We start from the raw sequence: 461,373 nt of genomic DNA, 5'->3' as shown, positions 1-461,373 counted from the left end.
GGCCTGGTTTTGAAGTGACTCGTCAATGGCGTGGCGCGACTTACCAAATCAAAGTGGAAAACCCGCAAGGTGTTTCTAAGGGCGTTAAATCCATCACCCTTAACGGTCAAGCGATCGAAGGTGCCGTTCCTGCGCAGGCGGAAGGCACCGTGAATGAGGTTGTGGTCGTTTTGGGTTAATCCCATCACGTTATCGCTAGCAAATAGTTTGGGAAATGGCCCACGGGCCATTTCCTAAGGGAGATCGAATTATGATCAAATTTGGAACCGGTGGCTGGCGCGCTTTTATTGGCGAAGAGTTCACCAAAGATAACGTTCGCTTGGTCGCACAGGCTCTAGCCAACATCATCAATAACGAACAGGTTGCTGAACGCGGTTTCGTGATTGGCTATGACCGTCGTTTTCTATCGGATAAAGCCGGCGCTTGGTTTGCCGAAGTCCTTGCCGCGAATGGCATTGTGGTGAGCTTCATCAATAAATTTGTCCCAACGCCAATTGTGATGTTCAAAGCCAAAGAAATGGGCTGTGCTTACTCTGCCTGTATTACCGCTTCTCACAACCCTGCCGACTACAATGGCGTGAAAGTGTTCATTGAAGGTGGCCGTGATGCGGACGAAGTGATCACGCAGAAAATCGAAGCGCAAATTGCTCATCTGACCTTGGATCAAGTGCAAAGTGTTGATTTCGAACAAGCGGTAGAAGACAAACAAATTGTCATCATCAACCCAATGAACGAGTTTGTCGATTCCATCATCAACTTCATCGACATCGAAGCAATCAAAAAGGCCAATCTACGCGTGCTGATCGACCCGATGTTTGGTGTGGCGAAGAACGCACTGCAAACGGTGTTGATCAATGGACGCTGTGATGTTGACGTGATCAACGACGGTAAAAACCCTGACTTTGGCGGCTTAATGCCATCCCCGAGTGCAGCAACACTCTACCGCCTCAAACACCTCGTGGCGGCACAAGGCTACGACATCGGTATCGGTACTGATGGCGATGCAGACCGCTTGGGCATCATCGATGAAAAAGGCAACTTCATTCATCCGAACGAAGTGCTGATCCTGCTGTATTACTACTTACTGGAGTACAAAGGCTGGAAAGGTTCTGTGGTTCGCAACATCGCCACCACACACCTGTTGGATAAAATCGCCACCGATCATGGTGAGAAGTGTTTTGAAGTACCTGTTGGCTTTAAACACATCAGCTCACAAATGGAAGCCGACGATTCGCTCATTGGTGGGGAAAGCTCTGGTGGTTTAACCATTCGTGGTCACATCAAAGGCAAAGATGGCGTATTTGCATCGAGCCTGTTGGTTGAGATGATTTCTGTGACGGGCAAGAAGCTTTCTGAGTTGCTGGAAGAGATTTACAGCAAGTACGGCTATGCCTACATGGCAGAAGGTGATTGCAAGTTCAAACCAGCGGCCAAACAATCGCTGTACGACAAAATTTATGTCAAAAAACAGTTGCCTGAATTTGGCTTTGAGATCGAAAAAGTCAGTTATGACGATGGGGCGAAAGTGTACTTCAAAAACGGAGGCTGGGTGATAGCTCGCTTCTCCGGCACTGAGCCACTGCTGCGCATTTTTGCTGAGATGCAGGATAAAGAGACTGCCGAACTGGTCGTTAATCAATTTAAAGAGTTTTTAGCCCTTTAAACATCACTCGACAAAGCGATGAGATAACGTACCTTTGCCCGACCAATTTTGGTCGGGCTTTTTTCTTTGTAACAGAGTTAAAAAGCCAAAATGCCTTGCGTGTCGACTTTCACTGACACCATTTGCCCGATATTGAGTGCTTCTGCCGAACTGGCGAGCAGCTTATTTCCATTGGCTTCGATCACATAGCGGCAGTGATCACCCATAAATTGCTGCTCCATAATACGGATACTGCTTTCCTCTGCGGCACTGATTTGAATGTGCTGAGGACGCAACAACAACTCACACTGATCATTAATCAAAATCGATTGCTGCGCGGTGGCTTCGACGACGCCCAAGTGGGTTTCAAATTCAGATTCAGACAAACGCTTGGCAGGTAGATAACTGCCGCCACCAAGGAAATCGGCAACAAACTTGCTCGACGGTTTGTAATAAAGCTCAGAAGCGGTGCCATATTGTTCAATCACACCATGATTCATCACCGCCATTTTATCGGCAAAGGCAAACGCTTCTTCTCGGCTATGCGTAACGAAAATTGCTGTTACGCCTTGCTGCTTAAAAATTTTACGAATCTCTGCAATCAGTTCATGGCGTACTTGCGTATCGATGTTCGAAAACGGTTCATCGAGCAAGAGCAAATCTGGCTTGTACGCCAACGAACGAGCAATCGCCACTCGTTGCTGTTGGCCACCCGAGAGCTGGTGCGGGTAACGATCAGCAAAAGGAGACAAATGCACCAACTCTAGCATTTCTTTGACTTTGCTCTGGCGAGCTTCACTGCTCCAACCGCGCAAACCAAACGCCACATTCTCTGCCACGGTAAGGTGAGGAAACAGCGCATAATCTTGGAAAATCATGCCGATATTACGCTGCTCAGGTGGAACCCAATGCTCACCATTATCGATCATCATGCAGTTTAAACTCATCTCTCCCGAAGAGAGAGGCAGCAGCCCTGCGATGGCTTTCAATAAAGTGGTTTTTCCGCAACCACTGGCCCCAAGTAAACAAACAATCTGCCCTTGTTCCACTTCCAGAGAGAGTGACTCAAGCACCGTTTGAGCATCGTATTGACAAGTCAGGTTTTTAATCGATAGTGCGCAACTCATTAGTGACTCTGCTCCAGTGAACGGTTAACGATAACAAGGGGGATCAAGCCAACCAACACCAACAACACCGCCGGCAATGCGGCCAGCTCCAAACGCTCGTCGGAGGCATAGTTGTAAACATAGGTGGCCAAGGTTTCAAAGTTGAATGGGCGCAGTAGCAGCGCAGCATTCAGCTCTTTCATCGACTCAATAAATACCAACAATCCCGCAATCAGCATGCCGCGTTTGATCAACGGGAAATGCACACGCCATAACATGGCATTGGCATGGCAGCCCATGGTGCGTGATGCCATATCGAGCGAAGGTGAGATTTTATTTAAGCTACTTTCAATACTGCCAATCGCCACCGCAGAAAAACGCACGACCATGGCAAAAATGATCGCAAAAATGGTACCTGAGAAAATCAGACCAGGTCTGCCCCATCCCATGTATTTCGCAACATCATTGACCAAGTGATCCATAGATAAAACAGGCACCATGATGCCAATCGCCAATACGGTACCTGGCACCGCATACCCCAATGACGATAAACGAATACACGCCAAGCTGGTTTTCTGATTGTGTAAACGATGATTGAAATTGACGATCAATGCGACAATCACTGCAACGATGGCGGCCGCAATCGAGACTTTAAGGCTATTCATGGCAAAGCGACGAAATTCATTGGTCCAGCTTTGTTCAAAATAGGTAATCGAGTAGTCCACCAATTGCAGCAGCGGGAAAACAAAGGCAATAGCGACCAAGCCCCAACACCAAATCAGTGCTGCCCACATTTTCCAGCCTTTGAGTTCATAGCGGAAATCTTCGTGGCTATTAAATTGCGCTTGGAAGAGTTTTTGCTTTCGTCGGCTATAACGCTCTGCACTGAGTAACAAGATGACAATCAGCAGCATTAAGGCCGAAATTTTTGCCGCCGCGTTTAAGTTGGAATAACCAAGCCAAGTGTCATATACCGCAGTGGTGAGCGTGTTGACGGCAAAATAGCTGACGGTACCAAAATCACCAATGGTCTCCATGGCCACCAGCGATAAAGCCACGGCAATAGAGGGACGAGCAAGCGGCATGGAAATACGCCAGAAACTCTCCCACGCGCTGCACTTCAGTAAGCGAGCACTTTGCAGTAAAGAGACGTTTTGCTCCATAAAAGCAGCACGGCAGAGTAAATAAACATATGGATAGAGCACGAGCGACAACACGAAGGTAGCCCCTGCAACCGTTCGAATATCAGGAAACCAATAGTCTCCTGGGCCCCACCCAGTGAGATCTCGCAGTAAAATCTGCACAGGGCCGGCAAAATCAAACCAATCGGTAAAAATATAACCGATGATGTACCCCGGCATAGCCAATGGCAGCACTAAGGCCCATTGCAACCATTTTTCAGTGGGAAGTTTGCACATGGCCATGAACCACGCACTCGGAATACCCAAAATGAGAGAGACAACTAACACGCCCGTCGTCAAAAGAATGGTATTCAATATGTAAGATGGCATCACCGTCGACATCAAATGAGCAAACAGCTCATCACTGTATCCGACAGCGGTATAGAAGATCGCCAAAATCGGCAAAACCAGCAGTAAAGCCAACGCTCCACTACTGGTTTTCCATGTGTATTTTTTTTCTTTCATCGCCTAATAACTGCACGGGCGTATGAAACACAGATGCGTTTGCAAATACATCTCATATCACTTTAATAAATAGGGGTATAGTTATACCCCTAGTTTCATTTAAAGGTCAAATTTCACTTCATCAATCAGTTTGATTGCTGCTGCGTGATGCGATGCGATGTCATCTAGAGAAATGGTGTCTGCTTTGAAATCACCCCAAGAAGCCACAAGCTCAGAGCGCTCAACGCCCGCTTTTACTGGGTACTCAAAGTTCACTTCTGCATACATATGCTGTGCTTTATCGCCAGTTAGGAATTCCATTAGCTTCTGCGCATTGGCTTTGTTTGGTGCGTATTTCGCCATCGCCATACCAGAAATGTTCACGTGTGTGCCCGTGGTTTGCTGGTTAGGGAAGTTAATGTAAACCGCATCTGCCCACGCTTTCTGCTCTTGGTCATTAACCATTGCACCTAGGTAGTAGCTGTTACCTAGAGAAACATCACAAAGGCCCTCTTTAATTGCCTTCACTTGACCACGGTCGTTACCTTGAGGTTTACGAGCTAGGTTTGCTTTTACGCCTTCCAACCATTTCTTGGTTTCAGCTTCACCGTGGTGTGCAATCATCGCAGAGACCAGTGAAATGTTGTAAGGGTGCTTACCACTACGAGTACAGATTTTGCCTTTGAACTCTGGCTTAGCAAGATCTTCATAAGTGAAAGCATCGCCTAGCTTGCCAACGCGATCACGAGAAGAGTAGACGCTACGAGTACGAGTCGTTAGTGCAAACCACTCGTTTTCTTTGTCTTGGTATTGAGCAGGAACATTCGCTTCAATGATTTCACTGTTGACTGGCTGAACAAGACCTTTGTCTGTTAACTCAGCAAGACGGCTGATATCTACGGTTAGAATCACGTCAGCAGGGCTGTATTCGCCTTCTTGCGCAAGTTTCTCTGCAATACCAGTTTTTGCAAACATCACGTTTACTTTGATACCGGTTTCCTTTGTGAATTCATTGAACATTGGTTCAACAAGGAAAGGTTGACGGTAAGAGTAAACATTCACCTCTTCAGCAGCCATTGCGGTAGGAGCAAGAGTGGCACATGCAAGCGCAGAAAGAGTAAGCAGCTTTTTCATTGATTCAATCCTTTAGATTCGTAATGATAACGTTTATCAGTAGCGTTATTATATTCATCATAGCTTAGAACACAATGACGGAAAACAAAAAAACCTGCTGGTATGAGCAGGTTTTTGATATTTTTATTTGTAAGCAAGTATGTCTTAGTTGACTTATTTTACCGTAACGAATTCCGGGTACGCGCCGACACCGCAGTCGTGCATGTCCATCCCTTCCATCTCTTCTTCTTCCGATACTCGGATGCCGATGGTGGCTTTCAGTACCGCCCAAACTGCAAGGCTTGCACCAAATACCCAAGCAAAAATCACTGCTGCACCAAATAGTTGCGAAAGGAAGCTCGCGTCACCGTTGCTGATTGGCACAACCATGAGACCAAAGAAGCCACACACACCGTGAACCGAGATCGCGCCCACTGGATCATCAATTTTTAACTTATCAAGACCAACGATACTGAACACAACCAAGGCACCTGCTACTGCACCAATCGCCACCGAATACAGAGGTGATGGTGAAAGAGGGTCAGCAGTAATCGCAACCAAACCAGCAAGCGCGCCGTTGAGAATCATGGTTAAATCCGCTTTGCCCCATGTTGTTTTACATACAAAGAGTGCAGTAATGGCCCCCGCAGCAGCTGCAGCATTCGTGTTAAGGAAAATTTGCCCAACGGCCGTCGCGTTTTCAAAGTCAGACACCATTAGTTGTGAGCCACCATTAAAACCAAACCAGCCGAACCACAGAATAAAGGTACCTAACGTTGCCAATGGCATGTTTGAACCAGGGATTGGATACACTTCGCCATTTTTGCCGTACTTACCTTTACGCGCTCCAAGCAATAACACTCCGGCTAATGCCGCTGATGCACCTGCCATATGCACAATACCCGAACCTGCGAAGTCACTAAATCCCGCCGCTGACAAGAAGCCACCACCCCACGTCCAGTAGCCTTCTACCGGATAAATAAAGGCAGTCAAAATGGCGGAGAACAACAAGAAAGACCAAAGCTTCATACGCTCAGCAACCGCCCCTGACACCACTGACATCGCCGTTGCCACAAACACCACTTGGAAGAAGAAGTCTGACTCAAGTGAGTGATCGGCCCCTTCAGCTTGGCTACCAATTAATGCGCCAATCGAAGGCAACCAACCGCCTTCACCGTTATCCACGTACATAATGTTGTAGCCCACGACTAAATACGTGGTGCACGCAATCGCGTATAGGCAGAAGTTCTTGGTTAAGATTTCCGTGGTGTTCTTTGAACGAACCAACCCCGCTTCCAGCATGGCAAAGCCTGCTGCCATCCACATCACCAGCGCCCCAGAAATAAGGAAGAAAAAGGTATCGAGCGCGTAGCGTAGTTCCGAGACTGTTGTTGTTAATTCCATAATGTATCTCTCCAATCCTTTGAATCGTTAAAGTGCTTCAACGTCAGTTTCACCAGTACGAATACGTACGGCATGGCTCAAGTCGTAAACAAAGATTTTGCCGTCACCGATTTTTCCGGTGTGCGCTGCTTTGGTGATCGCTTCAATCACACGGTCAACATTCTCAGCCTGCGTTGCGATCTCCAGTTTGACTTTAGGTAGAAAGTCCACTTGATATTCCGCTCCACGGTAAAGTTCAGTGTGACCTTTTTGACGACCAAAGCCTTTAACCTCGGAAACGGTCATTCCCTCTATTCCGACATCAGCTAGCGCTTCTCGAACATCATCGAGCTTAAAAGGTTTGATAATGGCATTAATTAGTTTCATTGCATCCTCTCTGAAAGCGTTCATCCTGTAACGCTTTAGATAATCCAAGCAACGTGCCAACTTTTTATCTTATTGTTTTTAAATGAAATTGATTTTAAAAGTTACAAAAATAAAAATAGAGCGCACCATAATAGTGCGCTCTATTCACAAATATAAAGCAAGTGTTCAATAAACGTGCAACAAGCTATCCATCAACGACGAACGAACAATTGCCACTGCTGAATTAGCTGTTCAAAGTCTTCTAAACCACAACATGCGACACTCTCACATTCATACAGTTCGAACTCGCTCTCTGCCTCAAGCTCGTAGCTGTGCAGCAACGCATTGTCTTGCACAGTGACTTCATCGCCACAAATCATCAGGCTGATTTCGGTGCCATTTAAGCAAAGCTCTTCTGTCGGGTTACTTCTTGCGGCGGCAATTAAAGCCAGCACTTGGGCGATTTTAGTGCTCTCTTTGCCGATTTCTTCTTGAATCCAACGGCCAACAATTTCATGGTCCATTGAGCAATGGCAGTAATAGTTACCATCTAGGATGTTTTTCTTAAATTCGTAATCCATGTTTTTCTCTATTGATAACGAGATCAGGTACTATTATCGACAAATTCTCACTTGGACTCCACTCTCAAGCATGAAACTGAACGAAACTATTGCTCGGCAAATTGTCGAACGCACCATGAAGATCATCCCCTATTCGGTCAATGTAATGGACGATCAAGGGAGAATTATTGGTTCGGGGGATGCTAGCCGTCTTTATCAGAAGCATGAAGGCGCAATTCTCGCCATCAACGAATCGCGTGTGGTAGAGATAGACACAGCAACGGCCGAGCACCTCATGGGGGTTAAACCTGGGATCAACTTACCCATCGTGCACCACGAGCAAGTGCTTGGCGTCGTTGGTGTTTCGGGTGCACCACTTGAAGTACGACAATACGGCGAGTTGGTTAAAATGACCGCAGAACTCATTGTTGAGCAAGCGGAGGTGATGGAGCAAATTCAATGGGACAAGAGACACAGGGAGGAACTGGTACTTCAACTCATTTCTGCCGATATCGAGCAGCAGAGCCAGCTAGCATTGATAGCTCAACGATTAAATATTGATATATCCGAACCCAGAATTGTCGCGATCATTAAGTTAATGCCCAAGGGAAACAACCACATTACTTTAGAACATATGCAGCATCTTGTTCATTTGCTCGAATACCCCGAACGCAATAACTTAGTGGGCATATTGTCGGTGTCAGAACATCAAGTAGTTGTACTCAAACCCGCCTCTCTCGTGCACGATTGTTGGGACCCAATCAAAGAGAAACAACGTGTTCGCTCACTAATAAAACGTATCGACAACGAAGCAGGTTATTCCGTCCGTGTCGCCGTTGGCGACTACTTTCCTGGTATCAATGGTTTGGTTCAATCCTTTCAAACCGCGAAAACGACCTTAGAAGTCACCCGCAAGCTTAAAGGGACCATGTTTTTTTATCACGATCACCAGCTCCCAGTATTACTAAGTTCAATTCACTACGACAGTTGGCAAAGGACACGCCTACAAGCCCCTCTCGTTCTCCTTGCACAACACGATAAACAAGGGTTGCTGTTACGTACTTTGGAGAATTATTTGTTATCAGATTGCGACCCAGCTCAAACCTGTCAGAGTCTCCATATCCATCGCAATACACTTCGCTATCGATTAGAGAAGATACAACAAATAACCTCAATAAATATCAATACATTAGATGGGAAAATACAGTTCTATTTGGCGCTAAAATTAACCTAAGAAAATTCACAATATGTGCACAAGAACAAATTATCACTTTTATTAGGCGGATTTTTTGTTAGTTTGCACAGTTATTTTTTGAGCCACTCCTTGATAATGCATTTTGCTATCGATAATTAACCTACTAAAACAATATGAAATCGATAGCAATTAACTTACCCACCTACATCATGGAGATTGTACATGGAACTCATCTTGATACTGTTGGCGGTGATTGCCTTTATCGTCATCGCTACAACAAAATTTAAACTACACCCTTTCTTAGCACTCATTTCAGCCGCTTTTTTAGCCGCCTTCGCCTATGGATTACCCGCGGAAAGCATCGCTAAAACCATCACCAGTGGTTTTGGAGGCATCTTAGGCTACATAGGTTTAGTCATCGTACTCGGCACCATTATCGGTGTCATTTTGGAAAAAAGTGGTGCTGCCATCACGATGGCAGACACCGTCATTCGCGTTTTAGGAGAACGTTTTCCAACCTTAACCATGACCATAATCGGCTATATCGTTTCTATTCCTGTTTTTTGCGATTCTGGTTATGTCATTTTGAACTCTTTGAAAGAATCACTAGCCAAACGTCTACGTACTTCCAGTGTCGCGATGAGCGTAGCTTTGGCCACTGGCTTGTATGCTACCCATACTTTCGTTCCGCCAACGCCGGGACCAATCGCCGCTGCTGGTAACTTAGGTTTGGAATCGAATCTTGGTTTAGTGATTGGTGTCGGTGTCTTCGTGGCTGCCGTAGCGGCTTTAGCCGGTATGCTGTGGGCAAACCGCTTTAAAGATATTGAACCCGATAACCTTGAACAACAGGAAGAGCTACAACAAGACTGGCAAGCACTGAAGGCCTCCTACGGCACGCTACCTTCTGCCAGCCAAGCTTTTTCACCAATCTTTGTGCCGATCCTTCTCATCTGTCTTGGTTCTATTGCAAAATTCCCATCACTTCCTTTGGGAGAAGGGTTCCTATTCCAAATGCTTGGCTTTTTAGGACAACCGCTCGTCGCCCTATTTATCGGTTTACTTCTTTCCGTTCGCCTACTTAAATCAAACAATAAGGCAGAAGAATTTAGTCAACGTATTAGCCAAGGCATTACCGCTGCGGCACCGATTCTGCTGATCACTGGTGCTGGTGGTGCTTTTGGTGCGGTACTTAAAGCCACGGAACTAGGCACCTATTTAGGTACAACACTTTCTGCGCTAGGAATCGGCATTTTCATGCCATTCATCGTCGCTGCAGCATTAAAGTCAGCCCAAGGCTCCTCGACCGTTGCACTCGTTACCACTTCAGCACTCGTTGCGCCAATGCTTGCTCAGTTAGGTTTAGATTCCGAGATGGGCCGAGTACTAACCGTAATGGCTATCGGCGCTGGGGCAATGACTGTATCTCATGCGAATGACAGCTTCTTCTGGGTTGTCTCGCAGTTCAGCCGTATGAGCGTTGGCTTAGCCTATCGTGCGCAAACTGCTGCAACGTTAGTGCAAGGCATCACGGCTATGCTACTGGTTTATTTATTAAGTTTAGTTTTACTGTAAGAGAGTCTTTATGAAGATCGTTATTGCTCCAGATTCCTATAAAGAAAGCCTTACTGCCATGGATGTGGCAATCGCGATTGAAAAAGGATTTAAGCAAGTCTTACCCGATGCACAGTACGTTAAGCTCCCTATGGCAGATGGTGGAGAAGGCACAGTCCAATCGATGGTTGACGCCACTGGCGGGACCATCATCGAACACACTGTCTCGGGGCCACTTGGCCAACCTGTTTGTGGCTTTTTCGGTTTGTTGGGCGAAGGCAAGACCGCTGTCATCGAGATGGCGGCCGCTTCTGGCTTACACCTTGTGACACCAGCTCAGCGCAACCCACTCATCACCACAACGTTTGGGACGGGCGAGTTGATCAAAGCCGCCCTCGACCACGGTGTGGAGCACATTATTGTTGGCATCGGTGGCAGCGCGACCAACGATGGTGGCATTGGTATGGCGCAGGCTCTCGGCATCAAACTACTTGATGCACAAGGAAATGCACTTGGCTATGGCGGTGGTGAGCTAGCGAAATTGGCAACGATTGACTGCTCTCAACTCGATCCTCGTTTGGCTCAAGTTCGCCTCGAAGTCGCGTGTGACGTTGATAACCCACTATGTGGTACAAAAGGCGCTTCCGCTGTCTTTGGGCCACAAAAAGGGGCAACGCCAGATATGGTCAAAATCTTGGATGAAAACTTGGCGCACTATGCCGCGATCATTAAACAGCAACTTGGCGCGGATGTTCGTGATATGGCCGGTGCGGGCGCTGCGGGCGGCATGGGTGCGGCGCTGCTAGGCTTGCTCAATGCCGAGCTTCGTCCTGGTATTGAGATTGTCATGGACGCAGTTCACTTAGATGAAATCGTTGCGGATGCGGATCTGGTGATCACAGGTGAAGGTCGTATTGACAGCCAAACCATTCATGGCAAAACCCCAATCGGTGTCGCGCGCACAGCGAAAAAGCACAGCTTGCCGGTGATTGGCATCGCGGGTTGTCTGTCCGCCGATTGCGGAGTTGTCCATGAACATGGACTCGACGCCGTCTTTGCCGTGGTCAATCGTTCCGTTGATCTGCCAACCGCGTTAGCAGAAGCGGCAGAGAACGTGGAGCTAACAGCAAGAAACGTTGCCGCTGCTTTTTGTATGACTCGCCGTTAAGCTTTGCTTAACGTAAAAAAACCGCTGAAAATTCAGCGGTTTTTTATTATCAACGATTTTACTAAGCCGGCTGTTGGAAAATCACTGTATCGGCTTTTTTGGTGTACTGCCCCATCAGGTGGAAGTTGAGGTAACGGTAGGTATCCGCCGCCGTTGCATCCAACTGTTTCGCGTACTCCATGTACTCTTCTACCGTTGGGATACGGCCAAGAATCGCACCGACTGCCGCCAATTCTGCTGAGGATAGATACACGTTCGCACCTGTACCTAAACGGTTCGGGAAGTTACGTGTTGACGTTGACATCACCGTGGTTTTGTCTGCAACGCGCGCTTGGTTACCCATACACAGCGAACATCCCGGAGTTTCAATACGAACCCCAGCACGGCCGTAAATACCGTAGTAACCTTCTTCAGTCAGTTGGTCACGGTCCATCTTGGTTGGTGGTGCAATCCACAGACGCGTATCAAGCTGGCCTTTGAACTTCTCTAGCAACTTACCCGCAGCGCGGAAGTGACCAATGTTGGTCATACACGAACCAATGAACACTTCGTCGATTTGCGTGCCTTGAACATCAGAAAGCAGACGAGCGTCGTCTGGATCGTTCGGCGCACAAAGAATCGGCTCTTTGATTTCCGCTAGATCAATTTCAATCACGTGTGCATATTCTGCGTCACTGTCTGCCGACATCAATTCTGGGCTTGCTAGCCACTCTTGCATCGCAACGATACGACGCTCAATAGTACGACGATCACCGTAACCTTCTGAAATCATCCACTTCAGCATCACGATGTTCGAGTTGAGGTACTCTTCGATCGATGCTTGAGACAGTTTCACAGTACAACCTGCCGCAGAGCGCTCAGCGGATGCATCAGACAGTTCAAACGCTTGCTCAACCGTGAGGTGTTCTACCCCTTCGATTTCCAGAATACGACCAGAGAATTCGTTGATCTTACCGGCTTTCTCAACCGTTAATAGACCTTGCTTGATGCCGTAGTAAGGAATGGCATGGACAAGATCACGCAGCGTAATACCTGGCTGCATTTCGCCTTTAAAGCGCACCAAGATTGACTCAGGCATATCCAGAGGCATAACACCGGTCGCTGCCGCAAACGCAACGAGACCAGAACCTGCAGGGAATGAAATGCCCAATGGGAAACGAGTATGCGAGTCACCACCTGTACCGACAGTATCAGGCAGCAGCATGCGGTTTAGCCATGAGTGGATAACACCATCGCCTGGGCGCAGTGACACACCGCCGCGATTCATGATGAAATCAGGCAGAGTATGGTGTGTGTTCACGTCTACAGGCTTTGGATACGCTGAGGTGTGACAGAAAGACTGCATCACAAGATCGGCAGAGAAACCAAGACAAGCGAGATCTTTTAGCTCATCACGCGTCATTGGGCCAGTGGTGTCTTGCGAACCAACGGTGGTCATTTTAGGTTCACAGTAGGTCCCTGGGCGAATACCCGTTACGCCACATGCTTTACCCACCATCTTCTGAGCAAGCGTGTAGCCTTTGCCCGAATCTGCAACGTCAGCTGGTTTGCGGAATACATCAGATGGCGCTAAGCCTAGTGATTGACGTGCTTTCTCTGTCAAACCACGACCGATGATCAGTGGAATACGGCCACCAGCACGAACTTCATCAATCAACACATCCGTTTTGAGTGAGAATTCAGCGAGAACCTCACCGGTTGCATGGTTGGCCACTTTACCTTGATATGGGTAGACATCAATCACATCGCCCATGTTGAGCTTGGAGACGTCCACTTCGATAGGTAGCGCACCCGCATCTTCCATCGTGTTAAAGAAGATAGGTGCGATTTTACCACCCAATACATAACCACCCGCACGTTTGTTTGGTACGTAAGGAATGTCATCACCCATAAACCAAAGCACTGAGTTGGTTGCTGATTTACGAGATGAACCTGTACCCACAACATCACCAACATAAACAAGTTGGTGACCTTGTTCTTTTAGCGCTTCAATCTGTTTGATCGGGCCAATGCTGCCAGGCTGATCTGGCACAATGCCTTCACGCTCATTTTTTAGCATCGCTAAAGCGTGAACAGGAATATCAGGGCGAGACCAAGCATCCGGAGCTGGAGACAGATCATCGGTGTTGGTTTCACCCGTGACTTTAAATACGGTTAACGTAATTTTTTCGGCAAGCTCAGGTTTTGATAAGAACCATTCTGCATCAGCCCATGACTGAAGCACTTGTTGCGCATATTGATTACCGGCTTTCGCTTTTTCTTCAACGTCATAGAAAACGTCAAACATCAGCAACGTGTGAGACAGCGCTTCAACGGCAATTGGCGCCAGAGCTTCATCATCCAGCAAGGCAACCAATGGTTCGATGTTGTAACCACCTTGCATGGTGCCAAGCAGTTTTGCCGCATGCTCACGGCTGACAAGCGAAGAGCTTGCTTCACCACGAATCACCGCAGCAAGGAAACCCGCTTTAACATACGCGGCTTCATCAACACCTGGGGGAATGCGGTTTTCAAGTAGGTCTAGAAGAAACTCTTCTTCACCTTGTGGGGGATTTTTCAGAAGTTCAACAAGTCCAGCAACTTGTTCTGCATCTAGAGGTTTTGGAACAACTCCCTCTGCTGCACGCTCTTCGACGTGTTTACGGTAGGCTTCAAGCACGACTTTTTCCTCTCATTGCGGTTCCTCCTTTTGTTATTACTATGATTCAAAGTAAAGGAGTGAACATCCTTGGAAACTTGGCTCCCTATTGCCCATGTTTTCATTCAATTATGATTGAGAAACAGCGCCGCAGAGGCCAAACTGTGGGCGATAGAATAGCAAATTTAACGATAAATTAAAATCTCATCACTTTGACCAACATAGCAACTTAAGACTAAAGTCCCATTAAATTTAGCTATTTATTCGTCTTTTTTGTTCAACTTTTCATCACTAGCGGAACGATGTACCAATGATCAAATAGATCGCGTCCAAATCTCGTTCAGTGCGACCATAACCCAAGATAATGGGCCCAATGGGCGAGTTAATTCCTGCGAACACACTCGCCGCGTTGTAGAGCGGTGCGTCACTGATTGTTAACGTCGTATCCGACCAGACACCACCATACTCAATCGATGCGCCTAAATAGACTGGAGCCTCAAACATGCCAAAGTCATTATCAAACCAACGATAGCGATAGACCAAACTGGTGAAAAGTTTGTTTTGTCCAATCAGACTATTGCGCGGAATACCGGACAGATTGAGAAAGCCACCGATAGCCTTAGGATCAAGGGGAATATAGTTGTTTTTACTTTGCACCACCTCATAATCGGCAGACCCGACCAAAGTATGACGCTTATAGGTCGTCGCAACCCGTGCGGCCAAAGATAACTCGTGAACCGTGTCACTTTGTGATTGGCCAGTAAAGTCACTTTCAAAGATCTCGGGGCTTTCATCATGGGAGACCAAATATTCGATATCCAAGTAAGCGCCACGCGTGGGAAGAGCATAATTGTCTAAGGTATCTAAACGATATTGTACGAATGCACCAAGGCGCTCGAAGTTACTCGATCCCGCCGATTGAATGGTGGATAGCTCAATATCCCCTTTCGCGTAACGAGCCCCCAGTTTCAGCTCTTGCCATAGTGTCGGTTGGTATCCTAGCGCCAACTCACCAATAAATTGTGAGTAGGTTATCGGGAAATAATCATAGGCATTCTCGAGTGGAGGCTCATCGAAATCAGACAATGGAACACTGCGCTTATCACTGCTGTAAGTGGTTTTAGCCGTCGCAAACAGCTCCTGACCAAAAAAGATCGGTGAATAAAACTCCGCCTCGGCTAATTTATCAGTGCCCATTTCCAAATTAATGGTCAACTCACCACCTTGGGAGTTCAGATCGGTGAAGTTGGTCGAGAGGCCAACACCATATTGGCTGTCTGTGGTGAAATCATCTTCAAGGAAAAAGCGAAAGTTAACGTAATTTGGCCCCCATGATTTTTCATCCACCACGACCACGAGTTGGTTGATCCCGTCCACTTCCTCATAGTGATAAGAGATCAGTTCGAAGCGATCTAAGGCATAGAGGTTTTCTATCGCCGCTTCGATTTCATCCGTTTTCAGTACTCGGCCAGTATCCAAATCAAGACGACGAGTCAATAGACCATCACTGTAGTGGGTATTGTTGATCACCACAATTTGATCGACGCGAGTCTGGTCACCATAGTTGAGCATTTTTCGTGCTTGCTGCTTAGCATCAATATAGTGCTGGTATTGGCTGCCATTGAGTCGCAGAGCCAGCAGCTTCTCTTTCATCTGATAGGTTGCTTTGTAGCCGGCCTCATAGGCATCTGGCATTTTGGCAAATTCGGTGGTTTCCATTTGACCAACATCTGGTCTCAGGTATACATCCTGTCCGCCTAAGCTCTCCGCTTGTTGTTGGGTGCTGCGACGAACAAGATAATTAGACAACTGATCTGCGACCACCAGCATGCTGGTAAAGTCTTCTTTCTGCTTGTAATCGGTACTGATGTCGACAGCAATAACAATGTCTGCCCCCATCGCTCTGGCAATATCCACTGGCATATTGTTAACAACGCCGCCATCGACCAACATGCGCCCATTGAGCTCGTATGGAGGTAACGCACCAGGCACAGACATACTGGCCATCATAGCATCCACCAGTTGGCCTTTATCGATCACCACTTCTTGCAGCTCTACAATATCAGTGGCCACTGAGCGGTAAGGTATCGCGAGATCATCAAATGATTGGAACTCATTTAAGTTCCCGGTGGTTTCACGCAAAATGCGCAGCATGTTTTGCCCTTGCACAAAACCACGCGGTGCGTGCACTTCACCAAAACGCAAGCCGATGTCGGTTCTTAGCTGATAGCGGTCTTCGGCCTCTTTGTCTCGCACACGACGCTGGCTACGATCGACGCGATCACGATAGCCGCTGTACCAATCGATGCTGTAAATGAAGCTTTCGATCTCGTCAGCGCTCATGCCAGTAGCGTACAAGCCGCCAACATACGCGCCCATGCTGGTCCCCGTGATGTAATCCACCGGAATCTGCATCTCTTCCAGCGCTTTCAACACACCAATGTGCGCCGCGCCTTTAGCTCCACCACCCGCTAAGACCACCGCCACTTTAGGGCGTTCTTCTTCATAGGAAGAGAGTGACTGAGCGAAAACTGTAGGTAGCTTGAGAAGCCCGACGAATACGACGAAACAACATGTCAGGCTATCGAACCACCTCTTATTAACTCGTGTCACGCTTTCACTCTCCCTATGTTTTCACTTTATGTTGAACAGTTTTACACCGAATTGGGTACGGGGACAATTACCAACTGAGCAATTTATTCAACCAGTTAGAGGATTTTTCACACTGTGCTTTTAATTCACCCAGCTTATCCCACACCGGCAGAGTGAATTGACTTGAGCAGTCGAGCGAAAGTTCACCATCGCTTTTTTGCTGATAACCTAAGGTGGTGATCTCTTTTGGCCACGGCAAAATCAGTTTCTCTGGCGTCCGCTGTTTTAGGTATTCAGCGTACACTCGCAACGCACCACTTGCGCCTGTCAGCTTGGTCGGCTGGTTATCATCTCGGCCTAGCCAAATGGTGGTGACTTCTCGGCCGTCAACCCCGACAAACCAACTGTCTCGGCTATCATTACTGGTGCCAGTTTTGCCCGCGAGCGCAGCCCAAGCAAACTGATTTTGCAGATAACGGCCTGTGCCTTGTGCCACCCCTTGTTTCATCGCATACGTGGTTAGCCATGCTGCCTGCTCATTCACTGCAGGAGAGGATTTGGGCAACGACTGATACAAAACGTGCCCCTCCAAATCTACCACAGAACGAAGGGCGGTGAGTGGCGCTTTTCGTCCTGAATTTGTCAAGGTTTGGTACATCTGCGCCACTTCCAACGGCGTGAGAGAGAACGCACCAAGGAACATAGAAGGGACTGGGCGAATTTCGTTGCGATTTACCCCTAATCTCGCCAACGTATCGGATACTTGATCAATCCCCAGTTGCATGCCAAGGCGAACTGTGGGCACGTTGAGTGATTTCGCCAGAGCCTGGTAAAGAGGCACATCACCGCGGAACTGTCGATCAAAATTGCGAGGCTCCCATACCGAGCCTTTACTGCCTTTCAAACTTAATGGCGTATCTTGCAACGTGGTGGCTAAGGTGTATTTTTCAGGCTGTTCTAGCGCCGTCAAATACACGGCCGGCTTCACCAAAGAGCCGATCGGACGGCTGGCGTTGATCGCCCGGTTAAAACCATCGTATCCCGTGCGTTTACCACCCACCATGGCACGAATTTCACCACTGGTACGATCCACGGCAACGGCCGCCGCTTCGAGCTCATTACCCGCCACTTTCCCCAACTCAGGGACTTTTTTGCTGATCGCTTTTTCCAGTTTGTCTTGTGAAATAGGATCAAGCGAAGTAAACACGCGCAATCCCATTTCGCCTTGGAAAGCTTCCCCCACTTTCTCCCTTAATTCCATCGACAACTGCTGAAAATAAGCGGGTTGTCGGCTGGCAATACGTGGGACATCTTGAATATCAAGAGGGCGACTGGTGGCTTGATCGTACTCCGATGCGGTGAGCATATTTTGCTGCATCATCAAACGCAGCACCAAGTCACGACGCTCTTTGGTGCGCTCAGGAAAGCGCACTGGATTATAGTAAGATGGCCCTTTCACCATCCCCACCAGCATCGCCAACTGATCAATACGCAACTCTTGGATCGGTTGACCAAAGTAGTAACGAGAAGCCAAACCAAAACCATGGATCGCTTGGTTTCCACTCTGCCCTAAATAGACTTCGTTAAGATAGGCTTCAAGAATGCGATCTTTACTGTAGCGATAGTCCAAGATCAACGCGATATACGCCTCTCTCACTTTTCGCCATAAAGTTCGGTCTTGGGTAAGAAAAAGGTTTTTGGCCAACTGCTGTGTCAAGGTACTGCCCCCTTGCACCGTTCTGCCCGCTTTAAGATTGACAAACATCGCGCGTGCAATCGCTAATGGAGATACACCATCATGTTGATAGAAATCGCGATCTTCCGTGACTAACAGAGCATCAACCATGATCTCGGGAAATTGCTCACGGCGTAAAAACAAGCGCTGCTCGTCGGTGTCTTTCTCCAGCATGCCCAGCATCTTCGGCTCAAGGCGCAAATAGCCGAGATCCCCTTTGGATTCCAGAGATTGAATGCGAGTTAAGCTTGAGGCGTCAAAATGCAACATCACATGACGATCAGCCTCTGGCCCATCGACAAATTCAAAAGGACGACGAATAAGCTCAATCTTGCTCGATGAAGAGGAATACTCACCGGGATATCTCGGCTGGCTCACCTTGCGATAGTTGAGGATATCGAGCTCTTTCTGCAGCTCCGGGCGAGAAACATTTTCTCCCGCATACAAGGTTTGAATACGCGCATACACCACCGTCGGCAGTTGAAATAGCTGACCTTCAAAACGTTGTTTGACCACACTATCGAGATAAATGCCGACAAAAATCAGCACTGCTACCAACGCGAGCCCCGCTTTCCAACTCAAAGACCAAAGCGTCTTCAACCATTGACGCCTTGGTGCTTTCACTGCGCTGCGTTTTTTGGTCGTTTTTCTCGGAGTACGATTGGCGGTACGCTTTCTTGTGGTCGTTTTCTTACTGTCGTTCGACTTTTTTTCTTGGGTCATGAGTGTAACTGTCTTTTGGTTTTATTGGTTGCTTGGTGAGTGGCAGGATCGTCAGGCCAAACATGCTTAGGGTAACGACCTTTCATCTCTTTTTGCACTTCTTTATAAGCGCCAGCCCAAAAACCGGCCAGGTCTTGCGTCACTTGCAAAGGACGACGCGCAGGGGAAAGCAGCTCTAAGGTGAGCTTTACACGTCCTTGCGCCAGCGTTGGCGAGCTTTGCTCACCAAACATCTCTTGCATGCGTACCGAAAGCACTGGGTTAGCACCTTGTTGATAGCGAATCATTTGCTGGGTGCCGGTTGGTAAGGTGTAGTGCTTAGGCAACCACTCATCCAATTGCTGATTCAACGGCCAACCAAGGCGAGCATTCAATGCTTCGCAGAGGTTGATTTTAGCCAGATCTTTCACCGTTGCGACATGTGCCATATACGGTTCCAACCATTGCTCTAACTCGCTGAGCAAGCTGGCCTCATCCATCGCAGGCCAAGCCTGTTCCGGCAACCACTCAATGGCACAACGAATACGCTCGAGTAGCGATTGGGATTTATCGCCCCAGTCTAATACCGCTAGCCCTTTTCTTCGGACATAGGAGAGTAAAGCTTGCGTCATTTTTTCTTTTCCGGGTTGAGCAAGTGTTTCTCTGTTCACCACCAGCTCTCCGATTCTTCGCTGCTTTTCCGCCAGTAAACGCCCTTTGCTTTCATCCCAATCAATGTGCTCGTGGCTAACGAGGCAACTTGGATTGCTTTGTTGCAAAGCCGATAGGTCTAGCGGGATAGCCAATTGGATCTGGCTGGCATTTTTTTGGCCACGCATCAGATCGAGCACCACAAGGTACTCTTCTCCGCCCAAAGGATCATCCTCACGCAGTTCTGCTCCGTGACCATTTGCCATCAAATATCGGCCAAACTGTTGGCCTCGTTTTTGAGCAATGCGATCGGGAAATGCCAAGCTAGCGGCAATGGCACAGGCCGATTCGGTCACCCGTTTTAAAGAGAAAGTGCCATTGAGTTTATTCGCCAGAGCATTAGCACGCTGAGTGAGTAGCGCCGTCTTGCTGTGCTTACTTTGCTGCCAACGATGTAAGCTGTGACAAACGTTGCTGATGTTACGCTCAGGCTCTTCCAACATCACCGCGACTGCCAAGGCTGAGGCGAAAAGCGTCTCGTCGCGTTGCTGAGCACCGATCAACATGGCGGCAATACGCGGCTCAACACCAAGCCGCTGCGCCAGCTGTCCTTCACTCGTCAATTGGTGCCCAGAGATTAATCCCAATTGCTGCAACAGTTGTTTGGCCTGACGCACCGCTGCCGAAGAGGGGATATCCAATAACTTCACTTGTTCTGGTTCACTTACCCCCCATTGCGCCAGCTCCATCATCAGCGGAGCAAGATCGGCTTGCATGATCTCTGGAAGGGGCACACTCGCCATTTGCTGGTACTGGCTTTCAGAGTACAAACGTACACAAATCCCCTCTTCCACTCGACCCGCACGCCCCGCGCGCTGAATGGCTGACGATTGCGCAATACGCACTTGCTCTAACTTGGTGATCCCCGTTTTCAAATCAAACTTTGCCACCCGCTCTAAACCGCTATCGACGACCAAGCGGATCCCTTCGATGGTTAACGATGTTTCGGCAATGTTGGTCGCCAGCACCACCTTTCGCTCACCGGCTTTGGCGGGCTCAATCGCCTTTTGCTGCTCAGCAAAAGAGAGCTGACCGTACAACGGGCAGACCACCACTTGCTCACTGAGATGCTCTAAACGCTCTGCCACTTGTTTGATCGCTGCCACTCCTGGTAGAAACGCCAGCAAAGAGCCCGATTCCGTTGCCAGTAGATGCTCAATGGTTTTCGCCATCACATTGGGTAAAAAGTCGTTCGTTTTTAACGGCTGATAGCGCTGCTCAACCAAATAACTGCGACCTTGAGATTCTATAAAACTGGCCTGAGGCATGAGAGATTGCAAAGCATGCTGCTCAAGTGTGGCCGACATCACCACTAATTTCAGATCGTCACGCAGCGCTTCTTGCACTTCAAGAGCAAGCGCCAAGGCAATATCAGCATGCAAACTACGCTCGTGAAATTCATCAAAGATCAGTACATCAACCCCATTCAGCTCTGGATCGCTTTGGATCATGCGCGTCATGATCCCCTCGGTAACGATCTCCAGCTTGGTCGCGTGGCTAACCTTGCTTTCGCCACGAACGCGATACCCCACTCTCTCACCAACTTTTTCGCCAAGTTGCTGCGCCAAATAGCGAGCAATATTGCGTGCCGCCAAGCGTCGCGGCTCAAGCATCACGATTTTTCCGCTGAATTCATTACTCAGCAGCAACTGCAAAGGGAAATAAGTGGATTTACCCGCACCAGGTGCGGCTTTGAGTATGACTTGTGAATGTTGCGAGACCGCTTGAAGCAGTTGTGGCATCACGGCGTGGATAGGCAGTTGTGACAATGTTGAGTCCTTATGCTTAAATGGCGGCCACATTGTACATAAAAACCCGCTCGTCTAAATAAGCAAATGCATTTCGAACCCGCGCTAGATTGCGCTCTATTACAAAAACGCTATAAACGCTTTCTCGCCGATGTGACCTATCAAAGCGGCGAGACAGGCACGATTCATTGTGCCAATACTGGTGCCATGACTGGTTGCGCAACCCCTGGTGATAAAGTGTGGTATTCCACTTCTGACAACCCCAAACGAAAATACCCCCACAGTTGGGAAATCACAGAAACGCAGCAGGGTCACCTTATCTGTGTCAATACCCTTCGCGCTAACCAGCTCGCAGTGGAAGCGATTGAACAAGGCTGGATTAAAGAGCTCTCAGGGTATGAGCAACTTCAAACTGAAGTGAAATATGGTCATGAAAATAGTCGAATTGATATCTTGCTCAGCGCAAGCGACCGACCAGCATGCTATATAGAAGTAAAGAGTGTCACCTTGCTAGATGACACCGAGCCTGGACAAGGCTTCTTTCCTGATGCAGTGACCACCCGTGGACAAAAACACCTGCGAGAGCTCACAGAAATGGCACAAAATGGAAGTAGAGCCATACTTTTATTTGCTGTTTTACATTCAGGTATTGAAAAAGTTGCTGCGGCGCTCCATATAGACGCCAAATATTCCCAATTACTAAAACAAGCACAAAAAGCCGGAGTTGAAGTCCTCTGCTATAAAGCAGAGATCAGCAATACTGAAATCAAACTCAATTCTGCTATTGCGTTTAACAATAGCTAGAAAAATGATGTGGTCTTCACATTGACGTTAAGTTTACGATTGATAGTTTGCCAGCACCGCCTCTTTCTGCTATAGATACCCGCCTTAAATTAGCTGCTTAGCAGTTGACTAGGTGTAAGTAGGAGATGCTGTATGCCAGAATCGAAGAAAAAAACGCTAGGCATCCTAGCCATTGCAGGTGTGGAGCCATATCAGGAAAAAGCCGGTGAAGAATACATGTCACCAGGCCAAGTGGCTCACTTTAGAAAGATTTTAGAAGCTTGGCGCAATCAGCTTAGGGAAGAAGTTGACCGTACTGTTCACCATATGCAGGACGAAGCGGCGAATTTTCCTGACCCAGTTGACCGTGCCTCTCAAGAAGAAGAATTCAGCCTAGAACTGCGTAACCGTGACCGCGAACGCCGCCTGATCAAGAAAATTGAGAAGACGCTGGATAAAATCAAAGATGATGATTTCGGTTTCTGTGAATCTTGTGGTGTGGAAATCGGCATTCGTCGTTTAGAAGCGCGCCCAACTGCCGATCTTTGTATCGACTGTAAAACGCTTGCAGAGATCAAAGAGAAGCAAATGCAAGGTTAAGAATAACCTGCCTAACATGATTAAGGGAGCTGATGCTCCCTTTTTGTTTTGAGATGACATCCATGAGCTACATCGGTCGTTTTGCCCCTTCCCCATCAGGCCCATTGCATTTTGGCTCTTTGATTGCCGCTTTAGGCAGCTACTTTCAAGCCAAATCTCAGCATGGTCAGTGGTTAGTGCGTATTGAAGATCTCGATCCGCCTCGAGAAATGCCGGGGGCGGCGGATTTGATTTTAAAAACGCTCGAAACTTATCACTTATTTTGGGATGGCGAAGTGGTTTACCAAAGCCAGCGTCATCACCTCTATCAAGCGCAAATTGATCAATGGCTGCAAAGCGGTCAAGCCTATTACTGCCAGTGCAGTCGCAAGCAGATCAAAGAAATGGGTGGCTATTACAACGGCCATTGCCAAGAGTTGCATTTGGATGAAGGGGCTATTCGTCTCAAAATGACGCAGCCCATCACTCATTTTGACGATCTTCGTCATGGGCAGATGCAGATTCCTCTTGAACTCGCGCAAGAAGATTTCATCATCAAACGCCGTGATGGTTTGTTTGCCTATAATCTTGCAGTGGTATTGGACGATATCGATCAGGGTGTGACTGAAGTGGTGCGTGGCGCTGATTTGATCGAACCAACCGGTCGTCAAATCAGCTTGTACCGCATGCTCGGTCAAGTTCCTGTCCGATATTTGCACTTGCCACTGGCAATGGATAAAAATGGCAACAAGCTCTCCAAACAAAATCATGCCACTGGCATTGATTTGACACATCCAGCCTCTATGATTCTTGAAGCGATGGCTTTTTTAGGTTTTGCCATTCCCAAAGAACTTCATCAGGCCAATTTGGATGAAATTCTGCGTTGGGGTGTACAAAATTGGCACCTAAATCAGTTGCCCGAGTCGCTAGAAATCACGGCGCGATTCTCAAATGGCACGGCGTGAGCTATTATAGGGCGCAAATTCAGGCCAAATCGGCGTAAAAAAACTAACCCATGCAAAGTGATGATCATTCACTGTTGCCAGATGCACATGAATAAAAACGAATATACAACATGCGATTCCACCACGTGTCCGGAACTCGCTTTAAATGTCATTACTCGTCAAGAGCACAATATTTCGCGCAAGCAGATTAGCGACCATGCGCTAAAAGTACTGTACCGACTTCATGGCGCCGGCTTCGACGCTTATCTTGTTGGCGGTGGCGTACGTGATTTACTGCTGGGACAAAGCCCAAAAGATTTTGATATTGCAACCAACGCGACACCTGAGCAGCTAAAGCAGTTATTCCGTAACTGCCGCCTGATTGGTCGCCGCTTTAGACTGGCGCATATCATGTTTGGTCGCGAAATCATTGAAGTGGCCACGTTTCGTGGACACCACCAAGATGCCAATTCGCAGATCTCCCAGCAGTCAAAAGAAGGCATGCTGTTGCGTGATAACGTGTATGGCACCATTGATGAAGATGCTGAGCGACGTGACTTCACCATCAATGCGATGTATTACAACATTGCCGATTACTCAATACACGATTACGCAGGTGGTGTTGAAGACCTTGAAGATCGCTTAGTACGCTTAATTGGCGACCCAGAAACTCGCTATCGTGAAGATCCTGTACGTATGCTTCGCGCGATTCGATTTGCCGCCAAGCTCGACTTCGATATCGAAGAAGACACGGCAGCACCGATCGAAGAGATGGCGTATTTGTTAAGAGACATCCCTGCCGCGCGTTTATATGAAGAATCGCTCAAGCTACTGCAATCGGGCCATGGCTTGGAAACGTATCACCTCATGCGTGAATACAATCTATTCCAACAAATGTTCCCAGCGATCTCAGCTTATTTCACCGAGGATTACTCTTCCAAAACTGAGCGGATGTTGGACCTAGTCTTAGACTCCACCGACATTCGTGTCGAAGAAGGCAAGCGCATTAATCCCGCTTACATGTTTGCAGCTATGCTGTGGTATCCACTGCTTGAGCTGGCGGACAAATTGATGGATAGCCACAATTTGTGTCACTACGACGCCGTCATGGAAGCGAGCAACCTGATCCTTGATGAGCAGGTGCGTTCGATTGCTATTCCGCGCCGCCACACCGCAACCATTCGTGAAATTTGGCAACTGCAACTGCGTCTACCTCGTCGCAACGGTAAACGTGCATTCCGCTTAATGGAACTCAACAAATTCCGTGCGGGTTTCGATTTCCTCGAAATGCGTGGTGAAGTGGAAGGTGGAGAGACAGCCAAACTCGCTAACTGGTGGAACACCTTCCAAAACGCAGGACGTGAAATGCGTCTCGCGATGGTGAACGATCTAGAAGGCCCTGCAGGTGGTTCAAAAACTGGCCGTAAGCGTCGCTCCTTTAATAAGAAAAAGAGCAGAAGCCAATCATGATCACTGCCTATATTGCCATTGGCAGTAATCTTGCCGATCCTGTTAGCCAAGCCAAAAGCGCCATTGAAGCACTAAAAACGCTGCCAAAATCGCGCCTACTTGTCGCTTCACAGCTCTACAGCAGCTCCCCGATGGGCCCGCAAGATCAACCAGACTACATCAATGCGGTCGCTGCCATAGAAACCGAATTAACGCCGTTGGAACTGCTCGATTGCACTCAAGCCATTGAACTGGAACAAGGGCGTGTCCGTAAAGAAGAACGTTGGGGCCCAAGAACCCTCGATTTAGATATTATTCTTTACGGCGATGAGGTGATCGACTCCGAGCGATTGACCGTTCCTCACTACGGAATGAAGGAGCGCGAATTCGTGCTCTACCCGCTCGCTGAAATCGCACCAAATTTAACCCTCCCTGATGGGACCGAGCTATCTCAACTTCTCACAATAGTGGATAAGAATGGCCTCGGCATTTGGCATTCATAGCCAAATCCTGGTAAGGAAAAATCATGAAAAAAATCACCATTAATGACCTGATTAAGTGGAAGCAGGAAGGTCGTAAATTTGCGACTTCAACAGCATACGATGCAAGTTTTGCGCAACTTTTTGAGAGCCAAGAAATGCCAGTATTACTGGTCGGCGACTCTCTTGGTATGGTGTTGCAAGGCAAAAATGACACGCTTCCAGTGACTGTTGAAGACATTGCTTACCACACACGCTGTGTTCGTGCGGGTAGCCCAAACTGTCTATTGATGGCGGATATGCCATTTATGAGTTACGCCACACCAGAGCAAGCCTGTGAAAACGCGGCGCAATTAATGCGAGCGGGCGCCAACATGGTCAAAATCGAAGGTGGCGATTGGTTGGTTGATACGGTAAAAATGCTTACAGAGCGTGCGGTTCCAGTGTGTGCCCACCTCGGTTTAACACCACAATCCGTTAATATTTTTGGTGGTTACAAAGTGCAAGGCCGCGATCAGGAAAAAGCCGATCGCATGGTCAAAGATGCACTAGCGTTGCAAGCGGCAGGTGCACAAATCGTCCTACTTGAGTGTGTACCAGCTGAGCTAGCAGCGCGAATTACTCAAGTACTGGATGTACCTGTGATTGGTATTGGCGCTGGAAATGTCACTGATGGCCAAATCCTCGTGATGCACGATATGTTTGGTATTTCAGCCAATTACATGCCAAAATTCTCGAAAAATTTCCTGGCAGAAACAGGAGATATGCGCAAAGCCGTGGCGCTGTACATGGAACAAGTACAAGCAGGCACCTTCCCTGATGAAGCGCACACCATTGCTTAGAGGATAATGTAAATGCAAACCTTTGCCGAAATTTCAGCCCTTCGTGAACAGATCAAAACGTTCAAACGCGAAGGACGTCGAATTGCTTTTGTTCCAACCATGGGCAATTTACATGAAGGCCACTTGACGCTAGTGCGTAAAGCTCGTGAGCACGCCGATATCGTGGTTGTCAGTATTTTTGTTAACCCAATGCAGTTTGATCGCGCTGACGATTTAAATAATTATCCAAGAACGTTGGAAGATGATCTCAGCAAACTCAACGGTGAAGCAGTTGAACTGGTCTTTACGCCAACGCCAGAAATGATCTATCCAGAAGGCTTGGATAAGCAGACTCTCGTTGAAGTCCCTGGCTTATCAACCATGCTGGAGGGGGCATCGCGTCCAGGCCATTTCCGCGGTGTCGCGACAGTGGTGACCAAGCTGTTTAACATTGTTCAGCCAGATGTGGCTTGCTTTGGTGAAAAAGATTTCCAACAGCTCGCTATCATTCGCAAAATGACCACCGATTTAGCAATGGACATTGAGATTATTGGTGTGTCTACCGTGCGTGAGATGGATGGCCTTGCCATGAGTTCTCGCAATGGCTTGTTGACCATTGATGAGCGCCAACGTGCGCCCGTCTTGGCTCGCACCATGCGTTGGATCAGCAGCGCTATCCGTGGTGGCCGTGATGACTTTGCTTCTATCATTGAAGACGCCAGCGATCAATTGCGCGCCGCAGGCTTACACCCGGATGAAATTTTCATTCGTGATGCACGCACTCTACAAGCGGTCAATGCGGAGAGCACGCAAGCCGTTATTCTGATGTCCGCTTTCTTGGGCAAAGCTCGCCTGATCGACAATCAAGTTGTGGAATTAGTGAAAGACAGCAAAGAAGAAATCGACAGCACCGAATCAGAAAGTGAAAACAGTCACTGATGTGTCATCACTGACCTAAACACTTCCCGCACAAAGAATAAAGGGATTGCCATCGGCAATCCCTTTTTGTTATCTGTGAACTGAACATGAGTTTTCGTTAAGAACGCAAACCGATACCACGTGTCACTAAGTAGTGCGCTACGCCATAAAGTAAGACAACAAACGCACTTAGCACCGTAAACGATGTGGCGATCCCCACATCAGAAACGCCCAAGAAACCATAACGAAACGCGTTAACCATATAAACAATCGGGTTGATTTGCGACACACCTTGCCAAAACTCAGGCAATAACTGAATGGAGTAGAAAACACCGCCAAGATAGGTCAATGGCGTGAGCACAAACGTGGGGATAATTGAAATATCGTCAAACGTTCGGGCAAAAACCGCGTTGATCAAACCACCTAATGAAAAGACCACCGACGTCAAAAAGACCGTCGCAATGATGATTCCCCAATGCTCAACTTGCAAATCAACGAACAGCAAAGAGACCATGGTAACCATGGCACCCACCAGCAAACCACGAGCGACACCGCCCATGACAAAACCAAAAATAATCACGTAATTCGGCACAGGTGCCACTAACAACTCTTCGATGTTGCGCTGAAATTTGGCACTAAAGAATGATGAAGCAACGTTGGAATAGGAGTTGGTGATCACCGACATCATGATCAAACCGGGTACGATATATTCCATGTAACTGAAACCTTTCATTTGGCCAATGCGAGAGCCAATCAAATTACCAAAAATAATAAAATACAGCGTCATGGTAATGGCTGGCGGCACCAAGGTTTGGACCCAAATCCGAGTAAAGCGGTTAATCTCTTTGGTTAACAGGCTACAAAAAGCGGTCCAATAAAGACGATACATATTATTTCTCCTTCGCCTGTTCACGCACGATGTTCACAAACAGCTCTTCTAAGCGATTGGCTTTATTACGCATCGACATGACCATAACGCCCTGCTCACTCAACTGACTGAACACATGGTTTAACGGCTGGCTTTTCTCCACTTCGATCTCTAAAGAGTCATTTTCAACACGAGATGACACCACTCCTTCCAAACAAGGAATCGGCGAATTCGGGGCAAGATCCAAAATGAATGTTTCCACATCTAACTTAGCCAGCAACGACTTCATCGTGGTATTTTCAATTAACTCACCTCGGTTGATGATGCCGATATTGCGGCACAGCATTTCAGCCTCTTCCAAATAGTGGGTGGTCAAAATGATGGTAATACCCTGCTTTTGATTGATCTCTTTGAGAAACTCCCACATTGAACGACGCAGCTCGATATCAACACCCGCCGTTGGCTCATCTAAAATCAGCAGTTTAGGTTCATGCATCAGAGCACGAGCGATCATCAGACGACGCTTCATCCCACCAGAAAGATTTCTTGCTCGCTCTTTGCGTTTTTCCCACAAATCGAGTTTGGTCAGATACTTTTCTGCTCGTTGCTTGGCAAGTTCACGTGGCACACCGTAATAACCCGCCTGCTGCAACACGATCTGCTCTACGGTTTCAAACTGATTGAAGTTGAACTCCTGTGGCACCAAGCCAAGATGTTGCTTTGCCAACTCCAAATCGCGATCAATGTCGTAACCAAAGACTTTGACGTTGCCCGATGTTTTGTTCACCAGAGAAGAAATCACACCTATTGTGGTGGATTTCCCCGCGCCATTTGGCCCCAGCAGCGCATAAAAATCCCCTTCTTGCACGCCTAAACTGATGCCTTTTAGCGCCTCGAAGCCTCCAGCATACGTTTTTCGTAGCTGCTCAATTTGTAATGCATACATAATGTTGTATTGCTCTTTTTCTCTATGATGCCTATCAAATGACGCTTGAGTGGCGATTTTTCAACCCTACATTAGCAATTAATCATAAAAAACTGCCCGCACGGATAATAAAAACGCAGAGGAAGACCTCTGCGTTTTTCTGCGACTCATTCACCCGCTTTACACGTTTAAACAAACGCGCCTTGGTGCTCATCTTGCTCAACTTTGTTCACCGCAGCGTTGAGTGCTTCATAGCGGAATTTAAAGGTATTTTCATCCGGCACCAAATCCAGTACGTGGAACTTTTCAAGCTGCTCACGAACTCGCTCATTCGGGCAGAGTAAGTAGACATCGCACTGAGCTTCTTGCGCATCTTTAATGGCGTTTTCTAATGCGAGGCCAACGGTGACATCAATCATCGGCACGTCGGTCAGATCAAGAATCATCGCTTCGTAATCGGCAATGCTGCTGTGCTGACGCGAGATCGCTTTCGAGACACTGAAAATCATCGGGCCAGAGAGGTAAAAAAACAGCACTTTGCCATTGGCACGATCAAGCAAGCCACGCTCACTGTCTGTCAGTGGCACATCGTTTTCATCCGCGTCACTGATTGCTTTCACTTGCTTGGCTTGCACGCGACTGAGGCGCTCGATAATAAGGATATTGGAAATGAAGACACCTAGACCCACCGCCACAATCAGATCGACAAACACCGTCAGCAGCATCACGCCATACATGATCGCCATGCCTTGCACGCTCACTCGGTGCGCGCGTTGAATAAAGCTCCAGTCCAAAATGCCGAAACCGACGTACACCGCAATCCCCGCCAGCACTGCCATTGGGATAGGTTCCGTCAATCCGCTCGCTACCAGTACAACCAGCGCCAGAATCAAGGCGCGAATCACGCCAGATAACGGCGATCGCGCCCCCACCTGGATATTGGTCACTGTCCCCATGGTCGCGCCCGCACCAGGCAATGCACCAAACAGGCCCGAGATCATGTTCGCCAAACCTTGCCCGCGTAGCTCTTTATCTGAATCATGCTCTTTACGCGTCAAAGAGTCGCCAATCACGGCCGTCAGTAAGGTATCAATACAACCGAGCGTGCCCAGCACCAAAGCATCAATCACCATCGCGGTGAAGATTTCGCCATTAATCACAGGCACAACAAGAGAAGGCAGACCCGTTGGAATTTCGCCAATTCGGCGCACATCATCAAAATCAAAGACGATGACAGAAAGCAACGTGACCGCCACTAAGGCAACCAATTGCGCAGGGACATATTTGCGGTACTGCTTTGGGAAAAAGAACAGAATGCCCAACGTCAGCAAGCCAAGGAAAAACTCACTAAACTTCATGTTGGAAATCGTCTCAGGCAACGCAGACAGTGTACCAAGAACCCCACCGGCTGGCGCTGCATGCCCAAGTAGCGGGGACAGTTGCAAAATGATCAGTATCACGCCGATGCCAGACATAAACCCCGACACCACGCTATACGGCATTAGGGTAATGTATTTGCCTAACTTCAATGTGCCGATCAGTACCTGAAAAGCACCAGCCATCATGACAATGGTAAAACTGATGGCAATACCAGATTCTGGGTATTTCGCCACCATGCTGGTCAACACCGCGGTCATGATCACCGTCATTGGCCCGGTCGGTTCAGAAATGAGGGTTGATGAACCACCAAATAACGCCGCAAATAAACCGACTAAAATCGCTCCCCACAAACCGGCTTCAGCCCCAGCTCCAGAGGCCACACCAAATGCTAATGCCAGTGGCAGAGAAATAATGGCTGTGGTGACCCCACCAAACAGATCCCCTTTCAGATTGATATCGTTAAAACGATCTCCAAACATCACTCAGCTCCCTGTAAAAAACATAAATCGCGCAACTTTAGCAAAAGTTAACCTATTTCGTTAAGTGTTAATTAGATCTCATAAGTTACACCATATAACTTACGGTTTGGTTAACGGCTAAGTTTATGATTTTTTATGCCATAACTAGTCAGATGAGTACTTTTCTGCCAATTTATTTCGGGCGGTAAATTGTAACATTGTGTATAGTGATGCAAGAATTTTTAGGGAAGTAAGACGCAACATGCCGGAAATCAAGCAATTATTTGAAAACAACTCAAAATGGTCCGAAGAGATCAAATCGCATCAACCGGAGTATTTTTCCAAGTTAGAAGAAGGGCAAAACCCCGGCTTTCTCTGGATTGGGTGTTCCGACAGTCGCGTTCCCGCAGAACGCTTGACTGGGCTTTATTCGGGTGAACTATTTGTTCACCGTAATGTGGCCAACCAAGTGATCCATACCGATTTAAACTGCCTTTCGGTTGTGCAATACGCCGTTGACGTTTTGAAAGTCAAACACATCATCATCTGTGGTCATTACGGCTGTGGAGGGGTGAACGCAGCGATTGAAAATCCGCGCCTTGGTTTGATCAATAACTGGCTACTGCACATCCGCGATCTCTACCTCAAACATCGCAATTGGTTAGGTGAACTACCAAAAGAAAAATGGGGCGACAAACTGTGTGAAATTAACGTCGCAGAGCAGGTCTACAACTTGGGCAATTCGACTATTATGGAAAGCGCTTGGGAGCGTGGACAAGAAGTGGAAATTCACGGTGTGGTGTATGGTATTGGTGATGGCCGCCTGCAAGACATTGGCGTGCGTTGCTACAGCCGCGAGTCACTCGAAGTCAACTATCAGGCTGCGATGGCAAAAATCCTCAATAGCGACGTGATGAAGTTCCACGAATAGCGCCATCGTCAGATCGCCGACACAATCCGTGTTCTAGAGATAAAAATGCAATGGCCCGCTGTATCAGCGGGCCATTATTTATCTCAACCTTTGCCCACTTATTCTTGTGGAACCACTTTACCAATGAAAGGTAGATGACGATATTTTTGTGCGTAGTCGATACCAACACCCACAACAAACTCATCAGGGATCTCAAAACCAATCCACTTCACTGGAACAGGCACTTCGCGACGTGAAGGCTTGTCTAATAAGGTACAAATTTCGATAGACTTAGGTTCTCTTAAAGACAGGATCTCTTTAATTTTGTTCAGAGTATTACCTGTGTCGATAATGTCTTCGACGATCAAGACATCCTTGCCTTTGATGTCATCATCGAGATCTTTCAGAATGCGAACGTCACGCGAGCTTTCCATTGTATTACCGTAGCTAGAAGCCGTCATAAAATCGACTTGGTGCGTTAGTTCAATGGCACGAGCAAGATCCGCCATAAAAACAAACGAACCACGTAGCAAGCCGACTAGCACAAGATCTTCACTGCCTTGGTAATGCGCAGTAATCTGTTTACCTAATTCACGAACTCGTTCCTGAACGGTCTGCTCAGAAATCATAACTTCTACTGTATGTTTCATACTGTACTCAATGTTTTATCGTTGCTAATGGTGAGTTTCGTACCCGAGCAAAGTGTCGCTTAGGTCAATACGCAAACGTTCACCTGAAATTCTCGCGTAGTGTAACACTCCGCAAAGCAATCTTTAACCCCCAAAGGAAGAAGTTGTGCCAGTGCAATACGCTATTTACTATCACATCAATAAACGAGATCTCGATGCCAATTTAAATAAAAGTTGCTCAAGATAGATATCAATATTGACATTACTGTTCATTTATTCACCACAAGTTATTGACCCAATGCATATGCACCATTACACTCATGGAGCTAAAAGCAATTATTAAAACAATCAATAGGAACAGCTAAGCCGTTCCATTTTATATAAAAACAACTCATTGGTAAGGAAACAACCTATGGACTCAATCGCAAAGAGACCGCGAACTCGCTTATCTCCGCTAAAACGTAAACAGCAGCTCATGGAAATTGCACTGGAAGTGTTTGCTCGTCGTGGCATTGGCCGCGGTGGTCACGCAGACATCGCTGAAATTGCGCAAGTTTCTGTGGCGACCGTCTTCAACTACTTCCCAACTCGCGAAGATCTTGTAGACGAAGTGCTTAATCATGTCGTTCGTCAGTTTTCTAATTTCCTATCTGACAACATCGATTTGGATCTTCACGCTAAAGAAAACATCGCCAACATCACCAACGCAATGATTGAGCTTGTGGTGCAAGACAATCACTGGTTGAAAGTTTGGTTCGAGTGGAGTGCGTCAACGCGTGACGAAGTTTGGCCTCTGTTTGTCACCACCAACCGTACTAATCAGTTGCTGGTACAAAACATGTTCATCAAAGCCATTGAACGCGGTGAAGTGTGTGATCAACACAACCCAGAAGATTTGGCAAACCTGTTCCACGGCATTTGTTACTCGCTGTTTGTTCAAGCAAACCGCACCAACAATACTGCAGAGCTAAGCAAACTGGTCAGCAGCTACTTAGACATGCTATGCATCTATAAACGCGAACACGAATAGCACCAGTAACCTCATATAAAGGTTGGCCACGGCCAACCTTTTTTATGCCGAGTAAAACGTGGGGCCATTTTTGAGGAAACAAAAAACCGCTGATGATTCAGCGGTTTTATTTTGACTATTCGCTAAGAAGATTATTTTTTCTTCTTCGCTTTCGCGTTTGGTAGGTCAGTGATCGTACCTTCAAACACTTCCGCCGCTAGACCAACAGATTCGTGTAGCGTTGGGTGAGCGTGAATTGTCAGTGCGATATCTTCAGCATCACAACCCATCTCGATAGCAAGGCCAATTTCACCAAGCAGTTCACCACCGTTGGTACCAACGATAGCACCACCGATAACGCGATGTGTTTCTTTGTCAAAGATCAGCTTTGTCATACCGTCAGCGCAGTCAGAGGCGATTGCACGACCAGAGGCTGCCCATGGGAAAGTAGCCACTTCGTAGTTGATGCCTTCTGCTTTCGCTTCTTTCTCTGTCTTACCAACCCACGCCACTTCTGGCTCAGTGTAAGCAATTGAAGGAATAACTTTAGGATCGAAGTAGTGCTTCTTACCAGAGATAACTTCTGCAGCCACGTGACCTTCATGCACACCTTTGTGCGCAAGCATTGGTTGACCAACGATGTCACCGATAGCAAAGATGTGAGGAACGTTAGTACGCATTTGCTTGTCAACGTTGATGAAGCCGCGCTCGTCGATTTCAAGACCCGCTTTTTCACCGTCGATCAGTTTACCATTTGGTACACGACCGATAGCAACAAGAACCGCATCGTAGCGCTCAGCTTCTGCTGGTGCTTTTTTGCCTTCCATTGAAACGTAGATACCATCTTCTTTCGCTTCAACTGCCGTTACTTTCGTTTCCAGCATTAGGTTAAATTTCTTGCTGATACGCTTGGTGTAAACCTTCACGATATCTTTATCTGCCGCAGGAATCACTTGATCGAACATTTCCACAACGTCGATCTGTGAACCTAGCGAGTGGTAAACGGTACCCATTTCTAGGCCGATGATACCACCCCCCATGATCAGCAGCTTTCCAGGAACTTCTTTCAGTTCAAGCGCATCCGTTGAGTCCCAAATACGTGGGTCTTCATGTGGGATAAATGGCAGTTTGATTGGGCGAGAACCTGCAGCGACGATCGCGTTGTCGAAGTTAACCACGGTTTTACCGTCTTCACCTTCTACTTCAATCGTGTTAGGGCCAGTGAATTTACCAAAGCCATTCACCACGTTCACTTTACGCATCTTCGCCATACCGCCAAGACCGCCAGTCAACTGGTTGATAACTTTTTCTTTCCAAAGACGAATTTTGTCGATGTCTGTTTGAGGCTCGCCAAATACGATGCCGTGCTCAGCAAGCGCTTTTGCTTCTTCGATCACTTTCGCAACGTGAAGCAGTGCTTTCGATGGGATACAACCCACGTTCAGACACACACCACCAAGAGTGTTGTAACGTTCAATAAGAACAGTGTCCAGACCTAAGTCTGCACAACGGAATGCAGCGGAGTAACCAGCAGGACCGGCACCAAGTACTACCACCTGGGCTTTAATTTCTTTGCTCATTTTGACCTCTTGTAGTCATTATCCCTAACAGGCTGAGTGAGTTTTGATTTTTGTTTAAGAGTGGTTTGTTTTAAACATTTTCAGACCGCCAACAGTTTACAGAGATGTTAATGGTGTGAAAAGTAAATCAATTTAGCCTGTGAGCCAGACGACAATTCGATGGACAAAAAACACACGCGTGCTCGCTTGTCATCCAATTGTCCGATAATTCTATTAACAGAGGCGGCTGTTAGGCCGCCTCTCAATATTCACGTCGATTACAGAACCAAACGACGAATGTCAGATAGGCACTCGTTTAGGTAAGTAATGAAGCGCGCACCTTCAGCACCATCAATCACACGGTGGTCGTATGACAGAGATAGCGGCAGTTGTAGGCGAGGAGCGAACTCTTTGCCATTCCAAACAGGCTTGATCTCAGACTTAGATACACCAAGGATACCCACTTCTGGCGCGTTTACGATTGGTGTAAACGCAGTACCACCGATACCACCTAGGCTTGAAATCGTGAAACAGCCGCCTTGCATGTCCGCTGCAGTCAGCTTACCAGCACGTGCTTTCTTAGAAACCACCATCAGTTCTTCAGATAGCTCGTAGATACCTTTCTTGTTCACATCTTTAAAGACAGGAACCACTAGGCCGTTTGGCGTATCTACCGCAATACCGATGTTCACGTATTTCTTCAGAATCAAGCTTTCACCGTCGTCTGATAGCGAAGAGTTGAACGCTGGGAATGCTTCTAGTGCTTTCGCTGCCGCTTTCATGATGAACACAAGTGGCGTGATCTTCATGCCCGAGTCTTTCTTCGCTTCAATCGCGTTTTGCTCTTTACGGAAGTTTTCTAGCTCAGTGATATCCGCGTTATCCCACTGTGTAACGTGAGGGATCATTACCCAGTTACGATGTAGGTTTGCACCCGAGATCTTCTTAATGCGAGATAGTGGCTGAACTTCTGTTTCACCGAACTTGCTGAAGTCGACTTTCGGCCATGGTAGTAGGCCAAGCGCTGCGCCATCGCCTTTACCAGAAGCCGCTGCAACTGCACCAGACTCAAGACGCTTAAGTGCGTCTTTCACGTAAGCTTGAACGTCTTCTTTCAGGATACGGCTCTTACGACCAGAACCTTTCACTTTAGAAAGATTTACGCCGAACTCGCGAGCTAGACGACGAACCACTGGAGATGCGTGAGCATACTCGTCGTTTTCTTTGAAATCACTAGTCGTTGCTTGAGCTTCCGCTTTTGCTACTGGAGCTACCGCTGGAGCTGGAGCTGGAGCTGGAGCTGCTGATTGAGCTGGAGCTGCGGCTGCAACTGGCGCTGCACCGGCTACTTCGAACACCATGATCAATGAGCCAGTTGATACTTTATCGCCAGCTGCAACTTTGATTTCTTTAACCGTACCAGCGAATGGCGCAGGGACTTCCATAGAAGCTTTGTCACCTTCAACAGTAATCAGAGATTGCTCTTCAGTTACTGTATCGCCAACCGCTACCATGATTTCAGTGACTTCTACTTCATCGCCACCGATATCTGGAACGTTAACTTCTTTACGTTCCGGCGTTCCGGCGCCAGATGCTGCTGCCGGAGCTGCCGATGCAACGGGTGCAGGTGCTGCTGCGCCTGAACCGGCCACTTCAAAGATCATTACCAGTGAACCCGTCGATACTTTATCGCCTGCAGCCACTTTGATTTCTTTTAGCGTACCCGCGAATGGCGCTGGTACTTCCATTGAAGCTTTGTCACCTTCTACTGTCAGTAGAGATTGCTCTTCAGCGATTGAATCGCCAACAGCAACTAGGATTTCAGTCACTTCTACTTCGTCGCCACCGATATCCGGTACACAAACTTCTTTCAGTTCACTTGCTGCTGCAGGTGCAGCTACTGGAGCTGCTTCTGCCGCTGGAGCAGGCGCAGCTGCGCCCGCTTCTGCTTCGAAGATCATGATAAGTGAACCCGTTGTTACTTTATCGCCAGCAACAACTTTGATTTCTTTTACGATACCCGCTTGAGAAGCAGGTACTTCCATAGAAGCCTTGTCGCCTTCTACAGTAATGAGAGACTGCTCTTCTTCAACCTTGTCGCCAACGCTTACAAGAATCTCAGTAACTTCAACCTCATCCGCACCGATATCAGGTACATTAATTTCGATTGCCATTATTCTTTCCTACCTTCAATTAAGCGTATAGCGGGTTAGTTTTTTCAGTGTCGATGTCGAACTTCTTAATTGCTTCTGCAATCACAGATTTCTCAACGTCACCACGTTTCGCCAGTTCAGTTAGCGCTGCAACCACAACGTAACCTGCGTTCACTTCGAAGTGACGACGTAGATTTTCACGGCTGTCTGAACGACCAAAGCCGTCAGTACCCAGCACTTTGTAAGACTCAGCAGGAATGAATGCACGAACCTGCTCTGCGTAGTTCTTCATGTAGTCAGTCGCAGCGATTGCAGGCTCAGTACCCATTACTGTTTGGATATAAGGTACTTGCGCTTCTGCTTCTGGGTGAAGCATGTTGTAACGCTCACACGCTTGACCATCACGAGTCACTTCATTGAACGACGTTACAGAGTAAACGTCTGACGCAATACCGTACTCATCGCTTAGGATTTGAGCCGCTTTACGCACTTCGTTCATGATAGTACCAGAGCTCATTAGCTGAACTTTACCTTTCGAACCCGTGTAAGTTTCTAGCTTGTAGATACCCTTACGAATGCCTTCTTCAGCGCCTTCTGGCATTGCTGGCATTGCGTAGTTCTCGTTCATCAGAGTTAGGTAGTAGAACACGTTCTCTTGATCACCATACATACGACGGATACCGTCTTGTAGGATAACCGCAACTTCGTAAGCGAATGTTGGGTCGTAAGAGATACAGTTCGGTACAGTACCTGCCATGATGTGTGAGTGGCCGTCTTCGTGCTGCAGACCTTCACCGTTTAGCGTTGTACGACCTGCTGTTGCACCCAGTAGGAAACCACGAGCTTGTTGGTCACCCGCCATCCATGCCATGTCGCCAACACGTTGGAAACCGAACATAGAGTAGTAGATGTAGAACGGGATCATTGGTAGGTCATTTGTCGAGTATGACGTTGCCGCAGCAACCCATGAAGACATAGCACCTAGCTCGTTGATACCTTCTTGCAGTACCTGACCTGACGTTGCTTCTTTGTAGTAAGAAACGATGTCACGGTCTTGTGGTGTGTAGTTCTGGCCGTGCGGGTTGTAAATACCGATTTGACGGAACAGACCTTCCATACCGAATGTACGCGCTTCATCAGCAATGATAGGAACAATGTTCTTACCGATGTTCTTATCTTTAAGCAGTACGTTTAGAGTACGCACAAACGCCATGGTTGTAGAGATGTCACGCTTCTGCTCTTCTAGCAGAGGTTGGAACTCCTCAACCGCTGGAATCACAAGCTCTTGGGTAAAGTTAGGTAGACGCTGTGGCGTGTAACCTTTCAGCGCTTTACGACGAGCGTGTAGGTATTCGTATTCTTTCGAACCTTCTTCCAAAGTTAGGTATGGAAGTTCTTTCACCGCTTCGTCCGTTAGGATGTCTTGAAGACCTAGGCGATCACGTAGATGTAGAACGTGAGTCATATCCATCTTCTTAACTTGGTGCGCGATGTTCTTACCTTCTGCCGCTTCACCCATGCCGTAACCTTTAACAGTTTTCGCTAGGATAACCGTTGGACGACCTTTGGTGTCTTGTGCATTTTTGAATGCAGCGTACAGTTTAGAAGACTCGTGACCACCACGCTTAAGTGCGAAGATTTCGTCGTCAGTCATGTCTGCAACGAGCGCTGCAGTTTCAGGGTACTTACCAAAGAAGTGCTCACGTACGTACGCGCCATCTTTCGATTTGAATGTTTGGTAGTCACCATCGATGGTTTCGTTCATCAGTTGAAGAAGCTTACCCGTGGTGTCTTTTGCTAGTAGTGAATCCCAGTTGTTACCCCAGATAACCTTCACTACGTTCCAACCAGCACCTTTGAATAGACCTTCAAGTTCTTGAATGATCTTACCGTTACCCATAACAGGACCGTCTAGACGCTGTAGGTTACAGTTGATTAGGAAACATAGGTTGTCTAGTTTTTCACGCGCAGCAAAAGAGATTGCACCACGTGATTCTGGCTCATCCATCTCACCGTCACCTAGGAACGCGTATACACGCTGCTCAGAGGTGTCTTTCATGCCACGGCCTTCAAGGTACTTCAGGAAGCGCGCTTGGTAGATCGCAGAAATCGGACCAAGACCCATAGATACGGTTGGGAACTGCCAGAACTCAGGCATTAGTTTAGGGTGTGGGTATGATGGGATACCTTTGCCGTCCACTTCTTGACGGAAGTTGTCTAGTTGCTCAGCCGTTAGACGACCTTCAACAAAAGCACGTGCGTAGATCCCTGGAGAAATATGGCCTTGGTAGTAAACCAAATCGCCACCATCTTTCTCGTTTGGTGCACGGAAGAAGTGGTTGAAACAGGTTTCGTAGAATGCTGCAGAAGACTGGAAAGACGCCATGTGGCCGCCTAGCTCTAGGTCTTTCTTAGAAGCACGTAGAACGATCATGATTGCGTTCCAACGGATGATGGAACGGATACGACGCTCAAGCGTAGTATCACCAGGGTAAGCTGGTTCTTGGTTCGCTGGAATAGTGTTGATGTAGTTGGTTGTGATGCCAGTTGGCATATCAACGCCATCTAGGCGAGCTTTGTCTAGAACTTGCTCTAGTAGGTACTGTGCACGTTCTACACCTTCTTCACGAACTACTGACTCAAGTGCTTGTAACCATTCTTGAGTTTCAAGTGCGTCTACGTCATGCTTCATATCAGACATGGCGATCTATCCTTCTGTTGGTTGGATCTACGTTAAACTTGCAATGAGTCCGATTAAGACTCATTACCTCGTTGAATTCGACGCAAAGAGCGTTCTCTACGTGACTCTTCACGAGTCAAATCCAACAATGTTTCTTCGATGTACGCTAAATGCGAATGGGACATTTCACGCGCCTTTTCTGGCTGACCAGAAACAATCGCATCCACAATATTAGCCCGATGTTTACTGACTTTTTCCACCACTTCAGCGCGGCGGTGCAGCAATTTCAGATTCTGTAAGACATTTTGCTCGAGCAACGGAGAGAGACTACGAACAATATGCAGCAGCACGACGTTGTGCGAGGCTTCAGTTAATGCAACCAAAAATGCCATCACAGCGGCCGCTTCCGCTTCTACATTCTGTTTTGTCTGCTCTGCGCTAATCTTTTCCAGGCAGGCCTGAATACGGGCAAAGTCTTGCTCGGTACCACGCAATGCAGCGAAATACGCAGAAATACCTTCCATCGCATGACGCGATTCAAGTAAATCAAGCTGTGTTTCAGAGTGGCTGGATAATAAATTTAGCAGAGGATCAGAGAAACTTTTCCAAATGTTCTCACTGACAAACGTGCCACCGCCTTGACGACGAGTAAGCAGACGTTTGGCTTCCAAGCGTTGAATCGCTTCACGTACAGAAGGACGAGACACCTCGAACTGTTTGGCCAGTTCGCGCTCTGGAGGCAATTGTTGCCCCGGTGCCAATATTCCCTCGACGATCAATCTTTCCAACTCTTGTTCAATCACATCAGAAAGTTTCGGCTGACGAATCCTTTGATAAGCCATATTTATTATTCTTTTTCTCTTTGCTGTTAATTGGTAATACCAATTCTAAGTTGGTGCAGAAATTAACATAATTAAAACGCAACTGTCCAGCCAAAAATTGACCTAAATCATAGAACAACTCAAGCTTCAACACTTTGCTAACATTCGCTCATTAAAACGGCAATAGAATTGGTCTTACCAATTACAAATAGTAAACAGATGGGGAAAGGGCGTGCTAGCAAAACGGTTAAAGAAAAACAAAAAAAGACAAAATATTTTGCCTCATTTGCCCCCCAAGTCGCTTACCCCATGATTAAACGTAGTTAACTTTTAACAAGACGAAATAATTTTCGATATAAAAAAAGGTAAGCCATGATGCTTACCTTTTCGTGACAACCTTGCGATGGGTTTACATTTTTGCAACCGACCCCTCTTGAGAAAGTAAAGTGCGATAATAACGCCAGTCAAAACTTAAACCGGGATCGGTTTTTCTCAACGGTGCAATGTATTGGTGGCCAGTAATGCGAGGCAGGGTGATGTTCGGGTATTGGCGCATCAAGGTTTTGCTGAGCTCGCTTAATGCTTGATATTGCGCTTCGGTATAAGCGACAAAATCACTGCCCTCAAGCTCAATACCTATCGAATAGTCATTACAACGCTCAACCCCGGCAAAACTGGATGCACCCGCATGCCAAGCGCGATCATCAAAAGAGACAAACTGCACCACTTCCCCATCTCTTTTAATCAAGCAGTGAGCCGAGACGCGCATCTGATGAATCACTTGGAAAAAAGGATGCTCGCTTGGGTCCAACTGGCCTTGAAAAAAGTCCTCTATATAGCGGCCACCAAATTGACCCGGCGGCAGGCTAATATTGTGCACCACCAGCAAAGAGATCGGTGCTCCTTGAGGCCTCGCATCAAAAAACGGTGACGAAACTCGTTTAACCCCCTCCAACCATCCTTGCGTGATCACCGCTTGCATATCATCTCCATGGGTTTGTCAATTAACTGCTGAAATTATTACCTACGCAGAGTATCATTCGTTGCCATTCCCCTTTCAAGATAAGATTTGCGATGAAGAACACACATAACAGCCAAGAACGCCTTGAATATTTAAAGCAACAACTTCCTATCGAAATCACCCGAGCGGTTGCCGATACGCTTAAAGAAGACTTGGGCGGTTCGCTAAACGCTGACAATGATGTGACTGCCGCGCTTATCCCAGCAGAGGCGATGAATACCGCCACTATCATCACTCGCGAACACGGCGTATTTTGCGGCCAAGCATGGGCGGATGAAGTGTTCAAACAGCTCGGTGGCAAAGTGACCATTGAGTGGCACGTCAAAGATGGCGACAAAGTCGAACCGAATCAAACACTTTGCACACTCACTGGCCCAGCCCGTGATTTGCTGACGGGCGAACGCAACGCGATGAACTTTATCCAAACCCTTTCTGGTTGCGCGACCATCACCGCACAATACGCCGCGAAAATTGCCCATACCGAGTGTCGCTTATTAGATACGCGCAAAACCATCCCTGGCCTACGCAGCGCGCTAAAATACGCCGTGGCCTGTGGCGGCGGCTACAACCACCGAATTGGCGTGTTTGACGCTTACCTGATCAAAGAAAACCACATCATTGCCTGCGGTGGCATCACTCAAGCGATCACCAAAGCAAAAGAGCTGCAACCTGGAAAGCCCGTGGAAGTAGAAACAGAGAATCTCGATGAACTGCGTGAAGCCATTCACGCGGGCGCAGACATCATTATGCTCGACAACTTCACCACCGAGATGATGCGCCAAGCGGTGGCCATTAACGCAGGCCGCGCAGCACTGGAAAACTCAGGCAACGTGACATTAGACACCATTGCAGAATATGCGGAAACCGGCGTGGATTACATTTCGGTTGGCGCCCTGACCAAACATGTAAAAGCGATGGATTTATCGATGCGTTTCAAATAGATATCGACCAGATCACAAAACGGGAGCCTCAGGCTCCCGTTTTTATTTGAGCTACGAAATTTTGGGTCAGCATCGCATCTTGTAAGTAACCAGATGTAAATAAAGCGCAAAGAATTTTAAATCACTCGAGTGATGCTCTTGGTGTGATTTTCACTCATCTACTCCTTGCATAATCTAGCCACAAGCTCGCGGAGCGAATTTGATAGATTAAAGGAAATTATGATGAAGAAATTAAACAAAACCAAGAAACAACAAGGTTTTACCTTGATTGAGTTAATGATAGTGGTGGCAATCATTGGTGTGTTAGCTGCAATTGCTATCCCGGCATATCAAAATTATGTCAAAAAATCTGAGGCAGCTATTGGTTTAGCTACAGCAAAATCACTAATAACAAACGTAGATATGTATATACAAGAAAAAGGAAACTTCCCTACGAATGATTCGACAGGCTTTACTGCGGTAGGTGCAACAACGACAATGAATAAGTTAGGCACTTTGTCTTTCGAGAGTATAAGTGGCGCCAATGGCACGATTAAGTTTTTATTTAACAATAAATCTTCAATAGATACAGCCTTCGTATCAATAGCAAAAACAAATAGTGGTTGGAGCTGTAGCTTTACAACTAGCAATAAACTTACAAACGAAGAAATACCAAAAGCTTGTCAGCCATAAAGAAATGACTAACCTTGCCACAATTCTTCGTCAGGCCAATCAACTCAGCCTAACGCAAGAACAAGCGTGTCGAGAAAACATCCAAGCTTCTGGTGTGACAGCACCGGAAGCTTTGTTGCAACTGGGATTTTTCCAGCCTGATGAACTAACCGAAAAGCTAAGTGCGATTTTTGGCTTACCACGCACTGACCTCAACCAATATGACTACCAAGAGCTGTGTAATCAACTTGGGTTGCGTGAGCTGATCACTCGTCACCAAGCACTGCCACTGCAAAGAAGCAACGCTGGTTTAATACTCGCGGTTGCAGACCCGACCAATATTCAAGCTGAAGATGATTTCCGTTTTGCCACAGGCGTGCAGGTGGAGATTGTTTTAGCCGATTGTCAAGATCTGCAAGCGGCGATTCGTAGACTCTATGGAAAGAGCATCAAACAGAGCCAAGGCTCTGGTTTAAAAGAGATTCACCAAGATGAACTGGCGAATTTGGTCGAGGTTTCAGATGACGAAGTCGAGTCCATTGAAGACTTAAGCCAAGATGAATCCCCCGTTAGCCGCTTTATCAATCAAATTCTGCTTGATGCGGTGCGCAAAGGCGCGTCCGATATTCATTTTGAACCGTACGAAAACCAATACCGCGTACGATTGCGTTGCGATGGTATTTTGGTGGAAGTGCAACAGCCTCCAAGCCATTTAAGCCGCCGTTTATCCGCGAGGATCAAAATCCTCTCCAAGCTGGATATTGCGGAAAGGCGTCTGCCACAAGATGGACGCATTAAGCTACGCCTTAACCAAGAAACCGCGATTGATATGCGCGTTTCCACTTTACCTACGCTGTTTGGTGAAAAAATTGTGCTGCGACTTCTCGACAGCTCGAGTAGCAGCTTGGATATTGATAAGTTAGGCTACAACCCGCAACAAAAGCAGCTCTACCTCGATGCCCTGCGCAAACCGCAAGGAATGATTTTGATGACAGGTCCAACGGGCAGCGGCAAAACCGTTTCGCTGTACACAGGCTTGAGTTTGCTTAACCGACCTGAAGTGAATATCTCCACCGCGGAAGACCCGGTCGAAATTAACCTCCCGGGAATCAACCAAGTGCAAGTGAAACCCAAAATTGGTTTTGGTTTTGCCGAAGCATTGCGTTCTTTTCTCCGTCAAGACCCGGATATCGTCATGGTGGGGGAAATTCGAGATTTGGAAACCGCCGAGATCGCCGTCAAAGCAGCCCAAACCGGCCACCTTGTGCTATCCACCTTACATACCAACTCGGCTGCTGAAACCATTGTTCGTCTATCTAACATGGGGATCGCCAGCTTTAACTTGGCTTCATCCTTGAGTTTGATCATTGCTCAGCGTCTGGCTCGTCGGTTATGCAGCCATTGCAAGCAACCTCATCCATACAACGCAACATTTGAGTTACTCGGTCTAAAAGCTGACGACTTGATTTATCAAGCTGATAGACAGGGTTGCCATCATTGTACTCATGGTTATTCCGGTCGTGTCGGTATATACGAAGTCATGCCTTTTGATGAACAGCTTGCAGAGGCGATAGTGAAAGGCGCCTCGGTACAAAGCTTGGAGATGCTCGCTCGGCAAAAAGGCATGATGACACTCAAAGATTCCGGCCTTGAAAAACTCAAACAGGGCATCACCAGTTTAGAAGAGCTGCAACGCGTCCTCTATTTGTAATTTTTATAGTTTGTTATCTTGATACTCATCGCACTGAAGGAAGCGATATGAAGCTTAAAACCCATTCACAAATCAAAAACTATCAATGGAAAGGGATTAACGGAGCCGGAAAAAAAGTCTCCGGCAACACGCTCGCGCTTACCGAGCTTGAGGTGCGTGATAAGCTGAAAATGCAGCATATCCAGATCAAAAAGATCAAGAAATCCAGTGTGTCAGTCTTCACAAGGTTAAGCCATAAAGTCAAAGGTAAAGACATCACACTGCTTACCCGCCAACTCGCCACCATGCTGACCACTGGTGTTCCTATTCTACAATCGCTCAAATTGGTTGCCGACAACCATCGCAAAGCTGAGATGAAATCAATCTTAGCCAGTGTGAGCAAAGCCGTTGAAGCAGGCACGCCGTTATCCAAAGCGCTTCGCAGTGCCAGCCCACAATTCGATGGCATTTATGTTGACTTAGTCGCCACTGGTGAACAATCGGGTAATCTTGATCAAGTTTTTGAACGCCTCGCTTTTTATCGGGAAAAAAACGAGCAGTTGCGAGCAAAAGTGGTCAAGGCATTGATTTATCCCTGCATGGTCGTGCTGGTCGCGTTGGGGGTCTCTTATTTAATGCTGACCAAGGTTATTCCCGAGTTTCGCAAAATGTTCACCGGATTCGGCGCAGAACTACCTTGGTTTACGCAAAAAGTCTTAGACCTGTCTGATTTTGTGCAAGCCTACAGTAGTTGGTTTTTCATTACGTTGTTCAGCGCCATCTATTTACTTCGCGGTCTAAGCAAAAAATCACCCGCATTTCGCTTAAAAATGTCACGCTTGAGTTTAAAGATCCCTGTGATTGGAGGAGTCTTATCCAAAGCAGCGATTGCCAAATTTAGCCGCACATTAGCCACCAGTTTCAGTGCGGGTATCCCGATCCTCACCAGTTTAAAAACCACCAGTAAAACCGCTGGCAATCTGCATTACCAATATGCGATTGAAGATGTTTATCGTGACACCGCAGCCGGAATGCCAATGTACATCGCCATGCGTAACAGCCTTGCTTTCCCAGAATTGGTACTGCAAATGGTGATGATTGGTGAAGAATCTGGCCAAATGGACGATATGCTCAACAAAATTGCCACCATCTATGAGTTTGAGGTGGATAACACCGTCGACAACCTCGGTAAGATTCTCGAGCCGTTGATCATCGTCTTTCTAGGCGTTGTCGTCGGCGGATTGGTCGCCGCCATGTACCTGCCGATCTTTAACTTAATGAGTGTTATGGGATAAGATAACCCCCACTGCTTACCTTTTGTAATCTCAAGCAAGCTATTGGCTTGCTTGAGCTATTTTTGCCCACACCACGAAGAGAACGACGATTATATGGACGCGTTACAGTACTACCCTTGGCTTTATATTGGTTTAGCTTCCCTGTTTGGCTTACTGGTAGGCAGCTTTCTTAACGTCGTCATCTACCGCCTACCAAAAATAATGGAACTGGAGTGGCGCCAAGAGTGTGCAGAGTCCTTTCCTGAATACAAAATATCACCGCCGACAGAAACCCTAACATTAAGCACGCCGCGTTCAAGTTGTCCTTCGTGCCATACCCCAATACGAGTTCGAGATAATATTCCTGTCTTTAGTTGGCTAGCTCTAAGAGGAAAATGTCACCATTGCCAGACGAAAATCAGTGCTCGCTATCCTTTTGTTGAAGCACTGAGCGCCTTTTTGTGCGGCCTAATCGCTTGGAAGTTCGGTTATGCACCAATTACCGTAGCACTGATTGGGTTTACTTTGGTGTTAATCGCCGCTACCTTCATCGACTTAGATACCATGCTACTGCCTGATCAGCTGACACTGCCGCTGACGTGGGCAGGCATTGCGCTAGCGTTACTTGAGATAAGCCCAGTATCTCTGCAAGATTCAGTGATCGGTGCGATGGCGGGCTATCTCTGCCTTTGGAGCGTTTATCACCTTTTCCGCTTGCTGACAGGAAAAGAAGGCATGGGTTACGGAGACTTTAAATTGCTTGCGGCACTTGGAGCTTGGCTCGGCTGGCAATATCTACCGATGATCATCTTACTCTCTTCGATTGTCGGGTTGATCTTTGGTCTCATTCAACTCAGATTGCAAAAACAAGGCATTGAGATGGCCTTTCCATTTGGGCCTTATTTGGCCATTGCTGGTTGGGTCGCCTTGATGTGGGGAGATAGCTTGATGTCTTGGTATCTCAATTATCTTATAGGGGCATGATATGGCTTTAGTGATTGGATTGACCGGTGGTATCGCCAGCGGAAAAACGACGGTGGCCAATCTTTTTCAACAACACTTTGCCATCGATATCGTCGACGCAGATATTGTTGCTCGTCAGGTTGTCGCCCCTGGAAGTGCGGGACTGACTGCGATTGTTGACCATTTCGGTGTTGATATTCTGACTCATGAAGGCGAACTCGATCGTGGGAAACTTCGTCAGCGTATCTTTGCCCATAGCGAAGAAAAGCAATGGCTCAATGCGCTACTGCACCCTATGATCCGTCGAAAAATGATCGAGGATCTGGCGCAGGTCTCCTCCCCTTATGCTTTACTCGTTGTACCGCTGTTGGTAGAAAACCAATTACAGACTCTGTGCGACCGCGTTTTGGTCGTGGATGTTGAAGAAAAAACACAATTACAGCGAACCATGGATCGTGACGGTGTTGATGAACAACAAGTTCGTGCCATACTCAAGGCTCAGGCAAGCAGACACGAACGTCTCGCCTTGGCAGACGATGTGATTAAAAATGAGTCAAAAGACCAAGATCTTTTGCAGCAAATCACAGATTTACACCAAAAGTACCTAGCCATGAGCAAGCAAAATCGGTGAAAATAAGTCAGAGACGACGACAGGCCCGCTAGATGACCACGCATAACTTCGAACATCCACTCAATGAAAAGACTCGCATTTATCTGAGAGTCGAATCACTGCTTAGACAGGCACATACTGCCGCCTCATTTTCAGAGCCGCACCAGCATCAACTCTTTTTTCGTTCTATCTTCGATCTCATCGAAATTTTTGAACAAATTCAGTTAAAGAGCGAACTGGCGAAAGACATTGAGAAACAGCGTCTACTCTATCGCAGTTGGTTAAATGTCGAAGGGGTTGATCAAGCGACACTGCGCTCATTACTTGATGAGGCCGATCGTACCCACGCCGCTCTTATGCAGGCACCGCGTTTTGGCCAATCATTAAAGGAAGATCGCTTCCTTAGTTCAATTCGTCAGCGATTTAGTCTTCCTGGTGGCTCTTGCTGTTTTGATCTTCCAGCTCTGCATTATTGGTTGAATTTGCCCCTTGAGAGAAAGATCGAAGATGCACGACAGTGGTTGGATAGCCTTAAACCACTCTCCGACGCATTAAACTTGTGGCTAAAACTGGCCCGAGAAGCGGGTCATTTCAGATCTCAAACCGCACTCAATGGATTTTTCCAAAGCGACGCAGAAGAAGCGAATATTCTTCGCCTGCATATTCCCATGGAGTATGGTGTATATCCGATGATTTCTGGACACAAAAACCGCTTTGCGATCAAATTCATCAACTTTGAAACTGGGCAAGCCTGCAGCCAAGATGTTCATTTTGAACTGGCAGTATGCAGTTAACGCCCACACAGAATGAATATCGCTATTTTTAGTAAACCACTTTGTTTTACGGTTCTATCTTTATGACAAAAATAACCATAGTTAAATGCCCTCAATGTGGCACCGACGTGGAATGGGGAGAGCAAAGCCCTCATCGCCCTTTCTGCAGTAAAAAATGCCAAATGATCGACTTTGGCGAATGGGCCGATGAAGAAAATGCCATACCGGGTGCGCCAGATATGTCTGACAGTGACGGTTGGTCTGAAGAGCAGTATTAACGTTTTCTAGTTTTCTAGTTTTCTAGTTTTCTAGTTTTCTAGTTTTCTAGTTTTCTAGTTTTCTAGTTTTCTAGTTTTCTAGTTTTCTAGTTTTCTAGTTTTCTAGTTTTCTAGTTTTCTAGTTTTCTAGTTTTCTAGTTTTCTAGTTATTAAATAGGGTTGATGTTCACGCATCAACCTTTTTTATTGCCGCTATTTAAGCAATCAATAAATCAAGACACCCTCGAGAATCGTGTCCTCATGCAGATGAACGAAAAAAAAGCGGAGACCAAATGGTCTCCGCTAATACTATGAGAACGCTAGTTATAGCATTACTTCTTAGCAAGTTTCTCTTTGATACGAGCTGACTTACCAGAACGCTCACGTAGGTAGTACAACTTGGCACGACGTACTGCACCACGGCGTTTAACTTCGATGCTATCAACAACTGGAGAGTGAGTTTGGAACGTACGCTCAACACCTTCACCGTTAGAGATCTTACGAACAGTGAATGCAGAGTGTAGACCACGGTTACGAATAGCGATTACAACGCCTTCGTACGCCTGTAGACGCTCACGGTTACCTTCTTTTACCTTAACCTGAACAACAACAGTGTCACCTGGTGCAAATTTAGGTAGGTCTTGTTTCATTTGCTCTTGCTCAAGAGCTTTGATGATGTTACTCATTTTTAATATTCCTAGAATAAACTGATACTAAATTAAATAGGTTACTTGCGCTTATAGTGAGTTTCTTGAATGAACTCAGCAAGTAATTGTTCCTGTTCGTCAGTCAGAGCTAGGTTTTCCAGGAGCTCTGGTCTTCTTTGCCAGGTGCGGCCTAACGACTGTTTCAGTCGCCAACGACGAATTTCCTTATGGTTGCCGGACATCAGTACCTCAGGTACTTCTTTGCCATCCAACACTTCCGGACGCGTATAGTGAGGGCAATCTAACAAGCCATTAGCAAAAGAATCTTCTTCTGCCGACGCAAAATCCCCTAATACTCCCGGAACAAACCGTGAGACAGAATCAATCAACGTCATGGCTGGTATTTCACCACCCGTCATCACAAAATCTCCGATTGACCATTCTTCGTCAACTTCAGATTGAATGATGCGCTCATCTACCCCTTCGTATCGGCCACAAATCAGAAGCAAGTTCTCATTGGTTGCCAATTCTTCCACTCCTTGTTGGTCGAGCTTACGACCTTGAGGAGAAAGGTAAATGACTTTCGTCTTACCTGGTGAGGCTTGTTTGGCTGCATGAATGGCATCGCGCAAAGGCTGAACCATCATTAACATACCAGGGCCACCACCATAAGGTCGGTCATCAACTGTGCGATGTTTATCGTGAGTGAAATCGCGAGGATTCCAAGTCTCAATCGATAAAAGACCTTTTTTAACCGCTTGACCTGTTACTCCAAAATCAGTAACAGAACGGAACATTTCAGGAAAAAGGCTAATTACGCCAACCCACATGTTTATCTCGCTCTGTAGCTTTGGAGATTAGAATCCAGGATCCCAGTCAACTTCGATCCGTTGAGCTTCGCGATCAACTTTGATGATCACTTGCTCTTCAAGGAACGGAATTAAACGTTCCTTTTGCCCAAAAGCATCTTTTAGATTTGCTTTTACTACGAGAACATCGTTTGAGCCCGTTTCTAGCATGTCAGTAACGACACCCAGATCGTAACCATTGGTGGTTACCACTTGCATTCCAAACAATTCTCGCCAGTAGAATTCATCTTCTGACAATTCAGGTAGTACAGCAGGGTCAATAGCGATCTCAAGGTTAGTCAGGAGATGCGCGTCTTCGCGAACATCTAGACCTTCCAGCTTAGCCACCATACCTTTGTTATGGCGCTTCCAGCTTTCCACCTTGAACTCGACCCACTCGCCTTTTTGGTTAACGTACCAAGGGCTGTAATCAAATAGGCTTTCGGCATTGTCTGTGTAGGAAAAAACTTTGAGCCAACCACGAATGCCGTAAGTAGAACCAAATTTACCAACAACAATACGTTCATCACTCATTGTTTCTATACCTTTCATCGACATACACTAGTTGCTTAATTAAGCCGCTTTTTGAGCGTCTTTAACTAGCTTAGCAACACGGTCAGATAGAGATGCGCCTTGACCAACCCAGTGGTTAACGCGATCTAGGTCGATACGTAGACCTTCTTCTTGACCTTGTGCAGTTGGGTTAAAGAAACCAACTTTCTCGATGAAACGGCCAGTTGCAACATTGCGGCTGTCCGCTACTACGATTTGATAAAATGGACGCTTTTTAGCGCCGTGACGTGCCAAACGAATGGTTACCATGTCGTCCTCTTTGCTTTCTCAAAAATAAAATTAACCCCAGAAACCATCTATCACTAAACAGTTTGGGGTCTCGTGCCAAAATAAAGCTCCGGAATTTTACTCTTATTAGGTATGAATGCAAGGGGGTTGTTACTTTTTCACCAACATAAATTCATTTTTAAGTTTGTGATGGAGGTAACAAGTTGAAAAGTGGCTAAGGTTTGAGGCTTGAAGTTTGAAGTTTGAAGTTTGAAGTTTGAAGTTTGAAGTTTGAAGTTTGAAGTTTGAAGAGAATACTAGGCTCTAGCCACAAACAAGTGCTAGAGCCTAAATCATGTTATCGGCCGAATGGATTGAATCCACCGCCCATACCACCCATCATGCCTTGCATATTGCGCATCATGCCTTTGATGCCACCCTTCTGCATTTTCTTCATCATCTTTTGCATTTGGGTAAACTGCTTCAATAGGCGATTCACATCTTGTACTTGGGTGCCAGAGCCGGCAGCAATACGCTTTTTACGTGAACCTTTAATCAAATCTGGGTTTTGGCGCTCTTTCATCGTCATGGAGTTGATGATCGCTTCCATCTGCTTGAACATCTTGTCGTCGACTTTATCTTTGATGTCCGATGGCAATTGAGACATACCAGGTAGCTTATCCAGCATACCCATCATGCCCCCCATGTTCTGCATCTGACCAAGTTGTTCACGGAAATCTTCAAGATCAAAGCCTTTTTTCTCTTTGAACTTTTGCGCCAGTTTCTGCGCTTTTTCGGTATCAACGTTGCGTTGCAGATCTTCAATCAGCGACAGTACGTCACCCATACCCAGAATACGTGAAGCGACACGATCGGGATGGAATGGCTCAAGTGCGTCGGTCTTTTCACCCACACCTAAGAATTTGATTGGCTTACCTGTGATATGGCGTACCGACAGCGCAGCACCACCACGCGCATCGCCATCCACTTTGGTCAGAATGACACCCGTCAGTGGCAGAGCGTCACCAAAAGCTTTGGCGGTATTGGCGGCATCTTGACCCGTCATGGCATCAACAACAAACAGCGTTTCCACTGGGTTAATTGCACTATGAAGTTGTTGAATCTCGCCCATCATCGCTTCATCAATCGCTAAGCGACCTGCGGTATCGACGATCAAAACATCAAAGAATTTTTTCTTCGCGTGGTCGATAGCGGCATTGGCGATATCAATCGGCTTTTGGTCAGCAGATGAAGGGAAGAAGTCGACACCAATGTCGCTCGCCAATGTTTCTAACTGTTTGATTGCCGCTGGACGATAAACGTCGGCAGATACAACCAACACTTTCTTCTTATCGCGCTCTTTTAGCAGCTTCGATAGTTTACCGACTGAGGTGGTTTTACCCGCACCTTGTAGACCCGCCATCAAAATAACCGCTGGCGGTTGCGCCGCTAAGTTCAGCGCTTCATTCGATTCACCCATGACCGCTTCAAGTTCACCTTGAACGATCTTAATGAACTCTTGACCGGGTGTCAGTGATTTCGACACTTCCACACCAACGGCTTTTTCTTTTACGCGAGCGACAAATTCACGCACCACAGGTAAGGCAACATCGGCCTCAAGCAGTGCCATTCTTACTTCACGCAGGGTATCTTTGATATTGTCTTCTGTCAGACGACCTTTGCCACTGATATTCTTCAGCGTTTTGGATAATCGATCCGTTAAATTCTCAAACATTGTGTTCTCTACGCTTAATCCGGCGATAAATTGGGGTGAGTATACCTTAGCCACGGAATCAGAGATACCCGCGAAACGGCTCTATTCCACACTATTGGGGATAAGTTATTAATTTCAATATCTCAACTCTTATCATTGATCTGTATTCAACGTAGCCCAGAACTCAGTTGCAAGGTATACTTGCCCCATTCTATTGACCAACTTTCAGGATATATGGACAGCATAATTGCCATTGGTGCCACGATTCTCTACGGATTAGCCATCGCCACGATCGTTCCGGGACTTGCACACCAAACGGGGATAAAGGCCAAAACCGTTTTAATTAGTGCCTCTTTGGCGCTGGTCTTTCACGCGTGGCTATTGAGCGATCTCATTTTTGAAGGGTATGGTCAAAATCTCAGTATTTTAAATGTCGCGTCGTTGATCAGCTTCATCATCTCCTTGGTGATGAGTGCCGCGATGCTCAAAAACCGTTTATGGTTCTTACTGCCTGTCGTCTATAGCTTTGCCGCCATTAATCTCTCTGCTGCAACGTTTTTACCCAGCACTTTCATTAAGCATTTAGAGAATGACCCTAAGCTGTTAATCCATATTTCCTTGGCACTGTTTTCTTATGCCACTTTGACCATTGGCGCACTATACGCACTTCAATTGGCTTGGCTAGACCATAAACTGAAAGCAAAAAAATCATTAGTCATCAATCCAAACCTACCGCCACTTTTAATGGTGGAAAGACAGCTGTTTAAAATCATTATGATCGGCAATCTACTGTTAACGGCAACGTTGGCAACTGGGTTTGTTTTTGTTCACGATATGTTTGCGGAAGGAAAAGCGCATAAAGCGGTGCTGTCTTTTATTGCTTGGTTGGTTTACTCCACCTTGCTGTGGGGGCATTATCAAAAAGGCTGGCGCGGAAAAAAAGTGACCTGGTTTGCTGTTGCAGGGGCAACTTTATTGACCCTGGCCTATTTTGGTAGCCGCTTTGTAAAAGAGATCATACTGAGCTAAACCCATAATGTACTGTCATTTTTAGGACAGCTATAACGCGTAATAGCACTGTCATTTATCAGGATAACAAAAGGAAAGATTGAGTTTTGGACGACATATCTACGGGTATCTTATTTGCGCTACTCGCGTGTCTTATCGTCATTTCAGGCTATTTCTCTGGTTCAGAGACGGGGATGATGTCACTGAATCGATATCGCTTAAAGCACCTCGCCAATTCAGGTCACAAAGGGGCTAAGCGTGTCGAAAAGTTACTGAGCCGCCCAGACCGATTAATTGGTTTGATTCTTATCGGTAACAACCTTGTCAATATCCTTGCCTCCGCCATCGCGACCATTCTCGGCATGCGCCTTTATGGTGATTTGGGTGTTGCGATTGCAACCGGTGCCCTTACCTTAGTCGTTTTGGTTTTTGCAGAAGTCACCCCTAAAACCGTGGCTGCACTCTATCCTGAACGGGTTTCATACGCGAGCAGCATTTTGCTGGTGGTTTTGATGAAACTGCTGTCGCCTTTGGTGATGTTGGTAAATTTTATTACCAATGGTTTTATTCGCTTACTTGGTTTAAAAGCACAACACAACGGTGAAGATAATCTGAGCTCTGAAGAGTTGCGTACAGTGGTGAACGAAGCGGGCAGCCTGATCCCCCAGCGACATCAAGATATGCTGGTCTCCATTTTGGATCTGGAACACGTCACTGTGAATGACATCATGGTTCCACGCAATGAGATAACGGGTATCGATATCAATGACGATTGGAAATCAATCGTACGTCAATTGGCACACTCCCCACATGGCCGTATTGTCCTCTATCGTGACAAAGTTGATGAAGCGGTAGGTATGTTGCGATTGCGCGAAGCGTATCGTTTGATGTTGGAGAAAAATGAGTTCAACAAGGAAACCTTGTTGCGTGCTGCTGATGAAGTCTATTTCATTCCAGAAAGCACCCCACTTAATGTTCAGTTACTGAAGTTCCAACGCAACAAACAGCGCATCGGCCTGATTGTCGATGAATATGGCGATATTATCGGTCTGGTGACACTGGAAGACATTCTAGAAGAGATTGTGGGTGAATTTACCACCTCGATTGCACCGAGTTTCTCCGATGATATAACACCTCAAAGCGATGGAAGTTTTCTCATTGAGGGCAGTACCAACATCCGTGATATCAATAAAGGTTTGAAATGGAAACTTCCCACCGATGGCCCAAGAACCTTGAACGGCTTGATTTTGGAACACTTAGAGCATATTCCTGAAAACCACTTGAGCATCAAGATCGAAGGACATGCGATGGAGATTGTGCAACTGGAAGGAAACCGAATTAAGTCGGTAAAAGTGTTTCCTAAACGCAAACGCAAAACAGCCTAATGACGATCAAAAAGGCCCAGTGGAAACACTGGGCCTTTAACGTTTATGATGATCTGAATTAATCGACTTTGAGCTCTTTTAGCATTGCTTCTGGCAATGCTAGTTCATCGTTTCTATTGACTGAAATACCAACCGCTAAGATATTTTGAGCAATTTGCTTCGCTTCATCTAGCGAATGCATGGCTGCGGTACCGCACTGATACTCGTTCAACTCAGGGATCTTGTTTTGGCTTTCGACTTTCAACACATCTTCCATCGAAGCCGTCCACGCCGCCGCCACTTGTTGTTCGGTCGGCTCGCCAATCAAACTCATGTAGAAACCGGTACGACAGCCCATCGGTGAGATATCGATGATCTCAACCGAGGCGCCATTGAGATGCTTACGCATAAAGCCTGCGTACAGGTGCTCTAAAGTGTGAATGCCTTTCTCTGACAAAATATCTTTGTTAGGTGCAGTGAAGCGTAAGTCAAACACGGTAATGGTGTCGCCTTTTGGCGTTTGCATGGTTTTTGCCACACGCACCGCAGGTGCATGCATGCGAGTGTGGTCAACGGTAAAACTATCTAATAATGGCATTACTTCTCTCCTGCTCTATTCGTCCTTGATGCTCAGAGGACTTTGCTGATTTAGAAAAACCAGCTTCGATTATCTTCCAATTCTTGACGGCACTGTTTTAGCTGCCAGCCATAATCTTTTGTCTGTTGTTCCACTTTACGAGCTACCTTAATGAGTGAAGGTTTCCTTTGATAGCTCTTACGCTGATAACCACCTCGACCTTCGTGATAAGCGAGATACTGATTATAAGGGTCCCATAAGGAAATCCCCAACTGCTTACGTGTTTCACTGGTATACCAACCAATGAACATCAACGAGTCATCAAAGTTAGTTCGTGAGCCGCCATGTCCTGTGGCACGTTGAAAATCTTCCCAAGCAGGATCTTGCGCTTGAGCATAACCATACGCGCTACTCACGTGCCCCCAAGGAATAAACCCAAGTATATAGTCTTTTGGTGGTCTTGCGTCGTGGCGAAAGCTGCTTTCTTGTTTGACAAACGCCATCGCGACTTGAATCGGGGTTCCCCACTCCTTTTCCATCGCTAAGGCATCTTTATACCAGCGAGGTTTCTCACGGAAAATGTCGCATACGTTACTTTGCTGCGCCGGCGGGGTAGTCGCACAGCCAGATAACCCCACCAAACCGAGCAACAACACACGGCGAGCAATCTTACTCACTCCTCTTTCAGCAGAGGCTCCTGTCATTGCCGATTCCCTATTTTAAGTAGGCAAAGTAATCGGCCAAAAAGGTATCGAAATCCACCTCATCGGCTTGTTCAATCTGGCTCTGTTTAATGAGGGAGAGCTCAACTTCTTGCTCCATTTGCTGCAGAGAGAAGTGACGATATTGATGCGCTAAGTTTTGCTCACGGTATGCACGCCCCAACTCACACCCCGTCGCTCCTAAGCTGCCATTTTTCTGAATCAAAGTAAGTAGCTGTGCAGAAAGCGTTTTTTCTGGATGGTCAATCCACTTTTCCAGCTCACTACAAGCGAGGCTGTACTGATTGTCACCGTGGGCACTGTCCATCACTTCCGCTAGCTGGCGCAGCTCTGCAAACACGCGATGAGCCCAAGCTTGTAAGCTGAGCTTTTCACCTTGACAACCGATCTGCAGCTCTAAACCATACTCGCGGCCAGATACCACCACCTTGTTCCAGTTCTCTCGCCAGCAAGCCAGTTCACATTGATCCATCGGTTGCGATTCAGACAAGGCAGCCCAAGTTAAGAACAAATCGAGGAAACGCACTTGAGTTTCCGTGATACCCACCGGCGTAAAGGGATTCACATCCAGCGAGCGAACTTCGATGTATTCTACCCCACCTCGCGCCAATGCTTCTGAAGGTTTCTCGCCATTTTTCGCCACACGCTTTGGTCGAATCGGAGCATAGAGCTCATTTTCAATTTGCAGTACGTTACTGTTAAGCTGGCGATATTCGCCATTTTCCTTCACACCCAACTTGGCAAACTCAGCCGAAGGCGTGCGAATGGCTTTACTTAGCCCTTCTAGGTATTGGTCAATGCTGTTAAAGCCAATCGTCAGTCCACTTTGAGCGCTATTGGTGTAGCCCAAATCGCTCAAGCGTAGCGACGTTGCCTTAGGTAAATACAGGGTTTTCCCCAATGCTTCGAAAGGCAGCGATGTCTCGCGTCCTTGAAGAAACGAGGAACACATTGCGGGTGATGCACCAAAGAAATAAGGGATCAGCCAACCAAAGCGGTAATAGTTACGAATTAGGCCAAAATAGGCTTCCGACTTCGTTGCTTGGCGCTCATCTTCTGTTTGCTCACCATGCAGTGCATCCCAAAAGCTATCAGGAAATGAGAAGTTGAAATGCACGCCAGAAATGATCTGCATGAGGCTACCGTAACGGCGCTTCAAGCCTTCTCGATAGAGGGTTTTCATTTTGGCCGAGTTTGAGCTGCCATACTGCGCCAACGTAATTTGATCTTCAGTCTCGACAAAACAAGGCATCGACATTGGCCACATTTTTTCTTCACCCAACTGAGTTTGAGTGAAATGATGAATATCATCCAACTGGCCCAACAAAACATCGATGTCATGAGAAACAGGGGTAATGAATTCTAACAACGACTCCGCAAAGTCGGTGGTGATCCACCGATTGGTAAACGCAGAACCCAAACCTTGAGGATGCATGGTGGTCGCTATCCGACCATTTTGGCTGTAGCGTAACGTTTCACGCTCCACACCACGGCCAAACTGTTTAAACACTTCTGGGTTTCTTGCAACTAACTCAAGTCGCGCAGCAAAATCAGTCAAAATGAAATTCACTTATATCAGAAGCTTGCAGCGTCACACCTGCAAACTGAATTGTCGGAAATCGAAATGGTCTGGATACCCTTCTGTGTATCCAAAAGGGTATCCAGACCAACAACAAGTAGCGAAGAGCTAATACTCTTCGCTACTAAATGTGTACTCTATCGGATGATTTCAAGCTCTTCTACGGCTTTATTCAACTTTTCCAATTGTGGGCGAAGCGTTTTCGCATCCCCAACCACGATCATCTGATAGTCATTCGGGTCAAACCATTTCTTCGCCAAATCGTTAAGTGGCGCTTTATCAATGTTTTCCACAATCGCGTTACGCTGTTTAAGATAATCTTCATCCAAACTGTAACGGAGAATATTACCGATCAACTGCGCTTTTTGTCCGGGAGTTTCGTACTTCAAGGCATCTTGCTGACCAACCGCCTGACGCATGAAATGCAGCTCATCATCCGTCATACCCGATTGAGAAAACTCATTCAGTTCATTCTCCATCTCCATTAACGCAGGGATGGTTGCATCGGCACGCACTTGCGCATCAAACACCACGACACCGGTTTCGAGATTGCTGGCAAAGTAGCCTTGCGCCCCGTATGTGTATCCTTTGTCCTCACGAAGATTCTGATTTAAACGGCTGTTGAAATTGCCGGCCAAATTAAAGTTCGCTAATTGGCTTAGGAACATTTCACCAGTGGCATCATACGGCAAACCAAGGCGTACCATGCGAATGACGCTTTGTGGCGCTCCCGGCTTATCCACCAAGTAGATTTTTGAATCGCTTAATGGCTTCACAACTTGCGGGCGATACAACGGCGCGGCCTCACCTTGCCATGCTTTCCAAAATGCCAACTGACTGGCCATTTCTCGGCGACTCAAATCCCCCACGACCACGATCTGTGTGCTTTGTGGTGTGTAGTGCGATTGATAAAATGCTTTGACATCAGCCAGCGTGAGCGCTTGCAATGAAGCCATCGTGCCATCACTGGAACGAGCAAACAGCGTGTCACCATAAATCACTTGGCGCGTTGCTTGCGAAGCCATCCAGCTTGGTTGCTGCTGCTCATAAACGGCCCCTTCGATCATTTGCTTCTTCGCTCGAGCGAAATCATCCTCACCAAACGCAGGAGACCGGATCATCTGCTGAAAAATTTCCAACGTTGCTGGTAAATTTTTCTCTAATGCAGAAAGCGTGACTGTCGTGCTGTATCGCTCGGCAGAAACACTGATGTTACTGCCCAACTTGTCCAACTCCGCTTGTAACTCTTCCGCACTGCGAGAGGTTGTCCCCTCCTCCATCATAGCGGCGGTGAGTTTAGCTAACCCTTCTTTACCTACCGGGTCAAATCGACTCCCTGCTGGGAAGCGGAACTGCATCAATACGGTTGGCGTTTCATCGCTGACAGCGCCTAATAATTCGCTGCCGTTATCAAAATGCACTTTGTACAGATCTGGCATTTCAGCTTTCACTGGCTCTCCAGCCGGTGGCATTTGAGCTCGGTCAAAACTGTTTTCCGCTTTACGATAAGCCAACTGATCATCGGTGATTTTTTGGTATTCAGGCAAGGTTCTCGCCGGCGTCACAAAGTTGGCTTTTTGCACCGCCATGTCTATTTTGCCCTTAGGCACCACGCTTAAAGTCACTTTGTTTTTGCCATCAATAAATTGTTGATAGGCTTGGTTGACCGAATCCGCCGTCACCGCGCGCAATTGATCTAATTGATATTCGATGCGATCAGGGGTGGCAAAGAAGGTCTCATTCGATGCGAGCTGACTGACTTTACCGCTGACGCTTTGTAATGAGAACACGGCATCGGCTTCTGCTTTACCAATGATCTGCTCAAGGCGTTTCCCATCGGCGCCCTTCTGTTTAAACTCATCTAAGGTCTGCATCAGCTCTTGATATAAGCTGGCCAAATCTCCCTTGTCTCCGGAGTCCCCCATCGCGTACACGTAGAAAGTACAAGCCAGTTCCGCACAATCTTGGAAGGCACCAGCGTCGACTGCTTTTTGCGTTTTTACGAGATTTTGGTATAGCAAGCTGTTGTTGCCTTCCCCTAGTAAACTCGCCAATGCATCGAGCGAGGCCTGATGTTCTTCACCTTTGTAAGTCGTCGGCCACGCCATCATCACCATCGGCTGTCTAATACGATCTTCCAGCGTGATGAAGCGATTTTCTTTCAGGGTTGCAGGCTGCTTCGGTGCGTTATTCACCTCTGGCCCACGTGGAATACTGCCAAAATATTTATTGACCCATTCCAATGTCTGATCGGTATCTATGTCACCACCGATAGTTAACACGGCGTTATTAGGCCCATACCAGTGTAAGAAAAACGCTTTCAAGTCATTGACGTCGACACGATCAAGATCTTCAACATAACCAATAGTTTGCCACGAATAAGGGTGTCCTTCAGGGTAAATCGCTTCCGCCATTTTTTCCCAAATCAAACCGTAAGGGCGGTTGTCATAGCGTTGAGCGCGCTCATTTTTCACGGTGTCGCGTTGCACCTCAAACTTACGCTGCGATACAGCATCAAGCAAAAAGCCCATGCGATCTGACTCTAACCACAACATTTTCTCAAGTTGGTTCGCTGGCACCGTTTCGAAATAGTTGGTTCTATCTCGGTTTGTAGTGCCATTTAGGGTTCCGCCCGCCTCCGTAATGATCTTGAAGTGTTGCTGATCACCAACATTTTCCGAACCTTGGAACATCATATGCTCGAAGAAATGCGCAAAGCCTGACTTACCAATCTCTTCTCGCGCCGAGCCGACGTGGTAAGTGACGTCAACGTGCACTAAGGGATCGGAGTGGTCGGGTGACAAAATGACGGTTAAGCCATTTTCTAAACGGTATTTTTCATACGGGATTTTGACCTTACCCGCTTGTGCTGACGACTCTTCAATCAGAGTCACGCCTTCTGGTAATGATGAGAAAAACGGCACAGAAACCGATTTTACGGAAGAACAACCAGCGAGGACAAAAAGAGAGCAGGCACTCAGCATCAGTTTTTTCATGCTTTTTCCTTAGAATAGTCCGATATAAAGCATAGCTAGCACGCTATAGCGTACCGCTTTACCCAGCGCAATCAGCGCCAAGCAAGGAAGAAATTTCATTCGCAGCCAACCAGCTGCTAAACAGAGAGGATCACCAATCACAGGAAGCCAACTAAAAAACAGCCCCCAATAGCCGTATTTGGCTAACCATCTCAAAGCGGTATGACCATGTTTTTCCTGTTGAGTTCGATTTGGGAGCAGCAAACCTAGCCAATAGTTAGTTAACCCACCAAGAGTATTCCCTAGCGTCGCGACAATAATGATGTGTGAAATTGGAAACTGATTAAGAGACAAGGTCGCGATCAAACTCGCCTCTGAGCCTCCAGGTAATAAGGTTGCACTGAGAAAACCAGTGAAAAACAATACCCAAAGTGCAGAGTCGGAAAACCACAATGCCGCCTCTGCAAACCATCCATTAAAGGTTTCTAACATTGCATATCCAGTAGTACTTTTCCTCGGGTATGCCCTGTTTCGATTTGTTTGTGCGCATCGCTGACCTCATGCATCGGATAGATACGCTGAATTTCTGTTTTAAGTAAGCCAACGCCCACCATATACAGCAAAGTATCCAACTGCTGAGGATCGGGCTCCACTAGCATCCCCGTTGCTTCAAATCCGAGCAGTTTGGCTTTTTCACAGATCATCTCAGCACTCAGCGTCGGCACCGTCACGACTCTGGCGTTGTCTTTTAAGCACTTCAATGCATCAAGGGCGACATCACCACCAACCAGATCAATCAATACATCCACATCACTCAAACGCTCTGAAGCAGGAGCAAATTGGTAATTGATGGCATGAGCACCCAAGGTCGCCATGTAATCTAAATTGCGTTCACTGCATGTCGTGTACACTTCAGCTTTCGCGGCAACGGCGATTTGCACCGCCAAATGACCAACACCACCCGCACCAGCGAGGATAAGCACTCGCTCCCCTTCTTTCACATGGGCTTTGTTCAGCGCTTGTGCTGCCGTTTGCCCGGCTAATGGGAGTACTGCCGCTGCCTCTAAGGTGACCGAGCCTGGCACCAAACTCAATGCATCTTCTTCCACGCAAAGATACTGGCTGTAACCACCGCCTTCTAATGGGAAACCGACAAAACCGGCAACGGTATCGCCTATGACAAAGCGCTCCGCGTTCTCACCACAGCTGATTACTTTGCCAGAAATGTCATAACCGGGCACCCAAGGTAATTTGTCCTTATTCTGTGCAGCTGCCCATCCCAGACCTGCACGCGTTTTAACATCAATAGGATTAATCCCTGAAAAATAGACTTTAATGACGACCTGACCAGGTTTGGGTTCAGGCATTTGACTTGAACGGATAGCCAGTACATCAGGGCCACCAAATTCTGTAATAACGATTTGCTTATTTTCCATAATCAGCCGTTCCTAAGGACAAAAAGAAAGGGATGCCGAAGCATCCCTTTGACTATAAACCATTTTGTTAACCGAAGTTAATTGTGATGGCACAATTTGACTTACATTTCACAGCGAAGTTAGCCAACCAGAGCCAACAGCACACCGGCGGCTACCGCACTGCCCAGAACACCCGCCACATTCGGCCCCATCGCATGCATCAACAAAAAGTTTTGCGGGTTTGCTTCAAGCCCTACTTTGTTAACCACGCGAGCCGCCATAGGCACCGCTGATACACCAGCAGCCCCAATCAACGGGTTGATGTCTTCTTCCGAGAACTTGTTGAGTAGCTTCGCCATCAGCACCCCCGCGCCAGTCCCAATACTGAACGCTGCAGCACCTAATGCAAGAATGCCCAAAGTCTCCACATTCAAGAAGTGCTCAGCTTGTAGCTTCGAGCCTACGCCTAAACCCAGGAAAATCGTCACGATGTTGATCAGCTCATTTTGCGCGGTTTTCGACAAACGCTCCACCACACCCGCTTCACGCATCAAGTTCCCCAGACAGAACATCCCTACCAGCGGTGTTGCAGAGGGAAGGAACAAGATGGTCATCACCAATACCGCCAATGGGAAAAGCACTTTCTCCACTTTTCCGACATGGCGAAGTTGAGCCATTTTGATCTTACGCTCTTCCGGTGTCGTGAGCGCCTTCATGATAGGCGGCTGGATAATAGGAACCAAAGCCATGTAACTGTATGCCGCTACCGCAATCGCACCGAGTAAATCGGGAGAGAGACGGCTTGCGAGGAAAATGGCCGTTGGACCATCCGCGCCACCGATGATGGCGATGGACGACGCATCCTCCATGGAAAACTCCATGCCCGGCACATAGTTCAATAGAATCGCACCAAACAGCGTAGCAAAAATACCAAACTGCGCGGCGGCACCGAGCCATAAGGTTTTAGGGTTGGCAATCAAGGCACCAAAATCCGTCATTGCCCCCACGCCCATAAAAATAAGCAGTGGGAAAACGCCAGATTCAATACCAATGTAGTAGACGTAGTAAAGCAACCCACCCGGCTCGGTAAAGCCCGCATTCGGGATATTAGCCAAAATGGCACCAAAGCCAATAGGCAGCAGAAGTAAAGGCTCAAAGCCTTTGCTAATGGCTAAAAACAGCAGTACACAGCCTACTGCGATCATACAGATTTGCCCGAGTTCAAAGTGGGCAATTCCCGTTTCAGACCAAAGCGTGATTAATCCATCCATGGTACATCCTTACGCCAAACTCAGTAGAGGTGAGCCTACTGTCACGGCATCTCCCTCTTTCACATTCAGTTCATGCACCACACCACTACGAGCAGCGCGGACTTCAGTTTCCATTTTCATCGCTTCGAGGATCAGCAGAATATCGCCCTCTTCAACCGAGCTTCCTGCTTGAACATGAACTTTGAAGATGTTACCTGCAAGCGGAGCCGATACAGCCTCTGCATCGCTTGGTGCTGCCGCAACAGGAGCCGCGATAGGAGTACTCGCTGGCGCAGCGGCTGGTGTCACCGATGTCAATTGACCTTCTGGCCCTACTTCAACATGGAATACCTGACCATCAACACGGACACTATAAGCTTCAACGGCACCATTAGCGGCTTTGGTCGCCGTTGGCTGAGCCACCTCAAGAGTTGGTGCTGGCTCAAATGCATCAGGATTACCACGATTCTTAAGGAACTTCAGGCCAACTTGCGGGAAGAGTGCGTAAGTTAGAACGTCATCAACACTCTCTTTAGCCAATTGAATGCCTTCTGATTGTGCTTTTGCCAACAGTTCGTCTGTCAATGTATGCAATTCCGCTTCAAGTAAATCAGCAGGTCGACAAGTGACAGCTTCAGCGCCGTTTAGTACACGAGCTTGCAACTGCGCATTCACTGGAGCAGGTGCGGCGCCATATTCGCCTTTGAGAACGCCTGCCGTTTCTTTGGTGATGCTCTTATAACGCTCGCCCGTCAGGACGTTGATGACCGCTTGAGTGCCGACAATTTGCGAGGTTGGGGTCACCAATGGAATAAATCCAAGATCTTCACGCACGCGAGGGATCTCTTCAAGGACTTCGTCGATACGATCCGCCGCGCCTTGCTCTTTCAATTGGCTTTCCATGTTGGTCAGCATACCACCAGGAACTTGAGCAATCAGAATGCGAGAATCCACCCCTTTCAATTGCCCTTCAAACTTAGCGTACTTCTTACGAACTTCACGGAAATACGCTGCAATAGGTTCTATTTGAGCAAGGTCCAAATTGGTATCACGCTCAGTACCTTGCAACATCGCCACAACGGTTTCCGTTGGCGTATGCCCGTAGGTGCAACTCATAGATGAAATCGCAGTATCCAAAATATCGATGCCCGACTCTACCGCCTTAATTGCCGTCGCGGTCGACAAACCCGTAGTGGCATGGCAGTGCAGTGCCAATGGGATATCACAAGAGGCTTTAATGCGCGTAATCAATTCTTGCGCTTCATAAGGCTTAAGTAAGCCAGACATGTCTTTGATACAAAGCGAGTGACAACCCAAGTCTTCTAAACGTTTGGCGAGATCGACCCAAGTATCGGTATTGTGAACTGGGCTGGTAGTGTAAGAAAGCGTTCCTTGCGCATGTGCACCAACGTCCACCGTTGCTTTAACTGCTTTTTGGAAGTTACGCACGTCGTTCATCGCATCAAAGATACGGAAAACATCCATACCGTTGGCATGAGCACGTTCAACAAACTTCTCAACCACATCATCAGCATAATGACGATAACCCAGCAGATTTTGACCACGTAGTAGCATCTGCATTGGTGTATTCGGCATTGCTTTCTTCAGTTCACGCAAACGCTCCCACGGATCTTCCCCTAAAAAACGAATACACGCATCAAAGGTGGCACCACCCCAGGTTTCGAGCGACCAATAACCCACTTTATCCAACTCTGCTGCAATAGGCAGCATGTCTTCTATGCGCATTCGAGTCGCAAACAGTGATTGATGGGCGTCACGTAGGACCACATCCGTAATTGCTAGTGGCTTAGACATGCTCATAAACTCCTTTTATTCCTTTGTTGTACTACTTCGCAACCGAGGCGCGATGCTGATGAATCGCTGCAGAAATTGCCGCGACGACCTGTGGACTCACTGTTGAAGTGTGGTTGGTTTGATTCTTTGCCGCTTTAGGCGCTGTGATCGGTGGTGGTACTTCTTGCGGTACCAATTTCGACATCAAGCGAACGAGGAAAATAAGAATGGTGAGAAAAATAAATACGACCCCCATTCCCGTTACCATTAGGGCTGCCGCATCAACTAAGAGGCTTCCAATATTTGTCATCTTGCTTCCTTTCTGTGTCATCCTGACATAACGCAGGACATGATTTATACACAATCCCGACCAATCGATTATCTAGATTGGTTAAATATTGTCAATTTTGTTTAAAAAGGTTTCAGAGCATCCAGCACTCTTGGTTGCTTTTTCACCACACAGATCACATAAACTAAAATATTTGCCCAAATTCCTGATACTTAATATGGACATTCATCAATTTACTGCAGAAGTTCGAACAAAACTGCGATAGAGATAAAAAAACATCAATAAGCTTTTGAATTATAAGAACTAAAAACAACAACAAATTTAACATTTTAGAAACATTTAAATGCATATTGTTTCTTTGGAGTAGTAAAGAATGGCATTCATGAGCGAGATGAGCGAGATGAGCGAGATGAGCGAGATGAGAAACACTCGCTAAGAATAAATCGATTGTCCAGAAATGAAGATCAAGGGGATTTTAAAATCCAATGCTCACAAGCACAAAACGTAGACATAAGAAAAAACCCTGCATTTTCATGCAGGGTTTTAAATAATGGCGCGCTCGAGAGGATTCGAACCTCTGACCGCCTGGTTCGTAGCCAGGTACTCTATCCAGCTGAGCTACGAGCGCGCAATATTCTGTTGTTTACCTTGTCACTTCCATAAGTGAAAGTGGCGCGTCCGAGAGGATTCGAACCTCTGACCGCCTGGTTCGTAGCCAGGTACTCTATCCAGCTGAGCTACGGACGCGCAGGTGTTTGATATCAAAACCGCTTACACTATTTCAATATCAGGAGCGAAGCCCCTTTAATCGTTAAAAGAATATTCATTTGAAGAAATGGCGCGCTCGAGAGGATTCGAACCTCTGACCGCCTGGTTCGTAGCCAGGTACTCTATCCAGCTGAGCTACGAGCGCGCAATATATTCTTTAATTTACCTTTTCACCTTCGAAAGAGAAGGTGGCGCGTCCGAGAGGATTCGAACCTCTGACCGCCTGGTTCGTAGCCAGGTACTCTATCCAGCTGAGCTACGGACGCGCAGGTGTTTGATATCAAAACCGCTTTCGCTATTCCAATATCAGGAGCTTAGCCCCTTTATTCTGTAAAAGAAATTTCCAGTAGAAGAGATGGCGCGCTCGAGAGGATTCGAACCTCTGACCGCCTGGTTCGTAGCCAGGTACTCTATCCAGCTGAGCTACGAGCGCGCAATATTCTCTACCAAGAGAGTTGTGAAGTCTATCACAAATAATTTCTTTTGGAACAAAAAAATTGACTCACTTGTCAATAAATGGCGGTGAAGGAGGGATTCGAACCCTCGATACGGGATAAACCGTATACTCCCTTAGCAGGGGAGCGCCTTCAGCCTCTCGGCCACCTCACCGTCTTTTGTTCCGTTTTACGATATGGCGCGCTCGAGAGGATTCGAACCTCTGACCGCCTGGTTCGTAGCCAGGTACTCTATCCAGCTGAGCTACGAGCGCGCAATTCATCGTAAAACGATTGTGCAAGAATGGCGGTGAAGGAGGGATTCGAACCCTCGATACGGGATAAACCGTATACTCCCTTAGCAGGGGAGCGCCTTCAGCCTCTCGGCCACCTCACCGTCTTGCGGAGGCACATATTACGATTTACCAAAAATAAGTCAAACATTTTCTTTGAAAAAATAGCGCAATACCGCTCAAGCGTTGCCTATTTAATCAATACGTGTAATTAATGAACTTTGTTGCTGTAAAAACAACCTTTAAGCAAGAAAATGACCTTATTGCCGTGCGATGAAATGCACGACCAAATGAGCAAAATTATCTGAGCAATCACTTACAAAACTTTCTTGTGCTAAACACAAAGCTACCCCATCTTAAATTGCCAAGTTGGAAGGTGTTTCACCACCTTGTTTTCTCACCCCCGGAACAAAGCATTCAAGAAAATGCAGATATAAAAAAGGCTGACCTTTATGGCCAGCCTCTATCATTCAGAGATTAAGCTTAGTAGTTACCTGGGGTAACGTTGCCTTTCTCAGCCTGAATGCGCATGTAGATCTCTTCACGGTGTACAGAAACGTCTTTAGGAGCGTTCACACCAATACGAACCTGGTTGCCTTTAACACCCAGTACCGTTACTGTCACTTCGTCACCAATCATCAGTGTTTCGCCTACGCGGCGAGTCAAAATTAGCATTCTTTGCTCCTTGAGTAATCTCTAAATCTCTAGCTACGAGGCTATTATCCAACAAAAGTTATATTTTCGTAAACTACCATGTTTGTGAAAATTAACCTAAAAAGGCTTGTTTCTGCTGAATATTTAAGGCTTCGTTAGAACTAATATAAGCATCGTGCAGTATGTTTGCTGCCTGATCGACACTCTCAGGAGATACAACTAACATACTGGACAACGGCGTCACACATTGATGACGAATCGCTATACCTTGTGTTGTCAGTGCATCACATGCATGTTGCATCAATGAATTTGCTTCAAGACCGACGACGGTCAACAAGCTTACTGCTTCACTATTACGGATTTTATCGCTGAAAACCAGATCCAACTTAGCACAAGCATCCTGTTTTATCATGATACCTGCCCAATCTGCTTCTTCGATCACATTCCAAATTTCAATACCCAACATCTGACATTGCTTTGTCAGGCTGGATAAAGACTCTTTAGAGACCTTAATCATGGCAAGATCGCGTTGCAGTGCTATACCGCATACAGCTTGTGTGCCAGTTTCTCCTTTAACCAGACTCCCTTCATTAATCTCGAAGGTCGAAAGCACGCGTAGCGGCACCTCATTTTCCCAAGCGAATTGAACGCAAGGCAAATGCAGTACTTTAGCTCCTTTTCTGGCCATCTCTTCCATGGAAGGAAAATCAATAATGTCCAGTTTCTGAGCCGTTTTAACCACACGTGGATCACACGTATAAATACCATCAACGTCGGTAAAGATTTGACATTCATCAGCCGCTAATGCGCCAGCTAATGTCACGGCACTCGTATCGGAGCCGCCTCGACCTAAAGTGGTGATATCCCCATTTTCATTCACACCCTGAAAACCTGCGACAATCACGATCTGATCTTGTTTAAGCAGCTCGTTAATTGGCGTCGTATCAATGTGTTTAATCGTCGCGTCATTGTGCTGAGTATCCGTCACAATATTCGCTTGTGCTCCGGTAAGTGAGCGCGCTGCATAGCCTAATTTATTCAGCGTCATTGCTAGCAGTGCCATAGACACTTGCTCACCAGCAGAGAGCAAAACATCAAGTTCCCGGGCCGTAGGTACACTATCTACCTGCTTAGCCAAGTCCAATAGTCGGTTGGTTTCACCTGCCATCGCAGAGACAACAACGACAACTTGATTACCATCATTTTTCGCCTTAATGATGTGTTCAGCCACTGTATGAATTCTTTCAATCGAACCCATAGAGGTTCCGCCGAACTTTTGCACGATAAGGGATTTTTTCACCAGTCTTCACCTTCCCAAGACCAAAGTCTCATTCGGACCACTTCCTATTTGATCTGACAAATATTCCGCAGTAGTTACATAAAAAACCAAGCAGTTTAATTGGTCTGTTTAAATTTCCGCCAATTAAACCACTTGGTTGACACAAAAAAAATACGCTCAATCAAAAAAACTTTGATTGAGCGTTATGATTTATAAATTAAAGACGTTCAGCGATCCACGCGTCGACAGATGCCAGAGCTGAAGGTAGAGCCGAGCTATCGGTACCACCAGCCTGTGCCATATCAGGACGGCCGCCACCTTTACCACCCACTTGCTGCGCAACCATGTTAACAAGCTCGCCTGCTTTCACTTTTGAAGTCAAATCTTGGGTCACGCCCGCGATCAAACCCACTTTATCATCAGCAACGTTACCCAACATAATGATGCCGCTGCCCATTTGGTTTTTCAGCTCATCCACCATGCCGCGCAGCGCTTTGTTATCAGCACCGTCAAGTTTCGCTACTAAGACTTTCACACCCGCAATTTCTTTTACTTGATCAATCAAGTTTGCGCTTGCTTGTGAAGCCAGCTTGTCTTTAAGCTGTTGAATTTCTTTTTCTAGCGACTTCGCTTTATTCGCTGCATCTTGAAGTTTCTCTTCAAACTTACGAGCTTGTGCGTCAATCGCCTCAAGCGCAGCTTCGCCAGTTACCGCTTCAATACGGCGAATACCCGCAGCAATACCACCTTCTGAAGTGATCTTGAACAAGCCAATATCACCAGTATTTGATGCGTGAATACCACCACAAAGTTCGGTAGAGAAATCACCCATAGACAACACACGAACTTCGTCATCGTATTTCTCACCGAACAACGCCATAGCGCCTTTCTGCTTCGCCGATTCGATGTCCATGATGTTAGTTTCAATGACATGGTTACGACGAATCTGAGCATTCACTAGACGTTCAACTTCTTTCAACTCTGCTGCTGTGACAGCTTCTAGATGTGAGAAGTCAAAACGTAAGTTCTCAGCCTTCACCAATGAGCCTTTTTGCGCTACGTGTTCACCTAGAACTTGGCGTAGAGCAGCATGAAGCAAGTGTGTTGCTGAGTGGTTGAGTGAAATTGCAGCGCGGCGCTCAGCATCCACGATCGCAGAAACTTGATCACCTTTTGCTAGTACACCTTCAACTAGAACGCCGTGGTGCGCAATTGCGTTACCTAATTTCTGGGTGTCTTCCACTTGGAATAGACCTGATTCTGTTTTTAATACACCTGAGTCGCCACACTGACCGCCCGACTCTGCGTAGAATGGTGTTTCACCAAGGATAATGATCGCTTTGTCGCCAGCCGATAGAGAGTCAGCCGCTTCACCTTCAACGAAGATTTCAGCAACAACGCTGTTACCTTGAGTGCCTGTGTATCCACAGAATTCCGTTTCAGATTCAGTTTTGATTTTCGCGTTGTAATCGGTACCAAACTGACCTGCTTCACGAGCGCGCTGACGTTGCTCTTCCATCGCTTTCTCAAAACCAGCTTCGTCGATAGTGAAATCTCGTTCACGAGCAACATCGTTCGTTAAGTCAGCAGGGAAACCGTAAGTGTCATAAAGCTTGAATACCGTTTCACCATCCAGTTCTTTACCTTCAAGTGCATCGAGTGCCTCATTGAGGATAACCATGCCGCGCTCGAGTGTACGGCCAAAGTTTTCTTCTTCGATGCGAAGCACTTTTTCAACAACCGCTTGTTGTTTCTTAAGTTCGTCAGCGGCACTGCCCATCACTTCAGCCAACACGCCGACAAGTTTGTGGAAGAATACGCCTTGTGCACCTAGCTTGTTACCGTGACGAACGGCACGACGAATGATGCGACGTAGCACGTAACCACGACCTTCATTTGAAGGCATCACGCCATCCGCGATTAGGAATGAACAAGAGCGAATGTGGTCTGCGATAACGCGTAGCGACTGGTTTGATAGGTCTTCACAACCGACGATCTCAGCTGTCGCTTTGATTAGCTTTTGGAATACATCAATTTCATAGTTTGAATGGACGCCCTGCATGATGGCAGAAATACGCTCAATGCCCATGCCCGTATCAACAGACGGCTTAGGTAGCGGCTCCATCGTACCATCGGCATGGCGGTTGAACTGCATGAAAACGTTGTTCCAGATTTCGATGAAACGGTCACCATCCTCTTCAGGAGAGCCAGGACGACCGCCCCAAATGTGTTCACCGTGGTCATAAAAGATCTCAGTACAAGGACCACAAGGCCCTGTGTCACCCATAGTCCAGAAGTTGTCTGACTCGTACTGCTTGCCACCCTTTTTATCGCCGATGCGAATGATGCGATCAGCTGGAACACCAACTTTTTGGTTCCAGATATCAAAAGCTTCATCATCCGTTTCGTAAACTGTGACCAAAAGGCGATCTTTTGGCAGTTTTAGCGTCTCAGTTAGGAATTCCCAAGCAAAAGCAATCGCGTCTTCTTTGAAGTAGTCACCAAAGCTGAAGTTGCCTAGCATTTCAAAGAAAGTATGGTGACGAGCGGTAAAACCTACGTTTTCTAGGTCATTGTGTTTACCACCTGCACGTACACAACGTTGAGCCGTCGTTGCTCGAGTGTAGGCACGCTTTTCTGCGCCCAAAAAGCAATCTTTGAATTGGTTCATACCCGCGTTAGTAAATAGCAGGGTCGGATCGTTATGTGGAACCAACGATGAACTTTCTACGATTTGGTGTCCTTTGCTCTCAAAGAACTTGAGGAACGCGTTACGAACCTCATCAGTGCTCATGTACATGCAGCTCTTCCTGAAAATAGTCGAGTTAGAATTTTGCCGTATTGTAGATCATGCTTAAAGCTTCGACTAGTTTTCTTATGGAAAAGAGCGGATGAAATGAAAAAATCGTTTAATAGCGAGAAATCATGATTTCTTTACGAAAGTGAGGAGAGAAAAGTTAGGAGGGAATGGACGGAAACATTATGCTTCATCGCTTAGCGCATAGCGTATCTGTTCAAATGAAAAACCACGATATTGGAGAAAGCGAACTTGTTTTGCATACTCTTTTTGTTCTTTGGCCTTTACTCCGTTGAACTTTTTCATTGCAACGGATTTGGCTAGCTCAAACCAATCTTGTGGCTCTTCCGTAAATGCATTTTCAACCACAGAATCGGCGACTTGCTTAAGCGATAACTCCTGTCGTATGCGTCTTTCTCCATGCCCTTTTCCAACGTGTTGTCGGATTTGGCTTTTGGCATAACGAAGATCATCGAGATAACCATGTTCCAAGCAAAAATGCAGCGCATTTTCAATATCTTGGCTAGCGTATCCTTTCACAGTGAGTTTTTGTTTTAACTCATACTGACCATGATCTCGTCGACTGAGCAGCTGAATCGCCGTCTCTTTGCAACTCATCATTGGCGGCGTAAAGCGATGATGCATCAGAACTCCTTAAATAGGGGGGATAAGTAAAGAAAATGAATCCGAAATAGAAAAGAGAAAAGAAGAAAAAAGCCCTGCATTGCAGGGCTTGATGAAATAGAGGCTGAAATTAAAACTCTTCTTGCTCTGGCATTTCTTCGACTAACTCTGCCGAGTCATCGTTGATGTTTGCTGAAGAAAGCAACAATTCACGCAATTTTGTATCCAGTACTTTTGCTACATCTACGTTTTCTTTCAGGTACTTACATGCGTTCGCTTTACCTTGGCCAATTTTGTCGCCGTTATAGCTATACCAAGCACCTGATTTTTCAATCAGCTTACATTTCACGCCTAGGTCAATCAGTTCGCCTTCACGGTTAAAGCCCTGGCCGTACATAATTTGAGTGTTGGCTTCTTTAAACGGCGCAGCGATCTTATTCTTCACCACTTTGATACGCGTTTCATTACCCACTACCTCATCGCCTTCTTTGATCGCACCAGTACGGCGAATATCAAGACGAACAGAAGCGTAGAATTTCAGTGCGTTACCACCTGTTGTGGTTTCTGGGTTACCAAACATCACACCGATCTTCATACGGATCTGGTTGATGAAGATACACATACAGTTAGACTGTTTTAGGTTCCCCGTTAACTTACGCATCGCTTGAGAGAGCATACGAGCTTGCAGACCCATGTGCGAATCGCCCATCTCACCTTCGATTTCTGCCTTTGGTGTCAATGCGGCCACAGAGTCGACAACAATAACGTCAACCGCACCTGAGCGAGCAAGAGCATCACAGATTTCCAATGCTTGTTCACCAGTATCAGGCTGAGATACCAACAATTGGTCGATATTAACGCCAAGTTTCTTCGCATACACAGGATCTAACGCGTGCTCAGCATCGATAAACGCACAAGTTTTGCCTTCACGTTGAGCCGCAGCGATCAGCTCAAGGGTCAACGTGGTTTTACCTGAAGATTCTGGACCAAAAATTTCAACGATACGGCCCATTGGTAAGCCACCAGCACCCAGCGCAATATCCAGAGATAGTGAACCTGTCGAGATGGTTTCAACATCCATCGCACGGTTGTCACCTAGGCGCATGATTGAACCTTTACCGAACTGCTTTTCAATTTGACCTAGCGCGGCGGCCAGTGCCTTCTGTTTGTTCTCGTCCATTACTCTCTCCAGATAGTCACTCTCAGGTGATAGGTAATTATGTCGAAATAGGGTCGACAATGTTTGTCATGTTGGGGTTCATTATACTGTTGATTTGTACAGTGTCTACCCCTGTATAAAAAATTTCGCCTGTTATTTACGTTCACTGCCATTTTTCAGTAGCGCATCACACAAGACTTTTAAACTGTATTCAATCGCTTGTATGCGAACTTTTGCTCTATCGCCGGCAAAATAGCAGGTCTCACACCGTAGCCATCCATATTTATCAGCAAAACCAAAACAAACGGTGCCAACCGGCTTTTCCGCGCTACCACCGCTAGGCCCAGCAATGCCACTAATGGACACCGCGATAGTGGCATTCGAATGGGCTAAAGTCCCCAGTACCATTTCTTTAACCACCGCCTCCGAGACCGCACCAAAATCGGCCAAGGTTTTTTCTGCCACTCCCAACATTTCTTGTTTTGCTTCATTGCTATAAGTGACAAATGCACGATCAAACCAAGCCGAGCTGCCCGCGACTTCCGTGACCATGTTTGCAACGCCACCGCCCGTACACGATTCGGCGGTAGCCAACACTTCACCTTGTTGCAAAAGGCGCTCACCCAGTTGTTCTGATAATTGTATTAGTGATTGCATGCCGATTTCCCTTTTCTCTCTTTTACACTATCAGTGATTCACGTATCCTAAGCCGCAAACAGTCCAAACTAAAGATAAAAACCGTGAAAGCTGAACAACAACATACCCCAATGATGCAGCAATACCTCAGATTGAAGGCAGAAAATCCCGATATTTTGCTGTTTTATCGCATGGGCGACTTCTACGAACTTTTTTACGACGATGCAAAGAAGGCGTCGCAGTTGCTGGATATTTCTCTCACCAAGCGCGGCGCTTCGGCAGGTGAACCCATTCCTATGGCTGGTGTGCCATTTCATGCCGTTGAAGGGTATTTAGCGAAATTGGTTCAGCTTGGGGAATCCGTCGCGATCTGCGAGCAAGTTGGTGATCCTGCCACCAGTAAAGGCCCCGTAGAGCGCAAAGTCGTTCGTATTGTCACGCCGGGTACAGTAACAGATGAAGCTTTACTGTCTGAACGTTTGGATAACTTAATTGCCGCGATTTATCACCACAATGGCAAATTCGGCTACGCCACCTTGGATGTCACCTCTGGTCGTTTCCAATTGGTTGAACCTCAGTCAGAAGAGGCAATGGCTGCTGAGCTACAACGCACCTCTCCGCGTGAGTTACTCTTCCCTGAAGATTTTGAGCCCGTTCATTTGATGACAGGCCGTAACGGCAACCGTCGTCGTCCAGTTTGGGAGTTCGAACTTGAAACGGCCAAACAACAGCTCAACCAGCAATTTGGCACCAAAGACTTGGTCGGCTTTGGCATAGAAAATGCGATGTTAGGGTTGTGCGCCGCAGGTTGCTTGATTCAGTATGTCAAAGATACTCAACGTACAGCACTTCCTCATATCCGCGCGCTTACTTATGATCGCCAAGATGACTCGGTTATCCTTGATGCCGCGACCAGACGCAATCTCGAATTGACTCAAAACCTCGCTGGCGGAAGTGACAACACGCTTGCTGCGGTTTTAGATCGTTGCGCGACGCCAATGGGAAGCCGGATGCTAAAACGCTGGATCCATCAACCAATGCGCTGTATTACCACGCGAGAGCATCGCCTAGACGCCATCGCCGAATTGAAAGAACAAGCTCTATTTAGCGATATTCATCCCGTGGTGAAACAAATCGGCGATATTGAACGTATTTTGGCTCGCTTAGCACTCCGCTCCGCACGTCCACGCGATCTCGCTCGATTACGTCATGCGATGCAACAACTACCCGAATTAGCTCAAGCGCTGTCTTCACTGGGTAATAGCCATCTCAAATCACTGGCCACGGCAGCCGCTCCAATGGATGATGTGTGTGAGTTGCTCGAGCGTGCCATTAAAGAAAACCCGCCAGTAGTGATTCGCGATGGAGGTGTCATTGCCGAAGGGTACAGCGCAGATTTGGATGAATGGCGCGATCTTGCAGACGGTGCCACTGGCTACTTGGAAAAACTCGAAGAGGAAGAGCGAGATCGCCACGGCATCGATACGCTTAAAGTGGGATACAACAATGTCCACGGTTTCTACATCCAAGTAAGCCGCGGCCAAAGCCATTTGGTTCCACCACACTATGTTCGCCGTCAAACGCTGAAAAACGCTGAACGTTACATCATTCCTGAACTGAAAGAGCACGAAGATAAAGTTCTCAACTCAAAATCCAAAGCGTTAGCCATTGAAAAGCAACTGTGGGAAGAGCTCTTTGATCTGTTGCTACCTCACCTAGCCCGTTTGCAAGAGTTGGCAGCAGCGGTTGCACAATTGGATGTATTGCAGAATTTGGCGGAGCGTGCTGATACGCTTGATTATTGTCGACCAAATTTAACCAAAGATCCCGTCGTTCACATTACCGCGGGTCGTCATCCTGTGGTGGAACAAGTCACTTCCGATCCCTTTATTGCCAACCCAATAGAACTGAACAGCCAACGGAAAATGTTGATCATCACTGGTCCTAACATGGGGGGTAAATCCACTTACATGCGCCAAACCGCATTGATTGCTTTAATGGCGCACATTGGTTCTTACGTTCCTGCCGAATCTGCCACCATTGGCTCAATTGATCGCATATTTACTCGAATTGGCGCATCGGATGATCTCGCGTCAGGACGTTCAACCTTCATGGTAGAAATGACAGAAACAGCTAATATCTTGCACAACGCGACAGCAAATAGCTTAGTTTTGATGGATGAAATTGGACGTGGTACCAGTACCTATGATGGCCTTTCTCTAGCGTGGGCAAGCGCACACTGGCTTGCGACTCAGATTGGCGCGATGACGTTATTTGCGACGCATTACTTTGAGCTGACAGAACTGCCTAATCAACTTCCTCACTTGGCCAACGTGCATCTTGATGCGGTTGAGCATGGTGACAGCATCGCCTTTATGCACGCCGTACAAGAGGGGGCGGCAAGCAAATCCTACGGTTTGGCGGTTGCGGGGTTGGCGGGTGTTCCAAAAACGGTGATTAAAAACGCCCGTCAAAAGTTGTCTCAACTTGAGCTGCTCAGCGCAGAGGGTTCTCAGCCAAAAGCAAGAACGGTGGATATCGCTAACCAATTGAGCCTCATTCCAGAGCCAAGTGAAGTAGAACAAACTTTGGCCAGCATCGATCCAGATGATCTGACCCCACGCCAAGCGTTAGAAGCGCTATATCGTTTAAAGAAAATGCTCTAACATTTTAAAACGAACATCACTAAAATGACAAAAGGCTATGAATCCATAGCCTTTTTTCTATTGGAGAATGCAAACTCAATCCATATCGATATCAAACAAGTTTTCCATATTCAGACCTTGTTTGATCAGAACTTCACGGAGGCGACGTAACCCTTCAACCTGAATCTGGCGCACTCGCTCACGAGTTAAACCAATCTCTTGTCCAACCTCTTCCAGTGTTGAAGGCTCATAGCCCAACAAACCAAAGCGACGTGCCAACACTTCTTTTTGTTTTGGATTGAGCTCTTCCAACCAATGAATCAAGGAAACACGCATGTCTTCATCTTGCGTTGAAACCTCTGGGTCAGAGTTGTTTGCATCAGGAATAATATCTAATAACGCCTTCTCTCCATCTCCACCAATCGGCGTATCAACAGAACTAATACGCTCGTTCAAACGCAGCATTTTGCTCACATCGTCAACCGGAATATCCAGTTGCGCAGCGATCTCTTCAGCGGTTGGCTCATGATCGAGTTTTTGAGAAAGCTCACGCGCCGTACGCAGATAAATGTTCAGCTCTTTAACAACATGGATAGGTAAACGGATGGTTCGAGTCTGATTCATTAAAGCGCGTTCGATGGTTTGGCGAATCCACCATGTTGCGTAAGTCGAGAAGCGGAAACCACGCTCTGGATCGAATTTCTCTACCGCACGGATCAAACCAAGGTTACCCTCTTCAATCAAATCAAGCAGTGCAAGACCGCGATTACTGTAACGGCGGGAAATCTTAACCACTAGACGTAAGTTACTTTCAATCATACGTTTACGCGCGGCTTCATCGCCTCGTAATGCACGTCGAGCATAAAGCACTTCTTCTTCTGCGGTTAATAGTGGAGAAAAGCCAATTTCTCCTAGATAGAGCTGTGTCGCGTCTAAGCTCTTGTTGCTGGCGTCAAACTCCTCGCGAAGTGTGACTTTTTCTTCGGTAAGATCTTCTTTTTCATTCATCTCGATATCGTCGTTAAAATCATCATCCATCTGATTAACATCGAGATCTTTAACTTTGGTGACTGTGTTGCTGATACTCATAACGCCTCCCCATGGCGAGTTAGCAAGACATTACAACTTTAAATGTCGCTAGTTGTGTCGCAAGTTGTTTCAAAGTTGATTTACGGTAAATAGCGCTTTGGATTCACTGATTTACCTTGGTAACGAATTTCGAAGTGCAGCATCACTGTTTTGGCTCCAGAACTGCCCATTGTGGCGATTTGTTGCCCAGCTTTAACACTTTGCCCTTCCGATACCAACAACCGATCGTTATGCGCATACGCACTGAGGTAATTATCGTTATGTTTAACAATGACTAAATTGCCATAACCTCTTAGCGCGTTACCCGAATAAACCACGGTACCTCCTGCCGTTGAAACGATAGGCTGACCTCGCTGTCCTGCGATATCAATGCCTTTATTTCCTTGTTCTCCTGCAGAGAAGTTTTTAATTACTCTCCCTTTTGTTGGCCACTGCCACTTGGCTATTTTTTGGTTATTTGCCGGTGGTGGTGAAGTGGTGGTTTTAACATTTCCTTTACCTTTTGAACCAACATACTCCTTTGGTTTGGATTGATCAACACCCTTAACTGGATCTTTTTTAACCACTTGAGGCGCAGGTTTTGCGGGCTTCTGAGTAGAGTTATTACTCGATTCTTTTGGTGTTGTCGGTGTAGGTTTGGGAGCCACCACCGCAACCGTTGACGCAGCAACCACAGTTGTAGCAGGGGTTTCTACCGTTTGGCCATATTTTGGTGCGACATAAGCAGGTGCCCACAACTTGAGTTTCTGGCCCGGATAAATCGTGTAAGGCTCTGTCAAATTATTGAAACGGATTAACTCATTTACATCTTTATCTGTGACGTAGGATATAAAATACAGCGTATCGCCCTTTTCAACCTCGTAATAACTGCCGCGATAGCTACCACGATCAACCGTGTTATAGTCTTTACTCAATCCCGTGACCGGCGCAGGAGTATGCGCAGCACAGCCTACCAGTAAAGCTGTACTGAGAATCATTGAACCACGTAAATAAAGACGCTTACTCACACCTAATCTCAAATTATGCCAAGTCTCCGGCGATCAGCGGCACAAAGTTCACCGCTTCGATCACTTGGGAAACAAACTGATCTTTTTGACGCTCAATCAAGATCAAATGCTGCTCATCCGTACCGACAGGGAGTACCATGCGGCCACCATCATTCAATTGTTGAAGTAACGCCGGTGGAACACTTTCTGCTGCGGCGGTCACAATGATCGCGTCAAAAGGTCCTTTATTTTCCCAGCCAAGCCAGCCGTCGCCATGCTTAGTCGAGACATTGTAGATATCCAACTGTTTTAAGCGACGTTTTGCATCCCACTGTAAAGATTTGATGCGCTCAACAGAATATACATGCTCAACCAGAAGCGCTAATACTGCGGTTTGATAACCCGATCCAGTGCCAATTTCCAATACTTTACTGTCTCTTTTAAGACGCAAAAGTTCCGTCATTTTGGCCACAATGTAGGGCTGAGAGATTGTCTGACCTTGACCAATAGGCAAAGCGTTGTTGTCATAAGCCTGATGCATCATAGCTTGTGCCAAAAAACACTCTCTCGGTACACGAGCGATGGCAGATAAAACTTCGCTATCACGGATGCCATTGACCGCTAAGAAGTGAACCAATCTTTCTGCTTGAGGATTGCTCATGATTACTTTTCCTTTAGCCAAGTATCCATCGCTCGGAGTGATTCATGGGCAGTTAAATCAACTTGCAGTGGTGTAATAGACACATAGCCTTGCTCAATCGCGTGGAAATCGGTTCCCTCTCCCGCATCTTGCTCTTTGCCCGGAGGGCCTAACCAGTAGATTTCATGACCACGGGGATCAAGCTGCTTGATCATATTCTCTGCATGATGGCGTGCGCCTAAACGAGTCACTCGTATCTCTTTGAGCTGCTCGAGCGGCAGATCCGGAATATTGATGTTCAATAAACGATTAGTCGGAATAGGTTTCGCTAAATGTTGCTCAACGATCTGCTTGGCAATGGTTGCTGCGGTTTTAAAGTGGCTTTTACCAACCAGAGAAAAAGCGATCGACTGCACACCAAGAAAATGCCCTTCCATCGCTGCAGCGACCGTGCCCGAATAAAGCACATCATCCCCTAGATTGGCGCCATGATTGATGCCACTTAACACTAAGTCTGGGAGATCATTTTTCAGTAGTTCGTTTAAAGCAAAATGGACACAATCTGTGGGCGTGCCTTGCACTGAATAAACATTTTCTTCAACACAGGTCACTCGCAGTGGCTGTTCCAGCGTTAACGAGTTTGACGCTCCTGAGCGATTGCGATCCGGTGCAACGATGATCACTTCTGCCAATGTGCTTAGTTCGTTAGCTAACGTGCGAATACCTTCAGCAAAAACGCCATCGTCATTACTCAGCAAAATGCGCAGCGGTTTAGTTTGCTTATCTTCCATGATAATTAGAATTCTCTTTCAAACGCGATTTCTTGCACTAGCTCGCGGATAATGGACGTTGCAAAAGAGCCTGCATCGAGCGAGAAAGTCAGGGTGATGCTATTACCATCCACTTGCCAACTGAGATTGGCCGGCTTCAATGCGATCGCTCGACGATCGTGTCTCATGCGATTGCCGCGAATCAGCGCCATAAGATCAGGTTCAGCATCTAAGAACACTTGCTCTAACGCCAACGCTTCATCTTGAGTCGGCAAGGCATTATCGCCAGCCAAAGCACCACTGATCACCAAGTCGCCAGCATCATATTGAGACTGGAGATCCGCATGATTTTCTGCACTCACCAATAGCTGTTCATCCCCCTTAAACAGGATGTCGCCAAGCAAAACCTTATCGAACAGTGATTGCTCAAGTCGCGCCGAGACAATTAAATTGAAGATCCACGAACGCGCAGCAGACAAGTAGAGGCTACGTTGATTTTGATTGCGGCTACGAACATTTTCTCTGCCCCAACGTTTTGCTTCTTGCAGGTTATTGCCATTGTTACCAAAACGCTGATTACCGAAATAATTTGGAACACCGAGTTTTGCGACCGTCTCTAGACGTTTGAGCACATCGTCCACATCTGAGACTTCCGTTAACGTCACGACGAAATCGTTCCCAACAAGATCCCCTGGTCGTAACTTCTTGTTATGACGAGCGGTAGCGAGGATTTCAATCGATGGGTATTGCGCGAGGAAAGCGGAAAAATCCGGCGTTTCCGCTTTAGGCAAATGAACACTAAGCCATTGTTCCGTCACCGCGTGGCGATCTTTCAAGCCAGCCCAACTGACGTCTTTTGATTTCACGCCACATGCTTTCGCCAATTCATTGGCAACAAAGGAGGTGTTCTCGCCAGTTTTTCGGATGCGTACCATCAGGTGCTCACCAGAACCAGTGAACTCAAAACCTAAGTCTTCTCTTACCTGAAAATGTTCTGGTTTTGCTTTGATTTTTGCTTGTGCGGTTGGTTTACCCGCTAAATAGGCCAGAGAAGCCAAAGTGTCTGTCATAGAACTATCCACTGCCAGTTTTGCTAATGCTAATATTATTGCTTAATCAGTAACACAACGGCTTCCGTTGCAATACCTTCTTTGCGTCCTGTAAAACCCAAACGCTCGGTTGTTGTCGCTTTGACATTAATATTACGAATATCGGTTTCCAAGTCGTGAGCGATGGCTTCACGCATGGCATCGATATAAGGGGCCATTTTGGGTGCTTGCGCGATGATGGTCACATCCGCATTCCCCAGTTTGTAGCCTTGTTCTTTGACTCGGCGATAAACGTCTTTCAAGAGCTCTCGACTGTCTGCCCCTTTCCATTTGTCATCCGTATCTGGAAAATGTCGGCCAATATCACCCGCGGCAATCGCCCCCAGCAGAGCATCGCTTAACGCATGTAAAGCAACATCACCATCGGAGTGAGCAATCAGTCCTTGTTCATAAGGAACCGCAACACCACCGATGATAACCGGGCCTTCGCCACCAAATTTGTGTACATCGAAACCATGACCAATTCTCATCATTTTCTATCCTTTTCTCGGCTCAAATAAAATTCCGCTAAAGCGAGATCTTCAGGTTGAGTAACTTTGATGTTACTCGAGCACCCTTGAACTAAAGCTGGCAGCTCTCCTCGCCATTCTAACGCAGAGGCTTCGTCGGTAATCGCCACACCTTGTGCCAACGCATCGCTTAGCGCGTCTGTCAGCACTTCGGTTTTGAACATTTGCGGCGTTAAGGCATGCCAAAGTGCATTGCGATCCACCGTATGGTCGATCATGTGTTGTGCGTTTGCGCGCTTCATCGTGTCACGCACAGGCGTCGCCAAAATCGCCCCCGTCTCATGCGAGGAGCAGCGTTCAATCAAGGCATCAATATCTTGATGAGCAACACAAGGTCTTGCAGCATCATGCACGAGAACCCAATCTGCTTTTTGTTGCTGCTGCGAAAGGAAACGCAATGCCGATAACACCGAATCTGCACGCTCTTTTCCACCAGCAACACGAATGATATCGGGATGTTGCGCAATAGGGAGCTCTGGGTAATAAGGATCGTCTTCACTCACGGCAACGACGACTTGTGTAATGGCCGGGTGAGAGAGCAACCTTTCGATGGTATGTTCTAAAATGGTTTTGCCGTGGATCTGCAAATACTGCTTTGGTCGGTCTGCCTTCATTCGACTGCCGACACCAGCGGCTGGTACAACGGCGACCAATGACGTCATACTACGCGCCATTATGGATTCTCCTCACCGACAATGCGATAGAATGTCTCCCCTTCTTTCAGCATACCCAGCTCGTGACGAGCACGCTCTTCAATGGCATCGAGCCCTTGCTTCAAGTCATCTATCTCTGCGTACATTTCGCTGTTTCTTGCCTGCAACTTGGTGTTCACCAATTGCTGCGCTTCAATATCACTTTCAATCGTGTAGTAATCGGAAACCCCATTTTTACCAAACCACAGGGTGTACTGCAGCCAACCAAACAGTAAGGTTAAAACGAGAATAAACAGTCGCATGGCAATTTACTTATGACTTATTAGAAGGAAAGATTGATCAAGCCCTGTTTATAGCACAATTAGCTCATTGGCTCTAGAGAGGGTTAGACAGAAGCAAGTGAAGAGAATGACATAGCCCTATGCACAGCCACTTTTCTATTGATCGGCGATAGGGAGACTCGCAGAGATATTGGCGATAAAAAAACACCCCGCAAGCGCGGGATGTTTTTAAAGCTTCAATCTAAGCGATTAATTCAATGAAGAATTAAGCTTGGCCTTTCGCTTCTTTAAGACTGTTGAAAGGAGCACGACCAGCTAAAGCTTCCTCGATACGGATTCGTTGGTTGCTTTCTTTTAGGCCTAGCAGCAACACGGTCAGAACGGCTCATCGCTCTTTAACTCTATTCTCTAAAAACAAAACCCCCGCCGTAGCGAGGGTTTTACAGTTAGATAACCAACGTTAATTCTGTTGAGAATTAAGCTTGGCCTTTCACTTCTTTAAGACCGTTGAAAGGAGCACGACCAGCTAGAGCTTCCTCGATACGGATTAGTTGGTTGCTTTCTTTTAGGCATAGCAGCAACACGGTCAGAACGGCTCATCGCTCTTTAACTCTATTCTCTAAAAACAAAACCCCCGCCGTAGCGCAATGTAGATCAGATAAGGATCGGTTGACCGATCCTTCTGATGAGAGACAATCGGAAACCTGTTTATAGGTTTCCGATTTTTTATGTCTATCCAAAACTATTTTGCTGACTTTCTTGAAGAGAGTCCTGTTGATGTCGCTCAGCTAACCACCTTCTCCGAGCATATTCCTGATGAGTGGGTTGCTAAAGCGGCAACACTTTCCGATAAAGCGACAATTCGTCGACGTCGTTTACCTAGTGATATGGTTCTTTGGCTTATTGTTGGAATGGCGTTTTTCCGCAATGAGTCTATTGCAGAAGTCGCACGGCGAATGAATGTCTGTGCCGAGGGCTTAGCCGATGAGGAACTGCTAGCTAAAAGTGCTTTAACGCAAGCAAGGCAACGCCTTGGTAAAGCTGCTCCAGAATGGTTGTTTAGACAATGCAGTCACACATGGGGTCTAGAGCGTTACCCCGAGGATACTTGGCAAGGCTTACAAGTCTTCGCTATTGATGGGGCTCTTTTTCGAACCGCTGATACATCAGAACTAAGAGAACATTTTGGGTCAGGTAATACATCCAGCGAGAGGCAGACACCTCATCCAGTACTTAGGGTGGTGACCATGATGAATGTTCGCTCACATGTCATTGTAGACGCAGCTATAAGCCCCTATCGTCGTGGTGAAATACCGCTTGCAATGCCCTTTATTGACTCTCTACCTGATAACTCAGTGACTTTACTAGATAAGGGGTTTTATGGCGCAGACTTACTTCTTTCTCTCCAAAATAGTGGCTCCAACAGGCATTGGTTGTTACCAGCGAAGAAAGGGGTGAAATTCAGACTTCTGGACGATGAAGAGAGCGACGACATGTTGGTAGAAATGAAAGTCTCTCCACAGGCTCGCAAGAAAAATCCTAACCTACCTGAAAAATGGCAAGTCAGAGCCGTTACTTATCAAGTACAAGGTAAGCACAAAACAGTGTTTACGTCTTTGCCTAGGGAAGAGTACGATGCGGAATCAGTAGCCGAGCTTTACCATGAGAGATGGGAAATTGAGTTAGGGTACAGAGACATAAAAAGTTCGATGCAGCACAACGCGTTAGTGCTGAGGAGTAAGACGGTCGAGCTTGTCTATCAAGAGTTATGGGGGCTGTTGCTTGGTTATAACTTGGTAAGACGAGAAGCCAGTCAAGCGGCCGTAGCACATGGTCGAATGGCCAATGAAATCAGTTTTAAATACGCTTGTCAGTTCATCGCTAGTCAACTGAAAGTAATGAGCAAAGCGGTATCTCCAGGTAATACACCGAAGCGTCTAAAAAGTCTGCGCGGAGACTTATCCATCCTTTTTATAGACAAACGCCCTAAGCCAAATCGGCCTAGGGCGGTAAAAATATCAAAGACCCGATATCCTGTTAATCGCAAGGCAGCTCCTCTTAAGTGAACTACATTGCCGCCGTAGCGAGGGTTTTACAGTTAGATAACCAACGTTAATTCTGTTGCGAATTAAGCTTGACCTTTAACTTCTTTAAGACCGTTGAAAGGAGCACGACCAGCTAGAGCTTCCTCGATACGGATTCGTTGGTTGCTTTCTTTTAGGCATAGCAGCAACACGGTCAGAACGGCTCATCGCTCTTTAACTCTATTCTCTAAAAACAAAACCCCCGCCGTAGCGAGGGTTTTACAGTTAGATAACCAACGTTAATTCTGTTGCGAATTAAGCTTGGCCTTTCACTTCTTTAAGACCGTTGAAAGGAGCACGACCAGCTAGAGCTTCCTCGATACGGATTAGTTGGTTGTACTTAGCAACACGGTCAGAACGGCTCATAGAACCAGTCTTGATTTGACCTGCTGCAGTACCTACCGCTAGGTCAGCGATAGTTGCATCTTCAGTTTCGCCAGAACGGTGAGAGATTACTGCTGTGTAACCTGCGTCTTTAGCCATCTTGATTGCAGCTAGAGTCTCAGTTAGAGAACCGATTTGGTTGAACTTGATTAGGATAGAGTTAGCGATGCCTTTCTCGATACCTTCAGCTAGGATCTTAGTGTTTGTAACGAATAGATCGTCACCAACTAGTTGGATCTTGTCGCCTAGAAGTTGAGTTTGGTGTGCGAAACCAGTCCAATCAGACTCGTCTAGACCATCTTCGATAGATACGATTGGGAATTGCTCAACTAGACCAGCTAGGTAGTGGTTGAACTCTTCAGAAGTGAACGTTTTGCCTTCACCTTTCAAATTGTAGATACCAGCTTCTTTGTCGAAGAACTCAGATGCTGCACAGTCCATAGCTAGAGTAACGTCTTTACCTAGTACGTAACCTGCTGCTGCAACTGCTTCTGCGATAACTTCTAGCGCTTCAGCGTTAGACTTAAGGTTAGGAGCGAAACCACCTTCGTCACCAACTGCAGTGTTGTAACCTTTAGACTTAAGAACTTTAGCTAGGTTGTGGAATACTTCCGCACCCATGCGAACTGCTTCTTTCAGAGTTTTTGCGCCAACTGGTTGGATCATGAACTCTTGGATGTCAACGTTGTTGTCTGCGTGCTCACCACCGTTGATGATGTTCATCATTGGTAGAGGCATAGAGAACTGACCAGCAGTACCGTTTAGCTCAGCGATGTGCTCGTATAGAGGCATGCCTTTAGAAGCAGCAGCAGCTTTAGCGTTAGCTAGAGAAACAGCTAGGATAGCGTTCGCACCAAACTTAGATTTGTTTTCAGTGCCGTCTAGCTCGATCATGATAGCGTCGATTGCTGCTTGATCTTTCGCATCTTTACCAACTAGAGCGTCAGCGATTGCACCGTTTACCGCTTCAATAGCTTTAAGAACACCTTTACCTAGGAAACGTGCTTTGTCACCGTCACGTAGCTCAAGCGCTTCGCGAGAACCAGTAGATGCGCCAGATGGAGCTGCTGCCATACCTACGAAACCGCCTTCTAGGTGTACTTCAGCTTCAACAGTTGGGTTACCACGTGAGTCGATGATTTCACGACCTAGAACTTTAACGATCTTAGACATTAATGTTTCCTCTCGTTCAAATATAAATGTCAAATTTAAAGGGCGGCAGCACAACCTTTGCAACCGCCCGTATCCTTTTACTTCAGTTCGCCGCGCGCGTTTTCACCCGCTGCTTTAATAAAGCCAGAGAACAGTGGGTGACCGTCACGTGGCGTAGAAGTGAACTCTGGGTGGAACTGAGCTGCCACAAACCATGGGTGGTTCGGGTTTTCGATCATCTCAACCAGTTTCTTGTCCGCAGACAGACCTGATACTTTTAGGCCTGCTTTTTCAATTTGTGGACGAAGATTGTTGTTCACTTCGTAACGGTGGCGGTGACGTTCATGAATCGTATCGCTACCGTATAGCTCACGAGCTTTAGTGCCTTTCGCTAGGTGACAGAGTTGCGAACCTAGACGCATAGTACCACCAAGATTCGATGATTCAGTACGTTCTTCAACGTTACCTTCACTATCCACCCATTCAGTGATCAAACCTACCACAGGGTACTTGGTGTCTTTGTTAAATTCTGTTGAATGTGCACCTTCCATACCCGCAACGTTGCGCGCGTATTCAATCAGTGCCACTTGCATACCTAAGCAAATACCTAGGTAAGGAACTTTGTTCTCACGAGCGTATTTCGCCGCAAGAATCTTGCCTTCGATACCACGGTCGCCAAAGCCACCAGGTACAAGGATTGCGTCAAGCCCTTGAAGAACTTCAACGCCTTTGGTTTCTACGTCCTGAGAGTCTACATATTTAATGTTAACGCTCAAGCGATTTTTCAAACCTGCATGTTTAAGCGCTTCGTTTACCGATTTATACGCATCTGGTAGTTCGATGTATTTACCCACCATACCGATAGTAACTTCACCAGTTGGGTTCGCTTCTTCGTAAATCACCTGTTCCCATTCAGACAGGTCCGCTTCAGGAGCAGAAATGCCGAAACGCGCACAAACGAGATCATCAAGACCTTGAGATTTGATCAGTTGAGGGATCTTGTAGATAGAGTCTACGTCCTTCATTGAGATTACCGCTTTCTCAGGAACGTTACAGAACAGCGCAATCTTCTTACGCTCGTTCGCTGGGATCATGCGATCTGAGCGGCAAACTAGGATATCTGGTTGGATACCGATTGATAGCAGCTCTTTAACAGAGTGCTGAGTCGGTTTTGTTTTCACTTCGCCTGCAGCTGCAAGGTAAGGAACGAGTGTTAGGTGCATGAACATAGCGCGTTCACGGCCGATTTCAACGGCTAGCTGACGAATCGCTTCCATAAATGGTAGAGATTCGATATCACCAACAGTACCACCGACTTCAACGATCGCAACGTCGTGGCCTTGAGAACCATTGATCACGCGGTCTTTGATATCGTTTGTGATATGAGGGATAACTTGGATAGTTGCACCTAGGTAGTCACCGCGACGCTCTTTCGCGAGAACGTCTGAGTAAACACGACCTGCAGTGAAGTTGTTGCGCTTAGTCATCTTAGTGCGGATGAAACGCTCGTAGTGACCAAGGTCTAGGTCTGTTTCGGCGCCATCTTCTGTAACGAACACTTCACCATGTTGAGTTGGGCTCATTGTGCCTGGATCAACGTTGATGTAAGGGTCAAGCTTCATCATAGTCACTTTAAGACCACGAGCTTCTAAAATCGCTGCAAGAGATGCTGCTGCAATACCTTTACCTAGAGAGGATACAACCCCGCCAGTAACAAAAATGTAATTTGTCGTCATGTTTAACCTGAAATTGGTTGAATGAGGGAAACGGATTTCTTCTGGACGGGACGAAAATATACCAGAAGACCCTAACCGCCACAACGTGAAATCTATCACACGCCAATTTTTTATTTTTTGCTTCAAATCAAAGTGGATAAACACCAATCGAGTTGAATAAAAAATAGTTGAGTCAAATGTGTCTCAAATTTCTACTCAGCCGCTTGACCGCGTTCCGCGCGTTTCACTTGCTCCCAAATGGCATCCAACTCTGCTAAATCACACTCTTCAAGCTTCTTACCCTTAGCGTGCACACCTTGCTCTACTTGTTTGAATCGATTAGAAAACTTGAGATTTGCCTTACTCAATGCGGCTTCTGGATTAACCTGTAAATGGCGCGCTAAGTTGACGGTGGCGAACAGCAGATCCCCCAGCTCAAGCTCCACTTTTTCCTCATCGACATCGACTTGAAGCGCCTCTTCCACCACTTCATCAATTTCTTCTTTGACTTTGTCGACCACAGGCCCAAGTGAATCCCAATCAAAACCATAATGGGCGCATTTTTTCTGGATCTTTGTAGCACGCATTAATGCAGGTAGAGAGTTTGGTATTGAGTCTAGAATACTTTGCTCATTTTTGCCTATTTGCGCTTTCTCTTTGGCCTTTTCCGCTTCCCAATTGGCATTTATTTCTGCTTCTGTCTCAAATTCGACTTGGCCGAACACATGGGGATGACGGCGGGTAAGTTTTTCGTTCACGGTTTCTACCACGGCGGAAAAATCAAACAACCCCTGCTCTTTTGCTAACTGGCTGTAGAAAATCACCTGGAACAACAGATCGCCCAACTCTTCCTGCAAATTAGGCCAATCGCGATTATGAATCGCATCCACCACTTCGTACGTTTCTTCGATAGTGTGAGGAACAATGGTGTCGAAGCTCTGCTTTAAATCCCAAGGACAACCACTTTTCGGGTCGCGTAGCTTCGCCATGATTTGCTCTAATTGTTCAATTGGATGACTCATTTTCTGTTCCTTAACCCTTTCTATCTAAAGAAAAAGGTGAGTAGTCAAAACCACTCACCTTTATTATATGTTGATCAATTCTCTAAATAATTGAAGCTGTAGCTAGGCGACAAGCGAGCGAGACTCCTGAGCATAGCTTGCCTATGTGATGGAGCGAGTGAGCGCAGGCAACAACGCTATCAGCTTCAAGTATGACGAGAATTTTAGCCTAGGCGTTTCACCGACATCACATCCTTGATCTGCTCAACACGCTTCATGATGCGAGTCAGCACCTCGATGTTGGTCACTTCGAGTTCGAAATCCATCACATTGAGATGGGTGCGGTAATCAAGCCTACTCTTCATGCTGATGACTTTGATTTTCTCATTCGCCAACATGGTGGTGATGTCTTTTAGCAAACCACTTCGCTCCATCGCCTCAACGCGCACGGTCAGCATGTAAGAGCCCACAACATCACTTCCCCAAACAGTATCTATGATACGTTCTGGGGCGTGGTGGCGCAGTTCTTCAAGCTGTTCACAGTCGGCTCGGTGTACTGAAATGCCACGACCTTGCGTAATGTAACCACAGATCTCATCACCCGGTATTGGTTGACAGCAGCGGGCTAAGTGAGACATCAGGTTATCAACCCCTTGCACAACCACGGCATCTTTGCGTGGACGTGTTGGGCTAACTGCGGCTTTATTGCCCGCTTCTTGCAGTCTTTCGAGCGCTTGACGATCTTCTTCTTCTGCCGTTGGTTTGTTCACCAGGGCATTAATGTGATTCAAGATTTGGTTAATACGCAAATCACCACTGCCGACCCCCACGTACAACTCATCGGCTGACTTCACGTTAAAACGTTTGACGGCGTATTGCTCTGCGTCTTTTAACGTTGCACCAATTTTCGCCAGTTCGTTTTCAAGGATCTCACGGCCAGCTTCGAGGTTTTTCTCACGGCTTTGTTTGCGGAACCAAGCGTTGATTTTCGCCCGAGCACGGCCTGAAGTCACAAACCCCAATGAGGGGTTTAACCAATCGCGGGACGGGTTCGGCTCTTTCTGGGTGATGATTTCAACTTGATCGCCCATGTTGAGTTTGTGGGTGAATGGGACGATGCGCCCTGCCACCTTGGCGCCGATACAGCGATGACCCACCTCTGAGTGAATATGGTAGGCAAAATCGAGTGGCGTTGCGCCCATTGGCAAATCGACGACATCACCACGCGGGGTAAAGGCGTAAACGCGGTCATCAAACACTTGACTGCGCAGCTCGTCGAGCATTTCGCCAGAATCTGACATCTCTTCTTGCCAATCCAACAGTTTACGTAGCCAGGTGATTTTCTCATCGTAACCACTGCGGCCACTGCTGCTGCCTTCTTTGTATTTCCAGTGCGCGGCTACCCCGAGTTCCGAATCTTCATGCATCTGCTTGGTGCGGATTTGAATCTCGATGGTTTTGCCTTCTGGGCCGAGCACCACGGTGTGAATCGACTGATAACCATTCGGTTTTGGGTTGGCGACATAGTCGTCGAACTCACTTGGCAGATGCTTATATTTGGTGTGCACCACACCTAATGCGGCGTAACAATCTTGCAGTTTATCGGCAATAATCCGCACCGCACGCACGTCAAACAGCTCATCAAACTCTAAGCTCTTCTTCTGCATTTTGCGCCAAATACTATAGATATGTTTAGGGCGCCCACTGACTTCGGCGTTAATGCCACACTCTTTCATTTCTTCAGAAAGGTCATCGACAAAGTCTTTGATGTATTGTTCGCGCACAATACGACGCTCAGATAACTGTTTGGCAATTTGCTTGTAGGTATCTGGCTGTTGATAGCGGAAAGCGTAATCTTCAATTTCCCACTTTAACTGACCAATGCCTAAACGGTTGGCCAGCGGCGCATAGATATTAGCACACTCTTTAGCTGCGGCACGGCGCACTTCATCCGGCGCTTTTTTCACTTCAATCAGGTTGCAGATACGCTCAGCCAATTTGATGACCACGCAGCGGAAGTCATCCACCATCGCCAGCAACATACGACGTACATTGTCGACTTGCGCCGAAGCCGCACTGCCTTCAAGAGTGATGTTTAGCTGGCCAATCGCCGCCATTTCATCCACACCATCAATCAGCTTGATGATCTCTTTACTGTAGTGCTCTTCTAATGGCTCGCGTGCAAAAGCACCACTTGAGACTAATGGGAACAGTTGCGCGGCAACCAAGGTGGCCTTATCCATGGATAAGGTGACGAGAATTTCAATCATTTCTCGTCCCCGCCATAACAGAAGTTCGGCGTGTTCATGACCTTGCAGAATGGTCTGACAATGGCGATAGACTTCAATAAGACGCTTGGAGACGCCCGCGTCTTGTTTCAGGCTTGCCACCCAGCTTTCCAGCTCAAACTGTTCGTTTTGATTCAAATGTGCGCTTCTTACCGCAACCATCTTATTATCCTAATATTGCTTTTTCAGTTTCGACTAACAACATCCCAGTTAGTTCGTTTTGTCCCAATCAAACGATGGCTTTCTCACCATATGGTTTACTTTTCAAACAGCGCCATCGATTCAAGGTGACTGGTATAAGGGAACATGTCCAACATACCTAATTTGGTTAAGCGATAACCTTGCTCCAACAGGCTTTGGCTATCCCTTGCAAGGGTAGCAGGATTACACGAAACATAAACCACTCTTTTCGCACCGAGTGCGGAAACCTGCTCGATGATACCACTTGCTCCAGCCCTTGCTGGATCGAGTAAAATCTTATCAAACTTCTCGCTCGCCCAAGGCTGCCCGACAAAATCCTGTTCCAGATTAGCGTGGAAAAATTGCGCGTTATTGATTTGGTTCAAAGACGCGTTGATTGCTGCTTTTTGCACCATTTCATCCACCCCTTCCACTCCGGTCACTGAGTTAGCTTTACTGGCGATCGGCAAGCTAAAATTTCCTAGACCACAGAAGAGATCTAACACACGATCGCTGCTTTGCGGGTCTAACCACTCAAGCGCTTGAACCACCATCTGTTGGTTTACCTTTTGGTTCACCTGAATAAAGTTGTTGGGCTCAAATGGCACTTTAAAGCCAATTTCTTGGTAGTACGGTGCTTCGCCAGAAATACGCTCGAGCTGATCGCTTGCGGGCATAAGGTAAAGCGTGGCTTGATGTTGTTCTGCGCATTGACGCAACTTAGCCAGGTCTTCATCCAACAATGGGCCTGTATGTCGGAGCGTGATGACCGCACCGTTGTCTGCCGCCACCAGTTCAACATGGCCTAAGTGCTCAGGATGATGGAAATCGCTCAAGATCGCTTTAAGCTCTGGCAGCAAGCACTCAAGCTCAGCAACTAATACCGGGCACTGAGTGATATTTTCGATTTGCTTGCTCTGTTTACGGCGAAATCCAAACTGCAACTGACGCGATTTTTTGTCCCACAACAGGCTGACGCGCGCACGACGACGATACGCCTTCTCAAGCCCCGTTACTGGTGGTGATAAAAGGATCTCACTGCCGGAAAATTTCTTCATTAATTGCTGCAGAGTGCGCTGCTTATAAGCCAGTTGGGCTTGGTAATCCATGTGCTGCATGTCGCAACCACCACACTGATTAAAATGAGGACAGAATGGTTCAACACGCTCCGCCGCCGGTTTGAGCAATTTGATCAATTTGCCGCGCGCAAACTTACTCTTGCTCTCCGTAAGCTGTGTCACCACCTCTTCCCCTGGCAAAGTGCCATCAATAAAAAGCGGCTTTTTGTTGAGATAGGCGATCCCGGCCCCTTGATGGTCGAGTTTTTCCACCAACACCTGCTGATGTTTGCTTTCGGGTTGAAGTTTCTTTTTCGGTTGGAAAAAACGTGCCATGCTCAATTACCTGAATGATTTACTCAAATTTGTTTTACCGCTTCACTATTCTGCTGCGCAATCGTTGTGCCGGTGAGCGGTTGTGATTATGCTTAGCGACTATCCGGCTGGGTCACTGACATACTAGTGGCGCCTATTTTCCCATATCCAGACCTTGATGTAATTAGATAACATGACCAGATATGGCTTACGAGCACGTGTAATTACGCTCACCCTTGCGCCAACCTTGATCATAGGGTTGTTGCTCAGTAGTTTTTTCTCTTTCAATCGCTATCAAGATCTGGAACGTCAGGTGATCACCACTGGCAACAGCATTATTGAGCCGATCGCCATCGCCAGCGAGCCTCATCTGCTTTCTGAAAGTCGAGAGGCCGTGAGACGCTTAGTCAGCTATGCCCACCGCAAAAACTCCAATTTGGTGCGCAGTATTGCGGTCTTTGATGGCAAACACGAACTGTTCGTTACCTCTAACTTTCATCCTGATTTTGAGTCGTTAACCTACCCGAAAGACCAACCGATCCCGCTTTTGGGCAACGCAGAAATCCGCAGCGACACCATGATTTTGCGTGTCCCTGTCCTCTCTGAAGGCCACTATTTGAGTGATTTGGCCGAACCAGGTGAAGCCACCCGAGCCATTGGTTACATTGCCGTTGAGTTAGACCTCTCTTCGCTGCGTCTACAACAGTACCAAGAAGTCTTCTCTGCTTTCCTCGTGCTAATCCTTGGTTTGGGCTTGGCGAGCGTGTTTGCTTCGCGCCTAATGCAGGATGTTACCCAACCGATTACGCACATGAAGAACGTGGTCGATCGCATTCGCCGTGGTCAATTAGATGTGCGAATTGAAGGCAAAATGCACGGCGAATTGGATTCGTTGAAAAACGGTATCAACGCGATGGCGATTTCGTTGTCGGAATATCACGTTGAGATGCAGCACAGCATTGACCAAGCCACCTCCGACTTACGAGAAACACTCGAGCAGCTCGAGATTCAAAACGTTGAGCTGGATATCGCCAAAAAACGCGCCCAAGAAGCGGCAAGAGTGAAATCCGAGTTTCTTGCCAACATGTCGCACGAGCTTCGCACTCCACTCAATGGCGTGATAGGCTTTACTCGTCAGATGCTCAAAACGCAGCTGACTAACAGCCAAACCGACTATTTGCAGACCATTGAAAAGTCGGCCAACAACCTGCTCAATATCATCAATGACATTCTAGACTTCTCGAAACTGGAAGCAGGCAAGTTAGCACTGGAAAACATTCCATTCGATTTCCGTGAAAGCCTAGAAGAGGTTATCAGCCTTCAAGCCACCAGTGCACATGAAAAAGGCCTGGAGATTACCCTTAAGATTGATCCGAGGATTCCTGAAGGTGTCGTGGGCGATCCACTGCGTATTCAGCAAGTGCTGACAAACTTGGTGGGTAACTCGATTAAGTTTACAGAGCGCGGCAATATCGATGTCAGTGTGGAAATGCGCGCTCAATCGGGCGACAGTATTGACCTGCAATTTATGGTGAAAGATACGGGTATCGGTATTTCTGAGCGACAGCAAGCGCAGCTTTTCCAAGCCTTTAGTCAGGCCGACGCCAGTATTTCTCGTCGCTACGGTGGCACTGGGCTTGGGTTGGTTATTACCCAGAAACTGGTCAGTCAAATGGGCGGTGAGATCAGCCTTACAAGCCGACTTCACCAAGGTTCAACCTTCTGGTTCACCTTGCGTCTGCACTCCACGCAAATGCCGATGAGCGATTCGATAGAAGCCGACTATCTGCAAGGCAAAGAACTGCTGTTGATTGAGCCAAACATGCAAGCGGCGGCGGTCACCCAGCAAGTCTTAACGCAAGAAGGCATCAATGTCACCTACCGCTCGCTCTTACCAGACAATGCCAAAGGCTACGATTTTGTCCTGCTGAGTTTAGCGGTAAACCAAGTGTACGAATTAGAAACCATTGAAAACTGGTTAAGCCGAGCACTGCACATCTCTGCCAACACCATTTTGGCTATCCCTAGCACTGAGTTAGCTCTGGCGGATCAATTGACCGAACGTTTTGGCATTCAATGTTTAACCAAGCCGCTAGGTCGAAGAAAACTGCTGCAAAGCCTCGCGGCAAAACAAACCTTACAACCTTTGCTTCCGGCGCCTGAAAACACGCAAGCAGAACGTTCTTCCCTGTCGGTACTGGCCGTGGATGATAACCCGGCCAACCTAAAACTGATCACCGCGCTCCTCGCAGAACGAGTGGTTTCGGTCACCTCTTGCAGTTCAGGCCAAGACGCCGTCGATATTGCCACCAGCCGCCACTTTGATCTGATCTTTATGGATATTCAAATGCCGAAAATGGATGGGGTGACGGCTTGTAAGTTGATCAAACAAACCGAACTCAATGCCAACACGCCAGTCATCGCGGTAACGGCACACGCCATGAGCGGTGAGCGTGACCGCCTACTCAAGGCTGGCATGGATGATTACCTCACCAAGCCCATCGAAGAGCATATTTTGCAGCAAGTGCTGATCCACTGGAATCCCAACACCTGCGATAGCCAAGTTGAAAAGATCTCTCCAAGCTATATTGCGGCCGAAGAGAGCAGTGTGGATCAGAACATCGCACGCAGCAGCGACATCATCATTGATTGGCAAGCAGCACTGAAGCAATCTGCTAACAAGGAAGATTTGGCAAAAGATATGCTGAGAATGTTGGTGGAATTCATTCCTGAAGTGGAGAGCGTTGTCGAGCTCGCGTTAGAGCAGGAAGACTACCCGCGTGACGAACTGATTCATGTCATCCATAAGCTTCATGGCAGCAGCTCTTACTGTGGTGTGCCACGCTTAAAGGCGCTCTGCGCCACCATAGAACAATCTTTACGCAGTAATGCAGAGCTGATGGATGTCGAGCCAGAACTGTTTGAACTGCAAGATGAGATGCTCAAGGTATCCACCACCGCGCAGTTGTATCTCGCCTAATGCCATTAAAAGAAAATCGCCGTCATGGCGGTTTTCTTTTCTTTCTCAACAACCACTCTATTCACGGCCCTGCGACAAACCATTTAACGGATCAGTTACCTACCGACTGGCTAACCGGTCGGCGAAAAAAACGCGCAGTGTTTTTCCCATCCTGTTTGGCAAGGTACATTGCATTATCAGCTTGAAGCAGCAACTTCTCCATATCGGCTTTTGCGGCCGTTGCCGTCGCAATGCCGATACTGCAACCAACATGTACTTGCAGTTGTTTCACTTCAATCGGCGTATTGCTCGACTCAATTAACTGCTCTGCAAACGCCAATAAAAAGGCTTCCATTTTTTCTGGCCCATCACGATGTGGCAAGTAGATAACAAACTCATCCCCACCAATCCGACCCACGACACTTTGATTAAAATGCTCTTGGGTCAGATGAAGGTAACGATTCGCAATGGTGGATAACACGGCATCACCCACTGCATGCCCATGGCTGTCATTGACGGCTTTAAAACCATCCAAATCAATGAGTAACAGTGACAAATAAGCCTCACTGTGTTTCATGTGTGAAAAGTATTTTTCACAACCCAAACGGTTTTTGAGACCGGTTAAGGTATCTTGCTCCGCCATACCACGGTAGTAGATTTCCCAACGTTCAATCTGAGAGCGTAGCTCTTTCTCTCGGATCAGTGCCTGATGCGAGTTTTCAATAAAGGTATTGATGCTATTGGCCACCAAACCAATTTCGTTATTGCGATTAATATCATCCACTTCAACGGTTTTCACCTGCCCAGGAGTGGCACGAGACACCGCAATCGAGAGCGCCCTCAATGGCTTACCGATGATGCGTTTTACCACCAACGCAATGACCACAAACGTCATCAAAAACTGCAGCAAAACAAACAAAATCTGGTAAAGCACTTTGTCGAGAGTTTTACGTTGAATCACCAAATGATTGTCGTGCACATACAGAATTCCCAACGGTTTGGCATCCACTGGTGAGAGTAAAGGGTATTGATTCGCGTGCAGCCACATGTCTTTTTCAAACTGCCCCGGTTTAATTTTGTCAAACGTCACGCCCTCTAAACTTTCAAGACGTACAGCATTGATTTCATCATGCAGCAGCAAAGAGTCAATCACCTCTTCAGCAATCTCATGGTTATTGACATACAACGCGATGGCCGCCGAGTTAGAGAGAGACAATACCAATTTTTGTTCTAACTCCGTATGCGTTTGCATCGCATTTTTAAAGCCAAACGGAATCATCAGCGCCAGCAAAAGCACTAGATAGACAATCGCGCATATCGAGACAAATCTCAGCAGGCGATTCGCTAATGAATGTCTCGGCAAGTTATTCATAAATTGTGGCAACCACCTTTAACTCCTCAGGAGGCGAAGTTTGCATATAACCAATGGCATTTGGGTTGGCAAGCAAGTGCTCAACCAGTTCAATGTCGGTTTCAATCACATCAGGCGCTCGCATCCGTCCTGAAAATTTAAGCTTAGCCCAATACGCGTTAATCTGACTGGTGCGCATATTGGCCACTTTGCCAAAAAAACGCGCTCGAACCTCATCACTGCGGTCAAAAACTTGCGTAATGTCTACGCGGCCAAAAGAGCGTTTTCTGCCTAAATACACATCCGCCACTTCACTTTCGTGCATTTGATGAATGGCGCTCTCATGGCTAACGACCACAAAAATTTCGCCGTAAACGGGCATCATCACTAAACTGGCTAGGAGGAAAGTTAGATATCTCATCTTCACCTCCCCTAAAAAATAAAGTTCACACTAAGGGTGTAAAGCTGAACGTCGCGCCCTTGAGTTGATGAACGACCGTCAGCCGCCCAAAGGCCATACCCCACATCTTGAATCTGGATGTAGTCAAATTGCCCTTTGATTGCGACTTGCGGGTGAATATCCCAGCGTATGCCTAAGGAGTAGGTATTCTGATCGATGTAAGTGGAATTGATGCCGCTAATGATGAGTTGTTGAAATTGCCCTAACTGAGGAGAGATGCCCCCCCAATCGCTTTGTGCTTTAACGATGTCTCTTGCTGGCTCAAAAAACGATACGGTTGCATAAGGCGTAACGCGATGAATGCTTCGCCCTAACATCAGATAGCCACCGCTACCTTGCATAAGGCGTAACGCGATGAATGCTTCGCCCTAACATCAGATAGCCACCGCTGGAGGCGTTCCGATGGCTTGTTTCATACCCGCCACATAAAAAGCTCGGACTGCATCTGCCACTGCCATCAAAAACCAAGCCCGACCTGCCAGTACTTTACCGATGTCTCCATTAATGTTGGATTGGGCGTAAATCTCAGCCGCTTCCAAACTGGCCGCCCCCAATCCTGCCTGCGCTAACTGGGCAATACCCAGTTGTGCTTGTTGGCTGTTTGGACCAAGTGAGACCGTTAAATCCGCCACATCAACAAAAGAAAAACGCCCACTCCACTCGTGGTAATCAAACATCAGTGCAATGGCTAGCGTATGATCTGAGCTGGCCTCTGAATGATCTTTTGTTCGCTCATCTTCGATCACTTGAGAAATGACGCCATATTGTAAGCTGGCAGACCAGTTCACCTCGTTAATGGAAGAGCGGTACGTAACATCAAGACCATCAATTGAGTCATAAAAAATACTGCCGTAAAGCTCTTGAGGAGGGCGAACCCAGAGGTGGGCGTAGTCAATTCGTCGGCTGTCTGCTGCAGTATAGGCATTTAAGCCAAAACGGCCGATGCGCAAATCCCAGTTGGCATTGGGTAAATAGCGAATAAACGCCAGCTCGGTGACGTTATTAAAGTCTTGCTCAACGCGATCTTCTAGCACCCACTGCGCAGTGAGCGACCATTGATAATTCAGCGCCCAATCAACCTGTACACCAAAATTTGAATCTGGAAGGAATGAGCCATTGCGTTCAACATCAGGCGGCTGAGAAATATTACGCAAATAGCCGATATCGGGCTCATTTTCGTAGCTATAGCCTACAGTGCCGAAACCTGAAATTGCCACTTCATTCGTTGAAGCAGTACATGAACTGCTGAGTAAAAGACCCAACATGGCGAGAAAAGAGAGCCTAAAAGGCCAAAAAGCAACACTCAACATGGCACCGCCTTTCTTAATGAAATCATCGCTATACTGCTTTTAAACCGACCCATTCAAGTTAAAAATTAGCGAATAAAAAAGGATAAACTGGCCAACCTTGCATTTATAATTTTTATATTTAACAACCCTGCACCATTAGAGTATATGCAATTTAATCAACAATCGACATGTTCATTTGGAACAAAGATCACTTACTAAAAGAGTATTTTTGGAATTTGTGAAAAGACAGACAAATATGAAAAGTTTATAAAAGCGCTTTATCTCGCTGAAATATCGATAAAGCGCTTCTAATTAAGATTCGAAGATGACCGTTGCGACAGCGTAGTGACGCTCATCGGAGAGAGAAAGGTGTGTGTGGCAAACCCCCATTTGATGGGCCAGTTCTGCTGCTCGACCAGCAAGCTGCAGATAGGGTTTACCATTGTCATCATTCTTGATGGTAAAGTCTTGGAAAGAGACGCCGTGAGCAATCCCGGTTCCTAACGCTTTAGAAGCCGCTTCTTTCGCCGCAAAACGCTTAGCAAGAAAACGTCCTTGCTGCTTTAAGCTGACAAACGTTTCCATCTCTTGCACAGAGAGGATCCGTTCTGCAAACGCCACACCACTGCGAGCAAGTGCCTTTTCCACTCGCTCGATTTCAGCAATGTCGGTACCCAGTCCAACAATGGCCATTTACTGACGAGCCGCAACCATAATGGCTTTCATGTCCGCTACCGCTTTATGGAGACCATCAAATACCGCTCGACCAATGATCGCATGACCGATGTTCAGCTCGTAAATCTCAGGCAATGCCGCAATTGGTGCGACGTTGTGGTAAGTCAAACCATGGCCCGCGTTCACCGTAATACCCAAATCCGCTGCGTAACTTGCGCCTGCAGCAATCTTCTTCAGCTCATCCAGTTGGTCTGCTTCGGTCGCAGCATCCGCGTAATGCCCCGTATGGAGCTCAATAAAAGGCGCGCCACACGCTTTGGCGGCATCAATTTGCTCACGGTCTGCATCAATGAACAGGGAAACTTTAATGCCCGCTGCGGTTAATTTTTCCGTCGCAGCTTTGATTTTGTCTAAATGGCCTGCGACATCCAATCCGCCTTCGGTGGTAAGTTCTTCACGCTTTTCAGGGACTAAGCAAACATATTCAGGTTGCGTTTTGAGGGCTATCTCGATCATTTCATCGGTGACAGCCATTTCCAAATTCATACGTGTTTGCAGGGTTTCACGCAGAATACGAACATCACGGTCAGTAATGTGGCGACGGTCTTCGCGTAAATGAATGGTAATGCCATCCGCGCCCGCTCGCTCTGCCACTTCTGCGGCGTGGACAGGATCAGGATACTTAGTACCGCGGGCATTGCGTAAAGTGGCGACGTGGTCGATGTTAACACCCAGGTAAATTGAACTCATTTTTCCATACTCCGTGTTCGGGGAATCCTCATCTGTATAAACAATTCCCGACTTTTTAAAGGTTTGCCGCCAAGATACGGCTTTAAGGCTATTCGTGTAAAGCGTTTTGCCGCTTGAAGTTGCTCTTTCGTGAGAAAGCGACGCTCACTGATGGCAATCAATTCATTGCCCAAAAACGTCAGGTTGTCTCGCCGCACTGAAGCAATAAACCCTTTTTGCTCTCGGTAACGATAAGTCATTTGCGGATCAATCGGCTCGCCAGTGCCAGCACAATGCAAAAAATCCACGCCGTATCCCATCGCGGCCAGCAACGCGAGCTCAAAACGGCGCAAAGCCGGTTCAGGATTGTCCGCTTGGGCAAGCTCTGTTAAGGCAAATAGATAGTCATGGAACAGTCCCGGCATCGGCACTTCTTGCATCAAAACACGGCCAACCAACTCATTCACATACATCGCGGAATAGAGGTAGATACCCGTTAGAGGCAGGCCTAAACTGATCGGCTCAGCTTGGCGTAAGGTTTTCATTGCACCTTTGCCAGACCATTTCAGCAGTAAGGGGGTAAACGGTTGGAGTGCCCCTTTTAAATTTGATCGCTTACTGCGTGCCCCTTTCGACATCAAGGTGATGCGGCCGAACTCTTCGCTGAATACGTCCAAGATCAGACTGGATTCGCTATAAGGGCGACGATGGAGAACAAAACATCGCTGTAAACCGTCAGGCGCGTTCATGCTGTGCTTCTATTCCACAAAAAATAAGGAGCCACTTAGGCTCCTTAACAAGATACGATCGGAGCGATAAGTCTCGCTAACCGAGTTAGAGGTCGTCAATGTAACCCAGTGAGCGCAACGCACGTTCGTCGTCTGCCCAACCGGATTTCACTTTCACCCAAGTTTCTAGGTAAACCTTGCGACCAAACAATTCTTCCATATCGAGGCGTGCCTCGCGTCCGATGGTTTTGATTTTCTCACCACCTTTACCAATCACCATTTTCTTCTGGCCGCTACGCTCAACCAAAATTAACGCGTTGATGTGGAAACCATCGGTTTCCGGGTTGTAGTCAAAACGTTCGATCTCCACGGTCACTGAGTATGGCAGTTCGTCACCGGTGAAACGCATCAGTTTTTCACGCACGATTTCAGACGCCATGAAGCGCTGCGAACGGTCCGTCACATACTCTTCAGGGAAATGGTGCACTGCTTTTGGCAAGTGGTCACGAACGTGCTTACGCAGCACATCGATGTTTTTACCCTGTTTAGCAGAAATAGGCACCACATCGACGAAGTTCATTTTCTTCGACATTTCCATCATGTGCTGCATGACTTCATTGCGATCTTGTACGTTGTCAACTTTGTTGACACACAATACGACTGGGAAATTCGCTTTCTGCAGTTTATTGAGCACCATTTCATCGTCGTTGGTCCAATGGGTCCCATCGACCAAGAAAAACACCAAGTTCACATCACTAAGTGATGAGTTGGCTGCGCGGTTCATCAAACGGTTGATGGCGCGTTTCTCCTCGATGTGCAATCCCGGAGTATCGACGTAAATCGCTTGGTAATCGCCATCAGTATCCACGCCCATAATGCGGTGACGCGTGGTTTGTGGTTTGCGCGAGGTAATCGAGATTTTCTGACCAAGAATTTTGTTCAGTAGGGTCGATTTGCCCACATTAGGACGACCAACAATGGCGATAAAACCACAGTGCTGGTTTTCAGAAGACGTGCTTTTCTTCTCTGTAGAGAAAAACGCATCGATATCAAATTCATTATCAGCCATTGGTTAACTGCTCCAGAGCCAATTCCGCAGCCGCTTGTTCTGCCTTGCGGCGGCTGGTACCTCTACCGACAACGGGCTTATCCATACCCGCGATATCACACTCAACCGTGAATTCCTGATTGTGTGCTTCACCTTTAATATTAGTCACTGTGTAAACAGGCAGCGGTTTTCTTCTGCCTTGCAAGAACTCTTGCAAACGTGTCTTGGGATCTTTCTGTGAAACACCAGGCTTGATGGCTTCCAAACGAGAGGTGTACCAATTGAGCACAATACCGCGCACCACTTCTAGATCGCTATCTAGATAAACGGCACCGATAATGGCTTCAACGGCATCAGCCAGAATCGAATCGCGACGGAAACCGCCACTTTTCAGCTCGCCTGGACCTAATTTTAAGTAATCTCCCAAACCGAATTCACGGCCTAGCTCTGCCAATGTATTACCGCGCACTAACGTCGCTCGCATGCGGCTCATGTCTCCCTCATTCACTTTCGGGAAACGATGATAAAGTTCATCAGCAATGACAAAACTTAAAATTGAATCGCCCAGAAATTCAAGACGTTCATTATGTTTGCTGTTGGCGCTGCGATGAGTCAGCGCCAAATTGAGCAGCTCGTCATCTTGAAATTGATAGCCGAGCTGTCTGGTTAGTTTCTCAATTGGAGAATTCATACTTTTCCGATAATCATCAAAGTTAGTGAATACCGCCGATGCGGTTAAAACGCACGCCAGTAGGGATCCAAGAAGGCAGCACGCTATCTGAACCACGATCAAACTCGAAGCTGATCCAAATCGCCACGGCCTTACCTACTAGGTTAGCTTCTGGTACAAAGCCCCAGTAACGGCTATCAGCACTGTTGTCACGGTTGTCACCCATCACAAAATACTGACCTTGTGGTACCACCCATTCACTCACACCAGCACGAGGCGCATACGCTTCTACGCGGTCTTGACGCAGTGGGTTAACCAAAATTTGGTGTTTTACTTCGCCCAATTGTTCATCTGTCTGCGTCAGGTTGATGCCGTCTTGAATAAATTCGCTTTCCACAACGTTATTGCGGATCGCCATATGACAGACGCTCTCACCTTTTGGCTGAATACAGATTTCTTTTTGGCGGTTATAACGTACCGTATCACCAGGCAAACCGACCACTCGTTTGATGTAGTCGATGTTAGGTGACGGTGGGTATTTGAAGACAACAATATCGCCACGCTCTGGCTTACCCGTTTCCACTAACTGGGTACGCCAAACCGGATCTTTCAGGCCATAAGCGTATTTCTCTACCAGAATAAAATCGCCTACAAGCAGAGTCGGCATCATTGAGCCTGAAGGGATCTGAAACGGTTCATAGATAAACGAGCGTAACACCAAAACAAAGGCGATAACCGGGAAGATAGAGACACTGTTTTCCACCCACCAAGGCTGCATTTTCGCCTTTGCGAGAGTTTGTGCATCTAACCCATTAACCGTTTGACTTTCAATCTCCGCCACTTTTTGTTGGCGTTTCTTGGCCCAAACCAGTTTTTCGAGCAACCAAACCACACCTGTGATCAGCGTGACGATGACCAAAATCAGTGAGAATGTATTCGCCATGGACTTCCCTTATCTAAAAAATACGAAAGTGAAAGAGCCGTAACCCTTTCACTTATTTGGATATCTACCGTCTTATGACTGGTAAGCAAGATGTAAGTTCAAACTGTTAATCTTTACCTACATGGAGAATCGCTAGGAAAGCTTCTTGCGGTAGCTCAACGTTACCGATTTGCTTCATGCGTTTCTTACCTTCTTTCTGCTTCTTCAGTAGTTTCTTCTTACGGCTCACGTCACCACCGTAACACTTCGCTAATACGTTTTTACGTAGCTGTTTTACGGTAGAGCGCGCAATAATGTGGTTACCAATTGCGGCTTGAATCGCGATGTCGAACATCTGGCGAGGAATGAATTCTTTCATTTTCTCAACCAATTGACGGCCACGAGTCTGGGACTGATCTTTGTGAGTAATGATCGCCAAAGCATCGACTTTGTCGCCGTTTAGCAACACGTCTACACGCACCATGTTCGACTCTTCAAAACGTTGGAATCCGTAATCAAGCGACGCATAACCACGCGAGGTCGATTTCAAACGGTCGAAGAAATCCAGCACCACTTCCGCCATTGGAATATCGTACGTCAATGCAACTTGGTTACCGTGGTAAACCATGTCTACCTGAGTACCACGCTTCTCAATACACAAGGTAATCACGTTACCTAGGTAATCCGCTGGCACAAGAATATTACAGCGTGCGATTGGCTCACGAATTTCTGCCACGTCATTCACCGCAGGCAATTTCGCAGGGCTATCAACATAGATAGTCTGTTTACTGGTGGTCAGCACTTCGTAAACTACCGTTGGCGCAGTGGTGATCAGGTCGAGATCGTATTCACGCTCTAAACGCTCTTGAATGATCTCCATGTGCAGCATACCAAGGAAGCCACAACGGAAACCAAAACCGAGTGCAGCCGAGTTCTCTGGCTCATAGAAAAGTGACGCGTCGTTTAGGCTGAGTTTGCCTAGTGCATCGCGAAACGCTTCATAATCGTCAGAGGAAACCGGGAACAGACCTGCGTATACCTGAGGTTTCACTTTCTTAAAGCCTGGCAACGCTTTCTCTGCACCATTTTTCGCCAGAGTTAACGTATCACCAACAGGTGCGCCAAGAATGTCTTTGATACCACAAACCACCCAGCCTACTTCGCCAGTGTTGAGTTCTGTTGTATCGATCTGTTTTGGTGTGAAGATACCTAAACGGTCAACACCCCAGATTTGGCCCGTACTCATCACTTTGATCTTGTCGTTTTTCTTTAACTTGCCGTGTTTAATGCGCACAAGAGAGACAACGCCAAGGTAGTTGTCAAACCATGAGTCAATGATCAGTGCTTGCAGTGGCGCTTCAGGATCGCCTTCTGGTGCTGGGATCGCAGAAACAATCTTCTCTAGCACGTCATCAACGCCAAGACCAGTTTTGGCTGAACAGCGAACCGCATCAATCGCATCGATACCAACGATGTCTTCAATCTCTTCCGCCACACGCTCAGGCTCTGCCGCCGGAAGGTCAATCTTGTTTAGGATTGGAACGACTTCCAAATCCATTTCAATTGCGGTGTAACAGTTTGCAAGCGTTTGAGCTTCAACACCCTGACCTGCATCCACCACCAACAAAGCCCCTTCACACGCGGCCAGCGAGCGAGATACTTCGTAAGAAAAGTCAACGTGTCCCGGAGTATCGATAAAGTTAAGCTGGTAAGTTTCACCATCTTGGGCTTTATAGTCGAGGGTCACACTCTGAGCTTTAATGGTAATTCCACGCTCACGCTCTAGCTCCATGGAGTCTAGAACTTGTTCTGCCATTTCACGGTCGCTCAATCCACCACAAACTTGGATTAAACGGTCTGATAGGGTCGATTTGCCGTGGTCAATATGGGCGATAATCGAAAAATTACGAATGTGCTTCATAGATTTGGGGTGACTAAACTCTGTTATTCTGGGACATAGAAACGCCGCTCATTGGCGGCATTTCAGTTAAGTTGGCAGATTCTACCCAATTTCAACTCTGGGCGCATCATAATTTAGGCGATAGGTTCACCAAACACTCTCATCAATTCAACTTGAGCAGCACTTTTCTGCTCAAGCGGCTGAGCCAGCTTTTTGGCTAAGAGAATGCCGATAAACGCAAAAAGCATCGAGGTCAGTACCACCGCCCCTTCTCCCATCTCTAGCCATGGAGAAAGCACCAAATGGCCAAACAAAGCCCCCAGCAGCATCGCAACGATAGGCAGCAGATAAACCAATATCGCCGATTGAAGAAGGCTTTGCTCTGGAATACCTATTTCAACCACTTGACCAACGTGAAGTCGTCGCTGGGTCTCTAAATGCCAAAGTAAACTTTTGTTACCAAACGCTTTACTGACAACCCCTGTTCCGCAGCTTTTTTGTGAAGAACAACTGCTGCAACTGGTTTGTTGCTCACAACTCAACGCCACCTCAAACCCATGGTCATTCGGTGTCACTTGGGTGACGGTGGCGAGTGCGGTCATCATTGCGGTTTTGCCTTATTCTGGTTAAGTTCAGCCGTGAAGGTGACCGATTGAGCGATACGCTGCGCAGTGGCTGGCGGAATGTCTCCTACCACAGAAATCTCATGCTCACCCACCACCACACTATGTAAAGTACGGCGGCCTTGACGTACCAATTGGCCTTTCAATGAATGATCGTCTTTCTCTGCGACATAAACAGAGAAACTAAACAAGCCATCAGTGAAAAGCTGGCTTTCCACCAATTGATCCGTCAATGCCAAGCGATAACGGCTTAGATCGTTGGCAACAAATCCTTCCGGAGTCCATGACACACGCCAGTTGCTCTTCTCCACTTCCCCTTTCGGTAAAGTCAGAACAGCAGGTAGCTGCACGTCTTCAAGACCACTCATTAGGTCGGCAATTTTCTGATTCACAGTGTATGTAATGGCACGATACTGCTCAATCACCTCACCGTCACGATCCACTAGATCGGCGCGTAAGGGCAGCTTGCTCTGCTCATCAATCCAAACCACGTAGGAATAACGTAACCCATCTTTCGGCACAATACGGATCACTTGCGTAGGAGAGCCGGCTTCACGTGCTCGGCCAACTTGCACGTAATCATAAAACTTGTGCAGTTGATCAATGTCACTGCCTAACATTGGCATGACCGGGGCCACCATTTCTCCGGCTTGAATGGTAAACGGCTCCACACCTGGTTCTATATAGCTGACTTCATGGCCACGTTTAATCACTTCGCGCACAGGACCACTAAGATAAATCAGATGCGCATACTGCTGCGCTTCTTTACTGGCATGACGATACAGTAAAGGCTCTATGCTGTTTTTCTTGATAAGAATATAAGCTAACTCGTAGCTCAAATTTTGGCTGGCTTCGCTCATTTGATGCAATAAAGCCTCCGCCGGCTTATCGCTGGCAAAGGCTTGGGGAGTCATCACACTGAACAGAGCACAGACACTGAACAGGAATTTCTTCATTCAATTTCCGATGTAGATTGCTCACCTGCAATATGAGATGAGTCACTATTTAATCTTAGCTGGAGCTCATAATCACGTAACATAGCATGAACGCGTTTACGCTGCTCTTGAATTGACGATTCGCTCATCGATTTTTCGACCGATTCACGCGTCAAACTCACTGGCTCAGCACTGCCGGCAAACGGAATTGTCTGCAACACAGGTAATTGATCCGCTTGAGGCGCCGCGGGATCACTGCCACCGTATTGTTGCACGCCAAGGATGACCGCAAGGGACACACACGCCGCAACCGCGACTTGGCCAAACTGAGACAACCACGCTGGTAACTGCCTTCTTGCCTGTTGTGGCAAAGGTTGTGACTCTGGAGGCATCTGAGTAAGCTCAATGACTTTTTGCTGATGTAAACTGTGCGCGGGTTCGTTTTCCAACGCTAATGCGACACTTTCAGCAATATTCCACTCGGGCTGTTGCGGTGCTTCACCACGCATAACATCACCAATTAAGTGGTAATTGCGCCAAGAGGCCAAAACGTCATCGTCTTGAGCGATCTCTTTGATCAAAGCCTTATCGACAATTTCGCCATCCATGAGCGCCGAAAGCTTTTCTTTGTCAGCCATTCTAATTCACCATTGTTGTTACTGGTACTAGCGTTGCAAAAGAGGTTGAATTTTCTTTTCCACCGCCTCACGAGCACGGAAGATACGCGAACGTACCGTTCCTACAGGGCAATCCATTACTTCTGCAATTTCCTCATAGCTCAAGCCATCAAGCTCTCGCAGAGTCATTGCTGTTTTTAAATCTTCTGGTAACGCATTGATCGCACTAAAAACCACTTGCTTCAACTCATTGGACAACGTGAGGTTCTCAGGGTTCGAAATTTCTTTCAAAGCGTTACCTGTCTCATATAATTCAGCTTCATCAGCATCCACATCACTGGCGGGTGGCCTACGGCTCTGGGCAACAATGTGGTTTTTCGCCGTATTCACTGCGATGCGATACAACCAAGTATAGAAGGCACTTTCGCCACGAAAACTTGGAATAGCTCGGTAAGCTTTAATAAAAGCCTCCTGTGCTACATCAGGGACATCACCAGGATTACTAACGTATCGGGAAATAAGATTGCAGACTTTGTTTTGGTACTTCACCACCAAAAGATTGAATGCTTGCTTATCGCCACTCTGAACTCGCTCAATCAATACTTGATCGGTCAACTGCTCGTTCATTCGAGCGGATACTCCTATTCGTTATGCTCCACATATCTCAGATATGGGCAATAATTATGCAAAATGTAGTATTGACACCACTGCTTACTTGAGCACTATTGTGACTCGCGCCAATCAAGAAAGTTCCCACTTAAGTGAAATTTTTTGTCAATTATTGAGGCGCAATGTGATGTAATAAACACTCTCTGTCGCTGATTTTGGAGGGACGGAGTGAGAAAAGCAATGGCATTAATCTCAGATTGCCTTTCTAGCCGATGTAAATCGGCGTTTTTGCGTGTACTGGAAGCACATGATGTGCGGATTTATACAAAGTGAACTCATTCACTTTAGACCGGGATTTTGAAAATTTTATGAACGCAAACCGTGAACATGAATGTGATGTGTTAGTGGTGGGCAGCGGAGCTGCTGGCTTGTCGTTGGCCTTGCGCGTCGCCAATCACTGCAAAGTTATCGTGTTAAGTAAAGGACCTCGTAGCGAGGGAGCAACCTACTATGCTCAAGGTGGGATCGCTGCGGTATTCGATGAATCAGACAGTATTGAGTCACACGTTCAAGACACTCTGATCGCCGGAGACGGCATCTGTGAAGAAGCAACGGTGAAGTTTATCGCTGAAAACGCCAAAGAGTGTGTGCAATGGTTAATTGATGGCGGTGTGCCCTTTGATCGTGAAGAGGACGACTCTGACGACGAACCGCGTTATCACTTAACCCGCGAAGGCGGCCATAGCCATCGCCGTATTTTGCACGCAGCCGATGCCACAGGCATGGCGATGCAAACTTCGCTGCAAGACAATGCTCACAACCATCCTAATATTCATGTTTTAGAGCGTCATAATGCCCTCGACTTGATCACTGAAGACAAAATTGGCGGCGATAAAAATAAAGTGATCGGCGCGTATGTCTGGAACCGAAACCAAGAGCATGTAGAAACCGTTAAGGCGAAGTTTGTCGTGCTCGCGACCGGTGGCGCATCAAAAGTTTATCAGTACACCTCCAACCCAGATGTTTCTTCTGGCGATGGTATTGCGATTGCTTGGCGCGCAGGATGTCGCGTGGCCAATATGGAATTTAACCAATTCCACCCAACCTGTTTATACCACCCAGAAGCTCGCAACTTCCTCCTCACCGAAGCGCTACGCGGTGAAGGCGCTTATTTACGTCGTCCGGATGGATCACGCTTCATGCCCGATTTTGACCCGCGTGAAGAGCTGGCTCCTCGTGATGTCGTGGCACGTGCAATTGACTTCGAAATGAAACGCTTGGGTGCGGATTGCATGTACCTAGACATCAGTCACAAGCCCGCGGAATTCATTACCAAACACTTCCCAATGATCCACTCACGTCTGATGGATTTGGGTATTGATATGACCAAAGAGCCGATCCCCATCGTTCCAGCCGCACATTACACCTGTGGCGGTGTCATGGTCGATACCAAAGGGCAAACAGATTTGCACAATCTCTATGCTATCGGCGAAGTGAGCTACACTGGCCTACACGGAGCAAACCGTATGGCTTCAAATTCCTTGTTGGAGTGTGTGGTTTATGCATGGGCGGCAGCAAAAGACATTTTGAAAAAACACAAACAAGTCGACTTAGCGTCCAGCTTACCAAGCTGGGACGAAAGCCAAGTGACCTGCAGTGATGAAGAAGTGATCATCCAACACAACTGGCATGAGCTGAGACTGTTTATGTGGGATTACATGGGCATTGTACGCACTGACAAGCGCCTTGAGCGCGCACTGCGTCGCATTCAAATGTTGCAACAAGAGACGCATGAATACTACAGTAACTTCCGCGTATCCAATAACTTATTGGAGCTGCGTAACTTACTGCAAGTCGCCGAGCTGATGGTACGTTGTGCGATGCAAAGGAAAGAGAGTCGCGGTTTACACTACACTCTCGATTACCCAGAGCAACTTGAAAACAGTGGCCCGACGATTTTGCGCCCAGAAGAGTAAACCACTTTTATCGCTGTTTATCTTTTTTATGACTTGGGGGACGAATTCAGTTCCCCTTTTTGTTGCCACTGTTTTAGCACAATCATTAACTGTCGATAGTCCGAATCCTGACAACTATCTCGCCAAATCAAATAGCGCCGCCCATTGGCCAGCTTTATTGAAACGAACCACCAATAAAACAACAAACTCAATGACTGGATATGCTCAACCTGCTGTTGATATTTAATGGCCCCAGACGCGTTTACCGACACCGCACCTTGCCATGAGGGATAGCAGAAACCATGTATGGTTTGAAATTGATAGAGGGGGTAAAACAGGGCGACTGCGACAATAAGCGGAAAGGGAGAAAAAAGTAACGCCCAGATGATGCAGATAGCAATCAAGCCATCAACCATCCGAGCGCCACGAGAGTCATTGAGATTAAGGTTAACGAACCTTACTGAGGTTGTGCGCGACAATTTTATCTACCATTGACGCATGACCAAGATTCTCACTTCGTCCATGCCCCATCACCCAAGTAAACAAATCGGGATCATCGCACTCCAATAAAGAGACGAAGTCACGTTGTTCTTGTTCGCTGAGCTTCTCAAAACACTCTTCAAAGAAAGGCATAACAACCACGTCCAACTCTAACATGCCACGGCGACACGCCCAGCGGATACGTGCTTTTTCTTCTGTAGTGTACATCGGCTATTCCCCACCAAAGTATTTATAATTTAGCGCGGAGTGTAACAAGGCTACCGATTTGCCACTAGTAGATATGTCACAAACTGAGTAGCAATCGCATCTCAACAAAGGGAAGTCCCTACATTTCCTCTGCTGACAAATGGTCACTTGCAGATTAACATACCTCAATAAATCGACTTTATGGATAGCGAATAACATGCAATCGACTCAACCAATCCAACGATGTGCACTTGGCAGCCAACAAGCGTTACCAGAGCTCGCCGTCAGCTTATTAGATAATCTTGGTCTGATTACCATGACAGGTAACGATAAAAAATCGTACCTTCAAGGTCAGGTGACTTGTGACGTTGTTTCCTTAGAAGCGGATCAAGTGACTTGGGGTGGCCACTGCGATGCAAAAGGCAAGCTGTGGAGTGCCTTTCGTCTGTTTCATTACGGCGACGGCTACGCAATGTTGCAAGATAAGTCAGCCATTGACGTGGAGTTGCGTGAACTCAAAAAATACGCCATCTTTGCCAAAGTTGAAATCAATGTTAGCGATGCCATCTTGCTGGGCGTTTGCGGTGTACAAGCGGAGCAAGCCATCGCGAAACTGACCAACAATGCAGAGGCGGCAGTGGTAAGCTTTGCCCAAGGGACAGCGGTAAAGATCTCACCACAGCGCTGGTTATTGGTCGTAGACGCAAACCAACAAGATGAAGTGCTTACCATGTTGGCGACAGCACAGTTGTGTGACCACTCTCTTTGGGATCTTTACGATATCCTAGAAGTCTCTCCACGCATCCCTGCTTTTGCCCAAAATGAGCACATTCCTCAAGCGGTAAATTTGCAGGCGGTAAATGGCATCAGCTTTAAAAAGGGCTGCTATACCGGCCAAGAGACCGTTGCACGAGCCAAATATCGTGGCATCAACAAGCGAGCTCTGTATCGACTCTCCGGCGCCATAGAATCATCAGCCACAGAGACAACGATCAGCTTGGAACGCAGTGTGGGTGATAACTGGCGCGCGGCTGGTGAAGCATTGGTGAGTTATCACTTTGATGATGGACGAGCGACCGGACTTTTTGTGCTACCAAATGACCTAGAGCCCGAGACGCAATTTCGCCTGGCAGGTCAAAGCGAGCAACTGTGGCAACGAGAGCCCCTACCGTATTCCCTCGATGACGAATAGTGATTTGTCGACAGCATTGACCCGCTATCTTGATGAGCAACAGGTGCCCTATCGTCTGTTGCCTCATCAAACACCAGCCACCACCATCGAAGACGCAGCCAAACAGCGGGGGATTCGTCCTGCGCAAATGGTCAAATGCATTTTGCTGCGTGATATGAGTGATCGCTATGTACTGGCGTGTGCACCAGGCGATCGCTCTGTTGATCCGAAAAAAGTCAGAGCATTAATGGATTATCGGCGCATGACATGCGTCGACAGTTCGCAAATTTATGCAATTACAGGATATCAACTGGGCACGGTTACTCCCCTCTTACTCAAAAAAACCATGCCGATTGTCTTCGACCATGCACTTCAAGCGGAGTCGATGGTCACCATCAGCAGTGGAAACAATATGGCAGGACTGGCTTTATCGTTAACACACCTAGCCCAACTCACCTCTCCCATCTGGGCTGACATTTGTCGTTCTAGTGAACTAGGCACATTATTGACTCACCAAAATTAATCGATTTCGCTCACAAATTGTGATCAACCTCAAATCAACAGAAAAATTCCACTGGAATTTTTAGTCACATTAAAAACATAAATAGTCAATGCGGTTATTTTAGGATAACCTGAATTTGTTGATTGACCGCTCAATGAGTGTTCAGTTGACCCAAGTGAATCCACTGACCTTGGTCAGGAAATCCACTTTTGTGTAATGCATCTGTGACTATTCGCCCGCTGTTGCGGGCTTTTTTTTTAGGACCCAACCTATTCGAGTGAATCTTTTCCCCATAAATAGCCACCTCATAGTGCGTAACAAATAATTACCAACTATTCTTATTCTTGTAACAAAACTATTGCTTAATGCGTCACGTAAAACATGAGTGACCATGATTCGAAAAGAGACAGATAACATTAAGGTTCCGTTTGCATGACCATTTTGAGCTTAACCTCACTAAATTGAGGGCAATTATCGGGAAATTTGTCTAGCTCAGCACAATTATCTAAACACAAAAGACATAGCTCTATTTTAATCCAGAGATGTCACACATTTAAGTCACAGTAACTGTTAGACTAGCGGAGCTGATTGAGAAAAAAGGAAAGTAAGTATGAGACTGTTTAAGCGCTATACACCAGGTATGATTGCTAAACACGTGAGTCGACTATTTAAGGGAAGAATTTACATTTACGGCGTAGGAAAATTTGAGTTTGATAATGGTAAATTGATCCTGCCAGCAAAAGCTGAGCAAAAGCATTTTCAAACCGTGAAAGAAGTCAATCAGGAGATCATGAAGCTGCGCTGTGCTTACGCTTAATTGTCTTGTCGATAAAACAAGATAACCCGCTGAATTCGAAAAGAGAAAGGGCTGATTTTCAGCCCTTTCTTTTTATTATCACGATGAGCGAATCTGCTCTGGTTGACGACGTTTCGCCAACTCAGGAAGCTCGCCATCCAACCCCAACGCACGTCTCATTATTTGCTCTTTAGCACCCGGAAGGTGCCCTGCCATTGTCAAACCAACGCCACGTAAGAACTTTTTCAACGGATTAGAGCCGGCAAACAACTCTCGAAAACCTTGCATCGCGGCAATCATTTGCGCCGCTTCCGCTTTACGCCAACGCTCGAAACGACGCAGGTTTCGTTTGGCCCCAATGTCTTCACCACGTTGCCAAAGTGCGAGAATCTCTTGCGCTAGACTGGCTGCGTCCAGCAAGCCCAAATTCACGCCTTGCCCCGCCAATGGATGGATTGTGTGTGCAGCGTCACCGATAAGGGCGACACGCTCTTTGACAAAATCTCGAGCAAAACGCATTTTCAGGGGTACGCTAAAGCGCTCCCCAACGACTTCACACAACCCCAAACGCATATCAAATTCGGCACTCAGCGCCTTATTGAACTCACTGTCTGACATCGCCATCAAACTCGTTGCGCGCAGGGATTCAGTCGACCACACAATCGAGGTCATGTTCTCTTCAGACATTGGCAGGAAGGCCAACGGTCCTTGAGGAGTAAAAATTTGACGTGCAACGGAGCAATGTGGCTCGACGGTGCGAACATTGGCTACAATCGCAGAATGGCCATAATCCCAATGGGTTAGCGGGATATCCTGCTGACGTCGAACCCAAGAATTGGCGCCATCAGCACCAACCACCAATTTGGCCGTAAGCGCCTGACCATTGTCGAGCGACAACCACACTTCGCTCTCTCCTACACTCATCGATTGACACTGACAAGGCATCAGCACCATCACATTATCCAGCTTGTTAACCTGCTCCAAAAGTGCCAGTTGAATGACGCGATTTTCAACAATATGGCCAAGATCCGGCTGTGCCATCGCATCCGCACTAAAGTCAATGTGGCCAAAACTGTCTTGATCCCACACTTCCATCGCCACATAAGGAGAGGCTCGTTTTTCCACAATGGATTGCCAAGCACCCAGATTTTTTAAGATATGTTCGCTGGAACGACTGAGCGCGGAAACTCTCACATCCGGCAGTTCATTCATTTGCAGATTTGGAGCCTGCCCTTCAATCACTGCGACACGCAAATCGCTCTCTTTAAATGCCGCGGCCAACGCCAGTCCGACCATGCCACCGCCAACGATCGCCACATCCACACTTTGTATCATTTTGTTTTACTCGCTATCGGCTCACCAGACCTAATGTCTGGCGTAATAGTGGCTGTTTCAGCCCAGAAAGATTATCCATCACCACTAACCCGAGGTTGCGAGCCACTCTGAGTGCAAGGTAATCATTAGAGAAAAGGTGTACCAAACTGGTCGTCATCCATATAGTGTTCTGTCGGTCACTACAACGGCGCTGCTTAAAGCGCATAAGAGAAGAATACGCCCCAACATCATCAAGCTGCTTGGTGATCTCTTCGGCCAGTGAGGCCACATCACGAATGCCAAGATTAAACCCTTGCCCAGCAATCGGATGTAGGGTTTGCGCCGCGTTACCCACCACCGCGAAGCGATGAGAGATGTTCTGCTCTCGATGGCGTAATATCAGCGGATAACTCGCCCTCATGCCCACTTTTTGCATTTGACCTAGCCGCCAACCAAATTCTTGCTGTAAGCGTTCCAAAAATTGCTCGTCAGATAACAACATCACCTGCTCGGCTAAATCCGGAGGCAGACACCATACCAAAGACATGCGATTGTCAGACATCGGCAGCAACGCTACTGGGCCATGTTCAGTAAAGCGTTCAAACGCACGCCCACGATGCACCTGTTCTGTCACAACATTGGCAATGACAGCGGTTTGTTCAAAATCATGCTGCGCTAGGTTCATGCCCAGTTGCTGGCAACAGTTGGAGACTGCCCCATCAGCGGCCACCAGCAATTTCGCTTGCAGCGTTTCTCCACTATTCAAATGCACCGAAACGCTATCGGTGAATCGCTCAACGCGGTCGACTGCGGCAGGGGAGTAGAGAGAAATGGACTCACAACGCTGCAATAACGACTGATAGATACGCCCAACATCCGCCAGCTCCACCACATAACCCAGTGCGTCAACGCCAACTTGTTGCGCAGAAATATCGGTCATTGCCAGATGAGAGCGATCAGATACGTGAATATCCGTAATCGGCGTGGCACAAGGTGCTATCGATGGCCAAAGCTGGAAACGACGCAAAATATCCACGGTGCCATATGAGAGTGCTATTGAGCGAGAATCAAACCCTGGGTGACTGGTATCCACCTGATAAGGCTCGACAACTGCGACCTTCAATTGGTTGTCCGTCAGGTGCGAAAGTGCCAAAGCAAGCGTCGCCCCAGCCATTGCTCCTCCAGCAATTACAACATCATATTGCGTCATTTCCGCCCCTCAGATTAATGAATGGTCGGGGTTTCAGGGGAAGGCGTTTTGGCGCCAAACTCCGCATGGATCAGCAACGCACATGCTTTAACATGCTCAATAACGTGTTCCAGCAGCTCTGCTTGCTCTTGCAAATCGTCGTCTTCATCAACACCGAGACGAGCCATCTCTTCGAGATCCGCCAGTGCTTCTTTCGCCTCTTCTGACGCCTTGTCGAGTGCGGCTCCCGCTAAGCCCAAACCAGAAATATAATGATTAATCCAATCAGAAAGAGTGTCCGCCAGCGCAAAAATGGCGTCTTCACCTTCTGTGTTTGGCAACAACAGGTTTAACACCATCTCATCACTGGTTAACTGAGCTGAAGTCACGTTAAACAACGCTTGCGCCTGTTCCAACGCCGCACTCGGCCAACCCATGCCATCATTGGTATAATCAAACAACATTGGCTGCCAACTGTGATCTTGCTGTGACAAACCACCACTGATCATGCCTGCAAGTAATCCATGCAATTCCGCTGGGGTTACCGCCAGAGTGGCCATTTTCATTTCATCAGCAACGACTTGGTAGCTTGGAAGTTGATTTTTACTCATTGTCTTTCTTCATAGTGATCATCTGTGGGGAGTAATCCTACCATTTAGCGCCTTGAGCGAAAACGATGATAAACGCGTTTTCTGCATAGCAAATGAGCAAATTGTCCAATAACTGACTTCTTGTTGTCACATTTATCTCAAGACGTTGTGAAATGCTTGAATCTTGATAGCGCTTTACCTATAGTTTGTTCCTCAGTCGTTGTTGAGTACAGCATCTCAGTTCGCGCGTTATAGAGTTAATCCATCATGAGCAACCAAGCGGTAGACGTTGAAATTCTTGGCAAAATCACCCGTGTTAACTGTCCTTCAGGGCAGGAAGAGGCGTTGGTCGCAGCCGCTCAAGATCTCGATGCTCGTTTGAAAGAGATGAGCGAACGTACTAAGGTAACTAATGAGATCCAGTTACTGACTTTCGCGGCACTGAACATCTGTTATGAGCTCAACAGCAAGAGCAGTGCTAGCAATGAACAGCAACAATTGATTGTAGAGCGAATGGAACAGCTCACCGATTCGCTTGATAAAGCGCTAATGAAAGTCACGCAAGGATCGGCGCAATAACAGCATTTACCCTAGAGTGTTTGTCAGCCGGATTAAAGTCCCTGAGCCGATAAGCAACACCAAAGGGTTGGTACTTGATCGCTATTGAGCAAGCTTGGCCCGTACCGAGAAGCCTACGGTAATCATTGCCGATCCGCCTTGAACCAGCTGGTTCAAGGGCCACAATCCGCGACGGCACTCTGGGGTATCCTCTATGCAAAATCTTTCCCGGCAAGACATCCGCACACTTATCCGTCAAAGACGCAATCAATTATGCAGCGATACTCAATATCAAGCTGCGCTGGATTTGACTGCCCACTTTGCCCAGCTCAATGAACTCACTGACGCGCAACACATCGCCCTCTATCTTTCTGCTGACGGAGAGCTCGATACCAAACCGTTGATTGAATGGCTTTGGGAGCTGGGTAAGCAAGTGTACCTCCCGGTGATACACCCTTTTTCCAAAGGGCAACTTCTTTTTCTTCACTACCATCACCACACCGATTTGATCTACAACCGCTACGGTATCCTTGAGCCCAAGCTTGATAAACGTCATATCATCCCACTCGCAGAGCTTGATTTAATTTGTACGCCACTGGTCGCCTTTGACAGCGCGGGGCAAAGGCTCGGTATGGGAGGCGGCTACTATGACCGCACCTTAGAGCGTTGGTTTCGCACTGGCTTAGGTGCCAAGCCTATCGGTATCGCCCATGATTGCCAGCATGTTGAGCAGCTACCTTGCGAAGTTTGGGATATTCCTTTGCCTAAGATCGTGACCCCAAGCCAAATCTGGCAATGGGAAAACGACGTTTAACTCGTTATAATCGCGCGGCACGAACTATCCTTCATCAATTCAGGAGATGAGCATGACTCAAGATGAAATGAAAAAAGCCGCTGGTTGGGCAGCGCTCAAATATGTGGAAAAAGGCAGCATTGTTGGCGTAGGAACAGGCTCAACGGTTAATCACTTCATCGATGCTCTTGGAACCATGAGTGAAGAGATCAAAGGTGCGGTATCCAGCTCTGTTGCATCAACAGAGAAACTTGAAGCGCTAGGCATCAAAATTTTTGACTGCAATGAAGTCGCCTCTTTAGACATTTACGTTGATGGCGCGGACGAAATCAACGCAGATCGTGAAATGATAAAAGGCGGTGGCGCGGCGCTCACTCGCGAGAAGATCGTTGCGGCGATTGCGGACAAATTTATCTGTATTGTTGATGGTACAAAGGCTGTCGATGTTCTTGGGACCTTCCCTCTTCCTGTTGAAGTCATCCCAATGGCTCGCTCATACGTTGCGCGTCAATTGGTTAAACTTGGTGGCGATCCTTGTTACCGCGAAGGAGTGATTACTGACAACGGTAACGTCATCCTTGATGTTTACGGTATGAAGATCACCAATCCAAAACAACTGGAAGATCAGATCAACGGCATCCCAGGTGTCGTCACTGTCGGCCTATTTGCTCATCGCGGTGCTGACGTGGTCATTACCGGCACTCCAGAAGGTGCAAAAATTGAGGAATAAATAGCTGGTTTTGCGCTATTTTCCGTTATTTGATTACAGACGGCGCCCAAGGGCGCCGTTTTTTATGACTTTCTTGAAGAAAATTATCTCTTATTCCGTAATTTTCTTACCCAAAACAAAAATTTTTTGTTACTTTATTGAGCAGAAGACGCACAAGGAAACGTTTGTCCTCCGCCAAAACTGTTAATTTCACTGCTCTTAACGATTTTGTTTAACGTGCGCCAAATTAGCCCACCTTTCCATTTTAAGGACGAAAACAATGGCCAAAGTTTCACTGGAAAAAGAGAAAATAAAAATCTTACTTCTTGAAGGCCTCCACCCTTCTTCGGTAGAAGTGCTGCAAGCTGCGGGTTACACCAATATCGAATACCACAAAGGCTCACTTTCTGACGATGCTCTTCTTGAAGCGGTTAAAGACGCGCACTTCATTGGCATTCGTTCTCGTACCAACTTAACTGAAGAAGTGATCAATGCGGCACAAAAACTGGTTGCGATCGGTTGTTTCTGCATTGGTACCAACCAAGTGGATCTAAATGCAGCATCCAAACGTGGTATTCCTGTCTTTAACGCGCCTTTCTCAAACACTCGCAGTGTGGCGGAGCTGGTTCTTGGCCAAATCCTGCTGCTTCTACGTGGTATTCCAGAAAAGAACGCTTTGGCTCATCGCGGAATTTGGAAAAAAAGTGCCGACAACTCTTACGAAGCTCGTGGGAAACGTCTAGGCATTATTGGTTACGGTCATATCGGTACTCAGCTTGGTATTATTGCTGAAAACCTAGGTATGCGTGTTTACTTCTACGATATCGAGAACAAGCTCTCGCTAGGTAATGCAACTCAAATCCCAACCATGAGCGAACTGCTCAACAAGTGTGACGTGATTTCTCTACACGTACCAGAAACGCCAGAAACCAAAAATATGATGGGTGCAGAAGAGTTTGCTCGCATGAAGCCGGGTTCTATCTTCATCAACGCAGCTCGTGGCACCGTGGTCGATATTGAAGCGCTATGCCATTCACTCGAATCAGGTCATATTGCTGGTGCAGCGATTGACGTTTTCCCGGTTGAACCGGCCACCAATGCTGAAGCATTCGAATCTCCACTGCAAAAATTTGACAATGTGATTCTTACTCCACACGTTGGCGGCTCAACTCAAGAAGCACAAGAGAACATTGGTGTTGAAGTGGCTGGCAAACTGGCGAAATACTCAGACAATGGCTCAACGCTATCCAGTGTTAACTTCCCAGAAGTTTCACTGCCAGAACATCGTAGCTGCTCACGCTTGCTCCACATTCACCAAAACCGTCCGGGCATTCTGACGCAAATTAACACCATTTTTGCTGAAGAAGGCATCAACATTGCGGGTCAATACCTGCAGACCTCAGCCGATATTGGTTATGTGGTGATTGACGTAGAAACTGAGCGCTCCGAAGAAGCACTGGTCAAACTTAAAGAGATCGAAGGCACAATTCGAGCTCGAATCCTTCACTAATAGAAACAACAAAGGGCAGGTTATCCTGCCCTTTGTTTTATTCATCATGTTGCTAAAATTTAATTAAGCTTGTACGTCACATCGACTTGGTCACGAATGATTAAGCTTGAGTCTTGATAGCTGTTACTTTCCGATTTTGCGTCCATCATCATAGTGCGCATCAGCACAGGTTGCACATTAGGTTGGTTGTAGTTGATCTGCCATACTTCCCCTAGCGACTTACCAAACCCTTTCGCCAAGAATCCCGCCTTCTGCTGCGCATCTTTAATCGCTTCAAGGCGAGCTTGCTGCTGATATTCCGCCTCGTTGCTAACCAACAACTGAATATTATCTACCTGATTGATCCCCGCATTCAACGCAAGATCGAGATAGGCATTAAGGTTTGCTAAGTTGGCGACTTTCACCGTAACACTACGAGAAGCGCGATAACCAACGAGGTCTGGCTTTTCATTTTTCGGGTAATGATATTGAGGAGCAAGATAGAGATTGGTACTGGTGATTTGCTGTTTATCCACTCCCGCCTTGGTTAAAGCCGCTAAAAAAGCATCCACTGTGGTATCAACTGACTGTTTGGCGGATTCTGCGGTCATGGTCGAATCCACCACTTTCACCGTAAATATCGCCATATCCGGTTTTGCAACCACTTCACCATAACCCGTGGTTGACAGGTGAGCGAAGCTGGGGGCCTCTGCCATTGCATAACCCGCGACCAAACTTGCCGAAAGCACCACGCTTGTAGGAAACCATTTCATGCCATAAACCTTCTGTAAAGAAACTGTCTTGATAATAGAAGGTTTAGCAGATTAACCAATATCTCATGAACACTTCTTACACAACTTTGACTCTGTTATCCCTGTACTAATGATCTCCCGAGTCGCCTCTACTGGGGTAAATGAGCTCGTGCGTATTCAACAATCGCTTGCGAAATTTCCTTCAACACCCCGCTTTCTAGCTGCCAATGATGCCAATAGATACGATAAGACAATAAAAATCCTGGCGTGATGTCCATCAGTGCGCCCGACGCCAACTCTTGTTCGATTTGCAGCTTGGGAATTAAACAGTAAGCAATTCCTGAAACGGCAAGGCGGACAAACGCTTCTGAGCTTCCAACATTATGATTGATGATGGAATCGCGAGAGATGTTGAAATGGTCGTGCAAAAAACGGTTATGAAGATCATCATATTGGTCATAGGACACCGCTGGCGCTTTCCGCAAGGTTTGGTAATTCACCCCTGCAGAAAAATAACGTTGATAAAAATCCGGACTGGCGACACACACATAGTCCATGCGCCCAAGGTAGTCGGCTTTACACCCCGCAATAGGTTGCGACTCAAGGCTGATCGCGCCAGCCACTTCACCACTCTTTAGCTTTTCAATGGAACGGGATTCTCCATAGATGGCTAAATTTAGTTCTACTTGTCGCAGTGTCATCACCTCTTTGAGTGCTGGCAATAACCACGTGGCCAAACTATCCGCGTTGGTTGCCAACGCCAGTTGAATGGGCTTTGCTGTGTCATCGTTCATGAGCTCAGGAATGAGCTCGTGTTCAAGAATGCGCACGCGTCGATACAAGCCCAACAACTTCTTTCCCACAAGTGTTGGTTTAGGTGGTTGTTCACGTATTAGCACTGGTTGCGCCAAAAAGCGCTCTAGTTGTTTAATTCTCTGCGATACCGCCGATTGAGAGATGTACAACTCTTCCGCAGCTCGCTCAAATCCACCTTGTGCAACGACCGCATCTAACGCCTCTATCCATTTGTAATCTAAACCACGCATTGCACTTCCCTCAAACAAATCAGTATTGCTTATATAGGATTAAAATCATTAATTATACTTATGCCAGTTAAAACGATACCTTGCTCACATTCTCTTTATCATTAGATCATTGTTACCGAGGTTTATCGTGAATTTTTGGGTGTTACTGCAAGGCTTTGGTTTAGGTGCCACCATGATTATTCCCATTGGGGCTCAAAATGCCTTCGTACTCAATCAGGGCATCAAACGTAACCACCATTTAACGACTGCAGCGGTTTGCAGTGTCTTAGATATGGTGTTTATTTCTCTGGGTATTTTTGGCGGTGGTGCCATTCTCTCGCAAAATGAGCTACTGCTTACCGCGGTGACATTGGGCGGCATTGCCTTTCTCAGTGTGTACGGTTTGATGTCGCTCAAAAGCGCTTTTAAACCCATAGAACAAGTTGAGAAGCATCACGAAGTGATTGCTCGTGGACGCAGAACGGTCATTTTGGGAGCTTTGGCTGTTACGGTATTAAATCCACATCTGTATCTGGATACGGTGGTGATTTTAGGCTCGATTGGCGGCCAATTTGAGGGGCATGATCGCATTGCCTTTGCGATTGGAACCACGCTGGCATCGTTTACTTGGTTCTACGCACTCTCCATGGGTGCCGCAAAACTAGGGCCAACATTATCAAAGCCCAAAGTGAAGAGAGGGATAGACATTGCGGTGGCGGCTATGATGTTTACCATCGCTGCGCTTCTTACTAAGTCTCTTTTGGCATAACTGCAATAAAGCGTGGTTTGACGGAAACAAAAAGCGAGGTCGTAACCTCGCTTTTTTAGATTTGGATTTAGTCCACCTTGTTTAGGTGTACATCCATTTGTGGGAATGGGATCTCGATACCATTTGCATCCAATGCTTCTTTAATAGCCTGCATCGAATCAAAATATACTGCCCAGTAATCTTCCGTTTTACACCATGGACGTACCACGAAGTTCACCGATGAATCAGCCAGAGCAACAACACCGATTGTCATGTCTGGATCTTTCAAAATACGCGTATCTTTTTCTAGCGTCTCACGGATCACTTGTTTGGTTTTCTTCAGATCCGATTTGTATGAAACACCGATCATGAGATCGACACGGCGTGTGGCATGGCGAGAATAGTTAGTGATCGCACCACCAATCACACCTGAGTTAGGCACAACCACCATCTTATTGTCAGGGGTTTTCAAGACCGTTTGGAAAATCTGAATTGCTTCAACAGAGCCCGCTACACCACCGATTTCCACGTAGTCACCCGATTTAAACGGACGGAATGCAACGATCAAAACACCAGCAGCAAAGTTTGATAGAGAACCCTGTAGAGCAAGGCCAACAGCAAGACCCGCCGCACCGATCACTGCAACAACAGAGGCGGTTTCAACACCAACACGGCCTAAAGCGGCAATCAATACGATAACAAACAGCAAGTAACGAACTAAACCGTGGATAAACTCTACCACCGCTTTGTCCATTTCTTTCTTATTAAGAACTTTCGATACACTGTTCGCAACGGCTTTCACAATGATGTTACCAATGAACAGAATGACGATCGCAGAAATAATGTTCACACCGTACTGAATCAGTAGATCTGAATTGTTGGTTAGCCAAGTTTCAGCCTGATTTAGACCATCCACTAATGAGGTATCAATCCCCACTGTTTCACCTGCCATAATGTTATTCCTCAAGTTATGACTTTAAAAATGGTACTGGCGTTATATATACGCCCGTTCTTGTTAGTCATCTGAATATGCGTCAGAATTTTGGCACGATATCTCATTTTTGACATTTTGCAAAGTCAGGTTTTTGCAAAAGCTGTCAAAACAGAGATTTACACTCCGTTCAATATCGCTGATCAAGATTAAGCAATTATTTCAAACTGTGCCAGAGTTTTTCTATCCGTCAGCAAGTGGTATAAAAAAACCCGCTCAGAGAGCGGGTTTTGTCTGCAAATCATTCTGTTCAGAATTACAGTACGTCAACTGCGTTAAGGTCAGCGAATGCTTTCTCTAGACGAGCAACCATTGACTCTTGGCCAGCACGTAGCCATACACGTGGATCGTAGTATTTCTTGTTTGGCGCAGATTCGCCAGTTGGGTTACCGATTTGACCTTGTAGGTAATCGTGGTTCTTCGCTTCGTACTGACGAATACCGTCCCAAGTTGCCCACTGAGTATCAGTATCGATGTTCATTTTGATAACACCGTAGCTGATAGACTCTTTGATTTCTGCTTCAGAAGAACCAGAACCACCGTGGAATACGAAGTTTAGTGCGTTTGGAGCGATACCAAATTTCTCAGAACAGTAAGCTTGAGAATCACGTAGGATAGTTGGAGTTAGAACAACGTTACCTGCTTGGTAAACACCGTGCACGTTACCGAAAGATGCTGCGATAGTGAAACGGTGGCTGATTGGGATCAGTTTCTCGTACGCGTAAGCAACGTCTTCTGGAGAAGTGTAAAGCTCAGACTGATCCATGTGAGAGTTGTCTACGCCGTCTTCTTCACCACCAGTACAACCTAGTTCAAACTCTAGAGTCATACCCATTTTTTCCATACGAGCTAGGTACTTAGCACAGATTTCGATGTTCTCTTCTAGAGACTCTTCAGAAAGGTCGATCATGTGAGAAGAGAATAGAGGTTTACCAGTTTGAGCGAAGAACTCTTCACCTGCGTCTAGTAGACCGTCGATCCATGGAAGTAGCTTCTTAGCAGCGTGGTCAGTGTGTAGGATTACTGGCACACCGTAAGCTTCAGCAACTGCGTGTACGTATTTCGCACCAGCGATAGCACCAAGGATTTGAGCACCTTGACCTTCAAGTTTCACGCCTTTACCAGCGAAGAAAGCAGCACCGCCGTTAGAGAACTGAACAACAACTGGCGCTTTCACTTTAGAAGCTGCTTCAAGAACACCGTTGATTGAATCAGTGTTTACTACGTTTACAGCTGGAAGAGCGAAGTTGTTTTCTTTTGCTACTTCAAATACTTTCTGAACGTCATCACCAGAGATAACACCTGGTTTTACGAAATCGAAGATCTTAGACATGGATGTAATCCTATTTATCTGTCGTTTTAAAAATAAAACTCGTTAAGTTTAAATTCTTGCAAACGTTTGCTCACAACTCGCGCTATTCTAGCAAAAATGAGATGTGCCGCAAACAAGAAAGCGGGAGAGTAACCCCCGCCTTCGTTTAATTACTTAGCGCGTGCTTCTAGCATTTCAACAGCTGGAAGTACTTTACCTTCTACAAACTCAAGGAACGCACCGCCACCAGTAGAGATGTAAGAGACGTCCGCTTTGATACCGAACTTGTCGATAGCCGCTAGAGTATCGCCACCGCCAGCTACAGAGAATGCAGGAGACTGAGCGATCGCTTCAGAAATACCTTTCGTACCCGCTTCAAAGTTCTTGAACTCGAATACACCTACAGGGCCATTCCAAAGGATAGTTTTCGCGTTTGCGATGATTTCAGCTAGTGCTGCCGTTGATTCTGGACCAAGGTCGAAGATCATGTCATCGTCTTGTACTTCAGAAACATGTTTGATTTCCGCTTCTGCGTTCTCGTCGAATGCTTTCGCACACGCTACGTCAGTGGCAACAGGAATTGCACACTCTTTCATTAGCTTTTGAGCCGTTTCAACTAGGTCAGCTTCGTATAGAGACTTACCTACGTTGTGACCTTCAGCGGCGATGAATGTGTTCGCGATACCACCACCAACAACAAGTTGGTCAGCGATTTTAGATAGTGACTCAAGAACCGTTAGTTTAGTAGACACTTTTGAACCACCAACGATAGCAACTAGAGGACGCTCTGGGTTGCTCATTGCTTTGCCGAGTGCTTCTAGTTCAGCAGCAAGTAGAGGGCCCGCACACGCTACTTCAGCAAACATACCCACACCGTGAGTTGACGCTTGTGCACGGTGAGCTGTACCGAATGCATCCATTACGAATACGTCACATAGTGCCGCGTATTTTTTAGAAAGTGCTTCGTCGTTTTTCTTCTCGCCTTTGTTAAAGCGAACGTTTTCAAGAACAACAAGTTCACCAGCGTTTAGCTCAAGACCATCTAGGTAATCTTTAGCCAATTTCACTTCGCAATCTAGCGCGTCGTTTAGGTAGTTAACCACTGGTTGTAGAGAGAACTCTTCTGCGTATTCACCTTCAGTAGGACGACCTAGGTGAGAAGTGACCATTACTTTCGCGCCAGCTTCTAGACATAGCTTGATAGTAGGAAGAGATGCGATGATACGTGCATCAGAAGTTACTTTACCGTCTTTTACTGGCACGTTTAGGTCAGCACGGATGAATACACGTTTACCTGCTAGATCCAGGTCAGTCATCTTGATTACAGACATGATGTGTCCTCTCAAATATTAAAAATAAAGTTTTTGAAAACTCGGCAACCCTGCCAAGCCTGTTAATTCTTCAAACTGGTTATTGATATGGAGTCATTACAAATTTATTTCAAGGCTAAAAATAAATTTTCTCCGACGCTGCCGATACGACTATTTGGCAGCTTGCATTGCGAGCGCAGTATCCAGCATACGGTTCGCAAAGCCCCATTCGTTATCGCACCAAACCAGCATTTTCACTAAATGCCCGTTACTGACTCGAGTTTGGCTACCATCGACAATCGCGCTATGGGGATCATGATTAAAGTCGATGGAAACGAGCGGCGCTTCAGTATAGTCAACAATGCCACGTAATGTACACTGAGATGCGTTAACAATGGTTTGATTTACGTCATTAACTTTCACATTTGTATTAATCGTGACACTTAAATCCATTGCAGTGACGTTTACTGTCGGCACTCTCACTGAAATAGCTTCAAATTTGTTGGAAAATTTCGGGAAGATTCTTTCAATTCCCTTATGCAACTTGGTATCCACCGGAATGATAGATTGGCTTGCGGCTCGAGTGCGGCGTAAGTCGCTGTGATAGGCATCAATCACTTGTTGATCATTCATCGAAGAGTGAATGGTGGTAATGGTGCCAGATTCAATGCCAAATGCCTCGTCCAACACTTTAATGATCGGCACAATACAGTTAGTGGTACACGAACCGTTGGAAACGACGTTGTGCTCGGCTTTCAAGGTTTCATGGTTAACACCATAGATGATGGTGTTGTCGAGATCACTGGCACCTGGATGCGAAAACAGCACTTTCTTCGCTCCGGCTTTGATGTGCTCTAACCCATCAGCTTGGCAACCAAACACGCCAGTACAATCGAGGACCAGATCGACCTCGAGGTCACGCCAAGGCAGAAGATTGATTTCGGAAAGGTGCAGAATACGGATAGAATCGAACTCGCCCTTACCTTGAGGGCAAGCGTCATGGTGAACGTAGAGATGTTCTTGATCGTGGGAGATTCTCTTGCCAAAACGTCCATGACTGGTGTCATATTGCAGCAAGTGAGCCATGGCTTCTGGCTGAGCAAGCTCATTAACCGCAACCACTTTAATTTGTTGATGCTTACCGCTTTCATACACGGCGCGCAGAACATTACGACCGATACGTCCAAATCCATTGATCGCAACTTTTAGCATCTATCCTTCGCCTCACCAAAAATTTCGTGTCACAGATAGTACCCGATACGCAGGCTAAACGCATTAAGTAAGTGATCTCAGTCGCGGTAAACTCTCTTTTCACTTCACGAAACATTCACTTCGCCAATATATTTAATTGAGGCGTCGCGTATTTCACTTGGCACTTTAGTTCCTTGTTTGATCACCAAAAGGAAATGCGTATGTCTGGTTTTCCCGCTGCTCACTTTTGCAAGCGATGCAATCAAGAAACACCGCACTCAGAAGTGCTGGTCCGTAAGCCAAGTCGCTATGATACGGATAAAACGATTCTTGGAACTTTAAAGCTTTGGGCTCATACCCTGATAAATGGCGGTCACTATTACGATATGGATCGCTATGTCACCTGCAAGGAATGTGGGCACAAAGAGAAAGACAACTGGGGAAAAGAATTTGAATAGGCACAAAAAAACCGAGCTTTGACGCTCGGTTTTTCTTTTATCTTCTACAGCTTACGCTAGCAGTTCTTTTGCTGTGTTCACTACGTTTTCTACCGTGAAACCAAACATTTCGAACAATTGGTCAGCTGGCGCAGACTCACCGAATGTTGTCATACCGATGATGCGACCGTCGAAGCCAACGTACTTGTACCAGAAATCCGCAATGCCCGCTTCGATAGCGATACGTGCTGTTACGTCTGATGGCAATACAGATTCACGGTAAGCCGCGTCTTGCTTGTCGAAAGTATCAGTAGCAGGCATTGAAACCACGCGTACTTTCTTACCTTCAGCGGTTAGTTGTTCAGCCGCTTTCACTGCTAGCTCAACTTCAGAACCCGTCGCGATTAGGATCAGCTGAGGCTTACCATCGCTGTCTTTCAGGATGTAACCACCTTTGGCGATGTCTGCCACTTGCTCAGCACTGCGTGGTTGCTGTGCTAGGTTTTGACGAGAGAAAATCAGTGCCGATGGACCATCTTTACGTTCAATCGCCAGTTTCCATGCAACTGCCGATTCCACTTGGTCACATGGACGCCATGTGCTCATGTTTGGCGTTAGACGCAGCGATGCGATTTGCTCAACCGGTTGGTGAGTTGGGCCATCTTCGCCAAGACCGATAGAATCGTGCGTGTACACTTGGATGTTCTGAATCTTCATCAGAGCCGCCATGCGCATTGCGTTACGTGCGTATTCCATGAACATCAGGAAGGTTGCGCCGTAAGGAACAAAACCGCCGTGTAGCGCGATACCGTTCATGATCGCTGTCATACCAAATTCACGTACACCGTAGTGGATGTAGTTACCAGAGAAGTCGTTTGCTTCTAGCGACTTAGAACCCGACCACATGGTGAGGTTAGAAGGCGCTAGGTCAGCAGAGCCGCCCATGAATTCTGGCAGCATTTTACCAAACGCTTCTAACGCGTTTTGCGATGCTTTACGTGATGCGATGTTCGCTGGGTTTGCTTGAAGATCTGCAATGATTTGGTTTGCTTTCTCTTCCCACTGAGCTGGAAGCTCGCCATTTACGCGGCGTTTAAACTCCGCAGCTTCGACTGGGTACGCTGCTGCGTACGCATCAAACTTCGCATTCCAAGCGGTTTCTTTTGCCGCGCCAGCTGCTTTTGCATCCCACTCTGCGTAAACGTCAGCAGGGATTTCAAATGCTGGGTGTTCCCAACCTAGGAACTCACGAGCTGCGGCAATTTCTTCCGCACCTAGTGGTGCACCGTGACAGTCGTGTGAACCCGATTTGTTTGGTGAACCAAAACCGATGATAGTTTTAGTACAGATTAGAGTTGGGCGAGGATCCGCTTTAGCGGCTTCAATTGCTGCGTTGATCGCTTCAGCATTGTGACCATCCACTGCTGGGATAACGTGCCAGCCGTACGCTTCGAAACGCTTAGGCGTATCGTCAGAGAACCAACCTTCAACGTGGCCGTCGATAGAGATGCCGTTGTCATCCCAGAATGCAATCAGTTTACCAAGGCCTAGCGTACCCGCTAGAGAGCAAGCCTCGTGCGAGATACCTTCCATCAGACAGCCATCACCCATGAACACGTAAGTGAAGTGGTCAACGATGTCGTGGCCAGGTTTGTTGAACTGCGCTGCGAGCGCTTTCTCAGCCATTGCCATACCAACCGCGTTGGTGATGCCTTGACCTAGAGGGCCTGTGGTTGTTTCGATACCAGGCGCGTAGCCGTATTCTGGGTGGCCCGGAGTCTTAGAATGCAATTGACGGAAGTTTTTCAGATCATCGATAGAAAGCTCGTAACCGCTTAAGTGCAGTAGCGAGTAAATCAGCATCGAGCCGTGGCCGTTAGAGAGTACGAAACGGTCGCGATCAGCCCACTCTGGGTTTGATGGGTTGTGGTTTAGGTGGCCACGCCAAAGAACTTCAGCGATGTCCGCCATACCCATAGGTGCGCCTGGGTGGCCTGAGTTTGCTTTTTGTACGCCGTCCATGCTGAGTGCGCGGATTGCATTAGCGAGATGTTTACGAGAAGGCATGTCTGCTCCTGAGTGCATTAAGCGAATTGATAACATAGAAAATCGAGTGGCGATTATTTTCGCAAAGCAATCTCTCGACTGCAAACGATTTACCTGAACAATTTGTGGAAATGTAAGCGACTTAATGCCATTTCACTGAGAAAAAAACATTTTCTCACTCGATTAAGCAAACGTTTGGTTTTCGCTAATAATAAAAAAGAGCTTGTAATTCGAGCATTCAAAACTAGAATAGACGTCTAGATGTAGAAACACCTACAAAAATTATTGTATTTCCTACTGCTGGAGCATGCATTCTCACAGCAGATTAGATTAATAAAAGTGGAGCTCTCATGGCTAAGCACCTGTTTACTTCTGAGTCGGTTTCAGAAGGTCATCCAGATAAAATTGCAGACCAGATTTCTGATGCGGTTCTTGATGCGATTCTTGAACAAGACCCAAAAGCGCGTGTTGCATGTGAAACGTACGTAAAAACTGGCATGGTAATGGTCGGTGGTGAAATCACCACTTCTGCATGGGTTGATATCGAAGAGTTAACTCGTGAAACTGTGCGTGAAATTGGTTATGTACATTCAGATATGGGTTTCGATGCAAACTCATGTGCAGTACTGAACACTATCGGTAAACAGTCTCCAGACATCAACCAAGGTGTTGATAAAGCCGATCCTAAAGAGCAAGGCGCGGGCGACCAAGGCATCATGTTCGGTTACGCATGTAACGAAACTGAAGTTCTTATGCCAGCACCCATCACTTACGCTCACCGTTTGATGGAGCGTCAAGCAAAAGTTCGTAAAGATGGCACACTGCCATGGTTGCGTCCTGATGCAAAATCACAGGTTACTTTCCAATACGAGCAAGGCAAAATTGTTGGTATTGATGCGGTTGTTCTTTCAACTCAGCACTGCGATTCTATCTCCACTCCAGATCTTCGCGAAGCGGTTATGGAAGAGATCATCAAGCCAGTTCTTCCTTCTGAATGGCTAAACAAAGAAACCAAATACTTCATCAACCCAACCGGGCGCTTCGTTATCGGTGGTCCTATGGGTGACTGTGGTTTGACTGGTCGTAAGATCATCGTTGATACCTACGGCGGCGCAGCTCGTCACGGTGGTGGTGCTTTCTCCGGTAAAGATCCATCGAAAGTAGACCGTTCTGCCGCATACGCAGCGCGTTACGTAGCGAAAAACATCGTCGCAGCTGGTATGGCTGACCGTTGTGAAATCCAACTTTCTTACGCAATCGGTGTTGCTGATCCAACCTCGATCATGGTTGAAACGTTCGGTACCGAGAAAGTATCTCACGACATCATCATTGAAGCGGTACGTCAGTTCTTCGACCTACGTCCATACGGTCTACAAGAAATGCTGAATCTACTTCAGCCAATCTACAAGAAGACTGCAGCATACGGTCACTTCGGTCGCGAAGAGTTCCCATGGGAAGCGACTGACAAAGCAGCACTACTGCGCGAGTTTGCTGGTATCAAGTAAGATACAACTCACCCCATTCTCCAAAGCCTTCGCCAAATGCGAAGGCTTTTTCATTTGTGCGACGAAAAATTCGCCATAGCATTTGTATTTTTAACTAACTCCAACGATAGTTAAATAAATGTTAAATGAGATTTATCTCTCATCTTAACGACAACAAAACAGATGCTAACGGTAATAAAAGAGAGCTTGCCCCGCATCTGAAACCTACTGACAGTCAACGTCAGTCTGACAGTGAATCGATCAAGGAGGAGCTATGCCTCGTACCGTAGACCCATCGGATCTGGAGCAAAAACGAAAGGACGTGCCCGATCACGAATACGCTCGCACTATTCCATGTAACCAACTCAGTGTGTCCGCCCCGTTTCACTGGCTAGCACTTGGCTTGCATGACTTCATTCGAATGCCACTTATCAGCGCCTTTTATGGCTTATGCTTCATGGCAGCCGCCATCGGTATTGTGCTGCTGGTTGAATGGCAAGGAACTCATTTGGTGGTAATGCCCAGCTTGGTGGTATACATGCTCATCGGCCCATTTCTTGCGCTTGGTTTGTATGATGCCAGCTGGGAAAGAGAACGCGGCCATAGCGCCAGCCTACTCCACTCAATGAAAGCCATTGGACGCAACTCTTCTTCTCAATGGGCCTTTGCGGTGCTGTTAGCGGTGTGCATGATTTTCTGGATGCGCATTGCCGCTTTACTCCATGCCCTCTACCCTTCTGTACAAGGCGCACCACTTACAGAGTTTCTTCCTTTCTTAGTGATTGGTTCACTCGTTGGTTTCGTCCTAGCCAGCATTGTCTTCAGCATCTCTGCGTTTTCGATTCCGATGATGATGGAACGCCGAGTCGATATGATGACAGCGGTTTTCAGCAGCTTTAATGCCGTGAAATCCAACATTCCGGCAATGATTGTTTGGGCAGCCATTATTGCTGGTGGCATTCTGATTGGCTTTGCCACTTACGGCATTGGTATGATCTTCACCATGCCGATACTTGGCTACGCCACGTGGCACGCCTACCATGAAACCATCAAGAAAAAACACCACTAGGCTCATTGCCTCTAGAAGCATCAATAGATAATGCTATTATTTGCCCTCATCACACCATGAGGGCAAATTTTTGATGAAAAAGATCGAGTTTGAGCTGCACTACCAAGCTCAAAAAGCACTGCACGCTTGTATCGATGAAGCCAACCACTACTTTCAGCGCCAGTTTCCAATGCCACTTCTTAGCTATCAATTAAGAGGCAAAGCGGCGGGTAAGGCGTATCTGCAACTCAATCAAATTCGTCTTAACCCGATTTTGTTCAAAGAGAACAAAACGGCTTTCTTGGAAGAAGTGATTCCTCATGAAGTGGCTCACTTGCTCACTTATCAGTTATATGGCCGAGTTAAACCTCATGGCGCAGAATGGCAATCCATCATGCAAGGCGTCTTTCTCTTGCCCGCAAACACAACGCATCAATTTGCAGTTGCTTCCGTGCAAGGAAAAACCTTCCAATATCGCTGCCAATGTCGCGAGTTTCCGTTAACCATCCGTCGCCACAACAAAGTTCTGCGTAATGAGGCCAGCTATACCTGCCAAAAGTGCCGACAAGCCTTGATCTTCACTGGCATCCAACTCTCATAGCGTGGCACTCTCCCCTGTTTTTATTATTAACTTACTTATTACATTGAATAAAATACGCGTGCTAGAATGCTAAAAGTCATACTTTTTAAAGACTTTTAGCATGAAACGATTACTCATTTTTATTGCCTCGTTCACTGCCTTTGCGATCCAGGCCGCACCACCCAGCTCCTTCTCAGCCGCCAAACAACAGGCGGTGAAGATCTACCAAGATCATCCCGTTAGCTTTTACTGTGGCTGCGACATTGAATGGCAAGGTAAGAAAGGGGTTCCCAACTTGGAGGCATGCGGTTACCAAGTACGCAAACAGCAAACTCGCGCATCGCGTATTGAATGGGAACATGTCGTCCCTGCTTGGCAGTTTGGCCACCAGCGTCAATGCTGGCAAAAAGGTGGACGCAAAAACTGCAGTAAAAATGATCAACAGTTTCGCTTGATGGAGGCGGACTTACACAACCTCACGCCAGCGATCGGCGAAGTCAATGGCGATCGTTCAAACTTCAATTTCAGTCAATGGAATGGCGTAGATGGTGTCAGTTATGGGCGCTGTGAAATGCAGGTCAACTTCAAACAACGTAAAGTCATGCCGCCAGACAGAGCACGCGGCTCTATTGCACGTACTTATCTTTACATGAGCCAAGAGTATGGCTTTCAGCTTTCCAAGCAACAACAGCAACTGATGCAGGCTTGGAACAAATCATACCCCGTTGATAAATGGGAGTGCACAAGAGATGATCGCATTGCCAAGATTCAAGGCAATCATAATCCGTTTGTGCAGCAATCCTGTACCGTGAGATAAAAATATCCCAGCGCTTTGGCTGGGATATATGTTAGGAGCAAATGATCACTCTTTAGCACCGATATCTTCTAGGTAACCAAAGCGCTCTCCTGCTTTAGAATACGGAGCAGCAAAACGAGCACCGGCGGCACTATCATAATTAGCCCCTAGAGTCTCACACCACCCTTTTCCTATTGGCATCGCCGTTGGCACTGAGGAAACGGGAGGCAAATTCTCCTCGATCACTTGAGGCGTTTGATTGAGAATTTGCTGAGCAACAAACAGTACTCTACTACGTACATTTTTATCGGATAAACGATCTCTTTGTCCCCAAAGTATTTTCCAGTCATCGCAGGTGTATGCTTCTGTTTGGGGAACGCTTACAAAGGCCACTTCATTAATAGCGCCATATTTTTTGTGCATCATATAGTTTTCAAACAACGTTGCGACATCTTCTCGATCGGTCGAATAGCCATAAAAGGCAGCGGCACCGTCTGTTTCAAATTCTCCTCCAGCCTGCTCTCCCGTTGAATTTCGCACTAGGTCCGTCATCGGTTTACCATGAAACGATGTCGCAGCCGCCTCAAGAAGCAGTTGCGACGTTAAACCGTGTGTGGAGCTAAGCTGAGAGTAGATATGATTGGCATCTTCAACCTCATTAAGGATAGTGCCACGGCTAGCGAGCTGAAGTAGGTCGTTGGGGGGAAGCAAATCATTGGCATGTGCCAGCTCATGCGCCAACAGCCTAAACAGGCCGGGGGCAATCTTCTCTGCACTGCGAGTGCTATTTCGCATCGAATCATACTGATTGGAGACTGTTACGTAGTTAAGTGTCTGGCCATAGACATAGCGAGACGCATTTTCGTACGTAAACTCCCGAGCGAACTCCTTACGATAATCATCTTGTTGATGAATCGTTCTCCAATCGGAGTAATCTCGCCAAAGGTAACGCGCATCAATGTACATTGATGCCGTCCGTGGATGATAAAAAGAAGGACGGATGTCATAACTCAGGACTATCGTGTTCAGTGGTTTGAACAAATTCAGCAAATCTTGATCATTTATCGCTTTAAGCGCTGCGATAAAGCTTTCTGCCATCCATTGATGTGATACGAGCAGCCTACTTTGAATCTCTTCAAGGGTTATATCATCAGCTCGATTAGCACCGATTGGGCGTATTTTTTCCAACGAGCAAGACAGGTTTTGTTTGTAAATCTTGGCACACTCGATGGCCGTGGTGGATAAATCACTCTCTTGGTAAGAATAAATTTTATCCAGTGAAGGATCCCCTTTGATGTTGGGGCTACCAAGCTCACCAGGGCCATCAGAAGATGATCCTGAGTTACACCCAGCCATCGTTGTTAGCAATGCACAAACCATTGCCAGTTTGGTCTTATTCATAACACTTTCCATTATTTTTCATTATTGTTTATCTCTTAAACACCTAAGCCATTGAGTAAATTCGCAAAAGCAGAAGCATCAAGAACGAAAGAAATTATTCACACCAAGAATGAATTACAATCAAATCCTCCTCAAATTATGAACTCACGCTTAAATTACTTAACTGACTTGTTTTTTGCCCTCGCAGCATCCATGTTAGTCTCTAAATATTCGCGTAGTCAGGAACTTGAAATACCATGCGTATCCCTCGAATTTATCATCCAGAAACCATTCAACATCTAGGTGTTATCGCACTATGCGACGACGCTGCAGGCCATATCGGACGTGTATTACGCATGAAAGAAGGCCAAGAAGTCTTGCTCTTTGACGGCAGTGGCGCTGAGTTTCCCGCCGTGATCAGTGAAGTGGGTAAGAAGAGTGTGATGGTCGAACTCAGTGAAAGGGTTGAGCGTAACAGTGAGTCCCCGCTCGATCTTCATCTTGGGCAGGTCATTTCCCGTGGTGAAAAAATGGAGTTCACTATTCAAAAATCGGTAGAGCTGGGTGTGAACACCATTACTCCGCTGATTTCTGACCGTTGTGGTGTGAAGCTAGATGAAAAACGTTTCGAGAAAAAACTCGCACAATGGCAAAAAATTGCGATCAGTGCGTGTGAGCAATGTGGCCGTAATACCATTCCTGAAATTCGCCCAATCATGTCTTTAGAAGCGTGGTGTGCAGAAGAGTACGATGGACTTAAACTCAATCTACACCCACGCGCAAAATACTCCATAAACACCCTGCCAGAGCCAGTCACAAAAGTACGCTTGCTGATTGGTCCTGAGGGCGGTCTCTCTTCTGAAGAGATCGACATGACACAACAATATCAATTCGAAGAAACGCTGCTAGGACCACGTGTATTGCGCACAGAAACGGCAGCGTTAACCGCAATTACCGCCTTACAGGTTCGTTTCGGCGATCTGGGATAACACGGAGAACAGTGATGATCAAACTCGGCATCGTAATGGATCCAATTTCGTCCATTAACATTAAAAAAGATTCTAGCTTCGCCATGATGCTAGAAGCTCAACGTCGCGGTTGGGAAATCCATTATATGGAGATGAATGATCTACACTTAGATCAAGGCGTTGCTATTGCTGACACCAAAGTGGTGCAACTGAAAGAAGATCCGAATGGTTGGTATGAGTTCACATCAGAACAAACCATCAAGTTGGCGGAACTGGATGCGGTCTTGATGCGTAAGGATCCTCCGTTTGATACAGAGTACATTTACGCGACGTACATTCTTGAGCGTGCAGAAGATCAAGGTACATTGGTCGTCAACAAGCCTCAAAGCTTACGCGATTGCAATGAGAAGCTCTTTACCGCTTGGTTCCCAGAACTAACGCCAACCACGATCGTGACGCGCAAAGCAGAGAAAATTAAAGCGTTTCGCCAAGAGCATGGCGACATCATTTTAAAACCGCTGGATGGTATGGGTGGTGCTTCTATTTTCCGTGTGAAGGAGAATGATCCTAACGTTTCTGTGATCATCGAAACACTGACCAACCATGGCCAAAATTACGCAATGGCGCAAACTTTCGTGCCTGACATCAGTAATGGTGACAAACGTATTTTGGTGGTGGATGGCGAACCGATGCCTTATTGCTTAGCACGTATTCCTGCTAAAGGGGAAACTCGTGGTAACTTGGCTGCAGGTGGCCGTGGCGAACCTCGTCCACTGAGCGAAACCGATCTAAAAATTGCTAACGCAGTGGCTCCAACATTAAAAGAAAAAGGGCTTATTTTTGTTGGCTTGGATGTGATAGGCGATAAACTGACGGAAATTAACGTCACCAGTCCAACCTGTATTCGCGAAATTGAAGCAGCCTTCGATATCTCGATTACTGGTAAACTAATGGACGCAATTGAACGTCGTTTACAAGCTCAAGCTTAAACATGAGTGTTGCAGAGCCAGCGATGGCTCTGCTGTAACAGATTGGAGTCCTGTATGAACCTGACAAATCATTTTCTGGTTGCGATGCCGGGTATGAAAGATCCCTACTTTCAGCACAGCGTCATCTATATCTGTGAACATAATGAAGAAGGCGCAATGGGCTTAATGATCAACGCGCCTATTGATATCACCGTGGGCAAAATGCTCGAGCAAGTCGATGTCCAGCCTGTTCATCCTCAGTTGAACACCTCAAGTCTGACCAAGCCAGTCTACAATGGCGGGCCAGTCGCTGAAGATCGCGGCTTCATTCTCCATAGACCGAAAGATTTCTATGAGTCGAGCTTACAAATGACCGAGCAGATCTCGGTTACTACCTCAAAAGACATTTTGACTGTGCTTGGCACAGAAGCGGAACCAAGCAGCTACATCGTCGCACTCGGTTACTCAGGCTGGAGTGCTGGACAACTCGAAGCCGAGTTAGCGGAAAACTCATGGCTCACGGTTGAAGCCAATCCTGATATTATTTTTGATACACCGATAGCAATGCGCTGGCAAAAAGCCGTGCAAATGCTTGGAATTCACGCGTCTCAGCTTTCCGATCAAGCTGGTCACGCTTAACCCATTTGATTTAGGTTATTTATGTCACGCACCATCATGGCATTCGATTTTGGCACTAAAAGCATTGGTAGTGCCATCGGCCAAGAAATTACTGGCACCGCATCACCACTCAAGGCTTTCAAAGCCAATGACGGCATTCCAAATTGGGATGAGATTGAAAAGCAAATCAAAGAGTGGCAACCCAATTTATTGGTGGTGGGACTGCCGACAGATTTACACGGCAAGGCCTTAGAAACCATTACCCCACGCGCGAAGAAGTTTGCGCAACGCCTACAAGGGCGCTTTGGTCTTCCGGTTGAATTGCATGATGAACGTCTATCAACCACAGAAGCGCGTTCTGAGCTGTTCTCTATGGGCGGTTACAAAGCTTTGAGCAAAGGTAACGTCGATTGCCAATCTGCGGTGATTATTTTAGAGAGTTGGTTTGAAGCTCAGTGGGGCTAACTCACAGAAGACTCTTCACCTTCGCACTCCCTAAACACAAAACGAGAGACTTCTGGTCTCTCGTTTTTTCATGGTGTTTTAGCACTGTCGAACTAATCCATATCAATCTTCACGTTCGCCAATGAGCCGGGGGAACTAATATCACCTCGCTGCGTCTTCAGCATCAAACGTAAATCGTTGGCCGAATCGGCACTGTGCATGGCGTCTTCTTCGCTGATTTTGCCTTCCACTACTAATGTATAGAGTGATTGGTCAAAGGTCTGCATACCGACTTCTTTCGACTTCGCCATAGTCATTTTCAGCTCATGCAAATCGCCACGACGGATCAAATCCGACACGCGCGGGCTGTTAAGTAACACCTCGAACACACCGTGACGACCTTTACCATTTTTATCACGAATCAACTGCTGACCCACCACCCCTTTTAAGTTCATGGAAAGGTCAAACAAAAACTGCTCTTTTTGTTCTTTAGGCACCAAGTGTAAGATGCGCTCCAGTGCTTGGTTGGCGTTATTGGCATGCAGTGTCGCCATACACAAGTGACCCGTTTCAGCAAAGGTCATGGCGTATTCCATGGTTTCGCGACTGCGAATCTCACCAATCAGAATCATATCTGGCGCTTGACGCAGCGAGTTCTTTAGTGCGACTTCATAGCTTTCCGTATCCAAGCCGACTTCTCGCTGGGTGACAATACAGCGTTTATGTTCGTGAACAAATTCAATTGGGTCTTCCACCGTCAAAATGTGTCCACCACGGTGGGTATTTCGATAGCCTGTCATCGCAGCCATGGTGGTCGATTTACCCGAGCCCGTTGCCCCCACCACCAGCACCAATCCACGCTTGGCAATCGCTAAGTCTTGCAAAACATGAGGCAGCTTAAGCTCCTCAAAGGTTGGAATATTGGTTTCAATGCGGCGAATCACCGCACCAGGAAGCTCTCGTTGGTAGAAGGCACTGACACGAAAACGGCCCGAATCTCGCACAATGGCAAAGTTTGACTCGCGGCTTTTGCGAAAGTCAGCGCGCCGATCTTCGTCCATCGCACCATCCAGCAGTTGAGCTACTTCAATTTGCGATAATTTTTCGCCTTGCGGCCGCAGCTCACCATCGACACGAAACAGCACGGGGGCACCAACCGTGATATAAAGATCCGACGCTTTAAGCGTGATCATCCCTTCTAAAATCTTGTTTAAATCCATGCTCATTGCAGACCTCAGTTAAAACTGGATAGTTTCAATCTCAATTTTGGCGTCGACTTCTTCTTTGGCCACTTTGCCCTGTGCCATCAACTGACGCGCATTCTGTTCCATCGTCTGCATGCCGTGCGCAGCCCCTGTTTGGATAATGGAGTACATCTGTGCCACTTTATCTTCACGGATCAAGTTACGAATGGCAGGCGTCGCCATCATGATTTCATGACACGCCACTCGCCCGCCTCCAATGCGTTTCAGCAGTTTCTGGGCGATAACGGCGCGCAGTGATTCAGAAAGCATTGAGCGCACCATGTCTTTGTCACTGCCAGGGAACACATCAATAATACGGTCAATGGTTTTTGCTGCACTACTGGTGTGCAACGTACCAAACACCAAGTGGCCCGTTTCTGCCGCGGTGAGCGCTAGGCTGATGGTCTCTTGGTCACGTAACTCACCCACTAAAATCACATCCGGGTCTTCACGCAAGGCACTGCGCAACGCATTTTTAAAACTGTGAGTGTCGCGATGAACTTCGCGTTGGTTAATCAAACATTTCTGATTTTGGTGAACAAATTCAATCGGATCTTCAATGGTCAGAATGTGTTTGTTGTAGTTTCGGTTAATGTAATCCACCATCGCCGCTAACGTGGTTGATTTACCTGAACCTGTCGGCCCGGTGACCAGCACCAAGCCTTTTTCACACTTCGCAATTTTTTCAAAAATTTGCGGGCACTCAAGCTCTTCCAAGGTAGGGATATTGGTTGGAATGGTACGAAACACCGCAGAGCAGCCACGAGATTGGTTGAAGGCGTTAACACGAAAGCGACCTACGTTAGGCAATTCAAAGGAAAAATCGACTTCCAATTTCTCTTCAAACTCACTGCGCTGTGAATCGTTCATGATCTCAAAAACCAAACGATGCACATCAGCATGATTAAATGCGGGCACACCGAGCTTTCTTACATCGCCATCTATGCGTACCATAGGAGGCACACCCGCAGAAAGATGTAGATCTGATGCGTTATGTTTTACACTAAAATCCAGTAACTCAGTGATATCCATTATTTTTCCCTTAAAAGACTTGCGATGAACAGTATTCAACAAAACATTGAACATATCACCACACAGATTCACGACTCTACGCAAAAGTGTGGACGAGCTCGAGACTCAGTGCAACTTTTAGCGGTCAGTAAAACCAAACCTGTCGAGGCGATTCTCGAAGCCTATCATGCTGGTCAAAGGGCTTTTGGTGAGAACTACGTGCAAGAAGGCGTAGAAAAAGTCCGATTTTTTGCCGAGCAACACCCTGAGAAATCCATCGAGTGGCATTTCATCGGTCCTATTCAATCGAATAAAAGTCGCTTAGTGGCGGAGCACTTTGCGTGGGTACATACCATTGATCGTGACAAAATCGCTCAACGTTTAAATGATCAACGCCCAGCAGAGCTCCCACCACTGCAAGTGCTGATCCAAGTGAACACCAGCGGCGAAGCCTCTAAGTCAGGTGTATCCGGTGAGGAAATATTTGCACTTGCTGAGTTGATTTCACGCTTGCCCAACCTCACTTTAAGGGGGTTGATGTCAATCCCTGAAAACGTCGATGACCACGCTGCTCAGTTAGCGGCATTCCAACCGCTTGCTGCGCTACAACAACGCTTAGCTCAACGCTATCCAAGCGTGGATACTTTATCGATGGGCATGAGCGGCGACATGGATGCCGCCATCGAATCAGGTTCAACCATGGTGCGCATTGGCACCGCCATTTTTGGCCATCGCGATTACAGCAATAAAGCGTAACTCGGCGACTTTTACTTACTAGCGGAACAGAAATATGGAACATAAGAACATCGCTTTTATCGGTGCTGGCAATATGGTGAGAGCCATTGTCTCTGGCTTAGTGGCGGACGGTTACCCTGCCGATAAAATCACCGCCACCGCACCCAGCGAGACGCGTCGTTTGCCCCTTGAGCAGCAGTTTGGCATTCAGACCACCAGCGATAATTTTATGGCAGCAACGCAAGCAGACGTGATCGTCCTTTCTGTGAAACCGCAAATGATGGAAGAAGTGTGCAAACCGCTACAATCCGTCGACTTCTCCAATAAGCTGGTTATTTCGATTGCTGCTGGCATTAGCTGCGCGCGATTAAATGACATGCTGGCCACTCAACTCAACTTAGTGCGCGTCATGCCCAATACCCCATCGCAACTCGGGTTAGGCATGAGCGGCTTATATGCTCCAACCTCAGTGGCAGAGCAAGATCGCCACTTTGCCGAACAGTTGATGCAAGCGGTCGGCAAAACCTGCTGGGTCGATGAAGAATCGGGCATTAATCATGTCATTGCGGCGGCAGGCAGTGCTCCTGCGTATTTCTTCCTCTTTATGGAAGCCATGCAAGCTGAAGCGATGGCACAAGGATTTGATAAGCAAACCGCTCGTTTGCTGGTTCAGCAATCCGCATTGGGGGCGGCCAGTATGGTGGTGGAAAACCCAGACACCGAACTGGCGACTCTACGCGAGAACGTCACCTCCAAAGGAGGGACGACCGCCGAAGCATTACGTACTTTCAATGAACATCAACTCTCTGATATCGTAGCCAAGGCCATGCAAGCGGCAGTGGCTCGTGCGCAAGAGATGGAAAAACTGTTTTAATCACCTGGCTGCTTAGCAGCTCTACGTTTTGAGGGGCATCTATGAATGCAATGAGTTTTCTGATTTCGACGCTGTTTGATCTCTATATCATGGTCGTGATCTTACGAATTTGGCTGCAAGCCGCGCGTGCGGATTTTTACAATCCATTTTCGCAATTTATCGTCAAAGCAACCCAACCCGTAATCGGCCCGCTGCGCCGTGTGATCCCATCCATTGGTAGCCTAGATCTGGCAACCGTATTGTTTGCCTACGTCTTGTGTGTGTTGAAGTTTGTTGCGCTGATCCTGATTGCTTCTGGTGGTTCCGTCACCTTTAGTGCCGATTTCCTCTACCTTGGTTTACTGTCGCTGGTGAAAGCCGCTGGTGGTCTGTTGTTCTGGGTACTGTTGATTCGTGCGATTCTGAGCTGGGTGAGCCAAGGTCGCAGCCCTATCGAATACGTGTTCCATCAATTAACTGAACCTATGCTGGCACCGATTCGTCGTATTTTGCCCGCCATGGGGGGCTTTGACTTAAGCGTGCTAGTGCTGTTCATCGCTCTGCAATTCGCAAACTTCTTGATGGGGGATGTGATTGGCCCGATTTGGTATCAGTTGTAATGAGCCAAGCGGTTTGGCTTGATGGTGAGGATGTGGTGCTTCGTCTCTACATCCAACCCAAAGCAAGTCGTGATAAAATCCTTGGCTTGCATGGTGATGAACTGAAAATTGCCATCACCGCGCCCCCCGTTGATGGGAAAGCAAATGGGCATTTAACCAAGTTACTGGGTAAGTGGTTTAAAGTTGCTAAAAGTCTGGTCACGATAGAAAAAGGAGAACTCGGACGGCACAAACAAGTGCGTATTCACGCTCCACAACAAATACCAGACGAAGTGAAAGCCATCTTGTGATGGCTTTTTGTTTACCGCCAATAACGAGTAAGGAAGTCTACAATGAACAAATGGATGGTTGCAGTACTGAGTTGTCTGATGGCTCTACCAACATGGGCAGAACAATTCAAAACCATTAAAGATGCGGAAGTGCATTACGTCGCATTCAATTCCACCTTTTTAACCCCAAAAGTGGCGAGAAGCTATGGGCTAAAACGTAACGAATACAGTGCCATTATCAACATCAGTGTGTTGGACAAAAGCCGTGTAGGAAAACCAGCACTCGACGCCACCATATCGGGCCAAGCCAAGAATTTACTCGGCCAGATTCGTACTCTGGAATTTAAGCGTGTCCAAGAAGGGAGCGCGATTTATTATTTAGCGGAGTTGCCGATCAGCCACGAAGAGACCCTGACCTTCGATCTTGATGTCAACGCAGGCATCAAAGGCGCAGGCAAACTCAAATTTACCCAAAAGTTTTATGTTGAAGAATAACGAGAACACCATGAAAAAGATCGTATTAGCCACAGGTAACCAAGGCAAAGTTCGCGAAATGGCAGACCTACTTGCCGATTTCGGTTTTGATGTCGTCGCACAAAGCGAATTCAATGTGTCTGAAGTGGCTGAAACGGGCACAACTTTCATTGAAAATGCCATCATCAAGGCGCGTCACGCCGCTAAAGAGACCGGGCTTGCAGCGATTGCGGATGATTCAGGTTTAGAAGTGGATTTTCTTCAGGGCGCTCCAGGAATTTACTCTGCACGTTACGCAGGAGAAAAAGCCTCAGATCAAGAGAACCTAGAAAAGCTCTTAAAAGCGATGGAAGGCGTGCCAGAAGCGCAACGTACCGCGCGTTTCCATTGCGTGTTGGTGTTGATGCGCCACGAAAACGACCCAACCCCTATTATCTGCCACGGCAAATGGGAAGGCCACATTCTAACGCAAGCACACGGTGACAATGGCTTTGGCTACGACCCCATCTTCTTCGTCCCAGAAGACAACTGCGCTTCTGCCGAACTTGAACCTGCGCGCAAGAAACAACTCTCTCATCGTGGCAAAGCCTTGAAACAGCTTTTTGCTACGCTACGTGAACAGCCTTTGGTGTAAGGTACTCGCATGTTAACGCCCCCAGCACTCAGTTTGTATGTTCACATCCCATGGTGTGTACAAAAGTGCCCTTATTGCGACTTCAACTCTCACGCACTCAAAGAGCAGATTCCAGAGCAGATGTACATCAATGCGCTGCTGGAAGATCTTGACCGTGACATCGAAAAGTATCAGCTTCACCGCGCACCAAGGCCACTGCACTCGATTTTTATCGGCGGTGGCACACCAAGCCTCATCTCAGCAGAAGGCATTCGAGATCTTTTGCAAGGGATCGAAAAACGCATTCCCTTTACGCCTTCGATCGAGATCACCATGGAAGCCAATCCCGGCACCATCGAAGCGGAGCGTTTTGCCGGCTATCGCAAAGCAGGGGTCACACGCATCTCCATCGGCGTACAAAGTTTTGAGCAGCAAAAGCTTGAGCGTTTGGGACGTATTCACGGCCAAGATGAAGCCGTGAACGCAGCGAGACTGGCTCATCAAATTGGCTTGAACAGTTTTAACCTCGATCTCATGCACGGTTTGCCCGATCAAAGCATCGAACAAGCTCTGGCCGATCTGGACAAAGCGATTGAGCTTAATCCGCCTCATCTTTCTTGGTATCAGCTCACCATTGAGCCAAATACCATGTTCTACTACAAGCCGCCGGTTCTCCCCGACGACGACCAGTTGTGGGACATCTTTGAGCAAGGCCATCAGAAACTCACACAAGCAGGATACGTGCAGTACGAGATTTCCGGTTACAGCAAACCCGGTTATCAATGTCAGCACAATCTTAACTACTGGCGCTTTGGCGATTACTTAGGGATTGGCTGTGGCTCACACGGCAAACTGAGTTTTGCTGACGGACGCATCATTCGCACCACCAAAATTAAGCATCCGAAGGGCTACTTGGCAGCGCATCAAAATATGGTCAAACCTTATCTTGATAGCGAACAGTTGGTCGAAGAGATTGATCGTCCGTTTGAGTTCTTTATGAATCGCTTTAGATTGATGGAAGCGTGCCCGAAACAAGATTTTATTGACACAACCGGGCTACCACTGAGTTTTATCGAGACAACCATTCAATGGGCCGTTGAGATGGGCTATTTGAATGACAACGAAACCAGTTGGCAAATCACAGAGAAAGGTAAGCTGTTCCTAAACGACTTGCTCGAAGCGTTTATGGCTGAAGAAGATTAAGCCAGTTCGATAAATGACAAAAGGGTTGGCACACGGACACCAACCCTTTCCTTTATTCGTGACATCGCTTCTTTAGAAAATCGAACGCCCAATTCGCTCAGAAAGCAACTCTAGCGCTTTCGTGCCCGCTAACGAGTTTCCTGACGGGTCTAACTCTGGTGACCAAACCGCAATGGTCATCTCCCCCGGCACGATGGCGATGATCCCACCGCCCACGCCCGATTTGCCTGGCATCCCCACACGATACGCAAACTCCCCCGCCCCATCGTACAAGCCACAAGTGGCTAATAAGGCATTGAGCTGTTTGGTTTGCACAGGGCTAATAACGCGTTGGTTTGTGTGTACCGACACGCCTTTATTGGCTAAATAACTAAAGGTCTTCGCCAAATCGACGCAACTCATTTTTAACGCACAGGCATGAAAATAGTTATGTAGAACAGGGATAACGTCATTCTCAAAATTGCCAAATGAACGCATCAGATAAGCAATGGCCGCATTGCGGTCGCTGTGCATCATTTCAGAGGCTGCCACCACTTTGTCGTAACAGATATGCGTTTCACCTGAAAGCTGACGGACAAATTCCAGCAAACGCTGGCGTGGCGCAGATAAACGGCTGGCGAGCAGATCGGCCACCACAATCGCCCCCGCATTAATGAACGGGTTGCGCGGAATACCCTGTTCCATTTCTAACTGAATCAGCGAATTAAACGCTTGCCCAGAAGGCTCCTTACCCACTCGACGCCAAATTTCGTCCGGCTGATATAGGCCCATGGCAAGCGTTAAACTCAGCGCTTTAGAAATGGATTGTATCGAGAACGCCTCATCGGCATCTCCCGCTTTGATCACCTCACCTTGATTGGTGTACACCGCGATAGCAAGCTTATGCGCCGGCACTCTGGCCAAAGCAGGAATATAGTTGGCGACTTTCCCACGCCCAATCAGAGGGCGAACTTCATGCAAAATTTCGTTGAGCAGTTCTTTTGTTGGCTTCATGACAGACTTTACCAAACCATTATTGTGTTTATTGTAGGGTCAAAAAAGCCAACATTTCTCAATGTTGGCTCTTCTTTTTCGCAGTGTGCTGATTTTATAAAAACCAGTCAAACAATAAATCTGCGATTAGCTCACTCGCTTAAATTTAATATCCCACACACCGTGGCCAAGACGATGACCACGCGCTTCGAATTTGGTCAGCGGACGCTCTTCAGGGCGTGGAATATAATCGCCTTCTTGGGCAATATTGCTGTAACCTGGCGCTTGGTTCATGATTTCAATCATGTGCTCAGCGTAGTTTTCCCAATCCGTCGCCATATGGAAGATACCTTCATTCGGGATCAGCTTTTGACGAACCATTTCCGCAAACTCAAGCTGTACAATACGACGCTTGTGATGGCGCTTTTTGTGCCATGGGTCTGGGAAGAACAATTGCAACGTCGCTAGGCTGTCGTTCGGAATCATGTGCTCAAACACTTCAACCGCATCATGACACATCACACGCAGATTGGTGATGCCTGCGTCACGAGCGTCTGACAGACAGGCACCAACGCCAGGGCTGTGCACTTCAATACCAAAGAAGTTCTTTTCTGGGGCATTTTTCGCCATTTCAACCAAAGAAGCGCCCATACCAAAGCCAATTTCAAGCACGACAGGATTATCGTTACCAAATACTTCTTTCCAATCAAGAAGTTGCTTTTGGTAATCGATGCCCATTGTTGGCCAGCACTCTTTCATCGCATTTTCTTGACCTTTGGTTAAACGGCCTTCGCGACGAACAAAACTGCGGATTTTGCGGATCAGCTTGCCGTCTTCATTGTATTCGTTAGTGGTGACTTCACTCATGGATTCTGCCTGCACATTGATTAATCAAAGCGGGGATTATCCAAAGAATTTTCTTTGGTGCAAGTGTTATCAATAAAAACCATTATCCCCACACTTTGTCGGTTGTACTTTCACCACAATCTGTGGTGCAATTTTGCCTACAAATAATAGAACACAGAGCATGTCGTGACACCTTTTGCCAGCGCCATTTTGAAATGGTATGACGCCTACGGAAGAAAAAACCTTCCTTGGCAACACAATAAGAGCGCCTACAGCGTTTGGTTATCGGAAATTATGCTGCAACAAACGCAAGTTGCGACCGTGATTCCCTATTACCAACGTTTTTTACAGCGCTTTCCGAGCGTGGTTGATCTCGCCAACGCCGAGCAAGATGAGGTGCTTCATCTCTGGACGGGGTTAGGCTACTACGCTCGCGCACGCAATCTGCACAAAGCCGCAAAAATGGTGGCCGAGCAATATCATGGTGAATTTCCATTGGAACTCGAGCAGATGAATGCCCTGCCGGGGATTGGCCGCTCCACCGCCGCTGCCGTGCTCTCTTCGGTTCACAAACAGCCACATGCCATTCTTGATGGCAATGTGAAACGCACCTTATCTCGCGCCTTTGCCGTTGAAGGTTGGCCTGGGCAAAAAACGGTCGAAAACCAATTGTGGCAATTAGCGGAAGCACACACACCCAATACCGATGTCGATAAATACAACCAAGCGATGATGGATATGGGGGCAATGGTCTGCACACGCAGCAAACCCAAATGCACATTGTGCCCTGTGGCCGAGCTATGCCAAGCCAACAAACAAGGTAACCCACTGGACTACCCCGGTAAAAAGCCTAAAAAAGAGAAACCCGTTAAAGAAACGTGGTTTGCCATGCTGCACTACAACAATCAAGTCTGGTTAGAACAAAGGCCACAAAGTGGCATTTGGGGCGGATTGTTTTGCTTTCCGCAAAATGAGCATGCACAACTTGAAGCACTGCTCGAGAAACGAGGCATAAAAGAGGGTGATATTCGCACACAAAAAACCTTAATTGCTTTTCGCCATACTTTTAGCCATTACCATCTCGACATCACCCCGATTTTGCTGGACCTATCAAAGCAACCTGACATGGTGATGGAAGCCAGCAATGGTCTTTGGTATAACTTAGCCAATCCCGAAGAAGTTGGGTTAGCGGCTCCCGTCAAACAATTGCTGGAGAGCTTGCCCCATGAACTTCGTTAATGCTTTATTTAAGGAGTCATTATGAGCCGCACTGTGTTTTGTGCTCGTCTAAACAAAGAAGCTGATGGTTTAGATTTTCAGTTGTACCCAGGAGAGCTTGGAAAGCGCATCTTTGACAACATTTCTAAAGAAGCTTGGGGTCAGTGGCAGCATAAGCAAACCATGTTGATCAATGAGAAAAAGCTCAACATGATGGATCCTGAACATCGCAAATTGCTCGAAACTGAAATGGTCAACTTCCTCTTTGAAGGTAAAGAAGTCCATATCGAAGGTTACACACCACCGAGCAAATAATCTGGTTTTCTTCATGGTTAATCAATGACATCATAGCCAACGCTTTGATGTCATTTTTTTAGGTTTGAATAGGTAAACGATGAATAAGTTTGGGTATTTTTTAGCAGCATTACTCCTCACCGGTTGTAGCCGCGAATTTATCGAAAACATCTATGACGTCAATTACCAACCGACCAACCGCTTTGCTAAAAATCTCGCAGAGCTGCCAGGACAATTCGAAAAAGACACGGCGGCACTGGATGCTTTGATCAACAGCTTCTCAGGCAATATTGAAAAACGCTGGGGGAGCCGAGAAATCAAAATGGCCGGAAAAAGTAACTATGTGAAATACATAGATAATTACCTCAGCCGAGCCGATGTTAACTTTACCAATGGTACCATTGTCATAGAGACCGTCTCACCAACGGAACCAGAACAGCATCTAAAAAATGCCATTATCACTACTCTGCTGACTCCAGATGATCCAGCCAATGTCGATCTTTTCTCCTCCAAAGAGATTCGCTTGGAAGGGCAACCTTTTCTCTACAATCAAGTGTTGGATCAAGACAAACAAGCTATCCAGTGGAGCTGGCGAGCCAATCGCTTTGCCGATTATCTCATCGCGAATAAACTCAAGACACGCACGGTTGATTTTAAGAAAGCCTACTACGTTGAAATACCCATGGTGGCAGACCACGCGGACAAACGCAGTTATAAATACGCCGATATCGTACGCCGCGCCTCAAGAAAGTACGACATTCCCGAAGATCTGATTTACGCCATCATCAAAACCGAAAGCAGTTTCAACCCTTATGCCGTGAGCTGGGCAAACGCCTATGGCTTAATGCAAGTCGTACCAAAAACCGCAGGCCGTGATGTGTTCAACTTGGTTAAAAATCGCAGTGGCGAACCTAGCCCGGAATATCTCTTTAACCCAGAAAACAATATCGACACCGGAACGGCCTATTTTTATCTGCTAAAAAATCGCTATCTAAAAGAGGTCAATCATCCAACATCGCTCGAGTACTCGATGATTTCTGCCTACAACGGTGGCACAGGTGGAGTACTCAACACCTTTAACCGTAATGATCGCAAACGGGCGATGCGCGACCTCAATTCACTGCAACCCAATCAAGTGTATTGGGCATTAACCAAAAAACACCCCAATGCAGAGGCTCGCCGTTATTTGGAAAAAGTAACCAAATTCAAGCAAGACTTTAACCAAGGAGCATCACTTTAGTTGACGCGAGTCTACTTTCTAAACACTCACGCTTTTTTTTGAGTTTTTTTCCAAAAATCGGTTGACGAGCGAGATGAAAATCCGTTTAATAGCGCTCCGTTGCCCGGATAGCTCAGTCGGTAGAGCAGAGGATTGAAAATCCTCGTGTCGGTGGTTCGATTCCGCCTCCGGGCACCACGAATTCAAATCGTTGGTGCAAAATGTACGAGCGATAAAAATATAGTGTGCCGACTTAGCTCAGTAGGTAGAGCAACTGACTTGTAATCAGTAGGTCACCAGTTCGATTCCGGTAGTCGGCACCATTTACAAATTACTCTTGCATCGCAAGAGAAACAGAATAGTTCCTCCTTAGCTCAGTCGGTAGAGCGACGGACTGTTAATCCGCAGGTCGCTGGTTCGAGCCCAGCAGGAGGAGCCACCTTTAAAAGCCAAGTCGAAAGACTTGGCTTTTTTCTTTTCTGCAATTTATTTCCCTGCCAGCCCATCACTATTTCTCCATTTGTACTTTTTTCACGCTATAAATTTAATCACGATCATGCTTTCAGGCTAAGCTGCTATTTGTTTCAGTTATGCTGCATTAATATTTCGTTTCAATTAAACGGACAAACTAAGCATTTGCCGTGTTCATTGTGACTACAATATGAGCATTTTTATGAAACTTAAGACACAAGCTTATTTATTATCGGGAATTATCTTAATTGCCCTACTCGCATTAACCGCGACTGGCCTTTGGACTCTAAGAGTCGCCAGTAATCTAGATAACAAAGCACGAGTAACCGAACTCTTTCGCAGCGCTTATAGCATCCTGACCGAAGTCGAGAAAATGGCCGTAGAAGGAAAAATGTCTGAGCCAGAAGCGAAAGCACTCGCCACACGCCTGCTACGCAACAACATCTACAAAGACAATGAGTATGTTTACGTTGCCGATGAAAAAATGATGTTTATTGCCACTCCATTAGATCCACAACTTCATGGCACCAGTTTTCATGATTTTCGAGATGGCAATGGCAACAGCGTTGGCCAGTTAATCCTAGATGTACTTGGCCGAAAAACAGGCCAACTGGTGGAATATACTTGGACGCAAAAACTGGCCGATGGCTCGATTGAAGAAAAACTCTCAATCGCGGAAAGAACTCCACACTGGGGTTGGGTTGTCGGTACGGGCATCGGCTTCAATGAAGTGAATGCTCGCTTTTGGTCTACTGCGCAATGGCTGTTGTTCCTTTGCCTTGTGATCGCTGGCACGATTCTGGGTGGTCTGATTGTTTCCATCAACAAAATGCTCAATCTGTTGGGTGGTGAGCCAAATGATGTGCGCAACGCCGTACAAGACGTGGCAAAAGGTCGCATTCAAACCAGTTTCGACAATAAAGCGCCGCAAGGTAGTATTTACCAGGCAGTACAAGAGATGAGCCTCTCGTTAGCCGAGATGATCAGCAACCTAGAACGTTCAATGCACGCACTGCGTGACGAACTGGCGTCCGTTGAAAGCCGTAGCGATACCATTTCCAGCCTCACTGCGACACAGCAACAATCGACTGCGATGATAGCAACAGCGATGACAGAAATGGCTTCTTCTGCAAATCACGTCGCCGATTCCGCCAGTGATACGGCCAACAATACGGATGAAGCCGACAAACAGAGTAAACATACACAGGAGTTGATTCACAATACCGTCAGCAACATCCAGGGATTGGCAAGCCAGTTAGGCACCGCTAGCCAAGCGGTGGCGGATCTCGATAAAGACGTGAACAACATTGTAAAAGTGCTCGATGTGATCGGCGATATTGCGGAGCAGACTAACCTGCTCGCGCTCAATGCTGCGATCGAAGCGGCGCGAGCGGGCGAGCAAGGAAGAGGTTTTGCCGTCGTTGCGGACGAAGTACGTAACCTTGCAGGAAGAACCCAATCCAGCACTAAAGAGATCCAGTTGATGATCAATAACTTGCAACAAGGTTCTCGCAATGCCATCCAAACCATGGAAATCTGTGCGGAGACCAGCCAAAGCACCGTTGTTGAATCGCAAACAGCTTCAGAAGCGTTGCAACAGATCGTTCAAGCATTGGAATCCATCAGTACCATGAGCCAACAAATTGCGACCGCCGCCGCAGAACAAACACAAGTGAGTGATGATATCGCACAGCGTATCAACATGATTGAAGACAGCGGCAATCAGCTTACCAGTGTCGTAACAGAGAGCCACAACAGCACGCGCAGCTTGGCGACTTTAGCGAACCAACTCGAAAACTGGGTCAATAAGTTTTCCGTAAAGCATTAAACTAAACCTGTTTTCTAACTAAGCACGCCTTATCGCGTGCTTTTTTATTGCAGGAATCGCCGTTCATCCCATTAAATCTGATAAATAAATGTCGCTTAGATGTTTATATACTGTACTTCCATCGTTTAAAACGAATAAAAACACCCCATTGCGGGCACAAAAGCAGCAAACGATATTTTTTTTGCATTTTTATATTGACCTAGAAAGCGAAAAACCGTTTAATACACCTCGTCGCCCGGATAGCTCAGTCGGTAGAGCAGAGGATTGAAAATCCTCGTGTCGGTGGTTCGATTCCGCCTCCGGGCACCACGAATTAAAAGTCGTTGGTGCTTAACGTACGAACGACAATTTAAAAAGAATATAGTGCGCCGACTTAGCTCAGTAGGTAGAGCAACTGACTTGTAATCAGTAGGTCACCAGTTCGATTCCGGTAGTCGGCACCATTCTTTTGCCTCGATAGCTCAGTCGGTAGAGCAGAGGATTGAAAATCCTCGTGTCGGTGGTTCGATTCCGCCTCGAGGCACCACTTATTTTAAGTTGTGCTAACACACAATAACCGAATAGTTCCTCCTTAGCTCAGTCGGTAGAGCGACGGACTGTTAATCCGCAGGTCGCTGGTTCGAGCCCAGCAGGAGGAGCCACTTTCAAACGATAAGCTAAAGCTTGTTGTTTAGGCGCCGACTTAGCTCAGTAGGTAGAGCAACTGACTTGTAATCAGTAGGTCACCAGTTCGATTCCGGTAGTCGGCACCATTTACAAATCACTCTTGCATCGCAAGAGAGACAGAATAGTTCCTCCTTAGCTCAGTCGGTAGAGCGACGGACTGTTAATCCGCAGGTCGCTGGTTCGAGCCCAGCAGGAGGAGCCACCTTAGAGAAAGCCGCATCATTGATGCGGCTTTTTCACATCCGTCATTAATTCATCTCCATTCAATTCCTTTTTCTCGTTGCCAATTTCAGAACCACAGGCATTGGCAAATATGCAACTCAGCTCTATACCTATATAAGAACAAACTGTGTATTGGGCGAGTTTTAATGAGAGACACCATTGAGCGAAAACCCTTATTCGTTATTGCTGCTGAAGTATCAGCAGAGTTAAATCGAGGGGTAAAAATAGCGAAACAACTCCAACTGGTCGCCAGTAATGCCAGAGCACTCGCGCTAAGAGCGGGAGAAAGTGCAGCGGGATTTAGACCCGTCACCGATTCCATTGATGAACTCGTCCTCCTGACATTCCACTCTTCAAATACCATCAATCTACAAGCTCAACAACTCAGTCAAATTGCCACAGAGCGAACTCGTGCTCAGTGTGTGGTAAAGCAGCTAAATCACGTGGAACAAAGATCCACAGAAGCAAAATTTCTATCCAGTTTAAACCAAGCCAAACAGCGTGCTAACAAAGATTATCAGCAACTCAATACCTTGTTTACTCTCAAAGCTAAATCCCTAAAGGAAGCCCTTCAAGAGCTATATGACCAACTGCGCATCGCTCAGATCATATCGACCATGCTCAGCGTTGAAGCATCTAAAGTTGATGAGCGTTACCGAGTTCAACTCAACGCTATTGCTGAGAGTGTAACGGAATTCTCTGATGCTATTCGCCATCATGTTTCACTCTCTCTTAAACTCTTTTCGCTCTTTTTGTAATAAGGACATTAGAAATTATGCGCTCAGAAATTCTCTATGAAGAAGGTTCCCATCGTTGGTTGATGTTTGGTAGAGATCCTCATAAACCTGACAAAATCATCGATACTAATCAGTATATGCTGGTACACAACGGCCAGGCGATGCTCCTCGACCCTGGTGGCATCGAGCTTTTCTCTGCCATGCTCAGCAGTGTTGTGAAAGAAATATCACTCGAGCAAATTACCCATCTATTTGCATCGCATCAAGATCCCGACATCATCTCCTCCCTTGGACTTTGGGACAAAACCATCCCCTCAGCAACACTCCATTCACCTTGGCTTTGGGAAGGCTTTATTCGTCATTTTGGTATGGAATCTATCACCTTTGCTCCGATCAAAGATCAAGGTGGAACAGTGTCATTAGCAGGGTTAGATATTCAATTTATTCCTGCCCACTATATGCATTCTTCAGGAAACTTTTCCGTCTATGACCCTGAAGCAAAGATATTAATGTCCGGAGATATTGGCGCCGCACTTGATCGTATCGATGCACCACTTTTCGTTGAAGACTTTGGTAGCCATATCGAAAAAATGGCCTATTTTCATCAACGTTGGATGCCATCGGAAAAAGCCAAATCAGCATGGATTGACAAGGTAAGCCAACTGGATATAGAGATGATGTGCCCGCAACACGGCGGTATTTTCCGTGGTGATGACGTGCCACGCTTTTTAGATTGGCTAGATAAGCTAGAAGTCGGCATTGCAGTTTAATTGCAGTTATCCCAACTCTTAAACTTAAAAAGACAGAAAATGAGGAGTCTAAAGAAAGTTGCGGCCTATAAATGCCTAAGTGACTCTCAGAGTAACGTACTAAATAGGTAATGAAGCTATAGTGAAAGCGTGCTATGCAAATCAGACGGGCTATCGGCGAGACAATCTCCTTCAGTAAGAGAGACCACGAATCGCAAACATCAAAACACAACTGAGAGTGACGGGGACGACCAGAATTGCGTTAAAGCGGAACTCACTCAACCTTAGAGTGAAGCCGAATATTTAGATGTAAAAAAGCCCCAGTTTTTCAACTGAGGCTTGGTATAAGTGGCGGAGCGGACGGGACTCGAACCCGCGACCCCCGGCGTGACAGGCCGGTATTCTAACCAACTGAACTACCGCTCCGCACTGGTTAGACTATTGAGTCTAAGTTTTATTTTACTTTTTAAAAGTCAAAACAAATAAGAGCCTAGCGATGTCCTACTCTCACATGGGGAAACCCCACACTACCATCGGCGCTACTTTGTTTCACTTCTGAGTTCGGAATGGAATCAGGTGGGTCCAAAGCGCTATGGTCGCTAAGCAAAATCATGGTGCTGATACCCAGAATCGAACTGGGGACCTCATCCTTACCAAGGATGCGCTCTACCGACTGAGCCATATCAGCATTTAAAACTTGAAAAACCCGCTCTGAAAGCGGGTTTTAAAAATTAAAAGCCTGGCGATGTTCTACTCTCACATGGGGAAACCCCACACTACCATCGACGCTATTTCGTTTCACTTCTGAGTTCGGAATGGGTTCAGGTGGGTCCAAAACGCTATGGTCGCCAAGCAAATTCTTAAAATTCGGAAAGCTGTTTGCGTTCTCTACACATTCAATTCGTTCTTGCTTTGAGTCCATCAAAACCCTTTGGGTGTTGTATGGTTAAGCCTCACGGGCAATTAGTACAGGTTAGCTCAACGCCTCACAGCGCTTACACACCCTGCCTATCAACGTTCTAGTCTCGAACAACCCTTTAGGATACTTAAAGTATCAGGGAAGACTCATCTCAGGGCTCGCTTCCCGCTTAGATGCTTTCAGCGGTTATCGATTCCGAACTTAGCTACCGGGCAATGCGTCTGGCGACACAACCCGAACACCAGAGGTTCGTCCACTCCGGTCCTCTCGTACTAGGAGCAGCCCCCTTCAATCTTCCAACGCCCACGGCAGATAGGGACCGAACTGTCTCACGACGTTCTAAACCCAGCTCGCGTACCACTTTAAATGGCGAACAGCCATACCCTTGGGACCGACTTCAGCCCCAGGATGTGATGAGCCGACATCGAGGTGCCAAACACCGCCGTCGATATGAACTCTTGGGCGGTATCAGCCTGTTATCCCCGGAGTACCTTTTATCCGTTGAGCGATGGCCCTTCCATTCAGAACCACCGGATCACTATGACCTGCTTTCGCACCTGCTCGAACCGTCATTCTCGCAGTTAAGCGGGCTTATGCCATTGCACTAACCTCACGATGTCCAACCGTGATTAGCCCACCTTCGTGCTCCTCCGTTACTCTTTGGGAGGAGACCGCCCCAGTCAAACTACCCACCAGGCACTGTCCGCAACCCCGATTAGGGGCCAACGTTAGAACATCAAACATACAAGGGTGGTATTTCAAGGACGGCTCCAACGCAACTGGCGTCACGTCTTCAAAGCCTCCCACCTATCCTACACATGTAGGTTCAATGTTCAGTGCCAAGCTGTAGTAAAGGTTCACGGGGTCTTTCCGTCTAGCCGCGGGTACACTGCATCTTCACAGCGATTTCAATTTCACTGAGTCTCGGGTGGAGACAGCGTGGCCATCATTACGCCATTCGTGCAGGTCGGAACTTACCCGACAAGGAATTTCGCTACCTTAGGACCGTTATAGTTACGGCCGCCGTTTACCGGGGCTTCGATCAAGAGCTTCGCTTACGCTAACCCCATCAATTAACCTTCCGGCACCGGGCAGGCGTCACACCGTATACGTCATCTTACGATTTTGCACAGTGCTGTGTTTTTAATAAACAGTTGCAGCCACCTGGTATCTGCGACTCTCGTCAGCTCCATCCGCAAGGGACTTCACCATCAAGAGCGTACCTTCTCCCGAAGTTACGGTACCATTTTGCCTAGTTCCTTCACCCGAGTTCTCTCAAGCGCCTTGGTATTCTCTACCCGACCACCTGTGTCGGTTTGGGGTACGATTCCTTACAATCTGAAGCTTAGAGGCTTTTCCTGGAAGCATGGCATCAATGACTTCACTACCGTAGTAGCTCGACGTCGTGTCTCAGCCTTAAGAGTGTCCGGATTTACCTAAACACTCAGCCTACGCACTTGAACCTGGACAACCGTCGCCAGGCCCACCTAGCCTTCTCCGTCCCCCCATCGCAATTGTAAGAAGTACGGGAATATTAACCCGTTTCCCATCGACTACGCTTTTCAGCCTCGCCTTAGGGGTCGACTTACCCTGCCCCGATTAACGTTGGACAGGAACCCTTGGTCTTCCGGCGGGGAGGTTTTTCACCCCCCTTGTCGTTACTCATGTCAGCATTCGCACTTCTGATACCTCCAGCATGCTTTACAACACACCTTCAACGGCTTACAGAACGCTCCCCTACCCAATGTTCATAGAACATTGCCGCAGCTTCGGTTTACAACTTAGCCCCGTTACATCTTCCGCGCAGGCCGACTCGACTAGTGAGCTATTACGCTTTCTTTAAATGATGGCTGCTTCTAAGCCAACATCCTAGCTGTCTAAGCCTTCCCACATCGTTTCCCACTTAGCTGTAATTTGGGACCTTAGCTGGCGGTCTGGGTTGTTTCCCTCTCCACGACGGACGTTAGCACCCGCCGTGTGTCTCCCGGATAGTACTTACTGGTATTCGGAGTTTGCAAAGGGTTGGTAAGTCGGGATGACCCCCTAGCCTTAACAGTGCTCTACCCCCAGTAGTATTCGTCCGAGGCGCTACCTAAATAGCTTTCGGGGAGAACCAGCTATCTCCGAGTTTGATTGGCCTTTCACCCCTAGCCACAAGTCATCCGCTAATTTTTCAACATTAGTCGGTTCGGTCCTCCAGTTGATGTTACTCAACCTTCAACCTGCCCATGGCTAGATCACTCGGTTTCGGGTCTATATCCAGAGACTATGGCGCCCAGTTAAGACTCGGTTTCCCTACGGCTCCCCTAGATGGTTAACCTTGCCACTGAATATAAGTCGCTGACCCATTATACAAAAGGTACGCAGTCACACCACGAAGGTGCTCCTACTGCTTGTACGTACACGGTTTCAGGTTCTATTTCACTCCCCTCACAGGGGTTCTTTTCGCCTTTCCCTCACGGTACTGGTTCACTATCGGTCAGTCAGGAGTATTTAGCCTTGGAGGATGGTCCCCCCATATTCAGACAGGATAACACGTGTCCCGCCCTACTCGATTTCACTGAACATGCATCGTCAACTACGGGACTATCACCCTGTATCGTCGGACTTTCCAGACCGTTCGTCTAACACATGTAAAGCTTAAGGGCTAATCCAATTTCGCTCGCCGCTACTTTCGGAATCTCGGTTGATTTCTTTTCCTCGGGGTACTTAGATGTTTCAGTTCTCCCGGTTCGCTTCATTGAGCTATGTATTCACTCAATGATACTGGCTTATGCCAGTGGGTTTCCCCATTCGGAAATCGTAGACTCAAGTGGCTGTTACTGCCTCATCTACGCTTATCGCAAGTTACTACGTCCTTCATCGCCTCTGACTGCCAAGGCATCCACCGTGTACGCTTAGTCACTTAACCATACAACCCCAAAGGGTCTTTGTTAAACAACCAAAGTTGCTATCTCATTATTTGAATGAGCGAGATAGCGTTGATTTTGCCGGACTCAATTTCGAATAGTCACTTAAAAGTGACATTCCCAAGAACACTTGAATGTGTTTGTTGGTGTTTGTCTTAAAGACAAACATTGAGAACTTTACAAACAACAATAAATTGTTGTTTTGTCAGCTTTCCAAATTGTTAAAGAGCAGATTTTCTAATGAAAACCATTTTTAAAGATTCTTAAGGAAAAACCCTTAAAGATGGTGGAGCTATGCGGGATCGAACCGCAGACCTCCTGCGTGCAAGGCAGGCGCTCTCCCAGCTGAGCTATAACCCCATCGTTGAGTGGTGGGTCTGAGTGGACTCGAACCACCGACCTTACGCTTATCAGGCGTACGCTCTAACCACCTGAGCTACAGACCCACTAGATGCTCTAATCTAAACCGTATCAATCTGTGTGAACACTCATCGCAATAATCATCGTATAAGGAGGTGATCCAGCGCCAGGTTCCCCTAGCGCTACCTTGTTACGACTTCACCCCAGTCATGAACCACAAAGTGGTGAGCGTCCTCCCGAAGGTTAAACTACCCACTTCTTTTGCAGCCCACTCCCATGGTGTGACGGGCGGTGTGTACAAGGCCCGGGAACGTATTCACCGTGGCATTCTGATCCACGATTACTAGCGATTCCGACTTCATGGAGTCGAGTTGCAGACTCCAATCCGGACTACGACGCACTTTTTGGGATTCGCTCACTTTCGCAAGTTGGCTGCCCTCTGTATGCGCCATTGTAGCACGTGTGTAGCCCTACTCGTAAGGGCCATGATGACTTGACGTCGTCCCCACCTTCCTCCGGTTTATCACCGGCAGTCTCCCTGGAGTTCCCGACATTACTCGCTGGCAAACAAGGATAAGGGTTGCGCTCGTTGCGGGACTTAACCCAACATTTCACAACACGAGCTGACGACAGCCATGCAGCACCTGTCTCAGAGTTCCCGAAGGCACTCCAGCGTCTCCGCTAGATTCTCTGGATGTCAAGAGTAGGTAAGGTTCTTCGCGTTGCATCGAATTAAACCACATGCTCCACCGCTTGTGCGGGCCCCCGTCAATTCATTTGAGTTTTAATCTTGCGACCGTACTCCCCAGGCGGTCTACTTAACGCGTTAGCTCCGAAAGCCACGGCTCAAGGCCACAACCTCCAAGTAGACATCGTTTACAGCGTGGACTACCAGGGTATCTAATCCTGTTTGCTCCCCACGCTTTCGCATCTGAGTGTCAGTATCTGTCCAGGGGGCCGCCTTCGCCACCGGTATTCCTTCAGATCTCTACGCATTTCACCGCTACACCTGAAATTCTACCCCCCTCTACAGTACTCTAGTCTGCCAGTTTCAAATGCAGTTCCGAGGTTGAGCCCCGGGCTTTCACATCTGACTTAACAAACCACCTGCATGCGCTTTACGCCCAGTAATTCCGATTAACGCTCGCACCCTCCGTATTACCGCGGCTGCTGGCACGGAGTTAGCCGGTGCTTCTTCTGTTGCTAACGTCAAATGATGCCGCTATTAACGACACCACCTTCCTCACAACTGAAAGTGCTTTACAACCCGAAGGCCTTCTTCACACACGCGGCATGGCTGCATCAGGCTTGCGCCCATTGTGCAATATTCCCCACTGCTGCCTCCCGTAGGAGTCTGGACCGTGTCTCAGTTCCAGTGTGGCTGATCATCCTCTCAGACCAGCTAGGGATCGTCGCCTTGGTGAGCCCTTACCTCACCAACTAGCTAATCCCACCTGGGCATATCCTGACGCGAGAGGCCCGAAGGTCCCCCTCTTTGGCCCGTAGGCATCATGCGGTATTAGCCATCGTTTCCAATGGTTATCCCCCACATCAGGGCAATTTCCCAGGCATTACTCACCCGTCCGCCGCTCGCCACCCGAGAAACAAGTTTCTCTGTGCTGCCGCTCGACTTGCATGTGTTAGGCCTGCCGCCAGCGTTCAATCTGAGCCATGATCAAACTCTTCAATTAAAAGTTTTTTTGAAGCTTGCGCTTCGGCTCAATGAATACTGAATAAATTGACTGTGCCGATACTTAGTATCGTTTTGGTCACTCAGTTCATTGATAAATTTTTTGGATTATCATCAACGAGTGCCCACACAGATTGATAGGTTTATATTGTTAAAGAGCTTTGCTTTTCGAGAAGTTTTTCTCTCAAAGCGGAGGTGCATTCTAGCGAGTTAATTTGAAGAGTCAAACACTTTTTCAAATTTATTTTCTCAGAAGCTTTTACCTCACCCGACGTTGCTGAGGCCTTACGCCGTCTGCCGTGTCGGTGGATGCGCATTATAGGGAAGGCAGTTTCTTTGGCAAGTGCTATTTGCCGTTTTTTCTAAAAAAAACGTTCGAGTGATGATTATTCACTCAAACGTTTATTTGTTGTGGTTTTATCTTCAATATATAAAGAAGATATTCACAAAATCCTGTGGATAACTAATCGTCACTATCAAAGAAATATGAAATTCGTGAGCGAGGATTTAAGTACTCTCTCACTTTGTCAGGTAATTTATTAGGATGAATGGCACTGACGATCTTTATATCTTTATCCGCTAAGTCGATGATGGGCGCCTGAGTTCTTGGTACTGCTGGGTCGTACATCAAAACATTGGGATACAGTAGATGTGCCGCATTGACGGAAATGACCAACCCGACCATGTTATTAGAAAGTTGTACGACCGTACCTGGTGGAAACACTCCCATGAACTTAATGAGGATATTCAGGTTCTCGGCACTATAAAGGTGCTTGCAGTTCTTATATAGATGAGAAAGTGCGGTGTAGGGAATTTTCTGTTCTGTAGGAATGTTGTGATGGCATAAATTGTCGAAAGCATTCGCCACCGCAATCACTTGTGTCAGCTCGTCAATTTCATGTTCCTTTAAACCATCAGGATAACCGGAACCATCATTGAGCTCATGATGCTGCGCAATAACCTTTTTCGCACTATCAGGAAAACCTTCTACTGTATTGGCTAAATCCAATCCGTACTTGGTATGCAGTTTGAGATAATTAAACTCAGGATCTGTGAGTGGCGTTTGCTTACGGACAATCGCAGAGGGAATTTTTATTTTACCGATATCGTGAAACAAAGCGGCAAATGAAAGTTCTTTTAGCTGTGCGGCACTAAACCCTTTTGCACGGCCTATCATCATAGCGATGACGGACACGTTTAATGAGTGAAAATAAATATCTTCAAATTCACTTTTCCCATTCATGAGATGGAGGGTTACATTGTCATCACTCATCAATTTTTCAACGATGTCATCGATGAGTTGTTTCGCTTCATCAACCGCATCGGTCGGACGATTGCGAATTTTGGTCATTACAGAGCGCATTCTCGCCAACGAACGTTCAAACTCTTTTTCACATTGAATGACACGACGTCGGTAAGAACTTAACTTCTCGATACGCTTTTGCTTTTCATCCCAAAGCTTTTTGGTTTCGCCATCAAGTTTTTCAGATTGCTGTTCACTTTCAGAAAGGTTTTGCTGATTAGCAGGCAATGGCTGCGTATCGCTCTGATTAACATTGAGGAAGACCCACTTCACACCCAAGTGGCGAATCATCTCCACTTGTTCTTGATCCTTGATCTTGAAGCTATTAAATAGAAAAGGGTGCTCGTTCCACTTCAACGGCAGACGTATATGTAATCCAGGTTGAATACGATCTACTGTAATTTTGATAGTTGCCACTTCTCGTTAAGACCAAAATTTCTAAAACAAAGGCGAAATTTTAGTGGATTTTGTCAATTAATTCATCAATAACAATTCACATTTCCAATCACTATCAATTTGTAAATTTACAGTGAATCATCCAACGAACACCAAATTTGTCTTCAACCTTTCCTAAACGACTGCCAATAAAGGTATCAGTTAAAGGCATCATCACTCGCCCACCATCAGCCAATTGGTCAAACAACTTTAATTGTATGTCGAGATCATCAACGCGCAGAGACAACGCCATATTGTTTCCCGCTAACTCCTTGGCAACGACACCGTCGGAGAGCATCAGATGGATACCATTCGCTTCAAATTCGGCATGCATAATCCAATCAGGTTCTACCGATTCAATATATTGAGGGGCATCTTTGAACAAACGGATGTTTGTTACACGTCCACCAAAGCAATGATGATAAAATTCGAGGGCTTCTGCACAGCGTCCGGCAAAGTAAAGGTAGGGAGTAAGTTGAAACATATCTCTCTCCTTGTTATGTCTCTTACAAAGATAGTCAACAATTCAACTTACTGCAGGTGTCTGATTCGATTAAATTGTACGGTCTGCATTCCGCCTTTTTAGTATCGGCTGAAAACCGTCTATAGGGGTGAGTGGTTGATCTTTAATGAGATGTATCAAGGTTTGAACCGCCACTTCCGCCATTTCACTAATAGGGAAATGCACCGCTGTCACGGTCGGATAAAGGCTCTCACACAGATCGACACTATCAAAACTGACTATAGATATTTGCTCTGGAACTGCAATTTTCTTCTCATGCAAATATTGCAGTGCACCAATCGTCATTTCTTCACTGCAAGAAAATACCGCCGTCAATCTAGGTTCACGTTCAAGCAAAACTTGCATCGCGCGGTAGCCACTTTTTCGACCATAATCGCCTTCAATGCATAATGCTCTCCCTCCTTGATTCTCTATCTGCTTCATTGCATCTAGATAGCCTTGTTTTCTCAGTTGACTGTTATACCGTTGGCTTGGGCCAGTAATGCAACCGATTTGACGATGTCCTTGGTGAATTAGATGATTCACGGCGATCAAACTAGCCGCTCGATGATCGAAGGTAATACAACGTTCTTCCAATCCTTCGACGTATCTATCTAATAAGACGAACGGTGTTGTTTGCTGAGCTAACTCTCTCAAATCATCATCAGATAAGTAACGGCTGTGCAAGACGTAGCCATCACAACGTAGGTCATGAAAGCGTTGTATTGCATCTCGTTCACCTTGCGCGGAATGGTGCCCTTGAGCGGTGATGAGGAATTTATTGTGTTGATCTAACTCAGTTTGAACACGGTCCATCATTTCTCCGAAGAAACCACCTGTATAGTAGGTAACTAATAGCCCCACCATATTGGAAGAAGATGTGGCCAGTGAACGCGCTATAGCACTTGGTCGGTAGTTGAGTTGCGCCATCGCCCATTCAACTTTCTTCTTGGTTTCTTCTTTAAATTTGCCTTCGCCATTAATAATGCGCGATACGGTAGAGCGGTTTACACCAGCAAGCTCTGCTACATCTTTAATTCTTGCCATTCCTTCAACCCAATTCGAAGCGCTCAGAGCTTCTCCAATAAAAAGTGACTGCCAGCAACTTGAAAGGTGACTAGGGGGCGATGCTGGCAGTCTTAATCATACACAGCTGTGCAGTGGTGCAAAAATCAACTCGGAATAATCCGTGACTTCGATATCATGCTTTCTCAAACTTAGCTTGAGTTCATCACTGGTTAAAATGGCCAGTTCAAGTTCTCTTTGTTTCGCATAACCACTGCAAGCTTCTAGCTCAGTGTCCACGATGGCGGGGTGGCACATCACTTCTACAACGTCATAGTGCTCTTTTAACTTCAACAAGTGTTTTATCAGCGACTCGTGCCCTACTCGCTTGTCATAGAAATGATCGGTGAAGTGATAGCGGCAACCAAACTCTTCTTCACCAGCCAATCCCGTGCTTCGCAGCGGTACTTGATAGGTTCTCGCAATGTCGTAAATGACGGGTTCAAATTGTGGATGAGTATGAGCATGGTGGTGACTATCGATATGGCTCAAGTTCAATCCCAGCGCCAAAAAGTACTCAACTTGTGCCACTGCTTCGTTGTGTATCGCAATAGGATCGTAGTCTCGTCGATGCCAAAATTGCCCATAAGGAGTGAAATCGCCGTCTCTGCCGATTAGGTTTTGCCCTTCCGTTAGCGGTCTCCCCGCAGTGAATCTGAGATGAAGGCCTACTTTTAACTCCGGCAAATGGTTAGCCAACTCAACCGCATGCGCTTCTGCTGGCATGCCAACCATCATCGTAGTTGAGCGCACTACGCCATCTAAATGAGCTTGTACAATGCCATCATTTACCCCTCGCGTGAGGCCAAAATCGTCAGCGTTAAAAATAACTTTCATCTCAGCATCCACCTTATTATTAAAGAGAGGTTAACTTAAACTGCGGTAAGTACTCTGCATTTTCTTGGAGAATATCGTCCAAAATCAGCTTAGCTCTACCAATATCAGGAACCAATGGATTATTCGCTAATGCCATCAAGGCCTGATGGTAATCGCCATGAACAGCAGCTTCGATCGCTAATTGTTCATATGCTTTCACTTGATGTAACAGTCCACTGACTTTTGGTGACAAAGTGCCTATAGCAATCGGCTTAGCTCCCCAACTTCCTACCACTGAACTGCATTCAATCACGGCGTTATCCGGCAACGTATTTATCGCACCATTATTTAAGACGTTAACCACATGGATACTGTTTCGGTTGTTGTAAATCGCATCCACCAAGTTTAGTGACGCATCTGAATAGTACGCCCCACCACGTTGCTCTAACTCTTCAGGTTTATGGTCTAAACTGGGATCTTGATAAAGCTGGAACAACGCTTTTTCAGTTTCCATCACCTGCTCAGCTCGCGTGCCTTTTTCTAACGCGCTTTGCTTCTCTTCAGCCAACATTGCGTCTGTTTGATAAAAGTAGCGATGATAAGGGCAAGGAATGGCCCCTAAGGCTTTTAAGAAGGTGGGATCCCAAGGTTCTTCCCAAATGTTCTTCATGCTGAAATTGGCACCATCACCAACTTTTTCCAACACGGTCTCCGTGATATTTTTTCCGTCTAGCCAAGCGTTATGTACCCATACCAAGTGATTAAGGCCAGCAAACTCAAGCTGCAATTCCTTGGGCTCGCAATCCATCATCTCTGCAATCATCATTTGCATCGAAACTGGCACATTGCATAAGCCAATGCTTTTCACCTTGGAGTACTTACTTACCGCTTCAGAAACCAGCCCTGCTGGATTGGTAAAGTTCAGCATCCAAGCCTCAGGTGCTAACTCTTCGATATCTCGACAAATATCGAGGATTACCGGGATGGTGCGCAGTGCTTTAGCAAAACCACCTGGCCCTGTGGTTTCTTGACCAATCACATCATACTTCAATGGAATGCGCTCATCGCTAGCTCGAGCGGCTAATCCGCCTACACGAAATTGTGTCATGACAAAATCGGCACCCAAGATCGCTTCTCTACGATCAAAGCCTGCTTTGATCTCAATTTTAACGCCAACCTTATCCACCATTCTTTGCGATAACTGACGAATGATCTCCAGTTTTTCTGCACCCGCCTCAATATCGACAAAATGGATTTGCTCTACTGGCAGAAATGCTGCTCTTTTTAATACACCTTCGACTAACTCTGGGGTATAGCTACTGCCTCCCCCGATAATCGCAAGTTTTAGTCCTTTTCTAGACATAAGACTTCCTCATCCAGCCAACTGCTTATGAAGTTCGACCATTTCTACTGCAAGCTCATGAGCCAAGATTGTCGTCATAAGGTGATCCTGTGCATGCACCATGACCAATGTCATAGGCACTTTGCCTTCACCCTGATCTTCTTCAATCAGTTGCGTTTGCACTAGGTGTGACTTGTTCAAACACTCCTTTGCTTGAGCCAGTTTTTCGTCTGCCAATGCAAACTCTTTCTTTCGTGATAATTTCAATGCTTCAAAGCACAAACTTCTTGCTTCACCGGCATTACAAATGATTTCCATCACCACCAGTTCTTGTTCCATTTTTCTCTCCTCCAAAGAGAGGCTGCGACTATGCAGCCTCAAATCTCGATAAATTAAGCGGTAACACCTTGGCCACTGCCTTGTGGCTGCTCTTGAGATTCTGTCGTGGGTTGCTCTTGCTCCAGAATCTGTTTCTCAAACATTTTGAAAAATGGCAGATAGATGAAGAGATCAAGAATTAGTAGCCCAACAACGAGGAGAATCGGCGTAAATGTCCAGCCACTTCCCCATGATGCACCGATGATGGCCGGGGTTGTCCAAGGCGTTGTCGCTACGCCCATGCCAACAAAACCAAACTGAACAGCAAAGTAAGCGATAGTGGCGTTAATCACTGGAGCAAAAACAAATGGTAGGAAGAGAATTGGGTTCATCACCACAGGGCTACCGAAGATAACGGGTTCGTTAATCTGGAAAAGTCCTGGTACCGCACTCATGCGACCAATGCTCTTTAAATGCGCTGAACGGCTGAAAGACATCAACATCACTAGCGCTAATGTCGCACCAGAGCCACCAATAAAGATGTAGAAATCCCAGAATGGTTGAGTAAAGACGTTTGGAACGGGCTGTCCGGCGACGAACGCATCAATGTTTGCACTGATATTCGTTAGGAAGATAGGAGACAGCAGGCCAACAACAATGGCCGCACCGTGAATACCAGCAAACCACAATAGCTGACATACCAACAAGGCACCAATAATAGCAGGAAGTGTATTAGATGCGCTGATCAGAGGTTTAAACATTGCCATAACCGCATCTGGAATCAACATATCGTATTGGGCTTGCACGAATAAACTCAGTGGGTAGAGCGTAATAAAAATTGCTAAGACTGGCAGTAGAACCTCGAAGGATCGTGCAATCGCAGGAGGAACTTGTTCTGGCATTCGAATAGTAATGTTGTGCTTTTTCATAAAGCGATAGAGCTCCACCGCGAAGAAGGCACACATCACTGCAGTGAAGATTCCCGTTCCGCCCATGTGTGCCATCGATAAAGCACCATCTTTAGCTGGTGCTGCCACCAACAAAAAGCACATCAGTGATAACACAGCACTCGTGATGCCATCCATTTTGTAAGCTTTCGCTAAACTGTAAGCGACCCCCAACGAGACAAATATCGTCATGATCCCCATCGACATATTGAAGGGCATCATAATGGTATCGAAGTGCTTAGTAGCAAAATCTAACCACACTCGACCAAAAGTATTAGTGGTATCTTCTGAAAAAGGTGGAAAAGCAAAAATTAAAATAAAACTACCGACTATAATAAATGGCATGGCCACGATAAAACCATCACGCATCGCTCTCACGTGAGGCTGATTACCAACTTTAGCCGCTATTGGAGCAATATATTTTTCAACCACTCCAATTATCGCATCATAAAGCTTCATAGAATCCTTCCTTATTTTTAGACAAAGCAACCATTAGCCATATTTAATATATAGCCTGATTAACTCCTTAAATTTTTACGTTCGCGAATTAGTTAATTAAATCTAGCGCTTGCTGAAGAACTTCATCACCCTTCATCATTCCGTACGCTTGCGGAGAGATCGCCGCAATATTCTTACCATGCTCCTGCGCTGTCTTCTGCAAAGACTCGAGTTGGAATCGCACTTGCGGCCCTAACAGACAAACATCGTATTCTTTAATCGCTTCCTCAAAGGCATTGACCGATAATGCATCAATCTTGCATTCAATCCCTTTGCTCGCGGCAGCTTGCTCCATTTTCTTGACCAGCATACTCGTTGACATGCCCGCACTACAGCATAACAAAATCTTTTTCATTGCTTATTTTCCCTTGTTCAAAATCTGACCTAAAAACTGTAGCAAAATAAATCCATGCAAAAAAGCGCAACCGGTTGCATTGTTCGTGAACGAAATCTCATTTCGAACAATTAACCCTATTTTTAGATTGGCAATCATGGATAGGATAATAACCAAGAAGAGAGCAACGCTTTTGATTAATCGTTATTTAATTAGCGAATATAAAAACATTTCTATCAATATAAAACTAGCAACGTCATTATTAATTAATTTCAAAAAGGATATAAAAATGAAATTAAAAAAACTGGCTTTACTTACTGCTGCGAGTATCGTTATTTCAGGAAGTGCTTTGGCACAAACAAGCCCAAAGGGCACGATTTATTTGACCTTTGATGACGGCCCAATTAACGCGAGCCTTGATGTCATTCGAGTGCTCAATGAAGGCGGAATTAAAGCCACATTCTATTTTAATGCTTGGCACTTAGATGGAATTGGGGATGAAAATGAAGACCGAGCACTTGAGGCGCTCAAGTTGGCTCTCGACTCTGGTCATGTCGTGGGGAACCACAGTTACGACCACATGATCCATAACTGCGTGGAAGAATTTGGCCCAAACAGCGGAGCTGAATGTAATGCAACAGGCAATCATCAAATCAACTCCTATCAAGATCCTGTTTATGATGCCGCAACCTTTGAACAAAACCTTGCGGTTCTGGAGCGCTACTTCCCTTCTATTAGCAGCTACCCGAACTACAAGGGTGATGAGCTTGCTCGTCTTCCCTACACTAACGGCTGGCGTGTGACGAAAAGCTTTAAAGCAGATGGTCTCTGTGCAACATCGGACAATCTAAAACCATGGGAGCCCGGTTATGTTTGTGATCCCGACAACCCTTCAAACAGTGTCAAAGCATCCATTGAAGTACAGAATATGTTGGCCAATAAAGGCTATCAAACACACGGCTGGGATGTGGATTGGGCACCAGAAAACTGGGGAATTGCGATGCCTGCAAACAGCTTAACGGAAGCGGTTCCATTTTTGAGCTATGTTGACGCAGCTTTAAACAGCTGTGCTCCTACCACCATCAATCCGATTAACTCTAAAGCCCAACAATTCCCTTGCGGTACGCCATTACATGCGGACAAAGTGATTGTCTTAACTCATGAATTCTTATTCGAAGATGGCAAACGCGGTATGGGGGCAACACAAAACCTACCGAAACTGGCAGAATTCATCCGTATTGCCAAAGAGGCAGGATACGTCTTTGATACGATGGACAACTACACACCAGAGTGGCAGGTTAATACAACCTACTCAACAGGCGCCTATGTCCTTCATCAAGGGACGGTTTACAAAGCCGTCACCAGCCACACAGCGCAAGCTGATTGGGCCCCCTCAGCAACCTCTAGCCTATGGACCAATGCAGATCCAGCAACAAACTGGATGTTGAATGTGGAGTACGCTCAAGGCGATGTGGTGAGTTACAAAGGAGTACGCTATCTCGTCAATGTTCCGCATGTCTCACAAGTAACGTGGACACCTGACACACAGAACACCTTATTCACAGCTCTATAAGCTGTTCCTGCTATCACAATGTAGATAGTTTGCGCGGAGTCTTCTCCGCGCTTTTTTTGTTTATGTCGGAGAAACGCAACTCGCTTAAGAGCTCAACGAAGTGATTGAAGTATTTTAAATTGAGGTACTTGTGACAAAGTCTGCTTGATTGAACACTTAGTGCTAGAAAAGCGGCGGCATAGGAGAGAAAGCAATACAAATGCAGAAAGAGAGCAAAGAGAGCAAAGAGAGCAAAGAGAGCAAAGAGAGCAAAGAGAGCAAAGAGAGCAAAGAGAGCAAAGAGAGCAAAGAGAGTTTTTCAAAAACCCAAAACGACGAAAGGCCGCTATAAAAGCGACCTTTCTATGTATGGTACCGGTGGGCGGACTTGAACCGCCACTCCCGAAGGAAACGGATTTTGAATCCGTCGTGTATACCAATTTCACCACACCGGCATCTTTAGGCTATTGCCTTTCGATGCTTGGCATTATACGTAAGCTTTTCGGTTGTGCAAGAGCAAAAGATTGAAATAATTACCGTTTGCCTAAGTTTTCGCCACAAATGAACACAGTGTGCTCTAGCTCTCTTTTCTTCATAGGGTTGAATCTATATCCTGACGCACAATTTGAATGGTAAGTGAACGATGATGACTACAACAACATTACCGCCTGCTGGGCTTTTTCGTCGCCTTGCGGCACTTTTTTATGACGCTTTGATTATTATTGCTTTAGAAATGATGGCGGCCGGGGTCGTGATGGCCATCCTGTTTGCACTGAATGGGATGGGCTTGATCAGTTATGGCGAATATGTGGATGCCGCTGATTTACTCAGCCGACACCCAATCATCAGCCCGCTCTTTACTTTCTATCTTGCCGCTGTATGGATCTACTTCTTAGTCTATTTTTGGACTCGAGCAGGCCAAACGCTTGGAATGCGAGCATGGAAGATTCAAGTACGTAATCACGACGGTTCGATGATTACCTCAACTCAAGCTCTAATACGCATTGCCACTTCTGCGTTTGGTTTGGCAAATTTCACTGTACCAATCGACCCGAAGAAAAGGGGCTTTCACGACATTTGGGCCAAAACGGAAGTCGTTTTGCTTCCTAAAGTAAGATAATCCAAAACCGATCAATCTAGGCGCTCGAGTTAAAAACACAATAAAAAATGGAAGGCATATTGCCTTCCATCTTCTTTTCTTTCGCAAGTCAATCCCATTATTTATTGCAGTTTTCGGTTCAACAACATCACTGCAACGATAAAGAACACAATGCTCGGAGCCACTGCCCCAAACACTGGTGGAATACCATACACCAACGTCAAAGGCCCAAAGAACTCGCTGGAAATGTAAAAAGCAAAACCCGCAATCACACCTGAGATCACTCTCGCCCCCATAGTGACACTTCGAAGCGGACCAAACACAAATGACAATGCCATCAACATCATCACTGCAATCGAAATGGGCTGAGTCAACTTACGCCAAAACGCTAACTCGTAGCGAGAAGCATCTTGCTCGGAGGCTTTGAGATAGGTCACATAGTCATAAAGGCCACTAAGAGAAAGCTCTTCCGGTTTTACCGTCACAACAGCTAACTTATCGGGAGCCAATGAGGTTTCCCATTCCATCTGCTCTAATGAATGTTTGGAAATGACTTTCTCATCTTGCATATCGGTTATTTGCACGTAACGCATCAACCAGCGATTGTCTTGTTGGTAATCAACCTCTTCGGCAAAAATGACCGATTGCAGCTTCTTATTCTGGTCAAACTTCCACATGTTAAGCCCGTAGAGCTTGTCCTCATCTACCTTACCGATAAAGATAAAATCATTAGCATCTTTGGCCCAGACACCACTGCGCACGGAAACAATACTACCGCCAGATAAGGCAAATGAACGCAAATCGCGGGCCATTTTCTGTGCGTCTGGTGCGCCCCATTGACCCAGAGCCATCACCACCAGCATTAACGGTACTGCGGTTTTTAACACGGAGACGCCGATATCCAGCTTAGAAAAACCAGCAGCCTGCATCACCACCAATTCTGAACTTGACGCCAGCATGCCAAGCCCAATCAGAGCACCAAGCAAGGCGGCCATTGGGAAAAACATTTCGATATCGCGAGGAATGCTCAAAACAACAAAGTACAGCGCATGCAAGAGGTCATATGTCCCTTTGCCCACTTTACGCAATTGCTCAACATACTTAATGATGCCAGAAAGGCCAACAAAGGTGACCAATACCAAAGAGGTGGTTGCTACGATCGTTCTACCGATGTAAAGGTCTAAAATTTTAAACACGATTTACGCTAGCCTCTTCTTTCTAAAATTGTCTTTGATTCGTCTAACGGCAACGCTGTCCATGAAATTCGCCATAATCGCCACCAGCAGTAGCAAACCATTAATAGGCCACATACCAATCGAGGCAGAAATATCCCCCTCTTCCAACGCAGATTTCGTTGCACTGATCGACAAGAAATACGCAAGATAAATAAGGATAGCCGGCCCCATTTTGGCAAATCGCCCTTGACGCGGGTTCACCGCTGAAAGTGGGATAACCAGCATGGTCAGTAGAGGGATACAAACGAATAGGGAAACTCGCCATTGCAGTTCAGCTTGCGCTTCTGGGTCAGGATGACCAATCAGCTCTAGCGTTGGAATCGCATCCCAATCTCGCCCTCGCTGTTTGACAGAACGTTGACCAATTAAACCATCGTACTGTTCAAATTCCGTGATCATGTACTCTACGCGAGTTGGCACGCCTTCGTAGCGTGTCCCTTGCTTCATAGAGATGATCTGACGACCATCAGACAGCTCTTTCACCTCACCGCCATTAGCGAACATCACGCTCGGTAGAATGGAATCTCTGGGCATAAGCTGTGCGACAAACACATTAGACAGCTGTTTATCTTTAATATCATCAATGAAAACCACCGAAGAGCGATCAGGAGTGAACTGAAATTGGCCTTTCTTTAATAAATCGACACTATTTTCAGCCGCCACCTGTTCGGTCAGTTGCTCAACACGGTCCATCGACCAAGGAGACAACCACAATGAGTTGAACGCAGCCACGCCGGAGGTGATCACTGCCAAGTACAATGCAGCTTGAATCAGGAACTTATTGCCAATACCCGTGGCGTTCATCACCACGATTTCACTTTCCGCGTAAAGTCGACCAAAGGTAATCAAAATACCGATATACAGACTGAGTGGTAGCATTAACAGTCCCATCGATGGCATGTTCAACGCGACAATCGACATGATCAAACTGGCCGGAATATCGCCATCCGACGCATCTGCTAACACACTAATGAACTGCTGGCTGAGAAACACCAAAAAAAGTACGAAAAAGATCGCAAATTGGCTCTTGAGTGTTTCGCGGATCAAATATCTAACAATAATCACGCTGAAATTACCTATACAAAACTTGTTTTTTTGGTCGAATCACTATAATTTCCCGTTGAACCTTTTATTTTTCAAAAAAACTGACTAAATGTTAATCTGTAACTTACAGAGTAGACCGAGAATAGAATTCAACAAGTAAGCGGTCATTATCTAACATTTAGAACTATTTGTCTTCAGGATGTAGGAGTACGCATGGAGTTCAGTGTAAAAAGTGGCAGTCCAGAGAAACAACGTAGCGCATGTATCGTTGTTGGTGTGTTTGAACCACGTCGCCTTTCTCCAGTAGCCGAACAACTCGATAAAATCAGTGACGGTTACATCAGTTCACTACTTCGCCGTGGTGATCTAGAAGGTAAACCAGGTCAGATGCTACTGCTGCATCAAGTTCCAGGTGTGCTTTCTGAACGTGTTCTTTTAGTTGGTTGCGGTAAAGAGCGTGAGCTTGGTGAACGCCAATATAAAGAGATCATTCAGAAAACCATCAATACACTTAACGAAACAGGCTCTATGGAAGCGGTGTGCTTCCTAACTGAACTGCACGTTAAAGGCCGTGACACGTACTGGAAAGTGCGCCAAGCGGTTGAAGCAACGAAAGATGGCCTGTATACCTTTGATCAATTCAAGAGCGTGAAGCCAGAAACACGTCGCCCACTACGTAAGCTCGTCTTCAACGTACCAACTCGTCGTGAACTGAACCTGGGTGAGAAAGCCATCACTCACGGTTTGGCGATTGCTTCAGGCGTGAAAGCCTGTAAAGACCTTGGCAACATGCCACCAAACATCGCAAACCCAGCTTACCTCGCCTCTCAAGCGCGTCGTCTAGCGGATGACTACGAAACCATCACCACCAAAATCATTGGTGAGCAAGAGATGGAAAAACTGGGTATGTCTTCTTACCTCGCGGTCGGTCGCGGTTCGAAAAATGAATCGATGATGTCTATCATCGAATACAAAGGCCATCCAGATTCAGAAGCCAAACCGATTGTTCTTGTCGGTAAAGGCCTAACATTCGATTCAGGCGGTATTTCACTGAAACCAGGCGAAGGCATGGATGAAATGAAATACGACATGTGTGGCGCAGCCTCCGTATTCGGCACGATGAAAGCGCTGGCAAAACTGAACCTACCAGTCAACGTGATTGGCGTGCTTGCTGGTTGTGAAAACATGCCAGGCAGCAACGCTTACCGTCCAGGTGATATCCTAACGACTATGTCAGGTCAAACCGTAGAAGTACTCAATACCGATGCAGAAGGTCGTTTGGTACTGTGTGATGCACTGACTTACGTTGAGCGTTTTGAGCCTGACTGCGTGGTTGACGTTGCGACGCTCACTGGCGCTTGTGTTATTGCATTGGGTCACCACATTACTGGTGTTCTGTCTAACCACAATCCTCTTGCTCACGAGCTCGTCAATGCTTCTGAACAATCTAGCGATCGTGCTTGGCGCCTACCAATGGCGGATGAATACCATGAACAGCTAAAGAGCCCATTTGCCGACATGGCAAACATTGGTGGCCGTCCTGGTGGCACCATCACTGCAGCATGCTTCTTGTCTAAATTTGCTAAGAAATACAACTGGGCACACCTAGACATCGCAGGCACAGCATGGAAGTCTGGCGCAGCCAAAGGGTCGACGGGTCGTCCTGTCTCTATGCTGGTCCAATTCCTGCTAAATCGCAGTGGCCAAGAGACTGAAGAATAATTCAAGTCAATGTAAAAAGGGCCGCAAGGCCCTTTTTTCATCGCCAAAGAGACGAACAAGACATGCAAAGAGCTACGTTTTACATTGTCCGAGAACACACTCCACAAGCAACGCCGGAAGGTCTTGCTCACTATGTGGTGTTCCTTGCCCACCATTTTGCCAAGCAAGGGGCGAAGGTGTATCTCAATGGAGAAAGTAAACAGCACGCAGAGCAAATTGCAGAATACTTTTGGCAAGTTGAGCCCGCTCAGTTTGTTGCGCATAATTTGGTCGGCGAAGGCCCCAAATACGCCACCAATATTGAGATAGGTCACGAAGGTGTCAAGCCAAGCTGGAACCGCCAACTGGTAATAAATTTGGCGAAAAATGAGACAACCTTTGCGAACAAGTTTGCTGAGGTGGTAGACTTCGTCCCTTGCGAAGAAAAAGCTAAACAGCTCGCGCGAGAAAGGTATAAAATCTACCGTCAAGCAGGTTACCAACTGCAAACAATCGAAATTGAACACAACTAGCGGTCAATCCTTATAGTTAAGCTCTCCCAATAGAGAGTTCACTTATAAAGATTGACCTAGATTAACTTAACCAGATTAAGCTCCCATGGAAAAAACATACAACCCAACCTCAATCGAACAAGATCTGTATAAGACTTGGGAAGAGCAAGGCTACTTTAAGCCACACGGTGACACGTCAAAAGAATCATACAGCATCATGATCCCGCCACCGAACGTCACTGGTAGCCTACATATGGGCCACGCGTTCCAAGATACGATCATGGATACACTGATCCGTTGTGAGCGTATGAAAGGTAAAAATACCCTTTGGCAAGTCGGTACTGACCACGCTGGTATTGCTACTCAGATGGTTGTTGAGCGTAAGATCGCTGCAGAAGAAGGCAAAACCAAACACGATTACGGCCGCGAAGCCTTCATCGACAAAATCTGGGAATGGAAAGGCGAATCAGGCGGCACGATTACTAAGCAGCTTCGTCGTCTTGGCGCATCAGTAGACTGGGATCGTGAGCGCTTCACCATGGATGAAGGCCTGTCTAACGCCGTTCAGGAAGTATTCGTTCGTCTATACGAAGATGACCTCATCTACCGCGGTAAGCGCCTAGTTAACTGGGACCCTAAACTGCACACAGCGATCTCAGATCTAGAAGTAGAGAACAAAGACACCAAAGGGCACATGTGGCACTTCCGCTACCCACTAGCCGATGGCGTTAAAACAGCAGATGGCAAAGATTACATCGTTGTTGCAACAACTCGTCCAGAAACCATGCTAGGCGATACGGGTGTGGCAGTTAACCCAGAAGATCCACGTTACAAAGATCTGATCGGTAAAGACATCATCCTGCCTATCGTTGATCGCCGTATCCCTATCGTGGGCGATGAGCACGCCGATATGGAAAAAGGGACTGGCTGTGTGAAAATCACCCCAGCGCACGACTTCAACGACTACGAAGTGGGTAAGCGCCACCAGCTACCAATGATCAACATTCTGACGTTTGATGCCAACATCCGTGATGCGGCAGAAGTGTTCACGACCAACGGTGAAGCAAGCGACGCTTACAGCACAGAGCTACCAGCTAAGTACCACGGTATGGAGCGTTTTGCAGCGCGTAAAGCGATCGTGGCGGAGTTCGATGAACTGGGTCTGCTTGAAGAAGTGAAAGATCACGATCTACAAGTGCCTTACGGCGACCGTGGTGGTGTGGTTATCGAACCAATGCTGACTGACCAATGGTACGTGCGTACTGCGCCTCTAGCGAAAACAGCGGTTGAAGCCGTAGAAAATGGCGACATCCAATTCGTGCCTAAGCAATACGAAAACATGTACTTCTCTTGGATGCGTGACGTTCAAGACTGGTGTATCTCTCGTCAACTATGGTGGGGTCACCGTATTCCTGCTTGGTACGATAACCAAGGCAATGTTTACGTCGGTCGCAGCGAAGAAGAAGTTCGTCAAAACCACAACCTAGAGTCTGTGATTGAACTACACCAAGACGAAGACGTACTGGATACCTGGTTCTCTTCTGCACTATGGACGTTCGGCACGCAAGGCTGGCCTGAGCAAACTGACGATCTGAAAGTCTTCCACCCTTCAGACGTACTCGTGACTGGTTTCGACATCATCTTCTTCTGGGTTGCGCGCATGATCATGATGACCATGCACTTCGTCAAAGACGAAAACGGCAAACCACAAGTTCCATTCAAAACCGTTTACGTTACCGGTCTGATCCGTGACGAAAACGGCGACAAGATGTCTAAGTCGAAAGGTAACGTACTTGACCCAATCGACATGATCGATGGTATCGACCTAGAGTCTCTAGTAGAGAAGCGTTGTGGCAACATGATGCAGCCTCAGCTAGCAGCGAAGATCGAGAAAAACACGCGTAAAACGTTTGAAAACGGTATCGAAGCCTACGGTACTGACGCACTACGTTTCACTCTTGCTGCAATGGCATCAACAGGTCGCGATATCAACTGGGATATGAAGCGTCTTGAAGGTTACCGTAACTTCTGTAACAAGCTATGGAACGCAAGCCGTTACGTAATGATGAACACAGAAGAGCAAGATTGTGGCTTTGCCGCAGGTGAGATCGAATACTCACTAGCGGACAAGTGGATCGAGTCTCAGTTTGAACTGGCAGCGAAAGCATTCAACAACCATATCGACAACTACCGTCTCGATATGGCGGCAAACACGCTGTACGAATTCATCTGGAACCAATTCTGTGACTGGTACCTAGAGCTGACCAAACCAGTTTTATGGAAAGGTACTGAAGCGCAACAACGCGGTACTCGCCGTACACTCATCACAGTGCTTGAGAAAACGCTACGTCTCGCTCACCCAGTGATTCCTTACATCACCGAAACGATCTGGCAAAGCATCAAGCCACTCGTAGACGGTGTTGAAGGCGAGACAATCATGTTGCAATCTCTGCCTCAATACGATGAAGCGAACTTCAACCAAGAAGCGCTAGACGACATCGAATGGGTGAAAGCGTTCATTACTAGCATCCGTAACCTACGTGCTGAATACGATATCAACCCAGGTAAACCACTGGAAGTGATGCTAAAAGCCGACGAGAAAGATGCAGCGCGCCTAGAAGCGAACAAACAAGTATTGATGTCACTAGCGAAACTTGAGTCAGTTCGTGTGTTGGCTGCAGGCGAAAAAACACCAGCCTGTGCAACAGCACTTGTGGCGAAATCTGAGCTGATGATCCCAATGGCGGGTTTGATCGACAAAGATGCAGAGCTTGCTCGTTTGGATAAAGAAGTCGCGAAGACGCAAGGTGAAATCAAACGCATCGAAGGTAAGCTGGGTAACGAAGGTTTCGTCGCCAAAGCCCCTGAAGCGGTTATCGCGAAAGAGCGTGAGAAACTGGAAGGCTACCAAGAAACCTTGGCAAAACTTGAAGAACAAAAAGCGACCATCGCGGCACTGTAATTCGAGTTAGCTTCATAAAAACTAAAGGCAGCGTTATCGCTGCCTTTTTGTATTGATCCTCTACGGTGCACCGCGATTTCAGCAAAGCATGCTTGGTTACTCTTCCCTTGCGGCTTCAATTCGCTCGGCAAAATTAGGGTGAGAACTAAACCACTCCGGAAGATCCATCATTTCCTGCGTTTGAAACAGCTCGAACATCTCAGCCAATGGCGCACTCGTGCCATAGATCTGTTTCATTGCCTTTTTCGCGTACAGATCCGCTTGCGTTTCCGCTTCACGAGACTGACCATTGGAGACGATAAACACTCCAACCCCCGCTAGGTTATCAACAATCCCAGAACTTTCGCCTGTGATGAGAGAGACCGCTACCGAAAGAATGGTGGAGTGAACCACCTGCTTCATCATATGACGATGATGGACATGGCCCATCTCATGCAGAATGATGCTGTCCAACTGTTGCTGGGTTTGTGCAAGCGCCACCAGCTCATCAAGCAAAACAATCGTTCCTCCGGGGAGCGCAAACGCATTGGCGCCTTCTGGCATTGAACGAAACTCCACCTTGATGTCATACGGCAACTCTGGCAATACCTGCGCAAACTGTTGAACTCTTTGACGAATAGCACTCTGCTCCTCTTCAGGTAATTGACTGGGTTGCAACTGCAAATCAAGCGAATCCAGCACCTGCTCTCCAACGGCGATCGATAAGGAATCCGGTAAGCTCTCAGCGATCTTCTGACTTCCCCAAGGCAGCAGATAGTAATAGCCCCCCGCGATCACCGCCAAACACACCATGACAGAGAGAATCCAAGCAGGGATGTTGCCTTCCATTCGGTCAACAAAGCTTTGTTTTTTATGAAAACCCAGCCATTTCGATAACGCCGTACTGGGCTCTGTGACAAACACCCAACCATTCGGAAAGGAAATACGCACTGGTAAGCGACCTACAGGCTCACTGATTTTCAGGTAATGGTAATCAGCACTGAAAATCTCCCCATTCACATGCAGAGCAAGCAAGTGTGGTTGAGAAGTGTCGATCTCCGCCTCACAGCGCTCTGAGCTACGAGGCGGGAACGCGGTTCCAAAGATACGCATTAGCTGATACTGAGACCAAGATCAAACGCTTGCGCCACTTCATCACTGATGGCGTTCTTCACCGCAGAATCTTGATCGGTTGCTTTCAGCGTATCCATATCGCCAATGACACCAGTATGGCTAGCGACGTAGCGAGAGGTGCGCACCATCACCCAAGGACGAGCCAAGCCAAGCGTGATCACTTGCAACAGGAAGTTGGTGACAATCAAACTCATGTAATCCCAAGCACCAAAGGTTGACGCAAAACGAAACTCCGTCTCCAACTGAGTTTCTGCCGTTGCGGTCAGTCTCGAGAAAACATAATTGCGGATACGAGTCGTGGTATAGGCGGTGATGCCCAGTGACATCGTAATCGTCACCAGATAAGTCAGCACCACATACGCAAAATCCCCTTTCCCTTCCAGCAGGTCCACTTCGCCAGCAAAGATATTCATAATGTCAGAGCCCAACACAAACGTGCCCATCACAATCATAAAAGCCACTGCGGTTAAGAAACCAATCAACATCGCTTTACAGTACGTTTTCAAGAAGAAGCCCGTTTCAATCTTAGCGACAAACTTCCAATCCCCATACTGATAACCCGAGGCAAAATATTGATGAATACCCGCGACGACCCAAGCGTACAAAACAAACATCAGTACCAAGGTACCAAAACCCAATAATGTGGCTACCATCGCGGACGCATTGGCTGAAGCCACCACAATAGCGATGTAAATCGCGATAATAAGCAACGATGCCAGACCGCGACCTAGTATCGACATATAAGCCTCTTTCAACGAGCCATTAAAAGCAAAGTGGACATTTCGGTAACTGGTCATCGCAGAATCAAATCGGGCGTTGCTCCAGAGAAGCCAAGGGAGCGCCACATAGAACAGCGCAAACAACACCAACGATGCTAATGGAAAAAATGAGTTTGCTACCACCCAAATCAGCACTAGAGCGAGCGCCACCAAGCGCCCTTTGAGAAGTTGCATCGGTTGCGCGTGGTATTCGAAGTTATCACCCGCGATGAAGGTGTTGCCATAAAAGTAGCGCTTGGTGCGAACCTTGGCCCAAGCAGAGTAAATACCTAGCGTGATCACCGACAATAAGATGTTGACGATCCAGATACCAAAGAACTCCCCTCCTTGGCCTTTAAATTGAATTGAGTTCGTGATGTGCTTAGTGTCCATTCATTTTTATCCTGACGTTGTTTTTTCGATTTATTATTGATTAATCAAACATTAACTTTATAAAAAGCGTGTAATTTTAACCGAACGTCCGAAATACATTCAGTGACAAGGGTTTATTTTATCAACTGATTATTTATATAAATCAATCAATAAACACAATTAATAGCATTTAACTATTGAAATAATAAATTCAATCGACTTTAACTTTCATGCTTTTCCCATGATACTGTCACCAGTGGCAAAACGAGCCAAACGCATCATGAGAGATAAGATTATGAAAAAGACCATTACCTTTGCAGCGCTTCATTTTACGGTCGCTTTCACTGTCGCCTACGTCTTAACAGGCGATATCCTCATCGGCAGTTTGATTGCGATGATTGAACCGGCGGTCAATACCATTGCGTTTTACTTCCATGAAAAAGCATGGTCCACCGTGCCAGCGCTCAAAGCGCGTCAGTGGATGACGAAAATCAAGACCGCCAGTTTTGCTACCGTACATTTCAGCGTGGCATTTAGCGTGGTTTACTTGTTGACGGGTGATGCATTTGTCGGTGGGGTGATGGCATTACTCGAGCCGTCGATAAACACCGTGGTGTACTACTTCCACGAGAAGGTTTGGTTGCGCCACAGCGCGGCAAAACAAACACTCGATTCGCACAGTTTTTGTTTGCACCCAACCGTGTAGTGACTCTATAGTTTTGGCCATCATAATTTGAAATACGAATGGTCTTATGTCAGAAAAAATGGACTTTGTCTTACGCCCAATCACCGTTGAAGACAACGCCTCAATCGCCAATGTGATTCGTCAAGTCTCGGCGGAGTATGGGTTAACCGCCGATAAAGGCTACAGTGTTGCCGATCCAACCCTAGATGATCTTTTTAGCATCTACTCACAAGCAAATGCCGCCTATTGGGTGGTAGAACATCAAGGGAAGATCGTCGGTGGCGGTGGCTTTGCCGCGCTAGCAGGGGTCGAAGGCGTTTGCGAATTACAAAAAATGTACTTCTTACCCATTTGCCGTGGGCAGGGTTTGGCTAAGCAAATCGTCTCGCTCAGCCGCAGCGCCGCGAAAAAGATGGGTTATCAACGCTGTTACCTAGAAACGACCGCCTGCTTGAAAGAAGCCATTGCCCTGTATGAAAAGCTGGGATTTGAACATCTGCAAGCGCCACTCGGGCAAACCGGACACGACGCTTGTGAAGTGGTGATGATTTGCCGTTTATAAGGCAACTAGCGAATAAAGTGGGTAACCGAAGTTGCCTCATCGAGAGCAACTGGTGCGCTCAAGATCTGCCCATCAAGTTCAATTTCTAATTGATATTCGTGCTGTTGGCTCGGTGCGTCAATTTGGAATAGCGCACTGGCGTGATCGCTGCGCAGATCCAAAGGAATACTGTAGCGGCGGCCATCAAACTTAACTGAGGCTGAAATCAAACCTGATGCGTAGGTTTGATAGTAGAGATCCACTTTAAATTCGCACCCACCGCCATGGTGCCAGATTTGCTCGGTCGTCACGCGATCAAGACGAACGTGGCGGATAAACTGCAAATAGGGCTCTCGCCAGATCCCCATTCTTCCATCACTGGGTTGATAGGCATTTGCCCCTAACTCGCACAATGCCAGTCTGTCTTCCTCAAACAGCAATTCTTCTTCCTCTTCGAGAAAAAGAATTTCAAAGCGATTGCGTCCATGTTGCAGATAAGGACGAATATCTTTGCGATACTCAAACTGACTTTTATCACAATCAAACACAGCAATGCCGTTTAAGCGCACTTCGGCATGGTAATCCACTCCAGCAAGCACCATCTCAACCGCAGGATAAGCCAGCAAACTGTCATCCACTTCGATGTCGTGCATCAAGTGCCATTCTTGCGCTGCAATGGCTTGCTCAGAGAGGGAAGCAGGTAAAATCTCGCTCAGTGGCGCGGGAAAGCAGAGATCATCTTGTGGAATAGAGAGATCGGTAAGCGGGGAAAGTTGCCAATAACCAGTGAGTGAGAGTTGCATATCATAATTGAGCTAGATCAAGTTTGCTGCATTATATACACAACCCTGCTAATGAGCGAGTGCTGTTCTCTGTGTGGGTGTAACAAGATGAATAACAACGCTATGCGAGCAAACGGAACACAAACAAAAGCCGGCAATCGCCGGCTCTTGTTTTATTAGTCTTCGAAGTCTTCGTCTTCGTCGTCATCTTGGTATAGCGCATCTTCACCTTCGTAGTAAGTGCCCCAACCATCATAGATGATGTCGTATTTTTCAGCGAGATGAACCAACTTCTCTACTTGAGCGTCAATGGTTTCAGCGTCCAAGGTCGACTGCATGGTTGCATCACAACAAAGCAGCTTATTGCCATCTTCGTCTTCAGTTTCTTCAGCTTCAAGTACTTCAAAGCCCATCTTAAATGCTTCAACAACCGCTTTTTCTAGGGTGTCGAAATCTTCAGCAAATAGGTGGTGCTCGATTTCATACAGTGCTTCAGGATCGCTGCCATCTTCAAGCAGAGCAGCGATAATATCGCGAGTCTCTTCCTTTTGAATCTCAATTAACTCTTCTACTGATAGATATTCATCTTCGTGAGACATGTTTTAGCTCCGGAATCGTTACTCTAAATTGGATCTATTTGTTGCGGTGAAATATGGCATGGATCGCCCAGAAAAGCCACCGACAAAGCGACATACAACCTATCTTTTGCTGCTTAACCTAAAAATGGACCTTCACCACAATACAAAACAACACATTTTTAACAATAGTGCCAATTTATTAATATTCAGAACATCCTAACGCCAAGAAGATGAAATATAGATAAATAGAATTGCCCTTATCGCGCCACTTCATGCAGTAAGCAAATGCGCTTCTAGCATGAATAACGCCTAAGCTGAACGATAAAATGCAGTTTTTTGAATAAAAAGTCACGTTTTATTCAAAATGACTCAAAGTAAGCAAAGCACCGTTTACGCATAAAAAATCAATCCTACCGTGCTTTTTTTAAATACCAAACCGAAAAGCAAACATCCAAGAACAACAATCAATTCGGAATTTAAAACCAAAAATGACCAAAAATACCGAACTTAAACAAAGTTATATGATTTGCATCTTATACAAAAGATTGTCATAAATAGCGCCAGGATAAACTGTAAGGATGCAAAATGAGTAAGTTGTATGTAGGTTCTGAAGTCGGTCAGTTGCGCCGAGTCCTTCTTAATCGACCAGAAAGAGCCCTAACCCACCTTACCCCTTCAAATTGTCATGAACTGCTGTTTGACGATGTCTTACTGGTTGAAGCGGCAGGTAAAGAGCACGATGCGTTTGCCGATACGTTGCGCCAACAAGGTGTTGAGGTGCTACTTCTGCACGATTTGATGGTGGATACTCTCGCCGTGCCTGAAGCTAAGCAATGGCTGTTAGATGTTCAAATCTCCGATTTTCGCTACGGCCCGATTTTTGCGCGCGACTTACGCCGTTACCTTTCGGAGATGGACAATGAACACCTTGCAACTATTTTGCTGGGTGGTCTGGCTTACTCTGAATTACCCATTCAATCGGCCTCTATGCTGCCGCGCATGAAGCAGCCATTAGACTTCGTGATTGAACCGCTCCCGAACCACCTCTTTACCCGTGATACGTCATGTTGGGTTTATGGCGGTGTATCGCTCAATCCAATGATGAAACCCGCACGTCAACGTGAGACCAACCATTTGCGGGCAATTTATCAGTGGCACCCCATCTTCGCGGGGCAAGATTTCATCAAATACTTTGGCAACGAAGACCTGCATTACGACAACGCCAACATTGAAGGGGGCGATGTATTAGTGATAGGTAAAGGCGCTGTGCTGATTGGCATGTCAGAGCGCACCACACCACAAGGGGTGGAAAATTTAGCAGCTAACCTGTTTAAACATGGCCAAGCAAAGGAAGTGATCGCCATTGAGCTGCCAAAACATCGTTCGTGCATGCACTTAGATACGGTAATGACGCACATGGATGTTGATACTTTTTCTGTTTATCCAGAGATCATGCGTAAAGATCTGCACACTTGGCGCTTAACGCCAAAAGGCAATGGCGAGATGCACGTAGAAGCGTTGCATAACTATTTGCACGCCATTGAACGTGCACTGGGCTTGAATCACCTCAATATCATTACCACTGGTGGTGATAGTTATGAGGCAGAACGTGAACAGTGGAACGATGCCAATAACGTGTTAACCGTGAAACCAGGCGTGGTGATTGGTTATGAACGAAACGTCTACACCAATGAGAAATACGATAAAGCGGGCATTGAAGTGCTCACTATTCCGGGGAATGAATTAGGCCGTGGCCGTGGTGGTGCACGCTGCATGAGTTGCCCGATTGAGCGTGATGATATCTAACTTCGTGCTCATGTTCTCACTAAAGCCAACTTTTGAACTTGGCTTTTTTATTCTCAAATTTAAAATAATTATTCACAAAAGTAGCATTTCTATGTTTTACTAGCGCCATGACGATGGATAAATAAGGAACGAGTCATGGCATTTAATCTCCGGAATCGCAACTTCCTCAAGTTGTTGGACTTCTCGACAAAAGAGATCCAGTTTTTGATCGATCTGTCTGCTGATCTTAAGAAAGCCAAATACGCTGGCACTGAGCAGAAGAAACTACTGGGCAAAAACATTGCATTGATCTTTGAGAAAGCGTCAACTCGTACCCGATGTGCTTTTGAAGTCGCCGCCTTTGATCAAGGCGCACAAGTCACCTATATCGGCCCTTCTGGCTCGCAAATCGGCGATAAAGAGTCGATGAAAGACACTGCGCGAGTGTTGGGTCGCATGTACGATGGCATTCAATATCGTGGCTTTGGCCAAGCGATCGTCGAAGAACTTGGCGCTTATGCTGGTGTTCCGGTATGGAACGGCTTAACTGACGAATTTCATCCTACACAAATTCTTGCTGACTTTCTGACCATGCTTGAACACAGCCAAGGAAAACCACTTGCTGAGATCAAGTTTGCCTACCTTGGTGATGCGCGAAATAACGTCGGCAATTCGTTGATGGTGGGCGCTGCCAAAATGGGCATGGATGTTCGCCTTGTTGGCCCGCAAGCTTATTGGCCCGATGAAGAACTCGTGACCGCCTGCCAAGCCATTGCCAAACAAACCGGTGGCAAGATTACTCTGACCGAAAGTGTCGCTGAAGGGGTACAAGGCTGTGATTTCCTCTATACCGATGTTTGGGTCTCCATGGGGGAATCACCCGAGGCTTGGGATGAGCGAGTAGCCTTGATGAAGCCTTATCAAGTCAATATGAACGTCCTCAAGCAAACTGGCAATCCGAATGTCAAATTTATGCATTGCCTACCTGCTTTCCACAACGACGAAACCACCATTGGCAAACAAGTGGCCGACAAGTTTGGTATGAAAGGCTTGGAAGTAACCGAAGAGGTGTTTGAATCTGAGCACTCGATTGTATTTGATGAAGCCGAAAATCGCATGCACACCATCAAAGCCGTGATGGTTGCAACTTTAGGCAGTTAATCGATTACATTTCAGACCTAAAGCTTGATGTAATCGCTTGCGCTCGCTTTTCTTATGCGTATAATGCTCGGCAATTTGTCCGAGGGTTGGTAAATAACAATGGATCATCGCAGTAACAAAACACGACGAGCAGGTACGCAATCCCACCTGCATGGCGTCGTTTCTTCTGCCATTGTATTTGTTCAACCAATAGAATTTTGAAGCCTCCCGTAATGGGGGGCTTTTTTATGCCTGAAACATTCAGATAGGGAAGACGATTATGACAAACTCGCTTTATAAGAAGCACATTATCTCCATTCCAGAGCTTAGCCGCGCTGAGCTGGAATTGATTGTCAAAACGGCAGGTCAGTTAAAAGCAGAGCCAAACCCAGAACTGATAAAGAACAAGGTCGTCGCGAGTTGTTTCTTCGAGCCTTCCACCCGTACTCGCTTGTCGTTTGAAACGGCCATCCAACGCATCGGTGGCGATGTCATTGGTTTTGACGATGGTGGCAACACCTCGCTGGCAAAAAAAGGCGAAACGCTGTCTGACTCCGTGCAAGTCATCTCAAACTATGTGGATGCTTTTGTCATGCGTCACCCACAAGAAGGGGCCGCGCGTCTGGCTTCTGAATTTTCTAACGGCGTTCCGGTGATCAACGCCGGTGATGGTGCTAACCAGCATCCAACCCAAACGCTGCTTGATCTGTTCACCATCTCCGAAACGCAAGGTCGTTTGGACAACTTGAATGTGGCGTTTGTCGGTGACTTAAAATACGGCCGCACCGTACACTCGTTGACTCAAGCCTTGGCAAAATTCAGCAACATCCGCTTCTTCTTTGTGGCTCCGGATGCGTTGGCGATGCCAGATTACATTCTTGAAGATCTGGATGAAGCTGGCATCAGCTACAGTCTGCACACCGACATGGAAACCGTGATCCCTGAGCTGGACATTCTCTACATGACGCGCGTACAAAAAGAGCGTTTCGATGAATCGGAATACGCGCACATTAAGTCGGCCTACATCCTCACCGCAGCGCTATTGGAAGGCGCACGTGAGAACCTCAAAGTGCTGCATCCACTGCCACGTGTGGATGAAATCACCACTGACGTCGACAAAACACCGCACGCTTACTACTTCCAGCAAGCAGGAAACGGCGTTTACGCCCGTGAAGCCTTGTTGGCACTGGTACTGAACGAATCACTGTAAGTAGGAGAATCAAGATGAACAAAGAGACAAAATTGCAGGTTGAAGCGATTAAAAACGGTACAGTGATCGACCACATTCCAGCACAAGTAGGCATCAAGGTGCTCAAATTGTTTGATATGCACAACTCATCGCAGCGTGTCACCATTGGCTTAAATTTGCCTTCATCCGCTCTGGGTAACAAAGATTTGCTCAAGATTGAAAACGTGTTTATCAACGAAGAGCAAGCGAGCAAATTGGCCCTTTACGCGCCTCACGCCACCGTCAATCAAATTGAAGATTACCAAGTGGTGAAGAAGCTCGCGTTGGAGCTGCCTGAGTTTGTCAGTGATGTGTTTGAATGCCCAAACACCAACTGCATTACGCACAATGAGCCAGTTGCGAGTAACTTTCGCGTGTTTGAGAAAAAAGGCGACGTACGTTTGAAGTGTAAATATTGTGAAAAAGTCTTCTCCCGAGAGATCGTCACTGAGCGTTAATCGATACGATCCCCGCCTACCTAGCGGGGATTTTTTCTTTACCAATCATTTCTTTCACGGCACACTGAACGCTCTTTGTTTTCCTTGCAATCAAGACGGAACATAATAATGACTAAAGTACTTCATACAGACTCAGCACCTGCTGCAATCGGCCCATACATCCAAGGCGTAGACCTAGGCAATATGGTACTGACCTCTGGCCAAATCCCAGTAAACCCAGCAACAGGCGAAGTGCCAGCAGACATCGCAGCGCAAGCTCGCCAATCACTCGACAACGTCAAAGCGGTGGTAGAAGCCTCTGGCTTGACGGTAGGCGACATCGTGAAAATGACGGTATTCGTTAAAGATCTCAACGATTTTGGCACAGTAAATGAAGTGTATGGTAACTTCTTCGACGAGCACAACGTCGCGCACTACCCTGCACGTTCATGTGTGGAAGTGGCTCGTCTACCAAAAGACGTGGGCATCGAAATCGAAGCGATCGCGGTTCGTAAATAATCGCCAATCCAACCGATTTTAAAGGGTGACATTAAGTCACCCTTTTTCATGAGTGCTCGCTACACCAAACGGTTGAGCGTTTCACCTCGCCAATAGGCGTTGATGTTTTCCAGCAAAATCTCACACAACTGAGTAATCGCAGAATCACTGCCCCACGCCACATGCGGCGTGAGCAGCAAGTTTGGCAAATGCATGTTTGCGAGCAGTGGATTGGTTTCATCGGCAGGCTCTGCGGTAAACACGTCCACGCCAGCCGCCGCAATGTCACCCTCTTTCAACGCCTCGACCAAAGCCTGTTCATCGACTAAACCACCACGCCCAGTGTTGATTAAAATCGCGTTGCTTTTCATGCTGGCCAACTCTGCCGCGCCAATTAAATGTTGTGTTTGCGCGGAAAGCGGGCAATGAAGAGAAATCGCATCAGCCTGCGCCAGCACCTCTTCAAAAGGGTGATAACCCTGACGACAATCGTTTTGCCCTTTTCGCTCGGCAAACAGCACCTTCATACCCAAAGCTTGCGCCAACTGAGCCGTCGCTTGCCCTAATGCGCCAGAACCAATAATGCCTAACGTCGAGCCCGCCATATCGCCAATCGAGTGGCTAAAAAAGCAAAACTGCTTGTCCTTTTGCCATACTCCGGCAGCAATATCTTTATGATAGCCAAACAGGTTGCGACGCAGCGCAAACAGCATAGCAATCACGTGTTCAGGCACTGATCGCGTTGCGTAGCCTCGCACATTCGCGACGGCAATGCCTTGTTCCGCGCAATACTCCACATCGACGTTGTTAAATCCAGTTGCGGCGACTGCAATCATCCGCAAGTTCGGTAATTGCGCCAACACCGCTTGATTGAGCAGCACTTTATTGGTGATGACAATATCGGCCTCTTGCAGACGCTCAAGGACTTGCTCTGGCAACGTGAAATCGTATTCAACCCAGCGATGCTCAAACGCCAAGGTCGGCAGGGTAATGTGGGCAGGAATGGTGGCACGGTCGAGAAAAACCACAACAGGCAGCGACATAAAAACTCCTTACGCACTGCCAGTGAAAAGAAATCGAAAATGTGAAAGGCGAGAGCCTAGCTCTTGGGCAGCGACTTGTAATCCGGTAATTTACGCGCAGGATCGAAATATGAAAAGATCATCTCTTCGGCATCCGGATAAAAGTCACAAGGAACGAACAAGCTGCGTAGCCAATGACTCTTAGGATGATAAAAACTCAGCTCTGCGGCATGCAATTCAAGACGATCGGAGAAGGTAAACGCGTCACCTTGGGAGTAAAATTCATCGCCGACGATCGGATGCCCTAATGCCTGCATGTGTACGCGCAGCTGGTGCGAACGCCCCGTTACGGGAAGTAAACGCATAATCGTGGTTTGTGCTCCATTGGCATGCACTTCGCGTTTGGCAACTTGAAACGCCGTTTGCGATGGCTTGCCATGTTCATGACACACCTTCTGCATCGGGCGGTTTGGCCAATCACAAATCAGTGGCAAATCAATCATGCCTGAATCTGCTTCTACATGGCCCCACACGCGTGCGTAGTAGACCTTATGCGTTAAACGGTATTGAAACTGCTTCTTTAATGCCGCTTCTGCGCGCTTGTTCTTGGCAAACACCATTAAACCTGAGGTCGACATATCCAGGCGATGCACCACTTGGATCTCCGGATACTGCTCTTGCAAGCGGCTCCACATGCTGTCGTGATGCTCTGGCAAGCGCCCCGGAACCGAAAGCAATCCCGAAGGTTTGTTGACCGCCAAAATATGGTCATCTTCGAAAATAATCTCCGTCCAAGGATCGGTCGGTGGAAGGTACTCAAGCATTGCCATGACAAAGTCTCACTGCAAAATTAACGGGCATATTGTAATAACAAAACGGCTCCAGTAAAGGAGCCGATGGTCGTTTAGCGGATCACTCGGGATCAGTTATGGCTCACCACAATCAGACGCAGTGAATCCAACTGGAACTGCGCCTTCGCGATGTAACCGTTCAACTCTTTGATTTGCGAATCAATCGCTTCAATTTCTTCATCACGGATGTTCGGGTTGACCGCTTTCAATGCTTGCAGACGCTCAAGTTCGCTATTTAGGCTCTGCTGCATCTCTTGCTGTGCTTGCTGACGAATTGCTTCGACATTTTCCACCACCAACTGGTCACCCGCTTCAATCAAACGATGGATATCGTTTTGCACCGACGAAACCAATTTGCTCGCCAAATGGCGATTCACTGGGCTCAATTGACGGTTAAAGCTTTCAAATTCCACTTGGGCAGAGAGATCGTTGCCACGAGCGTCCATCATCAAACGAATTGGCGTGCGAGGTAAGAAGCGACCAATACCACTGCGTTTCGGCGCTTGCGCGTCCACCGCATAAATCAGCTCCAACAGCAAAGTGCCGACTGGCAATGCTTTGTTCTTGAGCAGAGAAACGGCACAAGTGCCCACCCCTTCACTCATCAGTAAATCCATACCACCTTGGATCATTGGGTGTTCCCAACTGATAAAGTGCATGTCTTCGCGTGACAACGCCGTATCACGGTCGAAGGTAATCGTCGCGCCTTCGTATGGCAAACCTGGGTAGCTCGGCACCATCATGTGCTCCGATGGCGTTACCACGATGGCATTTTCACCTTTGTCATCTTGGTTCAAACCAATGGTGTCAAACAAGCTAAGCGCAAAACTCACTAGGTTGGTATCGCCATCTTTGGCGGCAATCTCCGCCACGATTTGCTGTGCTTTCTCACCACCGTTGGAATGCATTTCCAACAAACGGTCACGCCCTTGCTCTAGATCGGCTTTCAACGCTTGATTCAGTTTGGCGGATTCCGCAATCACATCATCCAACGCCTCATTGGAACCCGATGCCAACATCTCGATCAGTTGATCAGAGACTTGGTCATAGACCGTGCGGCCTGTTGGGCAAGTTTCAGCAAATGCATTGAGGCCTTCATTAAACCAACGCGCCAAGACTTCTTGTGCCGTTCCTTGCAGGTAAGGCACATGAATATCGATATCGCGTTTTTGACCAATACGGTCCAAACGGCCAATACGTTGTTCAAGCAAATCTGGGTTGAATGGCAGATCAAACATCACCAACTGATTAGCAAATTGGAAGTTACGACCTTCAGAGCCGATTTCACTACAAATCAGCACCTGCGCGCCGCCCTCTTCTTGCGCGAAGTAAGCCGCAGCTTTGTCTCGCTCAAGAATCGACATGCCTTCATGGAAAACGGTAGCACGAATGCCTTCACGCTCACGTAATGCTTGTTCCAGTTGCAACGCCGTGCTGGCACGCGAAGCGATCACGAGAACTTTCTCACTGCGTTGCGCTTTCAGTTTTTCCAGCAACCAGTTTACACGGCAGTCAAACTGCCACCAGCTCGACTCTTCCCCTTCAAATTCTTGGAAGATCTCTTCTGGGTAGAGGTTTTTCATCGCACGCGCTTCTGGGGCCAACTTGCCACCGATCATGCCCGAAACACGCATCGAGGTGGTGTATTGGGTTGGGATCGGCATCGGCAACAGGTGCACATTACGCACAGGGAAACCTTTGATCGCCGCACGGGTGTTACGGAACAAGACACGCCCAGTGCCGTGGCGGTCCATCAAGTTATCAATCAACTCTTGGCGAGCGATCGCTTTGCTCTCTTCATCCGCATTGCTTTCAATGATGCGGAACAGCGGCTCAACGTCCTGCTCGGAAAGCAGTTCCGTGATTTGGTTTTTCGCCTCATCCGCCAGCTTCACGCCGGAGAATAACGCAGTAATCGCATCCGCAACCGGGGCGTATTGCGCTTCTTCTTCAACAAACGCAGCGTAGTCGTAGAAACGGTCTGAATCGAGAAGGCGCAAACGGGCAAAGTGACTCTCACGGCCAAGCTGTTCTGGGGTTGCGGTCAACAGCAACACACCAGGGGTGCGTTCTGCTAGCCCTTCGACCACTTGGTAGCCACGGCTTGGTTTGTCTTGGCTCCACTCAAGGTGGTGCGCTTCGTCTACCACCAGCAGATCCCAGTCGGCTTCAAGCGCTTGCTCAAAACGCTTGCGACTTTTACGCAAGAAATCGAGTGAACACAGTACGTACTGCTGGGTATCAAATGGGTTATCTGACTCGGCAAACGCTTCGATACAGCGTTCTTCATCAAAGATAGAGAAATGCAGATTGAAACGACGCATCATCTCCACCAACCACTGGTGTTGCAGCGTTTCCGGCACCACGATCAGGATGCGTTCAGCACGGCCAAGCAGCACTTGCTGGTGAATGATCATGCCCGCTTCAATGGTTTTACCCAAACCCACTTCATCCGCCAGCAATACGCGTGGCGCATGACGACGACCCACTTCGTGGGCAATGTAAAGCTGATGGGGGATCAAGCCCGCACGCATGCCACAGAGGCCACGCATTGGACTGCGGTGTTGCTCGTATTGATTTTTGAGTGCGCGGTAACGCAACACAAAGTTGTCCATGCGGTCGATTTGACCGGCGTACATTTTGTCTTGCGGTTTATTAAAACGAATTTGGTTGCTCAGGAAGATTTCACGCAGTGCAACACCAGTTTCTTCAGTGTCTTCACGCGTGCCAAGGTAGGTATATAACCCATTCTCTTCCACCACTTGTTCCACTTTGAGTGACCAACCTTCTTGGCACTCAACCACATCACCGACATTAAAAACTACTCGGGTTACCGGCGCATCGTTACTGGCGTAAACTCGGTTCTCTTCTGATGCTGCAAACATCAGTGTCACGGTGCGAGCATCTAACGCCACTACCGTACCTAAACCCAAATCGCTCTCCGTATCGCTGATCCAGCGCTGCCCCAAAGCAAATGCCATGAATAGACTACCTCGTTTTAATTGTGAATCTTAAAAGCTTAGTTCTGCTTTTTGTCACCGCCAAACGGGACAAATCAATTATCAATCGATGAATAATTCGCCGCAGAAAAAGGTCGCTAATCTTACTTGATGGCGTGATGGAGGTCACGCTCAAACACTCGGAATCTCGATATTTTTTTCAAGGCGTGACGATGAAATCAAAATGTAAACAAAGCGTGTCATTTGTGAGTCCTGGTGTTCCAAAAATGACGTATACTCGAATTAAGCCAGCATGAACGCGTCAGAAAAATAACTCGGCACAATTCATGCTAGCTTTAACGTAATCGATTTGGATCAACACGGGTTTGCAGTAAGTCGTCTCGCTACTCGGTTGACATGCCATAAGCGCCCCAATTGGTGCCTCTGTCGGTATATTACGCCGTATGCTCACGACCTCTGCTGCAGGCAAGATGCTAAGCAGGAAGCCAACTCTTCCGCTTAGTGTACTTTGAGCAAAGCCGGTTTTACGGCAAGGAGACGCTATGGGCGATACCGATCGGAAACTGTTTGTACTTGATACCAACATACTGCTACACGAACCCTTCGCTATTTATTCCTTTAAAGAGCATGACGTCGTCATCCCTATGACGGTGCTCGAAGAACTCGACAGAATCAAAGACAGCAAACGAGATGTGGCCCGTGATGCTCGAGTGGCCATTCGGGCGTTGGAAGATCTTTTCAAAGACGCGACACCGGATGAAATTTCAGACGGTATTCCTGTATCGAAAGAGGGCGAAGGCCGCGGCACCATTTCTATTCTGGCCGATTTTGAATTGCAAGAAACCGTCAAAGCGTTCGCCGATAAAGCGGGCGACAACCGTATCCTTAATGCTGTGCTCTACCTGCAAAACAAGCGTGCCCCACGCGAAGTGGTGTTGGTCACCAAAGACATCAACATGCGCCTACGTGCCAAAGGCGCAGGGGTGCGGTATGTGGAAGATTACCGCACCGACCAATTGATTGATGACATTCAATACCTCACCAAAGGCTACCAAGTTCGAGAAGGCGAATTTTGGAGTCAAGTGGATCAAGTGGAAAGCTACGCGTTGGAAGGGCGCACTTTTCATAAGTTGGATCGTGCTCCATTTGATCCGACGTTTATCAATCAATACGTGGTGGATGAGGAAGAGAGTGATTTCGTTGGCCGTGTCGAAACCATCGATGGTGACAAATTGACGCTGCTCGATCTCAGCCGTGAGCGCCTGATGCACCGCAAAGCATGGGACATCACACCGAAAAACATCTACCAAGCGATGGCATTGGACGCCTTGCTCGATCCCGACATCGATCTCGTGATCCTCACTGGCGCGGCGGGCAGTGGTAAAACCTTGCTGGCACTCGCGGCAGCGCTTGAACAAACCATTGAAAAAGGCATGTTCGATAAGATCATCGTTACGCGAAACACCCCAGACATTGGCGAGTCAATCGGCTTCTTACCGGGTACGGAAGAAGAGAAAATGATGCCTTGGCTGGCGGCGGTCACCGATACCTTAGAAGCACTGCACAAGCACGATCACTGCACCGAAGGATCCTTGAAGTACATTGTCGACAAAGCCAACATTCAGTTTAAGTCGATCAACTTTATGCGCGGCCGTTCGATCCAAAATGCATTTGTTCTGCTCGATGAGTGTCAAAACCTCACCGCCTCACAGATCAAAACCATTATTACTCGCTGCGGCGAAGGGACGAAGATCGTCTGTTCCGGTAACCTTGCACAGATCGATTCTCACTACCTCACCCCCGTTACTTCGGGGTTAACTTACATGGTTGAGCGCTTTAAGAACTTTGAAGGCAGCGCCAACATTCACCTTAATGGCGTGGTACGCAGCCGCTTAGCTGAATTTGCCGAGGAGAATTTGTAGTGGAGAACGGAGCTAGGAGCTAGGAGCTAGGAACTAGGAACTAGGAACTAGGAACTAGGAACTAGGAACTAGGAACTAGGAACTAGGAACTAGGAACTAGGAACTAGGAACTAGGAACTAGGAACTAGGAGCTAGGGTACTTGTTAGAGCTGAAATGAGTAAACAAGTTTACTCGCAAAGAAAAAGGGGCGAACACGTCGCCCCTTTGATTTCTTGGATTACTCGGTACCACCCACGGTGATCGAGTCCAGCTTGAGGGTTGGCTGACCAACACCAACAGGAATGCTCTGCCCAGCTTTACCACATACGCCGACACCGCGATCGATGCTGAGATCGTTACCCACCATCGAGACTTGCTGCATCGCTTCGATCCCCGAGCCGATCAAGGTTGCCCCTTTCACAGGGCGGGTGATCTTGCCGTCTTCAATCAAATACGCTTCTGAGGTGGAGAACACAAATTTACCGGAAGTAATGTCCACCTGACCGCCACCAAAGTTCGGTGCGTACAAGCCTTTCTTCACCGTCGAAATGATCTCTTCTGGGGTATGCTGACCTGGCAACATATAGGTATTGGTCATACGCGGCATCGGTAAATGGGCGTACGATTCACGGCGGCCATTGCCGGTTGGGTTAACTCCCATCAAACGCGCGTTGAGCTTATCTTGCATGTAACCTTTCAACACACCATTTTCGATCAGCGTGTTGTACTGGCCATTCACCCCTTCATCATCGACGTTAAGTGAGCCGCGCAAATCTTTTAAGGTGCCATCATCAACAATGGTACACAGAGAAGAAGTCACTTGCTGACCGACTTTGCCAGAGAAAACCGAAGAGCCTTTACGGTTGAAATCGCCTTCCAAACCATGACCAACCGCTTCATGCAGAAGAACGCCCGGCCAACCAGAACCAAGAACGACTGGCATGGTTCCCGCTGGCGCGGCATCGGCTTCCAAGTTCACCAACGCCATGCGAATTGCTTCATCGGCAAAATGAAACGCGCGTTGGACGCCGTCTTCATCACCGATAAAGAAATCGTAGCCAAAACGACCACCACCACCCGAGCTACCACGCTCGCGTCGTTCGCCTTTTTCCGCCAATACGCTGATTGAAAGGCGAACTAACGGGCGAATATCCCCTGCGTACGTTCCATCCGTCGCCGCCACCAGCATTTGCTCGTGCACGCCACTAAGGCTAATCGACACTTCTTTGATCAGCGGCTCTTTCGTACGAATGTAAGCATCCAGTGATTTAAGCAGTTCGGTTTTCTGTTGTTTTTCCCACTCCGTCAGTGGGTTGACTGCAGCGTAGTAGCGCTGGTTTTCGCTGCGTTTAAACGCGTGAACTTGGCCATTTTGCCCCTGTTGAGCAATGCCTCGTGCCGCAATCGCACTTTGCTTTAAACCATCCAACTGAATTTGATCGGAATAGGCGAAACCCGTTTTCTCGCCCGTCACGGCACGCACGCCGACACCACAATCAATGTTAAATGAGCCATCTTTGATAATGCTGTCTTCCAACACCAGTGACTCATGCCAACTGGATTGAAAATAGATATCGGCATAGTCAATTTGACGCGTCGCAATACTGCCTAACGTAGCAGCGATATCCTCTGCCGTCAGGCCCCCGGGTGCTAACAGCGCTTCTTCAATCTGATTTATGCTCATAAGCTTGGCTCTGCCTTGTTATTCAATCTTTATTGTCTAGTAAATGAGTAAAACGGCTGTGTTTCACCACTGGCATTTTACGTCGAATCGTGTCACTTAAGGCTAAGTCTATCTCTGCAAGCAGCAAATCACCTTGTTGCGGTAATTGTGCGACGACTTTCCCCCAAGGGTCAATGACCATAGAGTGGCCCCACGTTTCACGACTGGCGGAATGCATTCCGCCTTGTGCTGCGGCGATCACCCAGCACTGATTTTCTATCGCTCGAGCGCGCAAAAGGATTTCCCAATGCGCCTCTCCAGTCACCGCCGTAAACGCCGCTGGCACCAACAAAATATCCGCTCCCTGTTGGCGTAGTGTTTGGTACAACGCTGGAAAGCGAACATCATAGCAAATGGAAAGCCCTAAACGGCCTATGGGCGTGGTCACCACACTGCAGCGATCACCAGCCAAAAAGCTGTCTGATTCACGGTAGTGCCCATGGCCATCGCTGACCTCCACATCAAACATGTGCAGCTTGCTGTAATGACCAAGACGTTCGCCATTGGGGCCAAAAACCAAGCTGGTGGTGGTAACGTCATGCCCTTGACGAATCGGCATACTGCCAATCACTAAGGTCACTGACAGCCGCTGCGCAAGCTGCGCCATGGCTTGTTGCAATGGGCCATCACCAAGCGGTTCGGCATGCCGATGGTAATCCTCTCGGCCACCAAACAGCAAAGCGTTTTCTGGGGTCACCACCAAGCTTGCCCCCTGAAGCGCCGCCTGCTCTGCCCAATGCTCAATATAAGCCACATTGTCTGTACAGTCTGACGTTGACGTCATTTGAATAATGGCGATCCTTTCCATCATTCGCTCCTTATTCTTGCGCTTCTTTGCGCAGTTTTTCTGGGAGTTCAAACTCACCACGGCTACGCGAAATTTCACTGACCGTTGGAGAGTCAAGCGGCCCTTTGACGGAGTAGTTAACTTGGGTAAATACTTCCACAACCGGCGAAATCACCGTTGAGATTGCCAGCACGTAGAGTGCTGTTTGTGGCGCAACCGCAAACGCCGTCAACATCGGGATACCAGAGGTAATATCTGGGGTAAATTGCACTTCCGCGTCTACCGTTCGAGTCACCATGTTGGCAAGCCCGCGAATTCTCATCGCGCCAGCTAAGGCATCCATCTCAATGTCATTGGTCACAAACACGCCATCTTGGATCTTGCCCGTGCCTTTGATGGAGTTAAATGCCATGCCTTTGTCGAACACATCGGTAAAATCGAGCTGCATTTTACGAATGATGGAATCGAGACTAAATAGCCCCAACAAACGAGCCGCGCCGCTCACGTCAGTAATGATGCCTTTGCCAAACTCGGTTTGCACATCACCATCGAGCGTATTTACCCGCATCGACCAAGGCGCCCCATCCCAAGTCACTTGTGAGGTGATTTCAAACGGCGCTTTTTGAATGCCGGAGGTAATGCCAAATCGCTCCATCAAATCGCTGTTGTTATCACTTTTCACCTTGAGATTCATGCGCGATTGGCTGGTTTCCCCATCCAATGTCCAGTCACCATTCACATCCACGCGGTTTGAGCCACTGACCAGTGAAATATTTTTCCACACCAAAGCTTTGCCTTGGCGCTGCAAATCAATGTTCACTTTGCCGACTTTGTAGCCCTGCAACCAAAAATCATCGATGTTCAGTGTTAAGTTTGGCATCAGTTGATGAAATTCGCGATCAAACTGACTGATCAATGGCGCTTCCGGACTCTCCGCGGTAAGCAAGGACTCACCCTGTGCTTTTTTCTCATCCAACCCTGGCACATAAAGATGCAAACGCTCTAATGATACCGCTAAGTCGTAAGGTTCAAGGTAGTTCGCCTGTCCTACGGCTTCTTGGCTTTTAAGGTTGAACTGCCAATTGAGATTTTTCTTCCGTGCCGAGAAATCCACATCATTAAACTCGATGCCACTGAGCATTAAGGTTGGCGTTTCGACTTTGATGCGTGTTGGCAATGGAATCTCTGGCGTATCCATTTGTGCCAGTTTCGATGTCGCGCCTTTTGGCGGTTGACTCAACACACTCAGCCATTGGTCGAGGTCAAAGTATTCGGTACGAATCAAGGCATGGTGGCCCACCACTGGGCTAATTTTGAAGCCACCACTGCCCAGCACCAGATTGGTTGCACTCAATACGGGCACTTTGCCCGTAATATCAATTTCCGTTTGGTACTTGGCATTGGGCATTTGCAAACGTGCAGTGATCGACTCTTGATTGCCCGATGCCTGCATGCGAGCTTGCCACGCTTCACCAACATTCTTATTCAGTGGATAGGGGTATCGGCTCGCAACGCTGTTCAACTTGGCATTGAGATCGACTTGGTAGGTAAAGCCAACATCGTTTAATTGCAGATCGATATCCATACTCCAAGGCGCGTGACCAGAAAGTCGGCCCAGCCATTGCTCACCCACGTAAGGCACCAACGGTTTTACATCCCAATCCGCCAAGGTGTTGATCACCACGCTATAGCCGTAATCTGCACTTTCTCCAGCAAAATCGATGGCAATAGGCTGCTTTAACAAACGAGCAGAAAGCCCAGACGCTTTCACCACATCATTATCAAATTCAATCCTTCCCGAGACTTTTTCCAACGTCATGGGTGGTGCATCAATGTCAACTCGGTTGCCCTTTAACTCCGCATATCCCCACGCTCGCGGCTCTTTGTCACTGGTAAACGGAATATTGAGCTGAAACTCTGACTTCACTGGGCCACGAACTTGCAAAGCCGTTAACGCCGCGCCAACCGAATCGACCAATGGCGTGGCGGTCATGTAGTCACGCACTGCATTACCTGCTGCGGTCGCTTTCGCTTCAATCTCAATATGTCCACCTTCCGCTAGTTCAGGAATACGGCCAGTAATTCGACTCGCTTTGACATCTTTTAGCGTGGCGGATTTGGAATCCAAATACATGGCATCATTTTGGAATAGCAGATCCAGTTGCAAATCGGTGATGGGTGGCCAAGCGGTATCAAAGCTAAATTTGCCTTGCTTTAAGCCCACCCAAGCTTGGAACATGCCGTCATTGTTGGCGTATGGGAAATCCGCCAGTTCACCATACCAAAGTAACTTCGCGGTATTGACCTTGCCGCCTTGAATGGCCGTAGAAAGGTAATCCGTTAGCTCCCGTCCTAACGCTAACGTGGGTAAATAGCGCCACGTTTCACCGACGTTATAGGCATCAGCTTCGGCATAGAAAGACAAAAATGGGCTTTTATCTTTTGGAAAATCAAGACGAAACGCCCCCAACACCTGAAGATCTGGTGTTGCTGCTGTGACTTTGTCGGCCCATAAACGCCAACCGTTTTGATCGTTTTGCCAAACAATATCCACTTGTCCTTGCTTGATATTAAGTGGGGCTTGGAATACCTCGCCATATGGGAAAACATCATCAATCACCGATATCGACGCTTTGGCTTGTTTCACGTCACCAAACAGCCTCCCACTGACATGATGAAAGCCCGGTAGCAGATCCCACTGCTGCATTGCCAAACTGTCTAGTTCTGCAGAATAACGTAACGAATCGAGATCACTGCCTGACATGGCCACACGGATATCTTCCACCGTACCACTTGGCTGCAGTTTTTGCAGTGTTTGGGTGGTTTGATCAGAGTCGGGTAACAACTTGGCCATTGGCAGCAGCGCTTCAAGGCTCAATTGGGATAAATTGAGCTTCCATCCTTGTGGTTGCCAATCAAAAGCAATGTCCAATTGAGGCCATTCAATCTCATCAGTACGGAGCGTCAGTGAATGACCACTCACCTTCCAGCCTTCACCGTCGGGAGAGAGTTTTAAAATACCAGACTCCAGAGTGAGCTCATGCTGGCCGTTTTCCGTCCAACTCAACTCAGATGGCAGCAATTCGACAAACGCATAGCGTGGCTGAGAATGTTGTAACGTCAACCAAGATTTCAAACTGATCTTGCCTGAATCAATCCCCGTCTCTTTCTTCACATAGCGAGTGAGCCATTGTCTGATCGCAATTTCTTCCGCATTGACGTAAAACTCTCCGCTGACATCTAACAAAGAGCCGTGGTCAACAAAGTTAGCGCTCACTAATAGTGCATTAAGATTGGTACCCGCGACACTCACCACGCCTTCTGCTAAATGGTGCGAACCTTGATTGCGCCAGCGTAAGCGGTCAATATCAAGACGGCGGTTTTCGCCCGACACCGATTGGTACCAGATTTTAGATTGCGTGACGGAGAACTCTTCCAACTGACGCAGCAAAAGATTATCCAATTGCTTGATTAAGTTAGACGATTCTTGCGATTCAGAAGAGGCTTCTCGAGTAGGAGGACCTTCCGCGGCGACAAGCTCTATCGAGCGAATATCGAGCGCCAAACCACTCATATTGAGATTGGCGACTACAGGTTGCAGACGCAGAATGGATTCCAGTAGGTCAAACTCAATATGCACTTCATCAACGGAAATATTGACCTTTTTCTCTCCAGATAAGAAAGCTTCAAAGCCCTGAAGAGCGACCGAAGGGTGGCTGTTACGCCAAGAACCCGAAACACTGGAAATAGAGACATCCAACCCGGTGCCTTGCTTGACCCAGGTTTTGATTTCATCTTGAAATTGGTTCATCTGCGGCAACGCAATGCGCAGCCCAGTGACCAAGATGGCGAGCAGCAACAAGAGGGTCACTAATAACCACAACACCGCTCGCCAAAATAGGGTAAAACCAGAAATCACAAACTATCCATTACATCATCACGACATCAAACTGCTCTTGGATATACAAAGGCTCGGCTTGAATGCGTACTTGCTTACCAATAAAGACTTCCAACTCTGCCAAAGCATGGGACTCATCACCATGCAAAGCGTCTGCCACCGCTGGCGAGGCGTACACGACAAACTTGTCCGCATCGTAAGCTCGGTTGACTCGGGTGATTTCACGCAGAATTTCATAACATACGGTTTCTACCGTCTTCACACTGCCGCGCCCTTCACACGTTGGACAACTTGAACAGAGAATGTGCTCAATGCTTTCGCGTGTGCGCTTACGGGTCATTTCCACCAGACCAAGCTGAGTAAAGCCATTGATGTTGGTTTTGACTCGATCTTTGCTTAAGGCATTTTCTAACGAGGTAAGCACTCGCTTACGATGCTCCTCTGACGACATATCAATGAAATCGATAATGATAATGCCGCCTAAGTTACGTAAACGCAGTTGACGTGCAATGGCTTGCGTCGCTTCGATGTTGGTGTTGAAAATCGTTTCTTCAAGATTACGGCGGCCAACAAATGCCCCGGTATTGATGTCCACTGTGGTCATCGCTTCGGTTTGATCAATGATCAGATACCCACCCGATTTCAGCTCCACTTTACGCTCCAAAGAACGTTGAATCTCGTTCTCCGTATCGTACATGTCGAAAATCGGTTTATCCCCTTCGTAAAGCTCGAGCTTATCCGTCAATTCAGGAACGTATTCTGACGTGAATTCTTTCAAGTTTTCAAATTCTAGACGAGAGTCGACCAAAATCTTATCCAGCTCGGTTCCGACAAAGTCGCGAAGGATACGTTGCGCTAACCCCAACTCACCGTACAACGTTGAACGGGTTTTGTATTTGCTACGACGCTCCATCACTTTGAGCCACAGGCGTTTCAAAAATGCCGCATCTTGTGACAACTCTTTGCCATCGGCGCCTTCCGCCGCCGTGCGGATAATAAAGCCACCATGTTCATCACAGTAATGGCTAACGATTTTCTTAAGACGTTCGCGCTCCGATTCACTTTCAATACGCTGTGAAACACCAACGTGGCTAGCTCCTGGCATAAAGACGAGATAACGAGAAGGCAGCGTAATGTCAGTGGTGAGGCGAGCCCCTTTGGTGCCCAACGGATCTTTCACTACTTGCACGACAATGTCTTGCCCTTGACGTACCAGTTCAGAAATATCACGCACTTGGAATTGCTGCTTTTCATTTTCAGCAACGCATTCGGTATGAGGAACAATATCAGACGCGTGGAGGAAGGCGGCTTTATCCAAACCGATATCAACGAAAGCCGCTTGCATACCTGGTAAGACTCGGCTCACTTTGCCTTTGTAGATGTTTCCGACAATGCCACGACGGGCTTCACGTTCAATATGGACTTCTTGGAGTACCCCACCCTCAATCATGGCCACGCGAGTTTCACTCGGGGTCACGTTTAGCAGCAACTCTGCACTCATGTGCACACCTCAATGTTTGAAATTATATGAATTCGTGCAGCAGTTGGTCTGTTTCATACAAAGGGAGTCCTACGACAGCGGAATAGCTGCCCTCAATACGGGTAACAAAACGTCCACCCAAACCTTGAATTCCATAACTGCCTGCTTTATCGCATGGTTCACCTGACTGCCAATAATGTTCGATTTCTTCTTGAGTCAGTTTCTTGAACCACACCTCTGTCGTTACGACGACAGAGTGTTGTTTTTCTGCACTTACGACAGTCACCGCCGTCATCACTTGATGACGACGATCTGAAAGTTGCGTGAGCATTCGCTGAGCATCAGCAAAATGGTGTGGTTTTTCTAAGACTTGGCCATCACACACCACAACAGTATCGGAGCCCACCACGATGGAGGACTCTGACACTAAAGCCAACCCTGCTTGTGCTTTTTGTTGCGACAAGCGCAAAACGTACTCAGCGGCCGTCTCTTGTTCCGCCTTGCATTCTTCGATATCCGGTAACACGGCATCAAACGTATAACCAAGTTGCGCCAATAACTCTTTACGCCTTGGTGAGCCTGAGGCTAAAACCAGCTTGTGCATCGTCTTACCTTACATGCCAGTGACGACGAACGCGCCGTAACAGTAAAAACACCCATGGCCAAAGTATACAGTTAATTACTGCGGTCCATAGCGATAATGGGTTGAATACTACGTCCTGGATCAAATATTCACCACAGAATATGAATACTTCTAGCAACACGCTTAAGAAGGCGATAAGCAAGGCTTGCTGCCACAATGCCATGTTGCGAATAACAAGGAAATTCAACGCGACCAAATACACGACGATCGACAGCATCATGCCTCGAATGCCTAATGTCGAGCCAATCAGGAGGTCCCACAAAAGACCAAGCACTAACGCACTGCCAACGTTAACACGATGCGGCAGTGCCAGTACCCAGTAACAGGTTACCAAAAGTAGCCAAGCCGGTCGGAAAAGATCTAATGCCCCCGGCCAAGGAATGGTTTGCAGCACCAGTGCAATAAAAAAGCTGACCCCAATGACCATCTTGCTACGCAATACGCTATTCGCCATCTTTCACCTCTTGCGTCGCTTCTTCTTCTACGTTGGCATTCAGCACTTTATGTTGGCGATCTTCATTTGGCCAAACCAGCAATAGGTAACGTAAGCGATCAAACTCCACCACAGGCTTGGCTTTTATTGCCGCAAACTCTCGGCGAGTGTCATGCTCAACGGAGGTAACGTAAGCCACGGGGTAACCCTCTGGATAAACGCCCCCAAGGCCAGATGTCACCAATAGATCATCGACCTGAACATCGGTGCTGGTTGGGATATGCTCTAACTGGATCTCATCAATGCTGCCATTGCCAGAAGCGATCACACGAATATCATTGCGCACAACTTGCACTGGAATCGCATTCTTCGCATCGCTCAACAGCAATACTCGGCTATTGTGTGCCGCAACGAAGGTGATCTGACCAACAATACCTTTTTCGTTGATCACCGGTTGACCGATGTAGACACCATCGATGCCACCTTTATCGATCACCACTTGATGACGATAAGGAGAGGTGTCGACCGCCATCACTTCGGCGACCATTTTCTTTTCATCACGCACAAACGAAGAGCCAAGAAGCTTACGCAGGCGCTGGTTTTCTTCTTTGTACTGTTCCAGTAGCAGAAGATCACTTCTCAGTCTCAATACTTCTCGCTTGAGATTTTGATTCCCCTCAAGCAGAGACTGACGGGTACTAAAACGCTCATAGACACCGTCAAACATGCTGCGTGGTAAGTTAGCAGTATATTGGATCGGTGCGACTAAACTATTGAGGAAATATCGAACACCAGAGAAAGCATCTAAGCGACCATCAGCCAGCATAAGGCTGGCTGATGTAATGACAGCAAAAAAAAGACGCAATTGTAGAGAAGGACCTCTACCAAAAATTGGCTTCATTTTGTTTTAGAACCTTAGGTTTGAAGGTTAAACGCCATGGCGCTTAACCATCACCGTTATTCTTCAGAGAATAGATCGCCACCGTGCATGTCGATCATTTCTAGTGCTTTACCGCCGCCACGAGCCACACAAGTCAGTGGATCTTCTGCGATCACTACAGGGATGCCTGTTTCTTCTGTCAGCAAACGATCAAGATCTTTCAGTAGTGCACCACCACCAGTGAGTACCATACCGTTTTCAGAAATATCTGACGCCAGCTCTGGCGGACACTGCTCTAGCGCAACCATCACAGCCGAGACAATGCCTGATAGCGGCTCTTGCAGCGCTTCTAAGATCTCATTTGAGTTTAGGGTAAAGCTACGTGGCACACCTTCGGCAAGGTTACGACCACGAACTTCGATCTCATGCACTTCATCACCAGGGTAAGCAGAACCGATTTCATGCTTGATTTTTTCTGCCGTCGCTTCACCGATTAAGCTGCCGTAGTTACGACGTACGTAGTTGATGATCGCTTCATCAAAACGGTCACCACCGATACGCACAGAAGAAGAATACACCACGCCGTTTAGCGAGATCACCGCCACTTCTGTGGTACCACCACCGATATCGACCACCATAGAGCCGGTCGGTTCAGAAACGCGCAGACCCGCACCGATTGCCGCCGCCATTGGTTCATCAATCAAGAAGACTTCACGAGCCCCTGCGCCCAACGCAGATTCACGAATTGCGCGACGCTCAACTTGCGTCGAACCACAAGGCACACACACTAGAACACGTGGGCTTGGCTTGAGAATGCTGTTGTCGTGCACTTGCTTAATAAAGTGCTGAAGCATCTTTTCTGTCACATTGAAATCAGCAATCACGCCATCTTTCATCGGACGAATCGCGGAAATATTGCCTGGTGTACGACCAAGCATTTGCTTAGCTGCGTGACCAACGGCTGCGACACTTTTCGCTGAACCTGCACGATCCTGACGGATTGCAACCACTGAAGGCTCATCAAGCACAATGCCTTGGCCTTTCACATAAATAAGAGTATTGGCGGTACCTAAATCGATAGATAGGTCGTTGGAAAACATGCCACGAAGTTTTTTAAACATATTCTTCGCTCATCCTGCAAGAAAATAGAAGATAAAAATTGTCCTAAATGTACCAACGCCTTGCTGTGACAGCAAGGCATTGGAGTATAAACATGGGCTCAAAGCCCCAATTTCTGACAGATTCCTTACTTAGCGCAAAAAATCCACATTATTTATTGGCCCGTTAAGCCAGATTCACCTTTGTAAATAACCCGATCGTTTCCACGGTTAATTCCAAAGGTGACGACAGCGTTAGGGTCTTCATCGCCTAAATTGCGCCAATTGAAACGAAGCCACGGGCGAGCACCGCTGCCATTGCACTGAATATCGTTATCGGTGGTAGCGACTTTTTGTAAGTTGGTATCGCTGACGCGCAGCCAAAAGCGCACTTGCTCACGGATTTGATTATTAATGTCCGTTGTCGACTGGCGAGCAGACAGTTGATCCGAGCGGCCAGCCGAGACGGTGTCGCTGCCACTGAGCGAAGCATTACTGCTGGCTTGCGGTTGGCTATGCCAAATCAGCTGACGACAGAACTGACTACCATCGAAGTCACTGCCAGAATCGTCCCCATTGGTCACAAACTGGCTGCCATTCCAATATTCCGCACTTAACGGCACTTCAATTTGATTGCCAGTAAAGCCACCCACGTCTTGCAAGCGCATGCGTCCATAGCGGAAATCTGGCTGCTCAGAAAATGTTTTGCCCGATTTGACGATGGCGCCACCATCATGCACTTCCAACTCTTTATTCTCGAAATCAACGCCATCCACCACCGTACTGGTCCACAAGCCAAAACCTTGAGTATATGGCCCATCGACTTGAGTCGTGTAAGGTGAAGGCGCAATGGCTTTCTTTGCAAACTCATACTGCGTCAAGGTGACATTGAGCGCCCCTAAAGACCAAGCAGGTTGTTGCCAAGTTAACGTCGAGTAATCTTTCACCCGATCAACGATTTCTTTGTGTGCGTTATCAACATTGAAATAAGAGACGGTTGAAACATACGCTGAATCGAACAAGCCATAATTCTGTGTCACTTGATCTGAGGCATTTTGTGCCTCAACACTAAAAGCATGGTCAATGGGTTGGTTCATGTACGCGAATCCCGAATGCCCGGTCGCATACGTCCAACTATTGCTCGCTAACACCAATTTTTCAGGCACAAATCGGCCAATATTGCGGTAGCCCAAGTTAATGTCCATTCCCAGATAATTAGCCTGCGCATCCGCCATGACTTTCAAGCTGCCCACTTCATCCCAATAGAGCTGAGTAAAATCATAGTATTGATTTGTACCACTACCGCTGCCACTGCTGTGTACTTTGCTTAACCCATTGTCTCCTTGAAGTAACACACTTGTGCTTCCTCCCGAAGGGGAGTGCAAGGCACTGTTCATCGCTACAACCGCACTGGGCGCATTTATGTCAAAAAAGTTTTGGGTAATCGCTGCATTACAGTAGCCGCTGGTTTCAATCTCTCCTGAGACAGCACCACCGCTCTGCCAAACAATCGGTTTTACGTGAAGGTTAAATCGCTCAGAGGCAAGTTTGAATTTAGTCCCCGAGGATGAAGTACCATCCATGGGCAACACGGGAGCGTCAGCGTTGCAGATAGCAAACGTCCACGGGCGTGAGTTCACAACGAACTGGCCTTTTAATGTACTTGAACCTTCGATAGGGCAACCTTGCACTCCAGTACAATCAAAGCTTCCATCTTCCAACTGCACTTGCACAACTCCAGAATCAGTGAAGGTCAAATCGCTCGTACTAGTACCAGAAGCAAATACTGGAGAATAAGTCAGTACGCCCATACCGCCTAATGGCTGGGTCAATGTTGATGTGATAACGGGCGTACCATTGTAGCCAATATCAACCACGTTTCCTGAGTCACACGCCATGACTTGGGCTTCAACAGATTGAGGCTTACTCGCGACAACATACTGGTCATCAATGGCAAATTTGAAGGGGACAAACTCATATTGTCCCGTGACTGTGGAGTTTGCTTGATCGCCATTGATATAAGCTTCAACCGCCACCGTTTTCGTTTGAGTTGTACTTAGTGTCAGTGTTTGTGATAAAACGCCATTCACTGGTGTTAATTGCTGAGCAACACCATCAACAAGTACCGTCACTGAACCAGTGAAATTGGTGGCTAACACGCCATGGTTAAGCACACGCACCGTCGGCGTTAGGGTTTCGCAGGTCAAGGCAATACCACTACTTCGCACGAGTTCTAGGGTGTAATTGTCTTGAGGCGGATTGTCACAGGAACTGGGAACTTGGCCATTTAAGATGTTCGTCCATCCACTCATTCGAAGACTGTAAGCCGTAACACCGCCATACAGTTTATTGTTATCCCCAGAGATATCGAATCCACCTTTATTGGTGGCCAAATAATCGACATACCAATACCCATAAAATTCAAGGTTATCTCCACCTATCTCTACGAAAGCATTTTGACCATGTCCAATCATTAATAAATTATTTGGGTTACCCCTTTGGTTTACTTTTATATTATTTTTTTGCAGCAGGATAGATTTGTAATGAATTTCAACAGGTCCATTTATAGTAATCTGCCCACCATCATCGCTAAAGTTCAACTGGTTGAAATAATACACACCACCATTAAGCACCAATGTCGCATCTTTATTTATGTTGACATTATTATAAATACCAGCATTTAACGGCAGACATGAACTAGAACTGCAGCTAATATTGGATCTTCCACTTGTATCATACGAGTTAAGATTGATAGGGAAATGATCATAAACTAATGCACTATCAACCAAACAAGAACGTTGACCATTAGGATAAACACATTGAGCAATATCCGCAGTATTAAAGGCGAATGAAAGAGCCAAATCGTTCTCTGGTATCACTGCAATATTGCCAGTACCATTGGTAAACTCTAGCCCACCATCGTATAGAGCACCATTGTGATACGCATTCGACTGCGCTACAGATGGAACATAAGGACAAATATCCAACGAAAAATCGTGCTCTAATTCAAAAGCAAAAAAACCTACCTTTTCTTTTTCACCGTGTCGACGGCTGCCCTTATCCTCATCAAATACAAAACTAAAACTATCCTTCTTACTTAAATCACACAACCTAAGCCAGCCACCATCTCCACCGTTTCGCGTTTGTTTGTTGACGATAACACCATATTTATCAAATGAATCCGAAAAATTAAGGTAATTATTACTACATGACCATTGCAAGTACTCTTCAGTATTATTGCCATTAGATTGCCCATATAATCCCGAAGGCAACGCTATTTCATATTTTTGCCCCTCCGTTGTTAAACCCGTTTGTGGGACTGCCGCAAAATATCCCACTTTCTGTGGCGAGGAGGGTTTAATGGCTTGCTGGCCTATCTCTAAAGCCACATCAAAATCCCGAAAAGTCACATTTCTAACTGCCGTTGTGGCCCAAAGATTAGGTTGATGTGAACTTTGCAGTTGAGTAAGTACTAAAGGTGTTCCGGAAGCAAAGTTGGCTGAAAAATCGGCATCGAACCAACTTTCTCCTGCGTCTGCCCCTTTGGCTTGATAATCAGTGATGTTATAACTACCCACCTGAGCACGAAAACTATTTCCTAAGCGCGAGTCTAATGTGACATACCCCGGCTCTGCGACAAAATAGTAAACTGGCTGCATAGCGGTAGGATTATTGCTGACTGATGCGGGCATTTTCTGCACGATTGAAGCACCATCAAGTCCGATAGCTTTCACAAACACAGAAGATGGCTCGTCATTTGATAAGTCAACCCCATCAATTGACGGCATCAATATAACAATGGGGGTTGTTCTATATTCTTTTATAAAATTAATAGAGCATCCACTGTAGCAATCACTTTGTTTTATTTCTCCAAATTCAAAGCGTGCATCATCGAAAAATGAAGGCGGTACGATAGGAGGAGAGATCACAGGTTGACAATCTGTATCTGCAATCAGAATAGAATCGGACTCTGATGGTTCAAGATAACCATTAGTAAAACCTTTATCACTTTGCTGTTTGAGTTCCCAGCTACCTAACAAAGGCGTCAACTGCCTTAAATAGTATTGACTCACCCCCAACGTTTGGTCTTGTGTGATAATTACTTCATACTTGTGACCAGTTACGAGCGATTTTTCTTGGAAAATATGCTCTGTGGCAGGAGCAATTGTCGCCTTCGTATACCAAATGACTTCCTTAGGCTGATTGCCGTTTTTCATCATTTGGACATATTGATTGTCGTCTGTTGCGGTTACTTCAAAACTCACGGTAAAGCTTTTATGCCCTAAACAACTAGCGGCTACACTGAACTGACTAAAAAATATCAGAATCAATCCAAAACAACGAAGCATCACTTTGATTTTACTCATTCCTTCACCCATACTTCTTGCCGGCGCTCTACTTCAACTATACCACTCCCGCAGACTGCGCTCGCCTCAAGGCGATAAAAAGTCTCACCTTGCAATGTACCAATGGATTGGCAACTAATTTGTGGATTGCGGCAAGGGCTATTGACGCTGACACTTGGCGTTGCACCTTGAATGGTAGCACACGCAGTAGACACCGAGGCTGATACGCCAAGTGGGTAGAGCTGAGTTAACGCCCACTCATTGGCCGATTGCGCCATGAGCCATGCTTGAGTCCCTAACTGTTCACGCGTTAAATTATCGCTGTTAGACCAGTTAATACGCGTCAATGAAGAGGCGAGAAAACCCATCACCACAATGACGAAGATGGCGACCACCAGCATGTTTCCTTGTTGCTTACGTCGATTAGGGGACATTGAGCACCTGCACATCTTGTTGGTAATGACTCGATTCATCATTTTGCGTAAACGTCAGCTTGATATGCACTAACCCACCACGCTGCAGTGTCGGCTCTAGGTAGTTGAAGCTTGCTGCGGAAACACTATCGGCGACTTGCACACCATTGCGACTGATCCGCCCTGCGGTAAAACAATATTCAACACGGCCATTGGCGTTAAAAATATAGTGTCGACGGTTGATGGAATTACTTTCTAAGCTGGCGGCTTGGTTTGACACCGCAAAATAACCCGCGTCGTTAATTAACCCTGAGACATCAAATGAATCGCTAACGAGGTCTTGCTGACGACTTGGATTAATGACCAAGCTTAGCCCGTTAGCCAACGGTGGCGTGACACTCGTATTGCCTATCAAAAATTGAATATCGTTGCCTTTCACGGCGTAAAAGCCCGAATAGACAATTGGATAAAAAGACAAGCAATTGCCGCTGCCACTGAAACTGTTCGGCACAGCATGACGAAATTCACGAGACAACTTCTCTAACACAAATTGGGCTTGTGTTTGGATACGCTGCCTGTCTACTGAGTCCGCATAGCCTTTTGTCCCGAGCTCAACGAAACCAGCAATGCCCAGCACCAAAATGCTACCGACAATTAACGTCAGCACCATTTCCACTAGGGTAAAACCACGAGAACTCATCAGTAGTTCCCCTTATACGCCACGAGAGGATACGGCCCGTATTGACCGGCGTGTATTGCCATTTCAATGCGCTTTAACGTACTCACCGCCCCATCTTCACTGCCATCCATGTTGCCATCGTAGAACACACGCACATCAACCCGAAAATTTGGATATTCCGTGTTGATGGTACTGCCAAAGACATCCGCTAATGATTTTTGAACCGAACCTGCAGGGCATTGAGATTGGGTATTGGTGGTATACCAACAACCAATATAATCGTCGACATCGTTATAATCGATCACTTGTGATTCTTCTGCGCCTAAACCATCAGCAGCAGTGCACAACACACCGTCTTCACCGCAACGTGTACTGCCACCATCAAAATTGCTGTTGTGATCAAAACCGCGTGCGAGAATTTGGCTCATAAAACCCTGTCCTAGGGCAATGGCACGCGTTTGGTAGTGCGGCGCAGCGGAATTTTTTACATTGGGAAAGAGCAAACTGGTCAAGGTCACCATAGCAACGGCAATCAATACCATCGCCACAATACTTTCGATGAGCGTCATTCCTTGGTGTTTTTTCATCAGCAGCTCCCGCCACTCACGTAGCCTTGGCTATTGATACAAACTGCCGCACTTTCTCCGGAAGCCGTAAAGGTAATGGTGACACTGTTAAGAGCAGAACCGTTGGTCTGCAATGGATTACCACGCAAATCAAAGCGAATAGGAGAAATTGTCGAGGAGACGGAAACACCATCAAGGCGCATCACATCACTACGTGATTCCGCAGCCTGAGGCGTGGCGGCAGCAGAACAACCTGCGGTTGAGCCTAAACAACCACCGCTGGCGGTTAACTCAAAATTTGGATTGGCAGAATTCGTGGTGTTGGACTGCATACGATAGACTTGAAGCTGACGAATGATCGAAATCGCCTGCTCTTGCGCGGCATACGCAGAAAAACTGCCAGTGCCAATATAGCGACTGGCAGCATAAGCAGAGACGATACTGATCAGTAGAATCACCACGATCAGCTCGACGAGAGTAAAACCAGCTTGTGCACGCTTTATCATAGCTTACGCTGTTCGGCAGAAATAAAAGGCCAGCTAAGCTGGCCTTTTATTTCGATAACTTAGTTACAATTAACTAAAGAAATTGTAGGCTCACCAGCACTGCTTGCTGGTGCTTGGTAAGTTACATGACAGTCTGCATTAGACGCAGTAAAACCATAACCAATGCCATTAGTTGCACCACTCACCAATGTCCAATCTGTAGCCAAACCAGAAACTACAGCAGAAAGTGCTGCTGATGTTTGCGCAGGGTAGCCAAATGTTGTAGCAATAACAGTGCCATCAACGGTCACAGATGATGTTTGAGCATTTTCAGTTCCGTTAATCGCCGATTTACCATAAACAATACCAGCAGCGCCAGCAATGGCACCTTTAAGTCCTTCCGCAGCTGCTGAACGCGCATCATCCTGCAGATTTAGAAAACGCGGAGCCGCAGTTACTGCCAAAATACCTAGAATTACAATCACCACAACTAACTCAATCAGGGTGAAACCGCCTTGTCTTTTCATAGTGTTCTCTCTCTATGTTTAAATCGCGCAGGGTTACTGCAAAGTTACGGTCACACGACCATTTTTCGCTTCATATTCAAACTGATGCTTAGTGTTGCCGTCAAGTTGAATATAAGTACATTTAGCATTTGCTGAGTCAGCCGATGCGGAATATTTGAAGCCGTTATCACTTGTGGTGCCTGAGCCTTCAATACCAACCTTTGGTGGGTTTTGTAGAAGGTTCTCCATTAAGTCTACACACATTTGGCCAGTTAGCGCTGCTGGATAGCTCGCAAAGTTGCCCGCCAAGCCCCAAGGATAACCATCTCGGAAGCCCGTATCGGCATTCGAAGCGTCTTTAGAACGCGTTAACCAAAAATCGACACCATCGTAGTTGACGGTATTTTGCTCTTGGCTATTGATGTTTCTTGACGGACGAGCTTCGGCTTCCCACTGCGCGCGCGCAGATAAAACCCCCGTCGCAAATCCACCTGCAACACCTTCAATACTGGCTTTCTTCGCAGCGTCAGTGACATCCAAGAATCGTGGTAGCGCTGCAACTGCCAATAAACCGACAACCACAATCACCACAACCAATTCAACCAAAGAAAAACCGTTTTGATTTTGTTTCATACTCAACCTTTCACTTATAGGTTTTCGGCTATTATACCTATCTTTGAATATCAAAATAGACTAATGCGTCAAAAAATATCATTCTGCCATATTTTCGACACTAATTTTCAATATCTTATGTTGCTGACTTACCACAATCAATAAGCCATTCTGGTAGTTAAATTGACATTGATAGGCTTCATTTATCTTACTTTCGCTTACATTGGTTAAATGAGATTCCAAAATACGACGTTCTGGAGAGTGAAAGTCTAACCATCTCTGACAATCTGGCTGCCCATTTTCACTAATTAAGGGCACCCACCCATAAGTAGAAAGAGGAATGGCTTGTCCATCCATCTCTATCTGCTTAGGTTTTCCCTGCAAGAGCCATTCCTGCTTATACAGGTTTGCTCGCTCTAACATTCTCTTGACTGAGACTTGGGCTGCCGTTTTAGATGCCTCCGATTCAACCGGTCGCCACCACTGCACAAATACCGCCATCATCACCAATACTAATGCCAACCAAAGCACTAGGCTGGCACGATGACTATCCCGAATCACACGCTAACCTTTGATAACATCGAGCATTCCCCACATTGGTAGGAATATACCCAGCGCCAACACCAATACCATGCCCGCCACGATCACCAATAGAATCGGTTCAATGCGAGCCGTAAGGGTTTTCAGATCATAATCCACTTCTCGATCATAGAAATCCGCTACTTCCATCAAGAGCTCGTCAATACGACCCGTCTCTTCCCCAACGGAAATCATCTGAATCACCAAAGGGGTAAAAATACCGCTGTTTATCGCCGTAACAGAGACTTGGCTACCCGCTTCAATGTCGGCTTTCATTTTAAGGATCTTCAGCTCTAAGTAACGGTTGCCCATCGCTTCTGCCGACAATGCCAGTGACTGATTCAGTGGCACGCCCGCTTTGAGCATCAGCGCAAACGTGCGTGAAAAACGCGACAGCTGAGCACGGTTGACCACCCCGCCAACCACGGGGAACTTTAATCGCCATTTATCCCAACGCTCTCGGCCATCCGCCGTCGCGACCCAGGCTTTGAAGCCAAAGATAAGCCCTACGATGAATCCCGCCAACAGCATCCAGTAGTTAACAAAAAATTCTGACATGCCAATCAGAATTCTCGTTGGCAATGGCAAATCCACCCCAAATCGACTGAACATCGACGCAAACTGTGGGATCACTTTGACGTTGAGGATAAACATCGCCACCACAATAAAGCTGATCACAAAAGTTGGGTAACGCATGGCGGTTTTAATTCGCTTACGCGTTTCCAGCTCTTGCTCGTAATAATTGGCTAGTTGCAATAAAGCCTGATCCAGTCGACCCGTATTTTCCCCAACATGAATCATTGAGACGAATAAAGGGCTAAACACTTTTGAGTGTAACTGCATGGACGCCGATAAACTGCGACCATTGGTCAATTCCGCCACGACCTCTTCAAGGGCAGCCTTAAGTTGCTTATTCTCACAATTTTGCACCAAACCACGCATCGAACGCAGTAATGGCACCCCTGCTTTGGTCAAGCTGTACAACTGGCGACAAAAGAGCACCAAGATCTCCAATGGCACCGCTGGAGCGAATAACGCATTGAGATCAAAATCGAGCCCAGCCCCCGTTTTACCTTGAGTTATCGATACTGGGATGATCCCCCGGTTCATCAGTTGCTCAGCAGCCGCTTCTGAGGTCACCGCATCGATTTGTCCATTGGCTTTGTTGCCATCAAGCGTTCTGCCTTGGTAATGAAAGGTTGCCATGGTTTAACCTTACATAATGATCGCTTCAGCAACCCCAGAGGAGTCACCTTCGCCTAAATTCATCACTTCTTCTAAGCTCACTACGCCTTGTAGCGCCAGCTCCATTGCCGACGCTAACAGAGGTTTATAGCCAGGAGAACGACGCGCAGCATGCGCAAACTCGACGGCATCATTGGCGCGCAACGCGTCCATCATTCCATGTTCAAGTTCCAGCATTTCAAACACACCAATACGGCCGCGATAACCTGTTAAGTTACAGTTTTGACAACCGCGCCCTTTCACAAAGCCTGCTTCCACTTGATTCGGGAATCGCTGTGCCAACCACGCTTTACGTGACTCGCCAACGTGATCTTCTGTTTTGCAATCCGGACAGACACGGCGCACCAATCGCTGCGCGACCACAGCACGTACAGCACTCGCGACCAGATAACCCGGAGCACCCATATCAATCATACGAAGCGCACTGTCTACGGCGTCATTGGTGTGTAAGGTACTCAATACCAAGTGACCGGTCAGCGCCGCTCGCAGGCCAATTTCAACCGTTTCATGGTCACGCATCTCACCAATCAAAATGATATCGGGATCCTGACGGAGGAACGTTCTTAACACGGTGGAGAAATCAAGGTTGATCTTTGGATTGATCTGCACTTGGTTGACGCGTGACAAACGATATTCGACCGGATCTTCCGCCGTGATGATCTTCTTGCCCGGTTGGTTGAGTTCTGTTAGAGCACCATACAGCGTAGTGGTTTTACCAGAACCCGTAGGGCCAGTTACGAGGATCATGCCGTGCGGACGTTTCAACTGTCGGCGTAGGCGCACTAAAAGATCGTCCGGCAAACCTGAGTCTTCTAATTTTCTGACTCCGGAAGATTGATTGAGCAAACGCATCACCACCGATTCACCATACTGAACTGGCATGGTCGACATACGGATATCCACCGACTGACCTTTGGAGCGGATGTTAAAACGGCCATCTTGCGGCAGACGTTTTTCGGAAATATCCAAGTTGGCCATGAGTTTTAATCTCAGTACCAATGCTGGCGCGATGTTGACTTCATTTAGCAAGGTTTCGTGTAGCACGCCATCAATACGCTGGCGCAAACGCAATACATTGGCATCCGGTTCGATATGGATATCCGATGCCCCCACCTGGATGGCGTCTTCAAACATCGAGTTGATGAGCTTAACGACGGTCACCTCATCACTGTCGTCATCTTCAATATTGAAATCAAATGCGTCGTTGACTTGGTGTTCCGCTTGCAACTGCTCCGCAAAGTTGGCGATCTCTTTGGTACGGCGATAATAGCGATCAAAGCCTTCCACCAGCTGCCTTTCTGGCGCGATAACAAACTCAATGCCATATTGTCCTAGCTGACCGATCAACGCTTCTTGTGCAAAAAGGTCGGCAGGATCACTCATCGCAATGCGCAGCGTGTCGCCGTTACGGCCTATCACCAATGCACGTAAACGACGAGCATGCACTTCTGGTAGCAACTGCACTGCATCGATATCGACCGTAGCTCGATTTAAGTCAATTAAAGGCAGATCAAGTTGCTGAGACAAAAACGCCAGCATCTGTTGCTCAGACAAAAAACCTAAATCAATCAGCGTATCGCCAAGCTTACGCCCACCACTTCTTTGTGCGCCGAGTGCTTGATCAAGTTGCGCTTCATTGATAATGCCTTCCTCAACAAGAAGATCACCAAGTCGCTTTCTTAATCTTACTTTCATTGTGCACTCTCCAAATTTTGTAACAGCGCGAGTCTATCTTTGATAAAACGTTGTGATTGATTGGATATTCCAACTTTACTCAATGCGGCTTGATAAGACACTTGCGCCGATTTGAAATCCAATGCCCGCTCTTGTTGAATCGCCAATCCCAGCCACCAGCGTGCATTTTCGCTGTCCATTTGGCTTAGGCGCTGATAGCTCTCTAATGCAATGTCATCTTTCTTAATTTTTTGTGCTAACGCGGCGCGCATCGCGAGATATTCTTTCCCAGAATCATCGTAAAGTGCCACCAATGGGGTTAGTGCAGCTTCGTTTTGATTGGCTTTGATCAGCATTTTGCTTAATGCAATGCGTAAGGTTTCCCCCTCTGGATTGAGAGCAATCCCAGCCTGAAGCAATTCATACGCTTTGCGGCTGTCTCCTTTACCAAAATAGAGTGCCGCTAATTTCTGTCTCACCACTTCGTTGTTGGGTGTATGGCGCAGAGCGTCGCTGTAGGCAGACAAAGCATTTTGCAAGTTATTGGCATCCAGCGCTTTTTCCGCTCGACCAATGGCTTTTTCGGCTAGCTGTTCTTGGGTTAACTCAACTTGTTCAACCAACATGCTGTTTTCCACAGCAGGCGCATTCTGCACCGCGGGGGCTTGAGCCTTCTCTTGGCTTTGTGCTGCGTGAGAAACCGACTGATTTTCCGTAGCCGATGGTTTCGTAACGGCTTTTGCTACCAGCGTTGTTTCCGACTTGCTTGGCGCTGTTGCAGGTTTTACTGAAGAGGGAGCGACTGATGTTGCCTTCTCCACTCGCGCAGTCGTGACAATGTTCGGCTGAGAAACAGTGACACTTTGCGCGCCCTCGGATGGTGTTTTTTGTGTCGGAGAGCGTAAGGTTTCTTCGGCAACCGTAACAACCGTCGTAGTCACAGGCTCAGAGTAATTTTGGCTACCAGGCGCGGATTGTGTGATTGCCCAGCCCCCAACGGCTAAGCTCAAACCGAATCCAGTGGCAATCCATACAATCGGTTTCACCGAGGTCACTTTTGGCAGCTCCGCTCTTTGCAATTGAGCAGGTTGCGACTTTTGACTTGCCAATTCAGCAAGCGCTTTGTTTATTTCGCTCAAGATGCTCTCCATCCCCACAGTACCGGGGTTTTAAACAAAGGTTTACACGCATCATAAGTGTCATGAATCGCGGTAAATAAATGTTGATTAGTGACATTTTTCTGTTGTTGCATATAGGCCAACAAAAACGCCTTATGGCACAACTGGTTGATTAAACGAGGAATGCCACCGGCCCCGCGCCAAAGTGCTTTTTTTTGCTCTGTGGTGAGGTATTGCTGATCACCATCTCCCGCCTTCGCTAGGCGACTATCGATAAAGGCAACGCCTTCTTCAATCGTCAGTGGCCGTAGTTGGCAGCTAAACGTTATACGCTGACGAAATTGCCTTAACTCATGCTGGGCGATACGTTCATCGAGCTCAGGCTGACCAAACAGCACTATCTGTAACAATTTCTCTTGCTCGGTTTCTAAGTTGCCAAACAGACGCAATGCTTCCATCGCTTCGAGCGGTAATGCTTGAGCTTCATCCACTAACAACACAGTACGCATACCACGCTGGCGCATGCCTATCAAACGGTCTTGGATCTGTGGTACCAAACTCACACTGTCATAGGTTTTTAGCCCCATTTCGCGCGCAATAGCCATTTGCATTTCATGGCCACTCAACACGGGATTCGGCAGATAAACCAAGTTCACCTTATCACTGAGTTGATCAATCAACATGCGGCATACCATGGTTTTACCTGTGCCCACTTCCCCAGTCACTTTGACGATCCCCTCTCCCATGTCCAGCGCCGCCATGACGGTTTGAATCGCTTCAAAGTGCGGTGCTAACCCCAAAAACAACTCGGTGTTTGGGGTTTGCGAAAAAGGCTGAGTGTGAAAACCAAAGTGCTGCAAATACATGGTTAAACTACTGCTGATCAGGGAACCATTCTTGAAGCAGATCCCTTGAACGCTCTAACTCTTTCTGCCAAGTATTCACACCCACTACCGTTGGCTTAAGCAAAATAACCAGTTCCGTTTTTTGCGTTAAGTTCGATGTATTGCGGAACAGGTGGCCCAAGGCTGGAATATCACCCAAAAATGGTACTTTAGACACACGTTCAATCGTGTTCGATTTCATCAAACCACCAATAACCACCACGTCACCATCACGAGCACGAATCACCGAATCAGATTCACGAATTGAACTTTTGGCTAAGGGAAGAGTGACGTTTTGGAAGTCGCCCCCCAGATTCAATTGTTTGGTTTCTTCTTCCACTTCAATCACCGCAGGGTGTACATGCAAGAACACATTGCCCTTATCGTCAATTTGTGGCGTCACATCGAGAGAAATACCCGAGAAAAATGGCGTGAGCGTCACTTCAGGGACGGCATTGGAGTTTTCACCATTGCCTGCATTACTCGAAAGTGCAGTGACGTAATACTGATCGTTACCCACTTTGATGACCGCTTTCTGGTTGTTCGATGCGGTAACACGCGGGCTAGAAAGCACGTTCAAGTCACCTTGAGTAGACATGAAACTTAATACCGCTTCAAAGCTACCATCAGAGATCGTTACATTGGTTTGCCCACCGAGCAGTGAACCAATGGCATCTAAGCCAGGTAATACGGTAGAGCCCGGTCTGTTCACTACGATGCTGCCAGAATTACCAATCGACGCCGAGATGTTCGACCAATTGATCCCCTGTTGATAGCCGTCACTCAGGGTGACTTCAAGAATTTTGGCTTCAAGAATGACTTGGCGCTGCATGCGTTCTTGAGAAATACCGAGGAATTGCCTTACTTCGCGAATCTCATCTGGGAAAGCACGAACAGTAATCACCCCAGCTTGAGGTGTCACGACGACACTTTGTCCTTTACCAGAACCAATTAAGCCCGCCACCGCTTGTTGCAATAACGGCCAGAAATCACTTTCCGTAATGGTTTCAATGCGGGTGCCACCACTGGCTGTGGTTGTGTTGTCTCCGCTGTTATTGGAGTTGTTCGAACTGTTATTGGAATTAGAATCAGAATCACCGCCGGAGCTGGTAGAGCCCGTCGAGGTCACAGAGCCGGTCACGATACTGGTTAAAGAGCGACCAGAACGTTGAAACTGGATATAATCGACCGGGATGGTCACGGTGCGTAAACCCGCAGGATAAACTTGAATAACCTTGCCCGTTTTAATCACATCGTAGCCATACATATCTTGTACGATCAATAAGATATCATCGAGCGTCACATCGCTGACATTCAGCGTGATACGCCCTGTTACATCGGGATGAACTGCGACACTGAATTCCGTGCCTTTAATCAGGGAGGTGAAAAACTGCCTAGCTTCAACCCCACTGGCTTTAATGCGAAAACGCTTCACCGTATTGCTGCCTGCCGTATTGGCCGCTTCCAGCTCCGGCATTAAGTCCTCTTCCACAGAAGGTGGCAACTGATCCAGTGCTCGGCTATTTGCCTCATTGATGGACTGGTTTAAGGTCTGTTTGACTTCAACGGGATCTCTGTGCCCCATAGAGCACCCCATTAGCGAGGCAATGATAATTCCAACTACAATCTTGCGCATTTGATTCAAACCTTATTATTCTTTTATATCCAGATTAAAAAGCTCTAATTTCCACAGCTTGGAGCCTCGCTTTAATGTCACCACATCAGAATCAATTTGAGTGACTTTATAACCGCGTATGGTTTCGCCCACACTGACCACATCGTCATTTAAAATCGCGACACACTCTTTCGGTGACTGACATACGATGCTTTGTAACGTCGGTAAGCGATATTGTCTCTGTGCACTTGGCTTGGTTTGAGCGGGCTTCGTCCAACCTAGCGGAGCCGTTGGATCTTGAGTCGCATACGCATTTCCACCAGCGAAACACAGTGATAACAGAAGAAATCTAACCACCAATAAACTCCTGTCTTGTTCCTAACGTATAAACTTCCAACACCACACGAGCTTGAGGATACTCCTCTACTTGGTAGTGGAAGCGTCGCCAATAGTATTTCACTGGCAAATTCTCAAGCTTACTCAAATAGCCTTGAATCGCGAAAAAGTCGCCTGTCATTTCTAATCGTACAGGGTGAACGTAATACCCCGAATACTCAGAATTTTCTGGGTTACCCTCTATTGGCTCTGCACGCAACGACTCCAATGAAATCAACTTAACACCACTACTTTTATCGAGCACCGTCTCCAGCAATTCCGCCATTTGGCTAGGAGAAAGCAGATTGCCAATCACTTCGGACAACTGCATGCCGAGTTCTTGACTTCGCGCCAATAAGCTCTTCATTTCGATGTCAATTTCTCTATTTGGGTCTTTATTGAGCTTAGCCTGAATTACCAGAATGTCGCCTTGTAGCTTCTGATTATGCTGAATGGTGCTACTCAATTGTTCTTTTTTCGCCGCTAACTGCTTCCAAGCAGGCTCAATCACCAAGGTAAACAACAGCAGTACAGTCACCACCAAACCACAGAGCGTAATCAGCCACTTCTCTCGGCTACTTAAGGCAAGAAACTTGTCATTCCAAGCATTCCACTGCTGCTTCATTGGCCTTTACCTTCTGCTTTCGTTTTGAGTTCGAACGTGATGACATCGTCTTCGTTACGTCCGATTTTCACCTTATCAAAGCTGCGACCAACCAGAGGCAGTTCATGCTTAAACTGGTTTACCCAGTTCGGCACCGCATTGGCGCTGATCGCAAGGCCTTTCACGTCTAAATTCGCCCCCACCACACTGATGTCCGTCAGCGAAATGTCATTCCTACCGAGCTTCGCTAACGACAACATCATGCCAGAATACCCTGTTTGCAATGACGTATCGTATTGGCTAATCGCGTTTAACGACGCTTCTTGCGCTCGAACTTTTACTTTTAAACGCTCCACCGCCGCCATTTTTTCTGAAGAAGGTTTATGCTGGTCTAACTTGGCTTGCAGTTGATTATGCTGCTGAGTCAGTTGTTGGGATTCCGCTTGCACACTGGCAAGTTGATTATCGACGGCGCGCTGCTGCCATAACGCGAAGGCGTACACCATCAAGAAAATCGCCGCGATCCCCCCCCAGCCCGCCACTACATTGTTGAGCGTGAACAGCTCTTTTTTAGGCTTAAGGTGCTCAGGATACAGATTGATTTCAGCCATACCGAGCTGCGCTGCACAATCCACAACGATGTTGCCAGAGAGCCTTCCCTCTTCATCTAATACTGATGCATTCGCACTTAAGCGCTCGTTGAGCGCCGAGACAAGTTCTGCGTGATCTTCTTCATCACAGCAAATTTTAAGCTGATTGAGCGAGACGCCTTTAATTTGTGATGACAGATAATCGATGGAACGTTGTAGCTCCAGTGCCAACCCATCAAGCTGCAGGGCACTGGCGGCTTCACCAGTTAATGGAGGAAAAACGGAACGAATGGTTCGTTGGAACATCGGCGTATGTTCAACAAAGGCCCCGAGTTTGAATTGCCCTTTGGCGCTGCGTTGCAGTAGAAGAAAATTGGCCAACTCACCAGCACTGTGCGCCCAAATTTCATCTTCGGGAACAATTGAATGTAACTCGCACTGATTTCGAACAATCAAATCCAGCAGTTTATCCACGATCTTTTTCGACAGAACATACACTTGCAGCTTGTTGCTATTCGGAAGTAAACGTCCGTCAGCGACAATTTCGGTTGGGCGTTCAGAAATAAGATCTTTGACTAGGAAAGGTAAAGCCGACGGCCACTCTTCTCGTGGAATCGCTGGCTTTTCTATTTGAAAAACTTGGTAATGATGGCTGGCCAGTAACACAGTCACCTTTTCACCAGGCGTAAACTGTAACTGCAATACTGTCTCAAGTGCCTTTTCCCAACTCTCATCGATAAGTTCGAAAAGCGCTTGAGACGTGGCACTTTCGCTACTCAACTCGCCTTGAGCGGCAAAGTAGACAGCATCAGGCTGAAGCATGACAAAACGCTGCTCCCCGCCGTTAGCTTGGCCTCTCAATTTTTCGAGCAATGACTTCACATTCATCTGTTTTTCTTCTTATTTTCGACGCCAGCGATTGCGTCTTGCCGTTTTCGTTTGTTTTTCTTCCACAGTAGTCACGACTGGCGGTAACCACTGATTTTCAACGGAGAAATAGCGCCCTTGTCCACCATGTATGCCAAGCTCAACCAACGTTGACCACTCTTGCTTGGTTTCAACGCCAACCGCAATGACTCTCACTTTCGTCCCTGCGCCTGCACCCAGCATACTACGAACAAACAACTGGTTTTCATGGCGTTGTTCTATTTTCTTTGTCAGACTTCGATGTAATTTTAAGTAATCCACACCCAAATCTTTCAAATAATGCGTACTCACAATGGTTCTACCAGCTTGCCCGACCACCAGTTGGCAACCCAAACCCGACAACATTTTTGCTACAGGTCTCATATAATCCAGATGCCTTACTAAGTGACTTTCAACAAACTCAAAACTCAATTTTGTTCGATACTCACTAGGTAACTGTAGCAGTTCGTCTCGGAACCATTTGAAATAATGACGGTTGGCAAACGGCGTGACGTGCAAGTTCAGTGACAATTTGCCAATATTCTCAGAATTCGCACGTAAATGAGCAAACACTTTGCCGATGACCGCTCGATCCATTTGACTCTCAAACCCAACCTGCTTCAAAGCAGACATATAGTGAGAGGCTTTCACAATGCCGTTTTCTGGATCAACAATTCGACATGTTAACTCAGTATGCAACGGATTTAACTGCTGACCGTCTAATAAATAAGACAATTGTCCGAAGACTAGCACATTTTCAGTCGACATAGCTGTCTCAAAAATGGTACGCCACCTCACACTGCCTCTTGTTTCGTCAATATGATTCCACTTCTTAAATCGACTCCAGTTATTATTGCTCTGTAATTGAGCACTTCGCAGTGCGGTTTCCGCTTCATCCATAATTTGGCTGTGTCGTTCCCCCTCCTGATACATAGTGACACCAATGTGACACCAGTTTTCTTTATCCAGTGGGTAAGGAGGATTGAGCTTCTCCAACTGACGAATGCACTGCGACGCCAGATTGGCCACTTCTTTGGCCCCTAAATGGGGGATAAAGAGAGCGAAATCGGACGGGTAATAGCGTGAGAAGACCACTTCAGGAAAACGCTGAACCAAATTGGAAATGAGGCTGCCAACTTCAATAACAAATTCATCGGCCATTTGTTTGTCATTTTCTTCTGACACACTTTTCCAATCCGCAATGCGCATCAATAACACCGCACCTTGCGCTCCACTCTCATGCAGCGCTGATTCCAGTTTATTGTCAAATAGCACCCGATTCGCCGTGCCCGTCAATTTATCCAGAAAAGTTTGGGTACGAATAAACGTATCAAAGCGACTGCGCTCTTGACGTGCATCGCGCAGCTCTTCAATCAGCACGTCTAACGCTTCACTTGCCGTGTATGGCCACTCTCGCTCGTCACCTTTGGCGTATTGCTCTACTCGCCCAGCCAAAATCATGCGTCCGCGCTCTTCCAATAGCTCTGAGCCATATAACTGCTCTTTCAGCCATTTCACACCACGCATTAAACAAAAAATGATCAGGCCAACCGCTAAGGTAATCGACCACAACGCTTGAAACGAATAGCCAAAGCCAACGTAAGGCGGTGTCGCTTTGAACTCGACGCGGTACCCAGGATTGCGCTGCAGCACATAACTTTGTTCATAAAGGCGATTGACATCAATTTGCGGCGAGGTGTCCTTGAAACGGTAGACCACCCCAGTATCAGTAGAAAGCTTCATTTCCACGATATTGGAAGCTTGCAGCATTTTCGGCATCCAACGCTGCATAGAATATGCGGCATCAGGATCTTCCATCTCTTTATCCAACACTTCGACAATACCCGCCAAATAGTGGTTGAGATATTCCTGACCAAGCTTTTTAAATGAGAGAGTGCCACCAATAAAGAGGATAAACATGGCACTGATAACGATCATTGTAACGAAGGCTACAAGTCGAGTACTGAGTTTGAGAGTCGGGGTATACCTCATGAACACCGAATTCCTTTTCCATTCATCATATACCGTTTATTTCTATATACTTGATAAGTGAATGGTTAACAATCTACTCTCAGTAGATGTGAGAAGTGTCATTGAAAAAGCCGCGGGAATCGCGGCTTTCGTCTATATAATTAAGCGACGGCTTAGAACGGAATGTCGTCGTCAAAGTCCATTGGCGGCTCATTGTACTGAGGCTGAGACTGCATTGGCTGTTGTTGCGCTGGAGCCTGTTTTTGGTAAGACGGCTGTGCGGCTGGCTGTTGAGGCTGACCCCAACCACCTTGTTGCTGCTGCGGAGCACCGCCCATCGCTGGAGCGCCACCTTGCTGCTGACGGCCACCCAACATTTGCATAATGCCATTGTAGCCTTGTACAACGACTTCCGTTGAATAACGGTCTTGACCATTTTGGTCTTGCCATTTACGCGTTTGCAGTTGTCCTTCAATGTAGACTTGAGAACCTTTGCGTAGGTATTCACCCGCGACTTCTGCCAGCTTGCCGTATAACGTCACACGGTGCCATTCTGTTTTCTCACGCGGCTCGCCTGTCGCTTTGTCGCGCCAAGTTTCTGAAGTTGCAACGGTGATATTCGCCACCGCACCGCCACTTGGCATGTAACGAATTTCAGGGTCGTTACCTAAGTTCCCTACCAAGATTACTTTGTTAATTCCACGGCTGGCCATGATGTGCTCCGTTTAACTTTCGGTATTAATAAATAGTTAGCGCAATAGAATAGCACGCTTTTAGCTATGGTAAAAATAGTCGCCAAATTGTGTGTTATCCATCACCTCAGACCAAGCTAAAAATTGCAAGATTTAGGAGCGACTAAACGTTTTTTTGCGCTAATAAATCTCTCATTTACTTATCCATATGAAATTATACGCATTTCGCCATTCTTGCAGTAGCCTGTGCGATTTAATGATGCCAACGTTGCACCCGCGCACTCGACTTATTCAATAATTAACCATAAATGGAGGTTGTTATGAGAAAATCTTCTTACGCGCGGAAGCCATTTTTTATCAGTTTGCAAAACGAACAAACTCCTGAGTTCGTTACTGTATTAGCGAAACAGATTCAAATGGAAATCCCTGTGATTACCCCGGCAACGCTCATGCAAGCCGATCCCAATCATCGTAATCGCATCTTATTGATTGATCATCAGCAACATAAGGTGCTGCTGAGAGAGATTAAAAACCTACCGCTAATATGGAAAGGGTTTGAAACGGTCCTGTGTAATGTACCTAACCGATTGACGACTGAGGAACTGATTGGCTTTGGCCAGTGCAAAGCGATCTTCTACCGAGACACAACCATTGCAGACATGACCAAAGGACTAAATTCGGTGATTAATGGTAAGAGCTGGCTGCCACGCGACGTCAGCGCACAACTCATCCACTACTATCGAAATATGGTTTGCTCACACACTTCACCAGTGAATGTGGATCTCACGATGAGAGAAATTCAAGTGCTACGCTGCGTGCAGTCTGGCAAATCAAATTCTCAAATCGCCGAAGATCTTTTCATTAGCGAGTTCACCGTAAAGTCGCATCTCTATCAAACCTTTAGAAAACTTTCCGTGAAGAATCGTGTCCAAGCTGCCGCGTGGGCTGACCAAAATTTGATCTCATAAGTAAGAAGATCGCGAATTTTCCTTTAGAGTGTAACGTATGACAAAATAACAGGTTAGAATCGCCCGTAATGATAACTAACTGTTTATGAAACGACACACCACAAAGGAAATGCTGCGCGCTCGGCTTTAATTTTTACGTGCGTATTGTTTCGGTGAGGAGTTCGATTTGATAAGGACACTATTCAATGATTAAAAAATGCCTTTTCCCTGCCGCTGGCTACGGCACTCGCTTCTTACCTGCGACCAAATCGATGCCAAAAGAAATGATGCCAGTGGTGAACAAACCTCTGATCGAATACGGTGTGGAGGAAGCCATCCAAGCGGGTATGGACGGAATGTGCATTGTGACGGGTCGTGGTAAGCATTCAATCATGGATCACTTCGATAAAAACTACGAACTAGAACATCAGATTAGTGGCACCAACAAAGAAGCCTTATTGGAAGATGTACGAGCTTTGATCGACTCCGCGAACTTTACCTACATTCGCCAACGTGAGATGAAGGGCTTAGGGCACGCCATCTTAACGGGCCGTGAGCTCGTTGGGGATCAGCCTTTTGCCGTGGTGTTAGCCGATGACCTTTGTGTCAATGAAGAACAAGGTGTCTTGGCACAAATGGTCGCGCTGTTTAAGCAGTTCCGTTGTTCCATCGTTGCAGTTCAGGAAGTACCTGAAGATGAAACCCATAAATATGGCGTTATCTCTGGTGAGATGATCAAAGACGATCTCTTCCGCGTAGACAACATGGTGGAGAAGCCAGAACCTGGCACCGCGCCAAGTAATCTTGCGATTATTGGTCGTTACATTCTTACCCCAGATATTTTTGATCTCATTGAGCAAACAGAGCCAGGTAAAGGCGGTGAAATTCAAATCACCGACGCGCTACTCAAACAAGCAAAAGCAGGTTGTGTGCTTGCATACAAGTTTAAAGGTCGTCGTTTTGATTGCGGCAGCGTTGAAGGCTATATCGAAGCAACCAACTATTGCTACCAAAACCTTTATCTGAAAGATGAAAAGAAATCTGAGCTGGGTAAATTTAGTACGCAAAAAGAGAAGTGATCAACGTCCTCTAAACCGATACGTAAGGCGCTTTGGATAAAGCGCCTTATTTTTAACTGTTTTTTTATCCAGTATTTTATTGCACATTTCTCACACTATGTAATACTTGCTCAACTTGTTGGTATTACACAGAGCATCAAAGATGGACAAGATAGAAGTTCGCGGAGCACGTACCCATAATCTCAAAAATGTTAATCTCACTATCCCACGAGATAAGTTGATCGTCATTACTGGCTTATCGGGTTCAGGGAAATCTTCTTTGGCCTTTGATACCCTTTACGCTGAAGGTCAACGACGTTATGTAGAATCCCTGTCAGCCTACGCTCGCCAGTTTCTCTCTTTGATGGAAAAGCCCGATGTTGACCACATTGAAGGCCTCTCGCCAGCAATTTCTATCGAGCAGAAATCCACCTCACACAACCCGCGTTCAACCGTAGGGACCATCACAGAAGTGTATGACTACCTTCGCCTACTGTATGCCCGCGTTGGTGAGCCTCGCTGTCCTGAACATCAAGTCCCTTTAGCCGCTCAAACCATTAGTCAAATGGTCGACAAAGTTCTGGAGCTGCCTGAAGGTGCCAAAATGATGTTGCTCGCCCCCATAGTAAAAGAGCGCAAAGGCGAACACGTTAAAACATTAGAGAACCTTGCTGCTCAAGGTTTTATCCGTGCTCGTATTGACGGAGAGACCTGTGACCTCACCGATCCACCAACGCTAGAGTTACACAAAAAGCACACCATTGAAGTGGTGGTTGACCGCTTTAAAGTGCGTAGCGATTTACAACAAAGACTCGCAGAATCCTTTGAAACGGCACTGGAACTCTCAGGCGGCATCGCTGTGATTGCCCCTATGGAGGGTGACGGTGAAGAGAGCGTTTTTTCCGCCAACTTTGCGTGTCCCCACTGTGGTTATAGTATGCAAGAGCTTGAGCCACGTTTGTTTTCGTTCAATAACCCAGCCGGTGCATGTGGTACTTGTGATGGCCTCGGGGTACAACAATATTTTGATCCTGACCGAGTGATTCAAGATGCCAATTTAAGTCTTGCGCAAGGGGCGATTCGTGGTTGGGATCAGAAAAACTATTACTATTTCCAAATGCTCACATCGCTGGCTGAGCATTACGATTTCGATTTACATGTCCCTTTTAACTCGCTTTCAAAACGCATCCAAGAAGTGATCTTAAAAGGCTCAGGGCGCACTGAAATCGAATTTAAGTACATCAACGATCGAGGCGACATTCGTCTAAAACGTCATCCATTTGAAGGCATTCTCAATACACTCGAACGCCGTTATCGCGACACAGAATCTAACTCGGTACGAGAGGAGTTGGTAAAATATATCTCCACCAAACCTTGCGCCAGTTGTGGCGGAACACGTCTGCGCCTAGAAGCTCGCAATGTGTTTATTAATGACACGACATTGCCGCAAATCGTCGAGTTGAGTATCGCTGATGCATTGACCTTTTTCGCCACCTTAAAGCTTGACGGGCAGCGAGCTCAAATTGCTGAGAAGGTCATGAAAGAGATCAACGATCGACTGCAGTTTTTAGTCAATGTTGGCCTCAATTATTTGAACTTGTCTCGCAGCGCTGAAACCTTGTCTGGTGGCGAAGCACAGCGTATTCGTCTAGCTAGTCAGATCGGTGCCGGTTTGGTTGGGGTGATGTATGTGCTCGATGAACCATCAATAGGCCTTCACCAGCGTGACAATGAGCGCTTACTCAAAACACTGACGCACTTACGCGATCTCGGCAATACCGTATTAGTCGTAGAGCATGATGAAGATGCGATTCGTTGTGCCGACCATGTGATTGACATTGGCCCTGGCGCTGGCGTACATGGTGGCCAAGTGGTTGCCGAAGGAACAATGGCCGAGATTCTCGCCAATCCAGATTCCTTGACCGGACAATACTTAAGCGGTGCCAAGCAGATTATTGTGCCGACCCAACGCACACCAAGAGATAAGAACAAAACGGTTGAACTCATTGGAGCCAGTGGCAACAACCTTAAAGACGTCAATCTTTCAGTGCCTGTCGGGCTATTCAGTTGTATCACCGGGGTTTCTGGTTCAGGTAAATCAACACTGATTAACGACACCTTCTTCAAAATTGCGCATACTCAACTCAATGGGGCAACCACTGCTCAACCAGCGCCTTATAAGTCTATTAAAGGCTTAGAGCACTTCGATAAAGTCATCGATATCGACCAGAGCCCGATAGGTCGCACACCGCGTTCGAATCCAGCGACCTATACGGGGATTTTCACTCCGATTCGAGAGTTGTTCTCCGGCACCCAAGAGTCTCGTTCACGTGGCTATAAACCTGGGCGTTTCAGCTTTAACGTTCGTGGTGGCCGCTGTGAAGCTTGCCAAGGTGATGGTGTTATCAAGGTTGAAATGCATTTCCTACCCGATGTGTACGTGCCTTGTGATGTGTGTAAGGGCAAGCGCTACAACCGAGAAACGTTAGAAGTCCACTATAAAGGGAAGAGCATTGATGAAGTTCTGGAAATGACGGTGGAAGATGCTCGAGACTTTTTCGACCCAGTTCCCGTCATTGCGCGCAAGTTGCAAACCTTAATGGATGTTGGTCTTTCTTATATCCGTTTAGGTCAAGCGGCCACCACCCTCTCTGGCGGTGAAGCACAACGGGTGAAACTGGCCCGTGAGTTGTCCAAACGCGATACGGGAAAAACCCTTTATATTTTGGATGAACCAACGACGGGCCTACACTTCCACGATATCCAGCAACTTTTGACCGTATTGCATCGCTTGCGCGATCATGGCAACACCGTTGTCGTGATTGAGCATAATTTAGATGTGATCAAAACGGCCGACTGGATCATCGACTTAGGTCCAGAAGGCGGCCAAGGTGGAGGGGAAATCATTGCTCAAGGAACACCTGAAGATGTGGCGCAGATCGAAGGTTCGCATACCGCACGCTTCCTTAAGCCTATGTTGAAATAGAAAAAACAGGTAAAGTGATGAAACCAGCGTAAAGCTGGTTTCTTTTTTCAGATTAAGATTCACGTTATGGCAACGATACACGTAAGCGGTACGCAATTAGCAGAACCTAAGGCACAAGTGCCTCTCAACAAAAAGTTTTTACTGGCACTGGCGATCCTCTTTCTCGTCGCTATGCATTTCTTTATGCCCAATCCTGGAGGCGCAGGGCTTGCGCTCTCTTTCAACCCAACCACTTGGATTGCGTTCTCCTTTGTCTTTGCTCTGGGTTGCTACCAACTTGCTAGTCAGCAATCTTTACGTTATTCCAAACTGACCATTGGCCTATTTGTCAGTTGTCTCATTCTGACCGTGCCACTTTTTTATGCCAACAGTCACTACATGCAGTCAGTGGGTCGCTTAGTTGGTCTCTGGGCTGGCTTTGGCTTCTTTGTGTTGCTGCAACAATTCAGCTTTAGTAATAAACACAAACAACGCTTGTTATGGCTCATCGTATTGGCAGTCGTGGTCGAGTCCTTCATCGGCTATTACCAGTTCCTTTGGCTCAAACCCGGTAATTGGATGGGGTATGACACGCTGTCAAATCGACCCTATGGTATATTCCAGCAGCCCAATGTGATGGCAAGCTTTCTTGCAACAGGGTTAATTATTTCTGGCTACCTACTAGCGAGACAACCACACAAATACAATAAGCATCTGAGCGAAATCACTTTACTCTATTTGCTTCCACTGCTCACAGTCCCTTTGATCGTGGTGTTAGCCTCTCGTACCGGTTGGCTAGCCGCCATGATTGCCACTCTTTTGCTGCTGCCCTATCTCTACCGATTTGGTACTAAAATTCGTTTTTGGGGTTGGCTGGGGTCAATTATTCTGGGGTTAAGCTTATCCGGTGCACTACTTCACAGCACCGAGAGCAATTTGGCGGGGCAGAAAACCAACTTAGAATCAGCAAGAGCCTATACCTTCCCGCAAGCACTCGATATGCTGATAGAGAAGCCCTTCACTGGTTACGGTTACGGCAATTTTGAGTCTGCCTACACCTTGTACACGGCAAGGCAGCACTTGCTCAACAAGCAATATCCACCAGCACTTCCAGCGATGGATCATCCACATAACGAGCTGCTCTATTGGGGCGTAGAAGGCGGGCTGGTTCCGCTATTGGGGATTTTTCTCGCCGCCATTTTGGTATTGAACCGAATCTACAGTGCCAAGAAAGGCACGCGTTTGGCCATGTTTGCCTTGTTTGTGCCGATCGTACTTCACAGTCAACTGGAGTACCCTTTTTATCACTCCGCGGCACACTGGCTGATCTTCATCATGCTCATCTATTGGGTTGATCAACGTGTAGCGAAAGTCAAAAGCGTAAGTTTTTCTCGCATCAGTAAAACGGCGTTACGAGTCGCCAGTTTAGTGGTGCCGATACTGACCACTTTCTACATGCTGAGCGCCCTGCATACTAACTACGTGCTGACCAAGTTTGAAACCACTCGCCCGGTTAATCCAGAGCTCTTACAACGCGTCACCAACCCCGTAGTGTGGAAAGATCGCTTCGACTGGGATGTCTACAGCACCTACCTCAATATTGGTTTAGCAACACAGGACGCTAAGCTGATTCAACCTTATATCGATTGGTCCCTTGAGATCATTAAGACCAAGCCAAGACCTGCGTTTTATTCCAATTTGATCTTAGCCTACCAAGGGCTTGACGATTTGAGTAAGGCAGAACAAGTAAAGGCGGAAGCTGAGTTCCTCTTCCCTAAAAACGACTTTAGCAACATTCACTATCAACCACCGTCGGCGGCATTGTCTAACTCCGTTTCATCCAGTCAGTAATTTGTCGTGTAATAAAAAAGCGAAGCTCACCAGCTTCGCTTTTTTATTGTTCATTGACCAAAGACTATTGAGTGAGCGACTCTTCAAGCGTTCTTAAACATAACGCGACATTTTCCTCTCTCGCACCGTAACCCATCAAGCCTATACGCCACGCTTTACCAGCGAGCGCTCCCAGACCAGCGCCAATTTCCAAGTTATAAGTTTCAAGCAAATGGCTACGCACTTTCGCTTCATCGATACCTTCAGGCACATAGATCGCGTTTAATTGAGGCAAACGGTACTCTTCATCCACCACAAATTGGAAACCCAGCTTTTCGAGACCTGCTTTCAGCTTGTTGTGCATTTCTTCATGCCGTGCCCAAGCGTTCTCCAAGCCTTCATTTTTCAGCATCAACAACGCTTCGTGCAGTGAATACAAGCTATTAACGGGGGCAGTATGATGATAACTGCGTTTTCCTTCCCCACTCCAATACCCTAACACTAAGCTTTGGTCTAAGAACCAGCTTTGCACGGGTGTTTTGCGTGATTGAATTTTCTCAATGGCGGCAGAAGAAAACGTCACAGGAGCAAGACCAGGGACACAAGACAGACATTTTTGACTACCGGAATACACAGCATCAAGTTGCCATTCATCGACTTTAAGCGGGATACCTCCCAGCGAAGTGACCGTATCAACAATCGTCAGCACACCATATTGTTTTGCTAATTTCCCCAATGTCTCCGCATCACTTCTTGCGCCTGTCGATGTTTCTGCATGAACAAAAGCCAAAATTTTGCTATCCGGATGTTGCGTTAAGGCCTGCTCGACCTTCTCAACCGAGACTGGCGTTCCCCATTCATCATCCACTAATACCGCCTCTCCGCCAGCACGAATGACATTTTCACGCATGCGCTCACCAAACACCCCATTGCGGCAGACGATGACTTTATCTCCCGGCTCAATCAGGTTCACAAAGCACGCTTCCATTCCCGCACTACCTGGTGCAGAAACTGCAATGGTAAAATCATTCTCAGTTTGAAAGGCGTATTTAAGCAGTTGTTTGAGCTCATCCATCATCTGAATAAACAACGGATCCAAGTGCCCAACCGTTGGGCGGCTTAGTGCTTGTAGTACTTGCGGGGAAATATCAGACGGTCCTGGCCCCATTAAAATACGACGTGGTGGAATAAAGCTTTGAATTGACATACCGGCTCCTTGCTAAGCGTGAAAAAGGTTAACGGACAGCGTAATCGTTTTAATGCAAATTATGTTTCTCCACACTAAAGCAAACGAGCAACGACAGCAATTAGCCGACAGTCTTAGAGGTCAAACCAGTGTCACAAATTTGTTAATAAAAACTTTCAATCAAGATCGAATTAAGCGTTGACATTGGAGTGTGAAAAACGTTCAATGTTTAAGCTTTTTGCAGAAGAGGAGCACTGCCCAGGCAGATGTTTTGTGGAGCCGCAACTCCAACACAGAACATTCAGGGGGAGTAGTGCCGAGGTAGATCAAAATTGCAGGATTTGATCTGTCGGTTGACTTGGGTTGAGTCCCATCAACTGTCATCAGCTCAGCCTGATGAAGAGCTTCTGAGATGGATTTTCTGATTATTCAAACTGACCTCTCTAAACCGCTCTGCCCCTTTCCTCACCAAAACAAACATCGGATGTTGGATTACCAACGGTTAATATTTTTCGGAAGTCGTGGGAGAAATGCCGTGAGCGCATTGAATGTAGCGAAATTTGGTGGAACAAGTGTTGCAAACTTTGAGGCAATGAGTCGTTGCTCGGCCATTATTGAAAACAATCCAGAGACACGCTTAGTCGTAAGCAGTGCATGCACTGGTGTCACTAACCTATTGGTAGAGTTAGCCAATGGTGTTCAATCACAAGAAAGACGCGCTGAACTTCTAGCCCAATTGGCTGAAATTCATGATGCGATTCTCAATCAATTGGAAGATGCCACCGAAGCGGCAGCAGAGGTGTATGCGATTCTTGATACCATTACTAGCCTTGCTGAAGCGGCATCCATTCAAGCCAGCAATAAACTCACCGACCACTTGGTCGCGTGTGGCGAGTTGATGTCGACCCATATTCTGGCCCAGTTGATGCGTGAACGCGGTGTCAATGCAGTGCGATTTGATATTCGAGAGGTGCTACGCACAGACGACAACTTTGGCCGCGCAGAGCCGGACGTGGCGAAGATTGCAGAGCTGGCGCAAGAGAAGCTTTTGCCACTTTGCCGCGATTACGTGGTAGTGACTCAAGGCTTCATCGGATCGGATGAGGAAGGCAATACCACCACCTTAGGTCGTGGTGGTAGTGACTACAGTGCGGCCTTGATAGCTGAAGGGTTGAAAGCAACCGGGTTAGAAATTTGGACTGACGTCCCTGGGATTTACACCACGGATCCGCGCATTGCAGCGAAAGCGGCGCCAATTCCAGAAATCAGCTTTGCAGAAGCGTCTGAAATGGCGAACTTTGGTGCAAAAATCCTGCACCCTTCAACCCTCGTTCCAGCCCTTCGTCACGACATTCCCGTTTTTGTCGGATCGTCAAAAGAGCCAGAAAAAGGCGGTACTTGGATTCGCCACGAAGCTCAGAGTTCACCACTTTTCCGTGCATTAGCGCTGCGCTGCAACCAAACCATGGTGACGTTACGCAGTGCGAAGATGTTCCATGCATACGGCTTTCTTGCCAAAGTGTTTGAAATTCTCGCGAAACACAAAATCTCCGTGGATTTGATCACCACATCAGAAATCAGCGTTTCCCTCACTCTAGACAAAACGGATACTTCTGGTGGTGCACCTGAGCTACCACAAGCCGCTCGTCAAGAACTGGAAGAACTGTGTACGGTCGAAGTTGAACACAATCTGTGTTTGGTGGCATTGATTGGTAACCATATGGAAACCAAGGGTTACGCTAAAGAAGTCTTCAGCACCTTAGGGGATTTCAATTTACGTATGATCTGCTACGGGGCAAGTGATCACAACCTTTGCTTCTTAGTCGATGCTCACGACTCAAAGAGTGTGATCCAAAAACTGCATCAAGATCTTTTTGAGCGCTAAACATCGTTTTAAGATCACATTGATCCAAAGAGAAAAGGTCACATCGCTGTGACCTTTTCTTTTTCTCAACGCTGGCCAGTATCAGCCATTAATGTTTGGACCAAGCCATTTTTCGGCTTCCAGTAAATCCCAACCTTTACGCTCAGCATAGCTTTCCACTTGGTCTTGCTGAATTTGTGCGATGGCAAAATAACGCGAATCGGGATGAGAAAAATACCATCCTGATACCGAAGCTCCCGGCCACATCGCGTAACTGCTGGTGAGTGACATGCCAATGGTTTCTTCTACGTTAAGCAGTTCCCACAACGGCCCTTTCTCGGTGTGCTCAGGACAGGCAGGGTAACCCGGCGCAGGACGGATCCCCTGGTATTTCTCACGGATCAATTCTTCGTTTGAAAGGTTTTCGTCGGCAGCATAGCCCCAAATCTCTTTACGGACACGTTCATGCAGATACTCTGCAAAAGCTTCCGCTAGACGATCGGCAACCGCTTGAATCATGATCGCGTTGTAGTCATCCCCCTGTGCTTTGAACTGATCTGCGAGTTCACGCTCGTTCACACCACCCGTCACAGCAAAAGCACCGATCCAATCATTTTTGCCACTCTCTTTTGGAGCAACGTAATCTGACAAACAGTAATTCGCCCCTTTGGGTTTCTCCGTCTGTTGACGAAGATTGTGCAGCACTTTCGCTACTTGAGTGCGAGACTCATCGGTATAGACTTCAATGTCATCACCAACACTTGCCGCGGGGAACAAACCACACATACCACGCGCCTTGAGTAACCCCTCTTGTTCGATACGATCTAGCCACTCGTTAGCATCTTCAAACAAACGCTTCGCTTCTTCGCCCACTTCTTCATGATCAAAGATGGTTGGGTATTTGCCCACTAGGGACCACGTGAGGAAAAATGGTGTCCAGTCGATGTATTGGCGCAACGTCGCCACATCAAAGTCGTCAAACACGTGCACACCTGGCTGGCTAGGTACAGGAGGCGTATAGCTTTGCCAATCAATCGCCACCTTGTTCGCACGTGCTGCTTCTAGCGTCACAGGCTTAGTACGCGGCTTCTTGCGATTATGCTGATCGCGAACCAACTCATAATCGGCCTGCAGGCGTTCAACAAACGCAGGACGTAACTCATCAGAGAGCAACGAGGTACACACGCCGACTGCGCGAGAGGCGTTATTCACGTATACCACCGGATGTGAGTAGTTTTGTTCAATCTTCACCGCAGTGTGCGCCTTGGATGTTGTCGCGCCGCCAATAAGCAAAGGCAAGTCAAAGCCAAGACGCTCCATCTCTTTGGCTACGTGCACCATTTCATCGAGTGATGGGGTAATCAGACCAGAAAGACCGATGATATCGACTTGTTGCTCTTTCGCGACTTTCAAGATCTGCTCACACGGCACCATCACACCGAGATCGATGATCTCGTAGTTGTTACATTGCAGTACTACGCCAACAATGTTTTTGCCGATATCGTGTACATCCCCTTTCACCGTCGCCAATAAGATCTTACCGTTTGAAGAACCTGCTTGTTTTGATGCATTGATGAAGGGCTCCAAGTGAGCCACCGCCTGCTTCATGACGCGTGCTGATTTCACCACTTGTGGTAAGAACATTTTGCCCTCACCAAACAGATCGCCCACCACGTTCATGCCGTCCATCAGAGGACCTTCAATCACTTCCAGTGGCTTGCTGGCGTTTAAGCGTGCTTCTTCGGTGTCCTCGACAATGAACTCGGTGATCCCCTTAACCAAAGCATGCTCAAGACGTTTCTCGACAGACCAAGTACGCCACTCCAGTGCCGATGCGTCTTCTTGCTTGCCTACGGCATTTTCACGGTACTTTTCGGCAATCTCCAATAAACGTTCAGTGGCATCGTCGCGGCGGTTCAGTACGACATCTTCGACCGCTTCACGTAACCTTTCAGGCACGTTGTCATAAATTTCGAGCTGGCCAGCATTCACGATGCCCATGTCCATCCCGTTCTTAAAGCAGTGGTAAAGGAATACAGCGTGTATCGCTTCACGGACGTAATTGTTGCCGCGGAATGAGAAGGAAACGTTCGATACCCCGCCTGAGATCATCGCATGTGGCAAATCGCGTTTGATGTCTGCCACCGCTTCAATAAAGTCGACCGCGTAGTTGTTGTGTTCATCAATGCCCGTTGCAACGGCGAAAATATTGGGGTCGAAGATAACATCTTCCGGTGGGAAACCGACTTCATCAACCAAAATACGATAGGCTTTGGTGCAGATCTCCAGTTTGCGTTCACGCGTATCCGCTTGGCCGACTTCATCAAATGCCATTACGATCACAGCGGCGCCATAGCGACGAATCAACTTCGCCTGTTCGACAAACTTCTCTTTCCCCTCTTTGAGAGAAATAGAGTTCACGATGCCCTTGCCCTGGATACACTTGAGGCCAGCTTCAATCACTTCCCATTTAGAAGAGTCGACCATGATCGGCACTTTGGAGATTTCAGGTTCAGATGCACATAGGTTAAGGAAACGCACCATGCACGCTTCTGCATCGAGCATCCCTTCATCCATGTTGATGTCGATGATTTGCGCACCGTTTTCAACTTGCTCACGTGCAACGTCCAACGCTTCATCATACAGTTCTTCTTTGATCAAGCGTTTAAAGCGCGCAGAACCAGTAACGTTAGTACGCTCACCCACGTTAACAAAAAGGGTATCTTTGGCGATAGTCAGCGGCTCTAAGCCAGATAAACGACAGGCGACTGGAATCTCAGGCAAGACACGAGGACTCACTCCTTCCACCGCTATTGCCATATGGCGAATATGTTCTGGCGTGGTGCCACAACAACCACCAATCAGGTTGAGAAAACCACTTTGCGCCCACTCTTTGACGTGTTCCGCCATCTCTTCTGGAGAGAGGTCGTACTCACCAAAGGCATTCGGCAGGCCCGCATTCGGGTGAGTGGAAACAAACGTTTCAGAAATTCGAGAAAGCTCTTCAACATAAGGGCGCAGTTCGTCGGGTCCAAGCGCACAGTTTAAGCCAAAAGAGATAGGACGTACGTGACGAAGAGAGTTGTAAAAGGCTTCCGTCGTCTGACCGGAAAGCGTTCGACCTGAGGCATCGGTGATGGTACCCGAAATCATGACAGGGAGTGCGAAACCTAATTCTTCAAACACCGAATCCACCGCAAACGCACACGCTTTCGCATTCAAGGTATCAAAAATAGTTTCGATAAGGATGAGATCAGAACCACCGCGGATCAGTGCACGAGTCGATTCAGAATAGGCCTCTACCAGCTCATCAAAGCTGACGTTGCGATAGCCCGGGTCGTTTACATCTGGCGAAATGGAACAAGTACGGTTGGTTGGACCAAGCACTCCCGCAACATAGCGCGGTTTCGCGGGATTTTTGGCTGTCCACTCATCTGCGGCTTCACGTGCTAACTTCGCGGCAGCAAAGTTGATCTCTTCGCTCAGGCTTTCCATATCGTAGTCAGCCATCGCGATGGTGGTGGCGTTAAAGGTGTTGGTTTCAAGAATATCAGCACCCGCTTCTAGATAGGCATGATGAATTTCTTTAATCAACTGCGGCTGAGTTAGCACCAGTAAGTCGTTATTGCCTTTTAAATCGCTATGCCAATCAGCAAAACGCTCACCACGATAATCTTGCTCCTGCAACTTGTAGCCTTGGATCATGGTGCCCATACCACCATCAATCAATAAGATTCGCTGCTTCAGTTGTGCTTCAATCTGCGCTCTAATATTACTTCCCACAATACCGCCTCATTCCTTTTTCTAATATCGACATCCTATCACACAATTTTCAGGAGTCTAGACGTCTAAAAACACTAATTTTGACTATTTTGCCTGCAATCTTATTGGACCATTTTACTAGGAAAAAGAGATTGCTATTTGCTCATCAAACGAGGAGAATTTCGTTCACAAATTGTTACAAATAGAGAACTGTATGTCGGTCTACTATACTCTCTGCTTTCTATCCGCTGCAGCAATGCTGATTGCTTTTGTAAACAGCAAGATAGGCAAAATGCAGACTACCATCGCGATTACCGCGGGTTCAATGGTGCTCTCATTACTTATTTTAATTGCTGGTCAGAACAACTGGTTCCACTTAACTGAAATCGCTACACAAACCATGTCGAGCATCGACTTTGAAGATTTCCTCCTCAAAGGTATTTTGGGCTTCTTATTGTTTGCCGGTGGTTTAGGCATCAAACTACCCAATCTTAAAGATCAAAAATGGGAAATTACCGTGTTAGCCTTAGGAGCGACACTTTTCTCTACTTTCTTTATTGGTTTTGCTCTTTATGGCATTTGCCAGCTCATTGGCATTCAGTTTGATCTGATTTACTGCCTGCTTTTCGGTGCACTCATTTCACCGACCGACCCGATAGCCGTTTTAGCCATCGTGAAAAAACTCAAGGCACCGCGTCGAATCTCAACCCAGATTGAAGGTGAATCACTGTTCAATGATGGCTTTGGTCTCGTGATTTTTGTGACTTTGTTTACCATCGCATTTGGCCACGAAACCCCCACGGTAGGCAGCGTCACCATGCTGTTTATCCAGGAAGCGATCGGCGGTATTTTGTATGGTTTCGCGTTGGGGTTACTCTTCCATTATCTTATCTGTGCCACAGATGACCACTCAATGGAGCTACTACTCACTATTGGCATTCCAACAGCAGGCTATGCTTTTGCAGAAGTGCTCCATGTTTCAGGTCCTTTAGCCATGGTGGTTTCTGGCATTATGATTGGTAACTGGACGCGCTTCATCGGCTTCTCTAAAGAGAGTGAAGATCATCTCGACCATTTCTGGGAGCTCGTTGATGAGTTTCTGAACGGTGTGCTTTTCCTTCTGATTGGTATGTCGATGTTGCTGTTTAAGTTCCACCAAGAGGACTGGATCTTAATGGCAATTGCCATCCCTCTTGTATTAGCAGCTCGCTACCTCAGCGTCTTTCTCTCATACATCGGCTTTAATCGCTTTCGTCGCTACAACCCGTGGTCAATTAAAATCCTCACTTGGGGTGGATTGCGCGGTGGTTTAGCCTTAGCGATGGCACTCTCAATTCCATCGGGTATCTGGGTTATTCCAGATAAGCTCATCGACGTGAAAGAGATTATTCTGGTAATGACCTACGCGGTGGTGGTTTTTTCAATATTGGTTCAGGGCTCAACCATCACTCCAATGATTGAGAAAGCGAAGAAAGCACAAATCGATTTTGAAGAACAAAACAAAGTAGAATCAGAAAGTAAAGTGAATCAACAATCGCTTTCATCATAATTGAGAAGGGCTGGCAACAGCCCTTTTTTACATTACAGTCCTTACTGGGACGCGATTACACAGTTCCGACCATGCGCTTTTGCATGATAGAGGCATTCATCAGCCTGTTTCATCAATTGTTCGAGAGGTGTGTTAAGCTCCGACGGCTGCAATGTTGCCACGCCAATGCTAATGGTCATTTGTAACAGTTGCTGTTCATAGTGGACTTGCATGTTTTCCACAACGCTTCGTAATCGATTAGCCACGTCAAATGCTTCCTTTTCGCCTAATCCCGGTAACACAACGGCGAACTCTTCTCCTCCTAAACGACCGATAACATCTATTTCTCGTGTTGAGAGATCAGCCATCTTAACAAGTTCAACAAGAACCAAGTCACCAGCGGCATGACCATAGCTATCGTTGAATTTTTTAAAGTGATCGATATCTAGGATCATGATTGACAGTGGACAGCTCCAACGTTGACACGTTCTGATCGATTTTTCAGCTTGCTCGATAAAACTACGGCGATTAAATGCACCAGTAAGCGGATCGGTCGCAGCCAGATTACGCAACATGGCTTCGAGTTTTTTACGTTCACTGATATCGGTGATCGACATGATGATCATAGGTTTGCCTTCAAAAACCAAGCGACTGAAGGCCATCTCAATCGGAATATCTTTCTTTTCCGGCAGCATGAGTAACAAATCCGCACGGGTAATTTCCTGACTATCTTGTTCGTTAATGGTTTTTTGAATATAACGCTGGAATAACTCCCGGCTGCGCAAAGAGATAAAATCCATTGGATGGTGGGACAACACATCTTGCTCAGACATACCAAATAGGTGACAAATGAAATCATTCGTCATCAAAATATTCAATCGAAGATCGCAAATCAAAATACCAATAGGGGCTGAGTTTACGAGCTGCTGTAGCTGTTTTTCAGCACGTTTCGATTGTTGTAAACGCAGGTATTGCATCTCTTCGAGCTTTTTACGCAGGTAGATGTCTTGTAATACAAGCAGCCAACGGTGATTCCCAACGGCTGTAATGTTCGCCCTCACTCTATATTCGTTGTTGTTCAACTGAAATGCGATATCTTCGCTTCTTCCACCACGTGTTTGGTAGTTCTCAAGAAAAGCTTGAAACTCGCTAGATGCTTTGATGAAAGGGAGCTCAAAAATGCAATCCGTATTGGTATCAGGGCTAAGTAGTGGAGGGTCAAAATGACCAATTCGGACATCTCGAATAATGCCATCTCTGTCCATCCATAAACTCATGTCAGGCAAAGAGTCCAAAATCGAATTTAAGGTTTGATTGCGTTGATTGAGCTCATCACTACTGATATCTAGTGAACGCTCTAATATCGTGAGTTGCTCTGAGAAGGATTGATAGCCAGACTCCACCAACTCAACCAACAATTGAATTTTAGGGTCATCGGGAAGACCTTGCGGAAATACTTTTCTGAGCTGTCGCTGCAGTAAGCGATGCATACTACATTTCCGACAGAGTAGTAATGGTCATGGTTTGATTATGCAGATCTGCGCTTCCTTCCTCCGAGCTAGGGGCAATCTCACCATAAGAGTAAAAACCGCATACCCGAGTATTTTCGCCTAACTCTTCGCTCACCGCCTCAACCTCGTCTTCAGCCAACTGCCTCAAGAGTAAGCGCCTTCCTACACAACTGATTAAGATGGCCAAGGCCGGGGATGAACTATCGTGATGACACAAACTCGCGGCATTACGTGCTCCCTCAATAAGCGATTCTGAACTGGCTCTCATCAATTTAGCAGTGACGCCTTTGGGTACATTACCCGCAAATGTTATCGATCCTTGTGTCTCATCAATCGCGAGTAAAGTACGCACAAGTTTTATCTCTTGACCAGGTACACTGATCTCTAGGGGAAATCGCAAACCGCTAGCGGGCAGTTCTTGTGCTAAGTCTCCTAAATACGTTTTGTATATAGACAAAGCATCCTGATCATCGAGCTCATAGAGAACATTATCGGTTGAACGTGTTACCTTTCTTTCCATGCCAAAAGGACACCAACCACCACGTGAACCATAACCCACCGACAATTGCTCACCATACAACCCTAACGCGACCACAAGCCCAGAACTGGATCGGTTTCCAAAAATTACAGTAGTCTGTTCAAACCGCTCACCATCGCCCGCTAAACCACCAGTCACTTTAATGTTTTTCGGCAAGACAGAATGAAAACCTTCAACAAGATGGCCCCCGTTAATGAGCAATCCATCACTCAGAACAAAGACGTGTTTTAAATTATCCTTGTGAGAAGATAACTCCTGACCTAACTGAACTCCGATGTTGAAACTTGTTCTCACTCCTTCTTCGATGTGTGCACTCGCTAGATGAATTGTCGACTTTTCAAATAGTATGATGGTTGCAACGACAGCATTTTCAAGAATCGTATTGTCAATAATTTCTCCTGCTGTGCTACAACCTATGACTTGGGAGTGGGGCATCTTTGCACTTAACTGCACAAGCGACGCATCACTCGCTCGTCCAAACACGATGATTAATGTATTTATGCTATCTAGTTGGCTAGAGGAAGATAAACCTTGCCAATGACCTTCTTGCCATACAATTTGCTCAATCTTCATGATGCGCCCCCATCCCTTTAAATTAAAGTTAGTTGCTTTTGCCTATCATTCAAGAGCAAATACGGAGGGTGGAATAAAATAAGCAAACAAGAGAGGAGCTTGCAGAAGCAAAGAGGGGGCGAAAGGAAATATGGGGTCGATGATATAGTCACCAACAACAGAAGTTTACATACTCTAAAATAGGATATGAAAAAGGCTCTGAACTTTCGTTCAGAGCCTTAAATATGGCAGGGGTGGAGAGATTCGAACTCCCAACACGCGGATTTGGAATCCGCTGCTCTGCCAATTGGAGCTACACCCCTAAATTTTACTTATATCTAAAAAAACCCCGCTAATCAGCGAGGTTTCTAAATAAGTGGCGGAGCGGACGGGACTCGAACCCGCGACCCCCGGCGTGACAGGCCGGTATTCTAACCAACTGAACTACCGCTCCGCACTGGTTAGACCTAAGTCTAAATTAAAAGCCTGGCGATGTTCTACTCTCACATGGGGAAACCCCACACTACCATCGACGCTATTTCGTTTCACTTCTGAGTTCGGAATGGGTTCAGGTGGGTCCAAAACGCTATGGTCGCCAAGCAAATTCTTAAAATTCGGAAAGCTGTTTGCGTTCTCTACACATTCAAATTCGTTCTTGCTTTGAGTCCATCAAAACCCTTTGGGTGTTGTATGGTTAAGCCTCACGGGCAATTAGTACAGGTTAGCTCAACGCCTCACAGCGCTTACACACCCTGCCTATCAACGTTCTAGTCTCGAACAACCCTTCAGGATACTTAAAGTATCAGGGAAGACTCATCTCAGGGCTCGCTTCCCGCTTAGATGCTTTCAGCGGTTATCGATTCCGAACTTAGCTACCGGGCAATGCGTCTGGCGACACAACCCGAACACCAGAGGTTCGTCCACTCCGGTCCTCTCGTACTAGGAGCAGCCCCCTTCAATCTTCCAACGCCCACGGCAGATAGGGACCGAACTGTCTCACGACGTTCTAAACCCAGCTCGCGTACCACTTTAAATGGCGAACAGCCATACCCTTGGGACCGACTTCAGCCCCAGGATGTGATGAGCCGACATCGAGGTGCCAAACACCGCCGTCGATATGAACTCTTGGGCGGTATCAGCCTGTTATCCCCGGAGTACCTTTTATCCGTTGAGCGATGGCCCTTCCATTCAGAACCACCGGATCACTATGACCTGCTTTCGCACCTGCTCGAACCGTCATTCTCGCAGTTAAGCGGGCTTATGCCATTGCACTAACCTCACGATGTCCAACCGTGATTAGCCCACCTTCGTGCTCCTCCGTTACTCTTTGGGAGGAGACCGCCCCAGTCAAACTACCCACCAGGCACTGTCCGCAACCCCGATTAGGGGCCAACGTTAGAACATCAAACATACAAGGGTGGTATTTCAAGGACGGCTCCAACGCAACTGGCGTCACGTCTTCAAAGCCTCCCACCTATCCTACACATGTAGGTTCAATGTTCAGTGCCAAGCTGTAGTAAAGGTTCACGGGGTCTTTCCGTCTAGCCGCGGGTACACTGCATCTTCACAGCGATTTCAATTTCACTGAGTCTCGGGTGGAGACAGCGTGGCCATCATTACGCCATTCGTGCAGGTCGGAACTTACCCGACAAGGAATTTCGCTACCTTAGGACCGTTATAGTTACGGCCGCCGTTTACCGGGGCTTCGATCAAGAGCTTCGCTTACGCTAACCCCATCAATTAACCTTCCGGCACCGGGCAGGCGTCACACCGTATACGTCATCTTACGATTTTGCACAGTGCTGTGTTTTTAATAAACAGTTGCAGCCACCTGGTATCTGCGACTCTCGTCAGCTCCATCCGCAAGGGACTTCACCATCAAGAGCGTACCTTCTCCCGAAGTTACGGTACCATTTTGCCTAGTTCCTTCACCCGAGTTCTCTCAAGCGCCTTGGTATTCTCTACCCGACCACCTGTGTCGGTTTGGGGTACGATTCCTTACAATCTGAAGCTTAGAGGCTTTTCCTGGAAGCATGGCATCAATGACTTCACTACCGTAGTAGCTCGACGTCGTGTCTCAGCCTTAAGAGTGTCCGGATTTACCTAAACACTCAGCCTACGCACTTGAACCTGGACAACCGTCGCCAGGCCCACCTAGCCTTCTCCGTCCCCCATCGCAATTGTAAGAAGTACGGGAATATTAACCCGTTTCCCATCGACTACGCTTTTCAGCCTCGCCTTAGGGGTCGACTTACCCTGCCCCGATTAACGTTGGACAGGAACCCTTGGTCTTCCGGCGGGGAGGTTTTTCACCCCCCTTGTCGTTACTCATGTCAGCATTCGCACTTCTGATACCTCCAGCATGCTTTACAACACACCTTCAACGGCTTACAGAACGCTCCCCTACCCAATGTTCATAGAACATTGCCGCAGCTTCGGTTTACAACTTAGCCCCGTTACATCTTCCGCGCAGGCCGACTCGACTAGTGAGCTATTACGCTTTCTTTAAATGATGGCTGCTTCTAAGCCAACATCCTAGCTGTCTAAGCCTTCCCACATCGTTTCCCACTTAGCTGTAATTTGGGACCTTAGCTGGCGGTCTGGGTTGTTTCCCTCTCCACGACGGACGTTAGCACCCGCCGTGTGTCTCCCGGATAGTACTTACTGGTATTCGGAGTTTGCAAAGGGTTGGTAAGTCGGGATGACCCCCTAGCCTTAACAGTGCTCTACCCCCAGTAGTATTCGTCCGAGGCGCTACCTAAATAGCTTTCGGGGAGAACCAGCTATCTCCGAGTTTGATTGGCCTTTCACCCCTAGCCACAAGTCATCCGCTAATTTTTCAACATTAGTCGGTTCGGTCCTCCAGTTGATGTTACTCAACCTTCAACCTGCCCATGGCTAGATCACTCGGTTTCGGGTCTATATCCAGAGACTATGGCGCCCAGTTAAGACTCGGTTTCCCTACGGCTCCCCTAGATGGTTAACCTTGCCACTGAATATAAGTCGCTGACCCATTATACAAAAGGTACGCAGTCACACCACGAAGGTGCTCCTACTGCTTGTACGTACACGGTTTCAGGTTCTATTTCACTCCCCTCACAGGGGTTCTTTTCGCCTTTCCCTCACGGTACTGGTTCACTATCGGTCAGTCAGGAGTATTTAGCCTTGGAGGATGGTCCCCCCATATTCAGACAGGATAACACGTGTCCCGCCCTACTCGATTTCACTGAACATGCATCGTCAACTACGGGACTATCACCCTGTATCGTCGGACTTTCCAGACCGTTCGTCTAACACATGTAAAGCTTAAGGGCTAATCCAATTTCGCTCGCCGCTACTTTCGGAATCTCGGTTGATTTCTTTTCCTCGGGGTACTTAGATGTTTCAGTTCTCCCGGTTCGCTTCATTGAGCTATGTATTCACTCAATGATACTGGCTTATGCCAGTGGGTTTCCCCATTCGGAAATCGTAGACTCAAGTGGCTGTTACTGCCTCATCTACGCTTATCGCAAGTTACTACGTCCTTCATCGCCTCTGACTGCCAAGGCATCCACCGTGTACGCTTAGTCACTTAACCATACAACCCCAAAGGGTCTTTGTTAAACAACCAAAGTTGCTATCTCATTATTTGAATGAGCGAGATAGCGTTGATTTTGCCGGACTCAATTTCGAATAGTCACTAAAGTGACCTTCCCAAGAACACTTGAATGTGTTTGTTGGTGTTTGTCTTAAAGACAAACATTGAGAACTTTACAAACAACAATAAATTGTTGTTTTGTCAGCTTTCCAAATTGTTAAAGAGCAATGCAATTCTCTATGAGAAACACACTTTTTAAAGACTTTCAGCGTCGAAAAATCAACCACAGACATAAAGAAGGTGGTTTTCATTAAGAAACACTAAAAATATTTAAAGAGTGGTGGGCGATACCGGGTTCGAACCAGTGACCCCCTGCTTGTAAGGCAGGTGCTCTCCCAACTGAGCTAATCGCCCATTGCGTTCAAGAATGGTGGAGCTATGCGGGATCGAACCGCAGACCTCCTGCGTGCAAGGCAGGCGCTCTCCCAGCTGAGCTATAGCCCCAACTCTTGAAGTAATGGTGGGTCGTGCAGGATTCGAACCTGCGACCAATTGATTAAAAGTCAACTGCTCTACCGACTGAGCTAACGACCCATGGTATCCCGTAGGGGAGTCGAACCCCTGTTACCGCCGTGAAAGGGCGGTGTCCTAGGCCTCTAGACGAACGGGACACTAAGATACTCTAAACTTTCTAAACCATATCAATCTGTGTGAACACTCATCGCAATAATCATCGTATAAGGAGGTGATCCAGCGCCAGGTTCCCCTAGCGCTACCTTGTTACGACTTCACCCCAGTCATGAACCACAAAGTGGTGAGCGTCCTCCCGAAGGTTAAACTACCCACTTCTTTTGCAGCCCACTCCCATGGTGTGACGGGCGGTGTGTACAAGGCCCGGGAACGTATTCACCGTGGCATTCTGATCCACGATTACTAGCGATTCCGACTTCATGGAGTCGAGTTGCAGACTCCAATCCGGACTACGACGCACTTTTTGGGATTCGCTCACTTTCGCAAGTTGGCCGCCCTCTGTATGCGCCATTGTAGCACGTGTGTAGCCCTACTCGTAAGGGCCATGATGACTTGACGTCGTCCCCACCTTCCTCCGGTTTATCACCGGCAGTCTCCCTGGAGTTCCCGACATTACTCGCTGGCAAACAAGGATAAGGGTTGCGCTCGTTGCGGGACTTAACCCAACATTTCACAACACGAGCTGACGACAGCCATGCAGCACCTGTCTCAGAGTTCCCGAAGGCACTCCAGCGTCTCCGCTAGATTCTCTGGATGTCAAGAGTAGGTAAGGTTCTTCGCGTTGCATCGAATTAAACCACATGCTCCACCGCTTGTGCGGGCCCCCGTCAATTCATTTGAGTTTTAATCTTGCGACCGTACTCCCCAGGCGGTCTACTTAACGCGTTAGCTCCGAAAGCCACGGCTCAAGGCCACAACCTCCAAGTAGACATCGTTTACAGCGTGGACTACCAGGGTATCTAATCCTGTTTGCTCCCCACGCTTTCGCATCTGAGTGTCAGTATCTGTCCAGGGGGCCGCCTTCGCCACCGGTATTCCTTCAGATCTCTACGCATTTCACCGCTACACCTGAAATTCTACCCCCCTCTACAGTACTCTAGTCTGCCAGTTTCAAATGCAGTTCCGAGGTTGAGCCCCGGGCTTTCACATCTGACTTAACAAACCACCTGCATGCGCTTTACGCCCAGTAATTCCGATTAACGCTCGCACCCTCCGTATTACCGCGGCTGCTGGCACGGAGTTAGCCGGTGCTTCTTCTGTCGCTAACGTCAAATGATAGTGCTATTAACACTACCACCTTCCTCACGACTGAAAGTGCTTTACAACCCGAAGGCCTTCTTCACACACGCGGCATGGCTGCATCAGGCTTGCGCCCATTGTGCAATATTCCCCACTGCTGCCTCCCGTAGGAGTCTGGACCGTGTCTCAGTTCCAGTGTGGCTGATCATCCTCTCAGACCAGCTAGGGATCGTCGCCTTGGTGAGCCCTTACCTCACCAACTAGCTAATCCCACCTGGGCATATCCTGACGCGAGAGGCCCGAAGGTCCCCCTCTTTGAGCCGAAGCTATCATGCGGTATTAGCCATCGTTTCCAATGGTTATCCCCCACATCAGGGCAATTTCCCAGGCATTACTCACCCGTCCGCCGCTCGCCACCCGAGAAACAAGTTTCTCTGTGCTGCCGCTCGACTTGCATGTGTTAGGCCTGCCGCCAGCGTTCAATCTGAGCCATGATCAAACTCTTCAATTAAAAGTTTTTTGAAGTTTCGCTTCGGCTCAATGAATACTGAATAAATTGACTGTGCCGATACTTAGTATCGTTTTGGTCACTCAGTTCATTGATAAATCTTTTGGATTATCATCAACGAGTGCCCACACAGATTGATAGGTTTATATTGTTAAAGAGCTTTGCTTTCAGCGCCTTAGCACTTAAGCGAGGTGCGTATAATACGCGATTGACTCTGTAAGTCAACATAAAACTCTAAGCTTTTTGCTTAAAACTTTATGGTGACTCGTCTAATTAAAGACAAGTCGAATTAAAAGCCTGGCGATGTTCTACTCTCACATGGGGAAACCCCACACTACCATCGACGCTATTTCGTTTCACTTCTGAGTTCGGAATGGGTTCAGGTGGGTCCAAAACGCTATGGTCGCCAAGCAAATTCTTAAAATTCGGAAAGCTGTTTGCGTTCTCTACACATTCAATTCGTTCTTGCTTTGAGTCCATCAAAACCCTTTGGGTGTTGCATGGTTAAGCCTCACGGGCAATTAGTACAGGTTAGCTCAACGCCTCACAGCGCTTACACACCCTGCCTATCAACGTTCTAGTCTCGAACAACCCTTCAGGATACTTAAAGTATCAGGGAAGACTCATCTCAGGGCTCGCTTCCCGCTTAGATGCTTTCAGCGGTTATCGATTCCGAACTTAGCTACCGGGCAATGCGTCTGGCGACACAACCCGAACACCAGAGGTTCGTCCACTCCGGTCCTCTCGTACTAGGAGCAGCCCCCTTCAATCTTCCAACGCCCACGGCAGATAGGGACCGAACTGTCTCACGACGTTCTAAACCCAGCTCGCGTACCACTTTAAATGGCGAACAGCCATACCCTTGGGACCGACTTCAGCCCCAGGATGTGATGAGCCGACATCGAGGTGCCAAACACCGCCGTCGATATGAACTCTTGGGCGGTATCAGCCTGTTATCCCCGGAGTACCTTTTATCCGTTGAGCGATGGCCCTTCCATTCAGAACCACCGGATCACTATGACCTGCTTTCGCACCTGCTCGAACCGTCATTCTCGCAGTTAAGCGGGCTTATGCCATTGCACTAACCTCACGATGTCCAACCGTGATTAGCCCACCTTCGTGCTCCTCCGTTACTCTTTGGGAGGAGACCGCCCCAGTCAAACTACCCACCAGGCACTGTCCGCAACCCCGATTAGGGGCCAACGTTAGAACATCAAACATACAAGGGTGGTATTTCAAGGACGGCTCCAACGCAACTGGCGTCACGTCTTCAAAGCCTCCCACCTATCCTACACATGTAGGTTCAATGTTCAGTGCCAAGCTGTAGTAAAGGTTCACGGGGTCTTTCCGTCTAGCCGCGGGTACACTGCATCTTCACAGCGATTTCAATTTCACTGAGTCTCGGGTGGAGACAGCGTGGCCATCATTACGCCATTCGTGCAGGTCGGAACTTACCCGACAAGGAATTTCGCTACCTTAGGACCGTTATAGTTACGGCCGCCGTTTACCGGGGCTTCGATCAAGAGCTTCGCTTACGCTAACCCCATCAATTAACCTTCCGGCACCGGGCAGGCGTCACACCGTATACGTCATCTTACGATTTTGCACAGTGCTGTGTTTTTAATAAACAGTTGCAGCCACCTGGTATCTGCGACTCTCGTCAGCTCCATCCGCAAGGGACTTCACCATCAAGAGCGTACCTTCTCCCGAAGTTACGGTACCATTTTGCCTAGTTCCTTCACCCGAGTTCTCTCAAGCGCCTTGGTATTCTCTACCCGACCACCTGTGTCGGTTTGGGGTACGATTCCTTACAATCTGAAGCTTAGAGGCTTTTCCTGGAAGCATGGCATCAATGACTTCACTACCGTAGTAGCTCGACGTCGTGTCTCAGCCTTAAGAGTGTCCGGATTTACCTAAACACTCAGCCTACGCACTTGAACCTGGACAACCGTCGCCAGGCCCACCTAGCCTTCTCCGTCCCCCCATCGCAATTGTAAGAAGTACGGGAATATTAACCCGTTTCCCATCGACTACGCTTTTCAGCCTCGCCTTAGGGGTCGACTTACCCTGCCCCGATTAACGTTGGACAGGAACCCTTGGTCTTCCGGCGGGGAGGTTTTTCACCCCCCTTGTCGTTACTCATGTCAGCATTCGCACTTCTGATACCTCCAGCATGCTTTACAACACACCTTCAACGGCTTACAGAACGCTCCCCTACCCAATGTTCATAGAACATTGCCGCAGCTTCGGTTTACAACTTAGCCCCGTTACATCTTCCGCGCAGGCCGACTCGACTAGTGAGCTATTACGCTTTCTTTAAATGATGGCTGCTTCTAAGCCAACATCCTAGCTGTCTAAGCCTTCCCACATCGTTTCCCACTTAGCTGTAATTTGGGACCTTAGCTGGCGGTCTGGGTTGTTTCCCTCTCCACGACGGACGTTAGCACCCGCCGTGTGTCTCCCGGATAGTACTTACTGGTATTCGGAGTTTGCAAAGGGTTGGTAAGTCGGGATGACCCCCTAGCCTTAACAGTGCTCTACCCCCAGTAGTATTCGTCCGAGGCGCTACCTAAATAGCTTTCGGGGAGAACCAGCTATCTCCGAGTTTGATTGGCCTTTCACCCCTAGCCACAAGTCATCCGCTAATTTTTCAACATTAGTCGGTTCGGTCCTCCAGTTGATGTTACTCAACCTTCAACCTGCCCATGGCTAGATCACTCGGTTTCGGGTCTATATCCAGAGACTATGGCGCCCAGTTAAGACTCGGTTTCCCTACGGCTCCCCTAGATGGTTAACCTTGCCACTGAATATAAGTCGCTGACCCATTATACAAAAGGTACGCAGTCACACCACGAAGGTGCTCCTACTGCTTGTACGTACACGGTTTCAGGTTCTATTTCACTCCCCTCACAGGGGTTCTTTTCGCCTTTCCCTCACGGTACTGGTTCACTATCGGTCAGTCAGGAGTATTTAGCCTTGGAGGATGGTCCCCCCATATTCAGACAGGATAACACGTGTCCCGCCCTACTCGATTTCACTGAACATGCATCGTCAACTACGGGACTATCACCCTGTATCGTCGGACTTTCCAGACCGTTCGTCTAACACATGTAAAGCTTAAGGGCTAATCCAATTTCGCTCGCCGCTACTTTCGGAATCTCGGTTGATTTCTTTTCCTCGGGGTACTTAGATGTTTCAGTTCTCCCGGTTCGCTTCATTGAGCTATGTATTCACTCAATGATACTGGCTTATGCCAGTGGGTTTCCCCATTCGGAAATCGTAGACTCAAGTGGCTGTTACTGCCTCATCTACGCTTATCGCAAGTTACTACGTCCTTCATCGCCTCTGACTGCCAAGGCATCCACCGTGTACGCTTAGTCACTTAACCATACAACCCCAAAGGGTCTTTGTTAAACAACCAAAGTTGCTATCTCATTATTTGAATGAGCGAGATAGCGTTGATTTTGCCGGACTCAATTTCGAATAGTCACTTAAAAGTGACATTCCCAAGAACACTTGAATGTGTTTGTTGGTGTTTGTCTTAAAGACAAACATTGAGAACTTTACAAACAACAATAAATTGTTGTTTTGTCAGCTTTCCAAATTGTTAAAGAGCAGATTTTCTAATGAAAACCATTTTTAAAGATTCTTAAGGAAAAACCCTTAAAGATGGTGGAGCTATGCGGGATCGAACCGCAGACCTCCTGCGTGCAAGGCAGGCGCTCTCCCAGCTGAGCTATAACCCCATCGTTGAGTGGTGGGTCTGAGTGGACTCGAACCACCGACCTTACGCTTATCAGGCGTACGCTCTAACCACCTGAGCTACAGACCCACTAGATGCTCTAATCTAAACCGTATCAATCTGTGTGAACACTCATCGCAATAATCATCGTATAAGGAGGTGATCCAGCGCCAGGTTCCCCTAGCGCTACCTTGTTACGACTTCACCCCAGTCATGAACCACAAAGTGGTGAGCGTCCTCCCGAAGGTTAAACTACCCACTTCTTTTGCAGCCCACTCCCATGGTGTGACGGGCGGTGTGTACAAGGCCCGGGAACGTATTCACCGTGGCATTCTGATCCACGATTACTAGCGATTCCGACTTCATGGAGTCGAGTTGCAGACTCCAATCCGGACTACGACGCACTTTTTGGGATTCGCTCACTTTCGCAAGTTGGCCGCCCTCTGTATGCGCCATTGTAGCACGTGTGTAGCCCTACTCGTAAGGGCCATGATGACTTGACGTCGTCCCCACCTTCCTCCGGTTTATCACCGGCAGTCTCCCTGGAGTTCCCGACATTACTCGCTGGCAAACAAGGATAAGGGTTGCGCTCGTTGCGGGACTTAACCCAACATTTCACAACACGAGCTGACGACAGCCATGCAGCACCTGTCTCAGAGTTCCCGAAGGCACTCCAGCGTCTCCGCTAGATTCTCTGGATGTCAAGAGTAGGTAAGGTTCTTCGCGTTGCATCGAATTAAACCACATGCTCCACCGCTTGTGCGGGCCCCCGTCAATTCATTTGAGTTTTAATCTTGCGACCGTACTCCCCAGGCGGTCTACTTAACGCGTTAGCTCCGAAAGCCACGGCTCAAGGCCACAACCTCCAAGTAGACATCGTTTACAGCGTGGACTACCAGGGTATCTAATCCTGTTTGCTCCCCACGCTTTCGCATCTGAGTGTCAGTATCTGTCCAGGGGGCCGCCTTCGCCACCGGTATTCCTTCAGATCTCTACGCATTTCACCGCTACACCTGAAATTCTACCCCCCTCTACAGTACTCTAGTCTGCCAGTTTCAAATGCAGTTCCGAGGTTGAGCCCCGGGCTTTCACATCTGACTTAACAAACCACCTGCATGCGCTTTACGCCCAGTAATTCCGATTAACGCTCGCACCCTCCGTATTACCGCGGCTGCTGGCACGGAGTTAGCCGGTGCTTCTTCTGTCGCTAACGTCAAATGATAGTGCTATTAACACTACCACCTTCCTCACGACTGAAAGTGCTTTACAACCCGAAGGCCTTCTTCACACACGCGGCATGGCTGCATCAGGCTTGCGCCCATTGTGCAATATTCCCCACTGCTGCCTCCCGTAGGAGTCTGGACCGTGTCTCAGTTCCAGTGTGGCTGATCATCCTCTCAGACCAGCTAGGGATCGTCGCCTTGGTGAGCCCTTACCTCACCAACTAGCTAATCCCACCTGGGCATATCCTGACGCGAGAGGCCCGAAGGTCCCCCTCTTTGAGCCGAAGCTATCATGCGGTATTAGCCATCGTTTCCAATGGTTATCCCCCACATCAGGGCAATTTCCCAGGCATTACTCACCCGTCCGCCGCTCGCCACCCGAGAAACAAGTTTCTCTGTGCTGCCGCTCGACTTGCATGTGTTAGGCCTGCCGCCAGCGTTCAATCTGAGCCATGATCAAACTCTTCAATTAAAAGTTTTTTGAAGCTTTCGCTTCGGCTCAATGAATACTGAATAAATTGACTGTGCCGATACTTAGTATCGTTTTGGTCACTCAGTTCATTGATAAATCTTTTGGATTATCATCAACGAGTGCCCACACAGATTGATAGGTTTATATTGTTAAAGAGCTTTCTTCTTTTGCGAATCACATCACTTCGGAAGAGGCGGCCATTCTAGCGAGATAATTTTCAGTGTCAAACACTTTTTCAAAATTATTTCATTTTTCTTTCTGGCCTATCGAACAAGCTTGAAACCCTTGTGAGCCCTCGCCCTGTCGATGAGGTGGCATTATAGAGATCCCGCTCACATTGGCAAGTGTTATTTTGAGAAAATTGCAAAAACAAAGCTTAAACGAACAAAATCCATTCAAAGCGCCATTTATCCAACTTTACCCAAAACAAACCAACAAAATACCCACAAAGTTATCCACAAAGCCCGTTTTGCAGCTAAATAAAAGACCGCATCTGCGGCCTTTTAGCTTCTCTATTATTAAATACCAGAACCATCTTGTTCATTATCTTCTTCGTGAAGACCACACTCACGCTTCAAGCCAAAGAAACGAGTTTCTTCTTCACTCATCCCTGGCTCCCATTTTTGGGTTGTATGCGTATCCCCGACAGAAAGATAGCCCTGATCCCAAAGGGGGTGATATGAAAGACCGTGTTCTTTTAAATAGTAGTGTACGTCTTTGTTACTCCAATCCACTACAGGTAAAAACTTAAACACACCATTTTGTATCGAAAGAATAGGTAGACCGGCTCGGGATTGAGATTGCTCTCGACGTAACCCGGAAAACCAGGTTTTAACATTGAGCTCATTCAGTGCCCGACGCATAGGTTCGACTTTATTAAGCTTATTGTATTTCTCTATACCTTCTATACCTTGCTCCCACAGTTTGCCATATCGAGCTTCCTGCCAGTTTGCACTCTCATTCGCTCGGTATACTTTGAGATTTAGGTTTAGAGATTCAGTTAACTCATCAATAAATTGATACGTTTCAGGAAATAGGTAGCCCGTATCGGTCAAAATGACGGGAATATCGGCTTGCTGCTTCGATACCAAATGCAGCATGACAGCCGCTTGAATCCCAAAACTCGACGAAACAGCGTGTGCCCCTTCTAAATTTTGCAGAGCCCAAGCGACCCTATCGTGAGCTGACAGCATCTCTAACTCAACGTTGATTTCGGCAAGGCGGAGACTTTGCTCCGCCTTGGTTAACGTGAGCAATTCTGATAGCTGCAGCGTTGAAGCAACAGAATCAAGCATAGAAATCCCTTTTAGAAATGATGACCTCTTCAACAATGCCAGCACGTATAGTGAAATCACCAAAGCATTCGCCATCCAAACGCTCTTTCGCCCAACGGCCAACAAGCGCATCAATTTCATCTAATATTTGCGTGTCGGTGATGTTCTCTTTATACATCTTCGGCACTCGTGTACCACCACGGTTGCCACCAAGATGGAGATTGTAACGACCTGGCGCTTTACCAACTAAGCCGATTTCCGCCAACATTGCACGGCCACAACCATTCGGACAGCCCGTGACTCGCAAAATGATGTTGTCTTCTTTATCTAGGCCATGCTTGTCCAGAATACCTTCTACATCGGTAACAAACTGAGGCAGGAAGCGCTCTGCTTCCGCCATTGCTAGCGGGCAGGTAGGGAATGCCACACACGCCATCGAGTTCTTGCGCTGCTCGCTAACGCCGTCATCCATCAAACCGTGCTCACGCGCCAACTTCTCTATTTTGGCTTTGTTGCTCTTAGAGACACCAGCCACAATTAAGTTTTGGTTAGCGGTCATACGGAAATCACCTTTATGAATTTTAGCGATTTCTGCCACACCTGTTTTCAGGGGTTTGCCGGGATAATCGAGTAGACGACCATTCTCAATAAACAGGGTGAGATGGTGCTTACCATCAATCCCTTCAACCCAGCCAATGCGATCGCCGCGCTCAGTGAACTCATACGGACGACTGGTTTCAAACTTAATCCCAGCACGCTTTTCCACTTCCGCTTTAAAGACATCTGTACCCACACGGTCCAAAGTGTACTTGGTTTTGGCATTTTTACGATTCGAGCGGTTACCCCAATCGCGTTGCGTCGTGACGACAGCAGCAGCCACATCCAGTGTTTTCTCTAGCGGAATGTAGCCAAAATCATCAGCACGACGTGGGTAAGTCGACGTATCACCATGTGTCATCGCCAAACCACCGCCCACCAACACGTTAAAGCCAATCAATTTGCCATTTTCAGCAATCGCGACAAAGTTAAGATCATTGGCATGAACGTCCACATCATTTTGTGGAGGGATCACGACGGTCGTTTTAAACTTACGCGGTAAGTAGGTTTTACCTAGGATCGGCTCATCATCTTCCGTGGTTTCCACTTTTTCACCATCTAACCAAATCTCTGCATACGCTTTGGTTTTAGGCAGCAAATGCTCACTGATTTTTTTCGCCCATTCGTAGGCTTCTTGATGAAGTTCCGATTCAACCGGGTTGGTTGTACACAACACATTACGGTTAACATCACCCGCCGTCGCAATCGAATCAATACCAATGCTATTTAGTGTCTGATGCATTAGCTTGATGTTCGGCTTAAGTACACCGTGAAACTGGAACGTTTGACGCGTGGTCAGACGAATACTGCCATAAAGCGAGTGCTCGGTAGCAAACTTGTCAATCGCTAACCATTGTTTGGGCGTAATGATACCACCCGGCATACGTGCACGTAGCATCACGTTATGTAGAGGCTCAAGTTTCTGTTTTGCGCGCTCGTTACGAATATCACGGTCATCCTGCTGATACATACCGTGGAAGCGAATCAACTGGAAGTTATCCGCGGTAAATCCGCCTGTGATTCGGTCTTGTAGATCCTGCTCTATCGTGCCACGTAGGAAGTTACTCTGCGTTTTAAGACGTTCGTTATCAGACAACTTTCCTAATTCTTCGCCTAATACAATCTGCTTATTATTTTCAATAGAAAAAGTCATTAGTACACATCCCTTTGATAACGTTTTGCTTTACGTAAGTCGTTAATAAATTCTTCTGCGTCATCGCGTGACATCTTACCTTCTTGTTCTGCCACAGCGACGAATGCCTGATGAACATCTTTTGCCATTCGGTTCGCATCGCCACAGACATAGAGATAGGCGCCTTCTTGAATCCACTGCCATACTTGCGCTGCATTTTCTAAGATGCGTTGCTGTACATAGACTTTCTCTGCTTGGTCACGACTAAAAGCGACATCGAGTTTTGTCAGCAGGCCAGATTTCAGATACTTCTGCCACTCAACCTGGTAGAGGAAATCTTGTGTAAAGGTACGATCACCAAAGAACAACCAGTTTTTGCCTTCAGCACCGCGGTTATCACGCTCTTGGATGAAACTGCGGAAAGGCGCAATACCCGTACCAGGTCCAACCATGATGACTGGGACATTATCGTCTACTGGCAACTTGAAGTTATTGTTGTTCTCTACAAAGATGTTTACTTGCTCACCTTCTTCTAGACGTTGGGCTAAATAACTGGAGGCTCCACCAAAGCGTTGTTCGCCTTTGAACTCATACTCTACTAGCCCTACTGTAAGATGGACTTCTTCATCCACTTCCGTTTGGCTCGAGGCAATGGAGTACAGCCTTGGAGTAAGGCGACGCAGTAGTCCCACCAACTCCTCTGCCGTAAGTTTGGTTTGCTTTTCCGCTAACAGATCCACAAGCTGCGTATTACCTGCGTACTCGCGCAGCTTGTCTTTCTCTTCCACCAGTTTTAGCAGCTTTTTGCTACCGGAAAGCAGGGCAAACTTTTCCACTTGTTGAGGATTAGAAGAGGTAATTTCAAACTTACTCACCAAAGCACTGTGAATAGAGAGACTTTCACCGTCCACATCAATGCTTTCTACTCCAGATAATCCCACTTTGGCTAGCACTTGATTGGCTAACTCACCACTGTTCTCAAACCACACCCCTAAGGCATCTCCCGGCTGATAAGTGATGCCTGAGCCAGCGAGATCGATTTCTACATGACGAACGTCTTTACCAGAATCTCGGCCTGTGATTTTTTGGCTGGTCAGTAGCGTCGCAGCATAAGGGTTTTGCTTAGTATAGAGAGCATGTCCTGCTGCCAATTGCGCGACTGGCAATTGAACCACGTCAGCTTCAACTCCCGCAGACAACGCATCCTTTACTTTTTCTAGCGCCTGTTTACGCCACTGTGCTGCCGATGCATCATAATCAACATCACAATCGACACGCTCGATGAATGGCGTCGCACCCAGCTTGGTAAGATAGGCATCGAAATCTTTGCCCGTCTGACAGAAAAACTCGTAACTTGAGTCACCTAAACCAATCACACCGTATTGTAGGTTTGGCAACTTCGGTGCTTTCTTCGATTGCAAGAACTCATGCAATTCGATGGCATTATCTGGCGCTTCACCTTCACCATTGGTGGACGCGACAATAATGACATGAGTTTCATTGGCTAAGTTTTTACCTTTGTAATCGCTCGCGTCAAATAACTGAACAGCAATACCTTCTGCTTTGGCCTCTTGTTCCAGCGCTTCAGCAACCCCTTTGGCGTTGCCGGTTTGAGACGCAAAGATAATCGTCAGTTTTCCTGCGGGTTTAGCAGCCACAGCCGAAACCGCTTGAGCGATAGGCGTGACAGCGGATGGCGCGGCACTTTGCGACAATCCCCAAAAGTAGCCACTCACCCAAGCCAATTGCTGCGGTGATAAATCTGAAATCTGCTGTAATAGATTAATTTGTTGATCGTTGAGTGGGCTAGCTAAGCCAGCCAATCCTGATGGAGTAGTGTTTCCTGATGACACTTTCTTTTGAGAAGACATAGTCACGACATCCCTATTCATTGCGTGACGATAGATTAACCACTCTTTTTAATAACAAGAAAGAATAGAAGTGAATGTTTTATAACTTTTTGGAAGTAAGCAAAGCCTGAGAGATCAGCGGGTTTCCACTCTGACTTGTTGAAAGCCGACCGCCATTGCGGATTTGGACGCTTCATCAAGATCTTGATACTGGCACTCTTCGCCATGGCTGTCTGTCAGCAAAACAAAGCCACCTCTCGCATGGCGAAACTCCACCACCCACGCCCCCTCCTGTATTGAAGGTTCAATGATCGCCTCAACCAACTGCTTCTCTCGATATAAGTTTCTTAACTCGGTAATGGTCATACACGGTCCCTGTCTGACTTTTGATGATGACATCAATAAGCATGGACGAATTTGCCACCAATGCGAATTATTTGCCGAGTTTTATAGATAAGAGATATAAAAAAAGGCCGCTTATAACTTAGCGGCCTTTTCAAATTCTCATTGGTGATTAAAAGCGATATTGCGCGCCTAAAAACCAGCCATGGGCGAAGATAAATGATTTACCCAAAGAGGAAGCAAAAGCATCGGCTTCCAAGTCAATCACGCGGTAACCCGCACGTAAAGCCACTTCCGACCCCTCAAAAGGCAATCGATACTGCATGCCTGCCATCAAATCTGTACTCTTGATGCCTTTGTTGTTACCAAAGTTCATCTCACCAATCACATCAAAATTGGTTTTTGGTACGTTAATTTCACCGTAGCCATACCAAGCCCAAATCATCTCATCAAACGAAGACTCGCCTGCGGCTAAGTCCGCAACATTGAGATACTTGGTGTTGCTCAAATCGCTGAAGGTGATACCCGCATCAAAGTGCATCAAATCGTGCTCAAGCAAATTAAAGTAAAGCGTTAGATCCAGCTTATCGAATGCCATGTAATCGGCATCAACCGAAGTGTAACGCACACGCATGTCTGGCAAATATTTTACTTCATGCTCAATCGATGCGTAATAGGTCCCAGTGGCGGCACGATCACGGTCAACTTCATTGACTTTCGTTTTCACATTCCAAAATTCGGCGCCTACCGTGGTTTCCACACTGGCTTGGCAGGTCGCAGAAAACAGGCCTAATGGTGCCAATAGTGCACAAATGGTAGCGATTTTATTACGCATGAGAGTAATACTCCGATTTTACTGAGTTAACCTTGGATGAGCTGAGCGGCGATCCTATCACAATCTCAGCTCACACACTCAACAAAATCCGCTCCAATTACGATTTGTATCTGGGCTGCGCGACCACATGCTTAAAAAACCAGATAGCCACGGCGATAACAATTAACCAAGGCAATAACTTCAAAACAAACCCAAGCATACCGAGCAAAATCATCACCACCAGCGCAATACCTGTTGCAGCAAACACCGTCATCATTGTAATCCCCGTCACCAACAAGGTTGCTGCGAAAACCAAAACAAAAATCAGCTCTAACATCATCTATCTCCTTTGTTTTCTTGTAAGGAGCAGAATCTGTACCAACTTTTAAAAATTAAGTAACCATATAAAAAATAAAGAAAAAGCCCTTAAGCATAAAAGCTAAGGGCTTCAAGATAAAGAGTGGATTGGTAATTTTTACCACCTAGTGGTGAAATTTACACATCCAGTTCTTGCGGTATTTTGGCTAAAGCCTGCTGTAACACCTCAATACCAGAGCCTGGCTTGTGAGCATTCTCACTGATATGACGACGCCATTGACGTGCACCTGGCATGTTTTGGAATAGCCCTAGCATGTGACGAGTCATATGACCAAGGTAAGCACCATTGGTAAGCTGCTGCTCGATGTAAGGATACATTTCTTCCACGATCTGACGTCGCTTCTTAATTGGCGATTGGCTACCAAACAACTCTTGGTCCACTGACGCGAGTAAGTAAGGACTTTGATACGCTTCACGACCGATCATCACGCCATCTAGATGCTGTAGGTGTTCTTTCGCTTCTTCTAAGGATTTCACGCCACCGTTAATTGCAATTGTCAAATGCGAAAAGTCTTTCTTCAGTTGGTAAGCTCGTGGGTAATCCAGTGGTGGGATCTCACGGTTTTCTTTCGGGCTTAGACCACTCAGCCATGCTTTACGCGCATGGATAGTAAACTGTTCGCAGCCACCTTTTTCAGAAACCATGGAGACAAAGTCAGTGAGAAACTCGTAAGAGTCTTGGTCATCGATACCAATACGGGTTTTCACCGTCACCGGAATATCGACGACCTCTTTCATTGCAGCGACACAATCCGCAACCAATTGAGGCTCAGCCATAAGACAAGCACCAAAACGTCCATTCTGGACGCGATCTGACGGGCAACCGACATTCAGGTTCACTTCGTCGTAGCCTCGCTCTGCTGCCAACTTGGCACAAATGGCGAGATCTTGAGGGTTTGAACCGCCCAACTGCAACGCGACAGGATGCTCTTCTTGGTTATAAGCAAGAAAGTCCCCTTTCCCATGAATAATCGCTCCAGTCGTAATCATTTCGGTATAGAGCAAGGTTTCTTTCGTCATCAAGCGATGAAAGTAACGACAATGGCGATCGGTCCAATCGAGCATAGGAGCGACAGAAAGACGACAAGAGTGAGTCATAAGTATTTACCTTAACAACAAAGGAGCCGAAGCAATCCGCATAAGTAACGGCGCAAAGTGCTGATATTTTGCACGGTTAATTATTCGGGTTGGCTTCATATCAAAATTTTGGTCCGATATTGTAATGGTTCATGTCGGGATGCGCTACACTCGCTTTACCTGAGTCAGGTTTCGTTTTATTGTTGGGCGAACACTGACCGTTTGTGACAAAGATAAAAGCTTATTTGGATTTTTATCGGTTTCTCAACGATCTTCGTATAGAAATAGTTTATTATTAAGAAAGTCCAATCATTATGGTGAAAGCTTTGGACCAGACACTAGTTGAGCAAATAGAAGGCATATGTTCGGCACGAGGAGTCCGACTGACTCCGCAACGTAAGCGAGTTTTTGAACTCATTTGTTCAAACTCAAGAGCCTCCAGCGCTTATGAATTACTGGAGCAGCTCAAGGAGAGCGAACCTCAAGCCAAACCTCCTACCGTCTATCGCGCTTTGGAATTTTTAATGGAGCAGGGCTTTATTCATCGGGTTGAATCGACCAACAGTTTTATCTCCTGCTGCTCTTGCAACGCGAACCAACATTTTTTCCAATTACTTATTTGTGATAAATGTGGGGATGTCGTTGAACTTCAGGATGATACACTGATATCCTTGTTGGCTAATAATGCTGAGAAATACGGCTTTAAATTGACCAATCAAGTGATCGAAACTCACGGTACCTGTAAAACTTGTCTCTCAGAGTGAAAGAATAAAGATATAGAAGAACGTTATGCGCGCTGAATTTGTAAACCCGTTTTTAGCATCTCTAATGAATGTTCTAAAAACGATGGCTTCACTGGAATTGAAGCCTCAGAAACCACGAATCAAAAAAGATGAGATTGCCCGTGGTGATGTTTCTGGCCTTATTGGTATGGTCGGGGCGCAAACACGCGGCTCGATGTCAATTACCTTTGATGAAGGGCTTGCGCTCGAAATCATGCAGAACATGCTGGGTGAGCGACCAAATGGATTGAATGAAGAAGTAACCGATATGGTGGGTGAAATCACCAATATGGTTACTGGTGGAGCAAAACGTATTCTCGCTGAAAGTGGCTTTGATTTTGATATGGCGACACCCGTTGTGGTCTCAGGCAAAGGACACACGATTCGCCACAAGTGCGAAGGCTCGATCATCATCATGCCGTTTTCCTCTCAGTGGGGTAACGCTTTCATCGAAATCTGTTTCGAATAATCAATAAATGAAAGGTTGGCTTGGTCCAACCTTTTTTGTTTCGCTATTACGAACATAAAAAAGGTCAGCAAACGCTGACCTTTGTTTTTCTATTCGCACATTACGCTTTGAACGCTTTAAATGCGTTGATAAGACCATTGGTTGAACTGTCGTGTGAGCTGATTTCAGAACCATCAGCAAGTTCAGGCAGGATTTGGTTTGCCAGTTGCTTACCTAGCTCCACACCCCATTGGTCAAAGCTGAAGATGTTCCAAATCACGCCTTGAACAAAGATTTTGTGCTCGTACATGGCGATCAGGTTACCCAGTGTGCGAGGCGTGATTTGCTTAACCAAGATAGAGTTGGTTGGACGGTTACCTTCAAATACCTTGAATGGGGCAATCGCCGCCACTTCTTCTGCATTTTTACCGGCTTTAACCAATTCCGCTTTGACGGTTTCTTCATCTTTACCAAATGCCAATGCTTCTGTTTGTGCAAAGAAGTTCGACATCAGTTTCTGGTGGTGGTCACCAGCTGGGTTGTGGCTCACAGCCGGTGCAATGAAGTCACAAGGAATCAACTTGGTGCCTTGGTGAATCAGTTGGTAAAACGCGTGCTGACCGTTAGTACCAGGCTCACCCCAGATGATTGGACCGGTTTGGTAAGTCACTGGGTTGCCATTGCGGTCAACGTATTTACCGTTCGACTCCATGTTACCTTGCTGGAAGTACGCCGCGAAGCGGTGCATGTACTGGTCGTAAGGTAGAATGGCTTCTGACTCAGCGCCATGGAAGTTGTTGTACCAAATACCAATCAGAGCAAGAATCACAGGAATGTTGCTTTCTAGCTCTGTAGAGACGAAATGGTTGTCCATCTCGTGAGCACCCTCTAGAAGCTCAACAAAGTTGTCGTAACCGACAGCAAGTGCAATTGAAAGACCGATGGCTGACCATAGAGAGTAACGACCACCAACCCAATCCCAGAACTCAAACATGTTGTCAGTATCAATACCGAACTCAGATACCGCTGGAGCATTAGTAGAAAGTGCCGCAAAGTGCTTAGCAACGTGTGCTTGATCGCCAGCCGTAGCTAGGAACCAATCACGTGCAGTGTGAGCGTTTGTCATGGTTTCTTGCGTCGTGAACGTCTTAGACGCAATCAAGAAGAGTGTTGTCTCAGGATCGACTTTCTTCAGTGTTTCAACGATGTGAGTACCATCAACGTTAGATACGAAGTGTAAGTTTAGGTGGTTTTTGTATGGTGCAAGCGCTTCCGTCACCATGTAAGGACCTAGGTCTGAACCGCCAATGCCGATGTTGACGATATCTGTGATCGCTTTACCTGTATAACCTTTCCATTCACCGCCAATAACACGCTCAGTGAATGATTTAATTTTCTCTAACACTGCGTTTACCGCTGGCATAACGTCTTCACCATCAACCAGGACTGGCTGGTTTGAGCGATTACGTAGCGCCGTATGCAGCACCGCGCGACCTTCCGTTTGGTTGATCGCTTCACCACTGAACATTGCTTTAATAGCAGCACTTAGTTCCGTTTCTTTCGCTAGTGCGAATAGGTGTTTTAACGTTTCGTCGTTGATAAGGTTCTTTGAGTAATCGACAAGAATATCACTGCCAAAACGTGCTGAGAACTTATCAAAACGCGCTGCGTCTTGAGCGAAAAGATCTTTCAGATCCATATCTTGTGCAGATTCAAAATGCGCTGTCAGCGCGTTCCAAGCTTGTGTTTGCGTTGGATTAATAGTTTTCAACATGGTATTTATCCCGATGTTACAGTAGGTTCCATTCCATACAGTCTAGCGAAAACTGGTGGAATCCCCGATTTAGCAAAAAATAATTGTGATTGTCGACTGCACTCTCGCGCAAGACAACCTTAAGTTTGTAATTTTTTTTCAGAGTGCAATTATGACGCACTCGTGCTGCGCGCTCTTTGAGTTAAGTCACGTAAACCGTTTCTGTTTTGAGCAAGCCACTTAGCATGATGGCTCACTATAGTGTGTTGTCTCTCTAATACGCTGCAACCAAAGATAGCGTTGAATTATCCATTTGCCAAATAGATTATAAGGAATGAGATATGTGGTATCAGAAGTGTTTAACCCTACCCGCCCGAAAGCGTGGATTTCATCTGATCACTGATGAAATTGAACAACAATTACCAGAATTATCAAAATTGTCCGTTGGTTTGTTACATCTTTTTATCCAACATACCTCAGCCAGTTTAACCATCAATGAGAACGCAGACCCCACCGTTCGACATGATATGGAGCAACACTTTAATCGCTTTGTTCCTGAAAGGGCCACTTACTATCAGCATGATTATGAAGGCGATGATGATATGCCCGCCCACATAAAAGCCTCGACATTAGGATGCCATCTCACTATTCCTATCTCTCAGGGGCGTTTAGCGTTAGGCACTTGGCAGGGGATCTACTTAGGCGAACATCGAGATCATGGTGGACAACGGCGTATAATGGCCACGCTCTATGGGGAATAAAAAACAAGCCGAGCAACTAGCTCGGCTTGAGTCATCATAAGAGGTGACAAACGTTAAAATGGCTGGTTGACCATTACACGAAAAAGGCTCTCTTCACTTCCCCATGCCATTTCGGCTCGCACCACAATGCCTTCCACTTGAAAACGCACCGCGCCACCGGCGCTCCACTGCATATCGCTGTGCAACTCGGAGAAACTACTTTCGTCGCTCACTCGTCCCATATCGACAAAAGCGACCCATTGCCACCAAGGGATATCGTAGATATTCAGCACTGGAATATCATCCAAAGGTTGCCATTTGGGTAAAACGCGGTACTCCGCGCTGTAGTTGATGGCCGATTTGCCATGGAAGCGCCCTGAGGAGAAACTTCTCAATCGGTATAAACCGCCTAGACTCACCTGATCAAACTCTGGCGGTCTTTGGCATGTTTGAGTATTACAATTATTCCAAGTAGGCGTATCGGCAATATAAAAGTTAAACGCAAACACTTGTTGGTCGAGAAGATCATCGACACCACCTAGATTCCAAAAGCCACTACTGGAATACTCATATTTCAACCAATCGTTGTCATTACCCCAGTTTTCATCTGCGTAGGTGATATCCAGTCGAGTGCGGAAACCTTGAGTCGGGTTGCGAACATCATTTCGGTTATCCCAATCCAACTTCAAACTGAGCCCGGTAGAATCGCTATCTTGGCCAGCAATAGCATTAATTTCTCGAGAGGTATGAAACGGCTGAAACTCAATGGTGGTGATACCACTGCGATCTGGCGAGAAGCCTTTAATTTGCCGAGTGGGTTCTAATGCAGCACGCGCTCCACGAAACGCCGCATGCCCCCAAGGCACAATATAACGGAAGGAGAAACGCGTGATTGCTTCTTTACCTGTCGCTATCGTTCGATCGGCCGCTGTTGAATCATTACTGGCGTTGGCACCAAGGTAATAGTCGTAATCAACAAACTTCCCCTGATAGCTCTCCGCACCCAGCAACCAGAAATCACCCACTTGGTAATTTGATGCAGAAAGATAAGTGACATAGCTTCCTTTGTCAGAATAAAGCGCAGTCCCCAACACAGAAGCATTGGCTTGCCCTACGTGCTTTGCAAGTCCTGCAACACCCAGAGTATTACCCATGCTATCACTGACAAAATAGTAAGGAACTACGGCCGTGTCTGGAGACCAACTTGGCCAGCCATCAGCCCAAGTTGGCAGAGCACACAAGCCAGTTGCCGCAAGCACCAAGCGAAAAACAGGTTTTGATTTCATTAGTGATTTATTCGCTATAAGACATTTCAACGCGTGAAGTAAGTTTAGTCACTAACTCATAAGCGATGGTGCCGATATGCTGCGCCACCTCTTCCGCTGGCAAATCAGCACCCCAAAGAATTGCTTCATCACCGACATGATCGGTTGCGTCGGGTCCGAGATCCACCGTGAGCATATCCATAGAGACTCGACCAGCAATCGGCACCTTGCGGCCATTGACTAACACGGGAGTTCCATTGGGTGCGGTACGTGGGTAGCCATCACCATAACCAATAGCAATCACCCCCACTTTGGTATCGCGTTCGCTGATCCAGGTTGCGCCATATCCCACTGACTCGCCCGCTTTTACATCTCGAACTGCAATTAAATGAGACTTTAACGTCATCACTGGTTTGTAGCCCAGCTCGGAGGCGGTCTTATCACCAAACGGAGAAACACCATACATAATGATGCCCGGGCGTACCCACTCCAATTGACTTTCTTGCCAAGCGAGTAATCCGGCGGAAGCGGCGAGTGAGCGCTCACCTTTGCAACCTCGAGTTAGCGACAAAAACAGCTCGATTTGTTTCGGCGTCATCTCGTTGTTCATCTCGTCAGCACAACCAAAGTGGCTCATATAGCGTAAAGGTTTGGCTACATTCGGGCACTGATGCAAACGCTCAACAAACGCTTGGTATTGCTCAGGGCGCACCCCTAGGCGATGCATGCCACTATCGATCTTGAGCCACACCATCACTGGAGTTTCAAGCTCTGCCTCTTCCAAAGCACGCAACTGCTCTTCGCAGTGCACCACCGTTTGAATGTTGTTGGTCACCAAGACAGGCAAATCACCCGAAGAGTAAAACCCTTCTAAAAGCAGGATTGGTTTAACGACACCACACGCTCGCAGTTGTAGCGCTTCTTCAATTCGCGCAACCCCAAAGGCATCCGCACCAACCGCATGCTTAGCTACGTGACGCAAACCATGACCATAGCCATTTGCCTTAACCACCGCCATCAACTTACTGCGCGGGGCTTGCTGTTTGATCAACTGCAAATTGTGTTGTAAAGCCGCAAGGTCAATACAAGCCGTGGCGGCTTTCATGTAATTCATCGTGTTACTCATCATCAAACGCCGGGCCGGCATAATTGTCAAAGCGAGACCACTGTCCTTGGAATGTCAAACGCACCGAACCGATAGGACCGTTACGCTGCTTACCAATAATGATCTCCGCGGTTCCTTTCAGCGCGCTGTCAGGGTTATACACTTCGTCTCGATAGATGAACATGATTAAGTCGGCGTCCTGCTCGATAGAGCCTGATTCACGTAGATCCGAGTTCACTGGACGTTTGTCTGCCCGTTGCTCTAGCGAGCGGTTTAACTGCGACAGGGCAACCACGGGGACATTCAGCTCCTTCGCCAATGCTTTTAGTGAGCGAGAAATCTCCGCAATTTCCAAAGTACGGTTATCAGAGAGAGCCGGCACGCGCATCAACTGAAGGTAGTCGACCATGATCATCGATAAACCACCATGCTCACGCGCCACACGACGCGCACGTGAACGCACTTCCGTTGGCGTTAGACCAGAGCTGTCATCGATGTACATGTTCTTCTTCTCCATCAAAATACCCATGGTCGAAGAAATACGCGCCCAATCCTCATCGTCCAGCTGACCGGTACGAATCTTGGTCTGATCAACACGAGACAAAGAGGCCAGCATACGCATCATGATTTGTTCCGCGGGCATCTCCAGTGAGAAAATGAGCACAGGCTTGTCTTGAACCATCGCCGCGTTTTCACACAAGTTCATTGCAAAGGTGGTTTTACCCATCGATGGACGTGCGGCGACAATGATAAGGTCAGAGCCTTGCAAACCTGCGGTTTTCTTATTCAGATCCGTAAAGCCAGTATCCACCCCGGTGACACCATCTTGTGGGCTCTTGTACAGTAGCTCGATACGTTCTAAGGTTTTCTCTAGAATGGAATCGACATTTTGTGGGCCTTCGTTTTCGCTGGTGCGTTCTTCCGCGATGGCGAACACTTTACTCTCAGCGAGATCGAGCAGATCTTCCGAACTGCGGCCTTGAGGATCATAACCCGCATCCGCAATTTCATTGGCAACGCTGATCAGATTACGTACTAAAGCTCGCTCCGCAACGATATCAGCATAAGCATTAATGTTGGCAGCACTTGGCGTGTTTTTCGCCAAATCGGCAAGGTACGCAAAACCACCGACATCTTCCAACTGCTCACGGCGCTCTAAATGTTCGGACAGGGTAATCAGATCGAGCGGCTTGTTCTCTTCCAAAATGCTTTTGATGGCATCGAAAATCAAACGGTGGGGACGACTATAAAAATCCTTGCTGACCACACGCTCAGCAACCGTATCCCAACGTTCATTATCCAATAACAAACCACCAAGCACCGATTGCTCAGCTTCTAAGGAATGAGGAGGAACTTTTATTGCATCTACTTGGCTATCCGGAATTTTGCGTTTTCGATTATCCGCCATGACTACACTCTGTAACTTATGTTTAGCGTCATTATACTCAAAATGGTTTAAGATGTGCGCCTCCGCATGCAGAGTTTGTTGTCCATCTGACAAGTTTTAACTTTAGGCTGACGCACCTATTCTCGTATGTTCGTACTATCCTGAGCCATAAGCTCACATTATAAGAGGTGTTCGTGTCCAATCGCTGGTTTCTGTCGTTAGGTTTATACGCCGTTAGCCTAACTGCTTATGCTGAAGATAATTTGGATAAGGACATCGCCCTGCCCTCTCCGTGGAAAAGTGAAGTGGAGTTTGGCTATCAAGCTCACTCAGGCAACTCGGATTCTAAAGCGCTCAACGCACGCCTCAGTGGGGAATACACGGAAGGTCGCCACCGCTCAAATGGAGAGTGGAAATTCTACAATTTATACAAAGATGGGGAAGAAGATAAGCGCACGTCAACTTACAGCCTGCAATCAGACTACAAGTTATCCCCTAAGACCTATCTTTACGGCAGCTTTAAAGGCATTGATTCACGCTACAGTGCGTACTTCAAAGACCACACAATCTCAGCGGGTTTGGGTTATCAATTTGCCAGCACGGACACCTTTGTGCTTGAGTTCGAATTCGGTCCTGGCTTTCGTTATCAAGAACCTAACTTGGATGAAATTGATGACGATGACATTATTTTTCCTGAAATCGTCGAAGAAGGGATTTTCCGTGGCAATTTAAAAACCAGCTGGCAAGCGTTAGAGAATCTGAGTCTCTCGGCTGATATTACCGTCGTCAGTGGTCACAGCAATACGCGAACCGACAGTGATTTAAGTTTAACCAATAACATAACCGAAGACATTGCCCTTAAGATCGCCCACTCTCGTCAATACCACGACCGAGTGCCCGATGGTCTAAGCAAAGCTGACAGCGTGTTCTCCGTCAATCTGCTGTTTGCTTTCTAATCTCAAGCCTCTGATACCGTAAACTCGAGCAATAAAAAAAGCACCTCAAAGAGGTGCTTTAAAATTTCGTCTTGAAACTGAAAATTACTCAGCCACAACTTGTAGTTTAGCAGTCGCGAAAACTTCAGAGTGAAGTTGAACGCTGATCTCGAACTCACCAGTTGTACGTAGAGCACCTTCAGGAAGGCGAACTTCGCTCTTAGCAACTTCAACGCCAGCTGCAGTGATTGCATCAGCGATGTCACGAGTACCGATAGAACCGAATAGTTTACCTTCGTCACCAGCTTTAGAAGAGATAACAACTGCTTCTAGAGCATTTACTTTCTCAGCGCGAGCTTGTGCAGAAGCTAGTTGCTCAGCAACTTTCGCTTCAAGTTCAGCACGACGAGCTTCGAACATCTCAACGTTGCCTTTAGTAGCCATAACTGCTTTACCTTGAGGGATAAGGAAGTTACGAGCGTAACCAGACTTAACGTTTACTGTGTCGCCAAGGCTACCTAGGTTACCGATTTTATCAAGTAGAATAACTTGCATTGTTTAATCCTCTTTCTTAATAAACGGTACCGATTACTGATGCTTGTCAGTGTACGGTAGTAGAGCTAGGTAACGAGAACGCTTGATCGCGCGAGCTAGTTGACGCTGATACTTAGCGCTAGTACCAGTGATACGGCTAGGTACGATTTTACCAGCTTCAGTGATGTAGTTTTTAAGAGTTGCTACGTCTTTGTAATCAATCTCTTGTACGCCTTCTGCAGTGAAACGGCAGAATTTACGACGACGGAAGAAACGAGCCATGGGCTATCTCCTGATCTTAAATATGAATTATGTCATCGGCATGTAACACCAATTTACCTACGCCATTTCGGCCGGTCTGATAAGCAACAAAGCCACTTACCTTAATGTTACTGCCCAAAACTATTTGTTGAGTTATCTCTTGTGACCCTTTACCGCTGACAACTACTGGCATTCGACAGAAAACTTGTCTTGGTAAATCCGCCTCTACCGCTACCGAGCGATGCTCGAGCCAAAATCGACAATGTGTGATTCCAGCAGGGCTTTGGCTTCGAATCGGATCTTTCACGACGGTGCCGCTCAGCTCCATTCGATTGGTCATAAAATCAATTACTCAGCAGCGAATTCTTTCGCTTCAGCTTCACGACGAGGAGCGCGTTCTTCTTTCTGCTTAAGCATGATTGAAGGCTCAGTGATAGCTGCTTTAGTACGCATGATCATGTTGCGTAGAACTGCATCGTTGTAACGGAAAGCAGTTTCTAGCTCATCGATTACAGCTTGGTCCGCTTCAACGTTCATTAGAACGTAGTGAGCTTTGTGAAGCTTGTTGATTGGGTAAGCCAGTTGACGACGACCCCAGTCTTCTAGACGGTGGATTTTACCGCCAGCTTCAGTGATAGAACCTGTGTAACGCTCGATCATGCCAGCAACTTGCTCGCTTTGATCAGGGTGCACCATGAATACGATTTCGTAATGACGCATTGTTTGCTCCTTACGGATTATTAGCTTCCACATTTGGCTCAGTCATCCAGAGGAAGCAAGGAACTAAGGGTTATTGACCGAGTTTAAGGACGGCAAATAGTACAGAAAGGGCTCAGTTTAAGCAAGGAGTATTTTTAAACAACCGAAAGCAAGGAAGATAGGGAGCTAGGGAGCTAGAAAACGAGAAAACGAGAAAACGAGAAAACGAGAAAACGAGAAAACGAGAAAACGAGAAAACGAGAAAACGAGAATGCGAGGAAGCGATTCATCTAGCAACCTCGCTTCTGGAATTTACGCTTTAGCCAGTTCTACACGCATTTCGTCAATCACAGCTTTATAATCTGGTTGGCCAAAAATGGCTGAACCTGCAACAAACATATCCGCGCCCGCTTCGGCGATTTCACGAATGTTCTCCACTTTCACACCGCCATCGATCTCCAAGCGGATATCACGCCCTGTCGCATCAATCATCTTACGCACTGCTCGTAGCTTATCCAAAGTGTGAGGAATGAATGACTGCCCACCAAAGCCTGGGTTCACCGACATCAATAAAATGAGATCCACTTTATCCATGATGAATTCTAGATGCGCCAACGGTGTCGCAGGGTTAAGTACAACGCCCGCTTTACAGCCGTGCTCTTTGATCAATTGCAAAGTTCGATCGACATGCTCAGACGCTTCGATATGGAAGGTAATCATCGATGCACCCGCTTTGGCAAAATCGGGAATGATGCGATCGACCGGCTTGACCATCAAATGCACATCAATCGGCGCGGTAATGCCATAATCACGTAGCGCTTTACACACTGGCGCGCCGAAAGTGAGGTTCGGAACATAGTGGTTATCCATCACATCGAAATGGACAACATCCGCCCCAGCCGCTAAGACTTTTTCAACATCTTCACCTAGACGAGCAAAATCTGCAGACAAAATGGATGGAGCAATAAGAAAATCTTTCATACCTGACCTCAGTAATCACGAGCAAAACAGCAAACCAATGTGCGCGCAATTTTACCGAAGCCAGTGTGGAGATCCACCATTTCGGTGAAATAGTGTGAATGTGACAAATGAATCGATAGGGTTAACTGGCGTCTGGCTTATGGAAAAGCGCCATCAGTTCATCTACTTTGTTACGCCCCCCGCCATTGCGGCTGATAGTACGCTTGACCTTAACGACATTCAGCTCTGCGCCATGATACAAACGGCGCGTCAGTTTGGTGTCGTGGTTTGAAATAAGTACTGGGATGCCTCTTTCACTCGCGGTTTTTTCCGCAATATCCGCCAATGCGGCTTGATCGTCTAAGGTAAAACCATTACCTGCGTATGACGTAAAGTTGGCTGTATTTGAAAGTGGCGCATACGGTGGATCGCAATACACCACACACCCTTTGCGCGCACGACGAAATGTCTCTTGATATCCTTCGCAGACAAACGTTGCTTTCTGCGCTTTCTCCGCAAAAAACTCTAATTCTGCTTCAGGGAAATACGGTTTTTTATACGAACCAAAAGGCACATTGAAGCCGCCTTTTTTGTTGTAACGGCATAGACCATTGAAACCAAAACGGTTCATGTAGAGAAACGCTAACGAGCGAAACATCACGTCATCGGTTTTGTTAAACTCACTACGGATGCTCAAGTACGCGTCTTTACGATTATTCTCTTGCGTAAACCAGCGCTTTGCTTCACGGATGTAGAGCTCTGGTTGCTCTTTGAGCAAATTGTACAAGTTGATCAAATCGGGATTGATATCGGCCAAAAGATAATGGTCATAATCCGTATTGAGAAATACGGAACCCGCTCCGACAAAAGGTTCTACGAGTTTACGAGCTGGCGGTAGGTGCTTTTGGATGTCCTCCACAAGGCCATATTTTCCGCCTGCCCATTTTAGAAAGGCTCGCTGCTTTTTCATCGAATGCTCTTTACTGCTCTATCTATCAACCCAATTTCAAGGGTGCGGAATGTAACATATTTTCCCACGAAACTCAGGTTTATTTCACTCGGTCTATCTCTCGGTGCACCTGACTGAGCGATTTTGCCCATGGACCAAGCGACTGGAGAGATTTCGGCAGTTCATTCACCGCATCTCGAGCCATCTGAATAGTAGGATAATCGTGGTAGGTCACGATGTACCACTCCGTGTCGTTTCTCAACGTCGGATAAATACGGACTTGATTTTGCAACTGGTGTTTATCTAAAAAGGCTTGAACATCTTGCAACGACGTCATCGCCGCCAATTGCAATGTGTAACCTCTGGGTGACAACGCTTTCAACTCTTCACGAGCAAAGGAAAAACGCACAACCGCAGGCGCTTGATCCTGTTCTAGCGTATGGTTGATTTTTTCTGGCGCATCCGTTTCGATTACAGGGGTCGTTTGCGTGTTCGCGGCCACCAAGGCATCCATCTTACTGGTATCAGCCTGCTGTGGCTTATTTTCCAACAATGCGTCCACCACATCTGACTCAATCACAACACGTTGCTGATCTTGATCGCTAATGCCAACGCTGGTCGTCATCTCTTTCACCGCAGGGGGGAGTGCATCGGTATCATCTTGTGCCCCTTGTAAAGACAATGCCTCGGCTTGCTGTCGAGCCAGCTCCGTTTTTTGCTCGGCTTCTATCACCTGGGTTTCGGCAGTGGGTTCTAAAGTGGGAATCACTGTTTGTTCCAGCGTGCGTGAAATCTCTTGCGCTTTTTCATCGGCAGTGGGTTGACTGAACATCCACCAATAACCGGCCGCTGCGAGCAGCAATAATATCAGTACGGTGAGCACGATATTTACCGGTGATGCCACAATCGAGCGGATAATGATCCTTTTTTCCACCTTGAGATCTCCTAAAGCCATAATTGCCCCTGGAATCGGGTCTACTTTCTTAAACGCGGCACGCACTTTTTTCTCATTGGCTTCGTCGATGTAACGAACCACTAGGTTTTCAAAAAAGCGCATCGCTTCCGTTTCACTCAGCCTTTCAATATCAAGGTCGACTGGTTTATGCTCCTGCCCGTAGCCTAAACGCGTCAACAGTGACTCTAATTGACCTGATTCGCTAAACATCAAGACGTTGACGGTCCATTGAGGGTTAGCCTGAGCTTCCAGCACCCACATCCATAGCTCTGAGACGAGCGCCTCACTTAATAGATGAGCATCATCAATAACTATGGCAAAGTCACAAGCTTGATCAGCAAAAAGGCGCTCCGCACTTTCAATCAAAGCATCGTGTGGATTAAACAACGGCTCACTGACAAGCTGGCTAAGGATAAGCGTACGATGCTGGCTTTCATCTTGACTAGGATGGCACAAAACTAAACATTGATTTTTTTCTTGAGCATACTGCTCTAGATAACGTTGCGCCAACCAAGACTTACCAAATCCTTTAGCACCATTAATAGTGATAAGGTTGGAGCCAAAATTAGTCAATAACTCAAGACGTTCTAAAAGCTCAGTTTGAGAATCCAGTTCAAGTACATTCGGCAAAGCACGGCTCATCAGCGATTCCTTGTGAAAATAGCCCCTGATGGAGCTATTTTAAGGTTTGATTAATTGATTGTGCGACAATCTTCTATGGCTTGACGAATGACCTCTTGAGGCACATCAGCCACGACCTCAGCGGTACCAATACTGCTTGGTAAGACTAATCTCAGTTTCCCTGATAGCACTTTCTTATCGCGCATCATATGAGTCATGAAATCGTCAAACGTCATACTTTCTGGTGTATGTACTGGCAGCTTCGCTCTGCTAAGTATAGAGAAAATCTTATCAAATTGCTGCTGATCGATCATACCTTGTAACTGTGCGGTGCGTGCCGCCATGACCGTACCCGCGGCAACGGCTTCACCGTGTAACCAGTTGCCGTAGCCGAGCTCAGCTTCGATCGCGTGTCCAAACGTATGGCCCAAGTTTAATAAAGCACGAATGCCTGACTCTTTTTCATCTTGCGCCACCACTTCGGCTTTAATTTCACAACAGCGCGCGATGGCGTAAGTTAATGCTTGTTCATCTAATGAATACAGCGCATCAAGATGCTCATCGAGCCAAGTGAAAAACTCAGCGTCATAAATGATGCCGTATTTAATCACTTCAGCAATACCAGCAGCAAACTCTCGTTCAGGAAGGGTTTTCAAACAGTTGGTATCAATAATCACCGATTTAGGCTGATAGAATGCACCAATCATGTTTTTGCCTAGTGGATGGTTAACTGCCGTTTTTCCACCAACAGAAGAGTCCACTTGGGATAACAGCGTGGTTGGAATTTGAATAAAATCCACGCCACGTTGATAACAAGCGGCAGAAAAACCGACTAAATCACCAATTACACCACCACCTAGTGCGATAACCACAACATCACGGGCAAAGCTTCCCTCGAGAAGAAAGCTCATCACTTGGTTAAAGGTATCTAAACTCTTGTATTGCTCTCCATCAGGCAGTTCAAGCAACGAGGCCTGACAACCTAAAGATTGCAACAAAGAAAGAATTTTATCCGCATAGAGAGGAGCTACCGTGACATTGGTAATCACGACCACTTTCTGTCCAGCAGTGAGAGAAGATAGGTGCGCCGAATCTTCAAACAACCCGGCGCCTATTGTGATTGGGTAGCTACGTTCAGCTAAATTGACCGTAATCCGTTCCATGGTTGCACTCCACAATAAAAGAAAGACTTAACTTAGCTTTCTTCTAGCATTTTTACGATCTGGTTGGCTACCACTTTTGCACTTTGATCGTCAGTGCGAACGGTGTAATCCGCGATCTCTTCGTAAAGAGGGTTACGCTCACCAGCCAGTGATTCTAGTACTTCACGTGGATTATCCGTTTGTAGTAACGGACGTTTTTTGTCACGGTTAGTACGAGCTAGCTGTTTCTCGATAGTCGTTTCTAGGTATACCACAATACCACGTGCAGAAAGACGATTGCGGTTTTCGCGGCTTTTCACCGAGCCACCGCCCGTTGCCAAGACGATACCCTGCTCTAGTGTCAGATCATTGATAACCGCTTCTTCACGTTTGCGGAAACCCTCTTCACCTTCAACATCAAATACCCAAGAGATGTCAGCGCCTGTGCGCTCTTCAATAACAGTATCAGAATCCAAAAACTCCATGTGGAGTTGTTGAGCTAGGTATCGACCAATTGTGCTTTTGCCAGCGCCCATTGGGCCAACAAGGAAAATATTACGTTTCTCAGCCATGTTTAGCAGTAATTTACAACGTTAATTCAATGACATCGCCACAAGAATAATTCGGATGAACCCCGATTCAATATGCGCTTGTGGCACCAATTCCTCACAGATACTCGTGATAAGACCCGAAATTATCAAGGTATGGTGCCGCTATTGCAACTTTATTTTTAATCTAATTGCTCTGTCACTCGCGATAAATCTCCACCAGCACTACTGCAAGATAACCTTAGGTGTGACAAATATCAGCACTACTGCAAGATAACCTTAGGTGTGACAAATATCAGCAATTCACGCTTGCCCACGTTTTCATAGCTACGGCGGAAAAGCGCACCCAATAAGGGTAAATCACCTAACAGAGGAACCTTGTCCGTGGTATTGGTTATGCTGTGTTGGAAAATACCGCCTAACACTACCGTTTCACCATTATTGACCAAGACTTGTGTACCGATGCGCTGAGTATCAATCGCAACCGCTTCCCCAGTACCTGTTTTGACAATTTCGCCAGGTCTATCTTGTGTAACGCTTAAATCCAACACGAGACGATTGTCAGGCGTGATCTGAGGGGTTACTTTCAGGCTAAGCACAGCTTTCTTAAAGGAAACCGTGGTCGCTCCACTGGAGGAAGACTCTAGATAAGGAATCTCTGTACCTTGCTCGATATAAGCAGGCTTCTTATTGGTTGTGATCAAACGAGGGCTAGAAATAATTTCCGCTTTTGATTCGCGTTGCAGTGCTGATAGCTCGAGATCCAACAACAAATCCGACCCCAATTTAGCCACTTGGAAAGCAATACTTGAGGCGTTTGCAGAAGTCGCAGCAAGATTGACATTGAGGAAATCATCAATGGAGTTCGACCCGCCTTCATCACCACTGCCACCGCTACCTGAGTCACCACTGCCACTCCCACTGCCTGCATTGTAGAGACCAATGGTTGCTAGGTTGTTTTCGATAGAACCGCCGACGGTTGTGCTGCCGTTGATGGAGGTGAACCCCCAACGGACACCAAGCTCATCAAGATTGCCTTCATTCACCGTGACAATGCGTGCTTCAATTTGTACCTGTTTGACTGGGATATCCAACGAATTGATAATTTCTCGAATCACTTCGATGTTTTCGGGTAACTCACGCAACAAAAGAGAGTTTGTCCGCTCATCAATCGCCACACTACCACGTTCTGACAGCATGCTGACCGACTCTTTGCCATTGATCATCTCAGCAATGTCTGACGCTTTGGCAAAGTTGACTTTAATGATTTCCGATTTGAGGGAGCCAAGCTCTTCCGCCAGACGTTCTTTCTCAAGCTGCTGCTTCTCTCGTAAATCCAGTTCATCTTGAGGAGCAATGAGCACAACATTGCCTTCAACACGTTTGTCTAGACCTTTCACTTGAAGAATGATGTCGAGCACTTGCTGCCAAGGTACCCCATCCAATCTCAGCGTCACATTACCAGTGACAGAATCAGACACCACGAGGTTGAAGCCATTGTAGTCTGCGATAAGCTGCAAAACGTTACGCACTGGAATATCTTGGAAGTTGATAGAAATCAGCTTGCCTTCTTTTTCCAACACACTTTGTTCACGGGCTTCTTGCTCCGATTTGATGCGAGAAATTGTCACCTCGAGATAGCGTCCAGAAAGACGATAGTCGTGACGAAATTCACCGCTGACATTCGCAACAAGACGGGTTTTGGACACTTCTCTGAATACTTCGATACTTTCAACCACGGTCGAAAAATCTTTGACATCGAGCAGATAGAGCTGCTCATCTTTAACCGAGGTATTGATCAACTCGATGCTCAATCCTTCTGCCACTGGTTTCAAATCCACCACGGTTGCAGGCGTTGCCAATTCAACGATGATAATCGCATCTTTGGCTGCATTGGTTCTGAAATCGATGCTCTTGAGCGCATTTTCTGCTTCAGATTGTGCGTTTGCAAAAGTGGTAAAGATGCAAACAGACAACAGGCAGACGAATTGGGAAAGCATTCCCGGAAACAATTGGATTTTGTTTTTCATCATCAACTCACAAATCACTAAAATTTCTTGCCTATCTCAATGCCAGTCTGACTTTACGTTGCTGCCAGCAACCTAAACCATCAGGAAGGGTTTCATTGATCAATATGTAAGACGGCGTTACTACGGTCACTTTGCCATTGTTCTGGCCGATAAATTGCCCTGGGTGTACTTTCTCCACTTTGCCTTGAGGGGTCTGTACGAGACCGGCAATGGTATTGCCACTCCCCATCACCCCTTTCAGACGTAATTGGCTAAGTGGATAGCGCTCCAACTTGCCATTTTTAGCCCGCGATGGTGGCTGCCAGCAGTCTTTCTTAACGACAGGTTGAGAAGCAATCACAGCTTCCTTAGGTAACTCAAAAGGACGGCGATTTTCTCGAGCTACGTAATCAATCGGGATGTACTCACGCTCTGGTTGTAACTTGGCCATTTCTTGACGCGCTTCCGATTCAACTTGGCGGATAAAACCTTCCATCGGTTCGGTATTCGCTCGACAACCCGATAGCAAGATCAGCACAGCGACGAGCGATAAACTACTTCTCATGGACAGCCTCCGACTTGAACTGATAGGTGTTCGCTTTTACTCGGAAGTGCAAGGTGCTGCTTTCCATACTCACTCGATGCCAAGTCACATCGGTAAAACTGATAATGCGAGGCAGGCGAGCAATCGCTTCAGAAAATTCACCGATATCGTGATAATCCCCGGTTAACTCAATATTCAAAGGCAGTTGGTAAAGGAAATCCTTGGTTTGCTTCTCCCCCCAATCAATACGTGTAAACGTGAGCTTACTTTGAATGCCGAGTTCATTGACCGAAGCTAGCATCGTCGCCAACTCTTTCTGCACGGGCAGTTGCTTAAGTAAGAATTCATAGCGCTGAGTCAGTTCATCAAGTTGCGATTGAAGTTGCGGCAATGCCGCCACTTTGGTCGCCTTAATTCGAGCCGAGATTTTCAGCGTTTGCTCTTCTGTGACCATCCTTTGCAACACTTCCGTTTCCGGCTTGAGATAGAACCAATAGCCAAAACCTTGAATGATCAACATCAGCAACACGACAACCGCCGCCTGCGGTAAAATCGGCCAATCTGTGATTTCATCAATATCGAGATCTTGCCAACTAGCCATGATTCCCCTCCTTGGCCAACGTATTGGCAGAATCGGCATGTTCATCAAACACAAAAGAGACGGTAAACGTCTGGAAGCTCTTACCAAAACGCTTCTTGTCATGAACAATCGAATGCATTTCCACTTCTTTCAGGAAGGAGGAACGTTCCAAATTATCCAACATGGTGGCGAGTCGAGCGGTACTATCGCTTATACCTGCCAACTCAACGTCGTTGGTGTTCATTTTGATCTTGTCGACATACACCCCCTCTGGGATCAGCTCCGTCATCAAGTTCATAAATGCGGTGGTTTTGTTGCGCTCCGCTTGAAGCGACTCGACAACCTTGAGTCGAGCGAGAATCTGGCTATGCTCTTCCTTGGCAATGTTCATCGCTTGAATACGCTGATCCAACTGTGCGATATAGTGGGTAAGATAATCGAGACGCTCTTGCTGCAAACGTTGTTGGTATGAAAAGTACTGGCCAATGCCCCACTGAACACCGACCGCGATCAAGGCACCTAATGCGACCAGACTGACAAAACGACGTTTATGCTCCTCACGCTTGTGTTCACGCCAAGGTAACAGGTTGATCTTATGCTGCATGGCTATCCTCCAGCCACTGAATGCCACCAATCGCTAATCCCGCGGCGACCGAAAAATGGTGCCAATCAACAATACGGCGCTTTCTTTTCGCCGTTTTTTGCTCAAATAGAGCCAGAGGATTAAGGACTTCACACTCCAAACTCAGCTTTCTCTGCAAAGTTTCACTCAACAACGGCGTAATCGCGCCTTCACCGCAGATCCAAAGGCCATTCACTTTGCTTTGGCTATCCATGGATTGGAACAACTGCAATTGCCGACGAACTCGCTCTGTCAGCTCTTTATTAAAGATGTCGGTTTTCTCATGAGCATCAGGAGAAGTCAGATCGTCGCCTATCGACGCATTGAGGTGAGACACCCCATAGGCAAACTCTTTAACCAAAGGTGGTTCGTTGCGACGCGACATCACCAAAGAGGTGGTGTCATAACCCACATCCAACAAGCAATAGCTGGCTTTGTCTGGATGGCGCTCTGCCGCTAACGTTAAGATGTTGCACAGGCTATGCGCATGTACATCTACCAGCACGGGTTTCAGTCCCACTTCTTCTGCGACACGCACTCGGCTTTCCACCACCTCTTTTTTGGTGGCGTAAACTTGATAGCTATGATTCGTTTTGCTGGTTTCTTCGACCAATTGGACATAATCAATCGATAATTCATCGACAGGAAATGGCGACTGATGTGCAAACGCCTGAAGGATAGCGAACTCTCGTTCTCGACCATCCAACTCCGCATCGATCGATAACATCTTACTAATCACTGAACTATCGGGTACCGCCAGTGACACCTGATAACGGAAAAGAGGCAACTCCTTCTTCAGTTCTTTCAGGCTATTGACAATTTCTTGATGATTCAGAGTGTGGTTATCTGAGAAAATACCGTCTTTAATGATTATTTCTTTGTACCCTAACAGGGCGTAGTGCTCTCCATAAGGTTTCAGAATGACAGCCTTGAGGCTACGATGACCAATATCAATTCCGGTAACGAACGGTTTACCCATCTCAAAACAGCTCCCATTTTCTTTAGCTCAGAGGTTGTTATTAACCGTCAAATAAGAGTTAATAGCAGCAGAGCTAACTTTTTAGCCTAGAGTACAAGGGTTTGCCGTCATACAGCCTCAACTAAACAGGGATTCTCCGGTGAAGTTCATAAAGCGTTTACTTATATTTGCATTAATTTGCATAATTCTTGGAGTCACAACAATTTTTGGCTTTTATCAGTACGTTAAGCCAGAACTGCCAGATGTGGCGACACTCAAAAATGTTGAGTTACAAACTCCGATGCAGGTGTTTAGCCAAGATGGGAAATTAATTGCGCAATTTGGTGAAAAGCGTCGCATTCCAGTGACCTACGACCAAATACCTCAATCGCTGATCCACGCACTGATCGCGACTGAAGATAGTCGTTTCTATGATCATTACGGTATCGACCCGATTGGAATCACCCGAGCGGCGTTGGTTGTCGCGATGTCAGGCTCCGCTAAGCAGGGTGCAAGTACCATTACTCAGCAATTGGCACGTAACTTCTTCCTCTCGAATGAGAAGAAGTTAATGCGTAAAGTGAAAGAAATTTTTATTGCCATCCACATTGAGCAACTGCTGAGCAAGCAGGAAATCATGGAGCTTTACGTTAATAAAATTTTCCTTGGTTATCGCTCATACGGTTTTGGGGCGGCAGCGCGCGTCTATTTTGGCAAAGATTTGCAAGATCTCTCCTTAAGCGAGATTGCGACTTTGGCGGGTATGCCAAAAGCACCATCGACACTGAACCCTATCTATTCGTTAGAACGCGCAACCAATCGTCGTAACGTCGTCTTAATGCGCATGTTGGATGAAAAATACATCACCCAAGAAGAGTATGACGCAGCACGAGCGGAAACATTAATCTCTCAATTCCATGGCGCGGAGATCGAGGTCAGTGCGCCTTATGTGGCTGAGCTCGCGCGAGCATGGATGGTACAGCAGTACGGCGAAGAGAAAGCTTATACGTCAGGAATGAATGTCTACATGACCATCGACTCCAAGCTCCAAGCTGCAGCCAACAAAGCCGCGATTGACAACTTGTTGGCCTACGATGAGCGTCACGGCTACCGTGGTGAAGAAAGTGTTCTGTGGAAAGCAGGTGAAGCCGCTTGGGATGAAGCGAAGATGGACGAGCATCTGAGTAACCAACCGACTTACGGCGAATTGATTCCAGCGATTGTGACCAACGTTGAAGGCAAAAACGCCACCATTTGGGTTAAACGCGAACAAAGCCAAACCATCGCATGGTCAGGCATGAACTGGGCACGCAAGTTCATCACCGATGAACGTCAAGGCAGCGCACCGAACTCAGCCCAAGACATCTTAGCGCCGGGCGAGCAAATTTGGGTCCGCAAAGTAGTGACTACCGATGACAAAGGCGAAAGCCAGGAAAGCTGGCACTTAAGTCAAGTTCCTAACGCCAATACCGCCTTTATCGCCATGAATCCTGATAATGGCGCGGTACTTTCCCTCGTGGGTGGCTTTAACTTTGTTCACAACAAGTTCAACCGTGCCACCATGTCGGTTCGCCAAGTAGGTTCGAGTATCAAACCCTTTATTTACTCGGCGGCGATTGATAAAGGCATGACTCTGGCCACGTTGATCAACGACGCACCAATCAACAAATGGGATGAGAGCCAAGGTACGGCATGGCGCCCTAAGAACTCACCTCCGACTTATATTGGCCCAACTCGTTTACGTATCGGCTTAGCAACGTCGAAAAACGTCATGGCAGTTCGTACTCTGCGAGAAGTGGGACTAGACGAAACTCGTGAATACCTCACTCGCTTTGGGTTTGAACTGGATCAGCTTCCACGTTCAGAAACCATAGCACTTGGTGCCGGTAGTTTAACGCCGATGAAAATGGCACAGGGATTCTCGGTTTTTGCCAATGGAGGCTACTATGTAGAGCCTTATTACATCAGCCATATTGAAGATCCTTATGGAAATGTCGTGTTTGAGTCTCAGCCGCAAACCATCTGTCAGCAAGATTGCACTGTGGCCACGGAAGCCGTTGTAGAGAATGAGAATGGTGAAAGCACCGAGATCACTCAGCCATTTGCCAAGCAAGTGATCAGCGAGCAGAATGCCTTTATCATGCGCGAAATGATGTACAGCAACATCTGGGGTGGCGGTAACTGGCGTGAAGGCACAGGTTGGAATGGCACAGGTTGGCGTGCACAAACGTTGGGCCGACGCGATATCGGCGGTAAAACCGGCACAACCAACGATTCCAAAGACGCTTGGTACAACGGTTATGGCCCTGGTGTGGTCGCGATTTCTTGGGTGGGCTTTGATGACCATAGCCGCACGCTTGGTAAAACCACCACTAACGCCAATTTAGATGGTAAACAAACCTCTGGGGCAGAGTCTGGAGCGAAAACGGCATTACCAGCATGGATTGACTTCATGAAACTGGCGTTAGAAGGCGTGCCCGAACATGAAAAAGTGTTACCCGCGAATATCGTTCGTGTACGCATCGATCGTGAAACAGGGTTATTAACCAACAAGACCGATGACAGCGCTATGTTTGAGTACTTCATTAAAGGGACAGAGCCAACTGAGTATGTTTCTAGCGTCGAAGAAGAAAGCATCTATTCTTCTTCCAGTGATGAAGAAGCACTGTTCTAAGTTAGCCAATCAAACACAAAAAAGGTTGCCACTGGGGGCAACCTTTTTATTTATTGGCGCAACAAACATTACTGTTCTGAGCCGTTGACGAGCAGTTCTTTGATGGTTGCTGCCAACTGCTCAAAACGCGCACGCAGTGGAGAGCCTGGACGATAAACCACCACGATCGTTCGAGAAGGCACCGGATTGACCGCTTTGATATAACACACGCCATCTTTTTGCTTCTCTTTTGGTACCGAGAGCTCCGGCAGCAAGGTAATCCCAGCCCCCGCAGCGACCATATTGCGCAAGGTTTCCAAGCTGGTCGCTTTAAAGCGTTCATCATCACGTGCACCAGCAGCAAAACAAAATCCTAACGCCTGATCGCGAAGGCAATGACCATCCCCAAGCGCCAATACGGTTTTTCCATTGAGCTCTAACATATCCAGTTGTTCGAGTGCAGCCCATTCATGATGGCATGGCACCGCAACACTTAATGGCTCGTTATACACTTCAATCTCTTTAAACGGTTCCGTTTCAGCAACGGATGCCAGTACCAAACAGTCCAACTTGCCATCTTCCAGCTGGCGAACCAATTGCTGAGTCTGCGCTTCGTGCAAAAACAGCTCCAGCTCAGGGAAACGCTCTTTGAGTTGAGGGACAATTTTTGGCAATAAATAAGGCCCTAGCGTTGGAATAAAGCCAATATGCATCGGCCCTGTCATCGCCCCACTTTGGCCACTTGCCATCTCTTTAAAGGTTTTGACCTCTTTGAGAATGCTTTTTGCCTGCTCAACAAGTTGCAAACCAGCATCGGTAAAAAGCACTCTGCGACTGCTACGCTCAAGCAGCGTTGTCCCTATTTCTTCTTCCAGTTTACGAATTTGTCCGCTTAGTGTCGGCTGACTCACGAAACACGCTTCAGCTGCTTTTCTGAAATGTTTATGCTCTGCCAAAGCCACTAGGTATTCGAAATCGCGAATGTTCATACCCACCTCAATAGAATATAGCTATCAAAAACATAACATCAGATTCTAATAACTATCAAAAATTTTCGTCGTGTTTAATGATGAGATGTTTCATCTTCATCTCATTCTCGACGCTAGAACAAAGGAAATTTGCCGCAAGCAAATAACGACCGCCTCACAGCGGTTTTTATTTCATATTGTACTTAAGTTTCCGTACGTTACTTTTATACTATACCTAATAGGCGGCAGGTTTTGTCATGAAACTTTACTCAATTTATCCATGGAATTGACCACATGTCATGTAACGATTGCTCTCAACACTGGTTTTGGAAAAAGATGGGTCGATGCCAGCGCTGCCTCGATCAATTGACCGTGTTGTCCGTTGTATGCTGGATCATTTGGTGGTTCGCATTTAGAGACAACCCCACCTCAATCGAATCAGTTGCCCTGATCGTGGCTGGGTTTGCTTTTAACATTTTGCTCTTTTTGCATTTATGGATGAGGTACGTGATTTTGCCTTGGCAGGCTCGCAAGCTTAGTGAAAAACAGCGTGATAAGCAGAAATAAAAAAACCCCGCTACCAATCTCGGTGTCGGGGTCTTCCTAGATATTTCTAAGAAAAAGCAGTGGTAACTTTATAGACTGCACTGCTTTCTGATAGTTCCCATAAAATACGATCTTTTTTGATCTTTCTTATCAGTCAAATTAAATTCCCAATGAAATCAAACACTATGCAACTTTAATCTGAGAAATAATCTGCTCACTTAAATTAAATTCGAGCGCGACTTCGTCACACGCATGCTGTCTTGGGCATTGATCGCAGTCTTTCAAGACTTTTTCAGGAAGCAGCGACTTCGAGGTTTGCACGAAGTTCTGTTTTAGGAAGAACTCAGGGGCACGAGTCAGCACAAACAGCTTTTTGATGGCCATGTCTTTGGCTTTATCAATCAGATATTGAACCACTGCTGTCCCCTGACCTTGTCTCTGCCAGCCAGCTTCGATGCCTAAAGAGCGTATCTCTGCCAAACCAGAATCGTAGATGTAAAGGGATGCACACCCCGTCACCAAGCCTTGATGTTCAGACACCGCAAACAAACCAATATCGCGGATAATCTCACTGCGTGTACGCGGTAAATTTTCCCCTAAGTTTGCCCAGTAAGCCACCATGCTCTCTAAGGTTTCAATATCGGTGATGCGCGCAGGACGTACCTTAACTAACGTAGTATCACGTGCTGCAAGACGCTTGTCCGCTTGTTCAACCGCATACGCCACTTGCTTTGGTGATACCCCTCCTAACGCACTGCGCTTCTCAAGACACGACTCAATGGTCAGAATTTGGTAAACATCGGCTTCAATCACTGGAGAGAAAGATTGCAGTTGCTCAAGCGATAGTTCTTCAAGCGCACAGCCTTGTGCAATGGCCCCGACCACCGCAACGCCAACAATATGGTGTGCTTCGCGGAATGGAATCCCTTTGGCCACCAAGTAATCGGCCAGCTCCGTCGAGTTGGCGTAACCTTGTTTCGCCGCTTCAAGGGTACGCTCTCCATTGACTTTAATGCCATCAAAACAAAGCGCGGCCATCTCCATGCAATCATTCCAAGTATCGAGGGCATCGAACAGCCCTTCTTTGTCTTCTTGCATGTCTTTGTTGTACGCCAGTGGTAAGGCTTTTACCGTCATCATCATGCCCGCAAGAGAGCCATACACGCGCCCCGTTTTGCCACGGATCAGTTCTAGTGCATCAGGGTTTTTCTTTTGTGGCATCAAGGACGATCCTGAGGTCACCGTATCGGCTAACTCAATAAAGCCCGACTCGCCAGAGTTGTAGAAAATCATGTCTTCCGCAAGACGAGATAAATGCAACATCGAGATCGAGGCGACTGACATCAACTCCATCACATGATCGCGATCAGAAACCGAATCCAGTGAGTTGCGTGTCGCACGACGGAACCCTAAATCCTGTGCCAGTTGCTCACGATCAATCGGATAAGCGGTGCCCGCTAACGCTCCCGATCCCAACGGGCAGGTGTCAAGACGAGTCAGTGCATCGCTCAATCTCGAATAGTCACGCTCAAACATTTCCACATAGGCCAAACACCAATGTGCAAACGTCACAGGTTGAGCTCGTTGTAAATGCGTATAACCTGGTAGGACCGTGGCTTGATGCTGTTTCGCCACATTCACCATTTGCGTCTGCAATTTATCCAATCCTAACAGCAACTGATGCCCTTGCTGGCGACACCATAATTTCAGGTCGGTGGCTACTTGGTCATTACGCGAGCGACCAGTATGAAGCTTTTTACCCAGGTCACCCACTTTTCCAATGAGCTGCTGCTCGACCCAAGAATGGATATCTTCCGCATCGGAATGAAGAATTTGATGAGGATCTTCCATCACCTCAAGTTTCAATTCGTTAAGCGCAAACTCCAATTTTTGCTGCTCTTCTTTGCTCAGCACATTGACTGACAGCAACGCCTTAGACCAAGCAATAGAGCCGACAATGTCTTGCTCGGCCAGTCGGTAATCAAAGCGAAGCGAATCGTTAAAATCTTTGAACCTGGTATCTGCCGCTTGGGTAAATCTTCCGCCCCATAATGCCATTGCGTCTCTCCTGATGACTATTGCTAACCGGTGTAAGTGTGTTGCTCGCCCCTTACCCATTCATGGTAAGGAAGCAGGTATTGTTATGTGCCCACGTTACGATAAACTCGCCAAAAAATAAAGTATAAATTCATTATTTTTACATATTTATTCATGGTTATTTTTTAAACATTCCATACAAAAAGGCTCAGCAGATGCCTGCTGAGCCTTGTAATTGTCAAACAATAATCGGGTTTATTTCTTTTGGTTGTTCAACGCACGAATACGGCTTGAGAGCGAGTACAGGCGAATAAAGCCACCAGCATGGCTGTGATCGTACACTTCATCTTCACCAAAGGTGGCAAACTCTTCAGAGTACAAGCTGTTGTCTGAACGCTTCTGCGTCACCGTAGCCATGCCTTTATACAGCTTCACCACGACTTCACCATTGACATCCTGTGCCAACTCATCTGCCGCAGCCATGATCGATTTACGCAGTGGTGTGAACCAGCGACCATCATAGACAAGGTGAGATGCTTTTAAACCCAGTTCTTCACGGAACTCAAAAGACGTCTTGTCCAGCACCAACTGCTCAACCGCACGCAGCGCTTCCATCATGATGGTGCCCCCTGGGGTTTCATAACAACCACGAGATTTCATGCCAACCAGACGGTTTTCTACGATGTCGATACGACCAACACCATGCTTCGCGCCTTTTTCGTTGAGGTAAACCAGTGCGTTGTAAGGTGTCATTTTCTCGCCATCCACCGCCACCACTTCACCTTTTTCAACTTGCAGGGTAACGAATTCCGCTTCATTCGGCGCTTGCTCTGGATCGACGGTCCATACCCAGCAATCTTCATTCGGTGCATTCCAGGTACTTTCTAGTACGCCACCCTCAGTAGAGATATGCCACGCATTCGCGTCACGAGAGTAAATTTTGGTCAACGATGCAGCACAAGGAATGTTGCGCTCAGCCAAGTAGTCTAAACACTGCTCACGACTCACAAGATCCCATTCACGCCAAGGTGCGATCACTTTCAGATCAGGGGCCAATGCGGCGAAGGCGCCTTCAAAACGCACTTGGTCATTCCCTTTACCGGTGCAGCCGTGACACAGTGCATCTGCCCCCACTTTACGGGCGATTTCAACTTGTGCTTTGGCAATCACCGGACGCGCCATGGACGTACCCAATAGGTATTTGCCTTCGTAGTAGGCACCCGTTTTCAGCGTTGGGTAGATGTAGTCAGCGACCAATTCTTCTTTAAGATCGACGACATAACATTCTGAAGCGCCTGAAGCTTTGGCTTTCTCTTCGATACCAACCAACTCTTCCTCGCCTTGACCCACATCCGCAACAAAGGCCACCACTTCACAATCGTAGTTCTCTTTTAACCAAGGAATGATCACTGACGTATCCAAACCGCCTGAGTAAGCGACAACCACTTTATTGACATTTAATTTGCTCATTTCCATTCTCCATTTGTCTGGCCTGCACTCGGCGGTCAGTGCCATACGACTTCTTAATCTTGTTGAGTTAACTTTTCATTCAAATAGTTATGCAGGTAAGAACTGGGTACCGATACTTTCTCCGGCAAACAGTTTTTCCAGATTTTCTGGATAGCGCCACGTTGCGACTTCTATCGCGCGCCCTAAATCGTTTGCGGCTTCTAAGGCAGCTTGGACTTTGACAATCATGCCATCGGTAATCACTTTGCCTGCAATCAAGGCATCGGCTTCTTGTTGATTTAAGCTCTTAATTAAGTGCCCTTTGCCATCAAGCACCCCACTCACATCAGACAGAAGGACCAGTTGTGCGTCTAATGCCCCAGCCACTGCAACGGCGGCTTGATCGGCGTTGACGTTCATGAGCTGCCCCTGCGCTGTTAAACCAATTGAGCTGATGATCGGTAAGGCGCCTGCGTTCAAAATCGTTTGCAACAGGCTTGAATCTCCTGGCGTCGCTTTGCCCACCGCTCCGAGCTCTGGATCCAACTCTTCAACCTGACATAATCCACCGTCGGCAAGGCTTAATCCAATGGCATTCAGACCATCCGCCATCGCTTGTCCTTGCAGCAATTTGTTCGCAGTCCCTGCGAGCGCGCCTGCAATCAGCGGAATTTGATCGTAAGGTGTTACACGTAAACCGTTTTTCTTCACTGTCGGAAGTTGTAACTTTTCCATCAGCTCATCCACTAGGTAACCGCCACCATGCACAATCACAATTTGTCGTTGCTCTTTTTGTTGATAGCTCGCGATGGCTCCAAATAGTTGACTCAAGGTTTGGCTGCACGATAGCGCCGCACCACCTAGTTTGATTACAAGAGGATTTAAGCTTGGTTGTGTCATCTTCTTTTCCTTACCCAAAGCGTTACAGCAAGGCTGTTAGTGGTGAAAAACCGTAGTGAATATTTAGGCACTGCATCGCTTGGCTCGATGCCCCTTTTAATAGGTTATCGATGGCCGAAATCACAATGATGTGCTGACCTTGAACCTTCCAGCCAAGATCGCAGAATGGGGTAAATTCGACATCCTGAATGCGTGGGACAACATCCCCTTTAAGGCGCACCGCAGGTTTTCTGTCATAGGCTTGCGCAAAAGCGTGCGCGACTTGCTCTTTCGTCACACCATCCTGCAACTTCATAGTAATCGTCGCCAAAATGCCACGTTTGAAGTTGCCAAGGTGAGGCGTGAAGATCACATCACAACCAAGATGGTGAACGATTTCCGGTTGGTGTCTGTGATTAAAAATGCCATAAGGTTGTAAGCTGACTTCACAAAAACTGCTTGTCATCGACGCTTTGCGACCTGCACCAGAAACACCGCTGGTTGCATTAATCACCGGCCATTGATTGGTATCCACTAACTGAGAGGCCAACAACGGCTTAATCGCCAACTGTGCCGCTGTGGTGTAACACCCTGCGACCGCCACCAATTGACTGGCTTTAATGGCTTCTTCATTCCACTCAGCCAAACCATATGCCGCTTTGTCCAACCACTCACTGTGCTGGTGTGCAAAACCGTAAAACTGAGTATAGAAATCATCGCCTTTCACACGGAATGCACCTGAGAGATCAAACACCTGACAACCTTGCTGCAAAAAGAGCGGAGCAAGGTCATGGCTGACTTCATGTGCCGTCGCCAAAAAAATCACATCAGAGTCTTGGGCTACCCCGAGCGGATCCGTTAGCGGCAACACGGGCATTTCAATCACACCCGCGAGTTTGCCATGCAGTTGAGAAATACACTTGCCGGCATCACTGCTATTGGCGGATACATACAAACCTGCTAGCGTGAGCTCAGGGTGTTTCTCTACCATCAGTGCCAACTCAGCGCCTGTGTAACCGCTGGCACCTATGATTGTGGTTTTTAACATCTCAGTACATCCGTAAACTTAGAAAGTGTAAAAGTGACTATTCATATTTAAAATTTGCTTTATATTGATTTTTTATTCATTAAATATGAGTTAATATGTGTTTTACCTTTTTGTTACCCAACTGTCAACAGGGGAAGTGAATAATCTATGCAATTACCGAGTTTTCTTGATGTTTACCGTGGCTTAATTTCCACCTCATCCATCAGCTCTAGCGACCCAAGTTGGGACCAAGGCAACCAAGCGGTGATCGAAAAGCTCTCCGACTGGTTTGCCGCGTTGGGCTTTGATGTGGATGTAACCGAAGTCGAACCAGGTAAATACAATTTATTGGCACAGAAAGGTCAGGGAGAGGGCGGACTACTGCTGGCAGGACACAGTGATACGGTGCCTTTTGATCAAGGCCGCTGGAGCTTTGACCCTCACCAACTCACTGAGAAAGACAACAAGTTCTATGGTTTGGGCACCGCCGACATGAAAGGCTTTTTTGCTTTTATTTATGAAGCCGCCAAGCGCATGGATTGGAAAGGACAAAATAAACCCCTTTATGTGCTGGCGACGTGCGATGAAGAGACCACCATGCTCGGTGCGCGTCACTTTAGTGCACATACTCCTTTTAAACCGGACTACTGCATCATTGGTGAGCCAACGAGTTTAGTACCCGTACGTGGACACAAAGGCCATGTCGCCAATGTCGTGCGAGTCACAGGGAAATCGGGCCACTCTTCTGATCCATCATTAGGGGTCAATGCCATCGAGATCATGCATGAAGTACTGTTCGCGCTGATGCAACTGCGTGATACGTTAATCAAGCAGTATCATAATCCAGGGTTTGCTATCCCTTCTCCAACACTGAATCTTGGTCATATTCATGGGGGCGATAGTGCCAACCGCATCTGCGGTTGCTGTGAATTGCATTATGACGTAAGGCCTCTTCCTGGCATTAGTCTCGACGGTTTGGATAATCTGCTGCGTGGGGCACTAAAAGAGGTTGAAGCAAAATGGCCGGGGCGGATTGAGATCGTGCCGCTGCACGATCCGATCCCAGGTTACGAGTGCCAACATGATCATCCCTTTATTCATGGCATCGAAGATCTCTGTGGTACACCATCACAAACCGTGAACTACTGTACCGAAGCGCCATTTTTGCAGCAGCTCTGCCCCACGCTGGTACTGGGTCCGGGCTCTATCGACCAAGCTCACCAACCCGATGAATTTCTGGCGTTTGACTTTATCGACCCGACAATTGATGTGCTCAGTAAAGCAATGCGCAAATACTGTTTTTAGTTGCATGTCGGCAGAGTTGCTTAGAGCGACTCTGCCTTATAAATTGTAATAAATTTTCAATATCGTTTATTTACAAAGCAATACTTTGCTTTAAGTCAGAACAGCGAGCGAATATTTGCAAACTTAGTCTGCTTTATTTGACTAAATATATTAAATTTCGCTAGATTGGTGGCTTAACAAGGAACAATGGATGTAATTTTTTTACGAGGCAGGATGACAATGAACGAGAAATACGCCGCGCTCAAGAGTAATGTCAGCATGTTGGGGCACTTATTGGGTAACACCATTCAAGAAGCCCACGGTGACGAAATCTTAGAGAAAGTGGAGACCATTCGTAAGCTCTCCAAATCTGCCCGCGCAGGCAATCAGGCTGATCGTAACAACCTGATTGAAGAAATCAAAAGCCTGCCAGATGAGCAACTCACTCCGGTGGCTCGCGCTTTTAACCAATTTCTGAATTTGACCAACATTGCCGAGCAATACCACACCATCTCTCGCCATTGCGATGCACACGTGTGTGAGCCGGATGCGATCAATACGCTATTTGCCAAGCTTGGTCAAAACGGCATCAATAAACTCGATACCGCCCAAGCGATTCGTGAATTGAACATTGAGTTGGTGCTGACTGCGCACCCTACTGAAATCACGCGCCGCACCATGATCAATAAACTGGTCAAAATCAACGAGTGTCTGTCTAAGTTGGAGCTGAGCGATCTCTCTTACAAAGAGCGCCACAAGACAGAAAAACGCCTCGAGCAACTTATCGCACAAAGCTGGCACTCAGACGTGATTCGCAAGCAGCGCCCAACGCCACTCGATGAAGCGAAGTGGGGGTTTGCCGTGGTGGAAAATTCACTCTGGGAAGCGGTGCCAGATTTCCTACGTGAACTCGATGAAAAGCTCAAAGACTATCTAGACCAAGGCTTGCCAATCGATGCTCGCCCTGTTCACTTCTCATCTTGGATGGGCGGTGACCGAGATGGCAACCCATTTGTGACCCATACTGTGACACGTGAAGTGTTACTCCTCTCGCGCTGGAAAGCGGCGGATCTTTACCTCAAAGACATCAATGAGTTGATCAGCGAGCTGTCAATGACCAAGTGCAACGACACCGTTCGTCAATTGGCAGGGGAAGATGAACACGAGCCTTACCGCGCCATCTTGAAACAACTGCGCACGCTGCTGAGTGATACCAAAGAGATCCTGGATGCGAAAATTAACGGCCAGAAGCTGGCGGTAAAAGCGCCACTGCAAAGCGTTGAGCAACTTTGGGATCCTCTTTTTGCCTGTTATCAGTCACTACGTGAATGTGGCATGAGCATGATCGCAGAAGGCTCACTGCTCGATACACTGCGTCGCGTCAAAGCGTTTGGTGTACATCTTGTTCGCCTAGACATTCGCCAAGAAAGCACCCGTCATGCTGATGTCCTTTCAGAGCTGACACGTCACTTAGGCATTGGTGATTACAATCACTGGAGCGAACAAGACAAAATCGCTTTCTTGACCAATGAATTGTCATCGAAGCGCCCTCTACTACCGCGTGATTGGCAACCTTCAGAGCCAGTCAAAGAAGTGCTCGATACGTGCAAAATCATTGCCGCGCAATCTCGTGAAGCGTTTGGTGCTTACGTCATCTCGATGGCCAAAACAGCCTCTGATGTACTCGCTGTGCACCTATTACTGCAAGAATCAGGCTGCCCTTATCGCATGGATGTTTGCCCACTGTTTGAAACACTCGACGATTTAAACAACGCCGAAGCGGTGATCAAACAACTGATGAGCATTGACCTCTATCGTGGCTTTATTCAAAACCATCAAATGGTGATGATCGGCTATTCCGACTCAGCAAAAGACGCCGGCGTAATGGCGGCAGGCTGGGCTCAATACCACGCGATGGAAGCTTTAGTGAACGTCGCAGAACAAGAAGGCATTGAGCTGACCTTATTCCATGGCCGTGGCGGTACCATTGGTCGTGGCGGTGCACCAGCTCATGCAGCGCTGCTGTCTCAACCACCAAAGAGCTTGAAAGGTGGCCTACGCGTAACCGAACAGGGTGAGATGATTCGCTTCAAACTCGGTTTGCCTGATGTGGCTGTTAACAGCTTCAACATGTACGCCAGTGCGATCCTTGAGGCCAACTTGCTGCCACCACCAGAGCCAAAACAAGAGTGGCGTGATCTGATGGAAGTGCTGTCGCAAGTAAGCTGCGAAGCCTACCGAAGTGTGGTTCGTGGTGAGCCAGACTTTGTCCCTTACTTCCGCCAAGCAACACCTGAGCTGGAGTTGGGTAAACTGCCACTAGGCTCTCGTCCTGCTAAGCGTAACCCAAATGGTGGTGTGGAAAGCCTACGTGCCATTCCTTGGATTTTCTCTTGGAGCCAAAACCGCTTGCTATTGCCTGCGTGGTTAGGCGCTGGTGAAGCGATTCAGTACTCGATTGACAAAGGCCATCAAGCGCTTTTAGAAGAAATGTGCCGTGAATGGCCATTTTTCTCCACGCGTTTGGGCATGCTTGAGATGGTGTACCTAAAGTGTAACAGTGAGATTTCTCGTTACTATGATGAACGTCTCGCTGACAAATCGCTGCTACCTCTTGGTGATCGCTTACGTGATCAGCTACAAAGCGACATCAAAGCGGTGCTTAACGTCGAAAACAACGAGAACTTGATGCAAAGCGATCCTTGGGGTCAAGAGTCTATTCGACTACGTAATATCTACATCGAACCGTTAAATATGCTTCAAGCAGAATTGCTTTACCGCACTCGCCAAGCTGGCGTGGTATCGGAAGAGCTTGAAGAAGCGTTGATGGTGACCATCGCGGGTATCGCCGCAGGTATGCGTAACACCGGTTAAGTTCATTGAGACGTAAAAGAGCTGGCGACTTACGCCAGCTCTTTTTGTTTCAGAGCCCATCCTTGCCCCCTACTCTTCAATGGCCTCATGCCATTTTTCCTCTTGTCACTGATATTCTCTCCCCACATCTCTCAATGAGAGGAAAGCATCATCAGGCGTTTCAAGCACTCATTTCAGCCACGATTCGTTCTTGCCGCCATTTTATAAAAATTACTCATTCTGTGCTCCAGATCACCATCACCATGTAAGAACAACAACAAAAAACCAGAACATAAAGCTACATTAAAAACCAAATGACGCACATTAAAAGCACTTTATTCTACAAAATATCACTATTGAGCATTTTGTTAGTTTTTTGGGTAATATTGTCCTGCTATTCCACTTTATGCTTATTATTTAGATATACTACTCATCCGCTGCGGATCACACATCAAATATTATTTCCGTAGCCTGATGGAATCGCTCCATCCACCCTAGGTGATAAACGGCTTTAAAGGTGACAGGACCAACATTGTTGGTGCTGACTGCACATAAACAAATTGCATCAACAAGAATGTAAACGCCGTGCAGGCAGCTTGTTCATAAGTTTATTGACCATTTGGATTGAAGACATGTCATTACCACACGTAATTCTAACCGTTTTAAGCACTCGCGATGCGACCGGTTACGATATCACTAAAGAATTCTCCGCTTCTATCGGCTACTTTTGGAAAGCAAGTCACCAACAGGTGTACCGTGAGCTGAATAAAATGGCAGAGAAAGAGCTGGTAACTTGTGTATTGGAACCGCAAGAAGGCAAGCCGGATCGCAAAGTTTATTCAATTACCGACGCTGGACGCTCAGCATTAGGTGAGTGGTTTGATCAACCGACAGCCCACCCAACTGTACGCGACGAGTTTTCAGCAAAACTGATGGCTTGCTCAGTACAACCCTCTACACCTTACCGCGCTCAGCTTGCTGAGTTAGTAGAAGAGTCTCGCAAGCTTGTCTCACACTACAAAGAAATTGAAGCCGCGTACTACGCGACACCATCGACACTGGATAAGCAAGGCCGCCTAGAGCGCCTCACCTTGCGCCGTAATTTAATGATGCGTGAAGCTTGGGTACGCTGGGCAGAAGAAGTGTTAGCCGAACTGGATATCCTCGGCTAATCCACCAGCCACATACGCTAGGCAATATGGCGGTGATGATTTGAAATAGCAAAACGGCTCCTGATAAGGGAGCCGTTTTTATATGAGGGAGAGATGGAAAGTCAACTTATGCTTTCTTTGGACGAACCCCTAAGGTATGACAAAGCGCGTAAGTCATTTCTGCACGGTTTAGGGTATAGAAATGGAAATCTTTCACGCCTTCACGGCTTAGGATACGAACCATATCAATGGCCTGACTTGCACCCACAAGCTGACGCGTCACAGGATCATCCTCTAAGCCTTCAAACTGCTTTGCCATCCAACCAGGCACTTTAACGTTATTCTGCGCAGCAAAGCGAGAAGCTTGCTTGAAGTTAGAAACTGGGAGAATGCCAGGGACAATTTCAACGTCAATGCCTGCCGCCACACAGCGATCGCGGAAACGTAAGTAACTTTCTACATCAAAAAAGAACTGTGTGATTGCACGGTTTGCTCCGGCATCCACTTTACGTTTTAGATTGAGCAGATCCGCTTGAGCGCTTTTCGCTTCTGGGTGCACTTCTGGAAACGCTGCCACTGAAATATCAAAATCGTGCAATGACTTAAGTAGCGTCACCAAATCCGACGCATACATATCTGGCGCACCACCACCAGGAGGAATATCACCTCGCAGTGCCACGATATTTTTAATGCCATTCGCCCAATAGTCGTTGGCAATATTGATCAACTCTTCACGGCTGGCATCAATACAGGTTAAGTGTGGAGCAGCAACTAAGCCCGTCTGCGCTTTGATCTCTTTAATGATTGAGTGTGTGCGATCACGCTCACCTGAATTCGCACCGTAAGTCACAGAAACAAACTTAGGCTGCAGTGTTTTTAAACGATGTACCGAATTCCACAACGTTTCTTCCATTTGCGGCGTACTTGGCGGAAAAAACTCAAAGGAAACATTGATATTGTCTGATAACTCAGCGATATTCTGATTTAAAGCGTCGATATGACTAGCGTGCGTGTATCCCATCTTCCTCTCCCTGTGACCCTTCGCCACAAAATAAATCTCAATCCTTAAATCGACGTTTAGACGTCTATATGTCCACAGAATGTATTGAATACGATTTAATGTCAACCTTGTGATTATGAATTTTTCTCAAGTTCATAATGAGCATAGTTCAAGTAGAAAAAAGGGACCGCTTGGGTCCCTATCAAATCATCCGTCTTATCTTAGAACAAGCCAGCTAAGCGATTGAGATCAGACTGAATTGCGCCAGCAGTCACTTCACGCCCAGCCCCCGGGCCACGAATTACTAAAGGATTATCACGATACCATTTACTCTCAATGGCAAAGATATTGTCACACGGCAACAAGTTCGCCAAAGCATGCTCTCTTTGTAGCGCTTCAACACTGACACGAGCTTTACCATTTTTTTCTAGACGAGCAACATAGCGTAGCACCTGATCTTGACGCTGCGCCTTAGTGAGACGTTCTTGCAAACGCTCACTCAATAAGTGGGCTTGGTCAAAGAAATCGTCAAGAGACAGTTCTTTAAGCTCTTCAGGCACCAAAGATTCCACTTTCACGTTTTCAGGCTCAATGTCTAAGCCTGATTCGCGAGCCAAGATCACCAGCTTACGCATCACATCTGATCCATCCAAATCGCTGCGAGGATCCGGTTCAGTGAGCCCTTGCTGCCAAGCTAAATCAACCAGCTCTGCAAACGGTACTGAACCATCAAACTGCTGGAACAGCCAAGAGAGCGTGCCAGAGAAGATGCCAGAAAGTGCCACGATTTCATCACCACTTTCGCGTAAATCTCTCACCGTGTGATTAATCGGTAAGCCAGCACCCACAGTTGCGTTATACAACCAATGACGGCCAATTTTGCTGAAGGCATCTTGCACTTGGTAGTAGTAATCGCTGCTCGCTGAGCCCGCAATTTTATTCGCGGAAATGAGGTGCATACCTTGATGGGCAATATCCAAATATTGCGCTGCCAACTCGCGGCTGGCCGTGACATCCAACACCACCACTTCGTCATAGTCTTGGATTGAACTCAATCGTTGTAACCAATTGGCCCCATCATTCGGTACCGAGTCATCATCAAAATGCGCATGTACTGCTGCGGCATCTAAACCTTGTTCATTGAACAGATAAGTTTGGCTATCCACCACGGCCACCAACTCAAAGTTCATACCATGGCGTTTTTCCAACTCACTTTTCTGCTGCGCAAACAGAGATAACCAACTGGATCCGATATTACCTTTACCACACAGAGCCAATGCCACACGCTTCTGGGCTTGAAACAGTTGGGTATGGATCGCTTTCACCAGTACCGGAATATCGACTCGGCGCATCACCGCAACCAAACTCAATCCTGATTCAGCTTCAGAAATGAACTCCACAGGAGAGTGTTTCAGTTGTTGGTAGAACCCAAAACAATGGCTGGCATTGTTCGTGACTCCAGCCCCGACAGCGGCGACCAGCGAAAAACCCTCTTTCAGCTTGATCTCGGCGGCCAAACCCAACTCTTGCAGATGTGCCAAAGCGCCACCAGCAATTTCTGTGGTATACGCTAAGCGCAGCTTAAATTGATCTTTTTGTGCTTCAAACGCCAATGGTTCCAACTGCGCGCGTTTGAGTGCACGCAATACCTCTTGCTGCTGGCGCTCAAAGTCATGACCGGCAGAGAAGTTCAACTGCACTAACATAACATCATCAAGCGAGGTGATAATTTTGGCACCGCGCCCAGACGCCAACACGCGTTCAATACGGGTAGAACCTGACTCAGGCGTGTAACTGCAACGCAGATTAAGCTCGGTGGCACTTTGTGCCACTGGCTGTAATGTTCGGCTATGCAGGACTGGAGCGGCTAAGCGCGCAAGTTCACTGGCTTCATCCAAACGCAGTAACGGCAGCAAACAAGCGTCACTGACCAAACGAGGGTCGGCGCTGTACACCCCAGCCACATCACTCCAAATCGTCACTTTAGCCACTTCCGCCAGCGCACCAATCACGGTAGCAGAGTAGTCAGAGCCATTGCGCCCTAATAAGACCGTTTCGCCTGCTTGGTTTTGCGCCATAAAGCCGGTGATCACCACACGGCGATGTGAGTGCTGCGCCAACACTTCTTTAATCAGAGGATAAGAACGAGCTCGATCCACTTCAGGTTGGGTGCCTGTTTCAGCCCGTAAAAACGCACGCGCGTCCTGAGCCACCGCAGCGAGATCATGTTGGTTCAACAACGCAGCCAGTAGACGCGACGACCACACTTCTCCATGGCCTAAGATCGCTGCTTTTTGCGCGGTGGTGAGTGGTGCGGAGAGCTCGGCCAACGTGCTGAACTCATCAGCAAGTTGATCAAGCAGCTCGCTACGCTGGTTCGACGCGATCAGTGCTTCCACCAAGCCGGTTTGATATTGACGCAAAGCTTGCAATGCTTCGTGAGCCAAACGGCCGTCCTTCTCCAGCGCCTCACTAAATTCAATTAAGCGGTTGGTGGTTTTACCCGCTGCCGACACCACCACTAAATCGTTGTCACCCGAGTACTCTTTGAGGATGTTCACCACACGACGATAGCAATCCGGATCCGCAAGGCTGCTTCCACCAAATTTGTGCAGTTGTCGAACTTGACTCATTAACAGCTCTCCTTCGCTTGTTGAAAGGCCTGCTTGAGGTCAGCAATCAGATCTTGCGCATCTTCCAGCCCCACGGATAAACGCAATAACTGTTGCGTGACGCCAGCCTCTGCGAGCGCTTCCTCTCCCATCGCACGATGAGTCATGGAAGCAGGATGACAAACCAAACTTTCGACACCACCAAGTGACTCCGCTAATGAAAATAAATCTAGCGCTTTCACAAACACTTTCAATTGCTCGAAGCTGCCAGCAAATTCAAAGCTCAACATCGAGCCAAAGCCCGATTGCTGCTTTTTAGCAACCTCATGGCCGGGATGCGCTGGCAAACTCGGGTGATAAATGGTGCCGACTAACTCTTGAGTTTGCAGATAAGAGAGGATTTGTTGCGAACTTTCTTCATGCACGCGCATACGTGCCCCCAAGGTGCGGATGCCACGCAGCGTCATATAGCTGTCAAATGGCGTGCCAGTTGCACCAAGGCAGTTCCCCCACCATGCTAGCTCTGTTGCGTGCTCTTCGGTTTTTGTGATCACCACACCGCCAATCACATCAGAATGCCCATTGATGTACTTGGTTGTCGAGTGAATCACAAAGTCTGCCCCCAGCTCCAAAGGCTTTTGGTACACCGGTGTCAAAAAGGTGTTATCGACCGCCACCAACGCACCCACTTTATGGGCTTTCTCACACACTTCCGCGATGTCCACCACACGCACGAGCGGGTTGGAAGGTGTTTCAAGCAACACCAACTTAGGGTTAAGCGCTAACGCTGCATCCAGTGCAGCACTGTCGGATTGGTCGACAAAGCGGACTTTAAAATCCCCTTTCTTCGCTCGAGTATTGAAAAGACGGTAGGTACCGCCATAACAATCATGAGGGGCTACAATAAGATCGTCAGGACTTAAAAAAGCAGAAACCCACAAGTTGAGTGCCGATGTCCCGCAGTTTGTAACCACCGCACCTTTACCAGACTCAAGCTCAAACAACGCTTGCTCTAGTAAGCCACGATTGGGGTTGCCTGAGCGGGTATAGTCGTATTTAGGCACTTCACCAAAGGCAGAGAAACCATAGTTCGTCGACAAATAGATCGGTGGCACAACGGCACGGTATTGAGTATCGGATTCGATGCCCGTTCTAACGGCAATCGTAGCTGGCTTGTGGTGACTCATGATGTTTCCTTTCTGCGAAGATGAATTCTTAATAAGAATGCGCTACTGTTATCGGACGCCTTCCTCTCCATTAATAGTTGTCACTTTAACCATCAAAATTTAAGACGTCAACACTTCTAGACGTCCATATGTCTTTGCTTATGGCGGTAAATCCAGCTAAAATCTCCGCTTACAATTTTTATTAACCGATTATTACTCTGAAGGTGCGCAATGGCTGACTGGAATGGCGAATACATAAGTCCATACGCAGAGCATGGAAAGAAAAGCGAGCAAGTAAAAAAAATTACCGTTTCTATCCCGCTTAAAGTACTAAAAGTTCTGACGGATGAACGTACTCGTCGTCAAATTAACAACCTACGCCACGCAACAAACAGTGAGTTGTTGTGTGAGGCATTCCTGCATGCGTACACAGGCCAGCCACTGCCGACGGATGAAGATCTCAGAAAGGATCGCCCGGATGATATCCCAACAGAAGCCAAAGAATTAATGACGGCGATGGGTATTGAATTTGAAGCGTATGACGACTAAACCTCGTTAGCTTTACCACACCGGGGAAAGTGGTATCTGATCAAAAACGGGACGCTTAAAGCGTCCCGTTTGTTTAGGCTATGATTTACTCGGCCATGTAGTTTTCTGGCATTGGAATACGAGCAACACCGGTATCCACGGCCGCCTGAGCAACGGCTTTCGCCACGCGAGGCAACAAACGTGAATCCATTGGTTTTGGAATAATGTATTGCGGACCAAAGCTGAGCGATTCAACACCTGCCGCTTTCAATACCGCTTCTGGCACTGGCTCTTTCGCCAATTGACGAATCGCTTCAACCGCTGCCAACTTCATTTCATCATTAATTTCACTAGCACGAACATCCAGTGCACCACGGAAAATAAATGGGAAGCACAACACGTTGTTCACTTGGTTTGGATAGTCGCTGCGTCCTGTACCCATAATAAGATCGCTGCGCACTTCATGCGCCAGCTCTGGCTTGATCTCTGGATCAGGGTTTGAACACGCAAACACAACCGGTTTATCCGCCATCAGCTTCAGCGCTTCTGCTGGCATTAGGTTTGGACCAGACACGCCAAGGAAGAGATCCGCACCGCTGATAACATCTTCTAGTGTGCGCTTGTCTGTATTGTTGGCAAACAGTTGCTTGTATTCGTTGAGATCATCACGACGTGTATGAATCACACCTTTGCGATCCAGCATATAGATCTTTTCACGCATCGCGCCACATTTGATCAACAGCTCCATACACGCCACCGCAGCAGCCCCAGCGCCAAGACAAACGATAATACACTCGTTCAACTTTTTACCCTGCAACTCAATCGCATTCAGCATACCAGCGGCAGTCACGATCGCCGTACCGTGTTGGTCATCATGGAAAACGGGTACATCGCAACGCTCAATCAGACGTTTTTCAATTTCAAAACAATCCGGGGCTTTGATGTCTTCTAGGTTGATACCACCAAAGGTATCTGCAATGTTCGCTACCGTATCCACAAATTCGTCGATGGTGCGATGCTTCACTTCGATATCGATAGAATCAAGACCAGCAAAACGCTTAAACAGCAGCGCCTTCCCTTCCATTACTGGCTTTGATGCCAAAGGACCTAAATTACCTAGGCCCAAAATTGCCGTACCGTTAGAGATAACGGCCACCATATTTCCCTTTGAGGTGTACTTGTAAACGTTGTCTGGGTTCTGTGCGATTTCGCGAACCGGCTCTGCGACACCTGGACTGTAAGCTAAAGCAAGATCTTTAGCGGTTTCCGCAGGTTTGGTTAGAGCGACGGCAATTTTACCCGCCGTTGGCAAAGCATGATAATCAAGAGCTTGTTGGCGAAGTACTTCTTCAGGGGTCATTTGCTGGCTATTGTCATCGGACATAAATGGTTATTCTCTTTTTGCGTGTACGGTAAAGGGGGGAACACTTTAGCTTGAACAAAAACTCTGCCTTTTTGTTCAATTTAGAGAGAAATTCTAATTGATATAAGTCAATCTTCCTAGCCAAGATTGCGAGGCAAATCTATAAAAATTGTGAATAAGATAGAAGTAAGACCAGATGGCATAAGGGAGGGTGCTTGAGAGAAAGCGTCACCTAGACGCTGAATGCAAAAAAGGCCGCATAAGCGACCTTTTTTCTCAAACAGCAATAGCTAACGCTATTATTTCTTACCGCTTGATAGAGCACCGAAACGCTTGTTGAAGCGATCAACACGGCCGCCTGTATCAACGATACGTTGCTTACCAGTGTAGAATGGGTGGCACTTGTCACATACGTCTAGGTGGATAGATTCTTTATCTAGAGTAGAGTTGAAAACGAAAGAGTTGCCGCAAGAACAAGTTGCGTTTACTGCTTTGTATTCTGGATGGATACCAGCTTTCATGGGATAACCTCAAATAGTAGGCCGTGTCGCTATACGAGTCTTTGCCGCACACCACACGCAGTTAAAAATAAAACTCAGATACCGCTAAAATAGAATTAAAGCCATATCTTAAGGCGCGATATAGTAATGAATCGTCTCTTTCGAATCAACCTATTTCCGCGATTTTCCGCTAGTTTTTTATACAGTTTTCCTCTCTCTGTTCGAGCATGCCCTTTTCTCGTATTTCTACCTCGCTTCCATTAGACTGTAAGTCATTATTTTTGCCATGAAACACCACGTTATGCGTCCATCCATTGCTCGTGTTGCGCTGCCAGTGCCACTCGATAAACAATTTGATTATCTCGTTCCTGGACACCTTTTTCCGATCATTGGTGGTCGCGTGAGTGTGCCGTTTGGACGACAAACCTTGATTGGCATTGTCACCGCTTTAGTTCAAGAATCAGACTTTCCACGCGAGCAACTTAAACCCCTTAAAGCAGTGTTGGATCATCGTCCTATTTGGCCCGATTCCGTCTACAGTTTATTACTTTGGTGTAGCCAGTTTTACCAATATCCCCTAGGTGAAACACTGCATAACGCCCTCCCTGCTGCACTAAGAAAAGGTAAAGCGGCTGACTTTGCGACTCTACAAGAATGGCAGTTGACCGAGTTAGGCAAAAACCAGTTGATGCAAGGGCTAAACAGTCGCGCGATAAAGCAAGCGAAAGTATTGAATATGCTTGCTAATGGCCCTCTGCCTCACCAAGCCTTTCTCGATGAGGAAGTGGCATCCACAACCTTACGCACCTTGGAAGAAAAAGGCTGGATCACCTGTGAAGAAAAAACGCCACAGTTAACTCGTTGGGGGAATCCGATTGAACATCCCGTCGATAAGCCGAAACTCAACCAAGAGCAAGCCATTGCCATTGCCACCGTAAACAGCCAGACAGACTTTGGCTGTTATTTGTTGGAAGGAGTCACAGGCTCAGGCAAAACCGAAGTTTATCTCAACTTGATCAAACCCATTTTGGAACAAGGCAAACAGGCCCTGGTGTTGGTCCCTGAAATTGGTTTAACACCACAAACCATCAATCGTTTTCGTCAACGGTTTGATGTGCCAGTCGCCGTCATCCATTCTGGTCTTAATGATACTGAACGTCTCAACGCTTGGCTTTCCGCACGAGACAAAGCGGCGGGCATTGTCATTGGTACACGCTCTGCACTACTGATCCCATTTGCCCAGCTAGGGATCATCATTGTCGATGAAGAGCACGACGCTTCATACAAACAACAAGATAGCCTGCGTTACCATGCTCGCGATGTGGCTGTGATGCGAGCGGCAAAAGAAGGCATTCCAATTGTTCTCGGTTCAGCCACGCCCGCGTTAGAAACCTTACACAACGCACTTACGGGCAAATATCATCATCTCTCGCTGACCCAACGAGCAGGAATGGCGGTGCCAACCACCAATAAAGTGCTGGATGTCAAAGGGCTCTATCTGGAAAGTGGCCTCTCAGCGCCACTCATTGCTGAAATGCGTCGTCATTTAAAAGCGGGCAATCAGGTGATGCTATTTCTCAACCGTCGAGGCTTCTCCCCAGCGTTAATGTGCCATGAATGTGGTTGGATTGCCGAGTGCAAACGCTGCGATGCCTATTACACTTATCACCAGTACAGCAATGAAATCCGCTGTCACCACTGTGGCTCTCAACAACCTATTATTCACCAGTGCCAAGGTTGTGGCTCTACACAACTGGTGACCGTTGGTGTCGGCACTGAGCAACTGGAAAACCAGTTGACGACCCTGTTTCCTGACTACAAAGCAATTCGCATCGACCGCGATAGCACACGACGCAAAGGTAGCCTCGAAAGCGCTTTAGAAGCCATTCGCAAAGGGGAATACCAAATTTTAATTGGCACGCAAATGCTGGCTAAAGGCCATCATTTCCCAGACGTGACGTTAGTGGCACTATTGGATGTTGATGGGTCATTATACAGCAGTGACTTCCGAGCGTCCGAGCGATTGGCTCAGTTGTTTATTCAAGTCGCAGGACGAGCAGGGCGTGCCAGCAAACCTGGCGAAGTGATCTTACAAACCCACCATCCAGAACACACTTTGCTCAAAGCTCTGTTGACCAAGGATTACCGGCACTTTGCGCAGTCTGCACTGGAAGAACGGAAAATTGCCCAACTTCCCCCGTTTAGTTTTCTAACGCTATTTCGCGCAGAAGCCAATCACAGTGAAATCGTCGAAACATTCTTGCGCCAAGTGCGTATGACTCTCGAGTCTCATCCCTTGTTTGATCACAGTTGTCTCGTGCTCGGCCCAACACCCGCCCCACTGGCCAAACGTGCGGGCAAATACCGCTGGCAGCTTCTGCTTCAAACTCAACATCGTTCCTTGATGCAGAAAATACTCTCGAGCACGAAACCTGCTATCGATTTGTTACCAGATGCAAAAAAAGTACGTTGGAACTTGGATATTGAGCCGCAGGATCTGAGTTAGCAAACGTTTACCACCTCACTCTAACGTTGAAAATTGCAACAATTTGCTTCTTTACGTGATGACCATCACGAATGAAATGCGGATTTTGTTAATTCGCCCGTAACTTTAAATAAAGAATTGAATAGACTATTCAAATTAGAACGAGGCAACTCATAATTCGATTTTATTTTCCGAATCAGAACAATAACTAAACGTCATAATTGGCGAACATTTTGAGAGGGTTAGTATATGGCGACAATGAAGGATGTTGCCCAGCTTGCAGGAGTTTCAACGGCAACGGTTTCGAGAGCGCTGATGAATCCAGACAAAGTATCCGCCACAACGCGTAAGCGTGTGGAAGATGCGGTGTTGGAAGCTGGTTATTCCCCAAATTCGCTGGCACGCAATTTACGCCGCAACGAGTCACGCACTATCGTCGCGATCGTTCCTGACATTTGTGATCCTTACTACACAGAGATCATTCGTGGCATTGAAGATGCCGCCATTGAGCAGGGATATTTGGTTCTACTCGGTGACAGCGGCCAACAAAAGCGCCGTGAAAGCTCACTCGTCAATCTCGTTTTTACCAAGCAAGCGGATGGTATGCTACTGCTTGGTACTGACTTACCTTTTGATGTGAGCAAGCCAGAACAGAAAAATCTTCCTCCGATGGTCATGGCTTGCGAGTTCGCCCCCGACCTCGAACTGCCGACGGTTCATATCGATAACTTGACCTCTGCCTTTGAAGCGGTGAACTACCTGACTCAACTGGGCCACAAACGCATCGCCCAAATTTCAGGGCCAAAATCCGCAGCACTTTGTCAGTTTAGACAACAAGGCTATCAACAAGCTTTGCGCCGTGCCGGCATCACAATGAACCCACAATATTGTGTTGAGTCTGAGTTCTCTTTTGAAGGTGGGGCGAAAGCGATCCGTCATCTGCTAGAAATGAATGATGCGCCAACCGCCGTCTTCTGTCATTGTGACACCATGGCTATCGGGGCGATTCAAGAAGCGAAAAAATTGGGCTTCCGAGTACCCCAGGATCTGTCGATTGTCGGCTTCGATGACATCCAGTTCGCCCAATATTGCGATCCTCCGCTAACCACCATCTCACAACCACGCTATGAGATTGGTCGTCAAGCGATGCTAATGATGTTAGAGCTGCTGAAAGGGCATGACATTCACAGTGGCTCACGCCTACTTGAAACCAAATTGGTGGTTCGTGGTAGCGCAGCACCTCCGGGCTTACGCTAACCGAAACCAACCGGCAGCGAGGTTATTTGCAGCCTCGCTTCCTTTTCTGCGACGTTTCCCTGTTAACGCTTGGCATTCTGCATTACCATAGCGGGCTAGCATAACAATTGTTTGTATTTTCCGTGGCTAAAGATTATGTAAGACGTGGTCGTAGTCCTAAAAAGCCGACCAAAAAAGCAGCTCCTCGTAGAAAAAAACCTTGGCTTGCCGGCCTGTTAGCTATCGTGCTACTGGGTGGTTTTGGCTATGGTTTGTATACCCTCAGCAATGACCCAGAGCCGCCAACACCCGTTGTAGAAAACAAACCGGTGAGTAAACCTAAACCGCCGGCGAAAAAAGAACTGCCGCCTCCACCAGAAGAAAAATGGCAATACGTTGAAAGCTTACCAAATCGAGAAATCGAAGTGGTGGCCAAAGAACAAGAAGTGCCTAAGATTCCTTACATTATGCAGTGTGGCGCCTACAAAAAAAGTGAACAAGCGGAACATCGTAAACTCGACATCGCTTTTCAAGGCATTACCAGTACCGTCAAAAAGAAAGAAGGCAGTGATTGGTATCGCGTGGTCTTAGGACCATATAAGCTAAAACGTGACGCTGAACGCGATCGCCATAAATTGCAACGCGCCAAAATTGAGCCGTGTGCCATCTGGCAAGAAGAACAATAATTCTCATCCAAAGGGGCTTGTAATTCGCCCCTTTTCTTTGCCTCCCTTTCCCCCTAACCTTCCATTCCAAACCTTGAGCCTTGATTTCTTTTTTACCCTCCCCCATATAGGGATCAACTCCATATAGAAAAGAATCAAGAGGCCTACTCGTGACTACCATCGTTTCTGTACGTCGTAACAATAAAGTCGTCATCGCCGGGGATGGGCAAGTATCTCTGGGTAACACGGTAATGAAAGGCAATGCGCGTAAAGTTCGCCGTCTATACCACAACAAAGTACTGGCAGGCTTTGCTGGCGGCACAGCGGATGCCTTTACTCTATTTGAACGCTTCGAAAGTAAGCTGCAGATGCATCAAGGCCACCTCACTAAAGCGGCCGTTGAACTGGCGAAAGATTGGCGCAGCGATCGTGCATTACGTAAACTTGAAGCATTATTGGCCGTGGCAGACGAAACAGCGTCATTGATCATCACGGGCAATGGCGACGTGGTACAGCCAGAAAACGATTTGATCGCGATTGGGTCTGGAGGGGCGTATGCACAAGCAGCCGCGACCGCTTTATTGGAAAATACCGAACTCGATGCACGCGAAATCGCAGAAAAAGCATTGAACATTGCGGGTGATATTTGTGTGTTTACCAACCACAACCACACCATCGAAGAGCTCGAGATCCCAGCAGAATTGCCGAATCTCAGCCAAGCTTAATTCGCCCACAGATTGTAAGGAATGATTATGTCTGAAATGACTCCTCGTGAAATTGTCCATGAACTGAATCGACACATCATTGGTCAAGACAACGCAAAACGCTCTGTGGCAATTGCACTACGTAATCGCTGGCGTCGAATGCAACTTGAAGAAAGCTTGCGCGTAGAAGTCACGCCAAAGAATATTCTGATGATAGGCCCGACTGGGGTTGGTAAAACTGAAATCGCTCGTCGTCTTGCGAAACTGGCCAACGCACCTTTCATTAAAGTGGAAGCCACCAAATTCACCGAAGTGGGTTATGTGGGTAAAGAAGTGGAAAGCATTATTCGCGATCTAACTGACGTGGCGGTGAAACTGACTCATCAGCAAGCGATGGAAAAAGTAAAGTTCCGTGCAGAAGAGCTCGCGGAAGAACGAATTCTTGATGCGCTCCTACCACCGCCTCGTGATGCTTGGGGGCAGAACGAACAAAGCGAAGATACCTCTAACACTCGCCAAATCTTCCGTAAAAAACTGCGTGAAGGAAAACTCGACGACAAAGAAATTGAAATCAATGTCGCTGCGCCACAGATGGGCGTGGAAATCATGGCGCCTCCTGGTATGGAAGAGATGACTAACCAGCTACAAGGTATGTTCCAGAGCCTAGCTGGCAATACCAGTAAAAAGCGCAAATTGAAAATCAAAGACGCCTTTAAAGCACTGATTGAAGAAGAAGCCGCTAAGCTGGTTAATCAAGATGAACTTAAAGAGCAAGCCATCTACAGTGTAGAAAACAATGGCATCGTGTTTATCGATGAGATCGATAAAATCTGTAAACGCGGTGAGAGCTCAGGCCCCGATGTGTCTCGAGAAGGCGTTCAGCGTGACTTGTTGCCTCTTATCGAAGGCAGCACTGTCTCCACCAAGCACGGTATGGTAAAGACCGACCATATTCTGTTTATTGCCTCTGGTGCTTTCCAAGTTGCTAAGCCTTCTGACCTGATTCCTGAACTGCAAGGTCGATTGCCGATCCGTGTTGAGCTTGAGGCGCTTTCAAGCCACGATTTCAAGCGTATTCTGACCGAGCCAAGAGCATCACTGACAGAACAATATGTCGCTCTGATGAAAACAGAAGATGTGGACATCGAATTTACGGAAGACGGCATCACGCAAATTGCAGAAGCCGCCTGGACCGTGAATGAAACCACAGAGAACATTGGTGCTCGCCGTCTACATACCGTAATGGAACGCCTGATGGATGAGATCTCATTCGATGCAACGGAAAAATCAGGCACCAAGTTTGTGATTGATGCAGCGTATGTTCAGCAACGTCTCGGCGAATTTGTTGAAGATGAAGACTTAAGCCGTTTCATCCTGTAATCCTCTGACTAACAAGGGCGAGAGCATCATTTCTCTCGCCCTTTTTCTTCCCTTTCTTACCCAACGCCTCCGTATTTATCCGTACTGCGCCCCCTTAAGCTAACCTTTCTTCAGTGCGCTTTTATTCGTATACTGACGATTCTATTTACTAGCACGAAAAATTCATGAATCAGTCATTGCGTATCTGGCTGGATGCCGCTCGTCCGAAAACACTTCCTTTAGCGCTTGTTTCCATTTTAACTGGCAGCGTATTAGCCTATTCATTCGGTCAATTTTCACCTGTAATCGCGTTACTCTCGTTTGTTACCGCAACGCTATTACAAATCCTGTCTAACTTGGCAAACGATTATGGCGATGCCGTGAAAGGGACTGATAACGACAAACGTTTAGGGCCAATCCGAGCCATGCAGTCTGGTGCGGTTTCTGCTCAAGCGATGAAACGAGCCATTGTGTTTAATATCATTTTGACCATGATCTCCGGCTTGTGTCTGGTGTTTTACGCATTGAGCAGCCTGCAAAGTATTCTTGCGTTTATTGGACTCGGTGTATTGGCCATCTTTGCCGCCATCGCTTATACCATGGGCAGCAAGCCGTACGGTTATGTCGGGCTGGGTGATCTGTCTGTGTTTATTTTCTTTGGTTTACTGGGTGTATCAGGCACTTATTTTCTCCACACAGGCCACTTAGATACCGCGCTGCTGCTGCCTTCTTTGGGATGTGGATTATTGGCTGTTGCCGTGCTCAATATCAACAACATGCGTGATATTGAGAATGATGCGGCCTGTGGCAAACGCACCGTTGCCGTACGACTTGGACAACAGCGTGCCAAACAGTACCATTTCGCTTTACTCGGTGGCGCCTTAATGGCCTTTGCGAGTTACTTGCTGCTACAACCCAGCTCGATTTGGCTCTGTTTGCCATTTTTACTCAGCCTAATTGTGCTCTTTAATCATGGTAAAGCCGTTTGGCAAACTGAGAAACCAGCACAAATTGCCCCGATGATGCCAGTCGTAGTGAAATGCTCACTCGTCACTAATATTTTGTTTGCAACTGTTGTGGTAGCTCAAACTCTTGTTAGTTAATCATTAATTGTCATTGCAATGACTTAATGCACGGATATACTCAAAAGAAATCTCGTTGACCAAAGAAGGTATGCCATGGAATACAACACTTCAGCCCTTTGCGATATCTATATGGACCAAGTGGATGTAGTCGAGCCTATGTTCAGTAACTTTGGTGGCCGCGCTTCCTTTGCCGGACAAATCACCACAGTCAAGTGTTTTGAAGACAATGCCCTCATTCGAGAGACGCTGGAACAAGATGGTGTTGGCCGTGTACTTTTGGTTGATGGTGGTGGCTCATTGCGCCGAGCATTACTGGACGGCGAACTTGCCGCGATAGCGGAAGAGAACGAATGGGAAGGCATCGTTGTCTATGGCTGTGTGCGTGAAGTGGATGATCTGGAAGATATGAATATCGGCATTCAAGCTTTAGCCTCTATTCCAGTTGGTGCTGCCATGCAGGGTGTTGGCGAAGTGGATGTTCCGGTCAATTTTGGTGGAGTGACTTTTCTTCCAGAAGACTACCTCTACGCAGATACAACGGGCATCATTCTCTCCCAAGAGCCTCTCAGTGCCGATCTTGAAGAAGAACCAGAGCTGCTAGATTAAAGAGAAAAAAGCGTCACCTTGACGCTTTTTTCTATTGAGCAAGCAATCAAAACAGAGCAAAAGTCAGCGCGGCGTAAAGATGCGCTGTTTTTTTGACCGAATGATGCAAATTATTCAATATAGGGCGTGTTTCTCGGCCTTGTGCTGAGTAGAATGAGGCTAACAGACTTGAGTAGTAGCAAGGGCTACACTCGTAACCGAATCAATATAGGTAGGCCAAGATGTCTTTTGAAGTATTAGAAAAACTAGAAGCTAAAATTCAGACCGCTGTCGATACTATCGCTTTGCTACAAATGGAAGTAGACGAGCTTAAAGAAGAAAAAGCTAAGTTGGAAACGGAAGCGAATGAACTACGCTCTCAACGTGAACAACTTGAGCAAAAAGCACAGCAAACTCAACAAGAGCATGCTCAATGGCAAGAACGCATTCGCGCGCTTCTTGGTAAGATGGAAGACGTCGAGTAATTCTCCACTTCTAGGGAAGACCCTAGACACCAAACACGAGGCCCTAAGAGCGCTTATGCCTTGGGCCTCTCGCACCTCGCACCTCGCACCTCGCACCTCGCACCTCGCACCTCGCACCTCGCACCTCGCACCTCGCACCTCGCACCTCGCACCTCGATTTTCACCTTCAAACTGAATTTAGCAAACGTTTTCCCTGCATTTTGTGCTAGAATCGCGCCAATTTTACTCTTCCTTCGATTTAACACTTTTTTGGAGACAACATGAAACGCGATTTAGCGATGGCCTTTTCCCGCGTCACAGAAGGCGCAGCTCTAGCGGGTTATAAATGGCTAGGCCGTGGTGACAAAAACGCGGCGGATGGCGCTGCTGTAGAAGTCATGCGCACCCTGCTGAATAAAACTGACATCAGTGGTGAAATTGTTATTGGTGAAGGTGAAATCGATGATGCCCCGATGCTTTACATTGGCGAAAATGTTGGCCTAGGTGGGGATGAAGTGGATATCGCGGTCGATCCAATCGAAGGGACGCGCATGACCGCGATGGGCCAATCAAACGCTCTTGCGGTATTGGCTGCTGGTGAAAAAGGGAGCTTTTTAAAAGCACCAGATATGTACATGGAAAAACTGGTGGTCGGCCCTGGAGCAAAAGGGGTGATCGATCTTAACAAGCCACTTAAAGAAAACCTCGAGAACATCGCACAAGCGCTTGGAAAAAAGCTTGATACCTTGGTGGTGATTACCCTTGCTAAACCTCGTCATGATGAGGTGATCGCGGAGATGCAACGCATGGGTGTTCGTGTTTTCGCTGTGCCAGATGGTGATGTGGCCGCTTCGATTCTTACCTGCATGCCAGACAGTGAAGTAGACGTGATGTACTGTATTGGTGGCGCACCTGAAGGGGTTGTCTCAGCAGCCGTCATTCGTGCATTGGATGGCGACATGCATGGTCGCCTTTTACCTCGTAACGAAGTAAAAGGCGATAACGAAGAAAACCGTAAGTTTGCGGATTTCGAGCTCAAGCGCTGCGCTGAAATGGGCGTGGAAGCGAACAAAGTGCTAAAACTGGAAGACATGGCACGCAGTGATAACGTCATTTTCTCAGCAACAGGCATCACTAAAGGCGATCTACTTGAAGGCATCAGCCGTCAAGGCAATATTGCAACCACCGAAACATTGCTGATTCGTGGCCGTTGTCGAACCATTCGTCGTATCAAGTCGATTCATTATCTTGAGCGCAAAGATGACGAAGTGAAAGCGATCATTCTTTAACATACAAAGAGAATATGAAAAGAGGGCTGCCTAGTAGGCAGCCCTCTTCGTTAAAAGTCTTACACAGAATATCTATCCACCATTCGCGATTGTAATACGGTAAGCACAACGCCTCTGACCTTCGATAATGTGCTCACTGCGCTCGATATGGCACGCATCACCAAACAACTTTTGGAACACATTCAACTCCGACTGGCACAAACTTGGGCAGCGTTGCGCCGCTTTACAGATCGGACAATGGTTTTCAGTCAGCAGATAGCCTTCATCCGTCTTTTCTAACTCTGCCATGTAGCCTTCTTCTTCTCTCATCAGGGTAAGCATTTCGAGTCGACTGGTCAGATCCAAACACGTAGCTAACGCCTTTTGATAGTGCAAAAACGTTTTTTGTTCACGCTCAGCCGCCACCTTTGCTAGGCCCTCAGCACCAAACAACGCCTCTACGGCATCGATAACTTGAATCGTTAACTCGCCATGACGATCGGCAAACTGCTCATGTCCCTTTTGCGTTAAAGACCAATGACGAGTTGGACGGCCGACTTTCACCTTCACATCGTGAAAATGCACCAGACCATCCTCTTCCAGACTCTGCAAATGTTGACGAGCGCCCATGGTTGTCATTCCCAAATCAGTCGCGATTTGCTTTGCGGTAACCGCCCCATCTCGTTTTATGGATTGAATGATCCTATCTATGGTCTTCATGTTTCCCTCTTGCCCTGTGCAGATATTATGCGCCATAGGGTTAGTAAAGAAAAGGCTTGATAATCTCCTGGAATAAAGACCCTTTTCTCTGCATCGACCATCCAACTCTGGTCATCTCACAGTCGAGCTCACTGTATCATTTTTTGGACAAGCAATTTCCTCCCTTTCCATTTACCGAATCTGACATATGCTTTGTGTATAGATACTGTTTATTTTATCAACAGCAGAACACAGGGAGAGTCGTTATGGGCAGTCTTCAAACGGAGCAACAGTTACCATCGTTTGATGAGATGATGGCGCTCGCCGCAGAGAATCCAGATGCGTTTAATCAGTTCAAGCAAGATATGTGTCAGGAGATGATTCAATCAGCCTCTGAGGCCATGAGAGAGAGGTTACTTGCACAGCAAAGCCATATCGATTTAGTGATTAGCCGTTGCAAAAATCCCGTCCACACTAACGTGGTTTTGATGAATGAGTTAACCAAACAGATGGTCAAATTTCGTGAAGCCCTGGACAGTGATGGCTCAGAATTACAAGCACCCAGCGCAGAAGTGATACCTTTTGCCCCCAAAGGCTTTTATTAGATCGAGCGAAAACCAATAAGGCCCAAAATGGGGCCTTATTGGTTTCAGATACGATTCAATCTCTTTCAGTTAGCGTTCAGGCTCGCCATAACGGTTGCTGCCTTCTGTCCCTTTGAGAAAACCACACTCTAGCAAAATCCAAGCACCACACAGCAACGCTATCGAGCCAATCAATGTCTCCATGCCACTCGGCTCTTGTGCTAAAGGAGCAGACAAAGGCGTCGCCAAACGGCCTAAGATCAAAGGTATGTTCAGTACTAACCAATACGCCGATTTATTACGGTCATGCCAGCGTTTCGTGGTCACCGCTAAGTCTGGGATGAGCAAAGCCAGTAAGAAGATCGGTAGCAAAATATAGCTATAGGCAGGAAATAACTTCGACACTGCGGTCACAAAACCCAAAATACCCAAGTAATAACACAAATTCCAAAGCCAATATGTTTTACGACCGATACGACCTTGGAAAGAAAAAAGCAGTTCTTTTAACGACATCAAATGCAATCCCAAACAAAATACACCACCGTTACCCAAAAAAGTAACGCAATGGGGATCAGTTTACCACCTTCTGAAAACTATCCTTATCCATATCTCGAATATTCACCGTCAAACTGCGCACATGGCTAGCGGTTTCCTGCAGAGCCGCCATCAATTGGCGTGAGAGCTCTCGTTTTTGTTCTTCGGTTCGTCCTGATAACAAATCAAAGCTAACATGGATAAAGTCGACACTGTCCCCTTCTTCTCCAATCAACCAATGGTGGCAGCGCAACGTTCGAGACTTAACCGATGGCGCGTCGAACAAGCCACTTTTGATGGCAATGTGGTGAAGATCCTCCAATAAACCGGGAATATTGACGCGCTCTTCAACGGAATTTGAATACTCTAAGACTAGATTTGGCATGATACTTCCTTTTGTTGCCGATTTTCGATTGGTAACGCTGACATAGAGTAATACCAAGCTCACCGACAAATTCCGAGTAATTGGCTATGGTTATGCAGGATAGATCACCAATCGTTTTCGTCTGAGCGAAATATCAGTGAGTTTGACGCGCTCTGACCAGCCAAAGAAAGCGACAAGAAATGACACGAGTCATGATCTATCCACATATTTCTGTTATATTCCTACGTAGATTTTTTACATAAATTGGCTTCATTGGTTCACCTGTGAAGACTTCGATTCAATAAAGATATGGAGATATTCCTATGCGTCGTCCTGTAGTGATGGGTAACTGGAAACTTAACGGCAGCAAAACTATGGTTGCTGAACTGCTAACTGGTCTAAACGCTGAACTAGAAGGCGTTGAAGGTGTAGACGTAGCGGTAGCGCCGCCAGCACTTTACATCGACCTTGCAGAGCGCCTAATCGCTGAAGGTGGCAACAAGATCATTCTTGGTGCACAAAACACTGACATCAACAACAGCGGTGCATTCACTGGCGACATGTCTCCTGCAATGCTAAAAGACTTTGGTGCTACTCACATCATTATTGGTCACTCTGAGCGTCGTGAATACCACAATGAATCAGATGAGTTTGTAGCGAAGAAATTTGCATTCCTAAAAGAAAACGGTCTAAAACCTGTTTTCTGTATTGGTGAAACTGAAGCGCAAAACGAAGCAGGCGAAACCGAAGCTGTTTGTGCACGTCAAATCAACGCAGTGATCGACGCATACGGTGTTGAAGCGCTAAACGGTGCCATCATCGCTTACGAACCAATTTGGGCGATCGGTACAGGCAAAGCTGCAACAGCAGAAGATGCACAGCGTATCCACGCCTCTATCCGTGCGATGATCGCAGCAAAAGATGCAGCAGTGGCAGAGCAAGTGATCATCCAATACGGTGGTTCTGTTAAGCCAGAAAACGCAGAAGCTTACTTCGCACAACCAGACATCGATGGTGCTCTTGTTGGTGGTGCATCTCTAGACGCTAAGAGCTTCGCAGCGATCGCGAAAGCAGCAGCGAAAATGAAAGCGTAATTTAACGCCATCCTATCTTTGTATTTAGGGCGTATTTCTTCGGGAATACGCCCTTTATTTTAGCCTCAACATTTCTCGAAATTGACTTTGCCCTATCCTGTTCATCGAGAATCTTTTCTAATAAACTCACAAAGTTAATTTGGCTAGATAATTGGAAATATAATTTCAGAGGACAACTATGAACATACTGGTCACCGGTGGCAGCGGTTATATTGGCAGCCACACCTGCATTCAGATGATCGAAGCAGGAATGACGCCCATCATTTTGGACAATCTTTATAACAGCAAATTGCTGGTACTCGATCGCATTGAACAGGTCACAGGCGTGCGCCCCACTTTCTATCAAGGTGACATTCGTGACAGTGAGATTCTGCAGCACGTCTTTGCTCAGCACGATATCCAAGGCGTCATCCACTTTGCAGGCCTAAAGGCAGTAGGAGAATCGGTTGAAAAACCTCTGATGTATTATGATAACAATGTGTCAGGCACCCTAAATCTTGTCCGAGAAATGGATAAAGCTGGTGTTAAGAGCCTTATTTTCAGTTCGTCCGCCACCGTCTATGGTGATCCAGCCTCCGTACCAATCCGTGAAGATTTCCCAACCTCAGCCACCAACCCTTATGGCCGCAGCAAATTGATGGTGGAAGAGTGTCTGACTGACTTCCACAAAGCCAATCCTGATTGGAGCATTACTCTGCTGCGTTATTTCAATCCAGTGGGCGCTCACGAGTCAGGCTTGCTCGGCGAGGATCCTCAAGGCATTCCAAACAACTTATTGCCCTTTGTCGCTCAAGTTGCGGTTGGTCGACGCGAAAAACTGGGCGTGTTTGGTGACGACTATCCAACACCAGATGGCACTGGGGTTCGTGATTACATTCACGTCATTGACCTTGCAGACGGTCATTTGGCGGCTTTGAATAAAGTGGGGCAGCAAGCAGGATTGCATATCTTTAACCTTGGTACCGGTCAAGGAAACAGCGTACTTGAAATGGTCGCGGCTTTTGAAAAAGCGGCTCAGCGTCCGATTCCTTACGAAATCAAACCTCGCCGTGCCGGTGATATTGCTGAATGCTGGGCCAATCCAGCCTATGCAGAACAAGTATTGGGATGGAAAGCGACACGCTCACTAGAGACCATGGTGGTAGATACTTGGCGTTGGCAATCCAACAACCCAAATGGCTATGAGTAACCGCCATCACTGACACATTTTACTGTATTGCTAACACAATAAGGGCGAGTGAAAACTCGCCTTTTGCTTTTGAGTACGATAGACGTAGAGGTCAGATTAATCCTCATCAACAAACTGGGCCTGTAAGTAGTTTTCAATACCCGTCAATTGAATAAGGCCTAGTTGCGTCTCAAGCCAGTCCACATGCTCTTCTTCGTCTTCTAAGATATCTTGAAAAAGATCACGTGATACATAGTCGTGCACATCTTCTGCGTAGGCAATCGCCGCTTTTAGATCGGGAATAGCAGCCATCTCCAGCTTTAAATCGCACTCCAGCATTTCTTGGGTATCTTCGCCAATCATGAGCTTGCCTAGGTCTTGCAGATTTGGGATGCCTTCAAGAAACAAAATACGCTCAACAAGATGGTCTGCATGCTTCATCTCGTCGATCGATTCGTGATATTCCTTGTCCGCGAGGTGCTTGAGCCCCCAGTCTTTATACATACGAGCATGGAGAAAGTATTGGTTAATGGCAATCAGTTCATTGCCTAATACTTTGTTGAGATGTTGAATAATTATTGGATCGCCTTTCATGACATAGCCCTCCTCTTTGGCTTCTATAACTGTAGAACCAATTGAGAAGGTGTCAAAAAGAAAGCCGTTTAGGTTAACTGGCTTGCTTGAATAGTGCCGGAGCAGTTTCGTTGATAATCTCTTTCGCCATACGTATGCATTTGCCACATTGACTTCCCAATGCAGTGCACTTCTTGATTCCACGAATATCCGCAACACCTTGCTCAATAACAAGCTTGCGAATTTTCTTGTCTGAAACACCATGACACAAACAAACGTACATATTACAACTCAACTTATCCGCCACGAAGTTAAATATAATGGATAATCATTCTCATTACCATGATAAGTAATGCGTGTTTTTAGACTATTTTGTTATTAAGCGAGCTATGTTTTATATAAACGAAAAGAGGAAGCTAAAGCTTCCTCTTTTCTTGTGCGCTGTTCTTCAAATTGAAGAAGAGTGCAAGATTTCGTTTAATTCAAAGAATTATGCGAAGATCTTAGCAACAACACCAGCACCAACAGTACGGCCACCTTCACGGATCGCGAAACGTAGACCTTCGTCCATCGCGATTGGAGAGATTAGCTCAACAACCATTTGGATGTTGTCACCAGGCATTACCATTTCTACGCCTTCTGGTAGAGAGATATCACCAGTTACGTCAGTTGTACGGAAGTAGAACTGTGGACGGTAGCCTTTGAAGAATGGAGTGTGACGACCACCTTCATCTTTAGAAAGTACGTATACTTCTGATTCGAACTTAGTGTGTGGAGTGATTGAACCTGGCTTAGCAAGTACTTGGCCACGTTCTACTTCATCACGCTTAGTACCACGTAGTAGCGCACCAACGTTCTCACCCGCACGACCTTCGTCTAGAAGCTTACGGAACATCTCAACACCAGTACATGTAGTAGTTGTAGTATCTTTGATACCTACGATTGCTACTTCATCACCAACTTTCAGAATACCACGCTCGATACGGCCAGTTACTACTGTACCACGACCTTGGATTGAGAATACGTCTTCGATTGGCATTAGGAATGGTAGATCGATTGCACGCTCTGGCTCTGGGATGTAAGTATCTAGAGCTTCAGCTAGTTCGATGATTTTCGCTTCCCACTGCTCTTCGCCGTTTAGTGCGCCTAGTGCAGAACCTTGGATAACTGGTAGGTCATCACCTGGGAAATCGTATTCAGATAGAAGTTCACGAACTTCCATTTCTACTAGCTCTAGAAGCTCTTCATCATCAACCATGTCACATTTGTTCATGAATACGATGATGTAAGGGATACCAACCTGACGGCCTAGTAGGATGTGCTCACGAGTTTGTGGCATTGGGCCATCTGTCGCAGCAACAACTAGGATACCACCGTCCATCTGTGCAGCACCAGTGATCATGTTTTTAACATAGTCAGCGTGTCCAGGACAGTCTACGTGTGCGTAGTGGCGAGCTGGAGTGTCGTACTCTACGTGAGAAGTAGAGATTGTGATACCACGCTCACGCTCTTCTGGAGCGTTGTCGATTGATGCGAAGTCACGAGCAGCACCGCCGTAAACTTTTGCAAGAGTAGTACAGATAGCTGCAGTTAGAGTTGTTTTACCGTGGTCAACGTGGCCGATAGTACCAACGTTTACGTGCGGTTTTACACGTTCAAATTTTTCTTTAGACACGTTCGTGTTCCTTCCTAGTTATGATTCGCCACGATCAGAATTGATCGAGACGCGCCAGAAATTGTTATTTTATGCGCCAACGCTCGTCAGCGCAATATTTGGACGTATTGATCTGCAAAAAAGAACCTTTTTCACGATCAATACTCCCGATTAGTAGCCACGTTCTGCGACAATTGCTTCCGCAATGTTCTTAGGCACTTCTGCATACTCGAAGAATTCCATCGAGTAAGAGGCACGACCTTGAGTCGCAGAGCGCAGGTCGGTAGCGTAACCAAACATCTCAGAGAGTGGCACTTGAGCGCGAATGATCTTCAGACCAGCTACGCCTTCATCCATACCTTCAATGATGCCGCGGCGACGGTTCAAGTCACCCACCACGTCACCCATCCAGTCTTCTGGAGTGGTTACTTCAACCTTCATCATAGGCTCAAGAATAACAGGTTGCGCTTCTAGAGCACCCTTCTTGAATGCCATCGAACCAGCGATCTTAAACGCCATTTCGCTCGAGTCGACATCGTGGTAAGAACCGTCAAATAGTGTCGCTTTAATGTCGAGTACTGGGTAACCCGCTAGTACACCACTATTCATTTGTTCTTCGATACCTTTCGATACCGAACTGATGTATTCCTTAGGAATAACACCACCAACCACTTCATCAACAAAGACAAAACCTGCACCAGGTTCAGAAGGTTCAAGTTTGATCCACACGTGACCATATTGACCACGACCGCCTGATTGACGAACAAACTTACCTTCAACTTCCGATTTACCACGAATAGTTTCACGGTAAGCAACCTGAGGTTTACCTACGTTACAATCCACGCTGAATTCGCGCTTCATGCGATCAACGATGATATCTAGGTGTAGTTCACCCATACCAGAGATCAGCGTCTGACCAGTTTCCGCATCCGTTTCTACGCGGAATGATGGGTCTTCTGCAGCCAGTTTACCTAGTGCAATACCCATTTTCTCCTGGTCAGCTTTCGAACGCGGTTCAACCGCGATTTGAATCACTGGCTCAGGGAATTCCATTCGTTCAAGGACAACTTTGTGGTCTGAGTTACAGAGGGTATCACCCGTTGTAACGTCTTTCAGACCAATCGCTGCTGCGATGTCACCTGCGCGAACTTCTTTAATTTCTTCACGTTTATTCGCGTGCATCTGAACGATACGTCCAAAACGCTCTTTCTTTTGCTTCACGGAGTTGTAAACAGCATCACCTGTATTTACTACACCAGAGTAGACACGAATAAAGGTTAGCGTTCCTACAAATGGGTCAGTTGCAATCTTGAATGCCAACGCAGAAAACGGCTCGTTGTCGTCAGCATGACGCTCAACTTCGTTGTCATTTTCGTCGATACCCTTGATAGCAGGAACATCAATTGGCGATGGTAAGTATTCGATCACTGCATCCAATACCGCTTGAACACCTTTGTTTTTGAACGCACTACCACAAGTAGCAAGTACGATTTCGTTGTTTAGTGTACGAGCACGTAAGGCTTGTTTGATCTCAGCTTCAGTCAGCTCACCTTCTTCAAGGTACTTATCCATTAGCTCTTCGTTTGCTTCCGCTGCCGCTTCAACAAGGTTGTTGCGCCATTCTTCAGCAAGTTCGATCATGTCCGCTGGAATCTCTTCATAAGTGAAGGTCATGCCTTGATCGGCTTCATTCCAGTTGATCATTTTCATCTTGATTAGGTCGATGACACCTTTAAAGTCCTCTTCCGCACCAACGTTTAGTTGAATCGGAACAGGATTTGCACCAAGACGATTTTTAATTTGGTCCACAACGCGTAGGAAGTCTGCGCCTGCACGGTCCATCTTGTTAACGAATACCATACGTGGAACGTGGTATTTGTCTGCTTGACGCCATACAGTTTCAGACTGAGGTTCAACACCAGATGAGCCACAGAACACAACCACAGCACCATCAAGTACACGAAGAGAACGCTCTACTTCGATAGTAAAGTCAACGTGTCCAGGGGTATCAATGATGTTTACGCGATGATCTTGGAATTGTGCTTCCATACCACGCCAGAAGGTCGTAGTCGCAGCAGATGTGATTGTAATACCACGCTCCTGCTCCTGCTCCATCCAGTCCATGGTTGCAGCACCATCGTGAACTTCGCCGATTTTGTGAGAAAGGCCAGTGTAGAACAGAATACGCTCAGTTGTGGTTGTTTTACCTGCATCTACGTGAGCACAGATACCGATGTTACGGTAGCGCTCAATAGGAGTTTTACGAGCCACGATTGTATCCTCTTACTAAGGGATTCCTTAGAGTGTAGAAAAGTGCTGCGAGAGGACCTCGCAGCACAGAAGGTATTACCAGCGGTAATGAGCGAATGCTTTGTTCGCTTCTGCCATACGGTGAACGTCTTCACGTTTCTTAACAGCAGTACCTTTGTTGTCTGACGCGTCTAGCATTTCAGCCGCTAGGCGAGCAGCCATAGATTTTTCACCACGCTTACGCGCAGCTTCAACCAACCAACGCATAGCAAGTGCGTTACGGCGAACCGGACGTACTTCTACTGGAACTTGGTAAGTTGAACCACCAACACGGCGAGATTTAACCTCTACCGCTGGGCGAACGTTTTCAAGAGCTTCTTCAAATACAGCTAAGTGATCTTTACCAGATTTCTCAGCCATAGTGTCTAGTGCAGTGTAAACAATTTTCTCTGCAACAGATTTTTTACCGTCAACCATAAGGATGTTAACGAATTTTGCCAGCAGTTCAGATTTGAACTTTGGATCTGGAAGGATCTTACGCTGACCAATAACGCGACGACGTGGCATGGATATTCTCCGTTGTCTTATTCTTCAGGTTATCCAAAACTTTTCAGTTTCTTCAAAATTAAAATTTAATTTTAGTGTTTGGCCTTACTTAACGCTTCTCTTGTAACAAGAAGGGCATTAAGACTTAGGACGTTTCACACCGTACTTAGAACGACCTTGTTTACGGTTGTTCACGCCTGCACAGTCAAGTGCACCACGTACTGTGTGGTAGCGAACACCTGGAAGGTCTTTAACACGGCCACCACGGATAAGAACAACCGAGTGCTCCTGAAGGTTGTGACCTTCACCGCCGATGTACGATGTTACTTCGAAGCCGTTTGTCAGACGTACACGACAAACTTTACGAAGTGCTGAGTTAGGTTTTTTAGGTGTAGTTGTGTAAACACGAGTACATACACCACGTTTTTGTGGGCACGCTTCAAGTGCTGGCACGTTGCTTTTAACAACTTGCTTCGCACGTGGCTTGCGTACCAACTGGTTAATAGTTGCCATTAACTAGCTCCTGATTTACTTAAAGTAAGCTTTGTGAAAAATCTAATCCCCAACCACGCAAGCGAGTTAGGGACGCAAAATTCTATGCAGCAGTGAGAAGTGTGTCAAGAAATATACGGATCTTTTTTGTCCAACTCGTTTTCCTCTCCTCTACAAACACAGAAGAATGGGTTACGACCACGTTAGTGAAGGTGAATGTTCCACCGTTAAATCAACCAATTGGTGGTAGTCCACGATGGGAATATTGGTGCTTAGTCGCGATTCAAGGCCTCTTGCCAGTACATCAGCGTGTAGCACATATACGCCCTGTTTAGGTAAGAGTGACCGCAATGGGTGCACAGATGTGGCGGCATAAACCGCTTCTTCCAATAAGACGATGGCGTCAGATGCAGTGCAGAGGAGTAGAGCCTCTTCCAAGGCGTGAGAGCTCTTAATCAAATGAAGCATGAGATTCCTTAGAATGAAAGCAGTTGCGCCGAGTTATGAAGAACACCTTGTAGCCGCGCAGTGTCAACCACCTCAACCTCAATGAGCAAATCTTCACTCGTTAAGCCACGTTGCTGCAGCGATTGCTGGCAAACGTACACGTGCTCAATATCGTACAAATCAAATAACTTGAACATTGGCGCATAATCTTTACACAGAATGGAGGCCGTTTGCTGACCTGCCAGCAACTGATAGACACCATCACCGATGAAGACCACGCTGATCGCTTCGCAATACGCGGAGGCCGCGAGCAACGCATCAACGCCTTCTCTACCAGAAGAGCTGCTGTGTGGCGCGGTGCGAAAGAGATACGTTAACTGACTCAAAATTGTACCACTCTATCTTGGGTTAACATCGCTTCTGCCAAACTGCCCAAACCTGCTTGTTCGAACCCTTCCGCCAGATTATGTTGCAACAGACCATGCTGCGCGGCCTCAGATTGGCTCACAACACCGCGACGCAGTGCGGCAGCGACACAGGTCTCCAGCCTTACATTATGTTGCTTTGCCAACTGTTGCCATGCTTTGGTCAAATGAAATTCATCATTAGCAGGCACGGTGAGCTCAGTGCCATTGGTAACACCATCTTGATAGAAAAAGACACTCACTAAGGTATGTCCTTTCTCTATCAAAGCGGTAGCAAACTGATACGCCGTTCGCGCCGATTGGCTACCATATACAGAGCCATTCACCACCAAAGTGTAGCGTAACGTGCTCACTTCTCATCTTCCTCAGTTTTACGCTGACGGATGTAGAGGTAAACCGTGTGTTTGGAAATATTCAGTCGGTCAGCCACTCGGTTGATGGCATCTTTAATATCAAAAATGCCTTTATCAAACAGTTCCATGACGATTTGACGGTTCTTAGTGTTGTTGGAGACGGATTTATCGGCATTGATTTCTTCAATGGTGCGCTCAACCGTTTGATCCACCAACTCTTCCACATCACTTGCGAAGTTAACAGAGGAAGCCGCTTGCTTCGCTTCTTCCGTTGGCATGAAAGATTGCAAGACTTGCGAGAATGGTGCATCCAAATTGACGTTGATACACAACAAGCCAATGACACGATTGTCTCCGTTACGGATTGCGACGGTGATCGATTTCATCAATACCCCGCCCTTGGCGCGAGTAAAGTACGAACGTGAGAAGTTACGCTCAGACCCTTCGATATCACGCAACATTTTGAGCGCTAAATCGGTAATTGGGGAGCCGACCTGACGGCCTGTGTTCTCACCGTTCGCGATTTTGATCGCGGAGGTGTTTAAGTCTTCCAGCGAGTGTAAAACGATCTCACAAAATGGCCCAATCAGGCTGGCAATCCCGTCAACCACGGCTTCATAAGAACGAAGAATGATTTTGTCGTGCTCAGTAAATGGCTTCACATGAACGGACTCCATTTCGAGCAACATATCTGCAGTTAGTGTTTCTGTCGTTGTCACTTTTTCTTAGCCTTAGAGCGAATAATCAACAAATTGCTGTAAGTTTATCAGAAATTTTGAGCAGAACACCTAGCTAAGTGACGAACTAGTGACTTAGAACAAAAAAGGGCTCGAATGATTCGAGCCCTTTTGATTGCTAAACTATTGCAAATTACTGCGCGTTGTCGCCGTTTTCGATCTTCAATAGTTCGACTTCGAACACCAATGTTGAGTTCGCTGGAATGCTTGGCGTATCTTGCGCGCCGTACGCTAGCTCAGGTGGAATAACGAACTTGAACTTAGAGCCGACTGGCATCAATTGAACGCCTTCCGTCCAACCTGGGATAACTCGGTTCAGTGGGAAAGTTGCTGGCTCACCACGATCGTAAGAGCTATCGAACTGAGTACCATCTGTTAATGTGCCTTTGTAGTGAACTTGAACTGTGTCAGTGTCTTTTGGCTTCTCACCTTCAGCAGGCGTGATCACTTGGTATAGAAGGCCAGTATCCGTCTTCACCACACCTTCTTGTTTTTCAAACTCAGCGCGGAATTCATCACCGGCTTTCTTTGCAGCGTCTGCTTTTTCTGCCGCTTTCTTCTGCATGGTTTCAGCAACACGCTTATCTAGCGCTTCTAGTGCCGCGCGTGTTTCTTCTTCATTCAGCTCAGGGTTACCAGCAAAAACATGCTCGATACCTTTAAGCACCAAATCTTTATTTAGGTTGATACCAATTTCACTTGGCTTGTCTAGGCTTGCACTTAAGTAGTTAGCAAACGACACGCCGATTGCGTAAGCCGCTTTGTCATCTTCTGATTTAAAGTGAACCGCTTTACCGGTTTCTGCCTGTACCTGCTCTGCTTGTGGTGCGGCTGCGGGTTTTGCTTCTTCTTTCTGACAGCCGACTGCCAGCATTACAGTAGCTGCAAGCAGTGACACTTTTAAAACTGATTTCATTAAACTCTCCAATTAATGGATAAACCATTGGTTATTGTCCACAAATCTCATAACAGATTGGTGAAGTCGATTGTTATACCAATATACTAGCTATATGTCTTGGGACACAAACCGGATTATTAGATGTGATGCAAAGAATTCTTCATTCCTTACTCTTGCTAATTGTCATTCCTCTGTTAAATGGCTGTTTTTTTTCTACGCAGGATGAACAACGTTGGGAAATCGAACCACAAGGTTCCACCAGTTTCGCCTTAAGTCGTGATGGCCGTTTTGCGTTGCTCTACTCAACCCAACGCCATTTGGTGCTGTGGGATTTGGTCGAGAGCAAAGAACTTGCCCAACTCGGCGAGCAAGATCCTGAAGCCAACGTCGTGTCCAACATCCGAATCTCTGATAACGGCCGCTTCGCGGTGACCGCCACGCAAATGAACTTTGCGGTGTGGGATCTTGGCTTAAGCCAGTCTGAAGGTCTTTGGTCGATCTCAGACGGGTTGATCCGTGATGTTGATATCAGCAGTAACGGCGAACAAGTCCTCCTTGGTTTATCCAACGGGAAAGCCATTTACGTCAACTTAGTCACCGGACGGAGAATGGAGTTCCTTGCTCACCGAGAAAAAGTCAATTCTGTCGCCATCTCCGCCAATGGTCGTTTCGCACTGACTGGCGGAAATGATTACAAAGCCTACCTTTGGGATACCGAAACCGGATTAGTAATGCGCACCTTTGAGCACGAAGAGCGCGTCAATCGAGTTGCCTTACAACGTGACGGCCAACTAGCCTTCACCTCGGATGGCGGCAACCAAGCGATTGTGTGGGATTTGAAAACGGGTCAACAAATTAGCCAATTAAAAAGTTGGTCACGCCAGTTAATCTTCTCTACAGCACGTTTTTCTGATGATGGTCGTTTACTGGTGACAGGTACCCCTTCAGGTCGAGTCGCGGTTTGGAATACCACCAGCGGTAAACAAATTGAAAGTTATGAGGTGGAACCGTTAAAAGATGCTCGCCCTCCTCGCGCGGTAGTGTATGATGCCGCTTTTGATGCTCAGCGCCGAGTGATTACGGCGACCTCTGCAGGCATCGCCCAAGCATGGCCATTGGAGAATTAAGCATGACAGAAAAAACCATCGCATTGCTTGAAAACCGCATCAATGACTTGGAGTGTCAGGTGGCGTTTCAAGAACAGACGATTGAAGAACTGAACGACGCTCTGACGCAGCAGCAACTGCTAATTGCCAAGATGCAAGATCAGATGAAGTATGTGGTCGGCAAAATGAAGAATATGGATAGCTCAAACATGGTGGACCCAGCGAAAGAGCCGCCACCACCGCATTACTAAACTCAAAAGTTAAGTTCAAAATCAACTAAGCCCAGCACATCTGCTGGGCTTAGTGTTTTGTTACGGATAGTAGATGGTGGGTTGCTGCGTTGTTTATTCGTCAGCGTAGATTTTCACGCAAAGCTCGCCTTGGGTATTGATGGCCGCTCGATACATACCGGAGCTGTTCATGGCAAAGTGAATTTCCCCCTGCGCATCAAGCGCAATTAAACCGCCTTCTCCGCCCATGCTCTTCAGCTCTCCGTGAATAATGTGCTCGCACGCCGTATGCACATCTTCGTTGAGATAGCGCATTCGCGCCGCAACATCTTCAGCCACACGCTTACGAATAAAGAACTCGCCCACCCCAGTGGTCGAAACGGCCACCACGCCATTTTCCGCCACGGTGCCACAGCCAATCAGTGCAGAATCGCCAACGCGACCGTATTTTTTATTGGTCACTCCGCCCGTACTGGTGGCGGCCGCAAGATTGCCTTGCTGATCCAGCGCCACCGCCCCCACCGTGCCATGTTTTTTATCATCGGGATATTTGGCTTCTGACAACGCAAACAAGCCTTTTTCACGCATCGAGAGCAGTTGCTCATAGCGTCGGTCAGTAAAGAAATAATCCTGTTCGGTGTACTGGTGGCCTTGCTCAAAAGCAAATTTCTCTGCCCCTTCTCCAATGAGCAGGACATGAGCACTGTTTTGCATCACATCACGTGCCAGTTCAATCGGGTTTTTGATATGGCGAACCCCAGCAACGGCACCCGCTTTGAGCTCTCGTCCGTGCATCACGGAGGCATCCATCTCCACCATTTCATTGTGAGTCAGTACCGAACCTTTTCCTGCATTGAAATTCGGCGAGTCTTCCAAGACTTTGACCGCGGCCACCACCGCATCCAGCGCATCAGCACCTTGCTCGAGTAACTGATATCCAGCTCTGACCGCTTGTTGTAAATCGGACAAAATGGTCTCTTTGAGCTCATCACTCATCTGGCTGCGTAAAATGGTGCCGGCACCGCCGTGAACGGCAATGGAAAAAGGCTTGTTCATCGTGGCTCTACTCGTTAAGAATCCTTGGCCAATATCTGAGCGTAGAATAGAAAAAAGCGCAAGCAGATTTCTCCGCTTGCGCTTGTTTATCTTAGCTTTCCCGATTTATTCGAGAGATGGGTTCAATTAGTGTGAACCGCAGCTACCGCCACCGCAGCAGCCGTCTTTTTCGCCGTGGCCGTGGCCGTGACCTTCGCCGCCACAACAACCGCCTTCGTGGTCGTGATCATGGTCATGATCGTGACCACCACAGCAACCGCCACCTTGGTGGATATGACCGTGCTCGATCTCTTCCGCTGTTGCTTCACGCACAGCAACCACTTCTACGTCGAATGTCAGTGTCTGGCCAGCCAGCATGTGGTTACCATCAACCACCACTTCATCGCCATCAACTTCAGTTACTTCAACAGGGATTGGACCTTGGTCTGTGTCAGCAAGGAAACGCATGCCCACTTCAATTTGGTCAACACCTTGGAATACTTCCGCTGGTACACGTTGAACCAACGCATCGTTGTGCTCGCCGTACGCATCTTCCGGAGCAACTGTCACTGTGAATTTATCACCCGCCACTTTGCCTTCAAGCTCGTTTTCTAGGCCAGTGATTAGGTTGTTGTGACCGTGCAGGTAATCCAGTGGTGCATCGGTTGTTGAAGAGTCAACCACAATGCCATCTTCCAGTTTTACCTGATACGCAAGGCTAACAACCACGTTCTTTTCAATTTTCATAACTACTCCAGAGAGGTTAATTTGCCTGACCAATCCCAATCAGTCAGAACCAAATATCAATGCCGATATTATGGGGATCAATCTGAGAAACTCAATTATTCCGGCTTAAAAATACCGATCATTTCTTGATCCGCGTGTTTATTTTTATCTACAGACTTTGGCTTGCGTTGCTCTTTGAAGTCACACTCGACGCATTCCACCAGCTCGATATTGTTCTCACTCCACCACAATAGAGTGTCTTGCTGCTGACACGAAGGACAACTGGCCCCGGCAATAAAACGTTTTTTGCTTTTTACTAACATGACTACCTTTCATCCCAGAAATTTCGCGATTGATGATCGTTTTCCATCTCATGCGCAAAGATTTCTTCTAGTTCTTTTCTCGCTTCTTTAGCACGCTGTGCCAATTTTTTATCTTGATTGTGCTGCGGCAATAACTCTTTAAGCATAGCATTATCTAGCTTGCGAAAATGCGCTTCCGCCCGCTTTGCTTGATAGGGGTGCATGCCGATTTCCACTAAGGTTTGACGTCCAAGATCAAGCGCGCCTAAAAAGGTCTCACGCGAATAGGAGCTCACACCATGACTGAGCAATTGATAAGCTTCCACACGGCTACGCGCTCGCGCCAACACTTTCAAATTAGGGAAATGCTGCTGACACAACTCAACAATGCTCATCACTTGATCCGGTGAATCAGTACAAATCACTAACGCTTCGGCTTTGGCCGCGCCTGCCGCTCGTAGCAAATCTAACTGAGTGGCGTCGCCATAAAAAACCTTGTAGCCATATTTCCGTAACAGTTGGATCTGGCTAGCATCGCTCTCCAAGACCGTTACTTTGATCTTGTTGGCATACAGTAGGCGGCCGACAATCTGACCAAAACGGCCAAAACCCGCAATGATCACTCGCGGCTCCGTATCCACGACATCCGGTGCCAGCACGTCACTCTCTTGATTTAACGTTCGGGCATACCACCATTTTTGAATATTGAGCAATAGTGGGGTGGTGACCATCGACAAACTCACCACCACCAGTAAGAACGAGACTTCACTGGGATTGAGCAGCCCCCTCTTTGCTCGCCGCAGTAAAAATAACAAAGGCAAACTCTCCCCCTTGGCTAAGAATCGCCGCCATACGGCTACGCGCTTTCGCACGCATACGACTCACGCGCCCCAGCAAGTAAAGCACTGCCCCTTTAAGCGCCACCAATCCCAACACCGCAGAAATCACTTCTATCGGATGGACCACCAGTAACCCTAAGTTGACCGCCATGCCGACCGCAATGAAAAACAGGCCAAGTAGCAACCCTTTAAAAGGCTCAATCGCAATCTCTAGCTCATGGCGATATTCACTTTCCGCCAACAACACCCCAGCTAAGAAAGTGCCAAGAGCCATCGATAAACCCAACTGCTGCATCAGCATCGCAATACCAAGCACCACCAGTAAAGCAGTGACGGTAAACAGTTCTCTGACCCCCGTTAACACCACATAGCGAAACAGCGGTCGCAATAAAAAGTGCCCACCAACCAACAGCCCAACCACCGCAGAAAAGGTCAGTAAGGAACTCAGCCAATTGCCACTCATGCCACTTCCCGCCAACAGCGGCAGCAACGCGAGCATAGGAATAACGGCAATATCTTGGAACAGCAACACGGCAAAGCCAGACTGACCCGTCTCCGTTCTTGCGAGCCCTTGCTCTTCAAGCACTTTAAGCGCAATCGCGGTGGACGAGAGCGCAAGCCCCATTCCAATCACCAGCGCAGTATTCCAACTCACGCCAAACCATTGGATGATAATGGCAATCAGTAAGGTGGTGATCACCACCTGAGCGCCACCTAAGCCTAAAATAGGACCGCGCATTTGCCATAATTTTTTCGGATTCAACTCCAAACCAATCAGAAACAGCAGCAGTACCACGCCAAGCTCGGCAAAGTGTAAGATGGCGTCAACATCGCTAATAAGCCCCAATCCCCACGGGCCAATGGCCACACCAGCCAGTAGATAACCTAGGACCGAACCCAATCCCGAGCGCTGCGCCAGTGGCACCGCAACTACCGCAGCAGAGAGAAAGACCACACTGGTTTGCAAAAAATCACTGGTGAGAGCCATCAAAACCTCCTAGCGGATCGTTGAGCCACTGCCGATACTGCTCAGCATGTTGATAGCGTTCTACATCAGAGACATTTCTCGCCCAATAGAGCACTAAAGGTTCAATCCAGTGCATTTGACACAGTGCCGCGGTTAATTCAAATGGCTGCAGAATCTCTTCGAGTGGGTATTTATTGTAGCCTTTGGCGCTAAAGGCTTCTTTTTTGCCACCGGTGGTGATGACGCTGCGCCAATACTTCCCCGCCAACGCTTGGCCTTGCCCAAACGCAAAGCCCTTTCCCAACACACGGTCAATCCACTCTTTGAGTAACGCAGGGCAGGAATACATAAACATCGGGTGATGCAGAACAATAACATCGTGCTCAAGCAACAATTTATGCTCGGCTTTCACATCAATAAAGAAATCTGGGTAGATGGCGTAAAGGTCACGAATAGTCACGTGCGACAATGAGGAGATTTTCTTAATCATCACTTGATTGGCTACAGACGTGTGTGACTCAGGGTGGGCATAAATCACCAAAACTTTGGGCTGTTTTTTTGTTATCGCGCTATTGATCATCATGGCGTCTTCCGTTCGTCCCATTTTTCGTCTTTGTGATCGGCTCCCCTTGAACTTACGTGGAAGCGAATAAAACAAAGTGTTACTCACTTGTTACTCATCATACTCATATTTGCATAATGATCGACATTTATCCTCTTTCCTCCTACTATGCGCAGCAAGAAAGTGCACGAATAAACAGCATTCATTTAAGCAGAACGACATGATTACCTTTTCAGACATTCAGCTGCTTCGCGGCGGCGCTCCTTTGCTTGATCAAGCATCAGCAACAATCCACCCAGGTGACAAAATTGGTTTAGTCGGTAAGAACGGTTGTGGGAAATCCACCCTGTTCGCCCTAATCAAAGATGAGCTGTCGATTGATGCGGGCTCATTTAGCTGTCCGCAACATTGGGAGTTAGCTTGGGTCGCTCAGGAAACGCCCGCTTTAGAACGCAGCGCCATTGAATATGTGATTGATGGAGATCGTGAATATCGTCAGCTTGAACGCCAGCTGGCGGAAGCCGAAGCGCAAGAGCAAGGGACTCGCATTGCTGAATTGCACGGTAAAATTGAAACCATTGGCGGCTACAGCATCCGTGCGCGCGCTTCAGAGCTTTTAGATGGTTTAGGTTTTAGCCAAGAACAGATGCACTGGAACCTGACCCAATTCTCGGGTGGATGGCGCATGCGTCTCAACCTTGCTCAAGCCCTGCTGTGCCGTTCTGATCTGTTGCTGCTTGACGAACCCACTAACCACTTAGACCTTGATGCGGTCATGTGGCTAGAGCGTTGGTTGCAAAGCTACCCAGGTACTTTGATGCTGATTTCGCACGACCGTGATTTTCTCGACCCAATCGTCAATCGCATCGTTCACATTGAAAACCAGAAACTCAATGAGTACACCGGTAACTACTCATCGTTTGAAAACCAGCGCGCTCAGAAACTGATCCTGCAACAATCGATGTTTGAGAAGCAGCAGAAGCAGATGGCGCACATGCAAAGCTACATCGATCGTTTTCGCTACAAGGCGTCCAAAGCACGCCAAGCGCAAAGCCGCATCAAAGCGCTAGAGAAGCTAGAAAAAGTGCTACCCGCACAGTTTGATAACCCATTTAGCTTTGAATTTCGTGAACCTGCCGCGCTGCCAAATCCGATCATGATGATGGATGACGTTTCTGCTGGTTACGGTGATAACCTCATCCTCGATAAAATTCGTCTTAATCTGGTGCCTGGCAGCCGAATTGGTTTGCTCGGCCGCAACGGCGCCGGTAAATCAACACTGATCAAGTTACTCTCCGGAGAGCTGAAAGCCCAAGGTGGCGATTTGACTTACTCGCAAGGCGTCAAAATTGGTTACTTTGCTCAGCACCAATTGGAAACCTTGCACCCAGAAGAAACACCGCTGCAGCACATGATGCAGATCGCGCCAGAAAAAACCGAGCAAGAGCTGCGTAATTATCTGGGTAGCTTCGGCTTTCACGGTGACAAAGCACTGGAGAAAGTAGCACCGTTTTCAGGGGGAGAAAAAGCACGCTTGGTGCTCGCGTTGATCGTCTGGCAAAAACCAAACTTATTGCTGCTCGACGAACCAACCAACCACCTAGACTTAGATATGCGCCAAGCGCTGACACTGGCGCTGCAAACCTTTGAAGGCGCGATGGTGATCGTCTCGCACGATCGCTATTTGATCCGCGCAACCACCGATGATCTTTACCTAGTGCACGATCGCCAAGTGGCCCCGTTTGATGGCGACCTCAATGACTACTACAAGTGGCTCACTGAGCAGCAAAAAGCTGAGCGTCGCGAAGCGGCCGCAGAAATGCCAACCAAAGACAGCAGCAACAGTGCTGCCGCGAAAAAAGAGCAAAAGCGTCGTGAAGCCGATTTTCGTAAGTTAACCGCACCAATTCGCAAAAAACTGACACAGTTAGAAGCGAAAATGGATAAGTTGGGCGAAGCGTTGGCAGAGGCTGAGCAGCAATTGTCTGATAACTCACTGTATGATGCCGAAAATAAAGCTAAACTTACTCAAGTACTGGCGCTGCAAGCACAAAGTAAATCCGATCTCGAAGAGATTGAAATGGAGTGGATGGCCCAGCAGGAAGTACTGGAACAGATGGAACAGGAGTTCAATAGCCAATGAGTTCAGAGCACGTCCAACCTTCACTTACCCTCGAAAGGCTGTGGCAATTCAGCCTACAATATTATTCGATTCGAGAAGTGAAAGAGGCGTGCCTTGCTTTGCAGAACAACTTTAACGGCAACGTCAACTTACTGTTGCTGTTCAAATGGCTCGATGAACAACAACTGACGTTTCAAGAGCAAGAGTGGCATCAAGTACAAGCCTGCTTGGGCCGCTCTGAAACGCTACTGCATACCTACCGCGATCTCCGTCGTCAGTTTAAACAGCATCTACCGGATACCCTCTATCGCGAAGCGCTGCAATTTGAACTGCAATTGGAAAAGCAGCAACAATCCGATCTCGTTGATTGCATCAACACCCTAACGCTGTCTCCCAACCAGCAACAGCCGCTCACACAGCGCTACTGCCAACATCTCGGTGCTGCGCACCTCTACAACGCCTTCGTCGTTGCCTCACCGTCACAGAAACTCAGTTGAAGTGTGATCCTGAGCCCGTCTCACAAAAAACATTCCCCTCAATGATTGACGAAAAGTTGAGCTGAAGGACTAAATTAACTCGTATCACGCATACAAAGGTCAGTGAAATGCCTCGCTGATCCAAATCACTCAAAGAGCAACACACATGACTCAGTTTACCGCCGCAGCTGGGATAAAAAATCCACACCTACAAACCTTATTGCCGCGCTTAATTCGTAAAAAAGCCTTGTTCGAACCTTTATGGCAAACGCTGGACACCCCAGATGGTGATTTTTTGGATCTCGCTTGGAGCGAATCTCCGCACAATGATCAAGCCAAAAACAAACCCTTATTTGTGTTGTTTCACGGCCTTGAAGGCTGCTTCTACAGCCCTTACGCCAATGGTCTAATGAAAGCCTTTGCTGACGCTGGTTGGCTGGCGGTGATGATGCATTTTCGTGGTTGCAGCGGTAAGCCTAATCGCCTCGCGCGCGCGTACCATTCCGGCGAAGTAGAGGATGCAAGACTGTTTCTTTCGCATTTGCACGACGCGTTTCCTCACACCGTCAAAGTAGCCGTGGGTATCTCCTTGGGAGGCAATATGCTGGCCAACTACTTGGCCAAGTATCAGGGAGACGAACGACTGGATGCGGCGACCATCGTCTCTGCACCGCTTGATTTGTCCGCTTGCTCGCAACGTATTGAGCAAGGGTTTTCGCGCGTCTATCGTCGCTACTTACTCTCCTCGCTCAAACGCAATGCACTGCGTAAGCACCATTTGCTGGCTGGCGAACTCGATCTTTCCTATCAAGCGATTAAACGAGTAACAAGACTGTACGACTTTGATGACTTGATCACCGCCCCGCTGCACGGCTTTCAAGATGCCGCCGATTACTATCAGCAGTGCTCTGGGCTCAACAAACTACGCGATATTCGCATTCCGACTCAAATCATTCACGCGAAAGACGATCCCTTTATGACCGACGCAGTGATCCCTAAGTTTGTGCTCCCAGACAACATCGATTATCGACTGTTTGATCACGGTGGTCATGTCGGCTTTCTTAGCGGAACTGCCCTGCAACCGCGATTTTGGCTAGAAGAAGCGCTGCCCGCCTACTATGAAAGTATGGCGGTTTCTGGATAATAGCGCCGCTATCGGCCAACAAATCCACTCACGAGCATAGAATAAAGAGGTATTTATGATCGTTCCATGGCAACAAATCAGCCCTGAGGCGCTGAGCAATTTGATTCGCGAGTTTGTGCTGCGTGAAGGCACCGATTACGGTGAAAGTGAATACTCACTTGAAGAAAAAATCGCACAAGTACAGCAGCAGTTGGAATGCGGCGAAGCGGTGGTGGTTTTCTCTGAGTTACACGAAACCGTGGATATCCAGTTAAAACAAAAATTCTAGCTGCTCCACACTTTACCGAATCCCATCCCATGACAAGCAAAGTGAACGTGCTATAGTGGGACAAACGATTGCTCCGCGGGAGGCCGATTCCCGCTCAACAGGTAAGTTTGAATACGACAAGGTCTGTCATGTCTGCAAAACACCCAATAATAGCCGTCACGGGTTCATCCGGTGCCGGCACCACCACCACCTCCGAAGCTTTCCGCAAGATGTTCAATATGATGAGCATCAAGCCCGCATGGGTCGAAGGGGATAGCTTCCACCGTTTTACGCGCCCAGAGATGGACGTCGAAATTCGTAAGGCAAAAGAACAAGGCCGTCATATCAGCTATTTTGGCCCTCAAGCCAACGATTTCCCAGCTCTAGGCGAATTTTTCCGCCAATACGGTAAATCTGGCACTGGTGAAGTGCGCCGCTATCTGCACACTTTTGACGAAGCGGTACCCTACAACCAAATGCCCGGCACTTTTACCCCATGGCAAAAGCTACCCGAAAATACCGATGTGCTGTTTTATGAAGGGCTGCACGGTGGCGTCGTGGATGGCGAAGTGAATGTCGCGCAACACGTCGATTTCTTGATAGGCATGGTGCCGATCGTCAACTTAGAGTGGATACAGAAATACGTGCGAGATACCCGAGATCGCGGTCATTCACGCGAGGCCGTGATGGATTCGATTGTGCGCTCAATGGACGACTATCTGAATTACATCACACCGCAATTTTCTCGTACTCACATCAACTTTCAGCGAGTCCCAACGGTCGACACCTCCAATCCGCTCAACGCCAAAGGTATCCCAAGCCTTGATGAAAGCTTTGTGGTGATTCGTCTTAGAGGAATCAAAAACGTTGATTTTCCATACCTACTGGCGATGATCGATGGCTCGTTCATGTCACGCCACAACACCCTTGTGGTGCCGGGAGGAAAAATGAGTTTTGCTATGGAATTGATTGTGCAGCCTATCCTGCAACAATTGATTGAAACGGGCAAAATTGGATAAAAACCCAGCGCAGAGAGCGATTACTTTTCATACCGTGATCATGTGCACAGTTTTGCTTAAAAAATCCGATACTCGGCACGATTAAAATCAAGAAATCGTTTTCGAAAAAGGATACTATTTCAAACCGAAACACAAGATAGCTTGCAGCCTTAGTTAACAGCTCTTATTCTAGGAAGCCAAGATTAAGGCTTCGCTAAAATATGGATAGCGGCAAGCGTACCCTGCAGAGGAAGTGAGATATTATGGTTCTAGGTAAACCTCAAACCGATCCAACACTAGAGTGGTTTCTTTCACACTGTCATATTCATAAGTACCCATCAAAAAGCACGCTAATTCATGCGGGCGAAAAAGCAGAAACGCTTTACTACATCGTAAAAGGTTCTGTTGCGGTACTGATTAAGGATGAAGAAGGTAAAGAAATGATCCTTTCTTACCTAAATCAAGGTGACTTTATTGGTGAACTAGGCCTGTTTGAAGAAGGCCAAGAGCGTACCGCTTGGGTTCGCGCAAAATCTCCTTGTGAAGTCGCGGAAATCTCATTCAAGAAATTCCGTCAGCTAATTCAGGTAAACCCTGACATCCTGATGCGTCTATCTGCTCAGATGGCAAGCCGTCTGCAAGTGACCAGCCAAAAAGTGGGTGACTTGGCATTCCTAGACGTAACTGGTCGTATCGCTCAGACGCTATTGAATCTTGCTAAACAACCAGATGCGATGACACACCCAGATGGCATGCAGATCAAGATCACTCGTCAAGAAATCGGTCAAATCGTTGGCTGTTCTCGTGAGACAGTAGGTCGTATCTTGAAGATGCTCGAAGAGCAAAACCTGATTTCTGCACACGGCAAGACTATCGTTGTTTACGGTACTCGTTAATTTCCATTAGCGATGAACAGTTTCAAAAGCCACTCATGGCAACATGAGTGGCTTTTTTGTGTCACAGAGACGGCAATTGAGAGCCGTGAGCGACTCTGTTAACCGCTTCTGTTAACCAGTCCTATTAACCATTAGTGCTTTCGAAAATCTTATCGGCAGAAGCTTCTACAAACCCTGGGTAAAGCTCACCGTTGTCCATCGGGTAACGCTTGGCGAACTCGTAGAAACCACCAGGAACGATTTCACTGCCCTCGCTAAAGTGCACCGCCACTTTGTCGGCCATGGTCGAGGATTGCTCGAGCAACACCTCTGGCGAGCCTTTGACTTCACCACCCACTTCATTAATGACAAAACCTGCGTTGCGTAAGTGATCATTCACGCCTTTAACCGAGTCCAACGCCTTGAGCTGATTAACACTGACGGTAAAGTGATTGGCACCATAGCCATGAGCCGCCAACCAAGACGCGTATTCACTTTCTTGTGCTAGGGTTTGGTAATCAGCAAACGACAGCTCCCATAAGCGGCCACCGTGTAAAAATGCACAGTCCTCTAGGCGAGAGGCGTCGACTTGCGCCACCAATTTTTCGACGATGGCTTGCAACGCCTCCGAGCATTCATCCACTTTGAGCGCGCTGATAAACACTTTAGGTTGGGTAGGGTCGGGATGCTCAAAGTGCTTGGCAATCAACTTTTTGCTCTTAAACAGGTAATCACCACACGCCACATAGCCAAGGTCTAGAAATGGCTTAGCTAGCGTCTCAATACCCAGCGGAGCAACATTAAATGTGCGCAAAGCGATGTGGTCGTTAATCAATGGCTCGTCTTCTTCAAGCAGTTGATGAACTTTTGCAGCGGAAGGACACAAACGTTGAATATAGTCATTCCATAGCGATTGAAAGAGAACAGCTGGCGTCATAACGCCTCCTTGTTGTTGTAGATTCACGTTGTCAGTTATAGCGTAAATGGAAAAATGGCGATGGCGGTTGCAGTCCAGAGTACAACCGACATCGCCATCAACCTGTGACGGCGATGACCGAGGTGTAAAAACCTCACTTATCACTGGGCAACAGTGACTCAGGCTCGATCCCACTGCGCCCTTGGGCGACTAACGCACCCTTATTATTATTTTACAGTTCGACGCCTGGGCTTAACGTTGCAGGGAGTAATGTCTCCTCCCCTTCCATCGAAGCCATTGGATAGGCACAGTAATCCGCGGCGTAATACGCACTGGGGCGCAAGTTGCCCGACGCACCAGGGCCACCAAACGGTGCATCACCGCTCGCACCCGTTAGCTGACGGTTACGATTGACGATGCCAGCACGAATATGGTCAACGAAGTATTGCCACTCACCATCATCGGTTGACACCAAACCGGCCGATAAACCAAAGCGGGTATCATTGGCGAGCTCAACCGCTTGCTCTAGTGTTTGATAACGTACCACTTGCAGCAATGGGCCAAAATATTCTTCATCGGGCAACTCGGCAATGTTGGTGACATCGATAATACCCGGCGTGACAAATGCCGCCGTACCCGCTTTGGCTTCAATCAAGCTCTCTCCACCAAGCGATTGCAGGTTGGCTTGCGCCGCCAAAATGAAGTTTGCAGCAGCCATCGAAATCTGTGGTCCCATGAAAGGAGCGGGTTCTGCAAATGGCTGATCAACGCGCAACTTCTTGGTCGCTTCGACCAAGCGGGTGATCAGTGCATCGCCTTTCTCACCCAATGGGATGTAGAGACGACGCGCACAGGTACAGCGCTGTCCTGCACTGATAAAGGCCGATTGGATAATGGTGTAGACGGTGGCATCAAGATCGCCATAGTGATCGGTGATCACCATAGGGTTATTGCCCCCCATTTCAAGTGCCAGCATCTTGCCCGGCTGACCGGCAAACTGGCGATGCAATAAGTGGCCTGTGTTGGCGCTTCCCGTAAACAGCAAGCCATCGATGCCTTTCGAGTCTGCCAATGCAATGCCCGTTTCCTTGCCACCTTGTACAAGGTTGATCACCCCTTGCGGCAACCCAGCTGCTTGCCATAGCTTCATCGCAAGCTCACCCGTCCACGGGGTTTGCTCGGAAGGTTTGAACACCACCGTGTTCCCTGCCAGTAGTGCAGGCACAATGTGGCCATTAGGTAAGTGACCTGGGAAGTTATACGGGCCAAAAACCGCCATCACGCCAAGCGGGCGGTGACGCAAAACAATCTGATTGCCTGCCGCTTCTTTTTGCGACTCGCCAGTACGCTCATGGTATGCACGAATCGAAATGGCAATTTTACCCGCCATTGCCGCCGCTTCAGTGCGCGTTTCCCAAAGGGGCTTGCCGGTTTCTTTGGCGATCACTTGGGCGATCTCTTCACTGTTCTCTTTCACTTGCTCAGCAAACGCCAACACCACTGCTTCTCGTTCGGCAACGGACAATTTTTTCCAACCAACAAACGCTTGGCGCGCAGCTTTGACCGCCATCTCTACTTGTTCAGCCGTGGCTCCCTTGCCTCGCCAAACAACCTGATTGTCATACGGGGAGAGAGAGGTAAACTCTTCACCTAAACCTTCGACCCATTCACCTGCAATCCACTGTGTCATCATCTCTTCCTTTCTGTTTACTGCGGCAACATGCGTACGTAGTGACCATCTTCAACGTTCAACGCTTCGGCGACGGCTGGAGATAAAATCACGCTTGATGTTGCAGGGTCATACGCTGCTTTGGCGGCAGTCGCACGAAAATCCTCAAATGAAGTATTGGCAATTAAGAACGCTTTTGAGCTCGAATGCTCACTGATTCGCACTTTCGCACGCACGGAATGGCGCACCGATTCAATATTGCGTAAATCGCATTCCACCGTTGGACCACCATCGAAAATGTCGACGTAACCACGGTTGGTAAACCCCTCTCTTTCCAGCAACTTCAGCGCAGGTCTTGTGTTGTCATGCACTTGACCAATCACCGCTTGCGCCTCTGGGCTCAGCAGGTTGATGTAGATCGGCAGCTTTGGCATCAAGTCGGCAATAAAACCTTTCTTACCGATGCCCGTGAGGTAATCCGCCATGGTGAAATCGATTGAGAAAAAGTGCTCTTGCAGCCACTGCCAAAATGGCGAGTTGCCTTGCGCATCAGAAACACCGCGCATTTCGGCAAAAATGGTTTGAGAGAAACGGTGCGGATGCTCTGCCATCATCAGAAAACGGCACTTAGACATCAGACGACCGTTCAAGCCTTGACGAAACTTCTCACGCAAAAATAGGGTACAAATTTCGCTACAACCGGTGTAGTTATTGCCAAAGGTCAGCAGTTTCACCACATTGTTGACGCCTAATTTCGGCGATGAGTGAACAATCTTGCTGATGTGATACGAGTAAAACGGCACATCCCAGCCAATTGAGGCTTCGATACCCGTGGTTCCTGCAACCTCGCCAGTTTCACTGTCAAAACCGACCATCAGATAGCCTTCGTCTCCCGGCTCGGTCACATTGGCCTTGGCAAAACTGTATTCAGAATGGGTAATTCGATTAGTTAACAATTCTTCGTTAACCGGTAGTGAAGTAAATCCATGCCCTGACTCAACCGCACAGGTGTGCAAAGATTCATAGTCCGACATTGCAATAGGGCGAACAACTAGCATCAATATTCCCTCCAGATGCACAAACCCAAACGAATTAACGTTGCAGGTAGGCAGTAAATGACTTTATCTCCATCAGCATAGATAGACTTTGCGATTGGGAGTAACAAATACAGCCAACATGCCTGCAGCTTCAATTAGGAAGAGTATAGAAGGCCCTAGGTTCTAAGCCTTAGAGCCTAGGAAAGGCATCGAACATCCACCCGTGTCCATGGGTGAATGTTCGGCATAAGCAGCGCTTAGACTAGAGAAGCGATCGCTTTGTCTAGCTTCGCGAAACCTTCTTCAATTTCTTGTTTAGTAATGACGAGTGAAGGGGTAAAACGCACCACGTTTGCGCCAGCCACCAACACTAATAAACCTTCTTTGCCTGCCGCTACCAGCACATCACGAGCACGGCCTTGCCATTGCTCATTCAATGCGGCACCAAGCAATAATCCCTTACCACGGATTTCAGCGAAGATTTGGTATTTCTCATTCAGTTTAGCTAATCCTTCGCGGAACCACTGTTCACGCTCTTTCACGCCTTGTAGCGTTTCCGGTTTAGACACTTCTGTGACCACCGCTTCTGCCACTGCACAAGCTAATGGGTTACCGCCATAGGTTGAACCATGCGTGCCCACTTTTAGGTGTTCAGCCAGTTTCGCCGTGGTGAGCATAGCGCCGATAGGGAAACCACCACCAAGCGATTTTGCCGTGCTGAGAATATCGGGCGTTACGCCCAGACCTTGGTAAGCATAGAACTCACCCGTACGACCATTACCCGTTTGCACTTCATCAAATACCAGCAGCGCATTGTGTTTGTCACACAGTTCACGCACGGCTTGAATGAATTCCGCTGTTGGTGGAATGATGCCGCCTTCGCCTTGTAGCGGTTCCATCATGACCGCACAGGTACGGTCTGAAATGTGCGCTTGCAGCGCTTCAATATCGTTGTAAGGAAGGTGAGTAACGTCGCCAGGTTTCGGGCCAAAACCATCCGAATACGCCGCCTGACCACCCACTGTCACGGTGAAGAAAGTACGTCCGTGGAAACCTTGTTTAAACGCGATGATTTCTGATTTTTCTGGGCCATAAACGTCTGCGGCATAACGGCGCGCCAGTTTCAGAGCTGCTTCATTGGCTTCCGCGCCTGAGTTGGCAAAAAACACACGTTCAGCAAAGCTCACTTCGGTCAGTTTTTTGGCCAAACGCAACGCTGGCTCATTGGTCATCACATTACTCAAGTGCCAAAGCTTACCCGCTTGCTCTGTCAGTGCGTTCACCATCACTGGGTGACAATGACCTAAACAGCTCACCGCAATACCACCAGCAAAGTCGATATACTCGTTACCGTTTTGGTCCCAAATTCGAGAACCCTGCCCTTTAACTGGAATCATCTCCATTGGGTTGTAACAAGGCACCATCACCTCATCGAACAATCCACGCTCTACTTTCATTTCCACTGTCATTACACATTCCCTCTCGATACCGCAGCAGATAGCGAATTACACCGACTTTCACTGTTCGGCAAATATTGTCTTGCATTTACGCTGATGCGGCATTGTATTTACAATTAATTAACGATTTCAATAGTGATTTATTCTTTTTGGTTCGGGGTGTAAATCCTGTCAGTCACTATTAATGACTATTTATGCATCAAGTTGGTAAATTATTGAAGCACTTTTTTAAAAAGTGCAGAAGCTTGCTGATGTGGTAAGAAAAATGAAAACAGAATACAGAACGGTGCGAATAGTTTTTCACTCATCGCAAAAGCAAAAAAAGATGAAGAAAATGTTAAGAAAGGTGATCGCGATCAGGATTAGCGCGCGAGAAAGTTCGCCAGCAACTGATGCCCTTGCTCGGTTTTGATCGACTCTGGGTGGAATTGAACCGCATCAATCGCCAGTGTTTTGTGCTGATAACCCATGATTTCGTCCATGCTGCCATCGGCATGGGTTGTCCATGCGGTGAGCTCAAAACACTCCGGTAGCGAGCCATTCTCCACCACGAGTGAGTGGTAACGCGTCACGGTCAGCGGATTATTTAACCCTTTGAAGACGCTTTGACCATTGTGCGTAATGGGCGAGGTTTTTCCGTGCATCACTTGTCTGGCTCGTACTACTTTCGCGCCAAATACTTGCGCGATCGCTTGGTGGCCTAAGCATACCCCCAGTATTGGCAGTTTACCGGCAAAGTGTTCAATCGCCGCCAGCGAAATCCCCGCTTCGTTTGGCGTACAAGGCCCAGGAGAGATCACCAGATGTGTGGGGTTCAGTTGTGCGATACCCGCCAGATCAATCTCATCATTACGTACCACTTGCACCTGTGCGCCCAGTTCACAAAAGTACTGGTAAAGGTTGTAAGTAAACGAATCGTAATTATCGATGATCAATAGCATTGGAAAACAACAACTCACTCAAAGATGAACGGACAGATAAGGGCGGTATTTTGCAGCACCAGTCGCGAAAGGCAAGCCTTTTGACCGATAGAACAAAAATAAGGCCAGCAAATTGCTGGCCTTAAGGGTTTACACTTTATGCTTATAGCGAACGGCGGCGACGTAAGAAGCCAAAACCGAACAGTGATAGCAGCGCACCGAAGCCGAATGCACCACCTGAACCATCATAGGCAGGTACAACTGGTTTGACGTTGCTTGAATCACGCTTCGCAACAGTGACAGTCATCGATTTGCTTTCTACCACCGTTTCCTCTGCCGCTGCGCGAGTTGCTGCTGAGCGAAGCACACGCATAGTCATGGTGTATTCGCCCTTTGGCAAACCAGCCACATCGAAGCGTAGTGTCTGAGCACCATCTTTACCGACGGTTTCACGCAGAGGAACCACACCTTGTGGCGCTGGCGAAATGGTGAGCACAGCCACATCGCCTTGCTTCACGCTTTCTGATACAGGGAAGTAAACGTCAGCACGATCACTCTTAGTACCAATCACCACTTGGCTTTCACCCGCTTCACCGTACTTATAACCAATGGTCACAAGCGCTGAATCGTGGTCTGAAGAGCGGAACGCATCATCTTTGTAGAATGGGTTCGCTTCATTCGAATCACCGCCTTTGTACTTGTTCGAATAGTCAAACAGCGTTGATTCTGGCGCATTGATGTGCCAATCGACGGCGTCCACAAGACGTGATTTCAACGATGAGGTGATCAACAGGTGATCCAATGAGCCCACTTCGTCATTGTAAGAGTAGCTCCAAGAGGTCTCACCTGCTGGCGTCTTGTAGTCAACGGCATTGATAAAACCAAAAGTTTGAGTAATCACAGGACCTTGTTCACCGTTGAACTGCCACTTGTTACCCACTTTGATGTAATCCGCCGCTTTTAGTGCTTTTTTCGTCGGGTTACTCGTTAGCACCAACATTGGATCTTCATGTGCGTAAGAGTTCATGTCGCCGAGAACGATCTGGTCACCACCAATCTTCGCCATTTCCTGACCTAGATGGTAAGTCGAAGCCACACGGAAGTTTTCACACGAGCCTTGCGCATCATCATCGACCGCTTTGGTACCAACGTAATCATCCCAACAGGTTGAGCCTTTTGATTTCAAGTGGTTCACTGAAACGGTTAGCTGTTTACCTGTATTGAGCACGCGGAAGGTCGCGGCAACGGTGTTACGCTGATAGTTTTTACCGCTTTCAGCCAACTCACCTTTGCCATCTACTACTGGTTTGCCGTCTGCATCGACGATCATTGGTGCGTCCTGCCAAGGCATTGGGATCACTTTACCGGCGATCACTGACACTTTCGATGGGCGGTAAATGATGCCCGTGGTGATCGCATCCGATCCGACCGTGTCAAATTGATCCAGCACTTGGTCGCCGTTTTTATCGAAACCGACAAAGACGTAACGGTTGTGGATCGACTCACGCGCAAAACGATCTTTGTAGTTTTCTTTGTAGTACTTCGCGTTGATCGCTTCAAGCAGTTCACGAATCGCAGAGAAATCACCAAAGCCGTTGTTTTCCACTTCCATCAAGCCAACGATGTCCGCATCCAAGCCGTAGATCGCTTCAACGATTTTCGCTTGTTGGCGCTCAAACTCTTGCTGAGACTCTGCACCTCGGTTGTCACCAAACTGGTTGTCATGACCACCGTATGGCGAGTTGAAGTAGTTCAACACGTTTTGCGTCGCGACTTTGATGGTAAAGCCATCATCCCCGTACGACTCTTTAATCACTGGCGACGATGTGCGTGGTGTGTTGTGAACAAAATTCGCTTTCGTCACATTCGCCGTTGGGATCAAACGGAACTCATTGTAAGAGTAGTGAAGTACCCCAGTCATGCCTACAACGGAATCGTTAATACGGATGTAGTTGTTGTGTGGGTCGCTTGCAAACTCTGGGTAGTAAGGGATTTTACCATCAGCTGGTTTTTCATCCGATTCCACCACAATGCGGTAATCTTTGTTTTGCGCGGTTTGCGCCTTCGCTGCATCACTGCCCGCGACATGGTCTTGGTTTGGCTGCGGGTTTGGACGCTTATAAGCAATGACCATATTGTTGCGCTTCGCACTGTAGTCAAAGCTGAACGTACGTGATACACGCATATCCTGGTTGCCTTCAGCAGCATCCATATCTTCCACCAGCACAACAGGCATCGCTTCAAGACGCTCTAACGTTGAACGGAATGTTTCATTATCGCTATCGATACGCTCCAGTTTTACCGGTGTCACTTCAACTGGTGTGCTGTTTTTAACTTCCCAGATATTGCCTGTTGGCAGCAGCGTGGTCATACCGTAGTCTTCATTGACCTTAGCGCGCACACAAATCTGCTGGCCGATCATATCTTTACTCACCGCGCCCGATGTTTTCACAAAAATACCGTCCGATGTTTTCACGTTGCCATCGGCGTTGTCATCGTACAGATAAAAACCTTTAACCAACGAAGTGGCTACAGCACTGACCACACCCGTGACAAGATATTCCTCTTTTGAAGTAAAGCCCGATTCAATCAAAGGAGAGGAGTAAGCTTCGCCTTGCACTTCGCCGATGGTTTTGTAGCTAACTGTGCCCTCAGCATCAGTACAAGGAAGATTTGCTGGAGGAGGAGGAAGTGGCTCATCGTTCACATCCGTTGGATGCCCTAAACCACCAAAGGCATTGATACTCAGTTTCTCCCACTCCGCCTCTTGGTAAGTCGTAGATGGTTTAGATCCTGACTTACGGCGCATGGTTTGATCAGCCCAGATCTTGTCGCCACTATGCCCATAGTTACCAAAAATATCTTTAACGCCAGAAGCATCGGAGCCAACACCTAGCCAAACCGCATCATCACCATTAAAATTCATTGCTGAATGCTGAACTTGATCGTAAGTACCAGCGACAACAAGAGCATCCTTACCACCGAGGCGCTCTACGTACTGGCGAAGCTCTGTACTTGAATCACCATTAACAACCACGATACTTTTTCCTGGTGCTAAAGTGATGCCTTCAAGTACATTCTGACCTTTTGAATTCTTGATAACATTTTTATAAGACGAATAATACAGTGATAGCGTGCCATCAAAAGTGTGATTGCTTGTACCAATATTACTGATTTCTACCGCTTTGTTACTCGCTGAACCTTCAACATACTCAGTGATGATGATGTGGTTGATATCTGCCAGCGCTGCGCCACTTAATACGCCACTAATCGCCCCAGCAAGCAAAGTCATTTTTTTGTTCATTTCCCTAAATCCTCTTTGAACGATTAGAAGTACACTCGTGCGTACGCGTACGCATCTTGGGCAGCTTCACCCGTGTTGATTTCCAGCGCTATCACACTTGACTTGGTAGGTTTGTAGTTCACACCCAAGGTGCCCCAAACTCGCTCTTTGCCCCAGCTATTCTCTTTGCCATCCCAAACATCGCTGCTGTCATCCCACTTCTCGTACTGTTCGAAGTTGTACGATGCGGTGAACTCCCACTGCGGGTTAAAGATGTACTTGGCTGAAACCAACGCACCTTTGTTTTCTTCTGTTTGGAAATCATTGTAAATCTGTTGTTTTTCACCCGTTTGAGGGTCAACCGAAGTCAGATGATTCTCTTGAGCAACGTCTTCTTTCTCAAGGAAGGCGTTAAAGCCTAAATGGATCGCCTCTGTTACCGCAAAGCGCGCACCAAAACCAAGCAGCTGCTGTTCACCGTATTTCGACTTACCATCAGAGCCACCACGGCCTTCTAGACCAACAACCGCAGAGAAGCGCTCACCAAAGTAACCCAAGTAACCATTAACGATATCGCCTAGCTCAGAGCCCGATGACGATTTACCACCGTAGGTGTAAGACGCACCCACTTTGATGTCCGAGAAGAAACGACCTTCGTATTTGATGGTCACATCTTGGTCACCCGCTTCACCAGTTTCTACCGTGGTATCAAACGTGAAGTCACCCCATTTGTCGTAGTCGTCAAAGGCGGTATCGGTTAAGCCCACTTCGATGTATTGGTTAAAATCGTTGCTTTCCAGCAAGTCATAGCCGAGGAACAATTTATCGATGCTCAGGACTAAATCACCCGATCCGTATTGCCAGTTTTCGCGCTCATAATCCAACTCTAAGCGATAGTGCATTCGGCCATTCTTGCCACGCACACCCATGGTTGCGAACGAGTCATCAATGTAGCTTTTCTCGTCGGTGTAAAACTCACCATACTCAAAGTTCGCACCAATGTGGCCACCCACACCCACCTCACCATACAGCTTGAGATAGTCTCCATTCTCATTTTCGTAGATGGTGGCGGCTTGCGCTGCGGACGCCATCAATAGCGAGGAGATCGCCATTGCCACTGCATTTCGTTTCAACATTGCTATTTCCTTGTATCTCGATATCCAATTTGGGAATTTGTTTGTATCGGTTAAACAGGGCTCTGTTATTTCAGTGATTGGCCAACGAAATAGATATCGGTCAAATTTTGGGCGCACAAAGCCAGTCACCTTATCTGAAGGCGACAACGGTTGGGGTTTAACCAGCACATTAATAAACTAGAGTAATGTCTCTATTTGGTGAAAAAAGAAAAGTAAGATGCAGTCTAAATGCGAAATGTTTCACAATTATAAAACTATTAATATGGGCTGATTTATATTTTCAACAGATAAAAGAATCAATATAAATAATATGAAATAAATTTAAATAAATTAGAGCTAGAACTCAGTTGTAACTATTGAGATGTGATATGAAATACAACTTATATTAGCAATATATAAATTAGTGAATTTATAATAATAAAAAAGGTCGCCTAATGGCGACCTTAAAATAGTCAAAAAATATGTCCGAATTAAGGGCGACCAACAAAGCCAACCACTTCGTATACTTTCTTTAGCGTTTCCGCTGCGCGTGCTGAAGCTTTGTCTGCCCCTTGGCGCATCACTTCGTTCATGTAGCCACGGTCTTCACGAATACGGTGATATTCAGCTTGAATTGGTTCAAGCATCGCCACCAATGCTTCACCGACATCCTTCTTGAATGGACCATACATTTCTACGCCTTGGTACTTGGCTTCAATCTCTTCAAAGCTCATGCCCGTCGCCGCAGAGTACAGTCCCATCAGGTTGGAAATGCCCGCTTTATTATCCCAATCGTGCGCAATGCGTGGCGGCGTTTCGGTATCAGTTTGCGCTTTGTTGATCTTTTTGATGATCGATTTCGGGTCTTCAAGCAGAGTGATGACGTTCTTACGGTTATCATCCGATTTCGACATCTTTTTCGTCGCATCCTGTAGGCTCATAACACGAGCGTTAACCGTTGGAATGTACGGCTCAGGAATGGTGAAAATTGGGTTTTCTGGCGAATAGATGTTGTTGAAACGGGTCGCGATATCGCGTGCCAGTTCCAAGTGCTGCTTCTGATCGCTGCCCACGGGTACTTGGTGTGCACCGTAAAGGAGGATGTCTGCCGCCATCAACACTGGGTAACCAAACAAACCAACGTTAACATCGTTGGCGTAACGGGCTGATTTGTCTTTGAACTGAGTCATACGGCTCAATTCACCCATTTGGGTATAACAGTTAAGAAGCCAACCAAGTTGAGCATGCTCTGGTACATGTGACTGAACAAATAGCGTGCTCTTCTTCGGATCAACACCAACAGCGAGACAAATGGCCAATGCATCGAGGGTCGCTTCATGCAGCGCTTTTGGATCTTGACGAACCGTAATCGCATGAAGGTCTACCACACAGTATTGGCAATCATAGTCGTCTTGCATCTGTTGCCATTGACGTAGAGCACCCAAGTAGTTACCGATACTTAGTTCACCTGACGGTTGAACACCACTCAATACGATGGGTTTGCTCATGGGGATGATTCCTTTGACTTCTTAATCTAAATAAATGAAAAACCGTGCAGACTCAGCGCACGGTTTTCTCAGTGTACTCATTAACGAGTATTTTTCTAGTGGTTTTCACCGCATTGAGCGGAGACGAATCGCACTTCAAGCAGAAACGAGCACCACATCAAGCAATTGCGCTAAGCTATCGGCAACGAAATCCGGCTTAGAGGCGGAAATGGGTTCGCCATGGTTGTAGCCATAGGTTAAACCAAACGAGGCACAACCCGCGTTTTGGGCTGCCAGAATGTCATTCTTAGAGTCGCCCACCATCAACATCTCGGTTGGCTGAATCTGGTGTTTTTCCATTAGCCAATTGAGTGCGATTGGGTTGGGTTTCTTCTCTGGGAATGAATCACCACCAAGCACATCGACAAAGTAGTCGGCAATGCCGTGCTGCTGCAACACATCCGGTACAAACTTGCTGGGTTTGTTGGTCACCAACGCTAAGGTGAAGCCCGCTTGGTGCAGCGCTTTCAGCGTTTCTTTCACCGTTGGATAGAGGTGGCTAAGCTTATGGCCAGTTTGCTGATAGAAATCATCAAACAGCTCACGCGCCTCAGTTCTCAACTCATCACTCAACTCTGGGTTGATGGTTAAGCTTTGGCTCAGAGCACGACCAATCAGGATATCGGCGCCATTACCGACGTAATCGCGAACTTGCAGCTCGGTTACCCCCGGAAAGCCGACCGCACGTGTTGCTTGATCCGCCGCTACGGCCAAATCTGGCACACTGTCTAACAAGGTGCCATCAAGGTCGAAGGCGATTAATTTTATCTCTTGTTGAGTCATCACTACTTGGCTCACTAAACTTGGCTCACTAAAAACAAAGGATGGTCATTGCCATCCTTGTGTTCAATTTCATCCTCTCACTATACCGAAGTGGTTATTGTGATGCCAGTCTCTGACGCACCGCTTCAAACAAACAGATGCCTGAGGCCACGGAAACATTAAGGCTAGAAACCGCTCCTGCCATTGGGATTTTGATCAGGTCATCACAGGTTTCACGGGTTAAACGGCGCATGCCATCCCCTTCTGCGCCCATCACTATGGCCAAAGAGCCCGTCAGCTTCGCTTGGTAGATATCGTGCGTTGCTTCACCCGCCGTACCCACAATCCAAATACCTTGCTCTTGCAGATGACGCATGGTGCGCGCCAAGTTGGTCACACGCACCAAAGGCACCGTTTCTGCTGCGCCACACGCCACTTTACTGACGGTCGCGGTCATCGGTGCTGACTTGTCTTTCGGTACAATTACCGCCGCCACACCCGCGGCATCGGCATTACGCAAACATGCGCCAAGGTTGTGTGGGTCGGTTACACCATCCAGAATCAACAACAGTGGCGAAGTGTGCTTGGCCAAGATGTCATCCAGATCGTTTTCATTCAGCTGCTTAGCCGGTTTTACCCGTGCAATGATGCCCTGATGGTTTGCGCCGTGCGCTTTGTCATCTAGGGTTTTTCGTGTCATCTGTTGCAGTGACACGCCCACCATTTGCAGTTCATTGAGGATCGGCATCAGTCTGTCATCCTGACGCCCTTTTAGCACATAGGCTTCAATAAAACGCTCTGGCTCTTTGTCCAGAACGGCTCTTACAGCATGGATGCCGTAAATAAATTCATTACTCATGGGTTAACCTGTTTACTCGTAGAAGATACCAGACCGCTTACTCCGCTGCGTTTTTGCTGCGCTTGGCTTTCTTCGGTTTACTGTGTGGTTTTTTCTTCTGCGCTTTTTTCACTTTCTTTTTCTTGCCGTCTTTCTCTTCCGGACGCTTGGTCGGTTCGACGACAGGTTCGTGACGCATTGGCGCTTTCGATGCTCGAGCGACACCTTTTTTCTTCGCTTTGGCTTTCTCTTTTGCTTCCGCGACGCGCTTCTTCGCCGTTTTGCCTTCGCCGCGTAGCTTACGGCTTGTTCCCACCAATTCAAAGTCAATTTGCTTATCATTTAAGTTCACCGCCAGCACTTTCACTTTGACGGCGTCGCCTAAACGGTAAATGTGACCAAAGCTTTCACCGATAAGTCGTTGACCAATCGGATCAAATTGATAGTAGTCATTGGCCAGCGTCGAAATGTGCACCAAACCATCGATGTGCAATTCCGTCAGACGAACAAAGAAACCAAAACTGGTGACATTGGCAATCACCCCATCGAGTTCATCACCCACATGATCTTGCATGTATTCACATTTGAGCCAATCGGCAACATCGCGTGTGGCGTCATCGGCACGACGCTCGGTCATTGAACACTGCTCGCCATAGAAATCCATGTCATCGAATGAATAATGGAAGCCACCCGTTGGGGTCCAGCGGTCTTGATTCTGACCTTTCTCTTTGGCGATCAGGTATTTAATTGCTCGATGCAACAGCAAATCCGGATAACGACGAATTGGCGAGGTGAAATGCGCGTAGCGCTGCAACGCCAAACCAAAGTGACCAGCGTTATCTGCGTTGTACACCGCTTGCTTCATTGAGCGCAGTAACATGGTCTGGATCAGCTCTTTATCGGCACGTTCACCAATTTGCTTCACCAAATCCGCATAATCTGTCGGTGATGGCTCCAAGCCCCCTTTCAGATCTAAGCCTAACTCGCCCAAGAAATCGCGGAAGCCTTGCAAACGAAGCTCCCCTGGCGATTCGTGAATACGATAGAGCGCAGGCTCTTTGGCTTTTTCCACCAGCGAGGCAGAGGCAATGTTGGCCATGATCATACATTCTTCGATGATCTTGTGGGCATCATTACGAATCACAGGCTCAATACGGTCGATCTTACGCTCAGCGTTAAAGATGAACTTGGTTTCCACGGTTTCAAATTCAATCGCCCCACGCTGATCACGCGCTTCTTTTAGCACCTTGTACATCGCATGCAACTCTTCAAGGTGCGGCACCAATGGCGCATAACGCTCACGCAGCTCTTCATCCCCTTCCAGGATTTGGCTGACTTTGGTGTAAGTCAAGCGGGCGTGGGAATTCATCACCGCTTCATAGTGCTTGTAACCTGACAGCTTACCGCTATCTGAAATGGTCATTTCGCACACCATACACAAGCGATCCACTTGAGGATTCAACGAACAGAGGCCATTGGACAGCACTTCTGGCAACATAGGAACGACTTGAGATGGGAAGTAAACCGAGTTACCGCGGTTGATCGCTTCTTTGTCGAGCGCCGAGTCAGGGCGAACGTAGTAGCTCACATCCGCAATCGCCACCCATAAGCGCCAGCCGCCGCCTTTTTTCTTCTCACAATAGACCGCATCGTCAAAGTCACGAGCGTCCTCGCCATCGATGGTGACCAGCGGCAGTTGACGTAAGTCCACGCGACCAACCTTCGCTTCTTCAGGCACTTCTTCGCCTAAGTTCGCGATCTGCTTATCGACTTCTTCTGGCCACTCATGAGGGATTTGGTGTGTACGAATGGCAATTTGCGTTTCCATGCCCGGCGCCATATTTTCGCCCAGTACTTCCACGACTTTACCCATCATGCTGCGTGAGCGAGCACCACGGTCAGTGATTTCAATCACCACCACGTTGCCCATACGAGCCCCCGCTTTGTGTTCATTTGGGATCAGGATATCGTGGCTGATGCGTGAGTCGTCAGCCACCACATAGGAATAGCCGTACTCAAGGAAAAAACGCCCAACGATTTGTGCTTTGCGCTCTTCCAACACTCGCACTAAACGTCCTTCCCTGCGGCCGCGCTTGCTGTTGTCCGTCGGTTGCACCAAAACGAAATCGCCATGAATCAAGGTCTTCATCTGATGATGAGGCAGCAGAATATCATCGTCTTTGCTAACGCTGCCTTCTGGTCTTACCCAACCATGGCCGTCTTTGTGACCAATCACGTACCCTTTAATCATTTCCAATTTTTCAGGTAAGGCATAGCATTGACGACGAGTAAAGACGAGCTGCCCATCGCGCTCCATTGCACGCAAACGGCGTCTTAGCCCTTCATATTGATCTTCGTCTTTTAACTGCAGTGCTTCGAACAAATCATTGCGATTCATCGGTACGCCAGCTTGTTCGAGAAACTCTAAAATAAACTCACGACTTGGAATGGGATTTTCGTAATTTTCTGATTCACGATCAGCAAAAGGATCGTTTTGAATAACGTCTGACATAGGCACGCCTATTTAGCAAGGAAGGTATGGTTGTAGTATATCTGACTCTGCTCATAAGCTACAGCCACGCGTCGCAGTTTCAGCAAATTAACACTTATTTTTCATAGTTTTTCATCATTCTTCTGATTCGTTTACATCTCCGTGCCAAGATCACAGAAGTATGCAAACCGAAGAGCAAACGTTTGCAATTCATCATGGATCTCTTACTATCGCGGCAAACTATACCGATGCCTGTTCCAAGGAAAATAGAATGCTGAAACGTAACGTAATTGCTGCTGCCATTGCAGGCATGAGCCTGTTTTCATCCATGAGTTCTGCCGCGCAACCTGCAGATCTTATGATCACCGATGCCATGATCCTCACCATGAACCAAGACAAAGTGGTGTATCAAAACGGCACTGTAGTGGTAAAAGAGAACAAAATCATCGCGGTGGGTGATGCGGATGTAGCAAAGCAGTATCAAGCAAAACAAGTGCTTGATGTCGATGGTGACATCGTGATGCCGGGATTAATCAACACGCACACGCATGTTTCGATGACGGTATTTCGCTCGTTAGGTGACGATGTGCCAGACCGCCTGCATCGCTACATTTTCCCATTAGAAGCCAAACTGGTGTCACGCGATATGGTTCGCATCGGCGCAAATTTGGGGAACGTTGAAATGCTCAAAGGCGGCGTAACGACCTACGCAGACATGTATTACTTCGAAGACGAAGTGGCGAAAACGGTCGACCAAATTGGTATGCGTGCCGTGCTTGGCCAGAGTGTGATTCAGTTTCCTGTCGCCGATGCAAAAAACGCAGATGAAGGCATTCAATACGCTCTGAACTTTATCGACCAATACCAAGATCACCCAAGAATTACCCCAGCGTTTGCACCGCACGCGCCCTACACTAACACCACAGAAACGCTACAGAAAATTGCGAAGCTCTCGCTAGAAAAGAACGTACCTGTTTTGATTCACTTAGCCGAATCCACCCGTGAGCAAGAAAAGATTGCTGAACGATCAAACGGTTTATCACCGGTGCAGTACATGCATCAAATCGGCGCATTGAATGCCAACCTCGTCGGCGCTCACATGATTTTGGTCGACGACAAAGACATTGAGTTAGTGAAGAAAGCAGATATGGGCGTGGCTCATAACATGAGTGCCAACATTAAATCTGCCAAAGGCGTCGCCCCAGCGCTCAAAATGTACGACGAAAACGTGCGTATTGGTTTGGGTACCGATGGTCCAATGTCGGGCAACACGCTCAGCACCATTGATGAGTTCAACCAAGTGGCGAAAGTCCACAAACTGGTCAATCACGATCGTGCGGCCATGCCACCACTAAAAGTGATCGATATGGCGACCATGGGCGCAGCAAAAGCGCTGCACATGGAAGATAAAATTGGTTCTCTTGAAGTCGGAAAACTGGCAGACATCATCGTTATCGATACCAAAGCGCCAAACATGGTGCCCGTATACAACCCATACTCTGCTTTGGTTTACTCAGCCAACAGCGGCAATGTGCGCCATGCCATTGTTGATGGCAAGCTGATCATGCAAGAGCGTCAAATCAACACGGTGAATGAAGAACAGATTCGCCAAGAAGCATTGGCCTTTACTGACATTGTCCGTAAAACCGTGCTCGACTCTGGCGAAGAGATTCGTTAACTCCCCCGACATTGGCAACAACAGTATGCTCTCTCTTTGGATAGGGCATACTGGCAACGGAAGCTAAGCTTTTTGCAGCAAGATCAGGAGCTCTGCGTTGTCATCCAACAGATCAGCGATCGAGCAGTCATCCAACTCCGCCAAAAATGCCAACTTCGCACGATATAAGCGCTCCTTCAAACGGCATGCGGGCGTGATGTGGCAGAACTCCACCGAGCAATTGACAAGATCCAACGGCTCCAAATCTCGAACAACCTCTCCGACTAAAATCGTCTTCGCCGGACGATTCAACCGAATACCACCATTTTTTCCTCTTACGGTTTGGATGTAGTTTAGCTGCCCCAAACGGTTGATCACCTTGACCATATGGTTACGTGAAACACCAAATAGCTCGGTCACATCGGTGATATTGGTCTGTTCATTATCCGGCAACGACGCAAGATAAATCAGGGTGCGCAAGGCGTAATCAGTAAAGCTCGTCAGTTGCATGGTGGGCTCCTCTATGGTGAAGAAAGTCTAAAACTTTTCTTGATTGAAAGATACATTTGAGATACAACTTTAAACATGCATTACAGATGCAACTTAAAATTAGACAAATCATCCTAATAGGAAGCCCGCTATGCTCAGCGAAAACACCATTAACATTGTAAAATCGACCGCCCCTCTGTTAGCAGAAACAGGACCAAAACTGACCGCCCATTTCTACCAGCGTATGTTTGAGCACAATCCTGAACTCAAAGATATCTTTAACATGAGTAACCAACGCAATGGTGACCAACGAGAAGCGTTGTTCAACGCCATCTGCGCCTATGCCAGCAACATAGACAATCTACCTGCACTCTTAGGTGCGGTGGAAAAAATCGCTCACAAGCACTCCAGCTTTTTGATCACTGCCGATCAATATCAAATTGTCGGTGGTCACTTGTTGGCAACCATCGATGAACTTTTCGCTCCGGGGCAAGCCGTGCTCGACGCCTGGGCTGAAGCTTATGGGGTGCTGGCGAATGTCTTCATTCAGCGAGAAGAGCAAATTTATCAAGACAACGAATCACAGACCGGCGGCTGGCGTGGCTTGCGTGAATTTGAACTGATCGAAAAACGATACGAGAGTGCGCACATCTGTAGCTTTGTCTTTAAGCCCGTCGATGGTGGCGCTGTCGTTAGCTTCAAACCAGGACAATACTTGGGGATTTACATCAACGATGAGCAGTTTGAAAATCAAGAAATTCGCCAATACAGCTTGTCGTCCTCTGTACGCCCCGATTGCTATCGCATTTCGGTGAAACGTGAAGAAGGCGGCCGAGTCTCGAGCTATCTGCACGATCATCTCGACGTTGGCAACAAAGTCAAACTCGCGGCGCCAGCCGGTGACTTTTTCCTTGATGCCGCGCCAACGGCACCTGTCGTGCTTATCTCTGCGGGTGTCGGCCTCACTCCAACACTTTCTATGCTTGAAAGCCTAACCGAGCATCAAGCGCCGGTGACTTGGATTCATGCAACTGAAAATGGTCAGCAACACGCATTTAAACAACACGTCAAACAATTGGTTGAAGCGCATACGCATTTCAATTCATTAGTTTGGTACAACCAACCAAACTCAGACGATAAGATCGGTGACGATTTCCAGTTCAGTGGATGGGTAAACCTGCATGAGATTGAAACCGTCCTCAAACAAGCTGATGTGCAAGTGTACTTCTGCGGCCCTGTTGGCTTTATGCAGTTCATCGCCAAACAATTGCTTGAGATGGGAGTGCCAGAACAACAGTTCCACTACGAATGTTTTGGCCCTCACAAAGTGGTTTAGTACTAGAGTACGACAAGGTTCGGTGAACTCAACCACATAAGACACAAAAGCCCACCGAGTTGGTGGGCTTTGACATTCAAAGAGAGAAGAGTGATGACAAGGTATTACCAGAACGTATCTCGCCTTTTCGCTCGGGCGATAATATTCTCTGGCATGCGCTGCTCTAAACCTTGGCGCAGCATTGAAATTCGTTGGTGCTGACGTTGGTCAGCAGTGACTGAGTTGTAGAGCCAGCGATAGGCATCTTCGTAATCCAAAGGGCTGCCATAATCACGCAGCAGCAGTTCAGCAAGATGGATACGTGCATTCAGGTTACCCATGGCCGCCGCTTCGCGAAGGTAGGGAATCGCTCTTTCTTTGTCTTGTTGTACTAAGGTACCACGTGAATAGTAGCGCCCCAGCTGCTCTAATGCTGCCGGTAGCCCTTGGTGAGCTGAGTTTTCCATGTAGTAGAGCCCGAGTTCGACATCTTGCTCCACACAAACTCCCCACGCCAGCATATCGCCATAGAGGAACTCGTACGCTGGTAGGTTAATTCTCGTTGCCCGCGCCACGATATCTTCCACCAGCTGGCAGTTATCCGCGCGCACACGTTCAAGGTGCTTATTTTGCTCAATCAGCTTAATAAGCTCTGCTTCGGTATAAATCGGTACGGGCGCTCCGACTTCTGCGACATTCGCTTTAGAAAAAGGAGCACTCAACACCAACAGTAGCGAAGCAGCTACTGTTCGTAATCTCATATTCATCACTCTTTAATGTTTATCCTCAGCCAACGCGTCTCTTTGAAATCACAGGCTTGATAACATTATCGGCAAAAGACCGCTTAGCTTTAGACAAAAATTGCCGCTTATCGGCAATAGCTTGCCACAGCTAGTATAGTTTTTCACCAGCTTGAGTGCAGTAGAAAATGACTCCCATTAGAGAATACAAAAAACCGGCCAAGAGGCCGGTTTCGTTGTCACGTATATCGCGATTAAGATTCGAATGGATGAACCTTAACGATCGTTTCGTTGCGATCTGGACCTGTAGAAATGATGTCTACTGGTACGCCAGTCAACTCTTCAATACGCTTGATGTAGTTGATCGCCGCTTGTGGTAGATCTTCTAGAGATTTGGCACCAAAGGTGTTCTCAGACCAACCAGGCATGGTTTCGTAGATTGGCGTCACTTTCTCAAACGCTTCTGCCGCCATTGGAGAAACTTCGAGAACAGAACCATCTTCCATTTGGTAACCAGTACAGATTTTCAGTTCTTTCAAACCATCTAGAACATCAAGTTTGGTTAGACAGAAACCTGATACAGAGTTGATTTGGATTGCGCGGCGCATTGCAACAGCGTCAAACCAACCAGTACGACGTAGGCGACCCGTTGTTGCACCAAACTCGTGACCAACAGTACCTAGGTGTTTACCCACTGGATCTTGCTTTTCTTGACCATCGTAAAGCTCAGTTGGGAATGGACCAGCACCTACGCGAGTACAGTAAGCTTTTGCAATACCTAGGATATAGCCAAGGTAACGAGGACCAAAACCAGAACCTGCCGCAACACCACCAGCGGTTGTGTTAGAAGAGGTTACGTATGGGTAAGTGCCGTGGTCGATGTCTAGCAGTGTACCCTGAGCACCTTCGAACATGATTTTGTCGCCGCGCTTGCGTGCTGCGTCTAGTTCGTCAGTAACGTCGATAACCATTGAAGTCAGTAGCTCTGCATAGCCTTTCGCTTGCTCAAGCACTTCTTCATAGCTTACTGCTTCTGCTTTGTAGAAGTTAACTAGTTGGAAGTTATGGAACTCCATTACTTCTTTTAGTTTTTCTGCAAACGCTTCCATATCGAATAGGTCGCCAACACGTAGACCGCGGCGAGCCACTTTATCTTCGTATGCAGGACCAATACCACGGCCTGTTGTACCGATAGCTTTTTTACCGCGAGCAATTTCGCGAGCTTGGTCCATAGCAACATGGTAAGGAAGAATGAGAGGACAAGCTTCAGAAATGAATAGGCGTTCGCGAACTGGAATACCGCGCTCCTCAAGAGGTTTCATTTCTTTAATTAGCGCTTCAGGTGAAAGTACTACACCGTTACCGATAACACATTTTACGTTATCACGTAGGATACCTGATGGAATTAAGTGAAGTACGGTTTTAACACCGTCGATTACGAGTGTGTGACCAGCATTGTGACCGCCTTGGTAGCGAACCACATACTTTGCATCTTCAGTCAAAAGGTCAACGATTTTACCTTTACCTTCGTCACCCCATTGGGTGCCCAGAACGACTACGTTATTTGCCATCTTTCCAAGTCTGATTGATAGTTAAAAAAGGATTCTAGCACCGAATTAGGCATCTTGCAGTCATTTTTTGTGCACAGCGATCCCTTCCTTTCAGTCATTCCTCAGCACGGCCACTTTTGCCACCATCATATCACTGATAATATTTCACTTTATTTTCACTGCGGATTTATGCAATGTCGAACTCACTTTGGTTGGCGCTTGGGCTGGTACTGATTGTGGAAGGATTGGGGCCATTGCTGGCTCCGAGAGGGTGGCGAAATATGGTGGCACAATTAAGTGAGCAACCCGATAATCAGTTACGCCGCATTGGAGGTTGTCTTGTCGTGGCTGGTGCGGTTATCGCTTACATGATGAGTTAAGTTTCCCCTAAATACACCTGTTTTAGACAAGAAAAAAGGCTCCAATGGAGCCTTTTCATTAAAACACAAGGTCACCGTATTAGTTTGCTGCGGCGCCTTTTGCATTGTTCATGTACTGGAAGAACTCACTCTTTGGATCCAACACAAGAATATCGCTCTTAGTGCCAAATGACTTCTCATACGCTTTCAATGAACGCATGAAGCTAAAAAACTCAGGATCTTTGTTGTAAGAATCAGAGTAAATTTTCGCCGCTTTCGCGTCCGCTTCACCACGTGTTACACGCGCAGTCTTGTCCGCTTCAGCTAGAATAGTCGCCACTTCTAGCTCAGCTTGAGCGCGGATAACTTCCGCTTTCTCACGACCTTGAGAACGGTGCTTACGCGCAACAGACTCACGCTCTGCACGCATACGACGGTAGATAGATTCACTGATTTCATCCGGAAGATTGATTTTCTTCATACGGAAGTCCACCACGCGAACACCCAAGTCTTTCATGGCACTTTCACGCGTATCCTTCAATACATTCGACATGATCAGGTCACGTTCGCCATCGATCTCCAGAGCTTGACGAGCCGCTTCAGTGCTCACTTCCGCGCTGGTCACGCTTTCAGGCAATACATCACCGTTACGTGGACCAGACACAATCTGTTTGATCTCACGAGCACCGATTTCTGCACGTAAAATGTCAGTCACTTTACGCTCAAGTAACGCCTCAGCGGTGAGCGTATTGCCACCGCCCGTTGCAAGGTAGTAACGGCCGAAATCTTCAATACGCCATTTCACATACGAATCGATGATGACGTCTTTTTTCTCTGACGTCACAAAACGGTCTGAACGTCCGTCCATTGTCTGAATACGTGCATCTAACGTTCTCACGCGATCAAACAACGGCATTTTGAAATGCAAACCAGGTTCGTAAACTCGGGTAACGTCATTGGTATCTTTGAGTACTCGACCAAAACGAACCACGATACCACGCTCACCTTCTGGGATGACAAACAACGACATTAATAGGGTTGCAAGTACAAGAACCAGTACAGGGATCATTAACTTACGCATTCTTAGTATCTCCCTTGACGTGAACCTGTTGAACGAGACTGCGTGTTCTGAGTGTTGTCAGCCGAACTCTCTGATTCCAATTGGATCTGATCGTAAGTCGAAGATGATTTCGTTTTACGTTTCGTATCCGTTTGAGAGTCTTGACCCGCCAACTTATCAATCGGCAAGTAAAGTAAGTTGCCACTTGATTCAGAATCAATCAGCACTTTCGATGTGCTTGAATACACTTCTTCCATCGTATCTAGGTAGAGGCGATCACGCGTAACCTTCGGTGCAGCTTGGTATTCAGGTAACAGCTTTTCAAACTGAGCCACTTGACCCAACGCTTCGTTAATGGTGCGTTCACTGTAACCTTGAGCCTCTTTCTTCAGACGCTCTGCGCGACCTGTTGCTTTTGGCAAGATTTCATTTTTGTACGCTTCGGCTTCACGAATGAAACGCTCTTCATCCTCACGCGCCGCAATCGCATCATCGAATGCATCTTTTACTTGCTCAGGCGGACGAGCAGACTGGAAGTTCACATCCACAATCACTAAGCCCATATCATAGCTATCGATGATTTGGTTTAACGTCTGTTGAGTGCTTTGACGAATTTGCTGACGACCACTGGTCAAAATGCTGTCCATCAATGAGTCGCCGATCACGGCACGCAGTGCCGAGTCTGTTGCTTGACGCAAGCTGTCATCAGCGTTAGTCACTCGGAACAGGTATTTGTAAGGATCCGCAACACGGTACTGAACATCCATCGAAACCGTCACGACGTTTTCGTCTTTAGTCAGCATCGTACCCGATGAACGTAGCGAGCGAATGGCTTGCACGTTAACTGGTGTGACTTCGTCAATAAAACGTGGGCGCCAGTTTAGACCAGGGTCAACGATACGATCGTATTTACCTAGACGTAACACCACGCCACGCTCCGCTTCACCAATGGTGTAGAAGCCTGCGAAAACCCAGACAAGTACGGCAATAACGGCAATGACACCAAAGCCAATTGCACCGCCACCACCAATTGAAGGCCCACGCCCTCCCTTGTTGCCAAACTTACCACCCAGCTTTTGACTCAGTTTGTTAAACACTTCATCCAAATCCGGCGGCCCTTGGTCTCGTCCTCCCGGACGCTGACCACCACGATTATTGTTACCCCAAGGGTCATTATCGCGGCCATTGTTGCCGTTGTTATTTCCAGGCTCATTCCACGCCATTAGAAAGCTCCATCATTTGATATGACGTTATACTGTAGCAGTCCTTTAAGTAACGATAAAGTCACTCAAAACTGCCCCTTCTCTTTTTTCAAGTCTAGACCAATCTACTTGCTGCATTCGAATATCGATCAACAAGTTACCATCCTGATCATATTCTTCCTGTTGAATACATTTCATCTGGAAGAATGTACTACGAAACCGTCCTTGATGTTGTGGAGGGATTCGCAACTGGCACTCCACCATGCTTGAAGCCAAACGTTCCGTCAGCGCTTCAAACAGGAGATCGATACCTTGACCATCCATCGCAGAAAGCCAGACGACTTGGGGTACCCCTTCATCATCGCGCTCAATACGTGGACGTTGGTCTTCCATATTGTCTATCTTGTTCATCACCACGAGTGTTGGTATCTCGTGAGCATTGATTTCTTCTAGTACTACGTGAACAGCTTGAATATTCTCACGAAAACGCTCATCACTGGCATCAACAACATGTAACAAAATGTCAGCTTCTTGCGTTTCTTGCAAGGTTGCTTTAAATGCTGCGACCAGATCATGTGGTAGATGTCGAATAAATCCGACCGTATCCGCCAAAATGGCTGGCCCAACATCCGCCAGTTCAATCTTACGCAGAGTCGGATCCAACGTCGCAAACAATTGGTCGGCAGCATAAACCCCAGCTTCAGTGATACGGTTAAACAGGGTGGATTTCCCTGCGTTGGTATACCCGACCAAAGAAATGGTTGGAATTTCTGCACGATTTCGGGCACGGCGCCCTTGCTCACGCTGTTTCGCTACTTTTTCTAGACGACGTAAAATCGCTTTAATACGCTCACGCAGTAAACGGCGGTCTGTTTCAAGCTGAGTTTCCCCAGGTCCACGCAAGCCAATACCACCTTTTTGCCTCTCAAGGTGCGTCCAACCGCGAATTAAGCGAGTAGAGATATGTCGAAGCTGAGCCAACTCCACTTGAAGTTTACCTTCGTGGGTACGAGCTCGTTGGGCGAAAATATCCAGAATCAGACCGGTACGGTCGATGACTCGACACTGACACAATCTTTCGAGGTTGCGCTCTTGGGCAGGAGAGAGGGCGTGATTAAATATCACGATTTCAGCTCCGGTCAATTGCACAGCTTGAGCAATTTCCTGAGCCTTTCCCTCTCCGACGTAGTATTTGGCGTGTGGTGACTGACGACTTGCAGTAATGACCTGTAACGTTTCTACCCCTGAGGAAGAAACCAACATTTCACATTCTGCAAGGTCTTCCCACTCGCCTTGTTGCGTGAAGTTGACATGAACAAGTACGGCTCGCTCACCGGATTCATAACGGTCAAACAAGCAATCAACTCCTTAAAGTGTTTAAATGATCGATAACGAAATTAATCTTCCGATTTCTCGCTTGGACGATCTGAGCCACGCTCGCCGCTGTGGTGACTCACTGGACGAGCAGGAACCACAGTAGAAATTGCGTGCTTATAAACCATCTGGTTTACTGTATTCTTCAGCAGGATCACAAATTGATCGAACGACTCGATCTGACCTTGCAATTTGATACCGTTTACTAGGTAAATCGATACAGGGATACGCTCACGACGGAGTGCGTTTAGAAATGGGTCTTGTAGAGATTGCCCCTTAGCCATTTTATTTTCCTTATTTAATTTGTAGTTGTAATTATTTAGCTAGTGGTGCACTGCAAAAGAAAATGCCTTTGCATCTGAGCTAAACGAACAAAAAACACCCTTAGTTACTAGCAGCCTAAACAGCAAGTTACCAGAAACTGATCCTTCTTAGAGTGTATTCACGCAAAAACGATCACATTATACACAGCTATCTCTATCAGATGCTATGGCTTCTGAGAGAGTTTCTAGTGACTGTTCAATGTTTTCGCTATCCAACCAAGTTAAATTATCCCAGCTGCGCAACCAGGTAATTTGTCGCTTGGCCAATTGACGAGTTGCACAGATACCACGATAGATCGCGTCATCTAAAGTGCAATTTCCGTCTAAATAGTCCCACATCTGTCGGTAACCGACGCATCGAATGGAAGGAAGATCCGGATGAAGATCCTTGCGTGTATACAAGGCTCTCATTTCTTGTTCAAATCCGGCTTCCATCATTTTATCGAAACGCAGTTCAATACGACGATGGAGCTCTGCCCTTTCCTTGGGAGCTATTGCGAACTGCTTGACACGAAACGGTAAACTTTCCCCTTTCGTTTCCGTCAGTTCAGTAAGAGTTTTACCTGAAATTCGATAAACTTCCAATGCACGCGACAATCTTTGCGGATCATTCGGGTGTATTCTCGCTGCCGATACAGGATCAATCTCTTGAAGCTCATCGTGCAATACTGACCAACCTTTCGTCAATGCTTCTTGTTCAATTTGCTGACGTATTTCAGCATTTGCAGCAGGAAGTGGTGACAGACCTTCGAGTAACGCCTTGAAATACAGCATAGTTCCACCAACAAGCAGCGGAATTTTGCCTTGTGCCACGATCTCGTTCATAGCAGCGAGTGCATCACGACGAAAATCAGCCGCAGAATAGGCTTCGGTCGGATCTAAAATATCGATCAAACGATGCGGTGCCAGTTGCTGCTCGCGTTCATCAGGTTTGGCAGTGCCAATATCCATGCCCTTGTAAATTAGAGCGGAGTCGACACTGATAAGTTCAACCGGATATCGTTGACGCAATCGGATTGCTAATTCCGTTTTTCCCGATGCTGTCGGCCCCATTAAAAACAGAGCTAAAGGTAATTGTTCAGTCATGGTGTCATGTCAGTTGTGCAATCGTTGCCGAGAAATCGACACTCGTGACCAGTTGAGCATCCTGTAGCGGGAGCTTCTCTTGCCAGAGTTGTTCGAGTTCCGAAATAATTTGTATCGCCTCAGAAAGTGTATAGTGGCTTTTCACTTTTGCCACACGCAACGCCAACCACTGCGCCATCGCCGTGTCATTTTGTGCCTGCTCTTCCTTCTGGGCTTGCGAAGCGGCGTAAGATAACAGATCTGGAATAAGAAGTTGTAAATTTTGTTGCCTTAATGGCGCAGGCACCCCCATCACCATTAGGGCTTTCTCATTACGCATTTTAAGGAGGATCCCCATCCGAGCAAAACGATCTTGATGCTCTTGCGCGGCATGAACCAACCCTTTTTCCAGTTTTAGCGAAAGCGGCACCAACAAAGGCTGAGACTTCAATGGCGCTTTATCGCCATTCAGTTGCCCAAGGGTTCGATAGAACTCTGCGCGAGCAAGAGAAATCAGCTGGCAACCCGCCTTCGTTGTCGTCAAAAGATAACGTTGCGCCACCACGGACACCGCCTTCCCTAACTCTTGGACTGGAGAGGCGATTGGGGGCGACGGAGCACATTCCACATTCTGGGACGGAAAATCCGGGGTATGAAGTAACTCCGCATACGCTTTGACTTGCTGTTTGCTGGGTGCTGACTCGCCGTAGCGTTCACTCTGATTTGAAGGTGATGTATGGCGCGCAGGGGATCGTGACTCCATCCAAGCATGGCGCTCATTGTGTGGCGCAGGTGAAACTTCACAGCCTTGTTCACTGAAGAGCGAGCTTTCCAAAGGTGCCCGTTGCTGCAACGGTTGCTCTTGTCCTGCTTTTCGTGGATAGGCTGGCGCTTTTTCAATGGCGTGATAAACCGATTGTGGAACCTCATTACTTTCGGCAGGAAAGCGACCGAGTGGTTCAACTTCTGGCTCGACTTGATAATGAAAAGCTGACTCATTGATTTGCGGCTGCTCGATACTGTCACTTTGCGCCAACGCACTTGCAAGTGCTTGATAGATAAAATCATGTACCAAGCGGGCTTGATGGAAGCGTACTTCATGTTTGGCAGGGTGAACGTTGACGTCAACTTGATGTGGATCCAGCTCAATGAACAGGACGTAAGCGGCAAATTGCTCAGGCTTTAAGCTCGTCTCGTAGCTTTGGCGAATGGCATGATTGATGAGCTTGTCGCGCATCATCCGGCCATTAACATAACAATATTGCAGATCACTTTGCTGGCGGGCCCCTTCAGGCGTGGTGATCCAACCGTGAAGTTTGAGACCCTGATGTTCGAGCTCTATTTTCAGTATGCAACGTACAAACGCTTGACCACAAACGGTGGCTAAGCGTTTTTCTGCCTGAAGATCATTGTGTGCAGCACGATATTGGCGGATCACTTTGCCGTTGTGGCGTAAGGTTATCGACACATCAAAACGACTGAGTGCAATCCGTTTTAGCAACTCATCAATATGGGCAAATTCGGTTTTCTCAGTTCGAAGAAATTTGCGTCTGGCAGGGGTGTTAAAAAACAGATCGACCACTTCAACGGTGGTACCAATCGGGTGAGCGGTAGGCTGCAGTTTCACCTGCATATCCCGCCCTTCCGTATAAGCGCTCCACGCTTGCTCTTGCGTTGCTGGGCGAGAAGTGAGGGTCAAACGCGCGACTGAACTGATACTGGCTAACGCTTCACCACGAAAACCAAGGCTCATGATCGCTTCCAGATCGTCCAACGTGTGGATTTTTGACGTCGCGTGTCGACTTAGCGCAAGGCCCAACTCATCTTTCACAATACCAGAGCCGTTATCACGGATACGAATCAGCTTTGCGCCGCCTTTCTCGATATCGATGTCAATCTTAGTTGCCCCTGAGTCAAGGCTGTTTTCCACTAACTCTTTGACCACAGAAGCGGGGCGTTCAACCACTTCACCAGCCGCTATCTGGTTCGCCAAACGCGCTGGTAATATCCGGATCGTCATCTCTCTGCCTATTTATTTGGAATAATCAATACCTGCCCAATTGCCAGCTCATCGGAACGCAAGTTGTTCGCTTGGCGGATGCTCGAAACACTCACACCATACTTGGCTGCAATTTTACTCAGAAACTCTCCACGAGCTACCGTGTGTTTGCGGATCGGTTGATCTTTCAAGTTCACGGTGATGCTCAATTTCTGCCCTACCCATAAGGTGTCAGACTTGAGCTTATTCTCTCGACGAATATCGGCGACCGACACTTTGTAACGATCGGCAATCATGCCCAAAAATTCACCTTTGCTGACCTTGTGGGTAATGGTCTTGGTTTCCACGGTATTCGGTTGAGCCGCAATCACCTTGGGTCCAGGCACACCACGGTGAATTTTCAACGTTTGACCAATCGACAAACGTGAAGATTTTAACTGATTGTCTTTCATGATCGTTTGCGTTGAAGTGCCATAACGCTCAGCGATCACACTTAAAGACTCACCTCGTTTAACGGTGTGAACAATCGGTTTCGCACTAGAGGCAAACACCGTTCCTTCCGGTGGATTATCTTTCAGGTATTTCAGCACCGCCTTTGAGATCGCTTTGGCCAGCTTATCTTGGTGCGCGCGCTGAAACAGCAGCTTTTCCTCGCTTGGGTTGGAGATAAATCCCGTTTCTACCAGTACTGACGGAATTTGTGGGGAACGCAAAACCGCCAAACTGGTGTTGATTGGCTGGCTGTTATGCAACTGTGCAACTTTTCCCATTTCCGACAAAATTTCTGTGGCGAGTTTGTAGCCCTCTTTCTGCGAGTGGCTAAACTGCAAATCCAGTAAGGTTTGGTTGACGTTCTTATCATTGATGTTCGTAAACGCCGCGCCTGAACCACCCAGGATTTCAGATTGCTTTTCGTGATTCTCAACCCAACGTGCAATTTCCGTGTTCGCACGACGGGTATTCAACACAAACACCGATCCACCACGTGGTTGCGGTGAAGTAAAGGCATCCGCGTGTACAGAGATCAACAGGTGTGCGTCGTTTTCACGAGCAATCGCCACGCGGCGGTTCAAATTGACAAAATAATCCCCAGATCGAGTGAGCCTAGTTTTAATGCCGGGTACCGCATCGAGCTCAGCGGCGATCTTATGCGAAATGCTCAACGTAGCATTTTTTTCATAGCGACGCGTCGGACCAATCGAACCTGGGTCTTCCCCTCCATGGCCTGGATCAATCACGATCAAAATTTCTTCCGCTCGTTGAACAGATTGAATGTCTTTATTCACCGTTTGCGGTTTCGCATTATTGCTGCCGCTCGATGTCGTAGTGCTGCGAGTTTGGTGCGGTAAGTCGATCACCAAGCGGTGTCCGTAGTCGCCTCCTGGGGTTGGCGCCAACTTGAACAATTCCGCTGGAGCGCTTTTCTTCAACTCAAACACCAAACGATAGGTGCCTTGCTCTGGCGGTGAGCTTTGACGAATGCGAGACAGCACTGGGCTATCACTGACGGTAATCGGCAGCTTAGTTTTGAGTGATGTACTTTTCAGATCCACCACTAAACGATCAGGCTTGGTCAATGAGAAATAGCTGAAGTTTGCTTCGTCCGCTAAATCTACCACCACTCGAGTTTCATCCGGTGAAGGCCATACCCTCACACCTTGTAAAACATTGGCCCAAACTAAAGAAGGGATCAAAAAGTAAAGAGCAGACAGCCAAACTGCTGCTTTTTGAATGCGCTTTAAACTCAACATAACTCCAATTTACTGAGCAGCTTTAGGCCATAGTCATTATTTGCTTTTACCTGAGCAATACGTTGTTCGCCTTGATAGCGAATATCAATATCCAGATCCGGTTTAGGGAGAAGACCTTCCCCTTTCTCTGGCCACTCCACTAAGCAGATCGCATCCGCAGTAAAATAGTCGCGAATGCCCATGAACTCGAGCTCTTCAGGATCAGCCAAACGGTAAAGATCAAAATGATACACTTGCCAATCGGCTAACTGATAAGGCTCGACTAAGGTATAGGTTGGGCTTTTTACATTACCAGCATGACCAAGCGCTCTAACAAAACCACGGCTAAAGGTGGTTTTTCCAGCCCCAAGATCACCGTGCAAGTAAATCGTGGTCTGTTGAGAGCAAAGATGGGCAAGTTGTGTTCCAAGCAGTATGGTCGCCTGCTCATCTTTCAGTTCGAACTGTTTTGCGTTCATGATCATGTATCTCTGAATATCGAAGTTGACTATATAAAAATCAAAAGAACACGAATAGTAAACCGTGTCCATTTTGAGAGACAAGCACCCAAATGTCATTTCAACGAAAAATCGCTCTCGATTGAGGGTTGTGCTAGAACCTAACGTGAAGATCCAGTAAGATCCGCGTCCGTTTTGAACAGGCAGTCACCATGGATTACCAGCAACTTGCACAGCAAATCAAACAATGGGGAAAAGAACTCGGCTTTGAAAAAGTCGGGATCTGCGACATTGATTTAACGGAGCACGAAGCACAGTTGCAAAAATGGCTCGACGCAGGTTATCACGGCAGCATGGATTGGATGGCAAGACACGGCATGATGCGTGCGCGCCCAGCCGAACTCTTACCAGGAACCGTAAGAGTGATCAGTGTTCGTATGAACTACCTACCTCCTCAAGCGCAATTCGCAACCGATCTCGCGGATCCGACACAAGGTTATATTAGCCGCTATGCTCTCGGCCGTGACTATCATAAATTAGTGCGCAAGCAGCTTTCAGCCCTCGCAAAAAAAATTGAAGCCGAAGTGGGTCAATTTGGCTATCGCCCTTTCGTTGATTCAGCACCGATCCTAGAGCGCCCCTTAGCTCAAAAAGCCGGGCTCGGCTGGACAGGAAAACATTCGCTCATTCTCGATAAAGACGCAGGTTCATGGTTCTTCCTAGGCGAACTGCTGGTTGATTTGCCATTACCAGTAGACCAAGCCAGTGAAGAAGCATGCGGAAAATGCCAAGCCTGTATCACCTCTTGCCCCACCCAAGCAATTGTCGATAACAAAGTTGTCGACGCGCGTCGCTGCATTTCCTATCTCACCATCGAACACGACGGAATCATCGCGCCAGAGTTTCGTAAAGCAATTGGCAATCGAATTTATGGCTGTGATGACTGCCAATTAGTGTGCCCTTGGAACCGTTACGCAGACTTGACGCAACACGATGACTTCCACCGAAGAGCGTCCTTCAACAACGCCTCGCTCATTACATTATTCCAGTGGGACGAACCGACTTTCCTAAAAAACATGGAAGGCTCCGCGATTCGCCGCATTGGCCACCTACAATGGCTCAGAAACATTGCCATCGCGATGGGCAACGCACCTTTCTCTCCACAAATCGTCACGGCTCTTGAGTCTCGCAAGGGAATGAGTGAGTTACTGGATGAACACATCAACTGGGCATTAGAGGAACAAGCAGCTCAAGCTGGCCACTTGTCCCTTGATGTAAAAAAGCAAAGGCTAATACGCATCGTCGATAAAGGGCTACCAAGAGATGCAAGATAACAACCACACATTTTTGCGTTGCAATATTTGATTCCCATCTCAAATTTCAAAATGTGGAAAAAATTAGCAAAGTTACTTACAAACTCGAAGACAAAAAAAGTTAAACACATATCCAATCAATGACTAGGATCAATAAAGCAGAGCTTAATGATCAAAAAGCAACGTCATCAAAATCAAGAAAAAACACAAAAACCCTTTAAAAACAAATAAATACAAATTTACGCATTTAAACATTAATTGTAAAAACGAAAAAAGATCCTTTCTTGACAAGAGGAATATGTTGTCTACTCATTGTTATCAACCAAGTTATCCACATTTTATTTTCTGTGGATAAGTCTGTTAATGAACAATGGAAAGACCCTATCTTTCTATGCTAAGAGAGACAGTGGTTTTTAAGGTAGAAAAGTGAAACGACAAAAACATCCGAACATCTGTATCGGACATGGGTTTCATTTTAGGGATTCATGCTTCGCAGCATTATTGAAAGAGCAGTACAGAAGGTGATGATCACCGCCTCATTGCGTGACGGAATAGCATCTTTCGTACGAGACAAGGAATTGTCATCGTTCGAAAATTGGTTGCGGGGGCCGGATTTGAACCGACGACCTTCGGGTTATGAGCCCGACGAGCTACCAAGCTGCTCCACCCCGCGTCCGTATTGTGTCACCGTTAAGCACAGTGAGAGCTTTGAAATTGGTTGCGGGAGCTGGATTTGAACCAACGACCTTCGGGTTATGAGCCCGACGAGCTACCAAGCTGCTCCATCCCGCGTCCATGTATGTCATTGTTAAGCACAATGAGAGCTGTGAAATTGGTTGCGGGGGCCGGATTTGAACCGACGACCTTCGGGTTATGAGCCCGACGAGCTACCAAGCTGCTCCACCCCGCGTCCGTATTGTGTCACTGTTAAGCACAGTGAGAGCTTTGAAAGTGGTTGCGGGAGCTGGATTTGAACCAACGACCTTCGGGTTATGAGCCCGACGAGCTACCAAGCTGCTCCATCCCGCGTCCGTAATATTATCGTTAAGCACGATAAAGGCTATTTCATCCACTTGAGAAAGTGGAGCGACACACGAGGTTCGAACTCGTGACCTCAACCTTGGCAAGGTTGCGCTCTACCAACTGAGCTAGTGTCGCATGTCATCGTTAAGTACGATGAGAACTGTAATCTGGAGCGACGCGACCAGCTTTCCCCAATCCGGGCGAGACACGAGGTTCCTCGTGTGCGGTCTCATCACTTCTAAATTTGGAGCGACACACGAGGTTCGAACTCGTGACCTCAACCTTGGCAAGGTTGCGCTCTACCAACTGAGCTAGTGTCGCATGTCATCGTTAAGTACGATGAAAACTGTAATCTGGAGCGACGCGACCAGCCTGGGCACGAGGTTCCTCGTGTGCGGTCTCATCACTTCTAAATTTGGAGCGACACACGAGGTTCGAACTCGTGACCTCAACCTTGGCAAGGTTGCGCTCTACCAACTGAGCTAGTGTCGCATGTCATCGTTGAGTACGATGAGAACTGTAATCTGAAGTTACGTGACCAGCCTGAGTACGAGGTTCCTCGTGTGCGGTCTCATCACTTCTAAATTTGGAGCGACACACGAGGTTCGAACTCGTGACCTCAACCTTGGCAAGGTTGCGCTCTACCAACTGAGCTAGTGTCGCAATCAACAACGTTTTACGTCGTTCAGGGCTGCGAATTATAAGAGCATTTTTTTGTGATGCAAGTCCTTCGTTGAAAAAATCCTTAAATTTTTTCCGTTCGATGAAAAAGCGCACAAAGCAGCTAAAAATTCATCGCCCTGCCGCATGAAATCAATGCTAAATCTTAAAAATGGTTTGGCGATAGAACTTGAGTTCTGCAATAGATTCACGAATATCGTCGAGTGCTAGGTGAGTTCCCTGCTTAGAAAAACCTTTCAATACTTCCGGATTCCATCTTCTAGTCAATTCTTTCAAAGTACTGACGTCGATATAACGGTAGTGAAAATAGCCTTCAAGCTCAGGCATATGGCGGTACAAAAAACGACGATCTTGCCCAATGCTGTTACCGCAGATTGGCGATGCTCCTTTAGGTACCCACTTTTCTAAGAAAGCGATGGTTTGTTCAACCGCCTCTTCCTCAGTAATTTGACTACCACGCACTCGCTCTACGAGACCACTACCCGTGTGTGTATTGGTACACCACTCATCCATTTTTGCGAGTTCCTCTTCTGACTGATGAATCGCAAGTACCGGTCCTTCGGCTAAGATGTTTAGCTCGCTATCGGTGACGATAGACGCTATTTCAATAATTTTATGAACGTCAGGATCCAAGCCTGTCATCTCAAGATCGATCCAAATTAAGTTCTGATCGCTAAAGGACATAGATGAGTTGCCTATTTGTTTGCTGCTAAAAGAGGTACTATACCTCAAAATAGTAACAACAAGATACTTCGATAATGTAGCGAAAGTCGTCATACTTAGCTCGTTATCAGCGAACAAATAAAGTAGATATCGTGGCAAAAAAGAAGAAGTTAACTCAGGGTCAAGTACGTCGTGTACGCGACAACCAACAAAAAAGACTGAAGAAACAAGCAGACACCATTCAATGGGATGAAGCAATGTTGGGCGATAGCCGCAGAGGGCTAGTGATCACACGTTTCGGTCAACACGCAGATATTGAAGATGCCGAAACCGGGCTGATTGAGCGCTGTAATTTGCGTCGTGGTATTGAATCACTGGTTTCCGGTGACAAGGTCATTTGGCGCAAAGGCTTAGAGTCAATGGCTGGAATTTCAGGCGTGGTTGAAGCCGTAGAGCCGCGTACTTCCGTGTTAACTCGACCTGACTACTACGATGGTTTAAAACCCGTTGCGGCCAATATTGATCAAATGGTCATCGTCTCATCGGTGCTGCCAGAGTTGTCACTCAACATCATTGATCGCTACTTGATTGCGGCAGAAACCCTCGGTATCGAGCCGCTGTTGGTGTTAAACAAAATCGATTTGTTGCAAGAAGCCGAGCTCGCTACGTATCGTGAGTGGCTGGCTGACTATGAGAAAATTGGCTACAAGATCCTTTATGTGAGCAAGCGCTCTGGCGCTGGCATTGCAGAGCTCGAAGCGCAATTGCAAGATCGCATCAATATCTTCGTCGGACAATCAGGCGTGGGTAAGTCGAGCTTGGTGAATGCGCTCATTCCTGAGTTGGATATCGAAGAAGGGGAAGTCTCCGAGCAATCCGGTTTGGGCCAACATACGACAACAGCGGCGCGCCTCTATCACATTCCGTCAGGTGGTAACTTGATCGACTCTCCAGGGGTTCGTGAGTTTGGACTCTGGCACTTAGAGCCAGAAGAGATCACCAAAGCCTATCTTGAGTTTCGTCCATACTTGGGCGGCTGCAAGTTCCGAGATTGCAAGCACGCAGATGACCCAGGCTGCATCATTCGCGAGGCTGTAGAAAATGGTGAGATCAGCGAAGTGCGCTACGATAATTACCATCGCATTATTGAAAGCATGGCGGAGAATAAAGCCAATCGCCAATATTCGCGCAACAAGAAAGCGGACTTATAAAGCGTATTGTTGTGTAAGTTTTCGTCACCGATTACTGACAAGTGGAATAATTTTCAGTAACATCACGCGCCCGAAACAAGAATCAAACAGACATCATCGGTATTTATAATGGATAAGATTAAAGTTGGACTGCAGTACTGGATCCCACAACATGGCCTGACTCGCCTAGTGGGTAAATTGGCTTCTGCCAAAGCAGGCAGCCTGACCACAGCGATCATTCGCTGGTTTATCAAGCAGTACAACGTCAATATGGACGAAGCGAAACACGCCGATCCTAAGCACTATAAAACCTTCAACGAGTTTTTTGTGCGTGAGCTAAAAGAAGGCGCACGTCCAATTACTCAAGATGAAGCGGTTATTACACACCCTGCGGATGCTTGCGTCAGCCAGTTTGGCCCAATTACCAACGGCCAATTGATTCAAGCGAAAGGGCATGACTTCTCTGCACAAGAGCTGTTAGGCGGTGACGCTGCTCTTGCTGAAGAATTTAAAGACGGTAGCTTTGCGACCTTGTATCTGTCACCTCGTGATTACCACCGTGTGCACATGCCATGCAATGGTACTCTGCGCCAAATGATTTACGTTCCTGGTGATCTTTTCTCGGTGAATCCGCTGACAGCAGAGAATGTACCCAACCTATTTGCTCGCAATGAGCGCGTGGTGTGTATCTTTGATACTGAGTTTGGCCCGATGGCTCAAGTGCTTGTTGGTGCGACCATTGTTGGCAGTATTGAACAAGTATGGGCGGGTACCATTACCCCACCTCGTGGCAATACGGTATACAAATGGGATTATCCAGCTTCTGGTAACAATGCGGTTATCTTGAAGAAGGGCGAAGAAATGGGTCGCTTCAAACTCGGTTCAACCGTCATTAACCTTTTTGCGAAAGATGCGATTCGTTTTGATGAGTCGATGGCCAATGGCCAACCAACGGTGATGGGAACCCCATACGCCCACCAGCAATAAGTTTATTTTTAGCCCCAACAAACGTTGGGGCTTTTTCTTGACGAAAAACAAAACTCTTCATAAAAAATCAACGGAATTCAGAAACTTCAACCCGCCTCTAAGATGTTCTTTGCACAATGAATTAACCTAAGTTTTCACGTGAAATCTTGAGGTGCAATGAATGCAGAAATTGAACATGACTGTGGTATGGAAGCTGCTGGTTTGTTTTGCGCTCCCTATCGGCATTTTGTTAATGCCCATCGATGCGATTCCTATCGATGATTTGACGCTCATTCAACATCGACTACTGGCCATCTTTCTACTTGCAGCCTTACTTTGGGTTTTAGAACCCGTGCCAGTTTTTGCCACTTCAATTCTGATCATCGCCCTCGAGCTGATCATGATTTCCGATAAAGGACTACACCTGTTTCGTACCCCGCCCGCCGGACACGATCTCGGTGAGTTGATTGGTTATACCGACATTTTTTCCGCGTTTTCCTCGCCAATCATCATCCTTTTCATGGGCGGATTTGCGCTCGCCATTGCCGCATCAAAATACGAGTTAGACAACAACCTCGCTCGGGTATTACTCAAGCCTTTTGGCCAGCAACCCAAATTTATTATGTTAGGTTTGATGCTGATTACCGCCGTGTTTTCAATGTTTATGTCCAATACCGCGACTACGGTCATGATGCTGGCGCTATTGGGGCCCATCGTTGCCTCCGCACCAAAAGGCGATTTGGGCATAAAAGCACTGGTGTTGTGCATCCCAATAGCAGCAAACACAGGCGGCATCGCGACTCCAATTGGTACCCCGCCCAACGCCATTGCATTGCAATATTTAACTGGAGAAAACAGCATCGACTTTCTCAGTTGGATGGCAATGGGTTTACCCTTTGTTCTTGTTCAGTTGACCATTGCTTGGCTTTTATTGCAGAAACTCTTCCCTTCTAGCGAAGCGCAAATGACGCTGAAATTGGATGGCAAGTTTAAGAAAAGCTGGCGTGCCATGGTGGTGTATATCACGTTTGCCGCCACGATTTTGCTCTGGATGACCACACAATTGCACGGCATGAATACCTATGTGGTGGCTATCATTCCGCTGGCAGTGTTTACATTGACGGGCATTATGGGCAAAGAAGAACTCAAGCTGATCAATTGGGACGTACTTTGGCTTGTCGCGGGTGGTATTGCCATTGGTATCGGGCTGGAAAAAACAGGGCTGGCGAAAGCCTTAGCGCACGCAATCAATTACGAAGCTTTATCGCCTTTTGCCATCATCGTATCGCTCTCCTTAGTCTGCTGGCTTATGGCGAACTTTATGTCCAATACCGCGACCGCCAACTTGTTGATGCCAATCGCGGCCGCCATCGGTACCTCAATGAGCAGTTTAGAAGCCGTCGGAGGCTTACAAGGCTTGCTGGTGGTGGTGGCATTCTCAGCCTCGCTCGGGATGATTCTTCCTGTGTCAACGCCTCCCAACTCTCTGGCCTACTCTACCGGCCTAATCGAGAGCAAGGACATGGCAAAAGTGGGCTTGCTGATCGGTGTGATTGGCTTAGTCATCGTCTACGGGGCCGTTTTGATTCTCGGTTAATGAGAGAGGGGAATCAGAAAGCACGACGACAAAGCGAAGAAAGTCGCGTCTGTGCTTTGCCAAGATGATAACTTGAGGCATATTGTCGGTCTCTTCAATTAGGGATCACACAATCAATGGGATTTGAATGGCTTGCACTGGCCGCGGCACTACTGTGGGCGATCGCCAGTTTACTTTCGGTCACGCCGGCTCAGCATTTGGGATCGTTTGCTTACAGTCGTTGGCGGATGGGATGCACGGCGGTAATGCTCTCCAGTATGGCTCTGTTTACCGGAGGCTGGTCAAGTGTCATGGCTGAACACATCACGCCCATGATGTTTTCAGGCTTGATTGGTATCTTTATTGGCGATACCGCGCTATTTGCTTGCTTAAATCGCATGGGGCCTCGCCAAGCGGGCCTACTTTTCTCTTGCCATGCCGTCTTTTCCGCCATTCTCGGTTACTTCCTGTTTAGCGAAAGCATGACGTCAATGGAGCTACTCGGATCGCTGCTCGTATTTTCCGGCGTCGTTCTGGCGATCTTTTTTGGCCGACGTGGACAAAGTCAGAATGCACTGGAAACCGTCAAAGGTGCCGCTTGGATCGGCATCGCCTTAGGGTTACTGGCAGCTCTGTGCCAAGCGCTAGGGGGAATTATTGCCAAACCAGTGATGCAAACCGATATCGACCCTGTCGCAGCATCCGCTATCCGTATGATCAGCGCCTTTGTGGCACATTGCCTACTAAGAGCCACTGGCGCAAAAATTTCTCGGGCAACACAAAAAATGAATGGTCGCATCTTTACCATTACCGCGATTAACGGCTTCCTCGCCATGGCGGTTGGCATGACCTTGATCCTGTACGCTTTGCGCGAAGGAAATGTCGGGATGGTTGCCTTACTCTCCTCGACAACCCCAATCATGTTATTGCCAATACTGTGGATCTACACCAAACAACGCCCCAATCGTTACGCGTGGCTTGGTGCCTTCGTCGCGGTAACAGGAACAGCCATCTTAGTTCAGTGACGCACAGAAACAAAAAAGCCCGAGTCATGCTCGGGCTTTCATTTAGCTGTTTAAGCTTACTTAACCAATACTTGGCCAGTCATCTCTGCTGGAATCTCTAGACCCGCTAGAGACAGCATGGTTGGTGCTAAGTCAGACAGTTTACCGCCTTCCTTGAACTCAACCGCTTTGTCACCGACGTAGATAAGTGGTACTGGTAGGCTAGTGTGAGCGGTGTGGATACCGCCGGTTTCTGGGTCAACCATCATTTCTGCGTTACCGTGGTCTGCTGTGATCAATAGCTGACCACCCACTTCTTTGATCGCTTCAACCACTTGGCCAACGCTTGCATCCAACGCTTCAATCGCTTTTTCTGCAGCTTCATAAACGCCAGTGTGGCCAACCATGTCCGCATTCGGGTAGTTACAGATAATGGTGTCGTACTTACCAGACTTGATCGCCGCCACCATTTTCTCAGTCAGCTCAGTTGAGCTCATTTCTGGTTGAAGGTCGTAAGTCGCCACTTTAGGAGAAGCAACAAGTTGACGCTCTTCACCTGCAAATTCCGTTTCCACACCACCGTTGAAGAAGAACGTCACGTGTGCGTATTTCTCAGTTTCAGAAATACGTAGCTGCGTTTGACCCTGCTTAGACAACCACTCACCGTAGGTGTTTTCTAGCGATGCAGGTGGGAATGCGATAGCAAGAGGAATGTCTGCTGCGTATTGAGTCAGCATCACAAAGTTCACCGCTGGGAATGCTGCGCGTTCAAAGCCAGCGAAATCAGCGACGAAGGTACGAGTGATTTGACGTGCACGGTCTGCACGGTAGTTCATGAAGATCACTGCGTCGCCATCTTGCATTGCAGCACTTTCTTGGCCTTCCGCTTTGATTTCGGTCGCTTTAACGAACTCATCGTTTTCACCACGCTCATACGCGGCAGCAAGACCCGCTACTGCGGAATCATAAGTGAAGTCTGCCTTCGCTTGAGTAAGAAGATCGTAAGCCACTTGAACGCGATCCCAGTTGTTATCACGGTCCATGGCGTAGTAACGGCCAACCAAAGATGCCACGCGGCCTTTACCTAGCTTAGCGAACAGATCTTGGAAGCGTTGTAGAGAACCTTCTGCACTGCGTGGTGGTGTATCACGACCATCAAGGAAGCAGTGTAGGTAAATCTTCTCAGCGCCACGCTCTGCTGCCATTTCTACCGCAGCAAGAATGTGGTCTTCGTGTGAGTGAACGCCACCAGGAGACATCAGACCCATGATGTGAACCGCTTTTTCCGCTTTCACTGCAGTGTCAATCGCTTCAACAAGCGCTGCCGTTTGCTGGAACTCACCATCTAGGATTGATTTGGTGATACGAGTGAGATCTTGGTAAACCACGCGACCTGCGCCAATGTTGGTGTGACCCACTTCCGAGTTACCCATTTGGCCGTCAGGCAGACCGACATCCATGCCAGAGGCAGAGATAAGCGTGTTTGGGTGATTTGCAATCAACGCATCCATAACTGGTTTTTTTGCGTTCGCAATAGCGTTGCTTGCTGTGTCTTCACGGTAACCGTAACCGTCAAGGATAACTAGAGCCAAAGGCTTCTTAGCAGACATAGTGATGACCTCGTCAAATTTCAGTAACTTTCGGCGCTTAGGGCTCATTCCCTGTTTGCCTTGAAACAAAACTAGCGTAATTTTACTACACTTTTTAAGCAAAACTGTAGGGTAAGATCAAATTATGTTGGCGAACCCCCGTTGTATTCTTACAGGCCATAAAGAAAAAGGCGCTTAACCAACCACCAATTATAGTTTCGCTTGGGCAAAAAGATTTTATTGCCATTATAATCCACCACTTCGACTCTTTTCTAAAGTCGATATCGCCAATCACTTCGATAGCCCAAACCGACATGAGGCGAGATAAGATCCCATTTATTGGTTAGAAAGTTTTAACTCACTCGCCACTCGCGACTAACCTCGTTATACTCCTTGCCACTTTATTTTTCCGCTTATGGTTCGAGAGCAAACAAGATGCAAGAGTACATCGACTTTATTCAGCAAAATATGATCATGTTTTTGGCATGGGTTGGCCTAGTGATCGCCGTGATAATGAGCTTCGTGAAATCGGCTACCGCCGCGTACAAGATCATTACTGTCAACGAACTTACCGCATTGGTAAACCGTGAAAACGGCCAAGTGATCGATATTCGTGCGAAAGACGAGTTCAAAAAAGGTCACATCACCGACGCAGTTCACATTTTGCCATCAGACATCAAGAACGGTAACTTCGGTAGCCTTGAAAACCGTAAATCTGACCCAATCATCGTAGTATGCAAAACAGGCCAAACCGCGCAAGAAAGCGCTAACCTGTTGGCTAAAGCGGGTTTTGAAAACGTCAGCGTATTGAAAAACGGTCTGATTTCGTGGAGCGAAGCGAACTTACCTTTGGTACGTAGCAAACGTTAATTCCCACTAAAACCCGTCAGATAACTGGTTATTATCAAAGCAGTTAATCATCTAAGTTGTGATACTTGGCACGTAATGACGGGTTGATCTGGTCATTGATGAATGGCTCGGTTAGTCTCAGGGCAGACACATTCAAGGCTTGAAGCGACAAGTCTGATTTAACGAATATTGAAGGATTTAAAAATGGCTGAAGCAGCACCACAAGATACCCAACAACACTTTGCTATCCAACGTATCTTCCTAAAAGATGTTTCTTTCGAAGCGCCAAACTCACCAGTCATGTTCCAAAAAGAGTGGAACCCAGATGTGAAACTGGATCTCGATACGCAAAGCCGTGAGCTAGGTGAAGGCGTTTACGAAGTCATTCTACGTTTGACTGTCACAGTGAAAAACGCAGAAGAAACCGCATTCCTATGTGAAGTTCAACAAGGCGGTATCTTCACAGCAGAGAAGATGGAAGCAGGTCAATTGGCTCACTGCCTAGGTGCATTCTGTCCAAACATCCTATTCCCATATGCGCGTGAAACCATTTCAAGCCTAGTGGTGAAAGGTACGTTCCCTCAACTGAACCTAGCGCCAGTAAACTTTGATGCGCTGTTCATGAACTACCTACAACAGCAAGCTGCACAACAAGGTGCAGAACAAGCTTAATTCCGTATGGAATTCCCCTCTCACTGTTCGCAGTGAAAGGCATTAAAAGAAATGCACATGCATCCGAAAACACGATGTTATGTGCATTTTTTATTGGCTCTAACTTAGGTAAGCGATACCCAAGCTCGCTTTAATGAGGGTATACTCTGCCAATCATCATGAAACCAACCATCAGGTAAACGCATGACTCAAACACTGGTTAATAACGCCTACGGCAAAGAGATTTCAATGACTGTGATCGGCGCAGGTTCGTACGGTACATCATTAGCAATCTCACTTTCACGTAACGGTGCCAACGTTGTCCTTTGGGGGCATGAACCAGAGCATATGGCTAAGCTCGAAGCGGATCGCGCAAACCAAGAATTCCTGCCCGGTATTGAGTTCCCAGCGAGCCTGATTGTGGAATCCGATTTAGCAAAAGCCGTGCAAGCAAGCCGAGATCTGTTGGTTGTCGTACCAAGCCATGTGTTTGGTATTGTGCTCAATAGCTTAAAACCCTATCTGCGTGATGACTCTCGTATCTGCTGGGCCACCAAAGGCCTTGAACCTGAAACTGGTCGCCTTCTAAAAGACGTCGCGTTTGATGTACTGGGTGAACACTACTCGTTGGCCGTGTTGTCAGGCCCAACCTTTGCCAAAGAGCTGGCTGCAGGTATGCCAACCGCCATTTCTGTCGCCTCACCAGATGCGCAGTTTGTCGCCGATCTACAGGAAAAAATCCACTGCAGCAAAACCTTCCGTGTTTATGCCAATAGTGATTTTACTGGCATGCAACTCGGTGGCGCGGTGAAAAACGTCATCGCCATTGGTGCTGGGATGTCTGACGGAATCGGTTTTGGTGCCAACGCTCGTACCGCATTAATCACTCGTGGTTTGGCAGAAATGTGTCGTTTGGGCGCCGCACTGGGAGCACAGCCAGAAACCTTTATGGGCATGGCTGGTTTGGGCGATTTGGTGCTGACGTGTACCGACAACCAATCACGTAACCGCCGCTTTGGCCTTGCACTTGGGCAAGGAAAAGACGTCGACACGGCACAAGCGGATATTGGCCAAGTGGTCGAAGGCTACCGCAACACCAAAGAGGTGTGGATGCTGGCACAACGTATGGGCGTTGAGATGCCTATTGTTGACCAAATCTATCAAGTATTATATCAAGGAAAGGATGCGCGCCTGGCAGCGCAAGATCTGCTGGCTCGCGATAAGAAATCCGAAGGAAAATAAGGACACTTTGGCCCCCATTCCAAAGTAGTGAGAATACGCCATGAAACACTGTGAAAAACAAAAAGTCTGGCAGAGCATTGTCAAAGAAGCCCGTGAGCTATCGGAGCAAGAGCCGATGCTCGCCAGTTTTTATCACGCCACCATCATCAAGCATGAAAGCTTGTGTGCTGCGTTGAGCTACATTTTAGCCAATAAGCTGAACACGGCCTCCATGCCCGCGATGGCCGTGCGTGAAGTGGTTGAAGAAGCCTTTGCGGCTGACCCTAACATCACCGATTCTGCCGCCTGCGATATCTGTGCGACGGTGAATCGTGACCCGGCGGTTTCTATGTATTCTATCCCACTGCTTTACCTTAAGGGTTACCATGCCTTGCAAGGCTATCGCGTGGCAAATTGGTTGTGGAAACAAGGCCGCTACGCGCTGGCGACCTATCTGCAGAACCAAATCTCGGTGGCATGCCAAGTGGATATTCACCCTGCGGCTCGTATCGGCAAAGGCATCATGCTTGATCACGCAACAGGTATCGTGATCGGGGAAACCGCTGTCGTCGAAAATGATGTATCCATCCTGCAAGACGTGACGTTAGGTGGTACTGGTAAAGAGTGCGGCGACCGACATCCTAAGATCCGCGAAGGGGTGATGATCGGTGCTGGGGCGAAAATCCTTGGCAATATCGAAGTTGGAGAAGGTGCAAAAATTGGCTCCTGCTCCGTTGTACTTCAACCGGTTCCACCGCATACTACCGTCGCTGGTGTACCCGCACGAATTGTAGGGAGACCACAATCCGACAAGCCCTCTCTCGATATGGATCAAGGCTTTAACGGGAAATACCCTAACTTCATTGACGGTGACGGCATCTAACTGCGCGCCATAACAAGCGCAATGCTGATTTCATTGATAGCTCAGGAAAGAACGTACGTGGCAAAACAGAAAACCAACAAATCAGGCTTTTTTTTCCTTTCCACCTGCGTTCTTCTTACTTTTCTGAGCTTTCCGACCAATGCGGCGAGTCCAAGTGAGCTACAAGGGGTCAAAAATGAAATTTCTCGCCAGCAAAAAGCCTTATCGAATCAAGAGAAGCAGCTCGACGAGCTGCAAAAATCGCTTCGCAGCCAAGAAACAAGCATCGCGCAATTAGAGAAAGAGATTAAACAAACTAAGCAAGCACTGGCTACGGCAAAAGCGAATGTGGGGCAGTTGCAACGCAAAATGGATGAACTTGAAGGCCAAAAGAAAGCGCAAACAGAACGCTTAGAAACCCTCATCCAAACCTACTATGTCACCCAAAGAGCCAATGCCTCTGCCTCATTACTGCAACAGGGCGTCGAAGAAGATCGCATCAGCCAATATTTCCAGCATCTCGCCAAAGCGAGAGCGGAAACCATCAACGAGTTAGAATCCACCAAGAAACAGCTTGAACAAAGTCAGCAGCAGTTGCTGAATGAGCAAAGTCAGATCGAATCTTTACTCAAGCAACAATCGACGAAACACGAACAACTGGCGAAAACTCAAGGCCAACGTAAAAAGACACTCGGTAACATCAAACAAAGTATTTCCAGCGACAAAAACTACCTCGCAGAGCTGCAGCGTAATGAAACGCGTCTGAAAGCAGAAATTGCTAAAGCGGCTAAACGCAATGCCATTCCTATGGATGGTTTAGCCAAACAAGCCGGGAAGCTGCCCTGGCCATTAAAAGGCTCAATACTGCACCAGTTCGGAACCAAACAGACGGGACAAATCAACTGGAAAGGCATTGTTATCGCGGCTCGCTATGGTGAACAAGTCAAGTCGGTTTACCCTGGTACGGTGGTATTTGCTGAGTATTTAAGAGGCTATGGCCTCGTGGTGTTGATAGACCACGGCAAAGGCGATATGACCTTGTATGGCTACAACCAGGCTTTGTTGAAAAAAGAAGGCGACAAAGTCACCGCAGGCGAAGTGATCGCCCTTGCTGGTGACACGGGCGGGCAAGATCGAGCGTCACTCTATTTCGAAATTCGCCGCAATAGTGAAGCACAAAATCCGCGTAACTGGCTCGTCCGTTGAAGTAGCAACGTCAATCCTCGCCAACAAAATGGGAGCCAAGGCTCCCATTTTTCGTTCGCGTTGCCACCTAATAGTAGGCTTCCACGACCTCAATAAAACGGGGTAACTCTTCTGCGGTTAAGGCATTAATGCCTGCAGCTGCCGCTCTTCCCCCACCCGTGGCAAATGAACTGCAAATATCGCCCGCCCCTTGCTTATTGGCTAACGGTGCACGTAGAGAGACAGTGTAAGAGTCATCTTGATTGCGCGTCAGAACCGCATGAGCTCGCTCTGGTGTCTGATTCGCCAATAAATTCCCAAACACCCCACTGATTCGGCGCGACGCTGGTGTATCTGGCAGCTCTATCAAAGCCAACTTGTCACTTTGATGCTTTGGTAACACGGCTTGCGCTGCGTGTAAATCTTGCTCATAGGCTTGTTTTAATCGATGGTAAGGCGAGATGGCATCGGCAATCACATCGAAAGGAGATGAGTAGGCAAGCAAACTCAAGAACAGCTCTGCGGGGTCAAAATGCAAATCCGCCAACTTTTCGCCATAACCGTTGTAATTGATTAACGTCCCCAATTCGCACAACTGCGCTCTCTGTTGCTCATTCAAACCCGCTTTGATGGCGAGCTCATCAGCGCGCGCGATCAAGTTGTCGCCATACGCGGCGGTAATGGCCCAGTGATGAAAACGTCCGTCCAAAAGCTTATCCACTATCAGCGCTGTACAAATGTTGGCATCCAAATCGATATGAGCATCGAGATGGGGGTGAGCCGGAATCTCTCCCGCTTTGTGGTGATCGGCATAAAACAGCCGCGCCCCGGCCGCTAAGGCGGCTTGCACTCCAGCGATATTTTTCTCCATCGAAATATCGAGGATCGTCAAATGATCGCCCGCCTGTGCTGCCACTTTCTCCACCAGCTTGATATCGCGTTTTACACCAGTGACCAACGTCGCGGATGTTGGCTCGGCAAGTCTCAGTTGCAACAAGGCAATAATGCCATCAGCATCGCCATTAAAGATGTCGTAATTCATCGGAGAAGATATCCATATCTGTTTGATTATTTGTTGGATATTTTCCGATGTGAGGGAGAGAAGTCAACGACCATAAAGTCATGAATGATGCTTTATGGTCATATATAAGAGGGATGTCTTGAATGTGAGATGTTTAGCCGTGCAGGGCGCGCACGCCATCTTCGAGCAGCAGTAACTGCTCCATACCTTGCTCCGTCGCAATCGGCTTCACCACGGCAATCATTTGCAACATGCCTTGCTGTACCATTTGCTCGGTGATCGCGACTTTGGGCGACATAGCGGACTGATACGCTAACCAACTGCACGCAATCAGGTGCAAAGTTCGCACTAAGGACTTGAGTTCATCTTCATTTAATTCAAGTAGTTGAAGGGAAACAAACTCGCGCATAATCGCCACTAGGTTGGCTTGTAGCTTATCTTGAACTTCAATGTATTGTTGATGCAACTCTTCATCGCGAGAGAGGATTTCAGGCAAATTGGCGTAGAAAAAACGGTACTTCCACATCAAGGTGAAGATCGAATCAAGATAGCGCTTCAACAACACCAAACTTTCTTGGTTTTCTTGAACTGGCGTAAAGCGCTCAATCAGTTCTTGCGCATACAAAGCAAAAATTTCGCGCACAATCTCTTGTTTGTTGCGAAAGTGGTAGTAAAGGTTACCTGGGCTAATATCAATATGATCAGCAATATGGTTAGTGGTGATGCTGCGCTCGCCGTGCTGATTAAACAGCTCAAGGGCAGCATGCACGATCTTCTCACGTGTTTTCATTATTGTGGTGTAATCCCTTTCTTAGAAAGATAAAACTTGCTCACTGGGCTCGCTTATCTTCCCCTGCTAACCGATCCTATTCCGTGAATAAAATCGTATATTAGGAAAAAGAGAAAAACGACCTAGTCATTGGAGTATATCGATTTCACATTTCGAGATCGATAAACGCAATAGAGCTTATACGTTAGTAAGCCTAGTATAATCCCAGATAAGTTCGCCAACAGATCAAACCACGAGCTTTCCCTACCAACGTAAGCTTGTGCCAATTCGATCCCACCGCTAAAGAGCAAAATAGCGAAAGCGGCAACACCACGTTGCCACCAATGCCTTACACTGACTGCCGCGAGCAGCGAGAAACAGCTGTACGCCATGAAATGCTGCAGCTTATCTAGGTTCGGAATGTCGCCCCAATCTTGTAATCCGCTCGAAGAACGCAATGATAAAAATGCGATTAAGGACGCATAAATAAGCAACAAATACCGTTTTTTCATAGCGATTCTCACGCAATAGGAAAAGGAAAAGCGGTGATCTCATCGATGTGAGTACAGCCAAGCGCCAACATAATCAAGCGATCAACGCCTAATGCCACCCCAGCACAAGCAGGTAAACCCGATTCCAATGCCGCAATCAGATGGTAATCTATCGGTTGTGGAGTCAGCCCCATATCAATACGCTTCGCGTTGTCTTGCTCAAAGCGTGTCAGCTGCTCTTGTGGGTTGTCGAGCTCATGAAAACCATTCGCTAGCTCGATACCTTTAAAGTACACCTCAAAGCGATCTGCAACACGAGAATCATTCGGGTTAATCTTCGCCAATGCCGCTTGAGAGGCAGGAAAATCGTAAACAAATGCCGGCACCTGCTGACCAATCTTAGCTTCCACACCGATGCTAAAGAGCAGTTGTAGCAAGGTATCACGATCCTCTTCTGGCTCTGCGATATCACTCAAACCTAACCTTGCTGCGACGATTTTCAGCTCCGCCATGGAGCCTTCTAGCGGACAAACACCCAGCACAGAGAGAAACGCTTGCTGATACGTCATGCGTTCAGCAGCCCCACACTTGAGTGTCAGTTGCAGTAAATCATCCATTTCATCCATCAGTTGGTGATGATCAAAACCAACGCGATACCACTCCAGCATAGTGAACTCTGGATTGTGGTGACGGCCATTCTCTTCATTACGAAATGCCTTGGCCATTTGGTAGATACAGCCACTTCCCGCCGCCAATAAACGCTTCATATGAAATTCTGGACTAGTCATCAAGTGAAGGTGACGCCCCTGAGCATAACCAGGCCCCACAAACTCGGTTTGGAACGTATGCAGATGGATATCGGTAACCGTGGCGTGGCTCATCGCTGGCGTATCCACTTCCAACACCCCTCTCTGGGCAAAAAATTGACGGATATTGGCAATCAAAACGGCGCGTTGACGCAGCTGTTCAATTGATGCGGTCGGTTTCCAATCGGCTTGCATTTTTGACTCTCAACTCAATAACTCTGCGGTGGAACTTACCACCTTCTTCAGCCTTTGCAAGCAACTTCTCAATCGCTATTGAGCACAAAAACAACGTTGTACAAGCTAAAAACAGCAACAAATTGGTTGCGATTATTGATGATAAAAATCATCGGCAACATCCAATTAACACCTTGCAGCTCAAGCAGTTGAATCCTCAACACAAGCTGCCGTGACAGTTATCACATAACCTATAAATTCTATGCTCATATTTGCATTTCCGAAGCAAAAACCTAAATACATCAATTTTTCTATCACAAAGCTCTTCTACACTGTCACTACTACTTTTGGGGAGTATGCGTTTGTCTACGCCCCTATCTCACAATAACAAGCGGATTTCCGCACTCACACACTGGAGGATAACTGTGCAAACTATCATCACAGATATCGCAGTCATCGGCGCAGGCGGCGCTGGTCTTCGTACTGCTATTGCAGCGGCTGAAGCAAACCCGGATCTGGAAGTAGCCTTAATTTCTAAGGTTTACCCAATGCGTTCTCATACGGTCGCAGCAGAAGGTGGCTCAGCAGCAGTTATCAAGGATGAGGATAGCCTAGACAATCACTTCAACGATACCGTTGGTGGTGGTGACTGGCTTTGTGAACAGGATGTTGTTGAATACTTTGTTGAAAACGCGACACGCGAAATGATCCAAATGGAGCAATGGGGTTGCCCATGGAGCCGTAAGGAGAATGGCGAAGTCAACGTTCGTCGCTTTGGCGGTATGAAAGTTGAGCGTACGTGGTTTGCGGCAGACAAAACTGGCTTCCACATGCTACACACCCTATTCCAAACTTCAATGAAGTACTCAAACATCAACCGCTTTGATGAGTACTTTGTGGTGGATCTGCTTGTTGATGACGGTGAAGTTCAAGGCCTGATCGCCATCCACATGGCAGAAGGTGAGTTGGTCACGATCAAAGCGAAATCCGTAGTGCTTGCAACCGGTGGTGCAGGTCGCGTTTATCACTGTAACACCAACGGCGGTATTGTAACGGGCGATGGTATGGCAATGGCTTACCGTCACGGCGTTCCTCTACGCGATATGGAATTTGTTCAATACCATCCAACGGGCCTACCAGGCACCGGTATCCTGATGACCGAAGGTTGTCGTGGTGAAGGCGGTATCATTGTTAACAAAAACGGCTACCGTTACCTGCAAGACTACGGCATGGGCCCAGAAACACCGGTTGGCCAGCCGAAGAACAAATACATGGAACTTGGTCCACGTGACAAAGTTTCTCAAGCGTTCTGGCACGAGCAGCAGAAAGGCAACACCATCAAGCACCCTCTCGGTGACGTGGTACACCTAGATTTGCGCCACCTAGGCGAAGAATACCTGCAAGAGCGTCTACCGTTCATTTGTGAACTTGCCAAAGCGTATGTGAACGTTGACCCAGCAAAAGAGCCGATTCCAATTCGTCCAACGGTTCACTACACCATGGGTGGTATTGAAACGGACAAACAGTGTGAAACACGCATTAAAGGCCTGTTCGCGGTTGGCGAATGTGCTTCTGTTGGTCTGCACGGTGCAAACCGCCTTGGTTCGAACTCACTAGCAGAATTTGTGGTGTTTGGCCGCGTTGCGGGTGAGCAAGCGGTGAAACGCGCGGCTGAATTCAAAGGCTGGAACGACGCGTCTATCGCTGCACAAGTGAAAGCGGTTGAAGAGCGTATCGCAGCGCTAATGAACCAAGAAGGCGATGAGAACTGGGCAGATATCCGCACGGAAATGGGTCACACCATGGAAGCGGGCTGTGGTATCTACCGCCAAGAAGATTTGATGCAAGCCACTATCGATAAGATCACTGAGCTTAAAGCGCGTTACAAGCGCATCAGCATCAAAGATAAAGGCAAAGTGTTCAACACCGACCTTCTCTACGCAATCGAAGTGGGTTACGGCCTAGAAGTGGCGGAAGCAATGGTTCACTCTGCGATTCTACGTAAAGAATCTCGTGGTGCTCACCAACGTCTTGACGACGGCTGTACCGATCGTGATGACGTGAACTTCCTCAAGCACTCTTTGGCTTTCTTCCAAGAAGATCAAGCACCAAACATCAGCTACAGCGACGTGACTATCACTAAGTCTCAGCCTAAAGCACGTTTGTATGGTGAAGCAGCAGAGAAAGCTGCCGCTGAAGAAGCCGCTAAGGCCGCAGAGAAAAACGCAGAGGAGCAAGCATAATGTCGGCAAACCGCATTCAAAAAGTAGACATTCTGCGTTACGACCCAGCAACAGACGCAGAACCTCGTTTTCAAGCTTTCGAAGTCCCGTTTGATGAAACCATGTCGGTACTTGATGCTCTGGGCTACGTTAAAGATCATCTCGACAAAAACCTCTCTTACCGTTGGTCTTGTCGTATGGCGATTTGTGGCTCGTGCGGCATCATGGTCAACGGCGTGCCAAAACTGGCGTGTAAGAGCTTCCTGCGCGACTACCCAGATGGCGTGAAAATCGAGCCATTAGCAAACTTCCCAATCGAGAAAGATTTGATTGTCGATATGACGCCGTTCATCGAGCGCCTAGAAGCGATCAAACCTTACATCATTGGCAACGACCGCAAACCAGAAGATGGTACTAACCTACAAACCCCTGAACAGCTGGCAAAATACAAGCAGTTCGCGGGTTGTATTAACTGTGGTCTTTGCTACGCAGCGTGTCCACAGTTCGGTTTGAACCCAGAGTTCATTGGTCCAGCAGCACTGACTTTGGCACACCGCTACAACCTAGATAGCCGTGACAATGGTAAAGCAGAACGTATGAAGCTGATCAATGGTGAAAACGGTGCGTGGGGCTGTACGTTTGTTGGCTACTGTTCTGAAGTTTGTCCGAAGAATGTTGATCCTGCTGCCGCGGTTAACCAAGGCAAAGTCGAGTCATCAATGGACTTCGTCATTGCAATGCTGAAACCACAGGAGGCATAAGAATGAGTAATCGTAAACCTTACGTTCGTGAAGTAAAACGCACTTGGTGGAAAGATCACCCATTCTACCGCTTCTACATGCTACGTGAAGCGACGGTGCTGCCACTGATTCTCTTCACCCTGTTCTTGACTGTCGGTTTGGGTTCTCTGGTGAAAGGGCCAGAAGCTTGGCAAACATGGCTGAACTTTATGGCGAATCCAGTGGTGATCGCGATTAACATCGTCGCCTTACTCGGCAGCCTACTTCATGCTCACACCTTCTTCAGTATGATGCCTCAGGTCATGCCAATTCGTTTGAAGGGCAAACCTGTTGATAAAAAAATCATCGTGCTCGCTCAGTGGGCGGCGGTGGCATTTATCTCACTGATCGTACTTATCGTGGTGTAAGGAGCTTTAACGATGAAACCGAATTACAACGTAGATAGAGCGCCAAAACGTTCTGATGAGCCAGTTTGGTGGAGCCTGTTTGGTGCAGGCGGTACTTGGTTTGCCATGATCACACCGGTTACTGTTTTGGTACTGGGTATTCTTGTGCCAATGGGCGTGATCAGTGCAGAAGCGCTGAGTTACGACCGAGTGGTGAGCTTTGCCACCAGCATCATCGGCGCATTGTTTATCATCGCGACACTGGCCTTACCAATGTGGCATGCGATGCACCGTGTTCACCACGGCATGCATGATCTCAAATTCCACACTGGCGTGGTCGGCAAAATTGCCTGTTACGCGATTGCTGGATTGATTTCAGCCTTGGCGGTGGTGTTCATTTTCATGCTGTAAGCATGGCGCACTGAAAAAGAAAAAGCTGGCTTGTCGCCAGCTTTTTTATTGCCATTGTTTCAACTGCTTTATTTATTGACCACTTTCTTGGTTTGGTCCATCAAGCCAAGTGCGCCGAACCCCGTAATGACGTCTAAGTTTGTTTTCAACCCCGTTTCATCACTGCCACCAATATAGTTCTGTGGCATCTGCACTTGGAAGTTTTGCAGATTATTGTACAGCGAATTGGCCACATCTCGGTTTAGCTCAGCCAAATACACTTCTCGGTTGGCCCCTAATGCCGCGTATTTCGCTTTAAGCACTTCCGCTTCAGCACGACCTTTTTCTAAAATCGCTTTCGCTTCAAACTCAGCAGAAAGTGAGTTGGCTTTTTGAATCGCAAGGTTGGCTTCCGCTATCGCCAGCTCTTTCTCTTTTTCCACTTCCGCAAGACGCTTGGTTTTCTCCACTTCGACAATTTCGCGTTCAGCGATTTGGCGTGCCACTTCAACATCCTTTTGCTGCGAGATGATCGCCAACTCTTTTTGACGCTGAGCGTCTTGTACTTCACGAGTACGCTGAATTTCTTTACGAAGTTGTTCCGTTTCCGCCTGCGCTTTCGATGTTTCCTGCTCTTGAATCGCTCGAATACGATCAGCCACTAAACGCTTTTTATCCGCCAGTAATTGATCCAACTGCTTTTCAGGCTGAGGATCACCAATGGTGACCTGAGTAACCTGAATACCATATTGCTGCAGTGGATTATCTTGGCGAATCGGCTGACCGGTCCCATCCAACACTGGTACGGTTTTCCATACTAGCTGATTAGTACGCTGTAGCTGATTCGCATTTGATTGATCAACGCCAACCGGAGCCAAATCCAACTCTTCCACTTCCACTTGACGACGCTCGGTCAGATAAATCCCTTCACGTAGTTGATCACCCAGTTTCGATTTAAACTGGTTTAAGCCACCTTGGAAAAACTCTTCACCCGTGTACTGGGTAGCGGTGATCACGGTGACGTTACGCGCGTTTTTCACCAACAGTGCATCAATCAAGTTGCTATTGTTGCGAAACTCACGGTGCATTTTGATTAACGCTTCCGGATCTGTGCTCAACTTAAAGCGGAACGTCACTGGAATTTGCCCTATATACGTATCGGCAAATCGCACTTGCACCGGGTCCAAACGCTGATAGAAATCCTCACCTGCATTGTTACCAAACGACACCGTGATCACCTGATCATACTGGGTGATTTTCGATAAAAACGGCATGCGGAAATGAATACCAGGCTCGGTAAACACATCCAACTCACCAGTAATATTGTTCTGGTGCACGTAGCTATAGCCCGCATCAGTCATTAACACCGAGCTATTGATGGTGAGTCCTAGCGCCAACAACGGCACACCAATAATCGCCGTTTTGATGCCACGGCGAAGCAACTGACGTCTTTCTTCCACTTTCAAACTTTGTCCTAGGTTTGAGTTGTTCATTATTATTCTCCTTTGCATGGTTGTTTATGAGATAAAACTAAATAAACCAAGGTGTTATCTACCTCATTAACAACAGGTACAAATGTAACAATTTAAGACAGAAAGGAATAGTCGAAAGATTCACCAAAATAATTAACTTTTTCCGAATATTGGACAGAGCTATTGTTTTGAACAAAACGCAAAAAAGGCCGCCAAGGCGACCTTCTGGTATATCTGCATCTGATTTATGAATTGGGGCACTCAAATGGACCAACGTACTTCCATTTTTTCCAGCCTGACTTGTACGCTTCTTTCGCTGGATTGGTGTTTTTTGACCAGCTAGAGGATTGGTAAACATGCCCCATGTAAACCACTTGGCTACCTGAATGGTACTGCTCTACCGAACTCCAACGTGAAGGCCCCGTAGGATAGATACCTTCTAATTCCCACTCTTCTGCCTTGCCCGGTTCACCGTTGGTCCAACTTCTTGCTTTGTACAGTTGGCCGTTGTGCACTACTAACGCGCCACTGCGATAGCTGCCTTTTTTCCATGCTTTGTAGTTTGCTAACTCTTCTTCTGTGCGCAAACCATCACACTGCAATGGGCTAACAGATTCAAAATATACCCACCCCATTTCACTACAAGCCCAAAGCTTGCCTGAGCGCACATCGAAAGTGGTTGCTCCAAGATCTTCGCTAAACTGGCACAAACCGCTATCGGGTTGATTGTAACTTACTGAAAATGCATTAGCAGTATTGGATTCAGCTTGTACTGAAAGGCTGAGTGAACTCGCAATAATGGCGAGTAGAGAGAGTGGTTTCATCGTCATAACGTCATCCGTTTTATAAATGTGATATTGATTCCATAAAGTAAGTCGATATTAACAAAACAAATGACTCATTTTTGAGACTTAGAAATGCAATCAATCCCTTATTGTTAGCAAATGTAAATTGGCGATGCATACAATCAATAAACGAGCGCCAAATGACAGATGCCTCACCACACGTCGACAACAAACTCTGTCCGAAATAAAAAAGGCCGCCAAGGCGACCTTTTTAGAAACTATCGGGCTGAAATTACTTCACGCGACCCACGTACTCTGAGCTACGTGTATCAACTTTGATCACTTCACCGATTTGGATGAATAACGGCACACGAACAACAGCACCGGTTGATAGTGTTGCAGGCTTACCACCTGTACCCTGAGTATCACCCTTTAGACCCGGATCGGTTTCAATCACTTCTAACTCAACAAAGTTTGGTGGTGTTACCGCAATCGGGTTACCGTTCCAAAGTGTCAACATACAAGTGTTGTTCTCAACCAACCACTTAACGCTCTCACCAACCGCTTTTGCGTCTGCTGCAATTTGCTCGAACGTTTCGTTGTTCATAAAGTGGTAGAATTCGCCGTCTGAATATAGATAATCTAGGTCGATATCCATTACGTCTGCCACTTCACAAGTGTCACCAGACTTGAATGTTTTCTCTAGCACTTTACCAGAAAGAAGTTTACGAATTTTAACGCGGTTGAACGCTTGGCCTTTACCCGGTTTTACGTACTCATTTTCCAAGATAACGCAAGGCTCGCTATCGATCATGAGTTTTAGGCCGCCTTTAAATTCATTAGTGCTAACTGTAGCCATTTTGTCCTCTTACATTCTTAGAGCTAAATTCAATGCCGCACATAATAACCCGAAAAGTCGAATCTGTTGAGCAAAACTGGCTCAAACAGCTAGCGAATGGGATCTCTGATCCTGCAACCTTGCTCAAAATGTTGGAAATCGATCCAACTCCGTGGCAAGACGGGTTCTCGGCACGCAAATTATTCGCACAGCGCGTCCCGCAGAGTTTTGTTGAAAGAATGGAAAAAGGCAATCCCAATGATCCACTTCTGCGCCAAGTTCTCCCTCTCAATGAAGAACACCAGATCCACCCTGGCTATTCTGTCGATCCACTGGAAGAGCAAGACAATGCGATTCCAGGCTTGCTGCACAAGTACCAAAATCGTGCGCTGATGATCGTTAAAGGAGGGTGCGCGATTAACTGCCGCTATTGTTTCCGCCGTCACTTCCCTTATCAAGACAACAAAGGCAGCAAAACGGTTTGGCAACAAAGCCTCGATTACATTGCACAAAATAGCGCGCTGAATGAAGTGATCTTTTCCGGTGGCGATCCCTTGATGGCCAAAGATGACGAGTTACAGTGGCTAATTGAACGTATTGCTGACATCCCCCACATCAAGCGACTACGAATTCACTCGCGTTTGCCTGTTGTGATACCCGCACGCATCACAACAGAACTGTGCCAGCTGCTAGAACAAACGCGCTTGCAAGTCATTTTGGTCACGCACATCAACCATGCCAATGAGATCAACGCCGAGTTAACCTCGCAACTGCATCGGTTAAAACGCATAGGTGTGACATTATTGAATCAAAGCGTGTTGCTGAAAGGAGTGAATGATAGCGTCGAGGCGCAAGTGCATCTTAGCGAAGCACTGTTTGATGCCGGCATTTTGCCCTATTACTTACATGTGTTGGATAAGGTTCAAGGCGCGGCACATTTTTATGTTTCCGACCAAGAAGCCAAAGCAATTATGCACGGCTTGATCACGCAAGTGTCTGGCTATCTTGTTCCAACCCTGACTCGAGAAATCGGTGGTCGTCCAAGCAAAACCCCACTGGATCTCTATCTTGAATAACTCACGCTTGTTCATCGCATTTTCTTTGTTCTTTTTTAGGAAGCCTTTATGTCATTAACCTTAGATTCCCTGCTCAATATTGAGCCGTTTAGTTGGGTCGCCTTATTATGCTGTGCGGTCAATGGAGTGTTAATCGGTGCCGAGCGGCAAACTCGTGGCAAGCCAGTGGGTATTCGCACTTCTATTTTGATTATTTCTGGTACCTACTTTTTTATGTCTATGGCGGTCTACCTCTCGCCGAATACTCTTGATCAAGCCCGAGTGCTTGGACAAATCATTACCGGTGTGGGCTTTTTAGGTGCAGGTGTGATGATGACTCAAGATGGGAAAATTCACGGGGTGACATCCGCCGCCGTTATCTGGGTACTGGCGTCGATGGGGATGATGATTGGTTTAGGATTGATGCAGCAATCTGTGATTATGACGGTACTTGTCCTGACCGTGTTGCTCGGCGTCGACAAAGCCGAAAACCGCATTCAAGCGCTGCGCCGCGGCGTTCACCAAAAAATTCAGCAGCGCCGCAGTTCACGCCTGATTAAATAAACCAGTATATGGCTATCTTTGCTCACTGCTAAAAATAAAAAACCCCAGACCATTATTGACTGGGGTTTCTTTATGCTATCGAGAACTTCACTCTCGATTGAGCTTACTTCGCAAAGTTAATGATTGGGAAGCAAGGGAAGAAACCGTTGTCCGCACAGTTGATTAGACCAATTTGCACGCCTTCAATTTTTGCGGTTTTGTTGAATACGCCCACCTGAACAGTCGAAGTATCCGAGAAGTTTGCCGCACCCACATCGACCATAGTGTTGCCTTCCGAGTAGTTCACAAAACTAACGTTTGCGCCTTTAACATCATTGGTCAAGTTCACTGCACCAAGGTTAACACCTGTTGTTTGGCCAGTATTCCAGTTGAAGAAACCCAGTGACGCACCGGTCATTTCTTGGTTTACTTTCGATGCACCAAAGATACCTAAGTTAACACCTGTTGTTGTGTCGGTTTCAGAGAGACCAACCACCGCTAGATCAACACCTTTCAAGTTATCTACTTTACCGTAGAGCGCGGCAACACGAACCCCCGCCACGGCGCTGTCATCTGGCGCGTTGAAGTTATTGATTGAAGAAAACATTACAGGCGTTGCTGCCATTGCCGCTGTTGACGTTAACGCGGTTACCACTGCTGCTGTTAAGATTTTTTTCATTGGTTGAGTCTCCACTGACTATGAGTTGTTAAGTACCGGTGGCGCGATGCCGACTCCCGTACCCATCGACTTATTATGTACGCCGTTCAATTTTGCCAAGTCATTGTTTTGTCAAATGTCTGAATGTTTTTTCATCCATTTGACAAAGCCTTCTTAAAACATTCTATTTTTCATGCACTTACCAAGTTGCATTCATATGCATCCCAGTAGCAGTGTAGAATATGAATCTCATTTTATATCGGATATTGTTCATATTCTTGAATAAACGACACATTCTCAGCGATAAAAAAAAAGCTGAGGATCGCTCCTCAGCTTTTTCAAATATTGACAGCGGGTAGGCTGATTACATCATGCCCATGCCACCCATACCGCCCATACCACCCATATCTGGCATACCAGAATCTTTCTGTGGTAGGTCAGTCACCATCGCTTCAGTGGTGATCATTAGGCCTGCAACAGATGCCGCAAACTGCAGCGCAGAGCGCGTTACTTTTGTTGGGTCTAGGATACCCATCTCTAGCATATCGCCGTATACACCCGTTGCTGCGTTGTAGCCGTATGAAGCTTCACCAGCGCGAACATTGTTCGCAACCACGGACTCTTCATCGCCTGCATTCTTGGTAATTTGACGAAGCGGCGCTTCCATAGCACGCAGTGCTACACGGATACCAACGTTTTGTTCTTCGTTGTCACCTTGTAGGTCAACAATCTTAGAAGCCGCACGGATGAGGGCAACACCACCACCAGCAACAATACCTTCTTCAACCGCTGCACGAGTTGCGTGTAGTGCATCTTCTACGCGGTCTTTCTTCTCTTTCATCTCAACTTCAGTCGCAGCGCCAACTTTGATAACGGCAACGCCGCCAGCCAATTTAGCCACACGCTCTTGCAGTTTCTCTTTGTCGTAATCTGACGTTGCATCTTCGATTTGCTGACGAATTTGAGCAACACGGCCTTGAATCATCGCTTCTTCACCCACGCCATCAATGATGGTGGTGTTTTCTTTGGTGATAGAAACACGCTTCGCCTGACCGAGATCTTCTAGAGTCGCTTTTTCAAGCTCAAGACCCACTTCTTCAGAAATCACCGTACCACCCGTTAGGATAGCAATGTCTTGTAGCATCGCTTTACGACGATCACCAAAGCCAGGCGCTTTCACCGCCGCCACTTTCACGATGCCGCGCATGTTGTTCACAACCAGTGTGGCCAGCGCTTCACCTTCCACATCTTCTGCGATGATCAGCAGTGGACGAGAGGCTTTTGCTACCGCTTCAAGTGCTGGTAGAAGTTCGCGAATGTTCGAGATCTTCTTATCAACCAATAGAATGAATGGGCTCTCTAGCTCAACGCTGCCAGACTCTTGATTGTTGATGAAGTATGGTGATAGATAACCACGGTCAAACTGCATACCTTCAACAACGTCTAGCTCATCGTGCAGTGCTTGACCTTCTTCGACCGTGATAACACCGTCACGGCCTACTTTTTCCATTGCTTCCGCAATGATCTTACCCACGCTTGAATCCGAGTTCGCAGAGATGGTGCCTACTTGCTCGATTTCCGTGCTGGTTGAGCAATCTTTTGACATCGCTTTTAGCTCTTCAACCGCCGCCGCTACTGCTTTGTCGATACCACGCTTAAGATCCATTGGGTTCATACCCGCAGCAACCGCTTTAAGACCTTCATTTACGATAGCTTGCGCAAGTACCGTCGCGGTTGTCGTACCGTCACCTGCGACGTCGTTTGCTTGTGAAGCCACTTGCTTCACCATTTGTGCGCCCATGTTTTGGAACTTGTCTTCAAGTTCAATTTCACGCGCGACCGATACACCATCTTTTGTAATCGTTGGTGCACCGAAAGATTTGTCGAGTACCACGTTACGGCCTTTAGGGCCCAGTGTTACTTTTACTGCGTCAGCTAGAATGTTGACACCTTCTAGCATTTTTACGCGAGCGTCATTACCAAATTTAACGTCTTTAGCAGCCATCTTTGATTTCCTTTCTAAATTCTGTTTTGGATTTCGTTTTGAATCAGAGCAAAAAATTACTCAACGATTGCTATTAGTCGACAATAGCCATAATGTCGTTTTCAGACATGATAAGAACTTCTTTACCGTCGATCTTTTCAGTCTTAGTGCCGTAGCTCTCTGCAAAGATAACAGTATCACCAACTTTAACGTCCAGCGGCTGAACAGTGCCGTTTTCTAGAATGCGGCCTTTACCTACAGCTAGAACAACACCGCGAGTTGATTTTTCCGCAGCAGAACCAGTTAAAACGATGCCACCAGCAGATTTAGATTCAACTTCTTGGCGCTCTACGATAACTCGATCATGTAATGGACGAATGTTCATCGGTCGTCTCTCCTGAAAAATTCCATGTTTATTTGATAATTACCCTGAAGCAGGGCTTCTAGGCCTAGTGCTAACTATATAGGGGGTGATCATGACGATCCCAAGGGGGCGTGAGGATTTTTTTGTGACTAAGTTAAAAGTTCCGAGGCTTTGGCAAAGGATTGCCTAAAAACAGCTCACTCGCCCCTCGCACACATTTCTTGTATCCTAGCGCTTTTGCACCTTCTGGTGATGATTGATGCTTGATAAACATGGCTTGCTGAGCGCGCCCATCGCGGAAACGCTACGAAAAATGACCGTCCCCATGATATTTGGCATGGTGGCGATCCTGATGTTTAACTTGGTCGACACCTTTTTCATCTCACTACTTGGCACCGAAGCACTGGCGGCGATCAGTTACACCTTTCCCGTCACCTTCGCCGTTAACTGCATCACGATGGGCATTGGCGTCGGACTGTCGACCAGCATCGGTCGTCTATTAGGCCAAGGAGAAGCACATCAAGCCGCACGTTTTACTACCCATGGCTTGCTATTGGCGATTGTGCTGGTTGCGCTCGCTTCTACGCTTGGCTTCTTTACCGTCACCCCCTTATTTACCTTACTTGGTGCGAAAGAAGCACTGATTCCCCTCATCGGCCAATACATGCATGTCTGGTACCTCACCATTCCATTACTGGTGATTCCAATGGCAGGAAACAGTGCCATTCGTGCCACCGGCGATACGAAGACCCCAGCCAAAATCATGATGCTCGCTGGGCTTATCAACGGCGTGCTCGACCCGCTGCTGATTTTTGGTGTCGGCCCATTTCCTGAGCTCGGTATTCAAGGCGCAGCGATTGCCAGTGCGTTCAGTTGGCTCGGTGCGCTGATAGGATCATTCTACGTTTTGATTAAGCGTGAGCGGCTGCTCGGCTTGCCACAATGGCCGCGCTTAAAAGAGGATTGGCGGCAGATTCTCAAGGTCGGCACGCCGGCTGCGCTTTCCAACGCAATGAACCCTCTCTCTGGCGCCATTTTAATGATGATGCTGTCCAGCCACGGCACGGCGGCTGTTGCCGCTTATGGGGCGGCACAACGCATTGAATCGATTTTGATTTTGGTCCTCATGGCACTCACTTCCGCTCTGACGCCTTTTATGGCGCAAAACTTTGGCGCGAAAAACCCACAACGAGCGTTCCAAGGATTGTTCGTCAGTATGCGCTTTTCGGTGCTGTTTCAAGGTTTGGTTTTTTTGATGATGGTGCCACTCAGTATTCCGCTTGCTGCTCTGTTCTCACAAGAGCAAGCAGTGAGAGATTTGCTTTGGCATTATCTGCTAGTCGTACCAATCAGCTATGGGTTTTTAGGCATTGTCATGATGTTAGTCAGCGGTTTAAATGCTATGCATCAACCACTCAACGCCTTCCGTTGGAGCGTGATTCGACTGTTTGTCTTTACCCTGCCAGCGGCATACCTAGGCAGTTGGCTCTACGATATTGAAGGGCTGTTTATTGGCATTGCCGTGGGCAACATTTTGGTGGGGTTATGCAGCTACCTTTACGCTCTCAAGCAACGCAAACAACAATTGGCCACCTTAGTGCCTTAGGTTTGATATCTGGTAAAAACCACCAATATGAAAAAGGCTGCGATAACGCAGCCTTTTGCTCAGATAGTCAGCTTATTCTGCTTAGAATAGCTCTTCAGCGACTTTGAACAGGTCATTGCGAACTGGGCGCTTCATGTTCTCGATTGCATCGATGATGTCGTGGTGAACAAGTTGCTCTTTCACGATACCAACACAACGACCACCATGGCCTTCCATCAATAAGTGAACGGCGTAGTTACCCATGCGAGACGCAAGAACACGGTCGAACGCGGTTGGACGGCCACCGCGTTGGATGTGACCAAGAACAGTGGCTCGAGTTTCACGACCCGTTCCAGCTTCGATCTCTTTTGCCAGTTCATTGGCATCCATCATCAGTTCTGTCAAAGCGATGATTGCATGCTTCTTACCTTTCGCGATGCCATCTTTGATGTTGTTAATCAGCTTCTCTTTGTCTAGACCGGTTTCCGGAGTGATGATGTATTCACAACCACCGGCAATAGCAGACATCAGAGTGAGGTCACCACAATGACGACCCATGATTTCTACGATAGAAATACGCTGGTGAGAAGATGAAGTATCACGTAGGCGGTCGATCGATTCGATAACCGTGTTCAGCGCGGTTAGGTAGCCAATGGTGTAATCCGTACCTGCGATATCGTTGTCGATGGTGCCAGGTAGACCGATACATGGGTAACCCATTTCAGTCAGTTTCTTCGCACCCATGTACGAACCGTCACCACCAATAACCACAAGCGCATCAATACCGTGTGCTTTTAGGTTTTCAATTGCTTTTTCACGGACTTCGACTTGCTTAAACTCAGGGAAGCGAGCTGAACCCAAGAACGTACCACCACGGTTGATCACATCAGAAACGCTTGAACGATCAAGTGGCTTGATGCGGCCTTCGTATAAACCCAAGTAACCATCATAGATACCATACACTTCAAGACCCGCACCCAATGCAGTACGTACCACACCACGGATTGCCGCGTTCATACCAGGGGCGTCGCCACCACTTGTCAAAACACCGATCTTCTTAATCATGCTCACCCTCGAACTCTAGAAATCAATATTTAATAATCTTTAAAAATAGCTGTTATTCAGCTACCAATATAATCCGAAAAACTGTGCGTAATGTTACATTTCCTCTACAGGAATACCAATGAAAACCCACAATTTTATGTAACTTTTCTACTTATGTAGGAGTATTACAGTTTTGCACTCACTCTTTGTTGATTCACATCAGGATCACGAATCTTAATAGAGGCTGTTGGAAAGATAGTCAACAACCGCTTATTTGTCCTGAAGACAAACGCATTTTTTCGAGCGCTACCACTGTTGTTCTGTATGCTCTTTCTCGCTGATCACAACAACAGAATAGGGATCTTGATGGATCAAAATATCAGCCTCTGGGAAACACGCCAGCAATCTTTCTTCCACTTCGTCAGCGATTTGATGCGCTTTGATCAAAGGCAAATTGTCATCCAATTCAAGATGAAGCTGAATAAAACGCGTCGGCCCCGACATTCTGGTGCGCAGTTGATGCACCCCCAGAACATTTTCCACTGCCAAACATTCGCAGCGAATTTGTTCTAGCTCTTCATCGGGCAATTTGCGATCAAGCAAGGTTTGAATCGCTTCCGTTACCATTTTGAATGCGCTGTATAAAATAAATAGACCGATGCCCACCGCAAATACTGCATCCGCTTGGCCAATCCCATAATAGCTAAGCCCCAACGCCACCATAATGGCCGCGTTCATCAACAAGTCGCTTTGATAATGCAGAGAATCCGCTGCAATGGCTTGGCTACCCGTCTTTCTTACTACGTGCTTTTGGAATGTGACCAAAGCGAATGTCACCACCATGGCAAACAAGCTGACATAAACGCCATATTCGGGCGAATTCAACTCATGAGGACGGAAGAAGCGATCAATACCATTGAGGATCAAAAACACCGCAGAGCCTGAAATAAACATCGCTTGAGCCAATGCGGCTAAAGATTCCGCTTTGCCATGACCAAAGGTGTGTTCCTCATCGGCAGGTTGTAGCGCATAACGCACCACAATTAAGTTGACGACAGACGCCGCAATATCGAGGAATGAATCGATCAGCGAGGCAAGTAAGCTCACGGAGCCAGTCACCCACCAAGCCACTATCTTAACGAGGAGAAGTAAAGTTGCGACTGCGGTTGCCGTCCAAGCAGCCATCGTCACTAAACGTGCATATTGGTGTTTCATAATCATTCAATGAAAAAAGCCATAGCCGCAGTATAACGCGCCAAACCGTGAATGAGTACGATACATTTAAGGCGATCCGAAGATCGCCTTTTTGCTCAAGTCAGTGGATAACGCTCAGATCAGTTTTTCGCGTGCTTTTCCATGCGTTTTTGCATTTTGTCGCCACACTCCTGCATGCGCTCGTTTTGAAGTTCAACAAATTTCGCTTTTTGCTCTGGAGTCAAAATGCTCAACATTTGATGTTGTTTTTCCAGCATTTTCACACGGCGCTCTGCCTGTTTCTCCGCCATCTGTTTTGCCAGTTCATTGGCAGTGGCTTGATCGAAGTTGTCCGCCAATAACAGTGCTTGTACTTTGGCATGCTGTGCTTGGCGCTCTGCTTGATTCGCTGCGAAATTGCCTTGATGCATCTCTTTCATTTGTGCACGGTTGCTGCCACGCATCGCATCCAACTGCTCTTTCTGCGCATCGGTCAGGTCCAGTTGACGCATCATGCCGCGTTCCATCCCCATGCCACATTCGCCATCAGGCCCTTTGTGATGGCCTTTACCGCCGCCAAAAGCAAAGGCGCTGGCAGTACCTAGTGTTAGTGGAAGGACAACAGCAGCGAGTACCATTTTTTTTGCAAGTTTCATAATCAATTCCTTACTCATGTCGGTTCATTTGAGCTGTTCTCACAGCGCTTGAGTGTAGAATACAAACTGCAAGGTAAAGTGACGTATAGAGAGCGTAAAGTATCGTAAAGAGCGACTTTGCTCCTCTTCCCTGCGGTCATTTCACAGTAATATTAAAGAGAACTGTTAAAGAGAACTGATTGAGAGAAAGGCCCTACTATGGCAAACATCCTGCTGATTGACGACGACACCGAACTGACGAGCTTACTGACGGAAGTCTTAAGCTATGAAGGCTTTAATGTCACCGAGGCGAACGACGGTGAGCAGGGTTTGCAAGCCTTATCGGCAGAGATTGATTTGATCTTACTCGATGTCATGATGCCCAAACTCAATGGCATTGATACGTTGAAGAAGTTACGTGAACAGTGGGATACACCAGTATTAATGCTGACAGCCAAAGGGGAAGAGATCGATCGTGTCATCGGCTTGGAGCTGGGTGCGGATGACTATCTGCCCAAACCTTTCAGTGATCGTGAACTGCTGGCGCGTATCAAAGCGATTTTACGCCGCACCAGTGCGACGAAAGCCCCCAAAAGCAGCGATTGCATCGAGTATCAAGACCTGAAAATTTATCCGGGCCGATTGGAAGCGTATTGTGCTGGCACTCAGCTGGACCTCACTGCGACCGAATTCGCCTTGCTGAGCCACTTTATGCAAAACCCAGGCAGCACATTAACCAAAGAGACCCTCAGCTTGGATGTGCTCGGTAAACGTCTAGCGGCTTTTGACCGTGCCATTGATATGCACGTTTCAAACTTACGCAAAAAACTCCCTGAACGCTCGGATGGCAAATCTCGAATTAAAACCCTACGTGGCCGTGGCTACTTAATGATTGTGGAGTAACCGATGCGTTTGCCGAAAATCACCAGTTTGTATGGGCGAATTTTTGCCATCTTCTGGTTTACCATGTTTTTGGTGTTGATGGCCGTCTTGGCTTTGCCTCATCTTGACCCTCGTAAGGCGCGCAATATTCCGGCCGATCAATACGATCGCTTTATTGAAGCCAAGCAGGAGATCGAAAAGCAATATCGTGGCGAAACTGATCTTGGCCGCATTCTCTTTCGCATGGAGCGCCCCAGCGATCGCCATGGGCGAGATGGCCGGCCGCGCTTTTTCATCACCGATTACGATGGCAATATCCTCACCACCTTGAAGCAAGGGGATTTTCAGCTCAAGGCACTGAAAAACTTCGTCACCTCGATTGAACAACCCGATCAGCCCAAGCAAAAGCTGTATGGCCGCTTTATGCTCTCAGGGCCACTGCCAGTGACGCTAGCAAACAAAGAGTACTTACTTTACGTCGGAATGCGTTGGAACCAACCACCGCCATTTTTGCTGCGTATGTTTGATCATCCATTTCAGCTACTACTGGCTGTGATGCTGGTCAGTACCCCCTTACTGCTGTGGCTCGCGTGGGCACTCAGCCAACCCGCACGACGCTTAGAAAAAGCGGCGCAACGGGTCGCCAAAGGGGAATTTGTCACCGATCCCTCTTTAGAAAAAGGCACCTCGGAGTTTCGCCAAGCCGGCGCCAGCTTCAACCGCATGGTCGAAGCGGTCAATCAAATGATTTCAGGTCAGCAACGGTTGCTGTCGGATATTTCCCATGAATTGCGCTCACCACTGACTCGCTTGAGAATGGCCAATGCGCTTGCGACACGCAAACAGGGCGAAAGTAATGAGCTGCAACGGATTGATACTGAAGCGCAACGTTTGGAACAGATGATCAGTGAACTGCTGGAACTCTCTCGCATGCAGATGAACAGCCATTTGGATCGTGAAGAGCAGCCCGTCGCCAGCCTATGGGAAGAGATCATTCAGGATGCGCAATTTGAAGCGGAACAAATGGGCAAAGCCTTGCAATATACCCCATTGCCCGAGCGACATATTTCCGGTAACCCTAAGCTGCTAATGAGCGCGATCGAAAACATCATTCGCAATGCCATCTACTACGGCAAAGACCAAGTGAACATCGCGATTCAAGCCATCGACGACACGCTACATATCGTCGTCGATGATAATGGTGAAGGGGTACCTGAAGAGGAGCTCGAAGCCATTTTCCGTCCGTTTTATCGAGTCTCTACCGCTCGGGATCGTCATTCTGGAGGAACCGGGCTTGGTTTAAGCATTACCGAAAGCGCGATTCGCCAACACAGCGGCACCATAAAAGCCGAGCGTAGCGACCTTGGCGGTTTGCGAGTCACCATCACTCTCCCACTGGTGAAAATGCGCTAATACCCTTACAAAGATCACAGTTGATAATAATTATCATTAAGATTATGGTAAATCCTTCATCACCGGAGGATTTACCATGTCACACACTTTCCCAGAGCTTCCCTATTCCTACGATGCGTTAGAGCCATACATCGATGCGAAAACCATGGAAGTGCACTACAGCAAACACCATAAAGCCTATTACGATAAATTTCTCGCGGCGATTCAAGGCAGTGAGCTTGAGAATCAAACGCTCACTGAGATCTTCGCTGGCATTTCTCAACACAGCCCTGCGGTGCGCAATAATGGCGGTGGCTACTATAACCATATTCTCTACTGGCAGTGCATGTCTCCCAATGGTGGAGGGGAACCTCAAGGCGCTCTTGCCCACGCGATTAAAGAAAAATTTGGCACTTTTGCTGCATTCAAAGAGGCCTTTTCCCAAGCGGCCGTCAACACCTTTGGTTCTGGCTTTGTGTGGTTAGTGGTCAAAGGCGGTGATATCCATATCGCCTCCACCAGCAATCAAGATAACCCGCTGATGGATATTGCCAGCGTACGTGGTGAGCCGATCCTCGCACTCGATGTGTGGGAGCATGCGTACTACATCCGCTATCAAAATCGCCGTCCAGAATACATAGATGCTTGGTGGAATGTGGTCGACTGGCGAGCAGTGGAGCAAAATTATGCTCAAGCGATAGGCTAAACATCATCGCTCATCTGTGCGCTGTCGCTTATCGGGCACTTTTATACCCAAGCCTTCACACTTGGGTATATACTGGCTCCCTCTTTTGACCATATTCGCTCGATACCATGTTTGATATTGCTCTATACGAACCAGAAATTGCGCCAAACACTGGCAACATCATCCGCCTTTGTGCCAACTGTGGCGCAAATTTGCACCTAATTGAACCGCTTGGGTTTGATCTTGAAGAGAAGAAAGTGCGCCGTGCTGGCTTGGATTATCATGATCTTGCTCGTGTCACACGCCATAAGAACTACCAAGCGTTCCTCGACTATCTCGAGCAGCGTGGCGAATATCGTATTTTTGCCTGCACCACCAAAACCACCGGCCATCATGTGGATGCGCAATATCGCCAAGGCGATGTACTGCTGTTTGGTCCAGAAACACGTGGTCTGCCAATGGAGGTGATTGAAAGCCTACCTATGCCACAACGTATTCGTATTCCTATGATGCCTGATGCGCGCAGCTTAAATTTATCGAATGCGGTGGCGATCATTGCTTTTGAGGCATGGCGTCAGTTGGGGTTCCAAGGGGCGAAGTAACATTACCGCCTCAGCCAACAAGATCAAAAAAGCCGGAATGCTCCGGCTTTTCTATTTCATCAAATGAGACATTTTTTCGAGTTAACGCAGGCGATTCTGATCATCGTCTTGTTTGTCTTTGCTTTCATATTCCCCTTCGAACGTCTGGCCTTGTTTACCATCATTAAAAGGCTGACGATAAAACGGATCTTGCTCGAACGGGCTACGATCAAAGCCTTCGCTATGATAGTGAGAATGAAAACCACCGCCTGAACCATTCACCACTACTTTGCTCATCAAGTAGCGGGCAATCGCAGCTCTTGGACCAGGAATCAACACCATCATGCCCATGGCATCGGTCATAAAGCCAGGAGTGAGCAACAATACGCCCGACACCGCTAGCATCACACCTTCGACAATCTGTTGCGCAGGTAACTCACCTTGCTGCAAACGTTGTTGCACCGACATCAGAGTTTGCAACCCTTGGCTACGAACCAAAGACGCCCCAACAAACGCCGTAATCAGTACTAAGCCAATTGTCGGCCATAAACCAATGAAGCCACCAACTTGAATGAAGAGAGCAATCTCAATAATGGGTACACAAATAAACAGTAGTAATAATATTGGAAACACGAGCTCCCCCTTAGTTGATTTCAGTGTAATGGCAAATCGTGCTGTGACTCAAATTTATCCTGTAAAAATGCGTGTTTTTTGACTACCCCTTTAGAGTTATTCATATGCTGTTCATACTTTGCAAAATATTGACGAAATAAAAGCGAAAAAGGTGATCCACTTACTATTTTTATGCGCAAGGTACAGTATCATGTGCCACATAAGTCAGGACGGATTTTACAGCCAAATACTCTGATGAATGGATTCTGATTGCAGAAAATGGCTAACCAATCACTTAAATATCAGAATTATTATCTAAGGATCCTGTTATGGCTACCCTAACTGAAGCTCCAAAAGCATCAACTCCGGCCACTCGTATTGAAGAAGATCTATTAGGCCAACGTCACGTTCCGGCTGACGCTTACTACGGTATTCACACGCTGCGCGCCATCGAAAACTTCAACATCTCAAATGTCACTATTTCTGACGTGCCAGAATTCGTTCGTGGCATGGTTATGACCAAAAAAGCGGCGGCGCTTGCCAACAAAGAGTTGGGTGCAATTCCTAAGAATGTCGCAGATTACATCATTCAAGCGTGTGACCTAATGTTGGAAACTGGCAAATGCATGGATCAGTTCCCATCGGACGTATTCCAAGGCGGTGCGGGCACTTCTGTGAATATGAACACCAACGAAGTACTTGCCAACATTGCTCTAGAATTAATGGGCAAAGAGAAAGGCGATTACGACGTGGTGAACCCAAATGATCACGTGAACAAGAGCCAATCAACCAACTGTGCCTACCCAACGGGCTTCCGTATTGCGGTTTACAACAGCATCCATAAATTGATGGAAGCGATTGAATACCTAAAAGGTGCGTTTGAGCTGAAATCTCAAGAGTTCAACGGCATCCTAAAAATGGGCCGTACTCAGTTGCAAGATGCAGTGCCAATGACTGTCGGTCAAGAGTTCCACGCTTGGGCAGTGACACTAAACGAAGAGATCCGCGCGCTAGACTACACCTCGAAGCTACTTCTTGAAGTGAACCTAGGTGCAACGGCGATCGGTACTGGCTTGAACACACCTCCTGGTTACCAAGCACTTGCCGTGAAACACCTAGCGGCAGTGACTGGCCTAGAAGTGGTTCCAGCAGAAGACCTTATCGAAGCAACTTCAGACTGTGGTGCTTACGTAATGGCACACGGCGCGCTAAAACGCCTAGCGGTGAAACTGTCTAAGATCTGTAACGACTTACGTCTGCTTTCTTCTGGTCCTCGTGCTGGTTTGAACGAACTGAACTTGCCAGAAATGCAAGCCGGCTCTTCAATCATGCCAGCAAAAGTGAACCCAGTTATCCCAGAAGTGGTGAACCAAGTGTGTTTCAAAGTGCTGGGTAACGACAACACGATTTCATTCGCAGCCGAAGGCGGCCAGCTACAACTAAACGTAATGGAGCCTGTGATTGGTCAAGCGATGTTTGAATCGATCTCACTACTACAAAACGCGTGTGTGAACCTACGTGACAAGTGTATTGATGGCATCACAGTGAACAAAGAGATCTGTGAAAACTACGTTTACAACTCTATCGGTATCGTTACTTACCTAAACCCATACATCGGCCACCACGAAGGTGACATCGTTGGTAAGATTTGTGCGGAAACCGGTAAGAGCGTACGTGAAGTAGTGCTTGAGCGTGGCTTGCTGACATCTGAAGAATTGGATGACATCCTGTCTGTGCAAAACTTCATGCACCCAACTTACAAAGCAAAACGTTACGAATAATCGTAAAAATAAAGGGCTCCTTAGTGGGCCCTTTTTGCCGTTTTTATTAATAACCATAATAATAACAAGTATTTATTTTACTTCTGATTATTCAAGCGCTTTAGGCAAAGCGCTTCGCTAATCAGAATCAATAAAATATATGAGGTAACAATCTATGGTAGCGGTCGAGTTATTAGTCGTTCTGCTCTTTATCTATTTAGGGGCACGAATTGGTGGCATTGGTATTGGTTTCGCTGGTGGTGCGGGTGTTATTGTCCTGTCGCTGATTCTAGGCGTACCAACCAAACAAGCATTTATTCCTGTTGACGTTATTTTGATCATCATGTCTGTGATCACCGCTATTGCCGCAATGCAAGTGGCTGGTGGTATGGATTGGCTGGTTCAAATTGCGGAAAACTTCCTGCGCAAACATCCTGAACGTATTACCTTCTACGCGCCTATCGTCACTTTCTTAATGACGTTGATGGCGGGTACCGGTCATACCGCATTCTCAACGCTGCCTGTTATTGCCGAAGTAGCAAAAGGCCAAGGCGTGCGTCCTTCTCGCCCATTGTCGATTGCCGTTGTCGCATCACAAATCGCGATCACTGCTTCACCGATTTCTGCGGCCGTGGTGGCGTTTGCGGCCATGTTGGCGCCGTTTGGTGTGGACTACTTAACACTGCTTGCGGTTTGTATCCCAACCACATTTGTGGCGTGTATGATCGGTGCTTTGGTGGCGAACTACATGGGTAGCGAGCTGAAAGACGATCCTGAGTATCAAGATCGCCTTGCGAAAGGTCTTATCAAGCTCAGCACTGAAACACAACGTGAAATCCTACCAACTGCAAAAACCGCGACTTACATCTTCCTTGGCGCGATTGCGTTTGTGGTTTGTTACGCAGCGGCTATTTCAAGCTCTGTTGGCCTGATTGAAAACCCAGCGCTTGGCCGTAACGAAGCGATCATGACAGTGATGTTGGCTGCCGCCGCAGCGATTGTGATGTTCACTAAGATCGATGCATCAAAAATCCCTTCTGCAGCGACTTTCCGTTCAGGTATGACGGCGTGTGTGTGCGTACTGGGCGTGGCTTGGTTAGGTTCTACATTCGTTAATGCTCACGTCGATGGCATTAAAGATGTCGCTGGTGCTTTGCTGTCTGACTACCCTTGGATGCTGGCATTGGTACTGTTCTTTGCCTCTATGCTGCTGTACTCACAAGGCGCAACCACGGTTGCTCTTATGCCTGCTGCACTGGCGATTGGTGTAGCGCCACTTACTGCGGTCGCTTCTTTTGCTGCCGTGAGTGCGCTGTTTGTTCTACCAACTTACCCAACCCTATTGGCTGCCGTAGAGATGGATGATACAGGTTCAACCCGCATTGGTAAGTACGTGTTCAACCACCCATTCTTTATTCCGGGTGTAGCGACCATCGCTTCTGCGGTTGCGCTTGGCTTTGCCTTTGGTAGCCTATTTATCTAAGTAAAACGAGTCTTACTCATGGGAGCTTCGGCTCCCTTTTTTAATTTTCTGCACATAACCTCCCTATCCCTGAAACTTTCTGCACCGTTTCTAGGTCTGATTGAGTTAGACTAACCTCCATTCATCTTTTGACCTTGTTGATTATGCGCGCAGTATTGACCTTTTTCGTGATCGGATGGCTGATGATTTCCTCTCCAGCCATGGCCTTATTTGGCAACAATCAAACCAGTACATTTGGCTCTGGCTCAAATGATTTTGTTCCTGTTGATCAGGCCTTTCCTTTTAACTTCTTCCAACAAGATCATCGCTTAACCCTCGACTGGCAAGTAAAAGAAGGTTATTACCTTTACCAGCAACGTCTCTCTTTCAGTGCTGAAAACGTGACCTTAGGTGACATTCAGATGGAAGATGGCCAGCCGTACCGAGATGAATTTTTTGGCGACGTGAACATCTATACCCATCCATTGTTCGTCAACATTCCAATGCAAGACTGGCAGCCTGGCGCCAAAGTGATTGTGCAATACCAAGGCTGCGCCAAAGCGGGCTTTTGTTATCCGCCAGAAACGCGAGTGATCGATATTGCCTCGTTTACTAATGGCGACATGGCACCAGCAACGACACTGGCACAAACTCCCCGCCACCTTGAAACATCAACAACGAACACCTCAACGCCTCAACCTCTGACCGAGCAAGATCAGTTGGCTTCAGGCTTAGCCGATAACTGGTGGACGCCACTGCTGTTCTTGGCACTCGGTGTTGGCTTGGCCTTTACTCCTTGCGTACTACCGATGTACCCAATTCTGACCAGCATCGTATTAGGCAGCGGTAAACTGAGTCAGCGACGCGCGCTTGGCCTCTCTCTGGTCTATGTTCAAGGCATGGCACTGACCTATACCTTACTGGGTCTGGTTGTCGCTTCCGCTGGCTTACAGTTCCAAGCCGCTATGCAGCACCCTTATGTGTTGATCGGTCTGAGTATTCTTTTTGTCACCTTAGCGCTCTCCATGTTTGGGGTGTATACCCTACAACTGCCTAGCGGTGTGCAAACCTGGCTGAACAATTTGAGCAATAAGCAGCAAGGGGGCAGCAGTGCGGGTGTTTTTGCCATGGGGGCCATTTCCGGTTTGGTCTGCTCGCCTTGTACCACAGCACCGCTTTCTGGGGCACTGCTGTACGTGGCACAAAGTGGTGATCTCTTGACGGGTGGCGTTGCACTGTATGCCTTAGCCATGGGCATGGGGATTCCTTTGATTTTGGTCGCCGTGTTTGGCAATAAACTGCTCCCCAAAGCCGGCGGTTGGATGGATCGCGTTAAAACGCTGTTTGGCTTTGTGTTATTGGCAGCGCCTATCTTCCTATTGGAGCGCATTCTTCCTGAAATGTGGTCAACCGCGCTATGGTCTGCCTTGGGCATCGCGGCGTTTGGCTGGCTTTACCATGTGAAAAATAGCTTGGAGTTTGGTGGTTGGAAGCAAAGCGCGGTGGGCATTATTGCCGTATTGGGTTTATTTGCCTCCGCTCAGCCTGCCCTCAATTATTGGTTTGCCGACAGCACTCAACAGGCACAAACCAGCGAAGTGAGCTTTATTAAAATCCGCAACGTCGAAGAGCTTCAACAGCAATTAGTGTTAGCCAAACAAGCCCAAAAACCTGTGATGCTCGACTTCTATGCCGATTGGTGTGTGGCATGTAAAGAGTTCGAGAAATACACCTTCCACGACCCAGCAGTGGCAGCTCAACTCAAACAATTTGTGTTGCTTCAAGCTGACGTAACACGTAACCAAGCGCAAGACATTGAGCTGCTGCAGGCCCAACAAGTGCTCGGCCTACCGACGATCGATTTTTGGGATGCGCAAGGTAATCCCGTTTCAAACGCCCGACTCACTGGGTTTATGCAAGCGGCACCTTTCTTGGCGCATATCCAACGAATTTCCAACTAACCGATTCAAACGCCAGCAAAACCTTGCTGGCGTTTTTCTTACCACATTCTCACCTTCACAACGAAGGTATATGCAAACTCTCTAATAAAAGTCGATTTACATCAGACTTTTAGCGTATAAAGATTGTCCACACTCTTAAAGCTGCAATAATTCCATTAACGAAATAGTTAAAAGTGTTTAACGTCATGGATTCGACCTACACCATCATCATCGCCGATGATCACCCCCTGTTCCGTAATGCGCTGTTTCAGTCTGTGCATATGGCGGTCAGTGGTGCCAACTTGCTAGAAGCGGACTCACTCGATGCGTTGCTGAACCTTCTTATACGCGAAGAAGAGCCGGATTTACTGCTGCTTGACCTCAAAATGCCCGGAGCCAATGGCATGTCAGGTTTGATCCATCTCCGTGCAGAGTATCCCGACCTGCCCATCGTTGTGGTCTCTGCTAGTGAAGAACCGGCGGTGGTCACACAAGTAAAAAGCCACGGTGCTTTTGGCTTTATTCCTAAATCGAGTGATATGCGCACACTGGTTTCCGCGCTAAACCAAGTACTCAATGGCGATCCTTACTTCCCTGAAGGATTGATCACCAATAACGCAGCCTGTAATGACCTGGCCGAGAAAATCGCCGCATTAACACCACAGCAATACAAAGTGCTCGGCATGCTCTCCGATGGTTTGCTCAACAAGCAAATTGCTTATGAACTGAATGTCTCTGAAGCGACCATCAAAGCGCATATGACGGCTATTTTCCGCAAACTTGGGGTGAAAAATCGTACCCAAGCGGTGATCATGCTGCAACAATTAGAGCCAGAGCAATAAGTCATCTCCCTCATCACCTAAGCTGATTTAGTTATATAAGTTCACACTTTTATGACGTAAAAGACTTAAGTTATCGCTACACTTGCACGGCAGCGGCAGCACCCTCGCTGCCTTTTCATCCCTCTGTTATTCACTCTGGGAGGCTATACTTTGTTAAGTATTCTCATCACGCAATTCGTTGTTTTATGGGCCGTGATCGACCCTGTTGGTTCAGTTCCTGTCTATCTATCACAAACACAACACCTGACCGCCAAACAACGCCGTTTAGTCGCACTGAAAGCGGTAGGAATATCTGCAGGCGTATTGCTGTTTTTCCTGATCGCCGGACAAATGTTACTGGAAGCCATGCAAATTCCATTACCTGCTTTTCAAGCGGCTGGTGGCCTTGTGCTACTCCTATTCGCATTGAGTATGATTTTCGGTGAAAGTAAACCCGAGCAAGAGCAGAAGTTGAGCGAAGAGTTGGATAAATCCGCCCTTGCAGATTTGGCCGTCTACCCGCTGGCTATTCCTTCGATCGCGTCACCGGGCGCCATGATGGCGGTAGTGATGCTGACAGACAACCATCGCTATTCCTTTGCTGACCAAGCGATGACCGCGGCGGTGATGATGGCAGTGCTATTGATTACGCTGGTTTTGCTGCTCGGTGCCAATACGATTCAAAAATGGATTGGTAATGTAGGCGCCGCCATCATCAGCCGTGTGATGGGCTTGATCTTGGCCGCCGTCGCGCTCAACAATTTGCTCCAAGGCATTAAAGATTTTTACCTGTAGCACGAGTGATGTTTTAGACCTTTGGCTAATTTAACATCAAATTAACATCCTAAAATCTGCTATCCACCTCACTAAACGCCCATTTTTCGGGCGTTTTTGCTTTTTATCGCCCCGACTAAAGTTGCACAGATCCCTTGACTCAACACTGCTATCTTAGGAAACGTAACATTACGTTAACACTTATCTATTCAGACGAGAAACACAAGGAGAAGGCCATGGCGTTCGAATCAACAGAACATGCTCAAGCCTACTGGAAGGAAAACTTGGGGATCATGGGATCACTGCTAGCAGTATGGTTTTTAGTGTCATACGGCGCTGGAATTTTATTTGTCGATGCACTTAATGCCATTCAGTTTGGTGGCTTCAAGCTCGGATTTTGGTTCGCTCAGCAAGGGTCGATCTACACCTTTGTGGCGCTGATCTTTGTCTACGTTGTCCGCATGAATGCGCTGGACAAGAAGTACAACGTGCAGGAAGACTAAGAGGTTTAGGAAATGGATATTCAAACTTGGACGTTTATTCTTGTCGGTATCACTTTTGCTCTGTATATCGGCATCGCAATCTGGGCCCGTGCGGGATCAACCAGTGAATTCTATGTTGCTGGCGGTGGTGTTCACCCAGTCGCCAACGGCATGGCAACCGCAGCGGACTGGATGTCTGCGGCATCATTTATCTCTATGGCAGGTATTATCTCGTTCATTGGCTACGATGGCACGGTATACCTGATGGGTTGGACCGGTGGCTACGTACTTCTCGCCCTTTGTTTAGCACCTTATCTACGTAAGTTTGGTAAGTTCACCGTGCCAGATTTCATTGGTGACCGTTACTACTCAAGAACGGCACGTTTGGTTGCGGTATTCTGTGCTATTTTCGTATCGTTTACTTACGTTGCTGGTCAAATGCGTGGTGTGGGTGTGGTATTCGCACGCTTCCTCGAAGTTGACATCAACATGGGTATCATCATCGGTATGGCGATCGTGTTCTTCTACGCGGTTATGGGCGGCATGAAGGGCATCACCTATACGCAGGTAGCGCAATACTGTGTGCTTATCTTTGCCTTCATGGTTCCGGCGATCTTTACTTCATTAATGATGACAGGTAACCCTGTACCTCAGCTTGGCTTTGGTTCGACCATGGCAGGCAGCGATGAGTATCTACTCACCAAACTGGATGGTCTAACGCAGGAGCTAGGCTTCACCGCCTATACCGATGGGTCGAACATGGTTGACGTCTTCTTCATCTGTGCGGCGCTCATGGTCGGTACTGCGGGTCTTCCACACGTTATTATTCGCTTCTTTACCGTACCAAAAGTCTCTGATGCACGTATCTCTGCTGGTTGGGCATTGGTGTTCATCGCGATTCTTTACACCACCGCACCGGCTGTGGCAGCGTTTGCACGCGTTAACATGATCGACACCATCAATGGTCCAGACATGCAAGGTGTCGCTGGCACAGAAGCACCAAGCTGGTATAAAAACTGGGAAAGCACTGGCCTAGTGGCTTGGGAAGACAAAAACGGCGATGGCAAGATGTTCTACTCTGGCGATGAACGCAACGAGATGAAGATCAACCGCGATATCATCGTACTGGCTTCTCCAGAGCTAGCGAAACTACCAAACTGGGTTGTGGCACTATTGGCAGCCGGTGGTCTGGCAGCAGCACTGTCTACCGCAGCAGGCCTACTATTGGTTATCTCAACGGCCATTTCGCATGACTTGTTGAAGAAAGGCTTTAGACCCAATATGACCGATAAACAGGAGTTAATGGCTGCGCGGATTGCATCAGCGATTGCCATCGTCGGTGCAGGCTACTTGGGTATTAACCCTCCAGGCTTTGTAGCACAGGTTGTGGCCTTCGCCTTCGGATTGGCAGCTTCATCCTTCTTCCCAGCCATCATCTTGGGTATCTTCTACAAGAAGATGAACAAAGAAGGCGCTATCACAGGTATGTTGGCAGGTATTACCTTTACTGCGGCTTACATTGTTTACTTCAAGTTCATTAACCCAGCAGCGAGCACACCGGATAACTGGTTGTTCGGTATCAGCCCAGAGGGCATTGGTACACTCGGTATGTGTCTGAACTTTGTGGTAGCGATTGTAGTGAACAAGTTCACCGCCGAAGTACCAGCAGACGTACAAGAAATGGTTGAGTCCATCCGCTACCCGAAAGGAGCTGGCGCAGCGCACGACCATTAATCCACACTTTAGAGCTTTATTGTAGGGATTAAGCTCCGAGGAAACGCAAAGCCGATGCAACTGCATCGGCTTTTTTTTAACTAAAAATATGAGATCTATTAATTACACCACAACTCAGATACGTGTCCAAAAACGAACAACTAGCTTTATCCCTTAAAAAAACATTCGCTATATTAAGCTCCATTTATCAGCGGAAGAATAATGAACACCACTCAGTTAATGGCAGCACTACTCTTCATTTCTTTCCCACTAACAAGCCAAGGTAATATGTTGAGTATTTTTGATTTCTTTAAAAAGAATGAGTATGTCTTAAGTCCAGAGATCTCTGGACACCTTACTCAAGACGGACAAGCATTTTCGCATAGAGACGTTTATCTTGAAGGCGGATTCTTAAAACATCGATATAACGATAAGACACAAACCGATCTGAATGGCTATTTTCATTTTGAGCCTATGGTTCATGCTCAGTGGCTGAAGAAATCCCCGTTAAATCAGGCTTATTCTTATATTGGTATTTACATTTTAATTGAAAATGAAAAGACATATCTATGGGAATCCATATTGGGATACGAACAACCATTTAATTTTATTAAAAACAACTTAAATAACCTTAATTGCAACATCAGCACACCTGATTATCTCTACTATTTTAAAAACCCTGTAGTACCTAATGGCGTTGATTTGATGCTACTAAGCAGATGTGAAATTAAGGGATATAAACGTAGAGAAAAGTATCAAGAGGATTAAAATGGCAACTCTAACACCAAAACTGGCATCACAAATAGCAAATATTCCATACGAAATTTACTTTGGTTCCGGGAGGATGGCATTTTCAGGATATTTTTCCAAACACTTTTCCTTTGCAGAAGAAAACTCTCTTAGCGGCAAGACTGGAGGTATTCCACTGTTAGAGAGCGTTCCTATTCTGAGAAAAGTCATTCCAGGTGCAATGCGAACTTCAGAAGCATTTGCGGTTATTGGTATTGGCAAAGGTGTGTATCAAGATGAACTCGTTGTCTCTATTCGTGGCACACAAAATGCGAATGATTGGATCACAAACTTTAATATTGGTTACAAAGGTGCTCCAAATGGCTCAATAGCTCATGCCGGATTTATCAATTCATTCAATAGTATTAAAAATCAACTCCATCAACATTTATCTAAAAATCGTACCCCAAAAAAAATTCACTGTGTTGGACACAGCCTAGGTGGAGCATTAGCATCGCTTTGTGCAGACTGGCTGAAAAGTGAGTACGCTTGTCGAGTCAATCTCTACACATTTGGCGCACCACGTGTAGGTCTAGAACAATACGCTATTAAGTCGGGTAATAGAGCAGATAAAATTTTCCGCTGCACTCATGGTGGTGATCCCGTCCCTATGATTCCACTGTGGCCTTTTGTCCACGCCCCTTATCAAGGTCAGGAGTATCGTTTAGACAGTTCAACCAAAGTCTGTATAAGCGCTCATGCAATGTCTGCAGATGAAAGTCCTGGGTACTTAAATACAGCGAGTGCTGAAGAGTGGGGAGCACTAAAAACCAAAGCGAACCAATATTTACACACTCCAGTCAGACTGAAATTTGAACACAGAAATCAAGCCTCATTTTCTGAATACTGGGCAAACAAAATCAGTGCGGCTCTCATTACATTGTTGAAAGATACACTCCTTCTCGCCACTGTGACAGCTCAAGCAGCTATCTCGAGTGGTCTGACTTTTTATGACTTACTTTCTAGGCATCTTGAGAAGGTAGCGAAAGCATCAAAAGTGAGAGAAATACAGGTCCGCGGTTTGCTCGGTCATATGTTGGTTTTTGCAGGAAAGCCAGTCGTTGCCATTGAAGATATGACGGCAAGTTTTATTCGAAAAGTATTTGAAACTGTGATTGGTAAACTCTACCGAGTCGCAAAACAAGCCATTCTAGCAGTCCGCTAAGCCCTGATAGAATCTAAAAAGACCTCTTATGAGGTCTTTGGGTTAATAATTTACACGATTCAACACCGCTCTCAGCTTGAGCGGTTTAACGGGTTTGGCAATAAAGCTAAAGCCATTGGCTTTGATGCCTTGCATCATATCATCGGTGCGGTCGGCGCTGATGATCACCCCTTCAAAACGGCTGCCCAATCTAAGCTTACATTGCTGGAGCACTTCTAAACCTGTGCGACCTTCATCAAGACGATAGTCGGAGAAAATCACATCCGGATGCCAGCCACCGTCCAGTGCTTTCAAACTTTGCACAATGTCAGTAGCGGTTTTCACTTCACACCCCCAACGCGCCAAAAGATTCTCCATACCAACCAAAATATCGGGCTCATTATCGACACACAGAATACGTAAGTGACTTAACTCAGATTGCGCTTGGGCAGGCTCCGCCATTGGCAACGCTTGCACTTGCTGGGCACGATCCAGAGTAATAGAGAACACACTGCCGCGGCCATGCCATGAACGCATCGAAATCTCATGCCCCAACACTTGCGCGATGCCTTTGGAAATAGCCAGCCCTAGGCCCAATCCTTGATCGGAGCGCACTTGGGTGCCACGGCTGAACTCTTCAAAGATCTCTTGCTGCTTATCTTCTTCAATGCCCATCCCGTTATCCCATACATCGATACGCACCCGTTCACCGACTCGGCGCACCCCAAGCGCAACCTTGCCATTAGGGCTATAGCGAAACGCATTGGTTAGGAAATTTTGCACCACACGGCGCAGCAATTTTGGATCAGATGTGACGTTGAGTGACGACGGGATCATGCAAAACTCGATGCCTTGTTGTTTGGCCAGAGCACTGAATTCCGCATTCAAATTCGACAACACATCATTGACAGCAAAGCCATGCACGTGCACATCCAACTTGCCTGACTCCAGTCGCGAGATATCCAGCAAATCACCAATCAAATCTTCCGCAGCCCCAAGGGCGCTTTCAATGTGATGCGCCAGCTTGCGGCTTTCATCGTCCTTGGCTACTTCCGAGAGTGATGAGGCAAACAGACGCGCCGCGTTGAGTGGTTGCATCAAGTCGTGACTCACCGCTGCCAAAAAGCGCGATTTTGAGCGCGATTCCAGATCCGAACGCTGCGTTGCCACCACCAACTGCTTGTTCAGTTGCTCAAGCTCTCTTGTGCGTAAATGAACACGTTCTTCGAGCGTTTCATTGGCTTCTTTCAGTGCTTGTTCTGCATCACGGAACACTGTGATATCGGTAAAGCTCATCACAAAGCCGCCGCCGGGCATGGGGTTACCTTGCACTTCAATCACGCGTCCATCGGGGCGAATGCGTGACGAGGTATGCCGCGTGCCTTGTTCCAAATGGTAGACTCGACGACGCACATGATCTTCTGGATCTCCAGGGCCACATAAACCTTGCTCGGCATTATGACGAATCACATCGGCAATCGGTCGGCCCACTTGTATCAGCCCCGGCGGAAACTCAAACAGTTCCAAATAGCGTTGGTTCCACGCCACCAGCCTAAGCTGTTTGTCCACCACGGCAATGCCTTGGCCAATATGCTCAATCGCCCCTTGCAGTAGACCACGGCTAAAATCATACAACTCAGACGCTTCATCGACGATGGTCGCGACTTCCTCCAATTGCATGTTTCTGCCTTGTAGCGCCGAAGTAAGGACTAACTTCGCCGACGAAGCCCCAAACACCCCAGCCAATACCCGCTCAGTATGACGAATCAAAGTTGAGGGAGCTTGTTGGTTCGGCAATAAGGTTTCTCTTTGCTGCGACCAATAGTGAGCAAAGGCATTTTTCACCCGATTGCGCCCAACAAAGCGGGAGGCCAGCATCTCTAGCTCGCCCACGGTGACGCGGCTTTGATAGAGGCTGATGTTTTCATTTTCAGGCAATGGCGTACCAACAAAAGACGCCGATTGTAAGCGCTCACTTAGGCTTGGACGGGTTAGCATCGAAACGACAAGGAAGCAGAGCGCGTTAACGGTAACACTGAGGAACATCCCCCAGTCAGAGGCCTTAACGCCCATCTCCCCTAATACATCTGGTGGTGTAATCAACCAAATCAGCAAGTTGCTCTGCGCATTCCCGGCCAACATGTCGGTTTGGCTCATCAACGTAATCAACCATAAGGTAAAGCCCGCCGCCAAGCCCACATACACCCCTTTTCGGTTACCTTGACGCCAGTACATACCACCAATCAAGGCCGGGGCAAACTGGGTGATCGCGGCAAATGAGAGAAAGCCAATCGCTGAGAGTGAATGAATCGCGTCCAGTGCTTGGTAGAAGCCCCACGCACCAATTAACAACACCAGAATCAACGCCCGACGAATGCGCAGTAATAAGCCTGAAAAATGGTGGTGATTACGGTTAGACAGGCGCATACGACGCAGCAGTAACGGCATCACCAAATCGTTGGACACCATGATGGCGAGCGCGATGGTAGAGACAATCACCATGCCACTGGCTGCGGACGTGCCGCCAAGGAAGGCCAACAAGGCGATGTCATTTGCACCAAACGCCATCGGCAAGCTGATCACATAAGTATCGGCAGGGCTGCCAGAGAGCAAGCTTTGCCCCGCCCACGCAATCGGCAGAACAAAAATGCCCATCAAAATCAGATACAGCGGGAAGAGCCAACGCGCGGTATGCAGATCTTGCGCGCGTTCATTTTCCACCACCATGGTGTGAAACTGACGCGGCAAACAGACAATCGCCAGCATGGTCAGCAAAGTATGGATCAGCAAGGTGGCGATATTGGGTGATTGATACGTGGCGGCGGCAACACTGCTGAGATCGACCTCTTGATGCTGCATCGCCAGCCAGACGATAAACATTCCCACCACGAGAAATGCCACCAGCTTAACGATCGATTCAAAAGCTATCGCCATCATCATGCCGCGGTGATGCTCGGTGTTGTCGATATGACGGGTGCCAAACAGCATGGTGAATACCGCGAGAGCCCCCACCACAAACCAAGAAACGCCAGAATCTTGATAGCCAAAACGGCTCGAGAGATCGGGTGCGATAATCTCAAGCCCCATGGTGATGCCACGCAATTGCAGGGCGATATAGGGCAAAATCCCCACCACGGCGATCAAGGTCACCACCACAGCAAGCCCTTGCGATTTGCCATAGCGCGCAGCAATAAAATCCGCTATCGAGGTAATGTGTTCGCGCTTGGCAACAAGAATGAGCCGCGCTAAGACGCGCCAACCAAGGGTAAAGACCAGAATCGGTGCAATGTAGATCGGCAAGAAAGACCAAGGATTATTGCTCGCCTGCCCCACCGTGCCGTAAAACGTCCAAGAGGTGCAGTAAACCGCAATCGATAGGCTGTAGATCCAAGGCCGCCAACGTGCCAACCAATTTTTTTGCCTATCTCCATACCAAGCGATGAGGAACAACACTCCTAAATACGCTAACGATACGGGTATCACCAACCATCCTTGCATGTGACATCCTTTCTCTTGGTCAATAAAAAACCTCTCCATACGGGAGAGGTTTCATTTAACTAAGGATAGTTTTTAATCTCAATCTCTTAGGATTAATTCTGTGCATTGGGCTCCGCTTTCGCCACGCTAATATCCTGAACTTGGCTGGTGACAGGTGCGACTTTGATAAACAGTGCCACCAGCCCCATGGCCGCCATCACCCAGAATACGTTCGCCCCCCAGAGCTCAAAGCCCCAACCACTAAAGGCCGTCATCGCCGCAATAAAGGCGCCCAGTGGCAATGCGTTGTACAGTGCTTGTAGCGCCACCATTTTGTGCTCTTCTGAGTTTTGAATGTATTGAATGGCAGCGATGTGCGCCATCGCAAATGTCACGCCGTGCAGCAACTGCACCAACACCAAACCCAACAACAGCGTGGTCGAGGCGGTAATGCCCCAACGCAACATGACGCCAATCGATGCCGCGACAAACAACGCACGCAGCGACCAGCCCGCAAACAAGCGCTTACTCAACGCAAACACCGCCACTTCCGATACCACACCAAGGCTCCACAAATAGCCGATGATCTCTTCCGAATGGCCCGCTTGCTGCCAGTAGATCGCACTAAAGCTGTAATACGCGGCATGGCTGCCTTGAATCAGAGCCGCCAGTAGCAAAAATTTCACCACAGGGCCGTCGGTCAGCAGTTGCGTCAGCTTCGGTCTTTCACTGTGATGTTCGCTGCGCGTCACCGGCATCACATTGGCACTGCGCATACTCAACAGCAAGGAAACAAACACCCCCACCAAGGCGGTGTACAGAATCATGTCGGTGCCATAGAGGGAAATCAGATACCCCACCACGGTCGAGCCCGCGATAAAGGCGATCGAGCCCCACAAACGGGTGCGACCATAATCGAGCATCTTCAATCTTGCGTAGTAGTTGGCAAGCGCATCGGATAACGGCACGACTGGGCCACAACACAAGTTAAACAATACCGTCGCTAACGCCATCAGCCAAAAACTGCCACCCGTAAAGAAGTGGAAACCGACAAAAATCAGCGCAGCAAAACTGAGCCAACGGAGCGCCGGCATAATGTGCTCGGCCTTATGGATACGTGGCGTGATCACCATGTTCGCCACACAGCGTGTCGCTAAGCCAATACCGACCAGCAAACCGATGTCCGTGGAGGAGACGCCCTGTTCTTTAAACCACAGCGACCAAAATGGCAGATAGACGCCATAGGCAAAAAAGAAACCGAGAAAATATTGCGAAATCCATCCATAAGGAGACGGTTTGAACATGATGGTGATCCTAGGGTCTGTTGACCTAAAAACTGACGAGAGAAAAATCGGCGTCATTATGACTTGCCTTGTAGATGAGAAAAAGGGAATTCTCCGCCACAGATTGTTTCCTCTAATCGGCCTAATTGGAGTGAATTAGACCAAAGTCGTCTGGAGAGTCAGGAGAAATTTGTCAGACTTACAGCATATGCCTTGCTGGTTTTGGATGCTGCCATGCCTGATAAATTTAATATGCAATCGCCCCCGTTTGATCGCTTGAGCGAGGGGCAACAACACCTCTTACGTTCTTCACTGGATGTGGCCTATTTTCGCACTAAAGATGTGGTGCTCGCCGCGGGGCAACCGTCTCCGCATCTGCATATCTTGATCAAAGGCGCGGTCGAAGAGCGCTCTGCCAACCAACAAGAAGTGTTTGCTCACTATGCCAATGACGATATGTTTGATGTGCGCGCCTTGTTTGAACCAACCGTGCGTCATCAGTATGTCGCGCTCGAAGATACCTTAAGCTATTTGCTGCCCAAGGCCATTTTTCTCGAGCTGTACAATGAAAACGGCCAATTCGCCGCTTATTTTGATAACAACCTCGCCAAGCGCCAAGAGCTGATAGAGGCAGCGCAGCAGCAACAAAATCTTGCCGAATTCATTCTCACCAAAGTTGATAAAGCCATTTATCATCCGCCGAAAATTTTGTCGCCTGAGATGCCGATCAATCAGGTTACGCGCACACTCAAAGAGAATGGCATTGATGCCGCCTTGGTGCGCCTCAATGACGACGATGAGCGGCTACTCAACCATCCCAACGCTCACCCTTATGCGATTGTCACTCGCACCAACATGCTCCACTCAGTGATGCTGGATGACAAGCCACTCGACACGCCAGTGGGCGATATTGCCACCTTCCCCGTTTTCCATGTCGATGATGGTGATTTTCTCTTTAATGCGATGATCACCATGACACGCAATCGCATGAAGCGCCTCATGGTGTGCGATGGTCATCAAGCCGTAGGCATGTTGGACATGACGCAAATTCTCAGCGCCTTCTCCACCCATTCCCACGTGCTCACTTTGAGCATCGCGCGCGCTTCCTGCGTTGAAGAGCTCGCCTTAGCGTCGAATCGCCAGCGTCAGTTAGTGGAAAGTTTGCTGAAAAACGGCATTCGCACCCGCTTCATCATGGAGCTGATTTCCGCCGTCAATGAACAGATTATCGAGAAAGCGTTTGAGTTGGTTGTTCCACCCGCCCTTCACGATCACTGTTGTTTGATCGTTTTAGGCTCAGAAGGGCGTGGGGAACAAATCCTCAAAACCGACCAAGACAACGCACTGATCATCAAAGATGGTTTGGAATGGCAACAAAGTAACGGGGTGATGCAGCAACTGACACACACCTTGCAGCAACTTGGCTATCCGCTTTGCCCTGGCAATGTGATGGTCAATAACCCTAAGTGGGTCAAAAGTCAGAGCGATTGGCGCAAAACGCTCACCGCGTGGGTACGCAGCGCCAAACCAGAAACGGTGATGGATTTAGCGATTTTTGCCGATGCACATGCTGTGGCGGGCAATAAGGCATTGCTTGAGCCCGTGAAACAGCACCTCTCCGAGTTGATGGCGGATCAAGAACTGATTTTGACCGAGTTCACTCGACCTGCATTGAACTTTTCAGTTCCCCTCACCCTCTTTGGCAACGTCAAAGCCGACAAAAGCGGCCTCGACATCAAACAAGGTGGCATCTTCCCTATTGTTCATGGCATTCGCGCTTTGAGCTTGGAGTACGCACTGCAAGAAAACAACACCTTCGACCGTATTGAGGGGTTAGTGGCACGCAAAGTGTTAGAAAAAAGCACGGCCGCAAACCTAAGCGAAGCGCTCAAGCTGTTTTTTAAACTGCGCTTGGCGCAGCAACTTGCCGAGCAACACAGCAACAACAAACTCAACTTAAAACTGCTCGATCGTACTGAGCGAGATTTACTGCGCCACAGTTTGCACGTGGTGAAAAAATTCAAACAGTGGCTGGGTTATCACTATCAAATCAAAGATTAACTTGGCTCAATGGACCATCACGACCAAAGGCTATACGGCTAAGGTCTTACGCGCGCAGGATTTTGTATGAACTGGTTTCGTCGTCAATACTGGTACTATCGATTGAAAGGGTCGCCCTATCAGTCGCTGTTTTGCACGCCCAATAACAAAGAGTATGTCTCTCTCGACTGTGAAACCACCAGCCTTGATCCCAATCGCGCGGAGTTAGTCACCATTGCCGCGACCAAAATCATCGACAATCGCATCATCACCAGTAAACCGTTCGAAGTGCGTTTGCGTGCGCCACAGTCTCTCGATTCTGGTTCAGTGAAAATTCACAAGATCCGCCACCAAGACTTGGTCGATGGGCTGAGCGAGAAAGAAGCGCTGCTCAAACTGATTGATTTCATCGGCAATCGCCCATTGGTGGGCTACCACATCCGCTACGATAAGAAGATTCTCGATTTAGCCTGCTTACGCCACCTCGGTTTTCCCTTAGCTAATCCGCTGGTGGAAGTCAGCCAGATCTATCATGACAAGCTGGAAAAACACCTACCCAACGCCTATTTCGATTTGAGTTTGGATGCGATTTGCAAACACCTCGATTTACCCATCCAAGACAAACACGATGCGCTGCAAGATGCGATTGCTGCAGCTTTGGTGTTTGTGCGACTCACTCGTGGCGACTTGCCAAGCCTATCATTTCCTTACGTTTCGTCGTGAATTTCACTTATTAAATGCCACAACCAAACCCCGCTATATCCTAAAGTCTAATTGTCGAAAGCCTCCAACTGATTGACAGTTAGAGGCATACGGATTCCCCCTTTCGTGATTGAGGCGTGTTTAAAACATCATCAAACCGCATCACGAAGGCAAAGGCACAAGGAGAAAGACAATGAGTGAAGCCCACATTTATCCGGTAAAAGAGAACATCAAAGCCCACACCCATGCGGATAATGATACCTACCTAGCCATGTACCAGCAGTCAGTCACTGACCCTGAAGGTTTCTGGAGTGAACACGGCAAAATTGTTGACTGGATTAAACCCTTCACCAAAGTCAAACAAACGTCTTTTGACACTGGCCACGTTGATATTCGCTGGTTTGAAGATGGCACGCTCAATGTCTCAGCAAACTGTATTGACCGCCACCTAGCAGAACGTGGGGATGACGTTGCCATCATTTGGGAAGGCGACAATCCAGCGGACGACAAAACACTGACCTACAAACAGCTTCATCAAGAAGTGTGTCGCTTCTCCAACGCACTGAAAGAACAAGGCGTACGCAAAGGCGATGTGGTGTGTCTCTACATGCCAATGGTCCCTGAGGCCGCGGTTGCCATGTTGGCCTGTACCCGCATCGGTGCGGTGCATACCATCGTCTTTGGTGGTTTCTCGCCAGAAGCACTGGCTGGCCGCATCATTGACTCCGATGCCAAAGTCGTCATCACTGCCGACGAAGGCGTTCGTGGTGGTCGCGCGGTGCCGCTGAAAAAGAACGTCGACGAAGCACTGACGAACCCTGAAGTGAAAACCATCAGCAAAGTGGTGGTGTTCAAGCGCACTGGCGGCAACATTGATTGGCACGAACATCGTGATGTTTGGTGGCACGAAGCAACTGCAAAAGTTTCCGACATTTGTCCACCAGAAGAGATGAAAGCTGAAGATCCACTGTTCATCCTCTACACGTCAGGCTCAACTGGCAAACCGAAAGGCGTGCTGCACACCACGGGCGGCTATTTGGTCTACGCGACCATGACCTTTAAGTACGTGTTTGACTACCAACCTGGCGAAACTTTCTGGTGTACAGCCGACGTGGGTTGGATCACTGGCCACACGTATCTGGTTTACGGTCCACTGGCAAACGGCGCCAAAACCATTCTCTTTGAAGGCGTGCCAAACTATCCAAACACCAGCCGCATGAGCGAAGTGGTCGACAAGCACCAAGTGAATATTCTGTACACTGCGCCAACAGCCATTCGTGCGCTGATGGCAAAAGGCAACGAAGCAATCGAAGGTACGGATCGTAGCAGCCTACGCATCATGGGTTCAGTGGGTGAACCGATTAACCCGGAAGCGTGGGAGTGGTACTACAAAACCATCGGCAACGAGAAATCACCGATTGTCGATACTTGGTGGCAAACCGAAACCGGCGGCATTTTGATCACACCACTGCCAGGTGCAACGGCGCTGAAACCGGGTTCTGCAACGCGCCCATTCTTTGGCGTTCAGCCTGCTCTAGTGGACAACATGGGTAACGTGATCGAAGACCAAGCCGCAGAAGGCAACCTGGTTATCCTCGATTCTTGGCCAGGCCAAATGCGCACGGTTTATGGTGACCATGAGCGTTTCGAACAAACCTACTTCTCAACCTTTAAAGGCATGTACTTTACCGGAGACGGTGCGCGCCGCGATGAAGACGGTTACTACTGGATCACAGGCCGTGTGGATGACGTATTAAACGTTTCAGGCCACCGAATGGGCACAGCGGAAATTGAATCCGCACTCGTGGCCCACCCGAAAATTGCCGAAGCAGCGATTGTTGGCATTCCACACGACATCAAAGGCCAAGCAATTTACGCCTACGTCACGCTCAATGCGGGCGAGTATCCAACCGCCGAGCTGCACAAAGAAGTGAAAGATTGGGTCCGTAAAGAGATTGGTCCAATCGCGACACCAGACGTACTGCATTGGACGGATGCACTACCGAAAACCCGTTCAGGCAAAATCATGCGCCGTATTTTGCGTAAGATCGCCACGGGAGATACCAGCAACTTGGGTGACACCTCGACACTGGCCGATCCAAGCGTAGTTGATAAACTGATCGCAGAAAAAGCCGAACTGGTTTAATCCGTTTTAAACAAAACACCCTCAAAGCCACTCTACATAAGAGTGGCTTTTTTGTTTGCCGTTATCATTACCCATACTGTAAGAAAGGTTAATCTTGTTTTTTGTTAAGCTGGTTACAGAAAATCCACGGCAAACAGGGAGATTAGACCAGTAAATTGCTGCTAATTGTAATGAATTGGCTATAATCTTGGTCGATTTTGAAAAATTTGCGCGTTTTTTACAAAAATCTCGTGCCGATTTCTCGTATTTTTGGGAATATGCTGGTTCCACTCACGTTAAAGGAAGATAGCGTCAACATGTCTGCAAAATCACGAATTCTGGTCCTGAACGGTCCAAATATTAACCTGCTGGGTTTGCGTGAGCCGGGTCATTACGGTCACCAAACTTTGCCGCAAATCGTCGATATGCTGACACAACAGGCGCAAACTGCAGGCATCGAGCTCGAACACCTGCAATCGAATCGTGAGTATGAATTGATTGAAGCCATCCATGCCGCATACGGCAATGTCGACTTCATCATCATCAATCCGGCGGCTTTTACTCACACCAGTGTTGCACTACGTGATGCGCTACTGGGTGTTGCCATCCCTTTTATTGAAGTGCACCTCTCCAACGTACACGCTCGCGAGCCATTCCGACATCACTCTTACTTGTCGGACAAAGCGGTCGGTGTGATTTGTGGCTTAGGGGCGCAAGGCTATGAATTCGCTCTGTCGGCAGCCATTGCTCGTCTGCAGGCAAAGTAAACCCAACACTCTGCAACCCTTTAGGGTTGTCTTACTCACAAGATAAAAGAGAAAAAAAAGATGGATATTCGTAAAATCAAAAAGCTTATCGAACTAGTTGAAGAATCTGGCATTGCTGAGCTAGAAATCTCTGAAGGCGAAGAATCGGTACGCATCAGTCGCCACGGTCAAATGATGGCAGCGCCTGCACCAATGCACTACGCTGCGGCACCTGTTGCTCAACCTGCGCCAGTTGCAGCTGCGCCTGTAGCCACTGCAGAAGCAGCGCCAGCTGCGGCGGCAGTACCTGCTGGTCACCAAGTTCTTTCTCCAATGGTCGGTACTTTCTACCGCTCTCCAAGTCCAGATGCAAAAGCATTCATCGAAGTGGGCCAATCTGTGACTGCAGGTCAAACACTGTGCATCGTTGAAGCGATGAAGATGATGAACCAAATCGAAGCCGACAAATCTGGCGTGGTAACAGCAATTCTTGTTGAAGACGGCCAGCCTGTTGAGTTTGACCAACCACTTGTAGTTATCGAATAAGCGGAGTTCGCTATGCTAGATAAAGTAGTCATCGCGAACCGAGGTGAAATCGCACTTCGTATCCTTCGCGCGTGTAAAGAACTCGGCATCAAAACCGTTGCCGTGCACTCCACCGCCGATCGCGATCTAAAACACGTACTGCTGGCAGATGAAACCGTGTGTATCGGCCCTGCTCGTGGTATCGACAGCTATCTGAACATTCCTCGCATTATTTCAGCAGCAGAAGTGACTGGCGCGGTGGCGATCCACCCAGGTTACGGTTTCTTGTCTGAAAACGCAGACTTTGCAGAGCAAGTAGAACGTAGCGGTTTCATCTTTGTAGGGCCAAAAGCGGACACCATCCGCATGATGGGTGACAAAGTATCGGCTATCACTGCAATGAAAAAAGCGGGCGTTCCGTGTGTACCAGGTTCTGATGGTCCACTTGATAACGACGAAGTGAAAAACCGAGCACACGCGAAACGTATTGGTTACCCAGTGATCATCAAAGCCTCTGGTGGTGGCGGCGGTCGTGGTATGCGTGTAGTTCGTAAAGAAGCGGACCTCGTTCAGGCGATTGCCATGACCCGTGCAGAAGCAAAAGCAGCATTCAACAACGACATGGTTTACATGGAGAAATTCCTAGAAAACCCTCGTCACGTTGAAGTTCAAGTCATTGCCGATGGTCAAGGCGGCGCAATCCACTTAGGTGAGCGTGACTGTTCAATGCAGCGTCGTCACCAAAAGGTTGTTGAAGAAGCACCAGCTCCAGGTATTACTGAAGAGATGCGCAAGTACATCGGCGAGCGTTGTACCCGTGCTTGTGTGGAAATCGGCTACCGCGGCGCTGGTACATTCGAGTTCCTCTACGAAAACGGTGAGTTCTACTTCATTGAAATGAACACGCGTATTCAGGTTGAGCACCCAGTGACGGAAATGGTAACTGGTGTTGACCTGATCAAAGAGCAGCTGCGCGTTGCGGCGGGCCAGCCTCTGTCGTTCACGCAGAGCGATATTAAGATCCGTGGCCATGCGATTGAATGTCGTATCAACGCGGAAGACCCAGAGCGCTTCCTGCCATCGCCAGGTAAGATTGAACGCTTCCACGCACCAGGCGGTATGGGTGTTCGTTGGGAATCGCACATCTACAGCGGCTACACCGTGCCACCGCACTACGATTCAATGATCGGTAAGCTGATCACTTACGGTGAAAACCGTGACGTTGCGATTGCACGTATGAAGAACGCCCTAGGTGAGATGTTCATTGAAGGCATCAAGACCAACATTCCGCTGCAAGTGAGCATCATGAACGATGAAAACTTCCAGCACGGTGGTGCCAACATCCACTACCTAGAGAAAAAACTCGGCCTTCAGCACTAAGCTGAACGCACTGGTTACCATGCCCACTTCGGTGGGCATTTTTCATTGAGCGGATTTTTTCGTTTGCAGGGAAAGTCTGCTAAACTCTGCGCCAAATTTAAACATTAAGAGTATGCACTCATGCCTTGGATTCAAATCAAACTCAATGCGACCAACGAAAACGCTGAGCTTATCGGCGATATGCTTATGGAAGAGACTGGCGCGCTATCAGTGACTTTCTTAGATGCGCACGATACCCCGGTCTTCGAGCCACTGCCTGGTGAAACGCGTCTTTGGGGTGATACGGATGTCCTGGCACTGTACGATGCGGAAGCAGACACTCAACTCATCATGTCGCAAATCAAAGCAAGCAACATGCTGGCTGAAGGCTTTGCTTACAAAATTGAGCAGCTAGAAGACAAAGATTGGGAACGTGAGTGGATGGACAACTTCCACCCAATGAAATTTGGTCAGCGTTTGTGGATCTGCCCAAGCTGGCGTGACATTCCCGATCCAACCGCCGTGAACGTGATGCTGGATCCTGGTCTTGCGTTTGGTACAGGTACTCACCCAACCACAGCACTGTGTCTTGAGTGGCTAGAAGGGCTTGATCTCTCAGGTAAAACCGTTATCGATTTTGGTTGCGGCTCTGGCATCTTGGCGATCGCAGCGATCAAACTGGGTGCAGAAAAAGTCATCGGGATCGACATTGATCCTCAAGCACTTCTCGCTTCGAAAGACAACGCTCAACGTAATGGCGTTGCCGATCAACTGGATGTTTATCTGCCTCAAGATCAACCAGAAGGTCTGCTTGCGGACGTCGTTGTTGCAAACATTTTAGCGGCACCACTGCGTGAGCTTTCTTCAATCATCAAGGGCCTAGTCAAACCCAACGGTCAATTGGCGATGTCAGGTGTACTAGACACCCAAGCAGAAGACGTAGCCAACTATTACCGTGACGAGCTTCACATTGATCCGATCGTTGAGCAAAGTGAATGGTGTCGCATCTCTGGTCGCAAGCAAGGCTAGATAAGACTTTCAGGGTTAATTGTTTGAAATTCATACAAATTGCAAAAACAATTTGTCAATGCTCAAATATTAGTCTTTTCACGCAGAAAAAAAATGCGTAAAATGCGCGCCCTTGCTGGTATGAAGCTGTGACGACGTTTTGAAGATCGGAAATTATCAACTTAAGAACAAACTAATCGTAGCGCCGATGGCCGGAGTAACGGATAGACCGTTTCGAGAGTTGTGCCTTCGTTATGGTGCGGGAATGGCCGTCAGTGAAATGATGTCCTCTAATCCGCAACTATGGAAAACGTCGAAGTCAAAGCAACGCATGGTGCATGAAGGCGAATCGGGCATTCGCTCTGTACAAATCGCGGGCAGCGATCCACAGCTGATGGCAGATGCCGCGCAATTCAGTGTTGAAAATGGTGCGCAAATCATCGATATCAACATGGGTTGCCCAGCAAAAAAAGTGAATAAAAAGCTGGCGGGTTCCGCACTGCTCAAATACCCAGACATTATCGAACAGATTTTGAAAGCGGTGGTTGACGCAGTGGACGTTCCTGTAACGTTGAAAACCCGCACTGGCTGGGATACAGAAAACAAAAACTGTATTCACATCGCTAAATTAGCCGAAGACTGCGGCATACAAGCTCTTGCTCTGCATGGCAGAACCAAAGCCTGTATGTACAAAGGTGAGGCCGAATACGACAGCATTAAAGCCGTTAAACAGGCAGTTTCCATTCCGGTTATCGCAAACGGTGATATCGATAGCCCGGAAAAAGCCAAGTATGTACTGGAGTACACCGGCGCAGACGCTTTAATGATTGGACGCCCTGCCCAGGGTCGTCCTTGGATTTTCCAGGAAATCCATCACTATTTGGAAAACGGCACCACAATGCCTGAACTTCCGATTGAGGAAGTGAAAAGCATTATGCTCGGTCATGTTCAGGCTCTCCATGAGTTTTATGGTGAGTATTTAGGCCCTCGCATCGCGCGTAAGCACGTGGGTTGGTATCTAAAAGAACATGAGCAAGCGAGTGAGTTTCGCCGTACCTTCAACGCTATCGACGCAGCTATGCTGCAACTTGAAGCGCTCGAAGGTTATTTTGATAACGTTGCATCATAATTAAGAGAAGAGCTAGACCGAATATGTTCGAACAAAATCTGACTTCAGAAGCTTTAACAGTAACTACCGTAACATCACAAGATCAAATCACGCAAAAGCCACTACGTGATTCTGTTAAAGCGTCTCTTAAAAACTACTTGGCTCAACTAAACGGTCAAGAAGTGACTGAACTTTATGAATTAGTTCTAGCTGAAGTTGAACAGCCACTACTAGATACCATCATGCAGTACACTCGCGGTAACCAAACTCGCGCAGCAACTATGATGGGCATCAACCGCGGTACTCTTCGTAAGAAACTGAAAAAATACGGCATGAACTAATCCCTGATTAGTTTGATCGCTTTCAAACCGCCCGCTGGAATTTTCCGCGGGCGGTTTTCTTTTATCGGTTCTTATGCCTTTTGCTGGGTGCTAGCACATTTCTCCTGTAACACCACTCAACCTTTACTTTAAAACCGTAATCACTTTCAAATCTCGCCTTTGGTCGCATATACGGTTCAGTTATCAATTTGTTACATTGAAAAAACAATAACAATCAACAAATGTATCCCCCAACCTTCAAGGAGTGATTGGTATGGTCGGTTCCAGCTTGCGCATCATTAACATCAAACAGCGGCTTTATGTACTCACCTTCGTGATTACATCACTATTGCTGCTTCCATTTATCGCACTGCTTTATGCCTATCAAAGTGATTTGATGGAAGCCAAGCAGGTCAAAACACGCCATTTGGTCGAAGCAGCCGTGAGCTTGCAGCAGCACTATTATCAACAAGAACAAGCTGGGCACTTGTCGCGCGAAGAGGCGCAAACACAAGCCAAGGCGGCCATTAGCCAGCTGCGCTATGAAAAAGAAGATTACTTTTGGATTAACGATGATCAGCCCAATATGATCATGCACCCGATGAAACCGCAACTGAACGGCAAGAGTTTAAGCGCAGTGAAAGATCCGACGGGCAAGGCGCTGTTTGTTGAAATGGTTTCGGTGGCGAAAACATCTGGGGCTGGCTTTGTCCATTACATGTGGCCAAAACCGGGTTCGGACGTTGATGTGGAAAAAGTCTCTTATGTGCAAATGTTCCAGCCATGGGGATGGATTACCGGCAGTGGCGTTTATATCGATGATGTTGAAGCGCTGGTGTGGCAGCGTATTCGTGCTTCCCTTCTCCAATTGAGCCTGACTGGCGCAGTCATGTTGTTGCTAGCTGGATGGATAGGCAACAGCATTACCCAGCCTTGTAGAGCGACACAGCGCGCTTTAGAGGATATTGCACAAGGTGATGGCGACCTGACCAAACAGCTACCTGCCGATGGCCAAGATGAGTTAGCGCAAATCGCCCGAGCGTTTAACCAGTTCACCAGCAAGATCCGCCTCATCGTGCAAGGCATTGCCCCTGTTACACGTGATGTCACTGGATCTGCCTCTGAGTTGACCCAAGTAGCAAGAAATGCTCTCGAAAAAGCCACCGCCCAGCAACACTCGGTCGATTCCGTCGCCAGCGCAATGAGGCAGCTGCATGATAGCAATATGCAAGTGGCCGATTCAGCACAAGAGGCGGCCAATGCAGCGCAGAATGCCTCAAAGAAAGGCAAAGAAGGCAGTGCCATCATTGAAAAAGCCTCTGGCTACATGCATGCCTTGTCACACACCGTGACCCAAACAGAACTCAATGTACAAGAGTTAGCTAAGGAAACTCAAAAAGTAGGTACTGTTTTGGAGGTGATCCGCGGCGTGGCCGAGCAAACGAACTTATTGGCACTCAATGCAGCCATAGAAGCCGCCCGAGCCGGTGAGCAAGGCCGTGGCTTTGCGGTGGTCGCTGACGAAGTACGCACATTGGCTACGCGCACCAGCAGCAGTACCGATGAAATTCAACACATCATCGCGCAGTTGCAACAACGCGCCAATGATGTCTGTTTATCGATGGAGCAAACGCAGCATCAATCCACCGAAACCCAGCAACAAGCCAGCTTGGCACAGCAATCCCTAAGTGACATCGATGCGCAAATTGCGGTCATTTTGCAGCTCAACCAGCACATTGCTCGTGCCAGTGGCGAGCAAACGTCCGCCACCGAGCTCATCAACCACAACCTTCTGCAAATTGTCGATCACAGTGAGCAGACGGCAGCACAAGCCAATCAAGTCGCTGCAGCGAGCGAGCAGTTGATGGCTAGCGGTAAGCAATTGCAAGTCAACTTTGCCGCGTTCAAGGTGTAACGCCAATAGAATGAGCAAGCTTACGAGCGGCTTAGGTCATCGATGGCCTAAGCCGTCTGTTATTCTAAAGCAGCAAGAATGGAGCAGTGGCTGGCATTGTCTTCCACATGGCCACAGCACGCATCATTAATTTTTTTCAGTGCCCGACGAATTTTGTTTAATTCGGCAATTTTCTCATCGATGAGTGCCAACTTAGCAGAAGTGATCGCTTTCACCTCGGCGCAACTGTGTTCTGTTGCTTCGAGTTTGATCTCCAGTAGCTCTTTGATCTCTTCCAAACTCAAACCGAGTTCTTTGGCTTTTAAAATGAATCCCACCTGCTTCTGGTTTTCGTGATTGTAAAGACGGTAACCGGATTCACTACGACCCGCAGGCTTGATCAGGGCATTTTTTTCATAAAAACGCAGTGTATCCGCGCTCACACCACAACGTTTCGCCAGTTCACCTATCTGAAACATAACTTTCCTTATTAACTATCTCGTTACTTTTTCTCTTAAAGTTCGAGTTTTTTGCAATTATTTTTGAGATGCCAAACGATTGCGCGAGCTTTTATGTAATAAATTGGTTAGAATACGCGCCATCAAATGAGGGAGACTGTCTTCTTACCAGAAAAGCGAGACAAAGGTCTTTTCCAAAACTGGCCAATATTTTACCCCAAGAGGTAAAAACAAGTTCATTTTTGGCAAATATCTTTAGTTTAACTCCGTGAATTTGAGGAAATTGGAAGCATGAACAACGCTCGTCCTATTCGCCGTGCGCTTATCAGCGTATCAGACAAAACCGGTATTGTTGAGTTTGCGCAAGCTCTTGCTGAGCGCGGTGTCGATATCTTATCGACTGGCGGTACTGCTCGTTTACTTGCAGAGCAAGGCATCGCAGTCACTGAAGTCTCTGACTACACTGGTTTCCCAGAAATGATGGACGGTCGCGTTAAAACGCTTCACCCGAAAGTTCACGGTGGTGTGCTCGGTCGTCGTGGCCAAGACGATGAGGTCATGGAAAAACACGGCATCAACCCGATCGACATGGTGGTGGTTAACCTCTACCCATTCGCAGAAACCGTCGCCAAAGAAGGCTGCACACTGGCTGACGCGGTTGAAAACATCGACATCGGTGGCCCAACCATGGTTCGCTCTGCGGCGAAAAACCATAAAGACGTGACTATCGTTGTCAACGCTTCAGACTACCATCGCGTCATCACAGAAATGGATGCAAACGACAAGTCCCTCACTCTAGAAACGCGCTTCGACCTCGCTATCGCAGCCTTTGAGCACACCGCCGCTTACGACGGCATGATCGCGAACTACTTCGGCACTATGGTTCCTTCATACGGAGAGAACAAAGAGGGTGATGAAGAGAGCAAATTCCCGCGCACTTTCAACCAGCAGTTCATCAAAAAACAAGACATGCGCTACGGTGAGAACAGCCACCAAGCAGCGGCTTTCTACGTTGAAGCCAACCCACAAGAAGCATCGGTTGCAACCGCTCGCCAAATCCAAGGTAAAGCCCTCTCTTACAACAACATCGCAGACACTGACGCAGCACTTGAGTGCGTGAAAGAGTTTAATGAGCCAGCTTGTGTGATCGTCAAACACGCTAACCCATGTGGCGTAGCGCTAGGTAAGGACATCCTAGAGGCGTACAACCGCGCTTACCAAACCGACCCTACTTCTGCATTTGGTGGCATCATCGCTTTCAACCAAGAGCTAGACGCAGAAACGGCAACAGCGATCGTTGAGCGTCAATTTGTTGAAGTGATCATTGCCCCTTCTGTATCAGCTGAAGCGATGGAAGTGGTGGCAGCGAAGAAAAATGTTCGTCTGCTTGAGTGTGGCGAGTGGACAACGAAGACAACGGGCTTTGACGTAAAACGCGTGAACGGCGGCCTACTGGTTCAAGATCGCGACCAAGGCATGGTCAGCCTCGATGACCTTAAAGTCGTCTCTAAGCGCCAGCCAACGGAAGAAGAACTCAAAGACGCGCTATTCTGCTGGAAAGTGGCGAAGTACGTAAAATCGAACGCGATTGTTTACTCTAAAGGCGACATGACCATTGGTGTGGGCGCTGGCCAAATGAGCCGCGTCTACTCAGCGAAGATTGCTGGCATTAAAGCGGCAGACGAAGGTCTACAAGTTGAAGGGTGTGTCATGGCCTCTGATGCCTTCTTCCCATTCCGTGACGGTATTGATGCAGCAGCAGAAGCTGGCATTAAGTGTGTGATTCAGCCAGGCGGCTCGATGCGTGATGACGAAGTGATTGCCGCCGCAGATGAGCACGGTATGGCGATGATCTTTACGGGTATGCGCCACTTCCGCCACTAATTTTTATCAGAGGTGCCTTATAAGGTACCTCTTTTTGCAAGATTTGAGGATGATGAGATGAATGTATTAATAATTGGTTCCGGTGGTCGTGAACACGCACTAGGTTGGAAAGCCGCACAAAACCCCAATGTGGAGACAATCTTCGTCGCACCGGGGAACGCAGGTACCGCACTTGAGCCTAAGCTAGAAAACGTCAACATCGCCGTTGAAGACATTGCTGGTTTAGTGGCATTTGCTAAAGAGAAAGCCATTGAACTGACCATCGTCGGTCCTGAAGTGCCGCTCGTACTGGGGGTTGTTGATGCGTTTAGTGAAGCAGGTCTGCCAATTTTTGGCCCTACCCAAGCGGCTGCGCAACTTGAAGGCTCTAAAGCATTTACCAAAGACTTCCTTGCTCGCCATCAAATCCCTACTGCGGCGTACGCGAACTTTACGGACATCGAGCCAGCACTGGCCTATGTACGTGAACAAGGCGCGCCAATCGTGGTGAAAGCAGATGGCCTTGCAGCAGGCAAAGGCGTGATTGTCGCGATGACGCTAGAAGAAGCCGAAGAGGCTATCAAAGACATGCTCGCAGGCAACGCCTTTGGCGACGCAGGCAGCCGTGTGGTGATCGAAGAGTTCCTTGATGGCGAGGAAGCCAGCTTCATCGTAATGGTGGATGGCGAGAACGTGTTGCCGATGGCCACCAGCCAAGATCACAAACGTGTCGGCGACAAAGACACCGGTCCAAACACAGGCGGCATGGGCGCTTACTCACCAGCACCAGTGGTAACACCTGAGATCCATAACCGTGTTATGCAAGAGGTGATCTACCCTACCGTACGCGGCATGGCCGCCGAAGGTAACCCATACATGGGCTTCCTCTATGCCGGGTTGATGATTGACAAAGATGGCACACCAAAAGTCATCGAGTACAACTGCCGCTTTGGTGACCCAGAGACTCAACCTATCATGATGCGCATGGAATCGGATCTTGTGGAATTGTGCCTCGCGGCCATCGACAAGAAACTGGATCAAGTCGAGTCCAAGTGGGACCCTCGCGCATCGATCGGTATTGTGCTTGCAGCGGGTGGCTACCCAGCAGCGTACAACAAAGGTGATGTGATCTCTGGCCTACCTCAAGTTGAAATTGAAGGCGAGAAGGTCTTCCACGCTGGTACTGAAAATAAAGAGGGCGATATCGTCACAAACGGTGGTCGTGTTCTTTGTGCCACTGCACTGGGCAACAGCGTGTCAGAAGCGCAGCAACGCGCGTACGAGCTAGCAAAACAGATCCGTTGGGATGGGATGTTCCACCGCAACGATATTGGCTACCGTGCAATCGCTCGCGAGCAACAAAAATAACAACAGCATCAGTTGGCAAAGAAAACAAAAGGCGCATTTTGCGCCTTTTGTCTTTTCATTCGTCTAACGGAGTAAGCCTTACTCTTCAAGCAACACGGGCTTTTCCACGCAGTCTCGATCGTCTTCATCTAATAACAGTAACGTCTCGACCTCCAAACGACGTGAAGATTTTTTGCCTAAAAACGCCACATAGCTGTCGACACTGGCTAATCGGTTAACCACAAATCCTGGGAGGGTCTGGTTAAACTCAAGTTTCGAATATTCCTCTCCACTACAGGTTTCAAACGTTTCCCCATCCCAATAGCCCTGTATCAACTCCAATCCCTCTCGAGATTGTTGTTTAGTCTCTTTAACCAATGCATCCGCTTCGTATTGGTAGCGCTGCAACTGCTCTTGTTGGATAGGAAGAACCTTCCCGTTAAGGCGATACTGTTGATAAACCGCATCCCCTTCAACATTAAATCGAACGTGGATTCGATAAGGTACTAAGCCTAACTTGCTATCAAGCTGCTCACCTTCTCGAATCAACTCTCGTAATGCGCCTTCATCCCAGCGATATTCGCTTTGGTACCAACCGTAATCTCCAGAAAAAACGTAGTCCGACGCTTTATGCGGCCCTGTCAATTTGTCCGTCACCCAATAGAAACTCGTCGCATCGCCCATCGTCTGGCCACCAGAGAAATGAGTGAATTGTTCAAGATTTGGTCTTGGTGCTGAAGAACAACCAGCAAGGATTAGGAGGGCAGTCAGGGAGAGAAGTCGTTTTTTCATGATGTCAGGCAATTAAAAAAGGCACCGGAGAGAATCTCCGGTGCAGAGCAATTAGTTTACTGATTCTTTCAGTGCTTTACCTGCTACGAATGCAGGAACGTTTGCTGCAGCGATTTGGATCTCATCACCCGTTTTAGGGTTACGGCCAGTACGTGCTGCGCGGTGGTTTACTTTGAATGTACCAAAACCAATTAGTTGAACCTGGTCACCCTCTTTTAGTGCGTCAGTCACACCGTTAAGAGTAGCTTCAAGAGCAGCTTTCGCTTGTGCTTTAGATAGGTCTGCTTTCTCTGCGATAAAGTCGATTAATTGGGTCTTGTTCATTAGGTTTCCCTTCTCATAGGTTATCGAATTCGTTTCACTCTAAAGCATAAAGCCTATGTCTGGCAAAGGTTTGTCGTCAATCTTTCGCTTTAGTGCCTTACTTTTAACCGTTTTCTGAGTAATAACTCACAAATTGTTATCGAATAACCATACCAGAAGCTTGGTTTTCACTGCCGAAGCACCTATTTACAAGGAGTCTACGACCATTAGATAATGCACTTTGTCTCAGTGTAGACGTGAACTCGTGACTTCTTCAAGGGCAACTATGCTACTGCTTACTTTCTATATTTCGATTGCTATTGGTATTTCTTTCATCTGTTCCGTGCTGGAGGCGGTACTACTGAGCATCAGTCCAAGCTATATTGCTCAACTCAGACAGCAAGGCCATCCTGCGGCTGAACCGCTGACGAAACTCAAAGCGGACATTGATCGCCCGTTGGCTTCTATCCTCACATTAAACACCATAGCACATACCATCGGTGCGGCAACGGCAGGTGCGCAAGCGGCTGTTGTTTTTGGTAGCGAATGGTTGGGGGTATTCTCTGGCGTCCTAACGCTCGGCATTCTTGTGCTTTCGGAAATCGTCCCTAAGACCATTGGTGCCACTTACTGGCGACAACTGGCGCCATCCGCCGCCACCACCTTGCGCTGGATGGTTTGGGCCCTAACACCCTTTGTTTGGTTCTCAGAGCAAATCACCAAGCGTTTAGCACGCAATCAAGAACTACCCAAAATGCGCGATGAACTATCAGCGATGGCGATCTTAGCACGCGAAAGCGGCGAGTTTGCAGAGGGTGAGTCTAAAATTCTGAGTAACTTGCTCGGTATTCAAGATGTACCGGTAACGCAGGTGATGACACCTCGACCTGTGGTTTTTCGAGTGGATGCCACCACCACTATTAACGAGTTTCTCGCTGAGCACAAAGAGACACCTTTCTCTCGCCCACTGGTTTACAGCGAGCAGAAAGACAACATCATTGGTTTTGTCCACCGCTTAGAGCTATTCAAACTGCAGCAATCTGGGGCAGGAGAGAAACAACTGGGTTCCGTGATGCGCCCTATTCACGTCATCATGAACACGCTTGCTTTGCCTAAAGCGTTTGATCAAATGATGGCAAAACGCTTACAACTTTCTATCGTGGTTGATGAGTATGGCACCGTGCTCGGCCTCGTCACCTTAGAAGATATTTTTGAATATCTACTCGGGGAAGAGATCATCGACGAAGCTGATAAGAGCCAAGACATGCAAGAGCTGGCTTACCAACGCTGGGAACGCTGGAAAAACAAGCACGGCATGATCGAAAGCCGCGACGACGATGAAGACGAAGGAAGTAACGACAAAACGAAGTCGTAGCTTGCTCAAGTGTCAAAACAACAAAAGGCTCCAATGGAGCCTTTTGCTTATCATTACGACAGAGTGATGCCCAAGTTGCTGATCGGATCATCCCTCAACTCTTGGCGTAAATCTTTAATCAAGTCGATATCACGCTCTTGTGCTTCACGTAAAGGACGGAAAATCGCCCACTGCACATCCCATTCAGCACAAACCGCTTCGTTCGCTTTCTGGTTTTCATTGGTGATCGCTTCACTGCCTTGAGCTTGCTCTAAATCCACCACTGTTTGCACCGATTGCTGACTGATCTTAATCATCGAGTCGAACAGATAGTCGCGATCAAGCAAACCGTGCAGTAAGGTGGAGAGAGATTGGCACGCATCCATGGCAGGATAAACCGCATAAAGATCGAACTCTTCCGCGCTAGGGAAGAGCTCTTCCAACTTCTCAAGTTGACGCTCAAAATTCACCTTAGCGTTTTTCACCGTGAGAATTTCCCATACACTGTCTAAAATGTTGCGATAACCTCTTGGTTCCGCGAAACCAGTGCTATCACAAAACATGGCGTAGTTTGGGTACATACGTTCACACAAACACGTCATGAAGGTTATTTGTTGCCAAGGTTCCAGTTTTTCTAAACGGACCTGTAGGGGATTCTGTAGCATAATCACTCAATCATTGCGGAAAAAGACAGCGGAAGTGTACTTGATTCGCCACAGGGAAAAAAGTTAATGCATCAGTCAAAACACAAGATTTTCATTGTTACCGAAGACAACGAGACCTATCGCCAACTGCTTGCTGATCACGCGTTACCTGATTTAGCGCTCACTGAGGACATCGAGCAAGCCAATATCATCCTCGCGGCGCCACCTCACATTGCACCACGCTTGTCTGAGTGCCACCAGCTCGAATGGCTACAATCGACTTACGCTGGCGTGAACGCGCTCATGCAACCTGAGTTACGACGAGATTACAAGCTAACCAATGTCCGTGGGATTTTTGGCCCCTTGATCGCGGAATACGTCATCGGCTACGCCATTCAACACTATCGCCACTGTGCCCGCTATGCCGAGCAGCAACAGCAACGTCTCTGGCAACCGCATCCCTACTCTTCCCTAGAGGGCAAAACGATCACCATCTTAGGCACAGGGAGCATAGGTAATCACCTAGCGCATGCCTGCACGGCGATGGGGTTACACACCATTGGCGTCAATCGTACAGGCATTCCGCCGAACGGTAGCCATTTTCAGCAAACCTACCACATCAATGAGCTGGCAGCGGCCTTGAAGAAAGCACACATCGTGGTCAACACTCTGCCTAGCACAGAACACACTCACCACTTGTTGAACCAAGCGAGCCTAAGCCACTGTCGTCATGCTCTGCTATTTAATGTTGGACGTGGGGATGTCATTGACAATGCGGCACTACTTTTGGCGATTAAAAATCACTGGGTTGAACATGCGTTCTTGGATGTATTTGAACAAGAACCCCTCGTCACGGATCATCCATTTTGGGGGCTCAAACAAATCACTATCACGCCGCATATTGCCGCGCTGAGCTTTCCTGAGAAAGTGATGGCGCTGTTTGCAGAAAATTACCATCGTTGGCTTGAAGGGTACCCACTCAACCATCAAGTCAGCTTCACCAAAGGGTATTGATGCATGCCGCTTGAGCCGCTGTTAACTCAAATCCGGGCTTGCCAAGTGTGTGCCTCCGCCTTGCCGCTCGGTGCTAACCCTGTGGTTCAAGCTCACTCAGAGGCGAAGATTTTGATCATTGGACAAGCGCCAGGGACCAAAGTCCACCACACATCCATTCCGTGGAATGATGCCAGTGGCAATCGCTTAAGAGCGTGGTTAGACATTGAAAAGCAGACTTTTTATGACCCAAAACAGATCGCCATCATGCCGATGGGATTTTGCTATCCCGGACAAGGGCAATCTGGCGATCTTCCGCCACGAAAAGAGTGCGCACCGCTGTGGCATGAGGCCTTACTGAAACACTTACCCAATATCGAACTGACACTGTTGATTGGTCAATATGCACAAAACCGTTATCTGTCGAACAAACCAAAAACAGTGACTGAAACGGTACAAAATTGGCAAGCTTGGCTACCCGATTACCTGCCACTTCCTCACCCCTCGCCTAGGAACACACTGTGGTTGAGAAAGAATCCTTGGTTTGAAGAACAAACCGTGCCCTACCTTCGCCAACAAGTACATCAGCGACTCTCCCTAAGCAAAGTTGAGCGCTAAAAAGCATGGGGATCATGGCAACCCAAAAGCACCTTTCGCTGTACACCGCTGAGGCAGAAGCGAAAAACAAAAACCAGCCGAAGCTGGTTTCAGACTGCTGACAAAGGTCTAGCTTTCGAGCTAGACCTTTGATCTAATAGGGGTATCGAAATATGGATACTCCGATATGCTTCAAGAACCGACTCCGCAACAATACGAACTGGAAATGGTGACGATGGAACAGTTAGTTCCTAAAAACCATTTAGTGCGCAAAATCGATAATGCTATCGACTTTGAATTCATTCGTGATGAAGTCGCTCATCTTTATTGTAAAGATAATGGGCGTCCACCTGTTGACCCTGTTCGTCTCTTCAAAATCATCTTGCTTGGTTATATCTTTGGTATAAAAAGTGAGCGTCAGCTCGTTAAAGAAATTGAAGTGAATGTCGCTTACCGTTGGTTCTTACGGATGTCATTAACAGAGAAAGTCATCCACGCTTCGACTCTAAGCCAAAACCGCATTCGTCGCTTTAATGGCACGGATGTATTCGAACGTATTTTTATCAATATCGTAGAGCAAGCCATGACGAAAGGCTTGGTCGCGGGTCAAGAGCTCTTTACGGACAGTACTCATCTCAAAGCGAACGCCAACAAGAATAAACACACCAATAAAGTCACGGCGGTTCGCGCGAGTGCCTATCTTGATATGCTGGATGACGACGTCGCGTTAGACCGAGAAAAAGCGGGTAAGAAGCCTCTTAAGGCTCGTGAATCAGAGTCAAAAACAAAGAATACCAAAACCAGCACCACTGACCCAGAGAGTGGCTTCATGACTCGTGATAATAAGCCACAAGGCTTCTTCTACCTCGACCATCGAACCGTTGATGGTCAACATGGAATTATCCTCGATACCTATACCACCGCGGGCAACATCAATGACTCACAGCCTTACGTTCAACGCTTAGATTACACGCTTGCTACATTCCAATTGAACCCGATAGCCGTTGGACTGGATGCGGGCTACTTTACCGCTCCAGTGGCGGAGTCACTTGAACGTCGAGGTATTCTTGGCGTGTTCGGTTATCGACGTCCATCGAGAACGAAAAATGCGTTCAAAAAGAAACACTTTACTTACGATGCGCAAAGAGACTGCTACCAGTGTCCGAATGGTCAGGCGTTGCTTTATAAAACCACGTCACGCGATGCCTACCGAGAATACCACTCAGACCCGAAAGAGTGTGCGTTCTGTCCAATGAGGGATGACTGTACTCAAAGCAAAAACATGAAGAAAGTGATTACTCGGCATATCTATAGCGATGCCGTAGAGAGAGCAAATCAAATGCGGCTTTCTTCCTATGGTAAGAAGACCTATCGACGTCGAAGTGAAACAGTAGAACGGAGCTTTGCAGACGCTAAGCAACATCATGGTCATCGTTATGCACGATTCAGAGGTCTAGCTAATGTGCAAATGCAGTGTTGGTTGGCAGCGGCAGCCCAAAACATCAAGAAGATAGCGTTGGTGGTGAACTATCTACGAAAAATGGGCTTAAATATGGCAGAAATAAGGCAGATACTTGCTTCTGTATACCCATGTAATGAATGGAAACTTCTGCGCACGATATAACAAAAAAAAACACGATCGCGACCTACGGTCGCTTCCAAAAAAGAACCCCACTTAAAAAGCGGGGTTCGTCATCAATCTGAAACCAGCCGAAGCTGGTTTTTTAATTGCTAACAGACAGTGCTTTTTATTGGTGGTATGGCTTAGAAAGCTCGTGAACCGCTTCAACAAAGACACCTGCGTTTTCTGGTGGAACGTCAAGATGAATACCGTGACCCAAGTTGAACACGTGTCCAGTACCACCATGGCCAAATCCTTCTAGGATAGAGGCCACTTCTTCACGAATGCGATCGTGAGAAGCGTAGAGCATCGATGGATCCATATTGCCTTGCAGGGCCACTTTGTCACCGACACGTGCTTTTGCGTCTGCAATGTTGATGGTCCAATCAAGACCAACAGCATCACAACCCGTCGCCGCAATCTGCTCTAGCCACATGCCACCATTCTTGGTAAAGAGCGTCACAGGTACGCGGCGGCCATCGTTTTCACGAATCAGACCATCCACAATCTTATGCATGTATTGCAGTGAGAAGAGGTTGTAGTCTCGTGGCGTCAGTACGCCCCCCCACGTATCAAATACCATCACTGATTGCGCACCTGCTTTAATTTGCGCGTTTAGGTATTCGATAACGCTGTCTGCTAGCTTATCGAGAAGTAGGTGCAGAGTTTGTGGTTCTGCGTACATCATTTTCTTGATCTTAGTGAAGGCTTTTGAGCTACCGCCTTCAACCATGTAAGTGGCAAGCGTCCACGGGCTACCAGAAAAACCAATCAGCGGTACGTCACCGTTCAAGTCTTTGCGGATTTGACGCACAGCGTTCATGACATATTGCAGCTCACCTTCTGGATCCGGCACGCCGATTTTTTCGACGTCTGCTTTGCATGTGATTGGGTTATCGAAGATCGGGCCTTCGCCTGTTGAGAAGCGCAGACCTAATCCCATCGCATCTGGGATAGTCAGGATATCAGAGAACAGAATGGCAGCATCCAGCGGAAAGCGGCGAAGTGGCTGAAGAGTCACTTCAGACGCGAGCTCTGCATTTTTACACAAAGACATGAAATCGCCCGCTTGAGCACGCGTTGCTTTGTATTCTGGTAGGTAACGACCTGCCTGACGCATCATCCATACCGGTGTGCAATCTACAGGCTCTTTCAGTAATGCACGCAGATAACGATCATTTTTTAATTCAGTCATTCCGTAATTCCAGTTGTTAGGCTTTTTTATAAGAGCGCCATTCTAACACTGATTTAGCACAAAATACCGCCTGCTTTGCGCCCTGGATCAAGTTATTAACTTTTAAATCAATGCTTAGTTTGCACCCAACAAATAACAGTGTTAAAAATTTGTTCGCTAGCGAAAACTATAATTACAAACTGAACACTCAGTGTTCAGCATCTCATAACGACATCTTACTTACCCCCTCCCTCTCGGAGGGTTTTTTTTATTTATTTTTCAACAAATTAAAAGACCACCAATCTGGTGGCCTTTCACATTAAAGTTGCATCTAATCAAGATTCACACACTTGTTTAATGATGCCTTTTACATAGCCTTTGCTGACATAAGTCGGACAAAGAGCCGCTCGAACCGATTTGGACTCGATAACATAATTTTCAAAATTTGCCAAAGCCGTCCCGACACAAACGGTGGTTGCCACTTCTTTTGCCAAGGCAAAATTCACATTTTTCGGGCGTTCTAAAGTGTACAGCAGCGCATTCGCTACTTTTTCATCCGCACAGTATTGAGATGATTGCTTCACCGCAGAAGCAAAAAATGGCACTGATAGAGACTTAGATACGTTCTGGTAAACTTTAACCCCTTCAGCAAAGCTCAACTCCGCTTGAGGCGATAAGGTTGCAAGCAGATTGCCATAATTCTCCACACAGCTTTCGGCAGAGTAACGCACGCACGGTTGCGCCGCTTTGACCAACTGTTCAGAGAAAGTTTGCGTGAAAGCGTCTGACTGACTCAAAAATGGATACACCTGTAGCACTTCTTGTCCAAGGTAAATCGCTTTGTCGCTATTTCCTGCTTGGATAGACTGAGTAAAAGACCCCAGTGCTGCTTGCTCCACCAACGCCTTCCACTGAGTGTCACGCTGTGATGGGCGAATATCGTTCGCATGTGCCAATAATTCTTGCCAACTTTGCGAAGCTTGCAGCGCCTTCAAATCTTCCAGACTGTAAGCGTCGCTCGCACTGGCTGAAAAACTTAATGACATGGCTAAGAGAGAGAGAATGGTCTTCTTCATGTCATTAGTTCCAAGCTTGCTTGATGTACTTCAAAGTCGAAGAATCATACGCGGCATTTGGATTCAACGAAACATTCAGCACTTTGCCACCATCTGCTAATGCGAATGAGGACTTGCGAGCTTTAATTGACTCCTGACCTGCAAATTGGATCTTCTCTACTTTTTGGAACTCTGCTTTGTATAATTCGGCATGTTCAGTCGTAGTGCAAAGCTTCACCATATCGTCATAGATGTAGTTGATCAGACCACCAAGCCAACCGGTGGTTTTTACCGGATCCAATCTTTCTTCTGCAAAATTGTAGCCATCCCAAGCACTCCAATCGATATTGGCCTGCAGCGTTTGGTTTCCGCATGCACTTTGCACCTTCGCCATATTTTCCGTCATGGTTTTTTCAGTCAGCATCCGCTTCGCTTTGACCTCAATGCTGGCATTTGCAGTTCCTGACAATGTCAGAATGACTAAGGCACCTAACCAATAACTTGCTTTCATAATTCATACTCCATTATTTATAAGATTATCATTACAGAATAACATCCCGATTAGAGTATCAATAAAAGTGTCTCAAAAATGATTAAGTGCTGTTATTTTATACAGTTACGAGTCAGATCTCATATTAAGCAACGTTTGTTCTATTAACGCTCTAGCTATCGTGCCTGTTGGTGCGACGGGGGGCAAATTATCACTGGCGAACCATTTAGCATCCGCTAACTCGCTGTAGTCTGGTTTTAACTCTCCGGCGTGGTAATCTGCCAAAAAGGCCATCATCATACTGGAAGGAAAGGCCCATGGTTGACTACCAAAGTAACGAATGTTGGTCACTTCAATGCCGGTTTCTTCTTTCACCTCTCGAGCGACGCACTGTTCCAATGTTTCACCAACCTCTACAAAACCAGCGATCACGGTATACATACCATTGCGGTGTCTGGGGTGCTGTGCCAACAAAATACGCTGCTGCTTTCGCACCGCAACAATAATACATGGGAAAATTCTCGGGTAATGCAAGGTCCGGCATTCCCCACACTGCATCGCGAGTTGGTTGTGATTAAGGTGATTGCGTCCACCACACTGAGGACAAAAACGCATTGTTTGCGTCATATGGCCATATTGAATGGCTTTGCTCATGAGCAAAAAGAGCGGCTCAGGAAAATGTAAACACTCACGCAGCGAGTGCATTTCTAAACTCTGCTCGACATCTGCTTCGTTGAGCCACATGACGGGATGATGGTTATAGCTGCCGATTTGCTGCGCCTTTTCTGCCACTAAGTTGAGCTCATTGCTTGTCGCAAGGGGAAGTTGCCCATCCACCAGCCAAAGGTCACTGCCCGACACAACGCACCAATATGCTTTCTGGCCATGCTTGCTGTCACTATTCGATAACATTCCTATTCCTCATCGCTTGCAGTTGATTCATTTTACTGGCAATCTAATTTCATACCAGAATTTGTAGACGATGTCGTTTCAAGCTATAAATTCTAGGAAGGACAAGAGTTTGTATCCGGTTGGTCAATTTGCCAAGGTACTGGCTTCACTATGCAAAGGAAACGATCACGGTTTCGTGATGAGCTCATGAGGGCATGGTCATGCTAAAAAAATTCAAACAAACACAAGAACAATGGGGTGGCTCTAGTGAAGTCATTGACCATTGGTTAGAAACTCGTCAATCGTTGATTGTCGAATATTGTAAGCTTGCTGCACTGCAGCCCTGTTCAACCAAATCCAACGTTTTAGAACTTCCCTCTCCCCACGAATTACAACAATTCTGTCAGCACTTAGTCGACTATATTTCTGAAGGCCACTTTAAGATTTATGACATGGTCATGGATAAATGGCGCGCCACAGGTTTTGAAGCCACGACAGAGATTAATGAAACCTACGCAAAAATCGTACTCACGACCGAACCTTTGCTCAGTTTCACAGATATGTACGCAAGTGTGGGTGAAGATGATCCTCTTGAAAGCTTCGAACCCGATCTCTCGAAGGTTGGCGAGATCATTGAATTACGCTTTGAGGTCGAAGATCACTTGATTCAACTGATTGCCGATAGCCTTTCCGTCCCACCGGGCGCTTAGCTATCCATCACGCCTCCGATTTCACTTGTCTCGATGAACCCGCTGTATGCGGGTTTATTTTGTGGCTAGACAAGCGATGTGATAGCAATAGATAAACAAAAGGCACCTCGAAAGGTGCCTTTTTTATGCTTCAATCAGCGATTACTCGTCTGAAGAGAAACCTGCGTTCAGTAGCGCCGCTAGGTTATCCGTTGCTTGCGCAGCAGATGGACCTTCTTGCTCTTGAGCACGTTTCGCCTGACGATCTTGGTGGTAGGCAAAACCTGTACCAGCTGGGATCAGACGACCTACAATCACGTTCTCTTTCAGGCCACGTAGATCATCACGTTTACCAGAAACGGCTGCTTCTGTTAGTACGCGAGTCGTTTCCTGGAACGATGCTGCAGAGATGAACGATTCAGTTGCAAGAGACGCTTTAGTGATACCTAGTAGCTCACGTTCGAAGCGAGCTGGCTCTTTGCCTTCTGCTTCTAGATTACGGTTAGCAATCTTCACTTGTGAGTATTCTACTGTCTCACCTGGTAGGAACTCAGAGTCACCAGCATGAGTAATAGTACACTTACGTAGCATCTGACGAACGATAGTCTCAATGTGCTTATCGTTAATCTTAACGCCTTGCAGACGGTAAACTTCCTGAACCTCGTTTGCGATGTACTGGGTCACTGCGTGGATACCACGTAGACGCAGGATATCGTGTGGAGCTTCTGGACCATCAGCAATTACGTCACCACGTTCAACGCGCTCACCTTCGAACACGTTCAACTGACGATGCTTAGGAATCATCTCTTCGTATGTCTCACCACCCTCACGAGTGATAATCAGACGACGCTTACCTTTGGTCTCTTTACCGAAGCTTACAGTACCAGTGTGTTCTGCAAGGATAGCTGGCTCTTTCGGCTTACGAGCTTCAAATAGGTCAGCTACGCGTGGTAGACCACCGGTGATGTCTTTGTTACCGCCCGATTTCTGAGGAATACGAGCTAGAGTGTCACCAATGCCTACTTCAGCGCCATCTTCGATGTTCACGATCGCTTTACCAGGTAGGAAGTATTGAGCTGGCATATCTGTACCAGGGATCATTACATCGTTACCTGCCGCATCAACAAGTTTGATAGCTGGACGCATATCTTTACCTGCTGCTGGGCGAGCCGCGGCATCCGTCACTTCGCTTGAAGATAGACCAGTTAGATCGTCTGTTTGACGAGAAACAGTTACACCATCAATCATATCAACGAATTGAACACGACCTGCCACTTCAGTGATGATTGGCATGGTGTGCGCTTCCCAGTTTGCTACTGTTTCACCAGCAGTTACTGCGTCGCCATCTGCCTTGCTCAATGAAGAACCGTAAGGCAGTTTGTGTTTCTCTTTGGTACGACCGAATTCATCAATGATAGTCAGCTCAGAAGCACGAGAAGTGATTACTAGCTTGCCATCTTTATTGATAACGAATTTCGCGTTGTTCAGCTTAACAGAACCGTTGTTCTTAACTTGAACGCTGTTTTCTGCTGCTGCTGTCGATGCCGCACCACCGATGTGGAACGTACGCATCGTTAGCTGTGTACCAGGTTCACCGATAGACTGAGCAGCAATTACACCCACTGCTTCACCTTGGTTCACTAGGTGACCACGTGCTAGGTCACGACCGTAACACTGTGCACAACAACCGAAGTCAGAGTCACACGTTACAACAGAACGTACAGTGATCTTGTCAACTGAGTTGTCATTGATGATCTGACACCATTTCTCATCCAATAGCGTGTTACGCGGGATAAGAATTTCTTCAGTACCAGGCTTAACGATGTCTTCAGCAACCACACGACCTAGCGCAAGCTCAGTCAATGCTACTTTAACGTCACCACCCTCGATATGAGGCATCATTTCGACGCCTTCTAGCGTGCCACAGTCGTGTTCTGTTACAACCACGTCTTGTGCAACGTCTACTAGACGACGAGTTAGGTAACCCGAGTTCGCCGTTTTCAGTGCCGTATCCGCAAGACCCTTACGAGCACCGTGCGTTGAGATAAAGTACTGAAGTACGTTTAGACCTTCTTTAAAGTTTGCAGTGATCGGCGTTTCGATGATTGAACCATCTGGACGCGCCATCAGACCACGCATACCCGCTAGCTGACGAATCTGAGCTGCAGAACCACGAGCACCTGAGTCCGCCATCATGTAGATGCTGTTGAAAGACTCTTGCTGTTCTTCTTCACCGTCACGGTTGATGACCGTTTCAGAAGAAAGGTTCTCCATCATCGCTTTCGCTACGCGATCGTTGGTCGATGCCCAAATATCGATCACTTTGTTGTAACGTTCGCCCGCAGTTACAAGACCAGACTGGTATTGTTCCTGGATTTCACGTACTTCTTCTTCCGCTTCTGCGATTTCCGTGTACTTCGCTGGTGGTACAACCATGTCGTCGATACCAACAGACACGCCAGAAAGTGCAGCGTAAGCAAAACCGGTGTACATGATTTGGTCAGCGAAGATTACTGTATCTTTCAGACCTAGCTTACGGTATGCCTCGTTAAGTAGGTTAGAAATCTGCTTCTTACCTAGCTTTTGGTTAACGATGCTGAACGGTAGGCCTTTCGGTACGATTTGCCACAACATAGCACGGCCGATAGTGGTGTCCACCATCTTAGTTTCTGTTGTGCTGTGACCATCTTCATCAACCACTGTCTCAGTGATACGAACTTTAACGCGCGCGTGCAGTGCTGCAGTCTTAGTGCGGTATGCTTTTTCAGCTTCAGCAGGACCTGCTAGGTACATGCCTTCGCCTTTCGCGTTGATCATTTCACGAGTCATGTAGTACAGACCCAATACAACGTCCTGAGAAGGTACGATGATCGGATCACCTGACGCTGGCGACAGAATGTTGTTTGTCGACATCATCAGAGTACGAGCTTCTAGCTGTGCCTCTAGTGTTAGAGGTACGTGAACCGCCATTTGGTCACCATCGAAGTCCGCGTTGTATGCCGCACACACAAGTGGGTGTAGCTGAATCGCTTTACCTTCGATCAGTACTGGTTCGAATGCCTGAATACCAAGACGGTGAAGTGTCGGTGCACGGTTCAATAGTACTGGGTGTTCACGGATTACTTCGTCTAGGATATCCCAAACAACCGCTTCTTCACGCTCTACCATCTTCTTAGCCGCTTTGATTGTCGTCGCTAGGCCACGAGTCTCAAGCTTGCTGTAGATGAATGGTTTGAACAGCTCAAGTGCCATCTTCTTCGGAAGACCACACTGGTGCAGACGAAGGTATGGACCTACTGTGATTACAGAACGGCCAGAGTAGTCTACACGTTTACCTAGAAGGTTCTGACGGAAACGACCTTGTTTACCCTTGATCATATCAGCAAGAGATTTCAAAGGACGCTTGTTCGAACCTGTGATCGCACGACCACGACGACCGTTATCCAGTAGCGCATCAACAGACTCTTGCAGCATACGTTTTTCGTTACGTACGATGATGTCCGGAGCAGCTAGCTCTAGAAGACGCTTCAAACGGTTGTTACGGTTGATCACACGACGGTATAGGTCGTTCAGATCTGAAGTCGCAAAGCGACCGCCATCTAGTGGTACTAGAGGACGTAGATCTGGCGGAAGAACTGGAAGTACAGTTAGGATCATCCACTCAGGGTTGTTGCCTGAAGAGATAAACGCTTCAACCAGTTTCAAACGCTTAGTCAGTTTCTTACGCTTAGTTTCAGAGTTAGTGGTATCTAGCTCTTCGCGCATCTGCTCAACTTCAGCGTGCAGATCCATTGAACCTAGTAGGTCCTTGATCGCTTCTGCACCCATTTTCGCAGTGAACTCGTCACCCCACTCTTCTAGACGATCCAGATACTCTTCTTCAGTCAGCATCTGAGATTTTTCTAGATCCGTCATACCAGGTTCAGTAACTACGTACATTTCGAAGTAAAGAACACGCTCGATATCACGTAGAGGGATATCCATCAGTAGACCGATACGAGACGGTAGCGATTTTAGGAACCAGATGTGAGCAACTGGAGAAGCCAGTTCGATGTGGCCCATACGGTCACGACGAACTTTAGTCTGAGTAACTTCTACACCACATTTCTCACAGATCACACCACGGTGCTTCAGGCGCTTGTATTTACCACAAAGACACTCGTAGTCTTTTACTGGGCCAAAGATACGCGCACAGAATAGACCATCGCGTTCAGGTTTGAACGTACGATAGTTGATCGTTTCAGGTTTTTTAACTTCACCAAAAGACCATGAACGAATCATGTCTGGTGAAGACAGACCGATTTTGATTGCATCAAATTCTTCGGTCTTATGCTGTGCTTTCAGAAAGTTTAATAAGTCTTTCACAATCAGCTCCTGTAAGGAGTTAAAAGCAGCCAGCCGTGTGAAACTGGCTGCTTTCTACCAAATAACCCGGACGGATTACTGTTCGTCTTCTAGCTCGATGTTGATACCTAGCGAGCGGATCTCTTTCAACAGTACGTTGAACGATTCAGGCATGCCAGGTTCCATCGCGTGGTTACCATCTACGATGTTTTTGTACATCTTAGTACGGCCGTTAACGTCATCCGACTTAACCGTTAGCATTTCTTGTAGCGTGTAAGCAGCACCGTATGCTTCTAGTGCCCATACTTCCATCTCACCGAAACGCTGACCACCGAACTGAGCTTTACCACCTAGTGGTTGCTGAGTTACCAGACTGTACGAACCAGTAGAACGTGCGTGCATCTTGTCATCTACAAGGTGGTTCAGTTTCAGCATGTACATGTAACCTACGGTTACAGGACGCTCAAACGCATCACCTGTGCGACCATCAAACAGAGTTAGCTGACCAGACTCTGGCAGATCGCCAAGTTTTAGTAGCTCTTTGATTGATGCTTCAGACGCACCGTCAAATACTGGAGTCGCAATCGGTAAGCCACCACGTAGGTTGCCAATCAGAGTACGAACTTCTTCATCAGACAGAGAAGCGATGTCTACTTTCTGGCGAGTTTCGCCTAGATCGTAAACTTTTTGCAGGAATTCGCGGAATTTCGCTAGTTCTTGCTGCTCTTTAACCATCTGGTTGATCTTGTCACCAATACCTTTCGCTGCCAGACCTAAGTGTACTTCTAGGATCTGACCGATGTTCATACGCGAAGGTACACCCAGTGGGTTTAGTACGATATCAACAGGCTGGCCTTTTTCATCGTATGGCATGTCTTCAACAGGGTTGATCTTAGAGATTACACCCTTGTTACCGTGACGACCGGCCATCTTATCACCAGGCTGGATACGACGTTTCACCGCTAGGTAAACTTTAACGATCTTCAGTACGCCAGGTGCTAGGTCATCACCTTGAGTGATCTTACGACGCTTGGTTTCAAACTTCTTATCGAAGTCTGCTTTTAGCTCGTCGTACTGCTCTGCAAGTTGCTCAAGCTGAGTTTGCAGTGCATCGTCTTCAAGAGTCAGTTCTAACCACTTCTTACGATCAGTTGTATCTAGCTTCGCTTCAGAGTAACCACCTGATAGAAGAACCGCTTTAACACGGTTTAGAAGACCACCTTCCAGAATCTGGAATTCTTCCGTTAGGTCTTTCTTCGCTTCTTTCAGCTGCATCTGTTCAATTTCAAGCGCACGCTTGTCTTTCTCTACGCCATCGCGAGTGAAAACTTGAACGTCGATGATGGTACCTGAAACAGAGTTTGGTACACGTAGTGATGTATCTTTAACGTCAGATGCTTTTTCACCGAAGATTGCACGTAGTAGCTTCTCTTCAGGCGTTAGCTGAGTTTCGCCTTTTGGCGTTACTTTACCAACTAGGATGTCGCCACCCTTCACTTCCGCACCGATGTAAACGATACCTGACTCGTCTAGTTTAGACAGAGCAGATTCACCTACGTTTGGAATATCCGCTGTGATTTCTTCCGAACCCAGCTTGGTATCACGCGCCACACAAGTCAGTTCTTGAATGTGGATAGTCGTGAAGCGGTCTTCTTGAACTACGCGCTCAGATACTAAGATCGAGTCTTCGAAGTTGTAGCCGTTCCAAGGCATGAACGCGATACGCATGTTCTGACCAAGTGCAAGTTCACCTAGGTCTGTTGAAGGACCATCAGCAAGCACATCACCACGTAGTACTGGTTCGCCAGGCATCACACATGGACGCTGGTTGATACAAGTGTTTTGGTTAGAACGAGTGTATTTGGTTAGGTTGTAGATATCGATACCCGCTTCGCCAGGAATCAACTCTTCTTCATTAACCTTCACCACGATACGAGATGCGTCAACTGACTGGATAATACCGCCGCGTTTAGCAACCGACGTTACACCAGAGTCAACCGCTACGTTACGCTCAATACCTGTACCTACAAGTGGTTTCTCTGCTTTCAGAGTAGGAACCGCCTGACGTTGCATGTTCGCACCCATTAGAGCGCGGTTAGCATCATCGTGTTCTAGGAACGGGATTAGAGATGCTGCGATAGATACTACTTGGTTAGTTGCAACGTCCATGTAATCAACATGTTCGCGTGGGTGCAGACCAGATTCGCCTTTTTGACGAGCAGTGATAAGCTCATCGGCGAAAGTACCATCTTCGTTCAGCTTCGCGTTCGCCTGAGCGATAACGAATTGACCTTCTTCGATCGCTGATAGGTAATCCACTTCGTCTGTCACAACACCATCAACAACACGACGGTATGGCGTCTCTAGGAAACCGTACTCGTTACAACGTGCAAATGCTGATAGAGAGTTGATCAGACCGATGTTCGGACCTTCAGGCGTTTCGATCGGACATAGGCGGCCGTAGTGAGTTACGTGTACGTCTCGAACTTCGAAACCAGCACGCTCACGAGTAAGACCACCAGGACCCAATGCATAAATACGACGCTTGTGCGTAACTTCTGATAGCGGGTTGTTTTGGTCCATAAACTGAGACAGCTGAGAAGAGCCAAAGAACTCTTTTACTGCCGCAGAAATTGGCTTCGCATTGATCAAGTCTTGTGGCATCACTGCGTCAAGATCGCCTAGGCTCAGACGTTCTTTCACTGCACGTTCAACACGTACTAGACCAACACGGAATTGGTTTTCAGCCATTTCGCCAACAGAACGGATACGGCGGTTACCTAGGTGGTCGATATCGTCCACTTCGCCTTTACCGTTACGGATAGCGATCAGCTTCTTCATCACTTCGATGATATCAGTTTCATCAAGTGTGCCTTGCTCTTCTGCGTCATCACGGCCAATAGAGCTGTTGAACTTCATGCGGCCAACAGTCGATAGGTCATAACGCTCTTCAGAGAAGAACAAGCTTTCGAATAGAGCTTCAGCAGCTTCTTTCGTTGGTGGCTCACCAGGGCGCATCATGCGGTAGATTTCTACCAGTGCAGAAATACGATCAACAGAGCTGTCGATGCGTAGTGTTTCTGACATGAATGGGCCATGGTCTAAATCGTTTGTAAACAGGACTTCTAGCTGCTTGTGGCCAGCTTGAGATAGCTTAGCCAATGCTTCAAGGCTGATTTCCTGGTTCGCTGCAACGATGATCTCGCCAGTCGCTTCATTGATGTAATCTTTTGACGACACTTTGCCTACGATGTACTCAACTGGTACTTCGATCTGATCAACGCCTTCTTTTTCAAGCTGACGGATGTGGCGTGCCGTAACACGACGACCTTTCTCTACATAGACAGTGCCGTTTGCTTCGATATCAAACGTTGCCGTTTCACCACGTAGGCGATCTGGTACCAACTCCATCATTAGCGTCTGGTCTTTCACTTCGAAATTCACTTTTTCGAAGAAAGTATCCAAGATCTCTTCAGTGCTCTTACCTAGTGCACGAAGAATGATGGTTGATGGTAGCTTACGACGACGGTCGATACGTACGTACAGGTTGTCCTTAGGATCAAACTCAAAATCAAGCCATGAACCACGGTAAGGAATGATACGCGCGTTGTACAGAACTTTACCAGAAGAGTGAGTCTTACCTTTGTCGCTGTCGAAGAACACACCTGGGCTTCGATGTAGCTGAGATACGATAACCCTCTCGGTACCGTTAATCACAAAGGTACCATTGTCTGTCATGAGTGGAATTTCACCCATGTAGACTTCTTGTTCTTTAATGTCTTTTACAGTGCCTGCAGGCGCGTCTTTATCAAAAATAACTAGGCGTAGCTTTACGCGAAGTGGTTTTGAATAAGTTACACCACGGATTTGACATTCTTTAACATCAAAAACTGGCTCACCAAGACGGTAGCTAACGTATTGCAGCTCAGAATTACCATTGTAGCTCTGAATAGGGAATACAGAACGGAAAGCAGCCTCAAGACCGTACTGTCCTTCAGGATCCTGTTCGATAAATTTATCGAACGAATCGAGCTGGATCGATAGCAGGTATGGAATGTCCAAAACTTGTGGACGAGTACCAAAGTCCTTACGGATGCGCTTTTTCTCGGTATAAGAGTAAACCATGGGGTTCCTCAGCTCGCTGATAAGTGACCCAAACTGTCCGCCCGCTCCTAGTTTCTTAAGGGGGGTAAGGGACAGAGACTAATATAACTGTTTACTGTAGTGACATTTCATTGCGAATGAATGAAATGTTTTTTGCTTGGATAAAGGCGCTTAAACAGCAGGAAAATTCGCCTATACCCTACAGCGCAAAAAGGCCGGTGGTTAAAAAACCACCAGCCATTAGCCGTTAGGCTAGGAGACTAAGTAATAATTACTTGATCTCAACAGTTGCACCAGCTTCTTCTAGCTCTTTCTTAAGAGCTTCAGCTTCAGCTTTCTCAACGCCTTCTTTCAGTGCTGCTGGAGCGCCGTCAACTAGAGCTTTAGCTTCTTTCAGGCCAAGACCAGTTGCGCCACGTACTGCTTTGATTACAGCAACTTTGTTAGCACCAGCAGAAGCTAGGATAACGTTGAATTCAGTTTGCTCTTCAACAGCTGCACCAGCTGCTGCGCCACCTGCAACTACAGCAGCAGCTGCAGTAACACCGAATTTTTCTTCCATTGCAGAGATTAGTTCAACAACTTGTGTTACAGACATTTCTGCGATAGCGTCTAGGATTTGCTCGTTAGTAATAGACATAACAATTCTCTTTTAAGTCAACAATAAGTTTATTAAGCAACCAGTAAAAAGCAATGCGAATTACGCAGCTTCTTTTTGATCGCGGATAGCAGCGATAGTACGAACCAGCTTGCCTGCAGAAGCTTCTTTCAGACACATCATTAGACGTGCGATTGCTTCGTCGTAAGTTGGTAGCGTTGCTAGAACTTCAGCGTCAGTTAGCGCGCCTTCAAATGCAGCAGCTTTGATCTCGAATTTTTTGTTCTCTTTAGCGAAGTCTTTGAAAAGACGCGCTGCAGCACCTGGGTGCTCGTTAGAGAACGCGATTAGAGAAGGACCAGTGAAAGTGTCAGTTAGACACTCATACTGAGTACCTTCAACCGCACGGCGTGCTAGTGTGTTACGAACAACTTTCATGTAAACACCCGCTTCACGAGCTTGTTTACGTAGAGTAGTCATCGCATCAACAGATACGCCACGAGAGTCAGCTACAACTGCAGAAAGTGCACCAGCGGCAGCTTCGTTGACTTCAGCAACAATTGCTTTTTTGTCTTGAAGATTTAAAGCCATCTTGGATTAACTCCTGGTTGTTGTTACACCACTCACTATTATCACAACAGTGAGAGCTATTGAGGTGCTTTTCCCAGAAGAAAGGTAACTATTTACATAGAGCTTTCTGTCAGTTCGGGCACCATCTACGTAGGAAAATTAAGTCAGTTCGAAAACTGGCACCTACGGTCTTGGACGGAGACTGGGTCTTAATTCATAGAGTAACAAAGTACTCAAAGAACCAAAGTTCAGCCCCAACCACAAATATTAGGCGCAAAATTATACATAATTTTTGCGCCTAAGCAAATAGATTATGCTTGAGTGCTCAGGGTACCCTGATCAACAGCAACACCAGCACCCATCGTAGTAGAGATGCTTACTTTCTTCAGGTAAGAACCCTTAGCTGAAGATGGCTTAGCTTTCTTAAGAGCAACTAGAAGTGCTTCTAGGTTCTCTTTGATTTGCTCAGCAGAGAAGTCTACTTTACCGATAGTAGTGTGGATGATACCGTTTTTGTCGTTACGGTAACGAACCTGACCAGCTTTAGCGTTCTTAACCGCTTCAGCAACGTTAGGAGTTACAGTACCAACTTTAGGGTTTGGCATTAGACCGCGAGGACCTAGGATAGTACCTAGTTGACCTACAACGCGCATTGCATCCGGAGAAGCAACAACTACGTCGAAGTTCATTTCGCCTTTCTTAACTTGCTCAGCTAGATCTTCCATACCAACAAGGTCTGCGCCAGCTGCTTTCGCTGCTTCAGCGTTTGCACCTTGTGCAAATACTGCAACGCGAACGTCACGGCCAGTACCGTGTGGCAGTACAGTTGCACCACGTACGTTTTGGTCAGATTTACGAGCATCGATGCCTAGGTTTACAGCAACATCAACAGACTCAACAAACTTAGCAGTCGCTAGTTCTTTAAGAAGAGCAACAGCTTCGTTGATTTCGTATTCACGAGTTACATCAACTTTTTCGCGGATAACGCGCATGCGCTTAGTTAGTTTTGCCATGATATTAACCCTCTACCACTAGGCCCATTGAACGAGCAGTACCTGCGATAGAACGCTTCATCGCTTCGATGTCAGCACCAGTCATATCAGCAGCTTTAGCTTCTGCGATTTCTTGGATTTGAGCGTCAGTTACAGTACCCACTTTTTCAGTGTTTGGACGACCTGAACCAGACTTAACGCCAGCCGCTTTCTTCAGTAGAACTGCAGCAGGTGAAGTCTTAGTTACGAACGTGAAAGAACGGTCGCTGTATACAGTGATAACAACAGGAACAGGAAGACCTTTTTCCATTGATTCTGTTTTCGCGTTGAACGCTTTACAGAATTCCATGATGTTAACACCACGTTGACCTAGTGCTGGACCAACCGGTGGACTTGGGTTTGCCATACCAGCAGCAACTTGCAGCTTGATATAAGCTTCAACTTTCTTAGCCATGATAATACCTAATTCTTGGGTTCAAACGCTAATCTCTGATCAGCTCCCCGTTATCAACAAAACTTTTTG

General features: G+C 47.4%; 394 protein-coding genes, 38 tRNA genes, 10 rRNA genes, 1 other RNA gene, 2 pseudogenes and 1 riboswitch (1 of these 446 only partly in view). Of the genes and pseudogenes, 168 read left to right on the top strand and 277 right to left on the bottom strand.

Going from position 1 to position 461,373, the window contains the following annotated elements; translation table 11 throughout:
- Positions 1-179, top strand: partial view of a glycoside hydrolase family 94 protein gene (locus tag AOT11_RS10010; protein WP_026060812.1) — the end only. The gene continues 2,227 nt to the left of window position 1, outside the view; only the last 179 of its 2,406 coding nucleotides appear in the window; the start codon falls outside the window, past its left edge; the stop codon is at positions 177-179.
- Positions 180-250: 71 nt separating this feature from the next.
- Positions 251-1,663: a phosphoglucomutase/phosphomannomutase family protein gene (locus AOT11_RS10005; protein ID WP_026060811.1), complete on the top strand. Its 1,413-nt coding sequence runs from the start codon at positions 251-253 to the stop codon at positions 1,661-1,663.
- 77 nt (positions 1,664-1,740) lie between these two features.
- On the opposite strand, the gene AOT11_RS10000 is transcribed toward AOT11_RS10005, so the two are convergent.
- The 6 genes from AOT11_RS10000 to AOT11_RS09975 all read right to left on the bottom strand — a co-directional run bounded on the left by AOT11_RS10000 (position 1,741) and on the right by AOT11_RS09975 (position 7,816).
- Positions 1,741-2,769, bottom strand: coding sequence for an ABC transporter ATP-binding protein (locus AOT11_RS10000; protein ID WP_017421221.1), 1,029 nt, complete (start codon positions 2,767-2,769; stop codon positions 1,741-1,743).
- Entirely contained in the window at positions 2,769-4,394 is a 1,626-nt protein-coding gene (locus tag AOT11_RS09995; protein WP_017421220.1) for an ABC transporter permease, read from the bottom strand. The genes AOT11_RS10000 and AOT11_RS09995 overlap by 1 nt, the downstream gene beginning before the upstream one ends.
- Positions 4,395-4,493: 99 nt before the next feature.
- A complete protein-coding gene (locus tag AOT11_RS09990; protein ID WP_017421219.1) occupies positions 4,494-5,507 on the bottom strand; it encodes a Fe(3+) ABC transporter substrate-binding protein in 1,014 nt (337 codons plus the stop codon).
- A gap of 153 nt (positions 5,508-5,660) precedes the next feature.
- Positions 5,661-6,890: an ammonium transporter gene (locus AOT11_RS09985; protein WP_026060810.1), complete on the bottom strand. Its 1,230-nt coding sequence runs from the start codon at positions 6,888-6,890 to the stop codon at positions 5,661-5,663.
- A gap of 27 nt (positions 6,891-6,917) precedes the next feature.
- Complete coding sequence (gene glnK / locus AOT11_RS09980; protein ID WP_013571157.1) at positions 6,918-7,256, bottom strand: P-II family nitrogen regulator; 339 nt, start codon at positions 7,254-7,256, stop codon at positions 6,918-6,920.
- Between the two features lie 191 nt (positions 7,257-7,447).
- Positions 7,448-7,816 carry a YacL family protein gene (locus AOT11_RS09975; RefSeq protein WP_017421217.1) on the bottom strand — a complete coding sequence of 123 codons (369 nt, stop codon included), beginning with the start codon at positions 7,814-7,816 and terminating at the stop codon, positions 7,448-7,450.
- A 70-nt stretch (positions 7,817-7,886) separates the two neighbouring features.
- On the opposite strand from AOT11_RS09975, the gene AOT11_RS09970 reads away from it, so the two are divergent.
- From AOT11_RS09970 to AOT11_RS09960, 3 genes are all read left to right on the top strand, one after another.
- A complete protein-coding gene (locus AOT11_RS09970) occupies positions 7,887-9,029 on the top strand; it encodes a sugar diacid recognition domain-containing protein (RefSeq protein WP_026060809.1) in 1,143 nt (380 codons plus the stop codon).
- 183 nt (positions 9,030-9,212) lie between these two features.
- Positions 9,213-10,565 (top strand): GntP family permease, encoded by a 1,353-nt coding sequence (locus tag AOT11_RS09965; RefSeq protein ID WP_017421215.1) that lies wholly within the window; start codon positions 9,213-9,215, stop codon positions 10,563-10,565.
- A 10-nt stretch (positions 10,566-10,575) separates the two neighbouring features.
- Positions 10,576-11,712, top strand: a complete 1,137-nt coding sequence (locus AOT11_RS09960; protein ID WP_017421214.1) for a glycerate kinase — start codon at positions 10,576-10,578, stop codon at positions 11,710-11,712.
- A 61-nt stretch (positions 11,713-11,773) separates the two neighbouring features.
- Here the strand turns inward: AOT11_RS09960 and acnB are convergent, their stop codons facing one another.
- From acnB to hrpB, 4 genes are all read right to left on the bottom strand, one after another.
- Positions 11,774-14,371, bottom strand: a complete 2,598-nt coding sequence (acnB, locus tag AOT11_RS09955) for a bifunctional aconitate hydratase 2/2-methylisocitrate dehydratase (RefSeq protein WP_017421213.1) — start codon at positions 14,369-14,371, stop codon at positions 11,774-11,776.
- A gap of 270 nt (positions 14,372-14,641) precedes the next feature.
- Positions 14,642-16,930: a patatin-like phospholipase family protein gene (locus tag AOT11_RS09950; protein ID WP_026060808.1), complete on the bottom strand. Its 2,289-nt coding sequence runs from the start codon at positions 16,928-16,930 to the stop codon at positions 14,642-14,644.
- A 100-nt stretch (positions 16,931-17,030) separates the two neighbouring features.
- On the bottom strand, positions 17,031-19,400 hold the full coding sequence (mrcB, locus tag AOT11_RS09945; protein WP_017421211.1) for a penicillin-binding protein 1B: 2,370 nt from the start codon (positions 19,398-19,400) through the stop codon (positions 17,031-17,033).
- Entirely contained in the window at positions 19,397-21,859 is a 2,463-nt protein-coding gene (gene hrpB, locus AOT11_RS09940; RefSeq protein WP_017421210.1) for an ATP-dependent helicase HrpB, read from the bottom strand. The genes mrcB and hrpB overlap by 4 nt, the downstream gene beginning before the upstream one ends.
- 66 nt (positions 21,860-21,925) lie before the next feature.
- Between hrpB and sfsA the strand changes: the two genes are divergently transcribed.
- The 7 genes from sfsA to panC all read left to right on the top strand — a co-directional run bounded on the left by sfsA (position 21,926) and on the right by panC (position 27,832).
- A complete protein-coding gene (sfsA, locus tag AOT11_RS09935) occupies positions 21,926-22,642 on the top strand; it encodes a DNA/RNA nuclease SfsA (RefSeq protein WP_017421209.1) in 717 nt (238 codons plus the stop codon).
- A gap of 132 nt (positions 22,643-22,774) precedes the next feature.
- Positions 22,775-23,221, top strand: coding sequence for an RNA polymerase-binding protein DksA (dksA, locus tag AOT11_RS09930; RefSeq protein ID WP_017421208.1), 447 nt, complete (start codon positions 22,775-22,777; stop codon positions 23,219-23,221).
- Positions 23,222-23,283: 62 nt separating this feature from the next.
- Positions 23,284-24,165: a tRNA glutamyl-Q(34) synthetase GluQRS gene (gene gluQRS, locus AOT11_RS09925; RefSeq protein WP_026060807.1), complete on the top strand. Its 882-nt coding sequence runs from the start codon at positions 23,284-23,286 to the stop codon at positions 24,163-24,165.
- Between the two features lie 81 nt (positions 24,166-24,246).
- Complete coding sequence (gene pcnB / locus AOT11_RS09920) at positions 24,247-25,614, top strand: polynucleotide adenylyltransferase PcnB (RefSeq protein ID WP_026060806.1); 1,368 nt, start codon at positions 24,247-24,249, stop codon at positions 25,612-25,614.
- On the top strand, positions 25,611-26,096 hold the full coding sequence (gene folK, locus AOT11_RS09915; RefSeq protein WP_017421205.1) for a 2-amino-4-hydroxy-6-hydroxymethyldihydropteridine diphosphokinase: 486 nt from the start codon (positions 25,611-25,613) through the stop codon (positions 26,094-26,096). Before pcnB ends, folK begins: the two co-directional genes overlap by 4 nt.
- Positions 26,097-26,119: 23 nt before the next feature.
- On the top strand, positions 26,120-26,914 hold the full coding sequence (gene panB / locus AOT11_RS09910; protein ID WP_011079565.1) for a 3-methyl-2-oxobutanoate hydroxymethyltransferase: 795 nt from the start codon (positions 26,120-26,122) through the stop codon (positions 26,912-26,914).
- 12 nt (positions 26,915-26,926) lie between these two features.
- Positions 26,927-27,832, top strand: a complete 906-nt coding sequence (gene panC / locus AOT11_RS09905; protein ID WP_017421204.1) for a pantoate--beta-alanine ligase — start codon at positions 26,927-26,929, stop codon at positions 27,830-27,832.
- A 97-nt stretch (positions 27,833-27,929) separates the two neighbouring features.
- Here the strand turns inward: panC and AOT11_RS09900 are convergent, their stop codons facing one another.
- The 3 genes from AOT11_RS09900 to AOT11_RS09890 form a co-directional block, all read right to left on the bottom strand.
- Positions 27,930-28,700, bottom strand: coding sequence for an ABC transporter permease (locus tag AOT11_RS09900; protein ID WP_026060805.1), 771 nt, complete (start codon positions 28,698-28,700; stop codon positions 27,930-27,932).
- 1 nt (position 28,701) lies between these two features.
- Positions 28,702-29,625 carry an ABC transporter ATP-binding protein gene (locus AOT11_RS09895; protein WP_017421202.1) on the bottom strand — a complete coding sequence of 308 codons (924 nt, stop codon included), beginning with the start codon at positions 29,623-29,625 and terminating at the stop codon, positions 28,702-28,704.
- A gap of 167 nt (positions 29,626-29,792) precedes the next feature.
- Positions 29,793-31,463, bottom strand: a complete 1,671-nt coding sequence (locus tag AOT11_RS09890) for a SulP family inorganic anion transporter (RefSeq protein WP_026060804.1) — start codon at positions 31,461-31,463, stop codon at positions 29,793-29,795.
- A gap of 241 nt (positions 31,464-31,704) precedes the next feature.
- Between AOT11_RS09890 and can the strand changes: the two genes are divergently transcribed.
- Positions 31,705-32,373 carry a carbonate dehydratase gene (can, locus tag AOT11_RS09885; RefSeq protein ID WP_026060803.1) on the top strand — a complete coding sequence of 223 codons (669 nt, stop codon included), beginning with the start codon at positions 31,705-31,707 and terminating at the stop codon, positions 32,371-32,373.
- Between the two features lie 98 nt (positions 32,374-32,471).
- On the opposite strand, the gene hpt is transcribed toward can, so the two are convergent.
- Positions 32,472-33,002, bottom strand: coding sequence for a hypoxanthine phosphoribosyltransferase (hpt, locus tag AOT11_RS09880; protein WP_011079559.1), 531 nt, complete (start codon positions 33,000-33,002; stop codon positions 32,472-32,474).
- A 391-nt stretch (positions 33,003-33,393) separates the two neighbouring features.
- Between hpt and AOT11_RS09875 the strand changes: the two genes are divergently transcribed.
- Positions 33,394-34,011, top strand: a complete 618-nt coding sequence (locus AOT11_RS09875; protein ID WP_011079558.1) for a LuxR/HapR/OpaR family quorum-sensing transcriptional regulator — start codon at positions 33,394-33,396, stop codon at positions 34,009-34,011.
- Between the two features lie 131 nt (positions 34,012-34,142).
- Here the strand turns inward: AOT11_RS09875 and lpdA are convergent, their stop codons facing one another.
- The 5 genes from lpdA to ampD form a co-directional block, all read right to left on the bottom strand.
- The gene (lpdA, locus tag AOT11_RS09870; protein ID WP_011079557.1) at positions 34,143-35,570 is read right to left on the bottom strand and encodes a dihydrolipoyl dehydrogenase; all 1,428 of its coding nucleotides are present in this window, start codon (positions 35,568-35,570) and stop codon (positions 34,143-34,145) included.
- A 257-nt stretch (positions 35,571-35,827) separates the two neighbouring features.
- Positions 35,828-37,723: a pyruvate dehydrogenase complex dihydrolipoyllysine-residue acetyltransferase gene (aceF, locus tag AOT11_RS09865; protein WP_017421199.1), complete on the bottom strand. Its 1,896-nt coding sequence runs from the start codon at positions 37,721-37,723 to the stop codon at positions 35,828-35,830.
- A 19-nt stretch (positions 37,724-37,742) separates the two neighbouring features.
- Positions 37,743-40,403 (bottom strand): pyruvate dehydrogenase (acetyl-transferring), homodimeric type, encoded by a 2,661-nt coding sequence (gene aceE / locus AOT11_RS09860; protein WP_017421198.1) that lies wholly within the window; start codon positions 40,401-40,403, stop codon positions 37,743-37,745.
- Positions 40,404-40,456: 53 nt separating this feature from the next.
- Positions 40,457-41,224 (bottom strand): pyruvate dehydrogenase complex transcriptional repressor PdhR, encoded by a 768-nt coding sequence (pdhR, locus tag AOT11_RS09855; RefSeq protein ID WP_011079554.1) that lies wholly within the window; start codon positions 41,222-41,224, stop codon positions 40,457-40,459.
- A 388-nt stretch (positions 41,225-41,612) separates the two neighbouring features.
- The gene (gene ampD, locus AOT11_RS09850) at positions 41,613-42,185 is read right to left on the bottom strand and encodes a 1,6-anhydro-N-acetylmuramyl-L-alanine amidase AmpD (protein ID WP_017421196.1); all 573 of its coding nucleotides are present in this window, start codon (positions 42,183-42,185) and stop codon (positions 41,613-41,615) included.
- 92 nt (positions 42,186-42,277) lie between these two features.
- On the opposite strand from ampD, the gene nadC reads away from it, so the two are divergent.
- The 8 genes from nadC to yacG all read left to right on the top strand — a co-directional run bounded on the left by nadC (position 42,278) and on the right by yacG (position 49,404).
- Positions 42,278-43,165, top strand: a complete 888-nt coding sequence (nadC, locus tag AOT11_RS09845) for a carboxylating nicotinate-nucleotide diphosphorylase (protein WP_017421195.1) — start codon at positions 42,278-42,280, stop codon at positions 43,163-43,165.
- 222 nt (positions 43,166-43,387) lie between these two features.
- A complete protein-coding gene (locus AOT11_RS09840) occupies positions 43,388-43,837 on the top strand; it encodes a pilin (protein ID WP_176309687.1) in 450 nt (149 codons plus the stop codon).
- A 4-nt stretch (positions 43,838-43,841) separates the two neighbouring features.
- On the top strand, positions 43,842-45,527 hold the full coding sequence (pilB, locus tag AOT11_RS09835) for a type IV-A pilus assembly ATPase PilB (RefSeq protein ID WP_017421193.1): 1,686 nt from the start codon (positions 43,842-43,844) through the stop codon (positions 45,525-45,527).
- Between the two features lie 47 nt (positions 45,528-45,574).
- Positions 45,575-46,801 carry a type II secretion system F family protein gene (locus AOT11_RS09830; protein ID WP_017421192.1) on the top strand — a complete coding sequence of 409 codons (1,227 nt, stop codon included), beginning with the start codon at positions 45,575-45,577 and terminating at the stop codon, positions 46,799-46,801.
- A 93-nt stretch (positions 46,802-46,894) separates the two neighbouring features.
- The gene (locus AOT11_RS09825; RefSeq protein WP_026060802.1) at positions 46,895-47,764 is read left to right on the top strand and encodes a prepilin peptidase; all 870 of its coding nucleotides are present in this window, start codon (positions 46,895-46,897) and stop codon (positions 47,762-47,764) included.
- 1 nt (position 47,765) lies between these two features.
- On the top strand, positions 47,766-48,374 hold the full coding sequence (gene coaE, locus AOT11_RS09820; RefSeq protein ID WP_017421190.1) for a dephospho-CoA kinase: 609 nt from the start codon (positions 47,766-47,768) through the stop codon (positions 48,372-48,374).
- 32 nt (positions 48,375-48,406) lie between these two features.
- A complete protein-coding gene (zapD, locus tag AOT11_RS09815) occupies positions 48,407-49,147 on the top strand; it encodes a cell division protein ZapD (protein WP_017421189.1) in 741 nt (246 codons plus the stop codon).
- A gap of 62 nt (positions 49,148-49,209) precedes the next feature.
- Entirely contained in the window at positions 49,210-49,404 is a 195-nt protein-coding gene (gene yacG / locus AOT11_RS09810; RefSeq protein WP_026060801.1) for a DNA gyrase inhibitor YacG, read from the top strand.
- A gap of 311 nt (positions 49,405-49,715) precedes the next feature.
- Here the strand turns inward: yacG and rplS are convergent, their stop codons facing one another.
- From rplS to ffh, 5 genes are all read right to left on the bottom strand, one after another.
- Positions 49,716-50,069, bottom strand: coding sequence for a 50S ribosomal protein L19 (gene rplS, locus AOT11_RS09805; RefSeq protein WP_011079544.1), 354 nt, complete (start codon positions 50,067-50,069; stop codon positions 49,716-49,718).
- Between the two features lie 41 nt (positions 50,070-50,110).
- Positions 50,111-50,860 carry a tRNA (guanosine(37)-N1)-methyltransferase TrmD gene (trmD, locus tag AOT11_RS09800; RefSeq protein WP_017421188.1) on the bottom strand — a complete coding sequence of 250 codons (750 nt, stop codon included), beginning with the start codon at positions 50,858-50,860 and terminating at the stop codon, positions 50,111-50,113.
- Positions 50,861-50,887: 27 nt separating this feature from the next.
- Positions 50,888-51,436, bottom strand: a complete 549-nt coding sequence (rimM, locus tag AOT11_RS09795) for a ribosome maturation factor RimM (protein WP_017421187.1) — start codon at positions 51,434-51,436, stop codon at positions 50,888-50,890.
- A 15-nt stretch (positions 51,437-51,451) separates the two neighbouring features.
- Positions 51,452-51,700, bottom strand: a complete 249-nt coding sequence (rpsP, locus tag AOT11_RS09790; protein ID WP_011079541.1) for a 30S ribosomal protein S16 — start codon at positions 51,698-51,700, stop codon at positions 51,452-51,454.
- Between the two features lie 316 nt (positions 51,701-52,016).
- Positions 52,017-53,393 (bottom strand): signal recognition particle protein, encoded by a 1,377-nt coding sequence (ffh, locus tag AOT11_RS09785; RefSeq protein ID WP_011079540.1) that lies wholly within the window; start codon positions 53,391-53,393, stop codon positions 52,017-52,019.
- Positions 53,394-53,606: 213 nt separating this feature from the next.
- Here ffh and AOT11_RS09780 point away from each other — a divergent pair, with 213 nt between their 5' ends.
- Together AOT11_RS09780 and AOT11_RS09775 are read left to right on the top strand one after the other, a co-directional pair.
- Positions 53,607-54,401, top strand: a complete 795-nt coding sequence (locus tag AOT11_RS09780) for a cytochrome C assembly family protein (protein ID WP_011079539.1) — start codon at positions 53,607-53,609, stop codon at positions 54,399-54,401.
- Positions 54,402-54,487: 86 nt separating this feature from the next.
- Positions 54,488-55,765 carry an HlyC/CorC family transporter gene (locus AOT11_RS09775; protein ID WP_017421186.1) on the top strand — a complete coding sequence of 426 codons (1,278 nt, stop codon included), beginning with the start codon at positions 54,488-54,490 and terminating at the stop codon, positions 55,763-55,765.
- Between the two features lie 58 nt (positions 55,766-55,823).
- Here AOT11_RS09775 and luxS read toward each other — a convergent pair whose 3' ends face one another.
- From luxS to pncC, 23 genes are all read right to left on the bottom strand, one after another.
- Entirely contained in the window at positions 55,824-56,342 is a 519-nt protein-coding gene (gene luxS / locus AOT11_RS09770) for an S-ribosylhomocysteine lyase (protein WP_017421185.1), read from the bottom strand.
- A 50-nt stretch (positions 56,343-56,392) separates the two neighbouring features.
- Positions 56,393-57,025 carry a transglycosylase SLT domain-containing protein gene (locus tag AOT11_RS09765; RefSeq protein ID WP_017421184.1) on the bottom strand — a complete coding sequence of 211 codons (633 nt, stop codon included), beginning with the start codon at positions 57,023-57,025 and terminating at the stop codon, positions 56,393-56,395.
- A gap of 10 nt (positions 57,026-57,035) precedes the next feature.
- A complete protein-coding gene (gene gshA, locus AOT11_RS09760) occupies positions 57,036-58,601 on the bottom strand; it encodes a glutamate--cysteine ligase (RefSeq protein WP_026060800.1) in 1,566 nt (521 codons plus the stop codon).
- 158 nt (positions 58,602-58,759) lie between these two features.
- Positions 58,760-61,618 carry a M16 family metallopeptidase gene (locus tag AOT11_RS09755; protein ID WP_017421182.1) on the bottom strand — a complete coding sequence of 953 codons (2,859 nt, stop codon included), beginning with the start codon at positions 61,616-61,618 and terminating at the stop codon, positions 58,760-58,762.
- 9 nt (positions 61,619-61,627) lie between these two features.
- On the bottom strand, positions 61,628-62,089 hold the full coding sequence (locus AOT11_RS09750) for a YqaA family protein (protein WP_017421181.1): 462 nt from the start codon (positions 62,087-62,089) through the stop codon (positions 61,628-61,630).
- Complete coding sequence (locus AOT11_RS09745) at positions 62,083-63,033, bottom strand: NADP-dependent oxidoreductase (RefSeq protein ID WP_017421180.1); 951 nt, start codon at positions 63,031-63,033, stop codon at positions 62,083-62,085. The genes AOT11_RS09750 and AOT11_RS09745 overlap by 7 nt, the downstream gene beginning before the upstream one ends.
- A 119-nt stretch (positions 63,034-63,152) precedes the next feature.
- Positions 63,153-64,283: a sodium ion-translocating decarboxylase subunit beta gene (locus AOT11_RS09740; protein ID WP_017421179.1), complete on the bottom strand. Its 1,131-nt coding sequence runs from the start codon at positions 64,281-64,283 to the stop codon at positions 63,153-63,155.
- 9 nt (positions 64,284-64,292) lie between these two features.
- A complete protein-coding gene (gene oadA, locus AOT11_RS09735) occupies positions 64,293-66,077 on the bottom strand; it encodes a sodium-extruding oxaloacetate decarboxylase subunit alpha (RefSeq protein ID WP_026060799.1) in 1,785 nt (594 codons plus the stop codon).
- A 31-nt stretch (positions 66,078-66,108) separates the two neighbouring features.
- Entirely contained in the window at positions 66,109-66,366 is a 258-nt protein-coding gene (locus AOT11_RS09730) for an oxaloacetate decarboxylase subunit gamma (RefSeq protein WP_026060798.1), read from the bottom strand.
- A gap of 530 nt (positions 66,367-66,896) precedes the next feature.
- A tRNA-Arg gene (locus AOT11_RS09725) sits at positions 66,897-66,973 on the bottom strand.
- 42 nt (positions 66,974-67,015) lie between these two features.
- Positions 67,016-67,092 (bottom strand) — tRNA-Arg (locus tag AOT11_RS09720).
- A gap of 89 nt (positions 67,093-67,181) precedes the next feature.
- Positions 67,182-67,258, bottom strand: a tRNA-Arg gene (locus tag AOT11_RS09715).
- Positions 67,259-67,302: 44 nt separating this feature from the next.
- Positions 67,303-67,379 (bottom strand) — tRNA-Arg (locus tag AOT11_RS09710).
- Between the two features lie 90 nt (positions 67,380-67,469).
- Positions 67,470-67,546, bottom strand: a tRNA-Arg gene (locus AOT11_RS09705).
- 84 nt (positions 67,547-67,630) lie between these two features.
- A tRNA-Ser gene (locus AOT11_RS09700) sits at positions 67,631-67,722 on the bottom strand.
- Between the two features lie 23 nt (positions 67,723-67,745).
- Positions 67,746-67,822, bottom strand: a tRNA-Arg gene (locus AOT11_RS09695).
- 30 nt (positions 67,823-67,852) lie between these two features.
- A tRNA-Ser gene (locus tag AOT11_RS09690) sits at positions 67,853-67,944 on the bottom strand.
- A gap of 379 nt (positions 67,945-68,323) precedes the next feature.
- Positions 68,324-68,515 (bottom strand): carbon storage regulator CsrA, encoded by a 192-nt coding sequence (gene csrA / locus AOT11_RS09685; protein WP_011079528.1) that lies wholly within the window; start codon positions 68,513-68,515, stop codon positions 68,324-68,326.
- A gap of 91 nt (positions 68,516-68,606) precedes the next feature.
- Entirely contained in the window at positions 68,607-69,794 is a 1,188-nt protein-coding gene (locus tag AOT11_RS09680; RefSeq protein WP_038941435.1) for an aspartate kinase, read from the bottom strand.
- Between the two features lie 196 nt (positions 69,795-69,990).
- Positions 69,991-72,573, bottom strand: a complete 2,583-nt coding sequence (gene alaS / locus AOT11_RS09675; RefSeq protein ID WP_039470155.1) for an alanine--tRNA ligase — start codon at positions 72,571-72,573, stop codon at positions 69,991-69,993.
- Between the two features lie 180 nt (positions 72,574-72,753).
- Positions 72,754-73,215, bottom strand: coding sequence for a recombination regulator RecX (gene recX, locus AOT11_RS09670; RefSeq protein WP_038964353.1), 462 nt, complete (start codon positions 73,213-73,215; stop codon positions 72,754-72,756).
- A gap of 109 nt (positions 73,216-73,324) precedes the next feature.
- Entirely contained in the window at positions 73,325-74,374 is a 1,050-nt protein-coding gene (recA, locus tag AOT11_RS09665) for a recombinase RecA (RefSeq protein WP_039470153.1), read from the bottom strand.
- Between the two features lie 132 nt (positions 74,375-74,506).
- Positions 74,507-75,010 carry a nicotinamide-nucleotide amidase gene (pncC, locus tag AOT11_RS09660; protein ID WP_017420280.1) on the bottom strand — a complete coding sequence of 168 codons (504 nt, stop codon included), beginning with the start codon at positions 75,008-75,010 and terminating at the stop codon, positions 74,507-74,509.
- Positions 75,011-75,093: 83 nt separating this feature from the next.
- On the opposite strand from pncC, the gene mutS reads away from it, so the two are divergent.
- Complete coding sequence (mutS, locus tag AOT11_RS09655; protein WP_026050395.1) at positions 75,094-77,655, top strand: DNA mismatch repair protein MutS; 2,562 nt, start codon at positions 75,094-75,096, stop codon at positions 77,653-77,655.
- A gap of 75 nt (positions 77,656-77,730) precedes the next feature.
- Here the strand turns inward: mutS and rpoS are convergent, their stop codons facing one another.
- The 8 genes from rpoS to ftsB form a co-directional block, all read right to left on the bottom strand.
- The gene (rpoS, locus tag AOT11_RS09650; protein ID WP_017420278.1) at positions 77,731-78,723 is read right to left on the bottom strand and encodes an RNA polymerase sigma factor RpoS; all 993 of its coding nucleotides are present in this window, start codon (positions 78,721-78,723) and stop codon (positions 77,731-77,733) included.
- Positions 78,724-78,803: 80 nt separating this feature from the next.
- Positions 78,804-79,700: a peptidoglycan DD-metalloendopeptidase family protein gene (locus AOT11_RS09645; RefSeq protein ID WP_049797988.1), complete on the bottom strand. Its 897-nt coding sequence runs from the start codon at positions 79,698-79,700 to the stop codon at positions 78,804-78,806.
- A gap of 43 nt (positions 79,701-79,743) precedes the next feature.
- Positions 79,744-80,370, bottom strand: coding sequence for a protein-L-isoaspartate(D-aspartate) O-methyltransferase (locus tag AOT11_RS09640; protein WP_017420276.1), 627 nt, complete (start codon positions 80,368-80,370; stop codon positions 79,744-79,746).
- A gap of 2 nt (positions 80,371-80,372) precedes the next feature.
- Positions 80,373-81,140, bottom strand: a complete 768-nt coding sequence (gene surE / locus AOT11_RS09635; protein WP_017420275.1) for a 5'/3'-nucleotidase SurE — start codon at positions 81,138-81,140, stop codon at positions 80,373-80,375.
- Between the two features lie 5 nt (positions 81,141-81,145).
- Positions 81,146-82,189, bottom strand: a complete 1,044-nt coding sequence (gene truD, locus AOT11_RS09630) for a tRNA pseudouridine(13) synthase TruD (RefSeq protein ID WP_026050393.1) — start codon at positions 82,187-82,189, stop codon at positions 81,146-81,148.
- A gap of 35 nt (positions 82,190-82,224) precedes the next feature.
- Entirely contained in the window at positions 82,225-82,701 is a 477-nt protein-coding gene (gene ispF / locus AOT11_RS09625) for a 2-C-methyl-D-erythritol 2,4-cyclodiphosphate synthase (RefSeq protein ID WP_017420273.1), read from the bottom strand.
- A complete protein-coding gene (gene ispD, locus AOT11_RS09620) occupies positions 82,698-83,411 on the bottom strand; it encodes a 2-C-methyl-D-erythritol 4-phosphate cytidylyltransferase (RefSeq protein ID WP_017420272.1) in 714 nt (237 codons plus the stop codon). The genes ispF and ispD overlap by 4 nt, the downstream gene beginning before the upstream one ends.
- Entirely contained in the window at positions 83,411-83,692 is a 282-nt protein-coding gene (gene ftsB / locus AOT11_RS09615) for a cell division protein FtsB (protein ID WP_017420271.1), read from the bottom strand. Before ftsB ends, ispD begins: the two co-directional genes overlap by 1 nt.
- 707 nt (positions 83,693-84,399) lie before the next feature.
- Here ftsB and AOT11_RS09610 point away from each other — a divergent pair.
- On the top strand, positions 84,400-85,737 hold the full coding sequence (locus AOT11_RS09610) for an IS4-like element ISVvu3 family transposase (RefSeq protein ID WP_011149570.1): 1,338 nt from the start codon (positions 84,400-84,402) through the stop codon (positions 85,735-85,737).
- A 273-nt stretch (positions 85,738-86,010) separates the two neighbouring features.
- On the opposite strand, the gene eno is transcribed toward AOT11_RS09610, so the two are convergent.
- The 5 genes from eno to rlmD form a co-directional block, all read right to left on the bottom strand.
- The gene (gene eno / locus AOT11_RS09605) at positions 86,011-87,312 is read right to left on the bottom strand and encodes a phosphopyruvate hydratase (RefSeq protein ID WP_026050348.1); all 1,302 of its coding nucleotides are present in this window, start codon (positions 87,310-87,312) and stop codon (positions 86,011-86,013) included.
- Positions 87,313-87,389: 77 nt separating this feature from the next.
- The gene (locus AOT11_RS09600) at positions 87,390-89,027 is read right to left on the bottom strand and encodes a CTP synthase (RefSeq protein WP_017422607.1); all 1,638 of its coding nucleotides are present in this window, start codon (positions 89,025-89,027) and stop codon (positions 87,390-87,392) included.
- A 191-nt stretch (positions 89,028-89,218) separates the two neighbouring features.
- The gene (gene mazG / locus AOT11_RS09595; protein ID WP_017422608.1) at positions 89,219-90,028 is read right to left on the bottom strand and encodes a nucleoside triphosphate pyrophosphohydrolase; all 810 of its coding nucleotides are present in this window, start codon (positions 90,026-90,028) and stop codon (positions 89,219-89,221) included.
- A gap of 203 nt (positions 90,029-90,231) precedes the next feature.
- A complete protein-coding gene (gene relA, locus AOT11_RS09590; RefSeq protein WP_017422609.1) occupies positions 90,232-92,457 on the bottom strand; it encodes a GTP diphosphokinase in 2,226 nt (741 codons plus the stop codon).
- A gap of 95 nt (positions 92,458-92,552) precedes the next feature.
- Entirely contained in the window at positions 92,553-93,869 is a 1,317-nt protein-coding gene (gene rlmD, locus AOT11_RS09585; protein WP_026050349.1) for a 23S rRNA (uracil(1939)-C(5))-methyltransferase RlmD, read from the bottom strand.
- A 172-nt stretch (positions 93,870-94,041) separates the two neighbouring features.
- Here rlmD and barA point away from each other — a divergent pair, with 172 nt between their 5' ends.
- Positions 94,042-96,828 (top strand): two-component sensor histidine kinase BarA, encoded by a 2,787-nt coding sequence (gene barA, locus AOT11_RS09580; protein WP_017422611.1) that lies wholly within the window; start codon positions 94,042-94,044, stop codon positions 96,826-96,828.
- Between the two features lie 91 nt (positions 96,829-96,919).
- Here the strand turns inward: barA and AOT11_RS09575 are convergent, their stop codons facing one another.
- The 14 genes and pseudogenes from AOT11_RS09575 to rpoE all read right to left on the bottom strand — a co-directional run bounded on the left by AOT11_RS09575 (position 96,920) and on the right by rpoE (position 109,381).
- The gene (locus AOT11_RS09575; RefSeq protein ID WP_017422612.1) at positions 96,920-98,191 is read right to left on the bottom strand and encodes a GGDEF domain-containing protein; all 1,272 of its coding nucleotides are present in this window, start codon (positions 98,189-98,191) and stop codon (positions 96,920-96,922) included.
- On the bottom strand, positions 98,172-98,579 hold the full coding sequence (locus AOT11_RS09570) for a hypothetical protein (protein ID WP_026050350.1): 408 nt from the start codon (positions 98,577-98,579) through the stop codon (positions 98,172-98,174). Before AOT11_RS09570 ends, AOT11_RS09575 begins: the two co-directional genes overlap by 20 nt.
- A gap of 11 nt (positions 98,580-98,590) precedes the next feature.
- Positions 98,591-99,883 (bottom strand): annotated as a pseudogene (locus AOT11_RS09565) (hypothetical protein).
- Positions 99,884-100,219: 336 nt separating this feature from the next.
- Positions 100,220-100,600 carry a holo-ACP synthase gene (acpS, locus tag AOT11_RS09560; RefSeq protein WP_011151162.1) on the bottom strand — a complete coding sequence of 127 codons (381 nt, stop codon included), beginning with the start codon at positions 100,598-100,600 and terminating at the stop codon, positions 100,220-100,222.
- Positions 100,601-101,332 (bottom strand): pyridoxine 5'-phosphate synthase, encoded by a 732-nt coding sequence (pdxJ, locus tag AOT11_RS09555; protein WP_011079503.1) that lies wholly within the window; start codon positions 101,330-101,332, stop codon positions 100,601-100,603.
- Positions 101,329-102,060: a DNA repair protein RecO gene (recO, locus tag AOT11_RS09550; RefSeq protein ID WP_013571114.1), complete on the bottom strand. Its 732-nt coding sequence runs from the start codon at positions 102,058-102,060 to the stop codon at positions 101,329-101,331. The genes pdxJ and recO overlap by 4 nt, the downstream gene beginning before the upstream one ends.
- A gap of 85 nt (positions 102,061-102,145) precedes the next feature.
- The gene (era, locus tag AOT11_RS09545; protein ID WP_011079501.1) at positions 102,146-103,108 is read right to left on the bottom strand and encodes a GTPase Era; all 963 of its coding nucleotides are present in this window, start codon (positions 103,106-103,108) and stop codon (positions 102,146-102,148) included.
- Positions 103,101-103,778, bottom strand: a complete 678-nt coding sequence (gene rnc, locus AOT11_RS09540; RefSeq protein WP_011079500.1) for a ribonuclease III — start codon at positions 103,776-103,778, stop codon at positions 103,101-103,103. Before rnc ends, era begins: the two co-directional genes overlap by 8 nt.
- Before the next feature lie 22 nt (positions 103,779-103,800).
- A complete protein-coding gene (lepB, locus tag AOT11_RS09535) occupies positions 103,801-104,700 on the bottom strand; it encodes a signal peptidase I (protein ID WP_011079499.1) in 900 nt (299 codons plus the stop codon).
- Between the two features lie 106 nt (positions 104,701-104,806).
- Entirely contained in the window at positions 104,807-106,600 is a 1,794-nt protein-coding gene (gene lepA / locus AOT11_RS09530) for a translation elongation factor 4 (RefSeq protein WP_017422615.1), read from the bottom strand.
- 113 nt (positions 106,601-106,713) lie between these two features.
- Complete coding sequence (locus AOT11_RS09525) at positions 106,714-107,184, bottom strand: SoxR reducing system RseC family protein (protein ID WP_017422616.1); 471 nt, start codon at positions 107,182-107,184, stop codon at positions 106,714-106,716.
- Positions 107,181-108,158, bottom strand: coding sequence for a sigma-E factor regulatory protein RseB (rseB, locus tag AOT11_RS09520; RefSeq protein ID WP_013571111.1), 978 nt, complete (start codon positions 108,156-108,158; stop codon positions 107,181-107,183). Before rseB ends, AOT11_RS09525 begins: the two co-directional genes overlap by 4 nt.
- Entirely contained in the window at positions 108,155-108,775 is a 621-nt protein-coding gene (locus tag AOT11_RS09515) for a sigma-E factor negative regulatory protein (protein ID WP_013571110.1), read from the bottom strand. The genes rseB and AOT11_RS09515 overlap by 4 nt, the downstream gene beginning before the upstream one ends.
- A gap of 27 nt (positions 108,776-108,802) precedes the next feature.
- On the bottom strand, positions 108,803-109,381 hold the full coding sequence (gene rpoE / locus AOT11_RS09510; protein ID WP_011079494.1) for an RNA polymerase sigma factor RpoE: 579 nt from the start codon (positions 109,379-109,381) through the stop codon (positions 108,803-108,805).
- Between the two features lie 350 nt (positions 109,382-109,731).
- On the opposite strand from rpoE, the gene nadB reads away from it, so the two are divergent.
- Positions 109,732-111,339, top strand: coding sequence for an L-aspartate oxidase (gene nadB / locus AOT11_RS09505; protein WP_026050351.1), 1,608 nt, complete (start codon positions 109,732-109,734; stop codon positions 111,337-111,339).
- Between the two features lie 26 nt (positions 111,340-111,365).
- Here nadB and AOT11_RS09500 read toward each other — a convergent pair whose 3' ends face one another.
- Together AOT11_RS09500 and AOT11_RS09495 are read right to left on the bottom strand one after the other, a co-directional pair.
- Positions 111,366-111,734 (bottom strand): protein YgfX, encoded by a 369-nt coding sequence (locus AOT11_RS09500; protein WP_017422618.1) that lies wholly within the window; start codon positions 111,732-111,734, stop codon positions 111,366-111,368.
- A 31-nt stretch (positions 111,735-111,765) separates the two neighbouring features.
- A complete protein-coding gene (locus tag AOT11_RS09495) occupies positions 111,766-112,026 on the bottom strand; it encodes an FAD assembly factor SdhE (protein WP_011079492.1) in 261 nt (86 codons plus the stop codon).
- Between the two features lie 196 nt (positions 112,027-112,222).
- Between AOT11_RS09495 and ygfZ the strand changes: the two genes are divergently transcribed.
- The 3 genes from ygfZ (at position 112,223) to AOT11_RS09480 (ending at position 114,495) form a co-directional block, all read left to right on the top strand.
- Positions 112,223-113,197: a tRNA-modifying protein YgfZ gene (gene ygfZ / locus AOT11_RS09490; RefSeq protein ID WP_026050352.1), complete on the top strand. Its 975-nt coding sequence runs from the start codon at positions 112,223-112,225 to the stop codon at positions 113,195-113,197.
- Positions 113,187-113,699, top strand: a complete 513-nt coding sequence (locus tag AOT11_RS09485; protein ID WP_017422620.1) for an aminoacyl-tRNA deacylase — start codon at positions 113,187-113,189, stop codon at positions 113,697-113,699. The genes ygfZ and AOT11_RS09485 overlap by 11 nt, the downstream gene beginning before the upstream one ends.
- A 589-nt stretch (positions 113,700-114,288) precedes the next feature.
- Entirely contained in the window at positions 114,289-114,495 is a 207-nt protein-coding gene (locus AOT11_RS09480) for a DUF1107 domain-containing protein (RefSeq protein WP_011079489.1), read from the top strand.
- 78 nt (positions 114,496-114,573) lie between these two features.
- On the opposite strand, the gene AOT11_RS09475 is transcribed toward AOT11_RS09480, so the two are convergent.
- From AOT11_RS09475 to AOT11_RS09465, 3 genes are read right to left on the bottom strand one after another with little or no spacing between them, the layout of a single operon-like run.
- Complete coding sequence (locus AOT11_RS09475; protein WP_017422621.1) at positions 114,574-115,809, bottom strand: FAD-dependent 2-octaprenylphenol hydroxylase; 1,236 nt, start codon at positions 115,807-115,809, stop codon at positions 114,574-114,576.
- A 13-nt stretch (positions 115,810-115,822) separates the two neighbouring features.
- Positions 115,823-116,998 (bottom strand): 2-octaprenyl-6-methoxyphenyl hydroxylase, encoded by a 1,176-nt coding sequence (ubiH, locus tag AOT11_RS09470; protein ID WP_017422622.1) that lies wholly within the window; start codon positions 116,996-116,998, stop codon positions 115,823-115,825.
- A gap of 14 nt (positions 116,999-117,012) precedes the next feature.
- Positions 117,013-117,588, bottom strand: a complete 576-nt coding sequence (locus tag AOT11_RS09465) for a YecA/YgfB family protein (RefSeq protein ID WP_017422623.1) — start codon at positions 117,586-117,588, stop codon at positions 117,013-117,015.
- Positions 117,589-117,834: 246 nt separating this feature from the next.
- Here AOT11_RS09465 and zapA point away from each other — a divergent pair, with 246 nt between their 5' ends.
- The 5 genes from zapA to serA all read left to right on the top strand — a co-directional run bounded on the left by zapA (position 117,835) and on the right by serA (position 121,137).
- On the top strand, positions 117,835-118,146 hold the full coding sequence (zapA, locus tag AOT11_RS09460; RefSeq protein WP_017422624.1) for a cell division protein ZapA: 312 nt from the start codon (positions 117,835-117,837) through the stop codon (positions 118,144-118,146).
- A gap of 5 nt (positions 118,147-118,151) precedes the next feature.
- Positions 118,152-118,336, top strand: a non-coding RNA gene (ssrS, locus tag AOT11_RS09455) — 6S RNA.
- 3 nt (positions 118,337-118,339) lie between these two features.
- Positions 118,340-118,939 carry a 5-formyltetrahydrofolate cyclo-ligase gene (locus AOT11_RS09450; RefSeq protein ID WP_017422625.1) on the top strand — a complete coding sequence of 200 codons (600 nt, stop codon included), beginning with the start codon at positions 118,340-118,342 and terminating at the stop codon, positions 118,937-118,939.
- A gap of 52 nt (positions 118,940-118,991) precedes the next feature.
- Positions 118,992-119,648 (top strand): ribose-5-phosphate isomerase RpiA, encoded by a 657-nt coding sequence (gene rpiA / locus AOT11_RS09445; protein WP_011079483.1) that lies wholly within the window; start codon positions 118,992-118,994, stop codon positions 119,646-119,648.
- 259 nt (positions 119,649-119,907) lie between these two features.
- Entirely contained in the window at positions 119,908-121,137 is a 1,230-nt protein-coding gene (serA, locus tag AOT11_RS09440) for a phosphoglycerate dehydrogenase (RefSeq protein ID WP_017422627.1), read from the top strand.
- A gap of 59 nt (positions 121,138-121,196) precedes the next feature.
- Here the strand turns inward: serA and AOT11_RS09435 are convergent, their stop codons facing one another.
- Together AOT11_RS09435 and AOT11_RS09430 are read right to left on the bottom strand one after the other, a co-directional pair.
- On the bottom strand, positions 121,197-121,889 hold the full coding sequence (locus AOT11_RS09435; RefSeq protein ID WP_017422628.1) for an oxidative stress defense protein: 693 nt from the start codon (positions 121,887-121,889) through the stop codon (positions 121,197-121,199).
- Positions 121,890-122,017: 128 nt separating this feature from the next.
- The gene (locus AOT11_RS09430; RefSeq protein WP_026050353.1) at positions 122,018-122,914 is read right to left on the bottom strand and encodes a LysR family transcriptional regulator ArgP; all 897 of its coding nucleotides are present in this window, start codon (positions 122,912-122,914) and stop codon (positions 122,018-122,020) included.
- A 127-nt stretch (positions 122,915-123,041) separates the two neighbouring features.
- On the opposite strand from AOT11_RS09430, the gene AOT11_RS09425 reads away from it, so the two are divergent.
- On the top strand, positions 123,042-123,662 hold the full coding sequence (locus tag AOT11_RS09425) for a LysE/ArgO family amino acid transporter (RefSeq protein WP_017422630.1): 621 nt from the start codon (positions 123,042-123,044) through the stop codon (positions 123,660-123,662).
- Between the two features lie 67 nt (positions 123,663-123,729).
- Here the strand turns inward: AOT11_RS09425 and mscS are convergent, their stop codons facing one another.
- The 4 genes from mscS to epd form a co-directional block, all read right to left on the bottom strand.
- Positions 123,730-124,593: a small-conductance mechanosensitive channel MscS gene (gene mscS / locus AOT11_RS09420; RefSeq protein WP_026050354.1), complete on the bottom strand. Its 864-nt coding sequence runs from the start codon at positions 124,591-124,593 to the stop codon at positions 123,730-123,732.
- A gap of 295 nt (positions 124,594-124,888) precedes the next feature.
- On the bottom strand, positions 124,889-125,965 hold the full coding sequence (fbaA, locus tag AOT11_RS09415) for a class II fructose-bisphosphate aldolase (RefSeq protein ID WP_011079477.1): 1,077 nt from the start codon (positions 125,963-125,965) through the stop codon (positions 124,889-124,891).
- A gap of 149 nt (positions 125,966-126,114) precedes the next feature.
- Positions 126,115-127,275, bottom strand: a complete 1,161-nt coding sequence (locus tag AOT11_RS09410; RefSeq protein ID WP_026050355.1) for a phosphoglycerate kinase — start codon at positions 127,273-127,275, stop codon at positions 126,115-126,117.
- Positions 127,276-127,425: 150 nt separating this feature from the next.
- On the bottom strand, positions 127,426-128,466 hold the full coding sequence (gene epd / locus AOT11_RS09405) for an erythrose-4-phosphate dehydrogenase (protein WP_011151184.1): 1,041 nt from the start codon (positions 128,464-128,466) through the stop codon (positions 127,426-127,428).
- A 200-nt stretch (positions 128,467-128,666) separates the two neighbouring features.
- On the opposite strand from epd, the gene AOT11_RS09400 reads away from it, so the two are divergent.
- A complete protein-coding gene (locus AOT11_RS09400) occupies positions 128,667-128,903 on the top strand; it encodes a hypothetical protein (RefSeq protein WP_017422633.1) in 237 nt (78 codons plus the stop codon).
- Positions 128,904-128,954: 51 nt separating this feature from the next.
- Here the strand turns inward: AOT11_RS09400 and tkt are convergent, their stop codons facing one another.
- Entirely contained in the window at positions 128,955-130,949 is a 1,995-nt protein-coding gene (gene tkt, locus AOT11_RS09395; RefSeq protein WP_061778590.1) for a transketolase, read from the bottom strand.
- Between the two features lie 329 nt (positions 130,950-131,278).
- Here tkt and metK point away from each other — a divergent pair, with 329 nt between their 5' ends.
- The 4 genes from metK to AOT11_RS09375 all read left to right on the top strand — a co-directional run bounded on the left by metK (position 131,279) and on the right by AOT11_RS09375 (position 134,857).
- The gene (gene metK / locus AOT11_RS09390; RefSeq protein WP_011079472.1) at positions 131,279-132,433 is read left to right on the top strand and encodes a methionine adenosyltransferase; all 1,155 of its coding nucleotides are present in this window, start codon (positions 131,279-131,281) and stop codon (positions 132,431-132,433) included.
- 253 nt (positions 132,434-132,686) lie between these two features.
- The gene (locus AOT11_RS09385; protein ID WP_017428731.1) at positions 132,687-133,481 is read left to right on the top strand and encodes a DUF2189 domain-containing protein; all 795 of its coding nucleotides are present in this window, start codon (positions 132,687-132,689) and stop codon (positions 133,479-133,481) included.
- Positions 133,482-133,554: 73 nt separating this feature from the next.
- Positions 133,555-134,061 (top strand): SprT family zinc-dependent metalloprotease, encoded by a 507-nt coding sequence (locus AOT11_RS09380; RefSeq protein ID WP_017428732.1) that lies wholly within the window; start codon positions 133,555-133,557, stop codon positions 134,059-134,061.
- Between the two features lie 100 nt (positions 134,062-134,161).
- Positions 134,162-134,857, top strand: a complete 696-nt coding sequence (locus AOT11_RS09375; RefSeq protein ID WP_017428733.1) for an endonuclease — start codon at positions 134,162-134,164, stop codon at positions 134,855-134,857.
- A 45-nt stretch (positions 134,858-134,902) separates the two neighbouring features.
- Here the strand turns inward: AOT11_RS09375 and AOT11_RS09370 are convergent, their stop codons facing one another.
- Positions 134,903-136,237 (bottom strand): hypothetical protein, encoded by a 1,335-nt coding sequence (locus AOT11_RS09370; protein WP_017428734.1) that lies wholly within the window; start codon positions 136,235-136,237, stop codon positions 134,903-134,905.
- 236 nt (positions 136,238-136,473) lie between these two features.
- On the opposite strand from AOT11_RS09370, the gene rsmE reads away from it, so the two are divergent.
- The 4 genes from rsmE to ruvX are packed head-to-tail and all read left to right on the top strand — an operon-like array spanning position 136,474 to position 139,235.
- Positions 136,474-137,205: a 16S rRNA (uracil(1498)-N(3))-methyltransferase gene (gene rsmE / locus AOT11_RS09365; RefSeq protein WP_017428735.1), complete on the top strand. Its 732-nt coding sequence runs from the start codon at positions 136,474-136,476 to the stop codon at positions 137,203-137,205.
- 14 nt (positions 137,206-137,219) lie between these two features.
- Positions 137,220-138,173: a glutathione synthase gene (gene gshB / locus AOT11_RS09360; RefSeq protein ID WP_026050357.1), complete on the top strand. Its 954-nt coding sequence runs from the start codon at positions 137,220-137,222 to the stop codon at positions 138,171-138,173.
- A gap of 54 nt (positions 138,174-138,227) precedes the next feature.
- Positions 138,228-138,791 carry a YqgE/AlgH family protein gene (locus AOT11_RS09355; protein ID WP_011079465.1) on the top strand — a complete coding sequence of 188 codons (564 nt, stop codon included), beginning with the start codon at positions 138,228-138,230 and terminating at the stop codon, positions 138,789-138,791.
- Between the two features lie 21 nt (positions 138,792-138,812).
- Complete coding sequence (gene ruvX / locus AOT11_RS09350) at positions 138,813-139,235, top strand: Holliday junction resolvase RuvX (protein WP_011079464.1); 423 nt, start codon at positions 138,813-138,815, stop codon at positions 139,233-139,235.
- 92 nt (positions 139,236-139,327) lie between these two features.
- Here the strand turns inward: ruvX and AOT11_RS09345 are convergent, their stop codons facing one another.
- Together AOT11_RS09345 and AOT11_RS09340 are read right to left on the bottom strand one after the other, a co-directional pair.
- Entirely contained in the window at positions 139,328-140,434 is a 1,107-nt protein-coding gene (locus AOT11_RS09345) for a PilT/PilU family type 4a pilus ATPase (protein ID WP_026050358.1), read from the bottom strand.
- An 18-nt stretch (positions 140,435-140,452) separates the two neighbouring features.
- Positions 140,453-141,490: a type IV pilus twitching motility protein PilT gene (locus AOT11_RS09340; protein ID WP_026050359.1), complete on the bottom strand. Its 1,038-nt coding sequence runs from the start codon at positions 141,488-141,490 to the stop codon at positions 140,453-140,455.
- Positions 141,491-141,514: 24 nt separating this feature from the next.
- On the opposite strand from AOT11_RS09340, the gene AOT11_RS09335 reads away from it, so the two are divergent.
- From AOT11_RS09335 to hemW, 7 genes are read left to right on the top strand one after another with little or no spacing between them, the layout of a single operon-like run.
- Complete coding sequence (locus tag AOT11_RS09335; RefSeq protein WP_017428739.1) at positions 141,515-142,225, top strand: YggS family pyridoxal phosphate-dependent enzyme; 711 nt, start codon at positions 141,515-141,517, stop codon at positions 142,223-142,225.
- A 34-nt stretch (positions 142,226-142,259) separates the two neighbouring features.
- On the top strand, positions 142,260-143,078 hold the full coding sequence (gene proC / locus AOT11_RS09330; protein ID WP_017428740.1) for a pyrroline-5-carboxylate reductase: 819 nt from the start codon (positions 142,260-142,262) through the stop codon (positions 143,076-143,078).
- 41 nt (positions 143,079-143,119) lie between these two features.
- Complete coding sequence (locus AOT11_RS09325; RefSeq protein ID WP_013571095.1) at positions 143,120-143,677, top strand: YggT family protein; 558 nt, start codon at positions 143,120-143,122, stop codon at positions 143,675-143,677.
- Positions 143,677-143,967 (top strand): DUF167 family protein YggU, encoded by a 291-nt coding sequence (gene yggU, locus AOT11_RS09320; protein WP_017428741.1) that lies wholly within the window; start codon positions 143,677-143,679, stop codon positions 143,965-143,967. Before AOT11_RS09325 ends, yggU begins: the two co-directional genes overlap by 1 nt.
- A gap of 42 nt (positions 143,968-144,009) precedes the next feature.
- Positions 144,010-144,441: a DUF4426 domain-containing protein gene (locus tag AOT11_RS09315; RefSeq protein WP_017428742.1), complete on the top strand. Its 432-nt coding sequence runs from the start codon at positions 144,010-144,012 to the stop codon at positions 144,439-144,441.
- A 10-nt stretch (positions 144,442-144,451) separates the two neighbouring features.
- Positions 144,452-145,054, top strand: coding sequence for an XTP/dITP diphosphatase (locus AOT11_RS09310; protein ID WP_026050360.1), 603 nt, complete (start codon positions 144,452-144,454; stop codon positions 145,052-145,054).
- 9 nt (positions 145,055-145,063) lie between these two features.
- Positions 145,064-146,236, top strand: coding sequence for a radical SAM family heme chaperone HemW (gene hemW, locus AOT11_RS09305; protein ID WP_017428744.1), 1,173 nt, complete (start codon positions 145,064-145,066; stop codon positions 146,234-146,236).
- A 72-nt stretch (positions 146,237-146,308) separates the two neighbouring features.
- Here the strand turns inward: hemW and glsB are convergent, their stop codons facing one another.
- Entirely contained in the window at positions 146,309-147,229 is a 921-nt protein-coding gene (gene glsB / locus AOT11_RS09300; protein ID WP_026050361.1) for a glutaminase B, read from the bottom strand.
- Positions 147,230-147,355: 126 nt separating this feature from the next.
- Positions 147,356-148,075 (bottom strand): tRNA (guanosine(46)-N7)-methyltransferase TrmB, encoded by a 720-nt coding sequence (trmB, locus tag AOT11_RS09295; protein WP_026050362.1) that lies wholly within the window; start codon positions 148,073-148,075, stop codon positions 147,356-147,358.
- A 165-nt stretch (positions 148,076-148,240) separates the two neighbouring features.
- Between trmB and mutY the strand changes: the two genes are divergently transcribed.
- The 15 genes from mutY to AOT11_RS09215 all read left to right on the top strand — a co-directional run bounded on the left by mutY (position 148,241) and on the right by AOT11_RS09215 (position 155,479).
- Positions 148,241-149,293 (top strand): A/G-specific adenine glycosylase, encoded by a 1,053-nt coding sequence (gene mutY / locus AOT11_RS09290; RefSeq protein ID WP_017428747.1) that lies wholly within the window; start codon positions 148,241-148,243, stop codon positions 149,291-149,293.
- Positions 149,294-149,314: 21 nt separating this feature from the next.
- Positions 149,315-149,587 (top strand): oxidative damage protection protein, encoded by a 273-nt coding sequence (locus AOT11_RS09285; RefSeq protein ID WP_011079450.1) that lies wholly within the window; start codon positions 149,315-149,317, stop codon positions 149,585-149,587.
- Between the two features lie 79 nt (positions 149,588-149,666).
- Positions 149,667-150,806: a membrane-bound lytic murein transglycosylase MltC gene (gene mltC / locus AOT11_RS09280; protein ID WP_017428748.1), complete on the top strand. Its 1,140-nt coding sequence runs from the start codon at positions 149,667-149,669 to the stop codon at positions 150,804-150,806.
- Positions 150,807-150,907: 101 nt separating this feature from the next.
- A tRNA-Phe gene (locus tag AOT11_RS09275) sits at positions 150,908-150,983 on the top strand.
- Between the two features lie 49 nt (positions 150,984-151,032).
- Positions 151,033-151,108 (top strand) — tRNA-Thr (locus AOT11_RS09270).
- A gap of 40 nt (positions 151,109-151,148) precedes the next feature.
- A tRNA-Asn gene (locus AOT11_RS09265) sits at positions 151,149-151,224 on the top strand.
- A gap of 234 nt (positions 151,225-151,458) precedes the next feature.
- Entirely contained in the window at positions 151,459-153,084 is a 1,626-nt protein-coding gene (locus AOT11_RS09260; protein ID WP_026050363.1) for a methyl-accepting chemotaxis protein, read from the top strand.
- A 233-nt stretch (positions 153,085-153,317) separates the two neighbouring features.
- Positions 153,318-153,393, top strand: a tRNA-Phe gene (locus tag AOT11_RS09250).
- 58 nt (positions 153,394-153,451) lie between these two features.
- Positions 153,452-153,527, top strand: a tRNA-Thr gene (locus AOT11_RS09245).
- 7 nt (positions 153,528-153,534) lie between these two features.
- Positions 153,535-153,610 (top strand) — tRNA-Phe (locus tag AOT11_RS09240).
- A 39-nt stretch (positions 153,611-153,649) separates the two neighbouring features.
- Positions 153,650-153,725: transfer RNA gene (locus tag AOT11_RS09235), tRNA-Asn, on the top strand.
- Between the two features lie 35 nt (positions 153,726-153,760).
- Positions 153,761-153,836: transfer RNA gene (locus tag AOT11_RS09230), tRNA-Thr, on the top strand.
- Between the two features lie 40 nt (positions 153,837-153,876).
- Positions 153,877-153,952 (top strand) — tRNA-Asn (locus tag AOT11_RS09225).
- Positions 153,953-154,118: 166 nt separating this feature from the next.
- Complete coding sequence (locus tag AOT11_RS09220; protein WP_038941488.1) at positions 154,119-154,730, top strand: hypothetical protein; 612 nt, start codon at positions 154,119-154,121, stop codon at positions 154,728-154,730.
- 17 nt (positions 154,731-154,747) lie between these two features.
- Positions 154,748-155,479 carry an oxygen-binding di-iron domain-containing protein gene (locus AOT11_RS09215; protein ID WP_017428750.1) on the top strand — a complete coding sequence of 244 codons (732 nt, stop codon included), beginning with the start codon at positions 154,748-154,750 and terminating at the stop codon, positions 155,477-155,479.
- Positions 155,480-155,807: 328 nt separating this feature from the next.
- On the opposite strand, the gene AOT11_RS09210 is transcribed toward AOT11_RS09215, so the two are convergent.
- The 16 genes from AOT11_RS09210 to AOT11_RS09135 form a co-directional block, all read right to left on the bottom strand.
- Positions 155,808-155,884, bottom strand: a tRNA-Asp gene (locus AOT11_RS09210).
- Between the two features lie 62 nt (positions 155,885-155,946).
- Positions 155,947-156,062 (bottom strand): 5S ribosomal RNA (rrf, locus tag AOT11_RS09205).
- A gap of 8 nt (positions 156,063-156,070) precedes the next feature.
- Positions 156,071-156,146, bottom strand: a tRNA-Thr gene (locus AOT11_RS09200).
- A gap of 49 nt (positions 156,147-156,195) precedes the next feature.
- Positions 156,196-156,311, bottom strand: a 5S ribosomal RNA gene (gene rrf / locus AOT11_RS09195).
- A gap of 89 nt (positions 156,312-156,400) precedes the next feature.
- A 23S ribosomal RNA gene (locus tag AOT11_RS09190) occupies positions 156,401-159,288 on the bottom strand.
- Between the two features lie 282 nt (positions 159,289-159,570).
- Positions 159,571-159,646, bottom strand: a tRNA-Ala gene (locus tag AOT11_RS09185).
- 9 nt (positions 159,647-159,655) lie between these two features.
- A tRNA-Ile gene (locus AOT11_RS09180) sits at positions 159,656-159,732 on the bottom strand.
- A gap of 62 nt (positions 159,733-159,794) precedes the next feature.
- Positions 159,795-161,337, bottom strand: a 16S ribosomal RNA gene (locus AOT11_RS09175).
- The 16S, 23S and 5S rRNA genes sit together here with 4 tRNA genes alongside, the layout of an rRNA operon.
- 462 nt (positions 161,338-161,799) lie before the next feature.
- Complete coding sequence (locus AOT11_RS09170) at positions 161,800-163,056, bottom strand: HD-GYP domain-containing protein (RefSeq protein ID WP_017420015.1); 1,257 nt, start codon at positions 163,054-163,056, stop codon at positions 161,800-161,802.
- A gap of 94 nt (positions 163,057-163,150) precedes the next feature.
- Positions 163,151-163,558, bottom strand: a complete 408-nt coding sequence (locus tag AOT11_RS09165; protein ID WP_017420016.1) for a VOC family protein — start codon at positions 163,556-163,558, stop codon at positions 163,151-163,153.
- A 69-nt stretch (positions 163,559-163,627) separates the two neighbouring features.
- The gene (locus AOT11_RS09160) at positions 163,628-164,623 is read right to left on the bottom strand and encodes a LacI family DNA-binding transcriptional regulator (RefSeq protein WP_017420017.1); all 996 of its coding nucleotides are present in this window, start codon (positions 164,621-164,623) and stop codon (positions 163,628-163,630) included.
- Positions 164,624-164,719: 96 nt separating this feature from the next.
- Positions 164,720-165,478, bottom strand: coding sequence for a chitin disaccharide deacetylase (gene chbG / locus AOT11_RS09155; RefSeq protein ID WP_026050236.1), 759 nt, complete (start codon positions 165,476-165,478; stop codon positions 164,720-164,722).
- 19 nt (positions 165,479-165,497) lie between these two features.
- Positions 165,498-166,820 carry a 6-phospho-beta-glucosidase gene (locus AOT11_RS09150; RefSeq protein WP_017420019.1) on the bottom strand — a complete coding sequence of 441 codons (1,323 nt, stop codon included), beginning with the start codon at positions 166,818-166,820 and terminating at the stop codon, positions 165,498-165,500.
- Between the two features lie 9 nt (positions 166,821-166,829).
- Positions 166,830-167,138, bottom strand: coding sequence for a PTS lactose/cellobiose transporter subunit IIA (locus tag AOT11_RS09145; RefSeq protein ID WP_026050235.1), 309 nt, complete (start codon positions 167,136-167,138; stop codon positions 166,830-166,832).
- 53 nt (positions 167,139-167,191) lie between these two features.
- Positions 167,192-168,523, bottom strand: coding sequence for a PTS sugar transporter subunit IIC (locus tag AOT11_RS09140; protein WP_026050234.1), 1,332 nt, complete (start codon positions 168,521-168,523; stop codon positions 167,192-167,194).
- 88 nt (positions 168,524-168,611) lie between these two features.
- Positions 168,612-168,917, bottom strand: coding sequence for a PTS sugar transporter subunit IIB (locus tag AOT11_RS09135; protein WP_017420022.1), 306 nt, complete (start codon positions 168,915-168,917; stop codon positions 168,612-168,614).
- A 268-nt stretch (positions 168,918-169,185) separates the two neighbouring features.
- Between AOT11_RS09135 and cod the strand changes: the two genes are divergently transcribed.
- Both cod and AOT11_RS23985 read left to right on the top strand, forming a co-directional pair.
- A complete protein-coding gene (cod, locus tag AOT11_RS09130) occupies positions 169,186-170,469 on the top strand; it encodes a chitin oligosaccharide deacetylase (protein WP_026050233.1) in 1,284 nt (427 codons plus the stop codon).
- 199 nt (positions 170,470-170,668) lie between these two features.
- Positions 170,669-170,800, top strand: a complete 132-nt coding sequence (locus tag AOT11_RS23985; protein WP_017420024.1) for a hypothetical protein — start codon at positions 170,669-170,671, stop codon at positions 170,798-170,800.
- Between the two features lie 18 nt (positions 170,801-170,818).
- Here the strand turns inward: AOT11_RS23985 and AOT11_RS09125 are convergent.
- A tRNA-Leu gene (locus AOT11_RS09125) sits at positions 170,819-170,903 on the bottom strand.
- Positions 170,904-171,091: 188 nt separating this feature from the next.
- Here AOT11_RS09125 and AOT11_RS09120 point away from each other — a divergent pair.
- Positions 171,092-171,568, top strand: a complete 477-nt coding sequence (locus AOT11_RS09120; protein WP_017420025.1) for an RDD family protein — start codon at positions 171,092-171,094, stop codon at positions 171,566-171,568.
- Between the two features lie 101 nt (positions 171,569-171,669).
- On the opposite strand, the gene lptG is transcribed toward AOT11_RS09120, so the two are convergent.
- Both lptG and lptF read right to left on the bottom strand, forming a co-directional pair.
- The gene (gene lptG / locus AOT11_RS09115) at positions 171,670-172,743 is read right to left on the bottom strand and encodes an LPS export ABC transporter permease LptG (protein ID WP_017420026.1); all 1,074 of its coding nucleotides are present in this window, start codon (positions 172,741-172,743) and stop codon (positions 171,670-171,672) included.
- 3 nt (positions 172,744-172,746) lie between these two features.
- A complete protein-coding gene (lptF, locus tag AOT11_RS09110) occupies positions 172,747-173,847 on the bottom strand; it encodes an LPS export ABC transporter permease LptF (RefSeq protein WP_017420027.1) in 1,101 nt (366 codons plus the stop codon).
- Between the two features lie 192 nt (positions 173,848-174,039).
- Here lptF and pepA point away from each other — a divergent pair, with 192 nt between their 5' ends.
- The 3 genes from pepA to AOT11_RS09095 all read left to right on the top strand — a co-directional run bounded on the left by pepA (position 174,040) and on the right by AOT11_RS09095 (position 179,001).
- A complete protein-coding gene (pepA, locus tag AOT11_RS09105) occupies positions 174,040-175,548 on the top strand; it encodes a leucyl aminopeptidase (protein ID WP_011079433.1) in 1,509 nt (502 codons plus the stop codon).
- A 62-nt stretch (positions 175,549-175,610) separates the two neighbouring features.
- On the top strand, positions 175,611-176,060 hold the full coding sequence (locus AOT11_RS09100; protein ID WP_017420028.1) for a DNA polymerase III subunit chi: 450 nt from the start codon (positions 175,611-175,613) through the stop codon (positions 176,058-176,060).
- An 85-nt stretch (positions 176,061-176,145) separates the two neighbouring features.
- Positions 176,146-179,001 carry a valine--tRNA ligase gene (locus tag AOT11_RS09095; RefSeq protein ID WP_017420029.1) on the top strand — a complete coding sequence of 952 codons (2,856 nt, stop codon included), beginning with the start codon at positions 176,146-176,148 and terminating at the stop codon, positions 178,999-179,001.
- Positions 179,002-179,097: 96 nt separating this feature from the next.
- On the opposite strand, the gene AOT11_RS09090 is transcribed toward AOT11_RS09095, so the two are convergent.
- On the bottom strand, positions 179,098-180,093 hold the full coding sequence (locus tag AOT11_RS09090; RefSeq protein WP_017420030.1) for a M48 family metallopeptidase: 996 nt from the start codon (positions 180,091-180,093) through the stop codon (positions 179,098-179,100).
- Positions 180,093-181,265, bottom strand: a complete 1,173-nt coding sequence (locus tag AOT11_RS09085; RefSeq protein ID WP_017420031.1) for a YjgN family protein — start codon at positions 181,263-181,265, stop codon at positions 180,093-180,095. Before AOT11_RS09085 ends, AOT11_RS09090 begins: the two co-directional genes overlap by 1 nt.
- A gap of 274 nt (positions 181,266-181,539) precedes the next feature.
- Between AOT11_RS09085 and AOT11_RS09080 the strand changes: the two genes are divergently transcribed.
- Both AOT11_RS09080 and AOT11_RS09075 read left to right on the top strand, forming a co-directional pair.
- Positions 181,540-181,950 carry a DUF2061 domain-containing protein gene (locus tag AOT11_RS09080; protein ID WP_026050232.1) on the top strand — a complete coding sequence of 137 codons (411 nt, stop codon included), beginning with the start codon at positions 181,540-181,542 and terminating at the stop codon, positions 181,948-181,950.
- Between the two features lie 46 nt (positions 181,951-181,996).
- Positions 181,997-182,491, top strand: coding sequence for a GNAT family N-acetyltransferase (locus AOT11_RS09075; RefSeq protein ID WP_017420033.1), 495 nt, complete (start codon positions 181,997-181,999; stop codon positions 182,489-182,491).
- Positions 182,492-182,496: 5 nt separating this feature from the next.
- Here AOT11_RS09075 and AOT11_RS09070 read toward each other — a convergent pair whose 3' ends face one another.
- Both AOT11_RS09070 and rraB read right to left on the bottom strand, forming a co-directional pair.
- Positions 182,497-183,273 carry a glycosyl hydrolase 2 galactose-binding domain-containing protein gene (locus tag AOT11_RS09070; protein ID WP_017420034.1) on the bottom strand — a complete coding sequence of 259 codons (777 nt, stop codon included), beginning with the start codon at positions 183,271-183,273 and terminating at the stop codon, positions 182,497-182,499.
- Between the two features lie 155 nt (positions 183,274-183,428).
- The gene (gene rraB / locus AOT11_RS09065; RefSeq protein ID WP_011079425.1) at positions 183,429-183,851 is read right to left on the bottom strand and encodes a ribonuclease E inhibitor RraB; all 423 of its coding nucleotides are present in this window, start codon (positions 183,849-183,851) and stop codon (positions 183,429-183,431) included.
- 564 nt (positions 183,852-184,415) lie between these two features.
- Here rraB and arcA point away from each other — a divergent pair.
- The 5 genes from arcA to AOT11_RS09040 all read left to right on the top strand — a co-directional run bounded on the left by arcA (position 184,416) and on the right by AOT11_RS09040 (position 188,939).
- Positions 184,416-185,636 (top strand): arginine deiminase, encoded by a 1,221-nt coding sequence (gene arcA / locus AOT11_RS09060; RefSeq protein WP_017420035.1) that lies wholly within the window; start codon positions 184,416-184,418, stop codon positions 185,634-185,636.
- Positions 185,637-185,771: 135 nt separating this feature from the next.
- The gene (locus AOT11_RS09055) at positions 185,772-186,776 is read left to right on the top strand and encodes an ornithine carbamoyltransferase (protein WP_017420036.1); all 1,005 of its coding nucleotides are present in this window, start codon (positions 185,772-185,774) and stop codon (positions 186,774-186,776) included.
- A 259-nt stretch (positions 186,777-187,035) separates the two neighbouring features.
- Complete coding sequence (gene pyrB, locus AOT11_RS09050) at positions 187,036-187,965, top strand: aspartate carbamoyltransferase (RefSeq protein WP_017420037.1); 930 nt, start codon at positions 187,036-187,038, stop codon at positions 187,963-187,965.
- Between the two features lie 14 nt (positions 187,966-187,979).
- Positions 187,980-188,441: an aspartate carbamoyltransferase regulatory subunit gene (pyrI, locus tag AOT11_RS09045; RefSeq protein ID WP_011079421.1), complete on the top strand. Its 462-nt coding sequence runs from the start codon at positions 187,980-187,982 to the stop codon at positions 188,439-188,441.
- 108 nt (positions 188,442-188,549) lie between these two features.
- A complete protein-coding gene (locus AOT11_RS09040) occupies positions 188,550-188,939 on the top strand; it encodes a RidA family protein (RefSeq protein WP_011079420.1) in 390 nt (129 codons plus the stop codon).
- A gap of 59 nt (positions 188,940-188,998) precedes the next feature.
- Here AOT11_RS09040 and AOT11_RS09035 read toward each other — a convergent pair whose 3' ends face one another.
- From AOT11_RS09035 to rapA, 3 genes are all read right to left on the bottom strand, one after another.
- Positions 188,999-189,961 (bottom strand): D-2-hydroxyacid dehydrogenase, encoded by a 963-nt coding sequence (locus tag AOT11_RS09035; RefSeq protein ID WP_017420038.1) that lies wholly within the window; start codon positions 189,959-189,961, stop codon positions 188,999-189,001.
- 56 nt (positions 189,962-190,017) lie between these two features.
- On the bottom strand, positions 190,018-190,770 hold the full coding sequence (locus tag AOT11_RS09030) for a pseudouridine synthase (RefSeq protein WP_017420039.1): 753 nt from the start codon (positions 190,768-190,770) through the stop codon (positions 190,018-190,020).
- Between the two features lie 92 nt (positions 190,771-190,862).
- Positions 190,863-193,772: an RNA polymerase-associated protein RapA gene (gene rapA, locus AOT11_RS09025; protein WP_017420040.1), complete on the bottom strand. Its 2,910-nt coding sequence runs from the start codon at positions 193,770-193,772 to the stop codon at positions 190,863-190,865.
- Between the two features lie 521 nt (positions 193,773-194,293).
- On the opposite strand from rapA, the gene AOT11_RS09020 reads away from it, so the two are divergent.
- Complete coding sequence (locus AOT11_RS09020; protein WP_017420041.1) at positions 194,294-195,673, top strand: PhoH family protein; 1,380 nt, start codon at positions 194,294-194,296, stop codon at positions 195,671-195,673.
- Between the two features lie 218 nt (positions 195,674-195,891).
- Here the strand turns inward: AOT11_RS09020 and tldD are convergent, their stop codons facing one another.
- The 26 genes from tldD to AOT11_RS08890 form a co-directional block, all read right to left on the bottom strand.
- The gene (tldD, locus tag AOT11_RS09015) at positions 195,892-197,337 is read right to left on the bottom strand and encodes a metalloprotease TldD (protein ID WP_017420042.1); all 1,446 of its coding nucleotides are present in this window, start codon (positions 197,335-197,337) and stop codon (positions 195,892-195,894) included.
- 22 nt (positions 197,338-197,359) lie between these two features.
- Positions 197,360-198,184 (bottom strand): carbon-nitrogen hydrolase family protein, encoded by an 825-nt coding sequence (locus AOT11_RS09010; RefSeq protein WP_017420043.1) that lies wholly within the window; start codon positions 198,182-198,184, stop codon positions 197,360-197,362.
- A gap of 10 nt (positions 198,185-198,194) precedes the next feature.
- Entirely contained in the window at positions 198,195-202,082 is a 3,888-nt protein-coding gene (locus AOT11_RS09005; RefSeq protein ID WP_017420044.1) for a YhdP family protein, read from the bottom strand.
- A gap of 10 nt (positions 202,083-202,092) precedes the next feature.
- On the bottom strand, positions 202,093-203,562 hold the full coding sequence (gene rng / locus AOT11_RS09000) for a ribonuclease G (RefSeq protein ID WP_026050231.1): 1,470 nt from the start codon (positions 203,560-203,562) through the stop codon (positions 202,093-202,095).
- Positions 203,563-203,584: 22 nt separating this feature from the next.
- Positions 203,585-204,145 carry a Maf family protein gene (locus tag AOT11_RS08995; protein WP_017420046.1) on the bottom strand — a complete coding sequence of 187 codons (561 nt, stop codon included), beginning with the start codon at positions 204,143-204,145 and terminating at the stop codon, positions 203,585-203,587.
- A 4-nt stretch (positions 204,146-204,149) separates the two neighbouring features.
- Entirely contained in the window at positions 204,150-204,638 is a 489-nt protein-coding gene (gene mreD / locus AOT11_RS08990) for a rod shape-determining protein MreD (RefSeq protein WP_017420047.1), read from the bottom strand.
- Positions 204,628-205,518, bottom strand: coding sequence for a rod shape-determining protein MreC (gene mreC / locus AOT11_RS08985; RefSeq protein WP_017420048.1), 891 nt, complete (start codon positions 205,516-205,518; stop codon positions 204,628-204,630). The genes mreD and mreC overlap by 11 nt, the downstream gene beginning before the upstream one ends.
- Positions 205,519-205,574: 56 nt before the next feature.
- Positions 205,575-206,618: a rod shape-determining protein gene (locus AOT11_RS08980; protein WP_011151240.1), complete on the bottom strand. Its 1,044-nt coding sequence runs from the start codon at positions 206,616-206,618 to the stop codon at positions 205,575-205,577.
- A 152-nt stretch (positions 206,619-206,770) separates the two neighbouring features.
- Positions 206,771-210,961, bottom strand: a complete 4,191-nt coding sequence (locus tag AOT11_RS08975) for a DUF6701 domain-containing protein (protein WP_017420049.1) — start codon at positions 210,959-210,961, stop codon at positions 206,771-206,773.
- The gene (locus AOT11_RS08970) at positions 210,958-211,374 is read right to left on the bottom strand and encodes a hypothetical protein (RefSeq protein ID WP_026050230.1); all 417 of its coding nucleotides are present in this window, start codon (positions 211,372-211,374) and stop codon (positions 210,958-210,960) included. Before AOT11_RS08970 ends, AOT11_RS08975 begins: the two co-directional genes overlap by 4 nt.
- Positions 211,364-212,053 carry a PilW family protein gene (locus AOT11_RS08965; RefSeq protein ID WP_017420051.1) on the bottom strand — a complete coding sequence of 230 codons (690 nt, stop codon included), beginning with the start codon at positions 212,051-212,053 and terminating at the stop codon, positions 211,364-211,366. The genes AOT11_RS08970 and AOT11_RS08965 overlap by 11 nt, the downstream gene beginning before the upstream one ends.
- Complete coding sequence (locus AOT11_RS08960) at positions 212,053-212,619, bottom strand: type IV pilus modification PilV family protein (protein WP_017420052.1); 567 nt, start codon at positions 212,617-212,619, stop codon at positions 212,053-212,055. The genes AOT11_RS08965 and AOT11_RS08960 overlap by 1 nt, the downstream gene beginning before the upstream one ends.
- Positions 212,619-213,104, bottom strand: a complete 486-nt coding sequence (locus AOT11_RS08955; RefSeq protein WP_017420053.1) for a type II secretion system protein — start codon at positions 213,102-213,104, stop codon at positions 212,619-212,621. The genes AOT11_RS08960 and AOT11_RS08955 overlap by 1 nt, the downstream gene beginning before the upstream one ends.
- Before the next feature lie 59 nt (positions 213,105-213,163).
- A complete protein-coding gene (locus tag AOT11_RS24000) occupies positions 213,164-213,610 on the bottom strand; it encodes a prepilin-type N-terminal cleavage/methylation domain-containing protein (protein WP_017420054.1) in 447 nt (148 codons plus the stop codon).
- A 33-nt stretch (positions 213,611-213,643) separates the two neighbouring features.
- Positions 213,644-214,222 (bottom strand): prepilin-type N-terminal cleavage/methylation domain-containing protein, encoded by a 579-nt coding sequence (locus tag AOT11_RS08945; protein ID WP_011079400.1) that lies wholly within the window; start codon positions 214,220-214,222, stop codon positions 213,644-213,646.
- A 78-nt stretch (positions 214,223-214,300) separates the two neighbouring features.
- A complete protein-coding gene (locus AOT11_RS08940) occupies positions 214,301-214,762 on the bottom strand; it encodes a hypothetical protein (RefSeq protein ID WP_017420055.1) in 462 nt (153 codons plus the stop codon).
- A gap of 3 nt (positions 214,763-214,765) precedes the next feature.
- A complete protein-coding gene (locus AOT11_RS08935) occupies positions 214,766-215,986 on the bottom strand; it encodes a type II secretion system F family protein (RefSeq protein ID WP_017420056.1) in 1,221 nt (406 codons plus the stop codon).
- A 9-nt stretch (positions 215,987-215,995) separates the two neighbouring features.
- On the bottom strand, positions 215,996-217,720 hold the full coding sequence (locus AOT11_RS08930; protein ID WP_017420057.1) for a GspE/PulE family protein: 1,725 nt from the start codon (positions 217,718-217,720) through the stop codon (positions 215,996-215,998).
- Positions 217,717-218,838 carry a tetratricopeptide repeat protein gene (locus AOT11_RS08925; RefSeq protein WP_017420058.1) on the bottom strand — a complete coding sequence of 374 codons (1,122 nt, stop codon included), beginning with the start codon at positions 218,836-218,838 and terminating at the stop codon, positions 217,717-217,719. The genes AOT11_RS08930 and AOT11_RS08925 overlap by 4 nt, the downstream gene beginning before the upstream one ends.
- Complete coding sequence (locus AOT11_RS08920) at positions 218,835-219,683, bottom strand: ExeA family protein (protein ID WP_017420059.1); 849 nt, start codon at positions 219,681-219,683, stop codon at positions 218,835-218,837. The genes AOT11_RS08925 and AOT11_RS08920 overlap by 4 nt, the downstream gene beginning before the upstream one ends.
- Before the next feature lie 7 nt (positions 219,684-219,690).
- Positions 219,691-221,337 carry a pilus (MSHA type) biogenesis protein MshL gene (gene mshL / locus AOT11_RS08915; protein WP_026050229.1) on the bottom strand — a complete coding sequence of 549 codons (1,647 nt, stop codon included), beginning with the start codon at positions 221,335-221,337 and terminating at the stop codon, positions 219,691-219,693.
- Between the two features lie 15 nt (positions 221,338-221,352).
- Complete coding sequence (locus AOT11_RS08910) at positions 221,353-221,673, bottom strand: MSHA biogenesis protein MshK (protein WP_011079393.1); 321 nt, start codon at positions 221,671-221,673, stop codon at positions 221,353-221,355.
- Positions 221,666-222,316 (bottom strand): type II secretion system protein GspM, encoded by a 651-nt coding sequence (gene gspM / locus AOT11_RS08905; RefSeq protein ID WP_017420061.1) that lies wholly within the window; start codon positions 222,314-222,316, stop codon positions 221,666-221,668. The genes AOT11_RS08910 and gspM overlap by 8 nt, the downstream gene beginning before the upstream one ends.
- Complete coding sequence (locus AOT11_RS08900; protein WP_017420062.1) at positions 222,313-223,773, bottom strand: MSHA biogenesis protein MshI; 1,461 nt, start codon at positions 223,771-223,773, stop codon at positions 222,313-222,315. The genes gspM and AOT11_RS08900 overlap by 4 nt, the downstream gene beginning before the upstream one ends.
- A gap of 12 nt (positions 223,774-223,785) precedes the next feature.
- Complete coding sequence (csrD, locus tag AOT11_RS08895; protein WP_026050228.1) at positions 223,786-225,783, bottom strand: RNase E specificity factor CsrD; 1,998 nt, start codon at positions 225,781-225,783, stop codon at positions 223,786-223,788.
- 152 nt (positions 225,784-225,935) lie between these two features.
- A complete protein-coding gene (locus AOT11_RS08890; RefSeq protein WP_011079389.1) occupies positions 225,936-226,475 on the bottom strand; it encodes a single-stranded DNA-binding protein in 540 nt (179 codons plus the stop codon).
- Positions 226,476-226,774: 299 nt separating this feature from the next.
- On the opposite strand from AOT11_RS08890, the gene AOT11_RS08885 reads away from it, so the two are divergent.
- From AOT11_RS08885 to AOT11_RS08870, 4 genes are all read left to right on the top strand, one after another.
- On the top strand, positions 226,775-227,422 hold the full coding sequence (locus tag AOT11_RS08885; RefSeq protein ID WP_017420064.1) for a response regulator transcription factor: 648 nt from the start codon (positions 226,775-226,777) through the stop codon (positions 227,420-227,422).
- Positions 227,423-227,607: 185 nt separating this feature from the next.
- On the top strand, positions 227,608-228,480 hold the full coding sequence (galU, locus tag AOT11_RS08880; protein WP_017420065.1) for a UTP--glucose-1-phosphate uridylyltransferase GalU: 873 nt from the start codon (positions 227,608-227,610) through the stop codon (positions 228,478-228,480).
- Positions 228,481-228,622: 142 nt separating this feature from the next.
- Complete coding sequence (gene uvrA / locus AOT11_RS08875) at positions 228,623-231,445, top strand: excinuclease ABC subunit UvrA (RefSeq protein WP_026050227.1); 2,823 nt, start codon at positions 228,623-228,625, stop codon at positions 231,443-231,445.
- A 66-nt stretch (positions 231,446-231,511) separates the two neighbouring features.
- The gene (locus AOT11_RS08870) at positions 231,512-233,275 is read left to right on the top strand and encodes a PglL family O-oligosaccharyltransferase (protein ID WP_017420067.1); all 1,764 of its coding nucleotides are present in this window, start codon (positions 231,512-231,514) and stop codon (positions 233,273-233,275) included.
- A gap of 64 nt (positions 233,276-233,339) precedes the next feature.
- On the opposite strand, the gene AOT11_RS08865 is transcribed toward AOT11_RS08870, so the two are convergent.
- Positions 233,340-234,461 carry a pyridoxal-phosphate-dependent aminotransferase family protein gene (locus AOT11_RS08865; protein ID WP_017420068.1) on the bottom strand — a complete coding sequence of 374 codons (1,122 nt, stop codon included), beginning with the start codon at positions 234,459-234,461 and terminating at the stop codon, positions 233,340-233,342.
- Between the two features lie 215 nt (positions 234,462-234,676).
- Positions 234,677-234,855: riboswitch (Lysine riboswitch) on the top strand.
- Positions 234,856-234,975: 120 nt separating this feature from the next.
- On the opposite strand from AOT11_RS08865, the gene lysC reads away from it, so the two are divergent.
- On the top strand, positions 234,976-236,325 hold the full coding sequence (gene lysC / locus AOT11_RS08860; RefSeq protein ID WP_017420069.1) for a lysine-sensitive aspartokinase 3: 1,350 nt from the start codon (positions 234,976-234,978) through the stop codon (positions 236,323-236,325).
- 81 nt (positions 236,326-236,406) lie between these two features.
- Here lysC and metH read toward each other — a convergent pair whose 3' ends face one another.
- Positions 236,407-240,087: a methionine synthase gene (gene metH / locus AOT11_RS08855; RefSeq protein ID WP_017420070.1), complete on the bottom strand. Its 3,681-nt coding sequence runs from the start codon at positions 240,085-240,087 to the stop codon at positions 236,407-236,409.
- 193 nt (positions 240,088-240,280) lie between these two features.
- Here metH and AOT11_RS08850 point away from each other — a divergent pair, with 193 nt between their 5' ends.
- Entirely contained in the window at positions 240,281-241,615 is a 1,335-nt protein-coding gene (locus tag AOT11_RS08850; RefSeq protein ID WP_017420071.1) for a cation:proton antiporter, read from the top strand.
- Between the two features lie 41 nt (positions 241,616-241,656).
- Here AOT11_RS08850 and AOT11_RS08845 read toward each other — a convergent pair whose 3' ends face one another.
- From AOT11_RS08845 to dusA, 23 genes are all read right to left on the bottom strand, one after another.
- Positions 241,657-243,084, bottom strand: coding sequence for a sensor domain-containing diguanylate cyclase (locus AOT11_RS08845; RefSeq protein WP_017420072.1), 1,428 nt, complete (start codon positions 243,082-243,084; stop codon positions 241,657-241,659).
- A gap of 1 nt (position 243,085) precedes the next feature.
- Positions 243,086-244,216: an FIST signal transduction protein gene (locus AOT11_RS08840; protein WP_017420073.1), complete on the bottom strand. Its 1,131-nt coding sequence runs from the start codon at positions 244,214-244,216 to the stop codon at positions 243,086-243,088.
- A gap of 225 nt (positions 244,217-244,441) precedes the next feature.
- Positions 244,442-244,518, bottom strand: a tRNA-Trp gene (locus AOT11_RS08835).
- Positions 244,519-244,572: 54 nt separating this feature from the next.
- Positions 244,573-244,649: transfer RNA gene (locus AOT11_RS08830), tRNA-Asp, on the bottom strand.
- 30 nt (positions 244,650-244,679) lie between these two features.
- A 5S ribosomal RNA gene (rrf, locus tag AOT11_RS08825) occupies positions 244,680-244,795 on the bottom strand.
- Positions 244,796-244,885: 90 nt separating this feature from the next.
- A 23S ribosomal RNA gene (locus tag AOT11_RS08820) occupies positions 244,886-247,772 on the bottom strand.
- Between the two features lie 338 nt (positions 247,773-248,110).
- Positions 248,111-248,186: transfer RNA gene (locus AOT11_RS08815), tRNA-Val, on the bottom strand.
- Positions 248,187-248,200: 14 nt separating this feature from the next.
- A tRNA-Ala gene (locus tag AOT11_RS08810) sits at positions 248,201-248,276 on the bottom strand.
- Positions 248,277-248,290: 14 nt separating this feature from the next.
- Positions 248,291-248,366 (bottom strand) — tRNA-Lys (locus AOT11_RS08805).
- A gap of 1 nt (position 248,367) precedes the next feature.
- Positions 248,368-248,443, bottom strand: a tRNA-Glu gene (locus AOT11_RS08800).
- Positions 248,444-248,510: 67 nt separating this feature from the next.
- A 16S ribosomal RNA gene (locus tag AOT11_RS08795) occupies positions 248,511-250,053 on the bottom strand.
- A gap of 292 nt (positions 250,054-250,345) precedes the next feature.
- Positions 250,346-250,461 (bottom strand): 5S ribosomal RNA (gene rrf / locus AOT11_RS08790).
- An 89-nt stretch (positions 250,462-250,550) separates the two neighbouring features.
- Positions 250,551-253,438: ribosomal RNA gene (locus AOT11_RS08785) — 23S ribosomal RNA — on the bottom strand.
- 282 nt (positions 253,439-253,720) lie between these two features.
- A tRNA-Ala gene (locus AOT11_RS08780) sits at positions 253,721-253,796 on the bottom strand.
- A gap of 9 nt (positions 253,797-253,805) precedes the next feature.
- A tRNA-Ile gene (locus AOT11_RS08775) sits at positions 253,806-253,882 on the bottom strand.
- 62 nt (positions 253,883-253,944) lie between these two features.
- Positions 253,945-255,487, bottom strand: a 16S ribosomal RNA gene (locus AOT11_RS08770).
- 518 nt (positions 255,488-256,005) lie between these two features.
- Entirely contained in the window at positions 256,006-256,782 is a 777-nt protein-coding gene (locus AOT11_RS08765) for a phosphoadenylyl-sulfate reductase (protein ID WP_017419678.1), read from the bottom strand.
- Complete coding sequence (cysI, locus tag AOT11_RS08760) at positions 256,775-258,511, bottom strand: assimilatory sulfite reductase (NADPH) hemoprotein subunit (protein ID WP_017419677.1); 1,737 nt, start codon at positions 258,509-258,511, stop codon at positions 256,775-256,777. The genes AOT11_RS08765 and cysI overlap by 8 nt, the downstream gene beginning before the upstream one ends.
- Positions 258,511-260,382 (bottom strand): assimilatory sulfite reductase (NADPH) flavoprotein subunit, encoded by a 1,872-nt coding sequence (locus AOT11_RS08755; RefSeq protein ID WP_017419676.1) that lies wholly within the window; start codon positions 260,380-260,382, stop codon positions 258,511-258,513. Before AOT11_RS08755 ends, cysI begins: the two co-directional genes overlap by 1 nt.
- A gap of 93 nt (positions 260,383-260,475) precedes the next feature.
- Entirely contained in the window at positions 260,476-260,706 is a 231-nt protein-coding gene (locus AOT11_RS08750; protein ID WP_011079375.1) for a hypothetical protein, read from the bottom strand.
- Positions 260,707-260,854: 148 nt separating this feature from the next.
- Complete coding sequence (locus AOT11_RS08745) at positions 260,855-261,517, bottom strand: TIGR04219 family outer membrane beta-barrel protein (RefSeq protein ID WP_017419674.1); 663 nt, start codon at positions 261,515-261,517, stop codon at positions 260,855-260,857.
- Positions 261,518-261,614: 97 nt separating this feature from the next.
- Complete coding sequence (pspG, locus tag AOT11_RS08740; protein ID WP_017419673.1) at positions 261,615-261,833, bottom strand: envelope stress response protein PspG; 219 nt, start codon at positions 261,831-261,833, stop codon at positions 261,615-261,617.
- A 158-nt stretch (positions 261,834-261,991) separates the two neighbouring features.
- Positions 261,992-262,972 carry a tRNA dihydrouridine(20/20a) synthase DusA gene (gene dusA / locus AOT11_RS08735; protein WP_017419672.1) on the bottom strand — a complete coding sequence of 327 codons (981 nt, stop codon included), beginning with the start codon at positions 262,970-262,972 and terminating at the stop codon, positions 261,992-261,994.
- A 293-nt stretch (positions 262,973-263,265) separates the two neighbouring features.
- Here dusA and zur point away from each other — a divergent pair, with 293 nt between their 5' ends.
- Positions 263,266-263,715 (top strand): zinc uptake transcriptional repressor Zur, encoded by a 450-nt coding sequence (gene zur / locus AOT11_RS08730; RefSeq protein ID WP_011151269.1) that lies wholly within the window; start codon positions 263,266-263,268, stop codon positions 263,713-263,715.
- 25 nt (positions 263,716-263,740) lie between these two features.
- Positions 263,741-264,202: a chemotaxis protein CheX gene (locus tag AOT11_RS08725; protein ID WP_011079371.1), complete on the top strand. Its 462-nt coding sequence runs from the start codon at positions 263,741-263,743 to the stop codon at positions 264,200-264,202.
- Between the two features lie 100 nt (positions 264,203-264,302).
- Here AOT11_RS08725 and pgi read toward each other — a convergent pair whose 3' ends face one another.
- Entirely contained in the window at positions 264,303-265,955 is a 1,653-nt protein-coding gene (gene pgi, locus AOT11_RS08720; protein ID WP_017419671.1) for a glucose-6-phosphate isomerase, read from the bottom strand.
- 320 nt (positions 265,956-266,275) lie between these two features.
- Here pgi and AOT11_RS08715 point away from each other — a divergent pair, with 320 nt between their 5' ends.
- On the top strand, positions 266,276-266,695 hold the full coding sequence (locus AOT11_RS08715; RefSeq protein ID WP_017419670.1) for a secondary thiamine-phosphate synthase enzyme YjbQ: 420 nt from the start codon (positions 266,276-266,278) through the stop codon (positions 266,693-266,695).
- Positions 266,696-266,748: 53 nt separating this feature from the next.
- Here the strand turns inward: AOT11_RS08715 and AOT11_RS08710 are convergent, their stop codons facing one another.
- The 3 genes from AOT11_RS08710 to AOT11_RS08700 are packed head-to-tail and all read right to left on the bottom strand — an operon-like array spanning position 266,749 to position 270,452.
- Positions 266,749-267,960: a BamA/TamA family outer membrane protein gene (locus AOT11_RS08710; RefSeq protein ID WP_017419669.1), complete on the bottom strand. Its 1,212-nt coding sequence runs from the start codon at positions 267,958-267,960 to the stop codon at positions 266,749-266,751.
- 7 nt (positions 267,961-267,967) lie between these two features.
- The gene (gene alr / locus AOT11_RS08705) at positions 267,968-269,086 is read right to left on the bottom strand and encodes an alanine racemase (RefSeq protein ID WP_017419668.1); all 1,119 of its coding nucleotides are present in this window, start codon (positions 269,084-269,086) and stop codon (positions 267,968-267,970) included.
- Positions 269,058-270,452, bottom strand: coding sequence for a replicative DNA helicase (locus AOT11_RS08700; protein ID WP_026050197.1), 1,395 nt, complete (start codon positions 270,450-270,452; stop codon positions 269,058-269,060). Before AOT11_RS08700 ends, alr begins: the two co-directional genes overlap by 29 nt.
- 173 nt (positions 270,453-270,625) lie before the next feature.
- On the opposite strand from AOT11_RS08700, the gene AOT11_RS08695 reads away from it, so the two are divergent.
- Positions 270,626-271,387 (top strand): DUF481 domain-containing protein, encoded by a 762-nt coding sequence (locus tag AOT11_RS08695; RefSeq protein WP_026050198.1) that lies wholly within the window; start codon positions 270,626-270,628, stop codon positions 271,385-271,387.
- Positions 271,388-271,471: 84 nt separating this feature from the next.
- On the opposite strand, the gene rplI is transcribed toward AOT11_RS08695, so the two are convergent.
- The 14 genes from rplI to pilM form a co-directional block, all read right to left on the bottom strand.
- Positions 271,472-271,921, bottom strand: coding sequence for a 50S ribosomal protein L9 (rplI, locus tag AOT11_RS08690; RefSeq protein WP_017419665.1), 450 nt, complete (start codon positions 271,919-271,921; stop codon positions 271,472-271,474).
- A 33-nt stretch (positions 271,922-271,954) separates the two neighbouring features.
- Entirely contained in the window at positions 271,955-272,182 is a 228-nt protein-coding gene (gene rpsR / locus AOT11_RS08685) for a 30S ribosomal protein S18 (protein ID WP_000090472.1), read from the bottom strand.
- Positions 272,183-272,198: 16 nt separating this feature from the next.
- The gene (gene priB / locus AOT11_RS08680) at positions 272,199-272,501 is read right to left on the bottom strand and encodes a primosomal replication protein N (protein ID WP_017419664.1); all 303 of its coding nucleotides are present in this window, start codon (positions 272,499-272,501) and stop codon (positions 272,199-272,201) included.
- Positions 272,502-272,509: 8 nt separating this feature from the next.
- On the bottom strand, positions 272,510-272,881 hold the full coding sequence (gene rpsF, locus AOT11_RS08675; protein WP_011079362.1) for a 30S ribosomal protein S6: 372 nt from the start codon (positions 272,879-272,881) through the stop codon (positions 272,510-272,512).
- A 291-nt stretch (positions 272,882-273,172) separates the two neighbouring features.
- A complete protein-coding gene (rpe, locus tag AOT11_RS08670; RefSeq protein WP_017419663.1) occupies positions 273,173-273,841 on the bottom strand; it encodes a ribulose-phosphate 3-epimerase in 669 nt (222 codons plus the stop codon).
- Positions 273,842-273,962: 121 nt separating this feature from the next.
- On the bottom strand, positions 273,963-274,790 hold the full coding sequence (locus AOT11_RS08665; protein ID WP_017419662.1) for a Dam family site-specific DNA-(adenine-N6)-methyltransferase: 828 nt from the start codon (positions 274,788-274,790) through the stop codon (positions 273,963-273,965).
- Positions 274,791-274,869: 79 nt separating this feature from the next.
- On the bottom strand, positions 274,870-276,366 hold the full coding sequence (locus tag AOT11_RS08660) for an AAA family ATPase (protein ID WP_017419661.1): 1,497 nt from the start codon (positions 276,364-276,366) through the stop codon (positions 274,870-274,872).
- A 50-nt stretch (positions 276,367-276,416) separates the two neighbouring features.
- Complete coding sequence (aroB, locus tag AOT11_RS08655) at positions 276,417-277,508, bottom strand: 3-dehydroquinate synthase (protein ID WP_011079358.1); 1,092 nt, start codon at positions 277,506-277,508, stop codon at positions 276,417-276,419.
- A gap of 32 nt (positions 277,509-277,540) precedes the next feature.
- A complete protein-coding gene (gene aroK, locus AOT11_RS08650; protein ID WP_011079357.1) occupies positions 277,541-278,059 on the bottom strand; it encodes a shikimate kinase AroK in 519 nt (172 codons plus the stop codon).
- A 239-nt stretch (positions 278,060-278,298) separates the two neighbouring features.
- The gene (locus AOT11_RS08645; RefSeq protein ID WP_017419660.1) at positions 278,299-280,083 is read right to left on the bottom strand and encodes a type IV pilus secretin PilQ; all 1,785 of its coding nucleotides are present in this window, start codon (positions 280,081-280,083) and stop codon (positions 278,299-278,301) included.
- A gap of 13 nt (positions 280,084-280,096) precedes the next feature.
- Entirely contained in the window at positions 280,097-280,609 is a 513-nt protein-coding gene (locus AOT11_RS08640) for a pilus assembly protein PilP (protein ID WP_017419659.1), read from the bottom strand.
- Positions 280,599-281,189: a type IV pilus inner membrane component PilO gene (locus tag AOT11_RS08635; protein WP_011079354.1), complete on the bottom strand. Its 591-nt coding sequence runs from the start codon at positions 281,187-281,189 to the stop codon at positions 280,599-280,601. The genes AOT11_RS08640 and AOT11_RS08635 overlap by 11 nt, the downstream gene beginning before the upstream one ends.
- Positions 281,182-281,772: a PilN domain-containing protein gene (locus AOT11_RS08630; protein WP_017419657.1), complete on the bottom strand. Its 591-nt coding sequence runs from the start codon at positions 281,770-281,772 to the stop codon at positions 281,182-281,184. The genes AOT11_RS08635 and AOT11_RS08630 overlap by 8 nt, the downstream gene beginning before the upstream one ends.
- Entirely contained in the window at positions 281,762-282,769 is a 1,008-nt protein-coding gene (pilM, locus tag AOT11_RS08625) for a type IV pilus assembly protein PilM (protein WP_017419656.1), read from the bottom strand. The genes AOT11_RS08630 and pilM overlap by 11 nt, the downstream gene beginning before the upstream one ends.
- A 139-nt stretch (positions 282,770-282,908) precedes the next feature.
- Here pilM and AOT11_RS08620 point away from each other — a divergent pair, with 139 nt between their 5' ends.
- Complete coding sequence (locus AOT11_RS08620; protein ID WP_017419655.1) at positions 282,909-285,422, top strand: penicillin-binding protein 1A; 2,514 nt, start codon at positions 282,909-282,911, stop codon at positions 285,420-285,422.
- A 68-nt stretch (positions 285,423-285,490) separates the two neighbouring features.
- Here the strand turns inward: AOT11_RS08620 and oxyR are convergent, their stop codons facing one another.
- Entirely contained in the window at positions 285,491-286,390 is a 900-nt protein-coding gene (gene oxyR, locus AOT11_RS08615; RefSeq protein WP_026050199.1) for a DNA-binding transcriptional regulator OxyR, read from the bottom strand.
- 273 nt (positions 286,391-286,663) lie between these two features.
- On the opposite strand from oxyR, the gene AOT11_RS08610 reads away from it, so the two are divergent.
- Entirely contained in the window at positions 286,664-286,936 is a 273-nt protein-coding gene (locus AOT11_RS08610; RefSeq protein ID WP_017419653.1) for a DUF3624 domain-containing protein, read from the top strand.
- Between the two features lie 162 nt (positions 286,937-287,098).
- On the opposite strand, the gene argH is transcribed toward AOT11_RS08610, so the two are convergent.
- From argH to argC, 4 genes are all read right to left on the bottom strand, one after another.
- A complete protein-coding gene (gene argH / locus AOT11_RS08605) occupies positions 287,099-288,973 on the bottom strand; it encodes an argininosuccinate lyase (protein WP_017419652.1) in 1,875 nt (624 codons plus the stop codon).
- Between the two features lie 234 nt (positions 288,974-289,207).
- Complete coding sequence (locus AOT11_RS08600; protein ID WP_026050200.1) at positions 289,208-290,422, bottom strand: argininosuccinate synthase; 1,215 nt, start codon at positions 290,420-290,422, stop codon at positions 289,208-289,210.
- Between the two features lie 87 nt (positions 290,423-290,509).
- Positions 290,510-291,301, bottom strand: a complete 792-nt coding sequence (gene argB, locus AOT11_RS08595) for an acetylglutamate kinase (protein ID WP_011079346.1) — start codon at positions 291,299-291,301, stop codon at positions 290,510-290,512.
- 22 nt (positions 291,302-291,323) lie between these two features.
- Positions 291,324-292,328 carry an N-acetyl-gamma-glutamyl-phosphate reductase gene (gene argC, locus AOT11_RS08590; protein WP_017419649.1) on the bottom strand — a complete coding sequence of 335 codons (1,005 nt, stop codon included), beginning with the start codon at positions 292,326-292,328 and terminating at the stop codon, positions 291,324-291,326.
- Between the two features lie 147 nt (positions 292,329-292,475).
- Here argC and argE point away from each other — a divergent pair, with 147 nt between their 5' ends.
- The 3 genes from argE to AOT11_RS08575 all read left to right on the top strand — a co-directional run bounded on the left by argE (position 292,476) and on the right by AOT11_RS08575 (position 297,616).
- Positions 292,476-293,612 (top strand): acetylornithine deacetylase, encoded by a 1,137-nt coding sequence (gene argE, locus AOT11_RS08585; protein WP_017419648.1) that lies wholly within the window; start codon positions 292,476-292,478, stop codon positions 293,610-293,612.
- A gap of 219 nt (positions 293,613-293,831) precedes the next feature.
- Entirely contained in the window at positions 293,832-296,465 is a 2,634-nt protein-coding gene (ppc, locus tag AOT11_RS08580) for a phosphoenolpyruvate carboxylase (RefSeq protein WP_026050201.1), read from the top strand.
- 611 nt (positions 296,466-297,076) lie between these two features.
- Complete coding sequence (locus AOT11_RS08575) at positions 297,077-297,616, top strand: PadR family transcriptional regulator (RefSeq protein WP_026050202.1); 540 nt, start codon at positions 297,077-297,079, stop codon at positions 297,614-297,616.
- 106 nt (positions 297,617-297,722) lie between these two features.
- On the opposite strand, the gene metF is transcribed toward AOT11_RS08575, so the two are convergent.
- The 3 genes from metF to AOT11_RS08560 all read right to left on the bottom strand — a co-directional run bounded on the left by metF (position 297,723) and on the right by AOT11_RS08560 (position 302,394).
- Complete coding sequence (gene metF, locus AOT11_RS08570) at positions 297,723-298,616, bottom strand: methylenetetrahydrofolate reductase (protein WP_017419644.1); 894 nt, start codon at positions 298,614-298,616, stop codon at positions 297,723-297,725.
- Positions 298,617-298,816: 200 nt separating this feature from the next.
- Positions 298,817-301,228, bottom strand: coding sequence for a bifunctional aspartate kinase/homoserine dehydrogenase II (locus AOT11_RS08565; protein ID WP_017419643.1), 2,412 nt, complete (start codon positions 301,226-301,228; stop codon positions 298,817-298,819).
- Complete coding sequence (locus AOT11_RS08560; protein WP_017419642.1) at positions 301,228-302,394, bottom strand: O-succinylhomoserine (thiol)-lyase; 1,167 nt, start codon at positions 302,392-302,394, stop codon at positions 301,228-301,230. Before AOT11_RS08560 ends, AOT11_RS08565 begins: the two co-directional genes overlap by 1 nt.
- A 210-nt stretch (positions 302,395-302,604) precedes the next feature.
- Here AOT11_RS08560 and metJ point away from each other — a divergent pair, with 210 nt between their 5' ends.
- Positions 302,605-302,922 (top strand): met regulon transcriptional regulator MetJ, encoded by a 318-nt coding sequence (metJ, locus tag AOT11_RS08555; RefSeq protein ID WP_011079338.1) that lies wholly within the window; start codon positions 302,605-302,607, stop codon positions 302,920-302,922.
- An 85-nt stretch (positions 302,923-303,007) separates the two neighbouring features.
- Here the strand turns inward: metJ and AOT11_RS08550 are convergent, their stop codons facing one another.
- Entirely contained in the window at positions 303,008-304,285 is a 1,278-nt protein-coding gene (locus tag AOT11_RS08550; protein ID WP_011079337.1) for a malic enzyme-like NAD(P)-binding protein, read from the bottom strand.
- Positions 304,286-304,563: 278 nt separating this feature from the next.
- Positions 304,564-304,785 (bottom strand): 50S ribosomal protein L31, encoded by a 222-nt coding sequence (gene rpmE, locus AOT11_RS08545; protein ID WP_011079336.1) that lies wholly within the window; start codon positions 304,783-304,785, stop codon positions 304,564-304,566.
- 280 nt (positions 304,786-305,065) lie between these two features.
- On the opposite strand from rpmE, the gene priA reads away from it, so the two are divergent.
- The 9 genes from priA (at position 305,066) to glpX (ending at position 314,636) form a co-directional block, all read left to right on the top strand.
- Positions 305,066-307,270 carry a primosomal protein N' gene (priA, locus tag AOT11_RS08540; RefSeq protein ID WP_026050203.1) on the top strand — a complete coding sequence of 735 codons (2,205 nt, stop codon included), beginning with the start codon at positions 305,066-305,068 and terminating at the stop codon, positions 307,268-307,270.
- A 228-nt stretch (positions 307,271-307,498) separates the two neighbouring features.
- Complete coding sequence (gene cytR / locus AOT11_RS08535; RefSeq protein WP_011079334.1) at positions 307,499-308,506, top strand: DNA-binding transcriptional regulator CytR; 1,008 nt, start codon at positions 307,499-307,501, stop codon at positions 308,504-308,506.
- A 107-nt stretch (positions 308,507-308,613) separates the two neighbouring features.
- Entirely contained in the window at positions 308,614-309,171 is a 558-nt protein-coding gene (locus AOT11_RS08530; protein ID WP_017419640.1) for an SPOR domain-containing protein, read from the top strand.
- Between the two features lie 149 nt (positions 309,172-309,320).
- On the top strand, positions 309,321-309,875 hold the full coding sequence (gene hslV, locus AOT11_RS08525) for an ATP-dependent protease subunit HslV (protein ID WP_017419639.1): 555 nt from the start codon (positions 309,321-309,323) through the stop codon (positions 309,873-309,875).
- A gap of 27 nt (positions 309,876-309,902) precedes the next feature.
- Positions 309,903-311,234, top strand: a complete 1,332-nt coding sequence (hslU, locus tag AOT11_RS08520) for an HslU--HslV peptidase ATPase subunit (protein ID WP_011079331.1) — start codon at positions 309,903-309,905, stop codon at positions 311,232-311,234.
- 164 nt (positions 311,235-311,398) lie between these two features.
- On the top strand, positions 311,399-312,316 hold the full coding sequence (locus tag AOT11_RS08515; RefSeq protein WP_017419638.1) for a 1,4-dihydroxy-2-naphthoate polyprenyltransferase: 918 nt from the start codon (positions 311,399-311,401) through the stop codon (positions 312,314-312,316).
- A 75-nt stretch (positions 312,317-312,391) separates the two neighbouring features.
- Positions 312,392-312,904 carry a ribonuclease E activity regulator RraA gene (rraA, locus tag AOT11_RS08510; RefSeq protein ID WP_017419637.1) on the top strand — a complete coding sequence of 171 codons (513 nt, stop codon included), beginning with the start codon at positions 312,392-312,394 and terminating at the stop codon, positions 312,902-312,904.
- A 221-nt stretch (positions 312,905-313,125) separates the two neighbouring features.
- On the top strand, positions 313,126-313,368 hold the full coding sequence (zapB, locus tag AOT11_RS08505) for a cell division protein ZapB (RefSeq protein WP_017419636.1): 243 nt from the start codon (positions 313,126-313,128) through the stop codon (positions 313,366-313,368).
- Between the two features lie 260 nt (positions 313,369-313,628).
- Positions 313,629-314,636: a class II fructose-bisphosphatase gene (gene glpX / locus AOT11_RS08500; protein WP_017419635.1), complete on the top strand. Its 1,008-nt coding sequence runs from the start codon at positions 313,629-313,631 to the stop codon at positions 314,634-314,636.
- Between the two features lie 72 nt (positions 314,637-314,708).
- Here the strand turns inward: glpX and AOT11_RS08495 are convergent, their stop codons facing one another.
- Positions 314,709-315,335 carry a helix-turn-helix transcriptional regulator gene (locus AOT11_RS08495; RefSeq protein ID WP_017419634.1) on the bottom strand — a complete coding sequence of 209 codons (627 nt, stop codon included), beginning with the start codon at positions 315,333-315,335 and terminating at the stop codon, positions 314,709-314,711.
- Between the two features lie 245 nt (positions 315,336-315,580).
- On the opposite strand from AOT11_RS08495, the gene AOT11_RS08490 reads away from it, so the two are divergent.
- Positions 315,581-315,919, top strand: coding sequence for a DUF3135 domain-containing protein (locus AOT11_RS08490; RefSeq protein ID WP_011079325.1), 339 nt, complete (start codon positions 315,581-315,583; stop codon positions 315,917-315,919).
- 69 nt (positions 315,920-315,988) lie between these two features.
- On the opposite strand, the gene AOT11_RS08485 is transcribed toward AOT11_RS08490, so the two are convergent.
- Both AOT11_RS08485 and AOT11_RS08480 read right to left on the bottom strand, forming a co-directional pair.
- Positions 315,989-316,411: a DUF805 domain-containing protein gene (locus AOT11_RS08485; protein WP_011079324.1), complete on the bottom strand. Its 423-nt coding sequence runs from the start codon at positions 316,409-316,411 to the stop codon at positions 315,989-315,991.
- Positions 316,412-316,469: 58 nt separating this feature from the next.
- Positions 316,470-316,817 carry a 5-carboxymethyl-2-hydroxymuconate Delta-isomerase gene (locus tag AOT11_RS08480; protein ID WP_011079323.1) on the bottom strand — a complete coding sequence of 116 codons (348 nt, stop codon included), beginning with the start codon at positions 316,815-316,817 and terminating at the stop codon, positions 316,470-316,472.
- A 302-nt stretch (positions 316,818-317,119) separates the two neighbouring features.
- Between AOT11_RS08480 and tpiA the strand changes: the two genes are divergently transcribed.
- Together tpiA and galE are read left to right on the top strand one after the other, a co-directional pair.
- Positions 317,120-317,890: a triose-phosphate isomerase gene (tpiA, locus tag AOT11_RS08475; RefSeq protein ID WP_011079322.1), complete on the top strand. Its 771-nt coding sequence runs from the start codon at positions 317,120-317,122 to the stop codon at positions 317,888-317,890.
- A 178-nt stretch (positions 317,891-318,068) separates the two neighbouring features.
- The gene (gene galE / locus AOT11_RS08470) at positions 318,069-319,079 is read left to right on the top strand and encodes a UDP-glucose 4-epimerase GalE (RefSeq protein WP_017419632.1); all 1,011 of its coding nucleotides are present in this window, start codon (positions 318,069-318,071) and stop codon (positions 319,077-319,079) included.
- A gap of 96 nt (positions 319,080-319,175) precedes the next feature.
- On the opposite strand, the gene bfr is transcribed toward galE, so the two are convergent.
- From bfr to fkpA, 11 genes are all read right to left on the bottom strand, one after another.
- Positions 319,176-319,652, bottom strand: a complete 477-nt coding sequence (gene bfr, locus AOT11_RS08465) for a bacterioferritin (protein ID WP_011079320.1) — start codon at positions 319,650-319,652, stop codon at positions 319,176-319,178.
- 73 nt (positions 319,653-319,725) lie between these two features.
- On the bottom strand, positions 319,726-319,914 hold the full coding sequence (locus AOT11_RS08460; protein WP_011079319.1) for a (2Fe-2S)-binding protein: 189 nt from the start codon (positions 319,912-319,914) through the stop codon (positions 319,726-319,728).
- Between the two features lie 207 nt (positions 319,915-320,121).
- A complete protein-coding gene (tuf, locus tag AOT11_RS08455; RefSeq protein WP_011079318.1) occupies positions 320,122-321,306 on the bottom strand; it encodes an elongation factor Tu in 1,185 nt (394 codons plus the stop codon).
- A 150-nt stretch (positions 321,307-321,456) separates the two neighbouring features.
- Entirely contained in the window at positions 321,457-323,556 is a 2,100-nt protein-coding gene (gene fusA / locus AOT11_RS08450) for an elongation factor G (protein WP_017419932.1), read from the bottom strand.
- Positions 323,557-323,631: 75 nt separating this feature from the next.
- Positions 323,632-324,102 (bottom strand): 30S ribosomal protein S7, encoded by a 471-nt coding sequence (gene rpsG / locus AOT11_RS08445; RefSeq protein WP_011079316.1) that lies wholly within the window; start codon positions 324,100-324,102, stop codon positions 323,632-323,634.
- 117 nt (positions 324,103-324,219) lie between these two features.
- Positions 324,220-324,594 (bottom strand): 30S ribosomal protein S12, encoded by a 375-nt coding sequence (rpsL, locus tag AOT11_RS08440; RefSeq protein ID WP_011079315.1) that lies wholly within the window; start codon positions 324,592-324,594, stop codon positions 324,220-324,222.
- A gap of 171 nt (positions 324,595-324,765) precedes the next feature.
- Complete coding sequence (gene tusB / locus AOT11_RS08435) at positions 324,766-325,041, bottom strand: sulfurtransferase complex subunit TusB (RefSeq protein WP_039450006.1); 276 nt, start codon at positions 325,039-325,041, stop codon at positions 324,766-324,768.
- Between the two features lie 8 nt (positions 325,042-325,049).
- Positions 325,050-325,406, bottom strand: a complete 357-nt coding sequence (tusC, locus tag AOT11_RS08430; protein ID WP_038963472.1) for a sulfurtransferase complex subunit TusC — start codon at positions 325,404-325,406, stop codon at positions 325,050-325,052.
- Positions 325,403-325,798 (bottom strand): sulfurtransferase complex subunit TusD, encoded by a 396-nt coding sequence (tusD, locus tag AOT11_RS08425; RefSeq protein ID WP_038963473.1) that lies wholly within the window; start codon positions 325,796-325,798, stop codon positions 325,403-325,405. The genes tusC and tusD overlap by 4 nt, the downstream gene beginning before the upstream one ends.
- Positions 325,795-326,517, bottom strand: a complete 723-nt coding sequence (locus tag AOT11_RS08420) for a helix-turn-helix transcriptional regulator (protein WP_011079311.1) — start codon at positions 326,515-326,517, stop codon at positions 325,795-325,797. The genes tusD and AOT11_RS08420 overlap by 4 nt, the downstream gene beginning before the upstream one ends.
- Positions 326,518-326,668: 151 nt before the next feature.
- Complete coding sequence (gene fkpA, locus AOT11_RS08415) at positions 326,669-327,451, bottom strand: FKBP-type peptidyl-prolyl cis-trans isomerase (protein ID WP_026130591.1); 783 nt, start codon at positions 327,449-327,451, stop codon at positions 326,669-326,671.
- A 128-nt stretch (positions 327,452-327,579) separates the two neighbouring features.
- Here fkpA and AOT11_RS08410 point away from each other — a divergent pair, with 128 nt between their 5' ends.
- A complete protein-coding gene (locus AOT11_RS08410) occupies positions 327,580-328,560 on the top strand; it encodes a WD40 repeat domain-containing protein (RefSeq protein ID WP_013571009.1) in 981 nt (326 codons plus the stop codon).
- Positions 328,561-328,562: 2 nt separating this feature from the next.
- Positions 328,563-328,790 carry a SlyX family protein gene (locus tag AOT11_RS08405; RefSeq protein ID WP_011079308.1) on the top strand — a complete coding sequence of 76 codons (228 nt, stop codon included), beginning with the start codon at positions 328,563-328,565 and terminating at the stop codon, positions 328,788-328,790.
- Between the two features lie 93 nt (positions 328,791-328,883).
- On the opposite strand, the gene AOT11_RS08400 is transcribed toward AOT11_RS08405, so the two are convergent.
- The 5 genes and pseudogenes from AOT11_RS08400 to kefG form a co-directional block, all read right to left on the bottom strand.
- Positions 328,884-329,825 carry an isoaspartyl peptidase/L-asparaginase family protein gene (locus AOT11_RS08400; protein ID WP_061778596.1) on the bottom strand — a complete coding sequence of 314 codons (942 nt, stop codon included), beginning with the start codon at positions 329,823-329,825 and terminating at the stop codon, positions 328,884-328,886.
- 126 nt (positions 329,826-329,951) lie between these two features.
- The gene (gene slyD / locus AOT11_RS08395) at positions 329,952-330,551 is read right to left on the bottom strand and encodes a peptidylprolyl isomerase (protein ID WP_061778597.1); all 600 of its coding nucleotides are present in this window, start codon (positions 330,549-330,551) and stop codon (positions 329,952-329,954) included.
- Positions 330,552-330,646: 95 nt separating this feature from the next.
- Positions 330,647-330,853: a YheV family putative zinc ribbon protein gene (locus AOT11_RS08390; protein WP_011079305.1), complete on the bottom strand. Its 207-nt coding sequence runs from the start codon at positions 330,851-330,853 to the stop codon at positions 330,647-330,649.
- A gap of 2 nt (positions 330,854-330,855) precedes the next feature.
- A pseudogene (kefB, locus tag AOT11_RS08385) lies at positions 330,856-332,659 on the bottom strand (glutathione-regulated potassium-efflux system protein KefB).
- Positions 332,643-333,221, bottom strand: a complete 579-nt coding sequence (gene kefG / locus AOT11_RS08380; protein ID WP_013571005.1) for a glutathione-regulated potassium-efflux system ancillary protein KefG — start codon at positions 333,219-333,221, stop codon at positions 332,643-332,645. Before kefG ends, kefB begins: the two are co-directional and overlap by 17 nt.
- A 199-nt stretch (positions 333,222-333,420) precedes the next feature.
- Between kefG and AOT11_RS08375 the strand changes: the two genes are divergently transcribed.
- The 6 genes from AOT11_RS08375 to crp all read left to right on the top strand — a co-directional run bounded on the left by AOT11_RS08375 (position 333,421) and on the right by crp (position 339,083).
- Positions 333,421-335,343: an ABC transporter ATP-binding protein gene (locus tag AOT11_RS08375; protein ID WP_038939572.1), complete on the top strand. Its 1,923-nt coding sequence runs from the start codon at positions 333,421-333,423 to the stop codon at positions 335,341-335,343.
- Positions 335,340-335,819, top strand: coding sequence for a TIGR02444 family protein (locus AOT11_RS08370; RefSeq protein ID WP_038939571.1), 480 nt, complete (start codon positions 335,340-335,342; stop codon positions 335,817-335,819). Before AOT11_RS08375 ends, AOT11_RS08370 begins: the two co-directional genes overlap by 4 nt.
- A gap of 145 nt (positions 335,820-335,964) precedes the next feature.
- Positions 335,965-336,942 carry a hydrolase gene (locus AOT11_RS08365; RefSeq protein WP_038939569.1) on the top strand — a complete coding sequence of 326 codons (978 nt, stop codon included), beginning with the start codon at positions 335,965-335,967 and terminating at the stop codon, positions 336,940-336,942.
- 55 nt (positions 336,943-336,997) lie between these two features.
- On the top strand, positions 336,998-337,210 hold the full coding sequence (locus AOT11_RS08360) for a YheU family protein (protein ID WP_011079299.1): 213 nt from the start codon (positions 336,998-337,000) through the stop codon (positions 337,208-337,210).
- A 128-nt stretch (positions 337,211-337,338) separates the two neighbouring features.
- Complete coding sequence (locus tag AOT11_RS08355; RefSeq protein WP_011079298.1) at positions 337,339-338,208, top strand: phosphoribulokinase; 870 nt, start codon at positions 337,339-337,341, stop codon at positions 338,206-338,208.
- Positions 338,209-338,450: 242 nt separating this feature from the next.
- Positions 338,451-339,083 carry a cAMP-activated global transcriptional regulator CRP gene (gene crp, locus AOT11_RS08350; RefSeq protein ID WP_011079297.1) on the top strand — a complete coding sequence of 211 codons (633 nt, stop codon included), beginning with the start codon at positions 338,451-338,453 and terminating at the stop codon, positions 339,081-339,083.
- Between the two features lie 124 nt (positions 339,084-339,207).
- On the opposite strand, the gene AOT11_RS08345 is transcribed toward crp, so the two are convergent.
- The 11 genes from AOT11_RS08345 to rnr all read right to left on the bottom strand — a co-directional run bounded on the left by AOT11_RS08345 (position 339,208) and on the right by rnr (position 355,118).
- On the bottom strand, positions 339,208-339,999 hold the full coding sequence (locus AOT11_RS08345) for a DUF1338 domain-containing protein (RefSeq protein ID WP_039450021.1): 792 nt from the start codon (positions 339,997-339,999) through the stop codon (positions 339,208-339,210).
- Between the two features lie 211 nt (positions 340,000-340,210).
- Positions 340,211-341,668: a succinylglutamate-semialdehyde dehydrogenase gene (astD, locus tag AOT11_RS08340; RefSeq protein WP_061778598.1), complete on the bottom strand. Its 1,458-nt coding sequence runs from the start codon at positions 341,666-341,668 to the stop codon at positions 340,211-340,213.
- 17 nt (positions 341,669-341,685) lie between these two features.
- Positions 341,686-342,705, bottom strand: coding sequence for an arginine N-succinyltransferase (gene astA / locus AOT11_RS08335; protein WP_038939565.1), 1,020 nt, complete (start codon positions 342,703-342,705; stop codon positions 341,686-341,688).
- A 236-nt stretch (positions 342,706-342,941) separates the two neighbouring features.
- Positions 342,942-344,153, bottom strand: coding sequence for an aspartate aminotransferase family protein (locus AOT11_RS08330; protein ID WP_011151317.1), 1,212 nt, complete (start codon positions 344,151-344,153; stop codon positions 342,942-342,944).
- Positions 344,154-344,503: 350 nt separating this feature from the next.
- Positions 344,504-345,082 (bottom strand): aminodeoxychorismate/anthranilate synthase component II, encoded by a 579-nt coding sequence (locus AOT11_RS08325; protein ID WP_039541996.1) that lies wholly within the window; start codon positions 345,080-345,082, stop codon positions 344,504-344,506.
- 142 nt (positions 345,083-345,224) lie between these two features.
- The gene (locus AOT11_RS08320) at positions 345,225-348,365 is read right to left on the bottom strand and encodes an ExeM/NucH family extracellular endonuclease (protein ID WP_061778599.1); all 3,141 of its coding nucleotides are present in this window, start codon (positions 348,363-348,365) and stop codon (positions 345,225-345,227) included.
- A gap of 23 nt (positions 348,366-348,388) precedes the next feature.
- Entirely contained in the window at positions 348,389-349,480 is a 1,092-nt protein-coding gene (locus tag AOT11_RS08315) for a porin (protein ID WP_061778600.1), read from the bottom strand.
- Between the two features lie 470 nt (positions 349,481-349,950).
- A complete protein-coding gene (trpS, locus tag AOT11_RS08310) occupies positions 349,951-350,967 on the bottom strand; it encodes a tryptophan--tRNA ligase (RefSeq protein WP_011151320.1) in 1,017 nt (338 codons plus the stop codon).
- A gap of 135 nt (positions 350,968-351,102) precedes the next feature.
- Positions 351,103-351,789, bottom strand: coding sequence for a phosphoglycolate phosphatase (locus AOT11_RS08305; protein ID WP_038964240.1), 687 nt, complete (start codon positions 351,787-351,789; stop codon positions 351,103-351,105).
- 94 nt (positions 351,790-351,883) lie between these two features.
- On the bottom strand, positions 351,884-352,627 hold the full coding sequence (rlmB, locus tag AOT11_RS08300) for a 23S rRNA (guanosine(2251)-2'-O)-methyltransferase RlmB (RefSeq protein WP_061778601.1): 744 nt from the start codon (positions 352,625-352,627) through the stop codon (positions 351,884-351,886).
- 37 nt (positions 352,628-352,664) lie between these two features.
- The gene (gene rnr, locus AOT11_RS08295) at positions 352,665-355,118 is read right to left on the bottom strand and encodes a ribonuclease R (protein WP_039562169.1); all 2,454 of its coding nucleotides are present in this window, start codon (positions 355,116-355,118) and stop codon (positions 352,665-352,667) included.
- Positions 355,119-355,368: 250 nt separating this feature from the next.
- On the opposite strand from rnr, the gene AOT11_RS08290 reads away from it, so the two are divergent.
- Positions 355,369-356,775, top strand: coding sequence for an amidohydrolase (locus AOT11_RS08290; protein WP_026130584.1), 1,407 nt, complete (start codon positions 355,369-355,371; stop codon positions 356,773-356,775).
- 63 nt (positions 356,776-356,838) lie between these two features.
- Here AOT11_RS08290 and nsrR read toward each other — a convergent pair whose 3' ends face one another.
- A complete protein-coding gene (gene nsrR / locus AOT11_RS08285) occupies positions 356,839-357,264 on the bottom strand; it encodes a nitric oxide-sensing transcriptional repressor NsrR (protein ID WP_038939556.1) in 426 nt (141 codons plus the stop codon).
- A 130-nt stretch (positions 357,265-357,394) separates the two neighbouring features.
- Between nsrR and hmpA the strand changes: the two genes are divergently transcribed.
- A complete protein-coding gene (gene hmpA, locus AOT11_RS08280) occupies positions 357,395-358,579 on the top strand; it encodes an NO-inducible flavohemoprotein (protein WP_038964239.1) in 1,185 nt (394 codons plus the stop codon).
- Positions 358,580-358,683: 104 nt separating this feature from the next.
- Here the strand turns inward: hmpA and motX are convergent, their stop codons facing one another.
- Both motX and AOT11_RS08270 read right to left on the bottom strand, forming a co-directional pair.
- Positions 358,684-359,319: a flagellar protein MotX gene (motX, locus tag AOT11_RS08275; protein ID WP_026130583.1), complete on the bottom strand. Its 636-nt coding sequence runs from the start codon at positions 359,317-359,319 to the stop codon at positions 358,684-358,686.
- A 233-nt stretch (positions 359,320-359,552) separates the two neighbouring features.
- Positions 359,553-360,869, bottom strand: coding sequence for an adenylosuccinate synthase (locus AOT11_RS08270; RefSeq protein WP_011151326.1), 1,317 nt, complete (start codon positions 360,867-360,869; stop codon positions 359,553-359,555).
- Between the two features lie 173 nt (positions 360,870-361,042).
- Here AOT11_RS08270 and AOT11_RS08265 point away from each other — a divergent pair, with 173 nt between their 5' ends.
- A complete protein-coding gene (locus tag AOT11_RS08265; protein ID WP_017789728.1) occupies positions 361,043-361,228 on the top strand; it encodes a DUF2065 domain-containing protein in 186 nt (61 codons plus the stop codon).
- A gap of 79 nt (positions 361,229-361,307) precedes the next feature.
- Here the strand turns inward: AOT11_RS08265 and hflC are convergent, their stop codons facing one another.
- The 8 genes from hflC to tsaE form a co-directional block, all read right to left on the bottom strand.
- Positions 361,308-362,288, bottom strand: a complete 981-nt coding sequence (gene hflC / locus AOT11_RS08260) for a protease modulator HflC (protein ID WP_011151327.1) — start codon at positions 362,286-362,288, stop codon at positions 361,308-361,310.
- Positions 362,289-362,290: 2 nt separating this feature from the next.
- A complete protein-coding gene (hflK, locus tag AOT11_RS08255; protein WP_011079278.1) occupies positions 362,291-363,490 on the bottom strand; it encodes an FtsH protease activity modulator HflK in 1,200 nt (399 codons plus the stop codon).
- Between the two features lie 45 nt (positions 363,491-363,535).
- A complete protein-coding gene (gene hflX, locus AOT11_RS08250; RefSeq protein ID WP_011079277.1) occupies positions 363,536-364,825 on the bottom strand; it encodes a ribosome rescue GTPase HflX in 1,290 nt (429 codons plus the stop codon).
- A 41-nt stretch (positions 364,826-364,866) separates the two neighbouring features.
- A complete protein-coding gene (gene hfq / locus AOT11_RS08245; RefSeq protein ID WP_011079276.1) occupies positions 364,867-365,127 on the bottom strand; it encodes an RNA chaperone Hfq in 261 nt (86 codons plus the stop codon).
- Between the two features lie 177 nt (positions 365,128-365,304).
- Positions 365,305-366,252 (bottom strand): tRNA (adenosine(37)-N6)-dimethylallyltransferase MiaA, encoded by a 948-nt coding sequence (miaA, locus tag AOT11_RS08240; protein WP_039549636.1) that lies wholly within the window; start codon positions 366,250-366,252, stop codon positions 365,305-365,307.
- Between the two features lie 4 nt (positions 366,253-366,256).
- Complete coding sequence (gene mutL, locus AOT11_RS08235; protein ID WP_061778602.1) at positions 366,257-368,251, bottom strand: DNA mismatch repair endonuclease MutL; 1,995 nt, start codon at positions 368,249-368,251, stop codon at positions 366,257-366,259.
- A gap of 8 nt (positions 368,252-368,259) precedes the next feature.
- Positions 368,260-369,981, bottom strand: a complete 1,722-nt coding sequence (locus AOT11_RS08230) for an N-acetylmuramoyl-L-alanine amidase (protein WP_061778603.1) — start codon at positions 369,979-369,981, stop codon at positions 368,260-368,262.
- Entirely contained in the window at positions 369,975-370,439 is a 465-nt protein-coding gene (tsaE, locus tag AOT11_RS08225) for a tRNA (adenosine(37)-N6)-threonylcarbamoyltransferase complex ATPase subunit type 1 TsaE (RefSeq protein ID WP_026130582.1), read from the bottom strand. Before tsaE ends, AOT11_RS08230 begins: the two co-directional genes overlap by 7 nt.
- 191 nt (positions 370,440-370,630) lie before the next feature.
- Between tsaE and queG the strand changes: the two genes are divergently transcribed.
- Positions 370,631-371,752 (top strand): tRNA epoxyqueuosine(34) reductase QueG, encoded by a 1,122-nt coding sequence (queG, locus tag AOT11_RS08220; RefSeq protein ID WP_038939551.1) that lies wholly within the window; start codon positions 370,631-370,633, stop codon positions 371,750-371,752.
- A gap of 575 nt (positions 371,753-372,327) precedes the next feature.
- Here queG and AOT11_RS08215 read toward each other — a convergent pair.
- From AOT11_RS08215 to orn, 9 genes are all read right to left on the bottom strand, one after another.
- Positions 372,328-372,404, bottom strand: a tRNA-Met gene (locus AOT11_RS08215).
- A gap of 42 nt (positions 372,405-372,446) precedes the next feature.
- Positions 372,447-372,523, bottom strand: a tRNA-Met gene (locus AOT11_RS08210).
- Positions 372,524-372,564: 41 nt separating this feature from the next.
- A tRNA-Met gene (locus AOT11_RS08205) sits at positions 372,565-372,641 on the bottom strand.
- A gap of 42 nt (positions 372,642-372,683) precedes the next feature.
- Positions 372,684-372,760, bottom strand: a tRNA-Met gene (locus AOT11_RS08200).
- Positions 372,761-372,813: 53 nt separating this feature from the next.
- Positions 372,814-372,889: transfer RNA gene (locus AOT11_RS08195), tRNA-Gly, on the bottom strand.
- 110 nt (positions 372,890-372,999) lie between these two features.
- Positions 373,000-373,075: transfer RNA gene (locus AOT11_RS08190), tRNA-Gly, on the bottom strand.
- 95 nt (positions 373,076-373,170) lie between these two features.
- Positions 373,171-373,246, bottom strand: a tRNA-Gly gene (locus AOT11_RS08185).
- 95 nt (positions 373,247-373,341) lie between these two features.
- Positions 373,342-373,417 (bottom strand) — tRNA-Gly (locus AOT11_RS08180).
- Positions 373,418-373,573: 156 nt separating this feature from the next.
- Positions 373,574-374,119, bottom strand: a complete 546-nt coding sequence (gene orn, locus AOT11_RS08175) for an oligoribonuclease (RefSeq protein ID WP_017419730.1) — start codon at positions 374,117-374,119, stop codon at positions 373,574-373,576.
- A 131-nt stretch (positions 374,120-374,250) separates the two neighbouring features.
- On the opposite strand from orn, the gene rsgA reads away from it, so the two are divergent.
- The 4 genes from rsgA to AOT11_RS08155 all read left to right on the top strand — a co-directional run bounded on the left by rsgA (position 374,251) and on the right by AOT11_RS08155 (position 378,855).
- Positions 374,251-375,309, top strand: coding sequence for a small ribosomal subunit biogenesis GTPase RsgA (gene rsgA, locus AOT11_RS08170; protein ID WP_017419731.1), 1,059 nt, complete (start codon positions 374,251-374,253; stop codon positions 375,307-375,309).
- 108 nt (positions 375,310-375,417) lie between these two features.
- Positions 375,418-376,275, top strand: a complete 858-nt coding sequence (gene asd / locus AOT11_RS08165) for an archaetidylserine decarboxylase (protein WP_017419732.1) — start codon at positions 375,418-375,420, stop codon at positions 376,273-376,275.
- Positions 376,276-376,435: 160 nt separating this feature from the next.
- Positions 376,436-377,851, top strand: a complete 1,416-nt coding sequence (locus tag AOT11_RS08160; protein WP_017419733.1) for an SLC13 family permease — start codon at positions 376,436-376,438, stop codon at positions 377,849-377,851.
- A gap of 116 nt (positions 377,852-377,967) precedes the next feature.
- Positions 377,968-378,855 (top strand): DMT family transporter, encoded by an 888-nt coding sequence (locus AOT11_RS08155; RefSeq protein WP_017419734.1) that lies wholly within the window; start codon positions 377,968-377,970, stop codon positions 378,853-378,855.
- 56 nt (positions 378,856-378,911) lie between these two features.
- Here the strand turns inward: AOT11_RS08155 and gpmM are convergent, their stop codons facing one another.
- Positions 378,912-380,444, bottom strand: a complete 1,533-nt coding sequence (gpmM, locus tag AOT11_RS08150) for a 2,3-bisphosphoglycerate-independent phosphoglycerate mutase (RefSeq protein ID WP_026050332.1) — start codon at positions 380,442-380,444, stop codon at positions 378,912-378,914.
- Between the two features lie 414 nt (positions 380,445-380,858).
- Here gpmM and AOT11_RS08140 point away from each other — a divergent pair, with 414 nt between their 5' ends.
- The 5 genes from AOT11_RS08140 to AOT11_RS08120 all read left to right on the top strand — a co-directional run bounded on the left by AOT11_RS08140 (position 380,859) and on the right by AOT11_RS08120 (position 385,212).
- Complete coding sequence (locus tag AOT11_RS08140; protein ID WP_011151335.1) at positions 380,859-381,293, top strand: rhodanese-like domain-containing protein; 435 nt, start codon at positions 380,859-380,861, stop codon at positions 381,291-381,293.
- A 183-nt stretch (positions 381,294-381,476) separates the two neighbouring features.
- Complete coding sequence (secB, locus tag AOT11_RS08135) at positions 381,477-381,944, top strand: protein-export chaperone SecB (RefSeq protein WP_011079263.1); 468 nt, start codon at positions 381,477-381,479, stop codon at positions 381,942-381,944.
- Between the two features lie 183 nt (positions 381,945-382,127).
- A complete protein-coding gene (gpsA, locus tag AOT11_RS08130; RefSeq protein ID WP_017419736.1) occupies positions 382,128-383,165 on the top strand; it encodes an NAD(P)H-dependent glycerol-3-phosphate dehydrogenase in 1,038 nt (345 codons plus the stop codon).
- Positions 383,166-383,205: 40 nt separating this feature from the next.
- Positions 383,206-384,027, top strand: coding sequence for a serine O-acetyltransferase (gene cysE, locus AOT11_RS08125; RefSeq protein WP_011079261.1), 822 nt, complete (start codon positions 383,206-383,208; stop codon positions 384,025-384,027).
- 21 nt (positions 384,028-384,048) lie between these two features.
- A complete protein-coding gene (locus AOT11_RS08120) occupies positions 384,049-385,212 on the top strand; it encodes a murein hydrolase activator EnvC family protein (protein ID WP_017419737.1) in 1,164 nt (387 codons plus the stop codon).
- A gap of 67 nt (positions 385,213-385,279) precedes the next feature.
- Here AOT11_RS08120 and AOT11_RS08115 read toward each other — a convergent pair whose 3' ends face one another.
- The 4 genes from AOT11_RS08115 to epmA all read right to left on the bottom strand — a co-directional run bounded on the left by AOT11_RS08115 (position 385,280) and on the right by epmA (position 388,473).
- A complete protein-coding gene (locus AOT11_RS08115; protein WP_017419738.1) occupies positions 385,280-386,233 on the bottom strand; it encodes an acetyltransferase in 954 nt (317 codons plus the stop codon).
- Positions 386,234-386,366: 133 nt separating this feature from the next.
- Positions 386,367-387,002 (bottom strand): TetR/AcrR family transcriptional regulator, encoded by a 636-nt coding sequence (locus tag AOT11_RS08110; RefSeq protein ID WP_011079257.1) that lies wholly within the window; start codon positions 387,000-387,002, stop codon positions 386,367-386,369.
- Between the two features lie 122 nt (positions 387,003-387,124).
- Positions 387,125-387,493 (bottom strand): VanZ family protein, encoded by a 369-nt coding sequence (locus AOT11_RS08105; protein ID WP_017419739.1) that lies wholly within the window; start codon positions 387,491-387,493, stop codon positions 387,125-387,127.
- Positions 387,494-387,501: 8 nt separating this feature from the next.
- Complete coding sequence (gene epmA / locus AOT11_RS08100; RefSeq protein ID WP_017419740.1) at positions 387,502-388,473, bottom strand: elongation factor P--(R)-beta-lysine ligase; 972 nt, start codon at positions 388,471-388,473, stop codon at positions 387,502-387,504.
- A 404-nt stretch (positions 388,474-388,877) separates the two neighbouring features.
- Here epmA and frdA point away from each other — a divergent pair, with 404 nt between their 5' ends.
- The 4 genes from frdA to frdD are packed head-to-tail and all read left to right on the top strand — an operon-like array spanning position 388,878 to position 392,211.
- On the top strand, positions 388,878-390,695 hold the full coding sequence (gene frdA, locus AOT11_RS08095; protein WP_017419742.1) for a fumarate reductase (quinol) flavoprotein subunit: 1,818 nt from the start codon (positions 388,878-388,880) through the stop codon (positions 390,693-390,695).
- Positions 390,695-391,435 (top strand): succinate dehydrogenase/fumarate reductase iron-sulfur subunit, encoded by a 741-nt coding sequence (locus tag AOT11_RS08090; protein WP_017419743.1) that lies wholly within the window; start codon positions 390,695-390,697, stop codon positions 391,433-391,435. Before frdA ends, AOT11_RS08090 begins: the two co-directional genes overlap by 1 nt.
- 2 nt (positions 391,436-391,437) lie before the next feature.
- Complete coding sequence (frdC, locus tag AOT11_RS08085) at positions 391,438-391,821, top strand: fumarate reductase subunit FrdC (RefSeq protein WP_011079252.1); 384 nt, start codon at positions 391,438-391,440, stop codon at positions 391,819-391,821.
- 12 nt (positions 391,822-391,833) lie between these two features.
- Complete coding sequence (frdD, locus tag AOT11_RS08080) at positions 391,834-392,211, top strand: fumarate reductase subunit FrdD (RefSeq protein WP_017419744.1); 378 nt, start codon at positions 391,834-391,836, stop codon at positions 392,209-392,211.
- A 68-nt stretch (positions 392,212-392,279) separates the two neighbouring features.
- Here the strand turns inward: frdD and AOT11_RS08075 are convergent, their stop codons facing one another.
- The 3 genes from AOT11_RS08075 to efp all read right to left on the bottom strand — a co-directional run bounded on the left by AOT11_RS08075 (position 392,280) and on the right by efp (position 395,306).
- A complete protein-coding gene (locus tag AOT11_RS08075; protein ID WP_026050333.1) occupies positions 392,280-393,683 on the bottom strand; it encodes an SPFH domain-containing protein in 1,404 nt (467 codons plus the stop codon).
- Positions 393,684-393,907: 224 nt separating this feature from the next.
- Entirely contained in the window at positions 393,908-394,492 is a 585-nt protein-coding gene (locus AOT11_RS08070) for a hypothetical protein (RefSeq protein ID WP_017419746.1), read from the bottom strand.
- Positions 394,493-394,739: 247 nt separating this feature from the next.
- The gene (gene efp / locus AOT11_RS08065) at positions 394,740-395,306 is read right to left on the bottom strand and encodes an elongation factor P (RefSeq protein ID WP_017419747.1); all 567 of its coding nucleotides are present in this window, start codon (positions 395,304-395,306) and stop codon (positions 394,740-394,742) included.
- A 32-nt stretch (positions 395,307-395,338) separates the two neighbouring features.
- Here efp and epmB point away from each other — a divergent pair, with 32 nt between their 5' ends.
- Together epmB and AOT11_RS08055 are read left to right on the top strand one after the other, a co-directional pair.
- Positions 395,339-396,361 carry an EF-P beta-lysylation protein EpmB gene (gene epmB, locus AOT11_RS08060; protein WP_017419748.1) on the top strand — a complete coding sequence of 341 codons (1,023 nt, stop codon included), beginning with the start codon at positions 395,339-395,341 and terminating at the stop codon, positions 396,359-396,361.
- A gap of 48 nt (positions 396,362-396,409) precedes the next feature.
- A complete protein-coding gene (locus AOT11_RS08055; protein WP_017419749.1) occupies positions 396,410-396,904 on the top strand; it encodes an MgtC/SapB family protein in 495 nt (164 codons plus the stop codon).
- A gap of 103 nt (positions 396,905-397,007) precedes the next feature.
- Here AOT11_RS08055 and AOT11_RS08050 read toward each other — a convergent pair whose 3' ends face one another.
- From AOT11_RS08050 to AOT11_RS08040, 3 genes are all read right to left on the bottom strand, one after another.
- Positions 397,008-397,562: a VC2662 family protein gene (locus AOT11_RS08050; protein ID WP_013570978.1), complete on the bottom strand. Its 555-nt coding sequence runs from the start codon at positions 397,560-397,562 to the stop codon at positions 397,008-397,010.
- 343 nt (positions 397,563-397,905) lie between these two features.
- Positions 397,906-399,546, bottom strand: a complete 1,641-nt coding sequence (groL, locus tag AOT11_RS08045) for a chaperonin GroEL (RefSeq protein ID WP_017419750.1) — start codon at positions 399,544-399,546, stop codon at positions 397,906-397,908.
- A 73-nt stretch (positions 399,547-399,619) separates the two neighbouring features.
- Positions 399,620-399,910, bottom strand: coding sequence for a co-chaperone GroES (locus AOT11_RS08040; protein WP_011079244.1), 291 nt, complete (start codon positions 399,908-399,910; stop codon positions 399,620-399,622).
- A gap of 238 nt (positions 399,911-400,148) precedes the next feature.
- Between AOT11_RS08040 and AOT11_RS08035 the strand changes: the two genes are divergently transcribed.
- On the top strand, positions 400,149-401,495 hold the full coding sequence (locus tag AOT11_RS08035; RefSeq protein ID WP_017419751.1) for an MATE family efflux transporter: 1,347 nt from the start codon (positions 400,149-400,151) through the stop codon (positions 401,493-401,495).
- Positions 401,496-401,576: 81 nt separating this feature from the next.
- Here AOT11_RS08035 and pfkA read toward each other — a convergent pair whose 3' ends face one another.
- The 3 genes from pfkA to AOT11_RS08020 all read right to left on the bottom strand — a co-directional run bounded on the left by pfkA (position 401,577) and on the right by AOT11_RS08020 (position 404,368).
- Positions 401,577-402,539 carry a 6-phosphofructokinase gene (gene pfkA, locus AOT11_RS08030; protein WP_026050334.1) on the bottom strand — a complete coding sequence of 321 codons (963 nt, stop codon included), beginning with the start codon at positions 402,537-402,539 and terminating at the stop codon, positions 401,577-401,579.
- A gap of 285 nt (positions 402,540-402,824) precedes the next feature.
- Complete coding sequence (fieF, locus tag AOT11_RS08025; protein ID WP_017419753.1) at positions 402,825-403,733, bottom strand: CDF family cation-efflux transporter FieF; 909 nt, start codon at positions 403,731-403,733, stop codon at positions 402,825-402,827.
- Between the two features lie 119 nt (positions 403,734-403,852).
- Positions 403,853-404,368 (bottom strand): CpxP family protein, encoded by a 516-nt coding sequence (locus AOT11_RS08020; protein WP_026050335.1) that lies wholly within the window; start codon positions 404,366-404,368, stop codon positions 403,853-403,855.
- Between the two features lie 198 nt (positions 404,369-404,566).
- Between AOT11_RS08020 and AOT11_RS08015 the strand changes: the two genes are divergently transcribed.
- The 4 genes from AOT11_RS08015 (at position 404,567) to trmL (ending at position 407,908) form a co-directional block, all read left to right on the top strand.
- Positions 404,567-405,250, top strand: a complete 684-nt coding sequence (locus AOT11_RS08015; protein WP_017419755.1) for a response regulator — start codon at positions 404,567-404,569, stop codon at positions 405,248-405,250.
- Positions 405,251-405,253: 3 nt separating this feature from the next.
- Complete coding sequence (cpxA, locus tag AOT11_RS08010; protein ID WP_017419756.1) at positions 405,254-406,642, top strand: envelope stress sensor histidine kinase CpxA; 1,389 nt, start codon at positions 405,254-405,256, stop codon at positions 406,640-406,642.
- 76 nt (positions 406,643-406,718) lie between these two features.
- Positions 406,719-407,327: a superoxide dismutase gene (locus AOT11_RS08005; RefSeq protein WP_017419757.1), complete on the top strand. Its 609-nt coding sequence runs from the start codon at positions 406,719-406,721 to the stop codon at positions 407,325-407,327.
- A gap of 107 nt (positions 407,328-407,434) precedes the next feature.
- Positions 407,435-407,908 (top strand): tRNA (uridine(34)/cytosine(34)/5-carboxymethylaminomethyluridine(34)-2'-O)-methyltransferase TrmL, encoded by a 474-nt coding sequence (gene trmL / locus AOT11_RS08000; protein ID WP_017419758.1) that lies wholly within the window; start codon positions 407,435-407,437, stop codon positions 407,906-407,908.
- Between the two features lie 81 nt (positions 407,909-407,989).
- Here trmL and AOT11_RS07995 read toward each other — a convergent pair whose 3' ends face one another.
- On the bottom strand, positions 407,990-408,520 hold the full coding sequence (locus AOT11_RS07995) for an FxsA family protein (protein ID WP_017419759.1): 531 nt from the start codon (positions 408,518-408,520) through the stop codon (positions 407,990-407,992).
- A 308-nt stretch (positions 408,521-408,828) separates the two neighbouring features.
- Between AOT11_RS07995 and aspA the strand changes: the two genes are divergently transcribed.
- The 9 genes from aspA to AOT11_RS07950 all read left to right on the top strand — a co-directional run bounded on the left by aspA (position 408,829) and on the right by AOT11_RS07950 (position 419,405).
- A complete protein-coding gene (gene aspA, locus AOT11_RS07990) occupies positions 408,829-410,280 on the top strand; it encodes an aspartate ammonia-lyase (protein ID WP_017419760.1) in 1,452 nt (483 codons plus the stop codon).
- A gap of 154 nt (positions 410,281-410,434) precedes the next feature.
- Positions 410,435-411,742, top strand: a complete 1,308-nt coding sequence (locus AOT11_RS07985; RefSeq protein ID WP_017419761.1) for an anaerobic C4-dicarboxylate transporter — start codon at positions 410,435-410,437, stop codon at positions 411,740-411,742.
- Positions 411,743-411,885: 143 nt separating this feature from the next.
- Entirely contained in the window at positions 411,886-413,682 is a 1,797-nt protein-coding gene (locus AOT11_RS07980; protein WP_026050336.1) for a protein-disulfide reductase DsbD, read from the top strand.
- Between the two features lie 185 nt (positions 413,683-413,867).
- Positions 413,868-414,503, top strand: a complete 636-nt coding sequence (locus AOT11_RS07975; protein ID WP_026050337.1) for a response regulator transcription factor — start codon at positions 413,868-413,870, stop codon at positions 414,501-414,503.
- Between the two features lie 150 nt (positions 414,504-414,653).
- Positions 414,654-415,277: a MarC family protein gene (locus AOT11_RS07970; protein WP_017419764.1), complete on the top strand. Its 624-nt coding sequence runs from the start codon at positions 414,654-414,656 to the stop codon at positions 415,275-415,277.
- 215 nt (positions 415,278-415,492) lie between these two features.
- Positions 415,493-415,759 carry a DUF4212 domain-containing protein gene (locus AOT11_RS07965; protein ID WP_011079229.1) on the top strand — a complete coding sequence of 89 codons (267 nt, stop codon included), beginning with the start codon at positions 415,493-415,495 and terminating at the stop codon, positions 415,757-415,759.
- Between the two features lie 12 nt (positions 415,760-415,771).
- The gene (locus AOT11_RS07960; protein WP_017419765.1) at positions 415,772-417,472 is read left to right on the top strand and encodes a sodium:solute symporter family protein; all 1,701 of its coding nucleotides are present in this window, start codon (positions 415,772-415,774) and stop codon (positions 417,470-417,472) included.
- A gap of 201 nt (positions 417,473-417,673) precedes the next feature.
- Positions 417,674-418,219, top strand: a complete 546-nt coding sequence (locus AOT11_RS07955; protein WP_017419766.1) for a DUF6795 domain-containing protein — start codon at positions 417,674-417,676, stop codon at positions 418,217-418,219.
- A gap of 1 nt (position 418,220) precedes the next feature.
- Positions 418,221-419,405 carry a lipase family protein gene (locus tag AOT11_RS07950; RefSeq protein WP_017419767.1) on the top strand — a complete coding sequence of 395 codons (1,185 nt, stop codon included), beginning with the start codon at positions 418,221-418,223 and terminating at the stop codon, positions 419,403-419,405.
- 42 nt (positions 419,406-419,447) lie between these two features.
- Here the strand turns inward: AOT11_RS07950 and AOT11_RS07945 are convergent, their stop codons facing one another.
- Positions 419,448-422,882 (bottom strand): PAS domain-containing hybrid sensor histidine kinase/response regulator, encoded by a 3,435-nt coding sequence (locus tag AOT11_RS07945; RefSeq protein ID WP_026050338.1) that lies wholly within the window; start codon positions 422,880-422,882, stop codon positions 419,448-419,450.
- Positions 422,883-422,974: 92 nt separating this feature from the next.
- The gene (locus AOT11_RS07940; protein WP_026050339.1) at positions 422,975-424,165 is read right to left on the bottom strand and encodes a 3-phenylpropionate MFS transporter; all 1,191 of its coding nucleotides are present in this window, start codon (positions 424,163-424,165) and stop codon (positions 422,975-422,977) included.
- A 213-nt stretch (positions 424,166-424,378) separates the two neighbouring features.
- Between AOT11_RS07940 and AOT11_RS07935 the strand changes: the two genes are divergently transcribed.
- The 10 genes from AOT11_RS07935 to AOT11_RS07890 all read left to right on the top strand — a co-directional run bounded on the left by AOT11_RS07935 (position 424,379) and on the right by AOT11_RS07890 (position 435,992).
- On the top strand, positions 424,379-426,205 hold the full coding sequence (locus AOT11_RS07935; RefSeq protein WP_026050340.1) for a DUF294 nucleotidyltransferase-like domain-containing protein: 1,827 nt from the start codon (positions 424,379-424,381) through the stop codon (positions 426,203-426,205).
- 66 nt (positions 426,206-426,271) lie between these two features.
- The gene (locus AOT11_RS07930) at positions 426,272-426,907 is read left to right on the top strand and encodes a 3'-5' exonuclease (protein WP_017419771.1); all 636 of its coding nucleotides are present in this window, start codon (positions 426,272-426,274) and stop codon (positions 426,905-426,907) included.
- Positions 426,908-427,079: 172 nt separating this feature from the next.
- The gene (gene acs / locus AOT11_RS07925; protein WP_017419772.1) at positions 427,080-429,032 is read left to right on the top strand and encodes an acetate--CoA ligase; all 1,953 of its coding nucleotides are present in this window, start codon (positions 427,080-427,082) and stop codon (positions 429,030-429,032) included.
- Positions 429,033-429,328: 296 nt separating this feature from the next.
- Positions 429,329-429,778: a type II 3-dehydroquinate dehydratase gene (gene aroQ / locus AOT11_RS07920; protein ID WP_026050341.1), complete on the top strand. Its 450-nt coding sequence runs from the start codon at positions 429,329-429,331 to the stop codon at positions 429,776-429,778.
- Between the two features lie 60 nt (positions 429,779-429,838).
- Positions 429,839-430,303 carry an acetyl-CoA carboxylase biotin carboxyl carrier protein gene (accB, locus tag AOT11_RS07915; RefSeq protein ID WP_011079221.1) on the top strand — a complete coding sequence of 155 codons (465 nt, stop codon included), beginning with the start codon at positions 429,839-429,841 and terminating at the stop codon, positions 430,301-430,303.
- Between the two features lie 12 nt (positions 430,304-430,315).
- A complete protein-coding gene (gene accC / locus AOT11_RS07910; protein ID WP_017419774.1) occupies positions 430,316-431,662 on the top strand; it encodes an acetyl-CoA carboxylase biotin carboxylase subunit in 1,347 nt (448 codons plus the stop codon).
- A gap of 120 nt (positions 431,663-431,782) precedes the next feature.
- Positions 431,783-432,670, top strand: a complete 888-nt coding sequence (gene prmA / locus AOT11_RS07905) for a 50S ribosomal protein L11 methyltransferase (protein WP_011151370.1) — start codon at positions 431,783-431,785, stop codon at positions 432,668-432,670.
- A 139-nt stretch (positions 432,671-432,809) separates the two neighbouring features.
- Complete coding sequence (gene dusB / locus AOT11_RS07900) at positions 432,810-433,778, top strand: tRNA dihydrouridine synthase DusB (RefSeq protein WP_011079218.1); 969 nt, start codon at positions 432,810-432,812, stop codon at positions 433,776-433,778.
- 23 nt (positions 433,779-433,801) lie between these two features.
- On the top strand, positions 433,802-434,098 hold the full coding sequence (gene fis / locus AOT11_RS07895; RefSeq protein ID WP_000462885.1) for a DNA-binding transcriptional regulator Fis: 297 nt from the start codon (positions 433,802-433,804) through the stop codon (positions 434,096-434,098).
- A gap of 253 nt (positions 434,099-434,351) precedes the next feature.
- A complete protein-coding gene (locus tag AOT11_RS07890; RefSeq protein WP_026050342.1) occupies positions 434,352-435,992 on the top strand; it encodes a methyl-accepting chemotaxis protein in 1,641 nt (546 codons plus the stop codon).
- Between the two features lie 59 nt (positions 435,993-436,051).
- Here AOT11_RS07890 and zntR read toward each other — a convergent pair whose 3' ends face one another.
- A complete protein-coding gene (gene zntR / locus AOT11_RS07885; protein ID WP_017419776.1) occupies positions 436,052-436,450 on the bottom strand; it encodes a Zn(2+)-responsive transcriptional regulator in 399 nt (132 codons plus the stop codon).
- A 270-nt stretch (positions 436,451-436,720) separates the two neighbouring features.
- Here zntR and purH point away from each other — a divergent pair, with 270 nt between their 5' ends.
- Together purH and purD are read left to right on the top strand one after the other, a co-directional pair.
- On the top strand, positions 436,721-438,313 hold the full coding sequence (purH, locus tag AOT11_RS07875) for a bifunctional phosphoribosylaminoimidazolecarboxamide formyltransferase/IMP cyclohydrolase (protein ID WP_017419777.1): 1,593 nt from the start codon (positions 436,721-436,723) through the stop codon (positions 438,311-438,313).
- A gap of 57 nt (positions 438,314-438,370) precedes the next feature.
- Positions 438,371-439,660: a phosphoribosylamine--glycine ligase gene (purD, locus tag AOT11_RS07870; protein ID WP_026050343.1), complete on the top strand. Its 1,290-nt coding sequence runs from the start codon at positions 438,371-438,373 to the stop codon at positions 439,658-439,660.
- Between the two features lie 78 nt (positions 439,661-439,738).
- Here purD and AOT11_RS07865 read toward each other — a convergent pair whose 3' ends face one another.
- Both AOT11_RS07865 and hupA read right to left on the bottom strand, forming a co-directional pair.
- Positions 439,739-440,431, bottom strand: a complete 693-nt coding sequence (locus AOT11_RS07865; protein ID WP_026050344.1) for a DUF1481 domain-containing protein — start codon at positions 440,429-440,431, stop codon at positions 439,739-439,741.
- 51 nt (positions 440,432-440,482) lie between these two features.
- Positions 440,483-440,755: a nucleoid-associated protein HU-alpha gene (gene hupA / locus AOT11_RS07860; protein WP_011079212.1), complete on the bottom strand. Its 273-nt coding sequence runs from the start codon at positions 440,753-440,755 to the stop codon at positions 440,483-440,485.
- A 265-nt stretch (positions 440,756-441,020) separates the two neighbouring features.
- Here hupA and AOT11_RS07855 point away from each other — a divergent pair, with 265 nt between their 5' ends.
- Positions 441,021-442,109, top strand: a complete 1,089-nt coding sequence (locus AOT11_RS07855; protein ID WP_017419780.1) for a CNNM domain-containing protein — start codon at positions 441,021-441,023, stop codon at positions 442,107-442,109.
- 53 nt (positions 442,110-442,162) lie between these two features.
- Here AOT11_RS07855 and AOT11_RS07850 read toward each other — a convergent pair whose 3' ends face one another.
- Positions 442,163-442,753, bottom strand: a complete 591-nt coding sequence (locus tag AOT11_RS07850; RefSeq protein ID WP_026050345.1) for a YjaG family protein — start codon at positions 442,751-442,753, stop codon at positions 442,163-442,165.
- Positions 442,754-442,819: 66 nt separating this feature from the next.
- Between AOT11_RS07850 and AOT11_RS07845 the strand changes: the two genes are divergently transcribed.
- The 3 genes from AOT11_RS07845 to AOT11_RS07835 all read left to right on the top strand — a co-directional run bounded on the left by AOT11_RS07845 (position 442,820) and on the right by AOT11_RS07835 (position 445,946).
- The gene (locus AOT11_RS07845) at positions 442,820-443,746 is read left to right on the top strand and encodes a D-2-hydroxyacid dehydrogenase (RefSeq protein ID WP_017419781.1); all 927 of its coding nucleotides are present in this window, start codon (positions 442,820-442,822) and stop codon (positions 443,744-443,746) included.
- A gap of 3 nt (positions 443,747-443,749) precedes the next feature.
- The gene (locus AOT11_RS07840; protein ID WP_017419782.1) at positions 443,750-444,343 is read left to right on the top strand and encodes a uracil-DNA glycosylase family protein; all 594 of its coding nucleotides are present in this window, start codon (positions 443,750-443,752) and stop codon (positions 444,341-444,343) included.
- Positions 444,344-444,509: 166 nt separating this feature from the next.
- Positions 444,510-445,946, top strand: a complete 1,437-nt coding sequence (locus AOT11_RS07835; protein WP_089529797.1) for an IS1182 family transposase — start codon at positions 444,510-444,512, stop codon at positions 445,944-445,946.
- 124 nt (positions 445,947-446,070) lie between these two features.
- Here the strand turns inward: AOT11_RS07835 and hemE are convergent, their stop codons facing one another.
- The 4 genes from hemE to nudC form a co-directional block, all read right to left on the bottom strand.
- Positions 446,071-447,138, bottom strand: a complete 1,068-nt coding sequence (gene hemE / locus AOT11_RS07830) for a uroporphyrinogen decarboxylase (protein WP_011079207.1) — start codon at positions 447,136-447,138, stop codon at positions 446,071-446,073.
- 314 nt (positions 447,139-447,452) lie between these two features.
- Positions 447,453-448,193: a hypothetical protein gene (locus AOT11_RS07825; RefSeq protein WP_017420191.1), complete on the bottom strand. Its 741-nt coding sequence runs from the start codon at positions 448,191-448,193 to the stop codon at positions 447,453-447,455.
- A 4-nt stretch (positions 448,194-448,197) separates the two neighbouring features.
- The gene (locus tag AOT11_RS07820; protein ID WP_017420190.1) at positions 448,198-448,683 is read right to left on the bottom strand and encodes a hypothetical protein; all 486 of its coding nucleotides are present in this window, start codon (positions 448,681-448,683) and stop codon (positions 448,198-448,200) included.
- A 105-nt stretch (positions 448,684-448,788) separates the two neighbouring features.
- Complete coding sequence (gene nudC / locus AOT11_RS07815) at positions 448,789-449,574, bottom strand: NAD(+) diphosphatase (protein WP_017420189.1); 786 nt, start codon at positions 449,572-449,574, stop codon at positions 448,789-448,791.
- 194 nt (positions 449,575-449,768) lie between these two features.
- Here nudC and AOT11_RS07810 point away from each other — a divergent pair, with 194 nt between their 5' ends.
- Complete coding sequence (locus AOT11_RS07810) at positions 449,769-450,263, top strand: Rsd/AlgQ family anti-sigma factor (protein WP_011079203.1); 495 nt, start codon at positions 449,769-449,771, stop codon at positions 450,261-450,263.
- A gap of 141 nt (positions 450,264-450,404) precedes the next feature.
- Here the strand turns inward: AOT11_RS07810 and rpoC are convergent, their stop codons facing one another.
- The 6 genes from rpoC to rplK form a co-directional block, all read right to left on the bottom strand.
- The gene (gene rpoC / locus AOT11_RS07805; protein ID WP_017420188.1) at positions 450,405-454,607 is read right to left on the bottom strand and encodes a DNA-directed RNA polymerase subunit beta'; all 4,203 of its coding nucleotides are present in this window, start codon (positions 454,605-454,607) and stop codon (positions 450,405-450,407) included.
- A gap of 75 nt (positions 454,608-454,682) precedes the next feature.
- Positions 454,683-458,711, bottom strand: coding sequence for a DNA-directed RNA polymerase subunit beta (gene rpoB, locus AOT11_RS07800; RefSeq protein ID WP_089529796.1), 4,029 nt, complete (start codon positions 458,709-458,711; stop codon positions 454,683-454,685).
- 250 nt (positions 458,712-458,961) lie between these two features.
- Positions 458,962-459,330: a 50S ribosomal protein L7/L12 gene (gene rplL, locus AOT11_RS07795; protein WP_011079200.1), complete on the bottom strand. Its 369-nt coding sequence runs from the start codon at positions 459,328-459,330 to the stop codon at positions 458,962-458,964.
- A 60-nt stretch (positions 459,331-459,390) separates the two neighbouring features.
- Positions 459,391-459,879, bottom strand: coding sequence for a 50S ribosomal protein L10 (gene rplJ, locus AOT11_RS07790; RefSeq protein ID WP_011079199.1), 489 nt, complete (start codon positions 459,877-459,879; stop codon positions 459,391-459,393).
- 290 nt (positions 459,880-460,169) lie between these two features.
- A complete protein-coding gene (rplA, locus tag AOT11_RS07785; protein WP_017420186.1) occupies positions 460,170-460,871 on the bottom strand; it encodes a 50S ribosomal protein L1 in 702 nt (233 codons plus the stop codon).
- Between the two features lie 4 nt (positions 460,872-460,875).
- Entirely contained in the window at positions 460,876-461,304 is a 429-nt protein-coding gene (gene rplK, locus AOT11_RS07780) for a 50S ribosomal protein L11 (protein ID WP_017420185.1), read from the bottom strand.
- Positions 461,305-461,373 lie beyond the last annotated feature (69 nt).

The organism is Vibrio vulnificus NBRC 15645 = ATCC 27562 (genome assembly GCF_002224265.1).
Lineage (GTDB): Bacteria > Pseudomonadota > Gammaproteobacteria > Enterobacterales > Vibrionaceae > Vibrio > Vibrio vulnificus.
The sequence above is the reverse complement of the archived record's forward strand: the minus strand, read 5'-3'. Positions and strand labels throughout refer to the sequence as shown.

Bases quoted from the DNA above. Each gene is read 5' to 3' on its own strand.
- AOT11_RS08370 (WP_038939571.1), top strand. From the start codon at position 335,340: ATGAGTTCAGAGCACGTCCAACCTTCACTTACCCTCGAAAGGCTGTGG.
- aroB (WP_011079358.1), bottom strand. From the start codon at position 277,508: ATGGAACGGATTACGGTCAATTTAGCTGAACGTAGCTACCCAATCACA.
- AOT11_RS09435 (WP_017422628.1), bottom strand. From the start codon at position 121,889: ATGAAATGGTTTCCTACAAGCGTGGTGCTTTCGGCAAGTTTGGTCGCG.
- AOT11_RS09120 (WP_017420025.1), top strand. From the start codon at position 171,092: ATGATGACTACAACAACATTACCGCCTGCTGGGCTTTTTCGTCGCCTT.
- rpoE (WP_011079494.1), bottom strand. From the start codon at position 109,381: ATGAACGAGCAGTTGACCGATCAAGTATTGATTGAGCGAGTTCAGAGT.
- AOT11_RS08055 (WP_017419749.1), top strand. From the start codon at position 396,410: ATGTCATTAACCTTAGATTCCCTGCTCAATATTGAGCCGTTTAGTTGG.
- AOT11_RS08480 (WP_011079323.1), bottom strand. From the start codon at position 316,817: ATGCCAAATCTAGTCTTAGAGTATTCAAATTCCGTTGAAGAGCGCGTC.
- AOT11_RS09495 (WP_011079492.1), bottom strand. From the start codon at position 112,026: ATGTACACTACAGAAGAAAAAGCACGTATCCGCTGGGCGTGTCGCCGT.
- AOT11_RS08630 (WP_017419657.1), bottom strand. From the start codon at position 281,772: ATGCAGCATAAGATCAACCTGTTACCTTGGCGTGAACACAAGCGTGAG.
- recX (WP_038964353.1), bottom strand. From the start codon at position 73,215: ATGCATCATCGCTTTACGCCGCCAATGATGAGTTGCAAAGAGACGGCG.
- nadB (WP_026050351.1), top strand. From the start codon at position 109,732: ATGAACGCAAACCGTGAACATGAATGTGATGTGTTAGTGGTGGGCAGC.
- AOT11_RS08640 (WP_017419659.1), bottom strand. From the start codon at position 280,609: ATGAGAAGTAGTTTATCGCTCGTCGCTGTGCTGATCTTGCTATCGGGT.
- AOT11_RS09645 (WP_049797988.1), bottom strand. From the start codon at position 79,700: ATGATTCTCAGTACAGCTTTACTGGTAGGCTGTGCTGCGCATACTCCT.
- AOT11_RS09020 (WP_017420041.1), top strand. From the start codon at position 194,294: ATGGGCGATACCGATCGGAAACTGTTTGTACTTGATACCAACATACTG.
- AOT11_RS09890 (WP_026060804.1), bottom strand. From the start codon at position 31,463: ATGTTTGGAGATCGTTTTAACGATATCAATCTGAAAGGGGATCTGTTT.
- AOT11_RS08890 (WP_011079389.1), bottom strand. From the start codon at position 226,475: ATGGCCAGCCGTGGAATTAACAAAGTAATCTTGGTAGGGAACTTAGGT.
- AOT11_RS08975 (WP_017420049.1), bottom strand. From the start codon at position 210,961: ATGAGTAAAATCAAAGTGATGCTTCGTTGTTTTGGATTGATTCTGATA.
- epd (WP_011151184.1), bottom strand. From the start codon at position 128,466: ATGCTAAAAGTTGCGATCAATGGATTTGGACGTATCGGTCGTAATGTT.
- epmB (WP_017419748.1), top strand. From the start codon at position 395,339: ATGCCGCACATAATAACCCGAAAAGTCGAATCTGTTGAGCAAAACTGG.
- cpxA (WP_017419756.1), top strand. From the start codon at position 405,254: ATGCGTTTGCCGAAAATCACCAGTTTGTATGGGCGAATTTTTGCCATC.
- AOT11_RS09145 (WP_026050235.1), bottom strand. From the start codon at position 167,138: ATGGAACAAGAACTGGTGGTGATGGAAATCATTTGTAATGCCGGTGAA.
- AOT11_RS08980 (WP_011151240.1), bottom strand. From the start codon at position 206,618: ATGTTTAAAAAACTTCGTGGCATGTTTTCCAACGACCTATCTATCGAT.
- rplJ (WP_011079199.1), bottom strand. From the start codon at position 459,879: ATGGCTTTAAATCTTCAAGACAAAAAAGCAATTGTTGCTGAAGTCAAC.
- cod (WP_026050233.1), top strand. From the start codon at position 169,186: ATGAAATTAAAAAAACTGGCTTTACTTACTGCTGCGAGTATCGTTATT.
- trmD (WP_017421188.1), bottom strand. From the start codon at position 50,860: ATGTGGGTTGGCGTAATTAGCCTTTTTCCTGAAATGTTCCGTTCTGTT.
- gpmM (WP_026050332.1), bottom strand. From the start codon at position 380,444: ATGTCTGCTAAGAAGCCTTTGGCTCTAGTTATCCTTGACGGTTACGGT.
- AOT11_RS08325 (WP_039541996.1), bottom strand. From the start codon at position 345,082: ATGCTATTGATCATCGATAATTACGATTCGTTTACTTACAACCTTTAC.
- AOT11_RS09150 (WP_017420019.1), bottom strand. From the start codon at position 166,820: ATGTCTAGAAAAGGACTAAAACTTGCGATTATCGGGGGAGGCAGTAGC.
- AOT11_RS09030 (WP_017420039.1), bottom strand. From the start codon at position 190,770: ATGGCAATGCTTGAGTACCTTCCACCGACCGATCCTTGGACGGAGATT.
- AOT11_RS07825 (WP_017420191.1), bottom strand. From the start codon at position 448,193: ATGAAGAAGACCATTCTCTCTCTCTTAGCCATGTCATTAAGTTTTTCA.
- AOT11_RS09990 (WP_017421219.1), bottom strand. From the start codon at position 5,507: ATGAAAAAGCTGCTTACTCTTTCTGCGCTTGCATGTGCCACTCTTGCT.
- trmB (WP_026050362.1), bottom strand. From the start codon at position 148,075: ATGAGTGAAGTCACCACTAACGAATACAATGAAGACGGCAAGCTGATC.
- coaE (WP_017421190.1), top strand. From the start codon at position 47,766: ATGGCTTTAGTGATTGGATTGACCGGTGGTATCGCCAGCGGAAAAACG.
- AOT11_RS09040 (WP_011079420.1), top strand. From the start codon at position 188,550: ATGACTAAAGTACTTCATACAGACTCAGCACCTGCTGCAATCGGCCCA.
- kefG (WP_013571005.1), bottom strand. From the start codon at position 333,221: ATGATGATCAATAGCGCGATAACAAAAAAACAGCCCAAAGTTTTGGTG.
- ampD (WP_017421196.1), bottom strand. From the start codon at position 42,185: ATGCAAGCGGTGATCACGCAAGGATGGTTGGAGGGGGTTAAACGAGTT.
- AOT11_RS08075 (WP_026050333.1), bottom strand. From the start codon at position 393,683: ATGAACAACTCAAACCTAGGACAAAGTTTGAAAGTGGAAGAAAGACGT.
- AOT11_RS09310 (WP_026050360.1), top strand. From the start codon at position 144,452: ATGAAAAAGATCGTATTAGCCACAGGTAACCAAGGCAAAGTTCGCGAA.
- AOT11_RS07890 (WP_026050342.1), top strand. From the start codon at position 434,352: ATGGTCGGTTCCAGCTTGCGCATCATTAACATCAAACAGCGGCTTTAT.
- acpS (WP_011151162.1), bottom strand. From the start codon at position 100,600: ATGGCCATTGTTGGACTGGGTACCGACATTGCTGAAATCGAGCGAGTG.
- AOT11_RS09055 (WP_017420036.1), top strand. From the start codon at position 185,772: ATGGCATTTAATCTCCGGAATCGCAACTTCCTCAAGTTGTTGGACTTC.
- AOT11_RS10000 (WP_017421221.1), bottom strand. From the start codon at position 2,769: ATGAGTTGCGCACTATCGATTAAAAACCTGACTTGTCAATACGATGCT.
- AOT11_RS09730 (WP_026060798.1), bottom strand. From the start codon at position 66,366: ATGACAAATATTGGAAGCCTCTTAGTTGATGCGGCAGCCCTAATGGTA.
- AOT11_RS09985 (WP_026060810.1), bottom strand. From the start codon at position 6,890: ATGGAATTAACAACAACAGTCTCGGAACTACGCTACGCGCTCGATACC.
- rpsF (WP_011079362.1), bottom strand. From the start codon at position 272,881: ATGCGTCATTACGAAATCGTATTCATGGTGCACCCTGATCAAAGCGAG.
- AOT11_RS08935 (WP_017420056.1), bottom strand. From the start codon at position 215,986: ATGGCAACCTTTCATTACCAAGGCAGAACGCTTGATGGCAACAAAGCC.
- AOT11_RS08550 (WP_011079337.1), bottom strand. From the start codon at position 304,285: ATGTCCGATGACAATAGCCAGCAAATGACCCCTGAAGAAGTACTTCGC.
- rpiA (WP_011079483.1), top strand. From the start codon at position 118,992: ATGACTCAAGATGAAATGAAAAAAGCCGCTGGTTGGGCAGCGCTCAAA.
- AOT11_RS08765 (WP_017419678.1), bottom strand. From the start codon at position 256,782: ATGCTTGATTCTGTTGCTTCAACGCTGCAGCTATCAGAATTGCTCACG.
- AOT11_RS08725 (WP_011079371.1), top strand. From the start codon at position 263,741: ATGCGCGCTGAATTTGTAAACCCGTTTTTAGCATCTCTAATGAATGTT.
- rapA (WP_017420040.1), bottom strand. From the start codon at position 193,772: ATGGCATTTGCTTTGGGGCAGCGCTGGATCAGCGATACGGAGAGCGAT.
- AOT11_RS09750 (WP_017421181.1), bottom strand. From the start codon at position 62,089: ATGTTAGAAACCTTTAATGGATGGTTTGCAGAGGCGGCATTGTGGTTT.
- AOT11_RS09345 (WP_026050358.1), bottom strand. From the start codon at position 140,434: ATGGATTTAAACAAGATTTTAGAAGGGATGATCACGCTTAAAGCGTCG.
- hflK (WP_011079278.1), bottom strand. From the start codon at position 363,490: ATGGCGTGGAATGAGCCTGGAAATAACAACGGCAACAATGGCCGCGAT.
- AOT11_RS08745 (WP_017419674.1), bottom strand. From the start codon at position 261,517: ATGCGTAATAAAATCGCTACCATTTGTGCACTATTGGCACCATTAGGC.
- recO (WP_013571114.1), bottom strand. From the start codon at position 102,060: ATGAACGCGCCTGACGGTTTACAGCGATGTTTTGTTCTCCATCGTCGC.
- AOT11_RS07930 (WP_017419771.1), top strand. From the start codon at position 426,272: ATGAACTGGTTTCGTCGTCAATACTGGTACTATCGATTGAAAGGGTCG.
- pilB (WP_017421193.1), top strand. From the start codon at position 43,842: ATGACTAACCTTGCCACAATTCTTCGTCAGGCCAATCAACTCAGCCTA.
- tpiA (WP_011079322.1), top strand. From the start codon at position 317,120: ATGCGTCGTCCTGTAGTGATGGGTAACTGGAAACTTAACGGCAGCAAA.
- metJ (WP_011079338.1), top strand. From the start codon at position 302,605: ATGGCTGACTGGAATGGCGAATACATAAGTCCATACGCAGAGCATGGA.
- AOT11_RS08610 (WP_017419653.1), top strand. From the start codon at position 286,664: ATGTCATGTAACGATTGCTCTCAACACTGGTTTTGGAAAAAGATGGGT.
- AOT11_RS08960 (WP_017420052.1), bottom strand. From the start codon at position 212,619: ATGAAAAAACACCAAGGAATGACGCTCATCGAAAGTATTGTGGCGATG.
- mutL (WP_061778602.1), bottom strand. From the start codon at position 368,251: ATGACGATCCGGATATTACCAGCGCGTTTGGCGAACCAGATAGCGGCT.
- hflC (WP_011151327.1), bottom strand. From the start codon at position 362,288: ATGCGTAAGTTAATGATCCCTGTACTGGTTCTTGTACTTGCAACCCTA.
- AOT11_RS08850 (WP_017420071.1), top strand. From the start codon at position 240,281: ATGTCGGTCTACTATACTCTCTGCTTTCTATCCGCTGCAGCAATGCTG.
- AOT11_RS07810 (WP_011079203.1), top strand. From the start codon at position 449,769: ATGGTCATGCTAAAAAAATTCAAACAAACACAAGAACAATGGGGTGGC.
- trmL (WP_017419758.1), top strand. From the start codon at position 407,435: ATGTTTGATATTGCTCTATACGAACCAGAAATTGCGCCAAACACTGGC.
- AOT11_RS08845 (WP_017420072.1), bottom strand. From the start codon at position 243,084: ATGCATCGCTTACTGCAGCGACAGCTCAGAAAAGTATTTCCGCAAGGT.
- AOT11_RS08270 (WP_011151326.1), bottom strand. From the start codon at position 360,869: ATGGCAAATAACGTAGTCGTTCTGGGCACCCAATGGGGTGACGAAGGT.
- AOT11_RS09825 (WP_026060802.1), top strand. From the start codon at position 46,895: ATGGACGCGTTACAGTACTACCCTTGGCTTTATATTGGTTTAGCTTCC.
- AOT11_RS08290 (WP_026130584.1), top strand. From the start codon at position 355,369: ATGCTGAAACGTAACGTAATTGCTGCTGCCATTGCAGGCATGAGCCTG.
- AOT11_RS08155 (WP_017419734.1), top strand. From the start codon at position 377,968: ATGGGATTTGAATGGCTTGCACTGGCCGCGGCACTACTGTGGGCGATC.
- AOT11_RS08710 (WP_017419669.1), bottom strand. From the start codon at position 267,960: ATGAAATCAAAACCTGTTTTTCGCTTGGTGCTTGCGGCAACTGGCTTG.
- glsB (WP_026050361.1), bottom strand. From the start codon at position 147,229: ATGAAGCCAACAAAAGAACTGCTCAACGAAATTTTGCATGAAGTTCGC.
- AOT11_RS09165 (WP_017420016.1), bottom strand. From the start codon at position 163,558: ATGTTTCAACTTACTCCCTACCTTTACTTTGCCGGACGCTGTGCAGAA.
- AOT11_RS08040 (WP_011079244.1), bottom strand. From the start codon at position 399,910: ATGAACATTCGTCCATTACATGATCGAGTTATCGTAGAGCGCCAAGAA.
- argH (WP_017419652.1), bottom strand. From the start codon at position 288,973: ATGGCATTATGGGGCGGAAGATTTACCCAAGCGGCAGATACCAGGTTC.
- metK (WP_011079472.1), top strand. From the start codon at position 131,279: ATGGCTAAGCACCTGTTTACTTCTGAGTCGGTTTCAGAAGGTCATCCA.
- AOT11_RS09080 (WP_026050232.1), top strand. From the start codon at position 181,540: ATGAAAAAGACCATTACCTTTGCAGCGCTTCATTTTACGGTCGCTTTC.
- dusA (WP_017419672.1), bottom strand. From the start codon at position 262,972: ATGACTCACTCTTGTCGTCTTTCTGTCGCTCCTATGCTCGATTGGACC.
- tusB (WP_039450006.1), bottom strand. From the start codon at position 325,041: ATGCTTCATTTGATTAAGAGCTCTCACGCCTTGGAAGAGGCTCTACTC.
- recA (WP_039470153.1), bottom strand. From the start codon at position 74,374: ATGGACGAGAACAAACAGAAGGCACTGGCCGCCGCGCTAGGTCAAATT.
- gpsA (WP_017419736.1), top strand. From the start codon at position 382,128: ATGACTCAAACACTGGTTAATAACGCCTACGGCAAAGAGATTTCAATG.
- tkt (WP_061778590.1), bottom strand. From the start codon at position 130,949: ATGCCTTCTCGTAAACATCTCGCTAATGCAATCCGCGCACTCAGCATG.
- rpe (WP_017419663.1), bottom strand. From the start codon at position 273,841: ATGAAAGATTTTCTTATTGCTCCATCCATTTTGTCTGCAGATTTTGCT.
- pncC (WP_017420280.1), bottom strand. From the start codon at position 75,010: ATGCAATCACTAATACAATTATCAGAACAACTGGGTGAGCGCCTTTTG.
- AOT11_RS09475 (WP_017422621.1), bottom strand. From the start codon at position 115,809: ATGATACAAAGTGTGGATGTGGCGATCGTTGGCGGTGGCATGGTCGGA.
- AOT11_RS08330 (WP_011151317.1), bottom strand. From the start codon at position 344,153: ATGACAGTGGAAATGAAAGTAGAGCGTGGATTGTTCGATGAGGTGATG.
- AOT11_RS09465 (WP_017422623.1), bottom strand. From the start codon at position 117,588: ATGAGTAAAAATCAACTTCCAAGCTACCAAGTCGTTGCTGATGAAATG.
- AOT11_RS07820 (WP_017420190.1), bottom strand. From the start codon at position 448,683: ATGAAAGCAAGTTATTGGTTAGGTGCCTTAGTCATTCTGACATTGTCA.
- AOT11_RS09600 (WP_017422607.1), bottom strand. From the start codon at position 89,027: ATGACGACAAATTACATTTTTGTTACTGGCGGGGTTGTATCCTCTCTA.
- AOT11_RS09830 (WP_017421192.1), top strand. From the start codon at position 45,575: ATGAAGCTTAAAACCCATTCACAAATCAAAAACTATCAATGGAAAGGG.
- AOT11_RS09960 (WP_017421214.1), top strand. From the start codon at position 10,576: ATGAAGATCGTTATTGCTCCAGATTCCTATAAAGAAAGCCTTACTGCC.
- hpt (WP_011079559.1), bottom strand. From the start codon at position 33,002: ATGAAACATACAGTAGAAGTTATGATTTCTGAGCAGACCGTTCAGGAA.
- AOT11_RS08120 (WP_017419737.1), top strand. From the start codon at position 384,049: ATGCTGATTTCATTGATAGCTCAGGAAAGAACGTACGTGGCAAAACAG.
- crp (WP_011079297.1), top strand. From the start codon at position 338,451: ATGGTTCTAGGTAAACCTCAAACCGATCCAACACTAGAGTGGTTTCTT.
- yggU (WP_017428741.1), top strand. From the start codon at position 143,677: ATGAGCCAAGCGGTTTGGCTTGATGGTGAGGATGTGGTGCTTCGTCTC.
- nadC (WP_017421195.1), top strand. From the start codon at position 42,278: ATGAAGAACACACATAACAGCCAAGAACGCCTTGAATATTTAAAGCAA.
- AOT11_RS08090 (WP_017419743.1), top strand. From the start codon at position 390,695: ATGTCGGCAAACCGCATTCAAAAAGTAGACATTCTGCGTTACGACCCA.
- purD (WP_026050343.1), top strand. From the start codon at position 438,371: ATGAATGTATTAATAATTGGTTCCGGTGGTCGTGAACACGCACTAGGT.
- AOT11_RS08400 (WP_061778596.1), bottom strand. From the start codon at position 329,825: ATGAACAAGCCTTTTTCCATTGCCGTTCACGGCGGTGCCGGCACCATT.
- serA (WP_017422627.1), top strand. From the start codon at position 119,908: ATGGCCAAAGTTTCACTGGAAAAAGAGAAAATAAAAATCTTACTTCTT.
- efp (WP_017419747.1), bottom strand. From the start codon at position 395,306: ATGGCTACAGTTAGCACTAATGAATTTAAAGGCGGCCTAAAACTCATG.
- astA (WP_038939565.1), bottom strand. From the start codon at position 342,705: ATGCTAGTTGTTCGCCCTATTGCAATGTCGGACTATGAATCTTTGCAC.
- queG (WP_038939551.1), top strand. From the start codon at position 370,631: ATGGATTACCAGCAACTTGCACAGCAAATCAAACAATGGGGAAAAGAA.
- AOT11_RS09400 (WP_017422633.1), top strand. From the start codon at position 128,667: ATGTCTGGTTTTCCCGCTGCTCACTTTTGCAAGCGATGCAATCAAGAA.
- groL (WP_017419750.1), bottom strand. From the start codon at position 399,546: ATGGCTGCTAAAGACGTTAAATTTGGTAATGACGCTCGCGTAAAAATG.
- AOT11_RS07850 (WP_026050345.1), bottom strand. From the start codon at position 442,753: ATGCTACAGAATCCCCTACAGGTCCGTTTAGAAAAACTGGAACCTTGG.
- AOT11_RS09285 (WP_011079450.1), top strand. From the start codon at position 149,315: ATGAGCCGCACTGTGTTTTGTGCTCGTCTAAACAAAGAAGCTGATGGT.
- prmA (WP_011151370.1), top strand. From the start codon at position 431,783: ATGCCTTGGATTCAAATCAAACTCAATGCGACCAACGAAAACGCTGAG.
- AOT11_RS08035 (WP_017419751.1), top strand. From the start codon at position 400,149: ATGCTTGATAAACATGGCTTGCTGAGCGCGCCCATCGCGGAAACGCTA.
- oxyR (WP_026050199.1), bottom strand. From the start codon at position 286,390: ATGAACATTCGCGATTTCGAATACCTAGTGGCTTTGGCAGAGCATAAA.
- zapB (WP_017419636.1), top strand. From the start codon at position 313,126: ATGTCTTTTGAAGTATTAGAAAAACTAGAAGCTAAAATTCAGACCGCT.
- AOT11_RS07845 (WP_017419781.1), top strand. From the start codon at position 442,820: ATGCATCAGTCAAAACACAAGATTTTCATTGTTACCGAAGACAACGAG.
- AOT11_RS08560 (WP_017419642.1), bottom strand. From the start codon at position 302,394: ATGAGTCACCACAAGCCAGCTACGATTGCCGTTAGAACGGGCATCGAA.
- AOT11_RS09260 (WP_026050363.1), top strand. From the start codon at position 151,459: ATGAAACTTAAGACACAAGCTTATTTATTATCGGGAATTATCTTAATT.
- gshB (WP_026050357.1), top strand. From the start codon at position 137,220: ATGATCAAACTCGGCATCGTAATGGATCCAATTTCGTCCATTAACATT.
- hfq (WP_011079276.1), bottom strand. From the start codon at position 365,127: ATGGCTAAGGGGCAATCTCTACAAGACCCATTTCTAAACGCACTCCGT.
- rplA (WP_017420186.1), bottom strand. From the start codon at position 460,871: ATGGCAAAACTAACTAAGCGCATGCGCGTTATCCGCGAAAAAGTTGAT.
- AOT11_RS09970 (WP_026060809.1), top strand. From the start codon at position 7,887: ATGAAACTGAACGAAACTATTGCTCGGCAAATTGTCGAACGCACCATG.
- AOT11_RS08365 (WP_038939569.1), top strand. From the start codon at position 335,965: ATGACTCAGTTTACCGCCGCAGCTGGGATAAAAAATCCACACCTACAA.
- ftsB (WP_017420271.1), bottom strand. From the start codon at position 83,692: ATGCGACTGTTTATTCTCGTTTTAACCTTACTGTTTGGTTGGCTGCAG.
- argE (WP_017419648.1), top strand. From the start codon at position 292,476: ATGCAATTACCGAGTTTTCTTGATGTTTACCGTGGCTTAATTTCCACC.
- AOT11_RS09995 (WP_017421220.1), bottom strand. From the start codon at position 4,394: ATGAAAGAAAAAAAATACACATGGAAAACCAGTAGTGGAGCGTTGGCT.
- accC (WP_017419774.1), top strand. From the start codon at position 430,316: ATGCTAGATAAAGTAGTCATCGCGAACCGAGGTGAAATCGCACTTCGT.
- chbG (WP_026050236.1), bottom strand. From the start codon at position 165,478: ATGAAAGTTATTTTTAACGCTGACGATTTTGGCCTCACGCGAGGGGTA.
- hslU (WP_011079331.1), top strand. From the start codon at position 309,903: ATGTCTGAAATGACTCCTCGTGAAATTGTCCATGAACTGAATCGACAC.
- argB (WP_011079346.1), bottom strand. From the start codon at position 291,301: ATGACACAACCAAGCTTAAATCCTCTTGTAATCAAACTAGGTGGTGCG.
- rpsP (WP_011079541.1), bottom strand. From the start codon at position 51,700: ATGGTAACCATTCGTTTGGCACGTCACGGCGCTAAAAAGCGTCCATTT.
- rplS (WP_011079544.1), bottom strand. From the start codon at position 50,069: ATGAGTAACATCATCAAAGCTCTTGAGCAAGAGCAAATGAAACAAGAC.
- asd (WP_017419732.1), top strand. From the start codon at position 375,418: ATGGATAAGATTAAAGTTGGACTGCAGTACTGGATCCCACAACATGGC.
- eno (WP_026050348.1), bottom strand. From the start codon at position 87,312: ATGTCTAAGATCGTTAAAGTTCTAGGTCGTGAAATCATCGACTCACGT.
- AOT11_RS08140 (WP_011151335.1), top strand. From the start codon at position 380,859: ATGCAAGAGTACATCGACTTTATTCAGCAAAATATGATCATGTTTTTG.
- cytR (WP_011079334.1), top strand. From the start codon at position 307,499: ATGGCGACAATGAAGGATGTTGCCCAGCTTGCAGGAGTTTCAACGGCA.
- AOT11_RS08700 (WP_026050197.1), bottom strand. From the start codon at position 270,452: ATGGCGGATAATCGAAAACGCAAAATTCCGGATAGCCAAGTAGATGCA.
- fbaA (WP_011079477.1), bottom strand. From the start codon at position 125,965: ATGTCTAAGATCTTCGATTTCGTAAAACCAGGTGTTATCTCTGGTGAT.
- AOT11_RS08865 (WP_017420068.1), bottom strand. From the start codon at position 234,461: ATGTCAATTCAAAGCTTTATTCCACCACGTCGTATTTTAATGGGGCCA.
- AOT11_RS08410 (WP_013571009.1), top strand. From the start codon at position 327,580: ATGCAAAGAATTCTTCATTCCTTACTCTTGCTAATTGTCATTCCTCTG.
- AOT11_RS09640 (WP_017420276.1), bottom strand. From the start codon at position 80,370: ATGAGCAATCCTCAAGCAGAAAGATTGGTTCACTTCTTAGCGGTCAAT.
- yacG (WP_026060801.1), top strand. From the start codon at position 49,210: ATGACAAAAATAACCATAGTTAAATGCCCTCAATGTGGCACCGACGTG.
- hemE (WP_011079207.1), bottom strand. From the start codon at position 447,138: ATGACTGAATTAAAAAATGATCGTTATCTGCGTGCATTACTGAAAGAG.
- priB (WP_017419664.1), bottom strand. From the start codon at position 272,501: ATGACCAATCGAATGGAGCTGAGCGGCACCGTCGTGAAAGATCCGATT.
- AOT11_RS09450 (WP_017422625.1), top strand. From the start codon at position 118,340: ATGCAAAATCTTTCCCGGCAAGACATCCGCACACTTATCCGTCAAAGA.
- AOT11_RS08115 (WP_017419738.1), bottom strand. From the start codon at position 386,233: ATGAATTACGACATCTTTAATGGCGATGCTGATGGCATTATTGCCTTG.
- rsmE (WP_017428735.1), top strand. From the start codon at position 136,474: ATGCGTATCCCTCGAATTTATCATCCAGAAACCATTCAACATCTAGGT.
- rraA (WP_017419637.1), top strand. From the start codon at position 312,392: ATGGAATACAACACTTCAGCCCTTTGCGATATCTATATGGACCAAGTG.
- AOT11_RS09370 (WP_017428734.1), bottom strand. From the start codon at position 136,237: ATGAATAAGACCAAACTGGCAATGGTTTGTGCATTGCTAACAACGATG.
- sfsA (WP_017421209.1), top strand. From the start codon at position 21,926: ATGCATTTCGAACCCGCGCTAGATTGCGCTCTATTACAAAAACGCTAT.
- AOT11_RS09340 (WP_026050359.1), bottom strand. From the start codon at position 141,490: ATGGATATCACTGAGTTACTGGATTTTAGTGTAAAACATAACGCATCA.
- AOT11_RS09780 (WP_011079539.1), top strand. From the start codon at position 53,607: ATGGACAGCATAATTGCCATTGGTGCCACGATTCTCTACGGATTAGCC.
- AOT11_RS08160 (WP_017419733.1), top strand. From the start codon at position 376,436: ATGCAGAAATTGAACATGACTGTGGTATGGAAGCTGCTGGTTTGTTTT.
- ispD (WP_017420272.1), bottom strand. From the start codon at position 83,411: ATGGCGCGTAGTATGACGTCATTGGTCGCCGTTGTACCAGCCGCTGGT.
- ppc (WP_026050201.1), top strand. From the start codon at position 293,832: ATGAACGAGAAATACGCCGCGCTCAAGAGTAATGTCAGCATGTTGGGG.
- AOT11_RS08485 (WP_011079324.1), bottom strand. From the start codon at position 316,411: ATGTCGTTAAAAGAACTGCTTTTTTCTTTCCAAGGTCGTATCGGTCGT.
- nsrR (WP_038939556.1), bottom strand. From the start codon at position 357,264: ATGCAACTGACGAGCTTTACTGATTACGCCTTGCGCACCCTGATTTAT.
- rplL (WP_011079200.1), bottom strand. From the start codon at position 459,330: ATGTCTATTACTAACGAGCAAATCCTAGACGCTATCGCAGAAATGTCT.
- pfkA (WP_026050334.1), bottom strand. From the start codon at position 402,539: ATGATTAAGAAGATCGGTGTTTTGACAAGTGGTGGCGACGCCCCTGGT.
- glpX (WP_017419635.1), top strand. From the start codon at position 313,629: ATGAAACGCGATTTAGCGATGGCCTTTTCCCGCGTCACAGAAGGCGCA.
- mazG (WP_017422608.1), bottom strand. From the start codon at position 90,028: ATGAGTCATCCAATTGAACAATTAGAGCAAATCATGGCGAAGCTACGC.
- AOT11_RS07945 (WP_026050338.1), bottom strand. From the start codon at position 422,882: ATGCAAGGATGGTTGGTGATACCCGTATCGTTAGCGTATTTAGGAGTG.
- hemW (WP_017428744.1), top strand. From the start codon at position 145,064: ATGTTAACGCCCCCAGCACTCAGTTTGTATGTTCACATCCCATGGTGT.
- AOT11_RS09765 (WP_017421184.1), bottom strand. From the start codon at position 57,025: ATGACAGGAGCCTCTGCTGAAAGAGGAGTGAGTAAGATTGCTCGCCGT.
- AOT11_RS08970 (WP_026050230.1), bottom strand. From the start codon at position 211,374: ATGTCCCCTAATCGACGTAAGCAACAAGGAAACATGCTGGTGGTCGCC.
- AOT11_RS08360 (WP_011079299.1), top strand. From the start codon at position 336,998: ATGATCGTTCCATGGCAACAAATCAGCCCTGAGGCGCTGAGCAATTTG.
- AOT11_RS09480 (WP_011079489.1), top strand. From the start codon at position 114,289: ATGAGACTGTTTAAGCGCTATACACCAGGTATGATTGCTAAACACGTG.
- alaS (WP_039470155.1), bottom strand. From the start codon at position 72,573: ATGTACATGAGCACTGATGAGGTTCGTAACGCGTTCCTCAAGTTCTTT.
- folK (WP_017421205.1), top strand. From the start codon at position 25,611: ATGATCACTGCCTATATTGCCATTGGCAGTAATCTTGCCGATCCTGTT.
- csrD (WP_026050228.1), bottom strand. From the start codon at position 225,783: ATGAGGTATACCCCGACTCTCAAACTCAGTACTCGACTTGTAGCCTTC.
- AOT11_RS09840 (WP_176309687.1), top strand. From the start codon at position 43,388: ATGAAGAAATTAAACAAAACCAAGAAACAACAAGGTTTTACCTTGATT.
- AOT11_RS07950 (WP_017419767.1), top strand. From the start codon at position 418,221: ATGGCAACTCTAACACCAAAACTGGCATCACAAATAGCAAATATTCCA.
- lpdA (WP_011079557.1), bottom strand. From the start codon at position 35,570: ATGAGCAAAGAAATTAAAGCCCAGGTGGTAGTACTTGGTGCCGGTCCT.
- AOT11_RS08105 (WP_017419739.1), bottom strand. From the start codon at position 387,493: ATGAAAAAACGGTATTTGTTGCTTATTTATGCGTCCTTAATCGCATTT.
- mreC (WP_017420048.1), bottom strand. From the start codon at position 205,518: ATGAAGCCAATTTTTGGTAGAGGTCCTTCTCTACAATTGCGTCTTTTT.
- pdxJ (WP_011079503.1), bottom strand. From the start codon at position 101,332: ATGAGTTCAATTTACCTGGGTGTTAACATCGACCACGTCGCCACTTTA.
- rng (WP_026050231.1), bottom strand. From the start codon at position 203,562: ATGAGTGCAGAGTTGCTGCTAAACGTGACCCCGAGTGAAACTCGCGTG.
- AOT11_RS09090 (WP_017420030.1), bottom strand. From the start codon at position 180,093: ATGCGTATCTTTGGAACCGCGTTCCCGCCTCGTAGCTCAGAGCGCTGT.
- lepB (WP_011079499.1), bottom strand. From the start codon at position 104,700: ATGGCGAATACATTCTCACTGATTTTGGTCATCGTCACGCTGATCACA.
- aceF (WP_017421199.1), bottom strand. From the start codon at position 37,723: ATGGCAATCGAAATTAATGTACCTGATATCGGTGCGGATGAGGTTGAA.
- cysE (WP_011079261.1), top strand. From the start codon at position 383,206: ATGAAACACTGTGAAAAACAAAAAGTCTGGCAGAGCATTGTCAAAGAA.
- AOT11_RS23985 (WP_017420024.1), top strand. From the start codon at position 170,669: ATGCAGAAAGAGAGCAAAGAGAGCAAAGAGAGCAAAGAGAGCAAAGAG.
- barA (WP_017422611.1), top strand. From the start codon at position 94,042: ATGACCAGATATGGCTTACGAGCACGTGTAATTACGCTCACCCTTGCG.
- AOT11_RS09755 (WP_017421182.1), bottom strand. From the start codon at position 61,618: ATGAAAAAACTGATGCTGAGTGCCTGCTCTCTTTTTGTCCTCGCTGGT.
- AOT11_RS09895 (WP_017421202.1), bottom strand. From the start codon at position 29,625: ATGTATGCATTACAAATTGAGCAGCTACGAAAAACGTATGCTGGAGGC.
- AOT11_RS09070 (WP_017420034.1), bottom strand. From the start codon at position 183,273: ATGCAACTCTCACTCACTGGTTATTGGCAACTTTCCCCGCTTACCGAT.
- AOT11_RS08230 (WP_061778603.1), bottom strand. From the start codon at position 369,981: ATGTTGAGTTTAAAGCGCATTCAAAAAGCAGCAGTTTGGCTGTCTGCT.
- AOT11_RS08070 (WP_017419746.1), bottom strand. From the start codon at position 394,492: ATGACGATGAAACCACTCTCTCTACTCGCCATTATTGCGAGTTCACTC.
- AOT11_RS07840 (WP_017419782.1), top strand. From the start codon at position 443,750: ATGCCGCTTGAGCCGCTGTTAACTCAAATCCGGGCTTGCCAAGTGTGT.
- AOT11_RS08005 (WP_017419757.1), top strand. From the start codon at position 406,719: ATGTCACACACTTTCCCAGAGCTTCCCTATTCCTACGATGCGTTAGAG.
- ygfZ (WP_026050352.1), top strand. From the start codon at position 112,223: ATGCAATCGACTCAACCAATCCAACGATGTGCACTTGGCAGCCAACAA.
- mltC (WP_017428748.1), top strand. From the start codon at position 149,667: ATGAATAAGTTTGGGTATTTTTTAGCAGCATTACTCCTCACCGGTTGT.
- csrA (WP_011079528.1), bottom strand. From the start codon at position 68,515: ATGCTAATTTTGACTCGCCGCGTAGGCGAAACACTGATGATTGGTGAC.
- galE (WP_017419632.1), top strand. From the start codon at position 318,069: ATGAACATACTGGTCACCGGTGGCAGCGGTTATATTGGCAGCCACACC.
- ffh (WP_011079540.1), bottom strand. From the start codon at position 53,393: ATGTTTGAGAATTTAACGGATCGATTATCCAAAACGCTGAAGAATATC.
- AOT11_RS09410 (WP_026050355.1), bottom strand. From the start codon at position 127,275: ATGTCTGTAATCAAGATGACTGACCTGGATCTAGCAGGTAAACGTGTA.
- bfr (WP_011079320.1), bottom strand. From the start codon at position 319,652: ATGAAAGGCGATCCAATAATTATTCAACATCTCAACAAAGTATTAGGC.
- AOT11_RS09325 (WP_013571095.1), top strand. From the start codon at position 143,120: ATGAATGCAATGAGTTTTCTGATTTCGACGCTGTTTGATCTCTATATC.
- AOT11_RS09100 (WP_017420028.1), top strand. From the start codon at position 175,611: ATGCAAAGAGCTACGTTTTACATTGTCCGAGAACACACTCCACAAGCA.
- AOT11_RS07935 (WP_026050340.1), top strand. From the start codon at position 424,379: ATGCCTGATAAATTTAATATGCAATCGCCCCCGTTTGATCGCTTGAGC.
- AOT11_RS08660 (WP_017419661.1), bottom strand. From the start codon at position 276,366: ATGAGCCGTGCTTTGCCGAATGTACTTGAACTGGATTCTCAAACTGAG.
- AOT11_RS07965 (WP_011079229.1), top strand. From the start codon at position 415,493: ATGGCGTTCGAATCAACAGAACATGCTCAAGCCTACTGGAAGGAAAAC.
- AOT11_RS07940 (WP_026050339.1), bottom strand. From the start codon at position 424,165: ATGTTCAAACCGTCTCCTTATGGATGGATTTCGCAATATTTTCTCGGT.
- tsaE (WP_026130582.1), bottom strand. From the start codon at position 370,439: ATGAACGCAAAACAGTTCGAACTGAAAGATGAGCAGGCGACCATACTG.
- zapA (WP_017422624.1), top strand. From the start codon at position 117,835: ATGAGCAACCAAGCGGTAGACGTTGAAATTCTTGGCAAAATCACCCGT.
- AOT11_RS08490 (WP_011079325.1), top strand. From the start codon at position 315,581: ATGGGCAGTCTTCAAACGGAGCAACAGTTACCATCGTTTGATGAGATG.
- ubiH (WP_017422622.1), bottom strand. From the start codon at position 116,998: ATGACGCAATATGATGTTGTAATTGCTGGAGGAGCAATGGCTGGGGCG.
- AOT11_RS10005 (WP_026060811.1), top strand. From the start codon at position 251: ATGATCAAATTTGGAACCGGTGGCTGGCGCGCTTTTATTGGCGAAGAG.
- metF (WP_017419644.1), bottom strand. From the start codon at position 298,616: ATGGGATACACGCACGCTAGTCATATCGACGCTTTAAATCAGAATATC.
- AOT11_RS07985 (WP_017419761.1), top strand. From the start codon at position 410,435: ATGGTAGCGGTCGAGTTATTAGTCGTTCTGCTCTTTATCTATTTAGGG.
- AOT11_RS09570 (WP_026050350.1), bottom strand. From the start codon at position 98,579: ATGAGATATCTAACTTTCCTCCTAGCCAGTTTAGTGATGATGCCCGTT.
- mrcB (WP_017421211.1), bottom strand. From the start codon at position 19,400: ATGACCCAAGAAAAAAAGTCGAACGACAGTAAGAAAACGACCACAAGA.
- acs (WP_017419772.1), top strand. From the start codon at position 427,080: ATGAGTGAAGCCCACATTTATCCGGTAAAAGAGAACATCAAAGCCCAC.
- AOT11_RS08965 (WP_017420051.1), bottom strand. From the start codon at position 212,053: ATGAGTTCTCGTGGTTTTACCCTAGTGGAAATGGTGCTGACGTTAATT.
- fis (WP_000462885.1), top strand. From the start codon at position 433,802: ATGTTCGAACAAAATCTGACTTCAGAAGCTTTAACAGTAACTACCGTA.
- miaA (WP_039549636.1), bottom strand. From the start codon at position 366,252: ATGACTGAACAATTACCTTTAGCTCTGTTTTTAATGGGGCCGACAGCA.
- truD (WP_026050393.1), bottom strand. From the start codon at position 82,189: ATGACAGACACTTTGGCTTCTCTGGCCTATTTAGCGGGTAAACCAACC.
- AOT11_RS09085 (WP_017420031.1), bottom strand. From the start codon at position 181,265: ATGGACACTAAGCACATCACGAACTCAATTCAATTTAAAGGCCAAGGA.
- AOT11_RS09095 (WP_017420029.1), top strand. From the start codon at position 176,146: ATGGAAAAAACATACAACCCAACCTCAATCGAACAAGATCTGTATAAG.
- AOT11_RS09335 (WP_017428739.1), top strand. From the start codon at position 141,515: ATGAACAGTATTCAACAAAACATTGAACATATCACCACACAGATTCAC.
- AOT11_RS08110 (WP_011079257.1), bottom strand. From the start codon at position 387,002: ATGAAAACACGTGAGAAGATCGTGCATGCTGCCCTTGAGCTGTTTAAT.
- AOT11_RS09135 (WP_017420022.1), bottom strand. From the start codon at position 168,917: ATGAAAAAGATTTTGTTATGCTGTAGTGCGGGCATGTCAACGAGTATG.
- AOT11_RS09385 (WP_017428731.1), top strand. From the start codon at position 132,687: ATGCCTCGTACCGTAGACCCATCGGATCTGGAGCAAAAACGAAAGGAC.
- AOT11_RS08900 (WP_017420062.1), bottom strand. From the start codon at position 223,773: ATGAATGTGAAGTCATTGCTCGAAAAATTGAGAGGCCAAGCTAACGGC.
- AOT11_RS08305 (WP_038964240.1), bottom strand. From the start codon at position 351,789: ATGACTCAACAAGAGATAAAATTAATCGCCTTCGACCTTGATGGCACC.
- glnK (WP_013571157.1), bottom strand. From the start codon at position 7,256: ATGAAACTAATTAATGCCATTATCAAACCTTTTAAGCTCGATGATGTT.
- panB (WP_011079565.1), top strand. From the start codon at position 26,120: ATGAAAAAAATCACCATTAATGACCTGATTAAGTGGAAGCAGGAAGGT.
- uvrA (WP_026050227.1), top strand. From the start codon at position 228,623: ATGGACAAGATAGAAGTTCGCGGAGCACGTACCCATAATCTCAAAAAT.
- AOT11_RS09315 (WP_017428742.1), top strand. From the start codon at position 144,010: ATGAACAAATGGATGGTTGCAGTACTGAGTTGTCTGATGGCTCTACCA.
- fkpA (WP_026130591.1), bottom strand. From the start codon at position 327,451: ATGAAATCAGTTTTAAAAGTGTCACTGCTTGCAGCTACTGTAATGCTG.
- rplI (WP_017419665.1), bottom strand. From the start codon at position 271,921: ATGCAAGTTATTCTACTTGATAAAATCGGTAACCTAGGTAGCCTTGGC.
- purH (WP_017419777.1), top strand. From the start codon at position 436,721: ATGAACAACGCTCGTCCTATTCGCCGTGCGCTTATCAGCGTATCAGAC.
- zntR (WP_017419776.1), bottom strand. From the start codon at position 436,450: ATGTTTCAGATAGGTGAACTGGCGAAACGTTGTGGTGTGAGCGCGGAT.
- zapD (WP_017421189.1), top strand. From the start codon at position 48,407: ATGACCACGCATAACTTCGAACATCCACTCAATGAAAAGACTCGCATT.
- hmpA (WP_038964239.1), top strand. From the start codon at position 357,395: ATGCTCAGCGAAAACACCATTAACATTGTAAAATCGACCGCCCCTCTG.
- AOT11_RS09875 (WP_011079558.1), top strand. From the start codon at position 33,394: ATGGACTCAATCGCAAAGAGACCGCGAACTCGCTTATCTCCGCTAAAA.
- rpsG (WP_011079316.1), bottom strand. From the start codon at position 324,102: ATGCCACGTCGTCGCGTTATTGGTCAGCGTAAGATCCTTCCAGATCCA.
- AOT11_RS08015 (WP_017419755.1), top strand. From the start codon at position 404,567: ATGGCAAACATCCTGCTGATTGACGACGACACCGAACTGACGAGCTTA.
- zur (WP_011151269.1), top strand. From the start codon at position 263,266: ATGGTGAAAGCTTTGGACCAGACACTAGTTGAGCAAATAGAAGGCATA.
- AOT11_RS08635 (WP_011079354.1), bottom strand. From the start codon at position 281,189: ATGGCTAGTTGGCAAGATCTCGATATTGATGAAATCACAGATTGGCCG.
- AOT11_RS08870 (WP_017420067.1), top strand. From the start codon at position 231,512: ATGGCAACGATACACGTAAGCGGTACGCAATTAGCAGAACCTAAGGCA.
- AOT11_RS09160 (WP_017420017.1), bottom strand. From the start codon at position 164,623: ATGGCAAGAATTAAAGATGTAGCAGAGCTTGCTGGTGTAAACCGCTCT.
- aceE (WP_017421198.1), bottom strand. From the start codon at position 40,403: ATGTCTGATATGAAGCATGACGTAGACGCACTTGAAACTCAAGAATGG.
- epmA (WP_017419740.1), bottom strand. From the start codon at position 388,473: ATGCAAGCCGATTGGAAACCGACCGCATCAATTGAACAGCTGCGTCAA.
- AOT11_RS09220 (WP_038941488.1), top strand. From the start codon at position 154,119: ATGAGAGACACCATTGAGCGAAAACCCTTATTCGTTATTGCTGCTGAA.
- AOT11_RS08755 (WP_017419676.1), bottom strand. From the start codon at position 260,382: ATGAATAGGGATGTCGTGACTATGTCTTCTCAAAAGAAAGTGTCATCA.
- rpoB (WP_089529796.1), bottom strand. From the start codon at position 458,711: ATGGTTTACTCTTATACCGAGAAAAAGCGCATCCGTAAGGACTTTGGT.
- AOT11_RS09525 (WP_017422616.1), bottom strand. From the start codon at position 107,184: ATGATGACCGCACTCGCCACCGTCACCCAAGTGACACCGAATGACCAT.
- proC (WP_017428740.1), top strand. From the start codon at position 142,260: ATGGAACATAAGAACATCGCTTTTATCGGTGCTGGCAATATGGTGAGA.
- AOT11_RS08945 (WP_011079400.1), bottom strand. From the start codon at position 214,222: ATGAAACAAAATCAAAACGGTTTTTCTTTGGTTGAATTGGTTGTGGTG.
- rpsL (WP_011079315.1), bottom strand. From the start codon at position 324,594: ATGGCAACTATTAACCAGTTGGTACGCAAGCCACGTGCGAAGCAAGTT.
- pyrB (WP_017420037.1), top strand. From the start codon at position 187,036: ATGACAAACTCGCTTTATAAGAAGCACATTATCTCCATTCCAGAGCTT.
- AOT11_RS08460 (WP_011079319.1), bottom strand. From the start codon at position 319,914: ATGTACGTTTGTTTGTGTCATGGTGTTTCAGACAAGAAAATTCGCAAG.
- accB (WP_011079221.1), top strand. From the start codon at position 429,839: ATGGATATTCGTAAAATCAAAAAGCTTATCGAACTAGTTGAAGAATCT.
- relA (WP_017422609.1), bottom strand. From the start codon at position 92,457: ATGGTTGCGGTAAGAAGCGCACATTTGAATCAAAACGAACAGTTTGAG.
- rplK (WP_017420185.1), bottom strand. From the start codon at position 461,304: ATGGCTAAGAAAGTTGAAGCTTATATCAAGCTGCAAGTTGCTGCTGGT.
- oadA (WP_026060799.1), bottom strand. From the start codon at position 66,077: ATGTCTAAGCCACTAGCAATTACGGATGTGGTCCTACGTGACGCCCAT.
- AOT11_RS08020 (WP_026050335.1), bottom strand. From the start codon at position 404,368: ATGAAACTTGCAAAAAAAATGGTACTCGCTGCTGTTGTCCTTCCACTA.
- pgi (WP_017419671.1), bottom strand. From the start codon at position 265,955: ATGTTGAAAACTATTAATCCAACGCAAACACAAGCTTGGAACGCGCTG.
- gluQRS (WP_026060807.1), top strand. From the start codon at position 23,284: ATGAGCTACATCGGTCGTTTTGCCCCTTCCCCATCAGGCCCATTGCAT.
- AOT11_RS09380 (WP_017428732.1), top strand. From the start codon at position 133,555: ATGAAAAAGATCGAGTTTGAGCTGCACTACCAAGCTCAAAAAGCACTG.
- AOT11_RS08750 (WP_011079375.1), bottom strand. From the start codon at position 260,706: ATGACCATTACCGAGTTAAGAAACTTATATCGAGAGAAGCAGTTGGTT.
- AOT11_RS08355 (WP_011079298.1), top strand. From the start codon at position 337,339: ATGTCTGCAAAACACCCAATAATAGCCGTCACGGGTTCATCCGGTGCC.
- AOT11_RS08840 (WP_017420073.1), bottom strand. From the start codon at position 244,216: ATGAAGATTGAGCAAATTGTATGGCAAGAAGGTCATTGGCAAGGTTTA.
- AOT11_RS24000 (WP_017420054.1), bottom strand. From the start codon at position 213,610: ATGAAAAGACAAGGCGGTTTCACCCTGATTGAGTTAGTTGTGGTGATT.
- rraB (WP_011079425.1), bottom strand. From the start codon at position 183,851: ATGTCTCACGAAGATGAATATCTATCAGTAGAAGAGTTAATTGAGATT.
- AOT11_RS09430 (WP_026050353.1), bottom strand. From the start codon at position 122,914: ATGCGTGGTTTAGATTACAAATGGATAGAGGCGTTAGATGCGGTCGTT.
- hupA (WP_011079212.1), bottom strand. From the start codon at position 440,755: ATGAACAAGACCCAATTAATCGACTTTATCGCAGAGAAAGCAGACCTA.
- rnr (WP_039562169.1), bottom strand. From the start codon at position 355,118: ATGTCAGACGTTATTCAAAACGATCCTTTTGCTGATCGTGAATCAGAA.
- cysI (WP_017419677.1), bottom strand. From the start codon at position 258,511: ATGACTTTTTCTATTGAAAATAATAAGCAGATTGTATTAGGCGAAGAA.
- aspA (WP_017419760.1), top strand. From the start codon at position 408,829: ATGGCTACCCTAACTGAAGCTCCAAAAGCATCAACTCCGGCCACTCGT.
- motX (WP_026130583.1), bottom strand. From the start codon at position 359,319: ATGAGATTACGAACAGTAGCTGCTTCGCTACTGTTGGTGTTGAGTGCT.
- rlmD (WP_026050349.1), bottom strand. From the start codon at position 93,869: ATGGCACGTTTTTTCCAACCGAAAAAGAAACTTCAACCCGAAAGCAAA.
- AOT11_RS08575 (WP_026050202.1), top strand. From the start codon at position 297,077: ATGTCATTACCACACGTAATTCTAACCGTTTTAAGCACTCGCGATGCG.
- trpS (WP_011151320.1), bottom strand. From the start codon at position 350,967: ATGAGCAAACCCATCGTATTGAGTGGTGTTCAACCGTCAGGTGAACTA.
- AOT11_RS08515 (WP_017419638.1), top strand. From the start codon at position 311,399: ATGAATCAGTCATTGCGTATCTGGCTGGATGCCGCTCGTCCGAAAACA.
- ruvX (WP_011079464.1), top strand. From the start codon at position 138,813: ATGTCACGCACCATCATGGCATTCGATTTTGGCACTAAAAGCATTGGT.
- AOT11_RS09610 (WP_011149570.1), top strand. From the start codon at position 84,400: ATGTCTATCCAAAACTATTTTGCTGACTTTCTTGAAGAGAGTCCTGTT.
- can (WP_026060803.1), top strand. From the start codon at position 31,705: ATGCCGGAAATCAAGCAATTATTTGAAAACAACTCAAAATGGTCCGAA.
- AOT11_RS08995 (WP_017420046.1), bottom strand. From the start codon at position 204,145: ATGCACAAGCTGGTTTTAGCCTCAGGCTCACCAAGGCGTAAAGAGTTA.
- pspG (WP_017419673.1), bottom strand. From the start codon at position 261,833: ATGTTAGAGCTGATTTTTGTTTTGGTTTTCGCAGCAACCTTGTTGGTG.
- alr (WP_017419668.1), bottom strand. From the start codon at position 269,086: ATGCCGGCCCGGCGTTTGATGATGAGTAACACGATGAATTACATGAAA.
- AOT11_RS08930 (WP_017420057.1), bottom strand. From the start codon at position 217,720: ATGAAAGTAAGATTAAGAAAGCGACTTGGTGATCTTCTTGTTGAGGAA.
- rimM (WP_017421187.1), bottom strand. From the start codon at position 51,436: ATGTCGATGAAAGGTATAGAAACAATGAGTGATGAACGTATTGTTGTT.
- mshL (WP_026050229.1), bottom strand. From the start codon at position 221,337: ATGCGCAAGATTGTAGTTGGAATTATCATTGCCTCGCTAATGGGGTGC.
- AOT11_RS07865 (WP_026050344.1), bottom strand. From the start codon at position 440,431: ATGAAAAAACGACTTCTCTCCCTGACTGCCCTCCTAATCCTTGCTGGT.
- AOT11_RS08320 (WP_061778599.1), bottom strand. From the start codon at position 348,365: ATGAACAAAAAAATGACTTTGCTTGCTGGGGCGATTAGTGGCGTATTA.
- lepA (WP_017422615.1), bottom strand. From the start codon at position 106,600: ATGAAGCACATTCGTAATTTTTCGATTATCGCCCATATTGACCACGGC.
- AOT11_RS09075 (WP_017420033.1), top strand. From the start codon at position 181,997: ATGTCAGAAAAAATGGACTTTGTCTTACGCCCAATCACCGTTGAAGAC.
- ispF (WP_017420273.1), bottom strand. From the start codon at position 82,701: ATGATGAGAATTGGTCATGGTTTCGATGTACACAAATTTGGTGGCGAA.
- surE (WP_017420275.1), bottom strand. From the start codon at position 81,140: ATGGAAGATAAGCAAACTAAACCGCTGCGCATTTTGCTGAGTAATGAC.
- AOT11_RS08715 (WP_017419670.1), top strand. From the start codon at position 266,276: ATGTGGTATCAGAAGTGTTTAACCCTACCCGCCCGAAAGCGTGGATTT.
- AOT11_RS08565 (WP_017419643.1), bottom strand. From the start codon at position 301,228: ATGAGTCAAGTTCGACAACTGCACAAATTTGGTGGAAGCAGCCTTGCG.
- argC (WP_017419649.1), bottom strand. From the start codon at position 292,328: ATGTTAAAAACCACAATCATAGGTGCCAGCGGTTACACAGGCGCTGAG.
- secB (WP_011079263.1), top strand. From the start codon at position 381,477: ATGGCTGAAGCAGCACCACAAGATACCCAACAACACTTTGCTATCCAA.
- AOT11_RS09010 (WP_017420043.1), bottom strand. From the start codon at position 198,184: ATGGAAAGGATCGCCATTATTCAAATGACGTCAACGTCAGACTGTACA.
- AOT11_RS08600 (WP_026050200.1), bottom strand. From the start codon at position 290,422: ATGAGCAAATTAAATGTCAATAAAGTGGTTGTCGCTTACTCAGGCGGT.
- AOT11_RS08390 (WP_011079305.1), bottom strand. From the start codon at position 330,853: ATGTTAGTAAAAAGCAAAAAACGTTTTATTGCCGGGGCCAGTTGTCCT.
- AOT11_RS09035 (WP_017420038.1), bottom strand. From the start codon at position 189,961: ATGTCGCTGCCTGTTGTGGTTTTTCTCGACCGTGCCACCATTCCTGCC.
- aroQ (WP_026050341.1), top strand. From the start codon at position 429,329: ATGTCTGCAAAATCACGAATTCTGGTCCTGAACGGTCCAAATATTAAC.
- AOT11_RS08345 (WP_039450021.1), bottom strand. From the start codon at position 339,999: ATGACGCCAGCTGTTCTCTTTCAATCGCTATGGAATGACTATATTCAA.
- AOT11_RS07955 (WP_017419766.1), top strand. From the start codon at position 417,674: ATGAACACCACTCAGTTAATGGCAGCACTACTCTTCATTTCTTTCCCA.
- frdC (WP_011079252.1), top strand. From the start codon at position 391,438: ATGAGTAATCGTAAACCTTACGTTCGTGAAGTAAAACGCACTTGGTGG.
- AOT11_RS07855 (WP_017419780.1), top strand. From the start codon at position 441,021: ATGCTACTGCTTACTTTCTATATTTCGATTGCTATTGGTATTTCTTTC.
- astD (WP_061778598.1), bottom strand. From the start codon at position 341,668: ATGACACAGTGGATTGCAGGTGAATGGGTCGAAGGTTTAGGTGAAGAG.
- AOT11_RS08495 (WP_017419634.1), bottom strand. From the start codon at position 315,335: ATGAAGACCATAGATAGGATCATTCAATCCATAAAACGAGATGGGGCG.
- tldD (WP_017420042.1), bottom strand. From the start codon at position 197,337: ATGAGCATAAATCAGATTGAAGAAGCGCTGTTAGCACCCGGGGGCCTG.
- pepA (WP_011079433.1), top strand. From the start codon at position 174,040: ATGGAGTTCAGTGTAAAAAGTGGCAGTCCAGAGAAACAACGTAGCGCA.
- priA (WP_026050203.1), top strand. From the start codon at position 305,066: ATGCGTCCATCCATTGCTCGTGTTGCGCTGCCAGTGCCACTCGATAAA.
- rlmB (WP_061778601.1), bottom strand. From the start codon at position 352,627: ATGAGTAATGAATTTATTTACGGCATCCATGCTGTAAGAGCCGTTCTG.
- AOT11_RS08665 (WP_017419662.1), bottom strand. From the start codon at position 274,790: ATGAAAAAGCAGCGAGCCTTTCTAAAATGGGCAGGCGGAAAATATGGC.
- AOT11_RS09355 (WP_011079465.1), top strand. From the start codon at position 138,228: ATGAACCTGACAAATCATTTTCTGGTTGCGATGCCGGGTATGAAAGAT.
- pcnB (WP_026060806.1), top strand. From the start codon at position 24,247: ATGCACATGAATAAAAACGAATATACAACATGCGATTCCACCACGTGT.
- AOT11_RS08375 (WP_038939572.1), top strand. From the start codon at position 333,421: ATGATTACCTTTTCAGACATTCAGCTGCTTCGCGGCGGCGCTCCTTTG.
- AOT11_RS08050 (WP_013570978.1), bottom strand. From the start codon at position 397,562: ATGAAAAAAATCTTAACAGCAGCAGTGGTAACCGCGTTAACGTCAACA.
- AOT11_RS09965 (WP_017421215.1), top strand. From the start codon at position 9,213: ATGGAACTCATCTTGATACTGTTGGCGGTGATTGCCTTTATCGTCATC.
- panC (WP_017421204.1), top strand. From the start codon at position 26,927: ATGCAAACCTTTGCCGAAATTTCAGCCCTTCGTGAACAGATCAAAACG.
- AOT11_RS09975 (WP_017421217.1), bottom strand. From the start codon at position 7,816: ATGGATTACGAATTTAAGAAAAACATCCTAGATGGTAACTATTACTGC.
- fieF (WP_017419753.1), bottom strand. From the start codon at position 403,733: ATGAAACACCAATATGCACGTTTAGTGACGATGGCTGCTTGGACGGCA.
- gspM (WP_017420061.1), bottom strand. From the start codon at position 222,316: ATGAAGCAGCAGTGGAATGCTTGGAATGACAAGTTTCTTGCCTTAAGT.
- pyrI (WP_011079421.1), top strand. From the start codon at position 187,980: ATGAACAAAGAGACAAAATTGCAGGTTGAAGCGATTAAAAACGGTACA.
- AOT11_RS09375 (WP_017428733.1), top strand. From the start codon at position 134,162: ATGAAACGATTACTCATTTTTATTGCCTCGTTCACTGCCTTTGCGATC.
- rseB (WP_013571111.1), bottom strand. From the start codon at position 108,158: ATGAAGAAATTCCTGTTCAGTGTCTGTGCTCTGTTCAGTGTGATGACT.
- AOT11_RS08920 (WP_017420059.1), bottom strand. From the start codon at position 219,683: ATGTATTTGCAGCACTTTGGTTTTCACACTCAGCCTTTTTCGCAAACC.
- rpoS (WP_017420278.1), bottom strand. From the start codon at position 78,723: ATGAGTATCAGCAACACAGTCACCAAAGTTAAAGATCTCGATGTTAAT.
- mreD (WP_017420047.1), bottom strand. From the start codon at position 204,638: ATGGCGAATAGCGTATTGCGTAGCAAGATGGTCATTGGGGTCAGCTTT.
- orn (WP_017419730.1), bottom strand. From the start codon at position 374,119: ATGTCCTTTAGCGATCAGAACTTAATTTGGATCGATCTTGAGATGACA.
- AOT11_RS09515 (WP_013571110.1), bottom strand. From the start codon at position 108,775: ATGGCTGACAAAGAAAAGCTTTCGGCGCTCATGGATGGCGAAATTGTC.
- arcA (WP_017420035.1), top strand. From the start codon at position 184,416: ATGAGTAAGTTGTATGTAGGTTCTGAAGTCGGTCAGTTGCGCCGAGTC.
- pilM (WP_017419656.1), bottom strand. From the start codon at position 282,769: ATGGGTAAACCGTTCGTTACCGGAATTGATATTGGTCATCGTAGCCTC.
- AOT11_RS08955 (WP_017420053.1), bottom strand. From the start codon at position 213,104: ATGATAAAGCGTGCACAAGCTGGTTTTACTCTCGTCGAGCTGATCGTG.
- luxS (WP_017421185.1), bottom strand. From the start codon at position 56,342: ATGCCATTATTAGATAGTTTTACCGTTGACCACACTCGCATGCATGCA.
- AOT11_RS07975 (WP_026050337.1), top strand. From the start codon at position 413,868: ATGGATTCGACCTACACCATCATCATCGCCGATGATCACCCCCTGTTC.
- AOT11_RS07960 (WP_017419765.1), top strand. From the start codon at position 415,772: ATGGATATTCAAACTTGGACGTTTATTCTTGTCGGTATCACTTTTGCT.
- rnc (WP_011079500.1), bottom strand. From the start codon at position 103,778: ATGAATTCTCCAATTGAGAAACTAACCAGACAGCTCGGCTATCAATTT.
- AOT11_RS08885 (WP_017420064.1), top strand. From the start codon at position 226,775: ATGAGAAAATCTTCTTACGCGCGGAAGCCATTTTTTATCAGTTTGCAA.
- dksA (WP_017421208.1), top strand. From the start codon at position 22,775: ATGCCAGAATCGAAGAAAAAAACGCTAGGCATCCTAGCCATTGCAGGT.
- AOT11_RS09485 (WP_017422620.1), top strand. From the start codon at position 113,187: ATGACGAATAGTGATTTGTCGACAGCATTGACCCGCTATCTTGATGAG.
- AOT11_RS08315 (WP_061778600.1), bottom strand. From the start codon at position 349,480: ATGTTGAAACGAAATGCAGTGGCAATGGCGATCTCCTCGCTATTGATG.
- AOT11_RS09215 (WP_017428750.1), top strand. From the start codon at position 154,748: ATGCGCTCAGAAATTCTCTATGAAGAAGGTTCCCATCGTTGGTTGATG.
- galU (WP_017420065.1), top strand. From the start codon at position 227,608: ATGATTAAAAAATGCCTTTTCCCTGCCGCTGGCTACGGCACTCGCTTC.
- AOT11_RS08405 (WP_011079308.1), top strand. From the start codon at position 328,563: ATGACAGAAAAAACCATCGCATTGCTTGAAAACCGCATCAATGACTTG.
- pdhR (WP_011079554.1), bottom strand. From the start codon at position 41,224: ATGGCTTATCAAAGGATTCGTCAGCCGAAACTTTCTGATGTGATTGAA.
- AOT11_RS09140 (WP_026050234.1), bottom strand. From the start codon at position 168,523: ATGAAGCTTTATGATGCGATAATTGGAGTGGTTGAAAAATATATTGCT.
- rpmE (WP_011079336.1), bottom strand. From the start codon at position 304,785: ATGAAAGCTGGTATCCATCCAGAATACAAAGCAGTAAACGCAACTTGT.
- mscS (WP_026050354.1), bottom strand. From the start codon at position 124,593: ATGGCAGGTGAAACAGTGGGGATTGATACCTCATTAGTGGATGGTCTA.
- aroK (WP_011079357.1), bottom strand. From the start codon at position 278,059: ATGGCTGAGAAACGTAATATTTTCCTTGTTGGCCCAATGGGCGCTGGC.
- AOT11_RS09745 (WP_017421180.1), bottom strand. From the start codon at position 63,033: ATGGAAAATAAGCAAATCGTTATTACAGAATTTGGTGGCCCTGATGTA.
- rpsR (WP_000090472.1), bottom strand. From the start codon at position 272,182: ATGGCTCGTTTCTTCCGTCGTCGTAAATTCTGCCGTTTCACTGCAGAA.
- nudC (WP_017420189.1), bottom strand. From the start codon at position 449,574: ATGTTATCGAATAGTGACAGCAAGCATGGCCAGAAAGCATATTGGTGC.
- era (WP_011079501.1), bottom strand. From the start codon at position 103,108: ATGGCTGATAATGAATTTGATATCGATGCGTTTTTCTCTACAGAGAAG.
- AOT11_RS08265 (WP_017789728.1), top strand. From the start codon at position 361,043: ATGTCGAACTCACTTTGGTTGGCGCTTGGGCTGGTACTGATTGTGGAA.
- slyD (WP_061778597.1), bottom strand. From the start codon at position 330,551: ATGAAAATTGAAAAGAACGTGGTTGTTAGCCTTGCGTATCAGGTAAAA.
- AOT11_RS09740 (WP_017421179.1), bottom strand. From the start codon at position 64,283: ATGGATGGATTAATCACGCTTTGGTCTGAAACGGGAATTGCCCACTTT.
- AOT11_RS07980 (WP_026050336.1), top strand. From the start codon at position 411,886: ATGCGCGCAGTATTGACCTTTTTCGTGATCGGATGGCTGATGATTTCC.
- AOT11_RS09500 (WP_017422618.1), bottom strand. From the start codon at position 111,734: ATGGTTGATGGCTTGATTGCTATCTGCATCATCTGGGCGTTACTTTTT.
- AOT11_RS09900 (WP_026060805.1), bottom strand. From the start codon at position 28,700: ATGTATCGTCTTTATTGGACCGCTTTTTGTAGCCTGTTAACCAAAGAG.
- frdD (WP_017419744.1), top strand. From the start codon at position 391,834: ATGAAACCGAATTACAACGTAGATAGAGCGCCAAAACGTTCTGATGAG.
- AOT11_RS07835 (WP_089529797.1), top strand. From the start codon at position 444,510: ATGCTTCAAGAACCGACTCCGCAACAATACGAACTGGAAATGGTGACG.